This is a genomic window from Pseudomonas sp. LY-1, assembly GCF_053502595.1.
Window position 1 is genome coordinate 1483580 of record NZ_CP094353.1, and the last position, 454935, is coordinate 1938514.

Genomic DNA, 454935 nt, shown 5'->3' on the forward strand with positions numbered 1-454935 from the left:
ATGAGTTCGGCGACGTCGGCAGCGACCACCTGCTGGTGCAAGAGGTGGCGCCGGACACGGTGCTGCTGCCCGGGCGTGTTCATATCGGCCTGGATCAACTCTGGCAAGCGGCCGAAACCATGCTCGGGCGCCAGCTGGATCCCCTCGACCCGCAACTACTCGATCACTTGGAATGCCCCCTGTAGGAGCGAGCTTGCTCGCGAAAAGCCCGAGAACGCCGCGTGCATCCAGGATGCCCGCGTCATCGTTGACGATTTTCGCGAGCAAGCTCGCTCCTACAGGGGGCGGAGGTAACATATGAGTATTGCCCTCAACGTCATCACCGGCTTCCTCGGCAGTGGCAAGACCAGCTTGCTCACGCGCCTGCTGCAGGGCGAAAGCCTCGGCGACACGGCGCTGCTGATCAATGAGTTCGGCGACGTCGGCATCGACCACCTGCTGGTGGAAGAGGTCGCGCCGGACACGGTGCTGCTGCCCGGCGGCTGCGTGTGCTGCTCGATTCGCGGCGAACTCAAAGACGCATTGCTCAGCCTGCGGCGCCGATCCTCGCGACCTTCAACAACGACGTGCAACTGCGCGGGCGTGTTCATATCGGCCTGGATCAACTCTGGCAAGCGGCCGAAACCATGCTCGGGCGCCAGCTGGACCCCCTCGACCGCAACTACTCGATCACTTGGAATGCTCCCTGTAGGAGCGAGCTTGCTCGCGAAAAGCCCGAGAACGCCGCGTGCATCCAGGATGCCCGCGTCATCGTTGACGATTTTCGCGAGCAAGCTCGCTCCTACAAGGGGCGGAGGTAACATATGAGTATTGCCCTCAACGTCATCACCGGCTTCCTCGGCAGCGGCAAGACCAGCTTGCTCACGCGTCTGCTGCAGGGCGAAAGCCTCGGCGACACGGCGCTGCTGATCAATGAGTTCGGCGACGTCGGCATCGACCACCTGCTGGTGGAAGAGGTCGCGCCGGACACGGTGCTGCTGCCCGGCGGCTGCGTGTGCTGCTCGATTCGCGGCGAACTCAAAGACGCATTGCTCAGCCTGTTGCAACGCCGCGAGCGCGGCGAGATCCCGGCCTTCAAGCGGATGATCCTGGAAACCACCGGCCTGGCCGACCCGGCGCCGATCCTCGCGACCCTCAACAACGACGTGCAACTGCGCGGGCGTGTTCATATCGGCCTGGTCATCACCCTGGTCGACGCCAGCCACGCGGCCCTGCAGGAACGCCTGCACCCGGAATGGCTGGCCCAGGTGGCGGCGGCGGATCGCTTGCTGCTGAGCAAGACCGACCTTGTGGACGACTGCACGCCGCTGCGCCTGCACCTGCAGGCGCTGAACGCGGGCACGCCGATCCTTGATAGCCGCGACATCCACAGCGGCGATCAACTGCTGCTCGGCGCAGGTCTGCGCAGCGCCGAACCGGCCGCCGAAGTCAGGCGCTGGCAACTGCACCGGACCACCACCGCCCGCCACGGCGCCGCGCAAGTCTGCTGCCTGAGCTTCGACCGGCCGCTGGATTGGGTCGGTTTCGGAGTGTGGTTGTCGATGCTGTTAAGATGCCATGGCGAACGAATCCTTCGCGTCAAAGGACTGCTCAACGTGAACGCAAGCTCGGCCCCCATCGTCATTCATGGTGTGCAGCACTGCCTGCATGCGCCGGTCCACCTGCCAGCGTGGCCGGGCAGCGACCGCCAATCGCGCCTGGTGTTTATCCTGCGCGGCCTCGACCCGGTGCTGCTGCGCCGCTCGTTTGAGGCGTTTTCACGGCGGTTCGCGGCATGATCACCTTAAGAGTCCTCGGTACGTCGGTGACCTTGCTCGAATGCTTGCGCGTGCGGGCCGAACAGGAACTGGGCATTCGCCTGGTGTACCAGGTGCATGACGTCGAACAGGCCCAGCGCATCGCCGTGATGCAGCCCGACAGCTACGACCTGTACGACCAGTGGTTCCACAACGTCGACTTCGTGTGGCCCGCCCGCGCGATCCAACCCATCGACACGCGGCGTATCGCCTTGTGGCATGAGATCAACGACCTGCCCAAGCGCGGTCGCCTGTCGCCCAGCGACCGCCTGGGCAGTGGCAGCGTGCCCAGCGAGCGGTTGTTTGTGCAGCACGATGGCAGCCTCGGCAGCACGGTCACCGAACGCATCAGCATGTTGCCGCTGACCCACAACGCCGACAGCTTCGCCTACCGCCCCGAGCGCCTGCCCGAGGCGTTCAGCCGCAGCAATGAAAGCTGGGGCTGGCTGCTCGACCCGCTGTTGCGCGCGCGTACCGCGTTGCAAAGTGACGCGGCCATCGGCGCGCTCGATGCCGCGTTGGCGGTGCAGGGCGCCGGGCTGGCGAGGTTCAGGGACATCGGCAACATGAGCATCGAAGAGATCGACGTACTCGCCGATATCCTGGTGCGCAAGCAGAAGGAAGGGCACTTCGCGGCGTTCTGGTCCGACGATGAAGAAGCCGCGCAATTGATGCTCAGCCCGAACATCGATATCCAGAGCCTGTGGTCGCCGACCCTGATGCGCCTGCATCGCGCCGGGGTGAAGTACCGCCTGGCAGTGCCGCGTGAAGGCTATCGCGCCTGGTTCGGCGGCCTGTCGTTGTCGCGCCATGCCCAGGGCCCGGTGCTCGACGCGGCTTATGCGTACCTCAATTGGTGGTTGTCCGGCTGGCCGGGCGCGGTGATGGCGCGCCAGGGTTACTACATCGGCAACCCGGCACGCAGCCGCGATCACTTGACCAGCGCCGAATGGGACTACTGGTACGCCGGCAAGCCCGCGCGCGAAGAGTTACCGGGCAGCGACGGCCTGCCGCTGATCGATATCGGCGAAGTGCGCGACGGCGGCTCCTATGAGCAGCGCATGGGACATATCGCGGTGTGGAATTCGGTGATGGATGAACACAACTACCTGGTGCGGCGCTGGGGGGATTTCATGCGCGCGCGAGGCTGATGCCAACCAAAAAAGGCGGCTACCTGTGAGGGTAGCCGCCTTTGTTTTGCTGCAGGTTTTGCTTAATCCGGCAGTTTGAACGCCATCACATAGTCACCCTGCTTGGTGCCCAGGGAGCCGTGACCGCCGGCCACGACCAGCACGTATTGCTTGCCGTCCTTGCCGGTGTAGGTCATCGGTGTGGTTTGCGCACCGGCTGGCAGGCGACCTTCCCACAGTTGCTTGCCGTTTTTCACGTCATAGGCACGCAGGTACTGGTCGAGGGTGCCGCTGAGGAAGGACACGCCACCGGCCGTGGTGAAAGTGCCGCCCAGGCTAGGCACGCCCATGGTCAGCGGGACCGGAACCGGCGAGCTGTCGCGCACGGTGCCGTTCTTGTGCATCCAGATGGTTTTGTGGGTGGTCAGGTCGACCGCCGCCACATAACCCCACGCCGGCGCCTGGCACGGCAGGCCCATCGGCGACAGCATCGCTTCGAGGATCACGCCGTAGGGCGCGCCTTTGTTCGGTTGCACGCCTTGGGTTTCGCTGATGCGCGGGCCTTGCTTGGCAATGTCGGCCGCCGGGATCAGTTTCGATTTGAACGCCATGTAGCTCGGGTTCACGAACGCGATCTGGCGCACCGGGTCGACGGAAATGCCACCCCAGTCGAACACGCCGAAGTTACCCGGATAAACGATGGAACCTTGCAGCGAAGGCGGGGTGAACGCACCGTCGTAGCGCATGGATTTGAAATCGATGCGGCACAGCATCTGGTCGAACGGGGTCACGCCCCACATGTCGCGCTCTTTGAGCGGCGGTGGCATGAAGTTCAGATCAGACTTCGGTTGCGTCGGCGCGGTGTGATCGCCCGCGACTGCGCCTTGCGGCACGGCCACTTCGTGGATTGGCACCACCGGTTGGCCGGTGGCGCGGTCCAGCACGTAGATGCTGCCTTGTTTGGTCGACGCCATCACCGCTTGTTTCACGCCGGCTTCGGTCTTGATGTCGATCAGCGAAGGCTGGCCGCCCACGTCCATGTCCCACAGGTCATGGTGGGTGAACTGGAAGGTCCACTTCACGTGGCCGCTGTCGATGTCCAGGGCGGTCAGGCCGGCGCTGTATTTTTCCGAGTCTTCGGTACGGTCGCCGCCGTATTGGTCGGGCATCTGGTTGCCCATCGGCAGGTAGAGCATGCCGAGTTTTTCATCCACAGAGAACATGGACCACATGTTCGGCGAGTTGCGGGTGTAGGTCTTGCCTTCGGCCAACGGGGTGGTGTCGTCCGGGTTGCCGCTGTCCCAGTTCCACACCAGCTTGCCGGTGTGGACGTCGAACGCGCGGATCACGCCGCTGGGCTCGTCGGTGGAGACGTTATCGGTGACGTGACCGCCGATCACCACCAGGTTTTTGGTCACCGCCGGTGGCGAAGTGGAGTAGTAACCGCCTGGGGCGAAGCTGCCGATATTGGCACGCAGGTCGACCTGGCCTTTGTCGCCGAAGTCTTCGCACATCTTGCCGGTGTCGGCGTTCAGGGCGATCAGGCGGGTGTCGGCGGTCGGCACGAAGATGCGTTTCGGGCAGGCGTTCGGCGCGGCAGCCGGGCTGGCGCTGCCGGTCGGGCTCTGTTCGGAGGCGTAGGCGGCGTCATCGTGATACGACACGCCACGGCAGGTCATGTGCGCCCAGCCCTTGAAGTTTGCGGCACCTTCGGTGCTGATCTTCGGGTCGAAACGCCAGATTTCCTTGCCGGTATCCGGGTCCAGGGCAATCACCTGGCTGTGCGGGGTACACACGTAGAGCATGCCGTTGACTTTCAGCGGGGTGTTTTCCGCGGTGGTCTCGCCCGGGTCGTTCGGGCCTGGGATGTCGCCGGTGCGGTAGGTCCACGCTGGAACCAGTTTGTGGGCGTTTTCCGGGGTGATCTGCGCCAGGGGCGAGTAGCGATCGCCGTAGGCCGAACGGCCGTAGGAATTCCAGTCGCCATCGGCCTGGGTCGGCGCGGCGCTGGCCATGCCCGGTACTGCGTCGCGGTCCAGTTGGCCTTTGATTTCACCCGGGTGGGTGAATTGGCTGGCCACGGCGGCAGCGCCGGCCAGGACCACGGCCACGCTCAGCGCGCCGGTGCCCAGTGGGGCCGATTGGCCACGCAGCAACGGACGGCGAAACCATGGGAGCAGCATGACGATGCCCAGGGCGAACAGCAGTGCCAGGCGCGGTACCAACTGCCACCAGTCCAGGCCGACTTCCCACAGTGCCCACACGGTGCTGGCGAACAGTACCAGTGCGTATAGGCCCAGCGCGGCGCGGCGGGTGGCCAGCAGCAGAAGGCCGGTCAGGGTGATGCCGATGCCGGCCAGCAGGTAGTACAGCGACCCGCCGAGCAGGCTCAGCTTGATACCGCCGGCCAGTAAGGCCAGGCCCATGATCAGCAGCAAGACGCCTAGCAGCCTGGGCAGTAGGCGGCTTGGGCTTGAGGCACCATCAGTGCTCATAGTGTGTTTCTCCGTGACGTTGGAATTATGTGTCCCCGTGTGTCTTCACTGTAGATGACGATTTGGCACGGGCTTGGTTCAGCGTGAGTCGGTTTTTCCTGGGGATAGCGGGGGGTATCCACAGGGGGGTGATTTATTTTTAGGCGCGGTCGGGTGTGAGACAGCGCTGTCTTTGTAGCGAGGGGGGTTCGGTAGGTTGGGGTTGACCGAGAGTGAATCGTTTCAGGTTATTGCCGCCAAGGATAATGCGGTGGGGCGTTGAGAGAAAGTGAAAATCGCAAGATGCATTATTTCGGATTTGGTAACAGTGACAGAATGTCGCTGTTAAACGGGGGGCGGTGTTGGCGTGGCGGCTTTGTAGGCAGCCCGGGGAGTGGGGTGTATATCCGTTTCTTTGGTAACGGCGGCTATGGGTTCCGCCCTTACGGCGGGTCACTTTGGAAAAGCCCCAAAGTAACCAAAGGGCTCTTGCCCCACCACTCGGCACCTCGCTAGTGCTCGGTGTGCCCGAACGCAGGCTTGAATCCGTGGGCCGCCGTCATGGGCCATCCCTGGCCCAGGACGGCTAACCCGGCGTCCTGCCGGGTTACCCACGGATTCAAGCCTGCGTTCGGCCAGCGTGGTTTAACGGGGCGCCTCAGATCAAGATCAAGATCAAGAGCCTCGCTTCGCATTGTGGAGTGCTTTGGATCAAAAGCGGATCAAGAGCCTCGCTTTGCATTGTGGGGTGCTTTGGATCAAAAGCAGGTCAAGAGCCTCGCTTCGCATTGTGGAGTGCTTTGGATCAAAAGCGGATCAAGAGCCTCGCTTCGCATTGTGGAGTGCTTTGGATCAAAAGCAGGTCAAGAGCCTCGCTTCGCATTGTGGGGTGCTTTGGATCAAAAGCGGATCAAGAGCCTCGCTTTGCATCGTTGGGCGGTTCTTTTTGGGGCGTTAGAAGGTGGTGCGCAGGCCCACTTGTACGCTTCTGCCTGCTGCCGGGGCGATGTCGCGCAGGATCGAGCTGGCGTAGTGCACGGTTTGGTTGGTCAGGTTTTCGCCATTGACGAATGCCAGCCACTGGCTGCCGCCGACGTTGAAGCGATAGCCGGCGCTGGCGCCCAGTGTGGTGTAGCCGTCGGTGCCGCTTTCGTTGGAGGGCACACGGCCTTGTCCGGCGGCGTGTTCGATGTCGATGCGCGCTTGCCAGCGGTCCAGTTCCCACAGCAAGCCGCTGTTCAGGCGTAGCGGTGCGATGCGCGGCAGGGCTTCGCCGGTGTCGAGGTTGGTGGCGCGGGTGTAGTCGCCCGACAGTTCCAGTGCGAACTTGCCGTAGGCGCCTTCGCCGAGCTTCCAGTGATCCTGGGCTTCAAAGCCGGCGAAACGGGCACGCACTCCCGAGTATTCGTATTCGGGGATGCCGCCGGCGTCTTCTTCACCTTCGTCGTTCAATGTGCGACCTGTGCCCAGCAGGCCGATGTAGTTGGAGAAACGGCTGTAGAACACGCCGAAGCTGCCCTTGTGCGTGCCGTTGTCAAAGCGCAGTGCGAGGTCGCTGGATACGGCTTTTTCTTTCTTCAGGTTGGCGTTGCCCAACTCGTAGGTGCCGGTGGCGACGTGAGCGCCGTTGGCGTACAGCTCGTAGAAGGTTGGCGCGCGTTCGGTGTAGCCCAGGGTTGCGGCCAGCGACCAGATCGGCGTGAGGGTGTACACCGCGCCGGACGACAGGCTGCCGGCGGTGAAGTCGTTGGTCTTGTCGGCATTGGCGAAGCGCGCGTTGCCTTTGCTGTCCGGGTCGACGCTGGTGTGCTCCAGGCGCCCGCCGAGGCTGAGTTTCAGGCGCTCGGTGGCCTGCATTTCTTCGAGGATGAACAGCGCGCCGGCGTTGGTGTCGGTCTGCGGTACGAAGGCTTCTTCGCCGAGGGCCGAGAACTCGTTGCGGGTCACTTGTGCGCCGACCACGCCGTCGAACGGGCCGAGCGGCTGGTGGCGCGCTTCAACCCGGGCTTCATAGCCTTTGTTCTTGAAGATCGTGCCGGTTTCGCCGCCTTCGATTTCGCGGTGCTCGTAGTCGGTGTAGCCGGCGTCGAGTTTCACCGAGGTGAACGGGCCTTGCAGGTTGCGTACCTCGGAGGCAAACGCGTAGTGGTCCTGCTTCATGCGGATTCGCACAGCCTGTTCGGCGGGTGAGCCGTAGTTGCTGTCGTAGGTGCTGTAGGACAGCCCGGCATAACCGTCGTCCCAGGTGTAGGAACCGCCCAGCGCACCGCCGTCCTGGCGCCCGTCGCTGTTGCCCAGGCGGCCGTTTTTGCCGGGGCCGTCTTCGGCTTCCGGGGCGTGGCGGCTGCGGGCTTGGCCCGGGATTTTGAGGTCGTTGAATTCCCGCGCATTCGCGTCCAGGTGCAGGGCGAAGGTGCCGTTGCCGGCTTCGAGTTTGCCCGCGCTGCTGCGCGTGGTGTCGGCGCCGCCGTAGCGTAATTCGCCGGCGCCGTGGATGCCTTCGATGGCTTCGGTGGGGATGCGATTGTCGAAGGTGTTGACCACCCCGCCGATGGCGCTGCCGCCGTACAACAGGGCCGCCGGGCCGCGCACGATTTCGATGCGGTCGACGTTGACCGGGTCCAGCGGCACGGCGTGGTCGTAGGACAGCGACGACGCATCCAGCGCGCCCACGCCGTTGCGCAGCAGGCGAATGCGGTCGCCATCCTGGCCGCGGATGATCGGTCGGCTGGCGCCCGGGCCGAAGTAGGACGACGACACGCCCGGTTGCTTGTTCAGGGTTTCGCCGAGGCTGCCTTTTTGCTGCAGGGTCAGCTCATCGCCTTCCAGCACGGTGGTCGGCGAAGCCAGTTGCGCGCTGCCCAGGGGGTTGGCGGTGATGACTTGGGGTTGCAGTTCCAGCGCATGGGCTTCGGAGCAGATCAGCAGGGCGGCGGCGAGGGGCGACAAGCGCCAGGCAGAGGAGAGGGACATCGGACATTCCTTGGCAAACGACAAAAAGAGAAGGCGGCAAATGGTAACGAACAGCTTACGGCTGATAACTATCGTTACAATATAACATCTCTTTTTGCCCTGAAAAGGGCAACTTTTCCCCAGGGGCTATATTCAATGCGGTGCTTCCACCTGTTCGCCCCGTCGGCTAAGGTGCGCGGCTGTATTTCCTCTTTTTGCAAAAGGCCTGGCATGACCGCGACAAGCAACGACCCGCTTCACGGCGTGACTCTGCAACACGTCCTCACCACCCTGGTGGAACACTACGAATGGAGCGGTCTGGCCGAGCGCATCGATGTCCGCTGTTTCAAGAGCGACCCGAGCATCAAGTCGAGCCTGACGTTCCTGCGCAAAACCCCGTGGGCGCGGGAGAAAGTCGAAGGGCTGTACGTGAAACTGATGCGTACCAAACGCCTGTTGGACTGAGCCCATGAAACGCTGTGTGACGGCGGCGGCCCTGGCCGGTTGGGTGGGGTTGGCGATTCAGCAATACCTGATTTTCTATTCGCGCTGGTCGACGGGCGCCAGCCTGTTGGGCGGGCTGGTCAACTTCTTCAGCTTCTTCACCGTGTTGACCAACACCCTGGTGGTGGTGGTGCTGAGCTACGCCGTGGTTGATCGTGATTCAGCGGCGAAGCGGTTTTTCCTGGCGCCCAGGGTCAGCAGCGCGATTGTCGCCAGCATCGTGCTGGTGAGCCTGGCCTATAACCTGTTGCTGCGGCACCTGTGGCAGCCCGAAGGGTTCCAGTTCATCGCCGACGAATTGCTGCACGACGTGATGCCGCTGCTGTTTGTCGTCTACTGGTGGCGCTGTGTGCCCAAGGGCACGTTGCAGTGCAAACACATTGGCCTGTGGGTGTTGTACCCGTTGGTGTACTTCGCCTATGTGCTGCTGCGCGGGGATTTGCTCGGGCAATACCAGTATCCGTTTTTCGACGTCGGCACCCTCGGTTATCCACAGGTGTTCGTGAATGCCGGGGGGATTCTGGCGGGGTTCGTGCTGATTGCTCTGGCGGTGGTGGGGTTGGATAAAAGCATCAAACCCCACGGATGACTCATTCTTCCTCACTGCCCTCGGCGCGCCAGTAGCCGACGGCCTTGAGGAACGCTTCATCGACCTTGTGCGTATCCAGCAGCACCCGGCGCACCTGGCGCGACAGCTTGGTTTCCATCGCGACGAAGGTGTACAGCGCACCGCTCGGCAGCGTCAGTGCGCGCACGGTGTCGAGCAGGTCGGCCTGGCCGCGCACCACCCAAATCACTTCTACCTCGGCCGCGCTTTGCAGTGCTTGCCGTTCCGCCGCATCGGCGATTTCGATCACCGCCAGCACCGTGCGCCCGGCCGGCAGTTCTTCGAGGCGGCGGGCGATGGCGGGCAGGGCGGTTTCGTCGCCGATCAGCAGGTAGCTGTCGAAGATGTCCGGCACGATCATCGAGCCCCGTGGGCCGCCGATGTACAGGTGCTGGCCGACTTGAGCCTGCTCGGCCCAGGTGGAGGCGGGGCCGTCGCCGTGCAGCACGAAGTCGATGTCCAACTCGCCGAGGTTCAGGTCGAAACGCCGTGGTGTGTAGTCGCGCATGGCCGGCTGCGGGCCATCGCCCTTGATGCTGAAGGTCGGGCTTTGCAGCGCGGCTTGCTCGGCGGCGTTCTGCGGGAACATCAGCTTGATGTGATCGTCACTGCCCAGGCTGACAAACCCCGCCAGTTCGGGGCCGCCGAGGGTGATGCGGCGCATGCGCGGGGTGATATCGACCACCCGCAGCACGTCGAGGCGACGGCGTTTGATCTCGTGGCTGACGCGATGGATGACGGGCGTATTCATTGATTTTCCCCCTGGACAGCTTGAACGGCCGGGCCGTCGACGATGGCTTGTGCGGTGCTGTTGAGCAGCGTGGCGACCCGCGCGATTTCTTCGGCGCTCCAGCGTCCGTGGTGCAGTTGCAAGGCATGACGCAGGTTATGCACCGCCTCGTGTATTTCGGGCGGGCGATCATGGCCGCGCAGCGAGCGTTTGCTCACGTCGATACGCATTCGCACGCCTTCCAGTGCAATCGCCTGCTCACTTAAAGAAAGACGACCGGCGTCGGTGATGGTGTAGCGTTTTTTTCCGCCTTCGGCATCGCCGCTGATCAATTCGCTTTCTTCAAGGAAGGTCAGGGTCGGGTAGATCACACCGGGGCTGGGGCTGTAGGCGCCGTCGAACAGGCCTTCGATCTGGCGGATCAGGTCGTAGCCGTGGCACGGCTGCTCGGCGATCAGCGCCAGCAACAGCAACTTCAGGTCGCCGGGGGCGAACACGCGTGGGCCGCGACCGCCGCGTTCACGGCCGGGGCGTTTTTCGAAGCCGTCGCGGCCGTCGCCGTGGGAATGGGGATGATGCTCTCTCATTTTGGGTCTCTCCGTTTTGGTTAAGATATAACTTAAGATATATCTTTAGACTGTTCAAGATCAGTCGACCAACGGTCGCGGCCTACTTAACTACCACCGTCCCGCGTGATGCGCCCAGCATGCTGATGGCTCTTCCCATGTGCATGGAGCCAGTGCGATGAGCACATTGATTTCTCCCCCTTACTCGCCAACCTCCTTGGAAATACGCGGTTATCTGCATCAGATCGGTCACCAGTTGCTCGAAACCGACACCCCGTTACTGTCCAAGCGGCCGCTCCCCGTCGAGTTACAACAGCTTGAAAAACTCAACCAGACGCTCACGGCGCACGCGCGCGCTCACTTCGACCGCTGTCGTGCGCTGTATGCCGATGTGGCGCAGGCCGACCTGCAAAGTGACGAGGGCAAGCAACGGCTGGCGACGCTCAAGCGCGACCTCACGGCGCACTTGCAGAAACTGGACGAAACCGGGGTGTTGGGCGGCCAAAGCCTGCGCACGTTCATGGCCAACGACGCCGGCCTGGTCGCGTTGGAACTCGAAGCCAGGCTCAACATCCAGGACTCTCTGCTGCATCGTGAAGAGGCCCGCCTGGTGCAGAACCTGGGGCTCGGGCCGAGCTTTCGACCGGGCATCTATGCGCTGACTTTCAGCTATCGAGCCCAGACGATCGAGTTCGCCGGGGCCTTTGTGTTGACCGAAAAAAACACCCCCGTGGTCGCGCAGCTGACCCCGGCCGACGATGCCGGCTACGTCGTGCTGTTCACGCCGGCCCGCGGCTTCGAGTCGTTCAGCTCGCTGGCCGAGATGAACCGCCGACTGCGCGAGACGATGGCGGTCGGCAGCTGGCGCAAGGAGTTCATGCGCCTGCTGCCGCGCCAGTACTGGGGGCTGTCCGTCATGGGCGTCTGGCCGTTGCAGCTGGTCCCCATCAACAGCGAACCGCTGTGCGAACACACCTACGACGCCAGGCTGGCCAAACGCGCGCTGGATATCGATTGGGCCTTGAGCCTGGACGCCAACCCCGACCATAGCGCCCGACAGCTGCTTGCCGAGTTGGACGACGCGATTCGCGCGGCCTTGCCCGACCTCAGCCCGCGCCTGGAATTGCGCGCCCAGCGCCTGCTCGACCGTTGCCTGGAGCACAGCGCCCCGGCCTGGTATCGCAACGCGCCGAGCCACCAGCGCGAGACCCTGGCGCGGCAGCTGAGCGAGTACGACGAGGCCCGCCAAGCCCTGCTGAACCTGTTCGGCCATGCCGCCTCGCCGCAGGCCCTGGCGCGCTATCAGTTGCTCGAACAACTGGCCGCTGACCTGGAAATCACCGACCTGGACCCCGACCGCCTGCAAGTCCGCACGCGCCGCAGTGTGGCCAGGGTCGGCGCCTACGAGCAGAAACACAACCTGACCGCGCTGGCGCTGCGCGGACTGCACACCGGCGACGAACTGCCCGGCTCGGCGTTTTTGCTCAATACCACCCTCACGTATGCCGACGCGCCGCTGCCCGAGCGCTATCAAGACCTGACCCCGGCCTATCTGGTCAGCCTGCTCGACAGCCTCAAACCGCGTGCGGAGTTTGAGGCCGTGCGCCGCGAGTACTACGCCAAGCCGCAGATCCACGCCGCCATCGAACAGATGCTCGACCGCCGCATCAATGCCCTGGCCTACGCGGCTACGCTGCAAAACCACATCACCGAGGCCGACTATCAACGCGTTTCCCGCCTGCGTCGCGGCACCGACGCGCAACTGCACGCGAGCAGCGTTGCGCTCAATGGCTGCGTGCTCAAGGACCTCTGGCTGCTGCGCGAGCGCGACGAGCAGGGCGCGATCCAGCGCTTGCTGCTGTGTACCCCCGAAGCGCCGCAGGCCCAGCAGTTTCATGGGTTCGACACGGAAACCGGCTGCCAGGCGCATATCCTCGGCTGGTGCGCGGACGAAACCATGCGCGCTTATCTGCTGGGGCAAGTCGCCCTCAAGTCCCGTGCGGGTCTGGAAACGTTCATGGCTGGCCTGGGCTTCATTCCGGCGCGCCAGGAATATCGCCACGTCACCTTCAGCCAGGCGGCCGACCACGCCGATTGCCTCAAGGCCCTGCGCGCCCAACTGCTGCAGGTGCAGACCGACGATTACCACTGGGGCACCCCGACGTGGTACCGGGCCGCCACCGAGGCCCAGCGTCGACAACTGACTCAACTGGCGGAAAACGCCGAAGGCGCGGCGAACACCTATGCGCAAAACCCGTTATCCGACGCCCGCTTCATCAGCTTCGAGCGCTTCCTGCATGCCCAGGCCAAGACGCAGCTCAACGCCCTGCTGGGGCGCCAGCGGCAAAACGATGTCGACCCCGATACGGTGTGGGTGCATTACCCCAAAGACTTCCCGGCGTTGACGCGCCCGGCGTCGGTGTCCTACACCCGCCTGTATCGCGATGGTTATGAGGATTCGCTGGGGTTTCTCGACGCCAGGTTCGACACCGTCGCCACCTTCATGGGCCCGGCCGGGGTCGACCTGAGCAAGCTCACGCCGCGCAACGTCGCGCTTTCGGTGCGCGGCGTATGGATCGGCCAGCGCTACGCCGATGAAGTCCAGGCCAAACTGCAAAACCCGGCCAGCCCCGGTTATGCCCTGCGCCGCGACGCAACGCTGGCGATCAACCAGTTGCAGTTGCACAGTGCGGCGCTCGAATCGCGCCTCAAAGGCCATATCGCCCAGGTCGATCTGGATTGGTTTGAACGCGCCATCAAGAGCCTGGACGACACCTCGGTCGAGACGCGCAGCACCTACAACGTGCATCGCCTGATGATCGACGGCGACTGGGTGATCGACACCTTGCTGTTCAGCCACGGCGCGAACCCGGTGTTGCTCTATACGCCGCAGGCGCCGGACGGCGTGTTCTTGCGCGAAGCCCGGCTGTTCAACTACCTGCTGAAAAAAGTCGACGGCATGCTCGATTACTTCAGCGCCCGCGTCGGTGTGCAGTCCCGGGTGCGCGTGCGGCGTTTTCTGCAAACCGCCCAGGCCGGCCTGCCCGCGGACCTCAACAGCACCGACCTGAGCCTGGCGCGCTACGACGCGATCGAGCGCGTGCCGCCCGTGCTCGACCTGCGTCACCTGCTGCACGACATGAAGTTGCAACGCAAGATCGACGACGTTGCCGCCACCACGGTCAATCGCAGCGACATGATCATGGGCCTGGTCTGGAGTTGCCTCGAACCGCTGATCGCCATTGCGACCGCACCGTTCCCGGTGTTGAGCCTGAGCCTGGGCCTGCTGCTGGCGCTCAAGGACGGCATGCTGGCCCTGCACGCCTACAACCAGGGCGACACCGATGCGGCGCTGCAACACTTCGTCGGCTACCTGAGCAACAGCCTCGGCGCAGTGTTCAGCGACCTGCGCCCGGCACTCAAGTCCATCGGCCCGCTGCTCCGGCCGATGCGCCACCTCATGCGCCCAGCAGCGCCGCGCCAGACCATGGCGTTGATCCAACAACTGCAGCCGCCGAGCCCCGCGCTCGCCGGTATGCAGGCGGTGTGGTTCGAGGGCCGGCCGTTGTGGGCGGGCAAAACCCCCGATGCCCTGGGCCGCTATCTGCTGTTTCGCCAGGACCCGGTGAGCGGCAAACTCGTGTCGACCGCCCGCCTGGTCAACCAGAACGCCAAGGGCCGCTGGGTGCGCTCGGGCCTCACCGGCGGGGCGCCGAAACGCCCCGCGCCAAGCCCCCACGCGTTGCAGCGCTATGAAGTTCCGCCGGAGCTGGCCAAGGACTACGAAAGCGTTCTGAGCGTGGAGTTTCGCAACACCTCCAGCGTCGATGAGTTGTTGGGCGAGGGTACCCGCGACAGCCTGCTGACCTATGAAATGGCCCCGCTCCAGGCCCCTTATCTGCACGCCTACCTGCAGTTGCGCGGCGATGCCGACACGTTCTTCGCCCAGCTCAATCCCATCGTTCCCAGGGCCGATGTACTGGCCTTCGAAGCCAGCGCGAGCCATCGGCACATCCTGGAAAGCGCCTTCAAGGAAAACCCCGGCTTGGTGGTGGGCGCCGTGCCTGGCTCGCTCGCCGCCAAACAGCTGCTGATCGACAATATGCACACCCTCTACGAGCAGGGCGTGAGGCGCCTGTACATCGAGTACCTGCCGGCGGACCTGTTCCGGGGCAAACTGGACAAGTTCAACGCCGGCGGCAGCTACTGGCACATCAGCGAGTACCTGAAAAAAGTCGAGGCAGCCCTGGGGATCGCCAACGACTCGCCGCACTCCTATCGCGCCCTGATCCTTGCGGCGCGCCGGCAAAACATCGCCGTCTGTGGGCTGGACGCGTCCACCGGCTACGAGGTGGACAAAGCCTTCAACCTGAAAAACGGTGCGCTGGTCAGCCCTCGGCCCAACGCCCAGCGAAACTTCTACTCCCACACGCTGATCGAGGCCGACATCGGCGCAAAACCCGGCGAAGGGTGGGTCGCCCTGGTCGACAGCCGCCGTCTCAACACGCACACCCAGACCCCGGGCCTGGCCGACCTGCAAAAGACCCTGAGTGTGCGCGTCGAAGACGTCGCCCCCGGCCAACTGGTGGGCATCTGGAACGATACGCCCGGCGCGATCGTCGACGACCCGGCGGCCAAAGCCGACTTCAAGCTGACCCTGCAAACCGCCTACACGGCGCCCCCGGCATTCGTCACCGCGCCTGGCCGCGCAAACGCGTACAGCGAGTTCGACATCGACTCGCGGTTCGTCCCCGAGCTGCATGAAATGGGCAAAGGCGCGCATGCGTTCGACACCCGTTATGGGTCGCTCAACCCGAAAATCGCCGCTGCCGAAAGCGCCTTCCGCAAGACCCGCGAGCGCCTGAACACAGCGGCGCAGGCGTTCTTCAAAACCCCTGAACTGCCCCCCAGGCCGACGTTGCCGGACCTGCCGGCGAACACCACGCCCGCCGACTTTATCGCGCAAAGCTACCAACACGCTCGGGGGCTGATTGTCTGCGAGAGCCACGTCGAGCAATCGAGCAAGGCGCTGCTGATCGATCAGATGAAGGCGCTCAAGCAGCAAGGCGTCAAAACCCTGTACATGGAGCACCTGTTCACCGACCTGCACCAGGCCGACCTGGATACCTTCCAGCGCACGGGCGTATTGCCCCCAGCGCTCAAAGACCGCCTGTGGACCCTCGACCGGGGCCACATGCCCGAGTACCGCGGGCCGCACACCTACACCAGCGTCGTGGAAGTGGCGGGCAAACACGGCCTGCGCATCCGCGCATTGGATTGCGTATCGAGCTACCACACCAAGGGCATGAGCGCGCCGCAGACGTCGCGCATTGCGATGTTCAACTTCTTTGCCGGCGAGGTCATCCGTCAAGACCAGGCTGCCGAGGGCGCGCACAAGTGGGTGGCGCACATGGGCAATGCCCATGTGCATTCGGTCGAAGGGATTGCGGGGGTGGCCCAGACGCAAGGGGCGATCAGCCTGCGGCTCTCAGATGTACCGGCGGGCACGGCCAGCGAGCTGCGCTCAGGGCTGCAATGGACCGTCGCCTACGGATCGTCGTTGTACCCCAACCGGCTGACGGCGATCCGCAGCGACTTCACCCTGGCTGTCGGCGTCCCTGGCATGCGTCCTCCTCGCGCCTATGTTCCCGCCGATCGTTCACGCTTGACGCGACCGGGGCAGTTCATGGTCGAGCAGCTTTCACCCCATGAAGTGAATCTGGTGCATCACTCGCGCAGCGGCGAGATCCTTTCCACGCCGGTGCAGATCGACGATCAAGGCCGCTTCTTCATCGAGCGCTGGGCAGAACTGAAGGACGAGCGGTTCAGCGCGTTCGAACGGCTGCTCTCGGCCCTCGATCAGGTGGTGAAACTCACCCACGTCCAGTAAGCCTGACCCCCCTGCCGGCGCGGGCAGGGGGGTGGAAAAGTCCAGATCCTACGTCAATAACACCGTCGTCAATCTAGGCGGTGGCCGTTGAAGGCGTAGAGTGATGCCCTCGTGTAGTTCCAATACTACAGATATGAAGTTGTGCGTTAAGTGTCTCCTGATAACTGTACTGCTTTTATTGAATTATCTGTGTGTCATTAACGTCTTACAGTCGTTTTTTTAAAAATCGTATTTATTGTATTTCTTCCTCCAGCGTAATGGCCTATTGGCCTGCATGTTTCTCGGAGCTTGCCTGCTTACTTTTAAAGCGCATTGGTCGAATATTTCCCGGCGTTGAATGTTCAGCCAAACAATGAACATTGCGCCGCGCTGTTAGTTGGAAGTGAGTCTTGACTTGCTTTTTAGTTAACCGCCTTCCTTTAAATGACTACTAGGTATTCAAGCATGATCAAGAAGTTTGCTGTTCTGCTCCCGCTGGCTGTTGCGGTATTGGGTTCTTCGGCTGCCATGGCCGCCAACGATGCAAGCACCACGATCAACATCAAGGCCGACATCCCTACCAAGCAGTTCCACGCCCAGCCCCTGGACCCCAACTTCGGTCGCGACGAAATCATGACCTACAACACCGTGACCGGCGAACTGAGCACGCTGTCCTCGATGTTCACCCTGAAAAACACCGGTGGCTCGATCGACGCCTACCTGCAGGACGGCCCGGCGGCGCTCACCAACGGCACGGACTCGATCCCGCTGACCATCACCCTGGGCACCGTGGCCCTGACCGGTAGCCCGCAAGAAGTGGCCGCCGACGCAGAGTCCAACCCCGGCCTGCAAAAAATGATGACCATCAAGGCCGCCAAGCCGGCGGACACCCAGACCGGTCTCTACACCAGCGTCGCCACAGTGATCTTCGACAACGTGCCGCGCACCGCTTTCTAAGCACCCGGCACGCGATAAGGCCGCGCCTTATCGATCACACCCACCGCCCGCAGGTTGTGTTCGCCTGCGGTCGGTTTCCAGATGGTTTGCAGTTCGCCATAGAGTATTAAGTTCATGTTCCCGATGAAACCCATCGCGGCGGCGCTGGCCCTGCTTGCCTGTTCGGCTGCCTGGGCGACGGCTGATAACAGTTATACGCCACGCAGTTTACTGGCTCAGGCGAAAGGTTTGCCGAGCGAATTCGAAGAGCATTTTTTTGATGTGCCCCTGGCCGTGCGTATCGAACGCGACGAAGTCTTTCTGGGCGAGGCGATGGTGATACTTTCGCGCGATGACCGCCTCACGCTGCTGGACTTTACCGATATCAGCGACAGCCCGATACAACCCGCTGAGCGCGATACCTGGAGCGACTACCTGCAACAAGGCGCGGCCCTGGGAAGTTGCACGCAAACCTGCCCGGAGAAGATGTTGGCGGTGCATTACAACCTGGAAAACTCGCTGGTCTCGATCCTCACGGAGAACGCCGAGCACGACACCGATCATCAACGTTATTACCACCAGCCCCAGGACGGCAGCACGGGCTTGATTGTCAGCAACCAGTTGAACCTCAACGGCGGCCAAGCGCAGGAACTCGGCGGACGTTTCGGGGTTGAAGCCAGCAGCAGCCTGGGGAACTGGAGCCATGCGCTCAACCTGCAACTGGCACGCCTCGGCGGGCCGGACACCCAGCTTTATCACGCACTGTATTCGCTGTACGCCCAGCGCGAATTCGAAGGCCAGTTCCTGCGCCTGGGCTATTTCACGCCCACCTCCGAGGGGCTCAATCGCCAGCCGCGTGCGTTCGGCGCCGCGCCGGATATCGCCGTGGGTGCGATGCTCGGCAGTTCCGACAGCCTGGCTATCAACAACCCCAAGCCCAGCGTGTACCCGATCTACGTCACCTCCAACCGCCAGGGCTCGGTAGAGATTTACCGCAACGGCCTGCTGATCAACACCCAGGCGGTGGCCGCCGGTTTGCAGAGCATCGATACGCGGCCGTTGCCCGGTGGCATTTATGAAGTGGAAGTGCGCCTGGTCGAGGACGGCCAGGTCACTGCCACCACCCAGGAGTTGGTGTACAAGCCCAACAACTGGCGCAACCATGACGAGCGCTGGCGCTACAACGTGTTCGCCGGCCGCGAAAGCACCTTGTTCAACAACTGGGAGCAACGCGACAAAGGCGATATGACCGCCGGCGCTTCGCTCAATTACCTGCTGCACCCGCGTGTGATCGTCGGCTTGTCCGGGCGCCAGGTGCAGGAGCGCATGCAATACGGCGCTTCCATCGACTGGACATTGGCGACCCAGGCGAGCCTGTACGCCAACGTCTACCAGACCCAGGACCACGGCACCGGCATGGACGTGCAAGGCCTCTACAGTTATGGCGCCGGCAGCGTGATCGCCAGCCACAACCGCAGTTGGCTGGACACCCGCAACACCTACGACACGCTGCCCGACGGCACGCGGCTGCGCACCCGGCAAACCTTCGTCGGCCAGACCAGTACCTCGTCGCTGTCGATCAACCACCGCCTGATCAACCAGCATTCGCTCAATGCACGCCTGTCCCACAGCCAGGGCAACGTCGAGGGCGTCGGCCTGGACCTGGGTTGGAGCAAGCACGACCGGTTGTTCGGCAGCGATGCCAATTGGCGCCTGTCGCTGTTCGACCGCCCCGCCAGCCGCAGCACCGGCGACCGGCGCAACCGTGGCGTCGACCTGACCCTCAACCTGGCCCTCGGTGGGCCGGGCGAGCAGTGGTCGGGCAGCATCGGCTCGCGCACCTCGCGCGACGGCAAACGTGACAACAATGGCTCGCTGACCTACCGCAAAGACCTCAGCGGCCATGTGCTGCAGAACGTCTCGGCCACCGTGCTGACCGACACCTACGGCGTCGGCCTGTCCGGCATGACCAGCTTCCACGGCGACATGCTCGCAGGCGATGCGTTTGCCCAGCGCTCCTCCTTCAACGGCAACCTCACCGGCGGCCTCAACCTGCACAGCACCTTCGCCGTCGGCGGCCAGAAGATGGCCCTGACCAGCCAGTACCACGGCGACGGCGCGGGCATGATCGTCGATGTGGAAACCGACCTCGACGACATCACCCTGCGCGCCGACGACCTCAGCGGTGGCAGCACCGCGCTGCGGCCGGGGCGCAACTTCGTGCCGCTCACCGCCTACCGGACCGGCTCTGTGGCGTTCGACTTCGACGGCAACCACCCGCCGGCGGCGAACATCCAGCCGCCGCGCAGCGCCTACCACATCAACAAGGGCGGGGTGGACTACCGCAAGATCCGCGTGATGAAAACCGTCACCGTGCTCGGTCGCCTGCTCGACCCGCAGGGCCGCCCGCTCAAGGGCCATCACGTGATCAACCATGCCAGCCGTGGCGTCAGCGAGGTCGATGGGTTCTTCTCGATGGAAATGAACGCCGGCTCGCCCACCCTGGAAGTGCGCCGGGGCAACCAGTTGCTCTGTCAGTTCCGCCTCGACCCGAGCAAGGCCCGCAGTGAAAACGATGTGCTGATGATCGGCGACCTGCGTTGCACGCCGGATACCTTGGCCGATGGCGCATTCGAGCGGCCGACGTCGGGGTGATTCGCACAGGGTGTAAGCCATGAACATCGATACGGATAGGCCTGTTCGGGCGCGGGTATTTGCGCTTCGCAAGTCGAGTGGGTTGGCTTCAGGCCAACCGTTAATGAGGTGTAAAGCAATGAAAGTATTAGCCGCAATCCTGGGCGTGTGGATGGTTTCCCTGGGGGTCCAGGCGGGCCCGAATATCAACGTCGGCGTGGTCTATGACTACCTGGACGGGAGCAAGAGCAGCTACCTCAAACGCATCTTCAACGGCGGCACCAGCACCGCGTTCGTCAAGGTCGAGATCCTCGAAATCGTCTACGACGCCAGCGGCGTGCCTCAGGAAATTCCCGTGCAATCCCTGGCCGACGCCAGCGCCCGCGATGGCCTGATGGCCAGCCCCGCGCGCCTGATCGTGCCGGCCAACGGCATGCAGGGCACGCGCTTGCTGTACATGGGCGAGCGCGCCAGCGAGCGTTACTTCCGGGTGCGCTACATCCCGGTGGTGCCGGAAAAAGAGGACGCTTTTGCCCTGTCCGAAGAAGAGCGTGAGGAATATCAAAAGACCCTGCAGGCCGGCGTCAGCGTGCTGGCCGGCTATGGCACGGTGTTTTTCGTGCGCCCCAAGGACACCCGCTACGACACCCGCATCAACGATGGCGCCACTCGCTATGAACTGCGCAACAACGGCAACAGCGTAATCGTGGTCGACGAGTTCAAGAACTGTGTGGCCGGCAAGCCGACCGATTGCCATCCGACCACCAAGAACCACGTGCTGCCGGGGCGTGCCTTTACCTTCGATAAACAAACCGGGCGTCACTACACCTTCAAGCTGGTGGAAGGCGACACGCAGAAGAATCAAGAGGTGAAAGGATGAGCCGCTGGGCCGTGTTGGCGCTGTTGAGCGCGCTCAGCTTCAGCGCCCTGGCCGCCCGCGAGGAGGCGGTGTTCCAGGTGTCGGTCAAAGTCCCCACCAGTGACTTCTATGTATTGCCGCTCAACCCCGGCTTTCTGGAGCGTGAGCAAACCCTGAGCTGGAACCCGGTGACTGAAACCCTGAGTGCGCTGCGCGAGCCTTTCGATGTGAAAAACGTGTTGGGCGCGGTGGACGCTTACCTCGCCTATGAACCGGTGCTGTTCAACGGCCGCGACAACATTGCGCTCACCGTCACCTTCAATCAGCAGGTGCTGGGGCTCGACGCCATGCGCGTGGTGCCGGAAGCCGAGGCCCGTGTCGGCAAACGGGTGCTGCTGGAAATTGCCGCACAGAAGCCTGAGGACGGTTACCTCCCCGGCCAGTACTTCGGCAACGTGCAGATCATTTTCGATGCGTTGCGCCCATGAACCGGGGGCCACGCTTGAGTTTTTTCAGAACGAGTGAACCCATGCAAATCAAAAACAAGGTGTTGGGGCTGTGGTTGGCCGGGCTGCTGGTGGGGCTGCCCGCCGACGTAACGGCGGCCACCGTGGACATCCTGGCCTCGTTCCGGCCGGACCCCAGCCAGCCGGCGCGCAACGTGTTCAAAAACCACACGCCGCCGGGTAACAGCTATTGCACCTGGGCGCCGCAGTACTGCAACGAGACGCGCTACAGCATCGGTCTTCCGATCGACTTTCGGATGAGCGCGCCGATCGTGCCGGGCGGGGACGATCGCAATCATCTGTTGTTTCATGCGCCGACCGAACGCAGAAACATCACCGTCGTGCATGACGAAACGGGAGAGGCCGAAACCCTTCAGTTCCGGATCAGTGGCATTGGCATGGTGTTCCGGTGGCTGCGGCAGGACCCCACTGTGCGTTGGGAACACGATTATCCACCGCCACCGTGTCAATCCAGCGGGGTGAGTGTCGGCAACCAATGGCTTTTCGCGTTCACCTGGTTTTTGCCGGAAGGTGTCAGGGGGTGTGCGCAAAGAGCCGCCAGCCATATCCCCGCCGAGACATTTTGGTTCGATGGCCTCGGTTTCACCTACGAATTGGTCACGCCCGACCCCCTGGGGATGAGGGCCGGGACCTACCGCGGGCAGGTGACGTACAGCGTCGGGCCGCACAAGGACTTCGACCTGGGCAACGTGATGTTACCCAACGATGAGCAGATCACCCTCAATTTCATTCTTTCGGTCGATCACATCCTCAAGGTCGAGATCCCGCCGGGCGGTGAGCGCGTCGAGTTGCTGCCCCAGGGTGGCTGGCAAGGCTGGTTGAGCCAGGGGCGCAAACCGACGCGGCTGTTCAGGGACCAGACCTTCAACTTCTATTCCACCGCGCGCTTCAGGATCGGCATGGAATGCCAGTACGTCGAGGCGGCAGACAACACCTGCCGGATCCGTGACGCCAGGTCGGGGCGCTCGGTGCCGTTGCAGGTCGGCGTGACCATGCCCCACGGCATCGTCGACCCCGAAGGTCAGCCGGTCCAGCGCCGTCCGCTGCGGCTGGACGGCAGCGGCACGCACCTGTTGCTGTCGACGATGTTCGTCGACCGCAAGCCTGGCACCCTGCATTTCGAAGTGGCGCGCGACGATGTGGAGACGATGTTGCAGCCCGGTGAGTCCGGCACCTATGAAGGGAACGTCACAGTGATCTGGGATTCGGAGGTGTAACCCGCGGGGGTTGCAGGCGCGGGCATGCGCGCCTGCAGTGCCCTCACGTGTCGGACAACGGCGCCCGGTTACGCTGTTGAGCGGCGTTTTTCAGGGCTGTGCGGGTCAGGCCGCGCATCCAGTCTTTCTCCTTGTAGCCCAGGTCGTTGAGCAGGCGGTTGTAGAGCGCGTCGCTGATCGGCGTGTCGCTGAGCACGAGGTTTTCGGCCGTGTCCAGTTCGTCGGCCAGGGCCTTGAGCTGCTCGGCGAGCCGGGCTTTTTGCTGCGGCTCCTGTTCTTCGCGCCATTGCGCCTGCAGGGTTTGCAGGTCGTCCAGGCGGTAGAACTTGTGCGTGTACTCGGTGAGATTCTGTTGATAGCGGTTGTCGTAGGTTTCCTGCAGGAAGGTCTCCCAATACGGCTCAAGGAGGATCTGGTTGACCAGGCCGTCGCCCTGGCCCATTTCCCTTACCGTGGTGTACGCCTGCTGGATGCGGTCCGGGCTGACATTGGCGGTGTCGCGGTAGAGCATGTGGTCCGACAGCCAGGGCAAATCCAGCCTGTTGGCCAGGGCGGTCTGGTAGGCCAGGTGGATATCCACTTCGTCCACCTCGCCGGCCTCGCCGTCCACCAGCTCGGAGCGCAGGCGCTGGCCTTCGCCGCCGGCGTCGATGGGCCGCAGGCGCCGGGCGACGTCCGCCTGGGCCACCAGGTTCAGGTGCTTGAGGCGCGCCGCGCCCTTGGCCAGGGTCACCAGTCGGCCTTCGAGTTCAGCCAGTGACGCGGAAAAGCGCCGGGCTTCGCTGGCCATGACCTCGATCCCCATCTCATTGAAAATCTGCGCGCCGCCGTCGCCGCACAAACCGGGGAAGCTCGACAGCTTGAACAAGCGCTCGCGCAGGGCGCTGTCGGCGTGGGTGGCGTTGATCAAGCGCCATACCCGTTGCGTCAGCTCCGCTTGGTTGCGGGCGTAGCGCTGCTGGTCCTGGGGGTTCTCGAAAAACTCGGGCGGCTCAAGCAGTTTGATGACTTCGAAAAAGCCCTGGGAGCCGTGTTCGTCTTCGACGGCGTCCCACAGCTGCTCGCGGACAAGCCGGGTGTTGGCGTCGACGCCTTCCAGCCAGGGATCGCTGCTGCCCTGGGGCTCATAGGTGCGATAGGGGTCCAGCCCGGCCTCGTTGCGGTAGCGTTCGTACAGAGTGCGCTGATCGTCGTTCAGCGTGTTGCGGTCCAGGCGGGTGCGCGCCACGGTGCGCGCAGCCGTGGGTTCCGGCGTCAGGGTGGGCAGGGCGTGGATCGGGTTGCCGCTCAGGTTCAGGTCGAACGCATCGTTCCTGGGGTGGGCAAACAGGCCGCGGGGCCATTGGCCGATCTGTGTGTGGCTGAGGTCGAGGCGGCGCAGGTTGGGCATGCGCGTGATGTCCGGCGCGAGGCTGAGCGGGTTGTGGCTGAGGATCAGGACTTGCAGGCGGCGCAGGTTGCGCAGGCGCGTCACGTCTTCGGGGAACAGGGCCATGCGGTTGCTCGCGAGGTTGAGGTTGCGCAGCAAACGCATCGCGCCAAGCTCGACCGGCAGGCTGGTCAGGTGGTTGTCGCTCAGGTCCAGGGAGTGCAGCGCCGGGAAGTGCTTGAGCAAGCCGCAATGGGTTTGCCCGACGCTGCTCTGGCTCAGGTCCAGGAACGTCACATGTTCAAAGTTGACGGTCAGCGCGGGCAGCGATTCGGGTAGCGGCATGCCGTTCAGGTCCACGCGCGCGCCGTGTTGGGTGCGGCCCCAATCGTCGGTGTATTCGGCGTAGCGGTCGGCCCAGGTCTGTTCGAGGAGCAGCGCCAGGCGTTTGCGGCTGGCCAGTTGTTGACGCTCCTGGACGCTGCCTTTGGGGTGATGGGTGGGCGATTGTTTCCAGGTCTGCAATTGGCTGTGCAGGGTTTGTTTCTCCAGGGTCAGGTCGTTCAGGGTGGTGCCCAGTTGGTCGGTGGGGATCGCCTCGATAAAGCGGCTCAGCCGTTGCTCGCTGAGGCTCGGAAACAGGCGTTGCAAGACCTCCCTGGCAAACGTCGCCGGGTGATCGGCAGGGGCGGCGCGGCAGCGGCTGAGCAGCGGGCCGCCGAGCAACTGTTGGGTGTGCCGCTCCATCACCCGGTGAGTCGCCGGCTCAGCGAGGAGCGTGCGGCGCTCGGCCAAGGGTTCCAGGGCGGTCATCAGCCAGCGCCGCAGGTCTGCGCCTTCGCCGGGGCGGTAACCCAGCCCGCTGTGCGACGCGGCGGGCAGGCTCGACAACACGGCTTCGTACAGATTGGCCGGGCGGTGCAACGGTTGGCCGGCGCCGTCATAGACCGCATAACCGAGGCTGTTGTGGACCAACACCCGGCGAGTGGTGGCAGTGTCCGGGCCGGCCTGGCTGCGCAGAGGGCCGGTGACGGCGCCGTTGCGGATTTCAAGGTGCAGGTCGCTGAGCACGTCGGCGTGCAATTGCAGGGTCTTGAGCACCAGGGTTTCCGTGGCCGGGCTGGGCGACGCCGGTGGATAGAAGCCTTCGTAGGCGCGTGCCGCCTCGGCGGCCACATGCAGCTCGTCGGCCAGGTTGCGCAGGCGCAACGGCCCGCGCCGGTGCGCGGCCAGGGCCTGGCGTTCGGCGGGGCGGGCGGTGTCGAGCAGGCGGCGGGCCAGGCTCAGGTCGAGGTCGGGATGGTCGTGGCGCAGGCTGATAATGCTGGGGTCGTCGCTCTCTTCACGGGCGCGGTAGACCGCCGGGGCGATGTCGCGGCTCTGGCTCAATACGTAGTCGGCCAGTTGCTCGCGCAACGCGTGTACCCGCTGCGACTTCGGCACCTCGGCGCCCAGCAGGCGGGTGATTGCCGCTTCATCGAGAAAGCCCAGCACCCGTTCCGGCAAGTGCCCGGACAGCACTTCCCCGAGGCTGATGCGCAAGGTGTCGGCGGCGCTGGCTTGCGCAGCGCCATAGCGGTGCGAGCTGCCGCTCAGGTCGGGCTTGAGGAACACTTGCAGTGCTTTGTTCGGGGGCCAACCGTCGAGTTCGGTGACCATCTGCTCGAACCAGTCCGAACTCGGGTCGGCGCTCAAAGCCTGCCCAGCGCGGATTTTTTCGCTGGCCACCTGGATGGCGTCGGCCGCTTCGAGCCGTTTGAGGCCGGCATCGAGCAACGGCGGCAGTGTTTCGTTGTACTCGTACATGCGGCGTAGGGCGCCGTCTTCGGTGGCGCTGGCGACCCTTAGCTGTTCCAGCTGCGTGTCACTGAACGGTTGCACCCGATGCCCGAGACGTCGCAGCAACTGCGCACGCTCCCAGGTGCGCGGGCGTTCGCCCTCGTGGGTCGCCGCGCCGTCGCCGTTCAATTGCAGGCGCGGGCGGTAGGCGTCCGGGCGTTCGGGGTGGACCACGCGGTGCGCGTCGCTGAGCGGGTCGTATTGCACCTCCAGGTGATGCTCGCCCAGGGCCAGCAGGGTTTTGCCCTCATGCTGATGCAGGCCCGCGGGCGACGGTATCGAATCGGCGGGGATCGGGGTTTTCCGGGCGAACGCGCTGATGTCCGGGTTCCACAAGCGCCGGCTGCCGTCGGCCCGCTGCACCGGGACCAGGCCTTCGATGAAGGGCGAGAGCTTGAGCCGCGCCAACTGACCGATGTGGCCGCCCGCGGCAAACAGGGCGAACTGGATCACGCTGTCGGCCACCCCCGCCACATGTTCCCAGGCTTCGGTGCGCCGGCCTTCGCTCCAGTCGACGACGCCTTCGCACACCTCGTCCATGATCTGGTAGGCGCTGTAGACCAGCATCAGTTCGCCGAGCACCGGCACGAAGGGCGTCAGCACCAGCAACGCGGCATTGAGGAGGTCGGCGAGCATCTGCTCCAGGTTGTCCCACCAGGCCCAGCGGGCGTGGCGTTCGACGTCGGTGCTGGACACGGCGATAGTCCGCGCATCGTTGACGATTTTGTTCAGTTGCACGCGAAACAGGTAGCTCCACAGGGTGTCCGCGTGGGGTGTCGGCGGGCGTTGGCGATAATCGTCCTGCCAGCGTTGCACGCTGAAGTGCAGGTTGGGGTCGCTGATCGGCGTGTCTTTCCAGCTCGGCCCGCTGTCGGTGCGGGCTTTTTGGTGCCATTGGATGTGGCTGAGGCGCGCATTGATCCCGGCAAAAAAAGCCCCGCGCTCGGCATGGGGCACGAACTGGCTGAAGAACACCTGGTAGCGCGCCTTGTCGCGCAACTGACGGGTCAGTTCGGCCATGAACGCCTGGGGCGACGGGTATGCCTTGAGCGGGTGTTCGGGGTCTTCGGCGACATAAGCGATCACCCGAGGGCCTGGCGCGGCGATAAACAGCACGATGCCCACCAGCGCGACGTTCATCACGCTGAGGGTGTAGGCCTGGAGCGGGCTCGGTCGGTCGTTCAGCAGGTCAAGCATCAAACCGTGCGTCTCGGGCTCGAGGTCGCCCTTGGCCAGGGCCAGGTGGGCGGCGCTGTTCAGCGCGGCTTTGTGGCGTGCGACTACCTCGTCGTGAACCGTGCGGGCCAGCGGCGGGTTATTGAAGCCGAGCGCCTGACTGAGCTTGAGTTGATACTGCGCGCCGAGATCCAGCTGGCGGCAAATGTCTTTGAACCCCTGCGCCGTGAGGCGGGCGCCGCTGGTGCGGTGGGTGATCGACAGCACATCGCGCTGGCCGCGTGCATCGCTCGGGCCGAGGAAGGCGAAGTCGAGAAAGTCGTCACTGGCGGCGAAGTTGCCCAGCGCCGCGTCGAGCAACGACACGGTCTTGCTGGTCTGTGCGCCGCTGATGTTGATCTTCCACCAGGCCAGGTTGGCTTCGACATAGAGGCGCAGGTAGGTGTTGCGCACATCCACCGCGCCATAGTCGCGCAGGGCGTGTTTGAGCAATGGCTCGGCAAAGGCGTACACATCGTTCAACCCGGCGAGCCGTTGGTCCAGTCGGTTTTGTCGCTGCCAGTGCTCGGCAATCGCGGCCTTGAGCGGGGCCGGTGCGGTCAGGCTGTTGAGGCGCGCGGTTTTCAATGCGCCGAGGCGTGCGGGCGTGGCCTGGGTGAGCCAGGCCGGCAGGGCGTCGCGGATGTGCGCGTAGTGGGCGCCGTTGAAGGTGCTGTCGAGTGACGGTAGAGCGGGCATGGATCAAGTCCTGTAAAGGGTGATCCATGAGTGTGTGTGGCGGCGTCGCGCCGCGGTGGCAGATAGGTAGTGCAGCCGGGCGTCAGGGTTGGCGGGCCAGGCACAGCGTCGGGTCGCCCGGTTGCAGCAGCGGGTTGAGCATCGGCGCCATGCCCTTGAGTACCTGCACCGGCAAGGCCGAGGTGAAGGTGAAGTGCTGCGCCGACGCCCCCGGCACAAACGCGGTGAGGGTGCCGAAGTGATGCGCGCCGGTGTAGAACACGAAGGTCGCCGTGCGGTTGATCGATTTCGAACTGAGCATGCGCCCGCCGGGCCCCATGGCCTCGATGCGGTTATCGCCGGTGCCGGTTTTGCCGCCCATCGCCAGCGCCGTGCCGTCCGCCAGTTTGAAGCTGCCGGCCACTCGCTTGGCGGTGCCGGCGTCAACCACTTGCGACAGCGCGCCGCGCAACGCCGTGGCGACTTCGCTGGGCAGCACCCGTTTGCCGCGGTTCGGGTCGTTGACCACGCGGGTTTCATAGGGCGTGCCGCTGGCGAATTGCAGGCTGTCGATACGCAGCACCGGCAAGCGCACGCCGTCGTTGAGGATGATGCCCATCAGTTCCGCAAGGGCGGCGGGGCGGTCGCCGGAACTGCCGATGGCGGTGGCCAGCGACGGCACCAGATGGTCGAACGGGTAGCCCACGGCCTGCCAGCGCTGGTGGATATCGAGGAACGCTTCGATCTCCAGCATGGTGCGGATCCGGCTGTCACGCGCACTCTGGTGACGGCTCTTGAACAGCCAGCTGTAGACCTCCTGGCGTTCGAATTCACTGGCTTTGACGATTTCGTCGAAGCTCGCCTCAGGGTGGTTGAGCAGGTAGCCCAACAGCCACAGGTCCAGCGGATGCACCTTGGCGATATAGCCCTGGTCCGGCAGGTCGTAGGCGCCGGGGCCGTAACTCTGGTAGAGCCGTTCGAGGCGCTCGTCGCTGAGCGTGTCGGGGGTTTTGAGGTTTTTCAGGTGCGAGCGCACGAAGGCGTTGAAACTCGCCTGGCTGGCCTGGGGCAGCAAATAGCGGTGGACGGCGGCCAGGCGGATCGCGGTGGGGTGCAGGCTGTCCATGAAGGTGTCGAGCCGGGCCTGGGTGTCTTTGTGGCGGTATTTTTTCCAGAACTTGAGCAGGAACGCGGTGCCTTCGTGGTCGGCGAACTTGGCCAGGTATTCCTGGCGGCGCGGGTCGTTGTCGTCCTTGAGCAGCCGTGCGCTGTTGTCTTCGCCCGAATAGGTGGTGTAGCGCACCAGGTCGCGCATCAGGCGAATGAACGGCAGGTTGATCGACTCGCGCAGGGCATCGCGCAAGGTCGGGTTGCGGCCGTTGTCTTCGTTGCGAAAGTTATGGAAGCGGTGCAGGCCGCCTCCGGTGAAAAACGCCTCGCCGGGGCTGGCCGAGTAGGTGCGGTCGAGGGCGGCGTCGAGCATTTTCGCCAGGTCGCGGTCGCTGTGCTGGATCAGGTAATTCAGCGCCCAGCGCGAGAGCACATCCTGCTCGGGCAGCTCGACGCTTTTCAGCTCGGCGGGCGTGCGCGCCTGGTAGCGTGCATGCAGCTCGGTGACGATCTGCAGGTAGGTGGTCAGCACCCGCAGCTTGGCGGTGGAGCCCAGTTCGAGTTTGCTGCCTTCGTTGATATCGAACGGCTGGTCGGTGTTGTCGGTCTGCACCCGCACGCGTGCGCCGTCGGGCGTCAGTTCGTAGAGGGTGAAGCTGTAGCGCACCTGCGGTGTGCTTTGCGGCGTCAGCAGGCGCGGGCCGAGCAGGCCCATCTGCGCGGCGAACGCCGGGTCGGCCAGGTGCTTGAGGTAGTCGGTGGCCTGGGTTTGCAGCGCGTAGTGCAAGGTGCTGGTGGCCGACAGGTCGAGGCGGTCGAGGTCATACAGCGAGCGGTTGAGCAGGCTGGCGAGACGGCTGCGGGCGACGTTGATGGCTTTGTTGGTTTCTACCGGCTGGAGGGTCGGTTGCTGCTGCCAGTCGCGGTAGGTCACGTGGCTGGCGAGGGCGGCGGCGGACAAGGTGGCGGGGATCACCTGGTTCTGCGCGAGCAGGCGGATATGGCTGTCGGTCAATTGCCCCAGCTCTTCGCGACCTTTGGTCAGGTAGTGCGAGGGCCGGCGTTGGGCAATCATCAGCGACAGCACCTGGCGCAGGGCCAGGCCGCGTCTGGCCAGGCTCGCCGGGTCTTGTGCGCTGTCGCTCAGCGCCTGGTTGACCTGATTGAAGTCAGCGCCGTACCACACCCGCAGGCCTTCGGCCAGGCCATGCACTTCGCCGTGGCCCGGCACGGCGGACAACGGCACGCTGTTGAGATAGTCGCGCACGATATTGCGCCGACTGCCCGAGGTGTCCGGCCCGGCCTGGTAGGCCCGGACGCTGGCGGACATCATCTGGCGGATTTTCTCGCCGCCGGACAAGGTCAAACCGTCGGGCGAATGGCGATATTTCTCGAGCTGCGTGGCCAGGGTGCTGCCGCCGGCGGTCTGCCCCGGCAGATGCAGGAGTTTGGCCACTTGCGACCAGGCCGCCTTGGCAAAGCGCGGCCAGTCCACCGCCGGGTTGGCCAGCGGTTGCGTGGGGTCCAGCAGGTCGCGGTCCTCAATGAACAGCAGGCTCTGCACCACCAACGGCGGAACCTCGGCAAAGCTGGCGTAGAGCTGTTGCGGGTAGGTGAAGGCATACAGCGGCGCGGCGCGGCAATCGGTGATGCTCAGGCCGGCCTGGACTTTTTCCGCGTAGGGCACGAACAGCCCGTGCTCGGCATAGCCCAGCAAGGCCGGGGAGAAGCGTGTCTGGGCCTGGATCAGGTAATTGCGTTTGAGCAGGCGCGGTAGGAATTCATTCAGCGCGCTGTAGCCCAGGCGCCGGTCGAACGGGCCGTCGCCGGGGTACACGATGGCATCGCTGGCGCCGGGCTCCAGGCGATAACTGAGGGTGGCGGCCAACGGGCTCAGGTAGCGGGCCTGCAGACGCGAGGTGTGCATTTCCACGCTGGCGGCCCAGCCCAATGCCAGCAGCGCGAGCAACAGCACCAGCCACACCAGGCGCCACCACCCGGATCGCCGGCGGGCGCTGTGTGGCAATGGCAGTTGATCCGGGCTGTCGGTTGGCAGCGCAGCCTGTTTCGAATCGGTTTGCCATAAAGCGCCCATAGTCGATTCATCCATTTACGCAGATTGATCGGACTTGGGTGAAGCTTAGTCGTTGGTGACGAAATGTGTCGGCTCACGGCTGCGGGCGTTTCACGCCGTTGCGCAGCAGCGCCAGCCAGTTGCGGTCGTTGGCTTGGCCCCAGCGGTAGGTGCCGCGATCATTGAAAAACACCGAAATGTCTTCCAGGTACCACATGTGCATTTTGACGTTGAGTTGACGCACATAGTCGCTTGCCGGGCAGACGATGGCCGCCCAGGGGTCGCATATCCACAGGCCGACCCAGCCCGCTTCGCTGAAGTCCAGGGTCGAGCCCAGCGTCGCCGGCGGGTTCCCCACCACCACAAACGCGTGGGCGGGCGGGCTGGTGCCCCAGACGCGCGCGGCGCCGCCGTTGAAGCTGATCAATTCGCTCGCCACGTGGGCCATCTGGTCGCAATTGCCTGCGCCGGTCTTGAGGATCACTTCGGTGTAGTTGGGCTGGCCCGCCCGGCTGTACTGCCACATCACCAGCGGTTCGGCGATGGCCAGCCGTTCCAGCTCGTCGACCCCCGTGCCCACGATGTTGGCCGAGCCGATCCCGGTGCTTTTGACCAACGCCACGGTGCTGGCCTGGGCCTTGCTGGCCAGGTATTGATTGAGGGTCTGGCCAGGCTGGGCGAGGTAGGGCGGCCAGGTGTCGAGTTTCAAGGGTGTGACGGCCACGCTCATGCCCAGGCGCTGCCCCTGATCGCTGGCGTTGAGCAACAACTCGCGCTGCTTGATAACCCGCAGGCCGCGTGACTGCTCGAGCAGGCGCTTGAGTTTGGCCGCACCGAAGCCGCGCCTGGCCAGTTGTTGGCTCAGTACCTCCAGGGTGGGCAGTGTGACCAACGGGCGGTTATGCACAAACCCGGCGGCGCTCAAGTAGTCGAGCTTGCGCTGGCTGAATGCGCGGATCAGCTTTTCGGGTTCACCGCCGAGGTTGAAGTCCAGGCGGTTGAACAGCATCGCCGGTGCGGGGGCGATGGCGATGCCTTCGTAAAAGACCCCGGCGTCGGCCTCCACGATAATCCGCGTGCCTCCCGCCGGGGTCAGTTCGATCGCCATGGCGCGCAGGGTTCGGCTGTCATCGGTGCCCACTGTCAGCCCGGTCAGCTCGACCACGCGCGTGTCGCGGTTGAGTTGATTGTCCAACTGATTGTTGGGCAGGCCGAATTGCGCTTCGTTGGCGATGAGCCGACCGGTGAGCTGGGGCTTGTAGGTCAGCGGCGCGGTCCTGGCCACTGGCGTCAGTTCAAAGCTGGTGCCTTGGGGCAGCGCTTCGTACAGCCGGCGGTTGTGGACCAGCTTGCGCGGGTCAGGGCCGACGGCGGGGGCGGGGATCAGGCGCAGGTGCTCGATGGCCTGGGCGCGGCGTTGCTGGATCGAGGCGTTGAACGCGGTGAGTTTTTTGGTGAAGCAGATCAGTGGGATCGGGCTGCGTTTGCTGCGCGCCGCACCGCACAGGCTGTCGAAGCCTTCGGCGGCCTTGAAGTAGGCGGGCGAGGCCAGGTCGTCCAGGTGGGTCGGCGCCTGGTGCTCCAGGCGGAGCAGGTTGTCGCCGTCGAGCAGGTCGGTGGCGTCGCGACGCGCAATCAGCAGCGGCTGGGTGGCGAACAGCCGTTCGCTGACCAGCACCTGCTGCCCGCGGGCGTTCTGCATCGGCGCCACGCCAAGGGCGCTGTCCAGACGAAAGGTGTGGCTCGGCGGCCCATAGGGTTTGCCGGTGAACGGGTGGCACGGGTACCAGTGTTTTTTGTGCAGCAGCGCATTGATCCGCAGCAGGTCGCTGCCGCGCAGCAGCGTGCCGCTGCCGAGGTTGGCGCCAGCGAGCAGCCTGGGGTAGTCGAGCAGGAACCGGTCGGCGGTGCGACGTTGAACCTGTTCGATGGCCGTGTGGAGGATTTTCCGCGCACCGCCGCTCAGCCGGATCACCCCGCTGCGAGCCAGCCTGAACAGGCCCGGAAGGCCGTCCAGTGGGTTCAGCGCGGTGTTGAGAAAGGCGCCGCTCAAGCGGGCCAATTGCAGCAGTTTGATCGGCAACGGCGCGGTTTTTTTCAACACCGCCAGGGACGCCGTGAGAAAGCGCTGGGTGGGGAACAGCAGCGCCAACAGGTCGATAAAGCAGGCGTAGCCGCCGTCGATGACACGGCGGGTGTCGCCGGAAGCGAGGTCCTCGGCGCAGGACCAGAACGGCACGAGGGCTTTGAGGCGTGTCCACACCCGATCCCAGCGTTGTTGCATCTGCTCGCGCTGCGTGGTCCCCCGGGCTTGCAGGTGCAAGGCGTCGACTTCGAGGAAGAAGTGCTCGCGCACGATGGCTTGGGCAATGGCGCGGTTGAGCGTCGAACCATAGGTCAGCGCCGCCGCCGTCGGCGGCTGGGCGGGGGGCGGGCTGAATGACCACAGCGTCTGCACAATGACCTTGGCGCGCACCCCCGGCCGTGGCGGGCGCCCGTTGGCATAGGCGTCCCAGTCCAGCGGCAGTTCATCGCCCATCAGCAGTTGGGTGACCGGGCGGGTGGCGTGGGGAGTGCCGGTGGCCACCGACATCAGCGTGCCGCCCTCGCGGAATGCCAGCGGTGCGCCGCGGCGTTTGTCGACGCGGTTCAACAGCGGGAACAGCTCGTATTCCTGCACCGCGCTGGGCGATGTGCCGCGCAGGATCACGCCCATTCGGGCGCTGCGCGCCAACGCTTCCTCCGGGCTCAGCAGGGCGAGGTCTTTGCCGGGTTCTTTTTTCAGCACCAACAGCTGCAAGTCGGCCTGTTGCAGGTGGTGTCGGTCGGCCAGCGGCAGTTGCGCCAGCAGGTCTTCGATCAGGCTGCTGTAGGCCTGTTTCAGACGTTCGATGTAGGCCGCGAACGCGCTGTCGAAGCGTTGATGGATGTTGCCCAGGCGCCCGAACGATGGGCGCAGTTGTGCCAGGTCCAGTTGAGGCTCGGTGGACTGCCAGCGGCTGTCGCTCAGTTGGCCATCCATGTGCAACTCCACCAGGCTGTGCAGGCTGTAGTTCCGGCGCTCGTGATGGTGCATCGGGAAGCGCAGGCTGCCGCTGGCGAGCGGCGGGACGGGGCGCCACAGGCAGGCTTTGTCCAGCAGCGTCTGGTTGGGGAATAGGTTTTTCAGGTCGGCCAGGGCAATGCTGCGGCGGGTCGGCGGCGCGTCGGCAAAGGTGATCAGGGCTGCCTTCAAGGCATGCAGGCGTTGGCTGAGGCGCAGCTTCAGCGCGTCGATTTCATGCGCGAGGTAGGCGGTGTTGTCGCGTTCGGGCAGTTCGCCCACGGTGATGGCCCAGTCGAGCAGGGTGCGGGTGGCGAGGTATTCGCGCCACTGTTGTTGCTGGCCGGTCGTGGCGGGCATGGATGCCAGGGCGAGCATGTCGTGGTAGCTCAGCTGGCGCGGTGAGCCGGGCGCCATGGCCTGCGCGATCAAGACCCCTTGCTTGAAACTCATCCAGGCGATCGAGCTGCGAAAGCGCATCGTCGCGGGCAGCCCGCGCACCAGAAACTCCGGCGCGGCGCCGGCCAGCAACAGGTGGGCGGCGAGGGGCGCAGCGCGGGTGGAGACCTTGCAGGTTCGCACCAAATGCAGTTCCAGGTCTTGGCGCACTTCGCCATGGGGCTTGCCCGCGTGGGCGCTCAGCTCGAAACCGGCGATGGGAGCGCCTGCTTCGCCGGCTCCAGGGTCGAGGTCGAGGATCAGGGCGCTCAACACCAACAGGTCGAGGCTGGTCTGGCTGGCGGCTTCGTCCGGGTGCTGGCCGTACCAGTGCAGCGCCGTCACCAGTTGTTGGCCCAACTGCCGCGCCGGTCCGCGCCGCAGCAGTTGTTTGAGCAAGTGGTCGGCCTGGGCGCGGATCGCGTCAGCACTCAGGTCGCTCAGCAGTGTGCCGCACAAGCGGTCAAGCAGGCGTGGGTGGCCATCGGGCAGGCCGTGATTGGCGGTGGCGAGAACGCTGTGGCGCTGTTCGCTAAGCAGTCGCACCGGCGAGTGGGGCGTGGCGCTCAACAGCCCATGATAGTCGCCGAACTCGGGGCGGCGGGGCAGGTTCATCTCCAGGGTTTGCAGGGTGTCCTGGGCTTCATCGACGCTGGTCGGTGGCGCAAGATCATGCTGTTGCAGCAGTTGCTGGAGGGTGAAGGGGCCGCAGATGGCGTGCGGGACAACGGCGGGATGGTGCGGCGCGTCGGAGTCCGGTGCGGGGTGCAACGTCACGCTGGCCGTGTCGATCACGTGGTCGTTGGGCGGGGCTTGGATCAGGCTTTTCAAGCACTCGGCCATGACGTCGCGGTCATGGTCCTGGGCCAGCCACTGCTGGTGCTGCATCAGGGCGAGATCGGCGTTGGCCAGGTCGCTGACCGGCAGCGTGGTCAACGCCGTCGACTGGCGCAGCGTGTCGATCAGCACGCGGGCTTCGGCGGGTGTGTCGGGCACCGGCAGATCATGGCAATTGAGCAGTTGGGCGAGGCTGAACTGGCCGCTCTGGTGGACAAAACTCCCCAACTGCTCGGCGACTTCGACCAGTTGTTCAAGCTGGCCGTCCAGGGGCAGCGCCACCAGTTGTTCGATGCCGATATCCACCAGCCCGCCCCAGGCTTTTTTGCCGCTGAGCCGGCGTGTGGCGGGATCGAACATATACGTGCCGGGTTGCAGGCCGTCGACCGCTTCCAGCGCCAGGAACGACGGGTTGCGGGTGATGGCGTCGAGTAACGCGGCGCCGGTTTGCTGGGCGGTGGCCCAGAACGAACCGGAGTCGAGTTTGAAATAGCTCCTGTAGCAGGAAAACAGGCTGAAATCGTCGTCGTCGAGCAGGGCTTGCAGTTGGTCGGCGATCTGTTGCCGGTCTTGATTCAACCGCTTCAACCCGTCATCCAGCCCCGCCTTGGGCTCGGCGAAACTGTTCGATTGATCGAGCGCCTGGGAGATCACCCTGCGCTCGCCGCGATGCTCGGGGTAGGGATAGCCATAGAAATTCAGCACCGATTGCGCCGGCAGTTCGAGCGGCGCGGTTTCGAGCGGCACGTCCAGGCCGGCCAGCTCCACCGGCAGGCGCGTGGCCCAGGCCCGCAGGTGTGGGCGGCTGAGTGCGCGGCGGTACACCTGCAGCCAGCAGCCCAGGGTGGAGTGCTCGGGCACGATCACTGTGGTGGAGTCGCCGTTTGTCAGGTGATTGAACAACGCGCTGATCAATTGGCCATCGGCGGCCAGGCGTCGTGCCCGGCCTTGCTGGAGTACGTCGAGGGTGGTCGGCATGGGGAGATCCTTTCGCTGGGATTGCCGTCCTGGCAATCGAAGCACCCCATGGTGAAGGGGCGGCCCGGCAGCGGGTATGGCGATGCTTCCCGTTCGGCCGTGGCCGGCTTCCGCGTTGTCCGCCCGATGGGCTGAAAGTATTGAAGCAGAGCCTTCGGCTGGGTATATACGGCCTAGGTAGGGGCATGACGCTGCACCAAAGCTGTGCAATACTCGGCGCGCGTCAAACGGAGAAAATCCTTACTCTATCCAGGTAATGCCCCTCCACAAAAGCCGCTTTTACCGCGAGTTCTCGCTGAATCTTGCCGTTTATTAAGTGAAAAACCCTGGGTTGAGCTTTTTATACTGCACCCCCGCTGAACTGGCCCTGGCCAGACGGGTTGGCCCATGAGGCGAACCCGGTGTGAGGCGTCCTGGCGGACCTGCTGCGACGTCGAGTACTCGGTGGCTTAATCCAATAACAAGACGAGGTTGTACCCCTATGCCAGTTGGCAACCACCTGCCTCATGGCGAGACCGCTCAGGGCGGCCCGCTGAAACGTGAACTGGGCGAACGGCATATTCGCCTGATGGCCCTCGGCGCCTGCATCGGTGTCGGCCTGTTCCTTGGCTCGGCCAAGGCCATTGAAATGGCCGGCCCGGCGATCATGCTCTCTTACATCATTGGCGGCCTGGCGATCCTGGTGATCATGCGCGCGCTTGGCGAAATGGCGGTCCACAACCCTGTCGCCGGCTCGTTCAGTCGCTATGCCCAGGATTACCTCGGCCCGTTGGCGGGCTTTCTCACCGGTTGGAACTACTGGTTCCTGTGGCTGGTGACCTGCGTTGCGGAAATCACCGCCGTGGCCGTGTACATGGGCGTCTGGTTCCCCGATGTGCCGCGCTGGATCTGGGCCCTGGCGGCCTTGATCAGCATGGGCACGATCAACCTGATCGCGGTGAAGGCGTTTGGTGAGTTCGAGTTCTGGTTCGCCCTGATCAAGATCGTCACCATCATCGCCATGGTGATCGGTGGCGTCGGCATCATCGCGTTCGGTTTCGGCAATGACGGCGTGGCGTTGGGGATTTCCAACCTGTGGGCCCACGGCGGCTTCATGCCCAACGGTGTGCAGGGGGTGTTGATGTCCCTGCAAATGGTGATGTTCGCCTACCTGGGCGTGGAAATGATCGGCCTCACCGCCGGTGAAGCGAAGAACCCGCATAAGACCATCCCGAATGCCATCGGCTCGGTGTTCTGGCGCATTCTGTTGTTCTACGTCGGCGCGTTGTTCGTGATTCTGTCGATCTACCCGTGGAATGAAATCGGCACCCAGGGCAGCCCGTTCGTGATGACCTTCGAGCGTCTGGGCATCAAGACCGCCGCCGGCATCATCAACTTCGTGGTGATCACCGCTGCATTGTCGTCCTGCAACGGCGGCATCTTCAGCACCGGGCGCATGCTCTACAGCCTGGCGCAGAACGGCCAGGCCCCCGCGACCTTCGGCACCACCTCGCGCAACGGCGTACCGCGCAATGCGTTGCTGCTGTCGATCGCTGCGTTGCTGCTGGGCGTGCTGCTCAACTACCTGGTGCCGGAGAAAGTCTTCGTCTGGGTCACCTCGATTGCCACCTTCGGCGCGATCTGGACCTGGGTGATGATCCTGTTGGCGCAGCTCAAGTTCCGTAAGAGCCTGAGCCCGGCGGAACAGGCGGGCCTCAAGTACCGCATGTGGCTGTACCCGATCAGTTCCTACCTGGCCCTGGCGTTCCTGGTGCTGGTGGTGGGCCTGATGGCGTACTTCCCGGACACCCGCGTCGCGCTGTATGTCGGCCCGGTATTCCTGGTGCTGCTGACGGTGCTGTTCTACACGTTCAAATTGCAACCGACCCAGGTTGCCCAAGGCGTCGCGCGCTCGGCGTAACGCTTGTTCAAGGCGGCCTGTGGCGCACAGGCCGCCTTGATGCGCTCAATCGCGCGGCAACGCGTGAAGGGCGGCGTCCGTCAACTGGCCGATGAGGCGGTTGCGCTCGGCGGTCTGCGTGTCGATCAGCGCTTGCAGGCGGTCGAGGTGTTCATCGGAGTGTTTGTCCGGCAGCTCCTTTTGCAAGAGCCCGATCTTGTAGCGGGTCACTTCCTTGATCGTTAAGAAGGGCGCGGGAAAGCGTCGTTCCAGGTAGTCGAGCCAGAAGTCGCAGGTTTTGTACGCGTTCGCCAGCCCAGGGGAATCCTTCAACCCGCGCAGCATTTGACGCGCCTGTTGGACATCGTTGTCGACCACGCCGTACCCCTCCACTGAATACAACATTTGGTCCGCCTGGACCGGCAGGTTGAATTCCTCGCGCAACATCACCCGATAGAACAGGGTGATTTCGGCGGGGTCCGGCGAACGCCCTTGCGCGGTCAAGCGGCTGATGTGATCGTCGGCGAACTGGTCGAGCTGCTCCAGGTAATACACTTGTTTGGCCAGGCCGAGCAGTTCGCGGTCGATGCGGTTTTCGTCGTATCGAGCGAGGGTCTGATGCACTCGGTGCATAAGCTCCATGTTGTTGAACAGCAGTATGGCGCCGTCGCCACAGGTGCCCGCCGCATGGGTGTTGAGGAACACTTTTTCGCGCAGCTCGGTGGAGTTGCTCAGGCCATCGAGCAGGTTCCAGACCCGGAATGTCAGTTTTTTACGTGCATTTCCAGCGATGGTGTACTCCAGAGACTTGGTCAAGTCCGCCAACACTCTGAAGACATCATCGGGACGGGCGCCTTCATGGCTTAACAGACCGTTCCACAGTTCTCTGGCGCTGTCGTGTTTAAAGGGTTTCAGGTGGACCAGCCAAGGCAAAATGCCGCGTTCGGCGGGCGGCGTGTGGGCGATGCCGGGGAGGGAGCCCCCTACGGCCATGCCAATGTCGACGTGGTATTGCCTAACGCGCTGCAAGGTTTGGGGCGACAGCGGATTGTCATGCAGGAACGTCGAACGATTTCGGATGATGGCTCTGGGGTGGGTAAACACGCGCTCGGGGATGCTGGAGATCTGGTTTTCCTGCAAGTACAGGGTGTTCAGATTCGCGTGATCTGCGGCGCCGATCGGCCATTGTTGGGTATGGGTTGCTCTTAAATCCAAGGTCGAGAGTTGGCTCATTCGCGTGACGTCGAGCGTGATCCCCAGGGGGTTGTAACCCAGGTTGAGGTTTTCCAGGTTGACCATGGCGGCGAGGCGTGCGGCGGACTCCTCGGTTAAAACCAGCGCGTTGCCTTCCAGGTTCAGGCGGGTGAGTTGCGTCATCTGGGTGATGGCGCTCGGTAGCTCGCTCAACTGGCAGTCGATTTGCAGGGCCCGTAAGCCTGGGAAGAGCGCGAGGAATGCATGGCCCGAGGCGGGGAAGCTGTCCCCGGCGATACTCAGGTGCTCGATGTGCTCGAAGCCCCTGAACCCGTTGATAAAGGCCGCCGTGGGCAGATCGATGGTGTCCAATTGCAGTGTTAATGACTCCGCATGAAACAACCCATCGATGTAGACCTGTGGCGGCTCATCCCGTCGCCAGGCCCTGCGCAGTGTGTTGGCGATATGGCGACGACGGCCCAGATGGAGGCCCAGTGGGTCGGTTTCGTCGTTGTCGGTGTCACGGGGGGTGTCGCTCCAGCGGGTCAGTTCAATGTCCATGAAGCTGTATTCGGCCTGGCGTCGGTCAAGCTCGATCAGGGCGGCCGGCTCATCCAGGTTGAGCCAGCGGATGAAGGTGCGGGCGGTGTCATTGTCGAACCGGGGGTAGAGTTCCTGGACCCTGCTCACCAGGTCCGGCGCGCGATTACCGCCGAATGGCCACAGCCAGTTCCAGGCGGGGTACACCAGAAATGAGCGATCCAGGCCCATCGGCGGTTGCAGCCAGGGTTGCAGGTGCGGCAGGTCCAGCAGGCTTTTTATCGCCACGCGCTGGGACAGCGCCAGCTTGGCGATCTGCTCCTGGAGTGGCGCGAGGTCGTCTTCATGTGTGATTCCCAGCGTGCTCCGTTCGGTATCGGTCAACGTCTGGATGATGGCCGACAGCAGGTTACTGCCGCTGCCGACGGGCGCGGCGAGAGGCGCTCCTTGTGAGTCGTAGGCGTGGTAGACCTGGTGTTGCTTGACCAGCACTTTTCGGCGCGTCCCGGCCGGGTTGCCGGCGGCTTCGATGCTGGAGCCGCTGAAGTGTCGGTCGCGGACTTCGATGCGCAGGTCGCTGGGCCAGCCGGGCACGGTGTTGAGCAGGTGCAGGATGATCCGGTCGCTGTCCGGGTTGATCAGGTTGTCCAGGTACAAGCCCTCGAAGGCGCGGTTCAGACGCACCTCGTGGGCGGTCAGTCGGGCTGTTTCGCCGAGGCGCAGGCTCACCTTGCCGTGCTCGTGCAGTTGCTTGAGTTCGCGGGGCGTTGCGTGGCCGAGGATGCTGTTGACGGTGTTGTTGGGTAAGTCGGCATGTGCGGCCTTGAAGCGTTCGCGCGCGACGTTGGGGCTGCGGTGCTCGCTCTCTTGGTAGAGCGAATTGAACAGATGGTTGGTTTCTTTCTCGGCGAACTCGACGATTTTTTTCACCAGTTTGAACAAGCGCTCTTCAGCGGAGCTGGGCAATTCGCCCAACAAGGCATTGATCAGCGTGTCGTAGCCGGTGAGTTGGTTCAGCAGGTGGGCGTCCCTGTAGTCCTGCTCGGTCACGAGGATTGTTTCAGCGTTCGGGCCCGCACTGGCCGGGTATTGATAGCGCACCTCGTTCCCGGGGCCGACGATCTGCAGTCTGTGGTTGTCCGGCCATCCCGGCAACGCGGAGATCACCAGCAATTGCAGGGCTGGCTCGGCTTCCTGGGTGTTGGGGTTCACCCGCAGTGCGTTGATGAAGTGTTGAATCTGTTGCTCGATCTTGAAGCGTTTGCAGGTGTCGGCCAACAACGGCGGCACCGGGTGGGTGGCACGGTGTACCTGGCGCAGCACGTGGTCCGGGGTGTCGGTCAGGGCGAGGATTTGACTGGCCCGTTCCTGCGTAAACGCGTAGTCCTCGTGCCCCAGGCGGTGGAATAGCTGGTGGGTGTCCCAGGTCATCGGGTTCTCGCTGGCCAGGCGCCAGGTGCCCTGGCCGTTGTGCTCCAGGAGCGGGGTGTCGACACCGATTTTTTTCGGGTGCTTGAGCCGCCATTTGAACAGCGTTTTATCGAAGACGATGCGGAACAGGCTGCCGAACAGCGGCAGGTATTCGTTGCCCTCAATCATGAAGATCCCGTCGGTCCTGGGTTTGAGGCCAGGTGACAGCATTAGGTTGTGTTGGTAGGGCACCAGCGAGCCATTGACCAGGCTGACGTGACCTTGGGGGTTGCGTCGGGCGCTCATGTTGTCCCCCAGGGTTTTGCGCAGGCCCTTGGCGTCGGTGACACTGCTCATGCCCAGTTGTTGACGTTCGTGGGGGTGGAGCACCGAGGCGATGGCCAGGTAGAAGCTGTCTTGGGCGGGTGAGACGGGGATTTCACTGTCGTTGCGGATGTCATAGGCCTGGTAGCGACCGCCGGGGTGCAAGCGCAGGTTGACGGTGAGGTCATCCGCACCGCTGGGCACGAAGGTCTCGCCCTGGCTGACATCCGTGACCACGAAGGGACGCTTGAGGGTGTCGCGGATCAGCGCTCCAGCAAATTCCCGGGCCCAGAGGTCGGTGTCGGCATTGAAGTCGCGGGGGTTGTACAAGCTGTCGATCACCGCGTCGATGCGCAACGCGGTACGTTGGCGATCGAGTGTTTCAACGAACGCTACTGGCAAGGTGCCACCGCTCAGAAACGCCTCTTGCTGGCGTGCTGTCAGCGGGTGCTCGGCGAGTAATCGTGCAAGGTTGGCGGCGGTCAGGGGCGGGTTCAGGTCGCGCAGTTTTTTCAACAAGGGCGTGACGGTAATCAAGGCCGGTGACACCTTGACCGGCAGAAACCGTCTTGCCGCCGGTGCGGCGGCGAGTTCCGCTTTTTCGTAGCCCCAGTAATCGAACAGCGCCGAAAACAGCGCGTGGCGCTCGAGGCTTGCCAATGCGCCAACCTGTTGGCGTACGCTGCTGACGCGCGCGTCCTCGGAGGCGTTGGGTTGGTCCTCTTTACCCAGGGCCGAGTCGCGTGGTTGCTGGCGGATGATCAGTTGAAGCAGGTGCTCGTTGCCCTCGGGGCCGCTGCCCGCGTCGTTGAGGTCTGTGTAGCTGCCATCCTCGCGGCGCTTGAGGTTGATGGCATGGGCGCGTGGGGGTGGTTGCTCGGTTTTGCCGTAGGTCTCGATCCGCGTGCCTTGTGCATCGTGGACATGCAGCAGGGTGTCGGTCGGCCAGCCGTTGAGTTGGGTCAGCAGGCAGAAGACTGTGCTGTCGGCATGCGCCGGCAGTTGGCCGGGTTGGGGGAACCGCTCGATGATTTGCTGGATGACCTGATCGACCTGCAGTCGCCGGGCGCCTTCGATCAGGTTCAACGGTGCCGGCTGGGCGCGCCACACGCGATCCAGCGTATCGCGAGTGGTGGCGGTGCTGCGTAGCATGTGTTCAAGGTCGGCCGACGGGATCGTCGACGCCCCGTTGGGCAGCATGCGTTGCAGCAACTCCGGGTTGGACAGGAGATGGGCATTGTGCAGATCGAAGGTCCAGGCCTGGAGCTCTGGGGCGAATATGATCGCTGGGGTGTAGCCGTCTTTACCGCGTGTGAGTACATAGCGTTTGTGCGCGTCGTCGAATTTGACTTCGATCAGCACGTCCATCTCGCCCTGGCGCAGTTTGGCGTAGAGGTGACCCTCGACCGTGTAAATGCCCAACGCGTTGGGCGTGATACCGTTGACCAGGCGCTGGTTGTCGTGGGCATATGGTTGGGCGTCGGCTTTCCAGAGCCCATGGCTGCCGTCGGCGTGCGTGATTTTGTACGGGTTGCCGAGTTTTTCCAGGTACGCGTGCATGCGTTGGCGATGGGCCCTTCCGGCGGTTGAGATCAGCTTGCCGCTGACGGCCAGGTCGGTGACATCGGCCAGCGCCGAGGCAAATCCGCTGGCTTCGCCCTTGGCCAGCTCATTCACGCCCTGGGCGGCGCTGTAGGTCAGGCTGCCCATGACCGCGAGTTGCATGACCCGGTTCATGCCGGTGACGCCGCCGGGCAATGGCGTAAGCAGCATCTGCAGCACTTCACCGGCAATCGCCGCCGCCGCATCTTTGAGGGCTTGCCAGTCTTTTTCCGAGCGGGTTTGCGCCAGTGTGTCGAGGTCTGACTGAAAGCGCTGGATCTGGCGATAGGCACACGCCTGCACCAGGGTGATTGCGCGCCCGGATTTGATGTCGGTGTTGAAGCGGATGTTGTCCAGGGTCTTTGTTGAGAAGGCCAGGTGAAAACCGTCGTACACATAAGCGCCTAACCAACTGAACCCCTTCAGATGCGGCGCTTTGTTGATCAGTGATCTGAACACCGACAGCCCGATCAAGGGCAATTGCCGGGAGAACCAGCCCAGGTCTTTTTTCGCGTGGCTGTCAGTGAGTTGTGTGCGAAACGCGTACTCGGCGGCCAGGGTATCGTCGTGGTATTGCAACGCCCCGCCGGGACGGAAAGGGAAGTAGGACAACACGCCCAGGCTGGCCACGCGAATCAGCATTAAGGGCACGGGGATGCAACTGTCCCAGGGGACGAAGGGCACCGAGATCAGGGGGGTGATACCGGAGCTCAGGTTCAGCGTGTCGAACGGCAATTGCGCACCAGTGCCTTCGATGGCGGCGTTGAGTCGCGTGTAGATCTCCAGGGTGACGCCGGTAGTGGCACGGTTGCGGTAGGCTTCGATTGCGTCGAACAGCAGGCTGGCCTTGGCCGACGCCTCGAACAATGGGCGCAACGGCCCGCCCGGCGCCATGGCGGTACGGGCTTTGTCGCGCAGTTGAGCGCCCAGGTCCAGCGTGCGGGCGGCTTCGATGAAGGCCAGTGCGCCCAGGCTTCTGTCGTTGTCCGGCCCCACGATATAGCTGGCTTCCACCAGGCTGAAACCCGAGTCCCCGTGAATGGAGTGGGTGAAACCGTAGTTGAGACAGGCCGCTTCCCACAGCGACATGTGCTTGAGATGCTCAATGTAATGGAAGTCGTAATGGGCCCGACGATAGCGCGCGGCGGGCAGGGGCACGGTATTGAGCGGAAGGAGCGGCTGCGGCGGGTCCCAGGGGAAGCCCTGTTCCCGTTTCTCTTTGTAGCGGGTAAACAGGGTGTATCGCTCGGGATCGCGCCCGCCGATTTTTTCCCGCAGTTGCGCAAGGCCTTGAGTCTTGAAGTCGCGGGTCAGCGCTTGCTGGGCGTGTTCCAGAGCGGTCAAGGCGCTCAATGCTTCGCGTTGCAACCTGACGTAGCGGGCTTTTTCCTGTGGGTTCAAGCTGCTCATGGCTTGAATCACGTTGTTCTGAATCTGCTCAAGGGCTTGTTGCCGTGACCAGGAACTGCTGGACTGCAAGTTGCCTGATAACCCGTTGAGTCGTTGATAAGTTGACATCAGCCATACCCTTTCACGATAAGTGGAAGGGCATGGAAGCACCGTCGCGAAAACGGCCGGGGCTATCTATTTAATGATGACGTGGGCAGTGAGCGACGCGCTTGCAACCTGCTGTCCAGGCGTTTGTTGAATTCCAGCCAGGTCGCCAGAGCGCCCATCAATACCACGCCTGCCAACGCGCTGAATAGCTGCATGGCCAACGCGTCGCCGGCCAGGGCGTTGAGCATGTCCGCCAGCGGTGCGAGCAGCACGCCGAGACAGAACACCTCCAGGGAATAGCGGCCCATGCGGCAAGTCTGTTGCGCCAGCCAATGGCGGGTCCAGCCGGCATGGGGCAAGAGCTTGGCGGTGACATAAGCCAGCGCCAGGAAATGCACCAGGCGCACCGGCGACAGGTCGGTCTTGCTGATGGGGTACAGCCGTTCGCTGAGCCACGCGGGCATCAGCGCGTCATGCACCTCGGGCCAGCGCCAGGCCAGCGTGATGATCGCGGCCAGCAGCGAGTAGCCCGCCGCCGCCACAAACAGCGGCTGACGCAGCAGCGCGCGGCGCTCTGCCGGGCGTGGCCGGCGGGCATGAATCGCCGCCGCGCCGCCGAGCACAAACAGCAACTGCCAGGTGACGGGGTTGAAGTACCACACGCCATCGGCAATCGCCCGCAAGTTCCAGCCCATCCACGGCGCCAGCAGGTACACGCTCAACGACACGCCCACCACCGCCCAGGTCTGGCGCAGCAGCAACGGCAGCACCAGCGGCAGCCCGCCGAGCAGCACGATGTACAGCGGCAGCGGGTCCATCAGGTTGGGCTTGAAGCGCAACAGCAATTCATCGGTGAGCGCCTGCTGCGGGTGGGTGACGAAGTGCGTCAGGCCCATCTCTTCGACCAGGTCGCGGGTTTCCACATGGCTGTTGGCGAAGAACACGATGCCCATCAGCATCGCCAGCAAAAAGATATGCACCACATACAGCACCCAGGCGCGCCGCAGGATTTTCAGCGAGGCGATCCAATAGCCGTCGCGTTGCAGGACTTTGCCGTAGGCCAATACGGCGGCGTAACCGGCGAGGAACACAAACACCTCCGCCGCATCGCTGAAACCGATGTTGCGCAGGGTGATCTGGCCGAGGGGGTTGTGGGGGACGTGATCCCAGAAAATGAAGATCAACGCCAGGCCCCGAAAAAAATCGATGCGCGGGTCGCGTCCGTTCAGCATGGCAGCGGGCTCTTGTACGAAAGGTTTAGTAATGACTGGCGCGCGCGGCTGTTGTCTTACGCCGCACGTCGAGCGGGCGCAGGTTGGCGGTATTTGTAAGCGATTGCAAAGGCTGGGTATTACTGAATGTCTCAATGGCGGCACGGGGCAACATGGGCCATCGCCAGAAAAATCTGGCGATGGTCGCGAAGTCCCGCAACGGCATGTGAACCTGCTGGTTTCAATAGTGCCGTCGGTGGTCCGCTTCAGCGCGGTAAAGGCTGGGTCAGAATGCGTCCATCAGCAGCACCCTGCAGGGCTTGGCTTGGTGCTCATTGATCTGCGGCACCAGCCGGGTGAAGTGTTCGGTCTGGCAATGGGTATCGAGTGCCGCCTGATCGGGCCATTGCTCGACAAAGATAAAGTGCCCCGGGTCTTTCTGATCGACAAACAGATCGTAGGCGATGCACAGCGGTTCCTGGCGGGTTTTTTCCACCAGTTCGGCGTACCACGGGCGCACCGTGTCCAGGTGTTCGGGCTTGATGAAATCTTCCGCGATGACTTTCAACATATCATGGCTCCCTTACGCCGCAACGACTTCCTGCGGCTCAAAACTATCCGCCCGCGCCATCTGCCACATGCGCGAATAAAACTCGCCGTTCACTTCCCCGGTCAGCAATTCCCCTGGCTTGAGGAACACATGCAGCTGTGAGAACAGCTTGATCTCGGTCGCCGACATGCGTCGCACCAAATGCTTGGCCGAGAGTTGCGACGGGTGCTCCAGGCCCGCTGCCGCGAGCATTTCGGCCAGGGCCTTGAGGGTGTTGCTGTGGAAGTTGAACACGCGCTGGGCCTTGTCCGGCACGACCAGGGCGCGTTGGCGCAGTGGGTCCTGGGTGGCGACGCCGGTCGGGCATTTGTTGGTGTGACAGCTTTGCGACTGGATGCAGCCGATGGCGAACATGAAGCCGCGCGCCGAGTTGGCCCAGTCGGCGCCGATGGCCAGCACGCTGGCGATGTCGAAAGCGCTGACGATCTTACCGCTGGCGCCGAGTTTGATCTTGTCGCGCAGGTTCAAGCCCACCAGGGTGTTGTGGACGAACAGCAGGCCGTCGCGCAGCGGCACGCCGATGTGGTCGGTGAACTCCACGGGCGCGGCGCCAGTGCCGCCCTCCTTGCCGTCGACCACAATAAAGTCGGGGAGGATGCCGGTTTCGAGCATGGCCTTGGCGATGCCCATGAATTCCCACGGATGACCGAGGCAGAACTTGAAGCCCACCGGCTTGCCGCCAGACAACTCACGCAATTGGGCGATGAAATGCATCAACTCGATAGGCGTGGAAAACGCGCTGTGGCGCGACGGCGAGACGCAATCTTCGCCCATCAGGATGCCGCGTGTCTCGGCGATTTCCTGGGTGACCTTGTGCTTGGGCAGAATCCCGCCGTGGCCAGGCTTGGCGCCCTGGCTCATCTTGATTTCAATCATGCGTACTTGCGGGTTCTGGGCCTGCACCGCGAAGCGTTCCGGGTCGAAATGGCCGTCGCGGGTGCGGCAGCCGAAGTAGCCGCTGCCCAGTTCCCAGGTCAGGTCGCCGCCGTTTTCGCGGTGATAGGGGCTGATGCTGCCTTCGCCGGTGTCGTGGGCGAAGTTACCCAGCTTGGCGCCCTGGTTGAGCGCGCGGATCGCGTTGGCGCTCAGAGAGCCGAAGCTCATGGCCGAGATATTGAATACCGAGGCCGAGTACGGCCGCTTGCATTGCGGGCCGCCGACCATCACGCGAAACGAGCTCGGGTCAGTCAACGGCGCGGGGCGCATGGAGTGGCTGATGAACTCGAAGCCCGACTGGTACACGTCGATCAGGGTGCCGAAGGGTTTGTCGGCGGTTTGGTTCTTGGCGCGCGAGTAGACCAATGAGCGTTGCGCCCGGGAAAAGGGCAGGGCGTCGCTGTCGGACTCCAGCAGGTACTGGCGGATCTCCGGGCGAATGCCCTCGACCAGGTAACGGATATTGCCCAGGATCGGGTAGTTGCGGCGTATCGCGTGGGGGCTTTGCAGCAGGTCGAAGAGGCCGAGCAGGCTGAGGGCGCCGGTGACCAGGGTAATGGGCCATAACCATTCATGTTCGACAAAGGGCAGGCTGGCGAGGGTGAACATCACGCATACGGCAAACACCGCGTAGCGGCTTAGCAAGGACAGGCTCATACGGTTACCTTGGGATCGGACTCTTCTGGTCGGTGCGGCATTCTGCGCCAGTAAGGAAACCCTGAACAACCTGTAGGTGCATTCGCTTGGGTCGCATAGACACGGCGGACTGGCCCGATATAGACAGTTGGCGTGAGGCGTTCCGGCCTTACCTCTAAGGCCGTTCCAGTGTCTGGAGCGGCTTTTTTTGACGGCGGCACTGACCGCTCGTCGCCCTCCCTCAGCGCCTATTCAACTGTCGGTTGAATATATCGACAACCCATGTAGAACTGGTCATTAACGAATAACGTTAAGCATTAAGCGATGATCAGAAGCTTTAAATGCGCCGAAACCCCAAAACTGTTTGAAACCGGTCGAACCCGACGTTGCTCCGCTGTCGTTTCCGTGGTGGAACGACAGCTGAGCATGCTGGATGCGGCGGTTGAACTCGCTGATTTGCGCTCACCGCCCGGGAATAGGCTGGAACCGTTATACGGTGACAGAGAGGGGCAACACAGTATCCGAATCAATGGTCAATTCCGGGTCTGTTTCATTTGGGGGCCTCACGGCCCTGAAAATGTTGAAATTGTGGATTACCACTGAGGTGAATGATGTTTAAGAATGGCATGCGACCTGTACATCCTGGGGAAATACTCAAGGAAGAGTACCTGGAACCGCTGGGCCTGACCGCAGCCGCTCTCGCAAGGGCGCTGCATGTTTCCGCCCCTACGGTGAATGACATTGTATTGATGCGTCGGAGCATCAGTGCGGACGTTGCATTACGCCTGGCAGTCGCGTTGGAGACATCTGCACAGTTCTGGCTGAACCTGCAGGCCGCCTATGATCTGCGCACTGCAGAAATTGCCAAAGGCGCCCAGATTTACAAAGAAGTCGAGAGAGTTGTGCATTGCGCATGAGCTCGTATCGGGTCCTATTCGAACTCGATGGAAAGTTCGGGTGTTGATCCAACCGTTGCGTGATGCTTTTTCGAACGGGCCTACACCGCTGTTTGGCGAATGGGCAGCACCACCCGGAACGTGGTGCCTTTGCCCAGTTCGCTGCTGACGGAGATTTCGCCATGGTGTTTCTTGACGATGCCGTAGGAGAGTGACAGCCCCAACCCGGTGCCTTCGCCCACCGGCTTGGTGGTGAAGAACGGATCGAAGATTTTCAGCTGGGCGTCCGGGGCAATCCCGCAGCCGTTGTCCGCGATTTCCAGCCAGATGTTCTCGCCGTCCACGCCGTCGCTGATGGTTATGGTGCCGCGCTCCGGCCCGATGGCTTGCGCTGCGTTGATCACCAGGTTCATCACCACTTGGTTGAGCTGCGAGGCCAGGCATTCGATTTCCGGCAAGGGCGCATAGTGCTTGATGACGTCGGCTTTGTACTTGAGCTCGCTGGCGACGATGTTCAGGGTCGAATCGATGCCTTGTTGCAGGTTGGCCCACTGCCAGGTCTGGTCGGTGTCCACTCGGGAAAAGTCTTTCAAGTCCTTGACGATCTGCGCCACACGGCCAATGCCCTCCTTGGATTCGTGAATCAGCGTCGGAATATCTTCCCTGAGAAAGTCCAGGTCCAGGCGTTGGCGCAGGGCTTGGAGCTGATCGTCGCCGATCGCGGCTTCGGCCTGGCGGTAGGCATCGAGCATCTGCTGCAGCTGTTTGAAATAGCCTTCGAGGGTGCCGAGGTTGGAGGAAATGAACCCTACCGGGTTGTTGATCTCGTGCGCCACGCCCGCGGCGAGTTGCCCCAGGGACGCCAGTTTTTCCGATTGCACCAACTGGCTTTCGAGCTGTTTGCGTTCGTCGATCTCCAGTTGCAGGGCCTGGCTGGTCTGGGTCAGCGCTTGGGTACGCTGTTCCACCAACAGCTCCAGCTGGCTGGTTTGCAAGGATGCGCGGCGGGCCATGTCCCATTTGGCGGTCAGGGTGTTGGCCATTTGCTGGACTTCGATATTGTCGAACGGCTTTTTCAGGATCAGCAGCCGGTCATGGGCACGCAGGCGAAACAGCAGCTCTTCCCAGGAATAATCCGAGTACGCCGTACACACCACCACCTGCAGGTTCGGGTCGACCTTCCACAGTTCTTCGATGGTTTGCGCGCCGTCCCAGCCCTGGGGCATACGCATGTCGACGAAGGCCAGGGCGTAGGGCAGTTGCGCCGCCATGGCCGTCTCGAGCAGTTGTAAACCTTCCTGCCCACCGTAGGCGGAGTCCAGCTCGAACAGCGGGCTTTGCGGCTGTTTGTCGCTGGTGCCGAACAGCGCGGCTTCCATCGCGTCCAGGGCCTGGTTCTGTTCCAGGGGCGGCTTGAGGATCTTGCGAAAATCTTCGTGAATCGAGGGCGTGTCGTCGATCAGCAGAATGCGCCGGTTCGGTGGTTGGTTCATGCGGGGCCTGCAGCATCGTTGAGGGGGATTTGCAAGGTGAACAGCGCGCCTTTGCCCGGACCATCGCTATAGCCGGTAAGCCGGCCATTCATTTCAATCGCCGCCAGGGCGCAGCTGTGCAGACCGAAGCCATGGCCTTCCTTGCGAGTGGTGAAGCCGTGGGTGAAGATCCGCGTCATGTTTTCGGCGGGGATGCCTTCACCTTCGTCTTTGACGCTGATTTGCAGGATGTTGTCCTCTATCGTCTGGATCGACAACGTAATCTGCCGAGGCCGGTCGGTCAGGTTGGACATGGCGTACTTGGCGTTGCTGATCAGGTTGACCATGATCAGCAGCAGCCGGTGTTTGTCGGCCATGATCTGCGGTACGTCGGCGTATTCCTTGACCACCGTCACATGATGGCGATTCAGCGCGCCGGAATTCATGCGCAGCGCGTCGTCCATCAGGGCGCTGACCTGCAAGGGCTCCAGCACGCTGGAAACGCCGGCGTAGGATTGCTGGGTGGAGACGATGTCCTTGATGTGGTCGACGCTTTTGCTCAATTGCGCCAGCTCGTCGGTCAGGCCCTGTTGCTCGACGGCGATGGCCTCCACCAATTGGTTGAGATAGCCCGGCAGCAGTTTGCCTTTTTCGTCTTCGCGCAGGTAAGTGCCCAGGTCATCGGGGTGTTCGTTGATCAACTGCATGGCCTTGCCCAACCCCAGTGCTTTGCTGGTGCGCAGCTTACGGGCGACCAGGTCGGCGGAGATGTTCACGCTGTTGAGCACGTTGCCCACGTTGTGCAGCACATTGGTTGCGATTTCCGCCATGCCGGCCTGGCGGGCGCTGTCGAGCAGTTCGCTTTGCGCATCCCTGAGCTGGCGCGTGCGTTTTTCCACGCGCTGTTCCAGGCTGGCATTGGCGGTGTGCAGGGCGCGGTTGACGCGGTTGATCACGGTGAAACTGCGCAACAGCCTGATGGCCAGGTACAGCAGCAATGCCACCAGCAGGGTGGAGAACACCAGCAAGTAGTTGTGATACTTCTGGTCGATCAGGTCGGCGGCCTGCTGATCCTGGTTGAGGTGGGTGGTCAGTTCGTCCAGGCGTTCGGCCACGGGAACCGCGGCGATGCGTTCCAACAAGGTGTTGACCAGCGGCTGTTCGCGCAGGATCAGCGCGACGTGGTTGCTGAGAATCTCCACCGGCAGGTGGAAGTCGGCCGGCAAGCGTTCTTTGTTCACCGCCAGCAGGTTCAGGCCCAACAGAATCTCGGCCGCGCGGTCGGCACTGGCGACCTGGGCGAACTCCATGCTGCTGAGCAACAGGTCATAGGTGTCGGTGGCCACACTTTGCAGTGGCAGCCGCTGTTCGTCGTCGAGCCGTGTGAACGCGGCCTGGATATCGTTTTCAGCGGTCGGCAGGAACGCCAGGGAGTTGCGCAGCACGGCGTTATGGGACTTGAACTGGTCGACCAGTCGCGCTTTGTCCTGGATCGCCGCCTGACCGGCATCCAGGCTGGCTTGCCAGCCGGGCAGGTCGTTGGGCGCGTGATACGACTCGTGCTGGCGCAGTTCCTCCCAGATTCTTGTGATCTGCGTCAGCGGCGTCACCAGGGGGTCGTAATTGTGGGTCAGGGCGATTCTGGCCTTGAGCACCTCACTGTCCCACTGCGCGTTGAGCTGCTGCATCTGGCGGATCAGGTCGCGGGATTCGGTGTAATGGCTGGTCTGGTCAGTACTTGATTTGATGTACAGGAACACCAGTATCGATGCCAGCAGCAGGGTCGCGGTGCCCAGTAGTAGTTGGATGACGTAGTGGCGGGAGAGTCTCATGACCGTCTGCTCATAAAGGTTTGCCCGCCCATTGGCCGGTCAGGGTCTTGAGAAACTTGATGATCTGGTCCTTGTCTTCCGCCGAGGGCACGCGCCCCAGTTGGAATGTGAACATCACATCCACGGCTTCTTCGAGGGTCTTGGCCGAGGCGTTGTGAAAATACGGCGCGGTGACGGCGACGTTGCGCAGGCTGGGCACCTTGAACACGTTACGGTCTTCTTCGTCGTGGGTCACCAGATAGCGGCCCAGGTCGGTCTCGGCGGGCGGGCGGCCCTTGAAATAATCATCCATCACGCCGAACTTCTGGAACATGTTGCCGCCGATATTCATGCCTTGATGGCAGGCGATGCAGCCATATTCCTTGAAGCGTTGGTAGCCGTATTTTTCTTCGATCGTGAGGATCTCGGTATTGCCCAGCAAGTACTGGTCGAAGCGGGAGTTGGGCGTGAGCAATGTGCGTTCATACGTCGCCAGGGCATTTTGCACGTTGGCCGCCGTCACGCCGTCGGGGTACACCTGACTGAAGGCGGCCTGGTACTGCGGCATGGCGGTGAGGTTGTCGACCACGGTTTTCCAGTCGCTGCCCATTTCCACCGGGCTGATGACCACTTGTTCGATCTGGGCCTCTAGGGTATCCACCCGACCGTCCCAGAACTGCTTGAAATTCAGGCTGGCGTTGAACACCGTGGGTGTGTTGAGTTTGACCGGCTTGCCATCAAAGCCCAAGGAAAACGGCTTATCGTCGCCCCCGCCCGTTGCCAGTTGGTGGCAACTGGCACAGGACAGGCTGTCATTGACCGACAGGCGTTTCTCGTTGAACAACTGGCGACCCAGCTCAACTGTTGCCACATCCAGCAGCGGCACCGGCGGCAGTGGTTTGAGCGGCTCATCCAGTGGCGCGGCCGCCGCGGGCAGGGCGGCGGCAACCCCGAGGGCGACGGCAAGGCCGAGTGCCCAGGGTGACGGGCGAGGAGAGCGGGTGAGGGGACGGATCAAGCGTTCGTTCCTTGGATAGACAGTCACTGGGGGGGCATCAGGCTGCGTTGCCCGGCTTGCATCAATTGGGCGAATTCAGCGGCCGCCACGGCTTTGCTGAACAGGAAACCCTGGCCCTCCTCACAACGGTGGGCTCTGAGGAACTCCAATTGCTCAAGGGTTTCGACGCCTTCGGCAATGATGTTCAAGTCCAGGCTCTTGCCCAGGCTGATGATGGCACTGATCAGTTGTGCATCCTGGCTGTTTTCGCCCAGGCCGCGCACGAAGGATTGATCGATCTTCAACACATCGATGGGAAACCGGCGCAAGTAACTGAGGCTGGAATAGCCGGTGCCGAAATCGTCGATCGACAGCCGCACGCCCAAGGCTTTGATGTCTTGCAGGGTGACGAGCGTGTCCTCGACGTTTTGCATCAGTACGCTCTCGGTGATCTCCAGTTCAAGCAAACTGGGCGTCAGGCCGGTGCGTTGCAGAATGGCCGCCAGGTTGGCGACAAAATTGCGCTGGCGAAAATCAATCGCCGAGATATTCACCGAGATACACAGTGCAGGCAGGCCGGCGGCGCGCCAGGCTTGTGCTTGCTCGCAGGCTTGGCGCAACACCCATTGGCTCAAGGGCACGATCAGGCCGCTGTCTTCGGCCACGGGAATGAAGGCTGACGGGTAGATCCAGCCGTGGTCGGGCTGGTGCCAGCGAATCAGGGCTTCGGCGCCGACGATCCGCCCGCTGCTCAAATCCAGTTTCGGTTGGTAGTGCAAAATGAACTCATCGCGCTGCAAGCCCTGCCGGATCGCGCTTTCCAGGCTCTGCTGGGCCTGGGCGCGCAGGTTCATCTCGTTGACGAAGAAACTGAAGTCGTTGGGGCCATGGGCTTTGCTGGTGTGCATGGCGGTTTCGGCGTTCTTGATCAGCTCCACCGCGCTGAAACTGTCGTTGGGGTAGATGCTGATGCCCAGGCTTGCGGTGACACTCAAGTCATGCCCGGCCACATAGTGTGTCGTGCTGATGGCGCCGAGCAGTTTTTCGGCAATGTACTGGGTTTGCTGGGGATGCTTGATGTCGTTGAGGATCAGCACGAACTGGTCGGAGCCGTAGCGAAACACCGAATCCGACGCGCGCACCGTGGCCACCAGGCTTTGGCTGACCTGCTTGAGCATTTCATCGCCGACCGGATAGCCCAGGGCATTGTTGATGCGCTTGAAGCGGTCCAGGCCGATAAACATCACGGCCAACTGGGTGTCATGGCGCCTGCAGACGGCAATGGCCTGCGTCAGCCGGTCGCCCAGCAGGGTGCTGTTGGGCAGTTCGGTCAGGGCGTCGTATTGCAGCAGGTGTGAGACCTTCAGCAGTTCCTGCACGCGTTCTTCGACCGTGCGCTCCAACCCCATCAGTTTGAGCGCGGCATCCTGGGCCAACTGCCATTTCCAGGTCAGCGCGCTGGCCATCTGGCGGATTTCCAGGTTGTCGAACGGCTTTTTCAGGATCAGCAACTGGTCGCTGTATTGGATGCGCGCTTCGATGGCTTCGAAGGAATAGTCCGAGTAGGCCGTACACAGGGCGATCTGCAGGTTCGGGTCGACGTTCCACAGTTGTTCGATGGTTTCCAGGCCGTCCCAGCCCGGCGGCATACGCATATCGATGAACACCAGGGCGTAGGGCGCGTTGTCGGCCAGGGCCTGGTTGACCAGGGCGAGGGCTTCCTGGCCCTGATAGGCGGAGTCCAGCACAAAAGTCTGGCGCACGGTGGGGGCGGTGCCGAACAGGGTTTCTTCGATGCTGTCCAGGGACTGGCCGCCTGTGGTATCGGCGCACAGGATCTTGCGGAAATCCTCGTGGATGGAGGCCGCGTCATCGACGATCAGCACCCGTCGATTGGCCCTTCCTGAGCACGGATTCATGGCTGACACCGGGACGCAGGCAACTGAAGATTCTTACGCATCGGGCTTCCTTACCTTGAATGCTTCAATAAACGGGGAACAGTCATGGCTTCATGCTACTAGCATAGTCGGGTCCCTTGAATAAGTACGCCAGTTGGCGTCAAATCACCCTCAGTTACCCCAGCCTGCATCTAGCGCTCATTGCTTATGCAAGTACAGTGATCGATCACGCCGGGGCGCAATGAAGCAACCGAGTACCATCGCCAGGAGGTGTCGCCATGGATGAACAAACTGCTACGACGTCCCCTTACAGACCTACTATTTTGCTGGTCGACGATGAAGAATCGATCCTCAACAGCCTGCGCCGTCTGCTGCGGGGCCAGCCTTATGATGTGCTGCTGGCCAGCAGTGGTGCCCAGGCCCTGGAAATCATGGCTGCCGAGCCCGTCGACCTGCTCATGACCGACGCGCGCATGCCCGCGATGGACGGGGCGATGCTGCTGGCCGAGACCCACCGCCTGTACCCGGCCACCACGCGCATCCTGCTGACTGGCTATGCCGACATGACCATGATGATCAAGGCGATCAACGAAGGTCAGATCCACCGCTATATCAGCAAGCCCTGGAACGACGAGGAAATGCTCCTGACGTTGCGCCAGTCCCTCGAACACCAGCATTCCGAACGCGAGCGCGTGCGTCTTGAGCAGTTGACCCGCGATCAGAACGAGCAGTTGAAGGCCCTCAACGCCACCCTGGAAAAGCGCGTCGAAGCGCGCACCAGCGAGCTGCAGCAAACCGCCGACATGCTCGACCTGGCCTACGACGAGCTCAAGCGCAGCTATGTGACCGGCACCGAAGTGTTTTCGCTGCTGGCCAACCTGCGCCTGCCCAAGCAGAAGCAGACCAACCGCCAGTTGATCGAGCTGATCCGCGTGTACTGCAAAGCCCAGGTGCTGGACGAAGCCAGCGCCCGTGACCTGACCATGGCCGCCGCGCTCTACAACATCGGCAAATTGAGCTGGAGCGACGGCATGATGGCCGTCCCGTCGGAACTGCTGCACAGCAACGACCGCGAACGCTATCGCGCATACCCGGCGCAGAGCGAGTCGTTGCTGATGACGCTCGAGCCGATGAAGGACGCCGCACGGCTGATCCGCCATCACCAGGAGCGGTGGGACGGCACCGGGTTTCCCGATCACCTCAAGGGTGAAACGATTCCCGTAGGCGCGCGCTTGCTCAAACTGGCGGTGGACTTCATCGAACTGCAGAAGGGCCTGATCCTGGAACGGCAGATGAACAGCGATGAAGCACTGCTGTACATCCGCAAGTACGCGGGGCGGCTCTATGATCCGGACATGGTCGAAGACTTCGTCCTGGCCTGCGCCGCGTTCCTCAACGACGTGACCCTGGGCGACCCGAGTGTCAAAGTGCTGAGCACCCGCGAACTGGCCGACGGCATGATCCTGGCCCGCAACCTCAACGCCGATAACGGCATGTTGCTGCTCAATGCCGGCAAAGTGCTCAACTTGCCGCTGGTGGACAAGCTGATCGCGTTTGAAGCCATGGAGGGCGCCAAGTACAGCGTGTTTATCCGCGAACCGGAAGAGCCCCATCTTTTGAGCTGAGGCGATTCATGGGATCATTGTGTCTTTGCATTCAAGGTGATTTTGTCCATGCCAACCACTATCCGTATCGCCGCCGCGCTCCTGATCGGCGGCGACGGCCAGACGTTGCTGGTGCGCAAGCGCGGCACCCAGGCATTCATGCAACCGGGCGGCAAGATCGATGCCGGCGAACAACCGGTCGAAGCGCTGGCCCGTGAGCTGCACGAAGAGCTGAACTTGCGCATCGAGCCGAGCCAGGCGGTCTACCTCGGCCGTTTCTCGGCCCCGGCCGCCAACGAGCCAGGTTTTACGGTGCAAGCCGAACTGTTCCAGGTACGGATCGACGTGCCGGTGACCCCGGCCGCCGAAATCGAAGAAGTGCGCTGGATCGACCCGGCCGGAGACGGCGGCCTGCACCTGGCGCCCTTGACGCGTGAGCTGATCCTGCCGTTTTATCGCAAATCGCTGACCACCACCGCCTGATTGGCGGGTTCCAAGGACTGAGCCGTGCCCCTCAACGCACGGCGCTGACCCCATCCAGTGTGGAAAACGACGTGTCCTTGGCCGTCAGCAGGAAGTCGCGCATGTACGGCGCGTCCAGCATGTCTGCACGAATCCCCGCATACAGCGTCGCAAACAGGCCTTTCTCACCCAGGCGCTTGGCCTTGACGTAACCGCGCGAGCTGTATTCATGCAGCGCCCAATGCGGCATGCCGCAAACGCCACGACCGCTGGCGACCAGTTGCATCATCATCACCGTCAGCTCCGAGGTGCGTACCTGGGCCGGTTCGACATCGGCGGGTTCGAGGAAACGGGTGAAAATATCCAGGCGGTCGCGTTCCACCGGGTAGGTGATCAGGGTTTCGCTGAGCAGGTCTTGCGGCACGATGTACGACTTGTTCGCCAGGGGGTGCTGGTTGGCCACGGCCAGCATGGCTTCGTAGGTGAACAGCGGCACATACGTGATGCCCGGCAGCTCCAGCGGGTCGGAAGTGACCACCAGGTCCAGGTCGCCACGGGCCAGGGCCGGCAGCGGGGCGAAGGCGAAACCGGACGCCAGGTCCAGCTCGACCTCGGGCCAGGCATCGCGGAACTGGTCGATGGTCGGCATCAGCCACTGGAAGCAGCTGTGGCATTCGATAGCCATGTGCAGGCGCCCGGCGGTGCCACCGGCCAGGCGCGCAATGTCACGCTCGGCGCCGCGCAGCAGGGGCAGGGTGGCGTCTGCCAGTTGCAGCAGGCGCAGGCCGGCGCTGGTGAAACGCACCGGTTTGGTCTTGCGCACGAACAACGGCATGCCCAATCGCTCCTCTAGTTCTTTGAACTGGTGGGACAGGGCGGATTGGGTCAAGTGCAGGCGTTCGGCGGCTTCGACCAGGCTGTCGGCCTCGCGCAAGGCGTGCAGGGTTTTCAGGTGGCGGATTTCCAGCACCGTGGTCTCCATGAGCAATATTGATGAGCAATTCGAATAGGGTGAGTTTGTCTCATGTTGTGCGGGCTGTCGACCTGCCGGCCGGCGCACGAGGTTCATATCCCGCCATACATTGCGAAACGGCGCTGGCCCGGAGCCCCGGCGGGCCCCGCGTGTGTGGACATAGTCAATTACGCATTTCTTGTTTCACCGTAGGGATGAGTGGGTATTTTTGCCGCGACATTCGTCCCGAAGAGCGCTCCATGCGTCGTTGGGACGACACCGTATTGCCCCGCCAAGGATGTGCCCCATGACCGCTAGCGCCGCTGCAATGCCCTTCATCTCTCGTCTGTACCCCGCTGTACCACCGGCCAATCCAACCCCTTCGCCCCCTGCACCCGCGTCCACCTCCCTGAGCCGTGCCGGCGCCATCGCCGAGGTGCAACCCCGGCCCCGCGTCAGCCACCTCGCCGCCCACGCCGTCAGCAGCCAGTTCGCGACGCGGCCCGACGTGCGCTCGGTTGTCAGGGACATGCTCGGCGAGGCGATCAACAGCCTGTATCCCGCGCTGGAATTCGACGTGGCGCGGACCTCGGTGGCAGAACCGATCGCGGAAAACCCGGTTCAATACCGCTTGACCCCGCTGCTGGATGTCGCGCTCAACCACCTGGCCAGCGGGGCCGATATCGATTTCACCGACAAGTATTCATGGCCGCAGAAACTGGTCAAACAAGGAACCGGCACCACCCTCAGAGTCCCCGACGCTTCAGGCAACCGGCGCGAAGACATCGACATGTCGGCCATCGAACTGGCGATCCGCAGCCTTCGGCCCAGCCTCAAAGACGCGTTTGCGCGAGCCTTGACCCGTTACTGGGGACAAAATGCTGGCGGGGCGGACAACCGCTGGTTGTGGCTCAGCGGCATGCTCAGCGACAACCTGCGCAGTGCGGCGCTGAAACAGCCCGGCCTTACCGATGCACAACGCGCCACCCTTGACCAGGTGGTCACCTGGCCCGAGCGTGCGCAACGCGTGAGTGCCAACGGCGACGACGCCGCCCGGGTCTTCGTGCTCGACACCAGCGTCCGCTACGGTGGCGGTGCCTCCACCCAGCTCAGCCCGGATCTTTTGATCACCCGTCAGATCGGCGCCAGCACCCAGGTTCTGCATGCTGCGGCCAACGGCCAGATCACCCCTTACGACTCGCTGGAAGCCTTCGGCAAGGCCTGGGGCGAGACGCTGGAAAACGACTTCGTCTTCGACCACTTGACCTGGAAACGCCAGGAGCCGGACGCGAATATCTTCGATGCACAAGCGGGCATCATTCTGAACAACCAGTTGCAGGCGATAGACAGCATCGAACTCCCGCCAGTCGGCAGCCTCCAGGCTCTGGAGCAGCGCTTCAGCGTGCTCAGCGATCCGAGCCCGTGGTTTGTCGGCGTCTATGCCGCAGATTCCGCGGAACTGGCACGGCTGCAGGAAAAACTGCCGCAGTGGATGCGCAACGCCGACCCGGCCGATCGCCTTGCCTACCATCGCCACGCCCTCGAACTGGCCAGCGATGTCCAACGCAACCAGGGGCGTAACTTTTTTTCGGACATCCCCGATATTCGTACCTATACCCAGCAACAGCTGCAAGCGCAGTTGCAGAACACCGGGCTGCTCGCGGACCACCTCGACGTCACCTTCAAAGTACCGGTTGGCACGTTGGGCAGCGGCTACATCGAGCGCGTCACGATGAGCCTGACCGACATGGCCTTGCGCAATCTGGCCGGGCTGCCCAAGGGCGAAATCGAAGTGCGCCACTTCGGTCAACCGATCAGCGACCCGGCAATGCCGCAGCGCTTGAAAGACATCGTCAGCCAGGTGGACATCGGCAAACACTATCCTGCGTTGCTGCAAACCCACCTGCTGGGTGACAGCGATGAGTCACGTCGGCGCAGCGCCTTGTTCGCCCAACAAGTCCCGCGCCAACTGGCGATGCAGGCGCTGGAGCTCAAGCTCAAGGGCGAAGCGGGCATCACCGCGCACGGTTACCGGTATGTGGAGGCGCTGCTGACGCCCGGCGCTGGAGCGAAACAGGTCGACGGGCAAGACATCGTCATGCGGCCCCTGGCGTTTATCCGCAAGTCCGGCGCGACACCCGATGTGGTCCAGAACATGTTCGTCATCGAGCCAGCGAATGCGGCTGTCGGCCCGCACCTTCTCTACCGGCCGATGTTGTCCCCGGTATTGCAGGAATTTGCCACGCGTCAAGCGCTGCTGGAGGCGGTGCAACAGCCCGGCCCCTTGCAGCAAAGCGTGCTGGCCTGGTTGCCCGACGACAGGACGCGCGCGGTGTACGGCAACGGCGGCTTCAAGATTCCCAACATTGCCCGCTACAGCGTCTTCAACGAGTTCGACGCGCCCGCCCAACCGGCACCGACGACACTCGCCGTGGACGGCTATGACGCCGCCAGCACATTACGCCAGGACCTGGAGCAAGGGCGCCTGATGCAGCACCTGTACCAGAGCAACACCCACAGCCTGGTGAACCTGGCCCAGGGGCAATCGGTATCGGACGCGCAGAGCCGCTGGGCTTCCTTCAAGGAACTGGGCGGGTTGTTGTTCAACACCCTGTTACCCGTGTTGCGTGGGCCTGGGGCGATGGCGGGGTGGTTGTTGCAGTTGGCCGGCAGCGAGGACGATATCCGCACACTGTCCAACCCCGCCGCCCAGGGCGACAGCACGGCCAGCGTGGTGGACCTGTTGCTCAATATGGGCATGGTCTTGACCCATTCCGCGCCCGCCGACACTGCGCAGCCGCCGCTGACGCTCGACGCTCTCAAAGCCATCGCGCCAAACGATGGCCCGCTGCGCCGCGCCCCGGGCCAGGCGCCGGGCGCCCATCGCGCGAGCATCCGCCAAGGCAGTGTGGAGCCTTCTGCCGGCGCCATCGGCGGTCATGCGAGCATGCTGGATTTTGCGTTCTCCAGCCCGCGCCGCCTGAGCTCCGGCCAGCTCGCGCAGATCGAGTCATTCCGGGTAGCCGCGCCGGTCGATGTCGGTGCGGCGATTGCCGAGGGGCCAAAACAGGGCTTGTACCTGAGCCAGGGCGGGCTGTACGCCAACATCGACAAGCAGTGGTTCCGGGTGGCCAACGACCTCGACGGCGTGTTCATCATCGACGCGAACAACCGCGCGCGTACCGGCCCGCCGATCAGGCGTGACGCACAGGGGCGCTGGAGTTTCGACAGTCGCCCCCGGCTGCGCGGTGGCATGCCGCGCAAGAGCGGCGTCGCCGAGCGGGTCAAACAAAACAGGCAGGCACAACAGGCGCGAGGGGAAGCGTTCAGTCAGGCCGTCGAGGCCGCACTTGTATTGGATGGACCGAGGGCAGACTCGCGTAATCAAGTGATTGCGAGCATTACCGACTACTACAACGGCCGTAAAAAACTGCGCACGCTGTGGGGGCTGTCTACCACCGGGGAGCATCAACAGCGCTTTATCGCGCCTTACCTGGCGCAGTTGGAACTCACGAAGAACCTCAGGCAGACCATCGACCAGCAACTCGTGCAACTCAAGCAACGCACTGAGGTACACAGTGCGGCGGCTCAGACCGCCATTGACCATCTGGTGCCGAAAAAACTCGGCGCAGTGGATGATCTTTCCGAAGAAAAACAGGCGCGCTCCAATCTCTATGAGACGGTGCTCGACAACTACCGTGAAATCGAACAGTTCTACACCACGCTGGCCGAAGACAGCAATCAACACGTCCCCAGCGGACGCTCGATGGCGGAGGTGGTGAGCGAGGCAAGGACCGGCTCCAAAAGCACGTATATCGAACTGATGGACAACTTCGCCAGGGTTTACCGCGACTTGGAAAGCGTGCGGGAAGCCGCCCTGGCCTCCGCCGCCGTGCTGGAAAAATGGACGGACGATTCGTCGTTCGGCAAAACCAAGGCCGCGCACTTCCTCAAGCAGCAAGAGCGACAGCCACCTGCGATTACGGCCCTGCGCATGAAGCTGACCAGCCTGACCAACCTCAAAGAACTGAGCCTCGATCGCTATGCGCGAACGAGCGACCCAGTGGAGTCGTTTTACCTGCAGCGCTTGAGTTCAACCAACCTGATCCCCGTCTACAACGCTCACCTGGACCTGCGGCAGTACACCGGTTACAGCTTGAGCGAACGCAAGGCGACGCTGGAAACCGTCGTCGGCACCTACCAGCGCGTGCTCAGCGACAGCCTGGCGATACAGGACACGAATCCCGGCCTTCAGCGAGCCGAGTATCAGCAGCTGTTTGCCGAACGCCTGCGCGATGTGATCAACGATGCCCAAACCGACCTGGCCGAAGTGATGCGCGAGGAACAAGCGCTGGTGCCTGCCGCCGTCGTGCGTATCGATCAACGGCAAAAACCGGCGGGCCAGCGCACGTTCAAGACCCGCGACAAGGAAACCCTGATCGGCACCGCGCGCCCCCAGGCGGCAGGCTCCGGCGCGATCATCGATGTGCTGGACCCGCAATCCGGCCGGTCGGTCGCCAGTTACAGCGAACACGCGAGCGAGGGCGAGTGGGTAAAGATCGTTCCCGCGCAACCCGCACGGCCCGCGTCATCGCCCAAGTCGCTGTCAACGCTCAAGTCCGACGCCAGGAAACTGCTCGAAGAAAGCGCCGGCATTGAACGCACGATCGCGTTCCAGAAACGCAAACTCAACGACCCGCAACGCCGGGAGGGCATCAACCCGCTGGACTGGAATGACATGCTGCAAGCCCAGGCCGAGCGGCTTCAGGCGACCGCCTTGCTGGCCGAAACCCGTCACGGCGGCAATCCCGAAACCGAACAATGGGTCAAACAGTGGCGCACGGCGGCGGACGAACTGCTTGCCAAGGCCCGCCAACATTGCGCCGATGGCTACAAGGTCCTACCCCCCAAACCGGAAAACATCGACTACCTGTGGAAACACGGGTTCGTCGACATCAACCTGGTCCAGCGAGACATCGCGACCAAAAGCGGCGATGTCTTCACCGAGTACGCCGTGCGTGAAAAAGGCAAGGTCGACGTCTTGTGGTATGCCCATTTCCACTACCCGGCCAAAGGTTCGCCGCGCAATCTCTACACGGCGGCGCACCTGAAGATCCCGTCGCAGCGCACCAAGACCCAGAAAGACCTGGTGGCCGAGGCGGGCAATAACCGCGTGGTGGAACAGATCGTCAGGGCGCGGATCGGCCCGCCGCTGGATGAAAAACTGTTTTTGACGCTGTGACCGGAGCGCTCCGCTGACAGCCGCAGGCCGGCGCGGTTATTGGGCAACCCATAGCGGCCGGATATGCGGCAATGCAGCGGACTGCCTGCCGATGTCCGAAAACGGCAGCGACGGGTCGTCGGCATGGGTCAAGTAACGATGCTCCGGCAGTTTCAGGTGGGCCTTTTCGAACTCGTCGAAGATCGCGGTGCGGCGGTTGTAATGAAAGTGCGCGTACCACAACGGGCGCGGCGGGGTGGCGGTCAGGTCCCAGACTTCATATTCCTGCATGAAGTCGCGATGCCCGTTGGCACGCCTCGCCAGTTCGCTCATCGACGCGGTGCGACGCACCTCGACCACGTGATGCCTGACCAGGTCATCGAGCATGCCGTCGGTGGGTTTGCGGCTGGCCAACGATTGTCGGGTGCGCAAGGCGCGGCCGGCGGCGGTCAGTTCGCTGGCGGTCGTGCGCAATGGCTGGAGGCTCGGCTCCTCGGGGTCAAGGCGCGCGATGCGGTTTGCGCGCAAGGTGAGTTCGGCGGCTTCGCTGACCAGCATGTGTTCAAGGTCCACCGGCAACATGCCCTGGCGGGCATAGGCGTCGACTTTGGCCTGGTACGCCGGTACGGCGCGCAGGCGGTTCTGGGCTTCGCTCACCATCACCGACTTCACGTTCGCCTCCGCCGGGAACTCCACGGGCGGCGCCGGTTGGCGCTGGGCCCGACCGTCCGGGCGTTGCTCCCAGGTCTCGGTGTGGCCGCTGAGGTTGTCGATGGTGTAGCGCGTGGTGTTGGTGCGAGGGTCGGTGCTTTTTATGCCGATCAGCAGCCGGTTGTCTTCGCTTTCAAACACCGTCCCTTGGGGGGCATCGGGCTGCGGGCGCCGCAGGCGAGGTGTTGTGCCGATACGGTGGCGGGCCAGTTGAATCATGCGCTCGAGGTTGTTCAGCAAGGCGTCCAGGTTATCCAGGTCAAAATGTTGCGGGTAGCCTGCGCTCAAGGTTTTAACGCTGAGGCTGAACCGCGCGTAGGCATCGATACATTCATTGAGGATCCGCGTGCGCTGGCTGACGGTGGTGGGCGTCTTGGTCAGTGCGAAATGCGTGTTCAGGGCCAGGTGAGCGTCGAGATAGACGCGATTGACCTCACTTTGCAAATACAACCAGGAAGGATCGCTGACGTGATCGTAGCGGTTGAACGTATCGATGCTGTGGACGGTGCGCAGGTGCGTGCGAAACCCTTCATCGTAGAACTCGTTCCAGCGCGCCGCGTCATCGCGAGCCTCGCCCACCAGCGTGCGCGTATTTTGCAGGTCCGCGTCGATCTGTTGCGCGGTCCTGCGCGTGCTTCTGCCTTGGAGGCGCAGATCGGCCTCCAGCGCTGCCAGGTTGATCTGGCTGCTCCATTCGTTCATGACCAGGAAGATGCGGTCGATCCGGTCGAGTTCCTGCACGATTTTCTGGCTGAGACCTTTGCGGGTTTGCAGAAACTGCAGAATGGCGGCGGGGCGTGCGGGCGGCACCTGGATATCAGCGAATTGCCCGGTCAATTCCTGCAGCGCGGCCGCGGCGACTTTCAGGCGCTCCACGGCTCTGCTGGTGACAATCAAGGCAGCGCGGCTTTGCAAGCCTTGGAGGGCCAGGTGCTCTCTGTTGGGGGGGAAGGCGATCACGTCCTGAATGGCGTTGGCCTGCTGAATCGCCAGCTCGATGTCCTGGGTGTAGGCCTGATCAAGGGTTGGCTGCAATGTCTTGCGGGTGACGAAGTCGCTTTGGTTGGACAGGTGTTGCAGGTTGCTGGTCGCGGCCAGTTGAGCGTCGAGCCGGCTGCTCAACGTATTGAGCGCATTGCTGAGCGCCAGTTGGCGGCGCAGGACATGATCGGTCCACCAGATCGGCAGCCGTTGTCGAATCGCCATCGGCCAGAGCGGCTCGAGGGTGTCCGCCAGGTGCCCGAGCACACCGCCGCCGCCCGCCAGGCCCGCCGGTTGCGCGGTGCCGTAGACGCCGAAGTGGGTGTCCCATTGGCCGGCGTCATCCAGGGCAATCGGTTGTTTGTAGGTTTTCAGCGCGTTGCCGCTCAAGCGCCAATGGCCGTTCTGCAGTTCGACCTGATAGACGTTGCCCTGCCGCACGATGAAGTGGCCGTCGGCATGGCGGTAGATGTTGCGATAAATACCGTGGCTCGCCGGGGTCAGATGGGCCAGGGCGATCTCCTTGTCGTACTCATACCCGCTGAAGCGCTCGGCGATGCGGCGCGCGTTGCGGCTCATGGGCGGTTGCAGGTAACGGCCGCCCTTGAAGGCATTGCGCAACTGGCGCCCAAGCGTGCGCGTGCGCGCTGCGTTGGGCGTGATCAGCACCCCGCCGGCCACATCCACGCCGGCGTCGATCATTGATTGCAGGACCTGGGTGATGTCGTGCATGCCTTGGGCATGATCGCCGCGTCGAAATGCATCTACCGCGTCATTGGCGCTGACCCAGCCGTCGTAAAGGCCGATCACCGTACCCACCACGGGGACTACGCCGAGCGCCATCTTGATATAGCTGAAGGCCTGCACGCCTTTGATGGCATAGCGTTCCAGGTACAGGTCGCTGTTGGAACGGGAACTGGCGCGGTGGGCCTCCTTGACGCGGCCCATTTGCGCGTTGAGCAAATGGCCGGCCAGCGACGTGGTGACGGGCCAGGGGCGGCCGACGCCGATCAGCGCGTCGAAATGCCGGAGCAGCACTTGATTGATCCGGCTGACGTGGTTGGCCACGTTGCCCAGCAAGGCGCGGCCGGCCAGGTAATTGACCATCGTGCTGCTCAGGCACAGGCGGTACAGCGCCAGCCGCGCGGCTTCAAGGTTGGCGTAGCTGCGCAGGTAGTGGCCGTCCGGGCTCTCGGGCAGATAGAGCAGGGTGAGCCCGGAGTTTTTCTGACGGATGAAGGTGACGCCGGACAACGTGCTTGAACCGTCCTGGGTGTCTGGCCCGCCGACACTGAGGTGGGCGGGGAGCAACTCAATGTCATTGCCATCGGCGCGCCAGGCTTCGGCCGTGCTGGCATTCACGGCGATGTTGAAGGTGTTCAGTTCGGTGGCCGTGATGTGCTTTTGCAGGAACGCCAGGCGCCCCTGGAGCGTAAGCATCAGGCGCTGAGGTTCGAGCAGGCATTCGAGGCGATAGTCACGGCTGAAGTCCGTTTCGCGATCCGAGCCTTGGTAAGCCTCGACGATCAGGTCTTCATACGCTTGGGCCAGGTCCAGTTCCGGCACCAGCTTGCGCAGGTAGTTGGCGCTGAGCCCGGCGGTGAGTGCCTGGCCTTCCGTGGCGTCCTGGCTGCTGACCTCGATCTTCATGAACGTCAAGCGCTCGGCGATCGGCGTATCGATGTTGCTCAGCGCCAGCTCATCCAGGCTCATTTTGACCCGGGTGGCGCTGGGGACCTGCACCGTCTTGGTCGGAGTGCCGGGCGCGCCGGGGGCCCCGACGAAATGCTGTTGATGCGTGACCGATTCGGGAACGTCGAGCTGAACGCTGAACGGTTGTTTGAGCGAGAAGTCCCGGGACAGCCTTGCGTGCAGGCGTTTTGTGCAAAAACTGCTGATCAGCGGCAGCTTCAGGTTCAATACCTCATCGGCGCGTTGCAACGCCACGATGTAGCGCTCCAGCAGGGCCTTGAGTTCGGCCCTGTCGGCCGCTGAAACCTGGCCGAGCCAGACCGGCAGTTGCGCCGCCAGTGCGCCGCTCTGCTGCTGCTCCAGAAGCTGCGCATAGGCCAGTTCGCGCGCGGTGTTGGTCGATACGCCCAGTTCCTGGATCGCTTGCACGCGCATGGGTTGCAGCTCCCGGGCTTGGCGCTCGGTGTCGTCCGGGGCGCGGCGAAGCATCGCTTCGATCTGGGCGACCCAGTCGTCGAGTTGCACGGTGAGGCTGTACTCGAACGGGGTCTGATTGAGCAGGGCCAGTTCCAGCGACGACGCGTCCGAGGGCGTTACGCCGAGCCACTGTTCAAGCGCCTGGCGCGAAGCGAAGTGCTGCAACCCGCCCTGGCTGCCCGGCCAGTACAACAACAGGTCCTGAGGCGTTGACGCATCGAGCAGCGCCGCTTCCAGGGTGATCAGCAGCACGCCGTCCAGTTCTTTGCGCTGGGTGTTGATTGCGTCGTTGCTGCGCTCGCTGATCGACAGCGTCAAGGTCGCCACCGACACTTTGAGTTCGGGGTCTGGCGCGTTGAGCGGGTCAAGCGCGGCCAGGAGCATGGCGTACCCGGCCGGGCTGATCTGGTTGAGTTGGCGCTGCAGGCTGGCTTCGGCAAGCAGCCCGTTCAGCCGTGCCTGGAGCAAGCGGTGATAGTCGGGGTTGGCCTGTTGGGACAGCTCCAATAGCCGGTTCTGGGGTTGATTCCACAGCGCGCTGGCCGCTTCGTGGGCTTGCTGTTGCGCCTCGTGCAAGCGGTTGAGTTGGCTGCGCAACGTGGCCTGTTGCTCATCGCTCGGCGGCGGCAATATGGCAGGCGCCTGCACGGTACCGAAGAGCGGCTGTTGTTGCCGCGACAGCGCGTGGCGGCGCTGCGCCAGGGGCAGGTCGGCGGTCAGTCCGGCGAAGACTATGGGCGCGCTGTCGAGGGGCGCGTCGTCCTCGGCGGGAGCGAGCGCGGATGCCGGCGGCAAGGCGAAAACCCCCTGGCTGCGCTGTTGCCGGTCCACCTGATCGGCTGCTTCCAGCGCTCTGTGTCCATGTTCGGCGAGGTCCCGGCCGTGGGGGTATTTCAGGCTGGCCTGCTTTTCTTTGAGGCGATGTTCCAACAGGTGCGTCACGCCGGCTTGCAAGGGCTCGTCGACCTCGCGGTAGTCGATCAGGTTGTCTCGCGTGATGGCCGTCACGCCGGGGAACAGCGTGGGGTGATCGAGCAACCACTGCTCCATGCCGACGCGGCTGTTGAACAGGTTCAGCGCCGGTTCTTCAGAGGGCAGGTACAACAGCTGGAGGACGACCTCGGCATCCAGGGTAATGACCAGCGCACCGGGTATCTCGGCATCGGCCAACCCGGTGCGTTTGAGCAGCAGTTGCTCGGCGTAGATCTTCTGACCGTCGAGCTGCAACGCGCCGCTTGGCGGGTCGAGGACCGTGAGCAGCGGTTTCAATTGATCGGCCGTGATCGCCCCCGAGGCGCAGGCCAACTGCGCGGCGGCTTGGAGATGGCTGCTGTACTGCGCAACCGCGTGATCGCGACGCGAGACCGCAGTGCCAGGCGCGCGCGTGAACCACCAGTAGCGGACCCACGCGGTTCGCAGGGCCTGTTCCACGTTGAGCTGGGTAAAGGGTTTAACCAGCTCGAACGGCTGCGCTGCGTACTGGGTTTTGCCTTCCGGCAGGCCGATCACCCGGCAATGTTGGTAAAGCGCGGCGTAGGCGGGAAATTGATGAACGAAGGCACTGGCCTGGGTCAGTGTGATGGAGCGCGCCGGTCTTTCATCGGACGCGGCAAAGTGCAACTGCACGCTGTCGCCGTCCAGGTCCAGTTGCTCGTTGATGAACGCGTTGAGCGAGGCGTGGACACTGGGCGCATCGGTGCTGAGTCGGAGCATCTGTTCGCGGCTGGCGTGCCAGCGGGCCGTGGCTTCCAGCAGCAGGCTTTCGTTCACGGGGCGAACCTGCGCGTGGGAAAACGGCGGGAAATCGCGCACGGCAAGGGGGGAGAGCGGGTTGGATGTATCGGTCATGTGACGGCACTCGAAAAATAGGGGCAGAACGGTGCTTTACCGGTCGGAGCCCTATTTAAAGGTGGAGAACGAGGCGCGCAGGGATAGATAGTTAGTGAGCCGACCGTTGAGCGACATTCATTAAACTGTCACGCAACTGTGGCAGCGCGCTTGAACAAACTTCATCAGACTCGCGCTCTACTGGGGTTCTGTGTTTCGGTGTTTTTCATGCGCGTGTTGCTGTTACTGGCCGCTCTACTGTTCGGCCTGCCGTCTTTTGCGGCGTCTCGATGTGATGTCAATGTCCCGACCCAAACGGTCGATCTGGCTCAGGTGAGCATCGCCTACCAAAGCATCGGCCGTGCGTCCGATCCGGCCTTGTTGCTGGTGATGGGCCTGGGCGGGCAACTGATCCACTGGCCTGACGAGGTTGTCGTCGCCCTGTGCCAGCAAGGTTTCCGGGTGATCCGCTACGACAATCGCGATGTCGGCCTGTCCACCTGGCGCCAGGCTCCGGCCAGCGCCAACCTGACGTTTGAAGTGTTGCGCTACAAGCTCGGCCTGCCCGTGGCGGCGCCATACACGCTGACCGACATGGCCGATGACGCCCTGGGTTTGATGGATGCGTTGCAGGTCCAGCAATTCCACGTGCTCGGGGCGAGCATGGGCGGCATGATTGCCCAGCACCTGGCCGCGATGGCGCCGCAGCGGGTGGAAAGCCTGACGCTGATCATGACCAGCTCCGGCGCCGAAGGCCTGCCGGCGCCGAATGCGGCGCTGGTGCAATTGTTGTCGCGGCGCAGCGCACCCAATCGCGCAGTGGCCCTGGAGCAACAGGCCGATTTGCTGGCCGCGCTGGGCAGCCCGTATGTCAAGGATGACCGCCAGGTGTTGCTGCATCAGGCCGCGCTGTCCTACGACCGCGCCTTCAACCCCGAGGGCGTGAAACGCCAGATCATGGCGATCCTCGCCGAACCGAGCCGCGTGCCGTTGCTCAACCAATTGCGCGTGCCGACCCTGGTGGTGCATGGCACCGCCGACCCGTTGTTGCCGGTAATGCACGGCGTACACCTGGCCGCGCATATCCAGGGGAGCCAGTTGAAGCTGATTCCGGGCCTGGCCCATCGTTTCCAGGAAGCGTTCAAGGCGCCGTTGCTGGCGGCGGTGCTGCCGTACCTGCAAGCCCATCGCGAAGACGCCGTCCATTGGGCGCAGATCGAGCCGCCGGTCTCGGCGAAGGTGTTGTGACATTGGTGTATCGTGCAGCTTTTGCGGCGCATTAATGCCAGCGAGGTTGCCTACCATGAGTACTGCCCTGAAAATCGATTTCGTCAGCGATGTGTCCTGCCCCTGGTGCGTCATCGGCCTGCGCGGCCTGACCGAAGCCCTCGACCAACTCGGCAGCGAGGTGCAGGCCGAGATCCACTTCCAGCCGTTCGAACTGAACCCTGGCATGCCCGCCGAGGGCCAGAACATCGTCGAGCACATCACCGAGAAATACGGCTCCAGCGCCGAAGAGTCCCAGGCCACCCGTGCGCGCATCCGCGACATGGGCGCCGAGTTGGGCTTTGCGTTCCGCACCGACGGCCAGAGCCGCATCTACAACACCTTCGATGCCCATCGTCTGCTGCATTGGGCCGGGTTGGAGGGCTTGCAGTACAACCTCAAGGAAGCGCTGTTCAAAGCCTATTTCAGCGATGGCCAGGACCCGTCCGATCACGCGACGCTGCTGCGTATCGCCGAGAGCGTCGGCCTGGACCCGCAACGCGCCGCGGCGATTCTCGCCAGCGATGAATACGTCGCCGAGGTGCGCGAGCAGGAACAACTGTGGGTGTCCCGTGGCGTGACGTCGGTGCCGACCATCGTGTTCAACGGGCAGTACGCGGTCAGCGGTGGCCAGCCGGTCGAAACGTTTGTCGGGGCGATTCGCCAGATCATCCGCGAATCCCGATCCTGACGCTGGTCCCATGTGGGAGGGGCTCATTGTCCTCAAGAGAGTCCCTGGCCCGTCCCTTGCATTGACCCCCTAAAGCCCATCCGCAATCCGGTTGGGCGCTGCCATTGGGGGTGAAACATTACCTTGAATATTCTTGACCTCGACCACAGCCTTACGGGCCAGGCGCCGATTGCCCGGCGTTTGGCCAGTGGTCATGCCACCCGTCTCGACTTGCTGGACCTGGGCCCGAAACTGCGTCTGTGGTCCACCGAAAAAACCTGGAAGCGCTTCACCGAACGCCTGGCGGCACGGCCCCGGCCCACGGACGCGCGGCCGGAAATCCTGTTTGTCGGCTCCGGCGACTATCACCACCTGACGCCGGCATTTCTGGCCGACCTGAAAGAACCCATCAGCCTGATCCACTTCGACAACCACCCCGACTGGGTCCGCTTTGCGCCCAAGCGCCACTGCGGGTCATGGGTCAACCGCGCGCTGAAGATGCCGGCGATCAAGCGCATCGTCACCCTCGGCCCGTGCAGCGATGACCTGCATAACCCGCAGCTGCGCGGCGGCAACCTCGGCGCCCTCACGCGCGGGCAATTGCAGCTGTTTCCATGGCAGCACCCGCCGTCGAAAGTCTGGGGGCGGGTCGGTGATGGCGCCGGCCACCAGCAGCAGGAAAACTACCTGTACTGGCGCAACCTGGCGGAGCTGGACTGGGGCGCATTCCTTGAGCAAATGATCAGCAGCCTGCCCACCGAAGCCATCTGGATCACCATCGACAAAGACGTACTGGCCAGCGAAGACGCGGCCACCAACTGGGACCAGGGCGGCATGCGCCTGAGCCATCTGCTCCAGGCCCTGCGGGCCCTGGCGGCGCGCAAACGGATCATCGGCATCGACGTGTGCGGCGAGTTCGCCAAGCCCGTGTTCAGTAACGCCTTCAAGCGTTGGGAGGCCAAGTCCGACCAGCCGCCGGCCGAGCGCTGGAGCGCCGAGGACCTGCAGCGCAATGCCGCGACCAACGAAGCCCTGATCAACCTGTTTGAGGAGCTGTTCCCGTGACTTTGACCGTGGTGTTGCTGGTGGCCTTTTCCATCGTGCTCGATGTGGTCGGCCAGTTGTTTTTCAAGATGGGCCTGGACCGTTTGCCGGAGTTGGAGGGCGGCTTTCGCCTGAACGCGTTCTGGGGCCAAGTGTTCAATGCGCCGTTGTTGTGGGCGGGGCTCGGGGCCTACGCCATCGAGTTTTTCGTCTGGCTTGAAGCCTTGTCCCGCGCGCCGTTGAGCCTGTTGTTTCCGGCGGCGGCGCTGGCTTACTGCGGGGTGGTGCTGGCGGGCAAGCTGGTGCTGGGGGAAACCGTCAGCCGCCGGCGCTGGATGGGCACGCTGGTGATTACTTTTGGCGTGATGTTAGTCGCGATTGCAGGGGGTCAGGCATGAGTACGCAAAATATCGATCAGGGCTGGTTGCACGAACGCCTCGGCACCGTGGTGCTGTGGGCGTTGCTGATTTGCACCGAGAGCGCCGGGCAGCTGTTTACCAAGGTCGCCGGGGACCAACTGGGGCAGATGGATTTCAACTGGCAGTGGTTGTCCGAAGTGGCGCGCAACCCAGGGATTCTGGCGGCGATCGCCAGTTACATCGGCGCGTTTTTCGTGTGGATGCTGATCCTGCGGCGCAGCAGCCTGTCGCTGGCGTTTCCGCTGAGTTCGCTGGTGTTTGTGGTGGTGTTGCTCGGTTCGTGGCTGGGGCTGGGGGAACATATCAGCCTGCTGCACTGGGTGGGCGTCGCGGTGATTATCGGCGGAATCGCGTTGCTCGCCGAAGGCGAAGAAAGCTGAAAGTATCGCGATGAAATACTGGCTCCATGTGGGAGGGGGCTTGCCCCCGATAGCGGTAGATCAGTCCCGTATGTATTGGCTGACCCTGCGCTATCGGGGGCAAGCCCCCTCCCACATTTTTATCGATGTGCATCAGTCGAACTTGTAGCTGATCGCCGTCTGCACCTGGCTCTGGTTCACTTCGCCGGCCTGCTTGACGATGCTGCTGTTCGCCGCCGAACCCACCAGGCGGACCCAGCTGGCACTGGTCAACAGCGACCATTTCGTCGCCAGGGGAAACTCGAAGCTCTGGGTGAACGTCACGTTCTGGAAGCCGCCGCTGGCGTTGTAGGGACGGAAACCCGAGGCGGCGGCTTCGCTATCGCTTACGCCGAAAAACGTGTTGGTCTGGCGTCGGTCGGCAAAATGCGCCATCAGGTCGCTGCTGCCGATGATCCCGCCGACCAGCGGATAGCCCAGCTCGCCGCCGACCTTGCCGAGCACGCCGCCCTGACCCTGGGCGCCGCCCACGGCGCGACCCAGTTGGGCGTAGACGCGCCAGAAGTCGGCCGGCGCGTATTCCACGAACCCACCGACTTCGGCCATGCTCGACACTTCGCGCAACCCCGACAAGGCGCCGTTGGACGTGCGGCGCGACAGGTAGTTGATGTACGGGCCGGCGCTGAAACCGTTGGTGTTCAGGGCGCTCCAGGACAGGCCGTCATCGGTGCTCAGGCTCACGTCGCCCCAGTCCAGGTCGAGGTATGGAACGGCCGCGGTTTCATAGCGGGTGCCGGTGGGTTCCTTGGGCTGGTAGCTGATACCCGCGCCTGCTTCACCGGTGATGCCTTCGGCCTGCGCGGCTTGTGAAACGCTCCACAGCCCCAGTAACCCGGCGAATACAGCGGAGGTGATCCTGAACATGGTCACTGTTCCTTGATTGAATATGCGCGCATGAACGCGCAAAGCGCAGCCTTGGCGCAAGCACTCATCTTGTTTGTAGCAAGCTACAAAAATTGTAGCTCCTTCGACACAAAACCGTCTGACATCCGCGCAAACCCCCAGCGCCATTGGGTGCTGGCCAGTTGGCACAGTCCCTGCTCTATACCTTCTGCAAGCGCACAGAGCGCGCTCCTCCTCAAGGTAAACGCAGATGATCCACTGGCATATCGTGTGTGACTTCGACGGGACCATTACCCCCACCGATGTCATCGACAACGTCCTCCAACGCTTCGCCGGCCCCGAGTGGGAAACCATCGAGCAGGAATGGTTGGATGGGCATATCGGTTCCCGCGAATGCCTGAGCCGCCAACTCGCGCTGATCAAGGCCACCCCAAGTGAGCTGCTGGCGTATTTCGACAGCGTCGAGATCGACCCGGACTTCCCCGATTTCGTCGATCACGTCATCGGCCTGGGGGCCTCCATTGAAGTGGTCAGCGACGGCATCGAGCAAGGCATCGCGCGGATCCTGTCGCGCAACTACGTGAGCTTGCTGCCGATCCTCGCCAACCGCCTGCGCCAGGTCGACCAGAACAGCTGGCGCATCGACTTCCCGTATGCCAGCGATGCCTGTCGTGCCGCTTCCGGCAACTGCAAGTGCAAATCCACCCCGCGCAACAAGCGCGTGCTGGTGATCGGTGACGGCAAGTCCGACATGTGCGTGGCCTCCACTGCCGACTTCGTTTTCGCCAAGGGCAGCCTTGCCCGGTACTGCGAGGCCAACAACATTCCCCATGCGCGCTTCGACACCTTCGCCGAAGTGAGCGCATTGCTGGCCAAGCTGCCACAGGGCATCGCCGCCAACGCCACGACCTTTGCCCCTACTGACCTCTCTATTGAAAATCAGGAACTCTTCCACCATGTCTGATATCCGCATCGCGAGCGCCGAAGACCAGATTCTTCTGGATAAAGAAGCCAAATACTGCTCTTACGGCGACACCGTTCACTACATCGAGCCACCGCGCATTTTCAGCCGTTGCGAAGGCTCCTACGTGTGGGACACCGAAGATCAGGCCTACCTCGACCTGCAAATGTGGTACTCGGCGGTCAACTTCGGCTATGCCAACCCGCGCTTGAACAATGCGCTGAAACAGCAGATCGACACCCTGCCGCAAATCGCCAGCCAGTACCTGCACAAAGGCAAGATCGAGCTGTCGGAAATGATCGCGGTCGACGCCAAGAAGAAGTTCGGCCTCGACGGTCGCGTCCACTTCAACGTCGGCGGTTCGCAGTCCATCGAAGACTCCCTGAAAGTGGTGCGTAACGCTACCAACGGCAAGAGCCTGATGTTCGCCTTCGAAGGCGGCTACCACGGCCGCACCCTCGGCGCGTCGTCGATCACCTCCAGCTACCGCTACCGTCGTCGCTACGGCCACTTCGGCGAGCGTGCGCAGTTCATCCCGTTCCCGTACCACTTCCGCGGCCCTAAAGGCATGACCAAGGAAGAATACGGCAGCCACTGCGTGCAGCAATTCGCCCGCCTGTTCGAGACCGAATACAACGGCGTGTGGGACCCGAAAGTCGGCCAGAGTGAATACGCCGCGTTCTACGTCGAGCCGATCCAGGGCACCGGCGGCTACGTGATCCCGCCGATGAACTTCTACCGCGAGCTCAAGCAGGTGCTGGACCAGCACGGCATCCTGATGGTGTCCGACGAAATCCAGATGGGCTTCTACCGCACCGGCAAGCTGTGGTCGATCGAACACTTCGACGTACAACCCGACGTGATCGTGTTCGGCAAGGCGCTGACCAACGGCCTCAACCCGCTGGGCGGCATCTGGGCCCGTGAAGAACTGATCAACCCGAAGATCTTCCCGCCAGGTTCGACCCACTCCACCTTCGCCTCCAACCCGTTGGGCACGGCGGTAGGCCTGGAAATGTTCAAGATGACCAACGAAGTCGACTACGGCGCGATGGTCATGGCCAAGGGCAAGTTCTTCCTGGAAGGCTTGCAGGACCTGCAGAAACGCTTCCCGATCATCGGCGACGTCGACGGCCTGGGCCTGGCCCTGCGCTGCGAAATCTGCGGCCCGGATGGTTTCACGCCGGACAAGGCGACCCTGGACTACATGGTCGAAGAAGGCATGAAAGGCGACATGGTGGTGGACGGACGCAAACTCGGCCTGATCCTCGACGTGGGCGGCTACTACAAGAACGTGATCACCCTGGCACCGTCCCTGGAAATCAGCTACCCGGAAATCGAACTGGGCCTGAAGCTGCTCGAGCAACTGCTGGTGCGAGCGACTAAACGGTGAGCAACGTCGGGATCGACCTCGGTGAGGGTGATGCCGGCTTCGTTCTCGGTGAAGGGCCGGTCGGCATCCTGTTGATCCACGGCCTGACAGGCACGCCGACGGAACTGCGCCAGGTCGCCAAGGGCCTGGCCAAGGTGGGTAATTGCACGGTGTACGTGCCCACCCTGGCCGGGCACTGCGGCGACAACAGCGACCTGCAGGCCACCGGCTGGTTGGACTGGTACGAAGGGTTGCGCCGAACCTTCGCCCAGGTCCGCCAGCGCCATGAACAGGTGTTTGTCGGCGGTCTGTCGATGGGCGCGGTGATGTCGATGTACCTGGCCTCGGAGCATCCGGGCCAGGTCGCCGGGCTGCTGATGTATTCGACCACCTTGAAGTACGACGGCTGGAGCATCAACAAGCTGGCGTTCCTTACGCCGTTGCTGATGAAAATTCCGTTCGGCGTGCATATCTGTCGCTTCGAAGAGAAGCCGCCCTACGGCATCAAGAACGAACGCCTGCGGGCGATCGTCGAGCGGCAGATGAAGGAAGGGGAGAGCAGCGAGGCTGGCCTGCTGACCATGGAGGGCATCACGGTGCGCGAGTTGCACCGGATGAACGCCGTGGTCAAGAAGCGCATGCCTCAGGTCAAGGTGCCGGCCCTGGTGCTGCATTCGATCGAGGATGACATCACCAGCCGCTGGAACGCCGATTACGTGGAACGTCACCTCGGCGGGCCTGTGACCAAGATCCTGCTGGACAACTGCTACCACATGATCACCGTCGACCTGCAATACCGCCGGGTGATCGAGTTGAGTGCGGAGTTTGTCGAGCTGCACACCGCTTCCGTGGACGCCGGTGCGTTGTGGCAAGGGCGCTTGCCCGCGTCAGGCAGCGAAGCGAGCCTGGAACCTGCCACCTCGTTCTAGTTGTAAGGAGCGCGTGTCATTGAGGGGGCTGCTGCGCAGTCCAGCGGGAGTACGCTCCCTCGCTACAAAGGATTCGATGTGATAACCACCCAAGCCTTCCCGACCATCCGGGCCATCCGGCGCAGTGCCTGGAACGACTGTTTTCCCGGCGCGCTGGAGGACTGGGACTACTACGTTGCCGTGGAAAACGCCGCGATCGACGATTTTCAATGGCGCTACCTGGCGGTATTTGAAGACGGCGCGCTGGTGGCCGTGGCGGCCGCGTTCATCACCCATTACCGCCTCGATACCACGGTGTCGGGCGTCGGCAAGCGCTTGACCTCGCGGCTGGAGCGGCTGTGGCCGGGTGTTTTGCAAGTGGGGCTGTACGCCATCGGTTCGCCGGTGGCCGAGCGTTGTGACGCCGGGTTTGCCAGTGGCGTGCCTGAGGTTCGGCGCGCGCTGTTACTCAAGCACCTGCTGCTGGCGGCGCGCCAGGACGCCGATGAGTTCAGCATCGGCCTGGTGGCGGTCAAGGATGCCCCGACGCAGGACCCGCACTGGGCCGACAGTTGCCGCGCGGCTGGCTTTCAAAGCATGCCGAGCTTGCCCACGGGCTTATTGCCGCTGCCTTACGGCTCGGTGGACGCTTACTTGGGCTCGCTGGGCAAATCCACGCGCAAGGACTTGCGGCGCAAACTGCGCGCGCCAGGCCCAAGGGTGGAGTGGCGGCGCAACATCGACGATGTGCTGCCCGAGGTCATGCGCCTGTACGAAGCCACGCTGACCCGTGCCGAGCTGCAGTTCGAACGCTTGCCCGCCAGTTATTTCACCGGCGTGCTCGAACGCCTTGAACAACGCGCGGTCTGTGTTCTTTACTGGGTCGACGAGCACTTGGTGGCGTTCAACCTGATGCTGGTGGACGAGCATCGGCTGGTCGACAAGTTCTTCGGGCACGACGTGGAGTTTACCCGTGACTACAACCTCTACTTCCGTAGTTGGTTGACCAATGTCGACTACTGTATCCAACACAATATTGCGTTGTATGAGTGTGGCCAGGCCGGATATGCCAGTAAGCTGCGGCTGGGGTGCGAGTTCCAGGGCAACAGCCTGTTCTTCCGCCACCGTAACCGGCTGGTCAACGGCCTGCTCAGACTCGTGAAAATGTTTCTTCGACCGGATCGTTCCGACCCTGCCATGGCTGCTGCGATAAGCGAAACCTGATGATCACCAAGACCCGCCAGAAAGCCCGCCCCTTTGCCATTTCGCGCTGGAGCGTCCAGCGCAAGTTGGTGCTGGCGTTCTGGCTGGTCAGTGTGATTCCGACCATGATCGCGGCCGAGCTGGCCGCCACCACGCTGTCGCAGATTTTCGACAGCAACGTGCGGATCTGGCTGCAGGAATCGACCAAGATCGTCAAGGACGAGATCGGCGACATCCTGCATGACAACGCGCGCATGGCGAAATTGTTCCTGCGCTACGCCAGCCCGCCCTCCAGCCGGGAGGCGGCCAAGCACGACAGGCTCGCCGCCGATATCGCCGAAGCCACGGACATCGACGTGGTGGCCCTGATTCGCAGCAGTGACCACCGGGTGGTGTTCAGCACCGCGCCCAATGACATCGTCAAGCAGATCAACCTGACCAGCAACGCCGCATTGCAGACCGTGCAAGTGGCGGGGGTGAATACCGGCATCGTGGTCTCGACTTTCGAGACCAGCCAGGACGGCGTTGACTACGTGCTGCTGGTGGCCACCTACCTGGACAGCAGTTTCCTCACCAGCGTAGCCGACGTACATTCCCTCGACCTGCGCCTGTACCTGGCCAACCCCGGCGGTTTCTCGGAAATTTTCTCGACCCAGCGCTTCATGGATCACCCCTCGCACATCCCGAAAGGCGTCGAAGCCGAGATGCGCAGCAGCAAGCAACCCAGCGAACAGTTCACCAACAAATACAGCGGTTTGTACTGGCCGATCTTCAACGATGCCGGCGAGCTGCAAGGCGTGATCTTCAGCGGCCTGCTGCGCCATACCAGCCTGGTCGGGCTGGTGAACCAGAGCAACCTGTTCGTGCTGATTTTCCTGCTCAGCTCGGCACTGTCCCTGGCGGCGGGGCTGCTGGTGTCGCGGCGCTTGACCCAACCGTTGCGCGATCTGTCCCAGGGCGTGAGCGCCGTGATCTCGGGCAATTATGCCCACCGTGTGGTGGTCAGCGGCGGCGATGAGCTGGCGCAATTGAGCAGCACCTTCAACCATATGACCGAACGGCTGGGGGAGTTGCATCACCTCGAAGCCCAACTGCGCCGGCGCGACCGCCTGCATGCCCTGGGTGAAGTCGCCATGGGCCTGGCCCACGAAATCCGTAACCCGCTGGGGATCATCAAGACCGCCACGCAACTGCTGCACCGTCGCGCCGACCTGCCGGAAGCCGACAAGCGCCACCTGGAATATGTGATCAGCGAAGTCAGCCGGATCAACGACCTGATCACCGAGTTTCTCGATTTCGCCAAACCCAACGCGCCGCTGCGCGTATTGCAACCGGCGCGCACGCTGGTGGAGGAGATCCTCGGCTTCTGCAGCCCGGAACTGGCCAGCCACAAAATCGATGCCCACATCGACGACCAGGCGCCCGGCGCGACCATCTATGCCGACGCCAAGCAGCTCAAACAGGCCTGCCTCAACCTGATTCTCAACGCTATCGATGCAATGCCCGAAGGTGGCCGCCTGACCCTGGGCATTCGTTCGATGGGCGACAACACGGTCATCAGCGTCGCCGACACCGGCCAGGGTATCCCGGCGGATATGATCGAGCGCATCTTCACCCCGTTCGTCACCACCAAGGCCTCCGGCACCGGCCTGGGCCTGGCCAAAGTCTATTCGATCATGGAAAGTCACGACGGCAGCATCGAATGCATCAGCGAGAATGATGCCGGCGCTACGTTCAGCCTGTACATTCCGGCAACCGGCGAAGACGACGAGGACAGTCATGACGCATAACATATTGGTGGTCGACGACGAGCCCAAGCTCTGTGACCTGTTGTCGTCGGCCCTCAGCCAGAATGGCATCCAGGTGTTCACGGCGGGTAACGGCCTGCACGCGCTCAAAGTGCTGGAGCAGGAAGACATCGACCTGGTGATCAGCGACTGGCGCATGCCAGGCATGGACGGTCCGGCGCTGCTGGCCGAGATCAAGGCGCGCTATTCCCAGGTGCCGGTGATCGTGATGACCGCCTACAGCACGGTGAAAAACGCCGTACAGTCGATGCGCAACGGTGCGTATGACTACATTGCCAAGCCGTTCGATATCGACGAGCTGGACATCACCGTGGCCAAGGCCCTGCAGTTTCGCGACATCATGCGCGACAACGCCCGCATGCGCGCCGAGCTGGACGAGCAGGCGCAGTTCGACAGCCTGGTGGGCGACAGCCCGGCGTTTCGCAAGGTGTTGCAGGCAGTGGATTCGGTGCGCGACAGCAGCGCAACGATCCTGCTGACCGGCGAAAGCGGCACCGGCAAGGAAATGGTCGCCCGCGCCATCCACAAGCACGGCAGCCGCGCCGACAAGCCGTTCGTCGCGGTCAATTGCGCGGCGATTCCCGAAGGGCTGCTGGAAAGCGAAATGTTCGGCCATCGCAAGGGCGCCTTCACCGGTGCCGTGGCCGACCGGGTCGGGCGTTTTATGCAGGCCGACAAAGGCACGCTGTTTCTCGACGAAGTGGGCGACATGCCGCTGGCGCTGCAGGCCAAGATTCTGCGCGCCTTGCAGGAGCGGGTGATCGAGCCGGTGGGCGACCCCCGCGAGCGCAAGGTGGACGTGCGCGTGATCGCCGCCACCAACAAGAACCTGTTGGAGGCGGTGGCCAACAAGGAGTTTCGCGAGGACTTGTATTACCGCCTCAACGTGTTCCCGATCCCGCTGCCGCCCTTGCGCGAGCGCGTGGAAGACATCGCGCCCCTGGCCCGGCACTTCGCCCAGACCTTGAGCGTCACCGCGGGTAAACGCATCACCGGTTTCAGCCCCGAGGCCTTGCAGGCCATGACGGCGTATCACTGGCCGGGCAATATCCGCGAGCTGCAGAATTGCGTGGAACGCGCGACGATCGTGGCGTCATCGCCGGTGATTGAAGATATCGACTTGCCGGGTTATCTGTTCGCGTCCAAGCCCAGCGAGGGCGGCGTGACGGCGATCCTCAGCGACGGACCGGGCATTCCCCAGGACCTGGATGCGGCGCTGGCGGAGGTGGAGAAAGCCTACATCCAGGCGGCATTGCACGAGAGCAATGGCGTACAGGCGGCCGCAGCGGCGAAGATCGGGATTTCCGAGCGCAGCTTCTGGTATCGCCTGAAGAAGCTGGGGATTCAGGTCGACAAAATAGTCCGCTGAGTTGCCTGGCACAGCACTGTTCTAAATGTGGGAGGGGGCTTGCCCCCGATAGCAGTGGGTCAGACAGCCTATGTGTCTCTGATCCACCGCCATCGGGGCAAGCCCCCTCCCACATTTGGATTGTGGTGTGTCAGGTCTGCAGGCGTACCCAGACGCTGACCAGAACAGTCGCTGCCATCAACCACGCTACCGCTGCTACGGCTAAAGAGGCTTCCAGGCGCAGGCGATCGACCAGCACGTAGAGCGTCGCCAAATACACAAAGTACGGAATGATCGACCACATCCCGAACAGGATGGTGGTCTTCAAATCGTCCACCGAACGGCCTTTGCCGACGATGTAATGGGCGATCAGCGCAAAGGTCGGGAACAGCGGCACCAACCCGGCGATGTAGTAATTCCGGGTCTTGGCCAACGCGGCCAGTATCAGCACCACCGCCGCGCCCAGGGCGGCCTTCAATATCAGATCCACGCGCGGTTCCTCAGTGGCTCAAACCGTATTTCTTGACCTTGTCGAACAGGGTGGTCTTGGCCATTCCCAGTTCCTGGCTGGCCTGGGTCAGGTTGCCGCCGCTGCGTTGCAGCGCGTCGTTGAGCAGGTTGCGTTCGAAGGCTTCCACCGCTTCGGTGAAGGCCAGGCCCTGGCTGCCGCTGCTGGCGCCGCTTTTCTTGAAGGCGGGCAGGCCCAGGGCGAAGCGCTCGGCGACGTTGCGCAGTTCACGCACGTTGCCTGGCCAGTCGTGGCTCATCAGGTTGGACAGGGTCTGGTTGTCGAGGTCCGGCACGCTGCGGTCGAAGCGCAGGGATGATTGCTGCAGGAAGTGTTCGAACAGTTGCAGGATGTCTTCGCGGCGTTCGCGCAAAGGCGGCAGTTCCAGGGTCACGACGTTGAGGCGGTAGTACAGGTCGCTACGGAACTGGCTGGCGCGGCTCAATTCGTCGAGGTCGGATTTGGTGGCAGCGATCACCCGGCAATCCACCGCCACGCTCTGGTTCGAACCCAGGCGTTCGAGGGTGCGTTCCTGCAACACGCGCAGCAGCTTGATCTGCAGGTTGATCGGCATGCTTTCCACTTCATCGAGAAACAGCGTGCCTTCGTGGGCGTGCTCGATCTTGCCGATCCGACGTTTGCCGGCGCCGGTAAAGGCGTTGGCTTCGTGGCCGAAAATCTCGCTTTCGAACAGGTTCTCCGGCAGGCCGCCGCAGTTCAGCGCGACGAATGGGTGGGCGTGGCGTCGGCTGAAATCATGCAGGCACCGCGCGACCAGTTCCTTGCCGGTGCCGGTCTCGCCTTCGATCAGCACGTTGGCCGAGGTATCCGCGACGTTGGCGATCAATTCGCGCAGGTTTTGCATTGCCGGCGAGCGGCCGATGATGCGTCCTTCCAGGGAGTCGCGCTCGGCCAACTGGCGGCGCAGGGCCCAGACTTCCCGTGCCAGCCCGCGCTGTTCCAGGGCGCGGCGCGCGACGTCGACCAGGCGCTCGGGAGAGAAGGGTTTTTCCATGAAGTCATAGGCGCCGTTACGCATTGCGCCGACCGCCATGGAAATATCGCCGTGCCCGGTAATCAATACCACCGGCAGGCTTTTATCCAGGGCCTTGAGGCGGGTGAGCAGTTCCAGGCCGTCGATACCCGGCAGGCGGATATCGCTGATGACGATGCCGGCAAAGTTCTCGCCGATGCGCTTGAGCGCCTCTTCGGCACTGCCCACGCCGACGCTGGGGATGTCTTCCAGTGCCAGGGCTTGCTGGCAGCCGAGCAGCACGTGGGGGTCGTCTTCGACGATCAGGACGGTGAGGTCAGGGTTTTTTTCTACGTTCATGACGACTCGGCTGTTTGAGCGCCCACCAGCGGCAGGCTCAGGACAAAGGCAGTACCACCACCGACGGGATGCTCCACGGCGAGGTTGCCGCCGGTGGCCGCGGCCAGGCTGGCGGACAACGTAAGGCCAAGGCCCAGGCCTTGCTCGCCGGGTTTGGTGGTGAAGAACGGTTCGAACAGATGCTTGCGCGCCTCGGGGTCGATGCCATGCCCGTTGTCGCGCACCTGCAGGCGATATTTGCCGTCGGCTTCATGGCCTTCCAGCCACAGCTCCGGCGCCGGTTGTGCTTGCATGGCATCGAGGGCGTTGCCGATCAGATTGACCAGGATCTGCTCCAGGCGCGTCTGGTCTATCTGCAATTGGGCCGGGGCAAAGTCGCGGTGCAGCGTCAGCGGCAGGCTGTCGAGACGCGCGCCGAGCACTTGGAACGCGGCATCCACGGCCTTGCCCAGGTTGGCTTCGCCCTGGTCGTCGCCGCGCCGCGCGAAGGAGCGCAGGCTGGCGGTGATGCGGCCCATGCGGTCGATCAATTCGTTGATGGTCTTGAGGTTGGCGCTGGCGGTATCCAGCGCGCCGCGTTCGAGGAAGCGCACGGTATTGCCGGACAACGTGCGCAACGCGGCGAGGGGCTGGTTCAATTCGTGGGCGATGCTGGTGGACATCTGGCCGATGGCCGCCAGTTTGCCCGCCTGCACCAGCTCATCCTGGGCGCGGCGCAGGGTTTCCTCGGCCTGGCGGCGTTCGCGAATCTGCCCCTTGAGGCGCTCGTTGCTCGCGCGCAGGTCGGCGGTGCGTTCGGCAATCCGGCGTTCCAGCTGGCTGTTGGCTTCCTGCAAGGCTTCCCGGGCGGCGAGGCGGGTGGCGATGACTTTGCGTCGTTCGTTCCAGGCAATCAGCAGGAGCGCCACCAGGCCAAAGGCGACGGCCACCAGGATGCCCTGGTTGATCGCTGCACGGCGCAGGTCGTTGAGCGGGGTGAGCAGGGTGAAATTCCACGGCGTGTCGCTCAGCGGCCGGGTCTGGGCCAGGTAGCTGACTTCGTGCTCATCGGCCACCACTTCACTGTTGGCCGGAAAGGTCAGTTTTTCCGTGCCTTCGTTGAGGCGCTCGCGGGCCAGGGGCTCCAGCTCGTTCAGCGTCGCCCAGTAATATTGCAGGCTGTGCGCCAGGCGGTCCTTGGTCTCATCGCTCAGGGGGCGCACCGCCTTGAGGCGGCGGGCCGGGTCGCTGGAAAGGATGATGATGCCGTTCTCGTCGCTGACAAACGCTTCGAGACGCGCGCGTTTCCAGCGTTCCTCCAGGGCTTCGAGGCGGACCTTGACCACGGCGACGCCAATGATCTTGCCGTGCTCTTCCAGGCCGTGGGCCAGGTAGTAGCCGGGTTCGCCATTGGTGCTACCGATGCCATAGAAACGCCCGGGCTGGCCGCGCACGGCGTTCTGGAAATAGGCGCGGAAGGACAGGTCTTCACCCTGGTAGCTGTCGGCATCGCGCCAGTTGCTGGTGGCCAGTACGCGGCCGGTGGTGTCCATCACATAGATGGCCCGACTGCGGCTGCGTCGGTTCAGGCCTTCGAGGTAGTCGTTGACGGTCTTGCGGGTGTCCTGGTTCGGCTCGGCCAGCAGCGTGGACACGCTGGATTCGAGTTCCAGGAGGCTGGGCAGGTACGTGTATTTGCTCAGTTCGCTTTCGACGGTGCGGGCATGCAGCTCCAGCTGGCGTTCGCCGGTATCGCTGAGGGTGCGGATGCCATAGTACTCACTGATCCAGAAGCCGATATAACCCAGGCCGATCATCAGGGCGATGATCAACGGCGGCAGGAGCAGTTGGCGGATCAGACGAGGCTTCACGGCAAGTGATGGCGGCGCGGCGCGATAGAGGTTGGGGTCGCATTTCATCACAGATGCCTTGGGTCAGCTACCGCTCACCCCTTCCTGTAGGAGCGAGCTTGCTCGCGAAAAAACCAAGGGCACCGCGTTCATCCAGGATGTGCGCTTCATCGTTGCCGTTTTTCGCGAGCAAGCTCGCTCCTACAGGAGGAGCAAGCTGTGGCTTTTTTAGTGCTGCAGGATTTTCTCGAGGAAGTGCTGCGCGCGTTCGGAGCGGGCGCTGATGTCGCCGAAGAACTCTTCTTTCGGGCAGTCTTCGATGATCTTGCCGGCGTCCATGAAGATCACGCGGTCGGCCACTTTGCGGGCGAAGCCCATTTCGTGGGTCACGCACATCATGGTCATGCCTTCCTGGGCCAGTTGCACCATCACGTCCAGCACTTCGTTGACCATTTCCGGGTCGAGGGCCGAGGTCGGTTCGTCGAACAGCATGACGATCGGGTCCATGGCGAGGGCGCGGGCAATCGCCACACGTTGCTGCTGGCCACCGGAAAGCTGGCCAGGGTGCTTGTGGGCGTGCGCCGACAGGCCGACGCGATCAAGCAGTTGCAGGCCCTTCTTGGTGGCTTCTTCCTTGCTGCGGCCGAGCACCTTGATCTGCGCGATGGTCAGGTTTTCGGTGATGGTCAGGTGCGGGAACAGCTCGAAGTGCTGGAACACCATGCCGACGCGCGAGCGCAGTTTCGGCAGGTTGGTCTTCGGGTCGGCGATGGACGTGCCGTCGACGATCACGTCGCCTTTCTGGAACGGTTCCAGCGCGTTGACGCACTTGATCAGGGTGGATTTACCCGAGCCGGACGGCCCGCACACCACGATCACTTCGCCTTTTTTAACCTCGGTGCTGCAATCGGTCAGCACCTGGAAGTCGCCATACCACTTGTTGACGTTTTTGATAGAGATCATACGGCAAACCTTTTTTGCAGACGCTTGACCAGCAGCGAGGCGGAAAAGCTGATGATGAAGTAGACGACACCGGCGAAGATCAGGAACTCATTGGAGCGGCCGATGATGTCGCCGTTGGAGCGGGCGGAGTTGAGGAAATCCACCAGGCCCACGGTGTAGACCAGCGAGGTGTCCTGGAACAGGATGATGCTCTGTTGCAGCAGCAACGGGGTCATCTTGCGGAACGCCTGGGGCAGGATGATCAGGCGCATGGTCTGACCGTAAGTCATGCCCATGGCCTGCGCGGCCGCCATCTGGCCCTTGGGGATCGATTGCACGCCGGCCCGCACGATTTCACAGAAGTACGCGGCCTCGAACATCATGAAGGCCACGACGCAGGAGGCGAATGCACCGATCGGCGTGTCTTCGCCGGTGATCCAGCGCAGCACGAAGGGCACCGCCAGGTAGAACCAGGTGATGACCAGCAGCAACGGGATCGAGCGGAAATAGTTCACGTAGGCGCCGGCCAGGCGTGACAGCAACTTGCTGGACGACAGGCGCATCAACGCCAGGATCGTGCCGAGGACAATACCGCCGACCACGCCCATGACCATCAACTGCAAGGTCATGACCATGCCGTTCCACAGGCCGGGGATGGCGGGGATGATGCCGCTGAAATCGAATTCCATTATTTACCCCCCACGGAGATCAGGCCGGGCACTGCGACTTTCTTCTCGACCAGGCGCATCAGCAACATCAGGCTCATGTTCAGGGTGAAGTAGATCAGCGTGGCCAGGGTGAAGGCTTCAAACAGGTTGGCCGAGAATTCGGCGGTCTGCTTGGTTTGCGCCAGCAATTCCATCAGGCCGATCAAGGACGCCACGGAGGAGTTCTTGAACACGTTGAGGAATTCCGAGGTGAGCGGCGGAATGATGATCCGGTAAGCCTGCGGCAGCAGCACGTTCCAGTAGATCTGCGGCAGCTTGAAACCCATGGCGCGGGCGGCGGCTTCCTGGCCACGCGGCAGCGCCTGGATGCCGGTGCGTACCTGCTCGCAGACACGGGCGGCGGTGAACAGGCCCAGGCACACCACAACGCTCAGGTAGGCCGAGGTGGTCGGGTTCAGGTCTTGCTTGTACCAGTCCTGCAGGTTTTGCGGCAGCAGGTCGGGTATCAGGAAGTACCAGATGAACAGCTGCACCAGCAGCGGCACGTTGCGAAACAGTTCCACGTAGCAGGTGGCGATGCCCGATACGATACGGTTTGGCACGGTACGCATGACCCCCAGCATGGAGCCCAGCAGCAAGGCGATGATCCATGCCACGACGGCGATGGCAATGGTCCAGCCCAGGCCGGCGATGTACCAGTCGAGATAAGTCTCGCTGCCAACGCCGGTGGACTTGAAGAACACGCCCCAGTCCCAGTTGTAATTCATTAGGGTCTCCCCTCGAGATCGATCGATGTACAAGCACCCGCTTGGGGAAAATCCGTTCCCGCCTGACGGTGAACGCCAGGCACACACGATCGGCTCGAAAACCGCCCGGTCGAGTGTTCCAAAATATAGCCAGCAGGTAGTAACAGACGCCTGAGGGAGGAGTGGCTCCCTCAGGAGATAAGGTTAGCCAGAAATCAGATTTTTACGTCAGGCGCAGGCTTATCGCTCGGATTGGCGATCAGTTCCTTGACCTTGTCGCTCATCGGGAAGTTCAGGTTCAGGCCTTTTGGTGGGATCGGGCTTTCGAACCACTTGCTATAAATCTTGTTGATTTCACCGGATTTGTAGAGCGCGACGATGGCGTCATCCACGGCTTTCTTGAACGCAGGATCTTCTTTGCGAACCATGCAGGCGTAGGCTTCGAAGGACTGCGGAGTACCAGTGATAACCCAGTCATTCGGCTTCTTGGCCTTGGCTTCTTCACCGGCCAGCAGGGCGTCGTCCATCATGAAGGCAACGGCGCGGCCGCTTTCCAGCATCTGGAAGGACTCGCCGTGGTCTTTGGCGGAGATGACGTTCATGCCCATCTGCTTGTCGGCGTTCATCGCCTTGATGATGCGCTCGGACGTGGTGCCGGCGGTGGTCACGACGTTTTTGCCTTTGAGGTCGGCGAAGTCGCTATAGGACGGCTTGCCATCCTTGTCTTTCTTGACCAGCAGGCGGGTGCCGATTTCGAAGATATTGGTGGTGAACGCCACTTGCTGGGCGCGCTCGGCGTTGTTGGTGGTGGAACCGCACTCGATGTCCACGGTGCCGTTCTGCACCAACGGGATACGGGTCTGGGAAGTGACCAGGTTGTACTTGGCCTGCAGTTGGGGCTTGTTCAGGTCTTTTTTCAGGGCTTCGACGATAGCCAGCTGAATGTCGTGGGAGTAGCCCACCGGTTTACCCGAACCATCCGCGATGTAGGAAAACGGAATGGAGCTGTCGCGGTGCCCAAGGGTGATGGTGCCCGAGTCGTTGATTTTTTTCAGCGTGCCGGTGAGTTCGGCGGCGAAAACTGGAGTGCTGATCAGAGCGGCAGCGATAGCTGCGCCCAAAATATGGGGAACGATGCGCATCAATACTTCCTCGACATTTGTTTTTTTTATGAAGCCGGTTAAGCGGCTCTCTTATACAGCGAATGCCCGTGACGGCTCCTGAGGCATCTCAGGCAATCGTCCTGAAGTGTAGAGCATGAGTCGTGCCAGTCCACGAGTAAAAGGTTAACTATATGATTTATATAGGAATTAACTTTTTATGAGCGAGGATTTATAACGGCCAGGTCCGGCAAACCGAATCGCGCAGGGGAATGGTGTTCGGAAAACCGAATGGCTGAACCGATATGAAAAAGCCCCTGGGCCTTACGGCGCAGGGGCTTTTGTACGAGCGGTCTGTCAGGCCGCCTGGATCTTGCTGCGGTTATGCTCAACCTTGGACAGATAACGCCGCACATTGGCCTGTTCTTCCGGGGTGGTGAACAGGCCAAGCTTGGTACGGCGCCACAGCACGTCCTCGGGTTGGGTCGCCCATTCTTCGGCGCACAGGTAGTCGACTTCGCGGGTATACAGGCCGCCACCGAGGTGGTCGCCGAGGTCGGCCAGCGATTGCACGCCTTCGAGCAGGCGCCAGGTGCGGCTGCCGTAGGTGGTGGACCAGCGCCGTGCGATCTCGCTTGGCACCCAGTTGAACTGGGTACGGATGGCCGCAGCGAGGGCTTCCGGCGTGCTCATGTCTTCGCCGCCCGGCAGGCTGGCGGTGGCGGTCCAGCTTGGGCGCATCTGTGTGAAATAGGGCGCCAGGTGAGCCATCGCCGACTCGGCGAGTTTGCGGTAGGTGGTCAGTTTGCCGCCGAACACCGACAGGATCGGCGCCTCGCCAGCGCCGCCGGAGAGCGACAGGGTGTAGTCGCGGGTGATGGCCGACGGGTTGTCCGACTCATCGTTGCACAGCGGGCGCACGCCAGAGTAGGTGTGGACGATGTCGTCGCGGCTCAGTTGCTTCTTGAAGTGAGCGTTGACCACCTTGAGCATGTAGTCGGTTTCACCTTCGGTGATCGCCACTTTCGCCGGATCGCCGGTGTATTCGCGGTCGGTGGTGCCGATGATGGTCAGGTGGTCCAGGTATGGAATCGTGAACACGATGCGCTGGTCTTCGTTCTGCAGGATGTGCGCGTGGGCGCCTTCGTACAGTTTCGGCACGATCAGGTGGCTGCCCTGGATCAGGCGGATGCCGTAGGGCGAATCCAGCTTCAAGTCTTCCTTGATGAATTTGGCGACCCACGGCCCGGCGGCATTCACCAGCGCCTTGGCGCGGATCGAGAACAGGCTGCCGTCGGTGCGTTCCATGTTCATTTCCCACAGGCCCTTGCTGCGGTACGCGCTGACGCAGCGGGTTTGGGTGTGGATGTGTGCGCCTTTTTCACGCGCGGCCATGGCGTTGAGCACCACCAGGCGGGCGTCATCGACCCAGCAGTCGGAATATTCGAAGCCTTTGGTGATTTCGCTTTTCAGCGGGCTGTCGGGGCCGAACTTGAGACTTTTCGAACCGGCGAGCTTTTCGCGCTTGCCCAGGTGGTCATACAGGAACAGGCCGGCGCGGATCATCCACGCCGGACGCAGGTGCGGGCGGTGCGGCAACACAAAGCGCATCTGCTTGACGATGTGCGGGGCCTTGGCCAGCAGGACTTCGCGTTCGGCCAGGGCTTCGCGCACCAGGCGGAATTCGTAATGTTCGAGGTAACGCAGGCCGCCGTGGATCAGCTTGCTGCTGGCGGAGGACGTGTGGCTGGCCAGGTCGTCCTTTTCGCAAAGGAATACCGACAACCCGCGCCCGGCTGCGTCTGCTGCGATGCCGACGCCATTGATCCCGCCACCGATTACGGCAACGTCATAGACTTCGGCAAGCGGTGGAGCAGGCAAGGTGGAAGGGTTCATCGGCTGGCCTCGCGATCTTTTCGTATTGGAAATCGAACATTAATGTTCATTTCCGAAAATGGTAGCTGATAAACGCGCCCACAGCCACCCGACTTCGATTGAAAAAACTCATCGAAGGGCGAGAAAAGGAAAATTTGTGAACATGTGCCTGGGGAAGGCTCAAGGAAATGGGGCTGGATCAATTGCTATCGGGGGCAAGCCCCCTCCCACATTTGAATGGGTTCACACATCAAAGTGTGGGAGGGGGCTTGCCCCCGATAGCATCAGTGCAGACGCTAGACGACTTCCAGCCGAACCTTATGCTGGTTCAACAACTGCACCAGCGCTGGCACCGGCTGCTGGTCAGTCACCAGGCAGTCCACCAGGCTGATCGGGCCCAGGCGAATCATGGCATTGCGCCCGAATTTGCTCGAGTCAGCCGCCAGGATCACCTTGCGCGCATTGGCGATGATCGCCTGGGAAACCCGCACTTCCTGGTAGTCGAAGTCGAGCAGGCTGCCGTCTTCATCGATACCGCTGATGCCGACCAGGGCGAAATCGACCTTGAACTGGTTGATAAAGTCGACGCTGGCCTGGCCCACCACGCCGCCGTCACGTCGCACACTCCCGCCAGTCAGCAGTACGTCGAAGTCGTCCTTGGCGCTGAGCATGGTGGCGACGTTGAGGTTGTTGGTGATGATTTTCAGGTGATTGTGGTTGAGCAACGCACGGGCGATGGATTCGGTGGTGGTGCCGATGTTGATGAACAGCGAGGCATGGTCGGGGATTTGTGCGGCGATCGCTTCGCCGATGCGCTGTTTCTCGTCGCGCATCTGGTCGGCCCGCATGGCGTATGCGGTGTTTTCGACGCTGGAATCATAGGCTGCGCCGCCGTGGTAGCGGCGCAACAGGTTGGCGTCCGCCAGCTGGTTGATATCGCGGCGGATGGTTTGCGGGGTGACAACGAACAACTGCGCCATTTCCTCGATACTGACGTAGCCGCGTTCGCGGACCAGTTCGAGGATTTGTTGCTGGCGGGGAGGCAGATTCATTGGGCGTCCTTTGGGCTGCCATACAAAAGTGGCCCATGATGACGCAGGAATCTGCTCCCTGCCAGTTACAACCCTAAGTGGTTCCGGCGAAGGGCTTATTCAGCGCCTTCGTGAGGTTCCCAATCACGGGTGCGGCTCACCGCTTTTTGCCAGCCGGCGTAGAGTTTCTCCTTGGCCGCTTCTTCGAGCTGGGGTTCGAATTCGCGCTCGATCACCGCTTTGCCGCGCAATTCCTCCAGGCTGCCCCAGAAGCCGCAGGCCAGGCCCGCCAGGTAGGCGGCGCCGAGTGCCGTGGTTTCGCGCATTTGCGGGCGTTCGACCTGGGTGCCGAGGATATCGGCCTGGAACTGCATCAGGAAGTTGTTGGCCACCGCGCCGCCGTCCACGCGCAGGGATTTAAGGCGTTCGCCGGAGTCCTGCTGCATCGCGTCCAATACGTCGCGCGTCTGGTAGGCAATCGACTCCAGAGCTGCACGAATAATGTGATCCACGCGCACGCCACGGGTCAGGCCGAACAACGCGCCACGGGCATACGGGTCCCAATACGGCGCGCCCAGGCCGGTGAACGCGGGCACCAGGTACACGCCGTTGCTGTCCTTGACCTTGCCGGCGAAGTATTCGGTGTCGTGGGCGTCGTTGATGATTTTCAGCTCGTCGCGCAGCCACTGTACGGTGGAACCACCGTTGAACACGGCGCCTTCCAGGGCGTAGGCCACTTCGCCACGCGGGCCGCAGGCGATGGTGGTGAGCATGCCGTGCTTGGATTTCACCGCTTTGTCGCCGGTGTTCATCAGCAGGAAGCAACCGGTGCCATAGGTGTTCTTGGCTTGGCCCGGTTCCACGCACATCTGGCCGAACAGCGCGGCCTGCTGGTCACCGGCGATGCCGCCGATGGCAATGCCACTCTTGGTGCGGCCGTAGATTTCCGACGACGATTTCACTTCCGGCAGCATTTCCCGCGGCACATCGAGGATGTCCAGCATCTTCGCGTCCCACTCCAGGGTGTGGATGTTGAAGAGCATGGTGCGCGAGGCGTTGGTGTAGTCGGTGACGTGGGTCTTGCCGCCGGTGAATTTCCAGATCAGCCAGCTGTCGATGGTGCCGAACAGCAGCTCGCCGTTGCGCGCACGTTCGCGGCTGCCTTCGACGTTATCGAGAATCCACTTGAGCTTGGTGCCGGAGAAGTACGGGTCGGTGACCAGGCCGGTGGTGTCGCTGATGTATTGCTCGTGGCCATCACGCTTGAGCTGCTGGCAGATCTCGGTGCTGCGGCGGCACTGCCAAACGATGGCGTTGTAGATCGGGCGGCCGGTGACTTTGTCCCAGACCACGGTGGTTTCGCGCTGGTTGGTGATGCCGATGGCGGCGACCTGGTCATGGTGCAGGCCGGCCTGGGCCAGGGCTTCGACCATCACCGCGCTCTGGGTCGCGAAGATTTCCATCGGGTCATGTTCGACCCAGCCCGCTTGCGGGTAATGCTGGGCGAACTCACGTTGGGCGGTGCAGACCACGTTGGCGTCACGATCGAAGATGATCGCCCGGGAACTGGTGGTGCCCTGATCGAGGGCAATGATGTAGTTCTTATTCTGAATGTCGGTCATGTCGATTGCCTTGGACGAGAAATAAGGAAGTGGGTAAGCCGCCTGGGCCACGAAGGGGCAGGGTGGACCAGGCCGGCTATCAGGAAATACGGGTGTTGCCGTTGATGGCGCTGTCTTCGGTTTCGGCGACAGCGGGTGCGGCGCTTGGTAGGTGACGGGCAATCAGCCCGCGATACGCTGCAGCCCCCAGGCATGCACCGACAATCGGTGCGAAAATCGGCACCAGGAAGTAGGGAATATCACGCCCGCCAGTAAAGGCCATTTCACCCCAACCGGCGAAAAAGGTCATCAGCTTGGGCCCGAAATCCCGTGCCGGGTTCATCGCAAAGCCGGTCAGCGGGCCCATCGCGCTGCCAATCACCGCGATCAGCAAGCCGATCAGCAGCGGTGCCAACGGGCCGCGTGGCAGGCCGTTGTTATCGTCGGTCAGGGCCATGATCACGCCCATCAGAATCGCGGTGATGACCATTTCCACCAGGAAGGCCTGGGCCGTGCTCAGCAGTGCATGGGGATAAGTCGAGAATACCGAGGCCAGTTCCAGGCTGGCCTGGGTACCGCGCACCAGATGGTGGGTTTGTTCGTAATCGAAAAACAGGTTGCTGTAGAGCGTGTACACCAGGGCCGCGGAGCAGAAGGCGCCGGCGACTTGGGCGAGGATATAGAAGGGCAGTTTGCGCTTGTCGAAATCGGCAAAGAGACACAGGGCGATGCTGACCGCCGGGTTCAGATGTGCCCCGGAGATGCCCGCGCTCAGGTAGATCGCCATGCTTACGCCGATCCCCCAGATGATACTGATTTCCCATAAGCCAAAGCTGGCACCCGCGACCTTGAGCGCAGCGACACAACCTGTACCGAAGAAGATCAGAAGCGCAGTCCCCAGGAATTCGGCCATGCATTGGCTCGAAAGTGAAGGCTGTTGAAGTGCAGTTGTCATGGAAAACCTCAATTTGTTGTTCTTGTCTGGCGTCTGGCCTCAACGGGCCTTGCGCGATTTTCACCGTGTCGAGGATCCCCATCCCGGGCACGGCTTACTGCTGGAATGCTGCGGATGTATTCGTACAGTATTCGGAAACGAAAAAATATAGACAAGAATGACTGCTGTCAAAGGTCGAAAGTGAACTATCAGTCATTTTCGAACTATAGGTTTGATGAATAATCACGCTCGCCACAGTAAGTATTGCCATGAGTGAGGGGCGTACTAGAGCGTTTTGTGTGGGCTTGGCCTAGAATTGGCCATCCGTTTGCCACGCCTGGAGCGTCCATGACCCCTGCATTGGATTTGTTGAAAAAAGTTCGCGCCGAACATCGCATTCACAGTTATGAACACGATCCCAAAGCTGCATCGTATGGCCTGGAGGCCGCGGAAAAGTTGGGTCTGGACCCGGCGCAGGTGTTCAAGACCTTGCTGGCGAGCAGCGAGAAGGGTGAATTATTGGTGGCGGTGGTGCCGGTCGTCGGAAGTCTGGACTTGAAAGCCCTGGCGCACGCCGCCGGGGTGAAAAAAGTCGAGATGGCCGACCCGGCGGCGGCGCAGCGTTCCACTGGCTATCTGCTGGGTGGGATCAGCCCGCTGGGACAGAAAAAGCGTTTGCGCACCTTTATTGATATTACCGCGCAGCCGTTCCCGACGATTTTTGTCAGCGCCGGGAGACGGGGGCTGGAAGTGGAGTTGTCCGCAGCGGTTCTGGCCGAGCATACCCAGGCCACGTTCGCGCCGATCGGCCGGGCCTGAGTTCGAAGGCTGGAGCGGGTTTCTTCAGTTGGCCGGGCTGTAGCGCCGCACACCCGAATCGGTGTGCGGAATCTGCGCCGCCGTGCTGCCGGAAGCCCGGAACAGCACCAGGTGTTCGACGGCGACGCGGATCCCCACGTCTGCACCGACCTGATGGTCGGCGTGGCTGGGGAAGATCGACTCCAACTGGGCACCCGTCGGCAGTTGCAGGCGGTACAAGGTCGAGGCGCCGAGGAACGTCTTGCCGACGATCCGCGCTTTCAACGCGCTGTCCGGTGCGTAGACGATGTCGTCCGGGCGCAGCAATACATCCACGGCGCCACCTGACGGCCAGCTATACGCGCGGTTGCCGCGCAGGTCGCCGAGCTCGGTGCTGACCGATTCCGGCGTACACAATTGGCCACGGATGAAATAGCCCTGGCCGACAAAGCTTGCGACGTAGGGTGTGAGCGGTTCGTGATAGAGGTTGTAGGGCGTATCCCACTGCTCCAGGCGACCTTCCTTGAACACGCCGACGTGGTCACTCACGGCAAATGCTTCTTCCTGGTCATGGGTCACCAGGATCGCACTGGTGCCACGTGCCTTGAGAATCTCGCGCACCTCATGGCTGAGCTTGCGTCGCAGCTCGCCATCGAGGTTGGAGAAGGGTTCGTCGAGCAGCAACAATTGCGGCTCCGGCGCCAAGGCACGGGCGAGGGCCACGCGTTGTTGCTGACCACCGGACAGCTCGTGGGGGAAACGCTTGCCCAGGTTCTTCAGGTTGACCAGCTCCAGCAATTCGGCGACCACGCGGTCTTTCTGCGGGTGCTTGCGAATGCCAAAGGCGATGTTGTCGGCCACGCTCAGGTGGGGAAACAGCGCGTAGTCCTGGAACACCATGCCGATGCGACGTTTCTCCGGCGCCAGGGTGAACCCTGCACTGGAGATGACTTCGCCGGCCAGGCTGATTTCGCCTTCGTGTACCGGTTCGAACCCTGCGATCGCACGCAGGGTGGTGGTCTTGCCGCACCCCGAGGAGCCGAGCAGGCAACCGATGTCGCCGGCGTTGAGGTGCAGGTTCAGGTTCTGTACCACCCGCTGATCTTGATAGCCGCATGCCAGATTGCGCAGGTTCAGCAGTAATGGCTTGCTCATGCGTGGTGGTACGCCGGTTCGACCAGAAATTCGAGCAGGGCCTTTTGTGCATGCAGACGGTTTTCTGCCTGGTCCCAGGCGACCGAACGCGGGTCGTCGAGCAGATCGAGGCTGATTTCTTCGCCACGGTGGGCAGGCAGGCAGTGCATGAACAGCACGTCCGGCGCGGCCAGGTCGAGCAGGGCGCGGGTGACCTGGAACGGTGCAAACAGCTTCAGGCGCTTGGCGGTTTCGTCTTCCTGGCCCATGGAGGTCCAGACATCGGTGCTTACCAGGTGCGCGCCGACTACCGCGTCTTTTGGATCACGCAGGATCTGCACGCGACCATCGGCTTTGGCCAGGAATTCGGCGGACGGCTCGAAGCCTTCCGGGCAGGCGATGCGCAGGTGGAAGTCGAACTGGATCGCCGCTTCTATATAACTGTTGCACATGTTGTTGCCGTCGCCGATCCAGGCCACGGTCTTGCCCTGGATCGAGCCACGGTGCTCGAGGAAGGTTTGCATGTCGGCCAGCAACTGGCACGGGTGCAGGTCATCGGACAGGCCGTTGATCACCGGTACCCGGGAGTTCGCGGAAAATTCGGTCAGGGTGCTGTGGGCAAAGGTCCGGATCATCACCGCATCGAGCATGCGCGACATGACAATCGCGCAATCGCTGATTGGCTCGCCACGGCCCAACTGGGTGTCACGCGGCGACAGGAAGATGGCCTGGCCACCCAACTGGATCATGCCGGCCTCGAAGGACAAGCGGGTGCGGGTCGACGATTTCTCGAAAATCATCCCGAGTACGCGGTTTTTCAAAGGCTCGAACAGTACGCCGCGGTTACGCAGGTCTTTAAGCTCAATGCCTCGACGGATCACGCTGACCAGCTCTTCGGGCGTGCAATCCATCAGGGAGAGAAAGTGCCTTGCGCTCATCATTAACTACCTTTTTGCAACAGACCGCAGATACTCAAAGCCTTGTTTATTGTGAAAACGGGCGAGACCTGCGGCGAAAGCCGCACGGGGCGACGAAATAGGGGAAGGCGCGATCTTATAATTAAATGTCGCGTCTTACCAATAGGGCTACGGTGTTTAGGGGTGTTCAGACAGGCGCGAGAGCGCTTTTGAAGACGATTTCCTGACAGCAGCAGGTCATTTGTACACTGGCCCTGCGACCTTTTGCAATCCGCGAGGGCGGGGCCAGGCCAGGCTGCGTCGGTTTCAGGGGCACTTCGGCAGGTTTTGAAACATTTTCTCACGCTTGCCCATGGCCTGGCCTGATGCCCTTCGATTCACGCGACGAACGTTGCTGGTGCCCGCCGCAGTCGCGGCCCATAGTCAGGCCAAAGCCCTAATAAAGAGACTGGCCATGACCAAGACTCTCCACCACCGTGCCTGCCATCTGTGCGAAGCCATCTGTGGCCTGACCCTGGAAACCACCCAAGCCGAAGACGGCAGCCTGGCGATCACGTCGATCAAGGGCGACCCACTGGACACCTTCAGTCGCGGGCATATCTGCCCCAAGGCAGTGGCGTTGCAGGATATCCAGAATGACCCGGACCGCCTGCACCAACCCATGTTGCGGGTGGGTAGCGAATGGCAACCGATTGCGTGGGAAGACGCCTTCGCGCTGGTGGCCGAAAAACTGGCGGGCATCCAGGCTCGCTACGGACAGAATTCAGTGGCGGTGTACCAGGGCAATCCCAGCGTGCATAACTACGGGCTGATGACCCACAGCAATTACTTCCTTGGCCTGCTCAAAACACGCAACCGGTTTTCCGCGACGTCGGTCGACCAGTTGCCTCATCACCTCAGCAGCCATCTGATGTACGGCCATGGCCTGTTGTTGCCGATTCCGGATATCGACCACACCGACTTCATGCTGATCCTCGGCGGCAACCCGCTGGCGTCCAACGGCAGCATCATGACCGTGCCCGACGTGGAGAAGCGCCTCAAGGCCATCCAGGCCCGGGGCGGCAAAGTGGTGGTGGTCGACCCGCGGCGCAGCGAGACGGCGGCGATTGCCGATCAGCACCTGTTTGTACGGCCCGGTGGCGACGCCGCGTTGCTGTTCGGACTGCTCAACACGTTGTTTGCCGAAAACCTGACCCGTGCCAGTCACTTGCCAGTCGACGGCCTGGACGACGTGCGCCGCGCAATCGCCGGGTTTACCGCCGAGGCCATGAGCCGCCAGTGCGCGCTGCCTGCCGAGCAGATCCGCCAGCTGGCGCGGGATTTTGCCGCGGCGGACAGGGCCGTGTGTTACGGGCGCATGGGCGTTTCGACCCAGGCATTCGGCACGCTGTGCCATTGGCTGGTGCAATTGATCAATCTGGTCACCGGTAACCTGGATCGTCCAGGCGGCGCCTTGTGTACCACGCCAGCGGTGGACCTGGTGGCCTCCACCTCCGGCGGGCATTTCAATCGTTGGCAGAGTCGTGTGTCGGGGCGTCCGGAGTACGGTGGCGAGTTGCCGGTGTCGGCGTTGGCGGAAGAAATGCTCACCGAAGGTGAAGGACAGATCCGCGCCCTGGTCACCGTGGCCGGCAATCCGGTGCTATCGACGCCGAATGGTCGCCAGTTGGAGCAGGCCCTGGATGGGCTGGAATTCATGGTCAGCGTCGATCTCTACATCAACGAGACGACGCGTTATGCCGACCTGATCCTGCCGTCCACCTCGGCGCTGGAAAACGATCACTACGACACCACCTTCAATATGTTCGCGGTGCGCAATGTCAGCCGTTTCAATCGTGCGATCCTGCCCAAGCCTGACGGCGCGCTGCACGACTGGGAGATCTTCGTCGGCCTGGCCAAGGCGTTTGCCGCGCACACCGGGGTTGCGCTCAAGCCGACCCTGCCACCGGCGCAGATGATCGACTTCGGCCTGCGCGCCGGCGTGTATGGCGATGCTTCCAGCCACCAATTGTCGGTGGCAATGCTCGCCGAACACCCCCACGGCGTGGACCTGGGGCCCCTGACGCCCAATCTCGTCGCGCGCCTGAAAACCGCGAATGGCCGGGTACAGGCCGCGCCGGCCGTGATTCTGGCGGACCTCGCGCGCTTCGCGGCGCAACCGCTGCCACCGGCCGACGAATTGCTGTTGATCGGCCGCCGCCATGTGCGCAGCAACAATTCCTGGATGCATAACTATCACCGCCTGGTGAAGGGCAAGCCCCGGCACCAACTGCTCATGCATCCGGAGGATCTGGCCCGCCGCCAATTGAGCGACGGGCAGCGGGTGAAGGTCAGTTCGCGCATCGGCATGATCGAGGTCGAGGTCGCGGCCAGCCTGGACATGATGCCAGGCGTGGTCAGCCTGCCGCATGGTTGGGGCCACGGGCGTCCGGGCGTGCAGATGACGATCGCCAGCCGTCAACCGGGTGCCAGCGCGAACGACCTGACCGACGAGCGGCAGTTGGATGAGTTGTCGGGCAATGCCGCGCTGAACGGCGTGCCGGTCCACGTAGCTGCGGCATAAGGTCTCCGAGCACCACGCTGGGATTTTGCGTTACAATGCGCCACCGTGCCGACCTGTGAGTCGCAAAGTTCCAGCCGAGGTGTTCCATGGATATCATCGAAACGATCAAAGAGCAGATTGCCAACAACACCATTCTGCTTTACATGAAGGGCTCTCCCAATGCCCCGCAGTGCGGCTTCTCCGCGAAAGCGTCCCAAGCCATCATGAAATGTGGCGAGAAATTCGCTTATGTGGATATCCTGCAAAACCCGGAAATTCGCGCGAACCTGCCGAAGTACGCTAACTGGCCGACTTTCCCGCAACTGTGGGTAGCCGGTGAGCTGGTCGGCGGCAGCGATATCATCAGTGAAATGTTCGAGAACGGTGAGTTGCAGACGTTGGTCAAAGACGCAGCGGTAAAAGCGGCAGCCCAGACTGAAGCTTGATTGGCCTGCAACAAAAAGCCCCGCTTCTCATACGAGAGCGGGGCTTTTTTGTACTTCATCTGTAGGAGCGAGCTTGCTCGCGAAGAACGTCAACGATAACGCGGGCCCCCTGATGGAATGCGGGGCCCTTGAGTTTTTCGCGAGCAAACTCGCGCCTACCGTGAATAAGGGGTTATTCACCCATCTGCGATTGCAGGTAGTTCTCCAGGCTGACCTTGTCGATCAGGCCCAGTTGGGTTTCCAGCCAGTCGATATGTTCTTCCTGGTCTTCCAGGATATCTTCCAGCAGTTCGCGGCTGCCGAAGTCCTTGGTCACTTCGCAGTGAGCGATGGCGGCCTTGAGCTCGCTGTGGCTCTTGCGTTCGAAGCCTAGGTCGCTGCTGATCATTTCGTGGGTGTGCTCGCCGATGTTCAGCTTGCCCAGGTCCTGTACGTTCGGCAGGCCTTCCAGGAACAGGATGCGCTTGATCAGGGCATCGGCGTCCTTCATGGCTTTGATCGATTCCTTGTACTCACGCTTGCCCAGCTTTTCCAGGCCCCAATCGTCATACATGCGCGCATGCAGAAAGTACTGATTGATCGCGACCAGTTCATTGCCAAGGATTTTGTTGAGTTGCTGGATGACTGAGATGTCGCCTTTCATGATTGGGGTCCTGCCCTTTATTCGCGGTATATAAGCAGGAGTCTGCGTGGCGAGCCCCTGAGTGTCAAACCTAAGTTATTGAATAATAAATGAAAATTAATCTGAATAAGAATGTTTATGTTCCGCGTCTTGGCCCTAACTAATTGAATTGCGGGCATAAAAAAGCCGGACACTAAGTCCGGCTCTTTAAAATACGTTGATTCAGGCGTGTGTAAATTCTGCTGAATAGGGCAGCGCGACCTGAGCTGTTTGCAGCTGCGTCAGGGTTTCCCGTACCACTTGCTTGGCGAGGCAAGCACATTTGCCACATTGGCTGGCAACGCCGGTCGTTTCACGCACTTCCTTGTAGCTGCAGCAACCTTCGTAGATTGCTTCGCGGATTTGTCCGTCGGTGACGCCAGTGCAGAGGCAGACATACATAAGGGAGAACCATCGCGGGTTTAAGGCTTAAGTGCGATGGATCTTAATGTTAACGAGAATGATTGTCAAAGTAGTTTTGCCGTGCTGGGCCGCGACTTTGCCTGTGCGCTGACGAACGGTTTTTTCAGTGTATGATGGTCGGTCTTCACGAAGCGTGACTGCGTCACAGGCTTGTCGCTTATGCGCGGCAGACTCAAGGCCGGTCCTTTTACTTCAATCGTCACCCCTGCATCAGGAGATATCCAATGAGCGTACTCGTCGGCAAACAAGCCCCGGATTTCGACGTACCTGCCGTTCTCGGCACTGGCGAAATCGTTGACAGCTTCAAGCTGTCTGAAGCCATCAAAGGCAAATACGGCCTGGTGTTCTTCTACCCGCTGGACTTCACTTTCGTCTGCCCTTCGGAGCTGATCGCTCTGGACCACCGCATGGACGATTTCAAGGCGCGTAACGTTGAAGTGGTCGCGGTTTCCATCGACTCCCATTTCACCCACAACGCCTGGCGCAACACTGCCATCAACGATGGCGGCATCGGCAAAGTCAAATACACCATGGCTGCCGACATGAAGCACGACATCGCCAAGGCCTACGACGTTGAGTCCGAAGGCGGCGTGGCGTTCCGTGGCGCGTTCCTGATCGATGACAAGGGCGTTGTGCGCTCGCAGATCATCAACGACCTGCCGCTGGGCCGTAACATGGAAGAGCTGATCCGTCTGGTCGACGCGCTGCAATTCCACGAAGAGCACGGCGAAGTCTGCCCTGCCAACTGGAAAAAAGGCGACAAAGGCATGAACGCTTCGCCAGAAGGCGTTGCAGCCTACCTGACCGAGAACGCCGGCAAGCTGTAAGCCACGTTTGCGGTAAAAAAAATCGGCCTGAGAAGGCCGGTTAATGAGATGGTAACCCCCAACACCCTGTGAGGGCTACGCTTTCACGGGGTGTTTTGTTTTCGGAGGCCATCATCATGAGCGAGTCAGCACTGATCGGTATCGATCTCGGCAAACATACTTTCCACCTGCACGGCCAGGATAAGTCGGGCCGCGAGGTGTTTCGCAAAAAATGCTCACGAGCGCAGATGATGCAGTTTTTCGGCAATGTGCCGAGCTGTGTCGTGGTGATGGAGGCCTGTGCAGGGTCGCATTTTGTCGCTCGCCAACTGATGGCGATGGGACACACGGCCAAGCTGATTTCCTCGCAGTTCGTTAAGCCCTTCGTCAAGGGCAACAAAAATGACTTCGTCGACGCTGAGGCGATCTGTGAAGCCGCTTCCCGCCCATCCATGCGCTTCGTTACGCCTAAAACCGAATCCCAGCAAACCCTGTCTGTGCTGCATCGGATGCGCGAATCGTTGGTGCATGACCGCACCAAAACGGCTAATCAGATGCACGGTTTTCTGTTGGAGTTTGGAATCAGCCTGCCCAAGGGATTGGCCATCATGAAGCGTTTGGCGAGCGTTTTGGCCGAGCACGAATTACCCGTTCGTCTGACGGTCTTATTGCAGCGCCTGCACGATCACTTCGTCTATCTGGATGAGCAAATCAAAGCGCTGGATAAAGAACTGGCGGGCCAACTGGCCAACGATGATCTGGGCAGTCGTTTGCTGAGCATGCCGTGTGTCGGCCCGATCACCGCCAGCCTGCTGGCTGTGGAGATGGGCGATGGTAAACAGTACCGATGCGGTCGCGACTTTGCCGCCTCCGTTGGCTTAGTGCCCAGGCAGTACAGCACGGGCGGCAAGGCCAATCTGCTGGGGATCAGCAAGCGGGGTGACAAGCATCTGCGACAACTGTTGGTGCAGTGTTCCAGGGTCTATATGCAGAGGCTGGATCACCAGAAAGGCGCTCTGGCTGACTGGGTTAAAACCTTGCTCAGTCGACGACATTCAAATGTCGTGGCCTGTGCCCTGGCTAACAAACTGGCGCGTATCGCTTGGGCGATAGCCGCTCGCCATACGCAATATGAAGCAGGGCCAGACGCTTTGAATGCCTGACCCTGCAGTTGTTGCAGTACCACGATTCACCCTTCAGGTTTTGCGATAGCTGAACAACAGATGATGTGAACGGCACACCGGCCTGGCGAAGATCCTGACATAAAAATCGGCTTCAGAAGCCGACCGGTTTTTAAGGATCGTCAGGCGCGACTCTCATCGTGGCGCTGGGGCATGCCCCAAACAGACGCCGGATAGATTTAAGCAAGCCAACCACACCACCCGTTAATCAGTATTGCAAAAATGGGGGTGACCATAGATTTTTATGTGTGGGATTCCACTTCAGTCGTTGAAGTCTTCCCAGCCGCCCATCTGTTTCCAACGGTTGACGATGCCGCAGAACAGCTCGGCGGTCTTTTCGGTGTCATAGCGCGCCGAGTGGGCTTCGCGACCGTCAAAGTCGATACCGGCGGCCTGGCAGGCTTTGGCCAATACGGTCTGGCCATAAGCCAGGCCGGCGAGCGTAGCGGTGTCGAAGCTGGAGAACGGGTGGAACGGGTTGCGCTTCATGTCCAGCCGCGCCACGGCGGCATTCAGGAAGCCCAGGTCGAAGCTGCTGTTGTGCCCCACCAGGATCGCGCGTTTGCAGCCATTGGCCTTCAACGCCTTGCGCACGCCACGGAAGATATCGGTCAGCGCAGCTTCTTCACTCACCGCCATGCGCAGTGGGTGATCGAGCTTGATCCCGGTGAATTCCAGGGCCGCGGCTTCGATATTGGCGCCTTCGAACGGCTCGACGCGGAAGAAGTGGGTGTGTTCCGCGAACACAAAACCCTGTTCGTCCATGCCGATGGTGGTCGCGGCGATTTCCAGCAGCGCGTCGGTGGCGCAGTTGAAGCCACCGGTTTCTACGTCGATGACGACCGGCAGATAGCCGCGAAACCGCTCGGCCATCGGGTGACGGGAACCGCCACCGCTGTGCTCGTGTTCGTCATCGTAATGGTCTTCACTCACTTGCTTTCCTCCAGCAGGCGCCAGCGCAGTGTTTCACCGGCGCGCAGCGGGATAACAGTCAGCTCGCCAAACGGCAGGCTGACGGGGGCAGTCCAGTCTTCACGGACCAGGGTGATGCGGTCGGTATTCGCCGGCAGCCCGTAGAAACGCGGGCCGTTGAGGCTGGCGAAGCCTTCGAGTTTGTCCAGGGCGTTGCGTTGGTCGAACGCTTCGGCGTACAGCTCGATCGCCGCATAGGCGGTGTAGCAACCGGCACAACCGCAGGCCGCTTCCTTGGCATGCTGGGCGTGGGGCGCCGAGTCGGTGCCGAGGAAGAACTTCGGGTTGCCGCTGGTCGCAGCGTCCAGCAGGGCCACCTGATGGGTGTTGCGCTTGAGAATCGGCAGGCAATAGAAGTGCGGCCGAATCCCGCCCACCAGCATGTGGTTGCGGTTGTAGAGCAGGTGATGGGCGGTGATGGTCGCGCCAACGTTGGCCGAGGCCTCGGTGACGAACTGCACCGCATCGGCCGTGGTGATGTGTTCGAACACCACCTTGAGGGTCGGAAACAGCTCGACCACCCGGCGCATATGCTCGTCGATGAAGATCTTCTCGCGATCGAACACGTCGACATCGCCGCGGGTGACTTCACCGTGGATCAACAGCGGCATGCCGACTTCGGCCATCGCTTCGATCGCCGGCAGGATCTTGTCGATACTGGTCACGCCGGAGTCGGAGTTGGTGGTTGCGCCCGCCGGATACAGCTTGGCGGCGTGTACGAAACCGCTGGCCTTGGCCTCGCGGATTTCGTCGGGCTGGGTGCGGTCGGTCAGGTAGAGCACCATCAGCGGTTCGAAGCGGCTGCCGGCCGGCCGTACAGCGAGGATGCGCTGGCGATAGGCGTCGGCCTGCGCGGCATTACGCACCGGAGGTACCAGGTTAGGCATGATGATGGCGCGGCCAAACGTGCGCGCAACATCGGCCACGGTGTGGGGCAACGCAGCACCATCGCGAAGATGAATATGCCAGTCGTCGGGACGCAGCAGGGTCAGGCGGTCGGACATTGGGGATTCCAGGCGGGTCAATCTGGTGGGAATGCTACCGGAAAAGACTCTTGCAGGCACTCGCTATCAAGTTTTGCCGGATGCATCCGATAGCCTTTGGTATGCCTTAACGATGTATGACGCTTTGAAGTGTTGTAGAAACCAGTGGAGCCTCCCGTGCGCCAGCATTATCTAGCCCTGCTCAGTGTGTTCGCCAGCCTGCCTGCGATGGCCCTCACGTTCCAGACACGTCTGGAGAATATTGAGTGGAAGGTGGAGGGCGACAAATTCGAGTGCCGCTTGACCCAGCCGATCACCGATTTCGGCTCGGGTGAGTTCGTGCGCCGGGCCGGCGAGCAGGCGACATTCCGTCTGAAAGCCTTTAACGGCTTGCTCGGCGCAGGATCGGCGACCCTGCTGGCGGCGGCTGCGCCATGGCAACCGGGCCGCGGCGATATCAACCTCGGCGCCGTGCGTGCCGGCAGTGGCGAGGTCTTGTTCAACAGTTCCCAGGCCCAGGCCGGGCGCCTGTTCAATGGCCTGCTCGAGGGGCGCAGCCCGACCGTGCGGCATTACGGGCGTGAAGGCGGCTATTCGGAAATTCGTCTGTTGCCGGTGAAATTCAACAAAGCCTACAACGACTATCAACTGTGTACCGCCAAGCTGCTGCCGATGAATTACGATCAGGTCAAGCAGACCGAAGTCGGCTTCCCCGGTGGCGGTATCGAGCTGGACGCAGCGGCCAAGCGCAAGCTGGCGGTGATCGTCGAATTCATGAAGGCCGATCCGACGGTCAACCATATCGAATTGAACGGTCACTCCGACAACAGCGGCAATCGCCTGACCAATCGCGATGTCTCGCGCCGTCGCGCATTGGCGGTGATGGACTACTTCAAGGCCAACGGCGTGCCGGAATCGCAGATCACCATGCGTTTCCACGGCGAAAGCTACCCCTTGGCGCCCAATACCAATGCCGCCAACCGCGCGCGCAATCGGCGCGTCAATATCCAGCTCGAACGCGTGGCCGCCCCCGAGAAACCGGCGGCGCAAGCCAAGGGCCCGAGCAACCCCGCCGCTACGTCATAAGGTGCGACCATTGGTCGCCCGCTCGACATAATCTGTCGCTTTATCTTCATTTGCTGTCGCGCCCCTGTAATTTCGCGGTTTTGATCGGTAGAATCGTTGCCTTTCCGTAAAACCCCGTGGAGTGATGGCATGGCCGACGTAAACAAGGTCGTTCTCGCGTATTCCGGCGGCCTGGACACTTCGGTGATCCTCAAGTGGCTGCAGGATACTTATAACTGTGAAGTGGTGACCTTCACCGCTGACCTGGGTCAGGGCGAAGAGGTCGAACCTGCACGCGCCAAGGCGCAAGCCATGGGCGTCAAAGAGATCTACATTGACGACCTGCGCGAAGAGTTCGTCCGCGATTTCGTTTTCCCGATGTTTCGCGCCAACACCGTCTACGAAGGCGAGTACCTGCTGGGTACCTCCATCGCACGTCCGCTGATCGCCAAGCGCCTGATCGAAATCGCCAACGAAACCGGCGCTGACGCCATTTCCCATGGCGCCACCGGCAAGGGCAACGACCAGGTGCGTTTCGAACTGGGCGCCTATGCCCTCAAGCCGGGCGTGAAAGTGATTGCCCCTTGGCGTGAATGGGACTTGCTGTCCCGTGAAAAGCTGATGGATTACGCTGAAAAGCATGGCATCCCGATCGAGCGTCACGGCAAGAAGAAGTCCCCGTACTCAATGGACGCCAACCTGCTGCACATCTCCTATGAAGGCGGCGTGCTGGAAGACACCTGGACTGAGCACGAAGAAGACATGTGGCGTTGGACCGTCTCCCCGGAGAACGCTCCTGACAAGCCGCAGTACCTGGAACTGACCTACCGCAACGGCGACATCGTCGCGCTGGACGGCGTCGAGATGACCCCGGCCACCGTACTGGCGACCCTGAACCGTATCGGCGGCGAACACGGTATCGGCCGTCTCGACATCGTCGAGAACCGTTACGTGGGCATGAAGTCCCGTGGCTGCTACGAAACCCCAGGCGGCACCATCATGCTGCGCGCCCACCGCGCGATCGAGTCGATCACCCTGGACCGCGAAGTGGCTCACCTCAAAGACGAGTTGATGCCCAAGTACGCCAGCCTGATCTACACCGGCTACTGGTGGAGCCCTGAGCGTCTGATGCTGCAACAGATGATCGACGCTTCCCAGGCTCACGTGAACGGCGTTGTGCGCCTGAAGCTGTACAAGGGCAACGTGATCGTCACCGGTCGCAAGTCCGATGAGTCGCTGTTCGACGCCAACATCGCCACCTTCGAAGAAGATGGCGGCGCCTACAACCAGGCGGACGCAGCAGGCTTCATCAAGTTGAATGCACTGCGCATGCGTATTGCGGCCAACAAGGGTCGCAAGTTGTTCTGAGTGTTCCCGTCGAAATGAAAAGTGGCCCCTTGTTCAGGGGCCATTTTTTTTGCCTGTAAAAAAGGCGCGGCGATCCTGATGTTTAAAGTTGTTTAGGTTTGTTTAAAGTCTATCGAGGTTCGTCGTTTCAGAAAGTTTGATGCCTGGCCCGCCGAGGAATGAATTATTTGCACCTGAGTAGGAACTATGTCTTACAGAAAATTCACTCACCAAAGTGCGGCGTAGATGTAAGTCGCGGAAAGTTCTGTAGGAAATTTATGGTGTAAATAAATATGTTGAATGGAACTGAAATCATCAGGCTTTTTTTACCTGTCGGCCCATGCGGTCGCGACATGCAAGGGGCATTTCCTGAAACGGGTGTGCGCTGCGTTTACGGTTGCCCCCCTATTCACCGGATATTTCTCTCAAAATATGTGCGAGCCCGGAAAGGTCTGAAAGGCTCCATAAAACTCGAAACATCTGAGTTGGTGTTTTTTTGTAGGTTAATTCCTATCTCGTTGTGGGTTGGGTCTCTGCTTGCTGTTGCTTGGGGTGGAACGCTATGCCAACTAGGAAACGACTAGGCTATTGTGCTTGCTCTGAATAATTCGAACAGCGAAATTGGACTTTCTCATGAATAAAGTGCTGATCGTGGATGATCATCCCGTCATTCGTCTTGCTGTGCGCATGCTAATGGAGCGTCATGGTTATGAGGTCGTTGCCGAGACCGATAACGGTGTCGATGCGTTGCAACTTGCACGGGAACATATGCCGGACATTGTCATACTGGATATTGGAATTCCCAAACTCGATGGCCTGGAAGTTATCTGCCGGCTGTCGTCCACCAAACAGGCCACACCGTTCAAGGTGCTGGTCCTGACTTCCCAGGCGCCGGGCCATTTCTCCATGCGCTGCATGCAGGCGGGGGCGGCCGGGTACGTGTGCAAGCAGCAGGACCTGACGGAATTGCTGAGTGCCATCAAGGCGGTGCTGTCCGGCTACAGCTACTTTCCCAACCAGGCGCTGAATTCGGTGCGTTCCACCATGGGCAATGCCAGCGAGGCCGACATGGTCGAGCGCCTTTCGGGACGCGAGATGATGGTGTTGCAGCAACTGGCGCGCGGCAAAACCAACAAGGAGATCGCTGACGGCATGTTCCTCAGCAACAAAACCGTCAGCACTTATAAGACACGCTTGCTGCTCAAGCTCAATGCCCGCTCACTGGTCGATCTGATCGAGTTGGCTCAACGCAATGGCCTGGTCTAGAGGAGGGCGCCACCCCATGGCTGGATAGCCAGGCGAATCGGCAGAAAAAAGCCTCCGTGAGGGAGGCTTCCGGCCGTTCTCGGCTGATCAGAGGTCGAAATCGTAATCGGCCAGCTGTTTTTGCAAGCGTCGCTCTTCCAGAAGGTTGTCGATGGTGCGGCGTTTGCTTAGATTGGTCTTGGCCACCTCTACTGGTGCTTCCTGCCCATCGTCATCCGACTCGACAAGGTCATCGTCCACTTCCAGTTGTTCTTTGCCAGTGCTCATAACGTTAACTCCGGGCTAAGACTGCCGTTGGCGCTCCTTATAACGATATTCCATGAGCGGGTAAAAAAGATTTTTTCAATCGATAGACCGAAAAAACCTATGATCCCTCAATCGTCCGAGGTCTTGTCCTTGTATTCGCACAGGTCTTCGATGCGACAGCTGCCGCAGCGCGGCTTGCGGGCCTGGCAAACGTAGCGCCCGTGAAGGATCAGCCAGTGGTGCGAATCGAGCAGATACGGCTTGGGGACAAACTTCATCAGTTGTTTTTCCACTTCCACCACATTCTTGCCGCGGGCAATGCCGGTGCGGTTGCTCACCCGGAAAATGTGGGTGTCCACGGCCATGGTCAGTTGCCGGAACGCCGTATTGAGCACAACGTTTGCCGTTTTGCGGCCCACGCCCGGCAAAGCCTCCAGCGCTTCGCGGGTTTGCGGCACTTCACCGCCATGCCGCTCCACCAGTAGGCGGCAGGTCTCGATGACATTTTTCGCCTTGCTGTTGTACAAGCCGATGGTCTTGATGTATTCGGACAAACCTTCCACGCCCAAGGCATGGATCGCTGCCGGCGTGTTCGCCACGGGATACAGTTTGGCCGTGGCCTTGTTGACGCCGACGTCTGTGGATTGGGCCGAGAGAATCACCGCAATCAGCAACTCAAACGGCGTGGAGTAGGCCAGTTCGGTTTTGGGTTCCGGATTGTCTTCGTGGAGCCTGCGGAAAATTTCCAGGCGTTTTGCGGCGTTCATGGGGCAGGCGATTCCTTGCTGGCGGTCAGCGTGATTGTGAAAAATGGGCCCAGGCTTGCAACCCAGCGAGCAATAACCCGAGCAGGATAAACCCGGCCGGCATCAATGTGGTGGCGGCACTGGCGCGTAACAACCCCATGACGAGCATGAGCGCGGCGAACAGGCCGACCAACCGTAGCTGCGCCTTGCACTGGCCCGCCTCAAAGAAACCATGGTGTTCCAGGACAACGCATTGCACGCTGATCAGCGCGAGGTAGATGCCCAACTGCTGATACAGCGGCAGCGCAAATGCCTGCAACAGTAGCTGCACACAACTGACCAGTGTCGCGGCGACCATCAAGCTGGCACCCAGCCGCAGGGACGCGCTCAGGCGCGAGCGTACCGCGCGCATGACCAGGCCGTAGAGCGTCACGGTCAGCACCGACAATGCCAGGAAACTCAGGGCCTTGGGCAGGGTGTCAGTCACCCCGAGCAACGGTGCCAGCATCGCTGCATTGGCCAGGCCAACGGCTCTAGTCATGGGCGTCGGGCTCCAGCAGGGATGAGCGGTGCTCGTCGAAATAGCGCAAAGCGTCATGGGTGGCGCTGATCACCGCTCGAGAGGTGAGGGTGGCACCGGCTATTTGATCGACGGTCGAGTCTTGCATGTCCGTGCGCGAACGCCCCTTGAATGAAGCCAGCCAAGGGTTGCCGGGCTGGCTGATAAGCCCGCCCAGGCTTGGGGTTTCCGATTGCGCCAGGGTCTTGATGCCCAGCAGCTTGCCGTCGCGGTCAATGGCGATCAGCAGTTCGATCGGGCCGGCATAGCCGCTGGTGCTCAACCGCAGCAGCACCGCGCTGGGTTGGCCCGACAGGCTCACCCGATAGCCACCCAGCAGTTGGCTCTCCTCCAGCGGCTGCACAGCGATCGGCAGCGGTTGCTCCAGCGGCTGATTGTCATAACGGTCGGCGGGTAGCAGGTCGAGCAGCGCCTGGCGCTTCAAGGCCAGGGCCTGGCGCGCGGCGTGATCGGCAGTCAGGTGCTGAAGGGTCAGGATCAGCGTGCCGCCGCCGATAGCGATCAGCAACGCCAGCAGTACGCCTCTGCGCGACTTCATAGGCTGACCGCCGGCTGTTTCGCGGCCACCAGGCGTTCCAGCGCCGGCACGGCCAGGTTCATCAGCAGCACCGCAAAGGCTACACCGTCCGGGTAACCGCCCCACGTGCGAATCAGATACGTCAGCAGGCCCACGCCCACCCCGAACAGCAGCCGGGCCCTGGGGCTTTTTGGGCCGGAGACCGGCTCGGTGACGATAAAAAATGCGCCGAGAAGCGTGGCGCCCGTCAGCAGATGAAACAGCGGCGAGCCGTGAGAGTCAGAACCCGAGCCATTCCAGCACAGCAGGCTGATCACAAACAGGCTACCCAACATGCCCAAGGGCGCGTGCCAACTGAATACCCGCTGGCGCAACAGCCACAGACCGCCGGCCAGAAACGCCAGGTTCACCCACTCGCTGCCCTTGCCGCCGACATGCCCAAATGCCGGGTTGCGCGCGAACAGTTCATCGATGGTCAGGCTTTTGTTCAGTCGCAGGGCGTCCAGTGCCGTGGCCTGGGCCCAGGCATCGGGCGCGTCGCGGTGCAGGCCGAATACCTGTTGTGCGCCGGCCAGCAGGTCCATGCCGTGGGTGGTCGGCCAGTGTGTCATGAGTTGCGGAAAGGCCACCAGCATCGACGCATACCCGACCATCGCCGGGTTGAAGGGGTTGCGCTGGCCGCCGTACAGGTGCTTGCCCAGCAGCAGTCCACTGGCCACGGCCGCCACGCACAGCCACCAGGGGCAATAGGGCGGCAGTGCCAGGGCGAGCAGGGTCGCGCTGACCAGGCTGCTCAGATCGCCGCCACGCGCCCCCCGCAGGCGCTGCACGCCCGCATCGACCAACAGTGCGCAGCCCGTCGCCAGCAACAGATTGATCAACACGCCCCAACCGAACAGCCAGAACATTGCCAACCCACCCGGCAGTGTCGCCAGCAACACCCGTTGCAGGGCCTGGTGAGGCTCAAGCGTGGCCATGTGCATCCACCTGGCGCTGTGCTGCGTCGAGATTGGCGTGTGCCTCGGCCAGTTGCTGTGGGTCGGCGTTCCGATCCTGGGCTTTCTTCAATTCGGCGCGCCGCATTGCCAGTTGGATCTTGGCGCGCTTGAGATCGGCGGTGTTGGCGGGGGCCGGCGTTGCAGGCGCGGGGTTCACCTCCAGAGCGGCCAATGCCTGCTCCGCGGCTTCGAACTGTTGTTGCAGCACGATCAGTTGCGACTGCTGTTCAAAGGTGGGCGGATGCCCGAATGCCTTCAAGGATTTATGCAACTGCGCACGGCTCATCGCCACGTTGATCTTGGCTTTCTTGATCGCGGCGTCCTGGGCTGCCTGCGCCGCGTCGATCGGCACGGCGGCCAACGGCGCGGCCCGCTTGGCGCGGGCCAGGCGTTCGGCCTGCTTGTGTTCTTCTTCCCGTTGCAGGCGCGCGTTGCGTTGCTCAAAGCGTCGTCGTGCGCGGTCTCGCTTCAAGCCGCGCGCGCGGCGCTCGTGGTCGTTGGTCGCCAGGCCGCCGACAATCGGCAGTACCGCCACTAGCGGGCGCATCTCGATGCAATCGACCGGGCAGGGCGCGACGCACAGGTCGCAACCGGTGCATTCGTCGATGATCACGGTGTGCATCCATTTGGCCGCGCCGACAATCGCATCCACCGGGCAGGCCTGGATGCATTTGGTACAGCCGATGCATTCGGCCTCACGGATGTAAGCAATCTGTGGTGGCGCTTCGCCGCGGCTGGTGTCCAGCGACAGTACCGGCACGTTCAGCAACTGCGCGAGCGCGCCGATCGTTTCCTGCCCGCCCGGCGGGCACTTATTGATGGCTTCGCCTTGGGCGATCCCTTCGGCGTAGGGCTTGCAGCCCGGGTGCCCGCACTTGCCGCATTGGGTTTGCGGGAGCAGCGCGTCGATATGTTGAATCAGGCTCATGCTTTGATCATTGCGTTGAAACCCAGAAAAGCCACCGCCATCAGCCCGGCGCTGATCAGTTCGACCGGCAGGCCGCGGAAGGGCAGCGGGATGTCGTTGTCGGCGATGCGCTGGCGCAAGTCGCTGAACAGGCTCAGCACCAGCCAGAAGCCGAGCCCGGCGCCCACGCTCAGTGCCGCCATGTGCGCCAGCCCCTCATCGTCTTCAATGCCCAGCAACACCACGCCCAGTACCCCGGCGTTGCCCAGCAGCAGCGGCCATAACCCTTCCGTCGGCAGCGTCGGGCGCAGGCGCATGAGCGCGCCGAGCACGGGGCGGATCAGCAGCGCGGTCAGCGGTAAAAACACCCACAGCCGCAGGGCAGTCAACCCCAACGGTTGCAGCACGTAGTGATCCAGCAAATAGGCCAGCACGCCGCTCACTGCCATCAACACGGTGGTGGCAATCCCCAATGCATGCACCCGCGAGCGTGAATGCGCGGCCAATATCGGGTCGACGGCCAACGGCATCTGCAACACGAGGTTGTTGATCAGGGCGGCGCTGACAAGGGTGAGGAGCATATCGGTCATGGGCATGCCGGTTAAGCGAACAGGGCCTGATTATCCGGCAAGCGAGAAGGGGGTACTAGCTGAAAAGCCCTGTCGCCGCGACGACAGGGCTGTTTTGCAGGGCTTACTTGATGCGTTGACCCGGCTTGGCGCCGCTGTCAGGGCTCAGCAGGTAGATTTCTTCGCCGCCGGGGCCGGCCGCCATCACCATGCCTTCGGAAATACCGAACTTCATTTTCCGCGGCTTGAGGTTGGCGATCATCATGGTCAGGCGACCATTGAGCTTGGACGGGTCCGGATAAGCGCTCTTGATCCCGGAGAACACGTTGCGTTGCTCGTCGCCGATATCGAGGGTCAGGCGCAGCAGCTTGTCGGCACCTTCCACGGCTTCGGCCTTGAGAATCAGCGCAACCCGCAGGTCGACGGCGGCAAAGGCGTCGAACTCGATCTCCGGGGACAGCGGGTCCTTGACCAGTTCACCGTTGCCGGCCGGGTTCGATTCGCCGGTGTCGGTCGGGCTGGCGACCAGGTCTTCTTTCGACGCGTCGCTCATGGCCTGGACTTTTACCGGGTCGATACGGGTCATCAATGGTTTGAACTCGTTCAATTGATGGTTGCTGAGCAAGCTGGCGTGGTCGTTCCAGGTCAGCGGCGCGACGTTGAGGAACGCCTCGGCATCCGCAGCCAGCAACGGTAGCACCGGCTTGAGGAAGATCACCAACTGGCGGAACAGGTTGACGCCGGTGGCGCAGATGGCCTGGACTTCCGCCTGCTTGCCTTCCTGCTTGTTCAGCGACCACGGTGCCTTGTCGGCGATCCACGCGTTGGCGCGGTCGGCCAGGCCCATGATCTCGCGCATGGCGCGGGCAAAGTCGCGGGCTTCATAGGCGTCGGCGATGCTTGGCGCGGCGGCCAGGAACGCATCGGTCAGTTCCGGCGCGGCATTCTCGGCCACCAGCACACCGGCGTTGCCCTTGTGGATGAAACCGGCGCAACGGCTGGCGATGTTGACGACTTTGCCGACGAGGTCCGAGTTGACCTTCTGTACGAAGTCTTCCAGGTTCAGGTCGAGGTCGTCGACGCCACGGCCCAGCTTGGACGCGTAGTAGTAGCGCAGGTATTCCGGCGACAGGTGATCCAGGTAGGTGCGCGCCTTGATAAAGGTGCCACGGGACTTGGACATCTTCTGGCCATTGACGGTCAGGTAGCCGTGTACGTTGATGCCGGTCGGCTTGCGGTAGCCCGCACCTTCGAGCATCGCCGGCCAGAACAGGGCGTGGAAGTTGACGATGTCCTTGCCGATGAAATGGTACAGCTCGGCGGTGGAGTCCTTGCCCCAGAACGCATCGAAGTCCAGCTCCGGCGTGCGCTTGCACAGGTTCTTGAAGCTGGCCATGTAGCCGATCGGGGCGTCCAGCCACACGTAGAAATACTTGCCCGGCTCGCCTGGGATCTCAAAGCCGAAGTATGGCGCATCGCGGGAAATGTCCCACTGTTGCAGCCCGGCATCCAGCCATTCGGCGATCTTGTTGGCGACGGCGTCCTGCAGGGTGCCGCTGCGCGTCCAGGTTTGCAGCATCTGCTGGAAATCCGGGAGCTTGAAGAAGAAGTGCTGGGAATCCTTGAGCACCGGGGTGGCGCCGGAGATCGCCGACTTGGGGTTCTTCAGGTCGGTGGGGGCGTAGGTGGCACCGCATTTTTCGCAGTTGTCGCCGTACTGGTCCTCGGTGCCGCATTTCGGGCAGGTGCCCTTGATGAAGCGGTCGGCCAGGAACATTTTCTTTTCCGGGTCGAAATACTGCGTGATCGAGCGCGTGGCAATGTGCCCGGCGTCCTTCAACCGCAGGTAGATCTGGCTCGACAGCTCGCGGTTTTCGTCGGCGTGGGTCGAATGGAAGTTGTCGAAGTCGACCAGGAACTCGGCAAAGTCGGCGCTGTGTTCAGCCTGCACATTGGCGATCAGTTGTTCCGGGGTGATGCCTTCCTTTTCGGCGCGCAACATGATGGCCGAACCGTGGGCGTCGTCCGCGCAGACATAGATGCATTGATTGCCGCGATGCTTCTGGAAGCGCACCCACATGTCGGTCTGGATGTACTCAAGCATATGGCCAAGATGGATTGAACCATTGGCATAGGGCAGGGCGCTGGTGACGAGGATCTTGCGTGGCTCGGACATGGGGCTCGGCTACTCGATGAAACGGAGGTCGGCCACTATAAAGCGCCGGCAAATATATTTCACCCCGTGGCGCTGTTTCAGCATCTTCCCAACCTGCGAAAGCATGCCGTTAAGCCGCTGGAACGGTTAGGATAGCCGCCTGTTTCAGTCAGTCTTTTTCGGGAGTAGCCCATGAGCGCCGTTAATCGCGCAGCGGTGGAAGCCGTTCTTCGCCAGTACACCGACCCCTATTTGAACCAGGATCCGGTCAGTGCCGGTTGTGTCCGCGCCATCGAGATCCAGGGCGACCAGGTGTCGGTCCGGATGGAACTGGGCTATGCCGCCGGTCTGTTCAAGAGCGGCTGGGCGCAGATGCTGCAAATGGCCATCGAAGGCCTCGACGGCGTGCGTTCCGCCAAGGTCGACATTCAGTGCGTGATCGCGCCGCACAAGGCCCAGGCGCAGATCCCCGGCCTGGCCAACGTGAAGAATGTGGTGGCCGTGGCCTCCGGCAAGGGCGGCGTGGGTAAATCCACCACGGCGGCCAACCTGGCGCTGGCGCTGGCGCGCGAAGGCGCCCGCGTGGGGATTCTCGACGCGGATATCTACGGCCCGAGCCAGGGCGTGATGTTCGGCATTGCCGAGGGCACCCGCCCGAAAATCAAGGACCAGAAGTGGTTCGTGCCCATCGAGTCGCTGGGTGTGGAAGTGATGTCCATGGCGTTCCTGACCGACGACAACACGCCGATGGTGTGGCGCGGGCCGATGGTTTCCGGCGCCTTGCTGCAACTGGTGACCCAGACCGCCTGGGGCGATTTGGACTACCTGGTGATCGACATGCCGCCAGGCACCGGCGACATCCAGCTGACCCTGGCGCAAAAAGTCCCGGTGGCCGGTGCGGTGATCGTGACCACGCCGCAGGACCTGGCGTTGCTGGACGCGAAGAAAGGCGTGGAAATGTTCCGCAAGGTCAACATCCCGGTGCTGGGCGTCGTGGAAAACATGGCGGTTCACATCTGCTCCAACTGTGGCCATGCCGAGCACCTGTTCGGTGAGGGGGGCGGCGAGAAGTTGGCGACCCAGTACGGCGTCGAACTGCTGGCCTCGCTGCCGCTGGCGATGGTGATTCGCGAACAGGCCGATGGTGGCAAACCGACAGTGGCGGCCGAGCCTGATGGCCAGATCGCCATGGTTTATCAGGAACTGGCGCGTCACGTGGGCGCGCGGATTGTCCTGCAAGAAGCGGCTTCACCGGCCATGCCGACGATTACAGTCAGCGACGACTGAGTCATTCGCAGGAAACAAGCCCCGCTATTGTCGGGGCTTTTTCTTGTCCGCCGAACGGCCAGGTATCGCTTGCCAGGCTCTTACGCAGTTGCTCGTGTAAGCATTTGCTTACTCTCGCGTAAGTGTTTGGTTTTTTTTGCGCTTCCGGACGTCTCAAATTGTCTGGTCATATTTCTAATTAATTGAAATATAACAATTATTTATTGGCTCGCGAGAGCGAAAGCTCGGCAGGCGACGGGTTGGGTTGCGTTGTACTTCCCTGGGAACTGGTTACTATCAGTCCTGTGTCCACGGATTGACACAGCCATCAAGGAACGATGGTTTGAAGGAACGTCGCAGGATGCGATTCATCAGGATGATGAAAAAGGAATACAGGGACTAGGGAAAAAATGTGGGCGGGTCATACCGCCCCTTTTTTCGTCTGCAGAAAAGTGAAATGCCTGCCCCTGAACGCAAAAAAGGCCCGCAAGGGGCCTTTTTTGTTGGGCTGCGGCGCTGTCAGCGCTCGAGATCTTTGATCTTGCCTTTTACGCCATCCCACTCTTCCGCATCCGGCAGCGACTCTTTCTTCTCCGTGATGTTCGGCCAGATTTCCGCCAGTTCGACGTTCAACTGGATAAATTCCTGCATATCTTCCGGGACCTCGTCCTCGGAGAAAATAGCGACGGCCGGGCATTCAGGTTCACACAGGGCGCAGTCAATGCACTCATCCGGGTGGATCACCAGGAAATTCGGGCCTTCGTAGAAGCAGTCCACCGGACAGACTTCTACGCAGTCGGTGTATTTGCACTTGATGCAGTTGTCGGTGACGACGAAGGTCATTTCTAATTTTCTCCTCAGGCGGCGGCAGCGAAACCCCTTATGGTGGGGCCCGCGAGGTTTGAGAGCGATAATCTGCGAGCCAGGCTAAAAGCCCGCAGCATCCCAAACCGCGCGAGATAATATCAGCTTGCAAGCGTCTGCGTTAGATCTGTGTCTTCAGTGTATAGAGCATTTCCAGCGCTTTTCGCGGTGTCAAGTCGTCCAGGTCAAGTTTTGCCAATTCATCCAGCACCGGATGGGGCAGGCTGGCGAACATATCGCTCTGGTGTGGCGCGTTGGATTTGCTGTTGCTCTTCTTCGGGCTGGCGACCACCGTGTCGTGAGGCAGGGCGGTGGCTTCCAGGCGGCTGAGGTGCTCGCGGGCGCGGGTGATCACGTCGTTCGGCACACCGGCCAACTGCGCCACGGCCAGGCCGTAACTCTGGCTGGCCGGCCCTGGCAGCACATGGTGCAGGAACACGATACGCTCGTTGTGCTCGGTGGCGTTGAGATGCACGTTGGCCACCAGCGGCTCGCTTTCCGGCAGCACGGTCAGTTCGAAGTAGTGGGTGGCGAACAGCGTATAGGCGCGCAGGTGCGCCAGGCGCTCGGCCGCCGCCCAGGCCAGGGACAGGCCGTCGAACGTGCTGGTGCCGCGACCGACTTCGTCCATCAGCACCAGGCTGCGCTCGGTGGCGTTGTGCAGGATGTTCGCGGTTTCGCTCATCTCCACCATAAAGGTCGAGCGGCCGCCGGCGAGGTCATCGCTGGAACCGATCCGCGTGAAGATGCGGTCCACCAGGGACAGCTCGCAACTGGCCGCTGGCACAAAGCTGCCGATATGCGCGAGCAACACGATCAATGCGGTCTGGCGCATGTAGGTGGATTTACCGCCCATATTCGGACCGGTGATCACCAGCATGCGGGTTTCGTCATCCAGCGACAGATCGTTAGCGACAAACGGCGTGGTCAATACCTGCTCCACCACCGGGTGGCGCCCCTGCACGATACGCATGCAGGGTTCGCTGACAAACCGCGGGCAGTTCAAGTCAAGGTTCAGCGCACGCTCGGCCAGGTTGCTCAGCACATCCAGCTCGGCCAGGGCGGCGGCGGTGTCTTGCAGTGGCGCGAGGCGGCTGATCAAGTCTTCGAGCAGTGCTTCATACAGCATCTTTTCCCGCGCCAAGGCACGGCTCTTGGCCGACAGCGCTTTATCTTCGAACGCTTTCAGCTCGGGGGTGATGAAGCGTTCGGCACCTTTAAGGGTTTGACGACGTTGATAGTCGATGGGCGCCTGCTCGGCCTGCTTGCTCGGCAACTCGATGAAGTAGCCATGCACACGGTTGTAGCCGACCTTCAGGTTGGCCAGCCCGGTGCGGGCTTTTTCGCGGGCTTCCAGGTCGATCAGGAACTGCCCGGCGTTTTCGCTCAGGGACTGCAGTTCATCCAGTTCGCTGTCGTAACCGGTCTTGAGCACGCCGCCGTCGCGGATGATCGCCGGCGGGTTGTCGATAATGGCTTTTTCCAGCAGGGCCGCGAGGTCCGGGTAGGTGCCGGTGGTGACGGCCAGCTGCTGCAGGTGCGGCGTGTCCAGTTCGGTCATCGCCGCTTGCAACTGCGGCAGGGCGCCGAGGGCATCGCGCAGGCGCGCCAGGTCGCGCGGGCGTGCGTTGCGCAGGCCGATCCGCGCGAGGATGCGCTCGATATCGCCGATTTCTTTCAACTGCGGCTGCAGCTTTTCGAAGCGATAGCCGTCGAGCAGGCAGGTAATCGACGTCTGCCGCGCTTGCAGCACCGTCAGGTCGCGCAGCGGACGGTTCAGCCAGCGCGTCAGCAAGCGGCTGCCCATGGCGGTCTGGCAACGGTCGACCACCGATTGCAGCGTGTTGTCGCGCCCGCCCGCCAGGTTGGTGTCCAGCTCCAGGTTGCGACGGCTGGCGCCGTCGAGCACCACGGTATCGTCCAGGCGCTCATGGCGCAGGCTGCGCAAGTGCGGCAGGGCGGTGCGCTGGGTTTCCTTGGCGTAGCTGAGCAGGCAACCGGCGGCGCCGATGGCCAGGGTCAGGGTTTCGCAACCGAAGCCCTTGAGGTCCTGCACGGCGAACTGCTGGCACAGACTTTTCAGCGCCGAATCACGCTCGAAATCCCACGGCGCGCGACGCTTGGTCCCGCGACGACGTTCCGCCGGCAGGTCCTTTGGCCAATCATCCGGGATCATCAGCTCCACCGGATTGATACGCTCCAGCTCCGCCAGCAGGTTCTCCCAGCCTTTGGTCTCCATCACGCTGAAGTTGCCGCTGGTGATATCCAGCACCGCCAGGCCGAACAAGCGCTCGTCGCCGAGCACCGCAGCGATCAGGTTATCGCGACGCTCATCGAGCAGCGCCTCATCACTCACCGTCCCCGGCGTAATAATACGCACCACCTGACGCTCAACCGGCCCTTTGCTGGTAGCCGGGTCGCCGATCTGCTCGCAGATCACCACCGACTCGCCCAGCTTCACCAGCTTGACGAGGTAGCCTTCCAGCGAATGGTAAGGAATCCCACACATCGGAATCGACTGCCCCGCCGACTGCCCACGCGCGGTCAGGGTGATGTCCAGCAACTTGGCGGCTTTCTTCGCGTCTTCGTAGAAGATCTCGTAGAAATCGCCCATGCGATAGAACATCAACTGATCAGGGTGCTGGTTTTTCAGGCGCCAGTACTGCTGCATCATTGGGGTGTGGGAGGACAGATCGGAAGTGGTTTTACTCATCAGATAATTAGCGAATTCGTTAAAAGGAGTGGCAAAGGGGGCACTTGGCCCGGCTGATTTTGCGATGGCGGCAAGGTTAACACGCGAGGTCGACCCTTCGCAGGCCTGCTCAAAAGACACGGTGAGTGCATAAAAAATGCATGGTCAATGCAAATTAGCATTTGCCAAGCTTCAAATCTGTCGTCACTATCCGCTTTATGCAAAAACGCAACGTTTCTATCGTCTTAAGAGAATTGCTGGACCGCGACCGGATCTCCCCCACGGAGCTTCACCGGCGTACCGGCGTGCCTCAATCCACGCTGTCCCGGATCCTCAGCGGCAAGATCGTTGACCCTTCGGACAAGCACATTTCGCGCATTGCCGAGTACTTCCGCGTCAGCACCGACCAACTGCGCGGGCGCGCGGCGGTGGGCGTTTCTCGGGATGAAGGGCGCGACCCGATGCATTCGGAACTCAAGGACATAAGCCTGTGGGATGACGACACCCCCGTGAATGACGACGAGGTGTCGATCCCCTTTCTGCGTGAGGTTGAATTGGCTGCTGGATCAGGAAGATTCGTCATCGAGGAAAGCGAGAAGGCCAGCCTGCGGTTCGGCAAGCGCAGCCTGCGGCATAACGGTGTGCAGTTCGACCAGGCCAAGTGTGTGACGGTGCGCGGCAACAGCATGTTGCCGGTGCTGCGTGATGGCGCGACGGTGGGGGTGAATGCGGGCAAGAGTGCGATTGGCGACATCGTCGATGGCGACTTGTACGCCATCAATCACAATGGTCAGTTGCGGGTCAAACAGCTCTATCGCCTGCCTTCCGGGATTCGCCTGCGCAGTTTCAACCGCGATGAGCACCCGGACGAAGACTACAGCTTCCAGGACATCCAGGATGAACAGATCAGCATCCTCGGTCATGTCTTCTGGTGGGGCATGTACGCCCGTTAACCTTCTTGCGTAAGACGAAGCCCGCCAATCAGCGGGCTTTTTTTCGTCTGTAGAAAGACATCAAACCCTTTGTCAGCAAGGCTTCCAATGCATCAGTGCATTTGTTCGGTAAAAATAAATGCATTTGTGCATTGACTGTATATGCATACATGCATATTCTTTGTCTCAAGCCGGCCAACAAGGCTCGGTGGAGGCGGCAAGGATGCTGCCAGGAACGACAAGGAAGGCACGCAACACCGGCACGGACGCCATCGAAGCGATGGCAGGGATGCCAGGTAACACCGGCAAGGATGCCGACGCTCTTTAGTTTCACCGTTTTACAAGAACAGGCAGCGATGAACCGGCCTTGACGGTTCAGAGGGTTGGCAACTGACCCGGGTGTGCAGCGTAAAGCACCAGAAGCAGTTATCCGGCAGACAGGGATCGTGGTCGGAAAAACATTGAGGAAAGATCCGTACCGCGCCAGTAGCGCCGAAAGATCGAGTACCCAGCCTCACCCATACTGTTCCTTTTGAAGGCGTCTTTTGTCGCCGCGCGGCGTTGCCGCTCAACAACAGCCACTCCTCACAAGAGGATTGTATTGGTGAGGCTGGGCACAGGACCGCATTACTGAAAAGCCCGGGCAACCGGGCTTTTTGGAATGCCTACCTATAAATGGATTTACCCAAACGCCGGCATTTTGCCGGCATTGCTCAGCCAGGAGGCGTGACATGACAAACGAGCAGCAAGCGTTAGCGGAAATGCCTATCTGGCTGGTGATCGTACTGGCGCTGATCGGCGGAGTTTCTGGCGAAATGTGGCGCGCCGACAAGGAGGGCGCCCGTGGTTGGTCGCTGATCCGGCGCCTCGCGTTGCGGTCTGGGGCGTGCATGGTCTGCGGGGTCTCGGCGTTGATGCTGTTGTACGCCGCCGGCATGTCGATCTGGACCGCCGGCGCCCTCGGCTGCCTGACAGCCATGGCCGGTGCAGACGTCGCCATTGGCCTTTATGAACGTTGGGCGGCCAAGCGCATTGGCGTCGACGAGGCCCCGCCCTCCCGCCCGGATCAGCAGTAACCGCTGCAAGGACGCGACTGATGACATCTATCGAAAAACCTTCCCAACTGCCCATCGCAATTGGTGAAGCGCTCAAGGGCGCCTTCCCACAATTGCGTGTGGGCAACCACCAGGACTTCCAGGGCACCGGGGATAAAACCGGCGTGCTGATTACCGTGGAACGCAACGGCCCCGGCGTTCGATCCCTTGAAGGACGTAAGGCCCATGCTCTGTCGGTGTCACTCATGGCCAGGGTTGCCAGTGGTTCGGCGCCTTACGACGCCTGCGACCTGGCCAGTCAATTGATGGATTTGGCCCTCGATAATCGCTGGGGTCTGCCGTCGGACCAGTGTGACCTGCCAAGCGCCATCGTCGCGGCGCCGACCCTACAGGGCAGTGCCGAAACCGACTACGACACTTGGACAGTGTCCTTCACCCAAAACATCTACCTCGGCCCGCCGATACTCGAAGATCCCACCGGAAAACCGCTGTTTGCCTGCACGTGGGAAGTCTCGAATATCGACGATCCTGACCAATACCGACCCTTGCAGGAGTAGTCCATGTTCGATGCTTTGTTACGCATGCAACTGGGACCGATCGTCGAGCGCCTGGCGGAAATGGAGGCCCAGCTCGAAGACCTGTACCGACGCGCTGAAAGCTTTTGTCGGATCGGCATATGCCAGCAGGTCGACGCCGCCAGCAATACCTGCATCGTCAGCCACGGCGATTTGCTTACCCCGGCAATTGGTTTTTTCAACCCCAGCGCGGGCGCGCAGACCGAAACGCGCATCCCGTCAGTGGGCGAGCAATGTTTGTTGCTCAACTATGGCGGTGGGGAAGGCGCTGCACAGTCGGTAGCGCTTTTCGGCCTCAACAGTAGCCTGTTTCCGCCGGTCTCCAGCGTTGCATCGTTGACCCGGCGCCGCCACCAGGACGGGACGCAAAGTGACTATGACGACGCCAGCCACACATTCAACTGGACCAACGGGCCCACCGTGTTCAGCGGTTCCCGCGAACAGGTCGAGGCGAAGGTCGGCGCTGCCACGCTGCAGATGAGCGCCAAGCACATCACCTTGCAACTCGGCGCCGTCGGTGTGCTGCTGGATGCCGGCGGCGTGCATTTGAGCGGCCCGCTGGTGGATCACCAAGGCCGCGTGATCAGCACCGCATAAGGATTTGCCATGATCGGAATCGATAGGAATACCGGGGCAGCGGTCGATGACTGGCTGCAATTCGTACAGCGTGCCACCCGAGCGCTGACCACCCCCGTGGGCACTCGCCAGAAGCGCCCGTTGTACGGCTCGCTGATCCCCCAACTGCTCGGGCAGAACCTCGGCGACGACCTCTTGATCCTCGCCCAAAGCCACGCCGCCAAAGCGTTCTACAACGTCGAGAACGGCATCGCCGACTTTCAACCCCAGGTCATCGTCGCCAGTCGCCAGGGCGCCGGTCTGTTGCTGCGGTTTGCCGGCACGTGGAAAAACCGCCAACAATCCTTCGAGGTCATGACATGAGCATGCTGATCCCTGGCCAGAACCAACTGGCGGAGCCGGCCATCATTGCCGTCGACGCGTTCGAGCCGTTGCTGGCGCAATTCAAGGCGTTCGTCATCGACTACGTCGCCGCCCGCGCGCCACAAAGTGCCGCCAAACTCGAGGTCAGCCTCGATAACGAAAGCGAACTGCTGAGCCTGGCCCTGGAAGCGTTTTGCGTGCGTCTGCAAACCCACGAACGCCAGTACAACGCACGCATCAAGCAGATGCTGGCGTGGTGGGCCACCGGCAGTAACCTCGACGCACGCCTGGCCGATATGGGCCTGGAGCGCCAGGTGCTGGACCCCGGCGACCCGGCGGCCTTCCCGCCGGTGCCGCCGACATTGGAAAGCGACGACGACGCACGCTTGCGCTATTACTTGGCGCCCCACGCGCCGGCGGCGGGTTCTCGCATGCAGTATCGCCGCGAGGTGTTCACCCTCGGCGAACGACCTGCGGTTAACGTAGAAAGCGCGACACCGGGTGTGGTCACGGTCACCTATACCTTCGACCCGGATGGTTATGCGGCTCAGGTCAAGGATGGCAGCGGCCGACGCACCGCCCCCGGTGAGGTGATGGTGACGGTGCTGTCCAGGGACGGCGATGGAACCGCTTCCGCCGATTTGCTTGACGGCGTGCGCAGACATTTCGCACGCCCCGATGTACGGCCGGAAACTGATCTCGTCACTGTCCAAAGTGCGCAGATCCAACGCTACAAGATTCGCGTGGTGGCCAAGATCAACGCCGGCCCGGACTCGGGCCTGACCCAAGTGGCCGCGCAACGCTTGCTGCAAACCTACGCCGAATCCTGTCACCGCCTGGAAGGGCGCGTCGACCCGAGCTGGATCGACTACGCCATCCACAGCGCCGGAGCGGCGCAGCTGCAAATCCTCGAACCGCTGGCACCGATCGTCTGCTCGGCGTTCCAGGCGCCGTATTGCACGGGTGTCGAGGTGGAGGTACGCACGCTATGAGTGAGCCCAAACCGAGTCTGTTGCCCGCCAATAGCTCACCGCTGGAAAAAGCGTTGGACCTGGGGTTTGGCAGGTTGCTCGAGCGGATCATGCCGCCGTTTCCCCAACTGATGGACCCGGATCGCACGCCAGCGGCGTTCTTGCCCTACCTAGCGGCGGACCGCGCGGTGAACGAATGGAGCACAACCGCTCCGGAGGCCGAGAAGCGCCTGACCATCAAACTCGCGTGGCCCACGGCCCGCCACGCCGGCACCCGGCAGGCGCTGGAAAACGCCACCAAGGGCCTGCAACTCAGCCCCGAAGTGTGGGCCTGGTACGAACTGAATCCACTGGGCGCGCCCTACAGCTTCGCCGTCAGGGCCTGGACCGAATTGCCCTATAGCGAAACCATCGACGCTCGACTCGACCGCCGCCTGGCCGATGCCAAAAGCGAGCGCGACATCTTGTCGATCTCATTGGGTTTGAGCGCCTCCGGCCGCCACAGCATCGGCGCCGCCACGCTATGCGGCGAACTCACCACGATTTACCCCAACGTGTTGGCAGGGATCGAGGTCTCAGGGCGCACCTTTAGGGCGGCCGGTCTCTACACCGTCGAAACCACCACCCTTTACCCACAGGAGCACTAAATGGCTGACTATTACACCCTGCTCACCAACGCGGGAATCGCCTACGAAACCGCCTGCAAGGCCGCCGGCGCACCGATCAAGCTAGCGCAGATATCCGTCGGCGACGGCAACGGCGCGGTATATAGCCCTGATGCCAGCGCCAAGGCGCTGAAACGCGAAGTCTGGCGTGGGCCTTTGAACGCCTTGTTTCAAGATGAAAAAAACTCCAACTGGCTGATGGCCGAAGTCACCATCCCTTCGGATGTTGGCGGGTGGTATGTGCGAGAGGCCGGGCTGTGGACGGATACCGGGATCTTGTATGCGATCGTTAAATATCCGGAGTCATACAAGCCGGTGTTGGCGACGTCGGGGTCTGGGAAAGAATTTTATATTCGCTCGATTTTCGAAACGAGTAATGCCTCGATTGTGACGTTGTTGATTGATGACTCGGTGGTAAAGGCTACTCGGGCTTGGGTGATGGATTACCTCAGTGAACAGCTGGCCAAAGGGACGTATTCCAAGGCTGACGTTGAGGCAATGATTGCCAAGGCTTCGACGTTGCCTGTGGGATCCATGCTGGCTTTCCCTGTCGACAAGATCCCGCCGGGCTTTCTGGAGCTTGACGGTAGTGTTAAGAGTGCTGCAGCTTACCCTGATTTGGCAAAACTCCTTGCAGGGGCTTTCAACAAGGGAGATGAAGGGGCTGGGAATTTTCGGCTGCCGGAGTCGCGTGGCGAGTTTCTCCGAGGATGGGATCACGGTCGAGGAGTTGACCCCTCACGTTCGCTAGGAAGTAATCAGCGGGGATCGTTAGTGGTCGCTGATCTTCCCTCCAGCGGGCAAGGGGTTACTTCGCATGCGCCCACAGCGTCGCAAGGTGCCGCTGATTACGGGTTGGATTCCTCTACGATAGGTGCTTGGCCCGGTGTGAAGGTCGTATTGACGGCGGATACACCCCCTGTAGTTCCGGGCGACGCTACTTGGATGGTAGGCACTTCAAGGCCACGAAATTTGGCGGTGATTTGGTGTGTCAAAGCCTGGAGCGCGACGATCAATCAGGGGAACATTGATATTGCGGCTCTGGCGGCAATGGCTGCTCAGGCAACCGAGATCAATCAAGGCACGGCAAAGGTCGCCACCGCCGCGCAAATGCTCGATAGCGCAAATGATCTGGTAGTGGTTACACCGAAAAAGCTGCGTCTGGGTTTTGCCGCAAGTTTTACCCCAATTGGCTATTTCGTTTTGCCCAGTTGGCTGGGCGGGATGGTTATTCAATGGGGGGCCGTTGAATATCAGACATCTGGCGATAGCTTGCTGCCCATCTCATTTCCCATTGAGTTCCCAAATTCTGTGCTCTACGCCGACTGGACTGTTGAGAGCGACATTTTGAGCTCAGTCATCGGGTCTTATGTATACCAAGTCACAAAAAAAGGCATGTCCTTGACGTGCGATAAACAAGTTACATCTACGGCCACCGTCGTTGCGCGCTGGTTTGCTTTTGGCAGATAAGGAGGTTTTATGCGTTTCTATAGTCGGTCGACAGGCTGCACGTATCTGCCTGCGATACATGGCGAGAATATTCCGGATGATGCAGTAGAAGTTTCGGATGAGGTTTTTCTACGAGTTATTGCAAATCCAGAGCGAGGCAAAGTTCGGACGCACGATGACGCGGGGCAGCCTTATTTGATTGATGTCCCGGTCGTTGAGATCGATCTTCAAGCTGCAGAGCGCATGTGGCGAGACACTGAAATTGAAAGTGTTAAATGGCTGCGTGAGCGTCATGGTGATCAACTTGAAATCGGTGTTGAAACAACGCTGAAGGATGAGCAGTTTTCTGAATTGCTGCTGTTCGTGCAATCTCTACGCAACTGGCCACAGTCGCCGGAATTCCCGGATAACGAGCGTCGGCCAGTAGCGCCGCTCTGGGTTGCCGAACAAACCAAATAAACGCCCCACACTGTCGGGGCGTTTTCTTTCCCGACCTGAATCCCCCGCCGCCATGAGCGGCTTTTTTGTGCATGGAAATCCTACATATGCCCACTCGCCAAACCTACACCGTCCTAATCCCATTCCCCACCGGCGCCGGCCATTGGTCCACCGCCGGCCAGGAACTGGAACTGCTGGACGTCGAAGCATCCGCCCTGCGCACCGCCGGCCGCTTGGAACTGACCAGCGTCCTCAATACCACCCCCAAGAAGGCTGAATAATCATGGCTGAGGTTTTGAACTTCGAGCACAACGGCATCACTGTGAACGCAACTGAGTCCCCCGAGGCCATGGGCGGCCTTGGCGACAACGTCATCGGCCTGGTCGGCACCGCGCCGAATGCCCACGCGTCGATCCCGAAAAACGCCCCGTTCCGCATCAACAGCTTCACCACCCAGGCGCTGCTGGACCCTACCGGCAGTGAGGCGGGCACGCTGTTTCAGGCGGTGTACCAGATCCTCAAAGTGGTCAAGGTACCGGTCTACGTGGTGATCGTGGAGGAGGGCGCAACCCCGGCTGACACGATCAACCATGTGATCGGCGGTAACGAACCGGTCACCGGGCGCAAACTTGGCCTGGCGGCCCTGAGCAGTGTGCCGGAAGACCTGACCATCATCGGCGCCCCAGGCTTCACCGGCACCAAGGCCGTGGCGAGCGAGTTCGCCGCCTTCGGCAAGCGCATCAAGGCCCGTGTGGTGCTGGATGGCAAGGACGCCTCTGTTGCCGATCAGGTGACCTACAGCGGCGAACTGGGCGGTGCCGATCTCGGTTTCGACCGCTGCCTGCTGGTACACAACATGCCGTCGGTGTACTCCAAGGCCGCGAAGAAGAACGTGTTTCTTTCGCCGTCGTCCCTGGCCATCGCTGCACTGGCCAGGGTCAAGCAGTGGGAAAGCCCGGGTAATCAGGTGACCTTCGCCGAGGACGTTTCCCGCGTGGTCGAGTACAACATTCTCGACACGTCCACCGAAGGCGACCTGCTCAACCGCTACGGCGTGAGCTACTACGCCCGCACCATCCTCGGCGGTTTTTCGCTGCTGGGTAACCGCTCCATCACCGGCAAGTTCATCAGCTACGTCGGCCTGGAAGACGCCATCAGCCGCAAGCTGGTCAAGGCCGGCCAGAAGGCCATGGCCAAGAACCTCACCAAGTCCTTCATGGACCAGGAGGTCAAGCGCATCAACGATTGGCTGCAAACCCTGGTCGCCGACGAAACCATCCCCGGTGGCAGTGTGTACCTGCACCCGGAGTTGAACAGTGTCGAGAAGTACAAGAACGGCACCTGGTTCATCGTTATCGACTACGGCCGCTATGCGCCCAATGAACACATGATTTATCAACTCAACGCCCGCGATGAAATCATCGAGCAGTTCCTGGAGGACGTTCTCTAATGTTTACCAACCGAGTCAGACAGGCCATTGCGGCCACCCTCCAAGGCCTGCCGCTGTCCGCGACCGTGGAAGAGTTCACCCCGCCGAAGATCGAGTTCGACATGGAGTCCATGTCCGGCGGGCGCTTCATTGCCGAGGAAATGGCCAAGAGCGGCAAAGTGCTCAACGCCAAGCTGATCCTGCAAGGCGCCGGCCCGGAAATCATGCTGGCCCTGGGCGTGCGGATGGGGGACGACATTCTGCTGAACGTGCGTGAAGCCGGCCAGGACCAGGACGGCAAGACCTACTTCACCTACCACACCGTGGGCGGCAAGCTCAAATCCCTGGAGGAGGCAAAGCTGAAGATGGGCGAGAAGGCCACCACCACGCTGGAGCTGTCCTGCCGCACCTATAACCGCCTGGAAAACGGCATTTCGGTGATCGACATCGACGTGCGTACCCAGAAGTTCGTCCTCAACGGCGTCGATATTCTGGGCGACGCCCGCCGCGCGGTGTTGATGCCGTAACCCCTCGGGGGCGGGCTCGCTCGCCCCCATACTTGATCAAGGAATTGCCCCATGGCCTGGATGCCACCGCTGCACCTCCTGCTGGCCCCGATCACCGCCGACACCGGCGCGACGATCGAGCAGGTGCAACTCAAACCGCTGTACTACGCCGCGCAAAAAGACGCGCTGGCCCGGGCCGGTGATGACGAGGACGATCAGTTCTTCGAACTGGCGAAACTCGCCACCGGCCTGTCGGAAAAAGAGCTCGACCAACTCAAGCGCCCGGACTACGTGAGCATCGCCCAATACGTACATGAGATGTCGACGCGCCCGGCGTCATTCTTCCTGCAAGCGCCCGAAGCTGCGACCCACGACCAGCCCGTCCACCTGCTGTTGCCCCTCGACGCGGCCGGCCGCACCTGGACCGAACTGCCCCTGGAAATGCCCGCCCTGCGCGCGACCAAAGTGATGAAAAAACTCGCCACCAACAAAGAACGCGCCGAGTTCATCACCGCCCACTGCACTGGCCTGATGATCCCCGATCTGGCCGGCCTGACCGTGCCTGACTGGACGGAACTGCAGGAGCGCATCGATGATTTTTTAAACAAACCGGCGGACTTCTTTCGGAGCGCGACATCGAAGTGATCCTCGACGTGGTGCCGCTGATTTACTCGGTCAATGAAGCGGAAATTCTCGACTGGGACGCCGGAAAAGCACTGCGCCGCTACGACATCGCGATCACTCGCCTTGGCGTCAAACAGGAGTAGAGCGGGATGCAAGAGACTCAATACGAGATCAGGCTCGCCGAAGAAGACAAGCGCTGGATGACCTTTGCGGCCCTGTCCAACGAGGCGACACTCAACAGTGTGCTGAGCCCCCTTCCTGATAGTTTTGTCGGGCCTTCCAGCCTGGATGCCGAACCGCAGCCATCGTCGGAACTCGGCCTGGCGCTGGTCACGGTGAGCCTGGATATCAACGCCTTGACCCTTGAGCAAGTGCGGTTGCGCGAGACGTTGGAAACGCTCAACAGCACATTATTCATTACCAGTGATTCACTGGCGCTCAGGACGGTCGATAGCGCCTCGCAGGCGCAGAACAGTCAACCCAGGGAGCCGTCGCCGGCCGCAGACTCCTGGGTCGACAAAAGCCTGCAGTTCGGGGCCGATGCGGCGAAGACCATTGCCAAGGATGTGGGCTCGAGTTTGTGGGATACGGCCAAGAGCAGGGTCTCGGGCAAGGCCATCGATGCACTGGCGCAAAAGTTTCCCAAAGCCGGCAAGTGGCTTAAAGACGACAAAGACAAAGACAAAGACAAAGACAAAGACAAAGACAAAGACAAAGACAAAGACAAGGACTGCTGCTGCTGCAGCGGCGAGTCTCTTCGTGGCGCCGTTACCCCGAGCATCATCTTGCCGCCTGGCTATGAGCGTTCTGGCGGGAAAAAGACTTCCGCGAAAAAAAACGCCAAGTCGACGCGGTGGCGGGAGTTGCCCGTCCCCCGTGGCCTCGGCCCGTTGAAGTATGCCGACACCGCCATCAATGTGATCCAGGGTATACGCGATGGCGACGCAAAAGCAGTCACCACCGGCCTGTCTACGGCCGGCGGTGCCTGGGCCGGCGCCTCTGCCGGCGCGGCCATCGGCACCCTGGTTTTGCCTGGCATCGGCACGGCTGTAGGCGGCGCAATCGGCGGCTTGCTCGGCAGTGAAGCGGGCGCTTGGCTTGGGGACAAACTGTTCAGCCCCGCTGACCGCCTGCCCGCACCCAATGCCGTCAGCAAGGAACTCAACAGCGCACGCACGGACAACGTGCAAGTCACCCTGGCCCCCAGCATCCAGATCACCGGCGTCAACCCCGCCGATGCCCAGCAGGTGGTCAATCAGGTGATCCAGGCTCTGCAATTCCAATGCCTGCCGATGCTCTCCGACACCCTCGGGGTTCGGCGCAATGCGGCACTGGCCGATCCAGGAGGTGATTGATGCGACAACAGATGGTGCTGGGCGATTTCATTTTTGGGCTCGCCCGTGGGTTTGCCTATTCCTCGCTGACCCGTAACAGCGACGGCGGCTGGGCTGACCTGGCGATTATCGCGAGCAAACCGCAGTCGCGGCAGAACGGCCAGAAGCTGGAAAAACTCACCTTCAGCGGCACGGCGATGTACGGCGTGGGCATGCAACGCCTGGACGAGTTGCGCGCCCTGCAAAATCAACGCGTGCCGCTGCCTCTGGTGGATGGCATCGGCCGCAACTGGGGCCTGTGGCGGATCAATTCGGTGATGGAAACCCAAAGCAACGTGATCGATGACGGTACCGCCATGCTCATGACCTGGAGCCTTGAATTGGAGGAATTCATCAATGCGTAGAGTGCGAAGTATTGCCGGTGATTCGGTCAACCTGCTGCTCTACCGCGAGCTGGGGCGTTGCGATGATGCCGCAGAAGAAACCCTCTGGCGCTTGAACCCCACGCTCGCCGAATACGGCCCGGTGCTACCGGCTGGCGTGTGGGTGATCGTGCCCGAAATGGCTTCGCGGCCGGCGGCGTTGCGCCTCGTTTCGGCGTGGGATTAAGAAGGAGGCTACATGGCTCAGGGATTTACGCCCATTGTGGAGTTCTATGGCGCCAACGCGGCGCTGCTCAATCAACGTCTGATGCACTGGAGCCATACCGACGCGGCGGGCCTTGAGTCCGACCGCCTTGAACTGACGCTCAACATCGAGGGCCTGGAGGGCCTGCCCAGCCTGAGTGGCAAGATCGGTTTGCGCGTCGGTTATCAAGAGTCCGGCTTGGTGGAAAAAGGCGAATTTGTCATTACCCAGCGCACGCCGGTGCTGTTTCCCATGCGCTTGCTGATCGTCGCCACCGCGGCGCCATTCAGCGCGGGCGATGCCAGTGGTTACCGCCAGCGTCGATCCGCCAGTTATGGACCGATCAGCCTGGGCGCGCTGTTTCGCCAGCTGGTCAGCCGCCACGGCTATTCGCCGCGGGTGGCACCGGCGCTGGAGGGCATTGCGATTGCCCACATCGACCAATCCAATGAAAGCGACATGGCGTTCATCACCCGCCTTGCCAAACGTTATGGCGCCGTCACCAAACCGATCAACGAACTGTACGTGCTCGCCGAGGCCGGGCAGGTCAAGTCACTTTCCGGCCAGCAACTGCCGGACGTGACACTGTCGGTTACCGAGGACAATCGCCCCGGCGATCAAGCATTCATCACCGCCAAGCTCGACGAAACCTCGCGCGCCAAATACCAGGGCAGCCGCGTCACCTGGTGGGATGCCGCCGGGGGCAAGCAGCGGGTGGTTCAGGTCGGGGTTGCGCCCTTCAAGACCTTGCGCCAGCGCTGCCAGAACGAAGCCGAGGCGCGGGCGGTGGCTGAGGGTGAATTGCGCCGCGTGGGTCGTGAAGACCTCAAGCTGCAGATCGATTGTCCGGGGAACCCGCTGTTATCGGCCGAAGGGCTGTTGCTGCTGGATGACACCTGGCCTTCCTACATGCAGGGGCGCTGGTCGATCACCAAGGTGACGCATGTCGGCGACCCGGTGACGGGCTATCGCAGTTCGGTCACGGCCGGCGGGTTGTCGGCGTAGTACCTTTTACGGAGTAGGCACCATGCTGATAACACTGCCCCAGCTTCTTTACATCATGCCGGGCGCTCGCCTCAGCGCGGGCATTTTTCTATCCCCGTTAAATGCGGCATTCGCTCGCTACGCGATCGACAATCCGAAACGCCTCGCCGCCTGCCTCGCCCAGATCGGCCATGAATCCGGCGAATTGCGCTACGTCCGCGAACTTGGCAGCGATCAATACCTGAGCAAATACGACACCGGCCCCCTGGCCGTTCGCCTGGGTAACACCGCCGACGCGGATGGCGACGGCCAGAAGTACCGGGGCAGGGGGCTGATTCAGGTCACCGGGCGTCGTAACTATTTAATCTGCAGCCAAGCGCTGTTTGGCGATGAGCGCCTGCTCCTGCAACCGGAACTGTTGGAGCAGCCGCAATGGGCCGCCGAATCCGCCGCCTGGTTCTGGCACAGCAACGGCCTGAACGAACTGGCGGACAACGACCAGTTCACCACCATCACCCGACGCATCAACGGCGGTCTCAACGGCCTGGAGGAGCGTTTGCGCTTGTGGACGCGTGCGAAGGCGGTGCTATGCGTTTCCTAGCGGCCTGGCGCCTGATCGGCGTGTGCCTGTTGAGCGCGCTCGTGTGGCAGGTGCAAGCCTGGCGTTATGGCGCGCAGCTTGAGGCGCAATCGGCGGCCCAGGCGCAGGCGCTCAGCCAGCAAAGCCAGGTAGCTTTGCGCCAGCAACAGGCGCAGCAGGACAAACGGCTGGCGCTTGAGCAACAACTCAGCGCCATCGACCAACAACATGCTCGGGAGTTGAGCGATGCACAACGTCATCAGGCCGCTCTGCGCGATCGCCTGGCCACTGCTGATGTGCGGTTGTCAGTCCTTCTCGACGCCAGCGACAGCGCCAGTGGTTGCGCAATGCCTGCCGCCACCGCCGCCGGCGGCGTGGTTCATGCAGCCACGCGAGCCCGACTTGACCCGGCGCATGCTCAGCGAATTATCGCCATCACCGACGACGCGGATAACGCCGTGATCGCCTTGCGCGCCTGTCAGGCGTATGTGCGGGCCATCGTGCGTTAGTGTCTTGATGCACGCTGCAACTTGCATGGCCGATGGGCTCATGTAGGGTAGGCCAATGCCCGCTCATTCCAGGAGACCTCCGTGAAAGAAATCACCCAACTGGCCGCTGAACTGGGTCGACGTCTACAGGTGCTCAATGCCCACGTCACCACCGCCGAGTCCTGTACCGGCGGCGGCATCGCCGAAGCCATCACGCGCATACCGGGGAGTTCGGCGTGGTTCGAGGCGGGATATGTCACCTATTCCAACCGGCAGAAAACTCGGCAGCTGGATGTGCCGGAGGCACTGTTCGGCAAAGTGGGGGCGGTCAGCCGCGAGGTGGTGGAGGCCATGGTCAGGGGCGCCCAGGAAAAAAGCCTGGCGCGCTTTGCCGTGGCGGTCAGCGGCGTGGCCGGGCCCGATGGCGGCTCGCCGGAAAAACCGGTGGGCACGGTATGGCTGGCGTTCGGCGTGGGTGACGAGGTCACGGCCGAGCGCCAGCACTTCCCCGGCAACCGCGATGAGGTCCGCCGACAAACGGTAAAGGCCGCGCTAGAGGGCTTGTTGCGACGAGCTGCAGCAGAAATAGAAAATCAGGGGTAGGCGATCTCCGATCTTTGTGGAACAATACTGTCTACTTATACAGTTATTGGCCGTCAGGCCTTATTGATTACGTGAGGACTTTAATGGACGAGAACAAGAAGAAAGCCTTGGCTGCGGCCCTGGGTCAGATCGAACGTCAATTCGGCAAGGGTGCCGTAATGCGTATGGGCGATCACGACCGTCAGGCGATCCCGGCTATTTCCACTGGCTCTCTGGGTCTGGACATCGCGCTCGGCATTGGCGGCCTGCCAAAAGGCCGTATCGTTGAAATCTACGGTCCTGAATCTTCCGGTAAAACCACCCTGACGCTGTCGGTGATTGCCCAGGCGCAAAAGATGGGCGCGACCTGCGCGTTCGTCGACGCCGAGCACGCCCTGGACCCTGAATACGCCGGCAAGCTGGGCGTGAATGTTGACGACCTGCTGGTTTCCCAGCCGGACACCGGTGAGCAAGCCCTGGAAATCACCGACATGCTGGTGCGCTCCAACGCCATCGACGTGATCGTGGTCGACTCCGTGGCGGCCCTGGTGCCAAAAGCTGAAATCGAAGGCGAAATGGGCGACATGCACGTCGGCCTGCAGGCCCGTCTGATGTCCCAGGCGCTGCGTAAAATCACCGGTAACATCAAGAACGCCAACTGCCTGGTGATCTTCATCAACCAGATCCGGATGAAGATCGGCGTCATGTTCGGCAGCCCGGAAACCACCACCGGTGGTAACGCGCTGAAGTTCTACGCGTCGGTCCGTCTGGACATCCGCCGTACCGGCGCGGTGAAGGAAGGTGACGAGGTTGTCGGTAGCGAAACCCGCGTCAAAGTCGTTAAGAACAAAGTGGCCCCGCCATTCCGTCAGGCTGAGTTCCAGATTCTCTACGGCAAGGGTATCTACCTGAACGGCGAGATGATCGACCTGGGCGTGCTGCACGGTTTCGTCGAGAAATCCGGTGCCTGGTATGCCTACAACGGCAGCAAGATCGGTCAGGGCAAGGCCAACTCGGCCAAGTTCCTGGCGGACAACCCGGATGTCGCCGCCGCGCTTGAGAAGCAGATCCGCGACAAGCTGCTGACCCCCGCGCCGGACGTGAAAGCAGCAGCCAACCGTGCGCCGGTTGACGAAATGGAAGAAGTCGACACTGACGTCTGAAGCAAACGATGACCGTTGTGCTGGATACACTCGTCGCCGTTCGGCGCACTGCGATGGACCTGCTCGCGCGTCGCGAGCATGGTCGAGTCGAACTGACGCGTAAACTGCGTCAGCGCGGTGCGTCCGCCGAGATGATCGACACTGCCCTCGACCGGTTGACGGAAGAAGGGCTGTTGTCGGAAGCCCGTTACCTCGAAAGCTTTGTGTCCTACCGAGCGCGCTCCGGCTACGGCCCGGCGCGAATTCGTGAAGAGCTGAGCCAGCGCGGCCTGCAACGCGCCGACATCGACCTTGCCCTGCGCGAGTGCGGTATCAGCTGGCAGTCACAGCTGGAAGATACCTGGCGTCGCAAGTTTTCTGGGCATCTTCCGATTGATGCCAGGGAACGCGCGAAACAAGGGCGCTTCCTGAGTTATCGCGGGTTTTCGATGGAAATGATCAACCGGTTGTTCAGCGGTCGGGACATGGACGACTGAACAACGCAAAAAATAAAAGGCCCGCTATGAAAATAGCGGGCCTTTTTTTTTGCTCAAAAATCACGCCGGCTCCGGCGCTACCCGTTGTTGTGTCTTGCCCTGAGCCTGCGCCCAGTTCTCCGGCAAGTTGATGTAATCCACCAACTCCCGCAACCGGCCCTGATCACGCCCGTTGAAGTTGAACACCAGTCGCGTCAGATGACTGAACTGCGGCTCATCGTGCTCTTCTCCGGTGTAGGCGAGTTGCTGGAAGTCTCCACTCAGTCGCAGGCTGGCGAACTCTTTTTGCACCTGAGCCAGCGCCCGCTCACTGAGCGGATGATTCATGCGTATCACAAACTCACGCTTCAGCCAGCGGGTAGAGTGGAAGTTGGCATAGAACTGGTTGATCTCGTCCACCGCGTCTTCAGCGCTGTACACCAGGCGCATCAGCTTCAGGTCGGTAGGCAGCACATAGCGATTGGCTTCCAACTGGCTGCGGATAAAGTCCAGGGCGCCTTGCCAGAAACCGCCACCTGGTGCATCGAGTAACACCACCGGCACCAGTGGGCTCTTGCCGGTCTGGATCAGCGTCAACACTTCAAGCGCTTCATCCAGGGTGCCGAAACCGCCGGGGCACAACACCAGCGCATCGGCCTCCTTGACGAAGAACAGCTTGCGCGTAAAGAAGAAGTGGAACGACAGCAGGTTCTCGGTGCCGTCGATGGTCGGGTTGGCATGCTGTTCGAACGGCAGGGTAATGTTGAAGCCCAGGCTGTGCTCCAGGCCGGCACCTTCGTGGGCGGCGGCCATGATCCCGCCGCCGCCGCCGGTGATCACCATCAGATCGGAGCGCGCCAGTGCCGCGCCCACTTCCCGGGCCAGGGCATAGAGCGGGCTTTCCACCGGCGTGCGCGCCGAGCCGAATACCGTGACTTTGCGCCGCCCCTTGAACTGTTCCAGCACGCGGAAGGCGTGGTCCAGTTCGCGGATGGCTTGCAAGGTGATTTTGGCGTTCCAGCGGCTGCGGTCGTCCTGTGCCATGCGTAGCGCGGTGAGGATCATGTCGCGATAAAGGGGGATATTCGGGCTGTTGGGTGCGATCAACTGGAGTTGAGCTTCGACCTGCTGCGTGAGGTCGACCCCGTTTGCTTCAAAATGCTGGAGCAGGCGGTCATTCGGTTCGTAAGGCATTCAACTTCTCCTTCTTCACAGAGCCTGGGCGGGCGGCGAAATATTCGTCCGTGGCCACGACACTGCATGTGTCGCTGCATGCCCATGGCATTGCACGGTGTTCGCCAAGCGGCAAAGCGCGACTCTGTATGTTCCTTGTGATTTAAAAACCTTTGCACTGCACATGGCAGGAGGACAACTCTGTTTTGCCCTGAAAATGTTACAGAACAGCATGGGAACTGGGCTGAGCGGGTTGTGGGAATGAGACGATCATGGGCCGAAAAACCCTTGGCTGGCAACCGCTTATTGGTCTCACGTCACAGCGTGCAGCGTTCGGCGGCAAACACAAACGAGGGAATTGCGCGCCACTGGACAGCAGCGCGCGGGGGGCATGCGCGAGTTACTTTTTCTTCTTCGCCGCAGTCGGTGCCGGGCAGTCTGCTTCGACGAATTTCACCGAAGCCACCGGGCGGTTGGTCTTGTTTTCGGTGATCTCGTAGCGCATCACCGCGCCCTTGGCCATCAGCTCGCGGTAGCCGTGGTTCAGGCACACGCTTTGTCCGAGCTGGAAATACACCGCCTTGGGGTTGGCACGCATCTGTTCGGCACGATCGGGCAGCACGCTGAGGTGATCGATCAACTGCATGCCTTCAACGGTGTAGGCGACTTCCAGGGTTTTTTCATCGATTTCCCGGGGCAGGTCTTTGTTGCTTTCAGCCGCGACGCTTTGCAGCTTCTTGTTCATTTGGGCCTCCAGCAGCGAGGCCGCCTGGGCGCCAACAGGCAAGACCAGCGCGAGGGCGACGGATGGGGCGACAAGACGCAGCATGGAACGCAGCATGAAACTCTCCTGATTCGGTTACTGGTGCATAGACCAGCCACTGGGCTGTGCGTTCAGTGGCGCGCAATTATAGGTGAGCCCTGGCCGGTACAGCCAGGCGTATTGCTGGGAAGTGCGTGTGGCTCTGGTAAACTGCGGCCACTTAAGCCTTCCTCGAGTTCCCCCAGTGTCGATTTTCCTTTCCGTGCGGCGCATCCGATGAGCCACGCCGTCTCTCGTCTGCGTACCCAGCGCCTGGCGCGCGCCATCAGGCCTTTCGTCAATCGGGGGTCGCGTGCCGAGCGCTGCCCCGGCTGTCGGGTGATCCCCGCGTATTGCTTGTGTGCCTGGCGGCCCAAGGTCCAGGCCCGGTCTGCAATGTGCCTGTTGATGCACGACGTCGAACCGATGAAGCCCAGCAACACCGGCTGGCTGATCGCCGATGTGATTGACGACACCAGCGCGTTCGCCTGGTCACGCACCGAGGTCGACCCCGGGCTGCTCACTTTGCTGGCTGACCCGCAGTGGCAACCCTACATCGTGTTCCCCGGCGAATTCGTCGCGCCGGAACGGGTTGTCAGTGAGGTCAAGGTGGGGGAGGGCAAGCGCCCGCTGTTTATCCTGCTGGACGGCACGTGGAGCGAAGCGCGCAAGATGTTCCGCAAAAGTCCCTATTTGGAGCATTTGCCGGTCCTCAGCCTGGCCCCCGAGCAGTTGTCGCGCTACAAACTGCGTCGTTCCAAGCGGGATGATCATTTCTGCACCGCCGAAGTCGCCGCGCTGTGCCTGGAGCTGGCCGACGACGGCGCGGCCAGCGAAGTGCTGGACGCTTACCTCGACGTGTTCAGCACCCATTATCTGGCCGCCAAGTTCCAGTTACCGCTGGACTCGACGGATATCGTCCATACTCGTCTAGCGCCCTACATCCCGGCGGTATAACCAGACGACGTTTGCATGATGGCACCGTAAATCCGACAACCGCTAAACTGCCCATTGGCGTAGTGCTTGACCACCCAGGCTGCGCTGGGCATGCTGGGCGCCGATCAGGGCGCAACCGTGAATTTCCAACGTCGTTTCAGGTGCTTTTGACGTTGAGCATGCCCTGTGGTGATGGCTGCCTGGCCGTTACCTTGTGTATTGGCGAACCCTGAACCCATCAGGGCTGCCATAAAAAACAGGATCATTTAATCAATGGCCACATACGAAATCCTGATAGCTGATGACCACCCGCTGTTTCGCAATGCACTGCATCGGGCAGTAACGCTGGGCTTGGGCCCCGATGTCCGTCTGGTTGAAGTGGCCAGCATTGCCGAGCTGGAAACCTGCCTCACCGAAAAATCCGACTGGGACCTGGTGCTGCTCGACCTGAACATGCCTGGCGCCTACGGGTTTTCGGGGCTGGTGCTGTTGCGCGGGCAATACCCGCAGATTCCCGTGGTGATGGTCTCGGCTCAGGAAGAAGCCGATGTGGTGGTGCGCTCCAAGGAGTTTGGCGCCAGCGGTTTCATTCCCAAGTCGAGCTCCATGGAAGAGATCCAGAAAGCCGTGCGCGCGGTGCTGGAGGGCGATGTGTCCTGGCCGCCGCAAGCGTTTGAAGAGATCAACGTGTCCGACGAAGCCAAGGCTGCCCGCGATGGTCTGGCCAGCTTGACGCCCCAGCAGTTCCGGGTGCTCACCATGGTCTGCGAAGGCTTGTTGAACAAGCAGATCGCTTACGAGTTGAGCGTGTCGGAAGCGACCATCAAGGCCCATGTCACCGCGATCTTTCGCAAGCTGGGGGTGCGAACGCGAACCCAGGCGGCGTTGCTCTTGCAACAACTTGAGTCAATTTCGCAGCATTAAGCTATTGCCGATTCACGCTTTTTTGACTTCGCGTGATCTAGTTTTCCCACTTCTTTGGTTCAGTTGCCTACATTTATGTCGCCTTTCAAGGGTCAAACCGGTATCAAACGTATCTTCAACGCAGGGGGCTATTCCCTGGATGGCCTGCGCGCAGCCTTCACCGGTGAGGCGGCGTTCCGTCAGTTGGTGTTGCTGAACGTCATCCTGATCCCGCTGAGTTTTTTCCTGCATGTCAGCCGCGTCGAACGGGCGCTGTTGATCGCGGTGTGCCTGCTTGCGTTGATCGTCGAGTTGCTCAACTCGGCCGTGGAAGCGGCCATCGACCGCATTTCCCTGGACCGTCACCCACTGTCGAAAAACGCCAAGGACATGGGCAGCGCCGCGCAATTCGTGGCACTGACCATGATCACCCTGGTGTGGGCCGTGATCCTGATCTAAGCCTCAGGCAATGTTCGGCAGCACGATTTCGTCGCTGCGCTGAACCCCGGCGGTGAAGGCGCGGCACAGCTCGAGAAACTCGCGCATCGCCGAGGTCTGGTACTTCTGCTTGTGCCAGATGAAGTAGAACTGCCGGGCCAGGTCCAGGTCCGGGGTTTCTACCGGCACCAGGCTGCCGCGGCGGAAAGCATCGCGCAGCGCCAGCCGGGAAATGCAGCCAATCCCCAGCCCCGACTCCACCGCACGCTTGATCGCTTCGGTGTGTTCCAGCTCGAGGCGAACGTTCAGCGCGCTGCGATGATGGCGCATGGCCTGATCAAAGGTCAGGCGCGTGCCCGAGCCCTGTTCGCGCAGGATCCACGCTTCGTGGGTCAATTCTTCCATGCTGGCGACACCGCGCTGGGCCAGGTGATGCTGAGGCGCGCAAAATACCACCAGCTCATCTTCCACCCAGGTCTGCACTTCGATATCCGGGTGGCTGCAGTCGCCTTCGATTAGACCCAAGTCAATTTCATAATGCGCAACCTGGTGCACGATATGTGCAGTGTTCTGCACGTGCAGCTTCACCTGGCTCTCGGGGTGCTGCTGCATGAAGCTGCCGATCAGCAGCGTGGCCAGGTAATTGCCGATGGTCAGCGTGGCGCCGACGGCCAGTGAACCGAAGCCAGACTTGCCGTTGAGCAGGTCTTCGATCTCCTTGGCCTGGTCCAGCAGGGCTACCGCCTGGGGCAACAACTGACGGCCGAGGGCGTTGAGGCTCAGGCGTTTACCCGCCCGGTCGAATAACTGGCAGCTGGATTGACGCTCCAGCTCGGTGATTGAGGTGCTGGCGGCGGATTGAGATAAGGCCAGAAGGCCAGCAGCGCGTGAGACGCTTTCCTGCTGGGCGACGGCGACGAAGACTTGCAGCTGACGGAGAGTAAATCGCATATCGATATAACCGATAACCCTTATCTTAATAATCCAGTTAACAGATATTGTCGCCGCCATTAGAATGCTGTGCAATTGCGCACTTATCATTTTGGCGCAGACCCATCTCCAGGAGTCCCCCGTACATGAGCAACATGAACCACGAGCGTGTCCTCAGTGTTCATCACTGGAACGACACTCTGTTCAGCTTCAAGTGCACCCGCGATCCGGGCTTGCGCTTCGAGAACGGTCAGTTCGTGATGATCGGCCTGCAACAACCCAACGGCCGCCCGCTCATGCGCGCTTATTCGATTGCCAGCCCGAACTGGGAAGAGCATCTGGAGTTCTTCAGCATCAAGGTGCCTGATGGCCCGCTGACCTCCCAGTTGCAGCATCTGAAGGAAGGCGACGAGATCATCATCAGCAAAAAACCGACAGGCACCCTGGTGCTTGACGATTTGAAGCCGGGTAAACACCTGTACCTGCTCAGCACCGGTACCGGCCTTGCGCCATTTATGAGCGTGATCCAGGACCCGGAAACCTACGAGCGTTTCGAAAAAGTGATCCTGTGCCACGGCGTGCGTTACGTCAACGAAGTCGCCTACCGCGAATTCATCACCAAGCACCTGCCGCAGAATGAGTTCTTCGGCGAAGCCCTGCGTGAAAAGTTGATCTACTACCCCACCGTGACCCGCGAACCGTTCGAAAACCAAGGCCGTCTGACCGACCTGATGCGCAGTGGCAAGCTGTTCCGCGATATCGGCCTGCCACCGATCAACCCCCAGGACGACCGCGCCATGCTGTGCGGCAGCCCAAGCATGTTGGACGAGACCAGCGAAGTGTTGAACAGCTTCGGCCTGAAAGTTTCGCCACGCATGCGTGAGCCGGGTGACTACCTGATCGAACGCGCCTTCGTCGAGAAGTAAACGCGGTCAAAAAAATGTGGGAGGGAGCTTGCTCCCGATTGCTGAGTGTCAGTCAATGCATCCGGTGACTGACCCGCCGCTATCGGGAGCAAGCTCCCTCCCACATTGGTTTTTGGTTTATTTAGCTGCAATCACTTCCAGCACACAGATGACGCCCGCCTCGGGATAGTGCCAGCGCACATCCACGTCCCAGAACTGCGCGCCATATTCCCGCTCGGGCCCGGGCGTTTGATAGGCCGGCCGCGGGTCTTGCGCCAAACACTGTTCGATCAACGCCACCAGCGGTTCAGCAAGGCGCTGAGCGTGGTCTTGCGCCTGGTGCAGAGCCGTCTTCAGCCACTGCACGGGAATCAGTGGCGGCGTGCCATTGGCGATGCCGTTGGTGGCGTTGTCGACAATGTCGGCATACGGCACATACGGCTTGATATCCAGCACCGGCGTGCCATCGAGCAGATCGATCCCGGAGATCCATAACCGGCCCGGTTCGACCTTGTCCAGCTTCACCACCGACTGGCCAATCCCGTTGGGCCGATGGGTCGCACGGGTGGCAAACACGCCCATGGACTTATTGCCGCCCAGACGGGGCGGGCGCACTTTCAGGCGGGGTTTGTCTTCCAGGGCCTGGTGGAACAGAAACAGCAGCCACACATGGCTGACCTGCTCCAGGCCCTGCACCGCCTCGCCGTGGTCGAACGGCGCGACCAGCTCCAGCACGCCGCGGGCGGCAGGCGCCAGTTGCGGTTGGCGCGGGATGGCGAACTTCTCCTTGAAGCAGGAGCGCACGAAGCCGACGGGCGAGACCTGGTAACTCATGGCTTACGCGCGAACCCGCAGGGTCAGGCCCTTGAGGAAGTTGCGCAGCAACTGGTCGCCGCAGGTGCGGTAATTGGTGTGGCCGAACTTGCGGAACAGCGCGCTCAGCTCAGGCTTGGATACCGGGAACTCGGCAGCCTTGAGGATGGCGTGCATGTCGTCTTCCTTCAGTTCGAAGGCCACGCGCAGCTTCTTGAGGATGATGTTGTTGGTCACCGGGGTTTCGATCGGTTGCGGCGGACGGCTGTCGTCCTTGCCGCGCTTGAAAATCACCAGGCCGTCAAGAAAGTGCGCCATGACCTCGTCCGGGCAGAACACAAAGCCTTCTTCCTCGTCTTTCTTGAGGTAAGTCAGCAGGTCTTCCTTGGTCACGTCCATGCCGCCGAGTTTGATCAGCTCGACCATCTTGTTGTCGCTGATGTCGAGCATGTAGCGCACGCTGCGCAGTACGTCGTTGTGAATCATGGTGGGCAATCCTGGTTTTCAACGGTGGACACCACCCACGCAGGCGGTGTCGAAAAAGGGGGAGTGGCTCAGAACTTCTCTTTGCCGGACAGGTAACGCCATTGGCCGACCGGCACCTTGCCGATGGACACGCCGCCGATGCGGATACGACGGATGGCGATGACTTTCAAGCCGACAGCTTCGCAGAACAAGGCGATCACCCCCGGTTGCGGGTTTTTCATCGCAAAGCGCAGGCGGTTTTCGTTCTGCCAGCTGGCTTTCACCGGCGGCAGCTCTTTGCCTTTGTAGGTCAGGCCATGGTTGAGGCGGTTCAGGCCGTGAGCAACCATGTCACCTTCGACCTCCACCACGTATTCCTGCTCGATCTTGGCGGCATCGGCGGTCAGTTTGCGCAGAATCTTCCAATCCTGGGTGAACACCAGCAGGCCGCTGGCCTTGGCTTGCAGGTCAGCGCTGGCGGTCAGGCGCAGGAAGTGGCCCTTGAGCGGGCGCTTGCTGAAGCGGTGTTCTTCCGACAGCGTTTCGGCGCTGATCGACGCCATTGCCGTCTCGGCATCCACGCCCACTGGCGCGTGCAGCAGGATGGTCACAGGCTCTGGCGCGGTGGCCTTGGCCTCGGGGTCCAGTTCGACCTTCTGGGTGGTGACCTTGAACTGTGGCTCGTCGATCACTTCACCGTCCACCGAGACCCAGCCGCCTTCGATAAACAGCTCAGCCTCCCGACGGGAGCAACCGACCAGTTCGATAAGGCGTTTGGAGAGGCGTATGGGGTCAGTCATGACAAGGGCCGTAGCAAAAGGGGGCCGCTATTGTACCTGTGTGGGCGCGGTTAATCCCGGCCCCATTTCATTTAGCCCCGACGCGCCTCTTGCTGCACCTGGCGCAAACGCATGTGCAGCAGCGGATAAGGCTGCCCCAGGCCATCATGCTCCGTGCGGCCGATGACTTCAAAGCCTTGCTTGAAGTAAAAGCCCAGCGCCTGCGGGTTCTGTTCGTTGACGTCCAGCTCATCGGCGTTCATGCGCTCGATCGCGTAACGCAGCAATTGCCGGCCGAGGCCCTGGCCACGGTGCTGCGGGTCGATGAACAGCATCTCGACCTTGCCCGCGGCCACCCCGGCGAACCCGGTGATGCGCTGGCGCGTGTCCTTGGTGCAGATCAGCATCACCGCATCGAGGTAGCGGGTCAGCACCAGGTTTTTCAGCAGCGTGATGTAGCTGTCCGGCAGAAAGTCATGGGTGGCGCGCACCGACGCCTCCCAGATCCGCGCCAACTCGGCGTAGTCGCTGGTTTTTGGGGTGTGGATAACCGAATGCTGACGCATGCCCGCTGCCCTTTGTGGATGTTCGGTGTCGATGGGCAAAACGATAGACCTAAAAAAGCCCCGCATCTTGTCCAGAAGCAGGGCTTTTTCACTTTTTTATCCGCGCCTGATGCGATCAGTCGCGCTTTTCGGCCCACAGGTCGTATTCGTCGGCATCGGTCACGGTGCACCAGACCTTGTCACCCGGCTTCAAACCGCTGGCATCGTCGATAAATACGTTACCGTCGATTTCCGGGGCGTCGAAGAAGCAGCGGCCTACGGCGCCTTGCTCGTCGACTTCGTCGATCAGCACTTCGATTTCCTTGCCGATGCGCAGTTGCAGGCGCGCCGAGCTGATCGCCTGCTGGTGCGCCATGAAGCGCTCCCAACGGTCTTGCTTGACGTCATCCGGTACTACGGCCAGGTCCAGCAGGTTGGCCGGGGCGCCTTCGACCGGCGAGTACTGGAAGCAGCCGACGCGGTCCAGCTGGGCTTCGGTCAGCCAGTCGAGCAGGTACTGGAAGTCTTCTTCGGTTTCGCCCGGGAAGCCGACGATGAAGGTCGAACGGATGATCAGTTCCGGGCAGATCTCGCGCCAGTTCTTGATGCGCGCCAGGGTCTTGTCTTCGAAGGCCGGGCGTTTCATGGCCTTGAGCACTTTCGGGCTGGCGTGCTGGAACGGGATGTCCAGGTACGGCAGGATCTTGCCGGCGGCCATCAACGGGATCAGCTCGTCCACGTGCGGGTACGGGTACACGTAGTGCAGGCGCACCCACACGCCCAGGCTGCTCAAGGCTTCGCACAGCTCGGTCATGCGGGTTTTCACCGGCGCGCCGTTCCAGAAGCCGGTGCGGTATTTCACGTCGACGCCGTAGGCGCTGGTGTCCTGGGAGATCACCAGCAGTTCTTTAACGCCGGATTTGACCAGGCGCTGGGCTTCGTCCAGCACATCGCCCACCGGGCGGCTGACCAGCTTGCCGCGCATCGACGGGATGATGCAGAAGCTGCAACTGTGGTTGCAGCCTTCGGAAATCTTCAGGTACGCGTAGTGGCGCGGGGTCAGCTTGATGCCTTGCGGCGGCACCAGGTCGATCAGCGGGTTGTGGTCCTGGCGCGGCGGCACCACTTGATGCACGGCGTTGACCACCTGCTCGTACTGCTGCGGGCCGGTCACGGCCAGCACGCTCGGGTGTACGTTGCGGATATTGCCTTCTTCCACGCCCATGCAGCCGGTGACGATGACCTTGCCGTTTTCCTTGATAGCCTCGCCGATCACTTCCAGGGATTCCGCCTTGGCCGAGTCGATGAAGCCACAGGTGTTGACCACCACCACGTCCGCGTCCTGGTAAGTGGACACGACGTCATAACCTTCCATGCGCAGTTGCGTCAGGATGCGTTCGGAGTCGACCAGAGCCTTCGGGCAGCCCAGGGAAACAAAGCCGACCTTGGGGTTGGCTTTTGCGATGGTGGTGGACATGTCTAACCTCGGTATTGAATGACGCCGCCAGTCGGGCACGACAAGGCGGTAGACGGGCACTTAGCACGCTCGTAAAAGAGCATGCTTTTGTGCCTCTGATCAAAAAGTGCGCAATTCTAGCGACGGGCAACGCACTTGACCAGCTTTATGCAGGGAAATACGACGAGTGCTGCGCTATGCTTCGCGCCGTTGCGAACGGGTGAAATCCTTGGGTCAACAAAACGTCTGTTACGAGAAGTAAAACAGCGCATGCTAAGGTCAGCTTAGATGCGTTGTTTATAAGAGACCTCAGGTCATAGGGCAGGAGTGGTTGATGGGTCAGGCAAGTAGTCAGGCAGCGGGTGCCGAGCATTCCAATGCCAAGCCGATTGGCATGCTGGTGGCAGCGGTCGGGGTGGTTTATGGCGATATCGGGACCAGCCCGCTCTATACCCTTAAAGAGGTGTTCGGTGGAGGGTATGGGGTTCAGGTCAACCAGGACGGAGTCTTCGGGATCCTGGCGCTGATCTTCTGGTCGCTGATCTGGGTCGTTTCGATCAAGTACGTGTTGTTCATCCTGCGCGCCGATAACCAGGGCGAGGGCGGCATCATGGCCCTCACTGCGTTGGCGCGGCGAGCGGCGTCGCCGTATCCGAAGCTGCGTTCGGTGCTGGTGATTCTCGGGTTGATCGGCGCGGCGCTGTTTTACGGCGACAGCATGATCACCCCGGCAATCTCGGTGCTCTCGGCGGTAGAAGGCCTGGAACTGGCCTTCGAAGGGCTTGAACGCTGGGTCGTGCCGCTGTCGCTGGTGGTGCTGGTGGGGCTGTTCCTGATCCAGAAACATGGCACCGACCGTATCGGCAAGCTGTTCGGGCCGGTCATGGTGTTGTGGTTCCTGGTGCTGGCGGGCCTGGGCGTGCATGGCATCAGCCAGCATCCGGAAGTGCTCAACGCATTGAACCCGGTGTGGGGTGTGCGTTTCTTCATAGTCCACCCAGGCATGGGTGTGGCGATTCTCGGCGCCGTGGTGCTGGCATTGACCGGTGCCGAAGCGCTGTACGCCGACATGGGCCACTTCGGGCGCAAACCCATTGCCCGTGCCTGGTTCGCCCTGGTGCTGCCGGCGCTGGTGCTCAACTATTTCGGCCAAGGTGCGTTGCTGCTGGAAAACCCCGAAGCGGCGCGTAACCCGTTCTACCTGCTCGCACCGAGCTGGGCGCTGATTCCGTTGGTGGTGTTGTCTACCCTGGCCACGGTGATTGCGTCCCAGGCGGTGATTTCCGGCGCGTTCTCCCTGACCCGTCAGGCGATCCAACTGGGTTACATCCCGCGCATGCACATTCAGCATACGTCCAGCGCCGAACAGGGCCAGATCTATATCGGCGCGGTGAATTGGTCGCTGATGGTCGGCGTGATCCTGCTGGTGCTGGGTTTCGAGTCGTCCAACGCGCTGGCTTCGGCCTACGGCGTGGCGGTGACCGGCACCATGCTGATCACCAGCATCCTGGTGTCGGCAGTGATGCTGTTGCTGTGGAAATGGCCACCGGTGTTGGCGATTCCGGTACTGATCGGTTTCCTGTTGGTCGACGGGCTGTTCTTCGCCGCCAACGTGCCGAAAATCGTCCAGGGCGGTGCATTCCCGGTATTGGCGGGGATTGTGCTGTTTATCCTGATGACGACGTGGAAACGCGGCAAGGAACTGCTGATGGACCGCCTCGACGAGGGCGGCCTGCCGTTGCCGATCTTTATCAGCAGTATCCGCGTGCAGCCGCCCCATCGCGTGCAGGGCACCGCCGTGTTCCTCACCGCGCGGCCCGACGCGGTGCCCCATGCGCTGTTGCATAACCTGCTGCATAACCAGGTGTTGCACGAGCAAGTGGTGTTGCTGACGGTGGTCTACGAAGACATTCCCCGCGTTCCCGCCGCACGGCGCTTCGAGGTGGATGCCTACGGTGAAGGGTTCTTCCGCGTGATCCTGCACTTCGGTTTCACCGATGAGCCGGACGTGCCCGAAGCGCTGAAGCTGTGCCACCTGGATGATCTGGATTTCAGCCCGATGCGTACCACGTACTTCCTCAGCCGCGAAACGGTCATCGCCTCGCGCATCAAAGGCATGGCCCGCTGGCGCGAAGGCTTGTTTGCGTTCATGTTGAAGAACGCCAACGGCAACCTGCGGTTCTTCAAACTCCCGGTCAACCGGGTGATCGAGCTGGGTACCCAGGTCGAAATGTAAGCGGTTGTTGGACGGGAGCCGGCAATCGGCTCCCGCTTTGTCTTCTGAACCCTGTGCAATCCCTCGTTGTCGACTAGGCTCTAAGCACTGTTGTGTAGGAGCGGGCTTGCCCGCGAAAAACCTTAACGGTAACGCGTCGATCCTGGATAAACGCGGTGCCCATGAGGCTTTCGCGAGCAAGCTCGCTCCTACAGAAGTGCCCAAAAAGCCAAGAAGAGGTGCGCCATGAGTCAGTTGCTCGAACCGTATACCCTGCGCCAATTGACCCTGCTCAATCGCATTGCCGTGTCGCCGATGTGCCAGTACTCCAGCGTCGATGGCCTGGCCAACGACTGGCACTTGGTCCACCTCGGCAGCCGCGCTGTCGGCGGGGCGGGGCTGATTTTCACCGAAGCCACCGCCGTGACCGCCGAGGGCCGTATCACCGCCGAAGACCTGGGCCTGTGGAACGACGCACAGATCGCCCCGCTGCAACGCATCACGCGCTTTATCACTGCCCAGGGTGCCGTGGCCGGGATTCAATTGGCTCACGCCGGGCGCAAGGCCAGCACCCATCGGCCGTGGATCGGCAAACACGGCAGCCTCAAGCCGCAAGACGGCGGCTGGGTGCCGGTGGGGCCCTCGCCGATTGCCTTTGACCCGAACCATACGCAGCCCAGGTCGCTGGACGAGGCGCAGATCGAGCAAGTGATCGCCGACTTCGTCGCCGCCGCCAAGCGCGCGTTGACCGCCGGTTTCAAAGTGGTGGAGATCCACGCCGCTCACGGTTACCTGCTGCATCAATTCCTCTCGCCTATCAGCAATCAGCGTCAGGACCAGTACGGCGGCACCTTTGAAAACCGTATCCGCCTGGTGCTGCAAGTCACCGAAGCGGTGCGCGAAGTCTGGCCGCAAGACCTGCCGCTGTTTGTGCGGGTGTCAGCCACCGATTGGGTGGAGGACGGCTGGAACCCTGATGAAACCGTGGAACTGGCACGTCGCCTGAAAGCTTTGGGAGTCGACCTGATCGACGTGTCCTCCGGCGGCACCGCCGCCAACGCCGAGATCCCCATCGGCCCCGGCTACCAGACGCGGTTTGCCGAGCGTGTGCGCAAAGAGTCAGGCATCGCCACCGGCACCGTGGGCATGATTACCGAGCCGGCCCAGGCCGAACACATCCTGCGTACCTGTCAGGCCGACATCATCTTCCTCGCCCGCGAGCTGCTGCGTGACCCGTATTGGCCATTGCATGCCGACGATGATCTGGGCGGGCGCAAGGCGACCTGGCCGGCCCAGTACCAGCGGGCGACCCATCGGGAGCAGCCGATTCATGAGTCTGATCTCAGGGATTGAGCCTTCTTAGGTTCCAACAAAACCCACTCTTATCCGGTGGGTTTTTTTTTGCCAGGCGCTGTGGGATAGGGCTGTAGGTATTTATTCCTGACCCAATTATTTAAGTGAATACTCTAAAAAAATCCCACACGTCATGAGATTGTTTCTACGCTTAGGGTACGTCTGATTTCTGGCCCAGGGAGTCAGTCGGTTTGTCTACCGGGGCATTGCGCTTCACGGCAGGCGGGTAATGGGCACACGGAGTTTTTGATCGATATCAGGAGAAACAGTCCATGGCCAAGTCCTATGGTGTAGCGGGTGTGGTGGCGTCTTTTCTGACCCGCAGGGTGTCCTTGCGTGCCCGAAGGTTGAGTTCCGATGAAGCTGAATTGCTCGCGCAGTATCGCGCCTTGACCGAGAACGATCAGGTGGCGATGCGCTATTTGATTGGGGCGATGAAGAGTGTGTCGCGGTTCTGAGCGGGCGGTGACCCCATGTGGGGGCGGGCAAGCCCGCTCTCACATGGTCGGTCACGGTGTCAGGTGTATTTACGCTGCTCCGGTGCCGGCGGGAAGTACTGATACAACCAGGTTTCACTCAAGGTGCGGTCCTGCGTGCGAATAAACAGGCGCAGTTCCACTGGCTCCACGCTGTCGCTGGTCGGGTACCAGTCGAAGAGGATGCGATAGCCCTTGATGCTGTCGAGCACCAGCACGCTGAAGTCTTTCACCTCGCCGTGGGAACAGGTCACCACCGGCTCGATCCCGGTGCCGGCTGCCAGGCGATCCAGGCCGCCGCCCTTGAAGTCCACGGCAAACCGCCGTGCCCAGACTGGCGGGTAATGTTCGCCCGGTGCCCAGCCTTCGGTGAAGCCGCCCATGCCTGAACGCGTGGCGTCGACTTGCGCCAACGGCGTGCTCACCGGTGGCAGGGCGCTCCAGTACAACTTGTAGCCATAGTTGAGCGAGTCACCGGCGGCCACGGGTTTTTTCGGGGTCCAGAAGGCCACGATATTGTCCAGGGTCTCGCCGGTGGTCGGGATCTCCAGCAGGTCGATCGAGCCTTCGCCCCACGCGGTGGTCGGTTCGACCCACAGGCTTGGGCGCTTGCTGTACCAGTCGACGGTGTCCTGGTAGCTGGCGAATTCATGGTCGGTCTGCACCAGGCCGAAGCCTTTCGGGTCGGTGTCGGCGAACGCATTGAATTGCAGCTTGGCCGGGTTGTTCAGCGGGCGGCAGATCCACTCGCCGTTGCCGCGCCACATCGCCAGGCGGTCCGAGTCGTGGATCTGCGGGTGGATGGTGTCGCACATGCGCCGCTCGTGGGTGCCGCAGCTGAACATGCTGGTCATCGGCGCGATGCCCAGTTGTTCGATGGCGGTGCGCGCATTGATATGGGCGTCGATTGCCATGACCACCTGGTTGGCCTGGCAGTCGATATCGAAACGGTAGGCGCCGGTGGCGCTCGGCGAGTCGAGCAGGGCGTAGACCACAAAGCGCGTGGCATTTTTATCCGGGGTTTCGAACCAGAACTGCGTGAAGTCGGGGAATTCCTCGCGCTTTTTCGCGTAGGTATCGATCGCCAGGCCGCGTGCGGAAAGGCCATATTGCCCCGTGGAATCCACCGCGCGGAAGTAACTGGCGCCGAGAAACGACAGCACGTCATGGCGATCCAGTTCCGGCGCCTTGAACAGCTTGAAGCCGGAGAAACCCAGGTCGCCGGTCAGTTGTTGGGTGTCGACCGTGGTTTTTTCATAGTTGAACAGCGAAGGGCGGAAATGCACTTCGCGGGCCTCGCGGGTCGTGGGGTCGACGGCGTGCATGCGAACGGGCGTCTTGAAGCCCATGCCGACGTGGAAAAACTGCACGTCCAACTGGCCGTTCACTTCCTTCCACAGCGAGTGTTTGCCGTCGTAGCCGATGGCGTTGAAATTTTGCGGGGTCATGGTCGCCAGGGTGGGCGGCAGCACCTGTTTGGTGTCTTTATACGCGGTCCCGGCGAGTTGCCTGGCCTGGGTCTTCAGCGTTTCGAAATCGAACGCCACGGCCTTGCCGTCGGCGGCGCGGTTCCCGGCCCAGGCTTGCGCAGCCAACAGGCCGCTGGCCGATAAACCGGTGTAAGCCGCAATGGCCATGGACGCTTTAAGCAAATTCCTGCGGTGCATAGAGACAACCTGTCGTGAGCAAATCCCGCGCCGGCCCTGGCGCGTGCTGGATCAAAGATAACGGTTCGGACATGCCTTCGGCCAAACGCAACGGACATTAAACAGACGCCGCATAGCTTAAGCGGTTCGATGGCGTAGGAAAAATGATTGATGGCGGGATGATGGCTTGGCAAATGAGACAAGACATTTCCGGGCTTTAAGTGAGCACATTACCCAGGAATTATGAAGATCCAATGTGGGCGGGGGCTTGCTCGCGACAGGCGCCTGGACACCGCGTTTAATCGGATGCCCCGCATTATCATTGGCGTTCTTCGCGAGCAAGCTTGCTCCTACAGTCAAGGTATCAGGGCGAGGTTCAGTGCTTGAACATCACATGGCGCACGGTGGTGTAGTCCTCCAGCCCGTACATGGACATGTCCTTGCCATACCCCGACAGTTTCTGACCGCCGTGAGGCATTTCGCTGACGAGCATGAAGTGAGTGTTCACCCAGGTGCAGCCATACTGCAAGCGCGCAGCCAAGCGATGGGCGCGTCCCACGTCGGCGGTCCATACGGATGACGCCAGACCGTAGTCCGAATCGTTGGCCCAGCCCAGCACCTGTGCTTCATCGGCAAACTTGGTCACCGACACCACCGGCCCGAACACCTCGCGGCGCACGATCTCGTCGTCCTGCTGCGCATCGGCCAAAACCGTCGGCTCAAAGAAGAAGCCATTGCCTTCCACCGCCTTGCCACCAGTCACCAGACGGATATGCGGCTGCGCCACGGCACGTTCGACGAAACCGGCCACGCGGTCGCGGTGTTGCGCGGTGATCAGCGGGCCCAGCTCGGTGGTCGGGTCGTCCTGCAAGCCGTACTTGATACTGGCGACTGCCGCGCCGAGCTTCTCGACGAACGCATCGTAGATTTCCGCTTGGGCATAGATACGGCACGCCGCGGTGCAATCCTGGCCGGCGTTGTAGAAACCGAAGGTGCGGATGCCTTCCACCGCCGCGTCGATGTCCGCGTCGTTGAAGATGATCACCGGCGCCTTGCCGCCCAGTTCCATGTGCATGCGCTTCACGCGGTCGGCGGTGTTGGAAATGATGTTGGCGCCCGTGGCGATGGAGCCGGTCAGCGACACCATGCGTACTTTCGGGTGGTTCACCAACGGGCTGCCCACGGTGGGCCCACGGCCGAAGACCAGGTTGAGCACGCCGGCCGGGAAGATCTCCGACGCCAGTTCGACCATGCGCAATGCGGTCAGCGGGGTTTGTTCCGACGGCTTGAGCACCACGGTATTACCGGCGGCCAGGGCTGGGGCGATTTTCCAGGCGACCATCATCAGCGGGTAGTTCCACGGGGCGATGGAGGCGATCACGCCCACCGGATCGCGGCGGATCATCGAGGTGTGGCCCGGCAGGTATTCACCGCCGGCCGAGCCGCTCATGCAGCGGCTGGCACCGGCAAAAAAGCGGAACACGTCGGCAATCGCCGGGATCTCGTCGTTCAGTGCGGCGCTGTAGGGTTTGCCGCAGTTGTCCGATTCCAGCTTGGCCAGTTCTTCGCCGTGGGCTTCGATCACGTCCGCCAGTTTCAGCAGCAACAGCGAGCGATCCTTGGGCGTGGTCTGTGACCAGCTTTCAAACGCTGCATCGGCGGCCCGCACAGCGGCGTCGACCTGGGCTTCGCTGGCTTCGTTGATTTCCACCAGCACACGGCCCAACGCCGGGTTGAATACGGCCTGCGCCGGGCCTTCGCCTTCGACCAGTTGGCCGTTGATCAAGAGTTTGGTTTGCATGGTTCACTCCTCCAAAAAACTGTTGTTATTGCCCTGAAGAAACCGGCTCTGAGTGTGGGGGCACTTCTCCAATACCCACATTATTTGCCACCACTGCCTGCCACGCTTTCACCGCCGCGGGTCAGGTAATAGGCACCCAGAATCGGGAACATCGTCACGATCATCACCAGCATCGCCACCACGTTGGTCACCGGCACATCCCGTGGGCGACTCAACTGGTTGAGCAGCCACAGCGGCAAGGTGCGCTCATGCCCGGCGGTGAAGGTGGTGACGATGATTTCGTCGAATGACAGCGCAAACGCCAGCATGCCGCCGGCCAGCAGCGCCGAGCCGAGGTTGGGCATGATGATGTAGCGGAAGGTCTGCCAGCCGTCGGCGCCCAGGTCCATCGAGGCTTCGATCAGGCTGTGGGAGGTGCGGCGCAAGCGGGCGATGACGTTGTTGTAGACGATCACCACGCAGAAGGTCGCGTGGCCGACGATGATGGTGAACATCCCCGGCTCGATGCCCAGCGTCTTGAACGTCGCCAGCAGGGCGATACCGGTGATGATCCCCGGCAGCGCGATCGGCAGGATCAGCATCAGCGACACACCTTGCTTGCCGAAGAACTCGCGGCGATACAGCGCGGCTGAAGCGAGGGTGCCGAGGACCATGGCGATCAGGGTGGCGATGGCCGCGATCTGCAGCGACAGCTTGATCGCTTCGAGCACGTCCGGGCGGGCGAAGGCCACGCTGAACCACCTCAGGGTGAAGCCCTGGGGTGGAAAGCTGAATGCCGCCTCTTCGGTGTTGAAGGCGTACAGGAAGATGATCAGGATCGGGAAGTGCAGAAACACCAAGCCGCCCCAGGCCGCGATCTTCAGGCCGATGGATGATTTCTCAGAGTGCATCGAAGGCCCCCAGGCGTTTGACGATGGACAGGTAAACCGCGATCAGCACGATCGGCACCAGGGTGAACGCCGCGGCCATTGGCATGTTGCCGATGGCGCCTTGCTGGGCGTACACCATGCCGCCGACGAAGTAACCCGGCGGCCCGACCAGCTGCGGCACGATGAAGTCGCCCAGGGTCAGCGAAAACGTAAAGATCGAACCGGCGGCAATCCCCGGCACCGACAGCGGCAGGATCACCTGCATGAAGGTCTGGCGCGGCTTGGCGCCCAGGTCGGCCGAGGCTTGCAGCAACGACGGCGGCAAACGCTCCAGCGACGCCTGGATCGGTAGGATCATGAACGGCAGCCAGATGTAGACGAACACCATGAACCGCCCAAGGTGCGAGGTGCTCAAGGTGCTGCCGCCCACGCCGGGGATCCCCAGCACGAACTGCAACAGCGGCTCCAGGCTCAGGTGCTGCACAAACCATTGCGCCACGCCGCCCTTGGCCAGCAGCAGGGTCCAGGCATATGCCTTGACGATATAGCTGGCCCACATCGGCATCATCACCGCGATATAGAAGAACGCCTTGGTCTTGCCCGTGGTGTAGCGCGCCATGTAATAGGCGATGGGGAAGGCGACGATGGCGCTGGCGAGCGACACCACAATCGCCATGCTCAGGGTGCGCAGGATGATGTCGAAGTTCGACGGCTGGAACAGTGCGGCAAAGTTGGCCAGGGTCAGGTCCGGCGTGACCGCCATGGTGAAGTCATCGAACGTGTAGAAGCCTTGCCACAGCAAGGTCAGCAACGAGCCCAGGTAGATCGCGCCGAACCAGATCAGCGGCGGTATCAGCAGCATTGCCAGGTAGAGGTTGGGTTTGCGATACAGCAGGTTGGAAAACCTGCGCATCGGCGCTTGGGTCAGGCTCATGTCACACCTCGCCTGCGTGGTCGGTCAGGGTGGTCATGGCGGCCCGCGCCCAGCGTGCAGTGATGGGCTGGCCGACCTGATAGCCGTTGCTGATGTCCAGCCACTGGTTATTCGCCTGGCTGATGTTCAACGCCTGGCCGTTCGCCAGTTTCAGTTCGTAGCGGGTGGCGCTGCCCTGGTACTGGATGTCATGCAACAGGCCGCTGATTTCCACTTCGTCGGCCGCCAGCGGGCCTTCGGCAAAGCGCACGTGCTCCGGGCGGATCGAGAACGGTTGCGGGCTGCCGCTGAGGCGCTGGGCCAAATCGCCGCGAATCACATTGGAGGTGCCGACGAATTCGGCGACGAACGCGGTGGCCGGTTTCATATAGAGGTTGCGCGGGGTGTCGACCTGTTCGATGCGGCCCTTGTTGAACACGGCCACGCGGTCGGACATCGACAGCGCTTCGGTCTGGTCGTGGGTCACGAAGATAAACGTGATGCCGAGCTGGCGTTGCAGCTTTTTCAGCTCGCTTTGCATCTGTTCGCGCAGCTTGAGGTCGAGGGCACCCAGCGGTTCATCCAGCAGCAACACGCGCGGGCGATTGACCAGTGCGCGGGCCAGGGCGACCCGTTGGCGCTGGCCGCCGGAGAGCTGCACCGGCTTGCGCTCGCCGTAGCCGCCGAGGGCGACCATGGTCAGGGCTTCTTCGGCGCGGTCGAGGCGCTCGGTCTTGCCCACGCCTTTGACTTTCAGGCCGTAGGCCACGTTGTCGCGTACATTCATGTGGGGGAACAGCGCGTAATCCTGGAATACCGTGTTGACGTCACGCTGATACGGCGGCAAGCCGGCGGCTTCCTCGCCATGAATCCGGATCGAGCCTGCGCTCGGCTGCTCGAACCCGGCGATCAGGCGCAGGCAGGTGGTCTTGCCCGAGCCGGAAGGGCCGAGCATGGAAAAGAACTCGCCGTCCTGGATATCGATGGAAACCCGGTCAACGGCTTTCACTTCGCCGAACTGACGGGAAACGTGGGTGAATTGGACTGCAAGCGTCATGGTGCGGTGCTCCCAAAAGGCGCGGGTCGTCGCAGCGGCCCGGCCTGGACTTCTGAAAAAACAGAACATCGGTGAATGTGCTCAATGTGGGAGGGAGCAAGCCCCCTCCCACAGGGGGGATTAGCGCCCGCCCATGATCGCAATGTAATCCTGGGTCCAGCGACTGTACGGCACGAACTTGCCGCCCTCAGCCTGCGGGGTTTTCCAGAAGGCGATCTTGTCGAACTGGTCGAAGCCGTTGGTCTTGCAGCCCTCGGCGCCGAGCAATTCGCTGCCGGTGCAGGCCGCCGGCACCGCCGGCAGGGAGCCGAACCAGGCGGCGACATCGCCCTGGACCTTCGGCTGCAGCGACCAGTCCATCCATTTGTAGGCGCAGTTCGGGTGCTTGGCCTCGCTGTGCAGCATGGTGGTGTCGGCCCAGCCGGTGGCGCCTTCCTTGGGAATGGTCGAGGCAATCGGCTGCTTCTCGTTGATCAGGCCGTTGACCTGATACGGCCAGGCGCTGGAGGCGACCACGCCTTCGTTCTTGAAGTCACTCATCTGCACGGTGGTGTCGTGCCAGTAGCGGTGGATCAATGGTTGCTGTGCGCGCAACAGGTCGAGCACGGCTTTGTACTGGGTTTCGGTCAGCTCGTAGGGGCTCTGGATGCCCAGCTCCGGCTTGGTCGACTTGAGGTACAGCGCCGCATCGGCGATGTAGATCGGGCCGTCGTAGGCTTGCACGCGGCCTTTGTTCGGCTTGCCGTCCGGCAGGTTCTGCGCCTCGAACAGCACATTCCAACTGGTGGGCGCGGTCTTGAACACGTTGGTGTTGTACATCAGCACGTTCGGCCCCCACTGGTACGGAGTACCGTAGGTTTGCTGGCCGACCACGTACCACGGCGCGTCTTTCAGACGCGGGTCGATAGTCTTCCAGTTGGGAATCAACGCGGTATTGATCGGCTGCACCCGCTTGCCGACGATCAACCGCAGCGACGCATCGCCTGACGCGGTGACCAGGTCGTAACCGCCCTTGGCCATCAAGCTGACCATTTCGTCAGAGGTGGCGGCGGTTTTCACATTGACCTTGCAGCCGGTTTCCTTCTCGAAACCTGTGACCCAGTCGTAAGCCTTGTCGCTTTCGCCCCGTTCGATATAGCCGGGCCAGGCGACGATATCCAACTGGCCTTCGCCGGCGCCTACCGCTTTGAGCGGTTCGGCGGCCTGCAGGCTGGCGCTGGCCAGCAGCGCGGTGGTCAGGGCACTGAGCAGTGCGGTCTTATGCGCGGACATGGGGAATCCCTCTTCTTTAATTATGGTCGGGGCAGTTTTTTGCAGCCGGTGACGCTTGAGCTTAGTTGTTGTTTTAAAGGTGCTGGCCGTGGCGGGCCATGATGTGCCGCACCACGCTGTAGTCCTGTAGCGAATCGCTGGACAGATCTTTGCCATACCCGGAGCGCTTCAAGCCGCCGTGGGGCATTTCGCTGACCAGCATGAAATGGCTGTTGATCCAGGTGCAGCCGTATTGCAGGCGCGCCGCGACCTGCATGGCCTTGTCCAGGTTCTGTGTCCACACCGACGAGGCCAGGCCGTATTCGGAGTCGTTGGCCCAGTCCACCGCTTGTTCCAGTTCGTCGAAGCGGGTCACGGTGACCACCGGGCCGAACACTTCGCGCTGGACGATTTCATCACTTTGTTTACAGCCGGCGAGCAAGGTTGGCTGATAAAAGAAGCCCGCGCCGGAATGCACGGCGGCGCCGGTGACGCGTTCGATATGCGGCTGGCCGAGGGCGCGTTCGACAAAGCTGGCGACGCGGTCGCGCTGGCGCGTGCTGATCAGCGGGCCGAGTTCGTTGTCGGCATCGCGCTTGCCGGCAAAGCGCAGGCTGCTGACCGCCGCGCCCAGGTCGGCGACCAATTTGTCGTGAATCCCCGCCTGGGCGTAGATGCGGCACGCGGCGGTGCAGTCCTGGCCGGCGTTGTAGTAACCGTAGGCGCGCACGCCTTCGACCACGGCTTGCAGGTCGGCGTCGTTGCATACGATCACCGGCGCCTTGCCACCCAGTTCCAGGTGCGTGCGTTTAAGGGTTTTCGACGCGGCTTGCAGGATCTTTTGTCCGGTGACGATATCGCCGGTCAACGACACCATCCGCACCTTCGGGTGGCTGACCAGATGGCTGCCGACGCCTTCGCCGCCGCCGCACACAATGTTGATCACCCCGCGCGGCAACAACTGGTTGAGCGCTGGAGCGAGGGCGAGGATCGACAGCGGCGTGTGTTCCGACGGCTTGAACACCAGGGTATTACCGGCGGCCAGGGCGGGGGCGATCTTCCACGCGGCCATCATCAGCGGGTAATTCCACGGCGCAATCGAGGCCACCACGCCAATCGGGTCACGCCGCACCATGCTGGTGTAGCCCGGCAGGTATTCGCCGCTGAGCTGGCCGGTCTGGCAGCGCACGGCGCCGGCAAAAAAGCGGAACACATCGACGGTGGCGCTCAAGTCATCCTGGCGGGCCAGGTGCAACGGTTTGCCGCAGTTCAGGGATTCGAGGCGGGCCAGGTAGTCGGCTTGGTGCTCGATGGCGTCGGCGATGCCCAGCAGAATGTTCGAACGTTGCTGCGGCGTGGTGCGGGACCAGCCGGCAAATGCGCGGTGGGCGGCGAGGATCGCGGCTTCGACCTGTTCGATGCTGGCTTCGGCGATCTGGGTCAGCACTTCGCCCGTGGCTGGGTTGAGAATCGGTTCGACAAAGCCCTGGCCCTGGACCAGTTCGCCGTCGATCAGCAACGCAGTGAGCAGCGGGGTGGGCGCAGCGGACATTTTTCGCGATCTCTTTTCTTGTGTGGCCATGGGCGTTCTCTTACAAGGCGCCCGACTTCTCTTATGGATGCACAGAGACTAGAGGTCAGGCGCGAGGTCAACAAATACTAAATACTGAATGCAGCATTCGATTAAATAGATGGCTTGCGTGGGTGCGGCTGTTCCCGCGCCACGGTCAGGAACGGGTCGACCAGTGCCGGGCGCGCGGTGCCACGGCGCCAGGCGAGGCCGACGTCGAGGGTCTGGCTGAGGTCGGCGATGGGGCGCGCTTCGATAATGTCGCCCTCCAGGGACCAGGGGCGGTAGGTCATGTCCGGCTGGATCGACACGCCCAGGCCGGCGGCCACCAGGCTGCGCACGGCTTCGGTGGAGGCGGTGCGCAAAGTGACGTGTGGTTGCAGGCAGGCAGAGGCCCACATGCGTTGAGCGTTGTGGCCCATTTCGTCGACGTTCAGCTGAATCAACGGCTCACGCGCCACATCGGCCAGGTTGATGCTGTCGTGCTCCAGCAGCGGATGTTGCGCCGGCAGCCACAGGCGGTGGGGTGAGTGGGTGAGTACTTCGGTCTGCAGGGCGTGGCGGTCTTCGAGGTTGGAGAGGATCAACACGCCCACATCGATCTCGCCGCTGACCAGCAAATGTTCGATGTACGGGCGCTCATCCTCCATCACGCGGATTTCCACATTGGGGTAGGCGCGTTGGAAGCGGGTGAGCAGGTCGGCCAGGTAATAACCGGCCACCAGGCTGGTCACGCCGACGATCAATTGCCCGGCCACCTGGTCGGTGCTCTGCTGCAGGCTGCGCTTGGCGTTGTCGACGGTGGCCAGGATCAAGTGCGCCTGGCGCAGGAACTGATGGCCCTGGTGGGTCAGGGTCATGCCCTTGGCGTGGCGGTTGAACAGGTTGACGCCGATTTCCTGCTCCAGTTGCTGGATCGCCAGGGTCAGGGTCGACTGCGAAATAAACGCGGTTTGCGCAGCGGCGGAGATCGAACCGGTCTCGGCCACGGCGATGAAGTGGCGGATCTGACGCAAGGTCATCATGCTGGAGTTACCAGTGGGGTGTTTTTATCGATTTGTTCGAGTGTATATCGATTTAACCGAAGGATAGCCGCGTTACATCTGGAAGCACTCTAGATCGGGGTTTTTTGGCGCTTAGTTTTACGCTGGGAGTCTATTGGTCTTATGAACCCTGGTGTCTGGAGGCTACGCATGAATACCCGTGGATTACTCGAACAACTGCTCAAGTCTGGTCAGGACATGTTGCAGAACAAGGCCGGCGGCCAGCGCAAATCCGACGACAAAGGCGCCCTCGGCGGCCTGCTCGGCAGTGGCGGGCTCGGCAGTTTGCTCGGCGGCGCTGGTGGCGGGGCCCTGGCCGCTGGGGCCATGGGCCTGCTGCTGGGCAATAAAAAAGCGCGCAAATTCGGCGGCAAGGCCCTGACCTATGGTGGGTTGGCGGCATTGGGCGTGATCGCCTACAAAGCCTATGGCAACTGGCAGGCGCAGCAGGCCAGCGCGCCCCAAGGCGAGCCGCAGACCATCGACCGTTTGCCACCGGCTCAGGTCGAGCAACACAGCCAGGGCATCCTCAAGGCATTGGTGGCGGCGGCCAAGGCCGACGGGCATGTGGATGAGCGCGAGCGCGCGCTGATCGAAGGTGAATTCAACAAGCTGGATAACGACCGTGAATTGCAAAGCTGGCTACACGGCGAACTGAACAAACCCCTCGACCCGGCAGACGTGGCGCAGGCCGCCGGCACCCCGGAAATGGCCGCCGAGATGTACATCGCCAGTGTGATGCTGGTGGATGAGGAGAACTTTATGGAGAAGGCGTACCTGGATGAGCTGGCGCGACAGCTCAAGTTGGAGCCCGGTTTGAAGGTTGAATTGGAGAAACAGGTGCGCCAGGCGACGCTTTAGGGATCGTTCCCATGGATGGGCGCGATCAGGAGTGACAGGTCTATCGGGGGCGGCTAAGGAGGGCCCCATGGCGCGGCCAGTTGCAGCGTCATGAGGTAACGCTCCTCTGTGGGACGTCTATCGTCCTTGAATCGCCCAACCACCAGCATCACTTGATACTTGTCGCTCGCTCGCCAATAGGATGTACCGCCTCGGTTCACATTGCGCAGCCGGGCACGCCATTCCGGGGTATCGGCGAACGGAGGGTTGGACGCAACTCGAATGGGTTCCCAGCCTGCCTTGCGCCATTGCTCCTGCAAGTCCAGTACGACCTTGAGGGTGTCGTCGAGCAGTAGTGGCTCTACTTGGGGAGACAAGCTGAGATCTGCGACTCGCATATCCTTATATCTAATCATGAAGAAACGCGCAGGCGGGCTCATAAACCCATACTGAGGGTCTATGAAACGCAGGCGAGCATCAGATTTCGGTACTGTTCCCCAATAATTTCCCGAAACGGCTGGGCCAATGCTTGCGCTGGAACGCTGACGCATGTCTTCCCAGGGCTCGCCTAGCATCAGCGCAATTTCCGGATCTTCCGCGCCCAGGCGTAGCGCTATCCATACGAGTGATGCGGCAACGACCAGTCCCGGTCCGCTACGTCGCCAACCTATCTTCGCGAGCCAGCTCATTGAACACCCCGGTTTTCAGCGATATCGTCTAGCGCCTGTTCGATTCGATGCCGCTCAGTACTGCGCAGCAGTGTGTGAAACCGCGCTGCAGCCTTGAGCACGAATGCCATACGCTGATCGATATTGGCTAGATTGGCGAAGGGGTTGTTGTTGAAATCAATGGTCCGACCTTCATCAGCGGGACTGCATTGGTTTGCCAGTGTCAGTTCAATGGCCTGAGCGATCCCGGACGGTATGCCCGTGACGTATGAAAGATGGTTGCTACGTAGCAGGGTCACGAGTTTTGGATCGCCGTACATGATCGGATGAAGATTGTTTCGTTGTTCGTGGTCAGCCAGATGCTCAACACATTTTGGCAATGTCTCCATCGTCAATCGCCTTGAAGGCCTGCAATATTTCCGGGTAATCCCCCCAAACCTTAGCTTTTCCTGCCCCACCGAACACAACACCCGATCCTGTCCATCCTCATAAATGTGCCGGCGCGACCGCAAGCAGATCTCAAGCAAGCCCAACCCCCGGTCCTCACCTTCAAGGGCGATGTCCACTTGGGTGATGCGAAAGCCCGTCAAACCGCCGACGACGGTCCCGCCAGCGGTGGTTTTGGCTCCTCGGGTAATGAAATAGCGGCGCATGCCAGCCGTGTCCTTTTGTTAGCAGGGACCAGCACGCTAGGCTCGGCGAGAAAAGCCCGGTAGTCGGACGCTTCGCGGGTTTTTGTAGGTTGGTTCTGTAATTACCTTCAGGGATGTTTTTGCATTCTGTGGGCACCACGTCGAAACCCATTGATAAATGAAGGCTTGTGCTCAGCTATACTCCCCCCCATTTGAATGGCTCTTCGAGGAAACACTGTGAAGAATTGGACCTTGCGCCAGCGGATTTTGGCGAGCTTTGCGGTCATTGTCGCGATCATGCTGCTGATGGTTGTGGTGTCCTACTCGCGGTTGCTGAAGATCGAAGTCAGCCAGGAATCGGTCCGGGACGATGCGGTACCGGGGGTTTACCTCAGTTCGATGATCCGCAGCGCATGGGTCGACAGCTATCTGCTGACCATCGATATCATCGGCCTGCGCGCAGATAAAACCCTCACCAGTGCCGATAAGACGGACTTCAAGTCTTTCGAAGCGCGTATTGAACAGCAGATGGCCAATTACGAAAAAACCGTCAACAGCCAGGCTGATCGCATGGAGTTCGATAACTTCAAGGCGGCGCATATCAACTACAACAAGGCCCTCGCCGAGGTGCTGGCGCGCATTGAAGCCAATGATTTGCCGGGCGCGAGCGTCCTGGTCGAAGAGCAATTGACGCCGATCTGGATCGAAGGGCGCATGAAGCTCAATGACATCATCACCGAAAACAAGAGCATGTCTGACCGCGCCACTTCGGCCATCGACGAGTCGGTGCTGTCGGCCAAGCTCAGCATGGCGGTTTCGCTGATCATCGCCATCTTCGCCGCCGGCCTGTGCGGTCTGCTGTTGATGCGCGCAATCATGGCGCCGATGCAGCGTATCGTCGAGATCCTCGACGTCATGCGTACCGGTGACCTGAGCAAGCGCTTGAACCTGGAGCGCAAGGACGAATTCGGCGCGGTCGAAACCGGCTTCAACGACATGATGACCGAACTGACCGCCCTGGTGTCCCAGGCCCAGCGTTCGTCGGTGCAGGTGACTACCTCGGTCACCGAGATTGCCGCCACCTCCAAGCAACAACAGGCCACGGCCACGGAAACTGCGGCGACCACCACCGAGATCGGCGCTACTTCGCGGGAGATCGCCGCCACTTCCAAGGACCTGGTCCGCACCATGACCGAAGTTTCCACCGCCGCCGACCAGGCCTCGGTCGCCGCCGGTTCCGGCCAGCAAGGCCTGGCGCGCATGGAAGAAACCATGCACTCGGTGATGGGCGCGGCTGAGCTGGTCAACGCCAAGCTGGCGATCCTTAACGAGAAGGCCGGCAACATCAACCAGGTGGTGGTGACCATCGTCAAGGTTGCCGACCAGACCAACCTGTTGTCCCTCAATGCTGCCATCGAGGCCGAGAAGGCCGGTGAGTACGGCCGCGGTTTTGCCGTGGTGGCCACTGAAGTGCGCCGCCTGGCCGACCAGACCGCCGTAGCCACCTACGACATCGAGCAGATGGTGCGTGAGATCCAGTCGGCGGTGTCCGCCGGGGTGATGGGCATGGACAAGTTCTCCGAAGAAGTGCGCCGGGGCATGTTCGAAGTGCAGCAAGTGGGCGAGCAACTGTCGCAGATCATCCACCAGGTCCAGGCCCTGGCGCCGCGGGTGTTGATGGTCAACGAAGGCATGCAGGCCCAGGCCACCGGGGCCGAGCAGATCAACCACGCGCTGGTGCAATTGGGCGATGCCAGCAGCCAGACCGTGGAGTCCCTGCGCCAGGCCAGCTTTGCCATTGATGAACTGAGCCAGGTTGCGGTCGGTCTGCGCAGCGGCGTGTCGCGTTTCAAAGTCTGATGAGCGACCTCGCGGCTAAACACGGCGTCGTCCCGGCAGCAAAAAAGGCGTTGTTCCTGGTGTTCCACATCGGCCACGAACGGTATGCCCTCAAGGCCACCGAAGTGGCCGAAGTGCTGCCGCGCCTGCCGCTCAAACCCATCGCCCATGCACCGCTGTGGGTGGCGGGTATCTTTGCCCACCGCGGCGCGATGGTGCCGGTCATCGACCTCAGTGCCTTGACCTTCGGCGAGCCGGCCCAGGCGCGGACCAGCACGCGGCTGGTACTGGTCAACTATAAACCTGAGCCCTGGCTCGAGGCGCGTTGGCTGGGACTGATTCTGGAGCAGGCCACCGAAACCCTGCGTTGCGACCCGGCGGAGTTCAAACCCTACGGCCTGGACAATCCCCAGGCGCCCTACCTGGGACCGGTGCGCGAAGATGCCTTGGGCTTGATGCAATGGATCGGCGTCGCAGATATGCTCACCGATGACGTGCGCGCCTTGCTGTTTTCTGCCGAGCCGAGCCTATGAGCAACGACCCGCGCTTCTTTGCCTTCTTGAAGGAACGCATTGGCCTGGACGTGGCCTCGGTGGGCGAAGCCATCATCGAACGCGCCGTGCGCCAGCGCAGCCAGGCCGTCGCGGCCCACACGGCGGATGAGTACTGGCAGCACCTGCAGCACTCCCAGGACGAACAGCAAGCGCTGATCGAAGCGGTGATCGTGCCCGAGACCTGGTTTTTCCGTTACCCCGAATCCTTCGCGACCCTGGCCCGTCTGGCCAAGGCGCGCCTGGCCGAGATCAACCAGTTGCGCGCGCTGCGCATCCTCAGCCTGCCCTGTTCCACCGGCGAAGAACCCTATTCGATCGCCATGGCCTTGCTCGATGCCGGCCTGGCGCCGCACCAGTTCAAGGTGCAGGGCATGGACGTCAGCCCGCTGTCGGTGGAGCGTGCCCAGCGCGGCGTGTATGGCCGCAACTCGTTTCGCGGCGGCGACCTTGAATTTCGCGACCGCCACTTCACCGAGCAGGCCGATGGTTATCGCATCGAAGACCGCGTGCGCGAACAGGTGCGCCTGCAAGTCGGCAACCTGCTCGACCCGGGGTTGCTCGCCAATGAACCGAGCTACGACTTTGTGTTTTGCCGCAACCTGCTGATCTATTTCGACCAACCCACGCAAAAACAAGTGTTCGACGTGCTCAAGAACCTGACCCACGTGGACGGCGTGCTGTTTATCGGCCCGGCCGAAGGCAGCCTGTTGGGGCGTCATGGCATGCGTTCGATCGGCGTGCCGCAGTCGTTTGCATTTAGCCGGCACACTGAGCCGGTCAAGCCTGAGCCGGTATTCGTGCCGATACCCGCGCCCGCGCCTCGACGCAGCATCGCAGCGGTCCCGCCCAAGCCACGACCGTTCAGCACGCTCAACGCCCAGGTGGTGCCGATCAAGGCGCCGGCGTCGGAGGCCGGCGACCTGCTCAGCCAGATCGCGACCCTGGCCAACGAAGGCAAAAGCGCCGAGGCCCGTGCCGCCTGCGAGCGTTATTTAAGTCAACACCCGCCGGCCGCCCAGGTGTTTTACTGGTTGGGGCTGCTCAGCGATGTGGCCGGCAACGCCCTGGACGCCCAGGGGTTTTATCGAAAAGCCTTGTACCTGGAACCGCAGCACCCGCAGGCCCTGATGCAACTGGCCGCGTTGCTCGAAGCCCAGGGCGACATTGCGGCGGCGCGTCGGTTGCAGGCGCGGGCCGCGCGTAGCGAGCTGACAGTGAGCAAAAACCATGAGTAGCCCCAACGCGCTCGACACTGCGGGCCTGGCCCTGACGATGGACGACACCCAGGCCATCGACGATTGCTGGAACCGGATCGGCATTCACGGCGACAAGTCCTGCCCGTTGCTGGCGGACCATATCCACTGCCGCAACTGCTCGGTGTACTCCGCCGCCGCTACCCGCTTGCTGGATCGCTATGCGTTGCAGCAGGACGATCATCGTCCGGTCGCCGATACCCAGGCGAACGAAGACATCGTCACCCGTTCCCTGCTGATATTCCGCCTCGGCGAAGAATGGCTGGGGATCGCCACCCGATGCCTGGTGGAAGTGGCAACCCTGCACCCGATCCATTCCCTGCCGCACCAACGTTCCCGCGCATTGCTTGGCGTGGCGAACGTGCGCGGCGCGCTGGTGGCGTGCCTGTCGCTGGTCGAGCTGTTGGGCCTGGACGCCATCAGCCACGGCACGCCGGGCGGGCGCATCATGCCGCGCATGTTGATCATCGCCGCGCAGGATGGCCCGGTGGTGGTGCCGGTGGATGAAGTCGACGGTATCCATGCCATCGATGAGCGTACTTTGACGGCGGCGTCAGCCTCCGGCACCCAGGCCAGCGGCCGCTTCACTCAGGGCGTGTTGCAGTGGAAGGGCCGCAGCCTGCGTTGGCTGGACGAGGCTCAGTTGCTGTCTGCCGTGACCCGGAGCCTCACATGACCCCCGACCAGATGCGCGACGCCTCGCTGCTGGAATTGTTCAGCCTGGAAGCCGATGCCCAGACCCAGATACTGAGCGCGGGCCTGCTGGCCCTGGAGCGCAACCCGACCCAGGCCGACCAGCTCGAAGCCTGCATGCGCGCCGCGCACTCGCTCAAAGGCGCGGCGCGGATTGTCGGGGTGGACGCCGGGGTCAGCGTGTCCCATGTCATGGAAGATTGCCTGGTCAGCGCCCAGGAAAGTCGCCTGTATCTGCAGCCGGAACACATCGACGCGCTGTTGCAAGGCACCGACCTGCTGATGCGTATCGCCACGCCGGGCAATACCGTGGGGCCGGCGGATGTCGAGGCGTATGTGGCCTTGATGGAGCGCCTGCTCGACCCGTCGCAGCCCACCGCCAAGGTGGCGCCGCCGCCAACTGCGCCTGCTCCAGCGCCCACTCCGCTGATTGAAGCACTGCCCGCCGAACCCGAGCCTGCGCCGTCCCTCGGCAGCGAACCGCTGCGTCAGAACAAGCGCATGACCGAAGGCGGCGAGCGCGTACTGCGTGTGACCGCCGAGCGTTTGAACAGCCTGCTGGACCTGTCGAGCAAATCCCTGGTCGAAACCCAGCGACTCAAGCCATACCTGGCCAGCCTGCAACGCCTCAAGCGTGTGCAGGGTAACGGTGTGCGTGCGCTGGACCACCTTGATGGTCACCTCAAGACCCTCGACTTGAGCCTGGAAGCCCAGGAGTCCCTGGCCGATGCCCGCCGCTTGCTGAGCGAAGCCCAAGCCCTGCTGGCAGAAAAAACCGCTGAGCTCGATGAGTTCGGCTGGCAGGCCGGGCAACGCGCCCAGGTGCTTTACGACACCGCGCTGGCCTGCCGCATGCGCCCGTTTGCCGATGTGCTCGCCGGCCAGGTCCGCATGGTGCGCGACCTCGGCCGCAGCCTGGGCAAGCAGGTGCGCCTGGAGATCGAGGGCGAAAAGACCCAGGTCGACCGTGATGTGCTGGAGAAGCTCGAAGCGCCGCTCACCCACTTATTGCGCAATGCCGTCGACCACGGCATCGAAACGCCGGAACAACGCCTGCTGGCGGGCAAGCCGGCCGAAGGCTTGATCCGCTTGCGGGCCTCCCACCAGGCCGGTTTGCTGGTGCTGGAGCTGAGCGACGACGGGAATGGTGTCGACCTCGAACGCCTGCGTGGCACGATCGTTGATCGGCATCTGTCGACGGTGGAAACCGCCTTGAACCTCAGCGAGGAGGAGTTGCTGACGTTCCTGTTCCTGCCGGGCTTCAGCCTGCGTGACAAGGTCACCGAAGTCTCCGGGCGCGGCGTCGGCCTGGATGCGGTGCAGCATATGGTCCGCCAACTGCGCGGCGCGGTGGTGCTGGAGCAAGCGGCGGGGCAGGGCAGTCGTTTCCATCTGGAAGTGCCGTTGACCCTGTCGGTGGTGCGCAGCCTGGTGGTGGAAGTCGGCGAAGAAGCCTATGCCTTCCCGCTGGCGCATATCGAGCGCATGTGCGACCTGGCGCCCGACGACATTGTGCAGCTCGAAGGCCGCCAGCATTTCTGGCACGAAGGCCGGCATGTCGGCCTGGTCGCCGCCAGCCAACTGTTGCAGCGCCCGCCGGGGCAAGGTAATGACGAGACGTTGAAGGTGGTGGTGATCCGCGAGCGCGATGCGGTGTATGGCATTGCCGTGGAGCGTTTTATCGGTGAACGCACGTTGGTGGTGCTGCCGCTGGATGATCGGTTGGGCAAGGTCCAGGATATTTCCGCCGGGGCGTTGCTGGACGATGGCTCGGTGGTGTTGATCGTCGACGTCGAAGATATGCTGCGCTCGGTGGACAAGCTGCTCAATACCGGCCGCCTGGAGCGTATCGCCCGGCGCAGCCAGCAGGCCGCCGAAGCCCCGCGCAAACGCGTGCTGGTGGTGGACGATTCGCTCACCGTGCGTGAGTTGCAACGTAAATTGCTGCTTAACCGCGGTTATGAAGTGGCCGTCGCCGTCGATGGCATGGACGGCTGGAACGCCTTGCGTTCCGAGGACTTCGACCTGCTCATCACTGACATTGATATGCCTCGTATGGACGGGATCGAATTGGTCACACTCTTGCGCCGGGATGCTCGCCTGCAATCGTTGCCGGTGATGGTGGTGTCCTACAAGGACCGCGAAGAAGACCGACGCCGTGGACTCGACGCCGGCGCCGATTACTATCTGGCCAAAGCCAGTTTCCACGATGACGCCCTCCTTGATGCCGTGGTGGAACTGATCGGAGGCGCGCGGGCATGAGGATTGCAATCGTCAATGACATGCCCATGGCCGTGGAGGCGTTACGCCGCGCCGTGAGCTTCGAGCCCGCGCACCAAGTGGTGTGGGTAGCCAGTAATGGCCTGGAAGCGGTGCAACGTTGCGCCGAATTGACCCCGGACCTGATCCTGATGGACCTGATTATGCCGGTGATGGACGGCGTGGAAGCCACCCGGCGGATCATGGCCGAGAGCCCGTGCGCGATTGTGATCGTCACCGTCGACCGCCAGGCCAATGTCAGCCGGGTGTTCGAAGCCATGGGCCATGGCGCCCTGGATGTGGTGGATACGCCGGCCCTGGGCGTCGGTAATCCCAAGGATGCCGCCGCGCCGTTGTTGCGCAAGATCCTCAATATTGGCTGGCTGATCGGCCAGCGCGGCAGCCGTGTGCGCGCCGAAACCGCGCCGCCGCGCAGCACCGGCAAACGCCAGAGCCTGGTGGCGATCGGTTCTTCGGCCGGCGGCCCGGCGGCCCTGGAAGTCCTGCTCAAGGGCCTGCCCCGGGACTTTCCCGCCGCCATCGTGCTGGTGCAGCATGTGGACCAGGTGTTCGCCGCCGGCATGGCCGAGTGGCTGAGCAGCGCCTCCGGCCTGCCGGTGCGCCTGGCCCGCGAGGGGGAGCCGCCACAAAGCGGGGTCGTGCTGCTGGCCGGCACCAATCACCACATTCGTCTGTTGAAAAATGGCACGCTAGCCTATACAGCCGAGCCGGTGAACGAGATTTACCGGCCATCCATCGATGTGTTTTTCGAAAGTGTGGCCAGCCACTGGAATGGTGATGCCGTCGGCGTGCTGCTGACCGGCATGGGTCGCGACGGAGCCCAGGGGCTCAAATTAATGCGGGACCAAGGATATCTGACCATCGCCCAGGACCAGCAGAGTTCGGCGGTGTATGGCATGCCCAAAGCGGCGGCGGCGATTGACGCTGCTGTTGAAATTCGCCCACTGGACAGAATTGCGCCCCGACTGCTGGAGGTATTTGCAAAATGATCAATATCCCCGGCGGTGCTGGTTTGCGGGCAGTAATTCAGGTGATTGCAGATGAATGATTTACAGATCGACGGCATCAAGACCGACGAAAATGCCGCCATGGTGTTGCTGGTCGACGACCAGGCCATGATCGGCGAAGCCGTGCGGCGTGGCCTGGCCCATGAAGAAAACATCGACTTCCACTTTTGCGCCGACCCGCACCAGGCCATCGCCCAGGCGATCCGCATCAAACCCACGGTGATTCTGCAGGACCTGGTGATGCCCGGCCTGGATGGTCTGACGCTGGTGCGCGAATACCGCAACCACCCGGCCACGCAGAACATCCCGATCATCGTGCTCTCCACCAAGGAAGACCCTCTGATCAAAAGCGCGGCGTTCTCGGCCGGCGCCAATGATTATCTGGTCAAGCTGCCGGACAACATCGAACTGGTGGCGCGTATCCGCTATCACTCGCGCTCCTACATGACCCTGTTGCAGCGTGACGCGGCCTATCGCGCGCTGCGCGTCAGCCAGCAGCAACTGTTGGACACCAACCTGGTACTGCAACGGCTGATGAACTCCGACGGCCTCACCGGGCTGTCCAACCGTCGGCATTTCGACGAATACCTGGAACTGGAATGGCGCCGCGCCATGCGGGACCAGACCCAATTGTCGCTGCTGATGATCGACGTGGACTTCTTCAAGACCTACAACGACAGCTTCGGCCACGTTGAAGGCGACGAAGCCCTGCGCAAGGTTGCCGCCAGCATCCGCGAAGCCAGCAGCCGGCCTTCGGACCTGCCGGCGCGCTACGGCGGCGAAGAGTTCGCCCTGGTGCTGCCGAACACTTCGCCGGGTGGCGCACGGCTGGTCGCCGAAAAACTGCGCATGGCCGTCGCCGCCCTGAAAATCCCGCACATCGCCCCGGCCGAGGGCGCGAGCCTGACCATCAGCATCGGCCTGTCGACCATGACGCCGGTGCAAGGCACCGATTGCCGACAGTTGATCATGGCGGCGGACAAGGGGCTGTATACGGCCAAGAACAACGGGCGCAATCAAGTCGGTATCGAGTGATCCGAGGCCAGTGCAGGTCCACATGTGCGAGGGGCGGCGCGATGACTCGACTTGCCCCCCGATGGCGGTGTGACAGTCACCGCGTGTAGGGCTGACACACCGCCATCGGGGGCAAGCCCCCTCTCACAGTGGATTTTCATGGTTCTTGGGCCTGCCTTTTCGCCAAGCGGACTGCCGTTTGCGCACGTTTGTCGTTATACTCGTCGGCTTTCAAAAGTTCGCCAACGAGTGCTGCCCGCCATGGAAATCAACCCGATCCTTAACACCATCAAGGACCTGTCCGAGCGCTCCGAAACTATTCGGGGGTATCTTTGACTACGATCAAAAGCATGAGCGTCTGACCGAAGTCAATCGCGAGCTTGAAGATCCGAGTGTCTGGAACAAACCCGAATACGCCCAGGAACTGGGCCGCGAGCGCGCAGCGCTGGCGCAGATCGTCGACACCCTCGACGAACTGAACACCGGTCTGGCCGATTGCCGCGACCTGCTGGACATGGCTGTCGAAGAAAACGACGAAGGCGCGGTAGGCGATGTCGTCGCCGAGCTGGCCCGTCTCGAGGAAAACCTCGCCAAGCTTGAATTCCGCCGCATGTTCAGCCACGAAATGGACCCGAACAACGCCTACCTGGACATCCAGGCCGGTTCCGGCGGCACCGAAGCCCAGGACTGGGCCAACATCCTGCTGCGTATGTACCTGCGCTGGGCCGACAAACGCGGTTTCGACGCGACCATCATGGAGCTGTCGGCCGGTGAAGTCGCCGGCATCAAAGGCGCCACCGTTCACATCAAGGGTGAATACGCCTTCGGCTGGCTGCGTACCGAGATCGGCGTGCATCGCCTGGTGCGCAAGAGCCCGTTCGACTCCGGCAATCGCCGCCACACCTCGTTCTGCGCGGTGTTCGTCTCGCCCGAGATCGACGACAAGGTGGAAATCGAGATTAACCCGGCCGACCTGCGGATCGACACCTATCGCTCCTCCGGTGCCGGTGGCCAACACGTAAACACCACCGACTCGGCGGTACGTATCACCCACGTGCCGACCAACACCGTGGTCAGTTGCCAGAACGAACGTTCCCAGCACGCGAACAAGGACACCGCCATGAAAATGCTGCGGGCCAAGTTGTACGAGCAGGAAATGCAGAAGCGCAACGCCGCTTCCCAGGCGTTGGAAGACACCAAGTCGGATATCGGCTGGGGTCACCAGATCCGTTCCTATGTTCTGGACGCGTCGCGGATCAAGGATCTGCGCACTAACATCGAACGCAGCGACTGCGACAAGGTGCTCGACGGCGACATCGACGAATACCTGGAAGCCAGCCTGAAATCGGGGCTGTAAACCGCCAGCCCGACCTCAAGTCCCCCGCCAGTGGCGGGGGCAACGAACCTGTGATGGAAAATTTAAAGACATGAGCGACCAACAACTCGACCCGCAAGCCCTGCAACAGGAAGAAAACTCCCTGATCGCCCTGCGCAAGGAAAAGCTTGCTGCCGAGCGCGCCAAGGGCAATGCCTTCCCCAACGACTTCCGCCGCGATGCCTACTGCGAAGACTTGCAGAAACAGTACGCGGACAAGACCAAGGAAGAGCTGGCAGAGGCTGCGATCCCGGTCAAGGTGGCAGGTCGCATCATGCTCAACCGTGGCTCGTTCATGGTGATCCAGGACATGTCCGGGCGCATCCAGGTCTACGTCAACCGCAAGACCCTGCCGGAAGAAACCCTGGCCGCCGTGAAAACCTGGGACCTGGGCGACATCATCGCCGCCGAAGGCACCCTGGCCCGTTCCGGCAAGGGCGACCTGTACGTTGAAATGACCAGCGTGCGCCTGCTGACCAAATCCCTGCGCCCGCTGCCGGACAAGCACCACGGCCTGTCCGACACCGAGCAGCGTTATCGCCAGCGCTACGTTGACCTGATCGTCAACGAAGACGTGCGCCACACCTTCCGCGTGCGTTCGCAAGTGATTGCCCACACCCGCGCCTTCCTGATGAAGCGTGACTTCCTGGAAGTGGAAACGCCGATGCTGCAGACCATCCCCGGTGGTGCCGCAGCCAAGCCGTTCGAAACCCACCACAATGCGCTGGACATGGGCATGTACCTGCGGATCGCGCCGGAGCTGTACCTCAAGCGCCTCGTGGTCGGCGGCTTCGAAAAAGTCTTCGAGATCAACCGCAACTTCCGCAACGAAGGCGTCTCGACCCGGCACAACCCTGAGTTCACCATGTTGGAGTTCTACCAGGCCTACGCCGACTACGAAGACAACATGGACCTGACCGAAGAACTGTTCCGCGAACTGGCGCAGCTTGTTCTGGGGACTACCGACGTGCCGTATGGCGACAAGGTATTCCACTTCGGCGAGCCGTTCGTGCGGCTGTCGGTGTTCGACTCGATCCTCAAGTACAACCCCGAGTTGACTGCCGACGACCTGACCGACATCGACAAGGCCCGCGCCATCGCCAAGAAAGCCGGCGCCAAGGTGCTGGGCTTCGAAGGCCTGGGCAAGCTGCAGGTGATGATTTTCGAAGAGCTGGTGGAGCACAAGCTGGAACAGCCGCACTTCATTACCCAGTACCCGTTCGAAGTGTCGCCGCTGGCCCGTCGCAACGATGACAACCCGAACGTCACCGACCGTTTCGAACTGTTCATCGGCGGCCGCGAAATCGCCAACGCCTACTCCGAGCTCAACGACGCGGAAGACCAGGCCGAGCGCTTCATGGCCCAGGTGGCCGACAAGGACGCCGGCGATGACGAAGCCATGCACTACGACGCCGACTTTGTGCGCGCCCTGGAGTACGGCATGCCGCCGACTGCGGGCGAAGGCATCGGCATCGACCGCCTGGTGATGTTGCTGACCAACTCGCCGTCGATCCGCGACGTGATCTTGTTCCCGCATATGCGGCCACAAGCGTAACCGTAGCGAAATCCGAAGCCGCCTTTTATAAGGCGGCTTTTTTATGTGGCGTAAATAAGCGTCAAGCAAACAGCGCCAGGTTTTGATCTTTTCAAGGATGTGTGTCGTGAACCGCGTAATCGCTCAGGAAGGAGCCGCTGGCATTGCCGCTGCCGTGGCTGAAAGTGTCCAGTACCAGGGCCGCAAGGCCAGTCGTCGGGGCAGCGAGCAACGCAGGCAAGATATTCTCGATGCCGCCATGCGTATCGTGGTGCGTGATGGCGTGCGAGCCGTGCGTCACCGTGCCGTGGCGGCGGAAGCAGGGGTGCCCCTGTCGGCGACCACCTATTACTTCAAGGACATCGATGACCTGCTCACCGATACCTTCGCCCAATACGTCGAACGCAGCGCCGCGTTCATGGGCAAGCTGTGGGTGCGTAACGAAGGCTTGTTGCGCGAGATGGTCGCGTATGGCGATGGCAGCCCGGAGTCGCGTTCGCAACTGGCCGATGACATTGCGCGGTTGACCGCCGATTACGTGCAGCGCCAATTGAGCAATCGTCGCGAGTACTTGATGGCCGAGCAGGCGTTTCGCCAGGAAGCCTTGCTCAACCCGCGCCTGGCCGAGCTGGTGCGTTCTCACCAGCAGATCCTGTTGCAGGGCACCGGGCAGTTTTTCCAGGTATTGGGCTCGCGCGAGCCGCAACAGGATGCCAAAGTGTTGACGGCGATTATCGGTCGGATGGAATATCAGGGCCTGCTGGACGGCGCGGAACCGCTGAGCGCTGACGACATGCTTGAGATCCTCAAGCGTTACATGCATTTGGTGTTGGCCTCGGTCTGACACCGGGAGTGTCCAATGAAAGCCTGGCGTGTCGCGGTCGTCGCCTTGTCGTTCCTCTTCCTCAGCGGTTGCCTGGTGACCTTCAAGGAACCGCTGCCGGCCAGCGAGGCGGCGCCCGCTGCGCTGGTGGGCCAATGGACGAGCAAGAATGCCTGGGGCGAGCCGCTCAACCTGCAGATCAGCCGCGCCGGCAAACACCGCTACAAAGCCGTGAGCTACCCTCAGGCCAAGCCCGGCCAGCGTGATGAGTATGTGTTCAGCGTCTCGCGCCATGGCAATCGCTGGTATCTGTCGGCGCCGTTGCCGGGCAAACTCGGTGGGCATTACGTCCTGGCGGGGTTCGAACTCGACGAAACGCACGAATTGGTGGTCTATAACCTCGACCTCGAGCAAATTCACCAGGCCATCGGGCAGCGGTCGTTGCACGGCAGCACCGTGGACACCGTGGAAGGCCCCGGCGTACTGGTCGACAGCCCGATGGACCAGGTGTTTGCCTACCTGGATGACCCGGCCAATGCCGATGTGTTCGTTGAAGCTGCGCGCTACCGGCGTGCAGATAAATAACGTTTAAAGAGGAAGTACCGGGTGGACGATTACCAGCAGACGATACGCAGTTTGTCCGATCGCATTGTGCTGGCGCAAACACCGATCCGCGTCCTCGACGCAGTGAAATGGGACGACAACATTCGCCAAGGCTTCCTCAAGGCCAAGGGCAAGGCAATGCCCGCGGTAGACCGCGATTACTACCTGAACCGGCCGCTGTCGTTCGATTCGAGCGCGGTGAAGCTGGAGTTCCAGAACATCGAGCGCGACATCACCCGCCGCCTCGGCCAGTTCAGCCCCGTAGGGCAGATCATGCGCCGCATGTGCCGGGAGTACCGCATGGTGGTGCGTATGCTCGAAGCGCGCGGCACCGAGGATTTCGGCCTGATTTCCCAGGAACTCTACGGCGCCGCCTCCGATGCCTTCCATGCCGGCGACCCGACCCTGGCCGACCTCGGCCTGATGCTCTCCGACTACCTGAACAATATCGACGTGCGTGGCGACCTGAAGGACGAGGCCAAGACCCTCACCGCCAAGGACGCGGTCAGCCTGCTGCAAACCCGTCTGAACAAGGTGTTTGGCGAGGCCGAGGAAACCATCCGCGTGTTCGAGTCCGACGGCATCGTCGCCGACGCAGCGGCGGGGGCCGACTACATCAAGATCCGCGCCGATGCGATGTTCAACGAGCGCGACGTGCGCGCCCTCGAAGTGCATGAAGGCCTGGTGCATGTGGGCACCACCCTCAACGGCCTGAACCAGCCGATCTGCACCTTCCTGTCCAAGGGCCCGCCATCGTCGACCGTGACCCAGGAAGGCCTGGCGATCCTGATGGAAATCATCACCTTCGCCTCCTACCCGAGTCGCTTGCGCAAGCTGACCAACCGCACCCGTGCCATCCACATGGTGGAAGAGGGCGCCGATTTCCTGCAGGTGTTCGAGTTTTTCCGCGAGCAAGGTTTTGAAATGGCCGAGAGCTACGGCAACGCCAGCCGGGTGTTTCGCGGCTCGGTGCCGAACGGTCTGCCGTTTACCAAGGATTTGTCCTACCTCAAGGGCTTTATCATGGTCTACAACTACATCCAGCTGGCCGTGCGCAAAGGCAAGCTGGAACAAGTGCCGTTGCTGTTCTGCGGCAAGACCACCCTGGAAGACATGCGTACCCTGCGCCAACTGATCGACGAAGGCCTGGTGGTGCCGCCCAAATACCTGCCGGAGCAGTTCCGCGACATGAACGCCCTGGCGGCGTGGATGTGTTTCTCCAACTTCCTCAACCATTTGAGCCTGGATCGGATCGAGGCGGATTACTCCAACATCCTGTAAAGGCTGAACTGACCCAACCGGTCCAACAAGGTGGGAGGGGCGTGCTCCCACAGTTGGACCTGCACACGCCTGAACATTTCGACCATCAGCGAGGCTTCAACGGATGAGAATCCTCGGCATTCTTTGCCTGTTACTCACACTGAACGGCTGCAGCTCCCTGCTGTTCTACCCGGAGCCCGGCTTGCCGTTCACGCCGCAAAAGGCGCACCTGGCGTATCGCGACGTCACGCTCACCACCGCCGATGGCGTCAAGCTGCATGCCTGGTGGCTGCCGGCCAAACCGGGAGTGCCGCTCAAGGGCACGGTGCTGCACCTGCACGGCAACGGCGGCAACCTGGCCTGGCACCTGGGCGGCAGTTGGTGGTTGCCGGAGCAGGGCTATCAAGTGCTGTTGCTGGACTATCGCGGCTATGGGCTGTCGCAAGGCAAGCCGTCGCTGCCGGCGATCTATCAGGACGTCGACGCGGCTTTCAGCTGGATCGACAAGGCGCCCGAAACCCAGGGCCAGCCGCTGATCGTCCTCGGCCAAAGCCTGGGCGGCGCGCTGGCCGTGCATTACCTGGCGGCCCACCCCGAGCGGCAGGCCCACCTCAAGGCCCTGGTGCTGGACGGCGTGCCCGCCAGTTATCGTGATGTAGGACAATTCGCCCTGAGCACCTCCTGGTTAACATGGCCGTTTCAGGTGCCCTTGTCTTGGCTGGTGCCCGACGCCGACAGTGCGATCAATGGCATGCCCCAGTTGAGCGGAGTCCCGAAACTGCTGTTCCACAGCCTCGATGACCCGATCGTGCCGCTGTCCAATGGCATCCGCTTGTATCAGGCCGCGCCTGCACCCAGGGTGTTGCAACTGACCCGCGGCGGCCATGTGCAGACCTTTGCCGACAAGACCTGGCAAACTGTGATGCTGCGTTATCTGGACGACCCGCAACACTTCAATGGCCTGCGTCGCCTGGGCGAGATTCCGAATTACCCTATTCCTAAAATTGACTCATCAGAGAGCCCGCAATGAGCGAAGAACGCAACATGATCCCGCTGATCCTCACCGGTATCGGCACCATCATCGGCACCGTCGGCTGCCTGTGGTTTTATGGCTACCTGCATTTCGCCAAACCGGAAGACGCGTTGCTGCTCAGCGACTTCACCATGCTCAAGACCGTGCCCGGCGAGGACTACAAGATCTCCCTGACCCCGGCGGCGCAAGTGGCGCAATGCGTCGATGGTGTGCTGGTGATGTTCGATACCGAGCAAAAAGGCCTCAGCGGTGTGCTGGTGAACAACAAAAAGCAGGCCGTGCGTTGCGTCGGTCAGGAAACCCCACAGTTGCAGCAATAAACCGCTGCGCGCAGTACCGCCCGGCCTGAAATTTCTGGAACCGTTTTGCGTAAGACGCCACTGATTGGCTTGTCAGCGTTGCTGATAACAATCCTTACGAAAAAATCCGGGAGAGCGGTATGGCTATCAGTGCACTCGATAGAGCAATGGGCATGGTCAATGGGCAGAACAGCCTTGATCAGGGGGGCTTGCAAGAGGTTGGGCAGCAGCCGGGTAAGATGGGGGCCGAGCTGATCAAGAAGCTTCTGGAGAAACTGGAAGGCAGCAACGGTGCTCAGGGCGGTGGCGGAGCTCAGGGCGGTGGCGGTGCTCAGGGCAGTGGCGGTGCTCAGGGCGGTGGCGATTCCTCGGGCTCTGGCGGTTCCGGCGATCAACTGGATATGGAGAAACTGAAGAAGATGATGGCCGGGCGCCAAGGCATGGAAGCGATGATGCCGGACAGCGACAACGGTCGTAAGATCGGCGGCTGACAGGCAAAAAAAACCCACCGTTCAGGTGGGTTTTTTTCCAGCATCGATCAGTAAGCGACGGACGAACGTGGCTTGACCGGCTGGTTGTCGTTGGAGATGGTCACTTCAACGCGGCGGTTCATGGCGCGCCCGGAAACGCTGCCGTTATCGGCCACCGGGTATTCCTTGCCATAGCCCTGGGTCACGATGCGCGAAATGTCCACGCCTTGCTGGGCCAGTGCGCGCTGCACGGAGGCCGCACGGCGCTCGGACAGGCTCTGGTTGTACGAATCGGAACCGGTGCTGTCGGTGTAGCCTTCGACGATCACTTTACGGTCCGGGTTATCGCGCAGGAACTGCGCCAGCTTGGTGATGTTGACCAGGCCGTTGGACTTCAGGTCGGACTTGTTGGTGGCAAACAGCACGTCACCAAAGGTCACCAGGGTGCCACGCTCGGTCTGCTTGGCGTTCAGGCTGTCTTGCAGTTGCTTGATCTGCGCGTCGCGGGCATCGAGCAGGGCGCGGGCGCGCTCGTCACCGGCGTTTTTCAGTTTGGCTTCGGATTCGCGCAGCGCGATGGTGTCTTTGGCCACTTCAACGCGCTGGTTGGTCAGGTAGGCCAATTGGTCGACTTTCTTCTGGTCTTCCTTGTCGCGGTAAGCCTTGTCAGCCTTGTCCAGCCATTCGCTGGCGTCCTTGGTTTCCAGGGCCGCCACTTTGGTGGCTTGCGGGTTGGACTGCAGGGCCGAGAAGTTGGTCCGTGCATTTTCCAGGTTCGCGTTCGGCGGAGTGGAGCATGCTGCCAGAGCAACGCTCATCGCCAGCAGGGCAGGGATCATCAATTGTTTGCGCATAGTCGTGTCGTCCTTTCAATTCGATATCAGGTGCGATGCAGCCAAGGGGCGGCGGCTTATTTCTGTTGGATAGCAGCCGGGCGCATGCCTTCCTTGCGCAGTTCATCAACCGCTTTCTGCGAGTCCTTCACCGCCTGCTCGGCCTTGGCGGCCTGGGCTTTACGCTCAGCGACGCGGGCGTCCCATTCGGCTTGCTCGGCCAGGCGACGGGCTTCGTCATAGTTTTTGTCGTGCATGGCAATTTCGGCTTGCTTGAGCTTGTCCTGGGCCGACTTCATTTCCACGGCGGCGAACTCGGTGCCGCCGGCGCTGACTGCGCTGTTGACCGCAGACTGAGTCACCGCGTATTGCTCGGTCGGTGGGTTGCCCGCGCAGCCCGCCAGGACGAAGCTAGTGCCGATGGCCAACGCGGCCAGTTTGAGCCCGCGCAGGTGGTTAAACGTGGATTTGGCAGTGCTGGTCTTCATCGTCTTCAACTCCATTGGATAACGCCTCAAAAACATCAAAATCCATCGCACTGGTCAGCGGCTGCGGGCCCGGCGGTAAAGCACGAAACGCCTATTCAAACGGCCGTTCCAAGTGATGGCTTACTGGTTGTGACCTGCGGCTTTTTTCAAAAGTTCAGAGAAGATGGCTATTGGCCTGAAAAAATACCTGACTGATCGGTCAGCGCTTTTTGGCTTGAACTTTTGCCGCGCGCAGAGGTATGCCGGGCCCTTGTGAGGCCCGGAAATACGCGGGATGGAGGGTGTTTAAGAACGGCTGATCAGTGCTTCGGTTCGTCGGCGCCGGCCGACATGTCGTGCAGATAGCGGCGCGACAATGTCAGGAACCGCGGGGTGGGGCCAACGTCTTCATACAACGGATCACCCTCTTCGTCGGTGGCAATCACATGCTGGCCCTTGATGTACGGAAAGCTGGTTTCCAGCTCTTCGAGGGCGGCGCCGATCAGCTCGCCGAGCAATTCTTCGGGGTGGCGCTTGGGGTACATCTCCGCGATGGCCGCCAGGCGGGCGGCGGATTCCACGTCCAGATGGATCGCGTACTCCGTCTTGGTCAGGCGACCCTTGGCGTTTTCTTCCCAATGCTGGGCCAGTTCTCGAATTTTCATGGCAACCTCAATAAAACCCTGGGTAACGGGCGGTGATGAGCGACCAGCCGCCAGCGTGGATAAACGCGGCGACTCACTCATGAGACTAGCTGTAAGCCACAAGGTTTAAAGTGGTTTGTGCTTGGCCTTGTCAGAAAGTGACGCGGGCGGCACTCTGGAAGGCCTGCGCGTCCCGGATTTCTGGCTGGAGATTGGCTGATGAGTGATATCGATGCACGCTTGCGTGAGGATGTTCACCTGCTGGGTGAACTGTTGGGCAACACCATTCGAGAGCAGTACGGCGATGATTTTCTCGACAAGATCGAGCAGATCCGCAAAGGCGCCAAGGCTGACCGGCGTGGCGCGGTGGCCGATCAGGCGGCGGGCGAGGAACTCAGCGCCAGTCTGAACCAACTGCAGGAAAACGAACTGTTGCCGGTCGCCCGGGCCTTCAACCAGTTCCTCAACCTGGCCAACATCGCCGAGCAGTATCAGTTGATTCATCGGCGCGATGAGTCGCAACCGGCGCCTTTCGAATCGCGGGTGTTGCCGGAGTTGTTGGCGCGCCTGCAACGCGAAGGCCACAGCAATGAATCCCTGGCCCGTCAATTGGGGCGCCTGGAGATCGAACTGGTCCTCACCGCGCACCCCACCGAAGTGGCCCGTCGCACCCTGATCCAGAAATACGACGCGATTGCCGCGCAACTGGCGCTGAAGGATCACCGTGACCTCACCACCGCCGAGCGCGAACAGATCCGCGAGCGCCTGCAACGGCTGATCGCCGAGGCCTGGCATACCGAGGAAATCCGCCGTACCCGGCCCACGCCCGTGGATGAAGCCAAATGGGGCTTTGCGGTGATCGAGCACTCGTTATGGCAGGCGATCCCGAATTACCTGCGCAAGGCCGACCATGCGTTGCAGGCCGCCACCGGCCTGCGCCTGCCTTTGGAAGCGGCGCCGATTCGCTTCGCCTCGTGGATGGGCGGCGACCGTGACGGCAACCCGAATGTCACCGCGCCGGTCACCCGCGAAGTCTTGCTGCTGGCGCGCTGGATGGCGGCCGATCTGTACTTGCGCGATATCGATCAGTTGGCCTCGGAGCTGTCGATGCAGCAGGCCAGCCCGGCGTTGCAGGCCAAGGTCGGCGACAGCGTCGAGCCGTATCGCGTGCTGCTCAAGCAACTGCGTGATCGCCTGCGGGCGACCCGCCAATGGGCCCAAGCCGCATTGAGCGCGGCCATCCCGGCACCGGCGGATGTGCTGCAACACAACCGCGACCTGCTGGACCCGCTGGAGCTGTGCTACCAGTCGCTGCATGAGTGCGGCATGGGCGTGATCGCCGATGGTCCGTTGCTCGATTGTCTGCGCCGCGCCGTCACCTTTGGCCTGTTCCTGGTGCGCCTGGATGTGCGCCAGGACGCCAGCCGCCACACCGCGGCGATGACCGAAATCACCGATTACCTCGGTCTGGGGCGTTACGAAGACTGGAACGAAGAGATGCGTATCGGCTTCCTGATGAAGGAACTGGTCAATCGTCGACCGCTGCTACCGGGCTATTTCAAGCCGTCGGCGGATACCGCCGAGGTGTTGAACACCTGCCGCGAAATCGCCGCCGCCCCGGCTGCGTCCCTGGGTTCGTATGTCATTTCCATGGCCGGCGCCGCGTCGGATGTGCTGGCGGTGCAACTGTTGCTCAAAGAGTCGGGCGTGCAACGGCCGATGCGCGTGGCGCCGCTGTTCGAAACCCTGGCCGACCTGGACAACGCCGGCCCGGTGATCGAAAAACTGTTGCTGCTGCCAGGTTACCGCGCGCGGCTGCAAGGCCCGCAGGAAGTGATGATCGGCTACTCGGACTCGGCCAAGGACGCCGGCACCACCGCCGCCGCCTGGGCGCAGTACCGGGCGCAGGAACGTCTGGTGGATATCTGTCGCGAGCAACAGGTGGAACTGCTGCTGTTCCATGGTCGCGGCGGCACCGTCGGACGAGGCGGCGGCCCGGCCCACGCGGCGATTCTGTCGCAACCGCCGGGCTCGGTGGCGGGGCGGTTCCGCACCACTGAACAAGGCGAAATGATCCGCTTCAAATTCGGCCTGCCGGACATCGCCGAGCAGAACCTCAATCTGTACCTGGCGGCGGTGTTGGAAGCGACGTTGTTGCCGCCGCCGCCACCGCAGCCGGCCTGGCGCCATTTGATGGATGAATTGGCAGCGGACGGCGTCAGCGCCTACCGCGCGGTGGTGCGGGAAAATCCGCAATTCGTCGAGTATTTCCGCCAGTCCACCCCGGAGCAGGAGCTGGGGCGCCTGCCCTTGGGCAGTCGCCCGGCCAAACGCCGTGCCGGTGGTATTGAAAGCCTGCGGGCGATCCCGTGGATCTTCGGCTGGACCCAGACCCGCCTGATGCTGCCCGCCTGGCTCGGCTGGGAAGCGGCGTTGAGCAAGGCGCTGGAGCGCGGGGAAGGCGAGTTGCTGGGGCAGATGCGCGAGCAATGGCCGTTCTTCCGTACCCGCATCGATATGCTGGAAATGGTGCTGGCCAAGGCCGATGCCGATATCGCGCGGCTCTATGACGAGCGCCTGGTGCAGCCCGAGCTGTTGCCGTTGGGCGCGCATTTACGCGACCTATTGTCGCAGGCCTGCCAGGTGGTGCTTGGCCTGACTGGCCAGTCGCAACTGCTGGCCCATAGCCCGGACACCCTGGAGTTCATCCGCCTGCGCAACACCTACCTCGACCCCTTGCACCTGTTGCAGGCCGAATTGCTGGCGCGCTCGCGTCGCCAGGAAGCGGCACAAGACAGCCCTCTGGAACAGGCGTTGCTGGTGTCCGTGGCCGGTATCGCCGCCGGCTTGCGCAATACAGGCTGAGGTTTTTTGCGTGTGCTCAACGGCTTGCAGATAACCCACGACGGCCGCCCTTAACAGGGCGGTCGGCGTTTAGGGGGGCGGGTTGCACTCAGGCACACCTCTCCTATGACGCATGCGTGGTGCGGGTTTTTCCTACTTTTGGCGGCTTGTGTGGTTAAGGCCTGCTGTGTATCTTGATCAGCCTTTGGCCGTTTGGGCGGCCTGGACCCACATTTTTACGAGATTGGCCCCCGCGGCGAATCCGAGCGTCATCTCTATAAAAAATTGAGGAGCACATCGATGCGCGTCATTCTGCTGGGAGCTCCCGGGGCCGGTAAAGGTACTCAGGCAAAGTTCATCACTGAAAAATTTGGCATTCCACAAATCTCCACCGGTGACATGCTGCGCGCTGCGGTAAAAGCAGGCACCGAGCTGGGCATTAAAGCCAAAAGCATCATGGATGCTGGCGGTCTGGTTTCCGATGACCTGATCATCGCGCTGGTCCAGGACCGTATCGCGCAACCCGATTGCGCCAATGGTTTCCTGTTCGACGGCTTCCCACGCACCATTCCCCAGGCAGAAGCCCTGGTGACGGCAGGTGTCGAGTTGGACGCCGTGGTCGAAATCGCGGTTGAAGACGAAGAGATCGTGCAGCGTATCGCCGGTCGCCGCGTTCACGAGGCCTCGGGTCGCGTGTACCACACCATCTACAACCCGCCGAAAGTCGAAGGCAAGGACGATGTCACCGGTGAAGACCTGGTGCAGCGTAAAGACGACACCGAAGAAACCGTGCGTCATCGCCTGTCGGTCTACCATTCCCAGACCAAGCCGCTGGTGGATTTCTACCAGAAGCTGTCGGCTGCCCAAGGCAAGCCGAAGTACAGCCACATCCCTGGCGTCGGCTCGGTGGAAGCGATCACCGGCAAGGTGCTGCAAGCACTGAGCTGATCGAACGATCGGCTTTACGCACAACGGCCCGCTTGCGGGCCGTTGTTGTTTATACTGGCGCACTTTTTTTCGACTTGGACACCGACACCGATGAGCACCCTGCTGGCCCTGGACACTGCGACTGAAGCTTGCTCGGTTGCCTTGCTGCACGATGGCAAGGTCACCAGCCACTACGAGGTGATCCCGCGCCTGCACGCGCAGAAGCTGTTGCCGATGATCAAGCAACTGCTGGAGGACGCCGGCACGAGCCTGTCGGCCGTGGACGCCATCGCCTTCGGCCGTGGCCCGGGCGCCTTTACCGGCGTGCGTATCGCCATCGGCGTGGTCCAGGGCCTGGCCTTTGCGTTGGAGCGCCCGGTGTTGCCGGTGTCCAACCTCGCCGTACTGGCCCAGCGTGCGTTGCGTGAACACGGTGCGCGGCAAGTGGCGGCGGCGATCGATGCGCGGATGGATGAAGTCTATTGGGGCTGCTACCGCGAAACCGACGGCGAGATGCGCCTGGCCGGCGTTGAGGCCGTGCTGCCCCCCGAAGCGGCGGAGTTGCCGAGCGATGCCAGCGGTGATTGGTTCGGTGCCGGTACGGGCTGGGGTTATGGCGAGCGCATCGGTGTGCCGCTGGTTGGCCAGGACGCCACACTGTTGCCGCATGCCGAAGACCTGCTGACCCTGGCGCGCTTTGCGTTCGAGCGCGGCGAAGCGATTGCTGCGGACCAGGCGGCGCCGGTGTATCTGCGCGATAAAGTGGCGCAGACCAAGGCCGAACGCGGGGTAATTTGACGTCAAAAATACGGGTGTTTTTGGCCAAAGCGCGCCAATCGTCAGAATTTGCCCCGGCGTTTAAACCTTTTTCCATTTATGTGTTCTAGTTATCACCAGAGCATTTGCGCGCTACGGATTGCGCCACTAAAATGCCATTACTGATACCGAGTTCGCATCGATGCGTATAGACGGCTTTTCCTCACAGTCCTACCCCCTCAAGCGTAAGCCGCGCAAGGCAAACGTCACGGTAGACGAGTCCGTCGAGGATTCGCCGGACTTCATCGAGGTCCAGTCCGAAGCGTCCAGCCCCCAAGGCGCTGCAAACGCACGTACCAGTGGTCTTCCTGCCCGCCAGCAAGACATGGTCTTCCCGCGCTCCATGAGCAAAAGCGTCGCCACCGCCCTGGCCAGCTACCTGACCACCGCCGGCTTTGTCGAATGGGATATGGAAGTGCTGGGTCTCGACATCCACATCTGATGCGCCTGCCTTATTTCATCGGTTGCCCGTCCTGGAGTGAAAACGCCTGGCGCGAGTACCTGTACCCTGTCGATGCCCGTTCCAGCGATTACCTCGCCCTCTACTCGCAAGTCTTCAACGCGGTGGAAGGCAACACCACGTTTTATGCGCGCCCGTCGGCCGCCACCGTGCAGCGCTGGGCCGAGATCATGCCCGCGGATTTTCGCTTCACTGCCAAGTTCCCCGGTGACATCAGTCACGGTGGCGACCTGCGTGAGCAACTGCCGGCGGCACACAGTTTCGTCGGCTTGATGAGCCCGTTGGGTGAGCGCGTTTCGCCGCTGTGGCTGCAATTGTCGGCCAGCTTTTCGCCGCAGCGCCTCGCTGAACTGGCCGGGTTTATCGACGGGCTGGAACGCCCCCTGGCCGTGGAAGTGCGCCACCCGCAATTCTTCGCCAAGGGCGATGCCGAGCGCATGCTCAACCGCCTGCTGCGCGACCGTGGCGTCGAACGGATCTGCCTCGACCCTCGCGCCCTGTTCAGTTGCACATCCACCTCGGCCGCGGTGCTGCATGCCCAGGCGAAAAAACCCAAGGTACCGCCGCGTCCGGCGGCGTTGACCCTGTTTCCCCAGGTGCGCTTCATCGGCCACCCCGAGCTTGAGGCCAACGACCCCTTCCTGATCCCGTGGGTGGAAAAGATCGCCGGTTGGATCGAAGAGGGACGCACCCCCTACGTGTTCCTGCACACCTCGGATAACCGCCTCGCCGCGCAACTGGCGCTGCGTTTTCACGCCAAGCTGATGGCCCGTTTGCCCGGCTTGCCCGCGTTGCCGACCTTGCACCGCGAACCCGCAGCGCAGCAACTGGGGTTACTCTAAGGCTCCTTTTCCCGCCAGGAGTCAGTCATGGATGCCCAAACCCTTCGCGCCGAAACCTTCAAGGCCCTGCATGCACGCGATCGTGCGTTTGTGATGCCCAACCCGTGGGACGCAGGCTCGGCGATCATGCTCGCCAGCCTCGGCTTCGAAGCCCTGGCCACCACCAGCGCGGGCTACGCGTTCAGCCTGGGGCGACCGGATGCCGAAGGGGCGCTGTCCCTGGAAGACACCCTGGTCAACGCCACGATGATCGCCAAGGCCACCGCGTTGCCGGTGGCTGCCGACCTCGAAAACGGCTTCAGCGACACCCCTGACGGTTGCGCCCGGACCATTTTGCGCGCGGCGGCCAGCGGTATCGTCGGTGGCTCCATCGAAGATGCCACGGGTATCGCCGTCGACCCGATCTATTCCTTTGACCTTTCCGTCGAGCGTGTGGAAGCTGCGGTCGTTGCTGCGCGCAGCCTGCCATTCCCGTTCATGCTGACGGCCCGTGCAGAAAACCTCCTGCATGGTCGCCTGGATTTGCCTGACACTATTCGCCGCCTGCAGGCCTACGCCGAAGCCGGTGCGGACGTGCTCTATGCGCCGGGGCTGCGCAGTGCCGAGGAGGTGCTGGCGGTGGTCAAGGCCGTGGCCCCAAAACCGGTGAATGTGTTGATGTCCGGCGGCCTGAAACTCAGTGTGGCGCAGTTGAGCGCGATGGGCGTCAAGCGCATCAGCGTGGGCTCGGCCATGGCGCTGGCGGCGTATGGCGAGTTTTACCGCGCGGCGCAGGAGGTGTACCAGTCCGGCACGTTTACTTTCACCGAGCGCTCGATGCCCTACAGCCAGGCCAGCCAATTCTTCAAGGATTAAGCGGCGCGTGTTCGCACGGCGTGGGGCGCGGCGTTGAGGCTTATGCCGCCAGGCGCAGGTTGTTGACGATCAACGGACGCGCCCAGTGGTAGTCGAAGTCCAGGGCCTTTTGTTGGGCGACCAGCTCTTCTTGCGGGAACGGCGTGGCGGCCGGTGGCAGCAGGTCCAGTTCGAACTCGGCGATCGGCAAATGTAATGGGCGCGGTTCCGGCGCAGCGCCGGGTTCCGGTAGCGGTTGGCCGGCGCTCAGCACGATCGGGCGCACCCAAGTGCTTTCGAAATTCTGCTGGCGCTGCTGGGCGACGATCTCTTCTTGCGGGAATGGCGTGGCGGCCGGTGGCAACAACTCGGTTTCGAACTCGGCAATCGGCAGGAACAGCGGTTCAGGCGGGGCGATCTCGGTGTCTTTCACGTCGCACTCACGCTGGGTGAGGATCTGCGACAGCAGGTCAGCGCCAGCGCTGGGTTCCACCGCTGGGTCCAGCGGCGCTGGCGCCTTGGCCGCGAGCGCGTCCGGCGTTTCGCCGAGCTGCTCGGCCAACGCGCGGGCGAAGAAGTCCTGCCACACATGACTGACGCCGGCCAGCGCTTGAGTATTGCGCAGGCCGTAGTGGTTGTGGGTCGGCAGTACACCGATGGTTAGCGGAAGAATGTCTGACATTTTTCTCGGTCGACGCTCAGCTCTGGCAAAATACCTGATCCTTGTTTCTATCGGCCGTTGTTGGCCGATCCTTAATATTTTTGAGCGTAGCGATTCATGAGCGAACAACCAGCGGCCAGCCGCATCCAGGTCGAGGCCTTGGCCGACGGTTTCCAGGCCCGCGCCGAACAGTGGGCTGCGTTGCTGGGCTTGCCGCTACAGCTGGCGGATGCGGAGTTTTCCCTGCAAGTCGGGGAGCAAGGCCTGCAGTTGCAACAGCTCGGGCCTGACGCGCCAGGGCCGGTGCGCGTGGATTTCGTCGAAGGCGGCGCGGCGCATCGGCGGTTGTACGGTGGCGGCAGCGGGCAGATGATCGCCAAGGCCGTAGGCATCGCCCAGGGCGTGCGCCCACGGGTGCTGGACGCCACGGCCGGGCTGGGCAAGGACGCATTCGTGCTGGCCAGCCTGGGCTGCGAGATGAGCCTGATCGAACGTCAGCCGCTGATCGGCGCATTGCTCGAGGATGGCCTGGCACGCGCGGCGGAGGATTTTGAGGTGGCGCCGATCGTGGCGCGGATGACGCTGCTCAAGGGCAACTCCATCGAGGTGATGCTCAATTGGCAAGGCGAGCCGCCCCAGGTGATCTACCTCGATCCGATGTTCCCGCACCGTGAGAAAACCGCCCTGGTGAAGAAGGAAATGCGCCTGTTCCGCCCCTTGGTCGGCGACGATCCAGACGCACCGGCCCTGCTGGCGGCGGCGCTGGCCCTGGCCAGTCACCGCGTGGTGGTCAAGCGCCCGCGCAAGGCGCCGTGCATCGAGGGGCCCAAGCCGAGCCATGCGCTGGATGGTAAATCCAGCCGCTACGACATCTATCCGAAAAAGGCACTCAAGTCCTGAGCCTCGCGCTACTAGCGGTCACCCGTTGCCGCTTGCAGCGGGTTCTCGGCGATAGGCCCGCATAAACAATCCCACCACATCCTGCACGTGGGCTTCGGCCGCTTCCTCGCTCAATTGACCGCCGCAGCCATACAACAAGCAGAAGTTCGCCGTGCCCTTGAGCAGGCAGAAGAAGTGTTCGGCTGCGGTAAGGGGCTTGTCGATGCTCAGCGCGCCGCTCTGGTCGATGTGCCCGAGCAGACGCTCCATGCCTTGCAACATCCGCATCGGCCCGGCTTCGAAGAAGATCTGCGAGAGTTTCACGTCCTGATTGCCCGTGGTCATCATCAGGCGGTGCAGGTTCACCGATTCCTTGCTGTTGACCAGGCGATGGAAGCGGCGCCCGATATTCAGCAGCACCGTCTCCACAGGCACACCCTCGGGCAGCTCAAAGTACATCACCGGCAACTGTTCTTCGCACTTGGCCATCACTGCGGCGGTGAACAAGGTCTCTTTGTCGGTGAAGTGGCTGTAGACGGTCAGTTTCGATACGCCGGCCTCAAGGGCCACGGCATCCATGCTGGTATTTGCGTAACCGTTGCTCAAAAACAGGATTTTCGCTGCTTCGAGGATTGCCTGGCGTTTTGCCATGTCCTTGGGACGCCCAGGGCTACTGGTATTGACAAGATTGTCGGACATTTCCACCTTTAATACTGGACTGGTGAGTTTGGTATTAATAACATACTGCCCAGTATAATTATTCCTAGCATCATTTGCGAAAGGTCCTTCAGCATGCGCAGCATTCTCCTGCCCCTTGCGTTGCCTGCCAGCCTGGTCTTTCTACTCGCCGCCTGCGGCCATGAAGAATCGCCCCAGACTACCCTCCGCCCGGCCATGGTGGTGCAACCACAGCCTGCAGCGCAGATGATGGACAGTTATCCAGGCGAGGTGCGTGCCCGGTACGAGCCGGACCTGGCCTTTCGCATCGGCGGCAAGGTCAGCAAACGGCTGGTGGAGGAGGGCGAGCGGGTCAAGGCCAATCAACCGCTGGCGGAACTCGACCCTCAGGATGTGCGCCTGCAACTGGAAGCCACCCGCGCCCAGGTGGCCGCCGCCGAGGCCAACCTGCGGCTGGTGCGTGCCGAGCGTGACCGCTACAAGACCCTGATGGATCGTCAGTTGGTCAGCCGTTCCCAGTACGACAATGCTGAAAATCTGTACCGATCAGGTGAGGCGCGCCTCAAGCAGATCAAGGCCGAGTTCGATGTGTCCAGTAACCAGGCCGGTTATGCCGTACTCCGCGCTCCGCAGGACGGCGTGGTTGCCAAGCGCGCGGTGGAAGTCGGCCAGGTGGTGTCCGCCGGCCAGACCGTGTTCACCCTGGCCACCGATGGCGAGCGTGAAGTGCTGATCAGCCTGCCCGAGCAGGGCTTCGGCCGGTTCAAGATCGGCCAGCCGGTGTCGGTCGAGTTATGGAGCCAGCCGGGCCAGCGATTTGCCGGACGTATTCGCGAACTGTCGCCCGCAGCCGATCCGAAATCGCGCACCTTCGCTGCGCGCATCGCCTTCACCGGCGGCAAGGTTCCGGCCGAGCTGGGCCAGAGCGCCCGCGTTTTCATACAGGCAGACGGTGTTATTCCTCTGTCGGTGCCGCTGTCAGCCTTGAGCGCGGAGAACGGCGTGTCCTACGTCTGGCGCGTGCAGCCGGATGACACCCTTGTGCGTACCCCGGTGCGTATCGGCGCCTTCGGCGAAAAAACCGTACCCGTGCTCGAAGGCTTGAGCCCTACCGACTGGGTGATTGCCGCCGGCGTTCATGTGCTCCATGAGGGGCAGCAAGTGCGCCCGGTGGATCGCTCCAACCGGGTGGTGAATCTGGCGGTCAAGGAGTAGTCCCCGATGGGTTTCAATCTTTCCGAATGGGCGTTGCGTAATCGCCAGATCGTACTGTTCCTGATGATCCTGCTGGCGGTGGTCGGCACTTTGTCCTACACCAAGCTTGGGCAAAGCGAAGACCCGCCGTTCACCTTCAAGGCCATGGTGATCAAGACCAATTGGCCCGGTGCCACGGCCCAGGACGTGTCGCGCCAGGTCACCGAACGCATCGAGAAAAAGCTCATGGAGACCGGTGAGTACGAGCGCATTGTGTCTTTCTCGCGCCCCGGCGAATCCCAGGTCACCTTCATCGCCCGCGACGCCATGCGCTCGGCGCAGATTCCCGAGTTGTGGTACCAGGTGCGCAAGAAGATCAGCGATATTCGCCAGACCTTGCCGCCGGATATCCAGGGACCGTTTTTCAACGATGAATTCGGCACCACCTTCGGCAATATCTACGCCTTGACCGGCGACGGCTTTGACTATGCCGTGCTCAAGGACTACGCCGACCGCATCCAGATTCAACTGCAGCGCGTGCCGGATGTGGGCAAGGTCGAACTGCTCGGCCTGCAGGATGAGAAGATCTGGATCGAGCTGTCCAACCTTAAACTCGCCACGCTCGGCTTACCGCTGGCCGCTGTTCAACAAGCGCTGCAGGAGCAGAACGCGGTCTCCACTGCCGGCTTCTTTGAAACCCCGACTGAGCGCGTGCAACTGCGGGTGTCGGGTAACTTCAAGAGTGTGGAAGAGATTCGCAGCTTCCCGATTCGCGTAGGCGACCGAACCTTCCGTATTGGCGATGTGGCCGACATCCACCGTGGCTTCAATGATCCACCGGCGCCGCGCATGCGCTTTATGGGCGAAGACGCGATCGGTCTGGCCGTCGCCATGCACGAGGGCGGCGACATTCTGGTGTTGGGCAAAGCCCTCGAAGGCGAGTTCGCACGCCTGCAGAAGAACCTTCCGGCGGGCATGCAACTGCGCAAGGTGTCGGACCAACCGGCGGCGGTGAAAACCGGTGTCGGAGAATTCGTCCGGGTGTTGGCCGAGGCGCTGGGCATTGTCTTGCTGGTGAGTTTTTTCTCCCTCGGTATACGCACTGGCATGGTCGTGGCGCTGGCGATTCCGCTGGTGCTGGCGATGACCTTTGCCTGCATGTACTACCTCGGCATCGGCTTGCATAAGATCTCCCTCGGCGCGCTGGTGCTGGCCCTGGGCTTGCTGGTGGATGACGCGATCATCGCCGTGGAAATGATGGCGATCAAAATGGAGCAGGGGTACGACCGCCTTAAAGCGGCCAGTTTTGCCTGGACCAGTACCGCGTTCCCGATGCTGACCGGTACGCTGATCACGGCGGCCGGCTTCCTGCCGATTGCCACCGCGCAGTCGAGTACCGGTGAATACACCCGTTCGATCTTCCAGGTAGTGACCATCGCGTTGCTCGCCTCGTGGGTCGCGGCCGTGGTGTTCGTGCCGTACCTGGGCGAAAAACTCCTGCCGGACTTGGCGAAAATTCATGCGGCTAAACACGGCGCTGACGGTCCCGATCCCTACGGCACACCGTTCTACCAGCGTGTCAGACGTTTGCTGGAGTGGTGTGTCAGTCGGCGCAAGACCGTGATCGTGCTGACGCTGCTGCTGTTTGTCGGCTCGGTCGCACTGTTTCGTTTTGTGCCGCAACAGTTCTTCCCGGCTTCCGGCCGCCTGGAGTTGATGGTCGACCTGAAACTCGCCGAGGGCGCGTCCCTGAGCAACACCGCTGGCCAGGTCAAGCGCCTGGAAGCCCTGCTCAAGGAACACGCTGGCATCGACAACTACGTGGCCTATGTCGGCACCGGTTCGCCGCGCTTCTATCTGCCCCTCGACCAGCAACTGCCGGCCGCCAGCTTTGCGCAGTTCGTGGTGTTGGCCAAGTCCATCGAAGAGCGCGAAAGCCTGCGCATCTGGTTGATCGAAACCCTCAACGAGCAGTTCCCCGACCTGCGTTCACGTGTCACACGCCTGGAAAACGGCCCGCCCGTGGGTTACCCGGTGCAGTTTCGCGTGACCGGCGAGCATATCGACGAAGTCCGTGCCCTGGCGCGCAAAGTGGCGGCCAAGGTGCGCGAAAATACCCACGTAGCTAACGTGCATCTGGACTGGGAGGAACCGAGCAAGATCGTCTACCTCAATATCGACCAGGACCGTGCGCGCGCCCTCGGTGTGAGTACCGCCAACCTGTCGAAATTCCTGCAGAGTTCTCTGACCGGCGCCAGCGTCAGCCAGTACCGGGAAGACAACGAGTTGATCGAAATTCTCCTGCGCGGCACTGTCCATGAGCGCACTGAACTGTCGCTGCTGCCGAGCCTGGCCGTGCCGACCGACAACGGCAAAAGCGTCGCGCTGTCGCAGATCGCCACCCTCGAATACGGCTTTGAGGAAGGCATCATCTGGCACCGTAACCGCCTGCCCACCGTGACCGTGCGCGCCGACATCTACGGCAAGGAACAACCGGCGACCCTGGTTCAGCAGATCCTGCCGACCCTCGACGGCGTGCGTGCCGAACTGCCGGACGGCTACCTGCTGGACGTCGGCGGTACCGTCGAGGACTCGGCCCGCGGGCAGAATTCGGTCAAGGCCGGTGTGCCGCTGTTTATCGTGGTGGTGCTGACGCTGCTGATGCTGCAACTGCGCAGCTTCTCACGCACGGTAATGGTATTTCTCACGGCGCCCCTGGGGCTGATCGGGGTCACGCTGTTCCTGCTGGTGTTCCGCCAACCCTTCGGCTTCGTGGCCATGCTCGGCACCATCGCCCTGTCAGGAATGATCATGCGCAACTCGGTGATTCTGGTGGACCAGATCGAACAGGACATCAAGGCAGGGCTGGCGCCGTGGCAGGCGATTATCGAAGCCACTGTCCGACGCTTCCGGCCGATTGTTCTCACAGCCCTCGCGGCGGTACTCGCGATGATCCCGCTGTCACGCAGTGTGTTCTTCGGGCCGATGGCAGTGGCGATCATGGGCGGGTTGATTGTGGCGACGGCGTTGACGTTGCTGTTCCTGCCCGCGCTTTATGCTGCATGGTTTCGTGTCAGGAAAACGGGTGACCAAGAGTAAGGAGAACAGGCGTATGTATATAAGTGCCTACGCCTGATGCACGCTGAAGAAAGTGTAAGGTGAGTGGGGAATGCCTGAAGCCGCGACAGCGGCTAATAGCGCCAGGATATCTCCCACAAGACTAATCAGAGGGCCGGCAGTTTCTTCTCGACGGTTTTTATAATCGATGTATTAGTGTCGGCCAGGGGGGCGATCTTTTGAAGGGTCAGGTCCAGGTGGGCAACTGAGTCGATATAAAGATGGCAGACAAAACTGTCGTCCCCGGTGATTTTGTAGCACACCACACATTCAGCCATTTGCGCGAGCAACTGTTCAACCTGTTGGAATTTTCCAGTCAGGGGTTTAACCCTGACCAGCGCTTGCAATGCAAAGCCCAGGGCCTGGGCGTCCAACTCGACGCTGAACCCGCTGATGACCCCCGACCCTTCCAGACGCTTGAGGCGTTCACTGCAGCCGGGGGCCGATAACCCCACCTGTCGGCCGAGGGCGCGAATAGACGCGCGGGCGTTCTGGTGGAGGGCGACAATCAGCGCGCGATCAATAGGGTCAAGTGTCTGGTCGCCCTTTGTAAGCTTTTTCATTAGATGGACCTTACGAATTTTGATGAAAACGCGTGAAAATCTTACATACCATACACGGATGAAAAAAGAATAGACCTTTTCAAGGTGCCCACCTATTGTTTGATCAGCGGTCCCTGCAATACTACGCCGCTCACTTAACGCTGTGTTGTGATGTTTCTATTGCAACTTTATCTGCATTGTCGAGGGCGCGAGATGAACTACATACTTGATGCAAGCTCGCTTGCAATAACTTCACAATAATAACTTCTCTGCCGAAAAAGTATTTTCGCTGCGTCATGAGTTTGCCCGACATAAGAGGATCCAATGGCGTGATCGACTTTATGAAAAACCACAGAACCGTCTACTACTGCCATGAACACGGGCTGCCTCGCTAAGCCGTCACGAATGTTCTTCAAGGGGGAAGCGTATGCCCGACATTGCACTGTCCGTTTACCAGGCGGTATTTACCTTCGCCGTCGCCGCCATCGCGCTGCTTGCCAGTCCAGGCCCGGCGACCCTGGCGCTGGCGGCGAGTGGGGCTGCTTATGGCATGAGGCGTTCAACTCGGTTTTTCGTGGGGATCACGTTGGGCCTGGTGATCGCGATGGCATTGGTTGCTTCCGGCCTCTATGTGGTTCTGCACAGTTTTCCGATGCTGGCGACGGCACTGACGGTCATCTCCATTGTTTATATTGTGTGGCTGGCCTACCAGATTGCTACCGCGCCGCCCATCAGGGATGAGCAGTCGGTGATCACGCCGGGCTGGGGCGCCGGGTTTGTGCTGGGTGTGGCGAATATCAAGGCCTATGCCGCATTCGCCGCGTTGCTGGGCAGTTTCACCCTGGGCGCCGCACCTGCCTGGGAGCAAGGTGCGAAAGCCTTGATCTGTCTGCTGGTGTGTGTGGTATTCGACGTTCTGTGGCTCTTTGCTGGCAGCCGAATGCGCAAGTTATTCATCCACCCCACTTGGAGCCGACGACTTAACGTAAGCTTCGCGATTTTGATGGTCGCGACGGTCGCCTGGTCAATCACGCTGACGCAATAGCGCTGTCGCTGGGAAGACCATTGAATAGTTCCGCCCGAGGATAGTTTTCATGTTTGGGGCCGTGTCTGCACTGCTGTTGACCCTGGCGCGGACTGCTTCTGCGGGTGGTACTTCTTCTGGCTGACGGTGATGAATCCCAATGGCCTGCTGACTGTTTCGTTTATTGCGCCGATCAACGCATTTGCCACGCTGCTACTGAGGCGCCTGGCCGATTCTATTTTCAACTGACGCGAGGCAGTATTTCACACGCAGGACGGAACCATTTTTGCCCTTGCTTCCACACAGGATTAGTCGACCGAGCGGTTCCCGCGTATGAGATGCGGGGCAGTGAGTTGGCGCTAATCTGAATAGGAAGGAGTGTGTATGCTTTTACTACCTTTGCTGGCGTTACCGATGCAAGTCGCGGGCTCGATGCTTGGGCTGGGAAATATGTTTGGACAGAATCAGCCAAACGCCAATCGCGATATCAATATTAATATCAACAACGATAGCCATAACTTCAATGCGTCGTCGTCCAGCTCTCATCACTCACACATGTCTCACGGTGGCGCCCGACGAGCGTCGCACATCCACTATTGAGCCTACTCATCGACGCTGCCGGGTGTGAGCGTGCGGCGCCTGGTTCGGGGGCCTGATAGACGGTTCGGCGAAAAAAAGGCCCTGACGATGTCAGGGCCTTTTTTTCAGCTCAGGTCGCGTGGCGTTACAGCGCGCCAAACACCTTCTTTGCCAGACTGGTCGCCGCTGCCGCCGGGTTTTTGCGAATGGTCTCTTCCTGCTGCGCAATCATCTTGAACAAACCATCCAGCGCTTGTTCGGTCACATAGTTTTCGACGTTGGCACTTTTGGCATCGACCGCGCCAAACGCCGCGGCCTTGCCGGCCAGGGCGTTGTACTGCTGCGCCACGCCGACTTTGTCGGTGGCGGCCTTGACGATCGGCAGGAACTTGGCGCGGATGGCTTCGCGGCTGCTTTTGTTCAGGTACTGGGTGGCCGAATCCTGGCCGCCGGTGAGAATGCCCTTGGCATCGCTCACGCTCATGTTTTTCACCGCGTTGACCAGGATTGGCTGGGCCTGGGTCACGGCGGTTTCGGCGGCTTTGTTCATGCTGGTTTCCAGCTGCTCGACCTGGTCACCCATGCCGAACATCTTCAGCTTGTCGGCAACTTTGCCCAGTTTTCCCGGCAGGCCGATCTTGACGTCGGGGTTGTTGCTGAAACCACCCGGTACACCCAGTTGTTTCACGGCGATCTGTGCGCCTTGGGTCAATGCATCTTTGAGGCCGCCGGCGGCGTCGCCCTGGGACAGGCTGCCAAGATCCAGGGCCATGGCGTTGGCACCGAGCAGCAGGCCGGCGCACAGGGCGGTGAGACGAAGGGAATTACGGAGCATGGGCGCTTCCTTATGATCTGGAAATAATCAGTGTGCGACCGCATCAACCCGCAGGCGCAGCGGTTGAACGTCTTGGCCATTGAGTTGCACAGGGTGCCGCTCGGTGGTGATGAACAGTAGCTTGCCCTCCACTTCGATGCGAGCGCTGACCGAGTAACTGTGGCCCGGCTTGACCTGGGCCGGGTCATAGCTCAAGTGGAACGGCAATGGCACCTGGCCTTTGACCGGGCCTTTCTGTTCGGCCAGGGTCACGGCCGGCGCGTCCATCAGCGATACGTCCTGCAGGCTGACGCTCAAGATGGCTGTCGGCGGCAGCGCGATGCGTTGCAGGTAGAACACTTCGCCATCGAGGCTGGCCTTGGGCGCGGGATTCATGGAATGGCAGGCGCCGAGCAGGGCGGTCAGGCCCAGGAGGATGATCTTTTTCATGGTGCAGCTCCTTTTCAACGGCGCCGTAACCCAGCGACGCCTTATTCAATCTAGCGGCTTTCTTCCGGTTTGCGGGCTTCGGCTTCGACCGGCGCTTCGGCCGCGCCGTCGACGCGGTGCAGGGCAACCTGGCGGATCGACAGGCGAATCTCAGCCGGCAGCACCCGTTTCGCCGCGCCTTCAGCCAGTTCGCCGAGCAGGTTGTGATAGCTCAACTTACCGGCTTCGTCGCGGCGCAGCACATCTTGCTCCAGCAACGTCTGAATAAAATGTCGGAAAAGGCTCTTGTCGAAGAACTCCGGGGCATTGAGGCCATGCAGGATCGATAGGCGCTGGGCCATGATCGTACACAGGTCTTCCAGCTCTTCGGCGCTGATGCTGTTCTGGCCGCTGTTGAGCAGCAGCGAAATCGCCATGTAGAAGCGTTGCAGGGTCTGGGCGATGCTCTTGGACAGCAGTGTCAGCAGCACAAAGTGCCGCGAACTCGGCGCCGGGCGCAGGTACACGTTGTTCTCGAAACGCAGCAGGCCTTGTTCGACAAACGCCTCCAGCCACTGGTCGATCACCGTGTCCAATTCCTCCAGCGACCAGCGGATAAACAGCTCTGACTGCAGGTATGGGTACAGCGCACGGGTGTAGCGCAGAATCTGCTCGTGGCTCATCCGCGAGCTGCTCTGGAAGAAGCTCGCCAGCAGCGCCGGCAAGGCAAAGATATGCAGCACGTTGTTGCGGTAGTAGGTCATCAGGACGGCGTTCTGCTCGTCCAGGTACAGAATCTTGCCGAGGGCATCGCTCTGTTCCGACAGCAGGTTCATGTCCTTGACGTGCTTGATCAACGCCATGCCATCCCCTTCGGGCAGGGTGGTATGCGGCGAGTAGGGCACCCGGCGCAGCAGCGCCAGGTACAGGTCCAACTGGCGGGCCATGGCCTGTTCGTCCAGGGCCAGGCGCGTGGTCGACAGCAGCGCCAGGGCCACCAGGTTCACCGGGTTGATCGCCGCCGCTTCGTTCAAATGGCGCGCCACCCGCTCGCCGAGGCGGTTGGTGGTTTGGTTGAGCCACGCCGGTTTGTAGTGCGGGCCCAGTTCCTGGGCGCGCCAGCCTGGTTGTTCGGCGTCGAGGAATTGCGCCAGTTTGATCGGTTCGCCGAAGTTGACCGCGACCTGGCCAAAGCGCTGCTTGAGCGCACCGACCACCTTGAAAATATCGAAGATCGACTCTTTTTTCTTGCTCGCGCCGCGCAGCTCACCGAGGTAGGTGCGGCCTTCGAGCACACGCTCGTAACCGATATACACCGGCACGAACACGATCGGCATGCGCGAGGAGCGCAGGAAGCTGCGCAACGTGATCGCCAGCATGCCGGTTTTCGGTTGCAGCATGCGCCCGGTGCGCGAGCGTCCGCCTTCGACGAAGTACTCCACCGGGAAACCCTTGGTGAACAGGGTGTGCAGGTATTCGTTGAACACCGAGGTGTACAGCGGGTTGCCCTTGAAGGTGCGGCGCATGAAAAACGCACCGCCGCGGCGCAGCAGGCTGCCGATCACCGGCATGTTCAGGTTGATGCCGGCGGCGATGTGCGGTGGGGTCAGGCCGTTCTTGAACAGCAGGTAGGACAGCAGCAGGTAGTCGATATGGCTGCGGTGGCAGGGGACGTAGATCACCTCGTAACCCTGGGCAACCTGTTGCACACCCTCGATGTTATTGACCTTGATGCCGTCGTAGATCTTGTTCCAGAACCAGCTCAGCACCACTTCCAGGAAGCGGATCGCGGTGTAGGTGTAGTCCGAGGCGATTTCGTTGCCGTAGCGCAGGGCCAGGGCCTTGGCTTTTTCCGGGCTGATCTTCTCGCGTTCGGCTTCATCGAGGATGGCCTGGCGCACCAGCGGCATATTCACCAAGCCCTTCACCAGGTTGCGGCGGTGGGACAGGTCGGGGCCGATCACTGCGGTTTTCAGGTTGCGAAAGTGTACGCGCAGGATGCGTTGGGCCATGCGAACGGTGCGTTCGTGGCCTTTATTGTGCTCGATCAATTCACGCAGGTTGATAGGCGCGGAGAATTGGACGCGGGTCTTGCGCCCCAGGATCAGGATGCTCAGCAGCCGGCGCAGGCGCCCGGTGACGGCCCAGCTGTCGGCGAACAGCAGTTTCCATGGGCTGGACTCGCTGTCGGGCGACTGCCCCCAGAACACGCTGACCGGAATGATTTGTGCATTCTCTTGTGCGTGTGCGCTGAGGGTATTGACCAGGCGGGTCAGGGTCGGCGGCGCGCCGCGTTTGTCCTGGCGGCCGAGCCAGTCCGGCTCTGGCGTGAGGTAGAAGAACGCCGCGGGTTCCAGCAACGGCCCGACCGCTACCGGCAGCACCGGGCGCGGCAGGCCGGCCTTGGTGCACTCGGTATCGACCACGGCCAATTCGGTGAGGGAGGGTGATTGCAGGACGTAGAACACCGGCCGGCTGCGGTCGAGGTTAAGGGTAAGGGACGACTGGTTGATCGTCTCTGAGCGAACCCAGAGGTACAACAGTCGGCGCAAGGTGCCAAACACCAGACGGCGGAACGGGGAGCGGGTCATAGGCGAGCTGCTTCAAGTGGAAAAAACCGAGCAGGTGCTCGGGTGGGTAGTGTGCCGTATTCACCGAAAATCGGCAAAAAAGCAGCGATGTAAAGTTGGGTTGATCGTTTTTGAGCCTGTCTTATACTCGGCAGTTCAACGCGACCGACTCGACAATAACAATCATGTGGGAGTGAACAGATGACAACGCGCGAAACCGGTAATGTGAAGTGGTTCAACGATGCCAAGGGATATGGCTTTATTCAGCGTGAAGACGGCAAGGATGTGTTCGTACACTACCGCGCCATCCGCGGTGAAGGGCACCGTTCCCTGGCCGAAGGCCAGCAGGTGGAATACGCCGTGGTGAGCGGCGAGAAGGGCTTGCAGGCTGAGGATGTGGTGGGTTTGTAATGCGGGTTTTTGTTACACCGTAGAACCCATGTGGGAGGGGGCTTGCTCCCGATCGCGTTGGATCAGTCACTAAATGTATTGACTGGCCCACCGCGATCGGGGGCAAGCCCCCTCCCACATTTGATTGGGTTCGCAATTGCGGATCAGGTGGTTTTCCAGGTGATCTGTTCTTCACCATCCTTGCTGATGCGAATCCAGGTGTCGGCGCTTTCCTCGCCTTCTTCCTCAACCCAGCTGCCCGGTGCGCAACGCACTTCGACGTTCAGCGCGGCAAAGGCGGCGCGGGCGCAGGCGATGTCGTCTTCCCACGGGGTCTGATCGCTTTCCAGGTACAGGCTGTTCCATTTGCCTACCGCCTTGGGCAACCAGGTGACAGGCACGTCGCCGGCCGTGCACTTGTAGGTCTGGCCGCGCTGGACCCAGGCGGTGCAAGGGCCAAGGGCGGCGCCCAGCCAGGCGGCGATGGCCTTGTGGTCGACGTCGGCGTCCTTCAGGTAAATCTCGATATCAGGTTGGCGCATGGATGTTCCTCGTTGCGGGATTCGAAAATCCATTCGCGGATTCAGGGTGGGCGGAGTGCCCGAAAAGTCGGTTATTGAAGCACGAAATAATCGTAGCGCATCGATACGCTGACCCGCAGCGGCTCGGCATGCTCGATTACCTCGGTGCGGCGCTCGGCGCTGGCGCGCCAGCCGTGAGGGGTCATGGCCAGCAGGTTGGCACGGTCTTTCGGGTCCGCCAGGCTCAGCGTGAACTCGAGGGTTTCGCTGTGCGCAAGGCTCATGCCGTCCGGCACCAGGGCCAGGTGTTTGTCGTCGGTGTACTCGCGCACTTCGTCGTACAGGCGCTCGCGCAGCTCCATCAGGTGACCGCGGGTCGGGCCGACTTTCATCAAGCCGCCGCCGGGGCTGAGCAGGCGTTTGGCCTCTTGCCAGTCCAACGGGCTGAACACGCTGGCGAGAAACTGGCAGCTGGCATCGGCCAACGGCACGCGGGCCATGCTGGCGATCAACCAGGTCAGTGCCGGGTTGCGCTTGCACGCACGCTTGACCGCTTCCTTGGAGATATCCAGGGCATAGCCATCGGCGTGGGGCAGGGCGTCGGCGATTTGTGCGGTGTAGTAACCCTCGCCACAACCGATGTCCACCCAGCGCTGCGGTGCTTGTTGCGCGGCCAGTTGCGCCAGGCGCTTGGCCACCGGGGCGTAGTGGCCAGCGTTGAGGAAGTCGCGGCGCGCCTCGACCATGGCGAGGTTGTCGCCCGGGTCGCGGCTGTTTTTGTGCTGCACCGGCAACAGGTTCAGGTAACCCTGGCGCGCGCGGTCGAAACGGTGTCCGACCGGGCACGCCACGCCATTGTCCACCGCGTGGAGCGGTGCGCTGCAAATGGGACAGGCCAGCATCAGGCGAGCAACTTGATCAGGGTCTGGTAGTAGATCTCGGTCAGCACGTCGAGGTCGCTGGCCAGAATGCGCTCGTTGACCTGATGGATCGTCGCGTTGACCGGGCCCAACTCGACCACCTGGGTGCCAAGGGTTGCGATGAAGCGCCCGTCGGACGTACCGCCGCTGGTGGACGCCTGGGTCTCACGACCGGTGACCGCCTTGATGCTGGCGGACACCGCATCGAGCAAGGCCCCCGGTTCGGTGAGGAACGGCAGGCCGGACAGCGCCCAGTCTACGTGCCAGTCCAGGGCGTGTTTGTCGAGGATCGCGGCAACGCGCTGTTGCAGGCCTTCCACGGTGGATTCGGTAGAGAAGCGGAAGTTGAACACCGCTGTCAGGTCACCGGGGATCACGTTGGTCGCGCCGGTGCCGGCGTTGAGGTTGGAGATCTGGAAGCTGGTCGGCGGGAAGAAGGTGTTGCCGTCGTCCCAATGCTCGGCGGCCAGTTCCGCCAGTGCCGGGGCAGCCAGGTGGATCGGGTTCTTCGCCAGGTGCGGGTAGGCCACGTGACCTTGCACGCCGCGCACGGTCAGGGTGGCGCCGAGGGAGCCGCGACGGCCGTTCTTGACCACATCGCCGACCAGGCTGGTGCTGGACGGTTCGCCGACGATGCACCAGTCCAGACGCTCCTTGCGCGCGGCCAGGCGTTCGATCACGGCCTTGGTGCCGTGGTGCGCCGGGCCTTCTTCATCGCTGGTGATCAGAAAAGCCACCGAGCCCTTGTGGTCCGGGTAGTCCTGCACGAAGCGCTCCGACGCCACCAGCATCGCCGCCAGGCTGCCTTTCATGTCCGCCGCGCCGCGGCCGCAGAGCATGCCGTGGTCGTCGATCAGCGCGTCGAACGGATCGTTCTGCCAGGCCTGTACCGGCCCGGTCGGGACCACGTCGGTGTGGCCGGCAAAGCACAGCACCGGGCCGTCGTGCTTGCCGTGGGTGGCCCAGAAGTTATCTACGTTTTCGATACGCATCGGCTCAAGCTGGAAACCGGCGTCGCCCAGGCGCTGCATCATCAGCTTCTGGCAATCGGCGTCGATCGGCGTCACCGAGGGACGGCGGATCAGGTCGATGGCAAGTTGAAGGGTCGGCGAAAGGTCGGCATGAGCCGTCATGGGAAACTCCGGAAATCGAGGCGGCGACGTTCTAATTGACTGTAGGAGCGAGCGTGCTCGCGAAAAACGCAAGAGCACCGCGTTCATTCAAGATGTTCGCGTGATCGTTGACGATTTTCGCGAGCAAGCTCGCTCCTACAGTGATATGTGCAAGGCTTACAAAACGGCCGTTATCTTATAGCAAAACGGCGGCCAGAGGCCGCCGTTTAGTGCATTGCACACGTTTTTACAGCGCGGTGGCCGGCTCTGCCTTCGGCGCCGGTTTCGGCAGCGACGACAGGAACGCCATGATCAACGCCGCCACATACGGCAGCGACTGCACCAGCAGCATCACCACCCAGAAGCGCATGTCGGCGCTCGGCAGGCCCTGCACCAGGTAGATCCCCAGCGCCGCGCCCCACAACAGCAGCATGATGAACATCTCTTCGCGGGCTTCGGAAATCGCTACCCAGAAGCCGTGGTTATCCGCGTTTTTCGGTGTACGAAAGAACGGAATGCTGGTGGTGAAGAAGCCATACAGCACCGCTTTGGCGATGGTGTGGGACAACGCCAGGCCGGCCAGCGCCGCACAGAACGCATCCTTGAGGTTAACCCCCACGGCACGACGGTACAGGAAGATGATCTTGCCCACCTTGAACACGAACAACGCCAACGGCGGGATCGCGAAAATCAGCAACGGCGGGTCGACCCGGGTCGGCACGATGATCATCGCCGCCGACCACAACAGCGCGCCGACGGTGAAGAAGATGTTCATGCCATCCGCGACCCACGGCAACCAGCCCGCGAGGAAGTGGTAGCGCTGGCCACGGGTCAGCTCGGTGTCCTTGCCGCGCAGCAGGCTGGCGGTGTGACGCTTGATGATCTGGATCGCGCCATAGGCCCAGCGGAAACGCTGTTTCTTGAAGTCGATGAAGGTGTCGGGCATCAGGCCCTTGCCGTAGCTTTCGTGGTAATACGCGGCCGACAGGCCTTTCTCGAACACGCGCAGGCCGAGTTCGGCGTCTTCGCAGATGCACCAGTCGGCCCAGCCCAGCTCTTCGAGCACCGAGCGACGGGTCATGGTCATGGTGCCGTGCTGGATGATCGCGTCGCGGTCGTTGCGGGTGACCATGCCGATATGGAAGAAGCCTTTGTATTCGGCGTAGCAGAGCTTCTTGAAGGTGCTTTCGTTCTGGTCGCGATAATCCTGCGGCGACTGCACCACGGCGATTTTCGGGTCGGCGAAGTGCGGCACCATGTGCTTGAGCCAGTTCGGCGACACGCAGTAGTCCGAGTCGATCACCGCGATCACTTCGGCATCCTTGGCGGTGTGCGGGATCAGGTAGTTCAACGCGCCGCCCTTGAAACCGGCCAGGGGCGCGACGTGGAAGAACTTGAAGCGCGGGCCCAGGGTTGCGCAGTAGTCGCGCACCGGTTCCCACACCGCCGGGTCCTTGGTGTTGTTGTCGATGATCAGGACTTCGTAGTCCGGGTAGTCGAGGGCGGCCAGGGCATCGAGGGTCTGTTTGACCATCTCTGGCGGCTCGTTGTAGCACGGCACATGGATCGACACTTTCGGGCGGTAGTCCGAGTCCCCCACGACCGGCAGGAATTCACGCCGACGCTTGTGGGTCCAGACCGCTTCCGCCAGTTCATGGGCTTCGGCCAGCAGCACGATAAACACGCCCAGGGCGCCGAGCGCCAGGAGGAAGCCGACCGTCAGGCTGAACCAGGTGCTGTATTGCTGGCTGTAGTCGTAGCCGATCCACACCAGCACCGAACCGCACAGGAACGCGATAAAGGTCAGGAAGGTCCGGCCGCGTTGGCGCAGGGCCGAGCCGTCGATCATCAGCAGGGTCAACGACAGCAGTGCAAGCACCACCGAACCGATGGCCAGCACGCGCCATTGCGGGATCGCGACCACCGGTCCTTCGAAGTTGAATTTCTGCTGACGCGCGGCGTTGTACACGCCCCAGTAGGCGCCGACCGAGCCTTCGTCGCTGGCTTTCCACGGTTGGTCGAAGGCCTCGATCACGAAGTAGTTGAAGCCCTGGCGGTTCAGCTTGTTCACCAGCGTGCGTAGGTAAATTGCCTGGTCGGCGGGAGACGCATCAGCACCGCCACGCATGCGGCCGTTGCTCGGCCAGCCGACTTCCGACAGCAGCAGCGGCTTTTTCGGGAAGGTCTTCTTCAGATCCCGTGCGCGGTCGAGTACGAATTGGCCCGCCTGGTCCACCGGAATATGTTCCCAGTACGGCAGGATGTGCGCTGCGATCAAGTCGACATGCTTGGCCAGTTGTGGGTTGTGCTCCCAGATGTGCCATTGCTCGGAGGTGGTCACCGGCACCTTGACGGCCGCGCGCACGCGATCCAGCAACACGATCAGTGCTTCGGGGGTGATCTCTTTACGGAACAACGCTTCGTTGCCGACCACCACGCGCACGACGCTGCGCGAGCTGTTGGCGATCTCGATGGCGCGCTGGATCTCGCGTTCGTTGCGTTCCAGGTCCGGGCTGATCCAGATCCCCAGGGTGACGCGCAGGCCGAACTCTTCCGCCAGCTTGGGGATGTCTCCCAGAGTGCCGTCGACCGAGTAGGTCCGGATGTTGTCCGTCAACTTGCTCATGATCTCCAGATCGCGGCGCATCTGGTCGTCGGTCGGGTACTGGTCTTTCTGTGGGTACTGGCCTTGTTGAAACGGCGAGTAGGAAAAACCGGAGATTTGTTCAGGCCAGTTGGGGGCAGTGACCGGGCGGTTGATCAGCGCCCAGAAGCCGGTGAACAGCGCGGCAATTGCCAGCACCACCACCAGGTTGAGTCCAAATTTACGCGATGACATGGCTATTTCGGGTTCCAAAAGGTGTGGAACGAAAAGAGGTGTCGGCCTACGCCGAACGGCGCGCATCCTACACCGGCCCTTCCCTGAGCGTACAGCAGACTGAGAAAAGCCGGACGTTAGTCCGCGAATCTCCAGCTAAGTTCTTTACGTGTATCGCGAAGTTTCGAACTTGTCCTGGCAAAGCCCTATAATGCGCGCCGGTTTTTGGGGTAATGGTCATGAGTACAGAAGATCCGCGGTTTGCAGGCGTCGCCCGCTTGTATGGCATTGAAGGCCTGGAGCGCTTGAAAGCGGCCCATGTGGCGATCGTCGGCGTCGGCGGCGTAGGCTCATGGGCGGCGGAAGCCATCGCCCGTTGTGGGGTGGGCGAGATCTCGTTGTTTGATTTGGATGATGTCTGCGTCAGCAACAGCAACCGTCAGTTGCATGCCCTCGACAGCACCGTGGGCAAGCCCAAGGTCGAGGTGATGGCTGAGCGCCTGCGCGGTATCAACCCGGACTGCACGGTGCATGCCGTGGCGGATTTCGTGACCCGCGAGACCATGGCCGAGTACATCACCCCCAACATCGACTGCGTGATCGACTGCATCGACGCCGTCAACGCCAAGGCGGCACTGATCGCCTGGTGCAAGCGCCGCAAGATCCAGATCATCACCACCGGCGGCGCTGGCGGGCAGATCGACCCGACGTTGATCCAGGTCTGCGACCTGAACCGCACCTTCAACGACCCGCTCGCCTCGAAAGTGCGCTCCACCCTGCGCCGTGACTATGGCTTCTCGCGCACGGTGACCCGCCATTACAGCGTGCCGTGTGTGTTTTCCACCGAGCAACTGCGCTATCCGAAGCCGGACGGCAGCATCTGCTTGCAGAAGAGTTTTGTTGGCGACGGGGTAAAGCTGGACTGCGCCGGCGGGTTTGGCGCGGTGATGATGGTCACTGCAACCTTCGGCATGGTGGCGGCGACCAAGGCGGTGGACAAGATCGTGGCCGGGGTGCGCCGGCCTTCCGATCGGGTCAAACCTTCTTAAACCTCAAGGCCTTGCACCATTCAAATGTGGGAGGGGGCTTGCTCCCGATAGCAGAGTGCCAGTCACTGAATACATTGACTGAACCACCGCTATCGGGGGCAAACCCCCTCCCACATTGGGTTTTATGTACGGCTTAGTTCGCGCATGCGCTGCAGCACGGCGTTCAGGCCATTGCTGCGCGACGGCGACAACTGGCGGGACAGCCCCAGTTGATTGAACCAGTCCGGCAAGTCGACCGCCTGCAACTCGGCGGCCGACAGCCCGTTGACTCGCGCCAGCAGCAACGCCACCAGCCCGCGGATCATGCGCGCTTCGCTGCTGGCGGCGAACTGCCAGTGGCCGTCGGATAAGCGCCCGACCAGCCATACCAGGCTCTCGCAGCCCTGCACCAGATTGGCCTCGACCTTGTCTTCGTCCGCCAGCGGCGGCAGCCGTTCGCCCCATTGCATCAGCAGGCGCGCGCGTTGCTCCCAACTGCCCACTGCCTGAAACGACTCAAGCGCGCCGACAGCCTCGGCCGGCAGGCTCATCGCAGCATATCCAGGGCCTGGTCCAGCGCTTCGAAGAATCGCTCCAGATCATCGGAATTGTTGTACAGCGCCAGGGACACGCGAATCGCTCCCGACAAGTGCATCGCCTTGAGCAGCGGCATTGCGCAATGATGGCCGGCGCGCACGGCAATGCCCTGTTCGGTCAGCAAGTGCGCAAGATCGGCGTTATGCACGCCTTCCACCACAAAACTGACCAACGCCACCTGCGGCGCGCCCAGTACGCGCACGCCATTGCGCGCTTTCAGCCCGCGCAACAGGTACTCGTGCAGGGCGGCTTCGTGGGCGATGAGCGCCGGTTGATCCAGTGAATTGAGGTAATCCAGGCTGGCGCCCAGGCCGATCACGCTGGCAATCGGTGGGGTGCCGGCCTCGAACCCCAGCGGCGCGGGGCGGAAGCTGGCGCTGTGGTAATCGGCCTGTTGCACCATTTCGCCGCCGAATTGCCAGTGGCGCAGCTGTTGCAGGGCTTGGGTGCGGCCGTACAGCACGCCGACGCCGTCCGGGCCGTAGAGTTTGTGGCTGGAAAATACGTAGAAGTCGCAGCCCAGCGCTTGTACGTCGTGGCGGCCGTGGACGATGCCCTGGGCGCCATCGACCACGGTCAGCGCGCCCTCGGCCTTGGCCATGGCCAGCAAGGGTTCCAGTGGCTGCCAGGTGCCCAGCACGTTGGACAGTTGGCTCACCGCCAGCAGGCGCGTGCGCGGGCCGATCAGCGTGGCGGCGGCCTGAAGGTCGATCATACCGTCGTCACCAACCGGCAGGATCACCAGTTCCAGCGCGCGACGTTTGGCCAGTTGCTGCCAGGGCAGCAGGTTGGCGTGGTGTTCTAGGGCGCTGATGACTAGTTCATCGCCCGCATTGAATAAGTGCTCGAGGCCGTAGGCCAAGAGGTTCAGCGCCGACGTCGCGCCATGAGTGAAGACGATGTGCCCGCTGTCTCCTGCATTCAACCACTGCGCGACCTTGTTGCGACTGTCCTCGAAAGCCTGGGTCGCGTGGGCGCCCGGCAAATGCTGGGCACGGTGAACGTTGGCGGCGCCATTGGCGTAGTAATGGCTGATCGCGTCCAACAGGGCTTGAGGTTTTTGCGCGGTGGCGGCGCTGTCCAGATAGGTCTGGTCTTGCCGTTGCAGGGCGGCGATGGCCGGAAAGTCGACGCGCCAGGGGGAGGGCACAAGCATGGTGTTCAAGACTCGTATAAACGGGCCCCAGGATCGGGGCCCGCGAGTGGCATCGAGTCGCTGCTTAGTTGTGAGCGTGCAGCGCTTCGTTCAGTTCGATGGCCGACTTGTGGGTTTTGCACTCCACGGCACCGGTCTCGGAGTTACGGCGGAACAGCAGGTCCGGCTGGCCGGCCAGCTCGCGCGCCTTGACCACTTTAACCAGCTGGTTGCGCTCGTCGAGCAGGGCAACCTTGGTCCCGGCGGTGACATACAGGCCCGATTCCACGGTGTTGCGGTCGCCCAGCGGGATACCGATACCGGCGTTGGCGCCGATCAGGCAGCCTTCGCCGACTTTGATCACGATGTTGCCGCCACCCGACAAGGTGCCCATGGTGGAGCAACCGCCGCCCAGGTCCGAACCCTTGCCGACAAATACGCCGGCCGAGACACGGCCTTCGATCATGCCCGGGCCTTCGGTGCCGGCGTTGAAGTTGACGAAACCTTCGTGCATCACGGTGGTGCCTTCGCCCACGTAGGCGCCCAGGCGGATACGCGCGGCGTCAGCGATACGCACGCCGCTGGGTACGACGTAATCGGTCATTTTCGGGAACTTGTCCACCGAGAACACTTCCAGCAGCTCGCCACGCAGGCGCGCTTCGAGTTGGCGTTCGGCCAGCTCATTGATGTCGATCGCGCCCTGGCTGGTCCAGGCCACGTTCGGCAGTTGCGCGAATACACCGGCCAGGCTCAGACCGTGGGGCTTGACCAGGCGGTGGGACAGCAGGTGCAGCTTGAGGTAGGCCTCAGGCGTGGAAGTCAGTGCGGCGTCTTCGGCCAGCAGGGTGGCGACCAGCGGGGTATGGCTTTCAGCCAGGCGGGTCAGCAGGGCTGCCTGGGTCGCGTCGACGCCTTTGAGCGCGTCAGCCAGTTGCAGGGCTTGGGCGACGGAGAAGGTGATCGCCTGGTTGCCTTCGCTGTAACCGAGGATCGGCGCGATGGCGGCGACGACTTCCGCCGACGGGTTGAGCACGGGTTGTGCGTAAAACACTTCCAGCCAAGCACCTTGGCGGTTCTGAGTGCCGACGCCGAAGCCCAGGCTGAACAGGGAATTGGACATGCTGTTACCTCTACAAAAATGGGATGGCCGGCCTACTTGAGGGCTGCCGAATAAGTATCTGGCTTGAAGCCAATCAGGGTTCTGTCTCCGAGATCAAGCACCGGGCGCTTGATCATCGAGGGTTGTGCGAGCATCAATTCAATGGCTTTCGACTGATCGAGATCGGCTTTGCGTTCGTCTTCGAGTTTGCGAAAGGTGGTGCCCGCACGGTTCAAAACCACCTGCCAACCGTGCTCGTTGCACCATTGGGTCAAGTGTTCGCGGTCGATACCGACGGTTTTGTAGTCATGGAACTCGTAGCTCACGCCGTGCTCGTCGAGCCAGGTGCGGGCTTTTTTCATGGTGTCGCAGGCTTTGATGCCGAAAAGGTGCAAGGTTTTACTTGATACGGTCAAGGAATTGCCCCCCTTTGGACCAATGAAGATGAAAGGTCTGGGATTATGCCACGACCAGCGGGTTTGGGTGCCGCTCGTCTCTAGCGTGGATTGCCCCGTGCGACTATTGTGCGAAAGCCATCGCACAGCATAGGCAGCTAATATGGCACTTCAATGGTGAGTTGTTGCCTGATGTGTGTCGTTGCAAGTCGATTGTCCGGGAAAACCGCGTTATGCAAACCGCCTACACCGTTCTTATCTTGCTGATGCTGGTCAGCGTTTCGCGTCTGGTCTGGCGAGTCATCCCACTGCCGTTACCGCTGGTGCAGATTGTCGCCGGGGCCTTGCTGGCCTGGCCCACGTTGGGGCTGCATGTCGCGCTGGACCCGGAGTTGTTTCTGTTTCTGTTTCTGCCGCCGCTGTTGTTCTCCGATGGCTGGCGCATGCCCAAGCGCGAACTGTGGCGCCTGCGCGGGCCGATTCTGACGTTGGCAGTGGGGCTGGTGCTGTTCACCGTGGTCGGCGCTGGCTACTTCATTCATTGGTTGTTGCCTTCGATTCCATTGCCGGTGGCCTTTGCCCTGGCGGCGGTGTTGTCGCCGACGGACGCCGTGGCGGTGTCGGCCATTTCCCAGAACCGTTTACCCACGCCGTTGATGCATATGCTCCAGGGCGAAGCCTTGATGAACGATGCCTCGGGTCTGGTGACCTTCAAGTTCGCCCTGGTGGCAGCCTTGACCGGGGTGTTTTCCCTGGCGGATGCCAGCCTGACCTTTGTACTGGTGGCCATCGGCGGTCTGGCGGTCGGGATCGCGTTGAGCTGGCTGGTGGGACGCTTGCGTGTCTGGATGATTGCGCGAGGCTGGGACGACCCGGCCACCCACGTTGTGTTCATGTTGCTGCTGCCGTTCGCCGCCTATGTTCTGGCCGAACGCTTGGGCGCATCGGGGATTCTTTCGGCCGTGGCGGCGGGCATGATGCAAAGCTGGCTGGACCTGCTGCCCCGCCAGACCAGCACGCGCTTGCTCAATCGCAGTGTGTGGTCGCTGCTGGAGTTTGCCTTCAATGGCTTGATCTTCCTGCTGTTGGGGCTGCAACTGCCGGACATCATCAAGGCGGTGGTGAGTCATGAAACCACGCTGTGGCCGACCCTGCTGTATCGCTGCCTAGACGTGGTCGCGATCTTCCTGGTGTTGTTGGTATTACGCTTCATCTGGGTGCAAAGCATCTGGCGTCTGTCGGGCGTGCTCCGGCGCTTGCGTGGGAAAAGCGAGCTTACCCTGGTGCCGACGGCGCGTTCCTGCTGGCTGTTGACCGTGGGCGGTGTGCGCGGGGCGGTGACGTTGGCCGGTGTGATGTCGGTGCCCTTGCTGCTGGCGCCGGGCAAGGCGTTCCCGGAACGCGATCTGCTGATCTTTATCGCGGCCGGGGTGATCCTGCTGTCGCTCGTCGCTGCCTGTATTGCGTTGCCGCTGCTGCTGCGCGGCATTGAAAAAAGCCCCGATGAAAAACACCACAATGAAGTGCGCGAGGCGTGGAAAAAGACTGCCGTGGCGGCGATCCATGCGCTTGAGGTCGAAGAACCCAGCGAGAGCCCTCCCGCGGACGCCGCCCAGGCCGCACTGGCTACCGAGCTGAAGGCGCGACTGATGTCGGAATACCGGCATCAGTTGGACGTCTTCAACGACTCCGCCGAAGCCCAGGCGCTGGCGTCGCAGATGGACCAACTGGAGCGAAAGCTACGGCTCAAGGCGCTGCGGGCGCAGCGCTTGGAGTTGTATAGCCTGAGCCGTCATCACCGGATTGGGGATGACGTGTTGAGGGAGGTGTTGGACGATCTGGACATGAGTGAGGCGAACCTGGGGTCGCCGAAGTAGGCAATTGGGGGCCGCCGTGCCGCCGGCGCTGAGTGTGCGGTGCCTTAAACGGTGCAGTCTGAGTCGGCATCACGAAAGCGTGGATGACGGATCACGGCGGGCATGGGCGCCGCTTGAGGGTAGGCTTTTTTGGCCCAGGCAATGTCTCCGTCACTCAGTGACCTGTTCTCGCTGTGCGCCCGCTTTCCATCGGTCTGGTCCGGGCTGACAGCGTAGTGCATGACCGAGTCAGGGTCATAAGGCAGCAAGTCATAAGCGCTGCTGCGAGTCAGCGGCAGGACGTTGTCCGCCACCTCCTGCGGGTTGGGGGTGTTGCGGTAGGTCTGGTGGATGGTTTCACGGTTCCACGGAATGTTGGCATCGGGGTGCTGGTGGGCGTGATGGGCACCGAGCATATGCCCGAATTCATGCAGGACGGTGTCTTCGAAGCGGGGCGCGTTGTGATCCATGGGCAGGCTCATGGTCGGCAGCCCGAACGGAATGTTGCGCGCATCGGTGCCTATGGATGAAGCGCCGCCGTTATCGCCCGGCGGATTCTGCGCAATACGGATATCGCCTCTCGCGCCCGAGACAAAATCAAACTTCAGGTTGATATGGGGCAGCCAACGGCTGGCGGCTTTTTTCACGGCCTGCACGTATTCGTCGTCCACCCCATACTCATACATGGCGATCGTGAGCGTAGTGTTCTGGGGCCAGTATTTGCCCGGCTCGCCGACATTGCGTCGACGTCTCGAAAGGCTATGCGTTGGAGTAGCGCTATCGGTGCTTTCGCCAGGCGACCAGTGCGTGCCAGGCTGATACGAGGCTTCGGGGGCGGGGTTTATCATTGAGCGTTTCCTGCGGCAGGTCGAGACGAGACACTGGTTGATTCGTGCCAATTGCAGGAAAGTTCCCGGCGGTGTTGAGTGAATACGTGAGCCGATGTTTACCCCTGGGCCCGCTACGTCGGGTTGACCGTGGGGTACAGCATTCTGATCGTTTGCTTGTCGCCCGCAGAAAGGGTTGTGTTTTTAGGAATGGCCTGGCCGTTGCGCCTCAATGCTGCCGGAATTTCATAATGCATCACGGACTGTGGATCGTATGGGGTGATCTGCAGGCCGGGCCGGTTGTCTGGCTCAAGGATATGCTCGCGTACCATGGCTTCGTTGAAAGAGTCGCTGGTGTAGTAGTCATACACTTGGGGGCTGTCCCAATCCAGGCTGTTCTGCGGGTGTTGGTGCTCGTGCAGTAACCCGAGGGCGTGGCCGAATTCGTGCAGGGCCGTACTGCGCAACTTCTTCGAGTCGTCGGTCCGGTTGAGGTGCATCGTGGGTTGATCTTCATCGATGCGCTTGGCCTCTATGCCAATGGCAGACCAATTGCCCTTGAGCCCTTCATCGTCAGAAATACGAATATCGCCCGTCTTGCCTTCGACGATATTGAAGCGCAGGGCCGGCGTGTGGTGGGCCCATTCGCGGATAGCGTCCACCACCAGCGCTTTGCTTTTTTCGCTGCTCAGGTCGAGCGCAACGGTGACCACGCCGGCCGGCCAGCGCTTGTCGCTGTCGGCGATGCCTCTTTTGGTTCGCCCGGCGGATTCGGGAGGGGAGGTGTGGTTATTCGGGAGCGGCTCATAAGCGGGGGGAGGGGCGAGCGGCGGGGTGATTAGGCTCATAGGCATTACTCGTAGGAAGTTTGCCTATTGGTGGTGAGCGAGTGAACAAGGTTCCCGCACTGTGCGACACAGTGCGGGATGTGGCGAGGTTACTTCCTGCGTTGAATGAAATCGCGAATGCGCTCAGCCGCTTCCACGCACTCCGCCAGTGGTGCAACCAATGCCATGCGAACGCGCCCGGCGCCTGGGTTGACGCCGTCCACCTCCCGCGACAGGTATGAGCCGGGTACTACGGTCACGTGTTCTTGCACAAACAGATCGCGACAGAAGGCGGCGTCGTCACCCTCTACATTCGGCCACAGGTAGAAACCACCATCGGGTGCTTGTACGTCCAGCACCGGCTTGAGGATCGCCAGTACGGCGTCGAATTTTTCCCGATACAGGTCGCGGTTGGCCTGGACGTGGGCTTCGTCCTGCCAGGCGGCGATGCTTGCCAGTTGGGTTTGCACGGGCATCGCGCAGCCGTGGTAGGTGCGGTACAGCAGGAAGGCCTTGAGGATGTCGGCGTCGCCGGCCACGAAGCCGGAACGCAGGCCCGGCAGGTTGGAGCGCTTGGACAGGCTGTGGAACACCACGCAGCGTTTGAAGTCCTGGCGGCCGAGTTCGACGCAGGCGCTCAACAGGCCCGGCGGCGGGCTTTGTTCGTCGAAGTACAGCTCGCTGTAGCACTCGTCGGCGGCAATCACGAAGTCGTATTCGTCGGCCAGGGCGATGAGCTTTTTCAGGGTGTCGACCGGGATCAGCGCGCCGGTCGGGTTGCCGGGGGAGCACAGGAACAGGATCTGGCAGCGCTTCCAGACGTCTGGCGACACGGCGTCGAAATCCGGGTTGAAGCCATTGGCGTCCAGGCACGGCAGGTAGTGCGGCTTGGCGCCGGCCAGGAACGCCGCGCCTTCATAGATCTGGTAGAACGGGTTCGGGCTTACCACCAGCGCGTCGTCACTGCGATTGACCACGGCTTGGGTGAAGGCGAACAGTGCCTCGCGGGTGCCGTTGACCGGCAGGATGTTACGCGCCGGGTCCAGCCAGCCCTTGGGTACATTGAAGCGGCGTTCGCACCAGGCTGCGATGGCCTCGCGCAGCGCCGCAATGCCCAGGGTGGTCGGGTACACCGCCATCTGGTCGAGGTTATTGCTCAACGCCTCAGCGACGAAGGTCGGCGATTTATGCTTGGGCTCGCCGATGGACAACGCGATCGGACGTTTGTCCGGGTTCGGCGTGACGCTGCCGAGCAGGGCGCGCAGTTTTTCGAACGGGTAGGGCTGCAACTGGTTCAGGGCGTTGTTCATCGGTGGATCTCGTGCAAGGCGTTAAAAACTGGGCGGGTATCAAATCGTCAGGCGCGTCAGCTCGACCCCGGGCTCCTGGTGAACGCTCAACTGCTGGACGATTGCATCCTGCAGGCGGCGGCACAGTTCGGGGTCGGACAGCGGCTGGTTGTCGGCGTCGGTAATGAAGAACACGTCTTCCACGCGCTCGCCGAGGGTCGCAATCTTGGCGTTCTGCAACGACAGGTCGAACTCCAGGAAAATCCCGCCGATCCGCGCCAGCAGGCCCGGGCGATCCGGCGCGCTGAGTTCCAGCACCGTCACCGGGCGCTGGGCGTCGTTGGAAATGGTCACCTGGGGCGCAAACGCAAAATGCTTGAGCTGGCGTGGCACGCGACGCTGGATGATGGTCGGGTAGTCGTCCGGGTTGCGCAACGCTTCGGTCAGGCCTTCGCGGATCTTTTTCACCCGCGCCGGGTTATCGCCGATGGACTCGCCCTCGGTGTCGAGCACGATGTAGGTGTCGAGGGTGAACTGGCTGCTGGAGGTGATGACCCGGGCGTCGTGGATGTTCAGGTTGAGCTGGTCCATGGCCGCCACGGTCACGGCGAAGAAGTCGTGCTGGTCGGGGGCGTAGATGAAGATCTGCGTGCCGCCTTCGAACTCGCGTTGGGTCGTCTCTTTGATCAGCACCAGCGGGCCGCCATCGGCCGGTTGCTGCAGGATTGCATCGCTGTGCCAGGCCACGTCGCCGGCGGTGTGGCGCAGGAAGTAATCGTCGCCCAGTTGCGACCACAATTGTTCGACGTCGTCCGGGTCGTTGCCGCCGCGCACCAGGATATCCAGGGCCGCGCTTTGGGTGCGGCGGATCTGTTCTTCGCGGTCCACCGGGTTTTCCAGGCCCCGGCGCAGGGCGCGCTTGGTCTCGGTGTACAGCTGGCGCAACAGGCTCGCGCGCCAGGAGTTCCAAAGTGTCGGGTTGGTGGCATTGATATCGGAAACCGTCAGCACATACAGGTAGTCGAGACGGGTTTCATCGCCGACGATCCCGGCGAAGTCGTGGATCACCTGCGGGTCGGACAAGTCCTTGCGCTGGGCGGTCGTCGACATCACCAGATGGTTCTGCACCAGCCAGACAATCAGGCGGCTGTCCCACAACGGCAACTGGTGACGCTGGCAGAACGCCTCGGCGTCGACTGCACCGACTTCCGAGTGATCGCCGTGGCGGCCTTTGCCGATGTCGTGGTACAGGCCGGCCAGGTAGATCAGTTCGGGTTTGGGCAGCTTGGCCATCAGCTTACTGGCCAGCGGGAATTTCTCTGACACCTGGGTGTACTGCAGCTTACGCAGGTGCTTGATCAGGTTCAGGGTGTGGGCGTCGACGGTGTAGATGTGGAACAGGTCGTGCTGCATCTGCCCGACGATAAAACCGAACTCCGGCAGGTAGCGCCCGAGGATGCCGTAGCGGTTCATCCGCCGCAGGTTGCGGTGGATGCCGATCTTGCACTTGAACAGCTCGATGAACAGGCTGGTGTTGCGGATGTCGTTGCGAAAGTCATCGTCGATCAGGTGACGGTTTTCTCGCAGCAGGCGAATGGTGTCGGCGCGCACGCCTTTGATTTCCGGCTGCTGGGCCATCAGCACGAAAATTTCCAGCATGGCAAACGGCGTGCGGCGGAACACGTTGTCGTTGCGCGCCTCGATATAGCCGTCGTGCAGCTGGAAACGCGGGTTGATCGGCTGCGGCGGCGCTTCGTCTTCCGGGGCCAGGATCACTTCTTCGAAGTGCTGGATGATCAGGTCGCTGAGCTGGGCGATGCTCATGACCACCCGGTAGTACTGCTGCATGAAACTTTCGATGCTGGTCTTCGCGTCTTCGCCCTCGAAACCCAGCAGGGTGGCGATGGAGCGTTGATGGTCGAACAGCAGGCGGTCTTCGGCGCGCCCGGCGAGCATGTGCAGGGCGTAGCGCACTTTCCAGAGGAATTCCTGGGACGAGGCGAGCAGGGCGTTTTCGCTTTCCACCAGAAAGCCTTCACCGGCCAGGGCGCGCAGGTTCAGGGTGCCGTACTGGCGACGGGCGACCCACAAGATCGTCTGGATATCGCGCAAGCCCCCGGGGGAGCCTTTGACGTTGGGTTCCAGGTTGTATTCGGTGTCGTTGTACTTGTGGTGCCGGGCTTTCTGCTCGGCGCGCTTGGCCAGGAAGAACTCCTTGCTCGGCCACATGTGCGCGGTGCTGGTGACTTCGAGCATGCGTTGGCGCAGACGCTCGGGGCCGGCGATGGTGCGGCTTTCCATCAGATTGGTGATGACGGTGAGGTCGGCGCGGGCTTCTTCGCCGCATTCGGCCACCGAGCGCACGCTCTGGCCGACTTCCAGGCCGATGTCCCACAGCAGCGTCAGAAAACGCTCGATGGAATCGCGAAAGATCTCATGGTCGGCGCTGTCCAGCAGGATCAGCAGGTCGATGTCCGAGTAGGGGTGCAGCTCGCCGCGACCGTAGCCGCCGACCGCCACCAGGGTGATATCGGCGTCTTCGCTCCAGTTGAACTGTTCCCAGGCCTTTTGCAGGATGTTATCGACGAACCAGGCGCGGTCCTCGATCAGCCGACGGATGTCCCGGCCGCTGCGAAAGCGCTCGTCGAGCACCTCGCGGGCCTGGCGGATAGCCTTCTTGAAGGCGGCGATAGGGCTGGCCTTCAGCGCCAGTTCGGCCTGGAACTGGCCACGGTCGAAGAGTTCGGGATCCACCTGGGGCATCGTTCGGCTTTCCTTTCTATCTATCAGTCAGTCACAACACAGTCTGGGAAAACCAGGGCAGCCGTTACGCCGAGATGCGTGGGATGGTGTCGTCCGCGCGCAGGGTGAAGATCTCGTAGCCGGTGTCGGTGACCAGCAGGGTGTGTTCCCACTGGGCGGAGAGCTTGCGGTCCTTGGTGATGGCGGTCCAGCCATCGCCCAGCACCTTGGTGTCGGCCTTGCCCTGGTTGATCATCGGCTCGATGGTAAAGGTCATGCCGGCTTTGAGTTCCATGCCGGTGCCGGCGCGGCCGTAGTGCAGGATCTGCGGCTCTTCGTGGAACACCTTGCCGATGCCGTGGCCGCAGAACTCACGGACCACCGAGAAGCCGTTCTTTTCAGCATGCTTCTGGATCACTTCACCGATATCGCCCAGGCGGCAGCCGGGTTTGACGATTTCAATGGCCTTGTACATGCATTCCTGGGTCACCTGGGACAGGCGCTCGGCCCAGACCGGCACGGTGCCGACATGGAACATGCGGCTGGTATCGCCGTGGTAGCCGTCTTTGATGACTGTGACGTCGATGTTCAGGGTGTCGCCGTCTTTCAGCGGTTTGTCGCCGGGAATCCCGTGGCAGACCACGTGGTTGATCGAGGTGCAGATCGACTTGGGGAAGCCCTTGTAGTTCAGCGGGGCAGGGATAGCTTTTTGCACGTCGACTATATAGTCGTGGCAAATGCGGTCCAGCGTTTCGGTGGTGACGCCGGGCTTGACGTGTTCGGCAATCATTTCCAGCACGTCGGCCGCCAGTTTGCCGGCAACGCGCATGCCGGCAATGTCTTCGGCGGTTTTCAAGGTAACGGTCATACAGGCTCTCTCTCTAGCGCGAGGCGCTGAAATCAATACGGTTTACGGGTGTGCGACAAAAGGTTGCAGAATTCGCACAAGCCCTGAAAAACGCGATTCTACCAGACGCGGGCGGCAAACCATGAGCGTCTGGCCATCGGTTATCTCTATAAGGTGGGGCTATAGTGGCGCGATTCAAAGGGTTGCGCAAAAGTCGTTGGCGGCAAATGTGATTGCGGGTTTCGTTTTTTCCCTTCGTGTGGTATAAAATGCGCCGCTTTCCGGGGATACCCCGCGAAGCTTAAATCCACACACGTGTCGACACGATGACCTGGGTGCCGGAGGCCTTGATGCCGCTGGTTGGTCATTGGGATACGTGGAGGCCAAACCCGACTTATTAAGGAACTATCATGTCCCAAGTCAACATGCGCGATATGCTGAAGGCCGGTGTGCACTTCGGTCACCAGACCCGTTACTGGAACCCGAAAATGGGTAAATACATTTTCGGCGCGCGTAACAAGATCCACATCATCAACCTTGAAAAAACCCTGCCAATGTTCAACGAAGCTCTGACTTTCGTAGAGCGTCTGGCCCAGGGCAAAAACAAGATTCTGTTCGTCGGCACCAAGCGTTCCGCTGGCAAGATCGTTGCTGAAGAAGCAGCACGTTGCGGTTCGCCGTACGTCGATCACCGCTGGTTGGGCGGCATGCTCACCAACTTCAAAACCATCCGTGCTTCCATCAAGCGTCTGCGTGACCTTGAAGTGCAAGCCGAAGACGGTACTTTCGCCAAGCTGACCAAGAAAGAGGCGCTGATGCGTACTCGCGACCTGGAAAAGCTCGATCGTTCCCTGGGTGGTATCAAGGACATGGGCGGTCTGCCTGACGCACTGTTCGTTATCGACGTTGATCACGAGCGCATTGCGATCACCGAAGCCAACAAGCTGGGCATCCCTGTTATCGGCGTAGTCGATACCAACAGCAGCCCAGAAGGCGTTGACTACATCATCCCAGGCAACGATGACGCCATCCGCGCTATCCAGCTGTACATGGGTTCGATGGCTGACGCTGTCATCCGCGGTCGCAACCACGTTGCTGGTGGTACCGAGCAGTTCGCTGAAGAAGCTCCGGTAGCCGCAGCTGAGTAATTGACGCCCTGGCGTTGACTCAGTAAGCAAAAAGGGGGCTTGGCCCCCTTTTTGCCCCCTCGAAAACCATTTGTCGGCAGCGCAGCTACAACATCTGTAACGTGCAGCGGCCTACAAGGGTGATTCGGGAAGAATTGATCGCCCGTTTGATCGGGTGGAATGGTTGAAAACCTATCCAAGAGGATTTTGAAATGGCAGAGATTACTGCAGCGTTGGTTAAAGAACTGCGTGAGCGTACCGGCGAAGGCATGATGGATTGCAAAAAGGCCTTGACCAAGGCTGGCGGCGACATCGAAAAAGCCATTGATGACATGCGTGCTTCGGGCGCCATCAAGGCTGCCAAGAAAGCAGGCAACGTTGCTGCTGAAGGCGCCATCGCGCTGAAGGAAGACGGTAAATCCGCAGTTCTGCTGGAAGTGAACTCGCAGACCGACTTCCTGGCTCTGCAGGACGACTTCAAGGCATTTGTTGCTGCCAGCATTGAGAAAGCGTTCGCTGACAAGCTGACTGACGCCGCTCCGCTGATCGCCGCTCAAGAAGCTGATCGCCTGGTACTGGTCGGCAAGGTTGGCGAAAACGTCAACATCCGTCGCCTGGCTCGCGTTGAAGGTGATGTTGTCGGTGGTTACCTGCACGGCAACAAGATCGGCGTTGTGGTTGCCCTTAAAGGCGGCAGCGTTGAGCTGGCCAAAGACATCGCTATGCACGTAGCGGCCAGCAACCCTGAATTCCTGCTGCCATCGGAAGTGTCCGCTGAAGCTATCGAACGCGAAAAAGCCGTGTTCCTGAGCCTCAACGCTGACAAGATCGCGGGCAAGCCAGAAAACATCGTTGAAAACATGATCAAAGGCCGTATCAGCAAGTTCCTGGCTGAAGCGAGCCTGGTTGAGCAGGCGTTCGTCAAGAACCCTGAAGTCAAGGTTGGCGAACTGGCCAAGAAAGCCGGTGCTGAAATCGTTTCCTTCACTTACTACAAAGTGGGCGAAGGCATCGAGAAGCCGGTCGACAACTTCGCTGAAGAAGTTGCTGCCCAGCTGGCTGCCGCCAAGCAATAAGACGGTTTTCAACTGTCGCCCGAAAGAGGCTGCCCGCTCACGCGCGCAGCCTCTTTTCAAATGGGAAGGCTAATTTATTTGGCTTCCCTTCGGAACTGGCTTACAAAGCCGTGTTCCGATGGCGCTGTGATAGCGTCCAGCTAGAGTGAACGCAAGCCGTAAACGGCTCGCCAAGAATTTTTTAAAATACGCCGCAGGAGAGATTCGCAATGGCTCAGCAGGGCAGTGGTTATCAGGCTCGCTATAAACGCATTCTACTCAAGCTCAGCGGCGAGGCCCTGATGGGCTCGGAAGAGTTCGGGATCGATCCCAAGGTACTCGACCGCATGGCGCTGGAAGTTGGCCAATTGGTCGGCATCGGCGTGCAGGTCGGCCTGGTGATTGGCGGTGGCAACCTGTTCCGCGGTGCCGCACTGAGTGCGGCGGGCATGGACCGGGTCACCGGTGACCACATGGGCATGCTGGCCACTGTGATGAACGCCCTGGCCATGCGCGATGCCCTGGAGCGCGCCAACATCTCGGCGATCGTGATGTCGGCTATTTCCATGGTAGGCGTGACCGATCACTATGACCGTCGCAAAGCCATGCGCCACCTGAACGCCAAGGAAGTGGTCATCTTCGCCGCCGGTACCGGCAACCCGTTCTTCACCACCGACTCGGCCGCATGCCTGCGTGCGATTGAAATCGATGCTGACGTCGTGTTGAAAGCGACCAAAGTCGACGGCGTATACACTGCAGATCCATTCAAAGACCCGCATGCCGAGAAGTTCGATCATCTGACCTACGATGAAGTGCTGGATCGCAAGCTGGGCGTGATGGACCTGACGGCAATTTGCCTGTGCCGCGACCACAAGATGCCGCTGCGCGTATTTAACATGAACAAGCCCGGCGCCCTGCTGAACATCGTACACGGCGGCGCGGAAGGCACTCTGATTGAGGAAGGCCAACAATGATCAACGAAATCAAGAAAGACGCCCAAGCGCGTATGCACAAATCCCTGGAGTCTCTGGCCCATGCATTCGGCCAGATTCGTACAGGCAAGGCGCACCCCAGCATTCTGGGTAGCGTGATGGTGCCGTACTACGGTGCGGACACCTCCATCACCCAAGTGGCCAATATCACCGTAAAAGACTCGCGCACCCTGCAAGTCGTTGCCTTCGAGCGCAACATGCTCGCGGCGGTCGACAAGGCGATCCAGAGCGCCGGCCTGAACCTCAACCCGACCAACCTGGGCGAGTTGCTGCTGATTTCCATGCCAGCCCTGACTGAAGAAACCCGCAAGGGCTTCACCAAGCAGGCGCGCAGCGCAGCAGAAGATGCACGTGTTGCCGTGCGCAACATCCGTCGCGATGCCCTGGGCGAGCTGAAGAAGCTGGTCAAGGACAAGGAAATCAGCGAAGACGAAGAGCGCCGTGCGGCGGCTGACATCCAGAAGCTGACCGACAAGGCCGAAGCTGATATCGATGCGGCCACCAAGCAAAAAGAAGCGGACTTGATGGCCGTATAAGGGTCAGGGCGCTTTCATGGAAAAGACCAAGCAGACTGTGCCCTCCGTGGTGCCGCGCCATGTCGCGATCATCATGGATGGGAATAATCGCTGGGCGAAAAAACGCTTCCTACCTGGCGTCGCCGGGCACAAAGCGGGTGTCGATGCGGTACGGGCAGTGATCGAGGTATGCGCCGAGGCCAAGGTCGAAGTGTTGACCTTGTTCGCGTTTTCCAGTGAAAACTGGCAGCGCCCGGCCGAGGAAGTCAGTGCCTTGATGGATCTGTTCTTCAGGGCTCTGCGTCGTGAGGCCAAGCGCCTCAACGACAACAACATCACGCTGCGCATCATTGGTGATCGCTCGCGGTTCCACCCGGAGCTGCAAGCGGCCATGCGTGAGGCCGAAGCCATTACCGCCGGCAGTAACCGTTTTGTGCTGCAGATTGCCGCCAACTACGGTGGCCAGTGGGACATCGCCCAGGCTGCGCAACGGCTTGCCCGTGAAGTGCAGGCCGGCCACCTGCAGCCGGACGAGATCACGCCCGAACTGTTGCAGACCTGCCTGGTTACCGGCGACCTGCCGCTGCCGGACTTGTGCATCCGTACCGGTGGCGAGCACCGCATCAGTAATTTCCTGTTGTGGCAGTTGGCCTATACCGAGCTGTATTTCTCCGACCTGTTCTGGCCGGACTTCAAACACGATGCCATGCGTAAAGCGCTGGCCGATTTCGCTTCCCGTCAGCGTCGCTTCGGTAAAACGAGCGAGCAGATCGAAGCTGGAGCCCGGGTTTAATGCTTAAACAACGAATCATCACTGCACTGATCCTGCTGCCGATTGCCTTGTGTGGCTTTTTTCTGCTCGACGGATCCGGCTTTGCGCTGTTCATCGGCCTGGTCGTGACGCTCGGTGCCTGGGAATGGGCGCGTCTGGCCGGCTTCAGTGCGCAGTTGCCGCGGGTGGTGTATGCCGTCATCGTGGCGCTGTTGCTGTTCCTGATGTACATCCTCCCCGATCTCGCTCCTTGGGTGTTGGGTGCGGCGGTGCTGTGGTGGGCGTTGGCTACCTTCCTGGTGTTGACTTATCCGCGCACCAGCAGCCAGTGGTCCAGTGTTGCCTGCAAGCTGGTGATCGGCTTGTTGATTCTGCTGCCGGCCTGGCAAGGGCTGGTGGAGATCAAGCGTTTTCCGATCGGCAATGAGTTGATCCTGGCGGTGATGGTGTTGGTCTGGGGTGCCGATATCGGTGCCTACTTCTCCGGTCGGGCCTTCGGCAAGCGCAAGCTGGCGCCGGCGGTCAGCCCGGGCAAGAGCTGGGAGGGCGTGTACGGAGGCCTGGCCTTGACCTTGGTGATCACGCTCGTGGTTGGTGTTGTGCGTGGCTGGTCGGTGAAGGAGCTGTGCCTGGCCTTGCTGGGCGCGGCCATCGTCGTATTGATCTCGGTCGTGGGCGACCTCACCGAGAGCATGTTCAAGCGCCAGGCCGGGATCAAGGACAGCAGTAATCTGTTGCCGGGCCATGGCGGCGTGCTGGACCGTATCGACAGTCTGACCGCTGCGATCCCGATCTTTGCCGTGCTGTTGTGGATGGCTGCGTCGTGAGCCGCCTGCAACAGGTCACCGTGCTGGGTGCGACCGGCTCGGTAGGGTTGAGCGCCCTGGATGTGATCGCGCGCCACCCGGAACGCTATCAAGTTTTCGCATTGACCGGCTTCTCTCGCCTGACTGAGCTGCTGGCGTTGTGCGTGCGCCATGCGCCACGTTTTGCCGTCGTGCCTGGGGTCGCTGCCGCGCGAGGCTTGCAGGATGACCTGCGCGCCGCCGGCCTGGCCACTCAGGTGCTGGTGGGCGAGGAAGGGTTGTGCCAGGTGTCGGCCGATGCCGAGGTGGATGCCGTGGTGGCGGCCATCGTCGGCGCCGCTGGCTTGCGCCCGACCCTGGCCGCCGTCGATGCGGGCAAGAAGATCCTGCTGGCTAATAAAGAAGCGCTGGTCATGTCCGGCACGCTCTTTATGCAGGCGGTGCGCAAGAGCGGGGCGGTATTGCTGCCGCTCGACAGTGAGCACAACGCGATTTTCCAGTGCATGCCCGGCGATTTTGCCCGCGGCCTGAGCCAGGTCGGTGTACGCCGGATTTTGCTGACAGCATCCGGTGGGCCTTTTCGCAAAACTCCGCTGGCGGACCTGGAGCATGTGTCTCCGGATCAGGCGTGCGCCCATCCGAACTGGTCCATGGGGCGCAAGATCTCCGTGGATTCGGCCAGCATGATGAACAAGGGCCTGGAGTTGATCGAGGCCTGCTGGTTGTTCGATGCGCGGCCCGATCAGGTCGAGGTGGTGATTCATCCGCAAAGTGTGATCCATTCCCTGGTCGACTATGTGGATGGCTCGGTGCTGGCGCAGTTGGGTAACCCCGACATGCGAACGCCGATCGCCAATGCCCTGGCCTGGCCTGAGCGGATCGATTCCGGTGTTGCACCGTTGGACCTGTTCGCGATTGCACGCCTGGACTTCGAGGCGCCGGACGAGCAGCGCTTTCCATGCCTGCGCCTGGCGCGGCAAGCCGCGGAGGCGGGCAACAGCGCGCCGGCGATGCTCAATGCGGCTAACGAGGTGGCGGTGGCGGCGTTTCTCGAACAGCGCATCCGCTTTCCGCAGATCGCGAGTATCATCGAGGATGTTCTGAGTCTTGAGCCCGTGGTGGCTGTGAATGATCTGGGGGCAGTGTTCGAGGCGGATGCCAAGGCCCGTGCCCTGGCCGAACAATGGTTGAACCGCAACGCGCGTTAGTCTTTGGGCGTGTTTGCGTCTTCAGGCACTGGATTGGAATGCGGAGAAATTAGATGAGTGCGCTTTACATGATTGTCGGCACCCTGGTTGCTCTGGGTGTGCTGGTTACCTTCCACGAATTCGGCCACTTCTGGGTGGCGCGTCGTTGCGGCGTCAAGGTACTGCGCTTTTCCGTTGGTTTCGGCATGCCGTTGCTGCGTTGGCACGACCGCCGTGGCACCGAGTTCGTGATCGCGGCCATCCCCTTGGGCGGCTACGTCAAGATGCTCGATGAGCGCGAAGGCGAAGTGCCGGCGGATCAACTGGATCAGTCCTTCAATCGCAAGACCGTTCGTCAGCGCATCGCTATCGTCGCCGCCGGCCCGATCGCCAATTTCCTGTTGGCCATGGTGTTCTTCTGGTTCCTGGCCATGCTCGGCAGCGAACAGATACGTCCGGTGATCGGCGCGGTTGAAGCGGACAGCATGGCGGCGAAGGCGGGATTGGTCGCCGGGCAGGAAATTGTTTCCATTGATGGCGAACCAACTACCGGTTGGGGCGCGGTCAATTTGCAGTTGGTACGTCGCCTGGGCGAAAGCGGCACCGTCAAGGTGGTGGTGCGCGAGCAGGATTCTTCCGCCGAGACCCCGCGTGAACTGGCCCTCGACCATTGGCTCAAGGGGGCCGATGAGCCGGACCCGATCAAGTCCCTGGGTATTCGCCCATGGCGCCCGGCCTTGCCGCCGGTGCTCGCCGAGCTCGACCCGAAAGGCCCGGCCCAGGCCGCAGGTCTGAAAACCGGCGACCGCCTGCTGGCCCTTGATGGCCAGGCGCTGGGCGACTGGCAGCAAGTGGTCGACCTGGTGCGTGTACGGCCTGATACCAAAATTGTGCTGAAAGTTGAGCGCGATGGTGCTCAAATCGACGTCCCCGTGACCCTGGCGGTTCGCGGGGAGGCCAAGGCGGCCGGGGGTTACCTCGGTGCCGGCGTGAAAAGCCCGGAGTGGCCGCCGTCGATGATGCGCGAGGTCAGTTTCGGGCCGTTGGCGGCAATTGGCGAGGGTGCGAAACGCACTTGGACCATGAGCGTGCTGACTCTCGAATCGCTCAAGAAAATGTTGTTCGGCGAGCTCTCGGTAAAAAACTTGAGTGGGCCGATAACCATTGCTAAAGTGGCGGGCGCTTCTGCCCAGTCGGGTGTCGCGGATTTCCTGAATTTCCTGGCTTATCTGAGTATTAGCCTTGGGGTTCTGAATTTGTTGCCCATTCCAGTATTGGATGGGGGGCATCTGTTGTTTTATCTGGTCGAGTGGGTGCGTGGTCGCCCCTTGTCGGATCGGGTGCAGGGTTGGGGGATACAGATCGGTATCAGTTTGGTGGTCGGGGTGATGTTGTTAGCCTTGGTCAACGATCTGGGACGACTGTAACGCTTCGCTGAATTGCGAATCTGCCGCATTTTGCGGCAGTTTGTTTATTGCCAGTTGGAATAAGAAAGGACTTCATGAAACGTCTGCTGCTAACTGCGGTTCTCACCGTATTGATGATCGCCGAAGTTCACGCCGAGTCCTTCACTATCTCCGATATTCGCGTCAACGGCCTCCAGCGGGTTTCCGCGGGTAGCGTCTTTGGTGCCTTGCCGTTGAACGTCGGGGAACAGGCTGATGACCGTCGCCTGGTGGAATCCACTCGTGCGCTGTTCAAAACCGGGTTCTTTCAAGATATCCAACTGGGTCGCGAAGGTAACGTCCTGGTCATCACCGTCGTCGAGCGACCTTCCGTCGCCAGTATCGAGATCGAGGGTAACAAGGCGATCTCCACTGAAGACCTGATGAAGGGCCTCAAGCAATCCGGCCTGGCCGAGGGCGAGATCTTCCAGCGCGCCACCCTCGAGGGTGTGCGTAACGAGCTGCAACGCCAGTACGTTGCCCAGGGCCGCTACTCCGCGACCGTGGAAACGGAAGTGGTCCCGCAGCCTCGTAACCGTGTCGGCCTCAAGGTCAACATCAACGAAGGCACCGTGGCGGCCATTCAGCACATCAACGTGGTGGGCAACACCAAGTTCCCTGATGAAGACCTGATCGGCCTGTTCGAACTCAAGACCACCAACTGGCTGTCGTTCTTCAAGAACGACGACAAGTACGCCCGTGAAAAACTCTCCGGTGACCTGGAGCGCTTGCGTTCCTACTACCTGGACCGTGGCTATATCAACATGGATATCGCTTCGACCCAGGTGTCCATCACCCCTGACAAGAAGCACGTGTACATCACCGTCAACGTCAACGAGGGTGAGAAGTACAAGGTCCGCGACGTCAAGCTCAGCGGCGACTTGAAAGTGCCTGAAGACCAGGTCAAGGCCCTGTTGCTGGTGCAGAAAGACCAGGTGTTCTCGCGCAAGCTGATGACCACCACGTCCGAACTGATCACCCGTCGCCTGGGTAACGAAGGCTATACCTTCGCCAACGTCAACGGCGTGCCGACCCCGCACGATGACGACCACACCGTGGACATCACCTTCGTGGTCGACCCGGGCAAGCGTGCCTACGTGAACCGCATCAACTTCCGTGGCAACACCAAGTCTGCGGACGAAGTGCTGCGTCGTGAAATGCGTCAGATGGAAGGTGGCTGGGCGTCGACCTACCTGATCGACCAGTCCAAGACCCGTCTTGAACGTCTGGGCTTCTTCAAGGAAGTCAACGTCGAAACCCCGGCCGTACCGGGTGTGGACGACCAGGTTGACGTGAACTACGCCGTTGAAGAACAAGCCTCGGGCTCGATCACCGCCAGCGTCGGTTTCGCACAGAGTGCCGGCCTGATCCTTGGTGGTTCGATCACCCAGAACAACTTCCTCGGTACTGGTAACAAGGTTTCCATCGGCCTGACCCGCAGCGAATACCAGAGCCGCTATAACTTCGGTTATGTCGACCCCTACTGGACCGCTGACGGTGTGAGCCTGGGCTACAACGCCTTCTATCGCACCACCGACTACAAAGACCTCGACGTCAACGTTGCCAGCTATGCGATCGACAGCCTGGGTGCCGGCGTCAACATCGGTTACCCGATCAGTGAGACCTCGCGTCTGACCTTCGGCCTGACCGCGCAGCAGGATGAGATCAAGACCGGTGTGTACACCGTGGATGAGATCTTCGACTTCACCCGTCGCGAAGGCGACAAGTTCCTGAACTTCAAGGCGTCTGCCGGCTGGTCCGAGTCGACCCTGAACAAAGGCGTACTGGCCACCCGCGGTCACTCCCAGAGCGTGACCCTGGAAGCCACCACGCCGGGCAGCGACCTGTCGTTCTTCAAGCTCGACTACCGTGGCCAGCTGTTCCAGCCGCTGAGCGACAACTACACCATGCGCCTGCACACTGAATTGGGCTATGGCGACGGTTATGGTTCGACCAACGGCTTGCCGTTCTATGAAAACTACTATGCAGGTGGTTTCAACTCGGTTCGCGGCTTCAAGGACAGCACCTTGGGTCCTCGTGGTACCCCTAGCCGTGGCGCTGGCGTGACCGGTAACACCGGTACCGTGGCGGATACGGACACTAGCGCACTGCCATTCGGTGGTAACGTGCTGATCCAGGGTGGTGCCGAGATCCTGTTCCCACTGCCGTTCGTGAAAGATCAGCGGTCCCTGCGTACTTCGGTTTTCTGGGATGTGGGTAACGTATTCGACTCCAAGTGCGATCAGGTCACCAACCCGACTGGCGTGAAGTCCAATACCCAGTGTAACGAAGTAAGCCTCAGCAACCTGGCGAGCTCCGTAGGTGTTGGCGTGACGTGGGTGACTGCGCTTGGTCCGTTGAGCTTTGCTCTGGCTATGCCAGTCAAGAAACCGGATAACGCTGAAACCCAGATTTTCCAATTCTCCCTCGGCCAGACGTTCTAAGCGTCTGACCCAAGATAACGACAACGGATCTGTAGGAGTACATCGTGCGTAAGTTGACTCAATTGGTTCTGCTGGCCACTGTGCTGGTAACCACCCCGGCCTTCGCCGAGATGAAAATCGCCGTCCTGAACTATCAGATGGCCCTGCTGGAATCCGACGCGGCCAAGAAGTACGCGGTGGATGCCGAGAAGAAGTTTGGTCCGCAACTGACCAAGCTCAAAACGTTGGAAAGCAGTGCCAAGGGCATCCAGGATCGTCTGGTAGCCGGTGGCGACAAGATGCAGCAAGGCGAGCGCGAGCGCCTGGAGCTTGAATTCAAGCAAAAGGCCCGTGACTACCAGTTCCAGTCCAAGGAACTGAACGAAGCCAAGGCTGTTGCCGACCGCGAAATGCTCAAGCAGCTCAAGCCGAAACTCGACAGCGCTGTGGAAGAAGTCATCAAGAAAGGTGCCTTTGACCTGGTGTTCGAGCGCGGCGCCGTGATTGACGTCAAGCCTCAATACGACATCACCCGCCAGGTGATCGAGCGCATGAACCAGCTGAAGTAAGCCATGACCGCGACTATCAAGCTCGGCGAGTTGGCCGAGTTCCTGGGAGCCACCTTGCGTGGTTCCCCGGAGAAAGAAATCACTGGGCTAGCCACCTTGCAGGAGGCTGGCCCATCTCAGTTGAGCTTCCTCGCAAATCCCCAATACCGTAAATACCTGGCCGATAGCCAAGCCGCAGCCCTGCTGCTGAAGGCTGCTGACGCCGAGGGTTACGCCGGGGATGCGCTGGTGGTGCCTGATCCGTACCTCGCTTATGCGCGGGTATCCCACCTGTTCGATCCGAAACCCAAGGCGGCTGGAGGGATCCACCCGACGGCGGTGATCGCCGATGATGCCCAGGTTGATCCTGCGGCGAGCATTGGCGCCTTTGCCGTGATCGAAAGTGGCGCGCGCATTGGCGCCGGTGTCACCGTGGGCGCTCAGTGCTTTATCGGCGCACGCTGTGAAATCGGTGCCGATGGCTGGCTGGCGCCCCGCGTGACCCTGTACCACGATGTGCGTATCGGGCAGCGGGTGGTCATTCAGTCGGGCGCGGTGATCGGTGGCGAAGGCTTCGGTTTTGCCAATTCGAAAGGCGTTTGGCACAAGATTGCCCAGGTCGGCGGCGTATTGATCGGCGACGATGTGGAAATCGGCGTCAATACCGCTGTTGATCGCGGGGCTTTGGCCGATACCGTGATCGGCAATGGCGTGAAGCTCGATAACCAGATCCAGATTGCCCACAACGTACAGATTGGCGATCACACCGCCATGGCGGCCTGCGTAGGCATATCCGGCAGCACCAAGATCGGCAAGCATTGCATGCTCGCCGGTGGCGTAGGGCTGGTTGGGCACATCGATATTTGCGACAACGTCTTCATCACCGGCATGACCATGGTCACCCACTCGATTACCGAGCCCGGTGCCTATTCGTCCGGTACCGCCATGCAGCCTGCGGCTGAATGGCGCAAGAGTGCAGCGCGTTTGAGGCACATCGACGACATGGCTCGACGTCTCAAACAGCTGGAAAAGCGTGTTGGGGACGTGACCCCTGGCGGTAATGCTTCATCAGAAGGCTGATACCATTTCCATATCAAGTGTGCACAGCCGCTAGACTGCCTCCTTGATTTGCTAGCGGGGCGTGCGTTTAGTCGCCCGCCCCCAATCTTTATTACAGGCTTCCCCCCGAAATGATGGACATCAACGAGATTCGCGAATACCTGCCTCACCGTTACCCGTTCCTGCTGGTGGACCGTGTAGTGGACCTCAATGTTGAGGAAAAGCGCATTCGTGCCTACAAGAATGTCAGCATCAACGAACCGTTCTTCAATGGTCACTTTCCCGCGCATCCGATCATGCCGGGCGTGTTGATCATCGAAGCAATGGCCCAGGCTGCCGGTATCCTTGGTTTCAAAATGCTCGACCTCAAGCCTGCCGACGGCACGCTTTATTATTTCGTGGGCTCCGACAAGTTGCGTTTCCGCAACCCGGTCACCCCGGGTGACCAGTTGATCCTGGAAGCCAAGTTCATCAGCTGCAAGCGCCAGATCTGGAAGTTCGAATGCCAGGCCTCGGTGGATGGCAAGCCAGTGTGCTCCGCCGAAATCATCTGCGCGGAACGCAAACTATGAGTTTGATTGACCCTCGCGCAATCATCGATCCGTCGGCCGTACTGGCCGCCGACGTTGAGGTCGGCCCTTGGTCGATCGTCGGCGCAGGTGTGGAAATCGGCGAGGGGACTGTCATCGGGCCGCACGTGATCCTCAAGGGACCGACCCGCATTGGCAGGCACAATCGCATCTATCAGTTTTCCTCGATAGGCGAAGACACCCCCGACATGAAGTACAAGGGGGAAGAAACACGCCTGGTAATCGGTGATCACAACATCATTCGTGAAGGCGTGACCATTCACCGTGGCACCGTGCAAGACCGTGCCGAGACCACGTTGGGTGATCACAACCTGGTCATGGCTTACGCGCATATCGGCCACGACAGTGTGATCGGCAACCACTGCATCCTGGTCAACAACACCGCGTTGGCAGGCCATGTACACGTTGACGATTGGGCGATCCTGTCCGGTTTCACCCTGGTGCATCAGTACTGCCACATCGGCGCCCATAGTTTTTCCGGCATGGGCACGGCTATCGGCAAGGATGTCCCGGCGTTCGTCACGGTGTTCGGCAACCCTGCCGAAGCCCGCAGCATGAACTTCGAAGGCATGCGCCGTCGTGGTTTCAGCGACGATGCGATCCACGCCCTGCGTCGCGCCTACAAGGTGGTTTACCGCCAGGGCCTGACGGTTGAGCAGGCATTGGCTGAACTGACCGAGCCGGCAATGTTGTTCCCGGAAGTCGCGGTGTTCCGTGACTCGATCCAGGCGTCGACCCGCGGCATCACGCGCTGATCATGGCCAATCTGCGTATCGCATTGGTCGCCGGGGAAGCTTCCGGCGATATCCTGGGCGCGGGGCTGATGCGGGCGCTCAAGGCCCAGCATCCGGCGGTCGAGTTCATTGGCGTGGGCGGCCCGTTGATGCAGGCCGAGGGCCTCACCTCCTACTTCCCCATGGAGCGCTTGTCGGTCATGGGGTTGGTGGAAGTGCTGGGCCGTCTGCGTGAGCTGCTGGCACGGCGCAAGCTGCTGATTCAGACCCTGATCCAAGAAAAACCTGACGTGTTCATCGGAATCGACGCGCCGGATTTCACCCTCAATATCGAACTCAAGTTGCGTCAGGCCGGGATCAAGACCGTGCATTACGTCAGCCCGTCCGTGTGGGCGTGGCGGCAGAAGCGCGTGCTGAAGATCCGCGAAGGCTGTGATTTGATGCTGACCTTGCTGCCGTTCGAAGCCCGTTTCTACGAAGAGAAGGGCGTGCCGGTGCGGTTTGTCGGGCACACGTTGGCCGACACCATCCCGCTGCACGCCGATCGTGCTACGGCGCGTGCCGAACTGGGCTTGCCCGACGGCCCGCTGGTCGCGCTGATGCCGGGCAGTCGGGGTGGCGAAGTGGGCCGCCTGGGCGCGCTGTTTTTTGATGCCGCCGAGCGCCTGCTGATCATGAAGCCTGGCGTGCGCTTTGTGCTGCCGTGTGCGAGCCCGCAACGTCGCGCACAGATCGAAACCTTGCTGCAAGGGCGCAACCTGCCGTTGACCCTGCTCGATGGTCAGTCGCACCTGGCCCTGGCGGCGTGCGACGCGGTGCTGATCGCCTCGGGTACCGCGACCCTGGAGGCGTTGCTGTACAAGCGTCCGATGGTCGTGGCTTACCGCCTGGCGCCGCTGACCTTCTGGATTCTCAAGCGCATGGTTAAAAGCCCCTACATCTCCTTGCCCAATCTGCTGGCCCAGCGCCTGTTGGTGCCGGAATTGTTGCAGGACGATGCAACGCCCGCAGCCCTGGCGCAGACGCTACTCCCCTTGATCGACGGCGGCGAAGAGCAGACCCGCGGCTTTGACGAGATCCACCGCACCCTGCGGCGCGATGCGTCAAACCAGGCGGCGGATGCCGTGTTGACCTTGATCGGCCATAAACAGGAAGCCCTATGACGACGCAAATGGGGCTGGATTTCAGCCTGGTCGCGCAAGCCCACGAACTGGTGGCCGGCGTGGATGAAGTCGGGCGCGGCCCGCTCTGTGGTGCCGTGGTGACGGCGGCGGTGATTCTTGATCCGAATCGGCCGATCCTCGGCCTCAACGACTCGAAGAAACTCACCGAAGCGCGTCGGGAAAAACTCTTCGACGAGATCTGTGAGAAAGCCCTGAGCTGGCATATCGCCCGGGCCGAAGTCGAAGAGATCGACGAGTTGAATATCCTCCACGCCACCATGCTTGCCATGCAGCGCGCCGTCGAGGGCCTGCATATCACCCCGAAACTGGCGATGATCGATGGCAATCGCTGCCCGAAACTGGCGATGCCGGCTGAAGCGGTGGTCAAGGGTGATAGCAAGGTGCCTGCCATCGCGGCCGCCTCGATTCTGGCCAAGGTCAGCCGTGACCGTGAAATGGCTGCGTTCGAATTGATCTACCCCGGCTACGGCATTGCGGGCCATAAAGGCTACCCGACGCCCGTTCATCTGGAAGCGCTGGCCCGTCTCGGCCCGACGCCGATCCACCGCCGCTCGTTCGCCCCGGTGCGCCTGGCTTACGAACAGCGCGAGAGCCTCAGCGAGGTTTAGTCGCGAGGCTGATGTTTTTGCCCAGGCCCGGTACAATCCCGGGCCTTGTTGTTTCTACGTTTAAGACAGGATCACTATGCCGGCTTCATTCGTTCACCTACGCCTGCACACTGAATACTCCCTGGTTGACGGCCTGGTACGGATCAAACCGCTGGTCAAAACCCTGGTGGGCATGAACATGCCTGCCGTCGCGGTCACCGATCAGAACAACATGTGTTCCCTGGTCAAGTTCTACAAGAACGCCATGGGCGCCGGCATCAAGCCGATCTGCGGCGCCGACCTGTGGCTGTCGAACAAAGACCCGGATAACCCTCTGAGCCGCATCAGCCTGTTGGCGATGAACGGCGTCGGTTATCGCAACCTCACCGAACTGATTTCCCGTGGCTTCATCGACGGCCAGCGCAACGGCGCGGTGATCATCGAGCGTGAGTGGGTGGCCGAGGCCAGCGAGGGCGTGATCATGCTCTCGGCGGCCAAAGAGGGTGAGATCGGGATCGCGCTGCTGGGCGGCAACCCGCAGGAAGCCGAAGTGCTGGCCCGCGAGTGGATGGCTGTGTTCCCTGACCGCTTCTACCTGGAAGTCCAGCGCACCAACCGCCCCAACGATGAAGAACATCTGCACGCCGCCGTGGCCCTGGCCGACAAGCTGGGCGCGCCGCTGGTGGCGACCAACGATGTGCGCTTCATCAAGAAAGAAGATTTCGAAGCCCACGAAACCCGCGTGTGCATCGGCGAAGGCCGGGCCCTGGATGACCCGCGCCGCTCGAAAAACTACAGCGAAGAGCAATACCTCAAAAGCGCCGAGGAAATGGCCGAGCTGTTCAGCGACCTGCCCGAGGCCCTGGAAAACTCCGTCGAGATCGCCAAGCGCTGCAATATCGAAGTGAAGCTGGGCAAGCACTTCCTGCCCAACTTCCCGATTCCCGAAGGCATGACCATCGATGAGTATTTCCGCAAGGTATCGTTCGATGGCCTGGAGGAACGCCTCTCGGTCCTGCTGCCCAAGGACACCACCGAAGATTACGAAGCCAAGCGTCAGGTCTACGTCGACCGGCTGAATTTCGAGCTGGATATCATCATCCAGATGGGGTTCCCCGGTTACTTCCTGATCGTGATGGACTTTATCCAGTGGGCCAAGAGTAACGGCGTGCCGGTCGGTCCAGGCCGGGGCTCGGGTGCCGGCTCGCTGGTTGCCTATGTGCAGAAGATCACCGACCTCGACCCGCTGGAATATGACCTGCTGTTCGAACGCTTCCTTAACCCGGAACGGGTCTCCATGCCCGACTTCGACGTCGACTTCTGCATGGACGGTCGCGACCGCGTGATCGAATACGTGGCCGATAAGTATGGCCGCAACGCCGTGAGCCAGATCATCACGTTCGGTTCCATGGCGGCCAAGGCGGTAATCCGCGACGTGGCCCGGGTGCAGGGCAAGTCCTACGGGCTGGCGGATCGCCTGTCGAAGATGATCCCGTTCGAAGTCGGCATGACCCTGGAAAAGGCCTACGAGCAGGAAGAAATCCTGCGCGACTTCATCAAGGTCGACGAAGAAGCCGCCGAAATCTGGGAGATGGCGCGCAAGCTCGAAGGCGTGGTACGTAACGTCGGTAAACACGCCGGTGGCGTGGTGATCGCGCCGACCAAGCTCACCGACTTTTCGCCGATCTATTGCGACGAAGAAGGCGATGGCCTGGTGACCCAATTCGACAAGGACGACGTGGAGGCGGCCGGCCTGGTGAAGTTCGACTTCCTCGGCCTGCGGACTCTGACGATCATCGACTGGGCGCTCAAGACGATCAACCGCGACCGTGCCAAGGTCGGCGAAGCACCGCTGGACATCGCGTTTATCCCGCTGGATGACAAGCCGACCTACAGCCTGCTGCAAAAAGCCGAAACCACGGCGGTGTTCCAGCTGGAATCCCGCGGCATGAAAGAGCTGATCAAAAAGCTCAAGCCCGACTGCCTGGAAGACTTGATCGCACTGGTCGCCCTGTTCCGTCCGGGCCCGCTGCAATCGGGCATGGTGGATGACTTCATCAACCGTAAGCACGGTCGCGCCGAACTGGCCTACCCGCACTCGGACTACCAATACGAAGGCCTCAAGCCGGTACTGGCACCGACCTACGGCATCATCCTGTACCAGGAACAGGTGATGCAGATCGCCCAGGTCATGGCCGGTTACACCCTCGGTGGTGCGGACATGCTGCGTCGCGCCATGGGTAAGAAAAAGCCCGAGGAAATGGCCAAGCAGCGCGGCGGTTTCATCGAGGGTTGCGCCACCAACAATATCGACGCCGACCTTGCCGGTAACATTTTCGACCTGGTGGAAAAATTCGCCGGTTATGGCTTCAACAAATCCCACTCCGCTGCCTACGGCCTGGTGTCGTACCAGACCGCCTGGCTGAAGGCCCACTACCCGGCGCCGTTCATGGCCGCGGTACTCTCGGCGGATATGCACAACACCGACAAGGTCGTGACCTTGATCGAGGAAGTGCGAACCATGAAGCTGCGCCTCGACGCGCCGGACGTGAACGCCTCGGAGTTCAAGTTCACCGTGAACGACGAAGGCCGCATCATCTATGGCCTGGGGGCGATCAAGGGGGTGGGCGAGGGCCCGGTGGAAGCGATCACCGAGGCGCGCCAAAACGGCCCGTTCAAGGATCTGTTCGATTTCTGCGCGCGGGTCGACCTCAAGCGCATCAACAAACGCACCCTCGATGGCTTGATCCGCAGCGGCGCCCTCGACCGTCTCGGCCCGTATTTCCATGATGAGCCGAAGGCCTACCAGGCGAATATCGACCGCAATCGCGCGGTGCTGCTGACCGCCATGGAAGAAGCGATCAAGGCCGCCGAACAGACCGCCCGCACCCACGACAGCGGTCACGCCGACCTGTTTGGCGGGTTGTTCGTCGAAGAAGACGCGGATGTCTACGCCAACCATCGCAAGGCCAAGGAACTGACCCTCAAGGAACGCCTCAAAGGTGAGAAAGACACCCTGGGCCTGTACCTGACCGGTCACCCGATTGACGAATACGAAGGGGAAATCCGTCGTTTCGCCCGTCAGCGCATCATCGACCTGAAACCGGCGCGCGACACCCAGACCGTCGCCGGCATGATCATCGCCCTGCGGGTGATGAAAAACAAAAAGGGCGACAAGATGGGCTTTATCACCCTCGACGACCGCTCCGGCCGGATCGAGGCGTCGCTGTTTGCCGATGCGTTCCATTCGGCGCAGTCGCTGTTGCAGACCGACGCCATGGTGGTGGTGGAAGGGGAGGTCAGCAACGACGACTTCTCCGGCGGCCTGCGCCTGCGGATCAAGCGCGTGATGAGCATGGAAGACGCGCGCACCAACCTGGCCGAAAGCCTGCGCTTGAAGGTCAAGACCGAGGCGCTCAAGGGCGATCAGCTGCGCTGGTTGGGGGACTTGCTCAAACGCCACCGTGGCGCATGCCCGGTGACCATGGAATACACCGGTAACGACGCCAAGGCCATGCTGCAGTTCGGCGAGACCTGGCGAATTGATCCCGCTGATGGCTTGATTCAAGCATTGCGTGACCAGTTCGGTCGTGACAACGTCTTCCTCCAATACCGTTGACGATCAGGTGATGGCAAATAGCCTGATCTCGACCAAACATTTAATCTCGACCTAGACGCGCCTCTCCCTTAAGGTAGGGCGCGAATAGACAACCGGCTGGCCAGGCACTCCTTGGCCGTCGACCCAAGACGGACGCTTATGAACCCGAATTTTCTTGATTTCGAACAGCCGATCGCTGACCTGCAAGCCAAGATCGAAGAACTGCGCCTGGTCGGCAATGACAACTCGCTGAATATCGGCGATGAAATCGCTCGCCTGCAAGACAAGAGCAGCTCGCTCACCGAAGACATCTTCGGCAAGTTGACCAGCTGGCAGATCGCGCGCCTGGCCCGCCATCCGCGCCGTCCGTACACCCTGGACTACATTCAGCACATCTTCACCGAGTTCGACGAGCTGCACGGCGACCGCCACTTCTCCGACGACGCGGCCATCGTGGGCGGTATCGCTCGCCTGGACGACCAGCCGGTGATGGTGATCGGTCACCAGAAAGGCCGTGAAGTGCGCGAGAAAGTCCGCCGTAACTTCGGCATGCCGCGTCCGGAAGGCTACCGCAAGGCTTGTCGCCTGATGGAAATGGCCGAGCGCTTCAAAATGCCGATCCTGACGTTCATCGACACCCCGGGCGCGTACCCGGGTATCGACGCCGAAGAACGCAACCAGAGCGAAGCGATCGCCTGGAACCTGCGCGTCATGTCCCGCCTGAAAACCCCGATCATTGCCACCGTGATTGGTGAAGGTGGTTCCGGCGGTGCGTTGGCCATTGGTGTCTGCGACCAATTGAACATGCTGCAATATTCGACCTACGCGGTGATCTCGCCGGAAGGTTGCGCTTCGATCCTGTGGAAAACCGCCGAGAAAGCGCCGGACGCTGCCGAAGCGATGGGCATCACCGCCGATCGTCTCAAGGGCCTGGGGATCGTGGATAAAGTCATCGCCGAACCATTGGGCGGCGCCCACCGCGACCCGGCCGCCGCTGCCGCGACCATCCGTGCCGAACTGGGTTCGCAACTGGCGATGCTCAAGAAGCTGGATACCGAAGCACTGTTGGCCCGGCGTTACGAGCGCCTGATGAGCTACGGTCTCTAAACCGCAGCCGTAAAAAATGTGGGAGGGGGCTTGCTCCCGATTGCTGAGTGTCAGTCAATGCATCTGATGACTGACCCGCCGCTATCGGGAGCAAGCCCCCTCCCACATTTGCTTTGTGTATGCTTGGCCAACGTATTCCAGGTTTGCGGCGGTAACATCTGATGAAACCATTACTTTCCGCCAAACTCCTGCAAACCCTGGCCCCCTGGCGCAACGCTCCGGCCTGGCATATCGCTTTTTCCGGCGGGCTTGATTCCACCGTCCTGCTGCACCTCCTGGCAAATCTCGCCAAAACTGAGAAGCTTCCTGCGCTCGGCGCTGTTCATGTCCACCATGGCCTGCAAGCTGCAGCCGATGCCTGGCCCGCTCATTGTCAGTCGGTCTGTGACGCCCTTGGCGTACCCTTGAAGGTGATGCGCGTGCAGGTGCGGGCTGGCGCAAGCCTGGAGCGCGCGGCCCGTGATGCGCGCTATCAGGCATTCAGTGAGGTGGTCGGGGCAGGGGAAGTGTTGCTCATCGGCCAGCACCGCGACGATCAGGCCGAAACCTTGCTGTTTCGTCTGTTGCGCGGCGCGGGGGTGCAAGGGTTGGCGGCCATGCCGATGCAGCGTGCGCTGGCGGGCGGTCATCTGCTGCGGCCGTTGCTGCGCAGTTCACGCGCGCAGCTGCAGGCCTACGCCGAGGAGCACCAGTTGACGTGGATCGAAGACCCTTCCAACGCCGATCCCCGCTTTTCGCGCAATTACCTGCGCCATCGTGTATTCCCGCGGCTGACCGAGCGCTGGCCCCAGGCCGTGGCCAACCTGGCCCGCGCCGCTGAACATTTGAGCGAAGCCCAAGGCCTGTTGGACGAGTTGGCGCACATCGACCTGCAAGCCGCCGAGCAGCCTTCGCCTTTTCCGTGGCTGCCCTTGCCGTCCTTGGCCCTGGCGCCGTTGTGTGAGCTTTCCGACGCGCGTCAACGCAACGCCCTGCGCCATTGGCTGAGCCCGCTGACGCGTTTACCCGACAGCGACCACTGGGCCGGCTGGCATTCCCTGCGCGACGCCAAGCTCGATGCACAACCCCTGTGGCGCTTGGCCAACGGCGATCTGCACCGTTGCGGCGAGCGCATCTGGTGGCTGCCCTCCGGTTGGTCGGAGTTTTCCGACGCATCGGTGAGCTGGGCGCAGCCGCAAAACCCGCTAGAGTTACCGGGTAATGGCCAACTCCGGTTGATCGGTCGGGTTCCCGAGGGCGTGTTGCAGGTTCGCTATCGCCAGGGCGGCGAAATCATCGACATTCCGGGGCGCGGTCGGCGCGATTTGAAGCGTCTGCTCAACGAAAGTGGGCTGCCGGGTTTTGTCCGTGGCAGATTGCCGCTGCTGTATCGGGGCGAGCAATTGCTGGCTGCGCCCAGCCTTGCAGGGCTTTGGAAGACGTCGAATGACGGCTGGCAATTACATTGGATGCCACAGACCTGCGATCAAGGTTTGAGCTGATAGCGCCTTTCCGGTAGACTACGCTCCCTTCTTGATACAACTTCTGTGGATTCGCCTGAATCGCAGCAGTTGCCGATTACCAAGCAGTCTTTGCTGGGCGATTCCAAAAAATGTGTAGCGATCAACGTACCGGTGTTTCATTGCTGGTCTGTCACCACGCGGCGGTTTTTTTGAAAGGTGCACTGTGATTAATGCAGGTGATCGGGGGCTTCGGCCTTCCTTCGCTTTCCCCGGCGGCTCGGACCGCTTTAACGCAGACTTCTAGGGTTTTTCATGACGCGCTACATATTCGTCACGGGCGGTGTTGTTTCTTCATTGGGGAAAGGCATTGCCTCCGCTTCATTGGCGGCCATCCTGGAGGCGCGGGGACTTAAGGTCACCATGCTCAAGCTGGACCCGTACATCAACGTTGACCCGGGCACCATGAGCCCGTTCCAGCACGGTGAAGTGTTCGTCACCCACGACGGCGCCGAGACCGACCTGGACCTGGGCCACTACGAGCGGTTCATCCGCACGACCATGACCCAGAACAACAACTTCACCACCGGCCGTGTCTACGAACACGTGCTGCGCAAGGAGCGTCGTGGTGACTACCTGGGTGCAACCATCCAGGTGATCCCGCACATCACCGACGAAATCAAGCGCCGCATCATCAAGGGCGCGGGCGATGCCGACGTGGCGATGGTCGAGATCGGTGGCACCGTGGGTGACATCGAATCCCAACCGTTCCTCGAAGCCATCCGCCAGTTGCGTTTCGAAGTCGGCGCCAAGCGCGCGATGCTGATGCACCTGACACTGGTGCCCTACATCGCCACCGCCGGCGAAACCAAAACCAAGCCAACCCAGCACTCGGTCAAGGAACTGCGTTCCATCGGCCTGCAGCCGGACGTGCTGGTGTGCCGTTCCGATCACCCGATCGATATTTCCTCGCGTCGCAAGATCGCGCAGTTCACCAACGTTGAAGAGCGTGCGGTGATTGCCCTGGAAGACGCCGACACCATCTACAAGATCCCGGGCATCCTGCATTCCCAGGGCCTGGACGATTTTGTGGTCGAGCGTTTCGGCCTGCAATGCGGCGGCGCGGATCTGTCCGAGTGGGAAGCCGTGGTCGACGCCAAGCTCAACCCTGAGCATGAAGTCACCATCGCCATGGTCGGCAAGTACATGGAGCTTTTGGACGCGTACAAGTCGCTGATCGAAGCGATGAGCCACGCCGGCATCAGCAACCGTACCAAGGTCAACCTGCGCTATATCGATTCCGAAGACATCGAGAACCAAGGCACCGCGCTGCTCGAAGGCGTCGACGCGATCCTCGTTCCAGGCGGTTTCGGCCTGCGTGGCGTGGAAGGCAAGATCACCGCCGTGCAGTACGCTCGTGAGCACAAGGTGCCGTACCTGGGGATCTGCCTGGGCATGCAAGTGGCCGTTATCGAGTTCGCTCGTAACGTGCTGGGTTGGAAAGACGCCAACTCCACCGAGTTCGATCATTCCAGCGGCCACCCGGTCGTGGGCCTGATCACCGAGTGGGAAGACGCCACCGGCGCCGTTGAAACCCGTACCGAATCGTCCGACCTGGGCGGCACCATGCGCCTCGGCGCGCAAGACTGCCTGCTGGAGCCGGGTTCGCTGGTTCACGACTGCTACGGCAAGGACGTGATCGTCGAGCGTCACCGTCACCGCTACGAAGTGAACAACAACCTGCTGCCGCAGATCAAAGCAGCCGGCCTGAAAGTCTCCGGTCGCTCCGGTGACGGCAAGTTGGTCGAAGTGGTCGAGGCGCCGGATCATCCATGGTTCGTGGCCTGCCAGTTCCACCCTGAGTTCACCTCGACGCCGCGCGACGGTCACCCGTTGTTCAGCGGTTTCGTTAAAGCAGCACTGACGCAACATCAGAAGAAGGCGTGAAGCTGATGGCCCAGAAGATCATTCGCGTAGGCGACATCGAGATTGCCAACGACAAGCCCATGGTGCTGTTCGGCGGCATGAACGTGCTGGAAAGCCGCGACATGGCGATGCAGGTCTGTGAAGAGTACGTCAAGGTTACCCAGAAACTGGGTATCCCTTATGTGTTCAAGGCCAGCTTCGACAAGGCCAACCGTTCGTCCGTGACGTCCTATCGCGGCCCGGGCCTTGAAGAAGGCATGCGGATCTTCCAGGACATCAAGCAAGCCTTCGGCGTGCCGATCATCACCGACGTCCACGAGCCTGAACAGGCTGCCGTGGTCGCCGAAGTGTGCGACATCATCCAGTTGCCGGCCTTCCTGTCGCGCCAGACCGACCTCGTGGTCGCCATGGCCAAGACCGGTGCGGTGATCAATATCAAGAAAGCCCAGTTCCTCGCGCCCCAGGAAATGAAGCACATCCTGAACAAGTGCGTGGAAGCGGGTAACGACCAGTTGATCCTCTGCGAGCGCGGTTCGAGCTTCGGCTACAACAACCTCGTGGTGGACATGCTCGGTTTCGGCATCATGAAACAGTTTGAATACCCGGTGTTCTTCGACGTGACTCACGCCTTGCAAATGCCGGGTGGCCGCGCCGATTCCGCTGGCGGGCGTCGTGCCCAGGTATTGGACCTGGCCAAGGCCGGCATCAGCCAGTCCCTGGCCGGCCTGTTCCTGGAAGCCCACCCGGACCCGGACAACGCCAAATGCGATGGTCCTTGCGCCCTGCGCCTGGACAAACTGGAGCCATTCCTGGCCCAGCTCAAGCAGTTGGACGAGCTGGTCAAGAGTTTTCCGACGGTAGAGACCGCGTAAGCGCCATTTCTCCGTGCAGGAGCCGAGCTTGCTCGCGATGAGGCCCGAGAGGGCACTATTACTGGCAAGTTTGTTCCAAATATTGCAATGTGCGCGACAAGTTAAATCGAGCGGTATAGAGCGTTTTCGTCAACTTTGGAGTGTTTACAACAATGGCAAAAATCGTCGACATCAAAGGTCGTGAAGTTCTCGACTCCCGTGGCAACCCCACCGTCGAAGCCGACGTGCTTCTCGATAACGGCATCATCGGCAGCGCTTGCGCGCCGTCCGGTGCTTCCACAGGTTCCCGCGAAGCGCTGGAACTGCGTGATGGCGACAAGAGCCGTTACCTGGGCAAGGGTGTCCTCAAGGCGGTAGCCAACATCAACGGTCCGATTCGTGACCTGTTGCTGGGCAAAGACCCGCTGGACCAGAAAGCCCTGGACCACGCGATGATCAAGCTCGACGGCACTGAAAACAAAGGCAGCCTGGGGGCCAACGCCATCCTCGCCGTGTCCCTGGCCGCCGCCAAGGCCGCCGCGCAGGACCAGGACCTGCCGCTGTACGCCCACATCGCCAACCTCAACGGCACTCCGGGTGTGTACTCGATGCCGGTGCCGATGATGAACATCATCAACGGCGGCGAGCACGCCGATAACAACGTCGACATCCAGGAATTCATGGTGCAGCCGGTTGGCGCCAAGACCTTCTCCGAAGGCCTGCGCATGGGCACCGAGATTTTCCATCACCTCAAGGCTGTGCTGAAGGCCCGTGGCCTGAGCACCGCCGTGGGTGACGAAGGTGGTTTCGCGCCGAACCTGGCGTCCAACGAAGATGCACTGAAAGTCATCTCCGAAGCCGTGGCCAACGCCGGTTACACCCTGGGCACCGACGTGACCCTGGCCCTGGACTGCGCCGCCAGCGAATTCTACGAAGACGGTAAGTACAACCTGTCCGGCGAAGGCCAGGTGTTCAACTCCGAAGGGTTTGCCGAGTACCTCAAGGGCCTGACCCAGCGCTACCCGATCATCTCGATCGAAGACGGCCTGGACGAGTCCGACTGGGACGGCTGGAAAATCCTCACCGACAAGATCGGTGAAAAAATCCAGCTGGTGGGCGACGACCTGTTCGTGACCAACACCAAGATCCTGAAAGAAGGCATCGACAAGAAGATCGCCAACTCGATCCTGATCAAGTTCAACCAGATCGGCACCCTGACCGAAACCCTGGAAGCCATCCAGATGGCCAAGGCCGCGGGCTACACCGCCGTGATCTCGCACCGCTCCGGCGAAACCGAAGACTCGACCATTGCCGACCTGGCCGTGGGCACGTCGGCGGGCCAGATCAAGACCGGCTCGCTGTGCCGTTCCGATCGCGTGTCCAAGTACAACCAATTGCTGCGTATCGAAGAGCAACTGGCGGGTAAAGCCAAGTACAACGGTCGCAGCGAGTTTCGCGGCTGATCAGTAAATGGTAAAAAGTCGGCAGATTGTGTCGGAAAAATCACGAGAGTGTGAAATTCGACGCTAATCTGATGACGATCAAGCACAAGCCTGGGTCTTCCAGGCTTCGTGCTATCCGTTGCTGCAAAAGTTTTGTATGGCGGTCTTTTTTCACTGGATACCCGATATTCGATGCGCAGTCCCAATTGGTTGTTCCTCGTCTTGCTCTTGTTGCTGGCTGGCCTGCAGTACCGCCTATGGGTGGGTAATGGCAGCTTTGCGCAGGTAAAAGACCTGACCCAGCAAATTGCCGACCAGCACGCCGAAAACGAACGCCTGCTGGAGCGCAATCGCGTTCTCGATGCCGAGGTGCTTGAGTTGAAAAAGGGCATGGAGACCGTCGAAGAGCGGGCTCGCCATGAATTGGGCATGGTCAAGGAGGGCGAAACCCTCTACCAGTTGGCCCAATGAATCACCGTTTGCCGGCCTTCTGGGCCGTGATTCCTGCCGCGGGCATCGGTGCCCGTATGGCTGCGGACCGTCCCAAGCAGTACTTGCAACTGGGCGGGCGCACTATTCTCGAACACAGCCTTGGCTGTTTTCTCGACCACCCCTCGCTCAAGGGCCTGGTGGTCAGTCTTGCTGTTGATGACCCTTACTGGCCTCACCTCGCGTGTGCCGCTGACCCGCGTATCCAGCGGGCGGACGGTGGCTCGGAGCGTTCGGGCTCGGTACTCAATGCGTTGCTGCAGCTCAATGCCCTGGGCGCCAGCGATGATGATTGGGTCTTGGTGCATGATGCGGCGCGGCCTAACCTGAGTCGTGACGATCTCGACAAACTGCTCGCCGAACTCGCGGACGATCCGGTGGGCGGCCTGCTGGCTGTGCCGGCCCGCGATACCCTCAAGCGTGTAGACAAGCATGGTCGCGTCATCGAGACCGTTGACCGCAGCCTGATCTGGCAAGCCTACACACCGCAGATGTTCCGCTTGGGCGCGTTGCATCGCGCATTGGCCGACAGCCTGGTGGCCGATGCGGTGATCACCGACGAAGCCTCGGCCATGGAATGGTCAGGCCAGGCGCCGCGCCTGATCGAAGGACGCTCGGACAATATCAAGGTGACCCGGCCCGAGGACCTGGAATGGCTGCGACTACGCTGGGCCAATCGGCTGTAGGAGCGAGCTTGCTCGCGAAAAACGTCAACGATAACGCGGACAATCTGGATTGAAGCGGCGCTCTCAAGTTTTTCGCGAGCAAGCTCGCTCCTACATAAACGATAAACGCCATCAATGCTCAGTACCGTACTCCGGCCGTTCGGCCAACCCTGCCTTTAAATAATCCACCAGCTTCCTGACCTTCGGCGACAAATGCCGCTGCTGCGGATACAACGCCCACACCGCCGTATTCGGCGGCTGATGCGCTTCCAGTAACGACACCAGCGCGCCACTGTGCAAATGCTCGAGCACGTAATAGTCCGGTAACTGACACAAGCCCACCCCTTGCAACGCCGCGTCCAACACCGCTTGCCCACTGTTGCAGCGCCAGTTGCCCTGCACCCTTTGGGAAAATTCGCGCCCGTCCTGGGCCAGTTGCCAGATGTCCGAGCTGCCGATCAGGCAGTTGTGCCGACTCAATTCCGACAAACTGTGCGGCCGCCCATACCGCGCCAGGTAGGACGGCGACGCGCACAAGTACATGCGGCGCGGCGCCAGGCGGCTGGCGACCATGCGCGAGTCTTGCAGGCGTCCCAGGCGAATCGCCAGGTCGAGGCCTTCGTGTACCAAGTCCAACTGACGATTGCTCAGTTCGATGTCCACCCGCAGTTGCGGGTAAAGCCCCATGAACCGCGTCACCAGCGGCACGATGAATCGTTCGCCATACGCCACGGCGCAGGTCATGCGCAGCATGCCCTTGGGCTCGCTGGCGAGGTCGCCGACGGCGCGCAGGGCTTCTTCGCGGCCATCCTGCAGGCGCTGGCAGTGTTGCAGAAAGGTCTGGCCGGCTTCGGTCAGGGTCACCTTGCGCGTACTGCGATACAGCAAGCGCGTTTGCAGCCGTTCTTCCAGGCGAGCCACTTGCCGGCTGATGTGCGACGAAGACACCCCAAGGCGTTCCGCCGCCGCGGTGAATTGGCTGCATTCAGCGACGGCGACGAACTCATCGATGCCTTCCCAGCGGTTTTCCAGCATGGCGATTATCCCTGTACAGCAATAAAGTTTTGCTTTTGCCTGGATTATTAATCAGCTGGGCATGTTTTACACTCGCCGTCTTAGTTTTTAACTCCCAGGAGAAACCCGGATGATCAAGTCCCGCGCCGCCGTAGCCTTCGAAGCCAAGAAGCCCCTCGAGATCGTAGAAGTGGATGTCGCCATGCCCAAGGCCGGCGAAGTGCTGTTGCGCGTGGTTGCGTCCGGCGTGTGCCATACCGACGCCTACACGTTGTCGGGCGCCGACCCGGAAGGCATCTTCCCGTCGATTCTCGGCCATGAAGGCGGTGCGGTGGTTGAGGCGATCGGCGAGGGCGTGACCTCGGTTGCGGTCGGCGACCATGTGATCCCGCTCTACACCCCGGAGTGCGGCAAGTGCAAATTCTGCCTGTCGGGCAAGACCAACCTGTGCCAGGCGATTCGTGCCACCCAGGGCAAAGGCCTGATGCCCGATGGCACCACGCGTTTCTCCTACAAGGGTCAGCCGATTTTCCACTACATGGGCACCTCGACCTTTTCCGAGTACACCGTGCTGCCGGAAATTTCCGTGGCGAAGATTCCTAAAGACGCGCCGCTGGAAAAAGTCTGCCTGCTCGGCTGTGGCGTCACCACCGGTATCGGTGCGGTGATCAACACCGCCAAGGTCAAGCCCGGCGATACCGTCGCCATCTTCGGCTTGGGCGGTATCGGCCTGTCGGCGGTAATCGGCGCGGTAAAAGCCAAGGCCGGTCGCATCATCGCCATCGACATCAACCCGGCCAAGTTCGAAATCGCCAAGCAACTGGGCGCCACCGACTGCATCAACCCGAAAGACTACGATCGCCCGATCCAGGACGTGATTGTCGATTTGACTGACGGCGGCGTGGACTTTTCCTTCGAGTGCATCGGTAACGTGCAACTGATGCGCGCCGCCCTCGAGTGCTGCCACAAAGGCTGGGGCGAGTCGGTGATCATCGGCGTTGCCGGTGCCGGCCAGGAAATTTCCACCCGTCCATTCCAGTTGGTGACCGGCCGCGTCTGGCGCGGTTCGGCCTTTGGCGGCGTGCGTGGTCGCAGCGAGCTGCCCAGCTACGTGGAAATGGCCCAGAGCGGCGAGATCCCGTTGGACACCTTCATCACCCACACCATGGGCCTGGAAGACATCAACAAAGCGTTTGATCTGATGCATGAAGGCAAGAGCATTCGTACCGTCATTCACTTCTGAGGTCGGCCATGAGTCTGGAAAACCTGTCGTGCCAGAAGAGCTTCGGCGGCTGGCATAAACGCTACAAGCATCATTCCGAGGTGCTCGGTTGCGACATGACCTTCGCCGTCTACCTGCCGCCGCAAGCGGAGCAGGGCGGCAAGCTGCCGGTGGTGTACTGGCTGTCCGGGTTGACCTGCACCGATGAAAACTTCATGCAGAAAGCCGGCGCCCAGCGCATGGCGGCCGAACTGGGGCTGATCATTGTTGCGCCGGACACCAGCCCGCGTGGTCCTGGGGTGCCGGGCGATCCGGACAACGCCTGGGATTTCGGCCTGGGGGCTGGTTTCTATCTGAATGCCACCCAGGAACCCTGGGCCAAGCACTATCGGATGCATGACTACGTGGTGCAGGAATTGCCGGCGTTGGTTGAGGCGCATTTCCCGGCTTCGCAGAAGCGCGGTATCAGCGGCCACTCCATGGGCGGCCACGGTGCGCTGGTATGTGCATTGCGCAACCCCGGGCGTTACCTATCGGTGTCGGCGTTTTCGCCGATCAACAACCCGATGGATTGCCCATGGGGCCAGAAAGCCTTCTCCCGTTATCTGGGCGAAGAGCGCTCGAAGTGGCGCGAGTGGGACGCTTGCGTGCTGATCAGCGAAGCCGCGGAAAAGCTGCCGTTGCTGGTGGACCAGGGCGACCGCGACGACTTCCTCGCGGTGCAGCTCAAGCCCGAAGCCCTGCAGCAAGCGGCGAAAGCGGCCAACCATCCGCTCGAACTGCGCCTGCAACCGGGCTATGACCACAGCTACTTCTTTATCGCCAGCTTCATCGAAGACCATTTGCGACATCATGGTCGTGCTTTGCTCGGTTAATATGCGACAAAAGTAGGTAGAATCACGCCCTGAATTAAATCGGGGCGTTTTTTTATGCGTATTGGCCACGGCTACGATGTGCACCGTTTCGCTGAAGGCGATTTCATCACCCTGGGCGGCGTGCGGATCGCGCACCACCATGGGTTGCTGGCTCATTCCGACGGCGATGTCCTGCTGCACGCGTTGAGCGACGCCTTGCTCGGCGCCGCGGCGCTCGGCGATATCGGCAAGCACTTTCCGGACACCGACCCGACCTTCAAGGGCGCGGACAGCCGGGTATTGCTGCGCCATGTGGTCGGCCTGATCCACGCCAAAGGCTGGAAGGTCGGCAACGTCGATAACACCATCGTGGCCCAGGCGCCGAAAATGGCCCCCCACATCGAGTCGATGCGCGCGTTGATCGCGGCGGATCTGCACATTGAATTGGATCAAGTGAACGTGAAAGCCACCACCACCGAAAAGCTCGGGTTTACCGGTCGTGAAGAGGGCATCGCGGTACATTCCGTCGCTTTGTTGCTGCGCGCATGAACGACTTGCAACTGCTGGGCCCACGGGCCTATGGCGAGGCCTTGGGCAGCGCCGTGCTGAAGGCTACCGCGGAAGATTTCCAGGTCGACGAAGTGCTCGATATCCCGCTGAGCGGCGAGGGTGAGCACCTGTGGCTGTGGGTGGAAAAGCGTGGCCTCAACACCGAAGAAGCCGCGCGCCGGATCGCCAAGGCCGCCGGCGTGCCGTTGCGCACCGTCAGCTATGCCGGGCTCAAGGATCGCCAGGCGTTGACCCGCCAGTGGTTCAGTGTGCAACTGCCGGGCAAGGCCGATCCGGACCTGAGCGGCGCGGAAAACGACACCCTCAAGATCCTCAAGACCGGCCGCCACAAGCGCAAGCTGCAACGCGGTGCTCATTCGGCCAACGGTTTTACCTTGCGCCTGACGCAACTGGCGGGGGATCACGCGGCCATCGATGCGCGCTTGCAACTGATCGCCCAGCACGGCATTCCCAATTATTTCGGCACCCAGCGCTTTGGCCACAACGGCGGCAATGTGGTGGATGCGCGTGAGTGGGCGGCCCGCAAGGCCTTGCCGGAGCAGCGCAACGTGCGTTCGCGGTTGCTGTCGACGGCACGCAGTTTCCTCTTCAACAAAGTGTTGGCGGCCCGTGTCGCGGACGGTTCCTGGCAGCGTGCGCAGGTCGGCGATCTGCTGGCCTTCACCGACAGCCGCAGTTTTTTCCCGGCGGGGGAGGCTGAATGCAGCGACCCGCGCCTGGCGATCCTCGATCTGCACCCCACCGGACCGCAGTGGGGCGAAGGCGATTCGCCAGCCAGCGGTGCAACCCATGCGCTGGAGCAGGCGGTTGCTGCCAGTGAGGCCGACCTGCGCGATTGGCTGGTGAATGCCGGCATGAGCCAGGAACGTCGCATTCTGCGACTGCCCATTGGCGGGTTGACGTGGCATTATCCCGGGCCTGACATTCTGCAATTGGAATTCGTCCTGCCGGCCGGATGCTTCGCCACTGTCTTGGTGCGCGAGCTTGTTGATCTGGTGCCGGTGGGGCAGACGGACAGCCCATGCGTATTCTGATATCAAATGACGACGGTGCCACCGCACCCGGCCTCGCCGCGCTTCATGCTGCGCTGGCGGATTACGCCGAGTGCGTGGTGGTTGCCCCCGACCAGGACAAGAGCGGCGCCAGCAGTTCGCTGACGCTCGACCGTCCGCTGCACGTGCACGTTCTGGCCAATGGCTATATCAGCGTGAACGGCACCCCCACCGACTGCGTACACCTGGCGATCAACAGTTTGTTGGATCAGGAGCCGGACCTGGTGGTGTCGGGCATCAACCTCGGCGCCAACCTGGGGGATGACGTGCTGTATTCCGGCACGGTGGCGGCGGCCCTGGAAGGGCGTTTCCTGGGGCGGACCTCGTTTGCCTTTTCGTTGACCTCGCGTCAATTGGACAACCTGCCGACGGCCGCGCATTTCGCGCGCAAGCTGGTGGAGGCCCACGGTTCCCTCGATCTGCCGCCCCGGACGGTGCTTAACGTCAATATCCCCAACTTGCCCCTCGAGCATATTCGCGGTATCCAGCTCACGCGCCTGGGCCATCGCGCCCGCGCGGCGGCGCCGTTGAAGGTGGTCGACCCGCGTGGCAAGGAAGGTTATTGGATCGCCGCTGCGGGCGATGCCGAAGACGGTGGGCCGGGCACTGACTTTCATGCGGTGATGCAAGGCTATGTATCGATTACCCCGTTGCAGCTCGATCGCACCTTCAGTGATGCCTTCAGTAGTCTCGATGGCTGGCTGGAGGACTTGCGCTGATGGCTCGTGAACAAGACGACCTGTTGCGTCGCGGCATCGGGATGACCTCCCAGCGCACCCGCGAGCGTCTGATCCAGCGCCTGTACGAAGAAGGCCTGTCCAACGCCCAGGTACTGGAAGTGATCCGGCGCACGCCCCGGCACCTGTTTGTCGATGAGGCCCTGGCCCATCGCGCCTATGAAGACACGGCGTTGCCGATCGGGCATAACCAGACCATTTCCCAGCCGTATATGGTTGCGCGCATGAGCGAGCTGCTGCTGGCGGCGGGCCCGTTGGACAAGGTGCTGGAGATCGGCACCGGTTCCGGCTACCAGACTGCCGTGCTGTCGCAGTTGGTAGAGCGCGTGTTCTCGGTGGAGCGCATCAAGGTGCTGCAGGATCGCGCCAAGGAACGCCTGGTGGAACTGAACCTGCGCAACGTGGTGTTCCGCTGGGGCGATGGCTGGGAAGGCTGGCCGGCGCTGGCGCCGTATAACGGCATCATCGTCACCGCGGTCGCCACCGATGTACCGCAGGCGTTGCTCGATCAACTGGCCCCTGGCGGTCGGCTGGTGATCCCGGTGGGTTCCGGCGAAGTGCAACAATTGATGCTCATTATCCGTGAAGACGAAGGCTTTTCCCGGCATGTGCTCGGCGCCGTGCGCTTCGTGCCGTTGCTCAATGGCCCGCTGGCCTGATCATTTATTCGCGAGCAGTGAATTCTGTTGGCGGCGATGTGTCTTACGGCGGGGTCTATAGAGTCAACATGATCGGTCGTTGGTTTTAAACGCGATGAATCTTTCGTTTCAGTCGTGTGCCAGTAAAAAGCCAATGCCCAGTTATACTTACGACATATTTCAAGCCTGATACAGGCATTCATGTTCAGCCACCACAAAGGGAGCGGCGGGTGAGTCTCACAGGTCTTGCGCAGCGTATGAGTAAAACAAGCTTTCAGCGACTGGTGCTTGGCCTTGTCTTGAGTTCCTTATTGGCGGCTTGTTCGAGCACGCCTTCCGGGGGCGCGAGGGTGGTTGATCGCACGAATGCCGCGCCGCAGAAGCCGACCGTGACCACGGGGCAGTATGTGGTGCGCAAGGGCGATACGCTGTTTTCGATTGCCTTCCGCTATGGCTGGGACTACAAGGCGCTCGCCGCGCGCAACAATATTCCGGTGCCCTACACGATACATCCGGGTCAGACGATTCGCTTCGATGGGCGCACCGGTTCAACACCGACGTCAGTGGTGACAAACACCACATCTTCGCCCTCGTCCTCGAGCAAAACCACGATCATCACGCGGCCTGCAGGCAGCGCCGCGCCTGCGGTTGCGAGCAAACCAGCAGCCGCGCCGCTGCCGCCTGCGGGGCCTGCGCCGACCGGCTGGGGATGGCCGTCGAACGGCGTATTGATTGGAAAATTCTCTTCAAACGGTAGTTTGAATAAAGGCATTGATATCGCCGGGGATTTGGGACAGCCTGTTTTAGCTGCATCTGATGGGACAGTGGTGTACGCCGGGAGTGGTTTGCGGGGCTACGGCGAGCTGGTCATCATCAAACACAGCGATACCTACGTCAGTGCTTACGGCCACAACCGTAGGCTGTTGGTTCGGGAGGGGCAGCAGGTCAAAGTCGGACAGACAATTGCCGAAATGGGGTCAACTGGTACAGACCGGGTGAAACTGCACTTTGAGATTCGCCGCCAAGGGAAACCTGTAGATCCTCTGCAATTCCTACCCCGTCGTTGATGTGTTGCCAGCCTGTTCCCTCACGTAGAAGGAACAGGCTCTAGCGTTGCCAAGGATAAAGGCGTCGCTTGAGCTTGAGGTCGAACTCACCAAAGGACTATAACAATGGCTCTCAGTAAAGAAGCGCCGGAGTTTGACATCGACGATGAGGTTCTCCTTACGGAGACCGGCATCGCTATGGAATCGATGTCGAATGAGGGAATGGCTGTACCTTCAGTTCGCACCAAATCCAAGAACTCCACTGCGTTAAAGCAACATAAGTACATTGACTACACGCGGGCGCTCGATGCGACCCAGCTGTACCTCAATGAAATCGGCTTTTCCCCTCTGCTGACTCCCGAAGAAGAAGTCCATTTTGCGCGCTTGTCGCAAAAGGGCGATCCGGCTGGGCGCAAGCGCATGATTGAAAGCAACCTGCGCCTGGTGGTGAAAATCGCCCGACGCTACGTCAATCGTGGGCTGTCACTGTTGGACCTGATCGAGGAGGGCAACCTGGGCTTGATCCGGGCGGTGGAGAAGTTCGACCCCGAACGCGGCTTCCGCTTCTCGACTTATGCCACCTGGTGGATTCGTCAGACCATCGAACGGGCGATCATGAATCAAACCCGCACGATCCGGTTGCCGATCCATGTGGTCAAGGAGCTCAACGTCTACCTGCGGGCGGCGCGTGAGCTGACACAAAAACTCGATCATGAACCCTCTCCCGAAGAAATCGCCAACCTGCTGGAAAAACCGGTGGGCGAGGTCAAGCGTATGCTCGGTCTTAACGAGCGCGTGTCTTCGGTCGACGTCTCGCTGGGCCCGGATTCGGACAAAACCCTGCTGGACACCCTGACGGATGATCGCCCGACAGACCCTTGCGAGCTGTTGCAGGACGATGATCTTTCCCAAAGCATTGACCAGTGGTTGTCGGAGCTTACGGACAAGCAGCGCGAGGTGGTGATTCGCCGCTTCGGCCTGCGCGGTCATGAGAGCAGCACCCTGGAGGATGTAGGCCTGGAGATCGGCTTGACCCGTGAGCGGGTGCGGCAGATCCAGGTAGAAGGGCTCAAGCGCTTGCGTGAGATCCTGGAGAAGAACGGCTTGTCGAGCGAGTCGTTGTTTCAGTAACGACGCAGTCTGAATGTGGGAGGGAGCTTGCTCCCGATGGCAGTGGATCAGTCACTGGATGTATTGACTGACCCACCGCCATCGGGAGCAAGCCCCCTCCCACATTTTTTGCGCTCATGCATGCCCAAATCCAAGGCATAAAAAAACCCCGCTTTTAAGGGCGGGGTTCTTTCGACTGAGTCAGTACAAGTTAGATAACTTGAACTTCTTCAGCTTGCATGCCTTTCTGACCGCGGGTAGCGATGAAAGAAACCTGTTGGCCTTCTTTCAGGCTTTTGAAGCCGTCGGATTGGATAGCTTTGAAGTGAACGAACAGGTCGTCACCGGATTGTGGAGTGATGAAGCCGAAGCCTTTTTCATCGTTGAACCACTTAACGGTACCAGTTTGGCGATTAGACATGGTGTATCTCCTTGGACAAAGTTAACTGCGACTCAGGAAAAGCCCTGGCCGAGACTGAGTGCAAAGAGCAGGAAAAATTCTTGGAGATGGTTGGATCGAAATTCAACATATCGTGTAGAGATTCTCAGTGACACAAGCAGCACAGTGGCGCCACCTTAACCCTTTTTCCGGAACGTGCCAATGGTATTTCCGAAGGTTTCTCTAATTTCGTGACTGGCGGTGGTATTTACGTCCGTCGCGCACGCCGATTCGGGTCCCGGCCCCAATGGGCGCGGCTTGTACAAGGCGGGCATTGATCAACACATTCGTCAACAAAAGCCCCACGCCCTTTGAACCCCAACGCCTGCCCCGGTAAGATGCCCAACAGAATTTTTCCACCTCGCTATCAGGACACCCGCCATGAGCATCAAATCGGACAAGTGGATTCGCCGCATGGCGCAAGAGCACGGCATGATCGAACCGTTCGTTGAGCGCCAGATCCGTGGTGACGACGCCGATCGCGTGATTTCGTATGGTGTTTCCAGCTACGGCTACGACGTGCGTTGTGCCGATGAATTCAAGGTGTTCACCAATATCAACTCGGCGATCGTCGATCCGAAGAACTTCGACGAAAAGAGCTTCGTCGACGTCAAGAGCGACGTGTGCATCATCCCGCCCAACTCCTTCGCCCTGGCGCGCACCGTGGAGTTCTTCCGTATTCCCCGCGACGTGCTGACCATCTGTCTGGGTAAAAGCACTTACGCGCGCTGCGGCATCATCGTCAACGTGACGCCGCTTGAGCCTGAGTGGGAAGGTCACGTCACCCTGGAGTTCTCCAACACCACCACCCTGCCAGCGAAGATCTACGCCAACGAAGGCGTGGCGCAGATGCTGTTTCTGCAGTCCGATGAGGCCTGTGAAGTGTCCTACAAGGACCGTGCTGGCAAGTACCAGGGCCAGCGCGGCGTCACCTTGCCACGCGCTTGATCGAAAGCTCCTACGCGTAAAGGGAATTAGTCTGCGGAAAGTGACTCTATTGGGTGTACTGCTTCGGTGCGTGCAATGCGCGCCGAGCCACGCTTGAGGAGTACCTTATGAAACTCGACCCGCGAATCAGCGCCGAACTCGCCCGGCTTGAACCCAACCAGATTGGCGTGATGGCGTGGTCCCTGATGGCCGATCCTGCCTATGCGGGTGGTCTCCCCGGTCAACCTGACCCGGATTCCCCTGAGCCTACCGAACCTGGCGAACCGACCCTTCCAGACGAGCCGCCACCCGCGCCGATGGCCTGATGCCTGCAGATTGGAATGTGGTCAGTCCTTCCGCGGGCTGGCCATCTCTCCTGGCGGCCGATCACAAATATCTGCCGTGTTGCACTCAGTATCCCCAGCAAAGCCCCAAAACGCGGGCAGCGGGCTGCCTGCGCGCTTATCGTGGATTGCCGCGCTCAAGCGCATGGGCCGGCTGGGCGGGCTCTCAGAGCGCTTAGGCGGCGCAGGGGCGTGCGGGAAGATCAGCGAAGGCTTACTTCAGATTGCCACTCAGGAACTGTTGCAGGCGCTCACTCTTCGGGTTGCCCAGCACATCCTCCGGCGTGCCTTGCTCTTCCACCAGGCCCTTGTGCAGGAACAGCACCTGGCTCGACACCTTGCGCGCAAAGCTCATCTCGTGGGTCACCATGATCATGGTGCGGCCTTCCTCGGCCAGGCCCTGGATCACCTTCAGCACTTCGCCCACCAGCTCCGGGTCGAGGGCCGAGGTGGGTTCGTCGAACAGCATCACTTCCGGTTCCATCGCCAGGGCGCGGGCGATGGCCACGCGTTGCTGCTGGCCGCCGGAGAGAAATGCCGGGTATTGATCGGCCACGCGGGCCGGCAGTCCGACTTTGTCCAGGTAGCGACGGGCACGGTCTTCGGCGTCTTTCTTACTGCAGCCCAGCACCCGGCGCGGGGCCATGGTGATGTTTTCCAGCACGCTCATGTGGCTCCACAGGTTGAAGTGCTGGAACACCATCGCCAGGCGTGTGCGCAGGCGCTGCAGCTCGGCATCGTCGGCCACGCGCATGCCGTGGCGGTCGCTGACCATGCGGATCGGCTTGTCATCGAGGGTCATCGCGCCGTCGTTGGGGGTTTCCAGAAAGTTGATGCAGCGCAGGAAGGTGCTCTTGCCCGAGCCGCTGGCGCCGATCAGGCTGATCACGTCACCGGTCTTGGCCTTGAGCGAGACGCCTTTGAGCACTTCATTGTCGCCATAGCTTTTATGCAGGCCTTCAACGGTCAGTTTGTACATGGGGCGTGCATCCTCAAGGCGAAAGTAGGTAGCCGCTGCGGTAGGCCTCTGAACCTGCGACATGGCCGATGACCATCCCCGCAGTGGCCATGCGCCGTAGCGAACGGGCGTAAAGCAGGCCGGCGTTTTGACAATGCACAGGCGTTACGCGGTCAGTAATGGGGTCGATGATTTCGGCGATCAGTTGCCCGGCTTCGAGGTACTCGCCGGGCAAGGCGCTGAACACCAGCAAGCCGCCGACCGGCGTCGCCACCGGTTCGACTCCCGCCAGCGGGGTGGCCGGGTAGGGCAGGGCGGGCAGCGGTGCCACGTCGCCGGCAATCGCGCCGAAGTGAATCAGGTAGTCGATGATCGCCTGGCAGTCGAGGCCGGCCAGGCCGTGGTTGACGTCACCCTGGCCGCGCAGCTCGACGGTCACCGAAAAGCTGCCCATGGGGATCGGGAAGCGCTCGCCGAAGCGTTGCTGCAATTGCCACCACACCAGGCTGAAGCACTCATCGAAAGATTGCCCGCCGGAATCGGTGGCCAGCAAGTTGGCCTCCGAGCCGATATAGCGCGCCAACGGCTCCACCTGCGGCCAGGCCTCGGGCGTGGTGTACAGGTGCGCCACGGCTTCGAAATCGCAATGCAGGTCGAGCACCATGTCGGCATCGCAGGCCAGGCGTTGCAGCACCAGGCGCTGGGACTGCAACTGCGTCGCGGCGGTTTGTGCGGCCAACGCGGTGGAGAGTGCCGTGCGGATCAATTCGACGTTGCGCTGGGGATCATCCCCGAGCAAATCTTCGACCCGATCGCCCACCTCTTCACTGAGGTCGACAAACAGGCGATTGAAGTTCTGCCCGCTTTCCAGCTCATAGCGGCCCAGCGGGATGTCCATCAACACTTGTTCGAGGCCCGCCGGGTTGGCGATCGGCACCAGCACGATCTCGCTGCGCAAGCGCCCGGCGGCGGCCAGTTGCGCCAGGCGCGCCTTGAGGTGCCAGGCCACCAGCATGCCCGGCAATTCATCGGCATGCAGTGACGACTGGATGTAGACCTTGCATTCGGCCAGTTCCGGGCCGAAGTGGAAACTGTGAATCTGCCGTGCCGTGCCAGGCACGGGCGCGATCAGTTCATGAACCTGATGACGCATGAAGGCTCCTTAGTGGCTCGGCCCGAGGAAGGCCAGCCAGCGGCGCTCCGCCAGACGAAACAGACCGACCAGGGCAAAGGTCACGGTCAGGTAGATCAGCGCAGCGATGCCGAACGATTGAAAGGTGAGGAACGTGGCCGAGTTGGCGTCCCGGGCCACTTTGAGAATGTCCGGGATCGTCGCGGTAAACGCCACTGTCGTCGAGTGCAGCATCAAAATCACTTCGTTGCTGTAGTACGGCAATGAACGGCGCAGGGCCGACGGCATGATGACATAGGCGTACAGCTTCCAGCCGCTGAGGCCGTAGGCTTTGGCCGCTTCGACTTCGCCGTGGGCCATGCTGCGGATCGCTCCGGCGAAAATCTCGGTGGTGTAGGCGCAAGTGTTGAGGGCAAACGCCAGGACCGTGCAGTTCATCGCATCGCGAAAGAACGCATCCAGCACCGGTTGGGCGCGCACGGCGGCGATGCTGTAGATGCCGGTGTAACAGATCAGCAATTGGATATAGAGCGGCGTGCCGCGAAACAGGTAGGTGTAGAACTGCACCGGCCAGCGCACCAAGGGATTGCGCGACACCCGGGCGATGGACAGCGGAATCGACACCAGGAAGCCGATCACCAGCGAGGCGCTGAGCAACCACATGGTCATGGCCAGGCCGGTGATGTGCTGGCCGTCGCTGTAAAGGAATGGGCGCCAGTATTCCTGCAAGAGTTCGATCATCGCACGGCCTCCCGCGAGCCTGCCGAATAGCGACGTTCAAGACGGCGCAGGACAAAGTTGGACGCACTGGTGATCAGCAGGTAGATCAGTGCGGCGACCACCAGGAAGTAAAACAGTTGATAGGTGCTCTTGCCGGCATCCTGCGCGGCCTTGACTAGGTCCGCCAGACCGATGATCGACACCAGTGCGGTGGCCTTGAGCATCACCATCCAGTTGTTGCCGATGCCCGGCAGGGCAAAGCGCATCATTTGCGGGAAGGTCACGTAGCGAAACCGCTGCCCGCGCTTGAGGCCGTAAGCCGTGGCGGCTTCCAGTTGGCCACGGGGCACCGCGAGGATCGCGCCGCGAAAGGTTTCGGTGAAGTACGCACCGTAAATAAAGCCCAGGGTGATCACCCCGGCGCTGAATGGGTCGATTTCGATGTATTCCCATTCCATGAAGTCGGTAAGACCGGTCAGCCAGGTTTGCAGGCTGTAGAAAATCAGCAGCATCAGCACCAGGTCGGGCACGCCACGAATCAACGTGGTGTAGAGCTGGGCGGGAATGCGCAGGAACGGCAGGCTGGACAGTTTGGCGCTGGCGCCGAGCAGGCCCAGCAACACGCTGACGGCCAGGGACAGCACCGACAACTTGAGGGTCATCCAGGTGCCTTGCAGCAACAGCGGGCCGAAACCCTTCAAACTGAACGCGCTCAGCCCGAGGGTTTGCAACAGTTCTTCGAACATAAATCAGGACCTATGGCGATAAAACAGCGCCCCTCCCGGGAAGGGGCGCCCCAGGCATTATTTGCCGCTGTACAGGTTCAGATCGCCAAAGTGTTTCTTCTGGATGCTGGCGTAGGTGCCATCATCGTGTAACGCTTTGATACCTTTATCCAAAAGGGCCTTCAGCTCAGTGTTACCTTTTTTGATACCGGCCGCGATTTTCGACGGCAGCAGTGGGTCGTCGATGGCCGCGCTGACTTCGTAACCGGCACCGGCCGGCGACTTCAGGAAGCCCAGTTCGGCTTGCAGCGTGTCCTGCACGGAGGCGTCGAGACGGCCGGAGGTCAGGTCAGCGTAGACCTGGTCCTGGTTGGCGTAGGCCTTGGTGGTTACACCGGCTTTATCCAATACGGCCTTGGCATAGGCTTCCTGGATGGTGCCTTGCTCGTAGCCCACGGTTTTGCCCTTGAGGGACTCAGGCGTGGAGTAACCGGCGCCCTTCTTGAATACCAGCGAAGTCGGGCCGGAGAACAGCTCGTTGGAGAAGTCGATGGCCTTCATGCGGGCTTCGGTGACGGTCATGGACGAAATCACGGCGTCGAATTTGTTGGCTTTGAGGCCCGGAATCATGCCGTCGAAGTCGCTTTCGACCCACTTGCACTTGACCTTCAGTTCGGCGCAGATCGCATTGCCCAGGTCGATGTCGAAGCCCACCAGGCTGCCGTCAGCGGCTTTGGACTCGAACGGCGCGTAGGAAGGATCGACACCAAAACGCAATTCCTTGTATTCCTTGGCCAAGGCGGAACCAGCGGCCATGCACAGAGCCAGTGCAGAAAGGGTCAGCAATGCTTTTTTCATTATGTAATCCCTGGAAACCAAGATAAGCGCTTGTGGCGCGTTTAGGACTGTTACTGAACGGTGTCAGACGGATCACAAGTAGCAATTTCTGCACCATAGTTCCGAATGCAGCTCCGAATGATCGTTTTAAAAGGTGGGAAGAGGGAGCTATGAGTATAGGAGGTGCCCGAAAATGGGCATGAAAAATAGGCTGCACTATTTTGGATCGAGCGCAGATTAAAAAATGTGGGAGCAGTCTTGCCTGCTCCCACCTGTTGGTACGGTTATTTGCCGGGCGTGAGGGTCAGCCTGGCTTTCCCATACACCTTGTCAAAGTTCTGCGGCTGCATCGGGAAGCTCAGGTATTGCGCCTTGAGCGACGGATCGATGTCATTGACATAGTTCGGGCTGACCGGGTTGCCGGACTGGCCGATACCGCCCTGGCCCGTCATCGGTTCTGCCTGGCCGAAGTCGACAATCATGCGCAGTGCCGGCACTTGGGTGGTGTCGAAACTCTCCCCCCAGTTGTACGGCGCCGGGTTCAGGGTGTTGTGGTCGCCGCCGCTGGCCAGCGGGCCGCGGATCACCTGGCCATTGCGGTTCTTCCAGGTGGTGCTGTGCAGTTTGCCCCACTGCCAGGCCTTGTGATCGGTACCCAGTTGGCTGTCGCCGGCAGTGATCGCGGCGGCCAGGCTGCGGGCGAGGATCGTCGGCTTGTCTTCTTTCTGCGCAGTGCGGACATCGTCCCAGAACGGGCTGTCTTCACGGCCCAGCAGGTGGTCGGCCTGGGCGGCGTAGGACAGGCTCGCGTTGCTGACAAAGGCTTTCCAGCTGGCGCTGTTTTGCGGGCCGAGTTCGTCGAGGAAGATCTGTTTGCTGCTTTCCTGCAGGAACAGCTCATACATCGCTGCGTCGGCGGACGTTGGCGCCAGGCGGCCGTCAAACGCCATCAGACGATTCAACGCTTCACGGGCCTTGGCCTGTTCGGCCGCGGGCAGCGCAGCGATCGCCTGTTTCAGCGGCTGCGCCATGCCCGGCGCCTGGAACATGTTCTTGAGCTTGGCGGCGAACGTGGTGGTCTGGTCGTATTGCATGGCGATCATGCTGCGGCTGTCATGCTTGCCGGCATTGGCCAATTGCGCCAGGCGCTCGCTGCGCTCCGGAGCGTCCCAGGAGTTGGACAGTTGCATGCCATAACCGCGCGGCGCGGTACGTTGGTTGGCGGTGCCGATCCAGCCTTGGGCCGGGTCCTGGTCATAAGGGTGCAGCATCGCGTCGGCGTAACCGTCCCAGTCGAAGCGCGCATCCCAGCCCGGCGAGGGCAGCAGGCCTTCGCCTTCGCGGCGGTTGGGGAAGCGCCCGGTAACCTGCCAGCCGATGTTGCTGGCGTCGGCGAACACCATGTTCAAGGCGATGGCGCGGATTTCCCGGGTCGCATCCGAGGCCTTGGCGGCGTTTTGCGCGCGGGACAGGTCGAAGAACGCATCAAGGCTCTTGTCGTCCTTGAAGTCCGCCGTTTGCAGGGCCAGGCCCAGCCCGCTGGTCAGCGCCTGGCTGCTGTTGAGCAGGGCGCCGTGGCGGGTTTCGTACACCACCTCCCGAATCGAGCGTTGGCCTTTGATGAAAAAGGTCTCGTTGCGCACAGCAGCCGGTAGCCATTTACCGTTGTTCTCGTAGTACAGCGCGCTGCCCTGGCGTTTGACCTTTTCCAGGAACAGGTCCTGGGTGTCGCCCTTGACCGTGCTCATGCTCCACGCCACTTTGCCGTTGAAGCCGGACAACAGGGTCGGCAGGCCGGCGATCGAGGCGCCGACGGCCTGGTATTTCGGTGCGCGGATCTGCACGTAGTTCCATGGCGACGGGGCTTGCGGCTGGGCCGCGAGGTCATTGGCCAGCAGGCTCTTGCCGCTGCGGCTGCGGCTGCGTTGCGGGCCGATGGCCCAGTTGCTCGAAGTGGTCACCGCCAGTGAGTTGAGGCTGCTCAGTTGCTGGCTGACCGTGTCCAGCCCGGCCAGGCCGGTGATCTGGCTCAGGTTCACGCCCTTGAGCTTGTCGGCTTCGGCCAGGGGGATCGGCTCGTCCGGCGCGCTTGGGGTGAGCCAGGCGAGTTTGTCGACACCGACCTTTTGCGCCAGCACCAGCGACGACAATTCTTCCTGCAGGTTGGCCGACTCGCTGAAATTCAGCAGGCAGAACAACAGCGCCGAATCTTCCGGCTTCCAGTACTCGGGTTTGTAGCCGGTCTGGGCCAGGTCCGGCGGCAGCTTGTCGCGGTAGCGGAACAGGTAGGCGTTGACGCCGCGGGCATACACTTCAAAGAAGCGCTTGAGGCGCGGCGACGAGGCGTTGTAGAGCTCGCCGGCGCTTTTTTTCAGGTTGACCGCGCGCATGAAACGGTCGACATCCAGCACCTCGGGGCCGGACATTTCCGCCAGACGGCCCTGGGCCAGCAGGCGCAACGTGACCATCTGCGTGATGCGGTCGCTGGCATGCACATAGCCGAGGCTGAACAGTGCGTCGTGGAAGGTATTGCTTTCAATCAGCGGCATGCCCTGGGCATTGCGGCGTATCGAAACATTCTGCGCGAGGCCCTTGATCGGCTGGACGCCGGTAACGGGGGGCAGGGTGTCCTGGGTGCTCTGGAGCTGGCAACCGGCCAGGCTTAATGCACTGGCCACTGCCGCGGCAACGCCGAACCGGGGAAGAAAATGTGAAAGGGCTGGCGAGGCCATGGCAAAGCTCCTGCGGGGGGTAGCGTCAGTAAAGGCGCTACGTTAGTGAGCGCGGTGAAACGACGCAAGCAGGAGCTAAAGCTTATTTTCAGTAGCCAGGTTTCAAGCGCCGTGGCACTTCTTGAATTTCTTCTCGCTGCCGCACGGGCATGGATCGTTGCGGCCAACGTCTTTCAGGGCGTTGCGCACCGGCTCCTGGTGAGCGTGGCCGCAGTTCGGGCCGTGGACATGGCCGTGGTCGTGATCATGGTGATCGTGATCGTGGTTGCAGTCAGGACCATGGACATGGGGTTGCTGAGTCATCGATGTCGCTCCGGAATAAAATCGCCGGGGATTATCTCGCCATTGTGGTCCACGCGCACGTCATTACCGATGAATAATCCGGTTTTCAGCTCGCCTTCCAGCCGATAAGGCACGGGCCGGTCGGGGTTTTTCAGCATCTGCACGACGTCACGGATCTGCGGCCAGAGGTTGGTGCGTACCGAGATCTTGAAAAAGGCGTGGCCACGCGGCGGCACGGTGAGCCATTCGTTGGATTCGCCTTCGGTCAGCAGCAAGCGACCCAGGGTGACCTTGTAGATCAGGCCGCGCACCGTGAGGTCGGCGTCGTCGCGGTTATCCACGCGGAAATACAGCTTGAACTTCTGTTCGAGCAACTTGGCCCGCACCACTTCGACCTTCACCAGGGCGACGTGGGGCGGTGGGGCGTCGTCCTCGAACCATGAGGCGCAGCCGCTCAAGCCAAGGGTCAACGCCAGCAACAAGCTGTAAGTGCGGAGCATGGCGCGATCCCTGTGAGGTGGTTAGAGGTAGCTGGAGCAACACTTCTTGAACTTCTGCCCACTCCCGCAGACGCATGCATCATTGCGTCCGGCCTTCACTTCCACGGTGGGGTCGATGAAGTACCAGTGTCCCTCATTCTGTACGAAAGAGGACTGTTCGCGGTGGCTGTGTTCGCCGGTGCTGTCATGCCAGCGCGCGGTAAACGTCACGAACGCATGTTCCGGCTGGCCGCCGAACACCTCGGAGCTTTCCACTTCCAGGCCGAGCCAGGTGCTCTGGGCGCTCCAGGTGGCGATGGCATCACGGTCCAGGCCGGCCTGCTGCGCAGGCAACGTGGTAGCCACCAGGTAGTCCACCAGGCCCAGTACGTAGGCGCTGTAGCGCGAGCGCATCAGCGCGGTGGCGCACGGCGCCGGGTGGCCGGCGTGATAATGGCCGCAGCACGCGTCCAGCAGGTTGCCGCTGCCACAGGGGCAAATGGATGTACTCATCGGGTTACCACCAATACTTTCCGAAGTTTTCCGGGTTGGCCCAGAAGCGGGCGTTGAGCCAGTCCGGCACCTGTTTATAGTCAAGCAGATCATAGGTAAACAGCGTCAGTACCTGCTCATCGCGCTGGAAGCGCTCGCCGGCCTGCAGGGCCAGGGAGAAGAAGTCAGTGTCTTTCCAGTCGCAGGCGCCCAGGTCGACCAGCACCGCAATGCGGCTGGCATTGAGGTTGCGGATGCCGCCCAGCAGGGTCAGGCCTTGTGGTTTTGACAGGTGCTCCAGGCAATCGACCACCAGCGCCAGGTCAAAACGCTGCGCCGCGAGGTCCGCCGGCAGCGCGCCAGGCGTCGCGACGGACACCTGAGTCTCAGGGTGCGCCTTTTGAAAGGCCTCCAGCGCCGGGAACTGGCTGGCACCCAACAGCAACAGGCGTTTGGGCTGGTGCAAATCGAGCAAGGCAGCCAGGGCTTGCTGGGGTGTACGGGAAGAAATACCAGCGGTCATCAGAGATCCTCACATCAGGACCCTAGAGACTAGCGCGGCTGAGCGTGCGGGCCTAGAGCGGGTGGTTGCGAAAAGTCCTTCAAGTACGCCCATCCTCAATGAATCCGGGGGTGTGACGTACTGGCGCAGTTGAAAGGAGCGGTCTTTACTCCACCCATCGGCCCCTGCCGATCCCCTCAGGAGAAATCAAATGAGCATCATGCGGACAGCTCTACCCTTGGTTCTGCTCACCGGAGTATTGACAGGTTGTGCAGGTTTGCAAAAAACCGATTGGCCCACCTGCGCCGCCGTGGGCGGCGTGACCGGTGCGGCGATCGGTGCGACGGAAAGCTCAGCCTATGCCGGCTACGGCGCGTTGTTGATCGGCGGCATGGCCGGCGCCTATTGCTGGGTACATGGCGATGGTGACGAAGACGGCGACGGCGTGCCGGACAGCCGCGACAAGTGCCCCGGCACGCCGAAAGGCGTACAGGTCGATGCCAATGGTTGCCCTCCTGCGCCACCCGCGGCGGTGGTTGAAGAGGTGGTTGTGGTCAAGGAAGAAACCATCGTGATTCGCGATGTACACTTCCAGTTCGACTCGGCGAAGCTGACGGCGGCGGATAAAACCGCGCTCGACACCATCGCCACCCGCTTGAAACGCGAAGCCCCGAGCGCCCAGTTGCGGGTCAGCGGGCATATCGACAGCGTCGGCAAGGACGCCTACAACCAGAAACTCTCGGAAAAACGCGCACATTCGGTGACGGACTACCTGATCGGCGCCGGTGTGCCTCGCAGTAACTTCGTGTCGGTGACCGGTGCGGGCGAAAGTCATCCGGTGGCTGACAACAAAACCGCTGAAGGCCGTGCCCTGAACCGCCGCGTAGAAATCCAGATCAACCGCTGACAGGCCTTGCCCCTGTGGGATTCCACAGGGGCATCGTTGGCGATCCTCGCTGAAACTGCCGCCTTCTCAAGTTTTTTGATCCTTCACTGGCAAATCGCCTGTAGAAGTCGTTACTGTGCGCCCAAAGAAAAATTTGAAATAACAAATTCCCCATCACTCAGGAGCCCCATGATGCGTAAGGTTTTTCTGTTGGCCCTGTTGGTCAGCCCCGTTGCCCTGGCCCAGAGCGTGAGTGTTGAAACCAACTCGTTGATGCGCTTGCCCAGCAGTACCGGCGTATTGCAGCTGGAACGCCTGGACGTCGCGGACTACGGCACGTTGCTCATCCCGGCCACGATCAGCCATATCTCGGTGGATGAGTTGCACCTGGGCCGCGAAGCACGCATCGCCATCGCTCCGGGGAGCACCGGGCTGCAATTGCAGGCGCGGCATGCGCAACTGGAACATGGCAGCCAGATCACCTCGCGTGGCGCTCCCGGTACCCACGAAAAACCAGCCAGGGCCGGACGTGACCTGACCTTGCGCATCAATGCCCTGACGGCGCAGGAACTGTCGGTGGATGCCCGTGGTGGCGCTGGCGCCCAAGGTTATGCCGGGCTGGACGGCGCCAACGGCGAAGACCCGGGTTGCACTTGGGGCTCCGCTGGGCGCGGCGCCAACGGTGATAACGGTGGCGACGGGTTGCCTGGCGCGGCGGGTGCGCAGGTGCGGGTCGAACTGCCGCAGGACTTCCCAAGCGACAAGATCAAGGTCTGGGTCGATGGCGGCGCGGGCGGTTTGGCGGGGACGGCGGGCAAGCCTGGGCGTGGCGGGCAATCCAAGGGTTGCCTGGTGTACCGCGCCGATGGTGGCGAGAAAGGCCGGCCAGGGGTGGAAGGGCAGCCGGGGCCGGCCGGGCCTGCGGGAACTGTGACCATTCAGCGACTTTGAGTCGTTCGATCTGACGTCATCGGGAGCACGCCCCCTCCCACATTTGGAATGCATTTCAAATGTGGGAGGGGGCGTGCTCCCGATGGCCGTTTAAGGCCCGTCTCAGAACATCGGCCGCGCCGAAGCAATCGCGACCACCAGCAACCCAACGAGCAGGTTAATGCCCACCAGCTTGCGGATCTGCCCCAGTGCAGCCGCACCCGCCGGCCAATCCTCAGCCGCCACCGCTGTGCGCAATTCGGGGAACTTCAACGCCTGGATGCGGATGAACAGCGCCGTCATCACCACATACAAGCCCATCATCACCTGCACGTAACGCGGTGCGGTTTCAAACCCGCTGAAGCGCAGTTGCAACAGGCCGACACCGCTGATCGGCAAAACCAGCACCGCCACCCAAACCCACACGAAAAAACGTTGAAACACATTCGCCCACAGCTTGAGCCGGGCAGGGCCCTCGAGGGCCGCCACAGCGGCCGGGCGCAGGATCATCCAGGCGAAAAACATGCCGCCGACCCAGATCAGGGCGGCCAATACATGCAGGGTGTAAACGAGGCTGAACACGGTCATTGCGGTACTCCGTTCTGCGCGGGATTAATTAGCGGGGTATGATAGCGGTCGATCCGAACCACTGAAAATTTATCCAGCGTTTTTTGCGCCCGACTATCCATGATCAGCACTGAACTCAAAACCACGATCCAGGGCGCCTATTCGCGTTTTCTCGAAGCCAAGAGCTTGAAACCGCGCTACGGCCAACGCCTGATGATCGCCGAAGTGGCCAAGGTCCTCGGGGATATCGACACCGACGACGAAGGCCGGCGCAGCGGTGACCCCGCGGTCGTGGCCGTCGAGGCCGGCACCGGTACGGGCAAGACCGTGGCCTACAGCCTGGCGGCGATTCCCACCGCCAAGGCCGCCGGCAAGCGCCTGGTGATCGCCACCGCCACCGTCGCCCTGCAGGAGCAGATCGTCTACAAAGACCTGCCCGACCTGATGCGCAACAGCGGCCTGAACTTCACCTTCGCCCTGGCCAAGGGCCGTGGCCGCTATATGTGCCTGTCCAAGCTCGACGTGCTGCTGCAGGAAGGCCACGCGCAAACCGCCACGGCCTCCTTGTTCGAAGAAGAAGGCTTCAAGATCGAAGTCGATGAAGTCAGCCAGAAGCTGTTTACCAGCATGATCGAAAAACTGGCCGGGAATAAATGGGACGGCGACCGCGACAGCTGGCCCACCGCCCTGGAAGACGCCGATTGGGCGCGCCTGACCACCGACCACAGCCAATGCACCAACCGTCATTGCCCCAACTTCGGCCAGTGCGCCTTCTATAAAGCGCGCGAAGGCATGGGCAAGGTCGACGTGATCGTCACCAACCACGACATGGTCCTCGCCGACCTGGCCCTGGGCGGCGGCGCCGTGCTGCCGGACCCGCGCGACACGCTCTACGTATTCGACGAAGGCCACCACCTGCCCGACAAGGCCATCGGCCACTTCGCCCATTACACGCGCCTGCGCTCCACCGCCGACTGGCTGGAGGCCACCGCCAAGAACCTCACCAAACTGCTGGCCCAGCACCCGCTGCCCGGCGACCTGGGCAAGCTGATCGAACAGGTGCCGGAACTGGCGCGGGAGATCAAGACCCAGCAGCAGTTCATGTTCAGCGCCTGCGAGCAGGTTGCCGACTTCAAGCCCGGCGAAGACGTCGAGGGCCGCGAGCGCCCGCGCCATCGCTTTGTCGGCGGGCTGATCCCCGAGCACATGCGTGAAATGGGGGTCGAACTGAAGAAGGGTTTTTCGCGCCTGACCGACCTGTTCACCCGCCTGACCGACCTGCTCAAGGAAGGCATGGACGGCGAGGTCAACATCGGCATCGCCAGCAACCAGGCCGAGGAATGGTACCCACTGTTCGGCAGCCTGTTGTCCCGCGCCCAGGGCAACTGGGAGTTGTGGACGGCCTTCACCGTCGAAGACCCGGAAGACAACCCGCCCATGGCCCGTTGGCTGACCCTGTCGGAAAGCGGTGCGCTGTTCGATATCGAGGTCAACGCCAGCCCGATCCTTGCGGCGGAAATGCTGCGGCGCAACCTGTGGAACGTGGCGTATGGCTGCCTGGTCACCTCGGCCACGCTGACCGCCCTGGGCACCTTCGACCGCTTCCGCATGCGCGCCGGCCTGCCGAAAAAAGCCGTCACCGCCGTGGTGCCGAGCCCGTTCCATCACGCTAACGCCGGTGTGCTGCGCGTGCCTGACCTCAAGGCCGACCCTCGGGATGCGCCGGCCCACACCGCCGCGATCATCCGTGACTTGCCGGAACTGGTCGAAGGTTCACGCGGCACCCTGGTGCTGTTCTCGTCGCGCAAACAGATGCAGGACGTGTTCGATGGCCTCGACCGCGACTGGCGCAAGCAGGTGTTTATCCAGGGCAACCTGTCCAAGCAGGAAACCCTGAACAAGCACAAGGCGCGGGTCGATGGCGGCGATTCCAGCGTGCTGTTCGGCCTGGCGAGCTTTGCCGAAGGCGTGGACTTGCCCGGTGCTTACTGCGAACACGTGGTGATCGCCAAGATCCCGTTCTCGGTGCCGGATGACCCGGTCGAGGCCGCGTTGGCCGAGTGGATCGAGGCCCGTGGCGGCAACCCGTTCATGGAAATCTCGGTGCCGGATGCGTCCCTGAAGCTGGTGCAGGCCTGCGGGCGCTTGCTGCGGACCGAAGAAGACCGGGGCACCATCACCTTGCTGGACCGCCGTCTGGTCACGCAGCGCTATGGCAAGGCCATCCTGAATGCCTTGCCGCCGTTCCGGCGCGAAATTTCTTAAGCCACAGTGGGCAAAATCGCCCACTTCGTGGTCTATCTCACTGCCATCGCATTATGTCATCAGGCCATTTATCGGCCGTTTGGGAGAACCTTGCTCGTATGATTCGCACGCTGCCCGCCCTTTTTGCCCTGCTGTTCGCTGCGCCACTGCTGGCCGCGCCCGCCGGGCAACAAACGTTGTTCAACTTCGTCCGACCTGCCGATGTGGTCAAAGTGGCGACCCAGGACGCCAGCCTGCCGCAATACAACGCCGAACAAACCCCTGACGGCGAGGTGCTGCGCCGCATCACCTTCAACCCGGCCGCCGAGCCGAGCCTGGTGCTCAGCCCGCAGACCGGCGCCTGGGACTGGTCGCAATCCGGTGCCATGAGCCTGCGTATCCAGAGCGCCATGGACTGGGCGCTGACCCTGTACGTCAAGGTGCAGAGCAATGACGGCAGGACGCTGGTCAGCCGCGTCGACCTGCCGGCCGGTCCGGCCCAGACCCTGTTGATCCCGCTGCAAGCCAACTCGCCGTTGAGCCAGGGCATGAAAGCCGGCCCGCCGATGCCGATCAGCGTCGATGGCCAGCGCGTGTTGCTGGCCAGCAGCGCCGGGGAAATCGACCGCAGCCAGGTGGTGTCGGTGACCCTGTCGATGATCAAGCCGAATGTCGCCCAAAGTATTCTGCTGGAACGCTTTGGCGTGCAGGACAGCGAGCCGGTGCTGAAGGCGGCCTACAGCGAACTGGTGGATGCCTATGGCCAGTCCACCCGTGCGCGCTGGCCGGAAAAGGTCAACAGCGACGAGCAACTCAAGGCCGCCGCCACCAAGGAGCAGCAACAGCTCAAGGCTTGGCTGGCCGAGCGGGATAAATCCTCCCTGGACCAGTACGGCGGTTGGAACAAAGGCCCGGCGTTCGACGCCAGCGGCTTTTTCCGCACCGAGAAGCGCGATGGTCGTTGGTATCTGGTGACGCCGGAGGGGCATCCGTTCTATTCCCTGGGCGTCAACACCGTGGCTTCGGATAACAACCAGACCTACGTGGCGGGCCGTGAATGGATGTTCGCGGCGCTGCCCAAGGCCGGGGAACCCTTTGACAAGTACTACGGCAGCGGCGACAACCGCACCGGTAACGGCGCCGGCGAAGGGCGTAGCTTTGGCGCCGGGCGTTGGTACGATTTCTACCGCGCCAACCTGCAGCGCACGTATGACACTGACGGTTTCGACCAGAAGCGCTGGGTCAGCCACACCCTCGACCGCCTGCAGGCCTGGGGTTTCAACACCGTCGGCAACTGGAGCGCTGCGCAACTGGCCAGCGCGGACCGCGTGCCGTACACCTTGCCGCTGTCGATCGTCGGCGATTACGCCAGCATCAGCACCGGTACCGACTGGTGGGGCGGCATGCCCGACCCGTTCGACCCGCGTTTCGCCATGGCCACCGAGCGCGCCGTGGCCATCGCCGCCCGCGATCATCGCGACGATCCTTGGCTGATAGGTTTTTTTGCCGATAACGAACTGGCCTGGGCCGGTCCCGGTGACGATGCAAAATCCCGTTACGCCCTGGCCTACGGCACCCTGCGCATGACCACCGATGTACCGGCCAAGCGTGCATTCCTCAAGCAACTGCGTGACAAATACCGTAACGAAGAAGGCCTGTCGAAAGCCTGGGGCATCCACCTGGCGGGCTGGGAACTGATGGAAGACCCGGGCTTCGAACCGCCGATGCCCAACCCTGAGCACCCGGAAATCGAAGCCGACTTCAAATACTTCCAGAAGACCTTCGCCGATACGTACTTCAAGACCATCTCCGATGCACTCAAATGGCACGCGCCCAACCAGTTGCTGCTGGGCGGGCGGTACGCGGTGAGTACGCCGGAGGCGGTGGCGTCCTGTGCGCAGTATTGCGACGTGTTGAGCTTCAACCTGTACACGCTCAAACCCCAGGACGGCTATGACTTCGCCGCCTTGCGCGCGTTGGACAAGCCGGTGTTGATCACCGAATTCAACTTCGGCTCGGCAGACCGCGGCCCGTTCTGGGGCGGTGTGACCCAGTTGGCCAAGGAAGAAGATCGCGGCGCCGCGTATGCCAACTTCCTCAAGCAGGCCATGGCCGAGCCGTCGATTGTCGGCGTTCACTGGTTCCAGTACCTGGACCAGCCCGTGACCGGGCGTCTGCTGGACGGCGAAAACGGCCACTTCGGTCTGGTCGGCATTACCGATGTGCCGTTCCAGGGCTTTGTCGACAGCGTGCGTCGAAGCAACCTGGCGGCGGTCGACCAACTGGGCAAGGAAGCCGAAAAGGCCAAGGCGGCCCGCGCGGTTCGCGAGCATGAAGGCAGCAAGCCCGGGCATGACGGTAAAGGTGCGGGGCAGGGCGCCGGACACACCGGTGGGCATGCCGGAAATGGTCATTGATTCGGTGTTGACGGGTTCACAAATCCTACAAGGGCTGGAACAATGTCGGCCACTTTTTACAGCGTTTTCCGAGGGGGCTTAGGTGCAGGTTCAGGGGCATTACGAACTCCAGTTCGAAGCGGTACGTGAAGCGTTCGCCACGTTGTTCGATGACCCGCAGGAACGTGGTGCGGCGCTGTGCATCCAGATCGGCGGGGAAACCGTGGTCGACCTGTGGGCCGGCACCGCCGACAAGGACGGGGCACAGGCCTGGCACAGCGACACCATCGTCAACCTGTTCTCCTGCACCAAGACCTTCACCGCTGTTGCGGCCCTGCAATTGGTGGCCGAAGGCAAGCTGCAACTGGATGCGCCAGTGGCCAACTATTGGCCGGCATTTGCCGCGGCCGGTAAAGAAGCGATCACCTTGCGCCAGTTGCTCTGCCACCAGGCCGGGTTGCCGGCGATCCGCGAGATGCTGCCCACCGAAGCGCTGTACGACTGGTCGTTGATGGTCGACACCTTGGCCGCCGAAGCGCCGTGGTGGACGCCGGGCCAAGGCCACGGCTACGAAGCGATCACCTATGGCTGGCTGGTCGGGGAATTGCTGCGCCGTGCCGACGGGCGTGGGCCGGGCGAGTCCATCGTGGCGCGGGTTGCACGCCCGTTGGGGCTGGATTTTCATGTGGGCCTGGCGGACGAAGAATTTTATCGCGTGGCCCATGTAGCGCGCGGCAAAGGCAACATGGGCGATGACGCCGCGCAACGTTTACTGCAAGTAATGATGCGTGAACCCACGGCCATGACGACGCGGGCATTTGCCAATCCGCCGTCTATTCTGACCAGCACTAATAAACCCGAATGGCGGCGTATGCAGCAGCCAGCGGCAAACGGTCACGGTAATGCGCGTAGCCTGGCGGGTTTTTATAGTGGTTTATTGGACGGTAGTTTGCTGGAAAGCGACATGCTCGAACAATTGACCCGTGAACACAGTATCGGGCCCGATAAAACCTTATTGACCCAAACCCGTTTCGGCCTGGGCTGCATGTTGGATCAACCGCAATTGCCGAATGCGACCTTCGGCCTTGGCCCGCGTGCATTTGGACATCCTGGTGCGGGCGGTTCGCTGGGGTTTGCCGACCCCGAACATGATGTAGCGTTCGGTTTTGTGACTAATACGCTGGGGCCCTACGTACTTATGGACCCACGTGCGCAGAAGTTGGTCAGAATATTGGCCGGTTGTCTGTAAACCCCTTGCTGTTTCACGTTTTTTTGTTACAAATGCAAGTATAAGAAGACGCTGAGCAAAATATTGTAACTTTAATGTTCTGGAAGCGTCTGTTTAACGGGTCATTCAGGCCCTCGGTTTTTTCTCATTTTGTGGATATCTCATGTTATCGAACAAGTCCTTGGCACTGGCGCTGTGCCTATCTATTACTGGCTGCGCACAAACACCACAAAATGATGCCGAAGGCGGGCATTGGTGGTCATTTGGATCTGACAAGGCTGCTACCAAGGACGCAGTGAGCCAAACCGACGCCAAGCCGGACGCCAAACCGGACGCCAAACCCGCCGCGGGCGCCAAACCTGCCGCACCGGTAGCGGCTGCTGCCAGCGCCAAGCCGGCTGCACCGGTAGCCGCCGCTCCTGCGCCAGCCCCGGTGGCCAAAGCGGATACCGGCTCCAGCTGGTGGCCGTTCTCCTCCAAGAGCGCCGACGAAAAGGCCGCCGATGCCAAGGCTGACCTGAAGGCCGACCTCAAGGCCGCCACCCCGGCGCCAGCCGCTGCTCCTGCCGCCCCCGCCGTGGCCAAGACCGACTCCGAGACTCACTGGTGGTGGCCGTTCGAAAGCACGTCCAAGCCTAAGCCATTGGCCAAGGTCGACGTGACCAACGTGCCGATGCCCGACCCGAAAATCACCCAGGCCTGGCTGGACGACTATGAACCGCGCCTGCGCGCCGCGATCAAGGACAGCAACCTGCAACTGGAACGTCGCGACAACGTACTGGTGGTGATTGCCCCGGTAGACGGTTCCTACAACCCGAAACGCCCGGCGATGTTGCTGCCGGTCACCCTGGGCCCGTTCACTCGCGTCGCCAAGGCTGTTGAAGCCGACCCGAAGACCGCCGTACTGGTCCTCGGTCACGTTGATGCCACCGGCGCGGCCCCGGCGAGCCAGGCGCTGACCAAAGAACGCGCGCAATCTATCGCATCGATTTTCAGCCTCAGCGGCCTCAAGCAAGACCGTCTGATGCTGCGTGGCATGGGCGACATGATGCCGCGTGCCGCCAACGACAGCACCCAAGGCCGTGCGCTGAACCGTCGCATGGAAATTATGTTTACTCAGCGTACAACTATGTTGGCCTTGCTGAGCAAGTACAACTCGGGCAAGACCCCGCCTGTGGCTGAAATGGTTGCCGTGCAGGACGTTCCCGCGCCGGCACCGGTCGCAAAAGCCTCGGCGAAAAAGACGGTCGCGAAAAAATCCGCTGCCAAGCCAGCCGCGAAAAAGGCTCCGGCCAAGGCAGCCGCCAAGAAACCCGCAGCGGCCAAAGCCAAGGCCAAGGCTGCTGCACCGGCTGCGAACGACCAGGCCAAAAACTGATCCGCTGAACCAGAAGGATAAAGTCGCATGACCCAGGTGTTGGCTGATATGCGCCGTGACTACACACGGGATGGTTTGAGCGAGGCCCAGGCCCCGAGCGAGCCGTTTGCCTTGTTCCACCAGTGGTTCGGCGATGCGGTGAAAACCGAGCAGCCGCCGGTGGAGGCCAATGCCATGACCCTGGCCACGGTCGACGAGGACGGTCGCCCGCACTGTCGCATCCTGTTGCTCAAGGGCCTGGATGCGCAGGGCTTTACCTTCTTCACCAACTATGAGAGCGCCAAGGGCGATCAGCTTGCGGCGCGGCCCTTCGCGGCCATGACCTTTTTCTGGCCGACCCTGGAGCGTCAGGTACGCATCGAGGGCCGGGTGGTCAAGGTCACGCCGGAAGAGTCGGATGCCTATTTCCAGGTGCGCCCCTTGGGCAGCCGCCTGGGCGCCTGGGCTTCCCCGCAGAGCAAGGTGATCCGTGACCGCGAAGAATTGCACGACTTGCTCAAGGTCACCGAACAGCGGTTCAGCGACACTCAGCCGCACTGCCCTGAACACTGGGGCGGCTATCGCTTATTGCCCGAGCGCATCGAGTTCTGGCAAGGCCGCGCCAGCCGCCTGCATGACCGCCTGAACTACCGCTTGCACGGGGCCGACTGGACCCGTGAGCGCCTGGCGCCCTGATCGTCGTCTTGCGTCACCCTTTCTGACTGTTGCTCGTCACCCCGAAGCCTCTGTTCAAGAGGCCTCGGGCGTGTACTGCTGCGCCGCATTTTTCAACCAGTCCGGCAGCTCGCGGCGGTTGATCTTCAGGGCACGGGCTTTTTCCAGCTGTTGCAGCATGAAGGCCCGCTTGTGCAGGTCGTTGCCCGCCAGGGAGAGCGCCAGGTCGCGGTCGATCCAGCGGCGGATGCGCAGGTATAACCAGCCATGGAAATACAAGCCGGCTACGGTCGTGACTATAATGATGAAATAATCCATGAGCGTCCTGTTTACGAGATGAGAGCTACCGTTTGTCGTCTGTTTTGGTGCTGGCACTCTGTACTAGGGCTGAATGAAAGCAATTTTCTGCGGAGCTTGCCGTGACAGGCGTCAAGCGTCCGCGTCTAATGAACACCTGTCCTTTGGAGTTGATGCTATGCGTAAGTCCGTTTTACTAGTTGCCTGCTTTACTACCCTGTCGTTGTTGTTGGGTGGCTGCGCCTCGAGTCTGACCGGCGACTCATACTCCCGTGACGAAGCGCGTCGCGTGCAGACCGTTCGCATGGGGACCATTGAATCCCTGCGTCCGGTGAAAATCGAAGGCACCAAGACCCCAATCGGCGGTGCGGCCGGTGCCGTCATTGGCGGCGTGGGCGGCAGCGCCATCGGTGGCGGCCGTGGCAGTATCGTGACCGCCGTGATCGGCGCCGTCGCCGGCGGCCTGTTGGGTTCGGCCACCGAAGAAGGCCTGACCCGCACCCAGGGCGTGGAAATCACCGTTCGCGAAGACGACGGCAGCATGCGCGCCTACGTGCAGGCCGTGCAGGAGAATGAAATCTTCCGCATCGGTGATCGCGTTCGCATCATGACCGTTGATGGTACCAGCCGCGTGACTCGCTAAGCGTTAAGCCGCGAGCAAAGAAAAACCCCAGCCGGGTGACCGGCTGGGGTTTTTTGTGCGCGGTGTTTTGTGCGAGTCAGGCTTTCTTGCGACTCGCCATCGCCGTCACCGCATAACCGATACACGCCGCGAGTATCGACCCGGTCAGAATCCCCATTCGATCTTCCCCGGCAAATTCGCTGGCGCCCGGCACGAACGCCAGGGAGCCGACAAACAGGCTCATGGTGAAGCCGATGCCGCACAGGATCGCTACGCCGAACACCTGGCCCCAACTGGCGCCGCTGGGCAGCGCGGCGAGGCCGGTCTTGATGGCGAGCCAGGTCAGGCCGAACACGCCGATGGTCTTGCCGATCAGCAGGCCGAGGGCGATGCCCAGCGGTACGTGGTGGGTGAAGCTCTCGAGGCTGACCCCGCTCAGGGACACACCGGCGTTGGCGAACGCGAACAGCGGCAGGATGCCATAGGCCACCCATGGATGCAGGGCATGTTCGAGCGTCAACAGCGGCGAGGTTTCGGCGTTTTTGGTACGCATCGGGATGCAGAACGCCAGCATCACGCCGGCCAAGGTGGCATGCACGCCACTTTTCAGTACGCAGACCCACAGGATCAGGCCGATGATCAGGTACGGCCCGAGCTTGATCACGCCCAGGCGGTTCATGGCAATCAAGGCGATCAAGCAGGCGCCCGCGCCCGCCAGGGCGGCGCCGGACAGGTCGCTGGAATAGAACACGGCGATCACGATGATCGCGCCCAGGTCATCGATGATGGCCAGGGTCATCAGGAACAGTTTCAGCGACACCGGCACGCGCTTGCCGAGCAGCGCCAGGACGCCCAATGCGAAGGCGATATCGGTGGCCATGGGGATCGCCCAGCCGGAAAGCGCCGCCGGGTAATCCTTGTTGATTGCCCAGTAGATCAATGCCGGCACGACCATGCCGCCGATCGCCGCGGCGCCTGGCAGGACGACTTGCGAAGGCTTGGACAGGTGGCCGTCGAGCAGCTCGCGCTTGACCTCCAGGCCGATCAGCAGGAAGAACAGGGCCATCAGGCCGTCGTTGATCCACAGCAACGCGGGCTTGGCGATCTTCAGCGCGCCAATCTGCGCCACCACGGGCACGTCGAGGAACGCGCTGTAGAGGTGCGACAACGGTGAGTTGTTGACGATCAGCGCCAACGCGGCTGCGGCGATCAACAATAGACCGCTGGCGGCTTCCAACTGGAAGAAACGGGTGAACGTGCTACGCAGAGCCAAGGGGTGCTCTCCAATCCAGATTCAATAGATGCGTACCCTAACCCGTACCGTTAGTTGTTAAAACAAAAGTTATATTCTTATTTGTTATAAGAAAGGAGCGCGGTCGGAGTTGGGGCGGAGCCTAGCAATTGTGTGTCCGATTGAGTCGTTACTGTATCTGTGTGTGGCGTAGGAAACATCCTAAGATTCAGGCTGAAATCCTTAGAGATCCTCTCATGAGCGACCACCGTCCCTGGGCCCGCGAAGCCATTCGTATCATTGAAGCCGACTTCCAGCGCAGCGCCGACACCCACCTGATCCCTTTGGCGCTGCCCGGCTTGCCGGGTATCGAGTTGTACTTCAAGGATGAGTCCAGTCACCCCACCGGCAGCCTCAAACACCGGCTGGCGCGCTCGCTGTTCCTGTATGCGCTGTGCAATGGCTGGCTGAAGCCGGGAGCGCCGGTGATCGAAGCCTCCAGCGGTTCGACGGCGATCTCCGAAGCCTACTTCGCGCGATTGCTCGGCCTGCCGTTTATCGCCGTGATGCCGGCCACCACCTCCCAGGAAAAGATCGCCCAGATCGGCTTCTATGGCGGCAAGAGCCATCTGGTACAAGATCCGACGCAGATCTACGCCGAATCCGAACGCCTGGCGCAGGAAAGCGGTGGTCACTTCATGGACCAGTTCACCTACGCCGAACGCGCCACCGACTGGCGGGCGAACAACAATATCGCCGAGTCGATCTTCCAGCAGATGCGCTTCGAGCGTCATCCGGAGCCGAGCTGGTTGATTTCCAGCCCCGGCACGGGTGGTACCACCGCGACCCTGGGACGCTATGTGCGTTATCGCCAGCATTGCACCCGCGTGTTGTGTGCCGATGCCGAGCGCTCGGTGTTCTTTGACTACTACCTGAGCGGCGATGCCGGCTTGCGCCTGGAGTGCGGCTCGCGGATTGAAGGTATTGGCCGACCGCGGGTCGAAGCGTCGTTTTTGCCCAAGGTCATCGATGCGATGGTCAAGGTGCCGGACGCGCTGTCGCTGGCGGCCATGCATTACCTGGCCGAGCGGTTGGGTCGGCGGGTCGGCGGCTCCAGCGGGACCAACCTGATCGGTGCCCTGATGGCGGCGCAGCAGATGACAGCGGCGGGGGAGTCGGGGTCGATCGTGGCGATCTTGTGTGACGGGGGCGAGCGATATGCCACCACCTATTACGATCAGGCGTGGCTGGCGGGGCAGGGGTATGAACTGCAGGGCTTGATAGCCGCGGTGGCGGCCAGCGTCGAGCGCGGTGAGCCACTGCCCGATGACATCCTGCGCGCGAATATCTGACACGCCACAAAAACCAATGTGGGAGCGGCCGCGCTCCCACCTTTGGACGGCGCTGTTTTCAGGCCTCGATACCCAACATATCCCGCGCCAACGCCTCGGCAATCCGAATGCCGTCGACGCCTGCGGACAGAATCCCACCGGCATAACCCGCGCCTTCGCCGGCCGGGAACAGGCCTTTGACGTTCAGGCTCTGCATCGATTCGTTACGGGTAATCCGCAACGGCGATGAGGTGCGTGTCTCGATCCCGGTCAAGACGGCGTCGTGCAACGAGTAGCCCTTGATCTGCTTCTCGAACGCCGGCAAGGCTTCACGGATCGCTTCGATGGCGAAGTCCGGCAGTGCCAGGGCCAGATCGCCCATGGACACCCCAGGTTTGTAGGACGGTTCCACGCTGCCGATGGCCGTGGACGGCTTGCCGGCGATGAAATCGCCGACCAGTTGCGCCGGGGCTTCGTAATTGCTGCCGCCGAGGATGTAGGCGTGGGATTCCAGGCGCTCCTGCAGCTCGATGCCGGCCAGCGGACCGCCCGGGTAATCGACCTCAGGCGTGATGCCGACGACGATGCCGGAGTTGGCGTTGCGCTCGTTGCGCGAGTACTGGCTCATGCCGTTGGTCACCACGCGATGCGGCTCGGACGTCGCGGCCACCACGGTGCCGCCGGGGCACATGCAGAAGCTGTAGACCGAACGGCCATTCTTGGCGTGGTGTACCAGTTTGTAGTCGGCCGCGCCGAGTTTCGGGTGCCCGGCGTATTTGCCCAGGCGCGCGGCGTCGATCAGCGACTGTGGGTGTTCGATACGGAAACCCACGGAAAACGGCTTGGCTTCCATGTACACGCCACGGCCGTGGAGCATGCGGAAGGTGTCGCGGGCGCTGTGGCCGAGGGCGAGGATCACGTGCTTGGAGAGGATCTGCTCGCCGCCGTCGATGACCACGCCGTTCAGTTGACCGTCTTCGATCAATACGTCGGTCACCCGTTGCTCGAAGCGCACTTCACCGCCCAGGGCGATGATTTGCTCGCGCATGTTTTCCACCACGCCGGTCAGGCGGAACGTACCGATGTGCGGCTTGCTGACGTAGAGGATTTCTTCCGGCGCGCCGGCCTTGACGAACTCGTGCAGCACTTTGCGCCCGTGGAATTTCGGGTCTTTGATCTGGCTGTAGAGCTTGCCATCGGAAAAGGTCCCGGCGCCGCCCTCACCGAACTGCACGTTGGACTCCGGGTTGAGCACGCTTTTGCGCCACAGGCCCCAGGTGTCCTTGGTGCGCTGGCGCACTTCCTTGCCGCGTTCGAGGATGATCGGCTTGAAGCCCATCTGCGCCAGCAGCAGCCCGGCGAAAATCCCGCACGGGCCAAAACCGACGACGATCGGACGTTCAACCAGATCCGCGGGCGCCTGGCCCACCACCTTGTAGCTGACGTCCGGCGCCGGGTTGATGTTGCGGTCGTCGGCAAACTTGAGCAGCAGGGCGGCTTCACCCTTCACGTTCAGGTCGACGGTGTAGATGAAGCACAGCTCCGACGATTTCTTGCGGGCGTCGTAGCTGCGCTTGAACAGGGTGAAATCGAGCAGGTCATCACTGGCGATGCCCAGGCGCTGCACGATGGCGGGCCGCAGGTCTTCTTCGGGATGGTCGATGGGCAGCTTGAGTTCGGTGATTCGTAACATGACAGGATCCGGTGTGCGGCGTTTGGTGGGGCCGGCAGTTTTGCAAACCGGCGATTATAAGCCCCAACGGCAGGTTCCCGTCATGTTAAAACAGCGCGGGCCCGCATCAATCGTCGCGCGAACCGCCGAAAGCCGCGCAGCCACGCTGGACTTGACCGTTGACCCGCAACTCGGCGGTCATGTGTTGCAGGCTGCCGCTGGCACTGTCGACACAGCGCTGGGGGGCCACCCACAGTTCGATGTGCTGGTTATTGGCTTCGGTCATCAGGTTGAAACGACCGTCACCCAGTTGTTCCTCGACATAGGGAACCGGCAGCGGCGGCTGGCCTTCGCGCTCCAGCACCATGCCCTTGGCGGTGACGTTCAGCGCCCAGGCCGGCTTGTGGCCGTTGGCACGCAGGATCATGCGCTTGAAGTCGGGATCATCGCAGGCCGAGGTCGAGCGCTCGACGCGGTACAGCTGTTGCAGCTCCACTTCGCCCTGGGTGCCGGCGGCGACGCCGGAGAACTTGCCGCGCAGGTCGGCAAACAGTGCGCCTTGCTGGCCGGCCAGGGACGCGGCTTCCTGCAGGATGCTGGTGCCGCCGGTGTCCTTGACCACGTAGTTGCGCTGGTCGTGGCACGGTTGGAACAACAGCTTGCCGGCGACTGCCGTGAGCTCGCCCTGCATGCGGGTCAGCCCGGCGGTGGACGGTTTGGCCGGCTCGCTTTCGAACAACTGGCAGGCGGTGAACAAGGGGAGCAAGGCAAACAGCATGAGGGTACGGGCGGCACGCATTATCGGGTCTCCTGACAAGTGCCGCCACGTTACGCAGGCTGGCGGTGCATCACAAGCCCACGCGCCAGCTTCAGGCATTTCTTACAGCTTTGGCGTTCAACCTACGATAAAGGTTTGGCCGGTCTGCAAGCCCTCGACGCTTTTCGCGTAGGCCAGTGCCACATCGGCGCCCGCAGCCGGTTTGTACCCGCGAAAGTACGGTGCATAGCTGCCCATGGCTTCCAGCAGCACTGTCGGGCTTACGGAATTGACGCGCAGGCCCCGTGGCAATTCGATTGCGGCGGCTTTCACAAATGCATCCAGTGCGCCATTGACCAGTGCCGCTGAGGCGCCGGTGCGAATCGGGTCGCGGTTGAGGATGCCGCTGGTAAAGGTGAACGAGGCGCCGTCGTTGGCGTACTCGCGGCCGATCAGCAGCAGGTTGACCTGGCCCATCAGTTTGTCGCGCAGGCCCAGTTCGAAATCGGTTTCGCTCATCTCACCCAGCGCGACGAAATTCACACTGCCTGCGGCGCAGACCAAGGCATCGAACCGGCCGGTCTGCTCGAACAGCCGACGGATCGAGGCGCTGTCGCTGATATCCACCTGGAAGTCGCCGCTGCTGCGACCAATGCTGATCACCTCGTGACGCTGCGCCAGTTCCGCCTTGACCGCCGAGCCCACGGTGCCGCTGGCACCAATCAATAGGATTTTCATCGTGCTGTTTCTCCAGTGGGTAAGTGAGGGTTCAGTCTAGTGTGGCTTTTCAAGTGGATAAACGCGCTAATAGGCAACCTTTGGTTTTCAAATGGAAACAATCCATGAGCGAGATGGATGACCTGGCGGCGTTTGCCGTACTGATCGAGGCCGGCAGTTTCACCGTGGCGGCTGAGCAACTGGGCTGCAGCAAAGGGCAACTGTCCAAGCGCATCAGCCAGTTGGAGGCGGGGTACTCGGTGGTGTTGCTGCATCGCACCACGCGCAAGCTCAGCCTGACCGCTGCCGGCGCTGCGTTGTTGCCCCAGGCGCAGGCGTTGGTGGCGCAGGTCGAACGGGCACGTCAGGCGCTGGCGCGGCTCAAGGACGACTTGGCCGGGCCGGTGCGTATGACGGTTCCGGTGTCGTTGGGCGAAACCTTCTTCGACGGCTTGTTGCTGGAGTTTTCCGAGCACTACCCGCAGGTGCAGATCGAACTGGAGCTGAACAACAGCTACCGCGACCTGGCGCGGGATGGCTTTGATCTGGGGGTACGCTCGGGCGCCATCGAAAATCAGCGCCTGGTGGCCAAGCCGTTGTTGGCCTGGCACGAGATGACCTGTGCCAGCCCGGCCTACCTGGAGCAGCACGGCGAACCGCTGACCCCGGCCGATCTGGCGTCCCACACCTGCCTGCTGAACAGCCACTACAGCGGCCGCGAAGAGTGGTTGTACCACCAGCAGCACGAGCTGCTACGCGTGCGGGTGAGCGGGACCTTCGCTTCCAATCACTACAACCTGTTGAAAAAGGCCGCCCTGGTGGGCGCTGGTATTGCGCGGCTGCCTTCCTACGTTTTACCGGCGGAACTGGCTGACGGCCGATTGCGCTGGCTGCTGCGGGATTATCAGACGCGGAGCCTGCCGATGTACCTGGTGCATCCCTATCAGGGCGGCTTGCCGCGACGCACCCAGGTGTTGGCCGACTACCTGGTGGACTGGTTCAAGCGCAGCGGCGAAGCCCTCGACCGACTCTAGCGATAGCGGCGGGCGATCAGGTGGTCGACGGAGAGGCGCCCCGGGCCTTTGGCCACTAACAGCAGTAGGACGGCCAGCCAGGTGCCGTGGGTCGGGTAGGCATCGGGGTACACGAACAGTTGAATGGTCAGGGTCATCCCGATCAACGCCAGGGCCGAGAAGCGTGTGGCCAAGCCCAGCAGGATCAGCACCGGGAAGAAGTGTTCGGCAAATGCCGCCATGTGCGCGGCCACTTCCGGCGACAGCCAGGGCAGCTTGTATTCGCTGCGAAACAGCGGCAGCGTCGAGGCGGCGAGGCGCGGCTCGCCCAGTTGGAAGGTGCCGCTGATCAAGTCGATGGCAAAGCCTTCTACTTTGGTTTGCCCGGACTTCCAGAACACCGCCGCGATGGAGAAGCGTGCGAGAAAGGCGATCAAGCTGTAGGGGATTTTTTCGAAAAGCTGGATGGCCCGGTTGATCAGGCGCGTTGATCGAGGGTTCATGGCGATACCTTGTGTTCCAGAGACAGATGAGTGATGGCGGCTTGGTTGATCAGCAACGCCAGGCATTGGTGCAGGTCGAACTCGGCTGAGGCATCGAGTGCGTGCGCGAGCGCCTTCTCCAGCACCGCGCCCTGGTTCAGGCTGTCGATAAACGCCACCGAGCCGCTGTCGATGGCGAACACCTTGACCTCCAGGCCCCGGCGCAACACGAGGGCGCCCTGGGCATGCCAGGGATTCAACGTGGCAATCGCGCCCTCGGTCTGGTGCGCCGCCCACACCGCGACGACGGCGTAGCGCGAGTCCAGCGTGGCCAGGGATGGGTGCAGTTGCAGGTGCAATGTGCCCAGCTCGGTGTGCGTTTGCAGTTGCTGCAGAACAGCCTGCGGTTCCAGTGTGGGGGCATCCGCCGCGTGATAGGCACGGACCCGCAAGCGTTCCAGGCGCGCTACATCCGCCAGGTAAGGCACGCTCGCGGCCGGTTCAAAGCCCTGGATAAAACCGGAAAATGTCGCGCCGTATTCGCTGATCAATGGGCTGCCGGGCGGGCATGCCTGTACGTAGCAGCCGGCCATGGCGCGGAAAAACTCCTCGCCCACCAGTTGCAACGTCACCGGGTAAGCAGTCGCCAGCGCGTTGATCAACGAGCCGTGGACATTGTTGCGATACACCGCAAAACGGCTGGCCGGGTCGGCGCCGTTGCTGCTGAACAGGCCGGCCGGGCAGGCTTGGTCCGGCGCCAGCAGGGCGGCGGCAAAGTCTTCGAGAAGGCTCATGGGCGGCCCCGCGACAAGTGCCGTTCGGCCTGCTGTGCCTCGGCCAGCAGCACGCTGAAGGCCGGTACCTGGTTATCCCTTTCGATCAGCGTGGCCACCGGGCCGGTACGCGCGAGCACATGTTCGTACAACTGCCAGACAGCGTTATCGATGGGCGCGCCGTGATCGTCGATCAGCAGGCGCTCGCCCAGGCTGTCGGTGTCTTCGGCAAAGCCTGCCAGATGAATCTCAGCCACGGCGTGCAAGGGCAGCGCGTCGATGTAGGTCAACGGATCGCGCTGATGATTGATGCACGACACATAGACGTTATTCACGTCCAGCAGCAGGCCGCAACCGGTGCGGCGGATGATTTCGCCGATGAAGTCCGTTTCGTCGAGCGTCGAGCGCTGGAACTGCAGATAGGTCGATGGGTTCTCCAGCAGCATTGGCCGCTTGAGGGTGCTCTGAACCTGATCAACGTGTTCGCACACTCGATTGAGGCTGGCGACATCGTAGGCCAGGGGCAGCAAGTCGTTGAGAAACACCGGGCCGTGGGTCGACCAGGCCAGGTGCTCGGAAAAGGCCTGGGGTTGATAGCGCTCGATCAGTGTTGCCAGCCGTGCCAGGTGCTCACGGTTCAGCGGGTTTTCGCCGCCGATGGACAGGCCTACGCCGTGTAGCGACAGCGGGTACTGCGCGCGAATCAAACCCAGGTAGTGATGAAACGGGCCGCCGGCCACCATGTAGTTTTCGGCATGCACTTCAAAAAAACCGATATCGGGGCAGGTGTCGAGCACTTCGGTGAAGTGCTCGTTTTTCAGCCCCAGCCCGGCCCGCAGGGGGAGGCCGGGCACCTGAGCCGCTGAGGGCGTTTGCAGGAACGAAAGCGTCATCATCAGTACTCAGGCTGCAGGCTGCTTCAGGACTTGGCGGTAAAGGCCGCTTCCTGGCCGAAGCCAGTCGACGAGGTGGTGCTTGGGGTTTGGGTGCAGGTGCCGGCCGGGACCAGTTTCCAGGCGTTGGCCTGATCCTTGGTTTTGGAGGTGCCGGCGCAGGAAGTGCCAGCGCCGGCGGCGCAATCGTTCTTGCCGGCTTCGGCGACGCCGAAGCATTTCTGCATGTCGTCGGCCGCGTGGGCGCTGGTGCTCAAGGCGGACAGGCTCAGGGCGGAACTCAGGGCGAGGACGAGGGAAGCAGCGGACAGCGAACGGTGTTTAACGGTCATGGTGTATCTCCAGCAGTGGGATGAGTCGGCGGGCATGATTGCCTGCTTGTACCACTAGAGGCTGGACGCTGGAATTCGTTACAAGCCGTTTGAAAAAAATTTCAGCGATCACCCGAAACAAATGTGGGAGGGGGCTTGCCCCCGATGACGGTACATCAGTCACATATTCTGTGCCTGACATGGCGCCATCGGGGGCAAGCCCCCTCCCACATTTAGCAACCGGGTGTTAACCGCCGAGGTACGCCTCACGCACCTTCGGATCGGTCAGCAACTGCTCACCCGTGCCCTGCATCACCACCCGGCCGTTTTCCAGCACATAGGCACGGTCGGCGATTTTCAGCGCCTGGTTGGCGTTCTGTTCGACCAGGAACACCGTCACACCGTCCTTGCGCAGCTGTTCGATGATGTCGAAGATCTGCTGGATGATGATCGGCGCCAGGCCCAGGGAAGGTTCGTCGAGCAGCAACAGCTTGGGTTTGCTCATCAGCGCGCGACCGATGGCGAGCATTTGCTGCTCGCCGCCGGACATGGTGCCGCCGCGCTGGCTGAAGCGTTCCTTGAGCCTGGGGAACAGGTGCAGCACCTTGTCCATTTGCTCCTGGTAGTCGCCCTTGTCGGTGAAGAACCCGCCCATGGCCAGGTTCTCTTCGACGGTCAGGCGCGAAAACACCCGTCGACCTTCCGGCACCACGGCAATGCTTTTGCGCATGATGTGCGACGATTGCTGGCCCACCAGCTCTTCACCCATGTAGCGGATGCTGCCGCTGTGGGCCTGCGGCGAACCGCACAAGGTCATCAGCAAGGTCGACTTACCGGCACCGTTGGCGCCGATCAGCGTGACGATCTCACCCTGGCGCACTTCGACGTTGACGCTGTGCAGGGCCTGGATCTTTCCGTAGAAAGTGGAAACGTTTTCGAATTGCAGCATTTTACGCTTCCCCCAGATAGGCTTTGATCACTTCAGGATTGTCGCGGATCTGCTCCGGCGTACCGTCGGCCAGGGGCGTGCCCTGGTTGATCACCACGATGTGGTCGGAAATGCTCATGACCAGTTTCATGTCGTGTTCGATCAACAGCACGGTGGCGTTGTTTTCCTCACGCAACACGCTGATCAGCGCCTTGAGGTCTTCGGTTTCCTTGGGGTTCAAACCGGCGGCCGGTTCGTCGAGCATCAGGATCCGCGGGCGGGTCATCATGCAGCGGGCGATTTCCAGGCGACGTTGCTGCCCATAGGCCAGGGTGCCGGCGGGGCGGTTGGCGAACTCGGTGAGGTTGACCTTGTCCAGCCAATACTCCGCGTATTCCATGGCCTCGCTCTCGCTCTTGCGGAACGCCGGGGTCTTGAACAAACCAGCGAAGAAGTTGGTGTTCAAGTGACGGTGCTGAGCGATCAGCAGGTTCTCGACCGCCGTCATGTCCTTGAACAACCGCACGTTCTGGAAGGTCCGCACCACGCCTTTGCGGGCGATCTCGTGACCGGCCAGGCCCTGGATCGGCTGGCCGTCGAGCAGGATGCTGCCACCGCTGGGCTTGTAGAAACCGGTGAGGCAGTTGAACACCGTGGTCTTGCCGGCGCCGTTGGGGCCGATCAGCGCAACCACTTGTTTTTCCTTCACGGTCAGGGCCACGCCATTGACCGCCAGCAAGCCGCCGAAGCGCATGCTCAAGTTTTCGACTTTCAGGATCTCGCGGCTCATTTGCGCAGCTCCATGTGTGGACGTTGCATGGGCAGCAGGCCTTGAGGACGCCAGATCATCATCAGCACCATCATGGCGCCGAACATCAACATGCGGTATTCGCTGAACTCACGCATCATTTCCGGCAGCAGGATCATCACGATCGCCGCGAGAATCACGCCCAACTGCGAGCCCATGCCACCCAGTACCACGATGGCGAGGATGATCGCCGACTCGATAAAGGTGAACGACTCCGGTGTCACCAGGCCTTGGCGAGCGGCGAAGAAGCTGCCGGCAAAACCGGCGAACGCGGCGCCCAGGGTGAACGCGGACAGCTTGATGATGGTCGGGTTCAGGCCCAGGGCCCGGCAGGCGATTTCATCTTCGCGCAGCGCTTCCCACGCACGGCCGATCGGCATGCGCAGCAGGCGGTTGATCACGAACAGTGCGGCCAGGGCCAGCAACAGCGCCACCAGGTACAGGAACACCACTTTGCTCACCGGGTTGTAGGCAATCCCGAAGTACTCGTGGAAGGTCTGCATGCCTTCGGCCGCAGAGCGCTCGAACGACAGCCCGAAGAACGTCGGCTTGGGAATGCTGCTGATGCCGTTGGGGCCACCGGTGATGTCGGTCAGGTTACGCAGGAACAGTCGGATGATTTCCCCGAAGCCCAGGGTCACGATGGCCAGGTAGTCACCGCGCAGACGCAGCACCGGGAAGCCCAGCAGGAAGCCGAACGTCGCCGCCGCCATGCCGGCCAGGGGCAGGCAGATCCAGAAGCTCCAGCCCAGGTAGTGCGAGAGCAGCGCATAGGTGTAGGCGCCCACGGCGTAGAAACCCACATAACCCAGGTCGAGCAGGCCGGCCAGACCGACTACGATGTTCAGGCCCAGGCCCAGCAACACGTAGATCAGGATCAGGGTGGCGATGTCGACCGCACCGCGCGAACCGAAGAACGGCCAGATCAGCGCGGCCACGATCAGGCCGATGATGATGTAGCGCTGGGTGCGCGGCAGGGTCAGGAATTGGCTGACCTTGGGCGATACCAGCGGGCCACGGTTGCCCTTGAACAACGCGCCGACCTGCCGGGTGAACAGCACGCGCAGGAACATCAGCACCGAACACAGGGCGATGATGGTCAGGGTCACGGGACCGGTGCCATGCACTTCCAGGTTGATGCCGACAATGCTCAGCTTGAGGCCGAGTACCGGGAACGCCACGGCCCAAACCAACAGGGCGCTGAAAAACGCCGATTTAAGATATCTGCTCATACTTTCTCAACCTCCGGACGGCCCAGGATGCCGGTCGGACGGAACAACAGCACCAGAACCAAAAGGCCGAACGCCACGACGTCCTTGTACTGGTCGCCGAAGATATCGGCGCCAAACGCTTCGGCCACACCCAGCACCAGCCCGCCGAGCATCGCGCCCGGAATGCTGCCGATGCCGCCCAATACCGCTGCGGTAAAGGCCTTGAGGCCGACCAGGAAACCGGCGTTGGGGTTGATCACGCCGTACTGCATGCTCAGCAACACGGCGGCGACGGCCGCCAGCGCGGCACCGATGACGAAGGTCAGGGCGATGATGTTGTTGGTGTTGATGCCCAGCAGGTTGGCCATCTTGATGTCTTCGGCGCAGGCCCGGCAGGCGCGCCCCAGACGGGAGCGGGAAATGAACAGGGTCAGGCCCAGCATGGCCACCAGGGTGACGACGAAGACCAGGATCTGCATGTACGAAATCAGCACTTCTTGTGCGCCGCCTGGGCCGAAGGAGAAGCTCCCCGGGATCAGGTTGGGAATGGACTTGTCCTTGGAGTCCTGGGACAGCAATACGGTGTTCTGCAGGAAAATCGACATGCCGATGGCGGAAATCAGCGGGATCAAACGGTTGCTGCCACGCAAGGGACGATAGGCAACCCGTTCGATACTGTAGCCATAGGCACTGGTTACGACGATCGACGCCAGGAACGCGGCGGTCATCAACAACGGCAGGGAGTGGATCCCCATCATGGCCAGCCCGGCAAGGGCAATGAAGGCCACGTAGGAACCAATCATGTAAACCTCGCCATGGGCGAAGTTGATCATTCCAATGATGCCGTAAACCATTGTGTAGCCAATGGCTATCAAGGCATAGGTGCTGCCAATGGTCAGGCCATTAACCAGCTGTTGGAAAAAATGATAGATCTCAGGCATTACAACGCTCCTAAAAACCCGATACGCATTTCACTGGTGGAGTCATGTTCCGGCCCTGCGCTGTGTTCTGTGAGCACATTTGCGCAAAGCGTTTGCCAGCGAACCGCTGGTGACGGTTTTAAGATTTTCAGGTGAGCCAGCGCCCGGATCGCGGGTGACAGGCCCATAAACCTCGTAAAACAAAGCCCACTGCTCTCACAGTGGGCTTGTTGACCAGTAACGCCTGGCTTACTGAGGGGAAACTTCGGTTTTCGGTTTGCCGAAGTGCCACTCGTAGACCACGAACTTGAAGTCCTTCAGGTCGCCCTTGGCGTCGAAGCTCAGATCGCCGGTAGGGGTCTTGAAGGTGCCCGCGTGGATGGCTTCGGCCACTTTGGCGGTGTCTTCGCTTTTCGCGGCTTTGATACCACCGGCGATGACTTCAATGGCCGAGTAGGCCGGGAACACGAACGGACCGGTTGGGTCCTGCTTGTTCTTGGCGAACTCTTCAACGATGGCTTTGTTGGCCGGGTCGGTGTCGAAGGATTTCGGCAGGGTCACCAGCAGGCCTTCGGAAGCGCCCTGGGCGATTTGCGAGATGGAGTCGTTGCCGACGCCTTCTGGGCCCATGAACTTGGCGTTCAGGCCTTTTTCCTTGGCTTGGCGCAGGATCAGGCCCAGCTCAGGGTGGTAGCCGCCGTAGTAGACGAAGTCGACGTTGGCTTGCTTGAGTTTCTGGATGATCGAGGAGAAGTCCTTGTCACCGGCGTTCAGGCCTTCGAAAACGGCAACCTTGGTGCCTTTCTTCTCGAGGGTCTGTTTAACGGCAGTGGCGATGCCTTCACCGTATTGCTGCTTGTCGTGCAGCACGGCAACGATCTTCGGTTTCACGTGGTCGGCGATGTAGTTGCCGGCCGCCGGGCCTTGGGCGCTGTCCAGGCCGATGGTGCGGAAGATCAGCTTGTAGCCACGGGCGGTGATTTCCGGGCTGGTGGCTGCCGGGGTAATCATGATCACGCCTTCGTCTTCATAAATGTCGGACGCTGGCTGAGTGGAGCTGGAGCAGAGGTGACCGACCACGAACTTGACGCCGTCGTTGACCACTTTGTTGGCGACGGCCACGGCTTGCTTGGGATCGCAGGCGTCGTCGTATTCCTTGGCTTCGAGCATTTTGCCATCGACGCCGCCTTTGGCGTTGATGTCGGCGATCGCTTGCTTGGCACCCATGAACTGCATGTCGCCATATTGTGTGACAGGACCGGTTTTAGGCCCGGCGATGCCGATCTTGATGGTGTCGGCTGCGAACGAATGGCTGGCAACCCCGGCCAGGACCATAGCGGCAAACAGTTTGGAAATCTGCTTAGTAGCCTTATTCATAGTGCTCCACTCTTACTGTTGTCTTTTTTATAGTTCTAGCGGCCTTGTGAGCTGCAGAACCGGATCAGATATCTTGAATATCCCCCCGGCAGTGCCCTGGCAACTGTACCGGTACAGTGTAGAGCGCCGGTTGATCGCTTGAAAAGCTGGCTGCTGGGGGCAATACCCGGGCGTGTCGCTTAAATGAAAGAAAAAGACAGAATTGCGCCGGGACGCTGCCGCAGTGGCGGACAATCCGTGGCTTTCCTGACGCTTTCAATCGCTCACTCATTTGCAACTGGGTTTTTCTACGAGAGACACGACGTTATGATTGCGCCGATTTTTTCCCAAGGTGAATCCCCATGACGCAAGAACCTAGCACCCTCTATGCCAAGCTGCTCGGTGAAACCGCCGAAATCTCCTGGAAGGAGCTCGAACCGTTCTTTGCCAAGGGTGCCCTATTGTGGGTCGACGCCGGCCTGGATTTGATCGAGGCGGCCGAAGGCATGGCCGAGGATCAGCGCGATAAAGTCGCTGCCTGGCTGGCCTCGGGGAGCCTGGGCGAAGTGTCTGCGACGCGGGCATTGGACCTGCTGGAGCGTGATCCGAGCCTGTGGGCGGTGGTGGTTTCGCCGTGGATTCTGATCCAGGAAAGGGCAGCGTAAGAAAAGCCTGCACGAAAATGGTGCGCAGTTTGCGCCGCTGCAAGTGTGTAGCGGAGTAACCGCTGATGCGGTGATGGCATCTTGCCGTGGAGAAAGGTCACAGCTGAGGGTGACGTGCGCGTCACGGGAACAGTTTTGCCGACGGCGAAATGCCCGGGGAATTGTTTCTTGGTGTTAGCAGATCGCTGTGGCGAGGGAGCGTGCTCCCTCGCCACAGACAACTAGGCGGTTTTGCCGGTATGGTTGTTCAACGAAATAATCTTCGTCTTGCCGATCCGATGACGGTAAATCTCACGCAAGTACTTGATCGCCTTCTTCACGCAATCCCGTGACAGGCGAATGTCATTGATCGAGACAAACTTATCTTTGTCATTGATCAACTCACGGTACTTCTTCTCATACATCGGCTTGATCGCGTACCAGTTGGTGTCGAGGATCTTCGCTGGGTTTTCAAACTCATTGAGCAGTTCGTCGATACGCTCTTCGTCGAAATCCTCGTGGATGATGAAGTCCAGGATCGAGTTGTCCAGCGTGTCGTCGAAACGGTACGGGTTGCGCGCAAAGCAGCGTTTGATGAACGCCACGATCAGCGTCAGGAAATCATCCGACAGGCACGGGCTCTTGGCGATCAGGGTGGTCAATGACAGGTTGGCCGACGCGCCGATCACCAGGGCGTAGCGCTTGAGCGTGGTGTTGGGGAACAGGCTGTTGAGGTGGGTCTTGAGGCGGTTCAGGTCCATGTAGGACAGTTTGTAGTCCTTGGGCAGCGACACGATCGACACCACCGACGAGCAGTTCTTGAAGAAGTGCAGGTCGTGCAGCGCCGCCGCGTCATAGCCGGAGTTCTTGTACTGCTCCAGGGAAGCCTTGTAGCGCTTGGACTCGATCGGCAGCAGGCTGATGCCTTCGATGGCCTGGGTGACTTTGTTGAAGTGCGGCAGGTCGATGGAGCGGAAGAACAGGTCGTCGATGTTCAGACGCTGCGGCTCTTTGTCGAACACCTTGAACTTGTCACCCGACGGCGCGGGGGTTTCCGGGACCACCGATTCGGCGTAGGCAATCGCCACCGGGCCGGCCAGGCTCATGAACAGGTCGTTGGCATCCAGGCGGATGGTTTCGCCGATGTCGATACCGGCGCGACGGAAGTAGTTCTGGTCGTAGTCGGTGGTGACCGCCTGGGCGGTAAGAATGTTGAAGATCTGTTGCGAGATATACTGGTTGGCGTGCTTTTCCATGGCATTGACATCAATGTTCTGGATATTGCCGTCATCGCTCTCTTCGGCGTAACGCATGATGTCGTTGGAGATCAGCATCATCGCGTTCCACGGGCGGATACGGCCCTTGACGCTGGCTTCGCTGCTGTCTTCATTGGCGAAGTTGTACGAGAAATCCCATTCTTCCGACAGATACTTGCAGAGCAGCCGCCCGGCGTTGATGTGCAGCGCCTCGGACATTTCGCTGCGGTGGTCGGAGATGTTCGGCAGCACGCAGATGCCGCTGGTGAAGATCGGTTCGAAAACGAAGGCGTGGCCGCTTTTGCTGTCGTGCTCGTCGGCCGGCTTGGTGTCGAACGTCTTGTTCATGTATGAATGCTGCTGGGCCAGGCCGAATTCCGACGCCATGCCCGAGCCGGTGCCGCCGCCGGCGCTGAAGATCGAGAAATACAGGCGCGACTGGTTGGCCTTGATGCCGCAGGAGTCGATCAGGTACGAATGGATCATCTTCCAGTCGGGGCTGGAAAAACGCTGGGTGTCTTTATTGAGGATGATCTTGGCCAGGTACTGGCCGAGGATCGGCGCGTTACCGGCGCCACCGGCATGGACTTCCGAGAGGTCCATGATTTTCATCTTGCTGTAATCGCGCAGGAAGCCGCTTTTTTCGCCCTTGCGCGAGAATCGGATGCGCCCGGCGATGTCTTTGTCCAGGTCGCCCAGCATCACCAGCGGCTCCACCAGGAACACCGGTTTGCTGGCCTTGCCGACGCCCAGGCGCAGGTTGTTGCGAATCCATTGGGCGGGGCTGTAGCCCTTGTCTGTCGACTTGTCTTCGGTACTGAATTCGTTCAGGTAGAACTTGCGTGCGTTATAGACCAGCTCGGCCACGTCCAGCGCAATGTTCGAACCGCAGCGGCCCAGGCCGATCAGGCACACCGAGGGGAATTCCTGTTCGCTGCGCGGCTCGCCATCGACTTCCTGATGGGGCAGGCGCGGGAACACCATGTCACGCAGGCCGTCGAGGTTGTCGAGGATGCGGTCGGTATTGGTCTCGGTGAAGTACAGGTATTGCTGGGTCGCCAGTGGACGGGGGCTGCTCAATGACTTCGAACCTGAAGGTTTTTCCGCAGGAGCTGTCGGCAACACATCGGAGACCACGGTGGCAGAGTTATTTTTAGAAGTCATTGTGCGCCATGTACCTGGGCGGATGGCTGTGAAATGTTAAAAAGCCATCACTGAGTGGGAGTTCGCGACTTTACAGTGCGTTCGGGTCCGGGGCGATAGGTTTAACCCTAGCGTTTCAAGGGGAAATCCCGGCCCGACTCTGATGAATCGGCCGTTTACCGGCATTCTTTAGATAAATGATGGCGAAATGCCAAAGATTCGGCGTCAGCGAATTGCTCTGGCAGGCAAGTGGGCGCTGCTGCGGGCAGCGGAAATGTTCATGATCGCGCTGGCGGGCAGCTCACCCGGACCGACATCACGGCCCTGTTGGCGGCTAAGCGCTGATCGGCAGGTCGAGCTCGAAAGGTGGTGGCTCCAGCGGCGCCAGACCAAATGCTGCGCGCGCGGCATCGCAATCGGTGTTTTGCACACCGTGGCTCCAGGAGGCGTCGAACTCGCGGCACACGCTGGAGCGCTGCTCATAGATCGTGCAATGAGTGCCTTTGCCCACTTCGCCTTCAAGGCTGCAGCAGCGCGCGGGTTTCTGGTCGGTCCCGATCATCGCCACGCGTGTGGGGTTGATCTGCACCACCAGGTCATCGGGCACCGTGCCCCCCGCCGAGGCGCACTCACCCCAGAAGAAAGACACACGGAAGTGTGAACAGCAGGCACCGCAATTCAGACACGGACTGGCTTCGGACATGGGCGTCTTCGATAAGGAAAGTAAGAAGGGTTGTGACAGGAAGGCTCGCCATTCTAATCGCGCCATGGCCGTTGGGAAGAGCAGGGCACACTTATATTTTTCGTAGGGAAAGTCCCGTAGTTTCGGGTGAAATCATGCCCTATCAGCGTTACGAATCATTACAGACAAGCGTCGCCGGCCTGACTATGTTGCAGATACCTGAGCAGGATGCATCGGGCATCGCAGCTCTCATAACAATAAAAGAGACGGACCCATGCAGAACTCGACCCAAGCGGCGAATGCCTGGCGCATTCTGTTCCTGCTGTTCCTCGCCAACCTGTTCAACTTTTTCGACCGCACCATTCCGGCGATCATCATCGAGCCGATCCGCATGGAATGGCACCTGAGCGACTTTCAGCTGGGCATCATCGGCACCGCCTTCACCATCGTCTACGCCATTGCCGGCCTGCCGCTCGGGCGCCTGGCCGATACCGGTTCGCGCAGCAAACTCATGGGGTGGGGCCTGTTCGCGTGGAGCGGGTTGACGGCGATCAACGGCATGGTCGGCAGTTTCTGGACGTTCCTGTTGGTGCGTATGGGCATCGGCATCGGCGAAGCCAGCTACGCGCCGGCGGCCAACTCGCTGATTGGCGACCTGTTCCCGGCCCACCGCCGTGCGCGGGCCATGGGCATTTTCATGCTGGGTCTGCCGTTGGGCCTGTTGCTGGCGTTCTTTACCATTGGCGCGATGGTCAAAGCGTTCGACAGCTGGCGCGCGCCGTTCTTTATCGCGGCCGTGCCGGGGCTGATCCTCGCGGTCTTCATGTTCTTTATCAAAGAACCCAAGCGCGGCGCGGCAGAAACCGTGCAAGTCTCCCAGGAACGCGTCGACCGCCCGATCCGCCGCGTGCTGGCGGTGCCGACCTTTCTCTGGTTGGTGCTGGCCGGGCTGTGCTTCAACTTCGCAACCTATGCGTGTAACTCGTTCCTGGTGCCGATGCTGCAGCGCTATTTCCTGATGCCGTTGCAGGACGCGGCGGTTGCCACCGGGGTGATCGTCGGGTTGACCGGGCTGGTCGGCCTGACGTTGGGCGGCTGGGTTGCCGACAAGATCCATCAACGGGTTGCCAATGGCCGCCTGTTGTTTGCCGCGTTCAGCCTGATCATTTCCACCGTCACCACCGCCTGGGCCTTGCACGCCGGGCGTATCGAGATCGGTGTGTTTGTCGCGCTGTTCAGCGTGGGCTGGTTGTTTGCCTACAACTTCTACACCTGTGTGTACACGGCGATCCAGGACGTGGTCGAGCCGCGCCTGCGGGCCACGGCGATGGCGCTGTTCTTTGCCGGCCTGTACTTGCTGGGTGGCGGCATGGGGCCGGTGGTGGTGGGGGGCTTGTCCGATCACTTTGCCCATTCGGCGATGTATGCCGCCGGGGCGGAGCAGATGACCGAGGCTTATAAAGCGGTGGGGTTGCATGACGCCATGTACTTGATTCCGGTGGCGCTGTTCTTGACCATGCTGTTTCTGTTTCAGGCGTCGCGCAGTTTTGTGCGGGATGCCAAACGGATGAAAGACGGGCTGGTGGCGGTGGCGGTGGCGGTGCCGGCTGCTGCTGCGACGGCTTGAGATCGTGTTGACGCCATCGGGAGCAAGCTCCCTCCCACACTGGAACTGCATTCCAAGTGTGGGAGGGGGCTTGCTCCCGATGAGGCCATGACTGGCGAAGACCTTCTTCAGTGAATAAAAAAGGCCCGCATTGCGCGGGCCTTCTTTTTAGCTGAGCAACGCAGCAATCAACCCGCCACCAACACCCGGATCGCTTCCAGGCGCAGCGCGGCCTTGTCGAGCATGGCCAGGCCTTGCTCGCGCTGTTGGCGCAGGGCAATCAGTTCGCTGTCGCGCACGGTCGGGTTGACCGCTTGCAACGCAGTCAGGCGCGCCAGTTCTTCGTCGGTGTCGGCTGCCAGGCGACGCTTGGCCTCGGCCACGCGCTCGGCGTGGCGCGGGGTGATCTTCTCTTCGCCGGCGTTGATGCGTGGCGTCAGCTGGTCGCGCTGGGCCTGGACGAACTTGTTGGCGCTGGCCCGTGGCACGCTTTCCAGCTGGTCGTTCAAGGTTTCGAACGACACGCGGCCGGACAGGTCGTTGCCGTTGGCGTCCAGCAGGCAGCGCAGGGCGGCCGGCGGCAGGTAGCGGCCCAGTTGCAGCGAGCGCGGGGCAACCACTTCGCTGACGTAGAGCAGCTCCAGCAACACGGTGCCGGGCTTGAGCGCCTTGTTCTTGATCAGCGCGACGGCGGTGTTGCCCATGGAGCCGGACAGCACCAGGTCCATGCCGCCCTGCACCATCGGGTGTTCCCAGGTGATGAACTGCATGTCTTCACGCGACAGCGCCTGGTTACGGTCGTAGGTGATGGTCACCCCTTCGTCATCGCCCAGGGGGAAGCTGGCGTCGAGCATTTTCTCGCTGGGCTTGAGGATCAGCGCGTTTTCCGAATGGTCTTCGCTGTCGATACCAAACGCATCGAACAGGGTTTCCATATAGATCGGCAGGGCGAACTGGTCGTCTTGCTCGAGGATGTCTTCCACCAGCGCATCGCCTTCACCCGCGCCGCCGGAGTTGAGCTCCAGCAGACGGTCGCGGCCGGTGTGCAGTTCCTGTTCCAGGCGCTCGCGCTCGGCACGGGCTTCGTCGATCAGGGCTTGCCACTCGCCGTCGTCGGCGTTTTCCAGCAGCGGCAGCAGGCGTGGGCCGAACTGATGCTGCAAGGCGTTGCCGGTCGGGCAGGTGTTGAGGAACGCATTCAGCGCTTCGTGGTACCACTGGAACAGGCGCTCTTGCGGGCTGGTTTCCAGGTACGGCACGTGCAGTTCGATCACATGTTTCTGGCCGATCCGGTCCAGACGGCCGATCCGCTGTTCCAGCAGGTCGGGGTGGGACGGCAGATCGAACAGCACCAGGTGGTGGGAAAACTGGAAGTTGCGGCCTTCGCTGCCGATTTCCGAACAGATCAGCACCTGGGCGCCGAATTCTTCATCGGCGAAGTAGGCGGCGGCGCGGTCACGTTCGAGGATGTTCATGCCTTCATGGAACACCGTGGCCGGGATGCCGGAGCGCACGCGCAGGGCGTCTTCGAGGTCCATCGCGGTTTCGGCGTGGGCGCAGATCACCAGGACCTTGGTGCGCTTGAGCATTTTCAGCTGGTCGATCAGCCATTCAACCCGTGGGTCGAAGCGCCACCAGCGATTGTCTTCCTCAATGTCCGGCTGCGACTGGAAGCTGACTTCCGGGTACAGCTCGGCGTGTTCGCCCAGCGGCAATTCGAGGTATTCGTCCGGGTTCGGCAGCGGGTAGGCGTGCAGCTTGCGCTCCGGGAAGCCCTGCACCGCGGCGCGGGTGTTGCGGAACAGTACGCGGCCGGTGCCGTGGCGGTCGAGCAGCTCGCGCACCAGGCGCGCGCTGGCTTCGGTGTCGCCATCGTTGACGGCGGTGAGCAGCGCTTCACCTTCGTTGCCGAGGAAACCCTGGATGGTGGTGTGCGCGGCCGGGGAGAGACGGCCCTTGTCCAGCAGTTCCTGCACCGCTTCGGCCACCGGGCGATAGTTCTCGCTTTCGGCGCGGAACGCTTGCAGGTCGTGGAAACGGTTCGGGTCCAGCAGGCGCAGGCGCGCGAAGTGGCTGTCCTGGCCCAGTTGTTCCGGGGTGGCGGTGAGCAGCAGCACGCCAGGGATGACCTCGGCCAGCTGTTCGACCAGCGAGTACTCGGCGCTGGCATTGTCTTCATGCCAGACCAGGTGGTGGGCTTCGTCGACCACCAGCAGGTCCCAGCCGGCGGCGAACAGTGCGTCCTGGGCCTTCTCGTCGTCCACCAGCCACTCCAGGGCCACCAGGGCCAGCTGGGTGTCTTCGAACGGGTTGGCGGCATCGCTTTCGATGAAGCGTTCTTCGTCGAACAGCGCCACTTGCAGGTTGAAGCGCCGGCGCATTTCCACCAGCCATTGGTGCTGCAGGTTTTCCGGAACCAGGATCAGCACGCGGTTGGCGCGCCCGGACAGCAACTGGCGATGGATCACCAGGCCGGCTTCGATGGTCTTGCCCAGGCCCACTTCGTCGGCCAGCAAAACCCGTGGCGCGATACGGTCGGCGACTTCACGGGCGATGTGCAACTGGTGGGCAATCGGTTGCGCCCGCACGCCGCCCAGGCCCCACAGCGAAGATTGCAACTGGCGGCTGGTGTGTTCCAGGGTGTGATAGCGCAGCGAGAACCAGGCCAGCGGGTCGATCTGCCCGGCGAACAGACGGTCGCTGGCCAGGCGGAACTGGATGAAGTTCGACAGTTGGGTTTCCGGCAGGGTGACCTGCTCGTTCTGCCCATTGAGGCCGTGGTAGACCAGCAGGCCGTCGACGTCGTCGACTTCTTGCACGGTCATTTTCCAGCCTTCGAAATGGGTGATGCTGTCGCCCGGCGAGAACCTCACGCGGGTGAGGGGCGCATTCCGTAGCGCATACTGGCGCGTGTCGCCAGTGGCCGGATAGAGCACGGTCAGCAAGCGGCCGTCCTGTGCCAGAACGGTGCCTAAACCCAGCTCTGCTTCGCTGTCACTAATCCAGCGTTGCCCCGGTTGATACTGCTGCGCCATGCTGCCTGACTCCCGCCGTGAAAAAGCCGACTATCTTAACGGAACAAGGCCCTCATCCAAAGGACTCTGACAAAAACTACGCGGTTTGCGCCGTGCATCGAATGTTGAGTCGACAGATGGCGGGCACTTGTGAGTGTCGACTGGGTCACAGGTTGGCAAGCCTGCGCTCAAGTCCGCCCGCCGCCCGCCGACAGCCTGCTGACAGGAGAACAACTATTATGCTGCCACCTATGCTGCCCGTCAGCGTTGTGCCGGTCACGTCGCAACTCGACCCGGTGCGTCAAAAACCCGATATTCCGCCCGTGGTGCCCGTACAAGCGAGTTCCAACGAGAGCACGATCGACCTGAAAAAAGGCGATGCCGAGCAGTCGACGTTTTTGCTGCGCGAGGAGCAACGTCGCCAGCAGGAGCAGCAGAAACGCCGGCGTGAAGCCGATGACGACCCGGAGGCGCACTTGGCGATCCCGGGCGACGAGCTCAACGCCGATAACACCGTGCCCGTGGCGCCGCTGATCGAAGACGCGCCGCGCCAGGGGTTGTGGGTGGACGTCGAGGTTTAATCACGCAGTTCGCGCAAGGCCGCCATCAGCCGTTCAATGTCCTGATCGGTGTTGAGCGGGCTGACGGAGATTCGCGCAATGCTGGCCAGGCCTCGTGCCTGCATATCCAGTGGGGTATATGCCACATCGTTGGCGCCGATATTGATGCGCTTGAGCTCCAGGCGACGCTTGAGCTCGAAGGCGTCCCAGCCGGCGAGGTTGAAGGCGATCAAGCCTGATTGGCTGGTGCCCAAGTCATGCAGAGAGATTCCCGGAGTCTGACGCAACGTTTCGCGGATTCGCTCGCTGGTCTGCCGGACCCGGTCCCACACCCGCTCAATCCCCAGTTGATTGAGTTCCTGCAACGCATTGCCCAAACCTGCGAATAAGGCGTAGGACATTTCGCTGGTTTCAAAGCGTCGGGCATCGTTGCGCAGGCCGAACCCCTGGGCGCTCCACGGTGCTGAAAACACATCGCGCTGCGCAGGGTTCAACCGCGCCAGAAAGTCCGGCCGCACGTACAGCAGCGCCGTGCCCCGCGGCCCGCGCAGGTGCTTGCGGCCCGCCGACTTGAGCACGTCGCAGTGCAGCGCCTGCACATCCACCGGCACCTGGCCGACCGCCTGGCCGGCATCGATGAAGTAGGGGATGCCATGCCGCCTGGCCACTTCACCAATCGCCTGGGCGGGGTTGATCAGGCCGCCATTGGCGGGGAGCCAGGTCAGGTCGATCAGTTTCACGCTTGCGTCGATCATCGCTTCCAGGGCTACCGGGCAGACTGCACCGGTTTCATCGCAGGGGATTACCTCGATTCGCGCACCGGCCTGCACCGCCAGTTCCATGCTCGCCAGGTTGCCGCCCCATTCGTGGCGCCCCACCAGAATCCTGTCGCCCGGCTGCCACCGGCCCAGCGCCTGGAACGCCAGGCTCCAGGCGGTCGAGCCGCTGCCGGCAAAGGCAATCGACGCGGTGGGTGCATTGAGCAACTGGCCGGCGGCGCGGCGGGCTTTTTCCACCAGGATGGCGCCATGCTCGCTGGCCTCCATCGGGCTGTCGCACGCTTCGCGTTGCAGTTGCTCGATGATGGTGTCGAGGGTCGCCTGGCTCGGCAATGCAGCACCGGCCGTGTTGAAGTGTACGAGACCGGACCGACAACCCGGCGTGGCCTCGCGCAGGCGCTGGACGTCGAGCGGGCTCATGGCTGCAGCTCGAACACGGCGTCGACTTCCACCGCCACGCCCCCCGGCAGGCTGGACACACCGACAGCCGTGCGTACATGCCGGCCTTTGTCACCGAGGGATTCGCCCAGGCGGCCGACATAGGCCGGTTTGCCGCCCAGCAACGGGATTTGCCCGGAGATAAACAACGGATTCCGGCTGATCACATGGTTGATGTAATTGGCAATCGGCTGGCTGGGCGTCGGCAGCGTGAGGCCGAGGGCCTGCACGCGTTGGCGGATGGAATCGCGCATGTTGAATCCTCTGGGTTGAGAGGTTTCAGCATGTTGATCAAGGTGATGGACGACAAACGCATAGATATCATCCGACGTATCTAAATAACTCACGCGTCGGCGCAGGCAGCCTTCAACCACGCGCTGAAACATTCGGCCGCCGCGCTGGCGGGGCCTTGGGGCGCGATCAGCCAGTAGCCGATTTCGCTGCGATACGGCGGCCAGTCGAAGGCTTCTACCAGGCTGCCGTCCTGGAGCCGACGCTCGATCAAGCGGTGACGGCCCATGGCGATACCTTGGCCGGCCACGGCGGCTTCGACCACGATGTTGTAGTCATGCAGCACCACGCGCGGATGCGGGCTGAGGTTGACTTGATAATGGCCGGACCAATCCGTCCATTCGAACGGGCGGTGCGAGGTGGCCATCAGCAGAGCGCCGTTGTGCTGCCGGCTGGCCTTGAACGCCGGGCTGCACACGGGGGAGAGCACTTCCGGCATCAGCCGCGTGGCCTGCACGTCAGGCCAGTCGCCCTTGCCATAGCGGATGGCCAGGTCGACCTCGGCCGCCGCGACGTTCGCCAGTTGAATCGCTGGCACCAGCTCCACCTGGATCTGCGGGTAGCGTTGCAGAAAACCGGCCAGGCGCGGCGCCAGCCATAAGGTGGCGAAGGACGCGAGCAAGCCGATGCGCAACACCGTGACGCTGGACACCACCCGTTGGCTGCGGGTGGCGGCGGCGATCAGGTCGAGGGCAGGGCGGATTTGCTCGTAGTAGTGTTGGCCGTCTGCGGTCAGATCAATCGCGCGGGTGCGTCGGATAAATAATGGTTTGCCCAGGTACTGTTCGAGCTTGTGTACCTGATGGCTGAGCGCGCTCTGGGTCACTGACAACTCATGGGCCGCCTTGATAAAGCTCAAGTGCCGCGCCACGGCCTCGAAGGCGCGCAGGGCCAGCAACGGCGGAAGGTCCTTGTGCAGTGCCACCTGTGTGCGCCTCTTGGGTAAGGGGGAAGTGCCGATTTTGGGCGATGACCTGCATTTTGTCAGCCCGCTGATTTGCTGTCGGGCAAGTGAGGCCGCATTATTAAGCGATCCCCGCCACGACGTAAGCCAAGCCATGAGTGATGACGACAAACTGATCGACCTGAACGCCGAACGCGCTAAACGGGTGCATGACCTCAACGACAAACGTCTGAATGAGGTTCGCCAGGCGTTTGAACAGGCGATGCCGCTCGGAAAAGTTAAGAAAAAACCGAAAAACAAACCGAAAAAGCGTTGAAACAGCCTGCATCTATTGATGCAGGTCAGTTATTTCCCTTCTTTACGCCCCGTCGTGGGCGACATTGATCCTCGTCAATTTCCCATCCCGCCTTCTCCTTTAACTTAGCCCTATCGCAACAAGGCAACAGCAGGAGGCCAGTCATGTTTTTCGATAATGTGGTATTTGCCGGAGTGCTGACAGTTGGCCTCATGGTGCTGTTCTTCGTAGGGTTTGGATTTTTTATCTGGAGAGACGCGAACAAGCGTAAAAAACCATAGGTTTTTCCAGGTTACATGAGCACGCAAGGCATTTTGGGCGACTTCGGTCGCCCTTTTTTTTGCCCGCGATTTAATCAACACCGCTCTCACTTCTGAACGGCGTTCGGCTTGAGATCGACCGCATAAAAAAGGTTCTTCACGGATTGCCGGGAAAGACGCTCTTGATCTTCATGAAAAAGAATTCGCTGTCCCGGTAACCGTACGCCATTCGTTTGATGACCTTTATTCGATTGTTTATTCCTTCCAACTGACCGGTGTGCATTGGCCAGCGTACCCGGCTCACGATGCCCCGCCAGTAGCCTTTTAGTCGCTTTGCGAACTGGATCAGTGCGGGTATTTCGCTTTCTTGAGCATGACGCAGCCACTGCTTCCAGGCTGATCTCCAGTCCCAGGCATCGCTCGGCGCCCAGAGCATTTTGAGCTCGGCCTTCATCAAGTAGACCGTCATTAACGATTGGTTAGCGGCCAGCAGATCCTGTAAATGAACCTGCTGTTCCGGCTTTTTCAGGTTCTCCGGGTTACGCAATAGCAACCATCGCGCTTGCTTTATGATCTTTCGAGCGGGCTTGTCATGGCGCAATCGGTTCGCCTCGTCAACGCGAACACGATCAATCACTTCTCGGCCATATTTGGCGACCACATGGAAAAGGTCATAAATCACCCGTGCTTTTGGGCAGTGTTGGCGAACCTCCAGGTCATAAGCCGTGTTCATGTCCATCGCTACCGCTTCAATTCGGGCGCACCCTTCTGGCCCCAGCTCTTCGAAAAACGGTCTGACTGCCGCTCGGCTACGGCCTTCGCCGATCCAAAGCACTCGCCGAGTATCAGCGTCCAACACCACGCTGGCGTAGCGATGACCTTTGAATAACGCGAACTCGTCCATTATCAAGCGCCGTGGTTGGGCCTTGGGTAAGGCACTCAACGCCGCTTGCAGAGCGCGCCGCTCCAGCAACCGAACGGTGTCCCAGTGCAGCCCGAACATTTGCGCAACATGCAGTGTAGGAAGGCGTTCGCAGGCTTGAATAACGGCCTCTGCCAGCCGGCGCGTCATGCGGGCATAGCGATCCAGCCAACTGACGACCTCCATGCGCTTGCCACAATCACGGCAACTAACACGCCTGAGCTGCACGTTGAGGCGGACTGCACGACCGAGAATCGGCAAGTCACGCACGACTCGATCGCAGTACTCATGAGTTGTTGAACAGAGCTTTTGGCAGCCACCACAGGTGGGAAATCGCGTGGCCTGGGGGATCAGATCGATTTGAAGGGCATCGCCGTCAGGTTTGATCGCAACGACAGAAAAGCCCTCCCAAAAAGGAAGGAAAGTATTAATATTGCGCATAAGAACGCCGGTTTTTTAGATGTGTTTGCTCGCACGAACATCATCCATCAAATCGGCGTTCTTGTTTCTGTGTTTCCCGGGATTCCGTGAAGAACCATAAAAAAAGGTGCGACCCTCGCGGATCGCACCTTTGTCATGGCCAGCGGGCTATCAGCTGCCCAGCGCCTTGGACGCCATCCAGAACAACCCGGCCGACAGGCCTACGGTCGCCGGCAGGGTCAATACCCAGGCCATCAGGATGGTCTTCACCGTGCCGCCTTGCAGGCCGCTCTTGTTGGCGACCATGGTGCCGGCAACACCGGACGACAGCACGTGCGTTGTCGACACCGGCAGGCTGAAGATGTTGGCCAGAGCGATCATGCTGGCGGTGGTGATTTGCGCTGACATGCCTTGGGCATAAGTCATGCCCTGCTTGCCGATCTTCTCGCCGATGGTCAGTACCACGCGCTTCCAGCCGACCATGGTGCCCAGGCCCAGGGCGAGTGCGACCGCGATAATCACCCAGAACGGTGCGTATTCGGTGGTGGCGGTCAGGTCTTTGCGCAGCTTGTCGAGGTCGGATTTCTCACGGGCGTCCAGGCCTGGCAGCTTGCCGACTTTCTTCGCGGTGTCGTCCAGGCACAGCAGGTAGCGGCGTACCTCAATGCGCTGGTCGGACGTCAACGAATGGTAGTCGGAAACACCTTTCAAGGTGTCGAGCAGCGCGTTGATGGTCGGTTCAGTCTGCTGTGGGTTGCAGCGGAACTTGCCCGGCAGGTCGTCCTTCACGCTTTTGCCCAGAGCCAGGAATTCGCCCAGGGTTACTTGATTGCGCTGGTAGAACTGGTTCAGGTGCAGGGTGGCGTCGCGGGTACGCTCGATCTGGTAAGTGGTGCTGCCCAGGTCGAGAACGAACTGCGCCGGCACGATACCGATCAGCACCAGCATGATCAGGCCGATACCTTTTTGCCCATCGTTGGAGCCGTGGACGAAACTCACGGCCATGGCGGAAATCACCAGAACCAAGCGGTTCCAGAACGGCGGGCGCTTCTTCTCGTCGACCTTGCGGCGCTCGTCCGGAGTTTTATGCATCTTGGACAGCGGACGCCACCACTTCAGGCTGATCAGCAACAGGGCTGCGACCAGAAAGCCGGCCATGGGCGAGAACACCAGGGACGCACCGATATCGATCGCCTTCTGCCAGTTCACCCCGTCAGCCAGGGGAATGTCGTTGATCAGCGCATTCGCGAGGCCGACACCCAGGATCGAGCCGATCAGGGTGTGGGAACTGGAGGCGGGAATACCGAAGTACCAGGTGCCCAGGTTCCAGGTGATCGCCGCCGCCAATAAAGAGAAGACCATCGCCAGACCATGGCCGGTGTTCACATTGATCAGCAATTCCACCGGCAGCAAATGCACGATGGCGTAGGCGACACCGACACCGCCGAGCAATACGCCGAGGAAGTTGAACAACCCGGAGAAGAACACGGCCAGATGCGGCGGCATGGCTTTGGTATAGATGACTGTGGCCACCGCGTTAGCGGTGTCATGAAAGCCATTGATGAACTCGAAGGCGAGGACAAAGGCCAGGGCGAGCAGCAGGCTCACGAGAACCCAAGCATCCAGTCCGCTGAATAAATCGATCATGAAGGTTTTCTGACCCGGTCGTAAGGGGGCGCGATTATGCCAGAAAACCTCGGTAATCGATGCACTAGCTGCTCATCGGTAACAATCTTCATTGAAAAAAAGCCGGGCGGCAGCGCGCATCCCAGGGTTTTCGGGGGCTCGGCAAGTCTTTGATTTACAAAGCGCGGCGTCGTAGAGGTGGGTTTTTGTCACCTAAACGTCATCTCTGAAACATTTGTACGAAATTTCGTTGGTCGCAGCAGGACGCTGAATAATTGACCCACGAGCGAGGTGCCCTCCGCCGGCGGTGAGCCGGCGGAGACAGCAGAACCCGTTGGACTCAAACCTTGATGCTTATGGCTCTTCGGTTTTGAGTTCCTGTTCAATCTTTTGGATCTCCTGGGCAAAGGCCTGATCGAGCAGACTCGCTCGTTTGCGCCATGGCTTGCGCTCTGGTTCAGGCTGAGCGGCGTAGGTGGTGACTTCCCCGCCGTATACGTCCTTGTAACGTTGCTCCTGGCGCTCAAGTTCCGCGCGCAGTTCATCTTTCGTCACAGTGTTACCTAATTTGAGTTGAGTTTAATTAACGTGCAGTGCTACACCCGAACATTGCCCTCGGCATGTTTTAAGTTGAGCAGGTGAACCCTTCAACTTTAGACGAATTGCCAGCGGTGACTTCCTTGAACCGGTATTTATAAACGGCAGCATAATCAACATACGATGCCGGGCGAGCTCCCATCCCGATATGGATATCGGGCTGACCTCTGCACAGGTTGCATTATAGCGGCGCATTTTAATAACACTATCATCATAAAGTTAAAAAGCGTCAACGTTGTGTGAGGCTTTTGTTACATGCACGCGTCAGTCTTGGTTGGGAAGTGGCCGGAATAAATGCCGGCGTAAGCCCAATGCTGTCATGCAATCCGGTTTTTATGATCGCGCCGGCAAAATTGCGATAATCGCATGATCGTCCGATAATCGCCCAACGTTGCTGGCTCAACCTTGTGTCTCCCGGTCGGGGCGGCTTTCAATAGCGAGCAACCTTCGCGGTTGCCGATAAGCGCCAGCGGTTGAAAATAATAAAGAGGACCTTGAAATGAACGATCAATTGCGCAACTCCTTCGCGTCAGCGGCGCCGCCGATCGTGGCTTCACCGGCCAAACGCATCCAGGCATTCACCGGTGATCCGGACTTCATGACCTCCCTGGCCCGTGGCCTGGCCGTGGTGCAGGCGTTCCAGGAACGCAAGCGTCACTTGACCATCGCCCAAATCAGCCACCGTACCGAAATCCCCCGCGCCGCCGTGCGCCGTTGCCTGCACACCTTGATCAAGCTCGGCTACGCCACCACTGACGGGCGCACCTATTCGCTGTTGCCCAAGGTGCTGACCCTCGGGCATGCCTATCTGTCCTCGACGCCGTTGGCGGTCTCCGCTCAACCGTACCTGGACCGCATGAGCGAGCAGCTTCACGAAGCCTGCAACATGGCCACCCTGGAAGGTGACGACATCCTCTACATCGCCCGGTCGGCCACCACACAGCGCCTGATTTCCGTGGACCTTTCGGTAGGCGGGCGCTTGCCGGCGTACTGCACTTCCATGGGCCGCATCCTGCTGGCGGCGCTGGACGATGCGTCGCTGCAGGACTACCTCGACCACGCCGACCTGCAAACCAAGACCAGCCGCACCCTTACCACGCCCGAAGCCTTGTTCGAGTGTCTGCAACACGTGCGCCAGCAGGGCTGGTGCATCGTCGATCAGGAATTGGAACAAGGCCTGCGCTCCATCGCAGTGCCGGTGTATGACGCGTCCGGCCAGGTGCTGGCGGCGCTCAACGTGAGTACCCATGCCGGTCGTGTCAGCCGCAGCGAACTGGAGCAGCGCTTCCTGCCGAGCATGCTCAGCGCCAGCCGTGAGTTGAGTGCGCAACTGTTTGCCTAAGCTGTTCGGTGACCGCACAGATCCCGGTTCGATCAATTGACGTTGTTTCCCCTGGGTTATTACTGTGCGGCAGCGCTCTGAGCGCCGCCCAATAATAATGACGACCCTAGGTCGTTGGCCCGCCATCGGTGTGGAATAACAATAATGAATCAACCTTCTGTCGCTACCACCCTGGACGTGCAGTCCTTCATCAACGCCCAGCCACTGTCACGCTATCAGTGGCGTGTGGTGATCCTGTGTTTCCTGATTGTCTTTCTCGATGGCCTCGACACCGCCGCCATGGGCTTCATCGCGCCCGCGCTGTCCCAGGACTGGGGCATTGACCGCGCCAGCCTCGGCCCGGTGATGAGCGCCGCGCTGATCGGCATGGTATTCGGCGCCCTGGGTTCCGGCCCGCTGGCGGACCGTTTCGGGCGCAAAGTGGTATTGGTGAGTGCGGTGCTGGTGTTTGGCGCCTTCAGCCTGGCCTCGGCCTACAGCAGCAACGTCGATCAGTTGCTGGTGTTGCGCTTCCTCACCGGGCTGGGGTTGGGCGCCGGTATGCCGAATGCCACCACGCTGCTGTCCGAATACACCCCCGAACGCCATAAATCGCTGCTGGTGACCAGCATGTTCTGCGGTTTCAACCTGGGCATGGCCGGTGGCGGGTTTATCTCGGCCAAATTGATCCCGGCATTCGGTTGGCACAGCTTGCTGCTCATCGGCGGTATTTTGCCGTTGATCCTCGCGGTGGTGTTGTGGGGATGGCTGCCGGAATCGGCGCGCTACCTGGTGGTGCGCAACCGCGGCACCGACAAGGTGCGCAAAGCCTTGTCACCCATCGAGCCCGGCATCGTCGCCCAAGCCAGCGGTTTCAGCGTGCCCGAGCAAAAAACCGTGAAGGCGCGCAACGTATTCGCGGTGATCTTCTCCGGCACCTACAGCGCCGGCACCTTGTTGCTCTGGCTCACCTACTTCATGGGCCTGGTGATTGTGTACCTGCTGACCAGTTGGCTGCCCACGCTGATGCGCGACAGTGGCGCGAGCATGGAACAGGCCGCGTTCATCGGTGCGCTATTCCAGTTTGGTGGCGTGTTGAGTGCGGTCGGGGTGGGCTGGGCGATGGACCGGTTCAACCCGCACAAGGTCATCGGCACGTTCTACCTGCTGGCCGGGGTATTTGCCTACGCGGTAGGGCAGAGCCTGGGCAATATCACCGTGTTGGCGACCTTGGTGCTGGTCGCCGGGATGTGCGTCAACGGTGCGCAATCGGCGATGCCGTCCCTGGCCGCACGCTTCTACCCGACCCAGGGCCGCGCCACCGGCGTGTCATGGATGCTCGGTATCGGCCGCTTCGGCGCGATCCTCGGCGCGTGGATGGGCGCCACCTTGCTGGGCCTGGGCTGGAACTTCGAGCAGGTGCTCACCGCGCTGGTGATCCCCGCCGCATTGGCCACGGCCGCCGTGGTGATCAAAGGCATGGTCAGCCATGCCGACGCCACCTGAAGACACGCGCAATTCCTGTGGGCGCAAGAAAGATTAGCTAGACAACAATTGGTTCGATAATCGAACACTGTGTCGATTATCGGATTGTTTGGCTTTTTGCCCCGGCTTAACCTTCAAGTACTTCGGCGCCACCTTCGCGCCTTTTTCGATCCACACCGGGAGCCCGAACCCATGGCTGAAATTCTTGCGCTGCGTGACGCGGTGAAGCGATTCGTGAACGACGGCGATACTGTCGCACTGGAAGGCTTTACCCACCTGATCCCTACGGCAGCGGGTCATGAAATCATTCGTCAGGGCAAGAAAGACCTGACGCTGGTACGTATGACGCCTGACCTGATCTACGACCAGTTGATCGGCGCCGGCTGCGCCCGCAAGTTGATTTTTTCCTGGGGCGGCAACCCTGGCGTGGGTTCCCTGCATCGCCTGCGTGATGCGGTCGAGAAACACTGGCCGCAACCCCTGGAGATTGAGGAACACAGCCACGCCGACCTGGCCAATGCCTACGTCGCCGGTGCTTCCGGCCTGCCGTTCGCGGTGTTGCGTGCCTATGCCGGTTCCGATCTGCCCAAAGTCAACCCGCTGATCAAGACAGTCACCTGCCCATTCACCGGCGAAGTGCTGGCGGCGGTGCCGTCGGTACGTCCAGACGTCAGCGTGATCCACGCGCAAAAGGCCGACCGCAAGGGCAATGTGCTGCTCTGGGGCATTCTTGGCGTGCAGAAGGAAGCGGCGCTGGCCGCCAAGCGTTGCATCGTCACCGTCGAAGAAATCGTCGACGACCTCAACGCGCCGATGAACAGCTGCGTGCTGCCGACCTGGGCGCTGACGGCGGTGTGCCATGTGCCTGGTGGCGCGCACCCGTCCTATGCCCATGGCTATAACCAACGCGATAACCGTTTCTACCAGGCCTGGGACCCGATCGCTCGCGACCGTGGGACGTTTACCGCCTGGATCGACGAATACATCCACGGCACTGCCGATTTCAGTGAATTCCAGGCCAAGCTGGCCGCCGCGCAGGAGGCCAAGTAATGGCTTACTCGACCAATGAAATGATGACCGTCGCCGCTGCACGCCGTCTGAAGAATGATTCGGTGTGTTTTGTCGGCATCGGCCTGCCGTCCAAGGCGGCCAACCTGGCGCGCCTGACGTCCTCGCCGGATGTGGTGCTGATCTACGAGTCCGGCCCGATTGGCGCCAAGCCCAGCGTATTGCCGCTGTCCATTGGTGACGGCGAGTTGGCCGAGACTGCCGACACTGTCGTCCCCACCGGTGAGATCTTTCGCTACTGGCTGCAGGGCGGGCGCATCGACGTCGGTTTTCTCGGCGCGGCCCAGGTCGACCGTTTCGGCAATATCAACACCACCGTGGTCGGCGATTATCACCAGCCCAAAGTGCGCCTGCCGGGTGCCGGTGGCGCGCCGGAGATTGCCGGCTCGGCCAAGAGCGTGCTGATCATTCTCAAGCAGTCGGCGCGTTCGTTTGTCGACAAGCTGGACTTCATCACCTCCGTCGGCCACGGCGAGGGCGGCGATTCACGCAAGCGCCTGGGCCTGCCCGGCGCCGGTCCTGTCGGGATTATTACCGACCTGTGCATCATGGAGCCGGAAGAGGGCAGCCATGAGTTCGTGGTCACCGCGCTGCACCCCGGCGTGACCCGTGAGCAAGTGGTCGCGGCCACCGGCTGGGCGATCCGCTTTGCCGATCAGGTCAGCACCACCGCGGAACCGACGGCAGTCGAACTGACCGCCCTGCGTGATCTCGAAGCCCGCACAGCGGCCGCCCACGGCCAAGCACCCGGAGAAGCCTGATGCGCGACGTATTTATCTGCGATGCGATTCGTACCCCCATCGGCCGTTTCGGCGGTGGCCTGTCCACGGTGCGTGCCGACGACCTGGCGGCACTGCCGATCAAGGCGCTGATCGAACGCAACCCTAGCGTGGATTGGCACGCCGTCGATGAAGTGTTCCTCGGCTGCGCCAACCAGGCCGGTGAAGACAACCGCAACGTCGCGCGTATGGCGCTGTTGCTGGCGGGCCTGCCTTCGAGCATTCCCGGCGTGACCCTCAACCGTTTGTGCGCTTCGGGCATGGACGCGATCGGCACCGCCTTTCGTGCGATTGCCAGCGGTGAAATGGAATTGGCGATTGCCGGCGGCGTCGAGTCGATGTCCCGCGCGCCGTTCGTGATGGGCAAGGCTGACACGGCGTTTTCGCGCAACATGAAGCTCGAAGACACCACCATCGGCTGGCGCTTCATCAACCCGCTGATGAAGGCCCAGTACGGCGTGGATGCGATGCCGCAGACCGCCGATAACGTCGCCGACGACTACCATGTGTCCCGCGCCGACCAGGACGCCTTCGCCCTGCGCAGCCAGCAACGCACCGCCGCCGCCCAGGCCGCCGGGTTCTTCGCCGAAGAAATCGTGCCGGTGCGGGTCGCCCATAAAAAAGGCGAAACCGTGGTGGAACACGATGAGCATCCACGGGCCGACACCACCCTGGAAACCCTGGCCCGGCTCAAACCGGTCAATGGCCCGGACAAGACCGTCACCGCCGGCAATGCGTCGGGTGTGAACGACGGGGCGGCGGCGCTGATTCTTGCGTCTGCCGAGGCCGTAAAAAAACATGGCCTGACCGCCCGTGCCCGAGTGCTGGGCATGGCCAGCGCCGGTGTCGCGCCACGGGTGATGGGCATCGGCCCGGTGCCGGCGGTTCGCAAGCTGGTGGAACGCCTGGGCCTGGCCGTCACCGATTTTGATGTGATCGAACTCAACGAGGCCTTCGCCAGCCAGGGCCTGGCGGTGTTGCGTGAATTGGGCATCGCCGACGATGCGCCCCAGGTCAACCCGAACGGCGGCGCCATCGCCCTCGGCCATCCTCTGGGCATGAGCGGTGCGCGACTGGTGCTGACGGCCCTGCATCAACTTGAAAAAAACGGCGGCCGCAAAGGTCTGGCGACCATGTGTGTCGGGGTGGGCCAGGGCCTGGCGCTGGCGATTGAACGCATCTAATAAGAGAGGACCGCTCCATGAGTGACAAGCCCGGTTACCGGCGCCCGCAAGCGGGCACTCAACCTGATTACCTGCACCCGGCCTACCAGTCGACGAACCTGCGTTCGCCGTCTCAGCCGTTGGTGTTCCTGCCCCATTCCCTGTCGGAAATCACCGGCCCGACCATCGGCGCCGAGCGCATCAATGAGAAGGACAACGACCTGACTGCGCAGCACGACGGCGAGCCGCAGGGCGAGCGCATCATCGTTCACGGGCGCGTGCTCGATGAAAACGGTCTGCCGGTACCGGGCATCCTCGTGGAGATCTGGCAGGCCAACGCGGCCGGCCGCTACAACCACGCGCGCGATCTGCACGACGCGCCGCTCGACCCGAACTTCACCGGCACCGGGCGTACCGTCACCGACGCCGAGGGCTGGTACCAGTTCCAGACCATCAAGCCCGGCGCCTACCCGTGGGGCAACCACCACAATGCGTGGCGCCCGGCGCATATCCATTTTTCGCTGTTCGGCCCGAGCGTGCTGACGCGCCTGGTCACGCAGATGTATTTCCCCGGAGACCCGCTGCTCGAGTACGACCCGATCTACAACTGCGTACCGGACACCTCGGCCAAGCAACGCCTGATCGCCACGTTCGACCTGGAAAAAACCATTCCTTCCTATGCCCTCGGCTACCGCTGGGACATCGTCCTGCGCGGCCGCGACGCCACGCCGATGGAGAAATGAGATGAGCCTTTACGCGACCACGTCCCACACCGTCGGGCCGTATTACCACATCGGCCTGACCTGGCTGAACCGCGAAGCCCTGGCCAACGCCGCGACCCTTGGCGAACGCGTGGCGATCAGCGGGCAAGTGGTGGATGGCAACGGTGATGTCGTCAACGATGCCATGCTGGAAGTCTGGCAGGCCAATGCCGCCGGCAAGTACGACCACCCGGAGGACGACCAGGACAAAGCGCTGGACCCGAACTTCGAAGGCTTCGGCCGGGTGCCGGTGGATGCTGAAGGGCGCTTCCGCTTTACCACCGTCAAGCCGGGCAGCGTGCCGGGGCTGGCGGGCACGACCCAGGCGCCGCACCTGGTGGTGCTGGTATTTGCCCGTGGCCTGGTGAAACACTTGCTCACGCGGATTTATTTTGACGGTGAGGCGCTGAATGCGGATGACCCGTTGCTCGCGCGCGTGCCCACAGAGCGGCGCAGTACCTTGATTGCCAAGCCGGATGCGGACGGTGTGCATCAGTGGAATGTGGTGTTGCAGGGGACAGATAAGGAAACGGTGTTCTTTGATTACTGAGTTGGCTTGAGAACCTATCGGGGGCAAGCCCCCTCCCACACTTGAATGTATTCACACATCAAAGGTGGGAGGGGGCTTGCCCCCGATGAGGCCATTTCAGGCAACACCTATGTAAATGTCTACAAGCGGAACATGGTTGTTGCAAAGTGTGTCTAGGCTATAACCGTTCCCACTGAGTGAAAAAAACATGACAACAACAACCAGTCACTACACCGGAGAAGAACGCAGCAAACGGATTTTTGCGATTGTCGGGGCATCCTCCGGCAACCTCGTCGAATGGTTCGACTTCTACGTCTACGCCTTCTGCGCCATTTACTTCGCCCCGGCGTTTTTCCCCTCGGACGACCCCACGGTGCAACTGCTCAACACCGCCGGGGTGTTCGCCGCCGGGTTCTTGATGCGGCCCATCGGCGGCTGGCTGTTTGGCCGGGTGGCCGATAAGCACGGGCGCAAAAACTCGATGATGATCTCGGTGCTGATGATGTGCGCCGGTTCCCTGGTCATCGCCTTCCTGCCCACCTACAAAGACATAGGCGCCTGGGCCCCGGCGTTACTGCTGGTGGCGCGGCTGTTCCAGGGCTTGTCGGTGGGCGGCGAATACGGCACCACCGCGACCTACATGAGTGAAGTGGCGCTCAAGGGCCAGCGTGGGTTCTTCGCCTCCTTCCAGTACGTGACCCTGATCGGCGGGCAACTGCTGGCGGTGTCGGTGGTGGTGGTCCTGCAACAGATCCTCAGCGAAGACGAATTGCGCGCCTGGGGCTGGCGGATTCCGTTCGTGATCGGCGCCATCGCGGCGGTGATCTCCCTGCTGCTGCGTCGTAGCCTGAAAGAAACCACCAGCAAGGAAATGCGCGAAGACAAGGACGCCGGCAGCATCGCCGCGCTGTTCCGTGACCATAAAGCGGCCTTTATCACCGTGCTCGGCTATACCGCCGGTGGCTCGCTGATTTTCTACACGTTCACCACCTACATGCAGAAGTACCTGGTGAACACCGCCGGAATGCACGCCAAGACCGCCAGCTACATCATGACCGGCGCGCTGTTCCTTTATATGTGCATGCAGCCGCTGTTCGGCATGCTGGCCGACAAGATCGGTCGCCGTAATTCGATGCTGTGGTTCGGCGCGCTGGGCACCTTGTTTACGGTGCCGATCCTGCTCAGCCTGAAAACCGTCAGCAGTCCGTTCCTGGCGTTTGTGCTGATCACGCTGGCGTTGGCCATTGTCAGTTTCTACACCTCCATCAGCGGCCTGGTCAAAGCGGAAATGTTCCCGTCCCAGGTGCGCGCCCTGGGTGTGGGCCTGGCTTATGCGGTGGCCAACGCAATCTTCGGCGGCTCGGCGGAATACGTGGCCTTGGGTTTGAAATCCTTGGGCATGGAGAACACCTTTTATTGGTACGTCACCGGCATGATGGCGGTGGCTTTCCTGTTCAGCCTGCGCCTGCCGAAACAGGCGGCGTACCTGCATCACGATTTATAAAGGAGGCGGTATGACGCTGCGCACGAGCAACCAACTGTTCGACGCTTACTTCAGCGCTGAGAGCATGGCCGAGGTGTTCTGCGACCAGGGGCGCCTGCAGGGCATGCTGGATTTCGAAGCCGCACTGGCACGGGCCGAGGCCCAGGTCGGGTTGATCCCGCAGGCGGCCGTCGCGCCGATTGCCCAGGCGTGCCTGGCGTCGCTGTATGACGTCGATGCCCTCGGTGTGGCGATTGCCTCGGCGGGCAATTCGGCGATTCCGCTGGTGAAGGCACTGGGCAAGTGGGTGGCCGGTGAAGACCCGAGTGCCGAACGCTATGTGCATTTGGGCGCGACCAGCCAGGATGTGATGGACACCGGCCTGGTCCTGCAACTGCGGCGCGCGCTGGCGTTGATCGAAGCCGACCTGGCTCGCCTCGGCGATATTCTGGCAGCCCAGGCCCAGCGGTATGCGGCTGTACCGTTGGCCGGGCGGACGTGGTTGCAGCATGCCACGCCGGTCACCCTGGGCATGAAAATCGCCGGTTGGTTGGGCGCGGTGACCCGCAGCCGCCAGCGCTTGATCGAGCTGAAACCGCGCTTGCTGGTGCTGCAATTCGGCGGCGCTTCCGGCACGCTGGCCGCGCTTGGCGAACAGGCAATGCCCGTTGCCCAAGCGTTGGCGGCGCAGTTGCAACTGACCTTGCCCGAGCAACCCTGGCATACCCAGCGTGATCGCCTGGTGGAGTTCGCCGCCGTCCTCGGGTTGATCGCCGGCAGCCTTGGCAAGCTGGGCCGCGATATCAGCCTGCTGATGCAGACCGAGGCGGCGGAAGTATTCGAGCCGGCGGCGCCCGGCAAAGGCGGCTCGTCGACCATGCCGCACAAACGCAACCCGGTGGGCGCCGCCGTGCTGATCAGCGCCGCGACCCGCGTGCCCGGCCTGGTGGCGACGCTGTTCAGCGCCATGCCCCAGGAACACGAACGCAGCCTGGGCCTGTGGCATGCCGAATGGGAAACCCTGCCGGAGATTTGCCGCTTGGTCTCTGGCGCATTGCAACAGGCGCTGCTGGTGAGCGCAGGGCTGGAAGTCGACCCCGAGCGCATGGCGCGCAACCTCGACCTGACCCAGGGCCTGGTGCTGGCCGAAGCCGTCAGCATCGTGCTCGCGCAACGCCTGGGCCGCGACACCGCGCACCACCTGCTGGAGCAGTGCTGCAAACGCGCGGTGGCCGAACAACGCCATCTGCGCGCCGTCCTCGCCGATGAGCCGCTCATTACCGCCGAGTTGTCGGCGACAGACCTGGACCGCCTGCTCGACCCGGCGCACTACCTGGGCCAGGCCCAAACCTGGGTCAGCCGCGCTGTAACCGAACACTTTGCACTGACTGCCTGAGGAGATTGCTGTGGCTTTTGTACAACTCGCCGAGGGCGAACTGCATTACCAACTGGATGGCCCCATCGATGCACCGGTGCTGGTGCTGTCCAATTCGCTGGGTACCGACCTGAATATGTGGGACACCCAGGTCCCGGCCTTTGCCGAGCACTTTCGCGTGCTGCGCTTCGATACCCGTGGCCACGGCCAATCCCTGGTGACCGAAGGCCCCTACAGCATCGAACAACTCGGCCGCGACGTGATTGCGCTGCTGGACGCGCTGGACATCCCGCGCGCGCATTTCTGCGGGCTGTCCATGGGCGGGCTGATCGGCCAATGGCTGGGGATTCACGCGGGGGATCGTTTGCAGCGCCTGGTGGTGTGCAACACTGCGGCCAAGATCGGTACATCAGACGTGTGGAACCCGCGTATCGAGATGGTCCTGCGCGACGGTGCGGCCGCGATGGTGGCGCTGCGCGACGCGTCGATTGCGCGCTGGTTCACCGCCGATTTCGCGGCGGCCAACCCGCAGCAGGCCAAGCGCATTACCGACATGCTCGCGGCCACCTCGCCCCAGGGCTACGCCGCCAATTGCGCAGCGGTGCGCGATGCAGACTTCAGCGAGCAACTGTCGGCGATCCACGTGCCGACCCTGGTGATCGCCGGCACTGAAGACGCTGTCACACCGCCCGCCGGCAGCCACTTTATCCAGCGCCAGGTACAGGGGGCCGAGTACGCCGAGTTCTACGCCGCCCACCTGTCCAACGTGCAAGCCGGTGCCGCGTTCAGCGACCGGGTCATTCAATTCCTGCTGGCCCGCTGAGGAGTCTTTTGTGGACGAGAAACAACGTTACGCCGACGGCCTGCAAGTGCGCCGCGAAGTGCTGGGCGACGCGCATGTCGACCGCAGCCTGAATGCCTTGACCGAGTTCAACAGCGAATTCCAGGACATGATCACCCGCCACGCCTGGGGCGATATCTGGACCCGCCCCGGCCTGCCCAGGCACACCCGCAGTTTGATCACCATCGCCATGCTGATCGGCATGAACCGCGGCGAAGAACTCAAACTGCACCTGCGCGCCGCCGCCAGCAATGGCGTGACCCGTGCCGAGATCAAGGAAGTGCTGATGCAAAGCGCGATCTACTGCGGGATTCCGGCGGCGAATGCGACGTTTCATCTGGCCGAATCGGTGTGGGATGAATTGGGGGTCGAGTCGCGCGCTTAGTGCGACTCGGCACTGCACTCCTGGCGAGAGGCAACAGGTTGTCGAGGAGCGGTCGCTGACCGTCACGGGGCTGAGCGGTCAGGTCGACTCACAGGGAGCCGTAGCTTTTTCTCAGGGGCAGGCCCATTTCTTCTCGTAACGCGTTTTCGGTCAGTGGGTAAGGATTTGACGTGGTTGGCGCGGTTGCGGGGTCGTTGTCAAAGTCGAAGGGCGGACTGGCAGTTTCCAGGCCGACGACCTGGCGTTCATCATTGGGCTCCTGGGTGCGTGTGCCGTCCGGGCGGATAATTTCCGTATTGCCGAGAAGTGTGCTGCCTGTGGCTGCGTTATAAGCGTGACCCAGTTCGTGGTACAGGGTCGTGGTGGGCGGCAGAAACACACGCGACTCGTCCGAGGCTTCTCTGGGGATGACCGGGTTATAGGTCACAAACGATTCTGTCGTGCCCGCGCCACGGACCCCATCGTGGATGATCGTGGGGTCCTGCCATTCTTCCAGGGGAACGCCCTCCGGCGGCACGACGATGTGAGCATCAGTGATATCTTGCATTATCGTGACTTTGACTCCGCTGCGCTCTGCGGCGGCGTCCAGTTCATTCAACATGTGCTGGCTGTTGGGAGAGCCTCGGTAAAACTCCAGGTCATCCTCAACCCGTTGCTTGAATGCCGGGGAACCTTCGATATCAATCGCCTTGCGCCCTGCATTTTCGGGCAATGGCACGGTCTCGATAAACTTGAATCCGAATGGCAATCCCAGGTGATCGCTGCGTTTACCGTACACAACGTCGTCGCTTGAGTTGGAATAGACGCTGTCTTGACCTCTACCCGTGTAGATATGGCTTCGGCCATAAGCGTTTATCTGATCATCGCCTTTGCCGCCGTGCATGATGTTGTGGCCGCTTCCGCCGTGCATCAGGTCGTCATCGTTTCCTCTGTCCATGTAGCTGGTTTTGCTGTCAGGACCGTAACCCGCGTACATGCGGTCGTTACCGTTCCCGCCGTACATGGTGTTATTGCCTGTGCCGCCCATCATGGTGTCATCGCCGTCGTCACCGCCGGCGTAACTGCTTGCGCTGCCCAGTTGGATGATGTCATTACCTGCGCCGCCGTAAACTTGGCTTTTACCACCTCCGGTCTGTATATGATCGTTACCTTCACCTCCATGGATTAGGGTGTAAGCCATCACATCAGGATCAATGCGAACGGTGTCGTCACCTTTGTTCGCCCTGATGGCTATCGCTGTCGCATCGCTGTTAGCAGCGGGCAGTAAATAACTTTTGCCATTTATCACGGCATTGAGTTGGCCGCGTTCGCCTTTGCTGATGTGAATGTCGTCGCGCCATCGGCAGTATCGATTTTTAGAATCGTCACATTTTTTTTCCCGCTTTCCCCCTGATACGACGTGGTTGTCAGTGTGATATCGACATTTTTGTCACTGACAATCTTGCTGGTCTGGGGGGGAGGGCTGTTTATGAGTGCAGGGGCGCCTGGAGCTGGCGATCCGCCGGGGAGGGCATTAGGCTCGGGCGCTTTAGGCGCAACGGAAGAGGTTTGCATCGTCAATACTCTTTCTTGTGAACGTCGGTGACTTACCGCCGATCAGTGGTGAAAAAGTTGGAGGGGTTCCCGCATGACGATAACTACTTCATTACAGCATGCATGAAAAAAGACAACGCACAGCCCGATAACGCACATCACTTGGAATCGGCGTCCCACACCCAATTCCACACCCCGGGCAGATGCACTTCTTCACTCGCTTGTTTCACGGTACGCGCCAATGCCGCCCGCTCCAGTGCTGCGTGATCGGTGTAGAACGGCTCGGCGGCGGTCTTCAGGCCGTCGATCCGGGCGCTATCCATCAGGATCTGCAGGTACTCTTGCAGATGCCGTGCGGTGTAGCGGTTGATGTCGTGGAAGGTCACCACCACCGGTATCACGCCGTCGACTGTCGGCAATTCCCCCAAGGCGATGCGTTCGCGCACCACCGACAGCTGGCGGATCAGGTTCTCGCGGCGGCGCGGGCTGGCGTTGAAGCCCCAGATCTTGCCGTCGTTGGCGCTCAGGTCGGTCAACAACACCTTCATGCCGTGGCGCTGGTAGGCGGCGAAGGTGCGCCGGTCGTAGTTCCAGAAGGGCGGGCGCACCAGCGTCGGCGACACGCCGGTGATCGCGGCGATATCCGCAGCGCCCTGGCTGAGGGTGCGTTCAAGCTCAGCGTCGCTCAACCAGCGATGGTTGGTATGAAAGGCCGTGGCCGTGTGGAACGCCAGCACATGCCCGGCCGCGAACTCACGTTCCATGGTCTTGCGGCCCCGTGAACTGCCGCCGGAGCGCGAGGCTTCGGTCTGCAGAAAGAACACCGCCTTGATGCCCGGCAATACCGGGTTGTTTGCCAGGTCGGCCATCACCGAGCGGGTCGGGTTGTTGTACCCCGAGGCGCTGGGACCGTCATCGAACGTCAGCAGAAAACGGATCGGCGCCTGGGCCTGCAGGCGTTGTTCGGTCTGTGGCGTCAGCTCGATGGGCGCGCTGATGCAGCCGCTGAGGCTCAAGGCCAGGGCGAGCAAGGCGGATGCGATGGCGAAAGATTTCATGGGTGCGCAGGCTCGAATAAAACCCGCTGCTGGATGGGTCAGCAGCGGCAGGCGCGCACGATACCGCAAGATGCTCGACGTGGGGTTAAAGGCTGACAAACGCGATCTGGTTTAACCTACGTATTGCGCTCGCAGTGGCCTACCCATTTCCTCGTTCAAAGCGTTTTCAGTGAAGGGCTTGGGGTTGGTGGTGATGGCTGGCGTGGCAGGGTCGTTGTCAAAATCAAAGGCGGCTGCGCTGCTCTCAAGGCCGACGGCCTGGCGTTCACTGTTAGGCACTTCGTGCGCCTGCCCCTCGAATACTTCCTGCGTGGAACCCGTGAAGGCGGTGCCGTTGGCGGCGTTATAGGCGTGAGCCATTTCGTGGTAGAGCCCGATGATGGGCGGGTGAGTCGTGCCCGCCGAGGGGTTCAGTTGGGACCGGTTGTATTCAATGCGCGCGCGGTCAGCCCGAGACCCTGGTACTCCGTCGACCATGAACCCCCACTTGGGATCGTCGCCGACTACCGGCGCACGTTCGTCCTGCAGCAGGGCCTGGAGTTCCTGGCTGCCGTAGATGTACCCGCTGCCGTTCTCCTGCCGATCTTCCACAATCGTTACCGGGGCGCCGTTGCGATCGGCAGCTGCGTCCATCTCTGCGAGCATCTGCTGGCCTTGGGGAGAGTGGCGTAACAGCGCCAAATCGTCTTCGACCCGTTGGATGAACGCGGCAGATCCCTTGATTGCAAACCCCTTGATTGGGCCGGCGTGGGCAGACACGGCCGTCAATAGCGAGCCATTGAGAGGGTTGATCGAATCGCCGGGCTGGGCGTAGATCCGGTCGCCCGGTCGATTGGCAATGACGGTGTCATAACCCTCGCCGGTGTAGAAGGTGCTTCGGTCGTGGCCGATCAAGCGATCGTGCCCGGTGCCGCCATGCAACACCGTGTGGCCGGAGCCGGCGTACAGCCGGTCATTACCGTTGCCGCCATCCAGATAGCTGGCTTTTCGGCGCGATCCCGCGCCCGCATAGAGGCGGTCATTGCCGTTGTTGCCATAGAGCACGCTGTCGCCGCTGCTGCCCATGAGCAGGTCGTCACCGTCATTGCCCTCGGCGTAACCAAGGCCGCTGCCAAGGCGCACGACGTCGTTACCGTTGCCGCCGACTACGCGGGTGTCACCACCGCCGGCCTGGATTCGGTCATTGCCGTCCCCCGCTTCAATCACGATGGGCTGCATGACGTTGGCATCAATGTGTACGTGGTCATTGCCGCCGTGGGTCTTCAGGTACAGGGTCAGCGGTTTGCCATCGTTATCGTGGCTGGCAAAACGATACAACCGGCCATTGAGGCGAATGTTCAACTGATCGTCAGAAGCCTGGCTGATGTGGACCTGGTCCGCGTCGTTGCCGGTTTCCAGGAGCAGGCTGTTGTTCAGGCTGAAAGAATAGCCGCGCTCCCATATCGACTGTCCGCTGGCTTTTAGATTGCCGTCATTCAGGAACGGGTGCAGATAGGTCTGGATCGACGTGCCTGGGAGGAACTGCAAATGGGCAGGTTTGGCCAGCCCGTAGTGACCAGTGTCGAACGTTGCTACTGGGCGCGCTGCAGGTAAGGGCGGTACGCCATCGAGGAGGCGTGGGAGAAGGCGGGTACTACCGTTGAAAACATCCATGTGTGGTCCTTGTTTAAGCGCCAGGTATCAGCCCTGGCGCTTAACAGTGACCACCCGCAGCAAATCGTTCCCGCCAAGGTGTAATACGGCTTTACAGCAGACTGAGCGGGTAGCTGACGATCAAGCGGTTTTCATCGAACTCATTGTTGCTGAAGTCGCGGCGGATGCTGGAATTGCGCCAGCGCAGCGTGAGGTTTTTCAGGGCGCCGCTCTGCAGCGTGTAGCCCAATTCGCTTTCGCGGCCCCACTCCTTGCCGTCGGTGATGGTGCCTGTATGCACGTTGCTGCCGCTGATATAGCGGTTCATCAAGGTCAGGCCCGGTACGCCGAGGGCGGCAAAGTTATAGTCGTGCCGCACTTGCCAGGATTTCTCCTGGGCGTTGTCGTAGCTGGAGTTGTAACTGTCGTTGGCCAGGGTGCCGCCGCTGGTGCCGTTGACGCGCATCCACGCGCTGTTGCCGGTGAGTTTTTGCAGGCCGACGTAGAAGGTGTTGCCGCCGTACTTGGCCGAGAACAGACCGGACCAGGTTTTGTTGTCCAGCTCGCCTGCGCGGGCGCTGCCGTCGTCCTTGCCATAGAAGAACCCGAGGTTGGCGCCCAGGGTCCAGTCGCCCACGGGTTGGCTATGGACCAGGTTGACGAACTGCTGGCGGTAGATGTCTTTGAGCTGGGCATTCCACAGGCCGACCTGGGTGCGTTTGTCGTTGAACGTGTATTCGCCGCCCTGGAAGTTGAAGCGGTCGGAGGTGAAGGCGGCTTTGCCGAACATCGACATGTCCGACATGCTGCTGTCGTCCCGCGGGCTGTTGGCGCGGAACTGGCCGCCGTAGAGGGTCAGACCGTCGATTTCCTTCGAGGTGATCTGCCCGCCGCGCAGGGTTTGCGGCAGGGAACGGCCGTCGTCGGCGCGCAGGATCGGCAGCGTCGGCATCCATTCGCCGACCTTCAGTTCGGTCTTCGAAATCCGCGCCTTGAACGCCACACCCAGGCGCCCGAAATCGTCGGCGGGGCGGCCGTCATGGTCCAGCGGCAATAACTGTGAACCGCCAGTGCCGCGCCCGCCATCAAGCTTGAGCGAGTACAGCCCCAGTACATCCACGCCAAAACCCACGGTGCCCTGAGTGAAGCCGGACTTGGCGTCGAGGATGAAACTTTGCGTCCACTCCTGCGCGCCGCCCTGGGCTTTGGTCGGGTTGGTGAAGTTACGGTTGATGAAGAAATTGCGCAGGTTGAGGTTGGCGCTGGCGTCCTCCATAAAGCCGTGTTCTTCGGCGACGGCGGGAAACGCGAGGCTGGCGACTGCGGTGGCCAGAAATAGCTGGCGAGGGTGAAAAGTGCTCATGGCATTGGGCCTGTTGTTATTGGGGTTATGCAGGTGGCGGCCATGGTGCGGGGCAGTGCGGGGGTGGTTCAATCGGGGGAGGGCGGGTTTTGGGCGATGATCGAACGCAAGTTGCCGGGCGCTGAGGCCCGGCATTTGCGGGTTATCGTTTGGGCAGGTCGAAGTGGGTCCAAGGCACCGCTGGCAGGTAGTGTTGCGCAGCTACGATCAGCGCCACCATCACCACCAGGAATACCACTTGCAGGGGGCTCCAGAAGGCCCAGTGCAAACCGTTCAGCCACGGGTAGCCTTCGCTGAATTTCTGGCTCATCTGACCGATACGCGTCTTGTGCAACAGGTTGATCAGGACCATACCCGCGTAGGTGAACATGCCCAGCACGCCGAGCATCAAGCCGCAGGCCACCAGCATGATCGCCTGCGGTACGCCGTGGCGAATGACCAGCCAGTAGTCATTGGGGTTGATTCGCTTGGGGATCAGGTACTGGCTCAGCCACACATCCAGAACCCGATAGGTTGAACTCATCCCGGCCCACATTTGGGTGACGCGAAAGCCAACGGCCGCCGGCACGAACGCCATCAGCATGAAAATGACCAGCGACATCCCGTCCATTCTGTCTGGCTTATCGTGGGCGATGCTCAGGCCAAGCCCCAGGGCGAAGACGGCCCATAGCCGGATAAACACCTGTGTGTAGATCGGCCGAGGTACGAATTTGCGCCAAAAGAACAGATCTGTTTGAGGCAGGCGCTCGACCAGTTGCGGATAGCGCCAGGTCAGTGTTTGCGCCAGGTGCTGGCAGGCGTTCCACTCGTTTTCGCCAAACCCATCGATCATGCGTTTGTGTTGCGTGGCGGACATCGGCGTCAGCAGCAGGCGCGCGGCCAGGGCATCGGCTGATGTGCGCCGCGTGTCCTGGGCCTTGTCTTGCAAGTTGGCGTAGAAACTTTCCTGCTCGCAACGCGACACCAATTCGCGCCATATCCACGCCGGTTCCGGGTACACGCCTTTCTGGTCGTCCCAGCCGAATGCCTGGCACACCCGCTCGAACAGCGGCACGCTCCATTGGGTTTCATGCAGCAGGTGCAGGACGATGCGCTGCCACTGCTGTTGCAGGTCGAACACCCGCAGCCAGGGTTGGTTGGTGTATTGATTGAGCTGGGTGATGAACTCGCGCTCGGCCTTTTGCTCCAGCAGTTCCAGCAAGGTGCGGCGGTAGTCTTGCAGCAGTTCGCCGGTCAGCGCTTCGTATTGCCAGGACGTCATCGCCACTTGCTGCCAGGGCGTCAGCCATTCCAGGTGTTGGGCGGCCCAACCGGCGATGGCGCTGCGTTCACCCGGTGCTTCGAAACAATGGCGCAACAGGCCGGCCTGGAACGCATCGGTGCAGCCCTGTTGCCGAGCCTGGACCCAGCGTTCATCGAGGTTACGCGCGTTGAGGTCGTCGAGCAGTGCCTGGGCCGGGTCCGGTGTGTGGGCTTCGAAGGGCGCAGGGCTGACGGGGCTGATGTTCATCAGTTCGGCCAGGTCATTCAGGTTTGCGTAGACCGCTTCGGCCACGGGCGCCTGGACGCGTTCTTCCTCTTCGTTATCAGCCCGCCAGCGTGCTTCACTCAGGGCGTGTTCATAGGCCTCGCGCAGGCGCTGGAAGCCTTGGGCGTCGTCGTCCGGGCGGCAGCTTTTCAGCAAGCGCGCATAGCTGCGCTTGATGTTGCGCTCGTCGGCGTCATCTGGCAGTTGCAGTACGGTCCAGCAATCCATCGGTGTTCCCTCAGCGCCAGAACCCGTTGTCGAGTTGCTCAAGTTGACGGGTCAGTTCGCTGCGAGCTTCGCGGATGCGGCGTTCGTCCTGGGTGTCGAGTACCTGCTGGAACTGTGCCGCCCAATGCCCTAGCTGTTCGCGCAGCTCGCCGAGGTTTTCCTGGTAGAGCCGTTCGAGGCGGGCGACGAGCACGGTGTTGACCTGCTGGTCGCGTGGGTGGACCTTCAATTGCGCCAGGGCTTGCAGGCGTTGCTGGATCTCCTGCGGGTTGAGCACGCCGGGGTTGTTCTCGATCACCAGCGAATGTTGCTCGCCGGTCAGCGGGATATTCACCTGGGCTTCCAGCAAACCGTTGTTGTCGTAGGTGAAGCGCACGTCCAGGGAGACTTCACCGGCCTTGCGCTTGGGCACGGGAATATCCAGTTGGCCCAGCTCGATGTTGTCTTTGACCAGGCGGCTTTCACCCTGGTAGATCTTCAGCAGCACGCGGGTCTGGTCATCGTGCAGGGTGACCACGCTTTTGACCCGGCTCACCGGCACGCTGCTGTTGCGTTCGATCAACGGCAGGTAATGGCCGCTTTCGATATGGCCGCCGTACTGGTTCGAGGTTTCGATGCCCAGGGTGTAGGGGCAAACGTCAGTCAGCACCACTTCTTCGAGGGCGGCAGAGCGCGCCTTGAGTGCGGCCTGGATCGCTGCGCCGTGGGCCACCACCTGGTCGGGATCGAGGCTGATGGACGGGAAACGCCCGAACAGGCCTGCGGCAAGCTTACGTACCAGTGGCATGCGCGTGGTACCGCCCACCAGCAGGATTTCATCCAGGTCGCCAACCCGAATCCGCGCATCGCGCAGGGCGCGTTCGATCGGCGCGCGCAGGCGCTCCAGCAGCGGCGTGTAGAGCTTGGCCAGTTCCTGTTGGGTGATGGTTTTCACCCATTGCTGGCCGTCGACACGCAGGGCGAATTCAGCACTGTCATCCTGGCCCAGGGCTTTGCGCACGCGCTCGGCTTCGCGGCGCAGGGCTTGCAGCACAGTGCTGGTGGGCGGGAAACCCGTGGCGTTACGTTGGCTGTCGACAAAGTGTTCGAGCAACAGGGTGTCGAAGTCTTCGCCACCGAGGAAGTTGTCGCCGGCGCTGGCGCGGACTTCCATCACCCCGTCGAACAGCTCGATGATCGACACGTCAAAGGTGCCGCCGCCGAGGTCGAAAACCAGGAACGAGGTTTCTTTATCACGCTGATGCAGGCCGTAGGCGAGGGCCGCGGCGGTCGGTTCGTTGATCAGTTTTTCAACGGTCAGCCCCGCCAATTCACCGGCGATGCGCGTGGCCTTGCGTTGGCCGTCGCTGAAGTAGGCGGGCACGCTGATCACCGCGTCGGTGACCGTTTGGCCGTAGGTACGCTCGATGTCCTCCTTGAGGCTTTTGAGCACCAGCGCCGAGAGTTCTTCGGGGCGAAACGAGCGGTCGCCCAGGCGCACTTCGGTGGCGCTGCCCATGTAGCGCTTGAACAGCGAGGTGGTCAGGTGCGGGTGGGTATGCAGGCGCTCTTTGGCGGCCTGGCCTACCAGGACGCGGCCTTGGTCATCCAGCCCGACCACGCTTGGGGTCAGCAACTGGCCCAGGGCGTTGGGCACCATTTCGGCGGCATCGCCGCGCCAGACTGCCGCAAGACTGTTGGTGGTCCCCAGGTCGATTCCTACGATCATTACGACAAGCTCCCTCTGTGGTCTGTAAGAATCTGTTACTGATTTTACCCTGAAAGGTTGAGCGATAGGCAAGGCGGGAGAGCGTTGTGGTCATAGCAAACACCGATGACCAGGCATAAAAAAACCGCTTCCAGTGAGGGAAGCGGTTTTGTCTACAGCGGTGTGATCAGAACAACTTCATCTTTGGCGCTTCTTCTTTCAGCGGCTGGTTATTCGCCGCCTGTTCGTTCCAGCCACCGCCGAGGGCCTTGTACAGGTTGACCTCGCTGGTCAACTGCGCGAGGCGGTCGGTGATCAGCGATTGCTGGGCACTGAACAGCTGGCGCTGGGCGTCGAGGAACGTCAGGTTGCTGTCGACACCAATGCGGTAGCGACGCTCGGCCAGGCGGTAGTAATCCTGGTTGGCGGCGACGAAACCACGCTGGGCCTCCAACTGCTCCTTGTAGGTCTCACGCGCGGCGAGGCCGTCGGAAACTTCCTGGAAGCCGGTCTGGATGGCCTTCTCGTAGTTCGCCACGTTGATCTCTTTCTGGATCTTCGAGTAGTCCAGGCTGGCGCGCAGGCTGCCGGCGTTGAAGATCGGGATGTTGATCTGCGGGGCGAACGACCAGGTGCCCGAGCCGCCTTTGAACAGACCGCCCAGGTCCGGGCTCAGGGTCCCGGCGTTGGCTGTCAGGCTGATGCTCGGGAAGAACGCCGCACGGGCGGCGCCGATGTTGGCGTTGGCCGCCTTGAGGTTGTACTCGGCCTGCAGGATGTCGGGGCGACGCTGCAACAGGTCCGATGGCAACCCGGCTGGCACTTCGCTGAGCAGGTTATCCGACAGCGGCTTGCTGGCGAGATTCGCCGGCAGGCCGGTGCCGAGTAGCAGGGTCAGGCTGTTTTCGTCCTGGGCCACCTGGCGGGTATAGCGTGCCAGGGCCACCCGGGCGTTTTCCACCGAGGTGCGCGCTTGGCTCAGGTCGAGGGCCGAGGACACGCCGACTTCGTTGCTGCGCGAGGTCAGCTTGTAGCTTTGCTCGTATGCGCCCAGGGTTTCCTGGGTCAGCTTGAGCAATTCCTTGTCGGCCTGCCAGGTCAGGTAGGCGGTGGCCACACTGGCCACCAGGCTGATCTGGGTGCTGCGCCGCGCTTCTTCGGTTGCGAAGTATTTCTGCAGCGCTTCCTCGCTCAGGCTGCGGACACGGCCGAACAGGTCCAGCTCATAGGAGCTGATGCCCAGGGTGGCCGAGTACGAACTGCTGATGCCTGCTTTACCGGTTTGCGACATGCGTGCCGGTGTCCGCTGGCGGCTGCCGCTGCCAGTGGCCGATACGGCCGGGAACAGGTCGGCGCGCTGGATGTTGTACTGCGCCGCGTAGGCATCGATGTTCAAGGCCGCGACGCGCAGGTCGCGGTTGTTCACCAGTGCGGTCTGGATCAGCTGTTGCAGGGCAGGGTCATGGAAAAACTGCTTCCAGCCCTGTTCGGCGGCGGCCTGGTTCGGAGCCTGGGCCGACGAATACGCCGGGCCCTGCGGGAACTGCGCGGCCACCGGCGCCTCGGGGCGCTGATAGTCAGGTATCAGCGAGCAGCCACTGAGCACGAATGCCGTGACGGCTAAGGAAAGTAGCGACTTGCTCATTGGCCAGCCTCTTTAGGAGTTTGCTTGGGTTCAGTCTTTTTGCGTTCGCCCATGGCGGACACGGTTGCGAAGAACAGGGGCACCCAGAATATCGCCAGGACCGTGGCGGTGATCATACCGCCGATAACGCCGGTACCGATCGCATGCTGGCTGCCTGAGCCGGCGCCCGAGGAGATCGCCAGCGGCAATACGCCGAGGATGAACGCCATGGAGGTCATGATGATCGGTCGCAGACGCATGCGCGACGCTTCGATCGCCGACTCGACAATGCCTTTGCCTTGTTCGTGAAGCTCTTTGGCGAATTCCACGATCAGGATGGCGTTCTTCGCCGCCAGGCCCACCGTCACCAGCAAGCCCACCTGGAAGAACACGTCGTTGGACAAGCCACGCAGGCTGGTGGCGATCAACGCACCCACCACACCCAGCGGCACGACGAGTACCACCGCGATCGGGATCGACCAGCTTTCGTACAGCGCCGCGAGGCAGAGGAACACCACCAGCAGCGACAGGGCGTACAGAGCAGGTGCCTGGGAGCCGGACAGGCGTTCTTCATACGACAGGCCCGTCCAGGCGTAGCCGACACCCGCCGGCAGTTGCTTGGCGATACGTTCGACTTCGGCCATGGCTTCACCGGTACTGTAGCCCGGTGCCGGGGTACCGAGGATTTCCATCGCCGCCACACCGTTGTAGCGCGAGAGTTTCGGCGAACCGAAGATCCACTTGCCCGAAGCGATGGCCGACAGCGGCACCATCTTCCCGGAGCTGCTGCGCACGAACCATTTGTTCAGGTCTTCAGGGGACATCCGGCTGGCGGCCTCACCCTGCACGTACACCTTCTTCACTCGACCACGGTCGATGAAGTCGTTGACGTAGCTGCCACCCAAGGCAATCGCCAGGGTCTGGTTGATGCTCGACAGCGTAATGCCCTGGGCACTGGCCTTCTCGTCGTCGACGGTGAGCTCGTACTGCGGCTCATCGTTCACGCCGTTGGGGCGCACACCGGCGAGGATCTTGCTCTGGGCGGCCATGCCCAGGAACTGGTTGCGCGCAGCCATCAACTTGTCATGGCCGACGCCGCCCTGGTCCTGCAGGAACACGTCGAAACCGGTCGCGTTACCCAACTCCAGTACAGACGGTGGCACGATGGCAAACACCATGGCGTCCTGGAATGTCTGCATGAAGTAACCTTGGGCGCGCTTGGCGATCTCGAACACCGAGGTGGACGCGTCACGCTCATCCCACGGTTTGAGCATCACGAATGCCAGACCCGAGCTTTGACCACGCCCCGCGAAGTTGAAGCCGTTCACGGTAAAGACCGATTTCACGCCCTTGCCTTCGCCGGGTTCGCCTTCCTTGTCGTTGAGCAGGAAGATACGCATGTCGTCGATGACTTTCTGCGTGCGCTCGGCCGTTGAGCCGACCGGCGTCTGCACCTGGGCAAAGATCACGCCCTGGTCTTCGTCGGGCAGGAACGCTGCCGGGATCCGCATGAACAACCAGATCATGCCGGCAAAGATCAGCACGTAAACGAGGAACGCCGGAATCTTGTGCCTGATCATGTTCCCCACGCCGCGCTCGTAGCTCAGTACGCTACGGTCGAAGGTGCGGTTGAACCAGCCGAAGAAACCACGCTTGGGTTGTCCGTGCGTCTCGGGGTCGATCGGCTTGAGCATGGTGGCGCACAAGGCCGGGGTGAAGATCAGCGCAACCAGTACCGACAACGCCATGGCCGAAACGATGGTGATGGAGAACTGTTTGTAGATCACACCAGTGGAGCCGCCGAAGAATGCCATCGGCAACAGTACCGCCGACAGCACCAGGGCAATACCCACCAGGGCGCCCTGGATCTGGCCCATGGACTTGACCGTCGCCTCTTTCGGCGACAGGTGCTCCTCGGCCATCACCCGCTCGACGTTTTCCACCACGACGATGGCGTCGTCCACCAGTAAGCCGATGGCCAGGATCATGCCGAACATGGTCAGGGTGTTGATGGTGAAGCCGAACGCGGCCAGGATCCCGAAGGTGCCCAGCAATACCACCGGTACGGTCATGGTGGTGATGATGGTGGCGCGGAAGTTCTGCAGGAACAGGAACATCACCAGGAACACCAGCACGATCGCCTCGACCAGGGTGTGTACCACACCGGAAATCGATTCGGTCACCACTGGAGTGGTGTCATACGGCACCACCGCCTTCATGCCTGGCGGGAAGAACGGTTCCAGGGACGCGACCGTGGCACGGATGGCCTTGGCGGTGTCCAGGGCGTTGGCGCCGGAGGCCAGCTTGATCGCCATACCGGACGCCGGGTTGCCGTTGAACTGCGCGCTGATGCTGTAGGTCTGGCCGCCCAGCTCGATACGCGCGACGTCCTTCAAGCGAACCTGTGAACCGTCGGTGTTGACCTTCATCAGGATATTGCCGAACTGCTCAGTGGTCTGCAGGCGGGTCTTACCGATGATGGTCGCGTTCAATTGGGTGCCGGGCAGGGCAGGCAGGCCGCCCAATTGGCCGGTGGCCACTTGTACGTTCTGTGCCGAGATCGCGGTGCTGACGTCTACCGGGGTCAACTGGTAGTTGTTCAGCTTGGCCGGATCGAGCCAGATACGCATGGCGTACTGCGAACCGAATACCTGGAAGTCACCTACACCCGCAGTACGGGAAATCGGGTCCTGGATGTTGGACACGATGTAGTTGGACAGGTCGTCCTTGGTCATGCTGCCGTCTTCCGACACCAGACCGATCACCATCAGGAAGTTCTTCACCGACTTGGTCACGCGGATACCCTGCTGCTGCACTTCTTGCGGCAGCAGCGGGGTCGCCAGGTTCAGCTTGTTCTGAACCTGGACCTGGGCGATGTCCGGGTTGGTACCCTGGTTGAACGTCACGGTGATGGTCATGCTGCCGTCGGAGTTACTGTCCGATGACACATAACGCAGGTTGTCGATACCGTTGAGCTGTTGTTCGATCACCTGCACCACGGTGTCCTGCACGGTTTGTGCGGATGCACCTGGGTAGGTCACCTGGATATCAATGGCGGTCGGCGCAATCGCCGGGTACTGGTTGATGGGCAACTTCAGGATCGACAGTGCCCCGACCAGCATGATCACCAGGGCAATCACCCAGGCGAAAATGGGACGGTCGATAAAAAATTTCGACATGGGTTACTCCCCTTTGCCAGCAGCAGCGGCAGCAGGAGCGGCGGTACCGGCAGGCTGGGCGTTGTCGGCGTCCTTGACCTTGACCTGGACGCCCGGCTTGACGTACTGCAAGCCTTCGGTGATCACACGGTCACCGGCGTTCAAGCCTTTTTCCACCAGCCAGTAAGCGCCGGCGGTGCGGTTGGCGACCAGCACGCGCTGCTCAACTTTGTTGTCCGCGTTGACCACCAACGCCGTCGGGATACCCTTGAGGTCTCGGGTCACGCCTTGCTGCGGTGCCAGGATCGCCTTGCTGTTCACACCGGCTTGTAACTGGGCGTGTACGAACATGCCGGGCAGCAGGGTGTGGTCAGGGTTGGGGAACACGGCGCGCAGAGTGACCGAACCGGTGGTCTGGTCAACCGACACTTCGGAGAACTCCAGTTTGCCGTCCAGGCCATAGCTGCTGCCGTCTTCCAGGGTCAGCTTGACCTTGGCGGCATTGGCGCCGGCTTTCTCCAGTTGGCCGCTTTCCAGGTCGCGGCGCAGCTTCAGCATTTCAGCCGAAGACTGCGTGACGTCGACGTAGATCGGGTCCAGTTGCTGGATCACCGCCATGGCATCGGTCTGGCCATTGCTGACCAGCGCGCCTTCGGTGACCGAGGAACGCCCGATACGCCCGGAGATCGGCGCGAACACCTTGGTGTAGCGCACGTTGATTTGGGCGGTTTGAACGTTTGCTTCGGAAGTCATGCGGTTGGCGACGGCGGTGTCGTATTCCTGGCGGCTGACGGCCTGCTCGTCGACCAACTGCTTGTAGCGGTCGGCGATCGACTTGGTCTGGGACAGGCTGGCCTGTGCGCTTTTCAGGGTGGCGTCATAGACCGACGGATCGATCTGATAAAGCTGCTGGCCTTCTTTCACATCCCCGCCTTCCTTGAACAGGCGCTTGAGGATGATGCCATTGACCTGCGGACGGACTTCCGCGATGCGGTAGGCGGTGGTGCGGCCTGGCAGCTCGGACGTCAGGGTAAAGGCTTGCGGTTGAAGGGTGACCACGCCGACCAGAGGAGTTTGCGCGGGCGGAGCCGCCTCTTCCTTTTTGCATCCGCTGAGCAGCGATGCCAGGGCGACGGCAGTGACCAGAGCGGTAACAGCTGGCTTAAGTTGCATGAAGATCCTCGGGTCAGGCGCGCAGACTGCGCACAAGAAGGGTGGAAGGGTAAAAAACAAGCTGTGAGTAGATAAGTAGCTTGCTACGCAATATACTTACGTTCATGGTTGTTTGTAAACTCTTGACAGGCTTCGCGCAGTGTTGACACAGCATCGCCCCGAGCCTCGATTTTAGTACGTTCGGCGCCCATGACGGTGTCGTCCCACAATTATTCAGATGCTCGTTAGCGCCTATTAAAGCAGCGTTACCGATAGTCCCACATGTTTTGATTGAGGTTTTATTGCCATGGTCCGTCGCACCAAAGAGGAAGCTCAGGAAACGCGCAGCCAGATTCTCGACGCTGCTGAGCAGGCCTTTTATCAGCGGGGTGTAGCGCGGACCACACTGGCGGACATCGCCGCGCTGGCCGGGGTAACGCGAGGCGCCATCTATTGGCACTTCAGCAATAAGTCCGACCTGTTGCAGGCATTGCTCGACACCCTGCACGAACCCCTGGACGAGCTGGCCAGGGCCAGTGAAAGCGAGGATGAAGTCGACCCGCTGGGGTGTATGCGCAAGCTGCTGATTCATCTTTTTCATCAAGTGGCCCTGGATCCGAAAACCCGGCGCATCAACGAAATCCTGTTTCATAAGTGCGAGTTCACCGATGAGATGTGCGACATGCGCCGCCAACGCCAGACCCACAGCCTGGAGTGCAACCTGCGTATCAGCCTGACCTTGCGTAACGCGGTGCATCGCGGGCAACTCCCGGAAAACCTCGACACCACGCGCGCAGCGGTATGCATTCATGCCTATATCAATGGCTTGTTGGGCCAATGGCTGCTGGTGCCGGACAGTTTTGAGCTGCACCAGGAAGCTGAGCGTTGGGCCGATGCAGGGCTGGACATGCTGCGCTTGAGCCCTAGCCTGCGCAATTAAGTCAAAATATGTAATTGCATCCAATTGTTTCAACAGTAAAGCCTAAGGGCGGGCAATCGTCCTGCTGACTTATTGGTGGGATGACTTTATATACGGGCTGGCGGGTGGTTGAAAGATAGCCGCCTAAGTATTTTGTAGCGTTTTTGTTGCAAGGCTGTGAAGGAATGTTTCTCCGGACCGCTGAGATCTAATGTGGGAGGGAGCAAGCCCTCTCCCACATTTGATCCGGGGTGTTTTCCCGATCGGCGAAAAAAAGCCCCGGTTCTTGCGAGCCGGGGCTTTTTCGTTTCAACGCATCACAGCGCCAGCGTCGGGTAGTCGATGTAACCGACCGGGCCCTTGGCATAGAAGGTTTCCGGGTGCGCCTGGTTCAGCGGCGCATCGGCTTTCAAGCGTGCCGGCAGGTCCGGGTTGGCAATGAACGGCACGCCAAAGGCCACCGCATCCGCCTTGCCCGAGGCCAGCCAGGCGTTGGCGCTGTCCTTGGTAAAGCGTTCGTTGGCGATGTACACGCCGCCAAAGGCTTCTTTCAATTGCGGGCCGAGGCTGTCAGTGCCTTCTTTTTCACGCGAGCAGATAAAGGCGATGCCGCGTTTGCCCAGTTCGCGGGCGACGTAGGTGAAGGTTTCGGCCAGGTTGTCGTCACCCATGTCGTGGGAATCGGCGCGCGGTGCCAGGTGGACGCCCACGCGGCCGGCGCCCCAGACTTCGATGGCGGCGTCGGTCACTTCCAGCAGCAGGCGCGCGCGGTTTTCCAGGGAGCCGCCGTAGTTGTCGGTGCGATGGTTGGTGCTGCTTTGCAGGAACTGGTCGAGCAGGTAGCCGTTGGCGCCGTGGATTTCCACGCCGTCGAAACCGGCGGCCTTGGCGTTCTCGGCACCGGTGCGGTAGGCGTCGACGATGTCGGCGATTTCAGCGGTTTCCAGGGCGCGAGGCGTTGGGTAGTCGGCCAGCGGGCGGACCAGGCTGACGTGGCCTTTAGGCTGGATCGCACTCGGCGCCACCGGGGTTTCACCGTTCAGGTAAGAAGGGTGGGAGATCCGGCCGACGTGCCACAGTTGCAGGAAGATCTTGCCGCCCGCGGCATGTACGGCCTTGGTCACATTGGCCCAGCCGCGTACCTGATCGTTGGACCAGATGCCCGGGGTGTCCGGGTAGCCCACGCCCATCGGCGTCACGGACGTGGCTTCGCTGAGGATCAGCCCGGCGGAGGCGCGTTGTACGTAGTACTCGGCCATCAGCGCATTGGGCACGCGACCGGCGTCGGCACGGCAGCGGGTCAGCGGCGCCATGATGATGCGGTTCGACAGTTCCAGGTCGCCCAGTGTGATCGGATCGAAAATAGTCGTCATGGGATAACACCCTTCTCTTTAAGTTGATCAGTTGGTCGCAGGGGCCAGGTCGGCATCGCCGCTCTGACGGAAAGTGATCAGGGTCACCAGCAGCGCGAGGATCGCCAGGGCCGCGGCGGCCAGGGGCACGCTGGTCAGGCCGAAACCGTGGGCAATCACGCTGCCGCCGACCCAGGCGCCGAGGGCATTGCCGATGTTGAAGGCGCCGATGTTCAAGGTGGACACCAGGTTCGGCGCGGCCTTGCCGAAGGTCACTACGTTGATCTGCAGCGCGGGCACGGCGGCGAACGAGGCGGTGGCCCAGAGGAACAAGGTGATTTCGGTCGGGATCACCGCGATGCTGGTCCAGGTCAGCGCGGTGGAGACCACCGCCATGCTGATGAACACGCCGATCAGGGTGGCGGCCAGGCGTCTGTCCGCCAGCTTGCCGCCGATGATGTTGCCCACGGTGAGGCCCAGGCCGATCAGCAGCAGGGTCCAGGTCACGCCCTTGGGCGATACGCCGGTGACGTCGCCGAGCAGCGGCGCGACATACGTGAAGAGGGTGAACATGGACGCGGCGAACAGCGCAGTCATGGTCAGCGACAACCAGATGCCGGCGCCCTTGAGGGCGGCCAGTTCGGCGCGCATGTCGAGTTTTTCTTCATCGCGCTTGGCCGGCAGGAAGCGGATCAGGCCGATCAACGCGATCACGCCGATCACGGTCACCGCCCAGAAGGTCGAGCGCCAGCCGGCTTCCTGGCCCAGCGCCGTACCCAAGGGCACGCCCAGTACGTTGGCCAGGGTCAGGCCGGTGAACATCAAGGCCACGGCGGACGCACGCTTGTTGGCCGGCACCAGGTTGGCGGCGACCACCGAACCGATCCCGAAGAACGCACCGTGGCACAACGCAGTGATCACACGGGCAAACATCAGCACGTTGTAGTCGCTGGCCAGGGCGCAGAGCAGGTTGCCGATAATGAAAATGCCCATCAACGCGACCAGCGCGGCCTTGCGTGGCAGCCTGGCGGTGGCCAGCGCCATGAAGGGCGCGCCGATGGCCACGCCGAGGGCGTAGCCGGTCACCAGCCAGCCGGCGCCGGGAATCGACACGCCCAAGTCCGCCGCCACATCGGGCAGCAAGCCCATGATGACGAACTCGGTGGTGCCGATGGCGAAGGCGCTCAGGGCGAGGATGAGGAGCGAGAGGGGCATGTGCGTGTCCTTGTTACAGTGGTGCGCGGATTTCAGAACTGAGCTCAGTGATGAGCGCAGTGAGGAAGGCTTGGATCGTTTCCTCGTTGCGTTTGAAAAAGTGCCACTGCCCGGCCTTCTGGCTGCTGATCAGTCCCGCCCGTTGCAAGGTCGCCAGGTGGGCCGACACGGTCGACTGGGACAAGCCGCAGCGCTGGTCGATCTGCCCGGCGCAGATGCCGTATTCGTGGTTGTGCAGTTGCTCGGGGAACTGCACTTTCGGGTCTTTCAGCCAAGTGAGGATGTCTCGCCGTACTGGGTGCGCCAGGGCTTTTATTATTTCGTCGAGGTCGATGGACATGGCGGTTGCTCGGTGTCGTAAAGCGTTATATCGCGATGAGGCGAACTTTAAATCGGTATATCCCGATATTCCAATATGATTTCGCTCTTAGGCCAGGCTGAATCGGTATATCGGGTTATAACGATGCGTTGACGGCAGTGATAGACTGCACACCATGAATTATCTCGCACATCTGCACCTGGGCGGCCAACTTCCTGCGCAACTGCTGGGCAGCCTGTATGGCGACTTCGTCAAAGGTCGCCTGCAAGGCCAGTTCAGCCCGCCGATCGAAGCGGCCATCCAGTTGCATCGTTCCATCGACCGTTTCACCGACAGCCATCCGCAGGTCGGCGAAGCGTTGTCGCGCTTTAGCCTGACGCGCCGGCGTTATGCCGGGATCGTCCTCGATGTGTTTTTCGATCACTGCCTGGCGCGGGATTGGGCGCTGTATGCCGAGCAGCCCCTGGAACACTTCACCTCCCAGGTGTACCGCGTGCTTGCGGCCGAACCGCAGTTGCCGGGGCGGCTGGCGCAGATTGCGCCGTACATGGCGGCGGATGATTGGCTGGGCTCATACCGCGAGTTCGCGGTGATGGAGCCGGTATTGCGGGGGATCTCGCGGCGCCTGACGCAGCCTGAGGAACTGGGCCATGCGATGCAGGAATTGCGCACGTTATACGAACCGTTGAGTGAAGACTTCCGGCTGTTCTATCCAGAGTTGCAAAAATTTGCCCAAACCCAACTGACCACTGAGATCTGAATGTGGGAGGGAGCTTGCTCCCGATGGCGGTGGTTCAGTCAGCACATGCATTGACTGACACACCGCCATCGGGGGCAAGCCCCCTCCCACATTGTTGACTGTGCTCGCTTCAGGCTGCGAATGCCGGCCGAACCGCAATCTGTTCTGTTTCCGGCAGCGGTCCGAACAACGCCTTCTGCACCGCCTGCTGCGCCTGGAACGCCAGCGCCGCGCGTTCCTGCCCGGCACAGGCAATCGGCGTGAGCACATGGATTTCCACATCGCCCTGGTCGTTGGCAAACAGGCGCATCAGGTGCGAGAGCAAATCGTCATCGCCAATGAACGGCGCCAGCGGGTCCACTTGCCCATCGCGCAGATACCGGATCGCCACCGGTTGCAGCGACACATCCGCCTCGATCGCACTGGCCAGCAGGCGCCCGTGAAAGGTACGCAGGCTGCGCCCGTCGGTGGTGGTGCCTTCGGGGAACATCAGCAGCGGGTGTTGCTGCTCCAGGTGACGGGTCATCTGTTTGCGGATCAGTTGGCTGTCGCCTGAGCCGCGGCGAATAAACAGGCTGCCGGCCTTCGCCGCCAACCAGCCGGCCACCGGCCAGGTGCGGACTTCGGCCTTGGACAAGAACGACATCGGCGTGACCATGCCCAGCAGCGGGATGTCGGTCCAGGACACGTGATTGCTCACCCACAGCATCGGTGTCTGCGGCAATTCACCGTGTACTGTCACGCGAAAGGGCAGGGCGTTGGTCAGCCGCGACATAAAGAATCGCGACCAACGCTGACGGCGCACCATCGAGTTGGCCACCCCCAGGCGCTCGAACACACCGAACACACTGGCCATGCTCAAGCCCAGCGCCACCACCAACAGTACCCGGGCGATCCGCGCGTACACGCGCACGCGGCCCATCACATGGCCGCCTTGAAGTGGCGCGCATAACGCGGGCACAGCTCATCGCGCTTGAGCAGAATGAACACGTCGGCTACCTGGAAATCTTCATCCCAGCACGGCTCGCCGCAGATCTTCGCGCCCAGGCGCATATACGCCTTGAGCAGCGGCGGCATTTCCGCGATGACGTTGGACGGCAGGTCCAGCGCCGGCAGCGGTTTTTTCGGTTCGGCGCGCAGGTGTTCGTTGCACAGGTAGCGTTCGCGCAGGCGCTGCATGATCGCGTGGGCCTGGATGCCGCCATCGTGCATCGGGATACTCGCGCAACCCATCAGGTAGCTGTAGCAACCCTCGTTGAGCACTTCGGCCAACTCGCCCCACAGCACTGCAATGGTGCCGCCGTTGCGGTAGGCCGGGTCGACGCAGGTGCGGCCGATTTCCAGGATCGGGCCCTGCAAGTGCAGCAGGCCATGCAGGCTGAATTCTTCTTCGCTGTAGAACCGGCCCAGGGTGCTGGCGGCCTGGTGATCGAGCAAACGGGTGGTGGCCACCAGTCGACCGCTGTTCAAATCCCGCACGCCGATGTGGCTGCAGTGAACATCATAGTCATCCATGTCCAGGCCCAGTTCCGCGCCTTTCAGCTTGGCGTTGAACTCGCCGCTGAACACGTTGAACCGCAGGGCCTGTGCTTCTTGCAAAGCCTGGGCGCCGATCAGGCGTTCGGCTTGCAGACGGCGTTCATTGCCGGTGTCGCTGATGCGGGCGATCTGAGTCATGGCGAATCTCCGAGTGCCAGCCACGTTCCGGCCGGTCGACTTGTTTGTCCAAACTCAGGCTATGTAGGCTCGGTGTCATCTCCATGAAGTTACGGTGACGCTTAGATGACAGGCACTTATGTCGCCAATCTGTCATCGGCCTCGGCTAGGCTCGCGGGCTTGAATGCCCCCTTGAGTTCGTGTCCATGGTCAGAGGCTTGTTGTGCGTTGCCCTGTTGTTAGCCACCGTCACCACCCGCGCCGAAACCTGGCCTGACAAAGACTGGGCCAAGGGCACGCCGATCGAAGGTCCCGCTGTCGATGCCCTGAATGCCTATGCGTTTCCCCGGCGTGACGACGCCACGCGCCAAGGCATCCGCACCGACGCGCTGCTGGTGATCCGCGATGGCGAAGTCATCTACGAGCGCTACGCCATGCCCACCACCGCGAGCACGCCGCACCTGACCTGGTCGGTCAGCAAAAGCCTGATGGCCACCGTGCTGGGCGTGGCCTACGGCGAAAGCCGCTTCAAACTGAGCGACCCCGCCGCACGGTTCTACCCGCCGATGAAACAGCATCCAAGCGTGACGATGGCCGACTTGCTGCACTGGGCCTCGGGCATCGATTGGCAGGAAGATTACGAATATGCCCCGCTGAAATCCTCGGTCGTCGCGATGCTCTACACCCGCGGCCGCGCCGACATGGCGGAGTTCGTCGCCGGCATGCACACCGCCCGCGCGCCGGGCGAGGCCTTCCGTTATTCCAGCGGCGACAGCAACCTGCTCTCCGCCGCGCTCAAGGGCATGCTCGGCCACAAGGCCTACATGAGTTACCCGTGGGATGCGCTGTTCAAGCCGCTGGGCATTCACAACGCCACTTGGGAAACCGATGCCGATGAAACCTTCGTCGCCTCGTCCTACGCCTACCTCACCGCCCGCGACCTAGCGCGCGTCGGCCTGCTGATGGCGCGCGACGGTCGCTGGCGGGAGCAACAACTGGTGCCGAAAGCCTGGGTCGATTTCAATCGGCAACCGTTCGATCACTACAAGGCCGGCCAGGACGAAGCCATGCCCGGCGGCCATTGGTGGCTCAACCGCGCCGTGCAGGGCGCCCCAAGACCCTGGCCCGACGCCCCCGCCGACACCTTCGCCGCCCTCGGCCACTGGGGCCAGGCGCTGTATGTCATGCCCGACGAACACCTGGTGATCGTGCGCTACGGCGATGACCGCGATGACAGCTACCGCCACAACGAACTGCTCAAACGCGTGCTGGCGGCGGTGCAGCCATGATCCGTCGTCGGCCGTTTACCAGTCTTTTCCTGCTGCTGTTGCTCGCCGTGCTGGGCTGGGGCTGGCACGAGCGCGTCAACCTGCAAGCCTTCCCCGACATCATCGCGGCGTATACGGCCAAGGAGTACTGCTCGTGTCGGTATGTGCAGAATAATCCCGCCGAGTACTGCCGGGGGTATGTGAAGCAGTACGTGCCGATCAGTGCGTTCACCGATGACCCGGAGCGCAGTGAAGTCAGCGCCAGTGGATTGGGGCGTACCCATACGGCCAGATGGTTGGGCGAACATCAGGGCTGCCGCCTCAACCCCTGACACGTCATCTCCGCGGTGGGGGCGGCTTTGTCAGCTACATTGCGCCCGGCAGGCGGCACAGTTAAGGTTCGTTCAGGTTTTCCGCCCCACGAGTCTTTAATGTTCAACGCGTCTGTCATCAAACCCCTGGCCTTCGCCCTGCTGGCCGCCGCCGCCGTGCCTGCCCACGCGGACTGGTACCTGGACAACGAGTCCTCGCGGCTGTCGTTCGTCACCACCAAAAACACCGAGATTGCCGAGGTGCAGCGCTTCCTGGTGCTGCACGGCAAGGTCGACCGCAACGGTGCGGCGCAGGTGGAAGTGGAGTTGGAGTCGGTCAACAGCGGCATCCCGCTGCGCGATGAGCGCATGCGCAATCAACTGTTCGAGATCAAGACCTTCCCCGAAGCGCTGATCAGCACGCAGATCAACCTGCAACCGATCAACGACCTGGCCCCCGGCGCGCAGTTGGAGTTGCGCCTGCCATTAAGCGTCACGCTGCATGGCAAGACCCACACCTACAACGCCGAGCTGTTGGCCACGCGCCTGGATGATCGGCGTTTCCAGGTGGTGACCCTGGAACCGCTGGTGTTGCGCGCCGAGGATTTTGAGCTGGTGCCGGGTGTGACGGCGTTGCGCAACGCGGCTGGGCTGGCGTCGATCAGTTTGGCGGTGCCGGTGGGTGCGGTACTGATCTTTACGGCGCGCTGACATGAGCGGCGCAGTGTTCCCGTGGCGCAGCGCCAACCGTTTCGAGTTGTTGATCGACGGGCCGAGCTTTTTCCCGCAAATGCTGGTGGACATTGCCCGGGCAGAGCATCAGGTGGATCTGGAGTTATACCTGGTGGAAGCCGGTGCCTGCGCCGAAGTCTTGGTGCAGGCGCTGGCGCAGGCGGCTGAGCGGGGCGTGCGGGTGCGCTGCCTGTTCGATGATTACGGCAGCCTGGCGTTCGCCCTCAGGTTGCGTAAGCGCCTGACCGACGCCGGTGTGGAACTGCGTTTTTACAATCGCCTGGAATGGCGGCGCTGGATGGGCAACCTGTATCGCGACCACCGCAAATTATTGCTGGTCGATCAAGGCATCGCCGTGGTCGGCGGCACCGGCGTCACCGATGAGTTCTGGACACCGGGGCAGGACAGCGCCGACTGGCATGAAGTGATGGTGCAGATCGACGGCCCGCTGGTGCTCGACTGGCAAGCGCTGTTCGACCGGCAATGGTTGGCCAACGACGACCGCCGCGCCTGGAAACCGGCCACCCATTTCGGCTTGCCGCACTTGCCCAAAGTACCGCCGACCGGGTCTGGTCTCGGCCGTGTTGCCTATGCCGACGCGCGCCAACACCGCGATATTCTGCACTCGCTGATCCGCGCGCTGAGCAGCGGCCACCGGCGCATCTGGTTGGCGACCCCGTATTTCCTGCCCACCTGGGGCGTGCGTCGGGCCTTGCGCCGGGCGGCGGGGCGCGGCGTGGATGTGCGCTTGCTGCTGACCGGCCCGCGTACCGATCACCCGTCCGTGCGCTACGCCGGGCACCGTTATTACCCGCGTTTGCTGCGCTCGGGTGTGCAGATCTTTGAATACCAGCCGTGCTTCCTGCACCTGAAGATGGTCTTGGTGGACGATTGGGTCAGCATTGGCTCGTGCAACTTCGACCACTGGAATTTGCGCTTCAACCTGGAAGCCAACCTCGAAGCGTTGGACCCTGCGCTGACGCTGGCCGTGGCCGGCAGTTTCGAACGGGATTTTGCCCAGAGCCAGGCGGTGAGCCTGGAGGCATGGAAGTCGCGGCCATTGTGGCGGCGGGTGAAGCAGCGGGTGTGGGGGTGGATTGATCGGTTGGTGGTGAACCTGCTCAATCGACGCGGCTGACGCGCCCAACTCACCCAACTCACCCAACGCGCCCAACGCGCTCAACTCGCTTAATTCGCTTAATTCACTTAACTGTAGGAGCGAGCTTGCTCGCGAAAAACCTGAGAACAACGCGTTCATTCAGCATGAGCGCGTCATCGTTAACGGTCTTCGCGAGCAAGCTCGCTCCTACAGAGGGCGGGGGCGGGCGTTAGAGCAGTTCGAAGGTCTGCTGCTGCACATCCTGGGAGTCCAAGCCGATCTGCACATTGAACCCACCCGGTTCCGCCGCGAACTTGAGCTGGCTGTTGTAGAACTTCAAGTCCTCTTCGGTAATGGTGAAGTGCAACGTGCGCTCTTCGCCGGCCTTGAGCATGACTTTCTGGAAGTTCTTCAGCTCCTTGATCGGGCGGATCATCGAGCCGGCCACGTCCTGGATATACAGCTGCACCACGGTTTCGCCGTCGACCTTGCCGGTGTTTTTCACGGTGACGCTGGCGTCGAGCTTACCGCTCTTGTTCAGGGTGGTGGACGACAGCGCCATGTCCGACAGGCTGAACGTGGTGTAGCTCAAGCCATAGCCGAACGGGAACAGTGGCCCGGTGGTGTCATCGAAGTACTGCGAGGTGTAGTTGCCCGGCTTGCCTGGGGTAAACGGCCGGCCGATGGTCAGGTGGTTGTAGTAGGTCGGAATCTGCCCCACCGAACGTGGGAACGTGATCGGCAGCTTACCCGACGGGTTGTAGTCACCGAACAGCACGTCGGCGATGGCGTTGCCGCCCTCGGTGCCGGCGAACCAGGTTTCCAGGATCGCGTCGGCTTGCTGGTTTTCTTCGAGAATCGACAGCGGACGGCCGTTCATCAGCACCAGCACCAGTGGCTTGCCGGTGGCTTTGAGGGCCTTGATCAGGTCGCGCTGGCTTTGCGGGATGTTCAGGTCGGTGCGGCTGGAGGATTCGTGGGACATGCCACGGGACTCGCCCACGGCAGCGACCACCACATCGGCATCCTTGGCGGCCTTGACCGCTTCGTCGATCATCACCTGGGCCGGGCGGGTGTCATCCACCACTTCCGGGGCATCGAAGTTGAGGAAGTTGAGGTAGTCGACCACGGCCTTGTCGTTGGTGATGTTGGCGCCACGGGCATAGATGATCTTGCCCTTTTCGCCGATCACCGCGTTGAGGCCGTCGAGCAGGGTCACCGATTGTGCCGGCTTACCGGCGGCGGCCCAGCTGCCCATCATGTCGATGGGAGCCTTGGCCAATGGGCCGACCAGGGCGATGGTCGCGGATTTTTTCAGCGGCAGGGTGTCGTTCTGGTTCTTCAGCAGGACCATGCTGCGGCGTGCTATGTCACGTGCATCGGCGCGGTGCAGACGGCTTTCGGCGTTGGTGTCGGCCGGGTCGTCCTCGGCCTTGCCGATGCGCAGGTACGGGTCTTTGAACAGGCCCATGTCGTACTTGGCGCCGAGCACTTCACGCACGGCGTTGTCGATGTCGCTCTGCTCGATCTCGCCGGACTTGAGCAGCCCCGGCAATTCCTTGCCATACAGCGAGTCGTTCATGCTCATGTCGATGCCGGCCTTGATCGCCAGCTTGGCGGCTTCACGCCCGTCCTTGGCCACGCCGTGCTTGATCAGCTCGAAGATCGCGCCGTGGTCGCTGACGGCCAGGCCCTTGAAGCCCCAGTCCTTGCGCAGCAGGTCGTTCATCAGCCAGGTGTTGGCGGTGGCGGGCACGCCGTTGATCGAGTTGAGCGCGACCATCACACCGCCGGCACCGGCCTTGATCGCCGCGTGGTAGGGCGGCAGGTAGTCCTGGTACATCTTGACCGGGCTCATGTCGACCACGTTGTAGTCGCGACCGCCTTCCACCGCACCGTACAGGGCGAAGTGCTTGACGCTGGCCATGATGCTGTCGGCATTCGCCGCGCTGCTGCCCTGGAAGGCCTTGACCATCACTTCGGCGATGCGCGACACCAGGTAGGTGTCTTCACCGAAGCCTTCGGAGGTGCGGCCCCAGCGCGGGTCGCGGGAGATGTCGACCATCGGCGCAAAGGTGATGTCGAGGCTGTCGGCCGCAGCTTCCTGGGCAGCAATGCGCCCGGAGCGCCCGATGGCGTCCATGTCCCAGCTGGACGCCAGGGCCAGGCTGATCGGGAAAATCGTGCGGTGGCCGTGGATCACGTCGTAGGCGAAGAGCATCGGGATCTTCAACCGGCTGCGCATGGCCGCGTCCTGCATCGGACGGTTTTCTGGGCGGGTGATAGAGTTGAAGGTGCCACCGATGCGGCCGGCGGCGATTTCCTTGCGGATCAGCTCGCGGGGCATTTCCGGGCCGATGCTGATCAGGCGCAATTGGCCGATCTTTTCATCGAGGGTCATCTGCTTGAGCAGGTCGCTGACGAAGGCGTCCTTGTCTTTAAGCGCAGCAGGCTTTGTTTCTGCCCAGACGGGGTGGGTGGCCAGAGTGGCAACAAGGCCGAGCAAACACAGCTTCTTCATGAATATCCTTTTTCGGCGCACTGCACAGCGGTTAGGCTGATCGGCCAAAATGTGGGGAGCGTCTATTGTTGTTCGGGTGTCGTTCAGAAAAATGCAGCACACTCTGAACTCTTTATCGCGCTGGGCATCTTTTTAGCTGATTGGCTCGATGCATTCCAGTAGTGGGGGCGGATTATGCCCCATGTGCGCGGTTTATAGGGCGAGTCGTCAAATTCCATCAAGGTTGGGCAGGAGAAACACCATGCAAGCAGCACAAGGTTACCGCTGGGGCTTGAAGGCCGCGGCTTTGCTATTGATCAGCACAGTGCTGAGCGGTTGTGGCATCAACACCATTCCGACCCTGGATGAACAGGCCAAGGCGGCCTGGGGCCAGGTGCAGAACCAGTATCAACGGCGTGCCGACCTGATCCCCAACCTGGTGGAAGTGGTCAAGGGTTACGCAACCCATGAACAAGACACCCTCACCGCGGTGATTGAAGCGCGGGCCAAGGCCACGTCGATCCAGGTCGATGCCAGCACCCTCGACAACCCGGAAAAACTCAAGCAGTTCCAGCAAGCCCAGGACGGGTTGAGCAGTGCGCTCAGCCGCTTGATGGTGGTGTCCGAGCGCTACCCGGACCTGAAGGCCAACCAGAACTTCCTGGCCCTGCAGTCGCAACTGGAAGGCACGGAAAACCGTATCGCCGTGGCGCGTCGCGACTTTATCCAGGCGGTGCAGGCGTACAACACCGAGATCCGCACGTTCCCGGGGCGCCTGTGGCACAGCGTGATGTACAGCGATCTGCCGATCCGCGCCACGTTTGAAGCCACCACTGCCGATGCCGATAAAGCGCCGCAAGTGAAGTTCAAATAAAGCTGCATTGAGGTGTCGATGCGTTTATTACGGATAGGCCTGGCGCTGTGGCTGTTGGCCTGCGCGGGCGTGGCCCAGGCGGCGTTGACCTTCCCGGCGTTGACCGGGCGGGTGGTGGACACCGCGCAGATGATCGACCCGGCGGTGCGCGAGCAGTTGACCCAGCAATTGCAGGCGCTGGAGCAAAGCCGTGGCGACCAGATTGTGGTGGTCACCGTGCCTGACCTGCAGGGCGTGCCGATTGAAGACTACGGTTATCAGTTGGGGCGCCAGTGGGGCATCGGCCAGAAGGGCAAGGACAACGGTGCGCTGTTGATCGTCGCCCGCGATGAGCGAAAATTGCGCATCGAAGTCGGTTATGGCCTGGAAGGCACGCTGACCGATGCACAGTCGTGGGTGATCATCAATCAGGTGATTGCGCCCAAGTTCAAGGCCGGCAAGTTCAGCCAAGGCATCAGCGACGGCGTCGCCGCGATGATCCAGGTGGTGGGCGGCGAGCCGCTGGCGGTGCCGGCCCATGTGGCGGATGCCAACTTCGCCAAGGATAATCCGGGGTTTTCCATCGGTTTGTTTATCCTGCTGATCGGCGTGTTGTGGCTGTGCAATCGCCTGGGCCTGCCGGTGTGGGCGATCCTGTTGGCGATTCTCAGCAGCAGCGGCCGAGGCGGCCGGGACGGTGGCGGTGGCGGCGGTTTTCGCGGCGGCGGTGGCGGTTTCGGCGGTGGCGGGGCTTCGGGCGGCTGGTGATGACAATAACTAAAAACGAGCGTTTACAACCATGGCACTACTGACTGAACACGAACAACGCCAGGTCGCCGAAGCGATCGCCCGGGTCGAGCGACAGACCGACGCCGAGCTGGTGACCGTGCTGGCCGCGCGTGCCGACGATTACGCCTACATCCCGTTGCTGTGGGCCAGCCTGATCGCGTTGGTGGTGCCGGGGGTGGTGCATTACTTCTCGGGCTACCTGAGCATGTACACCTTGTTGTTGGCGCAGTGGTCGACGTTTATCGTGCTGTGCCTGGTGTTTCGCCTGCCCAAGGTCACCACGCGGCTGATCCCCCGCTCGGTGCGCCACTGGCGCGCGTCGAACCTGGCGCGGCGTCAGTTCCTCGAGCAAAACCTGCACCACACGCTGGGCGGCACCGGGGTGTTGATTTTTGTCAGCGAGGCCGAGCGCTATGTGGAGATCCTGGTGGATAACGGGATTTCCAAACGCCTGGATGACAGCAGTTGGGACGGTATCGTCAAGGCGTTTACCCAGCAGGTGAAACAGGGCCAGACGTTGGCCGGGTTCATTGCCTGCATCGAAGCCTGCGGTGAATTGCTCAAGGTGCATGTGCCGCTGACGCACGCGCGCAATGAGTTGCCCAATCGCCTGATCGTGCTCGAATAACCCAAGCAGTGCCGAACCCAATGTGGGAGGGGGCTTGCCCCCGATAGCGGTGCATCAGCTGCAGATGAGCTGACTGACACACTGCCATCGGGGGCAAGCCCCCTCCCACATTTGGATCTGCGGTGGGGCCCCCAATCTTACCGTTGATCAAATAACCCCGTGCCCTCAGCCCCCATCCCCCCTAAAATGCCCGGCATTCCCAGCCCGAGGCGTTTTTGTTCATGTCCGTCACCGCTCAACCTGCCCGCCCTGCGCCGGATCATCACGCCCAGTTCATCGAACTGCTCAGCGCAAGCCTTGCGCACAACGCCTTTATCAAACTGGTGCTGGCCAAGTACGTCGGTGAGGAAGCCGAGCTGCAACGGCTGATCATCAAGGCGGTGACGGTCAAGGAGCAGCCCTGCCTGTCCTTCGTCTATCGCTACAAAACCCGCGACATCACCAAAAACCTCCCGGTGGCCGACGGTGTGGCGGCGATTGCCGAGTTGTTGCCGACCTCGTTCAAGAACGCACACTTGCTCGCGCTGACCGACGAAGCCCAGCTGGAATACAGCAAGAAGAACAAAAGCTCGCTGTTCAAAAGCAAGCCGCAGCAATTGCGTGAGGCGCCCTCGGCCGAGCACAACCGCGAGAAGAACCGCTTCCTCGACCTGAGCCGGCCGTTCCTCGCCGACCTGGGCGTGACCGACGCCAAGCACGCGCTGATCCCGTCGATGTCGCGCAAGTGGAAGCAGATCAACAAGTTCATCGAAGTGTTCAGCCATGCGCTGATCGCGTCCCCGCTGAGGCTGGACCAACCGGTGCGCGTCGCCGATTTCGGCTCGGGCAAGGGCTACCTGACTTTCGCCATCCACGACTACCTGCGCAACACCCTCAATGTCGAGGCCGAGGTCACCGGTGTTGAACTGCGCGAAGACATGGTCAGCTTGTGCAACGCCGCCGCCGCCCGCCTCGAACACCCGGGGCTGGTGTTCACCTGCGGCGACGTGCGCAGCGTCGCGCCCAGCGAGCTGGACGTGATGATCGCCCTGCATGCCTGCGACATCGCCACCGATTATGCGATCCACACCGGCATCCGTTCCGGCGCGTCGATCATCATGTGCTCGCCGTGCTGCCACAAACAGATCCGCCTGCAGATCCAGAGCCCGGTGCTGTTGAAGCCGATGCTGCAATACGGTTTGCACCTGGGCCAGCAGGCGGAAATGGTCACCGACAGCCTGCGCGCCTTGTTCCTGGAGGCTTGCGGTTATGAGACCAAGGTGTTCGAGTTCATCTCTCTGGAACACACCAACAAGAACAAGATGATCCTTGCGGTGAAACGCGCCGAACCGGTGGACAACGCGCAGCTACTGGACAAGATTCAGGCACTCAAGGACTTCTATCACATCACCGAGCACTGCCTGGAAACCCTGTTGCGCACCGACGGTTACCTCGGCTGAACACGAAGCCCCCTCCCACCGTTAAATCGCATTGGCCTTTGTAATTGGCGCGGGCTGCACCGCAGTCTTGCGCCCCAGCATCACCGTCACGATCACCCCGCAAGCGAACAGCCAGGTGATCGGCTCGATGTGTTCACCAAAGAACAACGCCGAAAACGCGATGGTGAAGAAGATCTGCAACAGCTGAATCTGGCTGACCCGCGCAATGCCGCCCATGGCCAACCCGGCGTACCACGCAAAGAATCCCAGGAACTGCGAGAACAGCGACACATAACCGAACGCCCACCAGGTGCCCATGGAAATCACGCCTTGATGCTGCACCGCCAGGTAAGCCACCGGGCCGATCAACAGCGGCGTCGACAGCACCAGCGCCCAGCAGATCACCTGCCAGCCGCCCATCTCCTTGGCCAAGCGCCCACCTTCGGCATAACCCAGGCCGCCCACGGCGATCGCGCCGAGCATCAACAGATCCCCCGCTTGAATACTGCCGGCACCGCTGATCAACGCATAACTCAGTACCAGCGCGCTGCCCAAGGCGGCGCAGGCCCAGAAGGCTTTCGACGGCCGTTCATGGGACAGCCACGCGGCGTACAGCGCCACGCACAGCGGTTGCAGGCCATTGACCAGCGCGCCGTGGGACGCCGGCAGCGTCTGCATGGCCCACGCCGACAACACCGGAAAGCCCAAGATCACCCCGGCAATCACCAGGCACAAGCCGCGCACCTGGCGCCAGCTCGGCCAGCGCTCGCGGCGCCACAGCAACAGCGCCGCCGCCGGGATCGCGGCGAACAACGCACGGCCCAGACCGTTGAGCAGCGGGTGGATTTCCTGCACCACGATACGCGTGAAGGGCAGGGTCAGGCTGAAGATGATGACGCCCAGCAGGCCGAGGGCCATGCCGGTGTTTTCGCGCGAGCTCATGGCAGGAACCGGAATCGAGTGGTCGGAAGTGGACGATCATCTAGCCACAACCTCCGCGAATCGGGGGTCTACAGCTGGGTGCGGATTGATCCGTACAGTTGTAGTAGCGGGGGATTACCCGGCCCGTCGGCACGCGTCTATCTTGGCTACTCTTGTCTGCCCAACCGTTGAACTGGAGGAATGCCCCATGGCTGCGAAAAAGATCCTGATGCTGGTCGGCGATTATGTCGAAGACTATGAAGTGATGGTGCCCTTCCAGGCGCTGCTGATGGTTGGTCATATCGTCCACGCGGTGTGCCCCGACAAGTCGGCCGGCGAGACCGTGCGAACCGCGATCCATGACTTTGAAGGCGATCAGACCTACAGCGAAAAGCCCGGTCACCTGTTCGCCCTGAATGCGGATTTCGCCCAGGTCGAAGCCGCCAACTACGATGCGCTGCTGGTGCCCGGTGGTCGTGCGCCGGAATACCTGCGCCTGAATGAAAAAGTCCTGCGACTGGTGCGCGCCTTCGATCAAGCCGGCAAGCCGATTGCTGCGGTGTGCCATGGCGCGCAACTGCTGGCGGCGGCCGGTATCCTAGCCGGTCGCGAGTGCAGTGCCTACCCGGCCTGTGCCCCGGAAGTGCGCCTGGCGGGCGGTTCGTTCATCGATATTCCAGTGACCCACAGCCACGTTCAAGGCAATCTGGTCACGGCGCCGGCCTGGCCGGCGCACCCAAGCTGGCTGGCCGGGTTCCTCGGCCTGCTGGGCACGACAATCACCTTGTAAGCAACGGAGGTCATCGCCATGTGCGAGCTGTACGTCAAGGCCGACCCGATTCTCTATGAGTCTCGCTCGCGCTCCCTGCGCATCTGCGGCGTCGTCACCACCGTGCGCCTGGAGAACCAGTTCTGGGACATCCTCAGCGAAATCGCCAGCGTGGATGGCATGACCACCAATCAACTGATCACCAAGCTGTACGAGGAAGTCATGGACTACCGCGGCGAGGTGGTCAATTTTGCCTCGTTTCTGCGCGTCAGCTGTACCCGCTACTTGAGCAAGCAGCGCACACCGACGGCCGAGTTGAGCCTGGTGCGCAACCGCTAGGCCGCTGTCAGAAGAACCGTGTCACGCTGATCTTCGCGTCGCGCCCCTTGGTGTAGGCACGGTCGCCGCTCAGCGCCGGACGGAAGTTGTTGTTGAACAGGTTGTCCACGGTGAAGTTCACCACGGTGCCTTTCAGGTAAGCCTGTTGCGGCGCCCATTTGGCGAACAGGCCCTGGGTGTTGTAGCGCTTGTTGCCGTACTGGTCGTAGAACAAGTCGCCGACGCCGGAGCCGGGGCCGCCGGAGTATTTATCGCTGGGCAGGCGATCGGTCGCGCCGATGAATTGCCCCATCCATCCCACCTGGGCATCCCAGGCCGGGATGTGGGTGCCCATGACCAGCACCCATTTGGTCGGCGGAATGTCGCGGGCCGACACATCCGGGCCCCATGGGTTGGTGTAGGCGCCTTCGTGCTTGCCGGTGGCGTAGGCGAACGATACCGAGCCGAACACGTAGGTGGAGTTATAGAACGATTCCAGCTCGAAACCCTTGATGGTCAGGCCGCCGATGTTGCGGTAATTGGACCTCGGCCCCGGCGGGCACGCGGTGGCGATGGTGCCGCCGTTGATAGCCTGGTTCTGGCAGCCCACGCCCGTGGCCTTGAAGATTTCGTCTTCGACTTTGTTGTGGAACAGGGTGGTGCGCAGTTGCAGGTTATCGTCCTGGGCGATCAGGTTGTCGAAGCGGGTGATGTTGCCCACGGTGATCGAGGTGATGCGCTCGGGGTCGAGGTCGACGCTGGTGGCGGTGCGGCTGCCCAGGCCCTGCACTTCGTACTGTTCGTCGATCACCGGGGCGCGCCAGGTCTGGCTCCAGTTGGCGAACAGGGCGACGTTCGGAGTGACGGTCCAGAACAGCGCGAGGCGCGGCGACCAGCCGGTGTAGGTGCGATCGCTGTAGTCGTGGCCGACGGCCGGGTCGGGGTTGCTGTAGTACGGCGCATCGTTGGCCTCGCCGCGGTTGCGCACATGGTCGTAGCGCAGCGATGGCGTGACGGTCACGTCGCCCAGGGTCAGCGCATCCTGGATGAAGAAGCTGTTGGTATCCACCTTGCCATGGGGCATGAAGCTCGGCTGGAAATGCCCATAGTTATAGCGCGGCGTGTTGTAGGTGGCGCCGGGCATCCACATCTCGGTTTCGCGGGTGTGCTTGCGGATTTGCCCGCCGACTGTCAGCGCGTGTTGCAACGGCCCGGTGTCGAACAGGCTGACGTTGCGGATGTCGAGATGCTTGTCGGTGTAGGCCGTGTCCATCTTGCGCCCGCCGGTGGCCAGCTGGAAAAACGCGGTGGCGTCGCGCTCGTCGGTCTGCTGGGTGTCGGACTGTGAATATTTGACGGTCAGGTCCACCAGCGGGTTGTCCAGGGGCTGGTATTCATACTTGCCCGACCAAGTGGTGTCGAGCGTGTCGCGGTTGGCCAGGAAACGTTTCAACGCGCCTTCGTAGCCGTAGCGGTCGATGTTGGCCTGGGTCGGTGGCGTCGGGTAGCTCGCGGCGGAAAACGGCGTCCACCGGTTGCTGCGGGCGCTCGAGTAAGACAGGCCGACACTGTGCTCATCGGTGAAGTGCGCGTTGACCTTGAACAGCTTGCCGTCCACATCCTGAGCGGTGTTGGGCAGGCGCTGGGGGTTGATCGGGTACTGGTTGTTCTCGTTGGGCAACTTGGCGGCCACCTTCATGTCGCCGCCGTCGCGTTGGGTCAGGTAGGCCAGGGCGTCGAACCGGCCATCGTCGGTGCGGCCATACACGGCGCTGCTGTAGACCTGTTCGTGGTCGTTGCTGGAATAACCGTACTTGAGCATCGCGCCGCTGTTGCGGCCGTCCTTGAGCAGGTCCGGGGCATCCTTGGTGGTCATGTTCACCGTGCCGCCAAAACCGCCGTTGCCGCTGAACGGCGAGTTGGGGCCTTTCTCCACTTCGATGCTCTTGATCAGCTCGGGCTCGATGAACACCGTGCCTTGCTGGTAGCGCTCGAAGCCGCTCTTGGTGGCGCCGTCGACGGTCAGCGGGACGTCTTCGGCGTCACCGAAACCACGGATGTTGATGGTCTGGCCGCCGGGTTTGAGCGAACCGCCCTGGCTGATCCCAGGCAACGTCTGCAGCAGGCTGGGGATGTTGTTGGCCTGGTAGCGGTCGATGTCCGCCTGGCTCAGGGTCGAGCGGCCGACGGTGCTGGAGTCGACTTGATTGCCGGTGCCGATCACGCTCAAGGCGTCCAGCTGGATCGCGCCGCTGCTGGTGGTCTTGCCCTCATCGGGGCGCACGACGTAGGTGCTGCCGACCTTGATCAGGGTGAACGCGCCATTGTTCAACAGTGTACGAATCGCTACTTCCGCGGTGAAGTCACCGTCGAGCGCCGGCGCCTGGACGTTCTTGAGCTGCTTTTCATCGAACAGCAGCTGGATTTTCGCCTGTTGCGCGACCTGGCTCAGGGACGTGGCCAACGCCTGGGCGGGCAGTTGCAGCGTGAACGACTGCGCATGGGCGCTGAGGCTGAAGGCCAGGCATGTCGCCATTAGACTCGGTCGAAAAAGCAGGTGCGAAGCGTGGCAAGGCGCGCGAAACATGAAATCCCCCGGGGTGGCCAAACAGCCAAAAAGGTGTGCGGATCGAACACAATCAGGAGGAAGACGGGGCTGAGGAAAAAAACCACACATGCGAATGAAAAATATTCTCATGTGTCTGTTTCGGGGCTATTTTCGGGGTTCGATTCGGACAATGCCATCGGCCGAGGTCACGGTTTTCACCGGCAACAAGGCGGGCAGGGCGTTGAGCAAGGCATCCGGGTCATGCACATCCAGGTTGCCTGACACCTTCAGGTGCGCCACGGCGTGACTCACCTGCAGCGGGGGTTGGGGACGGTACAAACTCAATTCATCGATCAGGCTGGCCAGCTCGCGATTGCGGAACGACAAGTGCCCGCTGCGCCAGTCGGCAACCTCCTCGGCGGTGAGGGTTTGTTGTTGCACAGTGCCCTTGGCGTAGTCGAAGGTGGCGCGTTGCTGGGCGCCGAGCAACGCGACCGGTTTGGTCGCATCCGGCGCGAACGCCACCTGGCCGTGGGCAACACTCACCACCAGTTGCTGCTGGCCGCGTCGCACATCGAAAGCGGTGCCCACCACGCGCACCGTCGCTTCGCCGGCTTGCACGTACAGCGGCCGTTCCTTGTCGGCCGCCACTTCGATATACAGTTGGCCCTTGTCCAGGTGAACGATACGTTGGTGGGCGCTGAAGTCCACGCGCAGGCGGGTGTTGGCATTCACGTAGAGGCGGCTGCCATCGGGCAGGTTCAGGGTACGCATGCCCTTGGCGTGGGCTGCGACCTGGGTGTGGTACAACTCGCGCGGCGCGCCGAGGGGCGTGGTCAGCACCGCGCAGAGCAGGGCGGCCGCCACGGCCAGGGCCGGGCGCCAGATCACGGCGGTGCGCTTGGGCAGCGCCACGGGCGTGTTCAGTTGCTGCAACTGGACGAGGTCGGCCCACAGTTGTTCGAATTCGGCATAGGCTTGGGCATGGGCCGGCACCGCCTGCCAGGCGGCGAAGGCCTTGCGGTCGGCGCGTGCGGTGGCGTTGCGGTTGCGTGCAAACCAGCTGGCGGCTTGGGCATCGACGGCGTCGCTCGTTTCGATGTCCGGGGCGTCGATGTCGCTCAGGCGGTTCATGCTGGCTGCTCCGTGCCGGGGTCAGGTTGAAGGCGTCGCTTGCAATGCAGCAGGGCAAAAGCGATGTGCTTTTCCACCATGCTGGTCGAAATACCCATGCGCTCGGCGATCTGCGCCTGGCTCAAGCCTTCGAAGCGATGCAGCATAAGGGCTTCTCGCCTGCGCGGCGAGAGTTCGGCGAGGACTTCTTTCAACTGTTCCAGGCGTTGCAGGCGAAGCGCGGCGGCCATCGGCGGGTTGTGCTCGTCAATGACCGGCTCGGCATCCCTTTCAACCTGATCGGCGTGGACGGCCTGCCGTACCTTCTGTTTGCGCCAGTGATCGCGCAACAGGTTGCGCGCCATCTGGAACAGAAACGCCCGTGGCTGCTCGACCTTGGCCCGGTCGCGGTAGTCCAGCCATTGGGTGAAGACATCCTGGGTCATGTCCGCCGCGTCGCTGGCGTTGTCCGTGCGCTTGCGCAGGAAATACAGAATGTCTGCATAAAACCCGCGAAAGGCATCGTCCGACAGCGGGTCGGATTTGGGACGCGACATGGATATCCTTCTTGGCGAAGCACGACGTAGAAAAGTCGCGAATGATATCGAGAATTATTGTCGTTTGTCTCCAGGCAAATACACTGACCCTGCGCAAGCGGCTCAGGACCTCAGCGTTCGACCGGCACCGACAGTGCCGGATGCCCCAGCGCATGGCTGCGCGCGGCAAAGAATCTCAACGCCACGCCGCTGCCATCGAACAACTGTGAATACCGCCGCTTCTGCTGGCGGATAAACCCATCGCTGCGCCCCGATACCGCGATCGCCAGGGTCGTCACCCGGGCCTGGCGAATCGCATCCACCAAGTGTTTATCCTGCGCTCCCAGGTCGTGGCCGAAGATGCACAGTGCCCCTTCATGGCCGAGTAACTGCTCGTAGCAGAACGACAGATAATCCGAACTGCGGATGGTCTTGAGCTTCTCTTCCACCTTGCCCTCGCTGACAAACAACGGCACATCGTCCAGGGTCTTGATCGTGTTGTTGATCGCAAAACTGCTGAGCAGGGTGCTGTCGGTGGTCGGCAATTTGCGTGCGGTGCCGTCGAGGTTGCGCACCAGGTGCAGGCCGCCGTGCAGGTAGAGGATGCGCGTGGCGTCGGTGCGGGTGTCGCGCAGGTCGAAGCTGGCGTCGGCGCTGCGGAACAGGTCGTCGATGCCGGGGGTGTGCAGGATCGCCCAGTAGTTGAGCAAGTCGTAGTTGCTGGTGAATACCGTGGAGTAGCTGGCCAGTTCCGCGTTGATCGTCGCCAATGTCGACGGCTGCACCAGGCGCCACGGGATGTGTACGGCGTGGATGGTGTTGATCAATGCTTCCTTGATCGCATAGTAGCGATTGCGCGGCGCCGCCGAACTGACCGCCAGGGCTTTGTTGACCCGGCTGGTGGTCTTCAGCGCGCTCAGGGCCTGCTCGAAGCTGCGGGTCTGCAGGGCGTCGAACACGCTCAGCTCGGATTGGCTCAAGGGTTTTTCTTCAACGGTGCGTGCGTTTTCGAACAGCGAGTCGTAGGCAAAGTCTTCCCAAATCGCTCGGCTGGCGCCGTTGCCGATCAGAATTCCACTGAAGTCGATGGCGCTGCGCAGTGCGCTCCAGTCTTCAAGGTGGGCGTCAATATCCTGAAAATCCTTCATCGCGGCGGGTCTACTCGAAATCGGCGGGTCGGTGACTTTATCACGAGCGAGGGTTGATCCTGATCAAGGTGGGCCCTGTGATGAACGTTGATGCTGTCGGCATAACGCCTCTGAGGATTCGCCATGAGCAGTACCTTCTTCATCCCCGCCGTTAACATCATGGGCACTGACTGCCTTGACGACGCGATGGTCGCCATTCGCAACTACGGTTTTCGCAAGGCCCTGATCGTTACCGACGCCGGTCTGGCGAAGGCGGGCGTGGCCAGCATGATCGCCGAGAAACTGGCGATGCAGGACATCGATTCGGTGATCTACGACGGCGCCAAGCCCAACCCCAATGTGGACAACGTCGAGAAAGGCCTCGCGCTGTTGCAGCAGAGCGCCTGTGATTTCGTGGTGTCCCTGGGCGGCGGCTCGCCCCATGACTGCGCCAAGGGCATCGCACTGTGCGCGACCAATGGCGGGCATATCGGCGACTACGAAGGCGTCGACCAATCGAGCAAGCCGCAACTGCCGCTGGTGGCCATCAACACCACCGCCGGCACCGCCAGCGAGATGACCCGTTTCTGCATCATCACCGACGAAACCCGTCATGTGAAAATGGCCATCGTCGACCGCAACGTCACGCCACTGCTGTCGGTCAACGACCCGTCGCTGATGGTCGGCATGCCCAAGGGCCTCACCGCCGCCACCGGCATGGACGCCCTGACCCACGCCATCGAAGCCTACGTATCCACCGCCGCCACGCCGATCACCGACGCCTGCGCGATCAAGGCCATCGAACTGATCAGCGCCAACCTGCGCCTGGCGGTACGCGATGGCACCGACAAGGCCGCGCGGGAAAACATGGCCTATGCACAGTTCCTCGCCGGCATGGCGTTCAACAACGCCTCCCTGGGTTTCGTGCATGCCATGGCCCACCAACTGGGCGGCCTGTACGACTTGCCCCACGGCGTGTGCAACGCGGTATTGCTGCCTCATGTGCAGAGTTTCAACGCCAGCGTCAGTGCCAAGCGCTTGAGCGACGTCGGCCGTGCGTTGGGTGCGGACATCAACGGCAACTCGCCGGAAGAGGGCGCCCAAGCCGCCATCGCCGCCATCCGTACCCTGTCCCAGGACGTCGACATCCCCGCCGGCCTGCGCGAACTGGGCGCCAAGTTGCAGGACATTCCGCTGCTGGCCACCAACGCGTTGAAAGACGCCTGTGGCCTGACCAACCCACGCCGGGCTGATCAGCGTCAGATTGAGGAGATTTTCCGCAGCGCGTTCTGATCCGACCGGCAGCAGGCGACACACACACATGCGCCGCCCGCCAAGGCCACGCACAACAGCGCCAACGGCCATGCCTGCTGACTCACTAGCAGGCTTGCCACACCACCGATCAATGCCGCTATCAACTGATGCATAAAGCCGCTCAGCGCCATGGCGTAGGAGCCGCTGATCGGTGACTCATCATTGGCCACGGACAAACTGATGGGGTAACTCATTGATTGCCCCAGCACCGCCAGGCAATACGGCAACCACAGCAGCAATGCGAGCCCGCTGGCAAACACACTGCCAAGCAGCATGATCGCTGTGCCGAGCAACACTAACCCCACGCCCCAGCCCATCATCATCAAACGGCCCGTGTGCGCGACGAAGCGATTGACCATCAACGCTCCCGCCAGATACGCCCCGCTGATCGGCCAGCCCAGCCAGCCGTACTGCGCTGCACTCCACTCGAAACGCCCCTGCAGAATCATCGGCGCACAGGTGTTGAACGCAATGATCACCGCATAACCCAACCCACCCGCTAATGCTGCATGCAGGAACGCGGGGTGTCGCAGAATCTGGGTGTAAACGCACCAGGCTGACGCCGACGAATCGGCCTTCACCAATGTCGGAAAAATCACGCGCGGTAACACCAGCATCAATATGACGGCGCCGATCGCTAGGCTATAAAAGATCGCCTTCCAGCCAAATGCTGCCTGCAACAGCGAACCCAGGAATTGGCCGATGCCCAGGGCGATCACAAAGGTCATCCCCAACCACGACAAGCCTTTGGCCAACAGCGTGCCGCTGAAACTGTCCCGCACCAATACTCGCGCCATCACCGATATGCCGCCCGCGCCCAGGCCTTGAATCAGGCGCAGTGCCAGAAAAGACTCAACATTGAACGCCGACGCAATCGCGACACTCGCCGACGCATACACCGCCAGCGCCACCAGCAACACCGGCTTTCTGCCAAAGCGTTCGCCCAGGCTGCCCCACAGCAACATCGGAAGTGCCATGCCCACCAGATATGCTGCCAAGGCCAGGGCGACCTGATCTTCGGCGGCCGGTAGAGACTGGGCGATAGCCGGGACTGCCGGCAGGTAGCTGCTGATGCCCACTTGGGAAAGGAATGCGGCGCTGCAGGCGAGGGCTAGGGGGGTGGTATTTTTCAATAAGTATTGTCCTTCACTTCAAGTTTCAAGGGGAATGTTATGCGTCTTATAGGATTATCGTGGTGTTCACAGGTGCCTGGTTTTTAGAGGGGTTAATAATCAATGCGAGTAAGTGAATGTTGTTTTTTAGCTGGTGTGAGTGTTAATTATTGATTTCGTGCTTGTTCAGTAGAGTGGTGAGGTACGAGCAAAATAATATTATTGTTGCAGGGTCCATGTCTGCTCGAAGAGTAACGCGTATTGCAGCTTTTCCTCTTGGCACCACTGGGAAAAATACGGAGGATGTAAAAAAGCCTTTTTCCGCAAGATGAATGGTGAGGGTGTTTGCTTTTTCCGCTTTGCCACAGGTGATCAGCCGTATTGCAGCATTTGTACCGGATTGGTCGGTATGTATCAGGCTGTCAAATAATTTTATGTTGAGTAGGAGTTTCTCTTGAAGTGAACACAGCTCTTCCGTTTGATGTATTTTTATTGAGGCTAGTCCTGCACCTATAGCTGCCGAATTTAGGCTTTGAGACCAGTTGCTAGGGCCTCCGTATCGGTGCATCAGGGTCTTTTGTCTTTCGCTACCAAACATGATTAATCCCCCACTAGCACCAAAGGATTTACCTAGAGAGGCTACAATTAACGTCTGATCGTCTAGCGTTTGTATGCGCGACCGGATGAAACCTCTTCCTCTCTCTCCGAATGCCGATAGCGCATGGGAGTCGTCCATGTAAAGAAATAGTCCGTAACGCGATTTCAAATAAAGTAACCCATCGATGTCCGCAATTCCGCCCATGCTATATATTCCATCGCATACATAGGCGACCTTCTTTCGTTTTTTACATAATTCCTCAATGAAGGAAAGATCATTATGTGGCGCTGTTTTAACTTCGGTCTCATCAGCGCATGAGGCTTTGATATGGTTCATGGAATAGTGAGAATGCTTGTCGAAAACCATTGTTGGCGAACAGTTATTTGTAAACACTCCGCTGGCGAGCAAGGGGAGTAGCCCCGAGCTGGCTGAACTGCACGATAAAGTACTCAAGCAGATGGAGTCGAAGAGAGTCGAAAGCTCCTGTTCGTACCGTTCCAGAATTTCAAGTTTGCATCGGTTTTTTGAGTTTGCAATTCGGAGGGTTTTAGCCTCCCTTATTCCGCAAATCGCTCCCTCTATTATGTCTTGATGATAATCAAGGCCGAGATATGAGGTTGTGCAGAAGTGATGGAATTCACGTCCGTGCTGGTCGGTCAGGTAGTTGTTGTTTTTGATGGTGACGTTGAGTTCGCATATTCTGCCTGTCTTTGCAAAGTGCCAATCTGTTTCAGCCAGCTCAATTAGTTTTTTGTAGTTTGAAAATTTGTTTGTGAATGATGTGTTTTCCATTTGCCTATTCGTCCTTGGGCGTTGGCGGAAAACAGTAGCGGGTAAACCATTGTGAAATAAGTCAGACATTTCCCGTGCTCGTAACTCAAAATGGAGTTATTTGTGTGAGTAAGGTCCTACTTTTTATGATGGCGAATAGATGTCTCGATAGACGCTTTCTAATCTGTGCCCTTTGCGTCAGAGGAGTATTAGAGTGTGGCGTTTTCGTGGGGGCATGTAATTTATTCAGGTTGTGCGTCACGCGATTAGGTAAGGTGTCGGCGTGCAAACGGATGTGCCGATAGCGTTCAAAAGACTTGTCTGTCGGCTAGGTAAATCTAGCGGGATGAAGGAGGATTTGATGAGAGTTCTGTTATTCGGTGCCACTGGCATGATCGGTCAAGGCGTTCTGCGCGAGTGCCTGCTGGCCGCCGACGTGCAGGAAGTCGTCGCCGTCGGCCGCACGCCGTTGACCCTGGAGCACCCCAAACTGCATCAGGTGCTGCACGCGGACATGCTGGATTTGCAGGCTCTGGAGAACTTGCTGCAAGGTTTCGATGCCTGCTTCTTTTGCCTCGGTGTTTCATCGGCGGGGATGAATGAAACCCGCTACACCCATCTTACCTATGATCTGACCCTGGTCGCCGCCAGCACCCTGGCGCGGCTCAATCCGCAAATGACGTTTATCTATGTGTCCAGCGCCGGCACCGACAGTTCCGAAACGAGCCAGTCGATGTGGGCGCGGGTCAAGGGCAAGACCGAGAATGCCTTGCTGCGCCTGCCGTTCAAGGCGGTGTATGTGTTCCGGCCGGGGCTGATTCAGCCGTTGCACGACGTGCGTTCGAAGACGCCGTTGTACGCGTTGTTCTATACGGTACTCGGGCCGTTGCTCTCGTTGGTGCGTCGGATAAAGCCAGGTTGGGTAGTCAGCACCGAGACTGTTGGCCGTGCGATGTTGGCGGCGGTGCGTCACGGCGCACCACAGCCGGTGGTGGAGCAAGCCGAGATCCATCGCCTGGCCTCTCTGAACAACCGCTGATCAGCTCGCCGTCGCGAGTGCGCGGGCGGGGGTGGCGCTGAACTGAATCAACGCGACGCCACCGATCAACAGCAACGCGCCCAGTACCCGGGGCGTTGTCAGCGGGCGTTCCACCAGGCCGAACAGGCCGAAGTGATCGAGCAGCAGCGAGGCGAGAAGTTGCCCGGCCATGGCCAGCGCGATAAAGCCCGATGCGCCCAGCTTGGGCAGCAGCATCAACGCCAACGAGATAAAGCACACGCCAAATGCACCGCCGGCCCACATCCACAGCGGCGCCTTGCCGATAAACGCCAGCCTGCCACCCAGCGGCACGCTCGACCTGCCCACCTACCTGTCGCGGCCCCATGTGCTCTTGGAAATGCGCGGCAGCGGCACCCCGGAAATCGAGCGGGCACTGAGTGTGATCCGTGAGTGGCGGCATGTGGCGATCAGCCTGCCGCATTGGGGCGTGGCGCCGCAGTTGATCGAGGGCACGGACCTGATCCTGACCGTCTCGTCGAGGGGCGTGCTCAACATCGACCGTGAGCGGCTGTCGACGGTGCCGCCGCCGTTTCATATTCCGTCGTTCGCCTTTGAGCTGGCGTGGCATGCGCGGCGGGGAGGGGATTCGGGGTTGCAGTGGTTGAAGGCGCAGGTGCAGGGTGTATTGTCCGAAGGTTGCCACTAACAGGAACGACCCCATGCTCACCGGTCTTAACCACTTGACCCTGGCCGTCACCGATCTGCCGCGCAGCGTCAGCTTCTACCATGACCTGCTGCAACTTCGCCTCGACGCCACCTGGGACAACGGCGCCTACCTGTCATTGCCCGGCTTGTGGCTGTGCCTGTGCCTCGACCCACTGCGCCCGTCGGTGCCGGCGGCTGAATACACCCACTTTGCCTTCACGGTAGGCGCGAGCGACTTCGCCGCGCTGGTGCAACGCCTGCGAGCCGCCGGCGTAGCAGAGTGGCGCGACAACCGCAGCGAGGGCGCTTCGTTCTATTTTCTCGACCCCGATGGCCACAAGCTCGAAGCCCATGTCGGTGATCTGGCCTCGCGCCTGCAAGCCTGTCGCGCCAAGCCTTATGCCGGCATGCAGTTTTACCCGTAGCGCGGGAACGTGCAGAATCCTTCCACCTCTCAACCGTCAGTCAGAGCCACGCCCATGACCCCATCCTTGCTGCTCGCCGTCCTCGCTTCGGGTTTTATCTACGGTATTACGCCTGGCCCGGGGGTGTTGGCCGTGTTCGGTATCGGCGCGGCCCGGGGGCGTCGCGCCGGGGCCGGTTTTCTGTGCGGGCATTTGCTCGGCGATGTGCTGTGGTGCAGCACCGCGCTGATTGCGATCGTGGGGGCGCGGGAAGTCGGCAGCACTGCGTTCGATGTGCTGGGCGTGCTCAGTGGCGCGTACTTGTTCTGGCTGGGCTGGCGCGCGATCCGTACCCAGCGCCGCAGTAGCGAGGCACCCCAGGGCGCGGCGCGGCATCCGTTCTGGCACGGCATCCTGTTCGGCCTGACCAACCCCAAGGCCTACCCGGTGGCCGTCGCTACGTTTACCGCCTTGCTGTCCAGCCGTGCCGAGTTGCTGACCTGGGCGATGCTGCCATCGTTGATCTTGCTGAGCTTTATCGGTGGGCTGTTGGCCTACGCGATTCTGATCGGCGTGGTGGGCGCGCAGCGGGTACGCACGGTGTATCAGCGTCACGAAATCCTCATCACCAAGCTCTGTGGGGTGATGTTCATCGGCTTCGCCATCAATGCGCTGGCCCACGCGTTGCCGGGCCTGTTCGGCAGTAAACCGGCGTGAGGCGGCGACCGTTCGTCGCACTGGCAAGTTTTTTCTAAACCTTTGCGGCGGTTAAAATTCGAATTCAGAGCGGGGCGTATGTTCTCGCACCTATTTTTGCCCTGGAGGAACCCATCATGAGCCGCATGGCTATCCGGTTACGCACCGCCAGTTTCGCGATGCTGCTGGGCCTCGGCGCCAGCAATGCTTTCGCCCAGTCGCCGGCTGAATTCATCGAGCAGGCTTCGGCCAAAGGCATGGCCGATATCGAAACCAGCCGCATGGCCCACGCCAAGACCTCGTCCCAGGAAATCAAGGACTACACCATCGAGGTGATCAACGAGCGCACCCTGGCCAACCAGCATCTGGCGGCCATCGCCAAGAAGCTCGACCTGCCCGTGGCACCGCGCGAGAAGATCGTCGACAAAGCCGAAACCCTCATGCCCGAGCTCAAGGACGGTGATTCCTTCGATGCTGCCTACACCGCGCAACAGGTCAAGGAAAACGAAGACGCCATCGCGCTGTTCAAGCAGGAAGGTGCCGCGTCGGATGTCCCGGAAATAAAAGCGCTGGTGGATGAGACGCTGCCCAAGCTGGAAGAGCGTCTGCAAAAGGCCCGCGCCCTGGCATCCACCTACGGTAAAGGCCGTCAAGGCGACGGTTGAGGCTTGCACTCGATATGCAAAACGGCGGTTGGCGCCCATCCAACCGCCGTTTTTTTATGCCGGGTTCAAATCGGTCCTGGTCGCCGGCGCACTCAGAACCGCAGTTCCGCCTGGGCTGTGCCTTCCAGTGCGAGCAGATACTGCTTGGCCGCAAGCCCGCCGGCAAACCCGGTCAAGCCGCCCGATGCGCCAATGACCCGATGGCACGGCGCAATGATCGAGATCGGATTACGCCCATTGGCCGCGCCCACGGCGCGCACGGCTTTCGGGTTGCCGATCTGCTGGGCGATCTGGCTGTAGCTGCGGGTTTCGCCGAAGGGGATGGTCAGCAGTGCCTGCCAGACTTGTTTCTGAAAGTCGGTGCCGGTGAAGTCCAACTCCAGCTCGAACCGATGACGGGCACCGGCGAAATATTCCTGCAACTGGCGCTCGGTTTCCAACAGCACGGGGTTGTCTTTCACTTCGCGCAATTCCCCCAGGCGTACACGGTTCGCGCGCTCTGTTTCCCATAGGATGGCGCTGAGTTTGCCATGGCGGGACACCAGGGTCAGTTCGCCGACGGGGGAGGGCATGAGTGTGTATTCGTAGGCCATCAACGGGCTCCTCGAAGAACGGACGTAAAAGGGTACAGCGCTACGGTAGTTCCATCGACCTGGAGGAAAACTACGTTTCTTGCGGTCAAATTCCGCCGGAACGAGCTTTTCGCCGCATCCAGATGCCGCTATCGATCCTGTTGCAGCACCTTGAGCGCTGCGGACGCGAGGAACCCCGAACGGCTTTTTTCCTCGGGATGGTGCAGTACGTATTCATTGATACGATTGAGCAAATAGCCTGGCAGGGTGATGTTGAGTTTCTGCGCCTTGCCCGGGTATTTGGTGACATCGATGTCCACCACTGCCCACATGCAACCAGCGTACTTGGGGTTGGTTGCATGCAGGGTGACTTTCTGCGCGCTGGGAATCGGCGCACCGTCTTCGGCGAGAATTTCGAAGTGGCCTTCAATCGCTTCACGGGCCATGGCCGTGGCGTCGTCCAAGTCGTCACCGACGAAGTAGCAACCAGGAATGTCCGGGACTTCCACGCCCCAGGCATGTGACAGAAGCGGCACAGGATCGCGTGCGGTAGGTTTCCCTTTCCAGGCCACCCATACCAAGGGGAAGGCCAGCCAAAGAATGAAATGCACCCTAGAAGGACTGGGCCAACGTAAACGGAATACGCAACGCACCGATGGGGCCTTCACGTGTACCGCACATTTCATCGTGGACGCAGTGCTGCACCAGCACACAAGGAAACGCCGGAACCCGTTGCAACAGGTCGCGCAAATGCGTGGTCGAGCCGATACGCATCGGTTTCGCATCCTCGTCCAGCAGCGTCATCGCCGTATGCTCGAGCCTGACGCGTGCGATGTAGAAACCGCCCTCCAGCGACAGCAGCTCCAGCTCGCGTATCTCACCCTTCACGGCCAGTTCGGTCAGCATTTGCATATTCATGATTCAGCCTCGCAGTGGGTCGTTCATTGGCGACGAAAGAACAGCGTGACCTGGCCCCATTCGACGCCAAACTTGGACATGCTCGACCGGTTGATCAACGTGTCTTCGTCCATCAAGTACATCCAGTCGTCAAAACTGACTTCGTAGACCGAGCCATCCACCGCCAGGTTGAGGCGGTAGCGCCAACGCAATGCGTTGCCGGCCACCTCGCCAATCGCCTCGCCAACCACATCCCCCGCGCGCCCGCGCCAGCGCCCGGGGCCATCCGGTGTCAACGTCCACACCCGCTGCTGGCGCGTGCCATCGCTGTAGAGAAAACGCTCGTCGAGAATCAACGCATCGCCCTCGCGTCGGCTGGCGATATCTACCTCAAAGCGCTTGGCCACTTCCCCCGAACGCTTCTGGAATATGCCCCAGGCCTTGACGGGTTTGCTGAAGAAACGCTCCAGGTCCAACTGCGGTTGCTGGTCGGCGTAGTGGTCGACCTCTACGTTGCCGCAGCTGCACAGGCTCAATACCAGAAGCAGTGAAACCAGTAGGCGTGCCATGGACCGGCTCCTTGATCGAGTGGGGCGGGGTGCTGAGGTTCAAGGACTGATAGTTGTACAAAAATATTGTTTTGTACATGTTTTGCGGTGTTTATTTTGAAGGCTTCCGAGGCTTTGAAGCGCCCGACTCTATATTTCACTCATAAAACCGGCCACCAAGGACCGGTTTTTTACATCCCCCGTCAAAACCATCCTGACGCGAGACCAATATCTGAGTGGAGCGGGTGAAGGGAATCGAACCCTTAATGGACAAGGAGGTACGAAGGTTGTGTAGGTGTGTAGGTAGGCGAGCTGCGTTCTCAGCCAGCAGCGGTCACCCCACTGTGGCCTGAGGAGCCTCTAGTCCCTCTAAGCGCTGAGCCACTCTTCAACCTTGTCACGGGTCGGGATGCCCCCTGAGTGAACAACCTTTCCATCAATCACAACACTCGGGGTGGACATGACCCCGTAGCTGACGATCTGTTGCATGTCTTCGATTTTTTCCAGCTTTATGGGGATGCCTTTCGCACTCGCCACTTGTTCGATGATGGCGACTGTCGATTTGCATTTTGCACAACCGGTGCCCAGAACCTTGATGTCTTTCATAAAAACCTCGGTAGGTGGATTACAAAGCGAAGTTGAAGACGTAACCAACGATGAGAATGCCGACGGCGACGACCCCAATGAAGGTGGCTATCAGGCGAACTTTAAGCACCTTGCGCAAAATCACCATCTCCGGAAGAGATAGAGCGATGACACTCATCATGAAGGCCAGCACAGTGCCCAGTGCCGCGCCCTTTGCGAGTAGTGCCTGCACAATGGGGATGATGCCTGCCGCATTGGTATACATGGGGATGCCGATAAGAACCGCGAGCGGAACCGACCACCAGGCTTCCTTGCCCATGAAACTGGCCATGAAATCCTCTGGCACATACCCGTGAATGCCCGCGCCAATGGCAATACCGGCGAGGATGTAAGGCCAGACTTTTCCGACGATTTCACGCACGCTGCCAAACCCGGCACTTATCCGCTCATACAGGGGCATGCGGGTGTCCCCGGCAGTTGCCTGGATCCTGGGCATGTCACGAACCCAATCTTCCAGATAGGCCTCCATTTTCAGGCGGCCAATGACCCAGCCAGCCACAATCGCAATAAACAACCCTAGGCTGAGATACAGCAACGCAACTTTCCAGCCGAACAAGCCAAGCAGCAGTGTCAGCGCGACCTCATTCACCATGGGCGCAGAAATGAGGAAGGAGAACGTTACCCCCAGGGGCACGCCAGCTTGAACAAAACCTATAAAAAGAGGAACGGCTGAACACGAGCAAAATGGGGTAAACACACCGAGCGAGGCCGCCATGACATTGGCCGTGCCCTCGCTTCGCCCTGCCAATATTGCGCGGGTGCGTTCAGGCGTGAAGTGGGAGTTGAGCATGCCCATCAAGAACACGATGCCAGTCAACAGCATCAACACTTTGGGCGTGTCGTAGAAAAAAAACTGTAAGGCGCCTCCAAGGTGGCTATTTCGATCAACCGGAAGCGCTGCGACCAAAACCTCTGAAACAGGTATCAGGGCTTCATACAATCCGAACCAAACAAGCGCTGCAACCGCTAAAAACAGGCGGGGATTGCGCTCCGGCCAGCGCACGATCATTTCATTCATGTCCTCTACTCCTGGGGTGTAGGCGCACTAGGCCACGGACGGCTCGTCAAGATAGGTCGCGATCTGATTGACTGTGCTGCGTGCTGTGCGTGTTACACCGATCAGTGTGGCGGAAGCCGAACCTGTCCACTCGCCATAGCCCACCAGCCATAGTCTTGGTTCCAGGATCGAGTGAGTGCCGTCGACCTCAACACGACCTTCAGTGTCGATCACCCCCAACGAATCAAGATGCTGAAGTGCGGGCCTGAATCCGGTACACCAGATCACTACATCCACTGCAGATTCGGAGCCGTCGGCCCACATCACACCGTCGCGAGTGAAGCGTTCAAAAGGGCGTACAGACTTGAGAACTTCACGCTCACGGGCTTCTACAACTGGCGGCACCATGACAATGTCTCCCAACCCGCCGACGGGCTGATCAATGACACGCCCCTCCTGCTGAGCTTTCAAGCGCTGAGTGGCACGTTCGAATAGCACCCGCCCATCCACTTCATCAGGCAAAAACACCGGCTCAGTAGGAGTCACCCAAGTGGTCTCAGCGACCTTGGAGACTTCTGCCAAAATCTGCGCTCCTGAATTGCCACCACCCACCACCAAAACCTTCTTGCCAGCAAACGCTTGTGCATCGACATAGTTCGCGGAATGCAATTGCCGACCGGCGAATAACTCGGCATCAGGGTAGTGAGGGATATACGGATTGCTCCAAGTGCCGGTAGCGCTGATTACAATCTTGGCATCCCAATACTTGGCGTCAGAACGCACTCGTAAGCCAGACTCTATACGCTCTACAGAAACGGCCCGAACCGGGCGCTCAACCGGGAATTGATAGCGCTGCTCATATTGGCTGAGATAGTCGATCACATGATTTCGCGTTGGATACCCTTCCTGCGCAGGAGGCATCATCCAGCCTGGGATCGAACTCCAAGTGGACGGGGAGAATAAACGCAGCGAGTTCCAGCCATGCCGCCATGCACCACCGGGCTCTTCCTCGGCGTCGAGGATGACGAACGACAGTTGAGTTCGGCGCAGAAAATACGCCACTGCCAAAGCTGACTGCCCCCCGCCAATAATGACTACGTCTAGTTTGTCACGGGCCGAATGAGTCATGGGGGGGAAACCTTAAGTCGATGCTGAACTGTCGCCAGTATAGAGACCCAAGAACGAATCCAATCTGATCTCGATCATCTGTTGAACATGCTAAAGCTGCCATTGGCCAGCCGGCAATTAGGCCTCATGCAAACGGTGAGCGCGGATTGGCCACCGCCAATGACCACTGCATCAAATTTCGAGTTTTGATTCACCAGCATCCCTCCAGGCCCATCTGCTTCACATCCGTTTAAACCCTACGGCCATTCTCATCAATGACGACTTGTCCGTCTTCTTTGACGAAGCTGCCGCGCTGCTCTTGCGGCAGAAGGTCGAGGACTGCCTCTGACGGACGACACAAGCGTGTACCCAAGGGCGTCACGACGATGGGGCGATTGATCAGGATGGGGTGAGCCATCATGGCATCGATGAGCTGATCATCAGTAAGTGACGTATCACCGAGTCCCAGCTCCTCGTAGGGAGTGCCTTTGATACGAAGCAGGGCCCGCACCTCGATACCCATATCCTTGATCAACCTGACAAGCGTGGTGCGGTCAGGTGGGGTCTGTAGGTACTCGATAACAGTCGGCTCTTCTCCGCTGTTGCGGATCAGCTCCAAGGTGTTGCGAGAGGTGCCACATTGCGGGTTGTGGTAGATCGTTATCTGACTCATACAGTTTCCTCGCGGTGACGTTAAATGGAGCGCTGGTTGACGCGCTTGGACAGCTCTTCAGCGGACTCTTTACGCTCGGAGTAGCGATCAACCAAGTAGTCCTGGCGACCCCGCAACAGCAGCGTGAACTTCATTAGCTCTTCCATCACATCCACCAGTCGGTCGTAGTACGAGGACGGCTTCATGCGGCCTACCTCGTCGAACTCGGTGAACGCCTTGGCCACCGAAGATTGGTTTGGGATGGTGAACATCCGCATCCATCGACCCAGTACGCGCAGCTGATTGACCACGTTGAAAGATTGCGAGCCGCCGCAGACCTGCATCACAGCAAGGGTTTTGCCTTGCGTAGGTCGTACAGCGCCAATCGCCAGCGGAACCCAGTCAATTTGGGCTTTGAATACTGCACTCATCGAGCCGTGACGCTCAGGGGAGCACCACACCTGCCCCTCAGACCATTGCATCAGCTCGCGCAGCTCAGCGACCTTGGGATGTGTATCGGGAGCGTCATCCGGCAGCGGCAGACCCGATGGGTCAAAGATCTTGGTTTCAGCGCCAAACTCATTCAGCAGGCGTGCCGCCTCTTGCGTGACTAACCGGCTGAAAGAGCGCTCTCGCGTCGATCCGTACAAAAGCAGAATTCGAGGCTTATGGAGTGACGGTGTACGCGGCTCCAGTTGTTCCAACGACGGAATGTCGATCAGGTCGGTGTGTACGTTCGGCAATGTATCTTGCATATAAACTCCTACCACGGCGCCGGCTAGGACGCCGCCTCGGTTGATCTTTAAAGCGAACCGATGCGGTTCAGTTCAGCTTTCAGTTGGTCAGGGCTCATGGTCTTGAGCGGCAGTGCAAGAAACGCACTCACGCGTTCGTGAATTTTGGCCAGTGTGGCTTCAAACGTTGCGGTGATCTCGGCTTCCGACCCGCTAGCCTCAGACGGGTCGGCCAGCCCCCAATGCGCCTTCAAAGCTGGCCCAAAGAAGATTGGGCATGCTTCACCCGCTGCCCGGTCGCAGACAGTGATCACGATGTCTGGAGGCGAGCCTTCAAAAGCATCCGAAGCCTTGCTGCTCAAGCCCACCGTAGAGATACCCGCCGCCTCCAGCGTCTGCAGTGCCCGTTGATTCACTCGGCCACTGGGAAAGCTTCCTGAGCTGACGGCTTCTACACCCTCGGGCGCCAAGTGGTTGAAAAGCGCCTCGGACAGAATGCTGCGGCAGCTGTTGTGGGTACACATGAACAAGACTTTCATCAGACGATTCCTTGATTCAGAAACTGAGGCGCAGTGCCAGGGCGGACAATGTGGCGACGAGGATGGGCACGGTCAGCACGATCCCGGTCTTGAAGTAGTAACCCCAGCTGATCGTTATGTTTTTCCGGGCCAGCACGTGCAGCCACAACAGAGTGGCCAAGCTCCCAATTGGGGTGATCTTCGGGCCCAGGTCGCAGCCGATGATGTTGGCGTAAACCATCGCTTGCTGGACTACACCATCGACTTCGGCGGCATGAATGGATAAGGCGCCTACCAGAACAGTGGGCATGTTGTTCATGATCGAAGACAACAACGCTGTTAGCAGCCCTGTACCCAGGGACGCGCCCCAAACGCCATAACCGGCGAACACGTTCAGGATTTGCGCGATGTGGTCGGTCAGGCCGGCGTTCTTCAGGCCATACACAACCAGGTACATACCCAAAGAAAAAATCACCACCTGCCATGGCGCCTCTTTGAGCACCTTGCTTGTGTTGATGGCGTGACCACGAGCCGCGATGACATAGAGAATGAACGCACAGACCGCTGCAATGGCGCTGATTGGTACCCCCAATGGCTCAATGACAAAGAAGCCGATCAGGAGTAGTGCCAGCACCCACCAGCCGGCTACAAAAGTGGCCCGGTCGTGGATTGCCTCGTCCGGATTGTCCAGTTGGTTGAGGTCATAGGTCTTTGGTAAATCTTTGCGGAAAAACCACAGCAGCATGGCTAATGTCGCCGCCACGCTGACGATGTTTACCGGCACCATGATCGAAGCATATTCGTTGAAGCCGATATCGAAGTAGTCGGCAGAAACGATGTTGACCAGGTTGGAAACCACCAGCGGTAAGCTCGCCGTATCGGCGATAAAACCGGCGGCCATGACGAATGCCAAAGTAGCCGCAGGAGAAAAACGCAACGCCAGCAACATCGCGATCACAATGGGTGTGAGGATCAATGCTGTTCCGTCATTGGCGAACAGGGCCGACACCGCTGCGCCCAGCAGGACGATAAATGCGAACAGTTTGCGGGTGCTCCCGCCTCCCCATCGGGCCACATGCAGCGCAGCCCATTTGAAAAAGCCTGCCTCATCAAGCAGCAAACTGATGATGATGACCGCAATGAAAGTCCCGGTAGCATTCCAGACGATGCGCCAGACCTCGGGTATGTCTGCAAGAGTAACGACGCCTGCCAGCAACGCCACGATGGCACCCAACGTGGCACTCCAACCAACTCCGAGCCCCTTGGGCTGCCAGATGACGAGCACGATGGTGGCGATAAATATCAATACGGCAATCAGCATTTCGTTAATCCGGTTGGGTGTGAATCAACTGCACACGGCCTGATTGATCGGACGGTCGTTCATACCGCACAGGCGTTTAGTCTCGGTTTCCAGCCATTGCTGATTGGCGTCTACGACTTCTTTCAAAACCGCAGTTACCCACGCAGGCAAATCGGGATTCAGGCGGTAGTACACCCACTGACCCTGGCGACGATCCATCAGCAAGCCTGCTGAACGAAGCAGCGCCAAGTGACGAGAAATTTTGGGCTGATTCATCTCAAGAGCGGCTGTCAGCTCGCAGACACATAACTCGCCTTCACTCACGACGAGCATCGTAATTTTGGTTCGGGTGTCGTCTGCCAGGCACTTGAATAGCGTGATGGGGTTCATGGGGTCTGTCATAGATCCTCCAAGTGTTTGGTCTTAAGCAAAACGAAGAGCTTGATGCGCTCGTGGATGTTGTGGAGCGTGTGGCGAAATGCGCCGGGATCATCGCTATTTACTGGGTCAGGAAAGTCCCAGGCAATGACTTCACCTGCGCTGGGCATTGGTAGGCACTCGCTTGCGGATTTATCACAAAGAGTGATTACGTAATCGAATCGATCAGCTTGAAACTCGCTGATGGACTTGCTGCGCAGGCCCGTTGCATCGACTCCAACTGCCTCCAATGCTTGAGTCGTGCGCGGATCAACCTCAGACGGTTCGGATCCTGCGCTGAAGGCCTCGAAGCGCGGGTCGGTGTGCCGCAGCAAAGCCTCTGCAAGCAGGGAGCGGGCTGAGTTGGCAACGCACACGAAAAGCACTTTGATCGCAGGGCTCATGGTTGAACTCGATGTATATGGAAAATCGAATATACGCTTTAGCGAATATTTGGTAAAGCGAATATGATGAATGCTGCTTCGGCTTGAGCCGTAACAGTCCATGTAAAGCGGCATAAAGGAGATAAAAGCATGGAGAGGAAGATGATGATCCAGTCCACGGAGATAGCCAGAGAGCAATGGCAACGCTTTCGCGCTGCGTTGGAATCTGCTGACCTTCCAGCAGACGATATTGATCTTCCAGGCCGAACCTTTTTTGAGTTCACACGATGGCTTTGGTCTGATGCGCGGCGTAGGTAATCTATGATTTCCTGCCTCATGCAGGTCTCACTGCCTAGCGCGTATTCACTGTGTCCGATAGTTGACCGTTTGGCGTGCGTTTTCAGAGTTTCTTTATTCACAACCTAATGTGATCGCGGATGGTCGTTCATTGGCACGGAGGGGCTGTGCGATTGGAAAGTAGGCCGGGATGAAGGGAATGCTGATCAGGGATGAGGGGAGGGGCAATCCATATTCGCTGGGGCGTGGTGCTGTGTTGTGGAGCGGGTAGAGGGAATCGAACCCTCAACTAAAGCTTGGGAAGCTTTCGTTTTGCCACTAAACTATACCCGCATTACACATATTTCTTTGCTCACAAAACGGGGTGTCCTATAAGAACCCTCGTTATCAGCTTGGGAAGCTGGAGTAATGCCATTGTACGACACCCGCTCAGAGCGGCTGACTTTGTACCAGATGTGCGCCGCGATTTGAAGTTTTTCTTTGAGAAATGTGCAGGTTGCGCGTGTTTGCGTAGGCGGCGAGCCGACCGACTGTAGGAGCGGGCGTGCTCGCTCCTACAGTCGGCTGTGTTTCAGAGCGCAAAGGCATGCTGCGCCTGGCCCTGGTGATAGCGCAATCGGTGGGTCTGCCGCGCGGGCTTCAGAAAGCCGACCACGGCGTCGCGGCTGTCGCGGCTGGCCGCTTTGTGCTCCATGTCCAGAAAATGCCCGGTCGCCTGGATCGTGCTGAAGCTGCTGTTTGGCACGTATTGCCCGAACAGCTGGGCATCCTCGGCGCTGGTGTATTCGTCCCATTCACCGTTCATGAACAGCACCGGCACGGTGATCTGGCGCGCGGCCTTGAGGTAGCACAGCCGGTCGCTGTTGAGTACGTGGCTGATGTGGAAGTGCATCTGCCCGTATTCGTGCTCGGCCAGGCTGCTGACGTGGCGGTAGTTGAAGCGCTTGAACAGCGACGGCAGGTGTTTGCCGATGGTGCTGTTGACCAGGTGGCCGACGCGGTCGCGGTCGAGCTTGCCGAGGTAGTCGACGCCGCGTTCGAGGTAGTCGCGCATGGGCGCGTTGATCACCGGCGAGAACGAGCTGATCACTGCCTTTTCCACGCGGCGCGGGCGCTGGGCGAGGGCGACGAGGGTGGCGGCGCCGCCCCAGGAGAAGGACAACACGTGTTCGGCGGCGAAGTGGTCGATGAGTTCCAGGAGGATCTGGCCTTCGACTTCCTTCGTCAGCATCTGCTCGTGGCGGTTATGGATTTTGGAGCGACCGGCGTAGGGCTGGTCGTACAAAACCACATTGAACTGCGGGTACAGGCTTTTCACGGTTTGGGCGAAGGAGGCCGTGGTGGCCATGGAGCCGTTGACCAGGATGATGGTCTTTTCAGCCGCGTCCGCGCGATAGAACTCCGTGTAAACCCGATACTGACCCTGTATATCCAACACAGCGATTTCTGGCCTCATGTCGTAAGACTCCTGGCAAGCGGGTAGGGCGCGCAGATCACTCTGCACGAGCTTTGTGACAGGTAGGCATACGCCTTGAAGATGAGCGCCCATGTCGCGCCGATGACGGCTGGCCGACGGGTGTTACCAGGGCGGGTTGTTTGCCGGGAAGGCCCGTGGATCAAGCGCGGGCGCGGCAAGGTGTTTCTTGGAGGTTATAGGCGACTCGCCAGTCATCTTTTGGCTGACGTTTTGATTCAAGCAGTCGGTTCGGGATGTCGCAAGTCGCAGGGATGGGTTTTAGCCATCACCGGCCGAACGGTCGTCAGACCTGGCGGATTTCATCGGCGCTCAACGCTCGATACTCACCGGGCGCCAGCGCGTCATCCAACGCCAGCGGCCCCATGCGTTCCCGATGCAAGCGCAGCACCTTGTTGTCGAAGTGCCCGAACATGCGCTTCACCTGGTGATAGCGACCTTCGATGATGCTCAAGCGTGCCAGGCGAGGCGCCAACAGCTCCAGCTGGGCCGGTTGAGTCGTCAGGTCTTCAAACGCGAAATACACGCCCGCCGCGAAGGTGGCGGCGTATTCCGCGCCGATCGGTTGTTCGGTCTCCACCAGGTAGACCTTGGGCAGTTTGGTCGTCGGTTGCGTCAGGCGCCGCGACCACTGGCCGTCGTTGGTGATCAGCATCAGCCCGGTGGTGTTGAAGTCCAGGCGGCCGGCGATGTGCAGCTCGTCCTTGTCCGGTTCGTCCAGCCAATCCAGCACGGTCGGGTGCTGGGGGTCACAGGTGGCGCTGACGCAGCCCTGGGGTTTGTGCAACATGAAATAGCGCGCCGGTTTACCCGCCTGCAGCACCTCATCGTCCACGCACACCCGGCTGAATTCGCGCACCTCGTGGTGAGGATCGCTGACGGGCACGCCATCGACGCTCACCCGCCGTTCCACCAACAGCAGGCGCACTTGCTGGCGATTGAAACGCGGCAGGTTGCTGAGGAATCGATCAACCCGCATTACAACGGCTCAGCCCCGCGCAACTGTGCATCGACCTGGGCACAGCGCGGGCACAGGCAGGCCTGGTTGCGCAATGCATCGGGCAGGGCTTCGAGCACCGCCGGGTCGATGGTGACGCTGTAGCACCAGCAGGCCTGGTCGGCGGTGCGCGGGTCGGCCAGGGTGCAGTCGTTGCGGGCGCCGCAGGCGGGGCAGAGGGTGGCTGTGGTCATCGTTCGGTTCAGGCTGGATCGGGCAGGGCGCCGAAGGTCCCTGCACGATACAGCGCCGCTCAGTCCCGTTCCAGCACCACGACCCGCTGGCCGGCGCCAATCGCGCTGCCGGGCTGCACGGTGATTTCCCGCACCACTGCGGCGAACGGCGCCGGCAGCGCAATCTCCATTTTCATCGACTCCAGCACCACCAGCACATCGCCGGCCGCGACGCGTTCGCCCACCGCCACCCGGACCTGCCACAGATTGCCCGCGATATGACTGTCGATGCTGTGCTCATTGGCCTTCAGCGGTGTGTCCTGCGCGAGCGGCGCTGGCGCTTCCTCGCTGTCGAAGTGCGCCTGGCCGCTGGCGATCCAGCGTTCGCGCTCGGCATTGAACGCCTGTTGCTGGTGCTCACGAAACGCATCGATACCGGTGGCTTCACGCGCCAGAAAATCCTGGTAGTCCGCCAGGTTCAACACGCTGTCCTCGATGTGCAACGCAAAGCGCCCCAGCGGAAAGTCCCGACGAATCTTTACCAGTTCTTCGGCACTCACCGGGTAGAAGCGGATCTGGTCGAAAAACCGCAGCAGCCACGGTTTGCCGTCGAAGGCCGCGACTTCGCGATAGCGGTTCCACATCTGCAACGTGCGCCCGACGAACTGATAGCCGCCGGGGCCTTCCATGCCGTACACGCACAGATACGCGCCGCCGATGCCCACCGAGTTCTCGGCGGTCCAGGTGCGGGCCGGGTTGTATTTGGTGGTCACCAGGCGATGACGCGGGTCCAGCGGCGTGGCCACCGGGGCGCCGAGGTAGACATCGCCCAGGCCCATCACCAGATAGCTCGCTTCGAACACGGTGTGGCGCACCGCGTCGAGGTCGGCCAGGGCGTTGATGCGGCGGATGAACTCCAGGTTGCTCGGGCACCACGGCGCGTCCTTGCGCACGGTGGTCATGTATTTGTCGATGGCCAACTGGCACGCCGGGTCATCCCAGGACAGCGGCAGGTGGACGATGCGCGAAGGCACTTGCAGGTTGGGCGTGGCGCACACGGCCGTCCATTCGCCGCTGATCAGCCCCAGCAGGTCGGCCAGGGGCAATTGTTCCGGCTGGTAGTGGACCTGCAGCGAGCGGATGCCCGGCGTCAGGTCGATCACGCCGTGCCGTGCGTGGGTTTCGAGGGCCTGCATCAGCGCGTGGGCGCGAAAGCGCAGCACCAGGTCGAGCTCGGGCGCGCCGATTTCCAGCAGCAGGTGGGTGTCGCCGGCCAATCGGGCAACCAGACGCGTATCTTCCTGGCCGATATCCAACACCACAGGCGACGCGGGCCAATGTGGGCGCGGGCTTGCTCGCGATGGCATCGCCTCGGTGTTGCTGTGAGCGCGCGTCGCCTGCATCGCGGGCAAGCCTGGCTCCGGCATTTGATCCCATTTCAGCGCGAGATCGCGGGCGGTCTCGAGGTTCACCGCTTCGAAGCGCAGTTTGTCGCCGGCCTTGAGTTGCCCGAGTTGCCACAGGTCGGCTTCGATCACCGTCACCGGGCACACGAACCCACCCAGGCTCGGCCCGTCCGGCCCGAGGATCACCGGCATGTCCCCGGTGAAATCCACCGCGCCGATCGCATAAGGGTTGTCGTGGATATTCGACGGATGCAGCCCGGCCTCGCCGCCATCGGTGCGCGCCCATAGCGGCTTGGGGCCGATCAACCGCACGCCGGTGCGGCTGGAGTTGAAATGCACTTCCCACTGTGTGGCGAAGAAGGTGTCGATGTACTCGGGCCGGAAGTATTCCGGCGCGCCGTGGGGGCCGTAAATCACCCGTAGCGTGCGGACCTGCGCCAGCGGTTGCGCGACCAGTTGTTGCCCTGCGGTGACGTCGACCAGCGGCAACAGATGCAGCACGTCGCCCGCGCGCAACGCGCGCCCGCCATGCCCGCCGAACTGGCCCAGGGTGAAGGTGCTTTGGCTGCCCAGGTAGTCCGGCACTTGCAGCCCGCCGCGCAGGCACAGGTAACTGCGCGCGCCGGCCCCGGCGAGGGTACCGAGGTTCAACCGCGATCCGGCTTCGATCCGCAGCGTGGTGTTCATCGGCACGGGGTGATCGTCCAGCAGCAGCGGAATCTCCGCCCCTGTCACCGCCACCACGGCGGCGCAGTTGAAGCGCAACAGCGGCCCGCTCATGGTGATCTCCAAGGCTGCCGCGCCTTCGCGATTGCCCAGCAGACGATTGCCCAGGCGCAGCGCGCGGCTGTCCATCGGCCCCGACGGCGGTACGCCCACGGCCCAATAACCGAGGCGTCCGGGATAGTCCTGCACGCTGGTTTGCGTGCCCGCGCTGAGCACTTCGAACGTGTGGGCAACGTAGACCAGGTCTTCCAGGCAGCGCGTCCACGGATGGCCACCGGCAAAGGGCGCGGCCAGCAGGATCTGGCGCAGGTAATCGCGGTTGGTTTCCACGCCGTAGAGCTGGCTGTCGCTCAAGGCGCGATGTAAATCCAGGCGCGCCTGTTCGCGGGTGGGCGCCCAGGTGATGAGCTTGGCGATCATCGGGTCGAAGTACGGCGGGATCTCACAACCGGCTTCAACCCAAGTGTCGATGCGCAAGCCTTCGGCCTGCGGAAAATCCACGCAGGTCAACAGCCCCGGGCTCGGCTGGAAATCGCGGCCTGGATCTTCCGCATACAAGCGTGCCTGGATCGCATGGCCCTGGGGCTTCAACGCCAACTCACTCAATGGCCGCATCTCTCCCGCCGCCAGTTGCACCATCCAGCGCACCAGGTCCACGCCCCACACTTGTTCGGTGACGCCGTGTTCCACCTGCAACCGCGTGTTCACTTCCAGGAAGTAGAAGCGACTGTCTGCGCTATCGAAGATGAATTCCACGGTGCCGGCGCTGCGGTAGTTGACCGCCTTGGCCAGGGTGATGGCGGCCGAGCACAGGGCTTCGGCCATGCCTTCGGGCAGGTTCGGCGCCGGGGTTTCTTCGAGGACTTTCTGGTTGCGCCGCTGCACCGAACAATCGCGCACGCCAAGGGCGATCACCTCGCCCGCGCCGTCGCCGAACACCTGCACCTCCAGGTGGCGAGCGTGCTCGATGTACTTCTCGATAAACACGCCGGCATCGCTGAAGTTGTTCTGGCCCAGGCGTTTGACAGCGTCGAAGCACTCATTCAACTCCGCGGCGTGGCGGCATACGCGCATGCCGATGCCGCCGCCGCCGGCGGTGCTCTTGAGCATGACCGGGTAGCCCACGCGGTCGGCGGCGAGCATGGCGGCGTCGAGGTTGTCGAGCAGTTCGCTGCCTTCGAGCAAGGGGAGGTGGTGTTGCTTGGCCAGCGCCCGTGCGGTGTGCTTGAGGCCGAATACGCGCAGCTGGTGCGGGGTCGGCCCGATAAAGGCGATGCCGGCGTTTTCGCAGGCTTGCGCGAAGGCGGCGTTTTCCGAGAGAAAGCCGTAGCCGGGATGAATCGCCGTGGCGCCGCTGGCCTTGGCGATGGCGAGGATTTTGTCCACCGCCAGGTAGGTGCCGGCCGCGGCGCCTTCACCGAGGCTGTAGGCTTCGTCGGCGTGTTGGATGTGCAGGCTGGCCGCATCGGCTTCGGCGTACACGGCGACGCCCTTTACATGCAGCTCGCGCAAGGTGCGCAGGATGCGGCAGGCGATGGCGCCACGGTTGGCGATCAAGAGTTTTTCGAACATGGCAAAACCCTGCGGGCCGTCCCGCAAAGTGAAGGAGCACTACGGTCGTCCGTAGTGCATGTCGTGAGTGTGGGAGGGGGGGCTCCCGATGGTGGTGAGCCAGTGGGTGCGTGTTTGGCTGGCTTGCCGCCATCGGGGGCAAGCCCCCTCCCACAGGGTTCAGTGGTTGCGCAGGCACTGCCCGCTGCGGGCCTGGCACAGGGCGAACAGCCAACTGCGCAAGCGCTTGAGTGTCAGTTCCATACGAGTAACTCCGCAGGCGTCGGGTTGTAGGCGTTGCACGGGTTGTTCAATTGCGGGCAGTTGGAGATCAGCACGATCACGTCCATCTCGGCGCGCAGGTCGACGTACTTGCCGGGGGCGGAAATGCCGTCTTCGAAGGTCAACCCGCCGTCGGCCGTGACCGGCACATTCATGAAGAAATTGATGTTCGGGCCAATGTCGCGTTTGCCCAGGCGACCGTCATGGGCGCAGGCCCGCAGGTAGTTGTCGCGGCAGCTGTGCATGTAGCGTTTTTCCAGGGCGTAGCGCACGGTGTTGCTCTCTTGGGCGCAGGCGCCGCCGAGGGTGTCGTGGCGCCCGCAGGTGTCTGCGACGAGGGTCAGCATCGGCTGGCCGAGGTTGGAATAGAGCACGCTGCCGGCGCCCAGGTACACGCTGTTCTGGCGGCGCAAGGTGCGTTGCACGTCGTAGCGCTCGCGCGGGTTTTTCACGCTGTAGAACAGCGTGTCGACCGCCTGGTTGCCCTCCAGGTCAAGGATGCGCAGGGTCTGTCCGGCCTTGACCTCCATCAGCCACGGCTCGCCGGCGGGAATGGTGGCGCGGTACACCGCCGTGTCGGGTTGTTTCAGTGCGATAGACATGGCAGCTCCTCAGGCGAACAGACGGTCGGTGTTGATAAAACCGCGCGCGTTTTCCGGGCGCGAGGTGCGGCAGTGTTCGGCGACGCTTGGGTCGGCGTTCATCCAGCTCAGTTTCAGCGGTTGGGGGGCGTAGTCGGGGTTGGGGTCCATCGGATGCTGCAGCGCGGTGAGCACCACCAGGGTGTCCATCGGTGCGTAGAGTTCGATGTAGTCGCCCGCCTTGGAATTGCCCGGCACGAAGTGCAGGCCACCGTTGTCGTCCACGCTGACTTTGCTGAACAGGTTGAGGGTCATCAGCAGGTCGGACAGCCCCAGGCCCCACTTGCCCAATTCCACCAGCAGGTTGTCGGTGCCGTTGCGATAGAAACCGTTGCGCAGTTCCTGATAGCGACCCTGGCCGTACTTCTCGGCCACCTCGGCCGCGCACAGCACGCCGCCGATGCTGTCACTCCAGCCGCAGGTGTCGGCGGTGATGGCGGCCAGCACGCGGCCCATGTCCGAGTACAGGCAATGGCCGCGGGTGAGCTTGGCGGTGTGTTGGCATTTGAGGCTGTCGGGCAGGTTCAGGCGTTCGGTTTTTTCGTTCGCGTTGAGCAGGGTCAGGCTGACGTTGGCGCCGCCGCGCAGGTCGGTGAGGCGCAGCAGTTGGCCGCGCTTGAGCACGAAGGAACGGTGGCCGCCGCCGGGCAGTATTTCTTCGGCGAACGGCGGGAACAGTTGAGTCGAATCGGTCATTTGGAAGTCGCTCCAAGTTCGGCGGCGAGCGCCTTGCGCCGCTCGCCGTTCAAAGGGATGTCGTAGGTGATACGGGCGCCATAGGCGCCGGGGGCGTGGGGGTCGACGCGGACCTTGTCGAACACCAGCAGGCGCGTGCCGAGGCTGAAGCCTTCGCTGAGGTCGTGGGTGACCATGAACACCGTCAGCCGGGTTTCGCGCCACAGCTCCAGCAGCAACTGGTGCATGTCTTTGCGGATGCCGGGGTCGAGGGCGCCGAAGGGTTCGTCCAGCAGCAATACGCGCGGTTTCATGATCAGGGCCTGGGCGATGGCCAGGCGTTGTTGCATGCCGCCGGAGAGCTGCGCCGGGTACTTGTCCAACGCGTGGCCGAGGCCGACTTTGTGCAGCAGCGCGGCGGCCTGTTCGCGCGCGGCTTTTTTGGCTTTGCCGAACAGCCGTCCGAGCAACGGCGCGCGCGGCAGTTCGAGGCCGAGGGCGACGTTGTCGAGCACGCTCAGGTGCGGGAACACCGAGTAGCGCTGGAACACCACGCCACGGCTGGCATCCGGTTCGCCGGCCAGCGGTTGGCCGTCGAGCAGGATGTGGCCCTTGCTCGCGGTTTCCTGGCCCAGCAGCAGGCGCAGAAACGTCGATTTGCCGCAGCCGGAGGTGCCGACCAGGGTGCAGAATTCGCCCTCGGCGACCTGCAGATTCAAACCCTCCAGCACCACCTGATCGCCGTAGCGCTGCCACACATTGTTGACGCTGATAAAGCTCATGCCCGCGCTCCTTCGTACCAGGGGAACGCGCGTCGGGTCAGGGCCTTGAGGCCCCAGTCCATCAGCCAGGCGAGCAGGGTGATCCACACCACGTAGGGCAGGATCACGTCCATCGCCAGGTAGCGGCGCACCAGGAAGATCCGGTAGCCCAGGCCGTCGGTTGAGGCGATGGCTTCGGCGGCGATCAGGAACAACCACGCCGAGCCCAGCATCAGCCGCAGCGAGATCAGCAGGCGCGGCAGCAATTGCGGCAACACCACGCGCAGCATCAGGGTCCAGGTCGACGCGCCGAGGGTCTGTGCCTTCACCAGCAGTTCCACAGGAATTTCGCGTGCGCGCTGTTCCAGGTCGCGGGCCAGGCACGGGGTGACGCCGATGACGATGAGCATCACCTTGGACAATTCCCCCAGGCCAAACACGATGAACAGGATCGGCAGGATCGCCAGCGGCGGCACCATCGACAGTACCGTCAGCAACGGTGACAACGGCGCGCCGAACAATGGCAACGTCCCGGCGGCGATGCCCAGGCACAGGCCGGCGAGGGCACTGATGCCCAGGCCGAGCGCGAGGCGGCGCAGGCTCGACGCGCTGTCCTGCCACAGCACGTATTCGCCGGTGCGGCTGTCGGCGCTGAATGCCAGGCGCTTGACCGCCTCGAACATTTGCCCGGCACTGGGCAGCAGTTTGTCGTTGGGGTTATCCGCCAGGCGCTCGGCCGAGCCCACGAAGTAGGCGAACAGCAGCAGGGCGAACGGCAGCAGCACCAACAACAGGCGGCTGGAGCGGTCCGGGTGACGGTTGATCAGGCGCATGGCCGGGTCCTCTTACAACGTGCCGTCGGCGGCCATCTGCACGTAGCGGGGGTCGAACTGCAGCTTGAGGTTGGCCTTGTCGCCGCTGGTCACGCCATTGGCGAAGCTCATGCCCACGGCGCTGGTGTCCTTGGCCCCTTCGCCGAGCAGGCCGTGTTCAAACGAGAACTCGGCGACCTTGCGCATGGTCGCTGGCAGCTGCGCGCTGGTGGCGAAGGCCAGGGCTTCCTTGGGCGTGGCGAACAACTTGGTGGTGTCCAGTTGCGACTGGAACCCCTTGAGGTCGGTGCCCGAGGCCTTGGCCATGTGTTCCAGAGCTTCGCTGCTGGCGGCGCCTTTGGCGTTCATCAGGGCGACCACTTCGAACCAGGCGCCGGTGAGGGCTTTGCCCAGGGCCGGGTTGTCTTTGAGGGTCTGGGTGTTGACCACCATCATGTCCATGATTTCGCCGGGCACTTTGCTGGAGTCGAACACCTGGGTGACACCGGGTTTGGCGTTGATCGCAGAGAGCATCGGGTTCCAGGTCGTCACCGCTTGCACCTGGTCGGTGTTGAAGGCGGCGGCGATGTCGGCGTCGGAGGTGTTGACCACTTTCAGGTCTTTTTCCGTCAGGTCCGCCGACTCCAGCGCGCGGGCCAGCAGGTAGTGGGACACCGACAGTTCCACCAGGTTGACGTTCATGCCCTTGAGGTCGGCGACGGTCTTGCCGCTGCCTTTGATCACCACGCCATCGTTGCCGTTGGAGAAGTCGCTGACCACCAGCGCGGTGCTGTCGACGCCACCGGCGGCGGGGATGGTCAGGGCGTCCATGTTGGTCATGGTGCAGCCGTCGAACTGGCCGGCGGTGTACTGGTTGATGGACTCGACGTAGTCATTGAGTTGCACCACGTCGATGGTGATGCCGTACTTCTTGGCCCACTTGTCGAGGATGCCTTGGCTGCCGGCATACTCCCACGGCATCCAGCCGGCATAGATTGTCCAGCACACGCTGAAGTGGTCTTTGACGGCGGCCTGGGTCTGGACGCTCAGCACAGCGGCAAAGGCGGCGGCGAGCAGGGCGGGTAAACGGATTGAGGGCATGGGGCTTCTCCAGTTGATCGAGGGCGAGCAGGAGCAACGCGGCACCGTGAACGGTGGCTTGTCTCCCGGGCTTTTATCCCGCCGTGTAACCTCAACTGGAGGTCGCCGACTCTCGGACCAGCCACTCGCGTTTCGCGAGCCGGAACCCTAGTCAGCCATTGCAAATTGTGGTGCCGCGAACCTGTGATGAATCCTGCACGCAAGAGGCTAAGCGAGAGTCATGCCAAGTAGGGCGCGGGCGTGTAGGTCGCGGGTTTGCGCGCAACGCCCGACGCTTGAGTGCGTGCGGCTGCGTTGCAGTGGTGCGCCGTCGCACTGCAATGAGGCATTCGGCTCGTCCGAAACAGATGTTTCAGTCTGTGTCGAAATCGCACCAGTTTCGCTTTTTGATGTCAGATATTTCGTCATTCAGCAAAAGTTGAATGCCGCCCCCCAGCGTCGCTGGCGGTGCTCTTTCGCGGTCCAGGAGGCCGCCATGTATCGACGACTGCTTCTTATCGCTGTGCTCGGTCTATCCCTTTCTGCGTGCGTGCCCTATTACGATGGAGGCCCAGGTTATTACCGTTCCGAGGTCTATACCGCGCCCGCGCCGGTGTATTACTACGGCGGCGGCCCGGCGTATCAATATCGGCGTGGCTATTACCCGGCGCCGCGTTACTACGCGCCGGCGCCGCGTTATTACCAGCCGGTGCCACGTTATTACCAGCCGGCGCCCCGCATGGGTTACCGGGCTTATCCAAACCAGGGTTGGGGAGATCGCTGGGGCAATGGCGGACACGGTCGCGGTGGCGATCGTGGCGCTGGTCGCGGCGGTCATCGTTGACCGCTCTTGAAGGCAAGCGGCGCAGGCAGCGCCGCTTTTTCGTAGCATTTAGCAGTACTGTCAGATTTAACAGCTATCGTTTGGGTTTCTGGTGCATTCAACTGGGAGCGGCCGTTGCGCCTCTTTGACCGCCCAGTGAGCGAAGGAACCCCCGATGATCAGACAATTGATGTGCGTTTTACTCCTCATGGTCGGCGGCGTTGCACACGTGCAAGCGGACCAAGGCTGCCCTTATCCCTCGGCAATCAAGTACGTCGATGGCCACTTCCAGGCGACGGCGGGAACACTCGTCTGGCAAAGCCCGAAGATCGGCTATCGGGACTTTGTCGACCAATTTATTGGCGCCATTTTTACCCCGGGCAAGGAACAGGATCGGGAAAACGGCTATGTAGACAAGTGCAGCTACCTGACCGGTGACGGTCAGAGAGTGGACTTGCGGTACGGCAAATCGGCAGAGGTGGAGACGATGTCGCTGACCGGTACTTTGCATTGGCACCTTGCCAGCGACCCCTTCGGCCTGCCGGTGTATATCTGCCAGGACAGTCAGCCGGACAATTGCGCATTCACGGTCAAAAAGCCAAAAAACTGACTGTCAAAAGTAGGAAAAATCCGCGAGCGGATGGCGGCCTTCCCAGGCTTTGTTGAAATGCGCCTGCACCACGGCCTGCGGAATGGCATTGATATCCGGCCAATGCCAATGAGGCTGCTGGTCTTTGTCGATCAACCGCGCGCGGACCCCTTCGCTGAATTCCGGGTGGCGGCAGCAATTGAGGCTCAGGGTGTATTCCATCTGGAACACCTCGGCCAGCGACAGGTGGCGGGCGCGCTGGAGCTGTTCCCACACCAGGTGTGCGGTCAGCGGGCAGCCTTCGCTGAGGGTCTTGCCAGCGCGGCTGAGCGACGGGTCGGCGTGCTCGCGCAACGGGCTCAAGGCCCGCCAGGCACTGCGCACGTCACTGACATCCAGCCACTCATCGATCTGCGCCCGGCGTGGTAGCCATTGCGCTTCGGGTTGCTGGTCGATGGCTTCCTGGGCCAAGGCCTTGAGCAGGCTGTTGAGCTGCATCGCGGTCTGTTCCTGCCAGTTCAGTTGCAACAGGCCTTCGAGCAGTTCGTCTTGCTGGTCGTCGCGCATGAAGCGGTCGGCCAGGCCCAGATCGAGCGCGTCGCGGCCGTTGATGTGCGCGCCGGTCAGGCCAAGGAACAACCCCAGTTTGCCCGGCATGCGTGACAGGAACCAACTGGCGCCCACATCCGGGTACAGGCCGATACTGATCTCGGGCATGGCCAAGCGGCTGCTGGGGGTGACGATACGCACCGAGGCGCTTTGCAGCAGGCCCATGCCGCCGCCCAGCACATAGCCGTGACCCCAGCAGATCAACGGTTTGGGGTAGGTGTGCAGGCGATAGTCGAGGCGATATTCCGCGGCAAAAAACTGCGCGGCCAGCTCCGGCACGACGCCGGGTTGTTCGCGGCAGGCCATGGCCAGGCTGCGCACTTCGCCGCCGGCGCAAAATGCCTTGGGGCCCTTGCCGCGCAACAGCACGCAGACGATGTTCGGGTCTTTGGCCCAGGCGTCCAGGCGATCGCCCAGGGCCAGGATCATCGGCAGGGAGAGGGCGTTGAGGGCCTTTTCGGCGTCCAGGCTGGCGATGCCGATGCGCGCGCCGCCGCTGCCGGTCAGCTCTTCGAAGTGCAGGTTCATCGTGACCTCAATCGGGAAGGTGAAGGTTGAGTATGATCCCTTCATGGGAAAGTGCCGGTTGTGTGTCAGATCAATTGACAAGCGGGGTCGGCTTTCCTAGGGTTCGCCTCATTCTTTTTTACAAGACCAGTCAATCATGAGCGAAGGCGACCGTATCAAACTCGAACCCAGCTGGAAACACGCCCTGCGCGATGAGTTCGAGCAGCCCTACATGGCCCAGTTGCGTGAGTTCCTGCGCCAGGAACACGCGGCCGGCAAGGAGATCTACCCGCCTGGCCCGCTGATCTTCAACGCGCTCAATTCCACGCCGCTGGACAAGGTCAAGGTGGTGATCCTCGGCCAGGACCCCTACCACGGCCCCGGCCAGGCCCACGGCCTGTGCTTCTCGGTGCAACCGGGCGTGCCGGCGCCGCCGTCGCTGGTCAATATCTATAAAGAGCTCAAGCGCGACCTGAATATCGACATCCCCAACCACGGTTGCCTGCAAAGCTGGGCCGACCAGGGCGTATTGCTGCTCAATACCACCATGACCGTGGAGCGCGCCAACGCCAACGCCCATGCGGGCAAGGGCTGGCAGTTCTTTACCGATCGGATCATCGAAGTCGTCAGCGAGCACCAACCGCACCTGGTGTTCCTGCTGTGGGGCGCGCATGCACAGAGCAAGCAGAAGCTGATCGATGCGACCAAGCATCTGGTGCTGACGTCGGTCCACCCGTCGCCGTTGTCGGCGTATCGCGGCTTTCTGGGCTGCGGGCATTTCAGCCGCACCAACAAGTTTCTTGAGCAGAATGGCGAGACGCCGATTGATTGGGTGTTGCCACCGGTCTGAACCATTCGCTGCGATGTGTCACCCGCTTGATTCGCAGCGCGCGTGGCTAACTGCGCCCCCTTGATATGCGCGAATCAAGGGGGGTACCTGTTATTTCTGACAGTATCCGACCGTCTTGTATCAGCATTAAATGATCTCCCTGGCCTCGTCGGTCTCATGCCGGCCGGCGCGTTTGTCAATGGTCAACCTGTGACTCATTGCGAGGAGAGTAGAAATGTCTGATTCGAAAGTATCTTCAACCGCCGAGTCGATTGCTTCAGAACCCGTCGACGTCCCCCAACGCAAGCGTTCGGCTTCCATCCAGACTCTCGACGTACCCTTGGTGCCTGAAGCCTTGCCACTGCTGTCGGACGAGGCTGCGTACACGATTCCGTTAGCCCTTCAGAATCAGCCATTGATGGTGACGATCGAGAGGGTTTGGCCGGTAAATTTCGCTAACGTCTCGATGACGACATTGGTTCAGTATCTCTGGCAGGGCCTTGAGGTTCACCGCCATGAGATCTTTGGCCCTTACGAGCCGGACGTCGAATTTCCATTGGTTCAACTGTTGCCGGCCAGTGTGCTGTCTACGGGGGGTATTCGCCAGCTCACGTATCGGGTGAGTGCTCCGCTGCTGACGACGACTGACTCTTTCCGAACAATGGTCAATGTCGACAAGAATGCGCCCAATAATGGCAATCAAGGGCCGGCGCTGATTTTTGACCCTGAAGTGATAAGCGACGGGGTGAGCGACGACTACCTTGTGGCGCACAACGGTGTCGATGCAGAAGTTGTGCGTTGGCCGGATATTCGCCTTGAGGACCGGATTGAGTTCTTTTGGGGGGAACTTCCCAACGTCCGTTCTGCGGGCACGCTGAGCATCGGGCTGGGGCATATTGCTGGCGCGCCGATAGAAATACATTTTGATGAGGCCTTTATTCGCGACAGTGGGGAGGGCCGAAGGTTTGCCTCCTATCAGCTCACTGACCGTGCGGGCAATGTCGGGCCGTTTTCCACGGTGAACGAAATAAACGTCAACCTGCAGGTTTTGCCGGATCTGCCACGGCCTGAAGTACCCTTGGCGGAGTTCGATGGCCTGATTGACCTGGACGATGCACGTACCGGCGTAGTTATCGAAATTCCTCAGATTTTTGGGGCGCAGGAAAACGACCGGCTTGTCATCTTTTGGAATACTCACTCGCTGCCCCCTATTACGGTCGGTGCAGGGCAAGCGTGGCCCATCCGTGTTCCTGTTTCTTGGGAGATCCTCTCTGCCGGTGGTTTTGCGCAGTCGATTCCCGTGCGCGTGCGTTACCTGTTTCAGCGCGGTACTGCGTCGAGAAACTCGCCCAACAACTTTTTTATTCAGGACCTCAGTGTGGCCGGGCCAGACCCGCAAGGCCCCGACCCGATCAATACCCAGTTGGCGCGGGTTGTCGTGAAAGGTGTCACAGGGGACGACGTTGTCACCGAGTTGGATGCCCCGGGGCCCGTCCGTGTAGAGGTGCCGCTATGGAGCACCCCCGCCCCGGTACCTGGGCACCGGCTGGAATTGTTCTGGGGCGGTGAGGCTGCATTTGTAGGCGCCTACGAGATCCAGCCCACAGACCTGCCCGGCCAAACGATGGCTTTTTTTGTGCCCTGGATCGTGATCATGGGCGCCGCGTCCGGCCAGATACCGGTGTATTACTGGACGGATAATTCCGTCAACCGCCAACGCAGCCCCACCAAACTGGTGCGGGTGGAACTCGATACACTCAGGGGCTTGGAAAAGCCTGTATTACTGAACGACAGCACCCGTGATTTCGTTGCCTGTGATACCCGCCCGGAACCTTGGACAGGTGTCTTCATCGGGGTGCTCTGGGATGTGACCCATTTCGAGGTGGGTGACAGGATTCAAGTGTACTGGAGCAGCTATCCCACAAAATCCGGCAATGGTGATCCTTTCCCGGGAACGAGTGTCACGTTCGACGTCGTGTTGACCGAGGATCATAGGAACGCCGGACGAGTAGATGTTCTCATCACACCCTTTGACCCATTGTTTACCCGTCCAGGGCTAGTCAGTGATTTTGGCTCAGGCGTGACTTACTACCGGCTGTTCAAAGTTTCGGGGGCAACAGGTGTGTCGTCTAAAAAACTGATTTTCATTAATCTGAAAAGACCGCAGGGTGGTGTGTGCCTTGGACCTGTCCGTACGTCATGAATCATTGAAAAACAGTGGCGGCGAAAGAGGGCATTACACCTAATGCCCTCTTTTTTATAGTCGGCGTTTTCATCACCACTTAGACTTTATGTTGCTGATAGTTGGACTGTTGATTTTGATCGGTTATTAAAACGCTATGTATTGATTGAATCAGCGCGGATACACGCTTTATTGGTTTACGCACCTGTGAAGTTTGACAGGTGCGCGCCTTGCAAGACGCAGATTTAATAGGGCTGTCACTCGGCCCAGTTAGATGTCGGAGAACGAGCCATTCTCTATCCTGCGAGAGTAACTAGCTATGGCGAAGTCCAAAAAAAACCAAGCACCTCAATTAAAGGCCCGGAGCACAAAAAAAACGGCAGTGGCGCCCGATTCCCCCCTGCTGGTACGGCCGCCGTGGGCTCGAACCCCTGTGGGGCCGCTGGTGTTGAGTGATTTGCGGGTGATGAATGCACTGCCGCCAGTGACGAACGGGCAGCCGAACTTGATGGACATCAGTGAGTTGTACGCTGAGGGTGTTCAGTGCGAAATCGACATGTGGATTGAGATCCTGCCTTTTGGCAACGACGGCTTGGAGGTCTTTATCAATAATGTCCTGTATGGCAGTCGCATCCCGTTCAGTAAACCGTTGTCTGCCCATACCTGGCCCTACCGTTTCTCGATACCGGAGGAGGATATTGGCGAACATGGGCTGAAGAACCTGACGTATGAAGTGTTTTCATCTAACGGTTCGACAGATGGCCCTGCCGCGCCTACCCCTGTCACCATCGACCGCCGAGATCCTAACGCAGGTATCAGGCCTGGCTCGGTGACGTTACCAAGTTGGGTCGGCAATTTCGTGACGCTGCAGGACCTGGACGCTAATGGCGGCGCCATGGTGATCGAGGTTCCACGTCGGTTGGACCCGCAAGTGGGCGACAAACTGGAGATCTACACAGAGTTTCCAAGTGATACCCCCTCATTGACCATTGATGATTTACCGCGCACCACGGCTCCCGTGATGGTGAGTCTGACCAAAGCGCTGCTTGAGGCGAGTGGCGGCGGCGTGAAGCAGCTCAACTATGTCTACACGGATCGTGCCGGTAACCCAACCAGCTACCCGAGCTCGTTTCGAGAGTTCACATTGGTAACGGAAGATCTTCCCGAGAACCTGCGTGACCCCGAGTGCCCCGAGGCGCCGCTTGACCTGCTTGACGCCCAATTGAACCGCGCCGAGATCTGGATCCGCGAATACGACAACGCACTTGCTGGGGACCGCGTTCTTGTCGAGTTCAATACCCTGCTGCTCGTTGGCATTGTGAATATGGTCTGGCCGCTCAGGGTGACAATCCCATGGGACGTGCTTCGCGATGGCGGTCTTGACGCGCCTTACGAGGCTGACGTGCTTTACAACATTGATCGTGGCGGGGTCATCACCGGGCCTTCCGACACCATCACGGTGGATGTCGACTTGAGGTCGGCGGGTGGGCGTCCGGAAGATCCGGGGCCTGTCAACCCTGACCTTGATCCGGTGGAGGTGACTTCATCCGAGGGGCTGACCAATCAGATCGGCCCAGGCGACATGGACGACGCGACGGCGCGGTTTGACGTGTATACGGGGGCGACGGCGGGGCATCTCATTCAACTGTGGTGGAAAGGCCTGCCTTGTTATGACCCTCCTTACGAAGTCACTCTTGCAGATGAGAGCGCTACTGAGTTTGTGCTTACGGTTCCCGCTGCGGTGATCAAGGACGCAGGCAACGGTGATATTCCCACCTGGTACACGCTCAATAACGGCGCGAACGATAACGTCATCGACTCCGTGGAAACAACGGTGTCAGTCAGCGCATTTGCGGTGGATAACCTATTGCCCATCAACTATCCGGATGGGTTGTCCTTCGGTGATGGCCGATTTGCGCTCACCTGCGCGCAAGGGATTCCCAGTGGGATCAGAACCGTTATCAAGGACCCTGCAAACCTGCGGGCGGGCGATCGGATTACGCTTCATTGGGTCATCTTTGGCCCGGATGATTTCGAGTCCACGGTCATTACGGTTGATGAGTCCTTCCCTAGCGTGACGATTACTCACAATCACGACAATCCGGGCCATCCAGGAGAGCTTTTTACCGTACCGTTCCCGACCTATATCCAGCCTGTCCTGGTCGGGCGTATTGAAGCGACCTATCACGTATTAAAAGCGGATGGCGTAACTGAAGGCAATTCACCGGCCACCATTGTGCTGATGACACGGCGCCAGACAGATGGCACCATCTGCGGTTAGTACCCAGTGTGAATGCGTTGAGCCAATAGGCCGCTACCTGGTCGCGAAAGCGTCCGGGTAGCGGTCTATTGGCTCTGATCTGGTGAGGCCCCGCCATTTTGCGGGATCGGAACCATGGTTTTGATACACGAGAAGGAGGTGCTACGCGCGTTAAATTTTAGTGGGCGCATTCTTAAGGAAAGTCCTACAAGGCACGGGAATTGCCCTACATGAAGTTCCCCTCTAGGTCCGTACTCTTGGCGCCGCTGAGAGCCTGAGGCGATAGATCTGTTAATCGCTTGGCTTGTTCAGTCACCCGACTAGAGGTTTATCACCCCCATGACTAATGTTAAAACGTTCACCCCTTCTCGACTGGCGACCGCTATTAAGGTACTGGCACTGATGCCACTGTCGTTGGCCGCTACGAAAGCAGCTGCACTCGAAATTTTTCCAGGCCATGAACTGACAATTGACGCCAGTTCGCCTTTTGACCGCTATCAATTGAGCGGTGATGCAAAACTCATCTCCAATGGCGCCAGGATCGTCAGTGTCCTTGCCCGCGACTCGACATTCGAAATGAATGGCGGCCGGGTACAAGCCGGTAATGAAGTCGGTGTTTCGCTCTACGGTAGTAACGCCACCATTCGTGATGCACATATTTCCAGTGGACGATCCACGGGCTTGATCGTCGGCACCGTGGATAACCGGGCGTCGACCGCTACTGTTTTCAACACCTCGATCGAAGGCGCCACGCAAGGCGTCATCTTGAACGGCTCCAGTGTGCTGTCGTTGAATAACAGTGAGGTCAGAGGGGGCGAGCAGGGCTTGTTGGCCGTCGACGGCCAATTGATCGCAAACCAGAGTCGCATCACTGGCGCCACCAACGGCATTGAAATCTATCGTCATCCGATAACCCCAGACTCGGCCTCCTTTACGTTCAACCAGACGGCTGTGGTCGGTGAGACCGGAGCGGCCATTGTGGTGAATGCTCCCGGCACGGTTGAAATCGATGTCAACAATGGCTCCACCCTGGTGGGCGGTAACGGCAACATGCTGGAACTGACCGCGGGTGGCTCGGCCAACATGCGCGTCAACAACAGCGCTCTGAGCGGCAATATCCAGGTTGGCAGCCTCAGTGAGTTGGACCTTAACCTTGATCGCGCCATCATGAACGGTGACGTGATCAACGGTGGCGGTACCGCCAGTGTGGGGCTGAACAACGGCTCGGTCCTCACCGGTCGCCTGGAGCACGTCGATAAACTGGCGATCAACAGCGACGCCACCTGGGTGATGGTCGACCATCAGCAGGTGGGTGACTTGTCCCTGAGCGGCGGCAACGTCAAGTTCGGCGAGACCGGTACGTTCTACCAGCTGGACGTGGCCAACCTATCGGGCAACGGCACCTTCATCATGAGCGCGGATTTCGCCACCCTGAGCAGCGATTTCCTTAATGTGACTGGCACGTCGTCGGGCGACCACAAACTGCTGATCGCCAGCAGCGGTGCCGACCCGTTGAGCGACGACCGCCTGCATGTCGTACACACCGCCGACGCTGGCGCCCAGTTCAGCCTGATCGGCGACCGCGTGGATATCGGGACCTATTCCTACAGCCTGATCAATGACAACGACGGCAAGGACTGGCTGCTCGACCCAGGCAGCAAGGTGATCAGCCCGAGCACCAACTCGGTGTTGGCGTTGTTCAACGCAGCCCCCACTGTGTTGCTGGGTGAAATGACCACCCTGCGCACCCGCATGGGTGAACTGCGCTTTAGCGAAGGTCAGTCGGCTGGGCTGTGGACCCGCGCCTATGGCAACAAGTATGAGGTGTCCAATGACAAGACCGGCCTGGGCTACAACCAGTCGCAACGCGGCTTCACCCTTGGTGCCGACGTGCCGGTATCGGGTGGCGACGGCCAGTGGTTGATCGGTGCAATGGCCGGTCACAGCACCTCGGACCTGGACCTGAACCATGGCAGCAGTGCAACCGTCAACAGCTACTATGTCGGCGGTTACGCCACCTGGCTGGATGCCGAGAGCGGGTTCTACTTTGACGGTGTGCTCAAGTTCAACCGCCTGCACAACGAGTCCAATGTGGCCATGAGTGACGGCAAGAAAGCCAAGGGCAACTACACGCAAAACGCGGTGGGCGCATCGGCGGAAGTCGGTCGCCACATCACGCTGGACGACGGTTTCTTCGTTGAACCATATGGCCAGTTGTCTGCGGTGATTACCCAGGCCCAGAGCTACACGCTGGACAATGGCCTGGACGCCAAGGGTGACCGCTCCAGTACGGTGATCGGTGAACTCGGTACTACCGTGGGGCGCAATATCCAGCTGGAAAGCGGCGGCGTCTTGCAGCCGTACTTGAAGGCGGCGGTGGCCCACGAGTTCGATCAGAGCAACAAAGTGTTCGTCAACGACAACTCGTTCAACAACGACTTGTCGGGTTCGCGCCTGAAGCTGGGTGCGGGTGTGGCGATGTCGGTATCGCAGAACCTGAAGTTGCATGCGGATCTGGAACACAGCACGGGCAAGAACATCAAGCAGCCGTATGGGGTTAACCTGGGCTTGCGCTACGATTTTTAACGGGCTGGATGTATAGCGCGGTAGCGGTATAAACCGTGCGGGTAATGAAAATGCCCCGTCTCGAAAGAGGCGGGGCATTTTTTTGCTTTAAGGCAGGGCGGGGTGGTTTTTAAATGCTCACCACCGCCACGGTCGTGTTGCCAGAGTTGCAGACCAGCAAGTATTGGCCATCGGGTGTGCAAGCAAGACCGTTAGGCTGATCAAAACCGTTAATCGTGCCAATCAGTGTTTCACTGTTCATGTCAATGACTCTGACGCGGTTGCCGGCAAGTTCTGAGACATATGCCAATGGTCGAGTTGGATGAAAGGCAATACCTCGTGGATCACTGAGGCCTGTGAGGGATTTGATGAATGTGAGGCTATCGTTTTCGGTGTTGTAAATATCAAGTTTGTTTAAGCCTGATACGGACACATAGAGTCGTTCGAGCGGTGCATCAAACCCGGTGTGGGCAAGTTCCTGAGCAACTGCGCCGTTAACGACAGTATGGGTGCGGACGCCACTGCTGAGTGTGTACCGTTCCGTGTTGTAGCCTGTTGTAAATATGGCTGTGCCTTGTGGATTAGTTACTATCGATCGGGGGCCAGCTGTTCCACCGAAATTTGTCACATATTGGCCACTTGTTGTGTCAAAGACGGAAAAAGCCAAAGAGCTGCCGCTAGTGGACTGAGCGGTTAATTCATTTATCTAATGGTAACGATATACTGTGCGTCCAATGTCATGGATTGGTTATGCGCATGGCCCGACCGACTTCCCCCTTCGCTTTAATGCCTTCCGATCTCATCGCCCTGCAAGGTTGGTTGCGTATGAGTACGCTGGAACAGAGCCTCGCCCAGCGAGCGCGCATCCTGCTTCTACTGGCTGACGGATTGACGCCCAAGGCCGTCAGCGAGCAGTTGCAGGTCACGCCGCCGACGGTATTCAAGTGGCGAAAACGTTATCTGGAGGCGGGAATCGAAGGGTTGAGCGATCTGCCGCGCAGCGGCCAGCCACTCAAACTTGGGCCCGATAAAATCAACGAAATCCTGACACTGACCACCCGGCGTGTACCCCAGGAAGCCACTCACTGGAGCGTCCGTTTGATGGCCAAGTATGCGCGGGTCACCACGTGGCAGGTTCGGCAGGTCTGGGCCGCTTCCGACCTCAAACCCCATCGTCTGAAGACCTTCAAAATCAGCAACGACCCTCATTTCGCCGACAAGGTAGTCGACGTGGTCGGGCTCTATCTGAACCCACCGGATAATGCCCTGGTGTTGTCGGTTGACGAGAAAACCCAGATCCAGGCGTTGGATCGCACCCAACCGATGCTCCCGCTACGCCCAGGTCAAGTTGAACGCCGGACGCATGATTACAAGCGCCATGGTACGGCGAGTCTGTACGCGGCTTTCGACATCCTAACCGGCCAAGTAATCGGACGGATTACCCAGCGCCATCGAGCCAAGGAGTTTCTGGCTTTTCTGCAACAGATTGAACGCAGCACGCCAGCCGGACTGGATCTGCATGTGATTCTAGATAACAGTTCGACCCACAAAACGGCTGCAATCAAGCAGTGGCTGGAAAAGCATCCGCGTTTCAAATTGCACTTCACACCGACCAGCGCGTCTTGGCTGAACGCCGTGGAAGGCTGGTTTGCACAACTGGAAAGACGAGCGCTATACCGGGGTGCCTTCACCAGCGTCGCCGACCTAAAAGTCGCTATCCGCCAATTTATCGAGGCTCACAATGAGCATTCAGCCAAGCCGTTCAAGTGGAATAAAACGGCTGAGGCCATCATTAGCTCGGTACATAAAGCGAAGCTGAGTGTGATAAAAAATAAATTAATGGATTAACCGCTCAAGCCACTAGCGAGTAGGCCTATAAACATTCGCGACCCGGTGGGGTTTATGCCTATTGCGTAGGCCGCTGAGTAACTGAAGGCGAAGGGGTAACTAAACGTGAAAGTACTGAGATTGAGGACTGGCGCTTGGTAATTAGCGCCAAGTCCGGTGTTGGCCGAGAGAAAGAGCCTTGGCTCCGTAGGGTGCAATGCAAGTCTATAAACATAGTTATAAGCTAGTGTTCTGATCGCGCCACTTGCGAAATTAATGACCGAAACCGAATATGCACGCGCATTCAGGACACACACTGTGTTGCCATCTCGACTGATTGCGATTTGATTCGGACCGTTCCCCACAGTGATGTGACGAATGATCTCGCCTGACCCCTTACGCGTCACATAAGTAGGCACCTTGAAGTACTTGGCCGTCTCCAGGCTGTTGGAACCGTCCAGCGATACCCAGGCTTTGACCGCAACCTCGCTGTTGTTCTCCAAGCCCGACAAATAGCTGGCGGGTATCAGGTCGAGCGTGCGTCCGGCATTGAATTCCGCGGATGTCACGCCGACCGCAAGCCGCAGGTCGCGATTGGTCGTGCTGAGTAACTGAATCCACACGGGTTGCCCGGCCCTGAAGAACGGCCATTTATCAATCCGCACGTTGTTCGCCACCGCCGTATTGATCGTCCCACCCGAGGCTTCAGGGATAGTGACCAGGTCCAGCAACGAACTCGGCAGCGCCAGGACCTCTACTGTCAGGTCGCCGGAAATCGTCGTTCCTGAGGATTCAATGAGTTGGTACGACACCGTGAACTCACCATCCAGATAAGCCGCAACAAAGTCGCTCGACAGCTCGAAGCGTGTGTAGTTCTCACCTGCTTCAGGCACGGCCGGTTTCGCAGGAATGTTTGGATTACCAATCCCCGATTTGCCTTTGATATTGACTTTGATGTCTGCATCACGCGGGAGTTTGTCTGAGATCACGCGAATTTCAATCGTTTGTGGTTGAGGTGCAATCACGTGTGTGGGGTTGAGTTCAACGCGAGTGTCCGAGATGAATGTGGTTGGCACTACTTGGGGCAGCAGCAGGGTGCGAGGCGTGCCTATTTTGATAAGCAGGTCGAGAGAGAAACGGTTCGGACCGCTAATGGGCTTGAGCTCGTAGTACAAGCGTGCCGTGCCATCGTCATTGTTCAGGACAATATTGCGAGGGACGGTGAAAGGGATCTCGGCGTCTTCCCAGTTGATGTCGACCGCGAACCAGGGGCTGGTGAAACTGCCGCCGGGTGCCGACCCCACAAAGATCAGCCTGAGTTCGGTGCCTGCGACGATGGCGGGGTGCGGACGCACCCTGACGTTCAAGTTAGCCTTGTGAATCAATGGGTTGAAGGTGAAGTCAGGCGCCACCGCCTGTAATGTGGTGGGCGCTGGCAGGTCCTCCAGGGCATCGCCGACGGGCACGCTTGCCTTTTCTGAGGCGGGTCTTGGATTACCTCGATTGATCAGGTAATGCGCCTCGAAATAACCACCGCTGAGTGCGGTAAAGAAGGCGTTGTCCAACAAGAATTCAACATCGCCATTGCCGGCCATTTCCGTGTATTCGGCATAAGTGGACGTACCATTGGCGGAGTGCCCCAGTACGATCAAGTCAACGCGGTCGTTGGGGTTCTGCCCGAAGTAGTGCGGGACCACGATGCGGACTGGGTTGGTATCTTCTGGCAGTGCGCCATTGACCAGGTCCTGTACCTCTGGAGGCGGCAGTCGTTGACTGACGGGGTCGCCGAAAATGTTATATAGCGCCCCTTCGGAGTGGCGGTCGGGAGTTCCAGGGCGAACGCGTTTGTAGGTGATCAGGATACGACCACCTGCCAGGGGCCGCAGGAAGGAAAGGGGCAGCGGGATAAGCGCCCGGATCACGTTGATAGATTGTACGTCGTATTCGAGGGTGATTTCGGTACGCACGCCGTCTGCGCTGAGTCCGCTGACGGTCAGGATAACCTTGTCGTTGACGCTATACCCCTGGCCGCGTATCGGCAGTTCAATGGTCGCGTCGCCATCGAGGTCCGGCACATTGATGAAGTCTTGTTCGCTGTCCGGGTCGTAATCGGACTCGGTGACATGCACAGGCGACAGCAGAGGTTCAACGCCACTCCCGACCCGCAGTTCGATCATTCGGGAGGGGGAGAAACCCGGTGATTTATTACCTGCCTTGTCGACGACGAACCATTCGACAAGGTGCGTGCCGTTGGGCAACTGGTTCCAGGTTCCGAAATACGCCGTGATTGTTATCGGGTTATTGCCAGAGGCCTCGAAAGACGTGACGGTGTGCTTGATGATCACGCCACCGATACTCAGGTGAATGACGTCATCCTCTTTGCGGTGGTGAACTTGAGGCTCTGCCCTGTCAAGTGGGTAATTACCAATCTGTATCTTCACGCCCGCGCTGATATCGGCATCGGTAATTACCCTGAAGTCTTCGATTTGCGGGTTGGTAAACCTGACGGGACTCATGTTGTCGTTATACGGCGTGCTGACGATCGGGTCCCTGCCGACAGGTGGCTCGCGATCAGCGAGATAATTGAACTGGCGGGTGCTATCAGTGGTGCCGCTCAGATGTTCGACGAAGACTTGCACCGTATTATTCGCCTGGTCAATAAAACGGCCGGCGTCCATAAACAGGAGGGTGAGTTGGTCAAGGTCGATTTCTTCTTGGGTAACAGTGTGAATAGGCCCCCGCACTCCGTTGATTTCAATCCAGATAAAGTCATGTTCGGCTTTATTCAGATACCCCGGCAGCAGACAGATGACGCCGTTGGTGTTGACCGTCAATGCCGCTGCGTTGAACGCTGCATCATGGCCGCTAACCGGCTTTGTTTCAGTGGGGAAAAGTACCACCAGGTCGCTGAACGGCCGGATGCCGGAGGTTGCATCGTCGGGGAACAGTTCATTGGGCATAAGCCCGCCGGGCCGGTGGTGGGAGGGGGCGATGAGCGCGGGTAGAGTGTTGTCGTCTGAGATGGCGTCAGTGTCTTGATCGAAGGTCATGATCATCGTCCTGTCTGGGCAATAGGCGTGGGCGCAATGTTCCGTGGGGAGGAGGAGGGCGCTTCAGTATTGATTCAACGCCTCGTGCAATGGGCTGCCTAGCTGTGAGAAATGACAGTGCCGACGAATGGTAAAACCCTGGAGATATTGCGCGGGTAAACATATTGAACCGCCGCCGGGCGTGCGCGGTTGGGTGGCGATGTTAAAAGCGTGAGCGTATAGCCCGAAGGAAACTCAACATGCTGGGTAATGAAAAAAAGCCCCGTCTCGGAAGAAACGGGGCTTTTTATGTTTACAGTGTTAGTAAATCGCTAAACCATCGAAGCTGTTAGTTGTACTACCCCACTGCATGTCATTAGGTGGCCACCCCCGGTTTCCATAAATGTTGACAAAGCAATAAGCCAGCCCAGGTTGCGGTTGGCCAGGTGCTTGTTCAGTGGTCCATATATTACCCATCGATGGCCAGCGCCCACTGTATTGGCCACTAAGCTCAACAGCGATACTGAAGTTAGGAAGTACGCCGCCCCATGCAGCGGCTGCACTCACCATGGAATGCCATTGCCCTGTCCCCACAAACCGGCATCTGCGGAAGGACCCGTTGACAGTCACGTTATAGCTGGCTGTTTGCGCGGGTTGCGCACTGTCCCGAACTGTGATCGTCGCGGTACCTGCGGCAGTGATGTGAACGCGGCCCCCCGCATTGACGGAAATGGCTCCTGGATTATTGGAACTGTAGGTGTACGGTGGTACGCCGCCAGTGGCAGTCCGAGCTGAGCCAAAGTAAAAGATCTCATTGAAACCACCGAAAAAGTTCACCAGCAAGTAACCATTGAGATTTAGAAACCTTGGGCTGGTATCCATTGCCAGAGCGGGCGTAGTTCTGACCGTATAGCTGACGTCTTCCAGGTTCAAGGCGCTAGCCTCGCCATTGGTACCGTCCACGGATACAGAGCCTTTGACGTGCAGCTTGCTGTTTGCAAGCAGCTGGCTCAAATAGGCACTCGGTACGGGCTCCTGTACAAACCTTTGATCAAACTCCTGTTGATTAAGAGCCTTGCTAGCATCTCGCAAAGTGAGCAAGTGGGGTTGATTCCCGGCTTTGACACCTTCCAGATAGATCCACGAGGATTGTCCTACTGCATAAAAGGGCCAGGCAGCGGTTCTGACGGTGGCGGCGTTTCTGATATCAATGACACCTGCCGTGGCCTCAGGAACGCTCAACAAGTCTAATGCTTGTGCCGGCAGAGGCTCCACCTCGAGGGTCAGTGGTACCGACCCAGTGGTATTGCCGCTGCGGGTAACCTCGAAATACACCTCGCAAGAGTCCCCCAGGTAGGCGGCGACAAAATCGCTGAAATGTTCGAATCTAATATAGTCTTCGCCAGGCTCCGCAATGCCGGGTTTTGACGGAATGTCGGGAGTCCCCAAGCCTGATTTGCCCACGACCCTCAGTTTGACGTCATCGCTGTCGAGCATCGGGAAGTATTTCACCCTGAACTCTACTTCGACCGGAGGCAGCACGTGCAACGGGTTCAGGCGCGACAGGGTTGGCGTAATTGCGGTGGCCTGCACAACAACCGGCGGCTCGGACAGTTCCAGCTTAATGCCGATGTAGATCACAAGCTCCTGGGAAAGCCGGGAAATTGCACCTGGTGTCTTAGGCCTTACCTCGTAGGAAAGCGTCATCGTGCTGTTGAGATTGGCCAGGACGATAGTTCTCGGAATAGTGAAAGGGATGACCGCGTCCTCCCAGTTGATATCGACATTGAACCAGTCAGTCGTAATGCTGCCGCCTGGACGGGTACCTGTGGCGATCACTCTGATCTCTACGCCTTCTACAATGAACGGATGGGGGTCAATCCTGACATTGAGGTTGGCCAGGTTGGTACCGGGGTCGAACACAAAACCGGGCGGTAACGCTTGCAATGTCCTGGGGGGCGGTAATGTTGCCCTTGCATCACCGACAGGCACCGTTACCTGTTCAGAGGCTGGCCTTGTTACGCCACCATTGATCAAGTAATGAGCAGTAAAATACCCACCGCTCAGTGCATTGAAGAATGCGCTCTCCAACAAGAAAACAACGTCACCGATACCTGCCATTTCGGTGAATTCGGCATAGCTGGGCACGTTATTGGCGCTACGGCCGACCACTATCAAGTCGACTCTGTCATTTTCATGCTGCCCGAGGAATTTAGGCACCAGAATGCGTACCGGATTGGTATGGTCGGGTAGAGAGCCGTCACTGTCCAAATCCAGGACTTGTGGTGGTGGTAAACGGGTTCCGACCGGGTCACCGTAGATCGCGTAGAGCGAGCCTCTGGAGGGACGATCAGCAACGCCTGGACGAATCCGTTTGTAAGTGATGAAGATGTGCCCACCCGGCAGGGGCAGCAGAAAGTCAGCAGGCAGGGGGATGTTGACCCTGATTGGAGTGATCGAGGTCACCCGATGGTCGATGGTTATTTCGACTGGCACGCTGCTGGCGCTGAGGCCCTTTATCGTCAGGCGCACCGTATCGCTGACGGCGTATCCGTTATTGCGTATGGGCAATTCGATGTTTGCGTCGCCATCGAGATCACGGATATCGATAAAGTCCTGATCGTGCTCCTCGTCGTAGTCGGACTCGGTTACAAACACGGCGGGCAGTATTGGTTCGCTGCCACTCCCCAATTGCACTTCAATGAGCCTGCGAGGCGAGAAGCCTGGGGAATGATTACCCACCTTGTCGAGCACATACCATTCTACAATATATTCGCTGTCAGGTAGCGCTTCCCATGTGCCGAAATAGGCCCAGACACTAATAGGCAAGTTGCCTGAGGCTTCAAAATTGGTAACCGTGTGTTTGATCAGCAAGCCGCCGATACTTACAAAAATTACGTCGCCTTCTTTACGGTGATGTTTCGTGGGAACTGCGGGATTCAGTGGATAGTCTTCAATCAATATCTCGACCCCAGCGATGGCATTTTCCTTCGTGATCACGCCGAAGGCCTCGATCTGTGGGTCTGCAAACTTCACGGCAGCCATATTTTCGTTGACGTTGGGCGTGCTGACGATAGGGTCCGGGCCGACTGGGTGCTCACGATCAACGTAGATTGTGAACAGCTTGCTTTTATCAATTGTGCCGCTCAGTTGTTCGACAAAGGCCTGTACCTTATTGTTTGCCTGATCGATAAAGCGGGTGCTTTCTATAAACAGGACAATTTGCGTGCCCAAGTCGGCTTCGTCAGCGCTGACGGTATGGAAGGCTACTTGCACGCCGTTGAGTTCCAGCCAAATGAAGTCATTTTCAGCTTGTTCCAGATACGGCAGAAGGATGCAGATGACCCCCGAAGGGTTTACCTTCAAGGCGGCATCATTGAAGCCACCATCAGCACCTGCGACAGGTTCCCATAACGTTGGGAAATACAGGGGCAAGTCGGAAAATGGAGTGTTGATAAATGTTCTTGAGTTCAATGCAACGTCGGTTGGCGGTGGTGAGGTGAAGCCTTTGCGACGCAGGTCATTGGGGTGAAGCACACCGAGTGTATCGCTGGAGGAAATATCAAGGGCCTCCGGAAAAATCGACTGGTTGTCGATGGGGTCAGGGGCTTGATCGTATGTCATGATTAGGATTCCTTGTCATAGGGAAAACGATCGGAAACCCGTCACACAAGTGGGTCTCTGGCTTGATTCAGCGCCCGTCATCTATCGCCTGCCTAGCTGTGAGAAATGACAGTGCCGACGAATGGTGAACCCGACTTGTCCGTCAGCTAAAACACCACCAACGACACTGAATCCCCGCCGATATTGGCCACGTAGCCGTGGGAATCGTCTGGGGCCACCACCAGCCCGCGCGGCTTGTTAAACCCGGCATAGCTGCCAATCACCTGTCGCGAGCGCGTATCGATAATGCCCAGCAGGTCGCCATCGGTCTGCGACACGTAGGCCCGATCACGCCCGCGTTCGAAGGCGATGTCGTAGGGGCCCAGCAACCCGGTCAAGGTCTGCTCGATGCGCTGGGTCGAGGTATTGCCGATCGTGACGCTGCCGCCTTCGCGCGCGCTGATATACACCTGAGAGCCACGGGGGTTATGGGCGATGGCGACGGGGGCGGAGCGGGTGTCGGCGCTGTTGATCAGGCTGTTGGTCGGCAGATTGATGATGGACCAGTCGAAGAATGTGGCCACGTGTGCGCGGTTGTTATCGGGGCTGACGGCGACATCGATGGGCGCGCGCACCGGGATCGAAGCCACGCGTTGGTGGTTGCTTGTGTCGATGACGACCAGGCGCGATGCACCTTCATCGGCCACATACAGGCGCGAGCCGTTGGCATTGAAGCGAATGCCTCGGACGGTGGTGAACCCGGTCAGCGTGTCGATCAGCGAATAGTCCCGCGTGCTGTAGAGGCGAATCGGGGTATTGGTGGCGCTGCTGTTGTCGGTCACATACAGACGCTCGGCCGTTGGATGAATGGCCAGGCGCAACGGCGAGCCCGGCACGTCGAAGCTGTCGATGACGCGGTTACGCAGGGTGTCGATGACCCAGATCGAAGTGCGGCCGAAGGTGCAGGCGACGTAGAGCCGCGTACCGTCCGGGCTGAGCGCCAGGGCGTTCGGCGAATTGCCCACCGGGATCGTGGCGAAGATGCCCACGGTGTTGCTCATGCGGTAGTCGACAGGGCGAAAGGCGATGGCGAAATCCTTATGGGCGCTGCCGTTCAGCGATACCCGCGCCTCAACCCGCAGGGTGCTCTGGGTCGGCAAGGAACGCAGATAATCGGCGGGTAAGCGGACTTCCACGCGTTTGGCATTGAATTCCGCGGCGCTCAGCGGTGTGCCGTCGCGCAGCACCCGATTGGCCGCGGCCTTGATTTCGAGCCACACCGGCTGCCCGGTCCGCATGAACGGCCATGCCTGAATCACTGCACTGTGCGTCACGTTGGCGTTGATGATGCCGTTCGACGCCTGGGGCACGTTGACCAGGTCCAGCGCTTGTTCAGTCAGCGGGTCGATGGTCAAGGTCAGCACCTGGGAGGCGCTGGTGGCACCGGCGCGGGTCACGGTATAGGACAATGCAGCGTCTCTGCCCAGGTTGGCGGCAATCACCCGATTACTGATGATGAAGTCGACATAACCCTTCAGCGGGTCGCCTGGCCGTGGATTGATGACGGGCGTTCCGAGCCCGTAGGTGCCGATGAATCTGGGCTGGATATCATCGCCGGCGAGCATCGGCTTGTAGCTCACCCGAAACGTACAGACCGGCGGCTCCAGCACATGTTGCGGGTTGAGCCGGGCGGTGGAGGGGTCGGCGATGTTGATCGTGCTTTCCAGAATATGCGGCACCGGCAGTTGCAGGCCGCTACCGACGGTCATCACCAACGCCTGGGAATAACGGGTGCGCTGGCCGGCTTGCTCCACCCGATAGTAAATGCGCGCCGAGCCGTTGAGGTTGGCCACGACAAACACCCGTGCGATGACAAACGCCAGGTCCTGCCCGACCCACGGCCGGGTGATGGGGAACCGGTCCGGTGGGGCGCTGCCGCCCATGGCGCTGCCTTCGACGTACAGGGTGACCGTGGCACCTTCCGTGAAAGCGGCATGCGCCGCAACCCTCACGTTGGCATTGCCTCGGGATTGCTCGGGGTCGAAGTTGAAGGCGGGGGCGGGTGCTTGCAACACCTCAGGCGCGGGCAGGGCGTCCTGGGGCTCGCCGATGTTGAGTTGCAGAATGGCCGACGGTGGGCGCCCCCCGGCGGTGTTGATGTAGTAGTAGAGCATCAGCTCGCCGCCATCGAGCTGGCGGATGTCACCGTCGATCCCATTGTGCAGTTCGAACACGACGCTGCCTTCGCCGGCCGGCAACCCGTGCTCCTGATAAAAACGGTGGCCGTTGGCGTAGGTGCCTTCCAGCACCAGCGTGACACGGTCAAAGGGCTTTTGGCCGGTATAAGCCGCGATCGTAACGGTCACCGGGTCGGTCAAGGGATGCAGGACGCCGCCGCTGGCGGCGGGCACTTGCGGTGCTACGAGGCCGGTTTGTTCGGGGGTTCCGCTCACTTGGACGAAGGTGTTTTCCGAGGGCCGGTTGACTTGTCCTGTGCGAATTCGCTCATAACTCAGTTGGATCAAGGCGCCGATAAGCATACGCACGTCAGCATTGGGCCATGGGACGTCGACGAAAGGCGTTGTGGTCGATGTGATACTGGCATCGTAGGTCTGTTCGACATCGACACCTTCCGGCAAACGCCCGCGAATGGTCAGTCGAAGACCGTCGCCCGACGCCCAGCCTTTTCCCTCGACCGCCACCCTGAGGGTTGCGTCTTTGCCTGCCAGCGTGTCCGCGTCCAGCGTGCCGGTCGGTGCTTCGACAATCTGGGCGGCGTCCAGCAACCGTTCGTTGGGATCCAGCCGCACTTCGATCAGTTGCATCGGCGAGCGCCCCGACGCGTAGTTGCCGACCTCATCGATGACATCGTAGGCGCAGGCCTGAAAGCCACTGCCGATGCGCAGCCAGGTGCCGTAATAGACCGTGATTGAAATCGGGTTGCGGCTGCTGGCCTCATTCTCTGTGACGATGTGCTCGATGATTTGCTCGCCGATGATCAAGCGAATGCGATCGCGTACCGCCCGGTAGGTACTGGGAGGCCGGTTGAGGTCCAGCGGGTAAAAGGGGATTCTCACCACCACCCCGCGCCCGGCTGCGGCCGAATCGATCAGGAACTGCGCGGGTTGCGGTCGCGACAGTTGTTCATTGACCCAGGGTGGGCGGGTAATGGGGTCGCTGCCGGTTGGCGCCACGGTGTCGATCTTGAGGGTCAGGCGTTGGGTTTCTTCTACGCGGTGATCGAGGTGCGTCACCCGGAAAAATACGGGGCCGGCCGCGCCGTCGGCCAAGCGGGCCATGGAGATGTGCAGGGTAATCGGCTTCGCTTCGCGCGCTTCTTGCTCGGTTACGGTATGGAAGTCGACCGGGACCAGCAGGTCGCTACAGAACAACTCGATGAAATCGCCTTCAAGCTGGCCTGCGTAGGTGCGCAAGATGCAAATCAGGCCCGTGCTGCCATGGTTCTCCAACAGCAGTTGATGCACACCGCCGGAGAATCCTACGACCGGGGTCGTCAGGCCGGGAATATAAGGCGACAACTGCGCGACGAAAGGGGGCGCGTTGAGCTCTGGAGTCATGCTTGTCACCTCGTGCAAGGCAAAGGAGCCGAAAAGGTCCGGGGCACACAAGGATTGAACGCAGAAGGGCAGCGAGCAGGCTAGCTGTTAGAAATGACAGTGCCGACAGGCGGTAGCGGCCCAGGGCGGGCCGCCCTCGGTAGTCGCTAGGCTTGGCGGTTCCAATGCCTGAACAGCGGCTCCGCCAGAAACAACACGAACAACAAGCGCATCACCTGCATTGCCGTCACCAACGGCACCGACAGTTGCAGGGTTTCCGCGGTCAAACTCATCTCGGCAATGCCACCGGGCATCATGCCCAGGGTCAATGAGCGCAGGTCCAGTTGGGTCATCGCACTCAAGCCCACGGCGGCCAGCGTCGCCAGCAGCATGGTCAAGGCGGTGCCGATCAAGGTGCGCGCCATGAACGACGGCGCACTGCGGAAGAACTGACGATTGAAGTGGCAGCCCAACCCGCTGCCGATCAGCCACTGGCCGATCTGGCTGCCGCCGTCGGGCAGGCCGATGTGCAGGTCCCACGCCACACTGGCGGTGGCACTGACCAACAGTGGCCCGAACAACCATGGGTTCGGCTGACGCAAGCGTTGCCAGCCCCAGGCCACCAGCGCACCGGCGGGAAACAGCAGCGCCAGCCAGGCCCAGCTCACCGGGGCTGGATGAAACTGCGGCGCGCCACCGTCCAGCACGTACTTGAAGATCGCCGGTACGCACAGCACCACCACCAACACCCGCAGGCTTTGCCCCGCCGCGACCCGGCTGAGCACCGCGCCATTGCGTGCGCCGAGGTTGACCATCTCGCCGGAACCGCCGGGCATGCTGGAGAAAAACGCGGTGGCGCGGTCTTCGCCGCTGCGGCGCATCAACCACACGCCGACCACGCTCGACAGGCTGGTAACCAGCGCGCCGAAGAAGATCAAACCGAAGTGGCTCATCACCTGTTCGATCACCAGCGGAGTGAAGTGCAGGCCGATGCCGATGCCCACCACCCATTGGCCGCCTTTGCGCCCGCCGGGAATCTCCGCCAACTGCCACGGCGTGAGGCAACGCACGAGGATGATCGCCAGTAGCGAACCGACCATATACGGCAACGGCCAGCCGACCAGGCTGGCCAGGTAACCGCCGGCCAGGCCGACCAGCGGTGTTCCCCACCAGTGTTTAAAGCTGGCCTCAGACATCGGCCACGGCACGACGCTGCAACGCACGTTTGCGGTAGATGCGCGCCAGCGGTAACAGCAGCATCACGGCGGTCAATACCCAGACGCCGAAGGTGATCGGGCTGGACCACAGGATCTCCAGCGCACCGTTGGAGATCGACAGCGCGCGGCGCAGGTTCTGCTCCATCAGGCCGCCGAGGATAAAGCCCAGCAACACCGGCGACAGCGGGAAGTCCAGCTTGCGCAGGATGTAGCCGAAGATGCCGATACCGATCATCAGGAACAGATCGAACGTGGTGGCGTGAACCGCGTACACGCCGATCGCGGTGATGATCGCGATCACCGGCACCAGCGCCCAGTTCGGCACGGCGAGGATGCGCGTGAAGATGCGGATCATCGGGATGTTGAGGATCACCAGCATGATGTTGGCGATGAACAACGAGGCGATCAGGCCCCAGACGATATCCGGTTGCTGTTGGAACAACAGCGGGCCCGGCGTGATGTTGTACAGCGACAGGGCGCCGATCATCACCGCGGTGGTGCCCGAACCCGGCACGCCCAGGGTCAGCATCGGCACCAGCGCACCGCAGGCGGAGGCGCCGATGGCGGTTTCCGGAGCCGCCAGACCACGCATGTCACCCTGCCCGAATTTACCGCTGGCCCCGGCCAGGCGTTTCTCGGTCATGTAGGCCACGGCTGACGCCAACGTCGCGCCAGCGCCGGGCAATACGCCCATGATGAAACCGAGCAGGCCGCACCGGATGTTCACCGCAAATACCGACGAGGCTTCCTTCAGGTTAAACATCATCCGCCCGGTGGCTTTCACCGCTTCCTGGCCACGGTGGGTTTTTTCCAGCAGCAACAGGATCTCGCTGATGGAGAACAGGCCCAGCACCAACACCACAAACTGGATGCCGTCGGTCAGGTGGATGTTATCGCCGGTAAAGCGGTACACGCCGCTGTTGGCGTCGATGCCCACCGCCGACAGGAACAGGCCGATCAGCGCCGCGACGAAGGTCTTCAGCGGTTTATCGCCGGCCATGCCGCCGAGGCAGACAATCGCGAACACCATCAGTACGAAATATTCCGCCGGGCCGAAGGCAATCGCCCATTTGGCCAGCAGCGGGGCAAACAGCACCATGCCGCAGGTGGCGATAAACGCGCCGATGAACGAACTCCACGCCGACAACGACAAGGCCACACCGGCCAGGCCTTTGCGGGCCATCGGGTAACCGTCGAGGGTGGTCATCACGGTGGAGGCTTCGCCCGGGATGTTCAGCAGGATCGAGCTGATACGCCCACCGTATTCGCAGCCCAGGTACACGGCCGCCAGCAGGATCAACGCCGACTCCGGCGGCAGGCCCAGGGCGAACGCGATGGGGATCAACAGCGCCACGCCGTTGATCGGGCCCAGGCCCGGCAGCAGGCCGACCACGGTGCCGATCAAGGTGCCGCACAGCGCGGTCACCAGGTTGTAGGGGGACAGTGCCACGCCGAAGCCCTGGCCCAAATAGCCGAAAGTATCCATATCAGTTCTCCAGAACGTCGAGCAGGCCGAGGGGCAGCGGAACATCCATGGCTTTATCGAACAGCAGATAAAGGCCGACGCTCATCAAGGTGATGATCACCGCACCGGGCAACCAGCGGCCGCCATACAGCCGTGCCATCGGAATGCCGATCAACATGCTGCTGAGAATGAAACCGAGGGATTCGAAGGTGGCGGCAAACACGATCAATAGCGCCACGCAGATGCCGATCTTGATCAGGGTGGCGCGGTCCAGCGCGGGTTCTTCCTCGGTATGCTGGGTCGGCTGCGGGCGAAACAGCATGTAGATCAGCGCCAGGCTCATCAGCCCGAGCATCAGCAGCGGGTAGGCCCGAGGCCCCACGGGTTCGTAGGAAAACGACGCCTGGTAGGGCCAGGCCATCAAGGCCAGGCCCGCGCAGGCCAGCAGCAGCGCGGCGGCGAATATGCGTTGTAAGAGCATGTTGAACTCCTGGGCCACGCCCCTGGTTCAGCAGGGCGTGGCCGCGCGACAGAGGGGCGATTACTGGATCAGGCCGAACTCTTTGGCCAGCACTTTGTAGTCCGCTACCTGCTTCTTCACGTAGGTGTCCAGCTCCGGGCCGGTCATGGCGAACGGGAACAGCTCGCGCTGGTCACGCAGCTTGGCGAAGTCTTCGGAGGCCAGCAGTTTGTCGAAGGCGTCTTTCCACCAGGCGTAGTCGGCATCGCTGACTTTTGGCCCAAGGTAGAAACCGCGCACCACTGGCCAGACGATGTCGTAGCCTTGCTCTCTGGCGGTCGGAATATCCTTCATTTCCGGCTCGTCCAGGCGCGCTTCGGAGAACACCGCGAGCAAGCGCATGTCGCCACTCTGGATATGGGGCATGGAATCGGAGATGTCGGTACTGCCCACCTGGATGTGGTTGCCCATCAGCGCGGTGACAATTTCACCGCCACCTTCCAGCGCCACATAGCGCAGGTCGCGCGGGTTGATCCCGGCGGCCTTGGCGATCAGCGCGGTTTGCATCCAGTCCTGGCTACCCACGGTGCCGCCGGAACCGATGACCACTTTGCTCGGATCTTTCTTCAGCGCCTGCACCAGGTCGTCGAGATTTTTGTAAGGCGAATCGCTTTTCACCGCGATGGCGCCGTAGCTGGTGCCGACCGCTGCCAGCCAACGCACGGCGCTTTCATCGAAGCGCCCGAACTTGCCCTGGGCCAGGTTCAACAGCGAGCCGCTGGACCAGGCCACCAGGGTGCCGCCGTCTGCAGGGCGCTGTGCGACCACGGCGTTGTAGGCCACTGCGCCCACGCCACCAGGCATGTAGGTCACGCGCATCGGCTTGCTCAGCAGCTTCTCGTTGACCAGCGCGCTTTGCGCCAGTTTGCAGGTCAGGTCAAAACCACCGCCAGGGGAGGCCGGGGCGATGCATTCCGGGCGCTTGGGTTCGTCGGCGGCCAGCAGTTGGCCGGCGAACAGCATGCAGCCGGCGGCGAGGGCGAATTTACGCAATGAAAGGGTCATGGTTATCTCCGTCGTTGTTGTTATGAGTGGCTATTACCAGGCACTGCTTACCAGAGCGCGACGCTGTAACTGACCAGCAGGCGTACTTCATCCGCATCACGCGCTGAATAGTTGGAACGATACGTCGCATTGCGCAGGCGCACGGCGACATCCTTGAACGTGCCGCTTTGCACCACGTACTTGATCTCGCTGTTGCGTTCCCACTCCTTGCCGGTCTCGCCGTTCTTGAGCTTGATATGGTCACCCGACAGGTAACGGCTCATGAAACTCAGGCCGGGAATCCCCAGCTTGGCGAAGTCATAGTCGTAGCGTGCCTGCCAGGAGCGCTCCTCGGCGCCGGCAAAGTCGTTGATCTGCACGAAGTTGACCAGGTACGGGTCGCTGCCATCCACATACGGAAACGCGCTGTCGCCGGACATGTGCTGGTAGCCGGCGCTGAGCTTATGGCCGTTGAGGGCATAGCTGAACAGGCCATTGAGGGAGGTGTTGTCGATCTTGCCGCCGCGGGCGGCGCCGGTGTCGTCGCTGATCGCCAGGCGCAGATCGGTGGCGAAGGTGCCGGGGCCCATCGGGCGCGCAGCCACCAGGCCGAGGAAGTGCTGGCGGTACACGTCGTCGAGTTGGGCGAAGTGATAGCTGCCGGTGATCTTGTCGGCGAACTTGTAGTCCACGCCGCCGAAATTGAAGTGCTTGCCGGTGGCGCCGCTGAGGAAACGGCTGTTCTTGTTGTTGAGGGCGATGTCCTCGTAGTTGGTGTCGTCGCGGTCCTTGGCCTTGTCGAGACGGCCACCGGTGAACACCAGGTTCTTGAACTCTTTCGAGGTGATCAGGCCGCCGTTGAAGGTTTGCGGCAGGATGCGGCCGTCGTTGGGCTTGAGGATCGGCAGCTCGGGGATCAGCGCGCCGACTTTCAGTTCGGTGGCGGAGATCTTCACTTTGCCGGTCAGGCCCAGCTTGGAATACTCGTTGGCGGCGCGGCCATCGTCGTGGGTGGGCAGCAGGCCGCTGCCGGTGCGGTCGGGGCTGGAGTCGAGCTTGACGCCGAGCATGCCCAGCGCATCCACGCCAAAGCCGACGGTGCCGTCGGTGTAGCCCGATTGCAGGTTGAGCATGAAGCCCTGGGCCCATTCGTCGCGCTTGGATTGCTGGGCGCTGGTGCCGTCGCGAAAGTCGCGGTTGAAGTACATGTTGCGGGTTTCCAGGGTCGCGCTGCTGTCTTCGAAGAAGGCGGCTTGGGCAAGCGGCGAAAAGCCGGCAAGGGTGGCGGCGCTGGCAAGGGCGGTCTGGGTCAGGCGGGAAAAACGCACAGGCGTGCAAGCCTGGGGCTGTGTCGACAGCATCGTTGAGTACTCCGTTATTGTTCTTATTTGACGAAAACGCTTCGAGGCGTTTTTCGGGTGCTACGGATCAGGCAGCTCGGCGGGCATGGCCAACCGTGGCTGGATGCTAAAGGGTGAAGCTTTCACTAACCTTTCAGTTGCCTTTCAATGTTTTCGGGCTTCACAGCCCAGGCCGCGCCTGTAAACTGCCTCGCAGAGCGTGGCGCCGACCACCCCCGAATGAGGTAGAAATCCATGCGTGTCCTCCTGGTTGAAGACCATTTGCAACTGGCCGAAAGTGTCGCCCAGGCGCTCAAGAGCACGGGTCTGACCGTCGATGTGCTGCACGACGGAGTGGCCGCGGACCTGGCCTTGGGCAGTGAGGAATACGCCGCGGCGATCCTCGATGTGGGCTTGCCGCGCATGGACGGTTTCGAGGTGTTGGCGCGTTTGCGGGCGCGTGGGAAAAATCTGCCGGTGCTGATGCTGACGGCGCGCAGTGATGTGAAAGACCGTGTGCATGGCCTGAACCTGGGCGCCGACGATTACCTGGCCAAGCCGTTCGAGCTGACGGAACTGGAGGCGCGGGTCAAGGCGCTGTTGCGGCGCAGCGTGCTCGGCGGCGAGCGCCAGCAGGCCTGCGGCGTGCTGGTCTACGACCTCGACACCCGCCGCTTCACGGTCGGCGGCGAGCTGCTGACCCTCACGTCCCGCGAGCAAGCCGTGCTTGAAGCGCTGATCGCGCGCCCGGGCCGGGTGATGAGCAAGGAGCAACTGGCCGCCCAGGTGTTCGGCCTCGACGAAGAGGCCAGCCCGGATGCGATCGAAATCTACATACACCGCCTGCGCAAGAAACTCGACGGCCAGCCCATCGCCATCGTCACCTTCCGTGGCCTCGGCTACCTGCTGGAAGCGCGCGATGCATAAGCCCAGCAGTCTGCGCTGGCGGCTGCTGTGGAACCTCGCGCTGTTGCTGGTGCTGTTGATGGTCGCCAGCGGCATGAGCGCCTACTGGAACGGCCGCGAAGCCGCCGACACCGCCTATGACCGCACCTTGCTGGCCTCTGCACGCACGATTGCCGCCGGCCTGACCGAGGTCGACGGCAGCTTGAGCGCGAATGTGCCGTATGTGGCCCTGGACACCTTTGCCTACGACAGCGCCGGGCGGATTTATTACCAGGTCAATGACATCGACCAGAAGCTGATTTCCGGTTACGAAAACCTGCCCGGCCCGCCGCCTGGCACGCCGCGCACCGATGATTACCCGGCATTGGCACGGTTTTACAACGCCACGTACCAGGGCCAGGCCGTGCGCGTGGTGAGCCTGCTCAAGGCGGTTTCCGAACCGAACATGAACGGCATGGCGGAAATCCGCGTGGCCGAGACCGATGAAGCCCGCGTCAGCATGGCCCGCAGCCTGATGGCCGATACCTTGCTGCGCCTGGGCATGCTCGCCATCGGCGCGCTATTGCTGGTGTGGTTTGCCGTGAGCGCGGCGTTGCGCCCGCTGGAGCGCTTGCGCACGGCGGTGGAAGAGCGCCAGCCCGACGATCTGCGGCCGTTGCCGCTGGTCGAGGTGCAGCTCGAGTTCGGCCCGCTGGTGCGTTCCATCAACCATTTCACCGAACGCCTGCGGGGCCAGTTCGAGCGCCAGGCACAGTTTATCGCCGATGCGGCCCACGAACTGCGCACGCCGCTGGCCGCGCTCAAGGCGCGCCTGGAACTCGGCCTGCGCGCCGAAGACCCGGCCACCTGGCGCAGCACCCTGGAAACCGCTGCGCAAGGCACCGACCGCCTGACCCATTTGGCCAATCAATTGTTGTCCTTGGCGCGTATCGAAAACGGCGCACGCGCGATTGCCGAAGGCGGGGCGCAATTGCTCGACCTCAGCCAGTTGGCCCGCGAACTGGGCATGGCCATGGCGCCGTTGGCCCATGCGCGTGGGGTCGCGCTGGCGCTGGAGGCCGACGAGCCGGTGTGGCTGCGCGGCGAACCGACGCTGCTCAACGAGCTGTTGAGTAACCTGGTGGATAACGCTCTGGCGCATACGCCGCCTGGCGGCAATGTGATCCTGCGCGTGACGGCACCGGCGGTGCTGGAAGTGGAAGATGATGGCCCGGGCATCCCGCTGGACGAGCGCGACCGCGTGTTCGAACGCTTCTATCGCCGCAGTCAGCAGGGCCTGGGCTCCGGTCTGGGCCTGGCGATTGTCGGCGAAATCTGTCGCGCGCATCTGGCCCAGATCAGCCTGCATGATGGTGAACCGACGGGCTTGAAAGTGCGCGTCAGTTTTGTCGCCGGTTGATCAGTAGAACATCGACCGCGCTTCATCCAGTTCCGCACGCACGCTGTCGCTGTAAAGGTCCAGGCGCAGTTTTTTGACTGCTGGCAGGTTGGTGATCGGTACATCCGCCAGCGGATGCGCGGTGCCGCGATGGCAATACAGCACGGCGACTTGCACCAGGTCGATATAGTCGAGGCTGGCGGAGTCGCGTTCCAGGTCCAGGTATTGGCCCGGCAGCTTGACCAGCATCTCCGGGAAGTCCCAGCCACGCAGGAGTTTGTCGCCGAGCATTGGGTGGCTTTTCTCGATCATGTGGTTGAGGCTGACCGGGTCAGAGAGCAACTCGTAATGGTCTTCGGCGTAGGTCAGGATCGGCAGCACACCGATCTGGTGCACCAGGCCTCCGAGCGCTGCCTGGTCCGGCTTGAGCTGGCTGTGGCTGCGGCACAGCGCGTAGCTGACGCCCGCCACTTCCAGGCTGCGGCGCCAGACGTCGCGCATTTTCTGTTCGATCACTTCGGAACGGGCGTGGAAGATCTGCTCCATCACCAGGCCGATCGCCAGGTTGCTGCTGTAGTTGGTGCCCAGCCGGGTGATGGCGGTGTGCAGGTCGGTGACTTCCTGCGTGGCCCGCAACAACGGGCTGTTGACCACTTTGATCAAGCGCGCCGACAGCGCGGTGTCGCGACCGATCACTTTGCTCAAGTGACTGATGCCGATTTCCGGGTCTTCGGCGGCCTGACGAATGCTCAGGGCCACTTCCGGTAATGTCGGCAGAACCAGGTCATCGTTGTCGATGGCCGCAATCAAAGCCTGTTGGACTTTTTCCGCCAGCTCGTTCATTCATGCTCTCTAAGGTGTTGCAAAGGGGTGCGACGATCAGTGCTGGATCTCTCGATCACGATCCAATTGGTAGGGCAGGTCAAGTAGCTGCAAAGCGGGACCTTCGAGGGTGCCTAAATGCACATCACCACTCTCGGCTGCTTCGGCTTGCAGAACCGCCAGAAGTTCCACCATTTGGTCAGCTTTTGCCGCGATCACCACCTCGCCGATCGAGCTGTTGTGGCTGGGAGAAAACAGCGGCGTGCCGGGCTCGGGCAATTCAGCGGCATACAGGCTCAGGCGGTACAGGCGACGCTTGAGTTTGCCCAGGTATTGCATGCGCGCGACGATTTCCTGGCCGGTGTAGCAGCCTTTCTTGAAACTGACGCCGCCCACGGCCTGCAGGTTGAGCATCTGCGGGATAAACAGCTCTCGGGTCTGCGGCATGACCTGGCCGATACCGGCGCGCACCTGGCCCAGCAGCCATTCGTTCAAGTCAGCCGGTTGCAACTGCGCGGCCAATTGGCTGCGCACGGCTTCGGCTTGCTCGGCGGGCGCCCAGAGTTCGACGCGACCAGGGGAAACGCGGATGGCGATCAATTGTTCGCTGCGGGCGACGCTGTCGGTCGCGGCCGGCAGCTCCAGGCCCAGGCTCGCCAGGGCCTGATCCGCGTTCGCCAGGCCAAAACGTGCCCAGGCGGCGCTTTCGTCGGTGAGTTTGGATTTGGAGAACACCGCGTATTTCTTCAGGTCGGCCAGTTGCGGTTCCAGCAGCTCGGTGGCCATGGCCAAGAGCACGCCATCACCTTGCAGCAGGATGCGAAAGCTCGACTGCATGCGCCCTTTTTGCGTGCAGCGCGCGCCGAGGCTGGCCTGGGTGTCGCTCAGGTAGTTGAGGTTGCAGGTGAGTTGGCCCTGCAGGAACTTGGCAGCGTCGGCGCCGCGGACGGCGAGAACGCCTTCGTGGGTCAGTGGGCAGAAGAAAGCAGAGTCGGCCATGGGTCATCGCAGGTCAAAAAGTCTCGGTGCATCATAGAGGGGCGCCCGACAAATGGATAGTTTCTGTAGGGGGCGACCAAAGCCGACTGTTCCGCTGCCTTGGGGCCTGTATACTTGCAATCTATTTGAGGAGCGTTCCATGGTCGAAGATGTAGAACTCAATCGCCTCTACTGGCACAGCCGTCGCGGCATGCTTGAGCTGGACGTGTTGCTGGTGCCATTCGTCAGAGAGGTTTACTCGACCCTTAACGAGGTGGATCGCAACTGTTACGTGCGCCTGCTGGAATGCGAAGACCAGGACATGTTCGGCTGGTTCATGGAACGCTCCGAATCGGAAGACCCGGAGCTGCAGCGCATGGTTCGGATGATCCTGGATCGTGTCCAGCCCAAGTAATCCCGCCTTCGAATGCCGCTGGCAGGCCTCGCGGCTGTTGCTGGCGGCCTATCTCCTGGCCCAGTCGTCCGCACTGGGTGCGCTGCTGCTTGTCGATTTGCCTTATTCAAGCCTTGGCCTGTTGCTGTGCCTGGCTCACGCCGCCTGGGTTATCCCGCGCCATATCCGGCTGACTCACCGTTCGTCGATTCGCGGCCTGCGCCGTGACGAAAGCGGGTGGCAGTTGTGGAGCGAAGCGCGCGGCTGGCACCGCGTGCAACTGCGTCCCGAGAGCCTGGCGTTGCCGTTGATCGTGGTGCTGCGCTATCGGGTGCAGGGCGAATGGGCGGTGCGGTCGATCTGTGTGCCCAAGGATTCGCAGGCCGCCGATGTACACCGGCGCCTGCGGGTTCGCCTGAAGTTCAGTCGGCGTAGGTGGTTGGCACCAGAATAGTATCGCGGGCCTCGGGCAGCATCTGCGGGTAGTCGAGGGTGTAATGCAGGCCCCGGCTTTCCTTGCGCTCCATGGCCGAGCGGATCATCAGCTCCGCCACTTGGGCCAGGTTGCGCAATTCGATCAGGTCGCGGCTGACTTTGTAGTTGCTGTAGAACTCGTCGATCTCATCCAGCAACAGTCGCACGCGGTGTTGTGCGCGTTGCAGGCGTTTGTTGGTCCGCACGATCCCTACGTAGTCCCACATGAAGCGTCGCAGTTCGTCCCAGTTGTGGGCGATGATCACGTCTTCGTCCGAATCGGTCACCTGGCTCGCGTCCCAGCGGGGCAGGGCGGCCGGGACGGGGATCTGCGGCAGTTGTTCAAGGATGTCCGCCGCCGCCGAACGCGCATAGACAAAACATTCGAGCAGCGAGTTGCTGGCCATGCGGTTGGCGCCGTGCAGGCCGGTGAAGCTGGTTTCGCCGATCGCGTACAGGCCGGGGACGTCGGTGCGCCCGTGTTGGTCGACCATCACGCCGCCGCAGGTGTAGTGCGCGGCCGGCACCACCGGGATCGGGCCTTTGGTGATGTCGATATTGAAGGCCAGGCAGCGCTCGTAGACCGTCGGGAAGTGAGTCTTGATGAACGCTTCGGGCTTGTGGCTGATGTCCAGGTAGACGCAGTCGATGCCCAGGCGCTTCATTTCATGGTCGATGGCGCGGGCGACGATATCGCGCGGGGCCAGTTCGGCGCGCGGGTCGAAGCGTTGCATGAAGCGCTCGCCATTCGGCAGTTTCAGGTGCGCGCCTTCGCCGCGCAGGGCTTCGGTGATCAGGAAGCTCTTGGCCAGCGGGTGATACAGGCAGGTGGGGTGGAACTGGTTGAATTCCAGGTTGGCCACCCGGCAGCCCGAGCGCCAGGCCATGGCGATGCCGTCGCCACAGGCACCGTCGGGGTTGCTGGTATAGAGGTAGACCTTGGCCGCGCCGCCCGAGGCGAGAATGGTGAAGCGCGCGCCGTAGGTGTCGACTTCGCCGCTGTTGCGGTTGAGCACATAGGCGCCGAGGCAGCGCTCGCCCGACAGGCCCAGGCGTTTCTCGGTGATCAGGTCGACGGCGACCCGTTGCTCAAGCAGTTCGATGTTCGGGCGTTGGCGGGCTTGTTCGAGCAGGGTCCTGAAGATCGCGGCCCCGGTGGCGTCGGCGGCGTGGATGATGCGGCGGTGGCTGTGCCCGCCTTCGCGGGTCAGGTGGAACTCGAAGCCGCCGTCATCGCTGCCCGCGTGATCGTCACGGGTAAACGGCACGCCCTGGTCGATCAGCCATTGAATGGCTTCGCGGCTATGTTCGACGGTAAAGCGCACCGCATCTTCGTGGCACAGGCCGCCGCCGGCGTTGAGGGTGTCTTCGACGTGGGACTGCACCGTGTCGGTGTCGTCCAGCACGGCGGCAACACCGCCCTGGGCCCAGAATGTCGAGCCATTGGCCAGGTCGCCTTTGCTCAGCACCGCAATGCGCAGGTGGCTGGGGAGGGTCAGCGCAAGGCTCAGGCCGGCTGCGCCGCTGCCGATCACCAGGACATCGTGTTGAAACTGTTGGCTCATTTGAAGGATTCCGCAAAAAGCGATCCACAGGGGCTGGCGCAAACAGGACGCCTGGATCGGCGAATCAAAGGGTCACACGGGCTACTAGTATATAGAGGGGGGGAGCGGCACAATAGCCGCGCATTCGTGGCAATGTGAAATTACGGTGCACGGCCAAGGTAAATGGACCGGTTATTGAAGTGGGAACTTTTTGCATAAGCCCCGACTCAATAGCAGGTTGCCCGAAAGCTGGGAAAACGTTGAGTTTATTGGCCCGTCGGGAGCATTGGACGCGTCAGGAAACCGGCGACAAGATTATTCGCGCAGCCGGCATTGCCCGCGCTGCGTTTTTCGTGTGTGCCAAATCAGTGCATGCCGGAAACTTGCTTGGAGGGGAGAACTTTTGCGGAAAGTCCGAGTCTATGTTTGCAAGCCTGATCGTTCAGTTATGCAAGCCTCCTTCAAGTACAACGAGGAGTGTTCATGCTAACCCAGGAAGAGGATCAGCAGCTGGTCGAGCGCGTTCAACGCGGCGACAAGCGAGCTTTTGATCTGCTAGTGCTGAAATACCAGCACAAAATTCTCGGGTTGATCGTGCGGTTTGTGCACGACACCCATGAAGCGCAGGACGTTGCACAGGAAGCCTTTATCAAGGCATACCGTGCGCTGGGCAATTTCCGCGGTGACAGCGCGTTTTACACGTGGCTCTACCGCATCGCCATCAACACGGCGAAGAACTATCTGGTGTCTCGCGGACGCCGCCCACCGGATAGTGATGTCAGTTCGGAAGATGCAGAATTTTACGATGGTGATCACGGCCTCAAAGATCTCGAGTCGCCGGAGCGTGCATTGCTGCGCGACGAGATCGAAGGCACCGTTCATCGCACTATTCAGCAACTGCCAGAAGATTTACGGACGGCGTTAACTTTACGTGAATTCGATGGTCTGAGTTATGAAGACATTGCGAGCGTCATGCAGTGTCCGGTGGGGACTGTAAGGTCACGGATTTTCCGGGCCCGGGAAGCCATCGATAAAGCCTTGCAACCGTTGTTGCAGGAAAACTAAAGACAGCGGCGACAGCCAAGAGAGGAACCGCCATGAGTCGTGATGCCCTGCAGGAATCGCTGTCCGCAGTGATGGATAACGAAGCGGATGAACTGGAACTTCGTCGGGTGCTCAATGCATTCGGTGATGCCGAAACCCGTGATACCTGGTCTCGTTACCAAGTCGCTCGGGCGGTGATGCACAAGGATCTTCTAATCCCTCGTCTGGATATTGCTGCGGCCGTTTCTGCTGCACTGGCTGATGAAGCCGTTCCGGCAAAAGCTGCGCGGGGGCCATGGCGTAGCCTGGGTCGCCTGGCAGTGGCCGCTTCGGTAACTGTTGCCGTTCTGGCTGGTGTTCGCCTGTACAACCAGGACGAAATCGCCGGTACCGAACTGGCCCAACAGACTCAGCAACCGATCATGGCTGGCCCGCAAGTCAAGGGCCCCGCCGTACTGGCAGGCTACAAGGAAAGCTCCGACACTACCGGCCCGATGGCGAACGGTGTGCTTCAAGGGCAATCCGGCTGGCAGGATCAGCGTCTTCCAGGCTACCTGCGCCAACACGCACAGGAATCGGCCTTGAAAGGTACTGAAAGCGCTCTGCCTTATGCTCGCGCGGCAAGCCTGGAAAACCGTTGAACCGTTGAGGAGCACTATGCGCGCCATACCGCTCCTTACGCTTTTGCTCAGTGGTTGGTTTGCACTCCCCGCCCACGCCGATGATGCCCAAGACTGGTTGACTCGACTTGGGCGTGCTGAGCAACAGCAAAGCTTCCAAGGTACGTTCGTCTACGAGCGTAACGGCAATTTTTCTACCCACGACATCTGGCATCGTGTCCAGGACGGTCAGGTTCGCGAGCGGCTTTTGCAGCTCGACGGCTCGGCTCAGGAAGTCGTGCGGGTAGACGGTCGGACGCAATGCGTCAGCGGCACTCTTGTCGCCGGCCTCAGCAATTCGCGTGATGCCCCTTCACGTGCGCTTGATCCGCAAAAAATCGCGCAATTCTACGAACTGGCCGTCATCGGCAAATCTCGCGTGGCCGGTCGAAATGCGGTGATTGTGTCGATCACCCCGCGTGACCAATACCGCTATGGTTTTGAGTTGCACCTGGACCGCGAAACCGCGTTGCCCCTTAAATCCCTGCTGGTGAACGATCAGGGGCAGTTGCTGGAGCGTTTCCAGTTCACGCAATTGAACACCTCGGTCACGCCGGATGATCGCGACTTGCAACCCACTGGCGATTGCACGCCCATTGCAGTGGCCACGGCTAAAGCGCCAGAGGTGCAACCTGCCCAGGACTGGCACCTGGAATGGTTGCCGCCGGGTTTCCAGTTGACCAGCAGCAGTGCGCGCAAAGACTCCCAGACCAAAGCGACGGTCGACAGTCGGATGTATGAAGATGGGCTGGCACGGTTTTCGGTATTTCTTGAGCCGATCGGCGAATCCGGCGTTACTGAAACCCGTACCCAGTTGGGCCCGACGGTGGCGGTGTCGCGTCGGCTGAATACGGTGGATGGCGAAATGATGGTCACGGTAGTGGGCGAAATTCCCATGGGCACCGCCGAGCGCATCGCGCTGTCGGTGCGCGGTGAAAAAAAACCAGCCGCCAAGCCGTGAATCGTTAATCTTATGTTCATCCTGGCCTTTCACCCTACGTCCATGCGAGGTTGGTTGCCGAGCGTAATGAAATGTCTGGATCAGCATTTTCACTTGCAAAAATCTCTCATATTTTTTATAGGTCAGGGCTTGTCGGCGCTGACCATGTTTTGTTCGCGGAACGGAGATGTCGGTCACAGTTTCCGGCGTTTCCAGAACCCTGTCGCCCAACCCTGCTCGTCGTAACGGGAGCTGTATGTCGATACCACGCTTGAAGTCCTATTTATCCATAGTCGCCACATTGTTGGTGTTGGGTCAGGCCGTGCCCGCGCAAGCGGTCGAGCTGCCTGATTTCACCCAATTGGTCGAGCAGGCCTCGCCTGCCGTGGTGAACATCAGTACCACGCAAAAACTGCCCGAGCGCAAAGTCTCCGACCAGCAGATGCCGGACCTGGAAGGCCTGCCGCCGATGCTGCGCGAGTTCTTCGAGCGTGGCATGCCGCAACAACGCGCGCCCCGTGGCGGTGGCGGTGGCCAGCGTGAAGCGCAGTCCCTGGGCTCGGGCTTCATCATCTCGCCCGATGGCTACATCCTGACCAACAACCATGTAATTGCCGACGCTGACGAGATCCTCGTCCGTCTGGCTGACCGCAGCGAGTTGAAAGCCAAGCTGGTCGGCACCGACCCACGTTCCGACGTGGCGTTGCTGAAGATCGACGGCAAGGACCTGCCTGTGCTGAAACTGGGCAAGTCCCAGGACCTGAAAGCCGGGCAATGGGTCGTGGCGATCGGTTCGCCGTTTGGCTTTGACCACACCGTGACCCAAGGCATCGTCAGCGCCATCGGCCGCAGCCTGCCCAACGAAAACTACGTGCCGTTCATCCAGACCGACGTACCGATCAACCCGGGTAACTCCGGTGGCCCGCTGTTCAACCTGAACGGCGAGGTGGTCGGCATCAACTCGCAGATCTACACGCGCTCCGGTGGCTTCATGGGCGTGTCGTTCGCCATCCCGATCGACGTGGCCATGGACGTTTCCAACCAACTCAAAAGCGGCGGCAAAGTCAGCCGTGGCTGGTTGGGCGTGGTGATCCAGGAAGTGAACAAGGACCTGGCCGAGTCCTTCGGCCTCGACAAGCCGGCCGGTGCGCTGGTCGCTCAGATCCAGGACGACGGCCCGGCAGCCAAGGGCGGCCTGCAAGTCGGCGACGTGATTCTGAGCATGAACGGCCAGCCGATCGTCATGTCGGCAGACCTGCCGCATTTGGTGGGCGCGCTCAAGGCGGGCAGCAAAGCCAAGCTGGAAGTGATCCGTGAAGGCAAACGCCAGAACGTTGAACTGACCGTCGGCGCCATTCCGGAAGAAGGCGCGACCCTCGATGCCCTCGGTAGCACCAAGCCGGGCGCCGAGCGCAGCAGCAACCGCCTGGGTATTGCCGTGGCCGAGCTGACGGACGAGCAGAAGAAGGCCTTCGACCTGAAAAGCGGCGTGGTGATCAAGGAAGTGCAGGACGGTCCTGCCGCGTTGATCGGCCTGCAGCCAGGCGATGTGATCACTCACCTGAACAATCAGGCCATCGACAGCACCAAGCAGTTCACCGACATCGCCAAGGCGCTGCCGAAGAACCGTTCGGTCTCGATGCGCGTCCTGCGTCAGGGCCGTGCCAGCTTCATTACCTTCAAGCTGGCTGAGTAACACCGGCGCATCAAAAAGCCCCGCCTTCGTTTAACGAGGGCGGGGCTTTTTTGTGGGCGGTGGGTTTAGCCCATCATTCCTTTCACCAAGCGTTCCTGTTCGATCAGCTCACGCTGGCGTGCGTCGATACGTGACGACAGTGGGAAGTTGCTGCCGGCACGGCGCTTGGCGAAGTCCAGTTGTTGAATGGCTTGCTGGAAGTCGCCGACCAGGGCGAAGTACTCGGCGCGCGCCTGGTGCAGGCCGATGATATTGCCGGACAAGCCGCGCGTTTCGGCGACCTGGTACCACACGTCCGGATCGTCCGGGCGCGACTTGAGCAAACCGTCCAGGGCCTTTTCCGCATCGGCGGTGCGGTTCTGTTTGAGTAAAAGGTCCACTCGCACCTGGTTCAGCGGATAGTTGCCGGGGTACTGGGTGAGCATCCGGTCAGTGCGTTGCTGGGCATCCGGCAAGCGGTTGCTGGTGATGTCCAGCTCGATCTGCGCCAGGTTGTAGGTAATGTCGTTGGGCGACTTGGCCAACAGCGGGGCCAGGTTTTCCCGGGCTTCCTTGAGCTTGGTTCCCTTGATTTGGGCGATGGCCAGACCATAGCGCGCCACGTCGCTTTTCGGGTTTTCGTCCAGTTGGGCCTGGAAGCGCTTGGCGGCGAGGCCTGGCGTGTCTTCGTATTTCAGCTGCACCCGTGCGCGAATCAATTGATAACGCAGGCTGTCTTCGGTGCCGCCGAGCTTGGCCTGTTCGGCACGGTTGCGGGTGTCGGCGATGCGCGATTCGGTCACCGGGTGAGTCAGCAGGAATTCCGGCGGCTTGGCGTCGAAGCGGTATTGACGCATCAGGCGCTCGAACATGGTCGGCATGGAGCGTGGGTCGTAACCGGCTTTCTCCAGGTTGAGGATGCCGATGCGGTCGGCCTCTTGTTCATTCTGGCGCGAGAAGCGCCGTTGTTCCTGGATCGCCGCGGCCTGGGTGCCGGCAATTGCAGCAATGCCGGCGTCGCCCGCACCGGCTGCGGCGGCAATGATGCCGCCGAGCATCGCGGCCATCATCGGGATCTGCATGCGCTGTTGCGCTTCGACGCCGCGGGCGAAGTGGCGCTGGGACAAGTGAGCCAATTCGTGGGCCAGCACCGAGGCGTATTCACCTTCGGTCTGGGCGTTGAGGAACAGCCCGCCGTTGACCCCGACGATACCGCCAGGCGCGGCAAAGGCGTTGAGCTGCGGGCTGTCGATCAGGATGAATTCCAGGCGGCGGTCATTGACCTGGCTGGTCTCCACCAGTTTGTACACGCTGGATTCGACGTAATCCTTGAGCTGCGGATCGTTGAGCTGCGCGACCTGGCCACGCAAATAGGCAAGCCAGGCGCGACCCAGTTGGTATTCCTGTTGTGGCGAGACAATGGCTGAGCTGGCGTCGCCAAGTGACGGCAGGTCGTCGGCAAAGGCCGGGGAGGCCAGCAGGCAGGCCAGCGTCAGCAGGGTGGGGCGCAAAAAAGTCATGCACAGAGCCTTTCGACAAAGAGCTTACTGTAGCCGGACACTGAGCGTCGGACCAGATATTCTAAGCAGCCTGAACGCTTGCCCGGAGTAAAACCATGACCGACGCTGTAGCCTTTGATGCCGAACTCGATGCCAGCGGCCTCAATTGCCCGTTGCCTTTGCTCAAGGCCAAACTCGAACTCAATCGATTGGCCAGCGGCGCGGTGCTCAAAGTCATCGCCACGGATGCCGGTTCCCAGCGTGATTTCCGCACCTTTGCCAGGCTGGCCGGTCATACCCTGGTGCATGAAGAAGACGCCGCCGGTGTCTACCGTTATTGGTTGCGCAAGGCCTGAAGCGTCCGCTTCCCACCACCCGAGGTTGATTGATGTTCAAAGTGTTACGAGACTGGATTCAGCGCTACTTCTCCGACGAGGAAGCCGTGGTGCTGGCGGTCCTGCTGTTCCTGGCCTTTACCGCCGTCCTCACCCTGGGCGGCATGCTCGCTCCGGTGCTGGCGGGGATGGTGCTGGCCTACCTGATGCAGGGGTTGGTCACCACCCTGGAGCGTCTGCGCTTACCGGGTGCGGCTGCAGTGGGACTGGTATTTGCTTTGTTCATGGGGCTGTTGCTGGTATTTATCGTGGTGGTCGTGCCACTGCTGTGGCACCAGTTGATCACCCTGTTCAATGAGTTGCCCGGCATGCTCGCCAAATGGCAGTCGCTGTTGCTGCTGTTGCCGGAGCGCTACCCGCATCTGGTGTCGGATGAGCAGGTCTTGCAAGCCATCGAAGTGGCGCGCGGCGAGATCGGAAAGTTCGGGCAGTGGGCGGTGACCTTTTCCCTGTCCAGCCTGCCGTTGCTGGTCAACATCATGATCTACCTGGTGCTGGTGCCGATCCTGGTGTTTTTCTTCCTCAAGGACCGCGCGATGATCGGCCGCTGGGTAAGTGGCTATCTGCCGCGTGAGCGTGCGCTGATCACCCGGGTGGCCGAGGAGATGAACCGGCAGATCGCCAATTACATCCGCGGCAAGGTGATCGAGATCATCATCTGTGGCGGCGTGACCTACATCGCCTTTATTGCCCTGGACCTGAACTACGCGGCGCTGCTGGCATTGCTGGTGGGCATTTCAGTGGTGGTGCCGTATGTCGGCGCGGTGGTGGTGACGGTGCCGGTCACGTTGATTGCCTTGTTCCAGTGGGGCTGGAGCGACCAGTTCATCTACCTGATGGCGGTGTACGGCATCATCCAGACCCTGGACGGCAACGTACTGGTGCCGCTGCTGTTCTCGGAGGCGGTCAACCTGCATCCGGTGGCGATCATCTGCGCGGTATTGTTGTTCGGCGGGTTGTGGGGGTTCTGGGGCGTGTTCTTTGCGATCCCCCTGGCGACGCTGTTCAAGGCGGTGCTGGATGCATGGCCGCGGCAGGAACCGGTGGTGGCGCCCTTACTCTGAAGCGAGGGGAGGGCGCGTGCGCCCTCTCCCGATGATGCTCACGCGTTATGCAAAGCCTGGGCGGCCGCCAGCACGGCGTCCACATGCCCTGGCACTTTCACGCCACGCCATTCCTGGCGCAGCACGCCATCCTTGTCGATCAGGAAGGTGCTGCGATCCACGCCCAGGTATTCCTTGCCATACAGCTTCTTCAGCTTGATCACGTCAAACAGCTGGCAAACCGCTTCGTCCTTGTCGCTGATCAGCTCGAACGGGAATTCCTGCTTGCCCTTGAAGTTCTCATGAGACTTCACGCTGTCGCGCGACACGCCAAACACTTCGGTGTTGGCTGCCTTGAACGCTGCGTACTGGTCACGGAAACCCTGGCCTTCGGTGGTGCAACCCGGGGTGCTGTCCTTCGGGTAGAAGTAGATCACCACTTGCTTGCCCTTGAGGGCTGCGAGGCTGAAGGTCTGGCCGCTGGTGGCCTGGGCTTCGAAATCGGCTACGGGTTTGTCGATGACTACCGCCATGGGGGCTTCCTTACATTGGGTTCTGTGGGCGCCACGGCTCGATTAAGGCGTCGAGGTTCAGGGCATCGGCGAAGTCCAGGAACTGATCGCGCAGCCAACTGATCTGCACGCCGGCCGGCAAGGTCACGGTAAACGTGGCGTTGAGCATGGTGCCGCCGGTTTGCGGTGCCTGGTAGGTGTCGCAGGTGAGGTTTTCCAGCTCGACGTTATGGTCGATGAAGAACTGGCACAACTCGTTGACGATGTCCGAGCGGTAGGCCGAACTGACATACGCCACATAAGGCAGGGCCTGCGGGCGGTTTTCCAGCGCGGCGCTGCGTACCACATTGACGGTGAAGTTGTGCTTCTTGGCCAGACCCGGCAGGCCGGTCTCCAGGCGTGCCAGGGCGTCCCAGGTGCCGGAAATCTGCAGCACCAGCGCACTGCACTCGCCATGGCGGGTGAGACGGGAGGTGACGACGGCGCAGCGGTTTTCATGGCTGGCGCGGCACAGGACGTTGGTCAGCTCCATGGGGTTGGCGCCGAGGGCACTGATAACAAGGAATTGTTCGCGAACTGTGGGGGTGGACATGCAGCCTTCCTAAAACGATGAGCGGTCGATACGGTGAGGGCTGTATCGATCAAAGCATGAAGGGTAGCGAAAAGCGTCGCCAAGGGATAGGAGGTGGCGTTTTCATTGCGTGATCGGCGGGTTTTTACCCCGTCTCGACCCGCACTTTCGCGCAATGATGGCAATGCCCGTCGTTTAGTTGCGCCAGAACGCATCCTCAGGCGGTACTTCGCTTGTACAAGCATCTTGGCGCCAGTACCATTACGGCTCTCTTTTTCCGGCAGGAGCGGTTGCATGATTGCGGGCAGTATGGTGGCACTGGTCACACCCATGGATGCACAAGGTCGTCTCGACTGGGATAGCCTGGGCAAACTGGTGGACTTCCACCTGCAAGAGGGCACCAACGCCATTGTGGCGGTCGGCACCACAGGTGAGTCGGCCACTCTCGACGTGGAAGAACACATCCAGGTCATCGAGTTCGTGGTCAAGCGTGTCGCGGGCCGTATCGCCGTGATCGCCGGTACGGGCGCCAACTCGACGCGTGAAGCGATCGAGCTGACCAGGAACGCCAAGAAAGCCGGCGCCGACGCCTGCCTGCTGGTGACCCCGTACTACAACAAGCCGACCCAGGAAGGCCTGTACCAGCACTTCCGCACCATTGCCGAAGCGGTCGATATCCCGCAGATCCTCTATAACGTGCCAGGTCGCACCGCGTGCGACATGAAGGCCGAGACCGTGATCCGCCTGTCCACCGTGCCGAACATCATCGGCATCAAGGAAGCCACCGGCGACCTGCAGCGCGCCAAGGACATCCTGGCAGGCGTGAGCAGCGACTTCCTGGTGTATTCCGGCGACGATGCCACTGCTGTCGAGCTGATCCTGCTGGGCGGCAAGGGCAACATCTCGGTGACCGCCAACGTGGCCCCGCGTGCGATGAGCGACATGTGCGCCGCCGCCCTCGCCGGCGATGCCGTGACCGCACGTGCGATTCACGAAAAACTGATGCCGCTCAACAAGACACTGTTTATCGAATCCAACCCTATTCCCGTGAAATGGGCGCTGTTCGAGATGGGCATGATGCCGGACGGTATCCGTCTGCCGCTCACCCGCCTCAGCGAAGCCTGTCACGAACCGCTGCGACAGGCCTTGCGCCAGTCCGGCGTCCTGGTTTAATTGAGGAAGCACTACGCATGAAGCGATTGGCCGGACTTTCCGCACTTGCCTTGATTATCTCCAGCACCAGCGGCTGCGGTTGGATCTGGGGCCCGGAAGGCTACTTCCGTGACCGCGGCAGCGATTACCTGGAAGCACAAGCAACCAAACCGATGCAACTGCCGCCGGACGTCAACGTCGCCAAGCGCCTTGACCCGTTGCTGCCGATTCCGCGCAATGTTGCCGACGACACCGCCAAGGGTGAGTACGTGGTGCCGCGTCCACAACCGATCTTGGCCGTGGCGAATACCAGCGACTACAGCCTGCAGAAGAGCGGCGATTCGCGTTGGATCGTGGCACAGCGCCCACCTGCCGAAGTCTGGCCGGTGGCGGTGCAGTTCTTCCAGGACAATGGCTTCCGCATCGACGAGCAGCGCCCGCAGACCGGTGAGTTCACCACGGCGTGGCAGCAAGGCAGCGAGCTGTCCGCCAGCATGGCCAAGCGTTTGCAGTCTGGCGGTATCGCCGCTGACAGCGAAGCCCGTGTACGTGTACGCATCGAGCCTGGCGTGCAGCGCAATACCAGTGAAGTCTATGTGGTCAGCGCCGAGCGTCCTGCCGGCAGCACGTCCAACGTCGAGTTCACCAACCGCTCGGTCAACACCGGCGTCGACGCCGCACTGGTCGACGAGATGCTGGCCAGCATGAGCCGCATTTCCGAGAAGGGCGGTTCGATCTCCCTGCTCGCCGCACGCGATTACGACACCCCGAGCCGCGTCAGCCTCACCGAAGACGGCAGCGGCAACGTGGTGCTGAACCTGGGTGAAGACCTGGACCGTGCCTGGGCCAGTGTCGGTCGCGCGTTGGAACAAGGCCCTTGGCGTGTTGAAGACATCAACCGCAGCCTGGGCCTGTACTACATCAACGTGGCGGAAAAAGCCGAGAAGAAAGACGCCGAGCCAGGTTTCTTCAGCAAATTGTTCGGCAGCGCGCCGACCAAGGAAGAGATCGAAACCCGCGCCGAGCGTTATCAGATTCGTTTGAGCAAGGTTGGCGAAAGCGTGCAAGTCACCGTCGAGAAGAACATCAACACCGTTGCGCCAGCTGAAACAGCGCGCAAGGTGTTGGGCGTGATTCAGGACAACCTGGGCTGATCCGATGCGTTTTGCCGTTCTCGGCAGCGGTAGCCAAGGGAACGGCACGCTGGTCGCTCAAGACGACACGTATGTGCTGGTGGATTGTGGTTTCTCGTTAAGAGAAACCGAGCGGCGCCTGCTGCGCCTGGGGGTTCACCCCTCGCAGCTGAGCGCGATTCTGGTGACCCACGAACATGCCGACCATGTGCATGGCGTGGGTTTGCTGTCTCGGCGCTACAATCTTCCGGTGTACCTGAGTCGCGGCACCTTGCGCGGGATGCGCAAACCCATTGAACCCGCAGGCTTCCTGGCCGGTGGCGAGCAACTGCAGATCGGTGCGTTGAGCATCGATGTGATTGCCGTGGCGCATGACGCCCAGGAGCCGACGCAGTATGTATTCAGTGGCGGCGAGCGACGTTTCGGCGTACTCACCGACCTGGGCTCCTACTGCGCCAAGGTGCTGGACGGTTACCGGGATCTCGATGCATTGATGATCGAGTCCAACCACTGCCGAGACCTGTTGGCTCGCGGTCATTACCCGTACTTTCTCAAGCAACGGGTGGGCGGCGAACTCGGGCATTTGAACAACCACCAGGCGGCGTACCTGGTGTATGAGTTGGGCTGGCAAGACCTGCAACACCTGGTCCTGGCCCACCTGAGCAGCAAGAACAACCTGCCGCAGCTGGCCCGGCAATGTTTTGTCGATACCCTTGGGTGCGACCCGGACTGGCTGCAACTGGCCGATCAAGATTCAGGGCTCGACTGGCGACACATCGCCTAGCCCACCTCACTCAAAGCGGAGCCCATCATGGAAAAACGTGAAGAACTCTACCGCGGCAAAGCCAAGTCGGTGTACAAGACCGACGACGCCAACCGCCTGATCCTGCTGTTTCGCAACGACACTTCGGCGTTCGACGGCAAGCGCATCGAACAACTGGATCGCAAGGGCATGGTGAACAACAAGTTCAACGCCTTCATCATGCAGAAACTCGAAGCGGCCGGCATTCCGACCCAATTCGACAAACTGCTGAGCGACAACGAGTGCCTGGTCAAGAAGCTGGACATGATCCCGGTCGAATGCGTCGTGCGTAACTACGCCGCTGGCAGCCTGGTCAAGCGCCTGGGCGTGGAGGAGGGCCTCAAGCTCAACCCTTACACGTTCGAGCTGTTCCTGAAGGACGACGCCAAGGGCGACCCGTTCATCAACGAATCCCACGTCGTGGCGTTCGGCTGGGGCACCGCCGAGCAACTGGCGCGCATGAAGGAACTGTCCCTCAAGGTCAACGACGTGCTGAGCAAGCTGTTCGACGACGCCGGCCTCTTGCTGGTCGACTTCAAGCTTGAATTCGGCGTGTTCCACGACGGCTCCATCGTCCTGGGCGACGAATTCAGCCCGGACGGCTGCCGCCTGTGGGACAAGGACACCAAGAAGAAGATGGACAAAGACCGCTTCCGCCAAGGCCTCGGTGACGTGATCGAAGCCTACGAAGAAGTCGCCAAGCGCCTCGGCGTACCGCTGTAATCGACGCAAGCATCTGATAGCACGGAAAAAAATCGCTTCGGCGCTTTGCTTTCCAGAGACAGGCTGTTATGATGCGCGCCGTTGGAGAGATGCCAGAGTGGCCGAATGGGACGGATTCGAAATCCGTTGTACCTTCACCGGTACCTAGGGTTCGAATCCCTATCTCTCCGCCATATTAAAAGTCCTTATAAATCAATGGTTTATAGTGGAATTTGCAGAGCGATTTTGTACCGGCGCTTTGTACCAAAAATAGCCCTGATCTTCGGATCGGGGCTTTTTTTTGCTCAAATTATGCGCTGGTGAGTTACATTCGACTTTTTAACCATGTTTTTCCCAATCCAATTCTTTGCTTCGGGCCCGTCCTAAGGCTCATTTTTGTAGTTGCGAAATGAATCAGGTCGGTTAGGGTGGAAGCTTTATTAATTATAAAGGGATGTTCCATTGATTAAGCTGTGTGTCGTGGGGATGGCTGTGGTGGTTATGTGTAGCGGCGCGTCGGCAGCGAGCAACGAAGACGAAGCGGCTGCATTGGCAAGCCTAGGCGAGGTTCAGAAGCTGTACGAGAAGCGTCCTCAAGGAACGCCAAACGACGCAGGCACTAGAACCTTGTCTAAAAAGGACATCAATGAGTGCGTAGCACAGATGACCTTGGCGAAAGACAAGCTAGATGTTGTTAAGAAACTGCACGGTACAAGCCAAGCTTATCAGTCAATGCAGACTCGTTTACTGAATGGCCAGGTAAGAGGCCGTCTGGCGAGCTGCAAGCAGACCAAGGATACGCTCGACTATTAATGGGGATCCGTAACCTCGAAAAGCTCGTCGGGTGCCGGTACGGTCTGTACTCGTAAGTTTAATTCCTTGTGAGAGCTAGACCCTGCTGGGATTCGAAGCTCTAAGCTGTGGTAAGAGTTGGACGAAGCCTGATGAGGTATCTCGTTGTATGAGTGTTCACCTTGAATAGGGCGGAGAATACTTGTCTTGTCAGGAGGTAAGCGACGCTGGATATGACTTGTGCCGTCGCCACCGAGTAATGGCTGCTAATGCCGCCGGCTTTTGAGCGTAGGGCATCGAAAACAGTTTTTACGCGGGAGGATATGGTGTTAGGTAGACGATACATGGTGTCTTGAGGTCGATTATCCCATTGTCCATATCGTGCCTCGTTGCGTAATCGCCTGCGGTCACCATATGACCAAAGGCCACGATACGGTACATCTAGCCATCTTTAATGCGTACGCCATTTTAGGTGCCATACTCACCTACCTAGATCGGTCTGAAAAGGTCAAGGCTGCCGTGGAGCTATTGAGCCAAGCGACCAAGACTACGTTGCCTACCATCATTCTTACTTTGCGGACATCCCAATGACGTCACATATCACCGATCAGCTCACGAGGCTGTTGAAAGCTAATACAGCAGCTCCCTTCTTGTTCATCGGTTCAGGTTTTTCGCGGAGGTATATTGGCCTAGAAAATTGGGAGGAATTACTTTCAAGATTTTGTGAAAATATAAAAAGCTTTGGTTTTTATAGCTCACAAAATAATAGAGATATGCCAAAAACTGCTAGCGATATGGCTAAAGATTTCAATCCGGTCTGGTGGGAGAGTGATAAATATGCAGAGTCTCGCGGCTTAAATGAAGGTGGGATGGACAACGTTTCATCTGCGTTAAAATACGAAATCTCTAAATATCTTAGTCTGATTAGCAGCAATAAACCTTCGGATGAGAAGTTGTTGCAAGAGCTTGAGGTTCTTTCCAGAATAAACGTTGATGGCATAATTACTACGAATTGGGATCTTTTTCTTGAGGAGCTTTTTCCTGATTATCAGGTTTTTATTGGTCAAGAGGAATTGTTGTTTTCCAATCCCCAGTCCATTGCCGAGATTTATAAAATACATGGTTGTTCGTCTCGTTCAAATAGCTTGGTATTGACCGCTGAGGACTACGAAGAGTTTGAAGGAAAAAATCCCTACCTTGCAGCAAAATTAATAACCTTGTTCATTGAGCATCCAATAATTTTTATCGGTTACTCTATAAGTGATAAAAATATTCAGAAAATTATTGAATCAATCGTCAACTGCCTTGGGCAGGACAAACTGGATAAATTCGGTCGCAATTTGGTTTTTGTACAGCGCCCTGATAATGGTGAGGCGCCAAGCTTTCATGACGCAATAATGTCCATTGGCGACACTCGACTTTCGATCACTGTAGTCAAGACAAGTGATTTTTTAGAAATATATGAAGCAATAGAAAGTACAAAGCGCAAGATACCCGCACGTATTTTAAGGTATTGCAAGGAGCAAATGTACGATTTGGTCAGGGATAATGATCCGGAAGGCAAGCTTGCGGTTATTGATTTAGACCAAATCGAAAACAAGGACGATGTAGAGTTTGTGATGGGGGTTGGTGTTGCAAAAGACGCAGTATCTGCTTTAGGATATATTGCAATCACCGTGAATGATATTTTACTTGATATGATTGCTGGTGGATCTAAATTCAATCCGCACACGTTATTGAAAGACTTCTATCCATCATTGATAAAGCGGTCTAATAAATACATTCCCATATACAAACATTTGCGGGCGGTCGGTATAGTTTCTCTGGCAGAGCTGAGAGCTTCCGAATATTCTAATCTTGAAGAGGTTTTGCGTAAGGCGAGTCGGGACGATTACAGGATTAAGCAATACAAGAAGCAGTTTGCAACTTTGTACGCAGGAATGAGTACAGCTGAGATTATAGCCACGCTCACAAGTGAAAAAGCAGCGATAATGATACCCCAGCAAAATGATTGCGATATTGATATCGTGGCAGTCAAAGCATTTTTACAAGCAAATACAGCAGGTTTGGCTAGCGGAAACTATGCCACCTATTATAGAAGGCTTGGCTGTCTCATTGACTTGATTGAGGACGGCTTTCCGCTCTAATAAACCAAAGTCAAATCTCGCATAAACGGCCTCGCTGGTCCATTTGTGTCGGTTTGCGTGACCTTGTCGTTGATTTTGGTTGTTCCGGGCTGTTCTTTGCCACGACCAAAGCTAAGCGATTGATTTTGACATTTAGATGCTGGATTCAGCCATTAATAGATGATTTCGCCTCCCATGTGCTCAAGAGATACAGGGCAAGTGAGCCTGCGAGGTTCACTGCCAATTCAGCATGGCGTGGAGCTGGTTTCACGCCTGCCTTACCTGTGCCATGAGAATCGCTGAGTCGATTTCGAAGTGCACCCAATCCTTCCACTACTGACGTGCAGCCGCCTAGGATTTGCTTGAAGACTTTCTCTGTGTGTTGGGAGGGAGCTAGGTTGAGCAATTCTGCTGTTTGGCGGTATAGCTTGTTGAGGTCCGGTGTCTCGTCGTACTCTGCCCCGGCTTCCTCCAAGATGTGCTTGCAGACAGATTCGAGCAGGGTCCGCGCCATTGTGATTGCGCCTTCTGGGTCTGTGGTACGCCTCTCCAGTGATTTTGTCCATGCAACCCTCACATGCTGAGAGTCGAAGCGCTCAATCGCGCCGGTGACCACATGGTCCGCTGGTGACGAACCACCTTTCTCAACGTAGTTCAGCAACGGACGAAACTCGTCCCATAGGTAGGTCCGTCGTTCCGCGTAGGTGCCGTATTTGTTCTTGATAAACTGCCAGAACTGACCAAGGCTGCGACAGGTATTCACACATCGAGGCACCATCGTGGCAAGGCTAGGATCGTCCAGAATGGCGCGTCTCAGTATCAGGTATGCAGTTTCGTCCTCGTTACCACCCGTAGCTTGGGAGACTAGAATGTTCTGGAGCGCTTCTGCTTCTTCGGATAGTGGATGCATTTCTGACCTTGGTATGCACTAAGAATTTGGGTAACCCTTACCCCAGTCTATAGCATGTCGGCGATCCTCTATCAGAGAGCTGTTGCGATGGCTAACTAATCATTTAAAACCGGTAGAGTAAGTGGCGTGGAAGCGCAGGTAGAGCCCCTTTGTCTGCCGATGGCTGGGAGTTACCGTTTCTGGTTTGTGGAGAAGTGTCACATTTAAACGGAGTAACTCTCCTGCGGTGGGGTACCCAGCGGATGCACTATTCTGTACCAGTATTTTGTACCGAAACTCAGCTGCAACCCGTATAAAGCTTCTGTTTCGGGGGCTGCAGAGTATTTCGCAGAGCGTCCCTATCTCTCCGCCATTATTGAATACGACTAAGCCCCTGAAATGGTTGAACATTTCAGGGGCTTTTTCGTTGTTGGGATTTGGTTTAGGGCAATTCTCAGGGCTCGCTCAGCAGCCTTCCATCACTCATAAGGATTTGGTGATGCGATACCCGATACCGCGCCTTGTTGCGCGGCTCTCCCGCCGCTGCCTACTCAAGCAATGTGGTGGTCTCCGTAGAAGGCACAGCAGGCGTTATTCAGTACGCCGAAGCGCGCACGTACCTGCAGCTTTTGGATCGGGGTGAAAAAACCATGAACTCCCCCCGAAAGCGAAAATCACTTCGAGCTGAAAGATGCTTACTTTGTTCGAGTCCGTGTTGATGCTGCCAAACTCGCACCGATTCTCTTTAGAATGTCTTGCCAAAACTGGGGGGGTGCCCGTGGTACGCCGGGCTCAAGGGATCTACTCGTGGGAGTTGGTCCCGATCACATGGCACGCGAGGTGGAAGCCACATTGGCCTGGTTGCAACATCAAGGTGAGTAGGGCCAGCGGTTAGCCAAATTGGCGAGCCTGCGCTATCTACCGGAACGGGAGCTGTCCGTTGCTGAGCAGATGCGGCAGCTGGGACTGGAGCCATCGGCGGATAGGACTTATCGCAACTGGGCCCAGCGACTGCATGATCGAATGATTGCTGAGTTATCGAGACGCTCTGAGAGACGCGGTACTTGACCATCTGTCAGGATAGTTTGCGCCGATAGTGCGTCAAAGTTTTATCACTGTGTCATTGCGGAAGCACACTTGAAACGCCTACTTTGTAGATTTTCTGTTAGAGAGTAAAAAGATATCAGGTTGGTTGCTGCATCCCCGCATAGGACGGATCCCCCATCGCTATCGAGTTATAAAGGTTGGACGAGTGATGTCATATTTTGTTGAGGTTAACCAAATAAGAGAGCGCCTTTAGATCCTTCGGGATCTCAGTCGCTGTAAATAGTTTTACAGGTTCAAAGCTAATGAAACCCAATGCTTCTTTGGCGACCTGACTTTTGTCTCCTGCTAGTAAAGCACTGCCCAACGAAAAAGTGCTTTCGATGTTAAGGCTGATGTTGAAGCTGGAAGCAACTCTTCGTAGTAGGCCTTTCGTAGCTGAGGCATTGACGTTGGTTATGGATTTTTTGAGGTTTGCTATTGCTGTCACTAAAGCTCTCTCGGTGTCTGGCTGAGAAAGAATCAGTTGGTAGATGTTGTCCAGATGATTTCGAAATTCTAATAGTTCATCTTTTCTCTTGTCTTTGTAGTTTAATATGTCATCGAAAGATGATTCTGGGCTTGGAATCGGTAGGCATTCATAAATTTTTATTTCGATCCCTGGGTTCTTCGTAAGCTGATTCTCGCTCGGAGAGAGCTTGTGATTCGCCAGGCTCCACTGCCCAGGTTGGACACTATGGCGTATCTTCAGGGCATTTTCGATTAGGTTTAGTTTTGTGTGCTTTGGCTGAAATGTAGAGCCCTCGTCGTGCAGTGTGTGCTCTAAGATCCCAGCGCTCTCGAGAAATTTATCGTCAGGTGTTGATTCAAAACCTATTCTGGTAGTTTTTGGGATGTCAATTTTGTCAAAGTAAAGTAAGTATTTTTTAAAGGTGTCAGGGTGAATGGTTCCTAAGTAGCTAATATTTTTATGTGTGTCGAGATCTAGTGAGGGTGCTATAACTATCCCTCTCATGTTGTTTTCAATAGTCATGTAGTGTGTACTTTATAAGTTGGGTCTGATTTTAAGTCAAGTTATCAGGGGTTGCTGATTGAGTCTAGTGAAGGCTTTTAAAAGTTCTAATTGATAACGTTTCGCACGCATCAAATTTCCCCGGCAATGAGCGAGAGTAAACCCAGGCTCTATAGCTACCACTGGCAAAATACTCGACTCGGCTGGCTCCGGGATCATCCACTTTGTGCTGAATGCTCTCGTCGCGGTCGCACCGGCGCCGCAGTGATCGTGGACCCTTTGATCCCCACCACGGCGACGTACATCTCTTCTGTGACCGCGACGGCTTCTCCAACGGCCCGATCATGGCGGATGTCTGACTGCAAAATTTTTTATGATTTCAGTTTGGCGTTTCTGAGTGTGGGGGAGTATCAGGACACGGCAAACAGATGAAACGCACTTGTGTGAGTCCCGCCGTGGGACTAGGATCATTCTATGAGAATCATCGCGATCAGCCAGCTCAAGACTTTTTGGCAGAAATATCCGGATTCAGAGCAATCCCTCCTTGCCTGGATTGACGAGGTCAAGAAAGCGAGCTGGCAGACGCCCGCAGACATCAAAGGCCAGTTTCGCCATGCGAGCGTTCTCAAGAGCCGCCGGGTCGTGTTCAACATCAAGGGCAATGACTACCGGCTAGTGGTCGCTGTGGCCTACCGCTACAGCGCTCTCTATATCAAATTTGTCGGCACACATAAGCAGTACGACGCCGTTGACGCAGATACTGTTGAAATGGAGTAACCCATGAACATTCGCCCCATTCGTACCGAACAGGATTACCAAGAAGCGCTGAAGGCTGTCTCGCCGCTGTTCGATAATGAGCCAGAGCCAGGGACTCCTGAAGGGGATTACCTAGAGGTAATGATTACGCTGATCGAAGCTTATGAAGCGAAACACTTCCCGGTTGGCCTGCCCAACCCGGTGGATGCCATACGTTTCAGGATGGAGCAGTCCGGTTTGTCAGCGACAGACCTTGTGCCTGCCATCGGGCGCAAGAATCGGGTTTATGAGGTTCTGAACGGGAAGCGAGCTCTTACGCTGCCGATGATTTGGAAACTGCATGAGATGTTTGGGATTCCGGCGGAGAGTTTGATTAAGCCGGTAAAAGCTCTGTAGTACTGAGCTAGTTTGATTTGCTGAAAAATCCGGGCTTCTGATAAGAGTGCCGGATTTTTTTGCCTGCCGTTCATGGCTGACCGATATCGGCGGCCGCAAGGGCTTCTCCAACAACCCGATCATGGCGGGCGTCTGACCGTGAAACACTGGAAACCCGGACGGCTGCGCGCCGCCTTGCAGTAGTGGCTCGGCGTGCCCATTGGCTTGGCTGAAAGGGCCTTCTGGCGAGAGTGGTTCAGCACCTCCAGCAGGGCAAAGCCGTGTTGGTCGATTCCGCCATGCGGCTGGACAGCATCTTCGGAGCTTCGCTGTCGGCGGAAGAGGCCGCAGCGAAGGTCTTCGCCAAACGTCCTATGAGCCTACTCGTAGTCTAGAAAAGGCATTAGATAGGTTTCGGGGTGTGATCAATCCAGCGAGGCGACTCTAACGGTGTAATGTAAGAGTCGCAAAGCTATTCAGCTGGATGGGTTATTTTTTGAAAATTTGTTTTTTGGGTGGATGAATTTTTTCGTGGAGTTTTTTTGCAACACCGGATCTGGATATTCGCACCAATATACAGAACACGGAGAAAATCGAAATTGCGACGATTGCCAGAAGAAGCCCTCGTTGCCCCTTGAGCCCATTGTTTACATGCTCACGGTATTTGTCCTCGCCAAAGAGCGAGCAGATGATGTTGATGTTTTTTTCTGAGAACTCGTGATTGATAAATTTTTTAAGTGATTCCGGTGACTGGCACTCTTTCTCTGTTAGCGTTGGGTTGGATCTGAAAAAGCTGAATTTAGCATCGCCCTCGGATAGGTAAAATGACGGAGCTTCCGGAGCGTCTTTCAATGAAACCATCAGGTATTTTGCGTTCGTAAGTGGTGCTGAAATGCTGATAATTACGAAGAAAAAGAAGAGTAGCGCAAAAAGCGCACATTGAGCATGTTTCGAAAACAGGGCCTCTTTAAATTTTAGGCTGTTAAAGTTTTTCCAGTCTATATATTTTCTTGCTCGTGCAACATCTCTATGGCAGAAGCCATTTTTCTTGATCCATTCCTCGGCGAGTTTGGTGTCAGTCAAGTTCTGTGCGGGTATGTTGAACTCGAATCGGTAGTATTCAACTTCCCTGAGGTTTTTTCGTACTTGTTCGTAGTCTTCGGTTTCAAATTTTGTGGAGCCGCCGAAAAAGCGCCACATTAAGTCGCGTAGGAATATCAGTGAGCCTGAACGCGAATAAATGTACAAGGCTAACAAGCAGATAGCGATACCGCTAACTAAGCTTGCCAGTGTTGCATAATTTTCAAATGTCCAGTTTACGATGTTGTCGTTGAAGTTTTGCTGTGACACAGATTCATCCTTGATTTAGTTCTGATGGAAGGTTTTATTGGCTGTTTAGCCATTAAGCAATAGGCATTTTTAACTCGTCCTTAAGTTTTTTGTGTCTGCGGCGATAGAGCTCTATACCCTACAGGGAGGATAACCCATGTCCGACACCACCCGCGACCAGTTCAAACAGGTTTCCTCCGAGCTGGAGTGTGCCTCCGGCGCCTTCAGCAAACAGGCCGAGGAGACCATGAGCGAAGCGCGCAAGGCTGGCGGTTTATCCGAGAAAACCATGGCCACCGTGCCTGAGGAATCCGTTGCCTGGATCTCTGAGCTGCAGTTGGCCAGAAAATGCAAGGACGCTTCCAGGTTTAGCCACTTCGCACCGGGTTGGATATTAGGGAAACTCTGAAAAAGACTTTCTGATTTGGCAAAATACCGCGACCCCACCCACCGAGTTTCCCGATGAAGCAGATGACCTTCGCCGACGCCGAGTACGCTGGCAAGCGCAAGCAAACCCGCAAGGAGTTGTTCCTGATCGAGATGGATCGGGTGGTGCCGTGGAAGGGCTTGATTGCTTTGATCGAGCCACATTATCCGAAAGGTGAAGGTGGCCGTCCGGCCTACCCGTTGATGGCGATGCTGCGTGTGCATCTGCTGCAGAACTGGTTCGGCTACAGCGATCCAGCGATGGAGGAAGCGCTGTACGAAACCACGATCCTGCGCCAGTTTGCCGGGCTGAACCTGGAGCGCATCCCCGACGAAACCACCATTCTCAACTTCCGCCGCTTGCTGGAGAAACACGAGCTGGCGGCCGGCATCCTCGCTGTCATCAATGGCTATCTGGGCGACCGCGGCCTGTCGCTGCGCCAGGGCACCATCGTCGATGCAACGCTGATCAATGCGCCCAGTTCGACCAAGAACAAGGACGGCAAGCGCGACCCGGAAATGCACCAGACCAAGAAGGGAAACCAGTATTATTTTGGCATGAAGGCCCACATCGGCGCCGATGACGAATCGGGTCTGGTGCACAGCGTAGTGGGCACGGCGGCCAATGTGGCGGATGTCACCCAGGTGGACAAATTGCTGCATGGCGACGAAAACGTGGTCTGCGCCGATGCAGGCTACACCGGTGTCGAAAAGCGGCCCGAGCATGAAGGACGTGAAGTTATCTGGCAGGTGGCGGCACGCCGCAGCACCTACAAAAAACTCGATAAGCGCAGCGTGCTGTACAAAGCCAAGCGCAAGATTGAAAAGGCCAAGGCTCAGGTGCGCGCCAAGGTCGAGCATCCGTTCCGGGTAATCAAGCGCCAGTTCGGTTACACCAAGGTGCGCTTTCGCGGCTTGGCCAAAAACACGGCGCAACTGGTGACACTGTTCGCTCTGTCGAACCTGTGGATGGCGCGCCGACATTTACTGACGAATGCAGGAGAGGTGCGCCTGTAATGCGGGAAATGGCCACCGGAGTGGGGTCCGGGTGGCGAAAACGTAAGAAATACTCGTCGAATTGATTGTTTTTTGATCATTTGGCGAGTTTAAAAGTTGCGCTAGGTGGTATGCCGGGGAAATACATGGCTACTTCAGACCATCCTTAGAGAAACCTTGCGAAGGTCTGCACTTCAGTCAGCGCTCGACATTGAATTTTTGGCATGCCACGAACCATTCAATTGTCTTTGAGCCAATTATCTATGTGCGAATGATGCATGGGCTGCGAAAAGTAATAACCTTGGACAAAAAAACAACCCAGGCTAATCAAGGCTTCCAATTCCTCGCGAGTTTCCACGCCCTCGGCTATACATTCCAGTTGCATGTCACTGCTCAAAGCAACTAGAGACTTTACAATTTTGTAGCGGGTGGGGTTTTCATCAATGCCAGTAATAAAGGTTCGATCTATTTTTATTTTAGTGAGCGCCAGCGAAAGTAGTTGGCTAAGGCTGGAGTATCCAGTGCCGAAATCGTCAAGGGCCACTCCGCAACCTAGCCGACAGAATCTGTCAATAGTATGTTGCACTTTAACAACATCCTGCATGATCGCTGTTTCGGTTATTTCCAGGTCCAGTCGCCTGGCGTCGAAATGGCTGGCCTTGATGATTTCGATTATTTGTCCGGCGATTTCGTCTGAAGCGCAGTCGTGCGCGGACAAGTTAAAAGAAAGGCAAATGTGGCGGGGCCAGTCAGAGGCAATCAGCAATGCCTTGCCGAGCAGGTGAGTGGTCAGGCGATTTATCAGGCCGATCCGCTCGGCAATCGGAATGAACTGGCCGGGAGGCACGTCACCTAGTTCTGGGCTGTTCCAGCGTGCCAATGCCTCGAACGCTACGGTGCGCCAGCTGCGCAAATCAATCACCGGCTGAAAAACCAGGCTGAATTCGTGCTCGATATCGACCTGGCGTAACGCCTGTTCGATCATGCCTTGTCGTGTCAGTTGTTGAAGGTGGGAAGGTGTGAGCATGAACGTTTACCCCCAGTTACCCAACCATAGGCAATAGGAGCGGTGTTTTTTGACCTGTAACGACAAATAACTGCTGGGTGCTTCTCAAACGCGGGTACCTGCAGGCACCAAAAATCAATCGCATTTTCCGGCAGGCATAATTTTCGGCGTCCATGGGAAAATTCCTTAGCAATTCAACATCGTTCAGATAGTCAAAAAATGACTATACTGAAATTGGCTAGAAAATAATAGCAATCTAGCCTTTTTATGATCTTCCTGGGGAGGTGAATAGGTGTAAGCATTTGATTTTAAGTGATATTTCAGATGAAGCAAAGTGCCACTATACGTATAGGCAAGCGAATCAAGCACTTACGACTAGACAATAAATGGACACAGGCCGCCCTTGCCGAAGCACTGGGGTGTGAGTCGATGACAGTGAGTCGTTACGAGAGGGGCGAATACGCCCCTAGCATCGAGATGTTGGAGCGAATCGCTGACGTCCTGGGCGTAGGACTGGATGCTTTTTTCACGAGCCGGGATCACGCTGAACTAACCGCCGCGAGCCTTCGCCACTGCCTATGCGACATTGCCTATCAAGCAGATGAAATGTCGCTGAAAGAAATTATTGGCGCCGCAAAAAGGATCTTGAAGAATCGAGAGCAATAGCAGTGCTCGGTTCAATTCACCTGATAGGTGGCGCAAAATACTGAGTAGAGCCAGGGGCGGTTTATTGTTTTTGAATGTGGTTGTTTACGCTTCATTAAGTATAGGAACGTATGATGTTATTGCTGTTCCTGCTGCTAGATGAATGCATCAGGGATGTGTTCGTTGGTATTGATGAACTTTTTTAAAGTTCGGCCTGGCCGGTGTGACAGGTGTCATTAATTGGCGAGGCAAAAACAATATTTTCAATGAGCTGAACTTTAGTTGACGAGGAAAGAGTCTACAAAGTTCGCCGAAGTCCAGGATGAACAAGCCAAGGCCCTATTGAGTTCGCCTGAGAGAACCGTCTGATAAATCGCTGAATACATTCGACTACTGCGCCAGACGAGCCAGCAGACTGTCGATAAACACCGTTTCTGCGCGACTCATCTTCTGCTCCCGATGCCACAACACATGGATATCCACATCCGCAATCCCCTCATCCGGCGGTAATCGCCAGAGCAGTCCGTTCTGCACATCCTCCGCCACCACATGAATCGGCAGGCAGCCCAGGCCAAACCCGGCGATAACCAGGCGGCGCACTTCTTCCAGGCTGGATGACGACGCCACGATCCGCCCGCTGAACCCCTGCTGATCGCGGAATATGGTCAACGGCGAGAGCATCCCGCCGATCTGGTCGCTGGTAAAACTGACGAAGTTTTCCGATTGCAAGTCCCCTTCGGCCAAGCCGCTGCGGCCGAACAGTGGGTGGTGTTTGCCGCAGAAAAAACCATAGCGCTGGTGCAGGAACAGATGTTGTTCCAGGCGCGGCTGTGGCCGGCGGTTGAGGCTCAGGCCCAGGGTGGCGGTTTTTTCCAGCAGGGCGGCGACGATGTCGGAGCTGCGCATTACCTCGACCTCCAGGTCGACCCGCGGGTGTTCGCGGTGAAACTCGGCCAGGAACTCATCGAAGGTGTTGGAGTTGATGCGGCTGATCATCAGCAGGCGCACTTTGCCGATCACTTCATCGCCGGGTTTTTGCAGGGCGTTGCTCATCTGCGAGACCTGGCCGTACATCTCGCCGGCGATGGCGAAGATCTGTTCGCCGGCCTCGGTCAGTACGAAGCGCGGGCCACGGCGGGCGATGAGTTGGCAGTCGAGTTGTTCTTCCAGGCGTTTGAGGGCCTGGCTGATGGCCGGCTGAGTCAGGTGCAGGCGTGCGGCGGCGCGGCTGATGCTCAGTTCCTGGCCAATGACGCGGAAGGTGCGCAGCAGGTTCCAGTCCAGGCGGTCGTTGAGCAGCGGGTGAATATCGCGACGGGTTTCGGGCATGGCGCGGCTCAATAATAATCAGGATTTATAATTGGAATAATAAATAGAAAATTGACTAATCATAGCCCCGCGACGATAAATCACCCTCAACAAGCGCCATCAGAGCGCATGCGTTCGACCTTTCTCCTGCCAAAAAAATAACCAAAGGAGCCCGCCCCATGAAGCCTTCCGCTTCGCCCCAGCCTCGCCGTGCTGCGGCCGCCGCTTTCATCGGCACCATGATCGAGTGGTACGATTTTTATATCTACGCCACCGCCGCCGCGTTGGTGTTCGGTCAGCTGTTTTTCCCTTCCGAAGATAAATTGTTCAGCACCATGGCCGCGTTCGGCACCTTTGCCGTAGGCTTTTTCGCGCGGCCGTTGGGCGGCATTGTGTTCGGGCATATCGGCGATCGCATCGGCCGCAAGAAGTCGCTGGTGATCACTCTGGTCATGATGGGCGTGGTCACGGTGTGCATCGGGTTGTTGCCGAGCTACGCACAGATCGGCGTCGCGGCGCCGGTCCTGCTGGTGCTGTTGCGCATCGTGCAGGGCATCGCCGTCGGTGGCGAGTGGGGCGGGGCGGTGTTGATGGCCGGCGAGCATGCGCCAAAGGGCCGCCGCAATTTCTTTGCCTCCTTTGCTCAGTTGGGCAGCCCGGCGGGGCTGATTCTGTCGCTGCTGGCGTTCAGCGCGGTGACCCGTTTGCCCGAAGAAGACCTGCTCAGTTGGGGCTGGCGTCTGCCGTTCCTGGCCAGCGCCTTGCTGTTGATCGTTGGCCTGGCGATTCGCCTGGGGGTGAACGAGTCGCCTGAGTTCCTCGAAGACAAAGCCTTGGCCGAAAAGGCACGGGCGCTCAAGCCGGACCAGGCCCCGGTGATCGAGGTGCTGAAAACCGCCTGGCGCCCGCTGCTGCTGTGCATCGGTGCCAACACGCTGGGCATCGCCGGCGTGTATTTCACCAACACTTTTATGATTGCCTACAGCACTCAGCAACTGGGCCTACCGCGCTCGTTGATTTTGGAGTGCCTGTTCGTCGTCGCCATCATCCAGTTCTGCGTACAGCCCCTGGCGGCCTGGGTCGCGGAGAAGGTCGGCGCCACGCGTTTCCTCTGCGCGATGACGGTGCTGGCGATGGCGTCGCCTTACCCGATGTTCGTGCTGGTCAGCAGCGGTGAGGCGCCGTTGATCATCCTCGGCATCGCCCTGGCGGTGGTGTGCATGGCCTCGTTTTATGCGGTGATCGCGGGCTTTGTCAGCGGCCTGTTTGAAACCCGCGTGCGCTACACCGCGATTTCCCTGGCCTATCAGGTGTGCGGTGCGCTGGCCGGTGGCCTGACGCCGTTGATCGGCACCTGGCTGGCCCACGAATACCAAGGCCAATGGTGGCCGATGGCAGTGTTTTACAGCCTGATCGCGGCGGTCTCGCTGGTGAGCGTATTGGCCTTGTCGCGCCGCCACGCCACCGCCCACCGCCTGGAAATGGCCCCTGGTGTTTAATGGAGCGGGTGCAATGTTGAAGATTAAGGGTGAGCGTTTATGGGCCAACCTGATGGCCATGGCCGAAGTCGGTGCGACCGCGCGCGGCGGCAGTTGCCGCCTGGCGTTGAGCGCCGAAGACCACGCCGGTCGCGAGCTGTTCAGCCACTGGTGCAAGGCCGCCGGGCTGAGCCTGAGCATGGACGCCATCGGCAACCTGTTCGCCCGGCGTGCCGGTGCGGATAAGGACGCCGCGCCGGTGATGATCGGCAGTCACCTCGACACCCAGCCGGAAGGCGGCCGCTTCGACGGTGTCTACGGCGTGCTGGCCGGCCTAGAGGTGATGCGCAGCCTCGACGACCATGGCATCCAGACCCGCAAGCCGCTGGAAATCGCGGTATGGACGAACGAGGAGGGCGCCCGTTTCACCCCCGCCATGCTCGGCTCCGCCGTGTTCACCGGTGCCTTGGCGCTGGACCAAGCCCTGGCCACCACCGATGCCGACGGCATCAGCGTGGCCGACGCCTTGCGCACACTCGGCTGCCACGGCAAGCGTGCCCTGGGCGGGGCGGTGGATGCGTATTTCGAAGCCCATATCGAGCAAGGCCCGATCCTTGAGGACCACGCCAAGAGCATCGGCGTGGTCAGTGGTGGCCAGGCGATTCGCTGGCTCGATGTGCGGGTCGAAGGGCTGGCCGCGCATGCTGGCACCACACCGATGCCGCTGCGCAAGGACGCGCTGTATGGCGCCGCGAAAATGATCCAGGCCCTGGAATGCCTCGCCATGGATTTCGCCCCCCAGGGCCTCACCACCGTCGGCGAGTTGAGCATTGCCAAGTCTTCGCGCAACACCATTCCCGGTTTGCTGACCTTCACCGTCGACCTGCGCCATCACCGCGACGCCGACATTGAGGCGATGGAGCAGCAGGTCAGGGCGCGCTTGCAGGCCATCGCGCAGAAGCGCGGCCTGAGCGTCACCATCAGCCCTCACTGGGTCAGCCCAGCGACGCCGTTCGATGCCGAATGCGTGGCCTGCGTGCAAGCCGCGGTGGACGCCTTGGGTTACAGCCAGCAGCCCATCGTCAGCGGCGCCGGCCACGATGCCATCCACCTCGCACGCTATTGCCCGACGGCGATGATCTTCATCCCCTGCGTCGGCGGCCTCAGCCACAACGAAGCCGAAGACGTACTGCCCGAGGACGTGCGCCAGGGCGCCGATGTTTTACTCAACGCCGTGTTGAAACGTGCCGGCCAAGCCAACTGACCGCCTCATTCAGGACGACTGAAGACGACCTGCCGGGCCGCAGGCAAGCCAGCGCCCACCGGCAGCGTGTTCACTCAGGAGATTCCCATGCAAACGTTCTTCCATCCCGAACAACTCCTGCATTATCCGCGCAGCTACTACTCCCGTGGCCAGATGCGAACGCCGCAGGAAGTCCCCGAGCGCGCCCGCAACCTGCTGCGGGCCGCGCAAACCCTGGGGTTTGAGATTGTGTCACCCGAGGACCACGGCCTTGAGCCGCTGCTGGCGGTACACGCTGCGCCCTACCTGACCTTCCTTCAGGAGGCTTACCCGCGCTGGAAGGAAATCCCTGAAGAGTGGGGCGACGAAGTCATGTCCAACATCTTCGTGCGTGAACCCAACGCCCTGCGCGGCATCCTCGCCCAAGCCGCACGCTACCTGGCGGATGGCAGTTGCCCGGTCGGCGAACGGACCTGGCGCTCGGCCTATTGGTCGGCCCAAAGCGCCGTCGCTGCCGCCAAGGCCGTCCTCGATGGCGCGCCCGCCGCCTACGCGCTGTGTCGCCCCCCCGGTCATCACGCACGCTTCGATGCGGCGGGCGGCTTCTGCTACATCAACAATGCCGCGGTGGCGGCGCAGGTGTTGCGCGAAGGCTTCCAGCGCGTCGCGGTGCTGGATACCGATATGCATCACGGCCAAGGCATTCAGGAGATTTTCTACGACCGCGACGACGTGCTCTACGTGTCGATCCACGGCGACCCGACCAACTTCTACCCGGCTGTCGCCGGTTTTGCCGACGAGCGCGGCAACGCGGCCGGCGAAGGTTTCAACCTCAACCTGCCGATGCCCCACGGTGCCAGCGAGGCGGTGTTCTTTGAACAGCTCGAACTGGCCCTCAAGGCGCTGAAGGACTTTTCTGCGGATGTGCTGGTGCTCTCCCTGGGCTTCGATATCTACGAACTGGACCCGCAAAGCAAAGTCGCGGTGACGCGGGACGGGTTTGCGCGCTTGGGTGAGCGCATCCGCGGCCTGGGGTTGCCCTGTGTGATCGTGCAGGAGGGCGGGTATCACCTGGAGACGTTGGACAGCAATGCGCAGGCGTTCTTCAGTGGCCCGCAGGCTTGGGCGAAGTAACCGAGTATCGGTTTTGTGGAGGTGTGATATCTTTATGCCATCATATGTCGTGACGATCACGGAGGATGGTATGAAGAAGCTGTTATTGGTCGGGGTTTTGGTGGTGTTGGCGTGTAGCCCGTTTTTTGCCGCGGCGTGTCCGAAGGGGACACATCCGGTCGGGGGCACGGGGTCGCACCACAAAGGTGGGACTTGTCAGTAGTCGATGGATCGACAAGGCGTGTGAAGTCGCGGTTCGAGCGTCAACCCCGTGCGGGTGCGCTTGAGGGCGGTTGACCGATACCCGCAGCGAAAAGCCTGCCGAACCGAGCGTTCTGCAGGCTTTTTCGTTTCAGATGGAGAGATCAGGTTCTTTCCCGTGTAGGGATTTTTCCGCATACGCAAATCTCCCTGTAATCCTGCATGACTGATCGCAGGCGCACGCGGGGAAATGGATGACGTCTCTAAAGTCCTGATCCTGGCGGCCGAAATGCTCTTGTATGACATCTGATCACTAATAAGAGAGCCTCGAAAAATGTCCTTACGTAGCCTGTCCATCGCCCGTCGCGCGGGCCTGGGTTTTGCCCTGATTGCTTTGCTGGTGGCCGTACTCGGTTTTTTTGCGCTCTCGAACATGGCCAGCATTCGTGAAAGTGCGGTCCAGGTCGAGCGTGGGCTGGTGCCTAAAATGCGTCTGGTCTCGGATATCCGCGAGATTATGTTGCGCATTCGGACCATCTCTTTGCGCATGGCGCTGGACCCGAACCCGGCAAGCATCCCGCAGTACCGCAGCCAGATGGACACGCGCAGCCAGGACCTGAGCAAAAAGCTGGCCGACCTCGAGGCCGTGATCGACAGCGCCGAAGTGCGCGCGTTGTATGAGCAGTTCCAGGTCTCGCTGCGCCAGTACCAGCAAGGGCTGACCCGCTCGTTTGCGCTGGCCGACCAGCAACAGGGGGCTGAGCTCAACAAGTTGCTGTTGGTGGATATGAAAACCGTGGTCGATGGCTCCGGCGCCCAGCTCAACGCATTGGCCGACTATTACAACGCGCAGATCAACCAACAAGGGCAGGCGGCCGAGGCGCAGTATGGCCGTTCGCGCACGATGGTCTTCGGCTTTGTGCTGCTGGCCGCCTTGAGTACCGTGGCGCTGGCCTGGCTGCTGACACGCAGCATCGTCGGCCCGCTGAGCCATGCGGTGCGGGCCGCGGAAAACGTCGCCCGTGGCGACCTGACCGAAACGGTGGCGGTGACCGGCGACGACGAAGTGACCCGCTTGCTCGTGGCGCTGCAGAGTATGCAAGCCAGCCTGCGCGGCACCTTGCAGCTGATTCGCCAGTCGGCCGGGCAGTTGGCGTCGTCGGCTACCGACCTGAACGGCATTACCGATCAAAGCAGCCGCAGCCTGCAAAAGCAGACCGCGGAAATCGAGCTGGCCGCCACTGCCGTCAATGAGATGACTTCCGCAGCTGACGAGGTGGCGCGCAACGCGGTGTCCACCTCCGAGTCCACGCGGGTGTCCAATGAAACGGCGCGCGAAGGCCAGCATCGCGTGGGCGAAACGGTCAGCGCGATTCAAGCCCTGAGCAGCAACATCGGCGAGACCTCGACCCTGGTGCAACACCTTGCCGAGCAGTCGCGGGATATCGGCAAGGTACTCGACGTGATTCGCTCCATCGCCGAGCAGACCAACCTGCTGGCCCTCAATGCCGCCATCGAAGCGGCGCGGGCCGGGGAGTCCGGACGCGGCTTTGCGGTCGTGGCCGACGAAGTACGCGCCCTGGCGCACCGCACCCAGCAATCGACCCTGGAAATCGACCAGATGGTCAGCGCCATGCGCGCGGGTTCCGACCACGCACTGACCTCGATGCAGTCGAGCACCGCACGCGCCACCGACACCCTGGCGTTGGCGGAAGGCGCTGGCGGTGCCTTGAGCCAGATCACCGATTCCATCGACCAGATTCACCAGCGCAACCTGGTCATCGCCAGTGCCGCCGAGGAGCAGGCCCAGGTCGCCAAGGAAGTCGATCGCAACATCGTCAACATTCGCGACTTGTCGGCGCAATCGTCTTCCGGCGCCGGGCAGATCAACGGCGCGAGCCGGGAACTGGCGCAACTGGCGGTCGCACTGAACGAGGCGGTGGCACGCTTTCAGCTGTAGTGAAGTGCGCCGCGAGTGGCGGCGCGCAGGATGGCGCTAATTCAGCGTCGGTTCTTCCACGATCCTGATATTGACCGCTTGCCACTCGCCCCCCGGCCCCCGTTCCAATTCGTAGGTGACGGTTTGCCCTTCGCGCAGCACCTGACCACCCTGGGCGGTGCTGCTGCGAAAGAAAACGTCCTGTGCATCGTGGGCGGCAGTTTCGCTGCTGATGAAGATTGCAGTCTGTGGAGTCTTTCTGGACATGGCCGTTCTCCATTTTCAGTGCAATACATGGCCCAGGGTGGGCGGGGTGACGCGGTGAGTCGCAGGCTTATCAGCTGATCAATTGGACTTTGTCCGCCTGCATGCCTTTTTCCCCTTTTACCGTTTCGAAGCTGACTTTCTGCCCTTCTTTCAATGATTTGAATCCAGTGCCCTCAATCGCCCTGAAGTGTACGAACAGGTCAGCCCCGCTATCCGGAGTGATGAACCCATAGCCTTTTTCATCGTTGAACCACTTCACCGTGCCGTTCTGTCTGTCGCTCATTGTTCGTATCCTCTAAACCCTGATGTCCTACTGCGCACCGACGCAGTGCGACATGCTTAATAAAAGCCCCGCGCCAGCCCGTCGTCAACACTGCGCAAGACCAGCGGTACTGTCATTCCTGACAGGTTCGCGGGCCGTCAAAACGCGCCATACTGCGCAGTTTCATGCTGACAACCTGGCGTATCCGGGCGCCGGTCCTTACGCACATGGCGCCCCGTCACCTGCCATACGATAATGCCCTCCATCCCGATTCCCACTGGCTTCCTACCGTGATCATCAACTTCGACCTCAACGACCTCCAAGCCTTTCGCGCCGTAGTAGACAAGGGTAGTTTTCGCGGCGCCGCCGATGCCATCCGGATCTCGCAGCCGGCGCTCAGCCGGCGCATCGAAAAGCTCGAAACCGCCCTCGACGTGAAGCTGTTCGAGCGCACCACGCGCCGCGTCAGCCTGACCATGGTCGGGCGCGCCTTCCTGCCGCAGGTCGAGCGTATCCTCGATGACCTCGACATCGCGCTGATGGGCATCAGCAACGTCGCCTCCACGCGGATGGGCGATGTGACCATCGCGTGTGTGCCGTCCACCGCGTATTACTTCATGCCTCACGTGATCTCGGCATTCCACAAGCTCTACCCCAAGATTCGCCTGCGGGTGCTGGATGCCAGTGCCGGCGAGGTGTGCAATGCGGTGGAAAGCGGCGAGGCGGATTTCGGCGTGAGTTTCAGCGGCAGCCTGGCCGATGAGGTGGAGTTCGAGTTGCTGTTTCAGGAGCGTTATGTGCTGGCCTGCCGCCGCGATCACCCGCTGGCCGAGCGCGCCAGCGTGAGCTGGGCCGAGGCCTACGAGCATGACTACATCACGGTGGACAAAACCTCGGGCAACCGTTTTCTGCTGGACCAGGCCCTGCGCGGCGTGCGGGTGAAAAAGCCGAGTATCTGCGAGACGCACCACGTGACCACCATGATCGGCTTGGTCGAGGCGGGGCTGGGTGTGGCGATGGTGCCGTCGATTGCCATGCCGGGCACTGAACACCCGATCCTGCTGAGTGTGCCGCTGGTGGAACCGCAGGTGATGCGCAATGTGGGCTTGATCAAGCGCCGCGGGCGGACGTTGCCGCCAGCGGCGCTGGAGTTGGAGCGGTTGGTGCGGGAGCTGCCGTTTCGGTCAGCGTGATACCGAGTCCAGGCCGGTGGATTGCACCACCGCTTGCGCCTCGGGCGAGGCCAGGTAGTGCAGCAGCGCCCTGGCCTGCGCCGGGTGTTCGGCGTTGACCGGAATACCCGCGGCGAAGCGCGTCACCGATTGCACGTCTTCAGGGATCTTGCCGACGTAAGTCACCCCCGGCACCGGTAACAGTTCCGCCACCTGCTGCAAGCCCACCTCGTAGTCACCCTTGGCGACCTGTTCGGCCACGGGGATGCGTTCGATCATGGTGCCCTTGGCCGGCATGCCGAGTTTCTTGAACAGTTCCTTCTCGACATACACGCCGCTGGCGCTGTCCGAATACGCCACGGACTTGGCCTTGAGCAACACCGCTTTGAGTTCGGCATCGGTGCCGATGGCCGGTTTGGCCGCGCCGGCTTTCACCACCAGGCCGATTCGCGAATCCGCCAGTTCCACGCGGGACGCTTTGTCGACCTTGCCCTGTTTGATCAGCTCATCCAGGGCGTAGCCGACCATGATCACCACATCCGCGTGTTCGCCACGGGCCAGGCGGTTGGGAATCGCTTCCGGCGCCTTGCCCATGGACGGGCCGAGGACGGTGTCGAGGGTGTCGCCGCTGCGCTGGGCGTATTGCGGGCCCAGCAGCTTGTAGGCAGCGGTGAAGCCACCGGAGGTCATCACCTTGAGTTGTTCGGCCTGGGCCGTCAGTGCCAGGGTGCCGAGGGCCAGGGCCGTCAGGGTTTGCGACAGCGCTTTCATTGCGCCGCCTCGAGCATGACTTGCCCGCGGGTATTGGCGCGGTGATACAGCGCGAGGGTCGAGCACAGGGCGCACAGGGCCGCGAACATCAACCAGTAGGCCGGCGAGGCTTTGTCGTCGGTGATGTGAATGAACCAGGTGGAGATCGCCGGAGTGAAACCGCCGAAGATCGCAGTCGCCAGGCTATAGGCCAGGGAGAAGCCCGCCACGCGCACTTCCACCGGCATGATTTCGGTCAGCGCCGGGATCATCGCGCCGTTGTACATGCCGTACAGGAAGGAGAACCACAGCAGGGTTTCCAGCATATGCGCAAAGCTCGCAGCGTTTACCACGTAGGACAGCGCCGGATAAGCCGTGAGCACCGTCAGCGCGGTCATTGCGACCAGCACCGGTTTGCGCCCGAAGCGGTCGCTCAGGCTGCCGCCGATGGGCAGCCAGACAAAGTTCGAGATCGCCACCAACAGGGTCACCAGCAACGCATCGGACGTGGTCAGTTGCAGCACGGTCTTGCCGAAGGTCGGCGCGTACACGGTGATCAGGTAGAACGCGGTGGTGGTCATGGCCACCATCAACATGCCGCCAATGACCACAGACCAGTTTTTCGCCAGGGTCGCCAGCACTTCACGCATGCTCGGGCGATGTTTGCGGTTGGCGAACTCTTCGGTTTCCTCAAGGTTGCGCCGCAGCACAAAGATGAACGGAATGATCACGCAACCGACGGCGAACGGAATGCGCCAGCCCCAGTCGGCCACGACCGACGGTTGCATCCACACGTTCAGGCCATAGCCCAGCGCGGCGGCGACCACGATGGAGATCTGTTGGCTGCCCGACTGCCAGCTGGTGTAGAAACCTTTGCGGCCGGGGGTGGCCATTTCAGCGAGGTACACCGACACCCCACCCAGTTCCGCACCGGCCGAGAAGCCTTGCAGCAGACGGCCGAGCAACACCAGCGCCGGAGCCCACAGGCCAATGGTGTGATAACCCGGCACCAGCACGATCAGCAGCGTACCGCTGGCCATGATCGCCAGGGTCACGATCAACCCTTTGCGCCGTCCCACATCGTCGATGTAGGCACCCAGGATGACCGCACCCAACGGACGCATCAGGAAGCCCGCGCCGAACACGGCAAAGGTCATCATTAATGACGCAAACTCATTAGCGGCGGGGAAGAACGCGGCAGCGATGTAGGTGGCGTAGAAGCCGAACAGGAAGAAGTCGAACTGTTCGATGAAGTTGCCCGAAGTAACGCGGAAAACCGCACCAATTTTCGAACGGGCAGAGTCGGGGCGGGTAGGGCTAGTCATGCTTTTGTGTCTCCAGCGTTCTTTTTAAAGTGCTTGTTTCGCTTAAGGCCAAGGATAGTGGCTGACACATTTAGAAATGATAAGTGAATATTTTTGATCTATTGATGCGTTTTGGTTATCAGTGGTCGGTGCAGACCCACGGCGGCGTCCTTGTTCTATGCTTGCAGGCGTAACCAATTCTTACGGTCGGGGGTGCCTATGACTGACGAACAGAAACAGCGGGACGAACGGGAGCAGGAGCGACGCAGGCGGCAATTGGAGGAAGAAAAGCCGCAGACCTGGAAGCATCCCGACGACGGCACGGAGCTTTCGGAGCGGGATCGGGAAATTCCGCTGAAACCCTGATGCGTGATCGGTGGGGGCGGGCATGCCCGCTCCCACATGTGCAACGGGCGTTTCTCGGGAATAGGCAAACTATTTGACATATTTGATTTGTGATCACATATTGGAGGCATAAGAACCACAACACAGGTTTGCCTCATGACAGATGGTCCGCTCCTCCTGCCCACCCTGCGCCAGGTGTCCCGCGATACCTTGCAAGACCAGGTCTACCGCCAGATCCGCGAAGCGTTGATGAGTGGCCGTTTCCAGCCTGGCCAGAAACTCACCATCCGTGGCCTGGCCGAAGCGCTCGGCTCCAGCCCGATGCCGGTGCGCGAAGCCCTGCAACGCCTCAGCGCCGAAAACGCCTTTGAAGTCACCGAAACCTCGCGTCTGCGGGTCCGCATGATGACGGTCGAGCGCCTGCGCGAAATCCGCGATGCGCGGGTTGCTCTTGAAGGCTTGCTGGCCGAGAAGGCCGTATTGCTCCTGAAAAAAGCCGACCTCGACGAAATCACCGACCTGTGCCAGCAAATGCAGCACGCCGCCGACGAAGTCGATGTGTCGCGCTACCTATGGACCAACTTCGCCTTCCACCGCCGGATTTACGCAGTGGCCCAGGCCGAGCTGACCATGGCCGCCGTGGAGAATTTCTGGCTGCACATGGGGCCGTGCTTTGCCCTGGTCGCCCCCGATAAAGCTCACCTGCAACGCTCGATGGAGGCGCATACGCGCATCGTCGAAGCCCTGGCCGCCCGCGACGGCGCTGGCGCACGGGCGGCGGTGACCGATGACATCATGCAGGCCGCCGATTCCCTGGCGCGCCTGCTCGTCAAGAACGACCGTTCGCGGTCGTCTGCTTCAGGAGGTAAACGTGCATGAGTGTCCTACAGCGGCTACAGCCCTATCCTGGGTTACGTGTATTGATTTCCGGCGGGGCTGCCGGCATCGGTGAGGTGTTGGCTGCGGCGTACCTGGAGGCCGGTGCCCAGGTGCATGTGTGTGATGTCAGCGAACCGGCTCTGGCGGCGTTTCGCGACAAATACCCAGGCAGCGTCGCCACCCGCGCCGATGTCAGTGATGCCGCGCAGATCGCGGCGGTGTTCGAGGTGCAGCGCGAGCATTTCGGCGGCCTCGACGTGTTGGTCAACAATGCTGGCATCGCCGGCCCCACTGGCGGTATCGACGCGATCAGCGACGCCGAATGGCAAGCCACCATCAACATCAACCTGACCGCGCAATACCGTTTTGCCCACCATGCGGTGCCGATGCTCAAGCAATCGTCCCACGGCCATCTGTTGCATATCGCCTCGGTGGCCGGGCGTCTGGGCTACGCGTGGCGCACGCCGTATGCGGCGACGAAGTGGGCGATTGTCGGCCTGATGAAATCCCTGGCCTCGGAGTTGGGCGAGAGTGACATCCGCGTCAATGCCTTGCTGCCCGGCATCGTCGAAGGCCCGCGCATGGACGCGGTGATTCGCGCCCGTGCCGAGCAGGTCGGCGTACCCGAACCCGAGATGCGCCAGGAATACCTCAACAAAATTTCCCTCAAGCGCATGGTCACCGCCGAAGACGTCGCGGCCATGGCGCTGTTCCTCTGTTCGCCCGCCGCCCGCAACGTGACCGGCCAGGCGATCAGTGTCGACGGTAACGTCGAGTACCTGTAGGACGCGGCGCCAGTCGCCGAGGAAGAACCCCGAGCTGTACCCAGGATTTTTTTCATAAGAATAAAAGTCGGAGAATCGTCATGTCCAAAAAACGTCCTGTGATCATTACCTGTGCCGTGACCGGTGCCATCCATACGCCGTCGATGTCGCCGCATTTGCCCATCACTGCCGAGGAAATTGCCGCCGCCGCCATCGGCGCCGCCGAAGCCGGCGCGGCGATTGTTCACCTGCATGCCCGTGACCCCAACGACGGCCGCCCCAGCCAGGACCCCGCGCTGTTCGCCGAATTCCTGCCGCAGATCAAGGCCGCCAGCGACGTGGTGATCAACATCACCACCGGCGGCGCGCCGACCATGGGCGTGGAAGAACGCCTACAGCCGGTGATGCAGTTCAAGCCGGAATTGGCCTCGCTGAACATGGGCTCGATGAACTTTGGCCTGTACGAAATGCTCAACCGCTTTACCGAGTTCAAGCACGACTGGGAGCGTCCATACCTGGAAGAGAGTGACGACCGGATCTTTCGCAACACCTTCCGCGACATTGCCCACATCCTCAATTCCTGCGCCGAGAACCGCACCCGTTTTGAGATCGAGTGCTACGACATCGGCCACCTCTACACCGCCGCGCACTTCCTGGAACGTGGCCTGCTCAAGTCGCCGCTGTTCATCCAATCGGTGTTCGGCCTGCGCGGCGGCATCGGCGGGCACCCGGAAGACCTGGCACACATGCGTCGTACCGCCGATCGCCTGTTTGGCGACGATTATGTGTGGTCGATCCTCGGTGCCGGGCGTGGGCAAATTCCGCTGGCGACCATGGGCCTGTCCATGGGCAGCCATGCCCGGGTCGGCCTGGAAGATTCGTTGTGGGACGGGCCGGGCAAATTGGCCGCTTCGAACGCCGATCAGGTACGGCGCATTCGCAGCGTGATCGAAGCCCTCGGCCATCGCGTCGCCACGCCGGATGAAGCGCGGGACATCCTCGGGCTCAAGGGGCGTGACCAGGTCAATTTCTAACCGACGACACGGCCGCGTGCTGGCGCGGCCCGAATCCCGCACAACAACAATAAGGGGATCACACCATGCGTATCGAAGTGCTTGTGGACGTCAAGACCACCCTGGGCGAAGGCCCGGTGTGGGACGTCGAACAACAGCGGCTGTATTGGATCGACAGCGCCGACGGCCGCATCCTGCGTTGCACCGACGACGGCCGCGAACTGCGTGCCTGGGACGTGGGCCAGAAAATCGGCTCCATGGCCCTGCGCCACAACGGCGCGGCGGCCATCGTCGCCCTGCAGAATGGCGTACACACTCTGGACCTGGCCAGTGGCGAACTGGCGCTGATCGAAGACCCTGAACCGCACCTGCCGAACAACCGTCTCAACGACGGCAAGGTCGACCGCCAGGGCCGCTTTGTCTTCGGTTCCATGGACACCCAGGAAGACCGCGCCAGCGCCAGACTCTACCGCCTGGACCCGGACCTGCGCCTGCACACCCTGGACGAAGGCATCATCGTTTCCAATGGCCCGTGCTGGAGCCCATCCGGGGACACCTTGTACTTTTGCGACACCTGGTCGGGCGAGATCTGGGCCTATGACTACGACCTCGCCAGCGGCAATGTCAGCAACCGGCGCACCTTCGCCAAGGTCGACACCTCGGGTGGCGGCGCCGCGGACGGTTGCACCGTGGACGCCGAAGGTTGCCTGTGGCAGGCCCTGGTCTATGCCGGGAAGCTGGTGCGCTACACCCCCGATGGTCACGTCGACCGGATCATCCAAATGCCGGTGAAGAAGGTCACCAGCCTGACCTTCGGCGGGCCGAACCTCGACACCCTGTTTGTGACCTCCATGGCCAAGCCGCCGCTGCCGCGTTTTCCGCACGACGGCCAGCAGCGCGGCGCGCTGTTCGCCATTACCGGGTTGGGCGTGCAAGGAATAGCCGAGCGACGGTTCGCCAGCTAGCGCGTGTGTTCGATCAGCAACATTCCTTCGCAACCTTGTGTCAGTGCGCGCCCTCGCGCGCCTGGAGAGGCTCATGGCTACTTTAAAAAAAGCGTCGCTGCGCAGCATTCACCGGCATTCCTGGGTGTCGCTGCTGGTTTGCTGGATGATCTGGATTCTCAACGCCTACGACCGTGAGATCGTGTTGCGCCTGGGGCCGACCATCTCCAAGCATTTCGATTTGTCCGCCGATCAGTGGGGCACCGTGGCCACGGTGATCATGCTCGCCCTGGCCCTGTTGGATATCCCGGGTTCGATGTGGAGCGACCGCTACGGCGGCGGCTGGAAGCGCGCGCGGTTCCAGGTGCCGTTGGTGCTGGGCTACACGGCGATCTCGTTTCTGTCCGGGTTCAAGGCGTTGAGCGGCAACCTCGCGACGTTTATCGCCCTGCGTGTCGGGGTCAACCTCGGCGCGGGCTGGGGCGAACCGGTGGGCGTGAGCAACACCGCCGAATGGTGGCCGGTGGAACGCCGCGGTTTTGCCCTTGGCGCGCACCACACCGGTTACCCGATCGGCGCGATGCTCAGCGGCATCGTCGCCAGCTTTGTGATCAGCACCTTCGGCGAGGACAACTGGCGCTACGTGTTCTTCTTCGCCTTCGTGGTGGCCTTGCCGCTGATGATCTTCTGGGCGCGGTATTCCACGGCCGAACGTATCACCGCGCTGTACGTCGACATCGCCGCCAAAGGCATGACGCCACCGGACAATGCCCCGGCCAGCCAGATCAAGGGCGACGCCTGGCGCACCTTTGTCGCCACCCTGCGCAACCGCAATATCGCGTTGACGGCGGGGAACACCCTGCTCACGCAGGTGGTGTACATGGGCGTGAATATCGTGTTGCCGGCCTACCTCTACAACATCGTCGGGCTGTCGCTGGCGCAGTCGGCGGGGATGAGCGTGGTGTTCACCCTGACCGGGATTCTCGGGCAACTGGTGTGGCCGTCGTTGTCGGACATCATCGGCCGCCGTACCACCCTGATCATCTGCGGGCTGTGGATGGCCGCCAGTGTCGGCGCGTTCTACTTCGCCAGCACCCTGACCCTGATCATCGTCGTGCAGTTGCTGTTCGGCCTGGTCGCCAATGCGGTCTGGCCGATCTACTACGCGGTGGCCTGCGACTCGGCCGAGCCGTCGGCCACCTCCACGGCCAACGGCATCATCACCACCGCGATGTTCATCGGCGGCGGCCTGGCGCCGGTGTTGATGGGCAGCCTGATCGCGATGGGCGGCGGCTGGACCACGCTGCATGGCTACACCGTGTGCTTTTTCGTGATGGCCGGCTGCGCCCTGGGCGGCGCGCTGCTGCAAGTGTTTTCCCATCGCCCGCAGGCGTTGGTTGTGCAACTCGAACCCTAGAACAACATTGATGCGCCCCCCAGCCG

The 454935-nt window shown here is 61.0% G+C and carries 400 protein-coding genes, 2 tRNA genes, 6 pseudogenes and 1 riboswitch (1 of these 409 running past the window's edge); of the genes and pseudogenes, 215 read left to right on the forward strand and 193 right to left on the reverse strand.

Annotated elements, in window-relative coordinates; genetic code table 11:
- From MOQ67_RS06805 to MOQ67_RS06820, 4 genes and pseudogenes are all read left to right on the forward strand, one after another.
- Nucleotides 1–185: the 3' portion of a GTP-binding protein gene (locus tag MOQ67_RS06805; RefSeq protein WP_448675889.1), read on the forward strand. It extends 109 nt beyond the left edge of the window; 185 of the gene's 294 nt are visible here — the last part of the coding sequence; its start codon lies beyond the left edge, outside the window; it ends in the stop codon at nt 183–185.
- A gap of 112 nt (nt 186–297) precedes the next feature.
- A pseudogene (locus tag MOQ67_RS06810) lies at nt 298–650 on the forward strand (GTP-binding protein); the annotation flags it as partial.
- Nucleotides 651–803: 153 nt separating this feature from the next.
- Nucleotides 804–1778 (forward strand): CobW family GTP-binding protein, encoded by a 975-nt coding sequence (locus MOQ67_RS06815; protein WP_448675890.1) that lies wholly within the window; start codon nt 804–806, stop codon nt 1776–1778.
- Entirely contained in the window at nt 1775–2947 is a 1173-nt protein-coding gene (locus tag MOQ67_RS06820; protein WP_026139746.1) for an ABC transporter substrate-binding protein, read from the forward strand. The genes MOQ67_RS06815 and MOQ67_RS06820 overlap by 4 nt, the downstream gene beginning before the upstream one ends.
- 62 nt (nt 2948–3009) lie before the next feature.
- Here the strand turns inward: MOQ67_RS06820 and MOQ67_RS06825 are convergent, their stop codons facing one another.
- Nucleotides 3010–5421, reverse strand: coding sequence for a glucose/quinate/shikimate family membrane-bound PQQ-dependent dehydrogenase (locus MOQ67_RS06825; protein ID WP_046488581.1), 2412 nt, complete (start codon nt 5419–5421; stop codon nt 3010–3012).
- A gap of 933 nt (nt 5422–6354) precedes the next feature.
- Nucleotides 6355–8373, reverse strand: coding sequence for a TonB-dependent receptor (locus MOQ67_RS06830; protein ID WP_448675891.1), 2019 nt, complete (start codon nt 8371–8373; stop codon nt 6355–6357).
- Between the two features lie 210 nt (nt 8374–8583).
- Here MOQ67_RS06830 and MOQ67_RS06835 point away from each other — a divergent pair, with 210 nt between their 5' ends.
- Nucleotides 8584–8817 carry a VF530 family protein gene (locus MOQ67_RS06835; RefSeq protein WP_448675892.1) on the forward strand — a complete coding sequence of 78 codons (234 nt, stop codon included), beginning with the start codon at nt 8584–8586 and terminating at the stop codon, nt 8815–8817.
- Between the two features lie 4 nt (nt 8818–8821).
- A complete protein-coding gene (locus tag MOQ67_RS06840; RefSeq protein ID WP_017844565.1) occupies nt 8822–9445 on the forward strand; it encodes a Pr6Pr family membrane protein in 624 nt (207 codons plus the stop codon).
- A gap of 1 nt (nt 9446) precedes the next feature.
- Here the strand turns inward: MOQ67_RS06840 and MOQ67_RS06845 are convergent, their stop codons facing one another.
- Both MOQ67_RS06845 and MOQ67_RS06850 read right to left on the reverse strand, forming a co-directional pair.
- Nucleotides 9447–10214 (reverse strand): siderophore-interacting protein, encoded by a 768-nt coding sequence (locus MOQ67_RS06845; RefSeq protein ID WP_046485831.1) that lies wholly within the window; start codon nt 10212–10214, stop codon nt 9447–9449.
- On the reverse strand, nt 10211–10780 hold the full coding sequence (locus MOQ67_RS06850) for a PadR family transcriptional regulator (RefSeq protein ID WP_017844567.1): 570 nt from the start codon (nt 10778–10780) through the stop codon (nt 10211–10213). The genes MOQ67_RS06845 and MOQ67_RS06850 overlap by 4 nt, the downstream gene beginning before the upstream one ends.
- A 157-nt stretch (nt 10781–10937) precedes the next feature.
- Here MOQ67_RS06850 and MOQ67_RS06855 point away from each other — a divergent pair, with 157 nt between their 5' ends.
- From MOQ67_RS06855 to MOQ67_RS06880, 6 genes are all read left to right on the forward strand, one after another.
- Complete coding sequence (locus MOQ67_RS06855; protein ID WP_448675893.1) at nt 10938–16649, forward strand: dermonecrotic toxin domain-containing protein; 5712 nt, start codon at nt 10938–10940, stop codon at nt 16647–16649.
- 444 nt (nt 16650–17093) lie between these two features.
- A complete protein-coding gene (locus MOQ67_RS06860; RefSeq protein ID WP_046384572.1) occupies nt 17094–17585 on the forward strand; it encodes a CS1 type fimbrial major subunit in 492 nt (163 codons plus the stop codon).
- 114 nt (nt 17586–17699) lie between these two features.
- Nucleotides 17700–20219, forward strand: a complete 2520-nt coding sequence (locus MOQ67_RS06865) for a TcfC E-set like domain-containing protein (RefSeq protein ID WP_017844571.1) — start codon at nt 17700–17702, stop codon at nt 20217–20219.
- A gap of 118 nt (nt 20220–20337) precedes the next feature.
- Nucleotides 20338–21078 carry a molecular chaperone gene (locus tag MOQ67_RS06870; RefSeq protein WP_448675894.1) on the forward strand — a complete coding sequence of 247 codons (741 nt, stop codon included), beginning with the start codon at nt 20338–20340 and terminating at the stop codon, nt 21076–21078.
- The gene (locus MOQ67_RS06875) at nt 21075–21545 is read left to right on the forward strand and encodes a CS1 type fimbrial major subunit (RefSeq protein WP_017844573.1); all 471 of its coding nucleotides are present in this window, start codon (nt 21075–21077) and stop codon (nt 21543–21545) included. The genes MOQ67_RS06870 and MOQ67_RS06875 overlap by 4 nt, the downstream gene beginning before the upstream one ends.
- Nucleotides 21546–21586: 41 nt before the next feature.
- A complete protein-coding gene (locus MOQ67_RS06880; RefSeq protein WP_017844574.1) occupies nt 21587–22801 on the forward strand; it encodes a hypothetical protein in 1215 nt (404 codons plus the stop codon).
- A 43-nt stretch (nt 22802–22844) separates the two neighbouring features.
- Here the strand turns inward: MOQ67_RS06880 and MOQ67_RS06885 are convergent, their stop codons facing one another.
- The 3 genes from MOQ67_RS06885 to MOQ67_RS06895 form a co-directional block, all read right to left on the reverse strand.
- Nucleotides 22845–27923 carry an NEL-type E3 ubiquitin ligase domain-containing protein gene (locus tag MOQ67_RS06885; protein ID WP_448675895.1) on the reverse strand — a complete coding sequence of 1693 codons (5079 nt, stop codon included), beginning with the start codon at nt 27921–27923 and terminating at the stop codon, nt 22845–22847.
- A gap of 82 nt (nt 27924–28005) precedes the next feature.
- Nucleotides 28006–31107: a transglycosylase domain-containing protein gene (locus MOQ67_RS06890; RefSeq protein ID WP_448675896.1), complete on the reverse strand. Its 3102-nt coding sequence runs from the start codon at nt 31105–31107 to the stop codon at nt 28006–28008.
- 73 nt (nt 31108–31180) lie between these two features.
- The gene (locus tag MOQ67_RS06895; RefSeq protein ID WP_448675897.1) at nt 31181–36382 is read right to left on the reverse strand and encodes a hypothetical protein; all 5202 of its coding nucleotides are present in this window, start codon (nt 36380–36382) and stop codon (nt 31181–31183) included.
- A 481-nt stretch (nt 36383–36863) separates the two neighbouring features.
- Here MOQ67_RS06895 and MOQ67_RS06900 point away from each other — a divergent pair, with 481 nt between their 5' ends.
- A complete protein-coding gene (locus tag MOQ67_RS06900) occupies nt 36864–38282 on the forward strand; it encodes an amino acid permease (protein ID WP_448675898.1) in 1419 nt (472 codons plus the stop codon).
- Between the two features lie 45 nt (nt 38283–38327).
- Here the strand turns inward: MOQ67_RS06900 and MOQ67_RS06905 are convergent, their stop codons facing one another.
- The 4 genes from MOQ67_RS06905 to MOQ67_RS06920 form a co-directional block, all read right to left on the reverse strand.
- Nucleotides 38328–44849 (reverse strand): NEL-type E3 ubiquitin ligase domain-containing protein, encoded by a 6522-nt coding sequence (locus tag MOQ67_RS06905; protein WP_448675899.1) that lies wholly within the window; start codon nt 44847–44849, stop codon nt 38328–38330.
- 62 nt (nt 44850–44911) lie between these two features.
- On the reverse strand, nt 44912–46060 hold the full coding sequence (locus tag MOQ67_RS06910; protein ID WP_126586141.1) for an OpgC family protein: 1149 nt from the start codon (nt 46058–46060) through the stop codon (nt 44912–44914).
- A gap of 265 nt (nt 46061–46325) precedes the next feature.
- Nucleotides 46326–46610 (reverse strand): putative quinol monooxygenase, encoded by a 285-nt coding sequence (locus tag MOQ67_RS06915; protein WP_017844581.1) that lies wholly within the window; start codon nt 46608–46610, stop codon nt 46326–46328.
- Between the two features lie 12 nt (nt 46611–46622).
- The gene (locus MOQ67_RS06920) at nt 46623–48242 is read right to left on the reverse strand and encodes an FMN-binding glutamate synthase family protein (protein WP_017844582.1); all 1620 of its coding nucleotides are present in this window, start codon (nt 48240–48242) and stop codon (nt 46623–46625) included.
- Between the two features lie 303 nt (nt 48243–48545).
- Here MOQ67_RS06920 and MOQ67_RS06925 point away from each other — a divergent pair, with 303 nt between their 5' ends.
- Together MOQ67_RS06925 and MOQ67_RS06930 are read left to right on the forward strand one after the other, a co-directional pair.
- Nucleotides 48546–48824 (forward strand): type II toxin-antitoxin system RelE/ParE family toxin, encoded by a 279-nt coding sequence (locus MOQ67_RS06925; RefSeq protein WP_193039696.1) that lies wholly within the window; start codon nt 48546–48548, stop codon nt 48822–48824.
- Nucleotides 48825–48832: 8 nt separating this feature from the next.
- Nucleotides 48833–49138: a HigA family addiction module antitoxin gene (locus tag MOQ67_RS06930; RefSeq protein WP_448675948.1), complete on the forward strand. Its 306-nt coding sequence runs from the start codon at nt 48833–48835 to the stop codon at nt 49136–49138.
- 80 nt (nt 49139–49218) lie between these two features.
- Here the strand turns inward: MOQ67_RS06930 and MOQ67_RS06935 are convergent, their stop codons facing one another.
- Genes MOQ67_RS06935 through MOQ67_RS06950 form a run of 4 tightly spaced genes read right to left on the reverse strand, consistent with a single transcriptional unit; the run spans nt 49219 to nt 55316 of the window.
- Nucleotides 49219–50610 (reverse strand): ATP-binding protein, encoded by a 1392-nt coding sequence (locus tag MOQ67_RS06935; protein WP_017844584.1) that lies wholly within the window; start codon nt 50608–50610, stop codon nt 49219–49221.
- Nucleotides 50607–52421, reverse strand: coding sequence for a DAHL domain-containing protein (locus MOQ67_RS06940; protein WP_017844585.1), 1815 nt, complete (start codon nt 52419–52421; stop codon nt 50607–50609). Before MOQ67_RS06940 ends, MOQ67_RS06935 begins: the two co-directional genes overlap by 4 nt.
- A gap of 10 nt (nt 52422–52431) precedes the next feature.
- On the reverse strand, nt 52432–53418 hold the full coding sequence (locus MOQ67_RS06945; RefSeq protein WP_198865127.1) for a cytochrome-c peroxidase: 987 nt from the start codon (nt 53416–53418) through the stop codon (nt 52432–52434).
- Nucleotides 53419–53441: 23 nt separating this feature from the next.
- Nucleotides 53442–55316, reverse strand: coding sequence for a putative bifunctional diguanylate cyclase/phosphodiesterase (locus MOQ67_RS06950; protein WP_026139750.1), 1875 nt, complete (start codon nt 55314–55316; stop codon nt 53442–53444).
- Nucleotides 55317–55573: 257 nt separating this feature from the next.
- Here MOQ67_RS06950 and MOQ67_RS06955 point away from each other — a divergent pair, with 257 nt between their 5' ends.
- Nucleotides 55574–56920: an HD domain-containing phosphohydrolase gene (locus MOQ67_RS06955; RefSeq protein ID WP_026139751.1), complete on the forward strand. Its 1347-nt coding sequence runs from the start codon at nt 55574–55576 to the stop codon at nt 56918–56920.
- 48 nt (nt 56921–56968) lie between these two features.
- A complete protein-coding gene (locus MOQ67_RS06960; RefSeq protein WP_017844589.1) occupies nt 56969–57382 on the forward strand; it encodes an NUDIX hydrolase in 414 nt (137 codons plus the stop codon).
- Between the two features lie 31 nt (nt 57383–57413).
- Here MOQ67_RS06960 and metR read toward each other — a convergent pair whose 3' ends face one another.
- The gene (metR, locus tag MOQ67_RS06965; RefSeq protein ID WP_017844590.1) at nt 57414–58331 is read right to left on the reverse strand and encodes a transcriptional regulator MetR; all 918 of its coding nucleotides are present in this window, start codon (nt 58329–58331) and stop codon (nt 57414–57416) included.
- A 289-nt stretch (nt 58332–58620) separates the two neighbouring features.
- Here metR and MOQ67_RS06970 point away from each other — a divergent pair, with 289 nt between their 5' ends.
- Nucleotides 58621–63555: a dermonecrotic toxin domain-containing protein gene (locus MOQ67_RS06970; protein WP_448675900.1), complete on the forward strand. Its 4935-nt coding sequence runs from the start codon at nt 58621–58623 to the stop codon at nt 63553–63555.
- 36 nt (nt 63556–63591) lie between these two features.
- Here the strand turns inward: MOQ67_RS06970 and MOQ67_RS06975 are convergent, their stop codons facing one another.
- Entirely contained in the window at nt 63592–69243 is a 5652-nt protein-coding gene (locus MOQ67_RS06975; protein WP_448675901.1) for a dermonecrotic toxin domain-containing protein, read from the reverse strand.
- A 207-nt stretch (nt 69244–69450) separates the two neighbouring features.
- Between MOQ67_RS06975 and MOQ67_RS06980 the strand changes: the two genes are divergently transcribed.
- The 5 genes from MOQ67_RS06980 to MOQ67_RS07000 all read left to right on the forward strand — a co-directional run bounded on the left by MOQ67_RS06980 (nt 69451) and on the right by MOQ67_RS07000 (nt 73001).
- On the forward strand, nt 69451–70470 hold the full coding sequence (locus MOQ67_RS06980; protein ID WP_046485800.1) for an alpha/beta fold hydrolase: 1020 nt from the start codon (nt 69451–69453) through the stop codon (nt 70468–70470).
- Nucleotides 70471–70525: 55 nt separating this feature from the next.
- Complete coding sequence (locus tag MOQ67_RS06985) at nt 70526–71179, forward strand: DsbA family oxidoreductase (RefSeq protein WP_324744439.1); 654 nt, start codon at nt 70526–70528, stop codon at nt 71177–71179.
- 123 nt (nt 71180–71302) lie between these two features.
- A complete protein-coding gene (locus tag MOQ67_RS06990; RefSeq protein ID WP_275958874.1) occupies nt 71303–72223 on the forward strand; it encodes an arginase in 921 nt (306 codons plus the stop codon).
- On the forward strand, nt 72220–72600 hold the full coding sequence (locus tag MOQ67_RS06995) for a transporter (RefSeq protein WP_017844596.1): 381 nt from the start codon (nt 72220–72222) through the stop codon (nt 72598–72600). The genes MOQ67_RS06990 and MOQ67_RS06995 overlap by 4 nt, the downstream gene beginning before the upstream one ends.
- Nucleotides 72597–73001 carry a transporter gene (locus tag MOQ67_RS07000; protein ID WP_448124682.1) on the forward strand — a complete coding sequence of 135 codons (405 nt, stop codon included), beginning with the start codon at nt 72597–72599 and terminating at the stop codon, nt 72999–73001. The genes MOQ67_RS06995 and MOQ67_RS07000 overlap by 4 nt, the downstream gene beginning before the upstream one ends.
- A gap of 132 nt (nt 73002–73133) precedes the next feature.
- On the opposite strand, the gene MOQ67_RS07005 is transcribed toward MOQ67_RS07000, so the two are convergent.
- Entirely contained in the window at nt 73134–73904 is a 771-nt protein-coding gene (locus tag MOQ67_RS07005; RefSeq protein WP_046485797.1) for a MipA/OmpV family protein, read from the reverse strand.
- Between the two features lie 229 nt (nt 73905–74133).
- Here MOQ67_RS07005 and MOQ67_RS07010 point away from each other — a divergent pair, with 229 nt between their 5' ends.
- The 6 genes from MOQ67_RS07010 (at nt 74134) to MOQ67_RS07035 (ending at nt 81501) form a co-directional block, all read left to right on the forward strand.
- Nucleotides 74134–74847 (forward strand): MtnX-like HAD-IB family phosphatase, encoded by a 714-nt coding sequence (locus MOQ67_RS07010; RefSeq protein ID WP_017844599.1) that lies wholly within the window; start codon nt 74134–74136, stop codon nt 74845–74847.
- Nucleotides 74840–76234 carry an aspartate aminotransferase family protein gene (locus MOQ67_RS07015; protein ID WP_017844600.1) on the forward strand — a complete coding sequence of 465 codons (1395 nt, stop codon included), beginning with the start codon at nt 74840–74842 and terminating at the stop codon, nt 76232–76234. Before MOQ67_RS07010 ends, MOQ67_RS07015 begins: the two co-directional genes overlap by 8 nt.
- Nucleotides 76231–77142: an alpha/beta hydrolase gene (locus MOQ67_RS07020; protein WP_169884200.1), complete on the forward strand. Its 912-nt coding sequence runs from the start codon at nt 76231–76233 to the stop codon at nt 77140–77142. Before MOQ67_RS07015 ends, MOQ67_RS07020 begins: the two co-directional genes overlap by 4 nt.
- Nucleotides 77143–77220: 78 nt before the next feature.
- The gene (locus MOQ67_RS07025) at nt 77221–78345 is read left to right on the forward strand and encodes a GNAT family N-acetyltransferase (RefSeq protein ID WP_198865130.1); all 1125 of its coding nucleotides are present in this window, start codon (nt 77221–77223) and stop codon (nt 78343–78345) included.
- The gene (locus MOQ67_RS07030; protein WP_448675902.1) at nt 78345–80114 is read left to right on the forward strand and encodes an ATP-binding protein; all 1770 of its coding nucleotides are present in this window, start codon (nt 78345–78347) and stop codon (nt 80112–80114) included. Before MOQ67_RS07025 ends, MOQ67_RS07030 begins: the two co-directional genes overlap by 1 nt.
- Complete coding sequence (locus MOQ67_RS07035) at nt 80104–81501, forward strand: sigma-54-dependent transcriptional regulator (protein WP_046485790.1); 1398 nt, start codon at nt 80104–80106, stop codon at nt 81499–81501. Before MOQ67_RS07030 ends, MOQ67_RS07035 begins: the two co-directional genes overlap by 11 nt.
- Nucleotides 81502–81631: 130 nt before the next feature.
- Here the strand turns inward: MOQ67_RS07035 and MOQ67_RS07040 are convergent, their stop codons facing one another.
- The 11 genes from MOQ67_RS07040 to MOQ67_RS07090 form a co-directional block, all read right to left on the reverse strand.
- Nucleotides 81632–81961, reverse strand: a complete 330-nt coding sequence (locus MOQ67_RS07040) for a GlpM family protein (RefSeq protein WP_198717945.1) — start codon at nt 81959–81961, stop codon at nt 81632–81634.
- 19 nt (nt 81962–81980) lie between these two features.
- The gene (locus tag MOQ67_RS07045; protein ID WP_017844606.1) at nt 81981–83321 is read right to left on the reverse strand and encodes a two-component response regulator AauR; all 1341 of its coding nucleotides are present in this window, start codon (nt 83319–83321) and stop codon (nt 81981–81983) included.
- Nucleotides 83318–85219 (reverse strand): two-component sensor histidine kinase AauS, encoded by a 1902-nt coding sequence (locus MOQ67_RS07050; protein ID WP_198717939.1) that lies wholly within the window; start codon nt 85217–85219, stop codon nt 83318–83320. The genes MOQ67_RS07045 and MOQ67_RS07050 overlap by 4 nt, the downstream gene beginning before the upstream one ends.
- Nucleotides 85220–85378: 159 nt before the next feature.
- Nucleotides 85379–86113 (reverse strand): amino acid ABC transporter ATP-binding protein, encoded by a 735-nt coding sequence (locus tag MOQ67_RS07055; protein WP_017844608.1) that lies wholly within the window; start codon nt 86111–86113, stop codon nt 85379–85381.
- Entirely contained in the window at nt 86110–86781 is a 672-nt protein-coding gene (locus tag MOQ67_RS07060) for an ABC transporter permease subunit (protein ID WP_017844609.1), read from the reverse strand. The genes MOQ67_RS07055 and MOQ67_RS07060 overlap by 4 nt, the downstream gene beginning before the upstream one ends.
- Nucleotides 86781–87527, reverse strand: coding sequence for an amino acid ABC transporter permease (locus MOQ67_RS07065; protein ID WP_017844610.1), 747 nt, complete (start codon nt 87525–87527; stop codon nt 86781–86783). The genes MOQ67_RS07060 and MOQ67_RS07065 overlap by 1 nt, the downstream gene beginning before the upstream one ends.
- 194 nt (nt 87528–87721) lie before the next feature.
- On the reverse strand, nt 87722–88648 hold the full coding sequence (locus MOQ67_RS07070) for a glutamate/aspartate ABC transporter substrate-binding protein (RefSeq protein ID WP_017844611.1): 927 nt from the start codon (nt 88646–88648) through the stop codon (nt 87722–87724).
- Nucleotides 88649–88963: 315 nt separating this feature from the next.
- Entirely contained in the window at nt 88964–90502 is a 1539-nt protein-coding gene (glpD, locus tag MOQ67_RS07075) for a glycerol-3-phosphate dehydrogenase (RefSeq protein ID WP_193040462.1), read from the reverse strand.
- 275 nt (nt 90503–90777) lie between these two features.
- Nucleotides 90778–91533, reverse strand: coding sequence for a DeoR/GlpR family transcriptional regulator (locus MOQ67_RS07080; RefSeq protein WP_017844613.1), 756 nt, complete (start codon nt 91531–91533; stop codon nt 90778–90780).
- 95 nt (nt 91534–91628) lie between these two features.
- Nucleotides 91629–93134 carry a glycerol kinase GlpK gene (gene glpK, locus MOQ67_RS07085; RefSeq protein WP_017844614.1) on the reverse strand — a complete coding sequence of 502 codons (1506 nt, stop codon included), beginning with the start codon at nt 93132–93134 and terminating at the stop codon, nt 91629–91631.
- 79 nt (nt 93135–93213) lie between these two features.
- Nucleotides 93214–94068 carry an MIP/aquaporin family protein gene (locus MOQ67_RS07090; protein ID WP_198717938.1) on the reverse strand — a complete coding sequence of 285 codons (855 nt, stop codon included), beginning with the start codon at nt 94066–94068 and terminating at the stop codon, nt 93214–93216.
- A gap of 327 nt (nt 94069–94395) precedes the next feature.
- Here MOQ67_RS07090 and ybaK point away from each other — a divergent pair, with 327 nt between their 5' ends.
- The gene (ybaK, locus tag MOQ67_RS07095) at nt 94396–94866 is read left to right on the forward strand and encodes a Cys-tRNA(Pro) deacylase (RefSeq protein ID WP_017844616.1); all 471 of its coding nucleotides are present in this window, start codon (nt 94396–94398) and stop codon (nt 94864–94866) included.
- Between the two features lie 24 nt (nt 94867–94890).
- On the opposite strand, the gene MOQ67_RS07100 is transcribed toward ybaK, so the two are convergent.
- Nucleotides 94891–96000, reverse strand: a complete 1110-nt coding sequence (locus MOQ67_RS07100; protein ID WP_017844617.1) for an ABC transporter ATP-binding protein — start codon at nt 95998–96000, stop codon at nt 94891–94893.
- Nucleotides 95997–96917 carry an ornithine carbamoyltransferase gene (gene argF, locus MOQ67_RS07105; RefSeq protein WP_026139754.1) on the reverse strand — a complete coding sequence of 307 codons (921 nt, stop codon included), beginning with the start codon at nt 96915–96917 and terminating at the stop codon, nt 95997–95999. Before argF ends, MOQ67_RS07100 begins: the two co-directional genes overlap by 4 nt.
- 433 nt (nt 96918–97350) lie before the next feature.
- Here argF and MOQ67_RS07110 point away from each other — a divergent pair, with 433 nt between their 5' ends.
- Both MOQ67_RS07110 and grxD read left to right on the forward strand, forming a co-directional pair.
- On the forward strand, nt 97351–99459 hold the full coding sequence (locus MOQ67_RS07110; protein WP_198717937.1) for a molybdopterin oxidoreductase family protein: 2109 nt from the start codon (nt 97351–97353) through the stop codon (nt 99457–99459).
- Between the two features lie 86 nt (nt 99460–99545).
- The gene (grxD, locus tag MOQ67_RS07115; RefSeq protein ID WP_017844620.1) at nt 99546–99884 is read left to right on the forward strand and encodes a Grx4 family monothiol glutaredoxin; all 339 of its coding nucleotides are present in this window, start codon (nt 99546–99548) and stop codon (nt 99882–99884) included.
- A 172-nt stretch (nt 99885–100056) separates the two neighbouring features.
- Here the strand turns inward: grxD and bfr are convergent, their stop codons facing one another.
- Together bfr and MOQ67_RS07125 are read right to left on the reverse strand one after the other, a co-directional pair.
- Nucleotides 100057–100527, reverse strand: coding sequence for a bacterioferritin (gene bfr / locus MOQ67_RS07120; RefSeq protein ID WP_017844621.1), 471 nt, complete (start codon nt 100525–100527; stop codon nt 100057–100059).
- Between the two features lie 201 nt (nt 100528–100728).
- On the reverse strand, nt 100729–100947 hold the full coding sequence (locus MOQ67_RS07125; protein ID WP_026139755.1) for a bacterioferritin-associated ferredoxin: 219 nt from the start codon (nt 100945–100947) through the stop codon (nt 100729–100731).
- A gap of 245 nt (nt 100948–101192) precedes the next feature.
- Here MOQ67_RS07125 and MOQ67_RS07130 point away from each other — a divergent pair, with 245 nt between their 5' ends.
- Complete coding sequence (locus tag MOQ67_RS07130; RefSeq protein ID WP_017844622.1) at nt 101193–101795, forward strand: peroxiredoxin; 603 nt, start codon at nt 101193–101195, stop codon at nt 101793–101795.
- Nucleotides 101796–101911: 116 nt separating this feature from the next.
- Nucleotides 101912–102937: an IS110 family transposase gene (locus tag MOQ67_RS07135; protein WP_448675806.1), complete on the forward strand. Its 1026-nt coding sequence runs from the start codon at nt 101912–101914 to the stop codon at nt 102935–102937.
- Between the two features lie 279 nt (nt 102938–103216).
- On the opposite strand, the gene rnt is transcribed toward MOQ67_RS07135, so the two are convergent.
- Both rnt and pyrC read right to left on the reverse strand, forming a co-directional pair.
- Complete coding sequence (rnt, locus tag MOQ67_RS07140) at nt 103217–103888, reverse strand: ribonuclease T (protein WP_017844623.1); 672 nt, start codon at nt 103886–103888, stop codon at nt 103217–103219.
- Nucleotides 103885–104931 carry a dihydroorotase gene (pyrC, locus tag MOQ67_RS07145; protein ID WP_017844624.1) on the reverse strand — a complete coding sequence of 349 codons (1047 nt, stop codon included), beginning with the start codon at nt 104929–104931 and terminating at the stop codon, nt 103885–103887. Before pyrC ends, rnt begins: the two co-directional genes overlap by 4 nt.
- Nucleotides 104932–105087: 156 nt before the next feature.
- Between pyrC and MOQ67_RS07150 the strand changes: the two genes are divergently transcribed.
- The 3 genes from MOQ67_RS07150 (at nt 105088) to MOQ67_RS07160 (ending at nt 108588) form a co-directional block, all read left to right on the forward strand.
- Nucleotides 105088–105996 (forward strand): flagellar protein MotY, encoded by a 909-nt coding sequence (locus tag MOQ67_RS07150; protein ID WP_017844625.1) that lies wholly within the window; start codon nt 105088–105090, stop codon nt 105994–105996.
- 129 nt (nt 105997–106125) lie between these two features.
- A complete protein-coding gene (locus tag MOQ67_RS07155) occupies nt 106126–107343 on the forward strand; it encodes an argininosuccinate synthase (protein WP_017844626.1) in 1218 nt (405 codons plus the stop codon).
- Nucleotides 107344–107955: 612 nt separating this feature from the next.
- Nucleotides 107956–108588: a response regulator transcription factor gene (locus MOQ67_RS07160; protein ID WP_017844627.1), complete on the forward strand. Its 633-nt coding sequence runs from the start codon at nt 107956–107958 to the stop codon at nt 108586–108588.
- 87 nt (nt 108589–108675) lie between these two features.
- Here the strand turns inward: MOQ67_RS07160 and MOQ67_RS07165 are convergent, their stop codons facing one another.
- The 8 genes and pseudogenes from MOQ67_RS07165 to metG form a co-directional block, all read right to left on the reverse strand.
- On the reverse strand, nt 108676–108855 hold the full coding sequence (locus MOQ67_RS07165) for a PA3496 family putative envelope integrity protein (RefSeq protein ID WP_017844628.1): 180 nt from the start codon (nt 108853–108855) through the stop codon (nt 108676–108678).
- A gap of 107 nt (nt 108856–108962) precedes the next feature.
- Entirely contained in the window at nt 108963–109601 is a 639-nt protein-coding gene (gene nth / locus MOQ67_RS07170; protein WP_046384541.1) for an endonuclease III, read from the reverse strand.
- A 25-nt stretch (nt 109602–109626) separates the two neighbouring features.
- The gene (locus MOQ67_RS07175) at nt 109627–110121 is read right to left on the reverse strand and encodes an Rnf-Nqr domain containing protein (protein WP_198718168.1); all 495 of its coding nucleotides are present in this window, start codon (nt 110119–110121) and stop codon (nt 109627–109629) included.
- Entirely contained in the window at nt 110114–110698 is a 585-nt protein-coding gene (locus tag MOQ67_RS07180) for an RnfABCDGE type electron transport complex subunit G (RefSeq protein ID WP_169884207.1), read from the reverse strand. The genes MOQ67_RS07175 and MOQ67_RS07180 overlap by 8 nt, the downstream gene beginning before the upstream one ends.
- Nucleotides 110695–111654 carry an RnfABCDGE type electron transport complex subunit D gene (locus MOQ67_RS07185; protein ID WP_198718167.1) on the reverse strand — a complete coding sequence of 320 codons (960 nt, stop codon included), beginning with the start codon at nt 111652–111654 and terminating at the stop codon, nt 110695–110697. Before MOQ67_RS07185 ends, MOQ67_RS07180 begins: the two co-directional genes overlap by 4 nt.
- 556 nt (nt 111655–112210) lie before the next feature.
- Nucleotides 112211–112582 (reverse strand): annotated as a pseudogene (gene rsxB, locus MOQ67_RS07190) (electron transport complex subunit RsxB); the annotation flags it as partial.
- A gap of 17 nt (nt 112583–112599) precedes the next feature.
- Nucleotides 112600–113172, reverse strand: coding sequence for an electron transport complex protein RnfA (locus MOQ67_RS07195; RefSeq protein ID WP_057005819.1), 573 nt, complete (start codon nt 113170–113172; stop codon nt 112600–112602).
- 103 nt (nt 113173–113275) lie between these two features.
- Nucleotides 113276–115327, reverse strand: coding sequence for a methionine--tRNA ligase (gene metG, locus MOQ67_RS07200; RefSeq protein WP_017844635.1), 2052 nt, complete (start codon nt 115325–115327; stop codon nt 113276–113278).
- Between the two features lie 171 nt (nt 115328–115498).
- Between metG and apbC the strand changes: the two genes are divergently transcribed.
- Nucleotides 115499–116593 carry an iron-sulfur cluster carrier protein ApbC gene (gene apbC / locus MOQ67_RS07205; protein WP_046384535.1) on the forward strand — a complete coding sequence of 365 codons (1095 nt, stop codon included), beginning with the start codon at nt 115499–115501 and terminating at the stop codon, nt 116591–116593.
- A gap of 498 nt (nt 116594–117091) precedes the next feature.
- Here the strand turns inward: apbC and fdxA are convergent, their stop codons facing one another.
- Both fdxA and mutS read right to left on the reverse strand, forming a co-directional pair.
- Nucleotides 117092–117415: a ferredoxin FdxA gene (fdxA, locus tag MOQ67_RS07210; RefSeq protein WP_003222178.1), complete on the reverse strand. Its 324-nt coding sequence runs from the start codon at nt 117413–117415 to the stop codon at nt 117092–117094.
- Nucleotides 117416–117557: 142 nt separating this feature from the next.
- Nucleotides 117558–120149, reverse strand: coding sequence for a DNA mismatch repair protein MutS (mutS, locus tag MOQ67_RS07215; RefSeq protein WP_026139756.1), 2592 nt, complete (start codon nt 120147–120149; stop codon nt 117558–117560).
- 197 nt (nt 120150–120346) lie between these two features.
- Between mutS and MOQ67_RS07220 the strand changes: the two genes are divergently transcribed.
- From MOQ67_RS07220 to recX, 23 genes are all read left to right on the forward strand, one after another.
- The gene (locus MOQ67_RS07220) at nt 120347–121081 is read left to right on the forward strand and encodes a LexA family transcriptional regulator (protein WP_026139757.1); all 735 of its coding nucleotides are present in this window, start codon (nt 120347–120349) and stop codon (nt 121079–121081) included.
- A gap of 710 nt (nt 121082–121791) precedes the next feature.
- Nucleotides 121792–122136 (forward strand): phage holin family protein, encoded by a 345-nt coding sequence (locus tag MOQ67_RS07225; protein ID WP_017844641.1) that lies wholly within the window; start codon nt 121792–121794, stop codon nt 122134–122136.
- Nucleotides 122137–122156: 20 nt separating this feature from the next.
- Nucleotides 122157–122672, forward strand: coding sequence for a hypothetical protein (locus MOQ67_RS07230; protein WP_198717856.1), 516 nt, complete (start codon nt 122157–122159; stop codon nt 122670–122672).
- A 3-nt stretch (nt 122673–122675) separates the two neighbouring features.
- Entirely contained in the window at nt 122676–123287 is a 612-nt protein-coding gene (locus tag MOQ67_RS07235; protein WP_102617348.1) for a phage baseplate assembly protein V, read from the forward strand.
- A 9-nt stretch (nt 123288–123296) separates the two neighbouring features.
- Nucleotides 123297–123629 carry a phage baseplate protein gene (locus MOQ67_RS07240; protein ID WP_017844644.1) on the forward strand — a complete coding sequence of 111 codons (333 nt, stop codon included), beginning with the start codon at nt 123297–123299 and terminating at the stop codon, nt 123627–123629.
- Nucleotides 123626–124621, forward strand: a complete 996-nt coding sequence (locus MOQ67_RS07245) for a baseplate J/gp47 family protein (RefSeq protein ID WP_198717855.1) — start codon at nt 123626–123628, stop codon at nt 124619–124621. Before MOQ67_RS07240 ends, MOQ67_RS07245 begins: the two co-directional genes overlap by 4 nt.
- On the forward strand, nt 124618–125247 hold the full coding sequence (locus tag MOQ67_RS07250; RefSeq protein ID WP_169883788.1) for a phage tail protein I: 630 nt from the start codon (nt 124618–124620) through the stop codon (nt 125245–125247). The genes MOQ67_RS07245 and MOQ67_RS07250 overlap by 4 nt, the downstream gene beginning before the upstream one ends.
- A complete protein-coding gene (locus MOQ67_RS07255) occupies nt 125248–126735 on the forward strand; it encodes a phage tail-collar fiber domain-containing protein (protein ID WP_102617350.1) in 1488 nt (495 codons plus the stop codon).
- Between the two features lie 9 nt (nt 126736–126744).
- On the forward strand, nt 126745–127173 hold the full coding sequence (locus tag MOQ67_RS07260; RefSeq protein WP_017844648.1) for a hypothetical protein: 429 nt from the start codon (nt 126745–126747) through the stop codon (nt 127171–127173).
- Nucleotides 127174–127259: 86 nt separating this feature from the next.
- Nucleotides 127260–127433 carry a hypothetical protein gene (locus MOQ67_RS07265; protein WP_017844649.1) on the forward strand — a complete coding sequence of 58 codons (174 nt, stop codon included), beginning with the start codon at nt 127260–127262 and terminating at the stop codon, nt 127431–127433.
- A 2-nt stretch (nt 127434–127435) separates the two neighbouring features.
- Nucleotides 127436–128602: a phage tail protein gene (locus MOQ67_RS07270; RefSeq protein WP_198717854.1), complete on the forward strand. Its 1167-nt coding sequence runs from the start codon at nt 127436–127438 to the stop codon at nt 128600–128602.
- Nucleotides 128602–129108, forward strand: a complete 507-nt coding sequence (locus MOQ67_RS07275) for a phage major tail tube protein (RefSeq protein WP_017844651.1) — start codon at nt 128602–128604, stop codon at nt 129106–129108. The genes MOQ67_RS07270 and MOQ67_RS07275 overlap by 1 nt, the downstream gene beginning before the upstream one ends.
- A 51-nt stretch (nt 129109–129159) precedes the next feature.
- Nucleotides 129160–129732 (forward strand): phage tail assembly protein, encoded by a 573-nt coding sequence (locus MOQ67_RS07280; protein WP_046384528.1) that lies wholly within the window; start codon nt 129160–129162, stop codon nt 129730–129732.
- Complete coding sequence (locus MOQ67_RS07285) at nt 129729–129854, forward strand: hypothetical protein (protein WP_017844653.1); 126 nt, start codon at nt 129729–129731, stop codon at nt 129852–129854. Before MOQ67_RS07280 ends, MOQ67_RS07285 begins: the two co-directional genes overlap by 4 nt.
- A 6-nt stretch (nt 129855–129860) precedes the next feature.
- Nucleotides 129861–131066 carry a hypothetical protein gene (locus MOQ67_RS07290; protein WP_198731675.1) on the forward strand — a complete coding sequence of 402 codons (1206 nt, stop codon included), beginning with the start codon at nt 129861–129863 and terminating at the stop codon, nt 131064–131066.
- A complete protein-coding gene (locus MOQ67_RS07295) occupies nt 131066–131449 on the forward strand; it encodes a phage tail protein (protein WP_102617353.1) in 384 nt (127 codons plus the stop codon). Before MOQ67_RS07290 ends, MOQ67_RS07295 begins: the two co-directional genes overlap by 1 nt.
- Nucleotides 131442–131654, forward strand: coding sequence for a tail protein X (locus MOQ67_RS07300; protein ID WP_017844656.1), 213 nt, complete (start codon nt 131442–131444; stop codon nt 131652–131654). The genes MOQ67_RS07295 and MOQ67_RS07300 overlap by 8 nt, the downstream gene beginning before the upstream one ends.
- 12 nt (nt 131655–131666) lie before the next feature.
- Nucleotides 131667–132677 carry a contractile injection system protein, VgrG/Pvc8 family gene (locus MOQ67_RS07305; protein WP_198717852.1) on the forward strand — a complete coding sequence of 337 codons (1011 nt, stop codon included), beginning with the start codon at nt 131667–131669 and terminating at the stop codon, nt 132675–132677.
- Nucleotides 132678–132699: 22 nt separating this feature from the next.
- Nucleotides 132700–133257, forward strand: coding sequence for a glycoside hydrolase family 19 protein (locus MOQ67_RS07310; protein WP_017844658.1), 558 nt, complete (start codon nt 132700–132702; stop codon nt 133255–133257).
- Entirely contained in the window at nt 133245–133745 is a 501-nt protein-coding gene (locus tag MOQ67_RS07315; protein ID WP_198717851.1) for a lysis system i-spanin subunit Rz, read from the forward strand. Before MOQ67_RS07310 ends, MOQ67_RS07315 begins: the two co-directional genes overlap by 13 nt.
- An 81-nt stretch (nt 133746–133826) precedes the next feature.
- Nucleotides 133827–134327, forward strand: coding sequence for a CinA family protein (locus tag MOQ67_RS07320; protein WP_017844660.1), 501 nt, complete (start codon nt 133827–133829; stop codon nt 134325–134327).
- An 83-nt stretch (nt 134328–134410) separates the two neighbouring features.
- The gene (gene recA, locus MOQ67_RS07325) at nt 134411–135469 is read left to right on the forward strand and encodes a recombinase RecA (RefSeq protein ID WP_017844661.1); all 1059 of its coding nucleotides are present in this window, start codon (nt 134411–134413) and stop codon (nt 135467–135469) included.
- Between the two features lie 8 nt (nt 135470–135477).
- The gene (gene recX, locus MOQ67_RS07330) at nt 135478–135945 is read left to right on the forward strand and encodes a recombination regulator RecX (RefSeq protein ID WP_017844662.1); all 468 of its coding nucleotides are present in this window, start codon (nt 135478–135480) and stop codon (nt 135943–135945) included.
- Nucleotides 135946–136005: 60 nt separating this feature from the next.
- Here recX and MOQ67_RS07335 read toward each other — a convergent pair whose 3' ends face one another.
- Nucleotides 136006–137118: an LOG family protein gene (locus MOQ67_RS07335; RefSeq protein ID WP_198717850.1), complete on the reverse strand. Its 1113-nt coding sequence runs from the start codon at nt 137116–137118 to the stop codon at nt 136006–136008.
- Nucleotides 137119–137497: 379 nt separating this feature from the next.
- Entirely contained in the window at nt 137498–137938 is a 441-nt protein-coding gene (locus tag MOQ67_RS07340) for a PA3611 family quorum-sensing-regulated virulence factor (RefSeq protein WP_046384507.1), read from the reverse strand.
- A gap of 198 nt (nt 137939–138136) precedes the next feature.
- On the opposite strand from MOQ67_RS07340, the gene MOQ67_RS07345 reads away from it, so the two are divergent.
- From MOQ67_RS07345 to MOQ67_RS07355, 3 genes are all read left to right on the forward strand, one after another.
- Nucleotides 138137–138856: a tRNA-uridine aminocarboxypropyltransferase gene (locus MOQ67_RS07345; protein ID WP_026139758.1), complete on the forward strand. Its 720-nt coding sequence runs from the start codon at nt 138137–138139 to the stop codon at nt 138854–138856.
- Nucleotides 138857–139108: 252 nt separating this feature from the next.
- Nucleotides 139109–139759 carry a response regulator transcription factor ErdR gene (erdR, locus tag MOQ67_RS07350; protein WP_046384506.1) on the forward strand — a complete coding sequence of 217 codons (651 nt, stop codon included), beginning with the start codon at nt 139109–139111 and terminating at the stop codon, nt 139757–139759.
- Between the two features lie 75 nt (nt 139760–139834).
- The gene (locus MOQ67_RS07355) at nt 139835–140197 is read left to right on the forward strand and encodes a diacylglycerol kinase (protein ID WP_017137081.1); all 363 of its coding nucleotides are present in this window, start codon (nt 139835–139837) and stop codon (nt 140195–140197) included.
- A gap of 3 nt (nt 140198–140200) precedes the next feature.
- Here the strand turns inward: MOQ67_RS07355 and MOQ67_RS07360 are convergent, their stop codons facing one another.
- Nucleotides 140201–141127, reverse strand: a complete 927-nt coding sequence (locus MOQ67_RS07360; protein WP_198717849.1) for a LysR family transcriptional regulator — start codon at nt 141125–141127, stop codon at nt 140201–140203.
- Between the two features lie 125 nt (nt 141128–141252).
- Here MOQ67_RS07360 and fpr point away from each other — a divergent pair, with 125 nt between their 5' ends.
- The gene (gene fpr / locus MOQ67_RS07365) at nt 141253–142032 is read left to right on the forward strand and encodes a ferredoxin-NADP reductase (RefSeq protein WP_017844669.1); all 780 of its coding nucleotides are present in this window, start codon (nt 141253–141255) and stop codon (nt 142030–142032) included.
- A 117-nt stretch (nt 142033–142149) separates the two neighbouring features.
- Here the strand turns inward: fpr and tsaA are convergent, their stop codons facing one another.
- The 5 genes from tsaA to rimO all read right to left on the reverse strand — a co-directional run bounded on the left by tsaA (nt 142150) and on the right by rimO (nt 146090).
- Entirely contained in the window at nt 142150–142845 is a 696-nt protein-coding gene (gene tsaA, locus MOQ67_RS07370; protein ID WP_128191528.1) for a tRNA (N6-threonylcarbamoyladenosine(37)-N6)-methyltransferase TrmO, read from the reverse strand.
- Between the two features lie 3 nt (nt 142846–142848).
- A complete protein-coding gene (locus MOQ67_RS07375) occupies nt 142849–143310 on the reverse strand; it encodes a YehS family protein (protein ID WP_017844671.1) in 462 nt (153 codons plus the stop codon).
- 68 nt (nt 143311–143378) lie between these two features.
- Nucleotides 143379–144089 (reverse strand): rRNA pseudouridine synthase, encoded by a 711-nt coding sequence (locus MOQ67_RS07380; protein WP_017844672.1) that lies wholly within the window; start codon nt 144087–144089, stop codon nt 143379–143381.
- A gap of 71 nt (nt 144090–144160) precedes the next feature.
- Nucleotides 144161–144634 (reverse strand): GNAT family N-acetyltransferase, encoded by a 474-nt coding sequence (locus tag MOQ67_RS07385; RefSeq protein ID WP_046384503.1) that lies wholly within the window; start codon nt 144632–144634, stop codon nt 144161–144163.
- A gap of 115 nt (nt 144635–144749) precedes the next feature.
- Nucleotides 144750–146090, reverse strand: a complete 1341-nt coding sequence (gene rimO, locus MOQ67_RS07390; RefSeq protein ID WP_046384502.1) for a 30S ribosomal protein S12 methylthiotransferase RimO — start codon at nt 146088–146090, stop codon at nt 144750–144752.
- 313 nt (nt 146091–146403) lie between these two features.
- Between rimO and MOQ67_RS07395 the strand changes: the two genes are divergently transcribed.
- From MOQ67_RS07395 to MOQ67_RS07405, 3 genes are all read left to right on the forward strand, one after another.
- The gene (locus MOQ67_RS07395) at nt 146404–148305 is read left to right on the forward strand and encodes a potassium transporter Kup (RefSeq protein WP_017844675.1); all 1902 of its coding nucleotides are present in this window, start codon (nt 146404–146406) and stop codon (nt 148303–148305) included.
- A 225-nt stretch (nt 148306–148530) separates the two neighbouring features.
- Complete coding sequence (locus MOQ67_RS07400; RefSeq protein ID WP_017844676.1) at nt 148531–149637, forward strand: NADH:flavin oxidoreductase/NADH oxidase; 1107 nt, start codon at nt 148531–148533, stop codon at nt 149635–149637.
- A gap of 272 nt (nt 149638–149909) precedes the next feature.
- Nucleotides 149910–150095, forward strand: a complete 186-nt coding sequence (locus MOQ67_RS07405; RefSeq protein WP_017844677.1) for a hypothetical protein — start codon at nt 149910–149912, stop codon at nt 150093–150095.
- Nucleotides 150096–150154: 59 nt separating this feature from the next.
- On the opposite strand, the gene MOQ67_RS07410 is transcribed toward MOQ67_RS07405, so the two are convergent.
- The 8 genes from MOQ67_RS07410 to MOQ67_RS07445 all read right to left on the reverse strand — a co-directional run bounded on the left by MOQ67_RS07410 (nt 150155) and on the right by MOQ67_RS07445 (nt 160245).
- Nucleotides 150155–151780: a glucan biosynthesis protein D gene (locus MOQ67_RS07410; RefSeq protein WP_026139759.1), complete on the reverse strand. Its 1626-nt coding sequence runs from the start codon at nt 151778–151780 to the stop codon at nt 150155–150157.
- 355 nt (nt 151781–152135) lie between these two features.
- Nucleotides 152136–153560 (reverse strand): gamma-aminobutyraldehyde dehydrogenase, encoded by a 1425-nt coding sequence (locus tag MOQ67_RS07415; protein WP_046484929.1) that lies wholly within the window; start codon nt 153558–153560, stop codon nt 152136–152138.
- 80 nt (nt 153561–153640) lie between these two features.
- Nucleotides 153641–154450 (reverse strand): ABC transporter permease, encoded by an 810-nt coding sequence (locus MOQ67_RS07420; protein ID WP_010563467.1) that lies wholly within the window; start codon nt 154448–154450, stop codon nt 153641–153643.
- Nucleotides 154440–155363, reverse strand: a complete 924-nt coding sequence (locus tag MOQ67_RS07425) for an ABC transporter permease (RefSeq protein ID WP_198717848.1) — start codon at nt 155361–155363, stop codon at nt 154440–154442. Before MOQ67_RS07425 ends, MOQ67_RS07420 begins: the two co-directional genes overlap by 11 nt.
- Nucleotide 155364: 1 nt before the next feature.
- Nucleotides 155365–156399: an ABC transporter ATP-binding protein gene (locus tag MOQ67_RS07430; protein ID WP_017844681.1), complete on the reverse strand. Its 1035-nt coding sequence runs from the start codon at nt 156397–156399 to the stop codon at nt 155365–155367.
- Nucleotides 156400–156519: 120 nt separating this feature from the next.
- Nucleotides 156520–157671, reverse strand: a complete 1152-nt coding sequence (gene ydcS / locus MOQ67_RS07435; protein WP_017844682.1) for a putative ABC transporter substrate-binding protein YdcS — start codon at nt 157669–157671, stop codon at nt 156520–156522.
- Nucleotides 157672–157744: 73 nt separating this feature from the next.
- Nucleotides 157745–159202: a gamma-aminobutyraldehyde dehydrogenase gene (locus tag MOQ67_RS07440; RefSeq protein ID WP_017844683.1), complete on the reverse strand. Its 1458-nt coding sequence runs from the start codon at nt 159200–159202 to the stop codon at nt 157745–157747.
- 131 nt (nt 159203–159333) lie between these two features.
- Nucleotides 159334–160245, reverse strand: coding sequence for a LysR family transcriptional regulator (locus MOQ67_RS07445; protein WP_017844684.1), 912 nt, complete (start codon nt 160243–160245; stop codon nt 159334–159336).
- Nucleotides 160246–160413: 168 nt separating this feature from the next.
- Here MOQ67_RS07445 and MOQ67_RS07450 point away from each other — a divergent pair, with 168 nt between their 5' ends.
- Entirely contained in the window at nt 160414–161124 is a 711-nt protein-coding gene (locus tag MOQ67_RS07450) for a tellurite resistance TerB family protein (RefSeq protein ID WP_102617361.1), read from the forward strand.
- 53 nt (nt 161125–161177) lie between these two features.
- Here the strand turns inward: MOQ67_RS07450 and MOQ67_RS07455 are convergent, their stop codons facing one another.
- Both MOQ67_RS07455 and MOQ67_RS07460 read right to left on the reverse strand, forming a co-directional pair.
- The gene (locus MOQ67_RS07455; protein WP_198717847.1) at nt 161178–161792 is read right to left on the reverse strand and encodes a hypothetical protein; all 615 of its coding nucleotides are present in this window, start codon (nt 161790–161792) and stop codon (nt 161178–161180) included.
- Entirely contained in the window at nt 161789–162424 is a 636-nt protein-coding gene (locus tag MOQ67_RS07460; RefSeq protein ID WP_198717846.1) for a DUF2515 family protein, read from the reverse strand. Before MOQ67_RS07460 ends, MOQ67_RS07455 begins: the two co-directional genes overlap by 4 nt.
- 216 nt (nt 162425–162640) lie before the next feature.
- Here MOQ67_RS07460 and MOQ67_RS07465 point away from each other — a divergent pair, with 216 nt between their 5' ends.
- The 15 genes from MOQ67_RS07465 (at nt 162641) to MOQ67_RS07535 (ending at nt 178461) form a co-directional block, all read left to right on the forward strand.
- The gene (locus MOQ67_RS07465) at nt 162641–164263 is read left to right on the forward strand and encodes a methyl-accepting chemotaxis protein (RefSeq protein ID WP_046490129.1); all 1623 of its coding nucleotides are present in this window, start codon (nt 162641–162643) and stop codon (nt 164261–164263) included.
- The gene (locus MOQ67_RS07470) at nt 164263–164775 is read left to right on the forward strand and encodes a chemotaxis protein CheW (protein ID WP_104903819.1); all 513 of its coding nucleotides are present in this window, start codon (nt 164263–164265) and stop codon (nt 164773–164775) included. The genes MOQ67_RS07465 and MOQ67_RS07470 overlap by 1 nt, the downstream gene beginning before the upstream one ends.
- Nucleotides 164772–166031 (forward strand): CheR family methyltransferase, encoded by a 1260-nt coding sequence (locus MOQ67_RS07475; RefSeq protein WP_198717845.1) that lies wholly within the window; start codon nt 164772–164774, stop codon nt 166029–166031. Before MOQ67_RS07470 ends, MOQ67_RS07475 begins: the two co-directional genes overlap by 4 nt.
- Entirely contained in the window at nt 166024–166725 is a 702-nt protein-coding gene (locus MOQ67_RS07480; RefSeq protein ID WP_017844692.1) for a chemotaxis protein CheW, read from the forward strand. Before MOQ67_RS07475 ends, MOQ67_RS07480 begins: the two co-directional genes overlap by 8 nt.
- The gene (locus MOQ67_RS07485) at nt 166722–169004 is read left to right on the forward strand and encodes a hybrid sensor histidine kinase/response regulator (RefSeq protein ID WP_102617366.1); all 2283 of its coding nucleotides are present in this window, start codon (nt 166722–166724) and stop codon (nt 169002–169004) included. Before MOQ67_RS07480 ends, MOQ67_RS07485 begins: the two co-directional genes overlap by 4 nt.
- Nucleotides 169001–170011: a chemotaxis response regulator protein-glutamate methylesterase gene (gene cheB, locus MOQ67_RS07490; RefSeq protein WP_026139760.1), complete on the forward strand. Its 1011-nt coding sequence runs from the start codon at nt 169001–169003 to the stop codon at nt 170009–170011. Before MOQ67_RS07485 ends, cheB begins: the two co-directional genes overlap by 4 nt.
- A 51-nt stretch (nt 170012–170062) precedes the next feature.
- Entirely contained in the window at nt 170063–171064 is a 1002-nt protein-coding gene (locus tag MOQ67_RS07495; protein ID WP_017844695.1) for a response regulator, read from the forward strand.
- 240 nt (nt 171065–171304) lie between these two features.
- Nucleotides 171305–172400 (forward strand): peptide chain release factor 2 gene (gene prfB, locus MOQ67_RS07500; protein ID WP_098100956.1). Its coding sequence is split into 2 segments (ribosomal slippage): nt 171305–171376 and nt 171378–172400, totalling 1095 coding nucleotides; the frame shifts between segments, so codons are not numbered across the junction.
- A 70-nt stretch (nt 172401–172470) separates the two neighbouring features.
- Nucleotides 172471–173973, forward strand: a complete 1503-nt coding sequence (gene lysS / locus MOQ67_RS07505) for a lysine--tRNA ligase (RefSeq protein WP_017844697.1) — start codon at nt 172471–172473, stop codon at nt 173971–173973.
- A gap of 106 nt (nt 173974–174079) precedes the next feature.
- Nucleotides 174080–174796, forward strand: a complete 717-nt coding sequence (locus MOQ67_RS07510) for a TetR/AcrR family transcriptional regulator (protein ID WP_017844698.1) — start codon at nt 174080–174082, stop codon at nt 174794–174796.
- Nucleotides 174797–174811: 15 nt separating this feature from the next.
- A complete protein-coding gene (locus MOQ67_RS07515; protein ID WP_017844699.1) occupies nt 174812–175360 on the forward strand; it encodes a hypothetical protein in 549 nt (182 codons plus the stop codon).
- A 21-nt stretch (nt 175361–175381) separates the two neighbouring features.
- Nucleotides 175382–176659, forward strand: a complete 1278-nt coding sequence (locus MOQ67_RS07520) for a flavohemoglobin expression-modulating QEGLA motif protein (RefSeq protein WP_017844700.1) — start codon at nt 175382–175384, stop codon at nt 176657–176659.
- 103 nt (nt 176660–176762) lie between these two features.
- Nucleotides 176763–177668: an alpha/beta hydrolase gene (locus tag MOQ67_RS07525; RefSeq protein WP_017844701.1), complete on the forward strand. Its 906-nt coding sequence runs from the start codon at nt 176763–176765 to the stop codon at nt 177666–177668.
- Nucleotides 177665–177991, forward strand: a complete 327-nt coding sequence (locus tag MOQ67_RS07530) for a hypothetical protein (RefSeq protein WP_017844702.1) — start codon at nt 177665–177667, stop codon at nt 177989–177991. Before MOQ67_RS07525 ends, MOQ67_RS07530 begins: the two co-directional genes overlap by 4 nt.
- A 119-nt stretch (nt 177992–178110) precedes the next feature.
- Nucleotides 178111–178461, forward strand: a complete 351-nt coding sequence (locus MOQ67_RS07535; protein ID WP_046490141.1) for a hypothetical protein — start codon at nt 178111–178113, stop codon at nt 178459–178461.
- Nucleotides 178462–178508: 47 nt separating this feature from the next.
- Here MOQ67_RS07535 and MOQ67_RS07540 read toward each other — a convergent pair whose 3' ends face one another.
- The 3 genes from MOQ67_RS07540 to MOQ67_RS07550 all read right to left on the reverse strand — a co-directional run bounded on the left by MOQ67_RS07540 (nt 178509) and on the right by MOQ67_RS07550 (nt 180405).
- Nucleotides 178509–179294, reverse strand: a complete 786-nt coding sequence (locus MOQ67_RS07540; RefSeq protein WP_017844704.1) for an OmpA family protein — start codon at nt 179292–179294, stop codon at nt 178509–178511.
- Between the two features lie 56 nt (nt 179295–179350).
- On the reverse strand, nt 179351–179776 hold the full coding sequence (locus MOQ67_RS07545) for a DUF4398 domain-containing protein (protein WP_026139763.1): 426 nt from the start codon (nt 179774–179776) through the stop codon (nt 179351–179353).
- 284 nt (nt 179777–180060) lie between these two features.
- Nucleotides 180061–180405 carry a hypothetical protein gene (locus tag MOQ67_RS07550; protein ID WP_017844706.1) on the reverse strand — a complete coding sequence of 115 codons (345 nt, stop codon included), beginning with the start codon at nt 180403–180405 and terminating at the stop codon, nt 180061–180063.
- A gap of 198 nt (nt 180406–180603) precedes the next feature.
- Between MOQ67_RS07550 and ppc the strand changes: the two genes are divergently transcribed.
- The 6 genes from ppc (at nt 180604) to MOQ67_RS07580 (ending at nt 187128) form a co-directional block, all read left to right on the forward strand.
- Complete coding sequence (gene ppc / locus MOQ67_RS07555; protein ID WP_193039378.1) at nt 180604–183249, forward strand: phosphoenolpyruvate carboxylase; 2646 nt, start codon at nt 180604–180606, stop codon at nt 183247–183249.
- 279 nt (nt 183250–183528) lie between these two features.
- Nucleotides 183529–184176 carry an adenylate kinase gene (gene adk, locus MOQ67_RS07560; protein ID WP_017844708.1) on the forward strand — a complete coding sequence of 216 codons (648 nt, stop codon included), beginning with the start codon at nt 183529–183531 and terminating at the stop codon, nt 184174–184176.
- Between the two features lie 90 nt (nt 184177–184266).
- Nucleotides 184267–184953, forward strand: coding sequence for a tRNA (adenosine(37)-N6)-threonylcarbamoyltransferase complex dimerization subunit type 1 TsaB (gene tsaB / locus MOQ67_RS07565; RefSeq protein WP_126585656.1), 687 nt, complete (start codon nt 184267–184269; stop codon nt 184951–184953).
- Nucleotides 184954–185113: 160 nt separating this feature from the next.
- Nucleotides 185114–185413 carry a hypothetical protein gene (locus tag MOQ67_RS07570; protein ID WP_017844710.1) on the forward strand — a complete coding sequence of 100 codons (300 nt, stop codon included), beginning with the start codon at nt 185114–185116 and terminating at the stop codon, nt 185411–185413.
- Nucleotides 185413–186273, forward strand: a complete 861-nt coding sequence (locus MOQ67_RS07575; protein WP_017844711.1) for a DUF72 domain-containing protein — start codon at nt 185413–185415, stop codon at nt 186271–186273. The genes MOQ67_RS07570 and MOQ67_RS07575 overlap by 1 nt, the downstream gene beginning before the upstream one ends.
- Nucleotides 186274–186300: 27 nt before the next feature.
- A complete protein-coding gene (locus MOQ67_RS07580) occupies nt 186301–187128 on the forward strand; it encodes an isocitrate lyase/PEP mutase family protein (protein ID WP_017844712.1) in 828 nt (275 codons plus the stop codon).
- A 40-nt stretch (nt 187129–187168) separates the two neighbouring features.
- On the opposite strand, the gene MOQ67_RS07585 is transcribed toward MOQ67_RS07580, so the two are convergent.
- Nucleotides 187169–187789 carry a hypothetical protein gene (locus tag MOQ67_RS07585; RefSeq protein WP_017844713.1) on the reverse strand — a complete coding sequence of 207 codons (621 nt, stop codon included), beginning with the start codon at nt 187787–187789 and terminating at the stop codon, nt 187169–187171.
- Between the two features lie 96 nt (nt 187790–187885).
- Between MOQ67_RS07585 and MOQ67_RS07590 the strand changes: the two genes are divergently transcribed.
- Complete coding sequence (locus tag MOQ67_RS07590; protein ID WP_017844714.1) at nt 187886–188668, forward strand: class I SAM-dependent methyltransferase; 783 nt, start codon at nt 187886–187888, stop codon at nt 188666–188668.
- Nucleotides 188669–188686: 18 nt separating this feature from the next.
- Here the strand turns inward: MOQ67_RS07590 and MOQ67_RS07595 are convergent, their stop codons facing one another.
- Nucleotides 188687–189346 (reverse strand): TetR/AcrR family transcriptional regulator, encoded by a 660-nt coding sequence (locus MOQ67_RS07595; RefSeq protein WP_046490153.1) that lies wholly within the window; start codon nt 189344–189346, stop codon nt 188687–188689.
- Nucleotides 189347–189439: 93 nt separating this feature from the next.
- Here MOQ67_RS07595 and MOQ67_RS07600 point away from each other — a divergent pair, with 93 nt between their 5' ends.
- Together MOQ67_RS07600 and MOQ67_RS07605 are read left to right on the forward strand one after the other, a co-directional pair.
- Complete coding sequence (locus MOQ67_RS07600; protein WP_017844716.1) at nt 189440–190540, forward strand: efflux RND transporter periplasmic adaptor subunit; 1101 nt, start codon at nt 189440–189442, stop codon at nt 190538–190540.
- Nucleotides 190541–190546: 6 nt separating this feature from the next.
- Nucleotides 190547–193618: an efflux RND transporter permease subunit gene (locus MOQ67_RS07605; RefSeq protein WP_198717216.1), complete on the forward strand. Its 3072-nt coding sequence runs from the start codon at nt 190547–190549 to the stop codon at nt 193616–193618.
- A gap of 125 nt (nt 193619–193743) precedes the next feature.
- On the opposite strand, the gene MOQ67_RS07610 is transcribed toward MOQ67_RS07605, so the two are convergent.
- A complete protein-coding gene (locus MOQ67_RS07610; RefSeq protein ID WP_046490157.1) occupies nt 193744–194199 on the reverse strand; it encodes an Lrp/AsnC family transcriptional regulator in 456 nt (151 codons plus the stop codon).
- 406 nt (nt 194200–194605) lie between these two features.
- On the opposite strand from MOQ67_RS07610, the gene MOQ67_RS07615 reads away from it, so the two are divergent.
- Nucleotides 194606–195223 carry a LysE family translocator gene (locus MOQ67_RS07615; RefSeq protein WP_082118899.1) on the forward strand — a complete coding sequence of 206 codons (618 nt, stop codon included), beginning with the start codon at nt 194606–194608 and terminating at the stop codon, nt 195221–195223.
- Nucleotides 195224–195926: 703 nt separating this feature from the next.
- On the opposite strand, the gene MOQ67_RS07620 is transcribed toward MOQ67_RS07615, so the two are convergent.
- From MOQ67_RS07620 to plsB, 3 genes are read right to left on the reverse strand one after another with little or no spacing between them, the layout of a single operon-like run.
- Nucleotides 195927–196616: a DUF4197 domain-containing protein gene (locus MOQ67_RS07620; RefSeq protein ID WP_017844721.1), complete on the reverse strand. Its 690-nt coding sequence runs from the start codon at nt 196614–196616 to the stop codon at nt 195927–195929.
- Between the two features lie 27 nt (nt 196617–196643).
- Nucleotides 196644–197045, reverse strand: coding sequence for a YbaY family lipoprotein (locus tag MOQ67_RS07625; protein WP_046384477.1), 402 nt, complete (start codon nt 197043–197045; stop codon nt 196644–196646).
- 50 nt (nt 197046–197095) lie between these two features.
- Nucleotides 197096–199615: a glycerol-3-phosphate 1-O-acyltransferase PlsB gene (gene plsB, locus MOQ67_RS07630; protein WP_046490161.1), complete on the reverse strand. Its 2520-nt coding sequence runs from the start codon at nt 199613–199615 to the stop codon at nt 197096–197098.
- Between the two features lie 180 nt (nt 199616–199795).
- Between plsB and MOQ67_RS07635 the strand changes: the two genes are divergently transcribed.
- Nucleotides 199796–200005, forward strand: a complete 210-nt coding sequence (locus MOQ67_RS07635; protein WP_017844724.1) for a cold-shock protein — start codon at nt 199796–199798, stop codon at nt 200003–200005.
- Between the two features lie 143 nt (nt 200006–200148).
- On the opposite strand, the gene MOQ67_RS07640 is transcribed toward MOQ67_RS07635, so the two are convergent.
- The 4 genes from MOQ67_RS07640 to MOQ67_RS07655 form a co-directional block, all read right to left on the reverse strand.
- A complete protein-coding gene (locus MOQ67_RS07640; protein ID WP_079442982.1) occupies nt 200149–200526 on the reverse strand; it encodes a hypothetical protein in 378 nt (125 codons plus the stop codon).
- A 71-nt stretch (nt 200527–200597) separates the two neighbouring features.
- Entirely contained in the window at nt 200598–201407 is an 810-nt protein-coding gene (locus tag MOQ67_RS07645; RefSeq protein WP_017844726.1) for a putative RNA methyltransferase, read from the reverse strand.
- Nucleotides 201407–202558 (reverse strand): succinyl-diaminopimelate desuccinylase, encoded by a 1152-nt coding sequence (gene dapE / locus MOQ67_RS07650; RefSeq protein WP_017844727.1) that lies wholly within the window; start codon nt 202556–202558, stop codon nt 201407–201409. Before dapE ends, MOQ67_RS07645 begins: the two co-directional genes overlap by 1 nt.
- Before the next feature lie 226 nt (nt 202559–202784).
- Nucleotides 202785–205376, reverse strand: a complete 2592-nt coding sequence (locus MOQ67_RS07655; protein WP_017844729.1) for a glycosyltransferase — start codon at nt 205374–205376, stop codon at nt 202785–202787.
- 218 nt (nt 205377–205594) lie between these two features.
- On the opposite strand from MOQ67_RS07655, the gene tcdA reads away from it, so the two are divergent.
- On the forward strand, nt 205595–206404 hold the full coding sequence (tcdA, locus tag MOQ67_RS07660) for a tRNA cyclic N6-threonylcarbamoyladenosine(37) synthase TcdA (RefSeq protein ID WP_026139765.1): 810 nt from the start codon (nt 205595–205597) through the stop codon (nt 206402–206404).
- A gap of 122 nt (nt 206405–206526) precedes the next feature.
- Here the strand turns inward: tcdA and MOQ67_RS07665 are convergent, their stop codons facing one another.
- The 4 genes from MOQ67_RS07665 to MOQ67_RS07680 form a co-directional block, all read right to left on the reverse strand.
- Nucleotides 206527–206934, reverse strand: coding sequence for a SufE family protein (locus MOQ67_RS07665; RefSeq protein WP_017844731.1), 408 nt, complete (start codon nt 206932–206934; stop codon nt 206527–206529).
- A complete protein-coding gene (locus MOQ67_RS07670) occupies nt 206931–208136 on the reverse strand; it encodes an aminotransferase class V-fold PLP-dependent enzyme (protein WP_079442985.1) in 1206 nt (401 codons plus the stop codon). Before MOQ67_RS07670 ends, MOQ67_RS07665 begins: the two co-directional genes overlap by 4 nt.
- 64 nt (nt 208137–208200) lie before the next feature.
- Nucleotides 208201–209235, reverse strand: coding sequence for a 2,3,4,5-tetrahydropyridine-2,6-dicarboxylate N-succinyltransferase (dapD, locus tag MOQ67_RS07675; RefSeq protein WP_017844733.1), 1035 nt, complete (start codon nt 209233–209235; stop codon nt 208201–208203).
- A 32-nt stretch (nt 209236–209267) separates the two neighbouring features.
- Nucleotides 209268–209630 carry an ArsC family reductase gene (locus MOQ67_RS07680; RefSeq protein WP_026139766.1) on the reverse strand — a complete coding sequence of 121 codons (363 nt, stop codon included), beginning with the start codon at nt 209628–209630 and terminating at the stop codon, nt 209268–209270.
- Nucleotides 209631–209842: 212 nt separating this feature from the next.
- On the opposite strand from MOQ67_RS07680, the gene MOQ67_RS07685 reads away from it, so the two are divergent.
- Nucleotides 209843–211486 carry a Na+/H+ antiporter gene (locus MOQ67_RS07685; RefSeq protein WP_104903811.1) on the forward strand — a complete coding sequence of 548 codons (1644 nt, stop codon included), beginning with the start codon at nt 209843–209845 and terminating at the stop codon, nt 211484–211486.
- Between the two features lie 44 nt (nt 211487–211530).
- On the opposite strand, the gene MOQ67_RS07690 is transcribed toward MOQ67_RS07685, so the two are convergent.
- The 5 genes from MOQ67_RS07690 to map all read right to left on the reverse strand — a co-directional run bounded on the left by MOQ67_RS07690 (nt 211531) and on the right by map (nt 218018).
- The gene (locus MOQ67_RS07690; RefSeq protein ID WP_198717215.1) at nt 211531–212313 is read right to left on the reverse strand and encodes a M12 family metallopeptidase; all 783 of its coding nucleotides are present in this window, start codon (nt 212311–212313) and stop codon (nt 211531–211533) included.
- Nucleotides 212314–212426: 113 nt separating this feature from the next.
- Complete coding sequence (locus MOQ67_RS07695; RefSeq protein WP_448675903.1) at nt 212427–213140, reverse strand: M12 family metallopeptidase; 714 nt, start codon at nt 213138–213140, stop codon at nt 212427–212429.
- Nucleotides 213141–213229: 89 nt separating this feature from the next.
- Entirely contained in the window at nt 213230–214429 is a 1200-nt protein-coding gene (gene dapC, locus MOQ67_RS07700; protein WP_046490180.1) for a succinyldiaminopimelate transaminase, read from the reverse strand.
- Between the two features lie 39 nt (nt 214430–214468).
- Complete coding sequence (locus MOQ67_RS07705; protein WP_198717329.1) at nt 214469–217171, reverse strand: [protein-PII] uridylyltransferase; 2703 nt, start codon at nt 217169–217171, stop codon at nt 214469–214471.
- A gap of 64 nt (nt 217172–217235) precedes the next feature.
- Entirely contained in the window at nt 217236–218018 is a 783-nt protein-coding gene (gene map / locus MOQ67_RS07710; protein ID WP_017844739.1) for a type I methionyl aminopeptidase, read from the reverse strand.
- Between the two features lie 389 nt (nt 218019–218407).
- Here map and rpsB point away from each other — a divergent pair, with 389 nt between their 5' ends.
- The 23 genes from rpsB (at nt 218408) to ispD (ending at nt 244559) form a co-directional block, all read left to right on the forward strand.
- Entirely contained in the window at nt 218408–219145 is a 738-nt protein-coding gene (rpsB, locus tag MOQ67_RS07715) for a 30S ribosomal protein S2 (protein WP_017844740.1), read from the forward strand.
- A gap of 191 nt (nt 219146–219336) precedes the next feature.
- Nucleotides 219337–220200 carry a translation elongation factor Ts gene (tsf, locus tag MOQ67_RS07720; protein WP_017844741.1) on the forward strand — a complete coding sequence of 288 codons (864 nt, stop codon included), beginning with the start codon at nt 219337–219339 and terminating at the stop codon, nt 220198–220200.
- Nucleotides 220201–220409: 209 nt separating this feature from the next.
- Nucleotides 220410–221153, forward strand: a complete 744-nt coding sequence (pyrH, locus tag MOQ67_RS07725; RefSeq protein WP_003172271.1) for a UMP kinase — start codon at nt 220410–220412, stop codon at nt 221151–221153.
- Nucleotides 221150–221707, forward strand: coding sequence for a ribosome recycling factor (frr, locus tag MOQ67_RS07730; protein ID WP_046384466.1), 558 nt, complete (start codon nt 221150–221152; stop codon nt 221705–221707). Before pyrH ends, frr begins: the two co-directional genes overlap by 4 nt.
- 16 nt (nt 221708–221723) lie before the next feature.
- Nucleotides 221724–222479, forward strand: coding sequence for a polyprenyl diphosphate synthase (uppS, locus tag MOQ67_RS07735; protein ID WP_017844743.1), 756 nt, complete (start codon nt 221724–221726; stop codon nt 222477–222479).
- Nucleotides 222479–223285, forward strand: coding sequence for a phosphatidate cytidylyltransferase (locus MOQ67_RS07740; protein WP_126585663.1), 807 nt, complete (start codon nt 222479–222481; stop codon nt 223283–223285). The genes uppS and MOQ67_RS07740 overlap by 1 nt, the downstream gene beginning before the upstream one ends.
- The gene (gene ispC / locus MOQ67_RS07745; protein ID WP_017844745.1) at nt 223282–224472 is read left to right on the forward strand and encodes a 1-deoxy-D-xylulose-5-phosphate reductoisomerase; all 1191 of its coding nucleotides are present in this window, start codon (nt 223282–223284) and stop codon (nt 224470–224472) included. Before MOQ67_RS07740 ends, ispC begins: the two co-directional genes overlap by 4 nt.
- A 53-nt stretch (nt 224473–224525) precedes the next feature.
- Complete coding sequence (rseP, locus tag MOQ67_RS07750; protein WP_017844746.1) at nt 224526–225878, forward strand: sigma E protease regulator RseP; 1353 nt, start codon at nt 224526–224528, stop codon at nt 225876–225878.
- Nucleotides 225879–225952: 74 nt separating this feature from the next.
- Nucleotides 225953–228340 (forward strand): outer membrane protein assembly factor BamA, encoded by a 2388-nt coding sequence (gene bamA / locus MOQ67_RS07755; protein ID WP_017844747.1) that lies wholly within the window; start codon nt 225953–225955, stop codon nt 228338–228340.
- 44 nt (nt 228341–228384) lie between these two features.
- Nucleotides 228385–228888, forward strand: a complete 504-nt coding sequence (locus tag MOQ67_RS07760) for an OmpH family outer membrane protein (protein WP_003172279.1) — start codon at nt 228385–228387, stop codon at nt 228886–228888.
- Nucleotides 228889–228891: 3 nt separating this feature from the next.
- Complete coding sequence (gene lpxD, locus MOQ67_RS07765; RefSeq protein ID WP_017844748.1) at nt 228892–229947, forward strand: UDP-3-O-(3-hydroxymyristoyl)glucosamine N-acyltransferase; 1056 nt, start codon at nt 228892–228894, stop codon at nt 229945–229947.
- A gap of 110 nt (nt 229948–230057) precedes the next feature.
- Nucleotides 230058–230498, forward strand: coding sequence for a 3-hydroxyacyl-ACP dehydratase FabZ (fabZ, locus tag MOQ67_RS07770; protein ID WP_003172281.1), 441 nt, complete (start codon nt 230058–230060; stop codon nt 230496–230498).
- Entirely contained in the window at nt 230495–231271 is a 777-nt protein-coding gene (gene lpxA, locus MOQ67_RS07775) for an acyl-ACP--UDP-N-acetylglucosamine O-acyltransferase (RefSeq protein WP_046384462.1), read from the forward strand. Before fabZ ends, lpxA begins: the two co-directional genes overlap by 4 nt.
- Nucleotides 231272–231273: 2 nt before the next feature.
- The gene (gene lpxB, locus MOQ67_RS07780; protein ID WP_198717330.1) at nt 231274–232413 is read left to right on the forward strand and encodes a lipid-A-disaccharide synthase; all 1140 of its coding nucleotides are present in this window, start codon (nt 231274–231276) and stop codon (nt 232411–232413) included.
- Nucleotides 232410–233042: a ribonuclease HII gene (rnhB, locus tag MOQ67_RS07785; protein ID WP_017844751.1), complete on the forward strand. Its 633-nt coding sequence runs from the start codon at nt 232410–232412 to the stop codon at nt 233040–233042. Before lpxB ends, rnhB begins: the two co-directional genes overlap by 4 nt.
- Before the next feature lie 76 nt (nt 233043–233118).
- A complete protein-coding gene (gene dnaE / locus MOQ67_RS07790; protein WP_046384461.1) occupies nt 233119–236640 on the forward strand; it encodes a DNA polymerase III subunit alpha in 3522 nt (1173 codons plus the stop codon).
- Nucleotides 236641–236778: 138 nt separating this feature from the next.
- The gene (locus MOQ67_RS07795; RefSeq protein WP_017844753.1) at nt 236779–237726 is read left to right on the forward strand and encodes an acetyl-CoA carboxylase carboxyltransferase subunit alpha; all 948 of its coding nucleotides are present in this window, start codon (nt 236779–236781) and stop codon (nt 237724–237726) included.
- A 161-nt stretch (nt 237727–237887) separates the two neighbouring features.
- Nucleotides 237888–239207: a tRNA lysidine(34) synthetase TilS gene (tilS, locus tag MOQ67_RS07800; protein WP_198717331.1), complete on the forward strand. Its 1320-nt coding sequence runs from the start codon at nt 237888–237890 to the stop codon at nt 239205–239207.
- Between the two features lie 273 nt (nt 239208–239480).
- The gene (locus MOQ67_RS07805) at nt 239481–241112 is read left to right on the forward strand and encodes a CTP synthase (RefSeq protein ID WP_026139768.1); all 1632 of its coding nucleotides are present in this window, start codon (nt 239481–239483) and stop codon (nt 241110–241112) included.
- Nucleotides 241113–241117: 5 nt separating this feature from the next.
- A complete protein-coding gene (gene kdsA, locus MOQ67_RS07810; RefSeq protein ID WP_010563535.1) occupies nt 241118–241963 on the forward strand; it encodes a 3-deoxy-8-phosphooctulonate synthase in 846 nt (281 codons plus the stop codon).
- Between the two features lie 152 nt (nt 241964–242115).
- The gene (gene eno / locus MOQ67_RS07815) at nt 242116–243405 is read left to right on the forward strand and encodes a phosphopyruvate hydratase (RefSeq protein ID WP_017844757.1); all 1290 of its coding nucleotides are present in this window, start codon (nt 242116–242118) and stop codon (nt 243403–243405) included.
- Nucleotides 243406–243576: 171 nt separating this feature from the next.
- Nucleotides 243577–243855, forward strand: a complete 279-nt coding sequence (gene ftsB, locus MOQ67_RS07820) for a cell division protein FtsB (protein ID WP_017844758.1) — start codon at nt 243577–243579, stop codon at nt 243853–243855.
- Nucleotides 243852–244559 (forward strand): 2-C-methyl-D-erythritol 4-phosphate cytidylyltransferase, encoded by a 708-nt coding sequence (gene ispD, locus MOQ67_RS07825; RefSeq protein ID WP_017844759.1) that lies wholly within the window; start codon nt 243852–243854, stop codon nt 244557–244559. The genes ftsB and ispD overlap by 4 nt, the downstream gene beginning before the upstream one ends.
- Before the next feature lie 111 nt (nt 244560–244670).
- Here ispD and MOQ67_RS07830 read toward each other — a convergent pair whose 3' ends face one another.
- Nucleotides 244671–245573, reverse strand: a complete 903-nt coding sequence (locus tag MOQ67_RS07830) for a LysR substrate-binding domain-containing protein (protein ID WP_017844760.1) — start codon at nt 245571–245573, stop codon at nt 244671–244673.
- A 109-nt stretch (nt 245574–245682) separates the two neighbouring features.
- Between MOQ67_RS07830 and MOQ67_RS07835 the strand changes: the two genes are divergently transcribed.
- The 8 genes from MOQ67_RS07835 (at nt 245683) to rpoS (ending at nt 252802) form a co-directional block, all read left to right on the forward strand.
- Entirely contained in the window at nt 245683–246795 is a 1113-nt protein-coding gene (locus MOQ67_RS07835) for an S-(hydroxymethyl)glutathione dehydrogenase/class III alcohol dehydrogenase (protein WP_017844761.1), read from the forward strand.
- Between the two features lie 8 nt (nt 246796–246803).
- Nucleotides 246804–247649: an S-formylglutathione hydrolase gene (gene fghA, locus MOQ67_RS07840; protein WP_017844762.1), complete on the forward strand. Its 846-nt coding sequence runs from the start codon at nt 246804–246806 to the stop codon at nt 247647–247649.
- Between the two features lie 54 nt (nt 247650–247703).
- The gene (gene ispF, locus MOQ67_RS07845; RefSeq protein WP_017844763.1) at nt 247704–248177 is read left to right on the forward strand and encodes a 2-C-methyl-D-erythritol 2,4-cyclodiphosphate synthase; all 474 of its coding nucleotides are present in this window, start codon (nt 247704–247706) and stop codon (nt 248175–248177) included.
- A complete protein-coding gene (truD, locus tag MOQ67_RS07850; protein ID WP_198717333.1) occupies nt 248174–249232 on the forward strand; it encodes a tRNA pseudouridine(13) synthase TruD in 1059 nt (352 codons plus the stop codon). Before ispF ends, truD begins: the two co-directional genes overlap by 4 nt.
- Complete coding sequence (gene surE, locus MOQ67_RS07855; RefSeq protein WP_017844765.1) at nt 249220–249969, forward strand: 5'/3'-nucleotidase SurE; 750 nt, start codon at nt 249220–249222, stop codon at nt 249967–249969. The genes truD and surE overlap by 13 nt, the downstream gene beginning before the upstream one ends.
- Before the next feature lie 41 nt (nt 249970–250010).
- Complete coding sequence (locus MOQ67_RS07860; RefSeq protein ID WP_169850588.1) at nt 250011–250646, forward strand: protein-L-isoaspartate(D-aspartate) O-methyltransferase; 636 nt, start codon at nt 250011–250013, stop codon at nt 250644–250646.
- Nucleotides 250647–250855: 209 nt separating this feature from the next.
- Nucleotides 250856–251692, forward strand: coding sequence for a peptidoglycan DD-metalloendopeptidase family protein (locus MOQ67_RS07865; RefSeq protein WP_026139769.1), 837 nt, complete (start codon nt 250856–250858; stop codon nt 251690–251692).
- A gap of 105 nt (nt 251693–251797) precedes the next feature.
- Nucleotides 251798–252802, forward strand: a complete 1005-nt coding sequence (rpoS, locus tag MOQ67_RS07870; protein WP_017844767.1) for an RNA polymerase sigma factor RpoS — start codon at nt 251798–251800, stop codon at nt 252800–252802.
- 190 nt (nt 252803–252992) lie between these two features.
- Here rpoS and MOQ67_RS07875 read toward each other — a convergent pair whose 3' ends face one another.
- Complete coding sequence (locus MOQ67_RS07875; protein ID WP_002554837.1) at nt 252993–253202, reverse strand: cold-shock protein; 210 nt, start codon at nt 253200–253202, stop codon at nt 252993–252995.
- 399 nt (nt 253203–253601) lie between these two features.
- On the opposite strand from MOQ67_RS07875, the gene dcd reads away from it, so the two are divergent.
- Entirely contained in the window at nt 253602–254168 is a 567-nt protein-coding gene (gene dcd / locus MOQ67_RS07880) for a dCTP deaminase (RefSeq protein WP_017844768.1), read from the forward strand.
- Between the two features lie 107 nt (nt 254169–254275).
- A complete protein-coding gene (locus MOQ67_RS07885) occupies nt 254276–254473 on the forward strand; it encodes a hypothetical protein (RefSeq protein WP_046490227.1) in 198 nt (65 codons plus the stop codon).
- Nucleotides 254474–254705: 232 nt separating this feature from the next.
- Here MOQ67_RS07885 and MOQ67_RS07890 read toward each other — a convergent pair whose 3' ends face one another.
- The 10 genes from MOQ67_RS07890 to MOQ67_RS07935 form a co-directional block, all read right to left on the reverse strand.
- Nucleotides 254706–255470 (reverse strand): ABC transporter ATP-binding protein, encoded by a 765-nt coding sequence (locus MOQ67_RS07890; RefSeq protein ID WP_010563548.1) that lies wholly within the window; start codon nt 255468–255470, stop codon nt 254706–254708.
- Between the two features lie 13 nt (nt 255471–255483).
- Entirely contained in the window at nt 255484–256602 is a 1119-nt protein-coding gene (locus tag MOQ67_RS07895; protein ID WP_198717334.1) for a succinylglutamate desuccinylase/aspartoacylase family protein, read from the reverse strand.
- Nucleotides 256603–256611: 9 nt separating this feature from the next.
- Nucleotides 256612–257322, reverse strand: a complete 711-nt coding sequence (locus tag MOQ67_RS07900) for an ABC transporter permease (protein ID WP_017844772.1) — start codon at nt 257320–257322, stop codon at nt 256612–256614.
- Nucleotides 257319–258047: an ABC transporter permease gene (locus tag MOQ67_RS07905; protein ID WP_102617378.1), complete on the reverse strand. Its 729-nt coding sequence runs from the start codon at nt 258045–258047 to the stop codon at nt 257319–257321. The genes MOQ67_RS07900 and MOQ67_RS07905 overlap by 4 nt, the downstream gene beginning before the upstream one ends.
- A 57-nt stretch (nt 258048–258104) precedes the next feature.
- Nucleotides 258105–258884: a transporter substrate-binding domain-containing protein gene (locus MOQ67_RS07910; RefSeq protein WP_017844774.1), complete on the reverse strand. Its 780-nt coding sequence runs from the start codon at nt 258882–258884 to the stop codon at nt 258105–258107.
- 263 nt (nt 258885–259147) lie between these two features.
- On the reverse strand, nt 259148–261595 hold the full coding sequence (locus MOQ67_RS07915; protein ID WP_198717335.1) for a penicillin acylase family protein: 2448 nt from the start codon (nt 261593–261595) through the stop codon (nt 259148–259150).
- Nucleotides 261596–261697: 102 nt separating this feature from the next.
- On the reverse strand, nt 261698–261898 hold the full coding sequence (locus MOQ67_RS07920; protein ID WP_003189235.1) for an SEC-C metal-binding domain-containing protein: 201 nt from the start codon (nt 261896–261898) through the stop codon (nt 261698–261700).
- Nucleotides 261895–262377: an LEA type 2 family protein gene (locus MOQ67_RS07925; protein ID WP_046384449.1), complete on the reverse strand. Its 483-nt coding sequence runs from the start codon at nt 262375–262377 to the stop codon at nt 261895–261897. The genes MOQ67_RS07920 and MOQ67_RS07925 overlap by 4 nt, the downstream gene beginning before the upstream one ends.
- Before the next feature lie 21 nt (nt 262378–262398).
- Nucleotides 262399–262869: a YchJ family protein gene (locus MOQ67_RS07930; RefSeq protein ID WP_017844777.1), complete on the reverse strand. Its 471-nt coding sequence runs from the start codon at nt 262867–262869 to the stop codon at nt 262399–262401.
- Between the two features lie 4 nt (nt 262870–262873).
- Nucleotides 262874–263371 carry a DUF6231 family protein gene (locus MOQ67_RS07935; protein WP_017844778.1) on the reverse strand — a complete coding sequence of 166 codons (498 nt, stop codon included), beginning with the start codon at nt 263369–263371 and terminating at the stop codon, nt 262874–262876.
- Between the two features lie 190 nt (nt 263372–263561).
- On the opposite strand from MOQ67_RS07935, the gene MOQ67_RS07940 reads away from it, so the two are divergent.
- Together MOQ67_RS07940 and MOQ67_RS07945 are read left to right on the forward strand one after the other, a co-directional pair.
- Nucleotides 263562–264257: an OmpA family protein gene (locus MOQ67_RS07940; protein WP_448675904.1), complete on the forward strand. Its 696-nt coding sequence runs from the start codon at nt 263562–263564 to the stop codon at nt 264255–264257.
- 171 nt (nt 264258–264428) lie between these two features.
- The gene (locus MOQ67_RS07945; protein ID WP_198717336.1) at nt 264429–265187 is read left to right on the forward strand and encodes a collagen-like protein; all 759 of its coding nucleotides are present in this window, start codon (nt 264429–264431) and stop codon (nt 265185–265187) included.
- A 102-nt stretch (nt 265188–265289) separates the two neighbouring features.
- On the opposite strand, the gene MOQ67_RS07950 is transcribed toward MOQ67_RS07945, so the two are convergent.
- Complete coding sequence (locus MOQ67_RS07950) at nt 265290–265754, reverse strand: CopD family protein (RefSeq protein ID WP_198717337.1); 465 nt, start codon at nt 265752–265754, stop codon at nt 265290–265292.
- A 99-nt stretch (nt 265755–265853) separates the two neighbouring features.
- On the opposite strand from MOQ67_RS07950, the gene dinG reads away from it, so the two are divergent.
- From dinG to pdxH, 5 genes are all read left to right on the forward strand, one after another.
- The gene (gene dinG / locus MOQ67_RS07955) at nt 265854–267998 is read left to right on the forward strand and encodes an ATP-dependent DNA helicase DinG (protein ID WP_017844782.1); all 2145 of its coding nucleotides are present in this window, start codon (nt 265854–265856) and stop codon (nt 267996–267998) included.
- 98 nt (nt 267999–268096) lie between these two features.
- Nucleotides 268097–270394, forward strand: coding sequence for a beta-galactosidase (locus MOQ67_RS07960; RefSeq protein ID WP_198717338.1), 2298 nt, complete (start codon nt 268097–268099; stop codon nt 270392–270394).
- 82 nt (nt 270395–270476) lie between these two features.
- A complete protein-coding gene (locus MOQ67_RS07965; protein WP_046490235.1) occupies nt 270477–271622 on the forward strand; it encodes a serine hydrolase domain-containing protein in 1146 nt (381 codons plus the stop codon).
- Nucleotides 271623–271764: 142 nt separating this feature from the next.
- Nucleotides 271765–272979, forward strand: coding sequence for an OmpA family protein (locus MOQ67_RS07970; RefSeq protein WP_198717339.1), 1215 nt, complete (start codon nt 271765–271767; stop codon nt 272977–272979).
- Nucleotides 272980–273006: 27 nt separating this feature from the next.
- The gene (gene pdxH, locus MOQ67_RS07975) at nt 273007–273654 is read left to right on the forward strand and encodes a pyridoxamine 5'-phosphate oxidase (RefSeq protein ID WP_017844786.1); all 648 of its coding nucleotides are present in this window, start codon (nt 273007–273009) and stop codon (nt 273652–273654) included.
- A gap of 54 nt (nt 273655–273708) precedes the next feature.
- Here the strand turns inward: pdxH and MOQ67_RS07980 are convergent, their stop codons facing one another.
- Complete coding sequence (locus MOQ67_RS07980) at nt 273709–273951, reverse strand: hypothetical protein (protein ID WP_102617384.1); 243 nt, start codon at nt 273949–273951, stop codon at nt 273709–273711.
- 157 nt (nt 273952–274108) lie between these two features.
- On the opposite strand from MOQ67_RS07980, the gene MOQ67_RS07985 reads away from it, so the two are divergent.
- Complete coding sequence (locus MOQ67_RS07985; RefSeq protein ID WP_003189251.1) at nt 274109–274573, forward strand: outer membrane lipoprotein; 465 nt, start codon at nt 274109–274111, stop codon at nt 274571–274573.
- Nucleotides 274574–274649: 76 nt separating this feature from the next.
- On the opposite strand, the gene nhaA is transcribed toward MOQ67_RS07985, so the two are convergent.
- Nucleotides 274650–275825 carry a Na+/H+ antiporter NhaA gene (gene nhaA / locus MOQ67_RS07990; protein ID WP_198717340.1) on the reverse strand — a complete coding sequence of 392 codons (1176 nt, stop codon included), beginning with the start codon at nt 275823–275825 and terminating at the stop codon, nt 274650–274652.
- Nucleotides 275826–276040: 215 nt separating this feature from the next.
- Here nhaA and MOQ67_RS07995 point away from each other — a divergent pair, with 215 nt between their 5' ends.
- The gene (locus tag MOQ67_RS07995; RefSeq protein ID WP_169883707.1) at nt 276041–277135 is read left to right on the forward strand and encodes a PLP-dependent cysteine synthase family protein; all 1095 of its coding nucleotides are present in this window, start codon (nt 276041–276043) and stop codon (nt 277133–277135) included.
- 58 nt (nt 277136–277193) lie between these two features.
- Here the strand turns inward: MOQ67_RS07995 and MOQ67_RS08000 are convergent, their stop codons facing one another.
- The 3 genes from MOQ67_RS08000 to MOQ67_RS08010 form a co-directional block, all read right to left on the reverse strand.
- Complete coding sequence (locus MOQ67_RS08000; RefSeq protein ID WP_017844790.1) at nt 277194–278807, reverse strand: NAD(P)/FAD-dependent oxidoreductase; 1614 nt, start codon at nt 278805–278807, stop codon at nt 277194–277196.
- Between the two features lie 106 nt (nt 278808–278913).
- Complete coding sequence (locus tag MOQ67_RS08005; RefSeq protein WP_017844791.1) at nt 278914–279585, reverse strand: COG3650 family protein; 672 nt, start codon at nt 279583–279585, stop codon at nt 278914–278916.
- Nucleotides 279586–279681: 96 nt separating this feature from the next.
- A complete protein-coding gene (locus MOQ67_RS08010) occupies nt 279682–280281 on the reverse strand; it encodes a short chain dehydrogenase (RefSeq protein ID WP_017844792.1) in 600 nt (199 codons plus the stop codon).
- A gap of 104 nt (nt 280282–280385) precedes the next feature.
- On the opposite strand from MOQ67_RS08010, the gene MOQ67_RS08015 reads away from it, so the two are divergent.
- Nucleotides 280386–281294: a LysR family transcriptional regulator gene (locus MOQ67_RS08015; RefSeq protein ID WP_017844793.1), complete on the forward strand. Its 909-nt coding sequence runs from the start codon at nt 280386–280388 to the stop codon at nt 281292–281294.
- On the opposite strand, the gene MOQ67_RS08020 is transcribed toward MOQ67_RS08015, so the two are convergent.
- From MOQ67_RS08020 to MOQ67_RS08060, 9 genes are all read right to left on the reverse strand, one after another.
- Nucleotides 281291–281776 carry a DoxX family protein gene (locus MOQ67_RS08020; protein WP_017844794.1) on the reverse strand — a complete coding sequence of 162 codons (486 nt, stop codon included), beginning with the start codon at nt 281774–281776 and terminating at the stop codon, nt 281291–281293. The two genes, MOQ67_RS08015 and MOQ67_RS08020, sit on opposite strands and share 4 nt — an antisense overlap.
- A complete protein-coding gene (locus MOQ67_RS08025) occupies nt 281773–282549 on the reverse strand; it encodes an HvfC/BufC N-terminal domain-containing protein (protein ID WP_198717341.1) in 777 nt (258 codons plus the stop codon). The genes MOQ67_RS08020 and MOQ67_RS08025 overlap by 4 nt, the downstream gene beginning before the upstream one ends.
- Complete coding sequence (gene bufB, locus MOQ67_RS08030) at nt 282546–283424, reverse strand: MNIO family bufferin maturase (protein ID WP_198717342.1); 879 nt, start codon at nt 283422–283424, stop codon at nt 282546–282548. The genes MOQ67_RS08025 and bufB overlap by 4 nt, the downstream gene beginning before the upstream one ends.
- Before the next feature lie 23 nt (nt 283425–283447).
- Nucleotides 283448–283753, reverse strand: coding sequence for a BufA1 family periplasmic bufferin-type metallophore (gene bufA1 / locus MOQ67_RS08035; RefSeq protein ID WP_017844797.1), 306 nt, complete (start codon nt 283751–283753; stop codon nt 283448–283450).
- A 226-nt stretch (nt 283754–283979) separates the two neighbouring features.
- Complete coding sequence (locus tag MOQ67_RS08040) at nt 283980–284681, reverse strand: ABC transporter ATP-binding protein (RefSeq protein WP_017844798.1); 702 nt, start codon at nt 284679–284681, stop codon at nt 283980–283982.
- Between the two features lies 1 nt (nt 284682).
- A complete protein-coding gene (gene livG, locus MOQ67_RS08045; protein ID WP_198717343.1) occupies nt 284683–285450 on the reverse strand; it encodes a high-affinity branched-chain amino acid ABC transporter ATP-binding protein LivG in 768 nt (255 codons plus the stop codon).
- Nucleotides 285447–286700: a high-affinity branched-chain amino acid ABC transporter permease LivM gene (locus MOQ67_RS08050; protein WP_017844800.1), complete on the reverse strand. Its 1254-nt coding sequence runs from the start codon at nt 286698–286700 to the stop codon at nt 285447–285449. The genes livG and MOQ67_RS08050 overlap by 4 nt, the downstream gene beginning before the upstream one ends.
- A complete protein-coding gene (livH, locus tag MOQ67_RS08055; RefSeq protein ID WP_003231100.1) occupies nt 286697–287620 on the reverse strand; it encodes a high-affinity branched-chain amino acid ABC transporter permease LivH in 924 nt (307 codons plus the stop codon). The genes MOQ67_RS08050 and livH overlap by 4 nt, the downstream gene beginning before the upstream one ends.
- 228 nt (nt 287621–287848) lie before the next feature.
- The gene (locus tag MOQ67_RS08060) at nt 287849–288976 is read right to left on the reverse strand and encodes a branched-chain amino acid ABC transporter substrate-binding protein (protein ID WP_017844801.1); all 1128 of its coding nucleotides are present in this window, start codon (nt 288974–288976) and stop codon (nt 287849–287851) included.
- Nucleotides 288977–289317: 341 nt separating this feature from the next.
- Between MOQ67_RS08060 and MOQ67_RS08065 the strand changes: the two genes are divergently transcribed.
- Nucleotides 289318–289620, forward strand: a complete 303-nt coding sequence (locus MOQ67_RS08065; RefSeq protein WP_017844802.1) for a DUF2288 domain-containing protein — start codon at nt 289318–289320, stop codon at nt 289618–289620.
- A gap of 221 nt (nt 289621–289841) precedes the next feature.
- Here MOQ67_RS08065 and MOQ67_RS08070 read toward each other — a convergent pair whose 3' ends face one another.
- Nucleotides 289842–292019: a hypothetical protein gene (locus MOQ67_RS08070; RefSeq protein ID WP_026139772.1), complete on the reverse strand. Its 2178-nt coding sequence runs from the start codon at nt 292017–292019 to the stop codon at nt 289842–289844.
- A gap of 313 nt (nt 292020–292332) precedes the next feature.
- Entirely contained in the window at nt 292333–292701 is a 369-nt protein-coding gene (locus MOQ67_RS08075) for a YkgJ family cysteine cluster protein (protein WP_198717344.1), read from the reverse strand.
- 253 nt (nt 292702–292954) lie between these two features.
- On the opposite strand from MOQ67_RS08075, the gene MOQ67_RS08080 reads away from it, so the two are divergent.
- Nucleotides 292955–294307: a spinster family MFS transporter gene (locus MOQ67_RS08080; RefSeq protein ID WP_198717345.1), complete on the forward strand. Its 1353-nt coding sequence runs from the start codon at nt 292955–292957 to the stop codon at nt 294305–294307.
- Nucleotides 294308–294474: 167 nt separating this feature from the next.
- Here the strand turns inward: MOQ67_RS08080 and rapA are convergent, their stop codons facing one another.
- Nucleotides 294475–297321, reverse strand: coding sequence for an RNA polymerase-associated protein RapA (gene rapA / locus MOQ67_RS08085; protein WP_198717346.1), 2847 nt, complete (start codon nt 297319–297321; stop codon nt 294475–294477).
- 218 nt (nt 297322–297539) lie between these two features.
- Here rapA and MOQ67_RS08090 point away from each other — a divergent pair, with 218 nt between their 5' ends.
- A complete protein-coding gene (locus MOQ67_RS08090) occupies nt 297540–297881 on the forward strand; it encodes a hypothetical protein (RefSeq protein WP_017844807.1) in 342 nt (113 codons plus the stop codon).
- Here MOQ67_RS08090 and MOQ67_RS08095 read toward each other — a convergent pair.
- The 3 genes from MOQ67_RS08095 to MOQ67_RS08105 form a co-directional block, all read right to left on the reverse strand.
- Nucleotides 297878–299059, reverse strand: a complete 1182-nt coding sequence (locus MOQ67_RS08095; RefSeq protein ID WP_448675905.1) for an aminotransferase class V-fold PLP-dependent enzyme — start codon at nt 299057–299059, stop codon at nt 297878–297880. The genes MOQ67_RS08090 and MOQ67_RS08095 overlap by 4 nt on opposite strands.
- The gene (locus MOQ67_RS08100; RefSeq protein WP_017844809.1) at nt 299056–299331 is read right to left on the reverse strand and encodes a RidA family protein; all 276 of its coding nucleotides are present in this window, start codon (nt 299329–299331) and stop codon (nt 299056–299058) included. Before MOQ67_RS08100 ends, MOQ67_RS08095 begins: the two co-directional genes overlap by 4 nt.
- 89 nt (nt 299332–299420) lie before the next feature.
- Nucleotides 299421–300293, reverse strand: coding sequence for a LysR substrate-binding domain-containing protein (locus MOQ67_RS08105; RefSeq protein ID WP_198717348.1), 873 nt, complete (start codon nt 300291–300293; stop codon nt 299421–299423).
- A gap of 37 nt (nt 300294–300330) precedes the next feature.
- On the opposite strand from MOQ67_RS08105, the gene MOQ67_RS08110 reads away from it, so the two are divergent.
- Both MOQ67_RS08110 and ccoM read left to right on the forward strand, forming a co-directional pair.
- Complete coding sequence (locus tag MOQ67_RS08110) at nt 300331–300588, forward strand: hypothetical protein (protein ID WP_198717355.1); 258 nt, start codon at nt 300331–300333, stop codon at nt 300586–300588.
- Nucleotides 300589–300731: 143 nt separating this feature from the next.
- Complete coding sequence (gene ccoM / locus MOQ67_RS08115; RefSeq protein WP_017844812.1) at nt 300732–300848, forward strand: cytochrome c oxidase subunit CcoM; 117 nt, start codon at nt 300732–300734, stop codon at nt 300846–300848.
- A gap of 136 nt (nt 300849–300984) precedes the next feature.
- On the opposite strand, the gene MOQ67_RS08120 is transcribed toward ccoM, so the two are convergent.
- The 3 genes from MOQ67_RS08120 to MOQ67_RS08130 form a co-directional block, all read right to left on the reverse strand.
- On the reverse strand, nt 300985–302190 hold the full coding sequence (locus MOQ67_RS08120; protein ID WP_026139890.1) for an ISL3 family transposase: 1206 nt from the start codon (nt 302188–302190) through the stop codon (nt 300985–300987).
- A gap of 150 nt (nt 302191–302340) precedes the next feature.
- Entirely contained in the window at nt 302341–303816 is a 1476-nt protein-coding gene (locus MOQ67_RS08125; RefSeq protein WP_017844813.1) for an inorganic phosphate transporter, read from the reverse strand.
- Nucleotides 303817–304149: 333 nt separating this feature from the next.
- Nucleotides 304150–304350 (reverse strand): hypothetical protein, encoded by a 201-nt coding sequence (locus tag MOQ67_RS08130; RefSeq protein ID WP_003189295.1) that lies wholly within the window; start codon nt 304348–304350, stop codon nt 304150–304152.
- Nucleotides 304351–304891: 541 nt separating this feature from the next.
- On the opposite strand from MOQ67_RS08130, the gene pcaR reads away from it, so the two are divergent.
- The 11 genes from pcaR (at nt 304892) to pcaC (ending at nt 315582) form a co-directional block, all read left to right on the forward strand.
- Nucleotides 304892–305734, forward strand: a complete 843-nt coding sequence (gene pcaR, locus MOQ67_RS08135) for a pca regulon transcriptional regulator PcaR (protein ID WP_017844814.1) — start codon at nt 304892–304894, stop codon at nt 305732–305734.
- Between the two features lie 144 nt (nt 305735–305878).
- Nucleotides 305879–307219: an MFS transporter gene (locus MOQ67_RS08140; RefSeq protein ID WP_102617391.1), complete on the forward strand. Its 1341-nt coding sequence runs from the start codon at nt 305879–305881 to the stop codon at nt 307217–307219.
- A 171-nt stretch (nt 307220–307390) separates the two neighbouring features.
- Nucleotides 307391–308248, forward strand: a complete 858-nt coding sequence (locus MOQ67_RS08145; RefSeq protein ID WP_017844816.1) for a CoA transferase subunit A — start codon at nt 307391–307393, stop codon at nt 308246–308248.
- Entirely contained in the window at nt 308248–309027 is a 780-nt protein-coding gene (locus MOQ67_RS08150) for a CoA-transferase subunit beta (protein WP_017844817.1), read from the forward strand. The genes MOQ67_RS08145 and MOQ67_RS08150 overlap by 1 nt, the downstream gene beginning before the upstream one ends.
- Entirely contained in the window at nt 309024–310229 is a 1206-nt protein-coding gene (pcaF, locus tag MOQ67_RS08155; RefSeq protein WP_269816429.1) for a 3-oxoadipyl-CoA thiolase, read from the forward strand. The genes MOQ67_RS08150 and pcaF overlap by 4 nt, the downstream gene beginning before the upstream one ends.
- A gap of 17 nt (nt 310230–310246) precedes the next feature.
- Nucleotides 310247–310951 (forward strand): protocatechuate 3,4-dioxygenase subunit beta, encoded by a 705-nt coding sequence (gene pcaH, locus MOQ67_RS08160; protein WP_017844819.1) that lies wholly within the window; start codon nt 310247–310249, stop codon nt 310949–310951.
- A gap of 1 nt (nt 310952) precedes the next feature.
- A complete protein-coding gene (gene pcaG, locus MOQ67_RS08165; protein WP_102617393.1) occupies nt 310953–311519 on the forward strand; it encodes a protocatechuate 3,4-dioxygenase subunit alpha in 567 nt (188 codons plus the stop codon).
- Nucleotides 311520–311706: 187 nt separating this feature from the next.
- Complete coding sequence (locus MOQ67_RS08170; protein WP_198717351.1) at nt 311707–313002, forward strand: MFS family transporter; 1296 nt, start codon at nt 311707–311709, stop codon at nt 313000–313002.
- A gap of 10 nt (nt 313003–313012) precedes the next feature.
- Entirely contained in the window at nt 313013–314377 is a 1365-nt protein-coding gene (locus MOQ67_RS08175; protein ID WP_102617394.1) for a 3-carboxy-cis,cis-muconate cycloisomerase, read from the forward strand.
- Between the two features lie 10 nt (nt 314378–314387).
- The gene (pcaD, locus tag MOQ67_RS08180; RefSeq protein ID WP_046384423.1) at nt 314388–315179 is read left to right on the forward strand and encodes a 3-oxoadipate enol-lactonase; all 792 of its coding nucleotides are present in this window, start codon (nt 314388–314390) and stop codon (nt 315177–315179) included.
- Nucleotides 315180–315189: 10 nt separating this feature from the next.
- On the forward strand, nt 315190–315582 hold the full coding sequence (gene pcaC / locus MOQ67_RS08185; RefSeq protein WP_017844824.1) for a 4-carboxymuconolactone decarboxylase: 393 nt from the start codon (nt 315190–315192) through the stop codon (nt 315580–315582).
- A gap of 88 nt (nt 315583–315670) precedes the next feature.
- Here pcaC and MOQ67_RS08190 read toward each other — a convergent pair whose 3' ends face one another.
- The 10 genes from MOQ67_RS08190 to MOQ67_RS08235 form a co-directional block, all read right to left on the reverse strand.
- The gene (locus tag MOQ67_RS08190; RefSeq protein WP_448675906.1) at nt 315671–316762 is read right to left on the reverse strand and encodes a M91 family zinc metallopeptidase; all 1092 of its coding nucleotides are present in this window, start codon (nt 316760–316762) and stop codon (nt 315671–315673) included.
- A 104-nt stretch (nt 316763–316866) separates the two neighbouring features.
- Nucleotides 316867–317136, reverse strand: coding sequence for a hypothetical protein (locus MOQ67_RS08195; protein WP_448675907.1), 270 nt, complete (start codon nt 317134–317136; stop codon nt 316867–316869).
- Between the two features lie 137 nt (nt 317137–317273).
- Entirely contained in the window at nt 317274–318173 is a 900-nt protein-coding gene (locus MOQ67_RS08200; RefSeq protein ID WP_198717353.1) for a polysaccharide deacetylase family protein, read from the reverse strand.
- Nucleotides 318174–318284: 111 nt separating this feature from the next.
- Nucleotides 318285–319826 carry a M91 family zinc metallopeptidase gene (locus MOQ67_RS08205; protein ID WP_232925389.1) on the reverse strand — a complete coding sequence of 514 codons (1542 nt, stop codon included), beginning with the start codon at nt 319824–319826 and terminating at the stop codon, nt 318285–318287.
- A 91-nt stretch (nt 319827–319917) separates the two neighbouring features.
- Complete coding sequence (locus MOQ67_RS08210) at nt 319918–321168, reverse strand: OprD family porin (RefSeq protein WP_448675908.1); 1251 nt, start codon at nt 321166–321168, stop codon at nt 319918–319920.
- Nucleotides 321169–321310: 142 nt separating this feature from the next.
- Nucleotides 321311–322924, reverse strand: coding sequence for a J domain-containing protein (locus MOQ67_RS08215; RefSeq protein ID WP_169884313.1), 1614 nt, complete (start codon nt 322922–322924; stop codon nt 321311–321313).
- A gap of 10 nt (nt 322925–322934) precedes the next feature.
- Entirely contained in the window at nt 322935–324632 is a 1698-nt protein-coding gene (locus tag MOQ67_RS08220; RefSeq protein ID WP_046384419.1) for a molecular chaperone HscC, read from the reverse strand.
- A 166-nt stretch (nt 324633–324798) separates the two neighbouring features.
- A complete protein-coding gene (gene adeC / locus MOQ67_RS08225; RefSeq protein ID WP_198718686.1) occupies nt 324799–326256 on the reverse strand; it encodes an AdeC/AdeK/OprM family multidrug efflux complex outer membrane factor in 1458 nt (485 codons plus the stop codon).
- Nucleotides 326253–329414 (reverse strand): efflux RND transporter permease subunit, encoded by a 3162-nt coding sequence (locus MOQ67_RS08230; RefSeq protein ID WP_046384417.1) that lies wholly within the window; start codon nt 329412–329414, stop codon nt 326253–326255. The genes adeC and MOQ67_RS08230 overlap by 4 nt, the downstream gene beginning before the upstream one ends.
- A gap of 3 nt (nt 329415–329417) precedes the next feature.
- Nucleotides 329418–330566: an efflux RND transporter periplasmic adaptor subunit gene (locus MOQ67_RS08235; protein ID WP_017844834.1), complete on the reverse strand. Its 1149-nt coding sequence runs from the start codon at nt 330564–330566 to the stop codon at nt 329418–329420.
- Between the two features lie 286 nt (nt 330567–330852).
- Here MOQ67_RS08235 and MOQ67_RS08240 point away from each other — a divergent pair, with 286 nt between their 5' ends.
- Nucleotides 330853–331485 carry a TetR family transcriptional regulator gene (locus MOQ67_RS08240; protein WP_046490269.1) on the forward strand — a complete coding sequence of 211 codons (633 nt, stop codon included), beginning with the start codon at nt 330853–330855 and terminating at the stop codon, nt 331483–331485.
- Between the two features lie 296 nt (nt 331486–331781).
- Here the strand turns inward: MOQ67_RS08240 and MOQ67_RS08245 are convergent, their stop codons facing one another.
- Genes MOQ67_RS08245 through MOQ67_RS08255 form a run of 3 tightly spaced genes read right to left on the reverse strand, consistent with a single transcriptional unit; the run spans nt 331782 to nt 334371 of the window.
- Nucleotides 331782–332837 (reverse strand): alkene reductase, encoded by a 1056-nt coding sequence (locus tag MOQ67_RS08245; RefSeq protein WP_198718687.1) that lies wholly within the window; start codon nt 332835–332837, stop codon nt 331782–331784.
- Between the two features lie 27 nt (nt 332838–332864).
- Complete coding sequence (locus MOQ67_RS08250) at nt 332865–334031, reverse strand: MFS transporter (RefSeq protein ID WP_198718688.1); 1167 nt, start codon at nt 334029–334031, stop codon at nt 332865–332867.
- A 13-nt stretch (nt 334032–334044) separates the two neighbouring features.
- A complete protein-coding gene (locus MOQ67_RS08255; protein WP_017844838.1) occupies nt 334045–334371 on the reverse strand; it encodes an ArsR/SmtB family transcription factor in 327 nt (108 codons plus the stop codon).
- Between the two features lie 154 nt (nt 334372–334525).
- Between MOQ67_RS08255 and MOQ67_RS08260 the strand changes: the two genes are divergently transcribed.
- Nucleotides 334526–335110 (forward strand): acyl carrier protein phosphodiesterase, encoded by a 585-nt coding sequence (locus tag MOQ67_RS08260; RefSeq protein WP_017844839.1) that lies wholly within the window; start codon nt 334526–334528, stop codon nt 335108–335110.
- A 109-nt stretch (nt 335111–335219) separates the two neighbouring features.
- On the opposite strand, the gene MOQ67_RS08265 is transcribed toward MOQ67_RS08260, so the two are convergent.
- Both MOQ67_RS08265 and olsB read right to left on the reverse strand, forming a co-directional pair.
- Nucleotides 335220–336011 carry a lysophospholipid acyltransferase family protein gene (locus MOQ67_RS08265; protein WP_046384413.1) on the reverse strand — a complete coding sequence of 264 codons (792 nt, stop codon included), beginning with the start codon at nt 336009–336011 and terminating at the stop codon, nt 335220–335222.
- Nucleotides 336011–336766 carry an L-ornithine N(alpha)-acyltransferase gene (gene olsB, locus MOQ67_RS08270; protein WP_017844841.1) on the reverse strand — a complete coding sequence of 252 codons (756 nt, stop codon included), beginning with the start codon at nt 336764–336766 and terminating at the stop codon, nt 336011–336013. The genes MOQ67_RS08265 and olsB overlap by 1 nt, the downstream gene beginning before the upstream one ends.
- A 185-nt stretch (nt 336767–336951) precedes the next feature.
- Here olsB and MOQ67_RS08275 point away from each other — a divergent pair, with 185 nt between their 5' ends.
- From MOQ67_RS08275 to MOQ67_RS08290, 4 genes are all read left to right on the forward strand, one after another.
- Nucleotides 336952–338034 (forward strand): serine hydrolase domain-containing protein, encoded by a 1083-nt coding sequence (locus tag MOQ67_RS08275; RefSeq protein ID WP_198718689.1) that lies wholly within the window; start codon nt 336952–336954, stop codon nt 338032–338034.
- Nucleotides 338031–338345 carry a hypothetical protein gene (locus MOQ67_RS08280; RefSeq protein WP_017844843.1) on the forward strand — a complete coding sequence of 105 codons (315 nt, stop codon included), beginning with the start codon at nt 338031–338033 and terminating at the stop codon, nt 338343–338345. The genes MOQ67_RS08275 and MOQ67_RS08280 overlap by 4 nt, the downstream gene beginning before the upstream one ends.
- Nucleotides 338346–338444: 99 nt before the next feature.
- The gene (locus MOQ67_RS08285) at nt 338445–339035 is read left to right on the forward strand and encodes a YceI family protein (RefSeq protein ID WP_017844844.1); all 591 of its coding nucleotides are present in this window, start codon (nt 338445–338447) and stop codon (nt 339033–339035) included.
- Nucleotide 339036: 1 nt separating this feature from the next.
- Nucleotides 339037–340194 carry a phospholipase D-like domain-containing protein gene (locus tag MOQ67_RS08290; protein ID WP_102618806.1) on the forward strand — a complete coding sequence of 386 codons (1158 nt, stop codon included), beginning with the start codon at nt 339037–339039 and terminating at the stop codon, nt 340192–340194.
- A gap of 190 nt (nt 340195–340384) precedes the next feature.
- On the opposite strand, the gene bglX is transcribed toward MOQ67_RS08290, so the two are convergent.
- Nucleotides 340385–342676 carry a beta-glucosidase BglX gene (gene bglX / locus MOQ67_RS08295; protein ID WP_198718690.1) on the reverse strand — a complete coding sequence of 764 codons (2292 nt, stop codon included), beginning with the start codon at nt 342674–342676 and terminating at the stop codon, nt 340385–340387.
- Between the two features lie 241 nt (nt 342677–342917).
- Between bglX and MOQ67_RS08300 the strand changes: the two genes are divergently transcribed.
- The 4 genes from MOQ67_RS08300 (at nt 342918) to MOQ67_RS08315 (ending at nt 346364) form a co-directional block, all read left to right on the forward strand.
- The gene (locus MOQ67_RS08300; protein WP_017844848.1) at nt 342918–343529 is read left to right on the forward strand and encodes a LemA family protein; all 612 of its coding nucleotides are present in this window, start codon (nt 342918–342920) and stop codon (nt 343527–343529) included.
- An 18-nt stretch (nt 343530–343547) separates the two neighbouring features.
- Nucleotides 343548–344276 carry a TPM domain-containing protein gene (locus MOQ67_RS08305; RefSeq protein WP_017844849.1) on the forward strand — a complete coding sequence of 243 codons (729 nt, stop codon included), beginning with the start codon at nt 343548–343550 and terminating at the stop codon, nt 344274–344276.
- A 31-nt stretch (nt 344277–344307) separates the two neighbouring features.
- Nucleotides 344308–344925: a TPM domain-containing protein gene (locus MOQ67_RS08310; RefSeq protein WP_169884308.1), complete on the forward strand. Its 618-nt coding sequence runs from the start codon at nt 344308–344310 to the stop codon at nt 344923–344925.
- Nucleotides 344926–345146: 221 nt separating this feature from the next.
- Entirely contained in the window at nt 345147–346364 is a 1218-nt protein-coding gene (locus MOQ67_RS08315) for a class I SAM-dependent methyltransferase (RefSeq protein ID WP_017844851.1), read from the forward strand.
- 21 nt (nt 346365–346385) lie between these two features.
- Here MOQ67_RS08315 and MOQ67_RS08320 read toward each other — a convergent pair whose 3' ends face one another.
- Nucleotides 346386–347285, reverse strand: a complete 900-nt coding sequence (locus MOQ67_RS08320; RefSeq protein WP_198718609.1) for a DMT family transporter — start codon at nt 347283–347285, stop codon at nt 346386–346388.
- A gap of 187 nt (nt 347286–347472) precedes the next feature.
- On the opposite strand from MOQ67_RS08320, the gene MOQ67_RS08325 reads away from it, so the two are divergent.
- Together MOQ67_RS08325 and MOQ67_RS08330 are read left to right on the forward strand one after the other, a co-directional pair.
- On the forward strand, nt 347473–348054 hold the full coding sequence (locus tag MOQ67_RS08325; protein ID WP_198718608.1) for a DJ-1/PfpI family protein: 582 nt from the start codon (nt 347473–347475) through the stop codon (nt 348052–348054).
- An 18-nt stretch (nt 348055–348072) separates the two neighbouring features.
- Complete coding sequence (locus MOQ67_RS08330) at nt 348073–348372, forward strand: ribbon-helix-helix domain-containing protein (protein WP_017844854.1); 300 nt, start codon at nt 348073–348075, stop codon at nt 348370–348372.
- Nucleotides 348373–348379: 7 nt separating this feature from the next.
- Here MOQ67_RS08330 and MOQ67_RS08335 read toward each other — a convergent pair whose 3' ends face one another.
- The 4 genes from MOQ67_RS08335 to MOQ67_RS08350 all read right to left on the reverse strand — a co-directional run bounded on the left by MOQ67_RS08335 (nt 348380) and on the right by MOQ67_RS08350 (nt 353696).
- On the reverse strand, nt 348380–350938 hold the full coding sequence (locus tag MOQ67_RS08335) for a TonB-dependent receptor (protein ID WP_198718607.1): 2559 nt from the start codon (nt 350936–350938) through the stop codon (nt 348380–348382).
- A gap of 126 nt (nt 350939–351064) precedes the next feature.
- A complete protein-coding gene (locus tag MOQ67_RS08340) occupies nt 351065–352033 on the reverse strand; it encodes a FecR family protein (protein ID WP_198718606.1) in 969 nt (322 codons plus the stop codon).
- The gene (locus tag MOQ67_RS08345; RefSeq protein ID WP_017844857.1) at nt 352030–352569 is read right to left on the reverse strand and encodes an RNA polymerase sigma factor; all 540 of its coding nucleotides are present in this window, start codon (nt 352567–352569) and stop codon (nt 352030–352032) included. Before MOQ67_RS08345 ends, MOQ67_RS08340 begins: the two co-directional genes overlap by 4 nt.
- Nucleotides 352570–352679: 110 nt before the next feature.
- Nucleotides 352680–353696 carry a DUF4917 family protein gene (locus MOQ67_RS08350; RefSeq protein WP_017844858.1) on the reverse strand — a complete coding sequence of 339 codons (1017 nt, stop codon included), beginning with the start codon at nt 353694–353696 and terminating at the stop codon, nt 352680–352682.
- Nucleotides 353697–353819: 123 nt separating this feature from the next.
- On the opposite strand from MOQ67_RS08350, the gene yiaY reads away from it, so the two are divergent.
- Nucleotides 353820–354968, forward strand: coding sequence for an L-threonine dehydrogenase (yiaY, locus tag MOQ67_RS08355; protein WP_017844859.1), 1149 nt, complete (start codon nt 353820–353822; stop codon nt 354966–354968).
- On the opposite strand, the gene MOQ67_RS08360 is transcribed toward yiaY, so the two are convergent.
- Together MOQ67_RS08360 and MOQ67_RS08365 are read right to left on the reverse strand one after the other, a co-directional pair.
- A complete protein-coding gene (locus tag MOQ67_RS08360; protein WP_102618434.1) occupies nt 354935–356122 on the reverse strand; it encodes an MFS transporter in 1188 nt (395 codons plus the stop codon). The genes yiaY and MOQ67_RS08360 overlap by 34 nt on opposite strands.
- 142 nt (nt 356123–356264) lie before the next feature.
- Nucleotides 356265–357491 carry an aminotransferase class I/II-fold pyridoxal phosphate-dependent enzyme gene (locus MOQ67_RS08365; protein WP_102618433.1) on the reverse strand — a complete coding sequence of 409 codons (1227 nt, stop codon included), beginning with the start codon at nt 357489–357491 and terminating at the stop codon, nt 356265–356267.
- A 340-nt stretch (nt 357492–357831) separates the two neighbouring features.
- On the opposite strand from MOQ67_RS08365, the gene MOQ67_RS08370 reads away from it, so the two are divergent.
- Nucleotides 357832–358509 (forward strand): NAD(P)H-binding protein, encoded by a 678-nt coding sequence (locus tag MOQ67_RS08370; protein ID WP_198718605.1) that lies wholly within the window; start codon nt 357832–357834, stop codon nt 358507–358509.
- On the opposite strand, the pseudogene MOQ67_RS08375 reads toward MOQ67_RS08370, so the two are convergent.
- A pseudogene (locus MOQ67_RS08375) lies at nt 358510–358803 on the reverse strand (DMT family transporter); the annotation flags it as partial.
- Between MOQ67_RS08375 and MOQ67_RS08380 the strand changes: the two are divergent.
- The 4 genes and pseudogenes from MOQ67_RS08380 to MOQ67_RS08395 all read left to right on the forward strand — a co-directional run.
- A pseudogene (locus MOQ67_RS08380) lies at nt 358796–359176 on the forward strand (LysR family transcriptional regulator); the annotation flags it as partial. The pseudogenes MOQ67_RS08375 and MOQ67_RS08380 sit on opposite strands and share 8 nt — an antisense overlap.
- A gap of 13 nt (nt 359177–359189) precedes the next feature.
- Entirely contained in the window at nt 359190–359600 is a 411-nt protein-coding gene (gene fos, locus MOQ67_RS08385; protein WP_017844864.1) for a fosfomycin resistance glutathione transferase, read from the forward strand.
- A 54-nt stretch (nt 359601–359654) separates the two neighbouring features.
- Nucleotides 359655–360296, forward strand: coding sequence for a LysE family translocator (locus MOQ67_RS08390; RefSeq protein WP_046384396.1), 642 nt, complete (start codon nt 359655–359657; stop codon nt 360294–360296).
- Between the two features lie 116 nt (nt 360297–360412).
- On the forward strand, nt 360413–360940 hold the full coding sequence (locus tag MOQ67_RS08395) for a DUF4142 domain-containing protein (protein ID WP_017844866.1): 528 nt from the start codon (nt 360413–360415) through the stop codon (nt 360938–360940).
- Nucleotides 360941–361032: 92 nt separating this feature from the next.
- Here MOQ67_RS08395 and MOQ67_RS08400 read toward each other — a convergent pair whose 3' ends face one another.
- From MOQ67_RS08400 to MOQ67_RS08510, 23 genes are all read right to left on the reverse strand, one after another.
- On the reverse strand, nt 361033–361533 hold the full coding sequence (locus MOQ67_RS08400) for a methylated-DNA--[protein]-cysteine S-methyltransferase (RefSeq protein ID WP_198718604.1): 501 nt from the start codon (nt 361531–361533) through the stop codon (nt 361033–361035).
- A 128-nt stretch (nt 361534–361661) separates the two neighbouring features.
- Nucleotides 361662–362048, reverse strand: coding sequence for a type II toxin-antitoxin system HicB family antitoxin (locus tag MOQ67_RS08405; RefSeq protein ID WP_198718603.1), 387 nt, complete (start codon nt 362046–362048; stop codon nt 361662–361664).
- Nucleotides 362049–362124: 76 nt separating this feature from the next.
- Nucleotides 362125–362430 carry a DUF6482 family protein gene (locus tag MOQ67_RS08410; protein ID WP_017844869.1) on the reverse strand — a complete coding sequence of 102 codons (306 nt, stop codon included), beginning with the start codon at nt 362428–362430 and terminating at the stop codon, nt 362125–362127.
- A 23-nt stretch (nt 362431–362453) separates the two neighbouring features.
- On the reverse strand, nt 362454–362978 hold the full coding sequence (locus MOQ67_RS08415; protein ID WP_017844870.1) for a DUF3833 domain-containing protein: 525 nt from the start codon (nt 362976–362978) through the stop codon (nt 362454–362456).
- Between the two features lie 348 nt (nt 362979–363326).
- Nucleotides 363327–363563: a thioredoxin family protein gene (locus MOQ67_RS08420; RefSeq protein ID WP_046490302.1), complete on the reverse strand. Its 237-nt coding sequence runs from the start codon at nt 363561–363563 to the stop codon at nt 363327–363329.
- Between the two features lie 19 nt (nt 363564–363582).
- A complete protein-coding gene (locus MOQ67_RS08425; protein ID WP_079443032.1) occupies nt 363583–364620 on the reverse strand; it encodes a permease in 1038 nt (345 codons plus the stop codon).
- A gap of 27 nt (nt 364621–364647) precedes the next feature.
- Entirely contained in the window at nt 364648–365727 is a 1080-nt protein-coding gene (locus MOQ67_RS08430; protein ID WP_198718602.1) for an ArsO family NAD(P)H-dependent flavin-containing monooxygenase, read from the reverse strand.
- A gap of 229 nt (nt 365728–365956) precedes the next feature.
- Nucleotides 365957–366379 carry an arsenate reductase (glutaredoxin) gene (gene arsC, locus MOQ67_RS08435; protein ID WP_058410998.1) on the reverse strand — a complete coding sequence of 141 codons (423 nt, stop codon included), beginning with the start codon at nt 366377–366379 and terminating at the stop codon, nt 365957–365959.
- Nucleotides 366380–366399: 20 nt separating this feature from the next.
- Complete coding sequence (arsH, locus tag MOQ67_RS08440; protein ID WP_017844875.1) at nt 366400–367113, reverse strand: arsenical resistance protein ArsH; 714 nt, start codon at nt 367111–367113, stop codon at nt 366400–366402.
- Nucleotides 367114–367160: 47 nt separating this feature from the next.
- Nucleotides 367161–367631 carry an arsenate reductase ArsC gene (locus tag MOQ67_RS08445; protein WP_177032268.1) on the reverse strand — a complete coding sequence of 157 codons (471 nt, stop codon included), beginning with the start codon at nt 367629–367631 and terminating at the stop codon, nt 367161–367163.
- A gap of 16 nt (nt 367632–367647) precedes the next feature.
- A complete protein-coding gene (locus MOQ67_RS08450; RefSeq protein ID WP_198718601.1) occupies nt 367648–368931 on the reverse strand; it encodes an arsenic transporter in 1284 nt (427 codons plus the stop codon).
- 24 nt (nt 368932–368955) lie between these two features.
- Nucleotides 368956–369312 (reverse strand): metalloregulator ArsR/SmtB family transcription factor, encoded by a 357-nt coding sequence (locus MOQ67_RS08455; RefSeq protein WP_102618429.1) that lies wholly within the window; start codon nt 369310–369312, stop codon nt 368956–368958.
- Nucleotides 369309–369731, reverse strand: a complete 423-nt coding sequence (locus tag MOQ67_RS08460) for an arsenate reductase ArsC (protein WP_017844878.1) — start codon at nt 369729–369731, stop codon at nt 369309–369311. The genes MOQ67_RS08455 and MOQ67_RS08460 overlap by 4 nt, the downstream gene beginning before the upstream one ends.
- A gap of 535 nt (nt 369732–370266) precedes the next feature.
- Nucleotides 370267–370340, reverse strand: a tRNA-Gly gene (locus MOQ67_RS08465).
- A gap of 238 nt (nt 370341–370578) precedes the next feature.
- A complete protein-coding gene (locus MOQ67_RS08470; protein WP_193039718.1) occupies nt 370579–371463 on the reverse strand; it encodes an alpha/beta fold hydrolase in 885 nt (294 codons plus the stop codon).
- Nucleotides 371464–371767: 304 nt separating this feature from the next.
- Nucleotides 371768–372460 (reverse strand): pseudouridine synthase, encoded by a 693-nt coding sequence (locus MOQ67_RS08475; protein WP_017844881.1) that lies wholly within the window; start codon nt 372458–372460, stop codon nt 371768–371770.
- On the reverse strand, nt 372460–372672 hold the full coding sequence (locus tag MOQ67_RS08480; RefSeq protein ID WP_017844882.1) for a cysteine-rich CWC family protein: 213 nt from the start codon (nt 372670–372672) through the stop codon (nt 372460–372462). The genes MOQ67_RS08475 and MOQ67_RS08480 overlap by 1 nt, the downstream gene beginning before the upstream one ends.
- A 59-nt stretch (nt 372673–372731) precedes the next feature.
- On the reverse strand, nt 372732–376355 hold the full coding sequence (gene uca, locus MOQ67_RS08485) for an urea carboxylase (protein ID WP_198718600.1): 3624 nt from the start codon (nt 376353–376355) through the stop codon (nt 372732–372734).
- 233 nt (nt 376356–376588) lie between these two features.
- Nucleotides 376589–377218, reverse strand: a complete 630-nt coding sequence (locus MOQ67_RS08490; protein WP_046384385.1) for an urea amidolyase associated protein UAAP2 — start codon at nt 377216–377218, stop codon at nt 376589–376591.
- A gap of 9 nt (nt 377219–377227) precedes the next feature.
- Complete coding sequence (locus MOQ67_RS08495) at nt 377228–377953, reverse strand: urea amidolyase associated protein UAAP1 (protein WP_017844885.1); 726 nt, start codon at nt 377951–377953, stop codon at nt 377228–377230.
- On the reverse strand, nt 377950–378714 hold the full coding sequence (locus tag MOQ67_RS08500; RefSeq protein ID WP_017844886.1) for an ABC transporter ATP-binding protein: 765 nt from the start codon (nt 378712–378714) through the stop codon (nt 377950–377952). The genes MOQ67_RS08495 and MOQ67_RS08500 overlap by 4 nt, the downstream gene beginning before the upstream one ends.
- Nucleotides 378711–379526: an ABC transporter permease gene (locus MOQ67_RS08505; RefSeq protein ID WP_193039716.1), complete on the reverse strand. Its 816-nt coding sequence runs from the start codon at nt 379524–379526 to the stop codon at nt 378711–378713. The genes MOQ67_RS08500 and MOQ67_RS08505 overlap by 4 nt, the downstream gene beginning before the upstream one ends.
- A gap of 12 nt (nt 379527–379538) precedes the next feature.
- Nucleotides 379539–380606 (reverse strand): putative urea ABC transporter substrate-binding protein, encoded by a 1068-nt coding sequence (locus tag MOQ67_RS08510; protein ID WP_046384382.1) that lies wholly within the window; start codon nt 380604–380606, stop codon nt 379539–379541.
- Between the two features lie 60 nt (nt 380607–380666).
- Nucleotides 380667–380768, reverse strand: a riboswitch (guanidine-I (ykkC/yxkD leader).
- Between the two features lie 313 nt (nt 380769–381081).
- On the opposite strand from MOQ67_RS08510, the gene MOQ67_RS08515 reads away from it, so the two are divergent.
- Both MOQ67_RS08515 and MOQ67_RS08520 read left to right on the forward strand, forming a co-directional pair.
- Nucleotides 381082–381429, forward strand: coding sequence for a hypothetical protein (locus MOQ67_RS08515; RefSeq protein ID WP_017844889.1), 348 nt, complete (start codon nt 381082–381084; stop codon nt 381427–381429).
- 154 nt (nt 381430–381583) lie between these two features.
- Complete coding sequence (locus tag MOQ67_RS08520) at nt 381584–382018, forward strand: DUF3757 domain-containing protein (protein WP_198718599.1); 435 nt, start codon at nt 381584–381586, stop codon at nt 382016–382018.
- Nucleotides 382019–382021: 3 nt separating this feature from the next.
- Here MOQ67_RS08520 and MOQ67_RS08525 read toward each other — a convergent pair whose 3' ends face one another.
- Nucleotides 382022–383134: an enoyl-CoA hydratase/isomerase family protein gene (locus tag MOQ67_RS08525; protein ID WP_198718598.1), complete on the reverse strand. Its 1113-nt coding sequence runs from the start codon at nt 383132–383134 to the stop codon at nt 382022–382024.
- A 136-nt stretch (nt 383135–383270) separates the two neighbouring features.
- Here MOQ67_RS08525 and ung point away from each other — a divergent pair, with 136 nt between their 5' ends.
- From ung to MOQ67_RS08545, 4 genes are all read left to right on the forward strand, one after another.
- Nucleotides 383271–383963, forward strand: coding sequence for a uracil-DNA glycosylase (gene ung / locus MOQ67_RS08530; RefSeq protein WP_017844892.1), 693 nt, complete (start codon nt 383271–383273; stop codon nt 383961–383963).
- 214 nt (nt 383964–384177) lie between these two features.
- Nucleotides 384178–386145: a hypothetical protein gene (locus tag MOQ67_RS08535; RefSeq protein ID WP_198718597.1), complete on the forward strand. Its 1968-nt coding sequence runs from the start codon at nt 384178–384180 to the stop codon at nt 386143–386145.
- Nucleotides 386146–386443: 298 nt separating this feature from the next.
- A complete protein-coding gene (locus MOQ67_RS08540) occupies nt 386444–388405 on the forward strand; it encodes a hypothetical protein (protein WP_198718596.1) in 1962 nt (653 codons plus the stop codon).
- A gap of 318 nt (nt 388406–388723) precedes the next feature.
- Nucleotides 388724–390970: an autotransporter outer membrane beta-barrel domain-containing protein gene (locus tag MOQ67_RS08545; RefSeq protein ID WP_026139779.1), complete on the forward strand. Its 2247-nt coding sequence runs from the start codon at nt 388724–388726 to the stop codon at nt 390968–390970.
- Between the two features lie 109 nt (nt 390971–391079).
- Here MOQ67_RS08545 and MOQ67_RS08550 read toward each other — a convergent pair whose 3' ends face one another.
- Nucleotides 391080–391616 carry a YncE family protein gene (locus MOQ67_RS08550; protein ID WP_448675909.1) on the reverse strand — a complete coding sequence of 179 codons (537 nt, stop codon included), beginning with the start codon at nt 391614–391616 and terminating at the stop codon, nt 391080–391082.
- Between the two features lie 89 nt (nt 391617–391705).
- On the opposite strand from MOQ67_RS08550, the gene MOQ67_RS08555 reads away from it, so the two are divergent.
- Nucleotides 391706–392797: an IS630 family transposase gene (locus MOQ67_RS08555; RefSeq protein WP_034114923.1), complete on the forward strand. Its 1092-nt coding sequence runs from the start codon at nt 391706–391708 to the stop codon at nt 392795–392797.
- On the opposite strand, the gene MOQ67_RS08560 is transcribed toward MOQ67_RS08555, so the two are convergent.
- The 8 genes from MOQ67_RS08560 to MOQ67_RS08595 all read right to left on the reverse strand — a co-directional run bounded on the left by MOQ67_RS08560 (nt 392794) and on the right by MOQ67_RS08595 (nt 408512).
- Nucleotides 392794–395826: a YncE family protein gene (locus tag MOQ67_RS08560; protein WP_448675910.1), complete on the reverse strand. Its 3033-nt coding sequence runs from the start codon at nt 395824–395826 to the stop codon at nt 392794–392796. The genes MOQ67_RS08555 and MOQ67_RS08560 overlap by 4 nt on opposite strands.
- A gap of 300 nt (nt 395827–396126) precedes the next feature.
- Nucleotides 396127–399429 (reverse strand): hypothetical protein, encoded by a 3303-nt coding sequence (locus tag MOQ67_RS08565; protein ID WP_198718594.1) that lies wholly within the window; start codon nt 399427–399429, stop codon nt 396127–396129.
- A 146-nt stretch (nt 399430–399575) separates the two neighbouring features.
- Nucleotides 399576–402986 (reverse strand): YncE family protein, encoded by a 3411-nt coding sequence (locus MOQ67_RS08570; protein WP_198718593.1) that lies wholly within the window; start codon nt 402984–402986, stop codon nt 399576–399578.
- 146 nt (nt 402987–403132) lie between these two features.
- The gene (locus tag MOQ67_RS08575; protein ID WP_104904574.1) at nt 403133–404161 is read right to left on the reverse strand and encodes an AbrB family transcriptional regulator; all 1029 of its coding nucleotides are present in this window, start codon (nt 404159–404161) and stop codon (nt 403133–403135) included.
- Nucleotides 404154–405668, reverse strand: a complete 1515-nt coding sequence (locus tag MOQ67_RS08580; RefSeq protein ID WP_017844900.1) for a tripartite tricarboxylate transporter permease — start codon at nt 405666–405668, stop codon at nt 404154–404156. Before MOQ67_RS08580 ends, MOQ67_RS08575 begins: the two co-directional genes overlap by 8 nt.
- A 1-nt stretch (nt 405669) precedes the next feature.
- Nucleotides 405670–406128, reverse strand: coding sequence for a tripartite tricarboxylate transporter TctB family protein (locus MOQ67_RS08585; RefSeq protein WP_017844901.1), 459 nt, complete (start codon nt 406126–406128; stop codon nt 405670–405672).
- Nucleotides 406129–406188: 60 nt separating this feature from the next.
- Nucleotides 406189–407178: a Bug family tripartite tricarboxylate transporter substrate binding protein gene (locus MOQ67_RS08590; RefSeq protein WP_162231534.1), complete on the reverse strand. Its 990-nt coding sequence runs from the start codon at nt 407176–407178 to the stop codon at nt 406189–406191.
- Between the two features lie 41 nt (nt 407179–407219).
- On the reverse strand, nt 407220–408512 hold the full coding sequence (locus MOQ67_RS08595) for an OprD family porin (RefSeq protein WP_017844903.1): 1293 nt from the start codon (nt 408510–408512) through the stop codon (nt 407220–407222).
- 234 nt (nt 408513–408746) lie between these two features.
- Between MOQ67_RS08595 and MOQ67_RS08600 the strand changes: the two genes are divergently transcribed.
- Together MOQ67_RS08600 and MOQ67_RS08605 are read left to right on the forward strand one after the other, a co-directional pair.
- A complete protein-coding gene (locus MOQ67_RS08600; RefSeq protein WP_017844905.1) occupies nt 408747–409418 on the forward strand; it encodes a response regulator in 672 nt (223 codons plus the stop codon).
- Nucleotides 409411–410796 carry a sensor histidine kinase gene (locus tag MOQ67_RS08605; RefSeq protein ID WP_017844906.1) on the forward strand — a complete coding sequence of 462 codons (1386 nt, stop codon included), beginning with the start codon at nt 409411–409413 and terminating at the stop codon, nt 410794–410796. Before MOQ67_RS08600 ends, MOQ67_RS08605 begins: the two co-directional genes overlap by 8 nt.
- On the opposite strand, the gene MOQ67_RS08610 is transcribed toward MOQ67_RS08605, so the two are convergent.
- Nucleotides 410797–411618, reverse strand: a complete 822-nt coding sequence (locus MOQ67_RS08610) for an HDOD domain-containing protein (protein ID WP_017844907.1) — start codon at nt 411616–411618, stop codon at nt 410797–410799.
- A gap of 36 nt (nt 411619–411654) precedes the next feature.
- Nucleotides 411655–412596 (reverse strand): CAF17-like 4Fe-4S cluster assembly/insertion protein YgfZ, encoded by a 942-nt coding sequence (gene ygfZ, locus MOQ67_RS08615; protein ID WP_169884297.1) that lies wholly within the window; start codon nt 412594–412596, stop codon nt 411655–411657.
- Between the two features lie 139 nt (nt 412597–412735).
- Here ygfZ and MOQ67_RS08620 point away from each other — a divergent pair, with 139 nt between their 5' ends.
- Together MOQ67_RS08620 and MOQ67_RS08625 are read left to right on the forward strand one after the other, a co-directional pair.
- Nucleotides 412736–412990 carry an FAD assembly factor SdhE gene (locus tag MOQ67_RS08620; RefSeq protein WP_046384372.1) on the forward strand — a complete coding sequence of 85 codons (255 nt, stop codon included), beginning with the start codon at nt 412736–412738 and terminating at the stop codon, nt 412988–412990.
- The gene (locus MOQ67_RS08625) at nt 412974–413423 is read left to right on the forward strand and encodes a protein YgfX (protein WP_046490340.1); all 450 of its coding nucleotides are present in this window, start codon (nt 412974–412976) and stop codon (nt 413421–413423) included. Before MOQ67_RS08620 ends, MOQ67_RS08625 begins: the two co-directional genes overlap by 17 nt.
- On the opposite strand, the gene nadB is transcribed toward MOQ67_RS08625, so the two are convergent.
- A complete protein-coding gene (gene nadB, locus MOQ67_RS08630; protein ID WP_017844910.1) occupies nt 413392–415008 on the reverse strand; it encodes an L-aspartate oxidase in 1617 nt (538 codons plus the stop codon). The genes MOQ67_RS08625 and nadB overlap by 32 nt on opposite strands.
- Before the next feature lie 462 nt (nt 415009–415470).
- Between nadB and rpoE the strand changes: the two genes are divergently transcribed.
- The 4 genes from rpoE to MOQ67_RS08650 all read left to right on the forward strand — a co-directional run bounded on the left by rpoE (nt 415471) and on the right by MOQ67_RS08650 (nt 419326).
- Nucleotides 415471–416052 carry an RNA polymerase sigma factor RpoE gene (gene rpoE / locus MOQ67_RS08635; RefSeq protein ID WP_003172477.1) on the forward strand — a complete coding sequence of 194 codons (582 nt, stop codon included), beginning with the start codon at nt 415471–415473 and terminating at the stop codon, nt 416050–416052.
- Between the two features lie 32 nt (nt 416053–416084).
- Entirely contained in the window at nt 416085–416672 is a 588-nt protein-coding gene (locus tag MOQ67_RS08640) for a sigma-E factor negative regulatory protein (RefSeq protein WP_017844911.1), read from the forward strand.
- A gap of 16 nt (nt 416673–416688) precedes the next feature.
- Entirely contained in the window at nt 416689–417651 is a 963-nt protein-coding gene (locus MOQ67_RS08645; RefSeq protein ID WP_046490353.1) for a MucB/RseB C-terminal domain-containing protein, read from the forward strand.
- Nucleotides 417652–417886: 235 nt separating this feature from the next.
- Nucleotides 417887–419326 (forward strand): DegQ family serine endoprotease, encoded by a 1440-nt coding sequence (locus tag MOQ67_RS08650; protein WP_026139783.1) that lies wholly within the window; start codon nt 417887–417889, stop codon nt 419324–419326.
- A gap of 65 nt (nt 419327–419391) precedes the next feature.
- Here MOQ67_RS08650 and MOQ67_RS08655 read toward each other — a convergent pair whose 3' ends face one another.
- Complete coding sequence (locus MOQ67_RS08655; protein ID WP_017844914.1) at nt 419392–420825, reverse strand: M48 family metalloprotease; 1434 nt, start codon at nt 420823–420825, stop codon at nt 419392–419394.
- A 95-nt stretch (nt 420826–420920) separates the two neighbouring features.
- Here MOQ67_RS08655 and MOQ67_RS08660 point away from each other — a divergent pair, with 95 nt between their 5' ends.
- Together MOQ67_RS08660 and MOQ67_RS08665 are read left to right on the forward strand one after the other, a co-directional pair.
- Nucleotides 420921–421160, forward strand: a complete 240-nt coding sequence (locus MOQ67_RS08660) for a sulfurtransferase TusA family protein (protein WP_017844915.1) — start codon at nt 420921–420923, stop codon at nt 421158–421160.
- A gap of 32 nt (nt 421161–421192) precedes the next feature.
- On the forward strand, nt 421193–422263 hold the full coding sequence (locus tag MOQ67_RS08665; protein WP_017844916.1) for an AI-2E family transporter: 1071 nt from the start codon (nt 421193–421195) through the stop codon (nt 422261–422263).
- Between the two features lie 38 nt (nt 422264–422301).
- Here the strand turns inward: MOQ67_RS08665 and MOQ67_RS08670 are convergent, their stop codons facing one another.
- On the reverse strand, nt 422302–422775 hold the full coding sequence (locus MOQ67_RS08670; RefSeq protein WP_046384366.1) for a peroxiredoxin: 474 nt from the start codon (nt 422773–422775) through the stop codon (nt 422302–422304).
- Nucleotides 422776–422785: 10 nt separating this feature from the next.
- Nucleotides 422786–423346, reverse strand: a complete 561-nt coding sequence (locus MOQ67_RS08675) for a glycine cleavage system protein R (RefSeq protein ID WP_017529585.1) — start codon at nt 423344–423346, stop codon at nt 422786–422788.
- 273 nt (nt 423347–423619) lie between these two features.
- Between MOQ67_RS08675 and dapA the strand changes: the two genes are divergently transcribed.
- The 7 genes from dapA (at nt 423620) to MOQ67_RS08710 (ending at nt 430053) form a co-directional block, all read left to right on the forward strand.
- On the forward strand, nt 423620–424498 hold the full coding sequence (gene dapA / locus MOQ67_RS08680; protein WP_017844918.1) for a 4-hydroxy-tetrahydrodipicolinate synthase: 879 nt from the start codon (nt 423620–423622) through the stop codon (nt 424496–424498).
- 17 nt (nt 424499–424515) lie between these two features.
- Nucleotides 424516–425631 (forward strand): outer membrane protein assembly factor BamC, encoded by a 1116-nt coding sequence (gene bamC / locus MOQ67_RS08685; RefSeq protein ID WP_017844919.1) that lies wholly within the window; start codon nt 424516–424518, stop codon nt 425629–425631.
- Nucleotides 425632–425635: 4 nt separating this feature from the next.
- Nucleotides 425636–426394: an MBL fold metallo-hydrolase gene (locus MOQ67_RS08690; RefSeq protein WP_017844920.1), complete on the forward strand. Its 759-nt coding sequence runs from the start codon at nt 425636–425638 to the stop codon at nt 426392–426394.
- Between the two features lie 27 nt (nt 426395–426421).
- Nucleotides 426422–427135 carry a phosphoribosylaminoimidazolesuccinocarboxamide synthase gene (gene purC / locus MOQ67_RS08695; RefSeq protein WP_017844921.1) on the forward strand — a complete coding sequence of 238 codons (714 nt, stop codon included), beginning with the start codon at nt 426422–426424 and terminating at the stop codon, nt 427133–427135.
- Between the two features lie 83 nt (nt 427136–427218).
- Nucleotides 427219–427308: transfer RNA gene (locus MOQ67_RS08700), tRNA-Ser, on the forward strand.
- 268 nt (nt 427309–427576) lie between these two features.
- Nucleotides 427577–427927 (forward strand): hypothetical protein, encoded by a 351-nt coding sequence (locus tag MOQ67_RS08705; protein WP_448675911.1) that lies wholly within the window; start codon nt 427577–427579, stop codon nt 427925–427927.
- Nucleotides 427928–428493: 566 nt separating this feature from the next.
- Nucleotides 428494–430053: an SIR2 family protein gene (locus MOQ67_RS08710; RefSeq protein ID WP_448675912.1), complete on the forward strand. Its 1560-nt coding sequence runs from the start codon at nt 428494–428496 to the stop codon at nt 430051–430053.
- Between the two features lie 145 nt (nt 430054–430198).
- Here MOQ67_RS08710 and MOQ67_RS08715 read toward each other — a convergent pair whose 3' ends face one another.
- A complete protein-coding gene (locus MOQ67_RS08715) occupies nt 430199–430795 on the reverse strand; it encodes an abortive infection family protein (protein WP_448675913.1) in 597 nt (198 codons plus the stop codon).
- Between the two features lie 1384 nt (nt 430796–432179).
- Nucleotides 432180–432998, reverse strand: a complete 819-nt coding sequence (locus MOQ67_RS08720; RefSeq protein WP_198717746.1) for a DUF6236 family protein — start codon at nt 432996–432998, stop codon at nt 432180–432182.
- Between the two features lie 453 nt (nt 432999–433451).
- On the opposite strand from MOQ67_RS08720, the gene MOQ67_RS08725 reads away from it, so the two are divergent.
- Together MOQ67_RS08725 and MOQ67_RS08730 are read left to right on the forward strand one after the other, a co-directional pair.
- Complete coding sequence (locus tag MOQ67_RS08725) at nt 433452–433754, forward strand: type II toxin-antitoxin system HigB family toxin (RefSeq protein ID WP_079443046.1); 303 nt, start codon at nt 433452–433454, stop codon at nt 433752–433754.
- Nucleotides 433755–433757: 3 nt separating this feature from the next.
- The gene (locus MOQ67_RS08730) at nt 433758–434129 is read left to right on the forward strand and encodes a helix-turn-helix domain-containing protein (RefSeq protein ID WP_198717745.1); all 372 of its coding nucleotides are present in this window, start codon (nt 433758–433760) and stop codon (nt 434127–434129) included.
- 468 nt (nt 434130–434597) lie between these two features.
- Here MOQ67_RS08730 and MOQ67_RS08735 read toward each other — a convergent pair whose 3' ends face one another.
- Nucleotides 434598–435458 (reverse strand): DUF6216 family protein, encoded by an 861-nt coding sequence (locus tag MOQ67_RS08735; RefSeq protein ID WP_198717744.1) that lies wholly within the window; start codon nt 435456–435458, stop codon nt 434598–434600.
- Between the two features lie 136 nt (nt 435459–435594).
- On the opposite strand from MOQ67_RS08735, the gene MOQ67_RS08740 reads away from it, so the two are divergent.
- Nucleotides 435595–435846 carry a hypothetical protein gene (locus MOQ67_RS08740; protein WP_448675914.1) on the forward strand — a complete coding sequence of 84 codons (252 nt, stop codon included), beginning with the start codon at nt 435595–435597 and terminating at the stop codon, nt 435844–435846.
- 53 nt (nt 435847–435899) lie between these two features.
- Nucleotides 435900–436880: an IS5-like element IS1384 family transposase gene (locus MOQ67_RS08745; protein ID WP_010466230.1), complete on the forward strand. Its 981-nt coding sequence runs from the start codon at nt 435900–435902 to the stop codon at nt 436878–436880.
- A gap of 217 nt (nt 436881–437097) precedes the next feature.
- Here the strand turns inward: MOQ67_RS08745 and MOQ67_RS08750 are convergent.
- Nucleotides 437098–437892: pseudogene (locus MOQ67_RS08750) on the reverse strand (EAL domain-containing protein); the annotation flags it as partial.
- A 297-nt stretch (nt 437893–438189) separates the two neighbouring features.
- Here MOQ67_RS08750 and MOQ67_RS08755 point away from each other — a divergent pair.
- A complete protein-coding gene (locus MOQ67_RS08755; RefSeq protein ID WP_448675915.1) occupies nt 438190–438531 on the forward strand; it encodes a helix-turn-helix domain-containing protein in 342 nt (113 codons plus the stop codon).
- A gap of 369 nt (nt 438532–438900) precedes the next feature.
- Here the strand turns inward: MOQ67_RS08755 and MOQ67_RS08760 are convergent, their stop codons facing one another.
- Nucleotides 438901–439839 carry a LysR family transcriptional regulator gene (locus MOQ67_RS08760; RefSeq protein WP_198717743.1) on the reverse strand — a complete coding sequence of 313 codons (939 nt, stop codon included), beginning with the start codon at nt 439837–439839 and terminating at the stop codon, nt 438901–438903.
- A gap of 158 nt (nt 439840–439997) precedes the next feature.
- On the opposite strand from MOQ67_RS08760, the gene MOQ67_RS08765 reads away from it, so the two are divergent.
- The 5 genes and pseudogenes from MOQ67_RS08765 (at nt 439998) to MOQ67_RS08785 (ending at nt 445813) form a co-directional block, all read left to right on the forward strand.
- Nucleotides 439998–441317: an MFS transporter gene (locus MOQ67_RS08765; protein WP_046384359.1), complete on the forward strand. Its 1320-nt coding sequence runs from the start codon at nt 439998–440000 to the stop codon at nt 441315–441317.
- Nucleotides 441318–441330: 13 nt separating this feature from the next.
- Nucleotides 441331–442560, forward strand: coding sequence for a Zn-dependent hydrolase (locus tag MOQ67_RS08770; protein WP_169884569.1), 1230 nt, complete (start codon nt 441331–441333; stop codon nt 442558–442560).
- A gap of 87 nt (nt 442561–442647) precedes the next feature.
- The gene (locus MOQ67_RS08775; protein WP_198717742.1) at nt 442648–443673 is read left to right on the forward strand and encodes a histone deacetylase family protein; all 1026 of its coding nucleotides are present in this window, start codon (nt 442648–442650) and stop codon (nt 443671–443673) included.
- 514 nt (nt 443674–444187) lie between these two features.
- Nucleotides 444188–444955: pseudogene (locus MOQ67_RS08780) on the forward strand (MCP four helix bundle domain-containing protein); the annotation flags it as partial.
- On the forward strand, nt 444950–445813 hold the full coding sequence (locus tag MOQ67_RS08785) for a methyl-accepting chemotaxis protein (RefSeq protein WP_370737569.1): 864 nt from the start codon (nt 444950–444952) through the stop codon (nt 445811–445813). The pseudogene MOQ67_RS08780 and the gene MOQ67_RS08785, both read left to right, overlap by 6 nt.
- Nucleotides 445814–445849: 36 nt before the next feature.
- Here the strand turns inward: MOQ67_RS08785 and MOQ67_RS08790 are convergent, their stop codons facing one another.
- Nucleotides 445850–446059, reverse strand: a complete 210-nt coding sequence (locus MOQ67_RS08790) for a cold-shock protein (RefSeq protein ID WP_046384355.1) — start codon at nt 446057–446059, stop codon at nt 445850–445852.
- Nucleotides 446060–446129: 70 nt separating this feature from the next.
- Complete coding sequence (locus tag MOQ67_RS08795) at nt 446130–446342, reverse strand: cold-shock protein (RefSeq protein WP_017848713.1); 213 nt, start codon at nt 446340–446342, stop codon at nt 446130–446132.
- A gap of 269 nt (nt 446343–446611) precedes the next feature.
- On the opposite strand from MOQ67_RS08795, the gene MOQ67_RS08800 reads away from it, so the two are divergent.
- Nucleotides 446612–447514, forward strand: coding sequence for a LysR family transcriptional regulator (locus MOQ67_RS08800; protein WP_017848714.1), 903 nt, complete (start codon nt 446612–446614; stop codon nt 447512–447514).
- Here MOQ67_RS08800 and MOQ67_RS08805 read toward each other — a convergent pair.
- Complete coding sequence (locus tag MOQ67_RS08805) at nt 447506–448264, reverse strand: substrate-binding domain-containing protein (protein WP_046490374.1); 759 nt, start codon at nt 448262–448264, stop codon at nt 447506–447508. The genes MOQ67_RS08800 and MOQ67_RS08805 overlap by 9 nt on opposite strands.
- Nucleotides 448261–449568: an MFS transporter gene (gene tcuC, locus MOQ67_RS08810; RefSeq protein WP_198717741.1), complete on the reverse strand. Its 1308-nt coding sequence runs from the start codon at nt 449566–449568 to the stop codon at nt 448261–448263. The genes MOQ67_RS08805 and tcuC overlap by 4 nt, the downstream gene beginning before the upstream one ends.
- A gap of 198 nt (nt 449569–449766) precedes the next feature.
- Here tcuC and MOQ67_RS08815 point away from each other — a divergent pair, with 198 nt between their 5' ends.
- The 6 genes from MOQ67_RS08815 to MOQ67_RS08840 all read left to right on the forward strand — a co-directional run bounded on the left by MOQ67_RS08815 (nt 449767) and on the right by MOQ67_RS08840 (nt 454909).
- A complete protein-coding gene (locus tag MOQ67_RS08815) occupies nt 449767–449913 on the forward strand; it encodes a hypothetical protein (protein WP_017848717.1) in 147 nt (48 codons plus the stop codon).
- A gap of 135 nt (nt 449914–450048) precedes the next feature.
- Entirely contained in the window at nt 450049–450771 is a 723-nt protein-coding gene (locus MOQ67_RS08820) for a GntR family transcriptional regulator (protein ID WP_126586423.1), read from the forward strand.
- A complete protein-coding gene (locus MOQ67_RS08825) occupies nt 450768–451556 on the forward strand; it encodes an SDR family oxidoreductase (RefSeq protein WP_026140238.1) in 789 nt (262 codons plus the stop codon). Before MOQ67_RS08820 ends, MOQ67_RS08825 begins: the two co-directional genes overlap by 4 nt.
- Before the next feature lie 80 nt (nt 451557–451636).
- Nucleotides 451637–452569, forward strand: a complete 933-nt coding sequence (locus MOQ67_RS08830; RefSeq protein ID WP_046384351.1) for a BKACE family enzyme — start codon at nt 451637–451639, stop codon at nt 452567–452569.
- A 65-nt stretch (nt 452570–452634) separates the two neighbouring features.
- A complete protein-coding gene (locus tag MOQ67_RS08835; RefSeq protein WP_017848721.1) occupies nt 452635–453513 on the forward strand; it encodes an SMP-30/gluconolactonase/LRE family protein in 879 nt (292 codons plus the stop codon).
- 73 nt (nt 453514–453586) lie between these two features.
- The gene (locus MOQ67_RS08840) at nt 453587–454909 is read left to right on the forward strand and encodes an MFS transporter (RefSeq protein WP_198717740.1); all 1323 of its coding nucleotides are present in this window, start codon (nt 453587–453589) and stop codon (nt 454907–454909) included.
- The last annotated feature ends 26 nt before the right edge of the window (nt 454910–454935 follow it).

What these genes read in the sequence shown, in the direction of transcription:
- MOQ67_RS06815 (WP_448675890.1), top strand. Translation starts at nt 804, where the DNA reads ATGAGTATTGCCCTCAACGTCATCACCGGCTTCCTCGGCAGCGGCAAG.
- MOQ67_RS06820 (WP_026139746.1), top strand. Translation starts at nt 1,775, where the DNA reads ATGATCACCTTAAGAGTCCTCGGTACGTCGGTGACCTTGCTCGAATGC.
- MOQ67_RS06825 (WP_046488581.1), bottom strand. Translation starts at nt 5,421, where the DNA reads ATGAGCACTGATGGTGCCTCAAGCCCAAGCCGCCTACTGCCCAGGCTG.
- MOQ67_RS06830 (WP_448675891.1), bottom strand. Translation starts at nt 8,373, where the DNA reads ATGTCCCTCTCCTCTGCCTGGCGCTTGTCGCCCCTCGCCGCCGCCCTG.
- MOQ67_RS06835 (WP_448675892.1), top strand. Translation starts at nt 8,584, where the DNA reads ATGACCGCGACAAGCAACGACCCGCTTCACGGCGTGACTCTGCAACAC.
- MOQ67_RS06840 (WP_017844565.1), top strand. Translation starts at nt 8,822, where the DNA reads ATGAAACGCTGTGTGACGGCGGCGGCCCTGGCCGGTTGGGTGGGGTTG.
- MOQ67_RS06845 (WP_046485831.1), bottom strand. Translation starts at nt 10,214, where the DNA reads ATGAATACGCCCGTCATCCATCGCGTCAGCCACGAGATCAAACGCCGT.
- MOQ67_RS06850 (WP_017844567.1), bottom strand. Translation starts at nt 10,780, where the DNA reads ATGAGAGAGCATCATCCCCATTCCCACGGCGACGGCCGCGACGGCTTC.
- MOQ67_RS06855 (WP_448675893.1), top strand. Translation starts at nt 10,938, where the DNA reads ATGAGCACATTGATTTCTCCCCCTTACTCGCCAACCTCCTTGGAAATA.
- MOQ67_RS06860 (WP_046384572.1), top strand. Translation starts at nt 17,094, where the DNA reads ATGATCAAGAAGTTTGCTGTTCTGCTCCCGCTGGCTGTTGCGGTATTG.
- MOQ67_RS06865 (WP_017844571.1), top strand. Translation starts at nt 17,700, where the DNA reads ATGTTCCCGATGAAACCCATCGCGGCGGCGCTGGCCCTGCTTGCCTGT.
- MOQ67_RS06870 (WP_448675894.1), top strand. Translation starts at nt 20,338, where the DNA reads ATGAAAGTATTAGCCGCAATCCTGGGCGTGTGGATGGTTTCCCTGGGG.
- MOQ67_RS06875 (WP_017844573.1), top strand. Translation starts at nt 21,075, where the DNA reads ATGAGCCGCTGGGCCGTGTTGGCGCTGTTGAGCGCGCTCAGCTTCAGC.
- MOQ67_RS06880 (WP_017844574.1), top strand. Translation starts at nt 21,587, where the DNA reads ATGCAAATCAAAAACAAGGTGTTGGGGCTGTGGTTGGCCGGGCTGCTG.
- MOQ67_RS06885 (WP_448675895.1), bottom strand. Translation starts at nt 27,923, where the DNA reads ATGCCCGCTCTACCGTCACTCGACAGCACCTTCAACGGCGCCCACTAC.
- MOQ67_RS06890 (WP_448675896.1), bottom strand. Translation starts at nt 31,107, where the DNA reads ATGGGCGCTTTATGGCAAACCGATTCGAAACAGGCTGCGCTGCCAACC.
- MOQ67_RS06895 (WP_448675897.1), bottom strand. Translation starts at nt 36,382, where the DNA reads ATGCCGACCACCCTCGACGTACTCCAGCAAGGCCGGGCACGACGCCTG.
- MOQ67_RS06900 (WP_448675898.1), top strand. Translation starts at nt 36,864, where the DNA reads ATGCCAGTTGGCAACCACCTGCCTCATGGCGAGACCGCTCAGGGCGGC.
- MOQ67_RS06905 (WP_448675899.1), bottom strand. Translation starts at nt 44,849, where the DNA reads ATGTCAACTTATCAACGACTCAACGGGTTATCAGGCAACTTGCAGTCC.
- MOQ67_RS06910 (WP_126586141.1), bottom strand. Translation starts at nt 46,060, where the DNA reads ATGCTGAACGGACGCGACCCGCGCATCGATTTTTTTCGGGGCCTGGCG.
- MOQ67_RS06915 (WP_017844581.1), bottom strand. Translation starts at nt 46,610, where the DNA reads ATGTTGAAAGTCATCGCGGAAGATTTCATCAAGCCCGAACACCTGGAC.
- MOQ67_RS06920 (WP_017844582.1), bottom strand. Translation starts at nt 48,242, where the DNA reads ATGAGCCTGTCCTTGCTAAGCCGCTACGCGGTGTTTGCCGTATGCGTG.
- MOQ67_RS06925 (WP_193039696.1), top strand. Translation starts at nt 48,546, where the DNA reads ATGATCAGAAGCTTTAAATGCGCCGAAACCCCAAAACTGTTTGAAACC.
- MOQ67_RS06930 (WP_448675948.1), top strand. Translation starts at nt 48,833, where the DNA reads ATGTTTAAGAATGGCATGCGACCTGTACATCCTGGGGAAATACTCAAG.
- MOQ67_RS06935 (WP_017844584.1), bottom strand. Translation starts at nt 50,610, where the DNA reads ATGAACCAACCACCGAACCGGCGCATTCTGCTGATCGACGACACGCCC.
- MOQ67_RS06940 (WP_017844585.1), bottom strand. Translation starts at nt 52,421, where the DNA reads ATGAGACTCTCCCGCCACTACGTCATCCAACTACTACTGGGCACCGCG.
- MOQ67_RS06950 (WP_026139750.1), bottom strand. Translation starts at nt 55,316, where the DNA reads ATGAATCCGTGCTCAGGAAGGGCCAATCGACGGGTGCTGATCGTCGAT.
- MOQ67_RS06955 (WP_026139751.1), top strand. Translation starts at nt 55,574, where the DNA reads ATGGATGAACAAACTGCTACGACGTCCCCTTACAGACCTACTATTTTG.
- MOQ67_RS06960 (WP_017844589.1), top strand. Translation starts at nt 56,969, where the DNA reads ATGCCAACCACTATCCGTATCGCCGCCGCGCTCCTGATCGGCGGCGAC.
- MOQ67_RS06970 (WP_448675900.1), top strand. Translation starts at nt 58,621, where the DNA reads ATGACCGCTAGCGCCGCTGCAATGCCCTTCATCTCTCGTCTGTACCCC.
- MOQ67_RS06975 (WP_448675901.1), bottom strand. Translation starts at nt 69,243, where the DNA reads ATGACCGATACATCCAACCCGCTCTCCCCCCTTGCCGTGCGCGATTTC.
- MOQ67_RS06980 (WP_046485800.1), top strand. Translation starts at nt 69,451, where the DNA reads ATGCGCGTGTTGCTGTTACTGGCCGCTCTACTGTTCGGCCTGCCGTCT.
- MOQ67_RS06985 (WP_324744439.1), top strand. Translation starts at nt 70,526, where the DNA reads ATGAGTACTGCCCTGAAAATCGATTTCGTCAGCGATGTGTCCTGCCCC.
- MOQ67_RS07000 (WP_448124682.1), top strand. Translation starts at nt 72,597, where the DNA reads ATGAGTACGCAAAATATCGATCAGGGCTGGTTGCACGAACGCCTCGGC.
- MOQ67_RS07005 (WP_046485797.1), bottom strand. Translation starts at nt 73,904, where the DNA reads ATGTTCAGGATCACCTCCGCTGTATTCGCCGGGTTACTGGGGCTGTGG.
- MOQ67_RS07010 (WP_017844599.1), top strand. Translation starts at nt 74,134, where the DNA reads ATGATCCACTGGCATATCGTGTGTGACTTCGACGGGACCATTACCCCC.
- MOQ67_RS07015 (WP_017844600.1), top strand. Translation starts at nt 74,840, where the DNA reads ATGTCTGATATCCGCATCGCGAGCGCCGAAGACCAGATTCTTCTGGAT.
- MOQ67_RS07030 (WP_448675902.1), top strand. Translation starts at nt 78,345, where the DNA reads ATGATCACCAAGACCCGCCAGAAAGCCCGCCCCTTTGCCATTTCGCGC.
- MOQ67_RS07035 (WP_046485790.1), top strand. Translation starts at nt 80,104, where the DNA reads ATGACGCATAACATATTGGTGGTCGACGACGAGCCCAAGCTCTGTGAC.
- MOQ67_RS07045 (WP_017844606.1), bottom strand. Translation starts at nt 83,321, where the DNA reads ATGAACGTAGAAAAAAACCCTGACCTCACCGTCCTGATCGTCGAAGAC.
- MOQ67_RS07050 (WP_198717939.1), bottom strand. Translation starts at nt 85,219, where the DNA reads ATGAAATGCGACCCCAACCTCTATCGCGCCGCGCCGCCATCACTTGCC.
- MOQ67_RS07055 (WP_017844608.1), bottom strand. Translation starts at nt 86,113, where the DNA reads ATGATCTCTATCAAAAACGTCAACAAGTGGTATGGCGACTTCCAGGTG.
- MOQ67_RS07060 (WP_017844609.1), bottom strand. Translation starts at nt 86,781, where the DNA reads ATGGAATTCGATTTCAGCGGCATCATCCCCGCCATCCCCGGCCTGTGG.
- MOQ67_RS07065 (WP_017844610.1), bottom strand. Translation starts at nt 87,527, where the DNA reads ATGAATTACAACTGGGACTGGGGCGTGTTCTTCAAGTCCACCGGCGTT.
- MOQ67_RS07070 (WP_017844611.1), bottom strand. Translation starts at nt 88,648, where the DNA reads ATGCGCATCGTTCCCCATATTTTGGGCGCAGCTATCGCTGCCGCTCTG.
- glpD (WP_193040462.1), bottom strand. Translation starts at nt 90,502, where the DNA reads ATGAACCCTTCCACCTTGCCTGCTCCACCGCTTGCCGAAGTCTATGAC.
- MOQ67_RS07080 (WP_017844613.1), bottom strand. Translation starts at nt 91,533, where the DNA reads ATGAATCTGCCTCCCCGCCAGCAACAAATCCTCGAACTGGTCCGCGAA.
- glpK (WP_017844614.1), bottom strand. Translation starts at nt 93,134, where the DNA reads ATGACCGACATTCAGAATAAGAACTACATCATTGCCCTCGATCAGGGC.
- MOQ67_RS07090 (WP_198717938.1), bottom strand. Translation starts at nt 94,068, where the DNA reads ATGACAACTGCACTTCAACAGCCTTCACTTTCGAGCCAATGCATGGCC.
- ybaK (WP_017844616.1), top strand. Translation starts at nt 94,396, where the DNA reads ATGACCCCTGCATTGGATTTGTTGAAAAAAGTTCGCGCCGAACATCGC.
- MOQ67_RS07100 (WP_017844617.1), bottom strand. Translation starts at nt 96,000, where the DNA reads ATGAGCAAGCCATTACTGCTGAACCTGCGCAATCTGGCATGCGGCTAT.
- argF (WP_026139754.1), bottom strand. Translation starts at nt 96,917, where the DNA reads ATGAGCGCAAGGCACTTTCTCTCCCTGATGGATTGCACGCCCGAAGAG.
- MOQ67_RS07110 (WP_198717937.1), top strand. Translation starts at nt 97,351, where the DNA reads ATGACCAAGACTCTCCACCACCGTGCCTGCCATCTGTGCGAAGCCATC.
- grxD (WP_017844620.1), top strand. Translation starts at nt 99,546, where the DNA reads ATGGATATCATCGAAACGATCAAAGAGCAGATTGCCAACAACACCATT.
- bfr (WP_017844621.1), bottom strand. Translation starts at nt 100,527, where the DNA reads ATGAAAGGCGACATCTCAGTCATCCAGCAACTCAACAAAATCCTTGGC.
- MOQ67_RS07125 (WP_026139755.1), bottom strand. Translation starts at nt 100,947, where the DNA reads ATGTATGTCTGCCTCTGCACTGGCGTCACCGACGGACAAATCCGCGAA.
- MOQ67_RS07130 (WP_017844622.1), top strand. Translation starts at nt 101,193, where the DNA reads ATGAGCGTACTCGTCGGCAAACAAGCCCCGGATTTCGACGTACCTGCC.
- MOQ67_RS07135 (WP_448675806.1), top strand. Translation starts at nt 101,912, where the DNA reads ATGAGCGAGTCAGCACTGATCGGTATCGATCTCGGCAAACATACTTTC.
- pyrC (WP_017844624.1), bottom strand. Translation starts at nt 104,931, where the DNA reads ATGTCCGACCGCCTGACCCTGCTGCGTCCCGACGACTGGCATATTCAT.
- MOQ67_RS07155 (WP_017844626.1), top strand. Translation starts at nt 106,126, where the DNA reads ATGGCCGACGTAAACAAGGTCGTTCTCGCGTATTCCGGCGGCCTGGAC.
- MOQ67_RS07160 (WP_017844627.1), top strand. Translation starts at nt 107,956, where the DNA reads ATGAATAAAGTGCTGATCGTGGATGATCATCCCGTCATTCGTCTTGCT.
- MOQ67_RS07165 (WP_017844628.1), bottom strand. Translation starts at nt 108,855, where the DNA reads ATGAGCACTGGCAAAGAACAACTGGAAGTGGACGATGACCTTGTCGAG.
- nth (WP_046384541.1), bottom strand. Translation starts at nt 109,601, where the DNA reads ATGAACGCCGCAAAACGCCTGGAAATTTTCCGCAGGCTCCACGAAGAC.
- MOQ67_RS07175 (WP_198718168.1), bottom strand. Translation starts at nt 110,121, where the DNA reads ATGACTAGAGCCGTTGGCCTGGCCAATGCAGCGATGCTGGCACCGTTG.
- MOQ67_RS07180 (WP_169884207.1), bottom strand. Translation starts at nt 110,698, where the DNA reads ATGAAGTCGCGCAGAGGCGTACTGCTGGCGTTGCTGATCGCTATCGGC.
- MOQ67_RS07185 (WP_198718167.1), bottom strand. Translation starts at nt 111,654, where the DNA reads ATGGCCACGCTTGAGCCTCACCAGGCCCTGCAACGGGTGTTGCTGGCG.
- MOQ67_RS07195 (WP_057005819.1), bottom strand. Translation starts at nt 113,172, where the DNA reads ATGACCGATATGCTCCTCACCCTTGTCAGCGCCGCCCTGATCAACAAC.
- metG (WP_017844635.1), bottom strand. Translation starts at nt 115,327, where the DNA reads ATGTCCGAGCCACGCAAGATCCTCGTCACCAGCGCCCTGCCCTATGCC.
- apbC (WP_046384535.1), top strand. Translation starts at nt 115,499, where the DNA reads ATGAGCGCCGTTAATCGCGCAGCGGTGGAAGCCGTTCTTCGCCAGTAC.
- fdxA (WP_003222178.1), bottom strand. Translation starts at nt 117,415, where the DNA reads ATGACCTTCGTCGTCACCGACAACTGCATCAAGTGCAAATACACCGAC.
- mutS (WP_026139756.1), bottom strand. Translation starts at nt 120,149, where the DNA reads ATGAGTAAAACCACTTCCGATCTGTCCTCCCACACCCCAATGATGCAG.
- MOQ67_RS07220 (WP_026139757.1), top strand. Translation starts at nt 120,347, where the DNA reads ATGCAAAAACGCAACGTTTCTATCGTCTTAAGAGAATTGCTGGACCGC.
- MOQ67_RS07225 (WP_017844641.1), top strand. Translation starts at nt 121,792, where the DNA reads ATGACAAACGAGCAGCAAGCGTTAGCGGAAATGCCTATCTGGCTGGTG.
- MOQ67_RS07230 (WP_198717856.1), top strand. Translation starts at nt 122,157, where the DNA reads ATGACATCTATCGAAAAACCTTCCCAACTGCCCATCGCAATTGGTGAA.
- MOQ67_RS07235 (WP_102617348.1), top strand. Translation starts at nt 122,676, where the DNA reads ATGTTCGATGCTTTGTTACGCATGCAACTGGGACCGATCGTCGAGCGC.
- MOQ67_RS07240 (WP_017844644.1), top strand. Translation starts at nt 123,297, where the DNA reads ATGATCGGAATCGATAGGAATACCGGGGCAGCGGTCGATGACTGGCTG.
- MOQ67_RS07245 (WP_198717855.1), top strand. Translation starts at nt 123,626, where the DNA reads ATGAGCATGCTGATCCCTGGCCAGAACCAACTGGCGGAGCCGGCCATC.
- MOQ67_RS07250 (WP_169883788.1), top strand. Translation starts at nt 124,618, where the DNA reads ATGAGTGAGCCCAAACCGAGTCTGTTGCCCGCCAATAGCTCACCGCTG.
- MOQ67_RS07255 (WP_102617350.1), top strand. Translation starts at nt 125,248, where the DNA reads ATGGCTGACTATTACACCCTGCTCACCAACGCGGGAATCGCCTACGAA.
- MOQ67_RS07260 (WP_017844648.1), top strand. Translation starts at nt 126,745, where the DNA reads ATGCGTTTCTATAGTCGGTCGACAGGCTGCACGTATCTGCCTGCGATA.
- MOQ67_RS07265 (WP_017844649.1), top strand. Translation starts at nt 127,260, where the DNA reads ATGCCCACTCGCCAAACCTACACCGTCCTAATCCCATTCCCCACCGGC.
- MOQ67_RS07270 (WP_198717854.1), top strand. Translation starts at nt 127,436, where the DNA reads ATGGCTGAGGTTTTGAACTTCGAGCACAACGGCATCACTGTGAACGCA.
- MOQ67_RS07275 (WP_017844651.1), top strand. Translation starts at nt 128,602, where the DNA reads ATGTTTACCAACCGAGTCAGACAGGCCATTGCGGCCACCCTCCAAGGC.
- MOQ67_RS07280 (WP_046384528.1), top strand. Translation starts at nt 129,160, where the DNA reads ATGGCCTGGATGCCACCGCTGCACCTCCTGCTGGCCCCGATCACCGCC.
- MOQ67_RS07290 (WP_198731675.1), top strand. Translation starts at nt 129,861, where the DNA reads ATGCAAGAGACTCAATACGAGATCAGGCTCGCCGAAGAAGACAAGCGC.
- MOQ67_RS07295 (WP_102617353.1), top strand. Translation starts at nt 131,066, where the DNA reads ATGCGACAACAGATGGTGCTGGGCGATTTCATTTTTGGGCTCGCCCGT.
- MOQ67_RS07300 (WP_017844656.1), top strand. Translation starts at nt 131,442, where the DNA reads ATGCGTAGAGTGCGAAGTATTGCCGGTGATTCGGTCAACCTGCTGCTC.
- MOQ67_RS07305 (WP_198717852.1), top strand. Translation starts at nt 131,667, where the DNA reads ATGGCTCAGGGATTTACGCCCATTGTGGAGTTCTATGGCGCCAACGCG.
- MOQ67_RS07310 (WP_017844658.1), top strand. Translation starts at nt 132,700, where the DNA reads ATGCTGATAACACTGCCCCAGCTTCTTTACATCATGCCGGGCGCTCGC.
- MOQ67_RS07315 (WP_198717851.1), top strand. Translation starts at nt 133,245, where the DNA reads ATGCGTTTCCTAGCGGCCTGGCGCCTGATCGGCGTGTGCCTGTTGAGC.
- recA (WP_017844661.1), top strand. Translation starts at nt 134,411, where the DNA reads ATGGACGAGAACAAGAAGAAAGCCTTGGCTGCGGCCCTGGGTCAGATC.
- recX (WP_017844662.1), top strand. Translation starts at nt 135,478, where the DNA reads ATGACCGTTGTGCTGGATACACTCGTCGCCGTTCGGCGCACTGCGATG.
- MOQ67_RS07335 (WP_198717850.1), bottom strand. Translation starts at nt 137,118, where the DNA reads ATGCCTTACGAACCGAATGACCGCCTGCTCCAGCATTTTGAAGCAAAC.
- MOQ67_RS07340 (WP_046384507.1), bottom strand. Translation starts at nt 137,938, where the DNA reads ATGCTGCGTTCCATGCTGCGTCTTGTCGCCCCATCCGTCGCCCTCGCG.
- MOQ67_RS07345 (WP_026139758.1), top strand. Translation starts at nt 138,137, where the DNA reads ATGAGCCACGCCGTCTCTCGTCTGCGTACCCAGCGCCTGGCGCGCGCC.
- erdR (WP_046384506.1), top strand. Translation starts at nt 139,109, where the DNA reads ATGGCCACATACGAAATCCTGATAGCTGATGACCACCCGCTGTTTCGC.
- MOQ67_RS07355 (WP_017137081.1), top strand. Translation starts at nt 139,835, where the DNA reads ATGTCGCCTTTCAAGGGTCAAACCGGTATCAAACGTATCTTCAACGCA.
- MOQ67_RS07360 (WP_198717849.1), bottom strand. Translation starts at nt 141,127, where the DNA reads ATGCGATTTACTCTCCGTCAGCTGCAAGTCTTCGTCGCCGTCGCCCAG.
- fpr (WP_017844669.1), top strand. Translation starts at nt 141,253, where the DNA reads ATGAGCAACATGAACCACGAGCGTGTCCTCAGTGTTCATCACTGGAAC.
- tsaA (WP_128191528.1), bottom strand. Translation starts at nt 142,845, where the DNA reads ATGAGTTACCAGGTCTCGCCCGTCGGCTTCGTGCGCTCCTGCTTCAAG.
- MOQ67_RS07375 (WP_017844671.1), bottom strand. Translation starts at nt 143,310, where the DNA reads ATGATTCACAACGACGTACTGCGCAGCGTGCGCTACATGCTCGACATC.
- MOQ67_RS07380 (WP_017844672.1), bottom strand. Translation starts at nt 144,089, where the DNA reads ATGACTGACCCCATACGCCTCTCCAAACGCCTTATCGAACTGGTCGGT.
- MOQ67_RS07385 (WP_046384503.1), bottom strand. Translation starts at nt 144,634, where the DNA reads ATGCGTCAGCATTCGGTTATCCACACCCCAAAAACCAGCGACTACGCC.
- rimO (WP_046384502.1), bottom strand. Translation starts at nt 146,090, where the DNA reads ATGTCCACCACCATCGCAAAAGCCAACCCCAAGGTCGGCTTTGTTTCC.
- MOQ67_RS07395 (WP_017844675.1), top strand. Translation starts at nt 146,404, where the DNA reads ATGGGTCAGGCAAGTAGTCAGGCAGCGGGTGCCGAGCATTCCAATGCC.
- MOQ67_RS07400 (WP_017844676.1), top strand. Translation starts at nt 148,531, where the DNA reads ATGAGTCAGTTGCTCGAACCGTATACCCTGCGCCAATTGACCCTGCTC.
- MOQ67_RS07405 (WP_017844677.1), top strand. Translation starts at nt 149,910, where the DNA reads ATGGCCAAGTCCTATGGTGTAGCGGGTGTGGTGGCGTCTTTTCTGACC.
- MOQ67_RS07410 (WP_026139759.1), bottom strand. Translation starts at nt 151,780, where the DNA reads ATGCACCGCAGGAATTTGCTTAAAGCGTCCATGGCCATTGCGGCTTAC.
- MOQ67_RS07415 (WP_046484929.1), bottom strand. Translation starts at nt 153,560, where the DNA reads ATGCAAACCAAACTCTTGATCAACGGCCAACTGGTCGAAGGCGAAGGC.
- MOQ67_RS07420 (WP_010563467.1), bottom strand. Translation starts at nt 154,450, where the DNA reads ATGCACTCTGAGAAATCATCCATCGGCCTGAAGATCGCGGCCTGGGGC.
- MOQ67_RS07425 (WP_198717848.1), bottom strand. Translation starts at nt 155,363, where the DNA reads ATGAGCCTGACCCAAGCGCCGATGCGCAGGTTTTCCAACCTGCTGTAT.
- MOQ67_RS07430 (WP_017844681.1), bottom strand. Translation starts at nt 156,399, where the DNA reads ATGACGCTTGCAGTCCAATTCACCCACGTTTCCCGTCAGTTCGGCGAA.
- ydcS (WP_017844682.1), bottom strand. Translation starts at nt 157,671, where the DNA reads ATGTCCGCGCATAAGACCGCACTGCTCAGTGCCCTGACCACCGCGCTG.
- MOQ67_RS07440 (WP_017844683.1), bottom strand. Translation starts at nt 159,202, where the DNA reads ATGTCCGCTGCGCCCACCCCGCTGCTCACTGCGTTGCTGATCGACGGC.
- MOQ67_RS07445 (WP_017844684.1), bottom strand. Translation starts at nt 160,245, where the DNA reads ATGATGACCTTGCGTCAGATCCGCCACTTCATCGCCGTGGCCGAGACC.
- MOQ67_RS07450 (WP_102617361.1), top strand. Translation starts at nt 160,414, where the DNA reads ATGAATACCCGTGGATTACTCGAACAACTGCTCAAGTCTGGTCAGGAC.
- MOQ67_RS07455 (WP_198717847.1), bottom strand. Translation starts at nt 161,792, where the DNA reads ATGAGCTGGCTCGCGAAGATAGGTTGGCGACGTAGCGGACCGGGACTG.
- MOQ67_RS07460 (WP_198717846.1), bottom strand. Translation starts at nt 162,424, where the DNA reads ATGCGCCGCTATTTCATTACCCGAGGAGCCAAAACCACCGCTGGCGGG.
- MOQ67_RS07470 (WP_104903819.1), top strand. Translation starts at nt 164,263, where the DNA reads ATGAGCGACCTCGCGGCTAAACACGGCGTCGTCCCGGCAGCAAAAAAG.
- MOQ67_RS07475 (WP_198717845.1), top strand. Translation starts at nt 164,772, where the DNA reads ATGAGCAACGACCCGCGCTTCTTTGCCTTCTTGAAGGAACGCATTGGC.
- MOQ67_RS07480 (WP_017844692.1), top strand. Translation starts at nt 166,024, where the DNA reads ATGAGTAGCCCCAACGCGCTCGACACTGCGGGCCTGGCCCTGACGATG.
- MOQ67_RS07485 (WP_102617366.1), top strand. Translation starts at nt 166,722, where the DNA reads ATGACCCCCGACCAGATGCGCGACGCCTCGCTGCTGGAATTGTTCAGC.
- cheB (WP_026139760.1), top strand. Translation starts at nt 169,001, where the DNA reads ATGAGGATTGCAATCGTCAATGACATGCCCATGGCCGTGGAGGCGTTA.
- MOQ67_RS07495 (WP_017844695.1), top strand. Translation starts at nt 170,063, where the DNA reads ATGAATGATTTACAGATCGACGGCATCAAGACCGACGAAAATGCCGCC.
- lysS (WP_017844697.1), top strand. Translation starts at nt 172,471, where the DNA reads ATGAGCGACCAACAACTCGACCCGCAAGCCCTGCAACAGGAAGAAAAC.
- MOQ67_RS07515 (WP_017844699.1), top strand. Translation starts at nt 174,812, where the DNA reads ATGAAAGCCTGGCGTGTCGCGGTCGTCGCCTTGTCGTTCCTCTTCCTC.
- MOQ67_RS07525 (WP_017844701.1), top strand. Translation starts at nt 176,763, where the DNA reads ATGAGAATCCTCGGCATTCTTTGCCTGTTACTCACACTGAACGGCTGC.
- MOQ67_RS07530 (WP_017844702.1), top strand. Translation starts at nt 177,665, where the DNA reads ATGAGCGAAGAACGCAACATGATCCCGCTGATCCTCACCGGTATCGGC.
- MOQ67_RS07535 (WP_046490141.1), top strand. Translation starts at nt 178,111, where the DNA reads ATGGCTATCAGTGCACTCGATAGAGCAATGGGCATGGTCAATGGGCAG.
- MOQ67_RS07540 (WP_017844704.1), bottom strand. Translation starts at nt 179,294, where the DNA reads ATGCGCAAACAATTGATGATCCCTGCCCTGCTGGCGATGAGCGTTGCT.
- MOQ67_RS07545 (WP_026139763.1), bottom strand. Translation starts at nt 179,776, where the DNA reads ATGGAGTTGAAGACGATGAAGACCAGCACTGCCAAATCCACGTTTAAC.
- MOQ67_RS07550 (WP_017844706.1), bottom strand. Translation starts at nt 180,405, where the DNA reads ATGAAAATTCGAGAACTGGCCCAGCATTGGGAAGAAAACGCCAAGGGT.
- ppc (WP_193039378.1), top strand. Translation starts at nt 180,604, where the DNA reads ATGAGTGATATCGATGCACGCTTGCGTGAGGATGTTCACCTGCTGGGT.
- adk (WP_017844708.1), top strand. Translation starts at nt 183,529, where the DNA reads ATGCGCGTCATTCTGCTGGGAGCTCCCGGGGCCGGTAAAGGTACTCAG.
- tsaB (WP_126585656.1), top strand. Translation starts at nt 184,267, where the DNA reads ATGAGCACCCTGCTGGCCCTGGACACTGCGACTGAAGCTTGCTCGGTT.
- MOQ67_RS07570 (WP_017844710.1), top strand. Translation starts at nt 185,114, where the DNA reads ATGCGTATAGACGGCTTTTCCTCACAGTCCTACCCCCTCAAGCGTAAG.
- MOQ67_RS07575 (WP_017844711.1), top strand. Translation starts at nt 185,413, where the DNA reads ATGCGCCTGCCTTATTTCATCGGTTGCCCGTCCTGGAGTGAAAACGCC.
- MOQ67_RS07580 (WP_017844712.1), top strand. Translation starts at nt 186,301, where the DNA reads ATGGATGCCCAAACCCTTCGCGCCGAAACCTTCAAGGCCCTGCATGCA.
- MOQ67_RS07585 (WP_017844713.1), bottom strand. Translation starts at nt 187,789, where the DNA reads ATGTCAGACATTCTTCCGCTAACCATCGGTGTACTGCCGACCCACAAC.
- MOQ67_RS07590 (WP_017844714.1), top strand. Translation starts at nt 187,886, where the DNA reads ATGAGCGAACAACCAGCGGCCAGCCGCATCCAGGTCGAGGCCTTGGCC.
- MOQ67_RS07595 (WP_046490153.1), bottom strand. Translation starts at nt 189,346, where the DNA reads ATGTCCGACAATCTTGTCAATACCAGTAGCCCTGGGCGTCCCAAGGAC.
- MOQ67_RS07600 (WP_017844716.1), top strand. Translation starts at nt 189,440, where the DNA reads ATGCGCAGCATTCTCCTGCCCCTTGCGTTGCCTGCCAGCCTGGTCTTT.
- MOQ67_RS07605 (WP_198717216.1), top strand. Translation starts at nt 190,547, where the DNA reads ATGGGTTTCAATCTTTCCGAATGGGCGTTGCGTAATCGCCAGATCGTA.
- MOQ67_RS07610 (WP_046490157.1), bottom strand. Translation starts at nt 194,199, where the DNA reads ATGAAAAAGCTTACAAAGGGCGACCAGACACTTGACCCTATTGATCGC.
- MOQ67_RS07615 (WP_082118899.1), top strand. Translation starts at nt 194,606, where the DNA reads ATGCCCGACATTGCACTGTCCGTTTACCAGGCGGTATTTACCTTCGCC.
- MOQ67_RS07620 (WP_017844721.1), bottom strand. Translation starts at nt 196,616, where the DNA reads ATGCTCCGTAATTCCCTTCGTCTCACCGCCCTGTGCGCCGGCCTGCTG.
- MOQ67_RS07625 (WP_046384477.1), bottom strand. Translation starts at nt 197,045, where the DNA reads ATGAAAAAGATCATCCTCCTGGGCCTGACCGCCCTGCTCGGCGCCTGC.
- plsB (WP_046490161.1), bottom strand. Translation starts at nt 199,615, where the DNA reads ATGACCCGCTCCCCGTTCCGCCGTCTGGTGTTTGGCACCTTGCGCCGA.
- MOQ67_RS07635 (WP_017844724.1), top strand. Translation starts at nt 199,796, where the DNA reads ATGACAACGCGCGAAACCGGTAATGTGAAGTGGTTCAACGATGCCAAG.
- MOQ67_RS07640 (WP_079442982.1), bottom strand. Translation starts at nt 200,526, where the DNA reads ATGCGCCAACCTGATATCGAGATTTACCTGAAGGACGCCGACGTCGAC.
- MOQ67_RS07645 (WP_017844726.1), bottom strand. Translation starts at nt 201,407, where the DNA reads ATGCTGGCCTGTCCCATTTGCAGCGCACCGCTCCACGCGGTGGACAAT.
- dapE (WP_017844727.1), bottom strand. Translation starts at nt 202,558, where the DNA reads ATGACGGCTCATGCCGACCTTTCGCCGACCCTTCAACTTGCCATCGAC.
- MOQ67_RS07655 (WP_017844729.1), bottom strand. Translation starts at nt 205,376, where the DNA reads ATGTCATCGCGTAAATTTGGACTCAACCTGGTGGTGGTGCTGGCAATT.
- tcdA (WP_026139765.1), top strand. Translation starts at nt 205,595, where the DNA reads ATGAGTACAGAAGATCCGCGGTTTGCAGGCGTCGCCCGCTTGTATGGC.
- MOQ67_RS07665 (WP_017844731.1), bottom strand. Translation starts at nt 206,934, where the DNA reads ATGAGCCTGCCGGCCGAGGCTGTCGGCGCGCTTGAGTCGTTTCAGGCA.
- MOQ67_RS07670 (WP_079442985.1), bottom strand. Translation starts at nt 208,136, where the DNA reads ATGCTTGTGCCCTCCCCCTGGCGCGTCGACTTTCCGGCCATCGCCGCC.
- dapD (WP_017844733.1), bottom strand. Translation starts at nt 209,235, where the DNA reads ATGTCCAATTCCCTGTTCAGCCTGGGCTTCGGCGTCGGCACTCAGAAC.
- MOQ67_RS07685 (WP_104903811.1), top strand. Translation starts at nt 209,843, where the DNA reads ATGCAAACCGCCTACACCGTTCTTATCTTGCTGATGCTGGTCAGCGTT.
- MOQ67_RS07690 (WP_198717215.1), bottom strand. Translation starts at nt 212,313, where the DNA reads ATGATAAACCCCGCCCCCGAAGCCTCGTATCAGCCTGGCACGCACTGG.
- MOQ67_RS07695 (WP_448675903.1), bottom strand. Translation starts at nt 213,140, where the DNA reads ATGAGCCTAATCACCCCGCCGCTCGCCCCTCCCCCCGCTTATGAGCCG.
- dapC (WP_046490180.1), bottom strand. Translation starts at nt 214,429, where the DNA reads ATGAACAACGCCCTGAACCAGTTGCAGCCCTACCCGTTCGAAAAACTG.
- MOQ67_RS07705 (WP_198717329.1), bottom strand. Translation starts at nt 217,171, where the DNA reads ATGCCCCAGGTGGATCCCGAACTCTTCGACCGTGGCCAGTTCCAGGCC.
- map (WP_017844739.1), bottom strand. Translation starts at nt 218,018, where the DNA reads ATGACCGTTACCTTGAAAACCGCCGAAGACATTGCCGGCATGCGCGTT.
- rpsB (WP_017844740.1), top strand. Translation starts at nt 218,408, where the DNA reads ATGTCCCAAGTCAACATGCGCGATATGCTGAAGGCCGGTGTGCACTTC.
- tsf (WP_017844741.1), top strand. Translation starts at nt 219,337, where the DNA reads ATGGCAGAGATTACTGCAGCGTTGGTTAAAGAACTGCGTGAGCGTACC.
- pyrH (WP_003172271.1), top strand. Translation starts at nt 220,410, where the DNA reads ATGGCTCAGCAGGGCAGTGGTTATCAGGCTCGCTATAAACGCATTCTA.
- frr (WP_046384466.1), top strand. Translation starts at nt 221,150, where the DNA reads ATGATCAACGAAATCAAGAAAGACGCCCAAGCGCGTATGCACAAATCC.
- uppS (WP_017844743.1), top strand. Translation starts at nt 221,724, where the DNA reads ATGGAAAAGACCAAGCAGACTGTGCCCTCCGTGGTGCCGCGCCATGTC.
- MOQ67_RS07740 (WP_126585663.1), top strand. Translation starts at nt 222,479, where the DNA reads ATGCTTAAACAACGAATCATCACTGCACTGATCCTGCTGCCGATTGCC.
- rseP (WP_017844746.1), top strand. Translation starts at nt 224,526, where the DNA reads ATGAGTGCGCTTTACATGATTGTCGGCACCCTGGTTGCTCTGGGTGTG.
- bamA (WP_017844747.1), top strand. Translation starts at nt 225,953, where the DNA reads ATGAAACGTCTGCTGCTAACTGCGGTTCTCACCGTATTGATGATCGCC.
- lpxD (WP_017844748.1), top strand. Translation starts at nt 228,892, where the DNA reads ATGACCGCGACTATCAAGCTCGGCGAGTTGGCCGAGTTCCTGGGAGCC.
- fabZ (WP_003172281.1), top strand. Translation starts at nt 230,058, where the DNA reads ATGATGGACATCAACGAGATTCGCGAATACCTGCCTCACCGTTACCCG.
- lpxA (WP_046384462.1), top strand. Translation starts at nt 230,495, where the DNA reads ATGAGTTTGATTGACCCTCGCGCAATCATCGATCCGTCGGCCGTACTG.
- lpxB (WP_198717330.1), top strand. Translation starts at nt 231,274, where the DNA reads ATGGCCAATCTGCGTATCGCATTGGTCGCCGGGGAAGCTTCCGGCGAT.
- rnhB (WP_017844751.1), top strand. Translation starts at nt 232,410, where the DNA reads ATGACGACGCAAATGGGGCTGGATTTCAGCCTGGTCGCGCAAGCCCAC.
- dnaE (WP_046384461.1), top strand. Translation starts at nt 233,119, where the DNA reads ATGCCGGCTTCATTCGTTCACCTACGCCTGCACACTGAATACTCCCTG.
- MOQ67_RS07795 (WP_017844753.1), top strand. Translation starts at nt 236,779, where the DNA reads ATGAACCCGAATTTTCTTGATTTCGAACAGCCGATCGCTGACCTGCAA.
- tilS (WP_198717331.1), top strand. Translation starts at nt 237,888, where the DNA reads ATGAAACCATTACTTTCCGCCAAACTCCTGCAAACCCTGGCCCCCTGG.
- MOQ67_RS07805 (WP_026139768.1), top strand. Translation starts at nt 239,481, where the DNA reads ATGACGCGCTACATATTCGTCACGGGCGGTGTTGTTTCTTCATTGGGG.
- kdsA (WP_010563535.1), top strand. Translation starts at nt 241,118, where the DNA reads ATGGCCCAGAAGATCATTCGCGTAGGCGACATCGAGATTGCCAACGAC.
- eno (WP_017844757.1), top strand. Translation starts at nt 242,116, where the DNA reads ATGGCAAAAATCGTCGACATCAAAGGTCGTGAAGTTCTCGACTCCCGT.
- ftsB (WP_017844758.1), top strand. Translation starts at nt 243,577, where the DNA reads ATGCGCAGTCCCAATTGGTTGTTCCTCGTCTTGCTCTTGTTGCTGGCT.
- ispD (WP_017844759.1), top strand. Translation starts at nt 243,852, where the DNA reads ATGAATCACCGTTTGCCGGCCTTCTGGGCCGTGATTCCTGCCGCGGGC.
- MOQ67_RS07830 (WP_017844760.1), bottom strand. Translation starts at nt 245,573, where the DNA reads ATGCTGGAAAACCGCTGGGAAGGCATCGATGAGTTCGTCGCCGTCGCT.
- MOQ67_RS07835 (WP_017844761.1), top strand. Translation starts at nt 245,683, where the DNA reads ATGATCAAGTCCCGCGCCGCCGTAGCCTTCGAAGCCAAGAAGCCCCTC.
- fghA (WP_017844762.1), top strand. Translation starts at nt 246,804, where the DNA reads ATGAGTCTGGAAAACCTGTCGTGCCAGAAGAGCTTCGGCGGCTGGCAT.
- ispF (WP_017844763.1), top strand. Translation starts at nt 247,704, where the DNA reads ATGCGTATTGGCCACGGCTACGATGTGCACCGTTTCGCTGAAGGCGAT.
- truD (WP_198717333.1), top strand. Translation starts at nt 248,174, where the DNA reads ATGAACGACTTGCAACTGCTGGGCCCACGGGCCTATGGCGAGGCCTTG.
- surE (WP_017844765.1), top strand. Translation starts at nt 249,220, where the DNA reads ATGCGTATTCTGATATCAAATGACGACGGTGCCACCGCACCCGGCCTC.
- MOQ67_RS07860 (WP_169850588.1), top strand. Translation starts at nt 250,011, where the DNA reads ATGACCTCCCAGCGCACCCGCGAGCGTCTGATCCAGCGCCTGTACGAA.
- rpoS (WP_017844767.1), top strand. Translation starts at nt 251,798, where the DNA reads ATGGCTCTCAGTAAAGAAGCGCCGGAGTTTGACATCGACGATGAGGTT.
- MOQ67_RS07875 (WP_002554837.1), bottom strand. Translation starts at nt 253,202, where the DNA reads ATGTCTAATCGCCAAACTGGTACCGTTAAGTGGTTCAACGATGAAAAA.
- dcd (WP_017844768.1), top strand. Translation starts at nt 253,602, where the DNA reads ATGAGCATCAAATCGGACAAGTGGATTCGCCGCATGGCGCAAGAGCAC.
- MOQ67_RS07885 (WP_046490227.1), top strand. Translation starts at nt 254,276, where the DNA reads ATGAAACTCGACCCGCGAATCAGCGCCGAACTCGCCCGGCTTGAACCC.
- MOQ67_RS07890 (WP_010563548.1), bottom strand. Translation starts at nt 255,470, where the DNA reads ATGTACAAACTGACCGTTGAAGGCCTGCATAAAAGCTATGGCGACAAT.
- MOQ67_RS07895 (WP_198717334.1), bottom strand. Translation starts at nt 256,602, where the DNA reads ATGCGTCATCAGGTTCATGAACTGATCGCGCCCGTGCCTGGCACGGCA.
- MOQ67_RS07900 (WP_017844772.1), bottom strand. Translation starts at nt 257,322, where the DNA reads ATGATCGAACTCTTGCAGGAATACTGGCGCCCATTCCTTTACAGCGAC.
- MOQ67_RS07905 (WP_102617378.1), bottom strand. Translation starts at nt 258,047, where the DNA reads ATGTTCGAAGAACTGTTGCAAACCCTCGGGCTGAGCGCGTTCAGTTTG.
- MOQ67_RS07910 (WP_017844774.1), bottom strand. Translation starts at nt 258,884, where the DNA reads ATGAAAAAAGCATTGCTGACCCTTTCTGCACTGGCTCTGTGCATGGCC.
- MOQ67_RS07915 (WP_198717335.1), bottom strand. Translation starts at nt 261,595, where the DNA reads ATGGCCTCGCCAGCCCTTTCACATTTTCTTCCCCGGTTCGGCGTTGCC.
- MOQ67_RS07920 (WP_003189235.1), bottom strand. Translation starts at nt 261,898, where the DNA reads ATGACTCAGCAACCCCATGTCCATGGTCCTGACTGCAACCACGATCAC.
- MOQ67_RS07925 (WP_046384449.1), bottom strand. Translation starts at nt 262,377, where the DNA reads ATGCTCCGCACTTACAGCTTGTTGCTGGCGTTGACCCTTGGCTTGAGC.
- MOQ67_RS07930 (WP_017844777.1), bottom strand. Translation starts at nt 262,869, where the DNA reads ATGAGTACATCCATTTGCCCCTGTGGCAGCGGCAACCTGCTGGACGCG.
- MOQ67_RS07935 (WP_017844778.1), bottom strand. Translation starts at nt 263,371, where the DNA reads ATGACCGCTGGTATTTCTTCCCGTACACCCCAGCAAGCCCTGGCTGCC.
- MOQ67_RS07940 (WP_448675904.1), top strand. Translation starts at nt 263,562, where the DNA reads ATGAGCATCATGCGGACAGCTCTACCCTTGGTTCTGCTCACCGGAGTA.
- MOQ67_RS07945 (WP_198717336.1), top strand. Translation starts at nt 264,429, where the DNA reads ATGCGTAAGGTTTTTCTGTTGGCCCTGTTGGTCAGCCCCGTTGCCCTG.
- MOQ67_RS07950 (WP_198717337.1), bottom strand. Translation starts at nt 265,754, where the DNA reads ATGACCGTGTTCAGCCTCGTTTACACCCTGCATGTATTGGCCGCCCTG.
- dinG (WP_017844782.1), top strand. Translation starts at nt 265,854, where the DNA reads ATGATCAGCACTGAACTCAAAACCACGATCCAGGGCGCCTATTCGCGT.
- MOQ67_RS07960 (WP_198717338.1), top strand. Translation starts at nt 268,097, where the DNA reads ATGATTCGCACGCTGCCCGCCCTTTTTGCCCTGCTGTTCGCTGCGCCA.
- MOQ67_RS07970 (WP_198717339.1), top strand. Translation starts at nt 271,765, where the DNA reads ATGTTATCGAACAAGTCCTTGGCACTGGCGCTGTGCCTATCTATTACT.
- pdxH (WP_017844786.1), top strand. Translation starts at nt 273,007, where the DNA reads ATGACCCAGGTGTTGGCTGATATGCGCCGTGACTACACACGGGATGGT.
- MOQ67_RS07980 (WP_102617384.1), bottom strand. Translation starts at nt 273,951, where the DNA reads ATGGATTATTTCATCATTATAGTCACGACCGTAGCCGGCTTGTATTTC.
- MOQ67_RS07985 (WP_003189251.1), top strand. Translation starts at nt 274,109, where the DNA reads ATGCGTAAGTCCGTTTTACTAGTTGCCTGCTTTACTACCCTGTCGTTG.
- MOQ67_RS07995 (WP_169883707.1), top strand. Translation starts at nt 276,041, where the DNA reads ATGAGCGACCACCGTCCCTGGGCCCGCGAAGCCATTCGTATCATTGAA.
- MOQ67_RS08000 (WP_017844790.1), bottom strand. Translation starts at nt 278,807, where the DNA reads ATGTTACGAATCACCGAACTCAAGCTGCCCATCGACCATCCCGAAGAA.
- MOQ67_RS08005 (WP_017844791.1), bottom strand. Translation starts at nt 279,585, where the DNA reads ATGCGTGCCGCCCGTACCCTCATGCTGTTTGCCTTGCTCCCCTTGTTC.
- MOQ67_RS08010 (WP_017844792.1), bottom strand. Translation starts at nt 280,281, where the DNA reads ATGAAAATCCTATTGATTGGTGCCAGCGGCACCGTGGGCTCGGCGGTC.
- MOQ67_RS08015 (WP_017844793.1), top strand. Translation starts at nt 280,386, where the DNA reads ATGAGCGAGATGGATGACCTGGCGGCGTTTGCCGTACTGATCGAGGCC.
- MOQ67_RS08020 (WP_017844794.1), bottom strand. Translation starts at nt 281,776, where the DNA reads ATGAACCCTCGATCAACGCGCCTGATCAACCGGGCCATCCAGCTTTTC.
- MOQ67_RS08025 (WP_198717341.1), bottom strand. Translation starts at nt 282,549, where the DNA reads ATGAGCCTTCTCGAAGACTTTGCCGCCGCCCTGCTGGCGCCGGACCAA.
- bufB (WP_198717342.1), bottom strand. Translation starts at nt 283,424, where the DNA reads ATGATGACGCTTTCGTTCCTGCAAACGCCCTCAGCGGCTCAGGTGCCC.
- bufA1 (WP_017844797.1), bottom strand. Translation starts at nt 283,753, where the DNA reads ATGACCGTTAAACACCGTTCGCTGTCCGCTGCTTCCCTCGTCCTCGCC.
- MOQ67_RS08040 (WP_017844798.1), bottom strand. Translation starts at nt 284,681, where the DNA reads ATGCTGCAATTCGAAAACGTTTCCACTTTCTACGGAAAGATCCAGGCC.
- livG (WP_198717343.1), bottom strand. Translation starts at nt 285,450, where the DNA reads ATGAGCCGCGAGATCCTGAAAGTCGAAAACTTGAGCATGCGCTTCGGC.
- MOQ67_RS08050 (WP_017844800.1), bottom strand. Translation starts at nt 286,700, where the DNA reads ATGAGCAGATATCTTAAATCGGCGTTTTTCAGCGCCCTGTTGGTTTGG.
- livH (WP_003231100.1), bottom strand. Translation starts at nt 287,620, where the DNA reads ATGCCTGAGATCTATCATTTTTTCCAACAGCTGGTTAATGGCCTGACC.
- MOQ67_RS08060 (WP_017844801.1), bottom strand. Translation starts at nt 288,976, where the DNA reads ATGAATAAGGCTACTAAGCAGATTTCCAAACTGTTTGCCGCTATGGTC.
- MOQ67_RS08065 (WP_017844802.1), top strand. Translation starts at nt 289,318, where the DNA reads ATGACGCAAGAACCTAGCACCCTCTATGCCAAGCTGCTCGGTGAAACC.
- MOQ67_RS08070 (WP_026139772.1), bottom strand. Translation starts at nt 292,019, where the DNA reads ATGACTTCTAAAAATAACTCTGCCACCGTGGTCTCCGATGTGTTGCCG.
- MOQ67_RS08075 (WP_198717344.1), bottom strand. Translation starts at nt 292,701, where the DNA reads ATGTCCGAAGCCAGTCCGTGTCTGAATTGCGGTGCCTGCTGTTCACAC.
- MOQ67_RS08080 (WP_198717345.1), top strand. Translation starts at nt 292,955, where the DNA reads ATGCAGAACTCGACCCAAGCGGCGAATGCCTGGCGCATTCTGTTCCTG.
- rapA (WP_198717346.1), bottom strand. Translation starts at nt 297,321, where the DNA reads ATGGCGCAGCAGTATCAACCGGGGCAACGCTGGATTAGTGACAGCGAA.
- MOQ67_RS08090 (WP_017844807.1), top strand. Translation starts at nt 297,540, where the DNA reads ATGCTGCCACCTATGCTGCCCGTCAGCGTTGTGCCGGTCACGTCGCAA.
- MOQ67_RS08095 (WP_448675905.1), bottom strand. Translation starts at nt 299,059, where the DNA reads ATGAGCCCGCTCGACGTCCAGCGCCTGCGCGAGGCCACGCCGGGTTGT.
- MOQ67_RS08100 (WP_017844809.1), bottom strand. Translation starts at nt 299,331, where the DNA reads ATGCGCGATTCCATCCGCCAACGCGTGCAGGCCCTCGGCCTCACGCTG.
- ccoM (WP_017844812.1), top strand. Translation starts at nt 300,732, where the DNA reads ATGTTTTTCGATAATGTGGTATTTGCCGGAGTGCTGACAGTTGGCCTC.
- MOQ67_RS08120 (WP_026139890.1), bottom strand. Translation starts at nt 302,190, where the DNA reads ATGCGCAATATTAATACTTTCCTTCCTTTTTGGGAGGGCTTTTCTGTC.
- MOQ67_RS08125 (WP_017844813.1), bottom strand. Translation starts at nt 303,816, where the DNA reads ATGATCGATTTATTCAGCGGACTGGATGCTTGGGTTCTCGTGAGCCTG.
- pcaR (WP_017844814.1), top strand. Translation starts at nt 304,892, where the DNA reads ATGAACGATCAATTGCGCAACTCCTTCGCGTCAGCGGCGCCGCCGATC.
- MOQ67_RS08140 (WP_102617391.1), top strand. Translation starts at nt 305,879, where the DNA reads ATGAATCAACCTTCTGTCGCTACCACCCTGGACGTGCAGTCCTTCATC.
- MOQ67_RS08145 (WP_017844816.1), top strand. Translation starts at nt 307,391, where the DNA reads ATGGCTGAAATTCTTGCGCTGCGTGACGCGGTGAAGCGATTCGTGAAC.
- MOQ67_RS08150 (WP_017844817.1), top strand. Translation starts at nt 308,248, where the DNA reads ATGGCTTACTCGACCAATGAAATGATGACCGTCGCCGCTGCACGCCGT.
- pcaH (WP_017844819.1), top strand. Translation starts at nt 310,247, where the DNA reads ATGAGTGACAAGCCCGGTTACCGGCGCCCGCAAGCGGGCACTCAACCT.
- pcaG (WP_102617393.1), top strand. Translation starts at nt 310,953, where the DNA reads ATGAGCCTTTACGCGACCACGTCCCACACCGTCGGGCCGTATTACCAC.
- MOQ67_RS08170 (WP_198717351.1), top strand. Translation starts at nt 311,707, where the DNA reads ATGACAACAACAACCAGTCACTACACCGGAGAAGAACGCAGCAAACGG.
- MOQ67_RS08175 (WP_102617394.1), top strand. Translation starts at nt 313,013, where the DNA reads ATGACGCTGCGCACGAGCAACCAACTGTTCGACGCTTACTTCAGCGCT.
- MOQ67_RS08190 (WP_448675906.1), bottom strand. Translation starts at nt 316,762, where the DNA reads ATGGCTTACACCCTAATCCATGGAGGTGAAGGTAACGATCATATACAG.
- MOQ67_RS08195 (WP_448675907.1), bottom strand. Translation starts at nt 317,136, where the DNA reads ATGCAAACCTCTTCCGTTGCGCCTAAAGCGCCCGAGCCTAATGCCCTC.
- MOQ67_RS08200 (WP_198717353.1), bottom strand. Translation starts at nt 318,173, where the DNA reads ATGAAATCTTTCGCCATCGCATCCGCCTTGCTCGCCCTGGCCTTGAGC.
- MOQ67_RS08205 (WP_232925389.1), bottom strand. Translation starts at nt 319,826, where the DNA reads ATGGATGTTTTCAACGGTAGTACCCGCCTTCTCCCACGCCTCCTCGAT.
- MOQ67_RS08210 (WP_448675908.1), bottom strand. Translation starts at nt 321,168, where the DNA reads ATGAGCACTTTTCACCCTCGCCAGCTATTTCTGGCCACCGCAGTCGCC.
- MOQ67_RS08215 (WP_169884313.1), bottom strand. Translation starts at nt 322,924, where the DNA reads ATGGATTGCTGGACCGTACTGCAACTGCCAGATGACGCCGACGAGCGC.
- MOQ67_RS08220 (WP_046384419.1), bottom strand. Translation starts at nt 324,632, where the DNA reads ATGATCGTAGGAATCGACCTGGGGACCACCAACAGTCTTGCGGCAGTC.
- adeC (WP_198718686.1), bottom strand. Translation starts at nt 326,256, where the DNA reads ATGAGCAAGTCGCTACTTTCCTTAGCCGTCACGGCATTCGTGCTCAGT.
- MOQ67_RS08230 (WP_046384417.1), bottom strand. Translation starts at nt 329,414, where the DNA reads ATGTCGAAATTTTTTATCGACCGTCCCATTTTCGCCTGGGTGATTGCC.
- MOQ67_RS08235 (WP_017844834.1), bottom strand. Translation starts at nt 330,566, where the DNA reads ATGCAACTTAAGCCAGCTGTTACCGCTCTGGTCACTGCCGTCGCCCTG.
- MOQ67_RS08240 (WP_046490269.1), top strand. Translation starts at nt 330,853, where the DNA reads ATGGTCCGTCGCACCAAAGAGGAAGCTCAGGAAACGCGCAGCCAGATT.
- MOQ67_RS08245 (WP_198718687.1), bottom strand. Translation starts at nt 332,837, where the DNA reads ATGACGACTATTTTCGATCCGATCACACTGGGCGACCTGGAACTGTCG.
- MOQ67_RS08250 (WP_198718688.1), bottom strand. Translation starts at nt 334,031, where the DNA reads ATGCCCCTCTCGCTCCTCATCCTCGCCCTGAGCGCCTTCGCCATCGGC.
- MOQ67_RS08255 (WP_017844838.1), bottom strand. Translation starts at nt 334,371, where the DNA reads ATGTCCATCGACCTCGACGAAATAATAAAAGCCCTGGCGCACCCAGTA.
- MOQ67_RS08260 (WP_017844839.1), top strand. Translation starts at nt 334,526, where the DNA reads ATGAATTATCTCGCACATCTGCACCTGGGCGGCCAACTTCCTGCGCAA.
- MOQ67_RS08265 (WP_046384413.1), bottom strand. Translation starts at nt 336,011, where the DNA reads ATGGGCCGCGTGCGCGTGTACGCGCGGATCGCCCGGGTACTGTTGGTG.
- olsB (WP_017844841.1), bottom strand. Translation starts at nt 336,766, where the DNA reads ATGACTCAGATCGCCCGCATCAGCGACACCGGCAATGAACGCCGTCTG.
- MOQ67_RS08275 (WP_198718689.1), top strand. Translation starts at nt 336,952, where the DNA reads ATGGTCAGAGGCTTGTTGTGCGTTGCCCTGTTGTTAGCCACCGTCACC.
- MOQ67_RS08280 (WP_017844843.1), top strand. Translation starts at nt 338,031, where the DNA reads ATGATCCGTCGTCGGCCGTTTACCAGTCTTTTCCTGCTGCTGTTGCTC.
- MOQ67_RS08285 (WP_017844844.1), top strand. Translation starts at nt 338,445, where the DNA reads ATGTTCAACGCGTCTGTCATCAAACCCCTGGCCTTCGCCCTGCTGGCC.
- MOQ67_RS08290 (WP_102618806.1), top strand. Translation starts at nt 339,037, where the DNA reads ATGAGCGGCGCAGTGTTCCCGTGGCGCAGCGCCAACCGTTTCGAGTTG.
- bglX (WP_198718690.1), bottom strand. Translation starts at nt 342,676, where the DNA reads ATGAAGAAGCTGTGTTTGCTCGGCCTTGTTGCCACTCTGGCCACCCAC.
- MOQ67_RS08300 (WP_017844848.1), top strand. Translation starts at nt 342,918, where the DNA reads ATGCAAGCAGCACAAGGTTACCGCTGGGGCTTGAAGGCCGCGGCTTTG.
- MOQ67_RS08305 (WP_017844849.1), top strand. Translation starts at nt 343,548, where the DNA reads ATGCGTTTATTACGGATAGGCCTGGCGCTGTGGCTGTTGGCCTGCGCG.
- MOQ67_RS08310 (WP_169884308.1), top strand. Translation starts at nt 344,308, where the DNA reads ATGGCACTACTGACTGAACACGAACAACGCCAGGTCGCCGAAGCGATC.
- MOQ67_RS08315 (WP_017844851.1), top strand. Translation starts at nt 345,147, where the DNA reads ATGTCCGTCACCGCTCAACCTGCCCGCCCTGCGCCGGATCATCACGCC.
- MOQ67_RS08320 (WP_198718609.1), bottom strand. Translation starts at nt 347,285, where the DNA reads ATGAGCTCGCGCGAAAACACCGGCATGGCCCTCGGCCTGCTGGGCGTC.
- MOQ67_RS08325 (WP_198718608.1), top strand. Translation starts at nt 347,473, where the DNA reads ATGGCTGCGAAAAAGATCCTGATGCTGGTCGGCGATTATGTCGAAGAC.
- MOQ67_RS08330 (WP_017844854.1), top strand. Translation starts at nt 348,073, where the DNA reads ATGTGCGAGCTGTACGTCAAGGCCGACCCGATTCTCTATGAGTCTCGC.
- MOQ67_RS08335 (WP_198718607.1), bottom strand. Translation starts at nt 350,938, where the DNA reads ATGTTTCGCGCGCCTTGCCACGCTTCGCACCTGCTTTTTCGACCGAGT.
- MOQ67_RS08340 (WP_198718606.1), bottom strand. Translation starts at nt 352,033, where the DNA reads ATGAACCGCCTGAGCGACATCGACGCCCCGGACATCGAAACGAGCGAC.
- MOQ67_RS08345 (WP_017844857.1), bottom strand. Translation starts at nt 352,569, where the DNA reads ATGTCGCGTCCCAAATCCGACCCGCTGTCGGACGATGCCTTTCGCGGG.
- MOQ67_RS08350 (WP_017844858.1), bottom strand. Translation starts at nt 353,696, where the DNA reads ATGAAGGATTTTCAGGATATTGACGCCCACCTTGAAGACTGGAGCGCA.
- yiaY (WP_017844859.1), top strand. Translation starts at nt 353,820, where the DNA reads ATGAGCAGTACCTTCTTCATCCCCGCCGTTAACATCATGGGCACTGAC.
- MOQ67_RS08365 (WP_102618433.1), bottom strand. Translation starts at nt 357,491, where the DNA reads ATGGAAAACACATCATTCACAAACAAATTTTCAAACTACAAAAAACTA.
- MOQ67_RS08370 (WP_198718605.1), top strand. Translation starts at nt 357,832, where the DNA reads ATGAGAGTTCTGTTATTCGGTGCCACTGGCATGATCGGTCAAGGCGTT.
- fos (WP_017844864.1), top strand. Translation starts at nt 359,190, where the DNA reads ATGCTCACCGGTCTTAACCACTTGACCCTGGCCGTCACCGATCTGCCG.
- MOQ67_RS08390 (WP_046384396.1), top strand. Translation starts at nt 359,655, where the DNA reads ATGACCCCATCCTTGCTGCTCGCCGTCCTCGCTTCGGGTTTTATCTAC.
- MOQ67_RS08395 (WP_017844866.1), top strand. Translation starts at nt 360,413, where the DNA reads ATGAGCCGCATGGCTATCCGGTTACGCACCGCCAGTTTCGCGATGCTG.
- MOQ67_RS08400 (WP_198718604.1), bottom strand. Translation starts at nt 361,533, where the DNA reads ATGGCCTACGAATACACACTCATGCCCTCCCCCGTCGGCGAACTGACC.
- MOQ67_RS08410 (WP_017844869.1), bottom strand. Translation starts at nt 362,430, where the DNA reads ATGAATATGCAAATGCTGACCGAACTGGCCGTGAAGGGTGAGATACGC.
- MOQ67_RS08415 (WP_017844870.1), bottom strand. Translation starts at nt 362,978, where the DNA reads ATGGCACGCCTACTGGTTTCACTGCTTCTGGTATTGAGCCTGTGCAGC.
- MOQ67_RS08420 (WP_046490302.1), bottom strand. Translation starts at nt 363,563, where the DNA reads ATGAAAGACATCAAGGTTCTGGGCACCGGTTGTGCAAAATGCAAATCG.
- MOQ67_RS08425 (WP_079443032.1), bottom strand. Translation starts at nt 364,620, where the DNA reads ATGAATGAAATGATCGTGCGCTGGCCGGAGCGCAATCCCCGCCTGTTT.
- MOQ67_RS08430 (WP_198718602.1), bottom strand. Translation starts at nt 365,727, where the DNA reads ATGACTCATTCGGCCCGTGACAAACTAGACGTAGTCATTATTGGCGGG.
- arsC (WP_058410998.1), bottom strand. Translation starts at nt 366,379, where the DNA reads ATGAGTCAGATAACGATCTACCACAACCCGCAATGTGGCACCTCTCGC.
- arsH (WP_017844875.1), bottom strand. Translation starts at nt 367,113, where the DNA reads ATGCAAGATACATTGCCGAACGTACACACCGACCTGATCGACATTCCG.
- MOQ67_RS08445 (WP_177032268.1), bottom strand. Translation starts at nt 367,631, where the DNA reads ATGAAAGTCTTGTTCATGTGTACCCACAACAGCTGCCGCAGCATTCTG.
- MOQ67_RS08450 (WP_198718601.1), bottom strand. Translation starts at nt 368,931, where the DNA reads ATGCTGATTGCCGTATTGATATTTATCGCCACCATCGTGCTCGTCATC.
- MOQ67_RS08455 (WP_102618429.1), bottom strand. Translation starts at nt 369,312, where the DNA reads ATGACAGACCCCATGAACCCCATCACGCTATTCAAGTGCCTGGCAGAC.
- MOQ67_RS08460 (WP_017844878.1), bottom strand. Translation starts at nt 369,731, where the DNA reads ATGAGCCCTGCGATCAAAGTGCTTTTCGTGTGCGTTGCCAACTCAGCC.
- MOQ67_RS08470 (WP_193039718.1), bottom strand. Translation starts at nt 371,463, where the DNA reads ATGAGGCCAGAAATCGCTGTGTTGGATATACAGGGTCAGTATCGGGTT.
- MOQ67_RS08475 (WP_017844881.1), bottom strand. Translation starts at nt 372,460, where the DNA reads ATGCGGGTTGATCGATTCCTCAGCAACCTGCCGCGTTTCAATCGCCAG.
- MOQ67_RS08480 (WP_017844882.1), bottom strand. Translation starts at nt 372,672, where the DNA reads ATGACCACAGCCACCCTCTGCCCCGCCTGCGGCGCCCGCAACGACTGC.
- uca (WP_198718600.1), bottom strand. Translation starts at nt 376,355, where the DNA reads ATGTTCGAAAAACTCTTGATCGCCAACCGTGGCGCCATCGCCTGCCGC.
- MOQ67_RS08490 (WP_046384385.1), bottom strand. Translation starts at nt 377,218, where the DNA reads ATGTCTATCGCACTGAAACAACCCGACACGGCGGTGTACCGCGCCACC.
- MOQ67_RS08495 (WP_017844885.1), bottom strand. Translation starts at nt 377,953, where the DNA reads ATGACCGATTCGACTCAACTGTTCCCGCCGTTCGCCGAAGAAATACTG.
- MOQ67_RS08500 (WP_017844886.1), bottom strand. Translation starts at nt 378,714, where the DNA reads ATGAGCTTTATCAGCGTCAACAATGTGTGGCAGCGCTACGGCGATCAG.
- MOQ67_RS08505 (WP_193039716.1), bottom strand. Translation starts at nt 379,526, where the DNA reads ATGCGCCTGATCAACCGTCACCCGGACCGCTCCAGCCGCCTGTTGTTG.
- MOQ67_RS08510 (WP_046384382.1), bottom strand. Translation starts at nt 380,606, where the DNA reads ATGCCCTCAATCCGTTTACCCGCCCTGCTCGCCGCCGCCTTTGCCGCT.
- MOQ67_RS08515 (WP_017844889.1), top strand. Translation starts at nt 381,082, where the DNA reads ATGTATCGACGACTGCTTCTTATCGCTGTGCTCGGTCTATCCCTTTCT.
- MOQ67_RS08520 (WP_198718599.1), top strand. Translation starts at nt 381,584, where the DNA reads ATGATCAGACAATTGATGTGCGTTTTACTCCTCATGGTCGGCGGCGTT.
- MOQ67_RS08525 (WP_198718598.1), bottom strand. Translation starts at nt 383,134, where the DNA reads ATGAACCTGCACTTCGAAGAGCTGACCGGCAGCGGCGGCGCGCGCATC.
- ung (WP_017844892.1), top strand. Translation starts at nt 383,271, where the DNA reads ATGAGCGAAGGCGACCGTATCAAACTCGAACCCAGCTGGAAACACGCC.
- MOQ67_RS08535 (WP_198718597.1), top strand. Translation starts at nt 384,178, where the DNA reads ATGTCTGATTCGAAAGTATCTTCAACCGCCGAGTCGATTGCTTCAGAA.
- MOQ67_RS08540 (WP_198718596.1), top strand. Translation starts at nt 386,444, where the DNA reads ATGGCGAAGTCCAAAAAAAACCAAGCACCTCAATTAAAGGCCCGGAGC.
- MOQ67_RS08545 (WP_026139779.1), top strand. Translation starts at nt 388,724, where the DNA reads ATGACTAATGTTAAAACGTTCACCCCTTCTCGACTGGCGACCGCTATT.
- MOQ67_RS08555 (WP_034114923.1), top strand. Translation starts at nt 391,706, where the DNA reads ATGGCCCGACCGACTTCCCCCTTCGCTTTAATGCCTTCCGATCTCATC.
- MOQ67_RS08560 (WP_448675910.1), bottom strand. Translation starts at nt 395,826, where the DNA reads ATGACCTTCGATCAAGACACTGACGCCATCTCAGACGACAACACTCTA.
- MOQ67_RS08565 (WP_198718594.1), bottom strand. Translation starts at nt 399,429, where the DNA reads ATGACATACGATCAAGCCCCTGACCCCATCGACAACCAGTCGATTTTT.
- MOQ67_RS08570 (WP_198718593.1), bottom strand. Translation starts at nt 402,986, where the DNA reads ATGACTCCAGAGCTCAACGCGCCCCCTTTCGTCGCGCAGTTGTCGCCT.
- MOQ67_RS08575 (WP_104904574.1), bottom strand. Translation starts at nt 404,161, where the DNA reads ATGTCTGAGGCCAGCTTTAAACACTGGTGGGGAACACCGCTGGTCGGC.
- MOQ67_RS08580 (WP_017844900.1), bottom strand. Translation starts at nt 405,668, where the DNA reads ATGGATACTTTCGGCTATTTGGGCCAGGGCTTCGGCGTGGCACTGTCC.
- MOQ67_RS08585 (WP_017844901.1), bottom strand. Translation starts at nt 406,128, where the DNA reads ATGCTCTTACAACGCATATTCGCCGCCGCGCTGCTGCTGGCCTGCGCG.
- MOQ67_RS08595 (WP_017844903.1), bottom strand. Translation starts at nt 408,512, where the DNA reads ATGCTGTCGACACAGCCCCAGGCTTGCACGCCTGTGCGTTTTTCCCGC.
- MOQ67_RS08600 (WP_017844905.1), top strand. Translation starts at nt 408,747, where the DNA reads ATGCGTGTCCTCCTGGTTGAAGACCATTTGCAACTGGCCGAAAGTGTC.
- MOQ67_RS08605 (WP_017844906.1), top strand. Translation starts at nt 409,411, where the DNA reads ATGCATAAGCCCAGCAGTCTGCGCTGGCGGCTGCTGTGGAACCTCGCG.
- MOQ67_RS08610 (WP_017844907.1), bottom strand. Translation starts at nt 411,618, where the DNA reads ATGAACGAGCTGGCGGAAAAAGTCCAACAGGCTTTGATTGCGGCCATC.
- ygfZ (WP_169884297.1), bottom strand. Translation starts at nt 412,596, where the DNA reads ATGGCCGACTCTGCTTTCTTCTGCCCACTGACCCACGAAGGCGTTCTC.
- MOQ67_RS08620 (WP_046384372.1), top strand. Translation starts at nt 412,736, where the DNA reads ATGGTCGAAGATGTAGAACTCAATCGCCTCTACTGGCACAGCCGTCGC.
- nadB (WP_017844910.1), bottom strand. Translation starts at nt 415,008, where the DNA reads ATGAGCCAACAGTTTCAACACGATGTCCTGGTGATCGGCAGCGGCGCA.
- rpoE (WP_003172477.1), top strand. Translation starts at nt 415,471, where the DNA reads ATGCTAACCCAGGAAGAGGATCAGCAGCTGGTCGAGCGCGTTCAACGC.
- MOQ67_RS08640 (WP_017844911.1), top strand. Translation starts at nt 416,085, where the DNA reads ATGAGTCGTGATGCCCTGCAGGAATCGCTGTCCGCAGTGATGGATAAC.
- MOQ67_RS08645 (WP_046490353.1), top strand. Translation starts at nt 416,689, where the DNA reads ATGCGCGCCATACCGCTCCTTACGCTTTTGCTCAGTGGTTGGTTTGCA.
- MOQ67_RS08650 (WP_026139783.1), top strand. Translation starts at nt 417,887, where the DNA reads ATGTCGATACCACGCTTGAAGTCCTATTTATCCATAGTCGCCACATTG.
- MOQ67_RS08655 (WP_017844914.1), bottom strand. Translation starts at nt 420,825, where the DNA reads ATGACTTTTTTGCGCCCCACCCTGCTGACGCTGGCCTGCCTGCTGGCC.
- MOQ67_RS08660 (WP_017844915.1), top strand. Translation starts at nt 420,921, where the DNA reads ATGACCGACGCTGTAGCCTTTGATGCCGAACTCGATGCCAGCGGCCTC.
- MOQ67_RS08665 (WP_017844916.1), top strand. Translation starts at nt 421,193, where the DNA reads ATGTTCAAAGTGTTACGAGACTGGATTCAGCGCTACTTCTCCGACGAG.
- MOQ67_RS08670 (WP_046384366.1), bottom strand. Translation starts at nt 422,775, where the DNA reads ATGGCGGTAGTCATCGACAAACCCGTAGCCGATTTCGAAGCCCAGGCC.
- MOQ67_RS08675 (WP_017529585.1), bottom strand. Translation starts at nt 423,346, where the DNA reads ATGTCCACCCCCACAGTTCGCGAACAATTCCTTGTTATCAGTGCCCTC.
- dapA (WP_017844918.1), top strand. Translation starts at nt 423,620, where the DNA reads ATGATTGCGGGCAGTATGGTGGCACTGGTCACACCCATGGATGCACAA.
- bamC (WP_017844919.1), top strand. Translation starts at nt 424,516, where the DNA reads ATGAAGCGATTGGCCGGACTTTCCGCACTTGCCTTGATTATCTCCAGC.
- MOQ67_RS08690 (WP_017844920.1), top strand. Translation starts at nt 425,636, where the DNA reads ATGCGTTTTGCCGTTCTCGGCAGCGGTAGCCAAGGGAACGGCACGCTG.
- purC (WP_017844921.1), top strand. Translation starts at nt 426,422, where the DNA reads ATGGAAAAACGTGAAGAACTCTACCGCGGCAAAGCCAAGTCGGTGTAC.
- MOQ67_RS08710 (WP_448675912.1), top strand. Translation starts at nt 428,494, where the DNA reads ATGACGTCACATATCACCGATCAGCTCACGAGGCTGTTGAAAGCTAAT.
- MOQ67_RS08720 (WP_198717746.1), bottom strand. Translation starts at nt 432,998, where the DNA reads ATGACTATTGAAAACAACATGAGAGGGATAGTTATAGCACCCTCACTA.
- MOQ67_RS08725 (WP_079443046.1), top strand. Translation starts at nt 433,452, where the DNA reads ATGAGAATCATCGCGATCAGCCAGCTCAAGACTTTTTGGCAGAAATAT.
- MOQ67_RS08730 (WP_198717745.1), top strand. Translation starts at nt 433,758, where the DNA reads ATGAACATTCGCCCCATTCGTACCGAACAGGATTACCAAGAAGCGCTG.
- MOQ67_RS08740 (WP_448675914.1), top strand. Translation starts at nt 435,595, where the DNA reads ATGTCCGACACCACCCGCGACCAGTTCAAACAGGTTTCCTCCGAGCTG.
- MOQ67_RS08745 (WP_010466230.1), top strand. Translation starts at nt 435,900, where the DNA reads ATGAAGCAGATGACCTTCGCCGACGCCGAGTACGCTGGCAAGCGCAAG.
- MOQ67_RS08755 (WP_448675915.1), top strand. Translation starts at nt 438,190, where the DNA reads ATGAAGCAAAGTGCCACTATACGTATAGGCAAGCGAATCAAGCACTTA.
- MOQ67_RS08760 (WP_198717743.1), bottom strand. Translation starts at nt 439,839, where the DNA reads ATGCCCGAAACCCGTCGCGATATTCACCCGCTGCTCAACGACCGCCTG.
- MOQ67_RS08765 (WP_046384359.1), top strand. Translation starts at nt 439,998, where the DNA reads ATGAAGCCTTCCGCTTCGCCCCAGCCTCGCCGTGCTGCGGCCGCCGCT.
- MOQ67_RS08770 (WP_169884569.1), top strand. Translation starts at nt 441,331, where the DNA reads ATGTTGAAGATTAAGGGTGAGCGTTTATGGGCCAACCTGATGGCCATG.
- MOQ67_RS08775 (WP_198717742.1), top strand. Translation starts at nt 442,648, where the DNA reads ATGCAAACGTTCTTCCATCCCGAACAACTCCTGCATTATCCGCGCAGC.
- MOQ67_RS08785 (WP_370737569.1), top strand. Translation starts at nt 444,950, where the DNA reads ATGCAAGCCAGCCTGCGCGGCACCTTGCAGCTGATTCGCCAGTCGGCC.
- MOQ67_RS08790 (WP_046384355.1), bottom strand. Translation starts at nt 446,059, where the DNA reads ATGTCCAGAAAGACTCCACAGACTGCAATCTTCATCAGCAGCGAAACT.
- MOQ67_RS08795 (WP_017848713.1), bottom strand. Translation starts at nt 446,342, where the DNA reads ATGAGCGACAGACAGAACGGCACGGTGAAGTGGTTCAACGATGAAAAA.
- MOQ67_RS08805 (WP_046490374.1), bottom strand. Translation starts at nt 448,264, where the DNA reads ATGAAAGCGCTGTCGCAAACCCTGACGGCCCTGGCCCTCGGCACCCTG.
- tcuC (WP_198717741.1), bottom strand. Translation starts at nt 449,568, where the DNA reads ATGACTAGCCCTACCCGCCCCGACTCTGCCCGTTCGAAAATTGGTGCG.
- MOQ67_RS08815 (WP_017848717.1), top strand. Translation starts at nt 449,767, where the DNA reads ATGACTGACGAACAGAAACAGCGGGACGAACGGGAGCAGGAGCGACGC.
- MOQ67_RS08820 (WP_126586423.1), top strand. Translation starts at nt 450,049, where the DNA reads ATGACAGATGGTCCGCTCCTCCTGCCCACCCTGCGCCAGGTGTCCCGC.
- MOQ67_RS08825 (WP_026140238.1), top strand. Translation starts at nt 450,768, where the DNA reads ATGAGTGTCCTACAGCGGCTACAGCCCTATCCTGGGTTACGTGTATTG.
- MOQ67_RS08830 (WP_046384351.1), top strand. Translation starts at nt 451,637, where the DNA reads ATGTCCAAAAAACGTCCTGTGATCATTACCTGTGCCGTGACCGGTGCC.
- MOQ67_RS08835 (WP_017848721.1), top strand. Translation starts at nt 452,635, where the DNA reads ATGCGTATCGAAGTGCTTGTGGACGTCAAGACCACCCTGGGCGAAGGC.
- MOQ67_RS08840 (WP_198717740.1), top strand. Translation starts at nt 453,587, where the DNA reads ATGGCTACTTTAAAAAAAGCGTCGCTGCGCAGCATTCACCGGCATTCC.